At 60.3% G+C, this 358357-nt stretch carries 324 protein-coding genes, 5 pseudogenes and 2 riboswitches; of the genes and pseudogenes, 164 read left to right on the top strand and 165 right to left on the bottom strand.

Annotated elements, in window-relative coordinates; translation table 11 throughout:
• Nucleotides 1-663: 663 nt before the first annotated feature.
• The gene (locus J7E41_RS11990) at nt 664-1386 is read right to left on the bottom strand and encodes a FadR/GntR family transcriptional regulator (protein WP_169354452.1); all 723 of its coding nucleotides are present in this window, start codon (nt 1384-1386) and stop codon (nt 664-666) included.
• A gap of 56 nt (nt 1387-1442) precedes the next feature.
• A complete protein-coding gene (locus J7E41_RS11985; RefSeq protein ID WP_214993136.1) occupies nt 1443-3179 on the bottom strand; it encodes an IlvD/Edd family dehydratase in 1737 nt (578 codons plus the stop codon).
• 190 nt (nt 3180-3369) lie between these two features.
• Here J7E41_RS11985 and J7E41_RS11980 point away from each other — a divergent pair, with 190 nt between their 5' ends.
• The 7 genes from J7E41_RS11980 (at nt 3370) to araH (ending at nt 12127) form a co-directional block, all read left to right on the top strand.
• Entirely contained in the window at nt 3370-4692 is a 1323-nt protein-coding gene (locus J7E41_RS11980; RefSeq protein ID WP_214993132.1) for an MFS transporter, read from the top strand.
• Between the two features lie 287 nt (nt 4693-4979).
• Entirely contained in the window at nt 4980-5972 is a 993-nt protein-coding gene (gene araD1 / locus J7E41_RS11975) for an AraD1 family protein (RefSeq protein ID WP_214993129.1), read from the top strand.
• Nucleotides 5973-5983: 11 nt separating this feature from the next.
• Nucleotides 5984-7564, top strand: coding sequence for an aldehyde dehydrogenase (NADP(+)) (locus tag J7E41_RS11970; protein ID WP_214993126.1), 1581 nt, complete (start codon nt 5984-5986; stop codon nt 7562-7564).
• Between the two features lie 41 nt (nt 7565-7605).
• The gene (locus tag J7E41_RS11965; protein WP_214993123.1) at nt 7606-8481 is read left to right on the top strand and encodes an SMP-30/gluconolactonase/LRE family protein; all 876 of its coding nucleotides are present in this window, start codon (nt 7606-7608) and stop codon (nt 8479-8481) included.
• Between the two features lie 56 nt (nt 8482-8537).
• Nucleotides 8538-9542, top strand: coding sequence for a substrate-binding domain-containing protein (locus tag J7E41_RS11960; RefSeq protein WP_088423465.1), 1005 nt, complete (start codon nt 8538-8540; stop codon nt 9540-9542).
• A gap of 64 nt (nt 9543-9606) precedes the next feature.
• Entirely contained in the window at nt 9607-11148 is a 1542-nt protein-coding gene (gene araG, locus J7E41_RS11955; protein WP_214993120.1) for an L-arabinose ABC transporter ATP-binding protein AraG, read from the top strand.
• A gap of 10 nt (nt 11149-11158) precedes the next feature.
• Entirely contained in the window at nt 11159-12127 is a 969-nt protein-coding gene (araH, locus tag J7E41_RS11950; protein ID WP_214993117.1) for an L-arabinose ABC transporter permease AraH, read from the top strand.
• 37 nt (nt 12128-12164) lie between these two features.
• Here the strand turns inward: araH and J7E41_RS11945 are convergent, their stop codons facing one another.
• Complete coding sequence (locus J7E41_RS11945) at nt 12165-13313, bottom strand: aldose epimerase family protein (protein WP_214993113.1); 1149 nt, start codon at nt 13311-13313, stop codon at nt 12165-12167.
• Nucleotides 13314-13452: 139 nt separating this feature from the next.
• On the opposite strand from J7E41_RS11945, the gene J7E41_RS11940 reads away from it, so the two are divergent.
• Nucleotides 13453-14235, top strand: a complete 783-nt coding sequence (locus J7E41_RS11940; RefSeq protein ID WP_169354461.1) for an SDR family NAD(P)-dependent oxidoreductase — start codon at nt 13453-13455, stop codon at nt 14233-14235.
• 80 nt (nt 14236-14315) lie between these two features.
• On the opposite strand, the gene J7E41_RS11935 is transcribed toward J7E41_RS11940, so the two are convergent.
• The gene (locus tag J7E41_RS11935) at nt 14316-14765 is read right to left on the bottom strand and encodes a low affinity iron permease family protein (RefSeq protein WP_214993110.1); all 450 of its coding nucleotides are present in this window, start codon (nt 14763-14765) and stop codon (nt 14316-14318) included.
• 235 nt (nt 14766-15000) lie between these two features.
• Nucleotides 15001-15255: a hypothetical protein gene (locus tag J7E41_RS11930; RefSeq protein WP_214993107.1), complete on the bottom strand. Its 255-nt coding sequence runs from the start codon at nt 15253-15255 to the stop codon at nt 15001-15003.
• Between the two features lie 275 nt (nt 15256-15530).
• Between J7E41_RS11930 and J7E41_RS11925 the strand changes: the two genes are divergently transcribed.
• Entirely contained in the window at nt 15531-15692 is a 162-nt protein-coding gene (locus tag J7E41_RS11925) for a hypothetical protein (protein ID WP_214993105.1), read from the top strand.
• 137 nt (nt 15693-15829) lie between these two features.
• Here J7E41_RS11925 and J7E41_RS11920 read toward each other — a convergent pair whose 3' ends face one another.
• The 4 genes from J7E41_RS11920 to J7E41_RS11910 form a co-directional block, all read right to left on the bottom strand.
• Nucleotides 15830-16804 carry a hypothetical protein gene (locus J7E41_RS11920; protein WP_214993102.1) on the bottom strand — a complete coding sequence of 325 codons (975 nt, stop codon included), beginning with the start codon at nt 16802-16804 and terminating at the stop codon, nt 15830-15832.
• 72 nt (nt 16805-16876) lie between these two features.
• Entirely contained in the window at nt 16877-17041 is a 165-nt protein-coding gene (locus J7E41_RS28070) for a response regulator transcription factor (RefSeq protein WP_353049401.1), read from the bottom strand.
• A gap of 32 nt (nt 17042-17073) precedes the next feature.
• Nucleotides 17074-17301 (bottom strand): response regulator transcription factor, encoded by a 228-nt coding sequence (locus J7E41_RS28065; RefSeq protein ID WP_251029451.1) that lies wholly within the window; start codon nt 17299-17301, stop codon nt 17074-17076.
• A 600-nt stretch (nt 17302-17901) separates the two neighbouring features.
• Entirely contained in the window at nt 17902-19470 is a 1569-nt protein-coding gene (locus J7E41_RS11910; protein WP_214993099.1) for a sensor domain-containing diguanylate cyclase, read from the bottom strand.
• 272 nt (nt 19471-19742) lie between these two features.
• Here J7E41_RS11910 and J7E41_RS11905 point away from each other — a divergent pair, with 272 nt between their 5' ends.
• The 3 genes from J7E41_RS11905 to J7E41_RS11895 all read left to right on the top strand — a co-directional run bounded on the left by J7E41_RS11905 (nt 19743) and on the right by J7E41_RS11895 (nt 23445).
• On the top strand, nt 19743-20747 hold the full coding sequence (locus tag J7E41_RS11905; protein WP_214993097.1) for a helix-turn-helix transcriptional regulator: 1005 nt from the start codon (nt 19743-19745) through the stop codon (nt 20745-20747).
• Between the two features lie 126 nt (nt 20748-20873).
• Nucleotides 20874-22616: an amidohydrolase gene (locus J7E41_RS11900; protein ID WP_214993095.1), complete on the top strand. Its 1743-nt coding sequence runs from the start codon at nt 20874-20876 to the stop codon at nt 22614-22616.
• A gap of 100 nt (nt 22617-22716) precedes the next feature.
• The gene (locus J7E41_RS11895; protein WP_214993093.1) at nt 22717-23445 is read left to right on the top strand and encodes a TorF family putative porin; all 729 of its coding nucleotides are present in this window, start codon (nt 22717-22719) and stop codon (nt 23443-23445) included.
• Nucleotides 23446-23492: 47 nt separating this feature from the next.
• Here J7E41_RS11895 and J7E41_RS11890 read toward each other — a convergent pair whose 3' ends face one another.
• The 19 genes from J7E41_RS11890 to J7E41_RS11800 all read right to left on the bottom strand — a co-directional run bounded on the left by J7E41_RS11890 (nt 23493) and on the right by J7E41_RS11800 (nt 41241).
• On the bottom strand, nt 23493-24722 hold the full coding sequence (locus tag J7E41_RS11890) for a hypothetical protein (protein ID WP_214993091.1): 1230 nt from the start codon (nt 24720-24722) through the stop codon (nt 23493-23495).
• Nucleotides 24723-25645: 923 nt separating this feature from the next.
• Complete coding sequence (locus J7E41_RS11885) at nt 25646-26605, bottom strand: PDR/VanB family oxidoreductase (RefSeq protein ID WP_214993089.1); 960 nt, start codon at nt 26603-26605, stop codon at nt 25646-25648.
• 3 nt (nt 26606-26608) lie between these two features.
• Nucleotides 26609-27034 carry a RidA family protein gene (locus J7E41_RS11880; protein ID WP_214993086.1) on the bottom strand — a complete coding sequence of 142 codons (426 nt, stop codon included), beginning with the start codon at nt 27032-27034 and terminating at the stop codon, nt 26609-26611.
• Nucleotides 27031-28065 carry an aromatic ring-hydroxylating oxygenase subunit alpha gene (locus J7E41_RS11875; RefSeq protein WP_214993083.1) on the bottom strand — a complete coding sequence of 345 codons (1035 nt, stop codon included), beginning with the start codon at nt 28063-28065 and terminating at the stop codon, nt 27031-27033. The genes J7E41_RS11880 and J7E41_RS11875 overlap by 4 nt, the downstream gene beginning before the upstream one ends.
• A 22-nt stretch (nt 28066-28087) precedes the next feature.
• A complete protein-coding gene (locus J7E41_RS11870) occupies nt 28088-28315 on the bottom strand; it encodes a recombinase-like helix-turn-helix domain-containing protein (RefSeq protein WP_169355062.1) in 228 nt (75 codons plus the stop codon).
• Nucleotide 28316: 1 nt separating this feature from the next.
• A complete protein-coding gene (locus J7E41_RS11865) occupies nt 28317-28634 on the bottom strand; it encodes a hypothetical protein (RefSeq protein ID WP_214993080.1) in 318 nt (105 codons plus the stop codon).
• Nucleotides 28635-28636: 2 nt separating this feature from the next.
• Nucleotides 28637-29779 (bottom strand): FAD-dependent monooxygenase, encoded by a 1143-nt coding sequence (locus tag J7E41_RS11860; protein WP_214993077.1) that lies wholly within the window; start codon nt 29777-29779, stop codon nt 28637-28639.
• Between the two features lie 13 nt (nt 29780-29792).
• A complete protein-coding gene (locus tag J7E41_RS11855; RefSeq protein WP_214993072.1) occupies nt 29793-30758 on the bottom strand; it encodes a VOC family protein in 966 nt (321 codons plus the stop codon).
• Complete coding sequence (locus J7E41_RS11850; protein ID WP_214993069.1) at nt 30755-32251, bottom strand: aldehyde dehydrogenase; 1497 nt, start codon at nt 32249-32251, stop codon at nt 30755-30757. The genes J7E41_RS11855 and J7E41_RS11850 overlap by 4 nt, the downstream gene beginning before the upstream one ends.
• A 10-nt stretch (nt 32252-32261) precedes the next feature.
• Entirely contained in the window at nt 32262-33065 is an 804-nt protein-coding gene (locus J7E41_RS11845; protein ID WP_214993066.1) for an aspartate dehydrogenase, read from the bottom strand.
• Between the two features lie 10 nt (nt 33066-33075).
• The gene (locus tag J7E41_RS11840; RefSeq protein WP_214993063.1) at nt 33076-34758 is read right to left on the bottom strand and encodes a thiamine pyrophosphate-binding protein; all 1683 of its coding nucleotides are present in this window, start codon (nt 34756-34758) and stop codon (nt 33076-33078) included.
• Nucleotides 34751-35548 (bottom strand): SDR family oxidoreductase, encoded by a 798-nt coding sequence (locus J7E41_RS11835; protein WP_214993060.1) that lies wholly within the window; start codon nt 35546-35548, stop codon nt 34751-34753. The genes J7E41_RS11840 and J7E41_RS11835 overlap by 8 nt, the downstream gene beginning before the upstream one ends.
• A gap of 1 nt (nt 35549) precedes the next feature.
• Nucleotides 35550-36383, bottom strand: a complete 834-nt coding sequence (locus tag J7E41_RS11830; protein ID WP_214993057.1) for an IclR family transcriptional regulator — start codon at nt 36381-36383, stop codon at nt 35550-35552.
• Complete coding sequence (locus J7E41_RS11825; protein WP_214993054.1) at nt 36380-37255, bottom strand: alpha/beta fold hydrolase; 876 nt, start codon at nt 37253-37255, stop codon at nt 36380-36382. The genes J7E41_RS11830 and J7E41_RS11825 overlap by 4 nt, the downstream gene beginning before the upstream one ends.
• A 4-nt stretch (nt 37256-37259) precedes the next feature.
• On the bottom strand, nt 37260-37799 hold the full coding sequence (locus J7E41_RS11820; protein WP_169355052.1) for a cupin domain-containing protein: 540 nt from the start codon (nt 37797-37799) through the stop codon (nt 37260-37262).
• 13 nt (nt 37800-37812) lie between these two features.
• Complete coding sequence (locus J7E41_RS11815) at nt 37813-38580, bottom strand: SDR family oxidoreductase (protein ID WP_214993053.1); 768 nt, start codon at nt 38578-38580, stop codon at nt 37813-37815.
• Nucleotides 38577-39353, bottom strand: a complete 777-nt coding sequence (locus tag J7E41_RS11810; RefSeq protein WP_214993051.1) for an ABC transporter permease — start codon at nt 39351-39353, stop codon at nt 38577-38579. The genes J7E41_RS11815 and J7E41_RS11810 overlap by 4 nt, the downstream gene beginning before the upstream one ends.
• A 28-nt stretch (nt 39354-39381) precedes the next feature.
• Entirely contained in the window at nt 39382-40374 is a 993-nt protein-coding gene (locus J7E41_RS11805; protein WP_214993049.1) for an ABC transporter substrate-binding protein, read from the bottom strand.
• Between the two features lie 30 nt (nt 40375-40404).
• On the bottom strand, nt 40405-41241 hold the full coding sequence (locus tag J7E41_RS11800) for an ABC transporter ATP-binding protein (protein WP_251029465.1): 837 nt from the start codon (nt 41239-41241) through the stop codon (nt 40405-40407).
• A gap of 463 nt (nt 41242-41704) precedes the next feature.
• On the opposite strand from J7E41_RS11800, the gene J7E41_RS11795 reads away from it, so the two are divergent.
• The 9 genes from J7E41_RS11795 to J7E41_RS11755 all read left to right on the top strand — a co-directional run bounded on the left by J7E41_RS11795 (nt 41705) and on the right by J7E41_RS11755 (nt 53086).
• Entirely contained in the window at nt 41705-42103 is a 399-nt protein-coding gene (locus J7E41_RS11795) for a cytidine deaminase (protein ID WP_214993045.1), read from the top strand.
• Between the two features lie 54 nt (nt 42104-42157).
• Complete coding sequence (locus J7E41_RS11790; RefSeq protein ID WP_214993042.1) at nt 42158-43423, top strand: NupC/NupG family nucleoside CNT transporter; 1266 nt, start codon at nt 42158-42160, stop codon at nt 43421-43423.
• 11 nt (nt 43424-43434) lie between these two features.
• Nucleotides 43435-44742, top strand: a complete 1308-nt coding sequence (gene deoA, locus J7E41_RS11785) for a thymidine phosphorylase (RefSeq protein WP_214993039.1) — start codon at nt 43435-43437, stop codon at nt 44740-44742.
• On the top strand, nt 44739-45980 hold the full coding sequence (locus tag J7E41_RS11780) for a phosphopentomutase (RefSeq protein ID WP_214993037.1): 1242 nt from the start codon (nt 44739-44741) through the stop codon (nt 45978-45980). The genes deoA and J7E41_RS11780 overlap by 4 nt, the downstream gene beginning before the upstream one ends.
• A gap of 559 nt (nt 45981-46539) precedes the next feature.
• A complete protein-coding gene (locus J7E41_RS11775; protein ID WP_214993034.1) occupies nt 46540-48726 on the top strand; it encodes a xanthine dehydrogenase family protein molybdopterin-binding subunit in 2187 nt (728 codons plus the stop codon).
• Nucleotides 48727-48735: 9 nt separating this feature from the next.
• Nucleotides 48736-49209, top strand: a complete 474-nt coding sequence (locus tag J7E41_RS11770; RefSeq protein WP_169355042.1) for a (2Fe-2S)-binding protein — start codon at nt 48736-48738, stop codon at nt 49207-49209.
• A complete protein-coding gene (locus J7E41_RS11765) occupies nt 49206-50510 on the top strand; it encodes a c-type cytochrome (RefSeq protein ID WP_214993031.1) in 1305 nt (434 codons plus the stop codon). The genes J7E41_RS11770 and J7E41_RS11765 overlap by 4 nt, the downstream gene beginning before the upstream one ends.
• A gap of 367 nt (nt 50511-50877) precedes the next feature.
• A complete protein-coding gene (locus J7E41_RS11760; protein ID WP_214993029.1) occupies nt 50878-51369 on the top strand; it encodes an acyl-CoA thioesterase in 492 nt (163 codons plus the stop codon).
• A gap of 58 nt (nt 51370-51427) precedes the next feature.
• Entirely contained in the window at nt 51428-53086 is a 1659-nt protein-coding gene (locus tag J7E41_RS11755) for an FMN-binding glutamate synthase family protein (protein ID WP_214993028.1), read from the top strand.
• Here J7E41_RS11755 and J7E41_RS11750 read toward each other — a convergent pair.
• From J7E41_RS11750 to J7E41_RS11730, 5 genes are all read right to left on the bottom strand, one after another.
• Nucleotides 53072-54736, bottom strand: coding sequence for a GMC family oxidoreductase (locus J7E41_RS11750; RefSeq protein WP_214993026.1), 1665 nt, complete (start codon nt 54734-54736; stop codon nt 53072-53074). The two genes, J7E41_RS11755 and J7E41_RS11750, sit on opposite strands and share 15 nt — an antisense overlap.
• A gap of 192 nt (nt 54737-54928) precedes the next feature.
• A complete protein-coding gene (locus tag J7E41_RS11745) occupies nt 54929-56197 on the bottom strand; it encodes a carbohydrate porin (protein ID WP_214993025.1) in 1269 nt (422 codons plus the stop codon).
• Between the two features lie 42 nt (nt 56198-56239).
• Nucleotides 56240-57304, bottom strand: a complete 1065-nt coding sequence (locus J7E41_RS11740; protein WP_214993023.1) for a 2,3-butanediol dehydrogenase — start codon at nt 57302-57304, stop codon at nt 56240-56242.
• Nucleotides 57301-58551 (bottom strand): MFS transporter, encoded by a 1251-nt coding sequence (locus J7E41_RS11735; protein WP_214993021.1) that lies wholly within the window; start codon nt 58549-58551, stop codon nt 57301-57303. Before J7E41_RS11735 ends, J7E41_RS11740 begins: the two co-directional genes overlap by 4 nt.
• 22 nt (nt 58552-58573) lie before the next feature.
• Nucleotides 58574-59107, bottom strand: a complete 534-nt coding sequence (locus J7E41_RS11730; protein ID WP_155582135.1) for a 2,4'-dihydroxyacetophenone dioxygenase family protein — start codon at nt 59105-59107, stop codon at nt 58574-58576.
• Between the two features lie 245 nt (nt 59108-59352).
• On the opposite strand from J7E41_RS11730, the gene J7E41_RS11725 reads away from it, so the two are divergent.
• The 7 genes from J7E41_RS11725 to J7E41_RS11695 all read left to right on the top strand — a co-directional run bounded on the left by J7E41_RS11725 (nt 59353) and on the right by J7E41_RS11695 (nt 66499).
• Nucleotides 59353-60324 (top strand): helix-turn-helix domain-containing protein, encoded by a 972-nt coding sequence (locus tag J7E41_RS11725; protein WP_214993019.1) that lies wholly within the window; start codon nt 59353-59355, stop codon nt 60322-60324.
• Nucleotides 60325-60588: 264 nt separating this feature from the next.
• On the top strand, nt 60589-61521 hold the full coding sequence (locus J7E41_RS11720) for an ADP-ribosylglycohydrolase family protein (RefSeq protein WP_214993016.1): 933 nt from the start codon (nt 60589-60591) through the stop codon (nt 61519-61521).
• Nucleotides 61522-61696: 175 nt separating this feature from the next.
• The gene (gene benA, locus J7E41_RS11715; protein WP_214993013.1) at nt 61697-63061 is read left to right on the top strand and encodes a benzoate 1,2-dioxygenase large subunit; all 1365 of its coding nucleotides are present in this window, start codon (nt 61697-61699) and stop codon (nt 63059-63061) included.
• On the top strand, nt 63058-63546 hold the full coding sequence (gene benB, locus J7E41_RS11710; RefSeq protein WP_214993010.1) for a benzoate 1,2-dioxygenase small subunit: 489 nt from the start codon (nt 63058-63060) through the stop codon (nt 63544-63546). Before benA ends, benB begins: the two co-directional genes overlap by 4 nt.
• A 32-nt stretch (nt 63547-63578) precedes the next feature.
• On the top strand, nt 63579-64592 hold the full coding sequence (gene benC, locus J7E41_RS11705) for a benzoate 1,2-dioxygenase electron transfer component BenC (RefSeq protein ID WP_214993007.1): 1014 nt from the start codon (nt 63579-63581) through the stop codon (nt 64590-64592).
• Between the two features lie 26 nt (nt 64593-64618).
• On the top strand, nt 64619-65377 hold the full coding sequence (locus J7E41_RS11700; RefSeq protein ID WP_214993004.1) for a 1,6-dihydroxycyclohexa-2,4-diene-1-carboxylate dehydrogenase: 759 nt from the start codon (nt 64619-64621) through the stop codon (nt 65375-65377).
• A gap of 147 nt (nt 65378-65524) precedes the next feature.
• The gene (locus J7E41_RS11695) at nt 65525-66499 is read left to right on the top strand and encodes an AraC family transcriptional regulator (protein ID WP_214993001.1); all 975 of its coding nucleotides are present in this window, start codon (nt 65525-65527) and stop codon (nt 66497-66499) included.
• Here J7E41_RS11695 and J7E41_RS11690 read toward each other — a convergent pair.
• Complete coding sequence (locus J7E41_RS11690; protein ID WP_353049402.1) at nt 66465-67376, bottom strand: flavodoxin-dependent (E)-4-hydroxy-3-methylbut-2-enyl-diphosphate synthase; 912 nt, start codon at nt 67374-67376, stop codon at nt 66465-66467. The genes J7E41_RS11695 and J7E41_RS11690 overlap by 35 nt on opposite strands.
• Nucleotides 67377-67509: 133 nt before the next feature.
• Between J7E41_RS11690 and J7E41_RS11685 the strand changes: the two genes are divergently transcribed.
• Nucleotides 67510-68259: an SDR family NAD(P)-dependent oxidoreductase gene (locus tag J7E41_RS11685; RefSeq protein WP_214992999.1), complete on the top strand. Its 750-nt coding sequence runs from the start codon at nt 67510-67512 to the stop codon at nt 68257-68259.
• On the opposite strand, the gene J7E41_RS11680 is transcribed toward J7E41_RS11685, so the two are convergent.
• On the bottom strand, nt 68256-69170 hold the full coding sequence (locus J7E41_RS11680; protein WP_214992997.1) for an AraC family transcriptional regulator: 915 nt from the start codon (nt 69168-69170) through the stop codon (nt 68256-68258). The two genes, J7E41_RS11685 and J7E41_RS11680, sit on opposite strands and share 4 nt — an antisense overlap.
• Nucleotides 69171-69386: 216 nt before the next feature.
• Between J7E41_RS11680 and J7E41_RS11675 the strand changes: the two genes are divergently transcribed.
• A complete protein-coding gene (locus J7E41_RS11675) occupies nt 69387-70490 on the top strand; it encodes a P1 family peptidase (protein ID WP_214992995.1) in 1104 nt (367 codons plus the stop codon).
• A 113-nt stretch (nt 70491-70603) separates the two neighbouring features.
• Here J7E41_RS11675 and J7E41_RS11670 read toward each other — a convergent pair whose 3' ends face one another.
• On the bottom strand, nt 70604-71398 hold the full coding sequence (locus J7E41_RS11670; protein WP_214992993.1) for a helix-turn-helix transcriptional regulator: 795 nt from the start codon (nt 71396-71398) through the stop codon (nt 70604-70606).
• Between the two features lie 113 nt (nt 71399-71511).
• Here J7E41_RS11670 and J7E41_RS11665 point away from each other — a divergent pair, with 113 nt between their 5' ends.
• From J7E41_RS11665 to J7E41_RS11655, 3 genes are all read left to right on the top strand, one after another.
• Complete coding sequence (locus J7E41_RS11665) at nt 71512-72327, top strand: carbon-nitrogen hydrolase family protein (RefSeq protein ID WP_214992991.1); 816 nt, start codon at nt 71512-71514, stop codon at nt 72325-72327.
• 60 nt (nt 72328-72387) lie between these two features.
• On the top strand, nt 72388-73488 hold the full coding sequence (locus tag J7E41_RS11660; RefSeq protein WP_214992988.1) for a polyamine ABC transporter substrate-binding protein: 1101 nt from the start codon (nt 72388-72390) through the stop codon (nt 73486-73488).
• A 102-nt stretch (nt 73489-73590) separates the two neighbouring features.
• The gene (locus J7E41_RS11655) at nt 73591-74544 is read left to right on the top strand and encodes a Dyp-type peroxidase (RefSeq protein ID WP_214992986.1); all 954 of its coding nucleotides are present in this window, start codon (nt 73591-73593) and stop codon (nt 74542-74544) included.
• Between the two features lie 40 nt (nt 74545-74584).
• On the opposite strand, the gene J7E41_RS11650 is transcribed toward J7E41_RS11655, so the two are convergent.
• Nucleotides 74585-75487: a LysR family transcriptional regulator gene (locus tag J7E41_RS11650; RefSeq protein ID WP_214992984.1), complete on the bottom strand. Its 903-nt coding sequence runs from the start codon at nt 75485-75487 to the stop codon at nt 74585-74587.
• Nucleotides 75488-75726: 239 nt separating this feature from the next.
• On the opposite strand from J7E41_RS11650, the gene moaB reads away from it, so the two are divergent.
• Nucleotides 75727-76266: a molybdenum cofactor biosynthesis protein B gene (moaB, locus tag J7E41_RS11645; RefSeq protein ID WP_214992982.1), complete on the top strand. Its 540-nt coding sequence runs from the start codon at nt 75727-75729 to the stop codon at nt 76264-76266.
• Nucleotides 76263-77468: a molybdopterin molybdotransferase MoeA gene (locus J7E41_RS11640; RefSeq protein WP_214992980.1), complete on the top strand. Its 1206-nt coding sequence runs from the start codon at nt 76263-76265 to the stop codon at nt 77466-77468. The genes moaB and J7E41_RS11640 overlap by 4 nt, the downstream gene beginning before the upstream one ends.
• Before the next feature lie 720 nt (nt 77469-78188).
• Here the strand turns inward: J7E41_RS11640 and moaD are convergent.
• From moaD to moaA, 3 genes are read right to left on the bottom strand one after another with little or no spacing between them, the layout of a single operon-like run.
• A complete protein-coding gene (gene moaD, locus J7E41_RS11635; protein ID WP_214992978.1) occupies nt 78189-78440 on the bottom strand; it encodes a molybdopterin converting factor subunit 1 in 252 nt (83 codons plus the stop codon).
• Entirely contained in the window at nt 78437-78934 is a 498-nt protein-coding gene (gene moaC / locus J7E41_RS11630) for a cyclic pyranopterin monophosphate synthase MoaC (protein WP_214992976.1), read from the bottom strand. Before moaC ends, moaD begins: the two co-directional genes overlap by 4 nt.
• 42 nt (nt 78935-78976) lie before the next feature.
• A complete protein-coding gene (gene moaA, locus J7E41_RS11625) occupies nt 78977-79975 on the bottom strand; it encodes a GTP 3',8-cyclase MoaA (RefSeq protein ID WP_214992973.1) in 999 nt (332 codons plus the stop codon).
• A gap of 441 nt (nt 79976-80416) precedes the next feature.
• On the opposite strand from moaA, the gene J7E41_RS11620 reads away from it, so the two are divergent.
• The 6 genes from J7E41_RS11620 (at nt 80417) to J7E41_RS11595 (ending at nt 85903) form a co-directional block, all read left to right on the top strand.
• Nucleotides 80417-82741, top strand: coding sequence for an FdhF/YdeP family oxidoreductase (locus J7E41_RS11620; RefSeq protein ID WP_214992970.1), 2325 nt, complete (start codon nt 80417-80419; stop codon nt 82739-82741).
• A gap of 132 nt (nt 82742-82873) precedes the next feature.
• Nucleotides 82874-84295, top strand: coding sequence for a cytochrome ubiquinol oxidase subunit I (locus J7E41_RS11615; protein ID WP_214992967.1), 1422 nt, complete (start codon nt 82874-82876; stop codon nt 84293-84295).
• A 15-nt stretch (nt 84296-84310) separates the two neighbouring features.
• A complete protein-coding gene (gene cydB, locus J7E41_RS11610; protein WP_214992965.1) occupies nt 84311-85327 on the top strand; it encodes a cytochrome d ubiquinol oxidase subunit II in 1017 nt (338 codons plus the stop codon).
• Nucleotides 85314-85451, top strand: a complete 138-nt coding sequence (locus tag J7E41_RS11605) for a hypothetical protein (RefSeq protein WP_214992964.1) — start codon at nt 85314-85316, stop codon at nt 85449-85451. The genes cydB and J7E41_RS11605 overlap by 14 nt, the downstream gene beginning before the upstream one ends.
• Nucleotides 85452-85598 carry a DUF2474 domain-containing protein gene (locus J7E41_RS11600; RefSeq protein ID WP_214992962.1) on the top strand — a complete coding sequence of 49 codons (147 nt, stop codon included), beginning with the start codon at nt 85452-85454 and terminating at the stop codon, nt 85596-85598.
• Nucleotides 85599-85666: 68 nt separating this feature from the next.
• Nucleotides 85667-85903: a hypothetical protein gene (locus tag J7E41_RS11595; RefSeq protein ID WP_214992960.1), complete on the top strand. Its 237-nt coding sequence runs from the start codon at nt 85667-85669 to the stop codon at nt 85901-85903.
• Between the two features lie 209 nt (nt 85904-86112).
• Here J7E41_RS11595 and J7E41_RS11590 read toward each other — a convergent pair whose 3' ends face one another.
• From J7E41_RS11590 to J7E41_RS11580, 3 genes are read right to left on the bottom strand one after another with little or no spacing between them, the layout of a single operon-like run.
• Nucleotides 86113-87039, bottom strand: a complete 927-nt coding sequence (locus J7E41_RS11590) for a sugar ABC transporter substrate-binding protein (protein WP_214992958.1) — start codon at nt 87037-87039, stop codon at nt 86113-86115.
• Nucleotides 87040-87081: 42 nt separating this feature from the next.
• Nucleotides 87082-87873 (bottom strand): TIM barrel protein, encoded by a 792-nt coding sequence (locus tag J7E41_RS11585; protein ID WP_214992955.1) that lies wholly within the window; start codon nt 87871-87873, stop codon nt 87082-87084.
• The gene (locus tag J7E41_RS11580) at nt 87870-88895 is read right to left on the bottom strand and encodes a Gfo/Idh/MocA family oxidoreductase (RefSeq protein WP_214992952.1); all 1026 of its coding nucleotides are present in this window, start codon (nt 88893-88895) and stop codon (nt 87870-87872) included. The genes J7E41_RS11585 and J7E41_RS11580 overlap by 4 nt, the downstream gene beginning before the upstream one ends.
• Nucleotides 88896-89091: 196 nt before the next feature.
• On the opposite strand from J7E41_RS11580, the gene J7E41_RS11575 reads away from it, so the two are divergent.
• A complete protein-coding gene (locus J7E41_RS11575; protein ID WP_214992949.1) occupies nt 89092-91107 on the top strand; it encodes a sigma-54 interaction domain-containing protein in 2016 nt (671 codons plus the stop codon).
• Here the strand turns inward: J7E41_RS11575 and J7E41_RS11570 are convergent.
• Nucleotides 91093-92136 carry a LacI family DNA-binding transcriptional regulator gene (locus J7E41_RS11570; protein WP_214992946.1) on the bottom strand — a complete coding sequence of 348 codons (1044 nt, stop codon included), beginning with the start codon at nt 92134-92136 and terminating at the stop codon, nt 91093-91095. The genes J7E41_RS11575 and J7E41_RS11570 overlap by 15 nt on opposite strands.
• 183 nt (nt 92137-92319) lie before the next feature.
• On the opposite strand from J7E41_RS11570, the gene J7E41_RS11565 reads away from it, so the two are divergent.
• From J7E41_RS11565 to J7E41_RS11545, 5 genes are all read left to right on the top strand, one after another.
• Nucleotides 92320-93432, top strand: a complete 1113-nt coding sequence (locus J7E41_RS11565) for a fatty acid desaturase family protein (protein ID WP_214992943.1) — start codon at nt 92320-92322, stop codon at nt 93430-93432.
• Between the two features lie 38 nt (nt 93433-93470).
• Complete coding sequence (locus tag J7E41_RS11560) at nt 93471-93791, top strand: MocE family 2Fe-2S type ferredoxin (protein WP_214992941.1); 321 nt, start codon at nt 93471-93473, stop codon at nt 93789-93791.
• 18 nt (nt 93792-93809) lie between these two features.
• A complete protein-coding gene (locus J7E41_RS11555; RefSeq protein ID WP_214992939.1) occupies nt 93810-95051 on the top strand; it encodes an NAD(P)/FAD-dependent oxidoreductase in 1242 nt (413 codons plus the stop codon).
• Between the two features lies 1 nt (nt 95052).
• On the top strand, nt 95053-95889 hold the full coding sequence (locus J7E41_RS11550; protein ID WP_214992937.1) for a sugar phosphate isomerase/epimerase family protein: 837 nt from the start codon (nt 95053-95055) through the stop codon (nt 95887-95889).
• A 75-nt stretch (nt 95890-95964) separates the two neighbouring features.
• Nucleotides 95965-96594, top strand: coding sequence for a LysE family translocator (locus J7E41_RS11545; RefSeq protein WP_214992935.1), 630 nt, complete (start codon nt 95965-95967; stop codon nt 96592-96594).
• On the opposite strand, the gene J7E41_RS11540 is transcribed toward J7E41_RS11545, so the two are convergent.
• Nucleotides 96595-96906: a hypothetical protein gene (locus J7E41_RS11540; RefSeq protein ID WP_214992933.1), complete on the bottom strand. Its 312-nt coding sequence runs from the start codon at nt 96904-96906 to the stop codon at nt 96595-96597. It lies immediately after the preceding gene.
• A gap of 235 nt (nt 96907-97141) precedes the next feature.
• Here J7E41_RS11540 and J7E41_RS11535 point away from each other — a divergent pair, with 235 nt between their 5' ends.
• Genes J7E41_RS11535 through J7E41_RS11525 form a run of 3 tightly spaced genes read left to right on the top strand, consistent with a single transcriptional unit; the run spans nt 97142 to nt 99291 of the window.
• Nucleotides 97142-97786 carry an STN domain-containing protein gene (locus J7E41_RS11535; protein ID WP_251029462.1) on the top strand — a complete coding sequence of 215 codons (645 nt, stop codon included), beginning with the start codon at nt 97142-97144 and terminating at the stop codon, nt 97784-97786.
• Nucleotides 97783-98328, top strand: coding sequence for an RNA polymerase sigma factor (locus tag J7E41_RS11530; RefSeq protein ID WP_214992931.1), 546 nt, complete (start codon nt 97783-97785; stop codon nt 98326-98328). The genes J7E41_RS11535 and J7E41_RS11530 overlap by 4 nt, the downstream gene beginning before the upstream one ends.
• A 39-nt stretch (nt 98329-98367) precedes the next feature.
• A complete protein-coding gene (locus J7E41_RS11525; protein ID WP_214992928.1) occupies nt 98368-99291 on the top strand; it encodes a FecR family protein in 924 nt (307 codons plus the stop codon).
• A 13-nt stretch (nt 99292-99304) separates the two neighbouring features.
• On the opposite strand, the gene J7E41_RS11520 is transcribed toward J7E41_RS11525, so the two are convergent.
• Nucleotides 99305-99916, bottom strand: coding sequence for a type II secretion system protein GspJ (locus tag J7E41_RS11520; RefSeq protein WP_214992924.1), 612 nt, complete (start codon nt 99914-99916; stop codon nt 99305-99307).
• Nucleotides 99913-100374 (bottom strand): type II secretion system minor pseudopilin GspH, encoded by a 462-nt coding sequence (gspH, locus tag J7E41_RS11515; RefSeq protein ID WP_214992921.1) that lies wholly within the window; start codon nt 100372-100374, stop codon nt 99913-99915. Before gspH ends, J7E41_RS11520 begins: the two co-directional genes overlap by 4 nt.
• A 115-nt stretch (nt 100375-100489) precedes the next feature.
• Between gspH and J7E41_RS11510 the strand changes: the two genes are divergently transcribed.
• A complete protein-coding gene (locus J7E41_RS11510) occupies nt 100490-100921 on the top strand; it encodes a type II secretion system protein N (protein ID WP_214992914.1) in 432 nt (143 codons plus the stop codon).
• Between the two features lie 6 nt (nt 100922-100927).
• On the opposite strand, the gene gspI is transcribed toward J7E41_RS11510, so the two are convergent.
• On the bottom strand, nt 100928-101317 hold the full coding sequence (gene gspI, locus J7E41_RS11505; RefSeq protein WP_214992912.1) for a type II secretion system minor pseudopilin GspI: 390 nt from the start codon (nt 101315-101317) through the stop codon (nt 100928-100930).
• Nucleotides 101318-101465: 148 nt separating this feature from the next.
• On the opposite strand from gspI, the gene gspG reads away from it, so the two are divergent.
• The 19 genes from gspG (at nt 101466) to J7E41_RS11410 (ending at nt 135134) form a co-directional block, all read left to right on the top strand.
• Nucleotides 101466-101915, top strand: coding sequence for a type II secretion system major pseudopilin GspG (gene gspG / locus J7E41_RS11500; RefSeq protein ID WP_214992909.1), 450 nt, complete (start codon nt 101466-101468; stop codon nt 101913-101915).
• A complete protein-coding gene (gspK, locus tag J7E41_RS11495; RefSeq protein ID WP_214992907.1) occupies nt 101915-102874 on the top strand; it encodes a type II secretion system minor pseudopilin GspK in 960 nt (319 codons plus the stop codon). The genes gspG and gspK overlap by 1 nt, the downstream gene beginning before the upstream one ends.
• The gene (gene gspL, locus J7E41_RS11490) at nt 102871-104028 is read left to right on the top strand and encodes a type II secretion system protein GspL (RefSeq protein ID WP_214992905.1); all 1158 of its coding nucleotides are present in this window, start codon (nt 102871-102873) and stop codon (nt 104026-104028) included. The genes gspK and gspL overlap by 4 nt, the downstream gene beginning before the upstream one ends.
• Nucleotides 104015-104578, top strand: coding sequence for a type II secretion system protein GspM (gspM, locus tag J7E41_RS11485; protein ID WP_435304122.1), 564 nt, complete (start codon nt 104015-104017; stop codon nt 104576-104578). The genes gspL and gspM overlap by 14 nt, the downstream gene beginning before the upstream one ends.
• Nucleotides 104575-106929 (top strand): type II secretion system secretin GspD, encoded by a 2355-nt coding sequence (gene gspD, locus J7E41_RS11480; RefSeq protein WP_214992901.1) that lies wholly within the window; start codon nt 104575-104577, stop codon nt 106927-106929. Before gspM ends, gspD begins: the two co-directional genes overlap by 4 nt.
• Nucleotides 106930-106957: 28 nt before the next feature.
• The gene (gene gspE / locus J7E41_RS11475; RefSeq protein ID WP_214992899.1) at nt 106958-108376 is read left to right on the top strand and encodes a type II secretion system ATPase GspE; all 1419 of its coding nucleotides are present in this window, start codon (nt 106958-106960) and stop codon (nt 108374-108376) included.
• Nucleotides 108376-109587: a type II secretion system inner membrane protein GspF gene (gene gspF / locus J7E41_RS11470; RefSeq protein WP_214992897.1), complete on the top strand. Its 1212-nt coding sequence runs from the start codon at nt 108376-108378 to the stop codon at nt 109585-109587. The genes gspE and gspF overlap by 1 nt, the downstream gene beginning before the upstream one ends.
• Before the next feature lie 515 nt (nt 109588-110102).
• The gene (locus J7E41_RS11465) at nt 110103-111266 is read left to right on the top strand and encodes a substrate-binding domain-containing protein (RefSeq protein WP_214992895.1); all 1164 of its coding nucleotides are present in this window, start codon (nt 110103-110105) and stop codon (nt 111264-111266) included.
• A gap of 198 nt (nt 111267-111464) precedes the next feature.
• Nucleotides 111465-124070 carry a filamentous hemagglutinin family protein gene (locus J7E41_RS11460; protein WP_214992893.1) on the top strand — a complete coding sequence of 4202 codons (12606 nt, stop codon included), beginning with the start codon at nt 111465-111467 and terminating at the stop codon, nt 124068-124070.
• Between the two features lie 938 nt (nt 124071-125008).
• A complete protein-coding gene (locus tag J7E41_RS11455) occupies nt 125009-125611 on the top strand; it encodes a transposase (protein WP_169357810.1) in 603 nt (200 codons plus the stop codon).
• A 74-nt stretch (nt 125612-125685) separates the two neighbouring features.
• On the top strand, nt 125686-127308 hold the full coding sequence (locus J7E41_RS11450; RefSeq protein ID WP_214992891.1) for a ShlB/FhaC/HecB family hemolysin secretion/activation protein: 1623 nt from the start codon (nt 125686-125688) through the stop codon (nt 127306-127308).
• A 24-nt stretch (nt 127309-127332) separates the two neighbouring features.
• Nucleotides 127333-129144 (top strand): DUF2341 domain-containing protein, encoded by a 1812-nt coding sequence (locus tag J7E41_RS11445; RefSeq protein ID WP_214992889.1) that lies wholly within the window; start codon nt 127333-127335, stop codon nt 129142-129144.
• Between the two features lie 11 nt (nt 129145-129155).
• Entirely contained in the window at nt 129156-129581 is a 426-nt protein-coding gene (locus tag J7E41_RS11440) for an ExbD/TolR family protein (RefSeq protein WP_214992888.1), read from the top strand.
• A gap of 3 nt (nt 129582-129584) precedes the next feature.
• Nucleotides 129585-130292, top strand: coding sequence for an energy transducer TonB family protein (locus J7E41_RS11435; RefSeq protein WP_214992886.1), 708 nt, complete (start codon nt 129585-129587; stop codon nt 130290-130292).
• A 41-nt stretch (nt 130293-130333) separates the two neighbouring features.
• Nucleotides 130334-132034 carry a putative porin gene (locus J7E41_RS11430; RefSeq protein ID WP_214992884.1) on the top strand — a complete coding sequence of 567 codons (1701 nt, stop codon included), beginning with the start codon at nt 130334-130336 and terminating at the stop codon, nt 132032-132034.
• Between the two features lie 18 nt (nt 132035-132052).
• On the top strand, nt 132053-132688 hold the full coding sequence (locus J7E41_RS11425; RefSeq protein ID WP_214992882.1) for a DNA repair protein: 636 nt from the start codon (nt 132053-132055) through the stop codon (nt 132686-132688).
• Nucleotides 132689-132709: 21 nt separating this feature from the next.
• On the top strand, nt 132710-133180 hold the full coding sequence (locus tag J7E41_RS11420) for a YbjN domain-containing protein (protein WP_214992880.1): 471 nt from the start codon (nt 132710-132712) through the stop codon (nt 133178-133180).
• Nucleotides 133177-134109 carry a peptidylprolyl isomerase gene (locus J7E41_RS11415; RefSeq protein WP_214992878.1) on the top strand — a complete coding sequence of 311 codons (933 nt, stop codon included), beginning with the start codon at nt 133177-133179 and terminating at the stop codon, nt 134107-134109. The genes J7E41_RS11420 and J7E41_RS11415 overlap by 4 nt, the downstream gene beginning before the upstream one ends.
• Before the next feature lie 38 nt (nt 134110-134147).
• Nucleotides 134148-135134, top strand: coding sequence for a LysR family transcriptional regulator (locus J7E41_RS11410; protein WP_214992875.1), 987 nt, complete (start codon nt 134148-134150; stop codon nt 135132-135134).
• 119 nt (nt 135135-135253) lie between these two features.
• On the opposite strand, the gene scpB is transcribed toward J7E41_RS11410, so the two are convergent.
• From scpB to J7E41_RS11395, 3 genes are read right to left on the bottom strand one after another with little or no spacing between them, the layout of a single operon-like run.
• Nucleotides 135254-136039 carry a methylmalonyl-CoA decarboxylase gene (gene scpB / locus J7E41_RS11405; RefSeq protein ID WP_214992872.1) on the bottom strand — a complete coding sequence of 262 codons (786 nt, stop codon included), beginning with the start codon at nt 136037-136039 and terminating at the stop codon, nt 135254-135256.
• Nucleotides 136036-137250, bottom strand: coding sequence for a CaiB/BaiF CoA transferase family protein (locus tag J7E41_RS11400; RefSeq protein ID WP_214992869.1), 1215 nt, complete (start codon nt 137248-137250; stop codon nt 136036-136038). The genes scpB and J7E41_RS11400 overlap by 4 nt, the downstream gene beginning before the upstream one ends.
• A gap of 18 nt (nt 137251-137268) precedes the next feature.
• Nucleotides 137269-138573, bottom strand: coding sequence for an MFS transporter (locus J7E41_RS11395; protein ID WP_214992866.1), 1305 nt, complete (start codon nt 138571-138573; stop codon nt 137269-137271).
• A gap of 159 nt (nt 138574-138732) precedes the next feature.
• On the opposite strand from J7E41_RS11395, the gene J7E41_RS11390 reads away from it, so the two are divergent.
• Nucleotides 138733-139650 (top strand): LysR substrate-binding domain-containing protein, encoded by a 918-nt coding sequence (locus tag J7E41_RS11390; protein ID WP_214992863.1) that lies wholly within the window; start codon nt 138733-138735, stop codon nt 139648-139650.
• Between the two features lie 692 nt (nt 139651-140342).
• Here the strand turns inward: J7E41_RS11390 and J7E41_RS11385 are convergent.
• The 9 genes from J7E41_RS11385 to J7E41_RS11345 all read right to left on the bottom strand — a co-directional run bounded on the left by J7E41_RS11385 (nt 140343) and on the right by J7E41_RS11345 (nt 149712).
• On the bottom strand, nt 140343-141290 hold the full coding sequence (locus J7E41_RS11385; RefSeq protein WP_214992861.1) for an oligopeptide/dipeptide ABC transporter ATP-binding protein: 948 nt from the start codon (nt 141288-141290) through the stop codon (nt 140343-140345).
• The gene (locus tag J7E41_RS11380; protein WP_435304121.1) at nt 141290-142276 is read right to left on the bottom strand and encodes an ABC transporter ATP-binding protein; all 987 of its coding nucleotides are present in this window, start codon (nt 142274-142276) and stop codon (nt 141290-141292) included. The genes J7E41_RS11385 and J7E41_RS11380 overlap by 1 nt, the downstream gene beginning before the upstream one ends.
• A 2-nt stretch (nt 142277-142278) precedes the next feature.
• A complete protein-coding gene (ddpC, locus tag J7E41_RS11375) occupies nt 142279-143178 on the bottom strand; it encodes a D,D-dipeptide ABC transporter permease (RefSeq protein ID WP_169354340.1) in 900 nt (299 codons plus the stop codon).
• A gap of 1 nt (nt 143179) precedes the next feature.
• Nucleotides 143180-144196: an ABC transporter permease gene (locus J7E41_RS11370; protein WP_214992854.1), complete on the bottom strand. Its 1017-nt coding sequence runs from the start codon at nt 144194-144196 to the stop codon at nt 143180-143182.
• Between the two features lie 87 nt (nt 144197-144283).
• Entirely contained in the window at nt 144284-145843 is a 1560-nt protein-coding gene (locus tag J7E41_RS11365) for an ABC transporter substrate-binding protein (RefSeq protein WP_435304120.1), read from the bottom strand.
• 115 nt (nt 145844-145958) lie between these two features.
• Nucleotides 145959-146501, bottom strand: a complete 543-nt coding sequence (gene ddpX, locus J7E41_RS11360; protein ID WP_214992848.1) for a D-alanyl-D-alanine dipeptidase — start codon at nt 146499-146501, stop codon at nt 145959-145961.
• Between the two features lie 21 nt (nt 146502-146522).
• Nucleotides 146523-147377, bottom strand: coding sequence for a MurR/RpiR family transcriptional regulator (locus J7E41_RS11355; protein ID WP_214992845.1), 855 nt, complete (start codon nt 147375-147377; stop codon nt 146523-146525).
• Between the two features lie 200 nt (nt 147378-147577).
• Nucleotides 147578-149008: a phosphatidylserine decarboxylase family protein gene (locus J7E41_RS11350; RefSeq protein ID WP_214992843.1), complete on the bottom strand. Its 1431-nt coding sequence runs from the start codon at nt 149006-149008 to the stop codon at nt 147578-147580.
• A 131-nt stretch (nt 149009-149139) separates the two neighbouring features.
• Nucleotides 149140-149712 (bottom strand): LuxR C-terminal-related transcriptional regulator, encoded by a 573-nt coding sequence (locus tag J7E41_RS11345; protein ID WP_214992840.1) that lies wholly within the window; start codon nt 149710-149712, stop codon nt 149140-149142.
• Between the two features lie 152 nt (nt 149713-149864).
• On the opposite strand from J7E41_RS11345, the gene J7E41_RS11340 reads away from it, so the two are divergent.
• The 3 genes from J7E41_RS11340 to J7E41_RS11330 are packed head-to-tail and all read left to right on the top strand — an operon-like array spanning nt 149865 to nt 153959.
• Nucleotides 149865-151043, top strand: coding sequence for an acetyl-CoA acetyltransferase (locus J7E41_RS11340; protein ID WP_214992838.1), 1179 nt, complete (start codon nt 149865-149867; stop codon nt 151041-151043).
• Nucleotides 151044-151045: 2 nt separating this feature from the next.
• Nucleotides 151046-152578 (top strand): class I adenylate-forming enzyme family protein, encoded by a 1533-nt coding sequence (locus J7E41_RS11335; RefSeq protein ID WP_214992836.1) that lies wholly within the window; start codon nt 151046-151048, stop codon nt 152576-152578.
• 40 nt (nt 152579-152618) lie between these two features.
• The gene (locus tag J7E41_RS11330) at nt 152619-153959 is read left to right on the top strand and encodes an MFS transporter (protein ID WP_214992823.1); all 1341 of its coding nucleotides are present in this window, start codon (nt 152619-152621) and stop codon (nt 153957-153959) included.
• Nucleotides 153960-154077: 118 nt separating this feature from the next.
• Here J7E41_RS11330 and J7E41_RS11325 read toward each other — a convergent pair whose 3' ends face one another.
• Nucleotides 154078-154509 carry a hypothetical protein gene (locus J7E41_RS11325; RefSeq protein ID WP_214992820.1) on the bottom strand — a complete coding sequence of 144 codons (432 nt, stop codon included), beginning with the start codon at nt 154507-154509 and terminating at the stop codon, nt 154078-154080.
• Nucleotides 154510-154718: 209 nt separating this feature from the next.
• Here J7E41_RS11325 and J7E41_RS11320 point away from each other — a divergent pair, with 209 nt between their 5' ends.
• Nucleotides 154719-155744, top strand: a complete 1026-nt coding sequence (locus J7E41_RS11320) for an ABC transporter substrate-binding protein (RefSeq protein WP_251029448.1) — start codon at nt 154719-154721, stop codon at nt 155742-155744.
• A gap of 1 nt (nt 155745) precedes the next feature.
• Here J7E41_RS11320 and J7E41_RS11315 read toward each other — a convergent pair whose 3' ends face one another.
• Entirely contained in the window at nt 155746-156534 is a 789-nt protein-coding gene (locus J7E41_RS11315) for an AraC family transcriptional regulator (RefSeq protein ID WP_214992818.1), read from the bottom strand.
• Between the two features lie 87 nt (nt 156535-156621).
• Between J7E41_RS11315 and J7E41_RS11310 the strand changes: the two genes are divergently transcribed.
• The 3 genes from J7E41_RS11310 to J7E41_RS11300 all read left to right on the top strand — a co-directional run bounded on the left by J7E41_RS11310 (nt 156622) and on the right by J7E41_RS11300 (nt 159470).
• A complete protein-coding gene (locus J7E41_RS11310) occupies nt 156622-157620 on the top strand; it encodes a bile acid:sodium symporter family protein (RefSeq protein ID WP_214992815.1) in 999 nt (332 codons plus the stop codon).
• Nucleotides 157621-157737: 117 nt separating this feature from the next.
• The gene (locus J7E41_RS11305; RefSeq protein WP_214992813.1) at nt 157738-158115 is read left to right on the top strand and encodes a type 1 fimbrial protein; all 378 of its coding nucleotides are present in this window, start codon (nt 157738-157740) and stop codon (nt 158113-158115) included.
• Nucleotides 158116-158285: 170 nt separating this feature from the next.
• Entirely contained in the window at nt 158286-159470 is a 1185-nt protein-coding gene (locus J7E41_RS11300; RefSeq protein WP_214992810.1) for a sugar transporter, read from the top strand.
• 214 nt (nt 159471-159684) lie between these two features.
• On the opposite strand, the gene J7E41_RS11295 is transcribed toward J7E41_RS11300, so the two are convergent.
• From J7E41_RS11295 to J7E41_RS11280, 4 genes are all read right to left on the bottom strand, one after another.
• Complete coding sequence (locus J7E41_RS11295; protein WP_214992807.1) at nt 159685-160164, bottom strand: YbaK/prolyl-tRNA synthetase associated domain-containing protein; 480 nt, start codon at nt 160162-160164, stop codon at nt 159685-159687.
• Between the two features lie 10 nt (nt 160165-160174).
• Entirely contained in the window at nt 160175-160939 is a 765-nt protein-coding gene (locus J7E41_RS11290; protein WP_214993157.1) for a sulfite exporter TauE/SafE family protein, read from the bottom strand.
• Between the two features lie 4 nt (nt 160940-160943).
• Nucleotides 160944-162029, bottom strand: a complete 1086-nt coding sequence (locus J7E41_RS11285) for a TauD/TfdA family dioxygenase (protein ID WP_214992805.1) — start codon at nt 162027-162029, stop codon at nt 160944-160946.
• Between the two features lie 428 nt (nt 162030-162457).
• Entirely contained in the window at nt 162458-163006 is a 549-nt protein-coding gene (locus tag J7E41_RS11280; RefSeq protein ID WP_214992802.1) for a thioesterase family protein, read from the bottom strand.
• Between the two features lie 106 nt (nt 163007-163112).
• Here J7E41_RS11280 and J7E41_RS11275 point away from each other — a divergent pair, with 106 nt between their 5' ends.
• Nucleotides 163113-164072 (top strand): GlxA family transcriptional regulator, encoded by a 960-nt coding sequence (locus J7E41_RS11275; protein WP_214993156.1) that lies wholly within the window; start codon nt 163113-163115, stop codon nt 164070-164072.
• Between the two features lie 108 nt (nt 164073-164180).
• Here J7E41_RS11275 and J7E41_RS11270 read toward each other — a convergent pair whose 3' ends face one another.
• The 3 genes from J7E41_RS11270 to J7E41_RS11260 form a co-directional block, all read right to left on the bottom strand.
• Nucleotides 164181-164411: a hypothetical protein gene (locus J7E41_RS11270; RefSeq protein WP_214992800.1), complete on the bottom strand. Its 231-nt coding sequence runs from the start codon at nt 164409-164411 to the stop codon at nt 164181-164183.
• A gap of 135 nt (nt 164412-164546) precedes the next feature.
• On the bottom strand, nt 164547-165269 hold the full coding sequence (locus J7E41_RS11265) for a pirin family protein (protein WP_214992797.1): 723 nt from the start codon (nt 165267-165269) through the stop codon (nt 164547-164549).
• Between the two features lie 72 nt (nt 165270-165341).
• Complete coding sequence (locus J7E41_RS11260; protein WP_214992794.1) at nt 165342-165782, bottom strand: helix-turn-helix domain-containing protein; 441 nt, start codon at nt 165780-165782, stop codon at nt 165342-165344.
• A 208-nt stretch (nt 165783-165990) separates the two neighbouring features.
• Between J7E41_RS11260 and J7E41_RS11255 the strand changes: the two are divergent.
• The 3 genes and pseudogenes from J7E41_RS11255 to J7E41_RS11245 form a co-directional block, all read left to right on the top strand.
• Nucleotides 165991-166068 (top strand): annotated as a pseudogene (locus J7E41_RS11255) (antibiotic biosynthesis monooxygenase); the annotation flags it as partial.
• Nucleotides 166065-167903, top strand: coding sequence for an amidohydrolase (locus tag J7E41_RS11250; RefSeq protein ID WP_214992791.1), 1839 nt, complete (start codon nt 166065-166067; stop codon nt 167901-167903). The pseudogene J7E41_RS11255 and the gene J7E41_RS11250, both read left to right, overlap by 4 nt.
• Nucleotides 167904-168177: 274 nt before the next feature.
• Nucleotides 168178-169068 carry a LysR family transcriptional regulator gene (locus J7E41_RS11245; RefSeq protein WP_214992789.1) on the top strand — a complete coding sequence of 297 codons (891 nt, stop codon included), beginning with the start codon at nt 168178-168180 and terminating at the stop codon, nt 169066-169068.
• An 8-nt stretch (nt 169069-169076) separates the two neighbouring features.
• Here J7E41_RS11245 and J7E41_RS11240 read toward each other — a convergent pair whose 3' ends face one another.
• From J7E41_RS11240 to J7E41_RS11190, 11 genes are all read right to left on the bottom strand, one after another.
• Nucleotides 169077-171572, bottom strand: coding sequence for a TonB-dependent receptor plug domain-containing protein (locus J7E41_RS11240; protein ID WP_214992787.1), 2496 nt, complete (start codon nt 171570-171572; stop codon nt 169077-169079).
• 154 nt (nt 171573-171726) lie between these two features.
• Nucleotides 171727-172218: a RidA family protein gene (locus tag J7E41_RS11235; protein ID WP_214992785.1), complete on the bottom strand. Its 492-nt coding sequence runs from the start codon at nt 172216-172218 to the stop codon at nt 171727-171729.
• 26 nt (nt 172219-172244) lie between these two features.
• Nucleotides 172245-173819 (bottom strand): flavin monoamine oxidase family protein, encoded by a 1575-nt coding sequence (locus J7E41_RS11230; protein ID WP_214992783.1) that lies wholly within the window; start codon nt 173817-173819, stop codon nt 172245-172247.
• A gap of 25 nt (nt 173820-173844) precedes the next feature.
• Nucleotides 173845-175965, bottom strand: coding sequence for a TonB-dependent receptor (locus J7E41_RS11225; RefSeq protein WP_214992780.1), 2121 nt, complete (start codon nt 175963-175965; stop codon nt 173845-173847).
• Nucleotides 175966-176268: 303 nt separating this feature from the next.
• On the bottom strand, nt 176269-177228 hold the full coding sequence (locus J7E41_RS11220; RefSeq protein ID WP_214992777.1) for a D-isomer specific 2-hydroxyacid dehydrogenase family protein: 960 nt from the start codon (nt 177226-177228) through the stop codon (nt 176269-176271).
• The gene (locus J7E41_RS11215) at nt 177225-178409 is read right to left on the bottom strand and encodes an acyl-CoA dehydrogenase family protein (protein ID WP_214992775.1); all 1185 of its coding nucleotides are present in this window, start codon (nt 178407-178409) and stop codon (nt 177225-177227) included. The genes J7E41_RS11220 and J7E41_RS11215 overlap by 4 nt, the downstream gene beginning before the upstream one ends.
• Before the next feature lie 154 nt (nt 178410-178563).
• A complete protein-coding gene (locus J7E41_RS11210; RefSeq protein ID WP_214992773.1) occupies nt 178564-179568 on the bottom strand; it encodes an ABC transporter substrate-binding protein in 1005 nt (334 codons plus the stop codon).
• Between the two features lie 13 nt (nt 179569-179581).
• Nucleotides 179582-180913, bottom strand: a complete 1332-nt coding sequence (locus J7E41_RS11205; RefSeq protein ID WP_214992771.1) for an LLM class flavin-dependent oxidoreductase — start codon at nt 180911-180913, stop codon at nt 179582-179584.
• An 11-nt stretch (nt 180914-180924) separates the two neighbouring features.
• Complete coding sequence (locus J7E41_RS11200; RefSeq protein WP_214992769.1) at nt 180925-181881, bottom strand: ABC transporter substrate-binding protein; 957 nt, start codon at nt 181879-181881, stop codon at nt 180925-180927.
• A 101-nt stretch (nt 181882-181982) separates the two neighbouring features.
• Nucleotides 181983-183566 carry a rhodanese-related sulfurtransferase gene (locus tag J7E41_RS11195; RefSeq protein WP_214992767.1) on the bottom strand — a complete coding sequence of 528 codons (1584 nt, stop codon included), beginning with the start codon at nt 183564-183566 and terminating at the stop codon, nt 181983-181985.
• Nucleotides 183563-184171 carry a cysteine dioxygenase gene (locus J7E41_RS11190; RefSeq protein ID WP_214992763.1) on the bottom strand — a complete coding sequence of 203 codons (609 nt, stop codon included), beginning with the start codon at nt 184169-184171 and terminating at the stop codon, nt 183563-183565. The genes J7E41_RS11195 and J7E41_RS11190 overlap by 4 nt, the downstream gene beginning before the upstream one ends.
• Nucleotides 184172-184384: 213 nt before the next feature.
• On the opposite strand from J7E41_RS11190, the gene J7E41_RS11185 reads away from it, so the two are divergent.
• Both J7E41_RS11185 and J7E41_RS11180 read left to right on the top strand, forming a co-directional pair.
• Nucleotides 184385-185290 carry a LysR family transcriptional regulator gene (locus J7E41_RS11185; RefSeq protein ID WP_214992760.1) on the top strand — a complete coding sequence of 302 codons (906 nt, stop codon included), beginning with the start codon at nt 184385-184387 and terminating at the stop codon, nt 185288-185290.
• 120 nt (nt 185291-185410) lie between these two features.
• Nucleotides 185411-186205 carry a class II aldolase/adducin family protein gene (locus tag J7E41_RS11180; protein ID WP_214992757.1) on the top strand — a complete coding sequence of 265 codons (795 nt, stop codon included), beginning with the start codon at nt 185411-185413 and terminating at the stop codon, nt 186203-186205.
• A gap of 40 nt (nt 186206-186245) precedes the next feature.
• Here the strand turns inward: J7E41_RS11180 and J7E41_RS11175 are convergent, their stop codons facing one another.
• Complete coding sequence (locus J7E41_RS11175) at nt 186246-187322, bottom strand: LLM class flavin-dependent oxidoreductase (RefSeq protein ID WP_214992754.1); 1077 nt, start codon at nt 187320-187322, stop codon at nt 186246-186248.
• A 274-nt stretch (nt 187323-187596) separates the two neighbouring features.
• On the opposite strand from J7E41_RS11175, the gene J7E41_RS11170 reads away from it, so the two are divergent.
• The 4 genes from J7E41_RS11170 to J7E41_RS11155 all read left to right on the top strand — a co-directional run bounded on the left by J7E41_RS11170 (nt 187597) and on the right by J7E41_RS11155 (nt 190929).
• Nucleotides 187597-188466 (top strand): ABC transporter permease, encoded by an 870-nt coding sequence (locus J7E41_RS11170; RefSeq protein ID WP_214992753.1) that lies wholly within the window; start codon nt 187597-187599, stop codon nt 188464-188466.
• A 1-nt stretch (nt 188467) separates the two neighbouring features.
• Nucleotides 188468-189241, top strand: a complete 774-nt coding sequence (locus tag J7E41_RS11165; RefSeq protein WP_214992751.1) for an ABC transporter ATP-binding protein — start codon at nt 188468-188470, stop codon at nt 189239-189241.
• Nucleotides 189234-190205 (top strand): ABC transporter substrate-binding protein, encoded by a 972-nt coding sequence (locus J7E41_RS11160; RefSeq protein ID WP_214992748.1) that lies wholly within the window; start codon nt 189234-189236, stop codon nt 190203-190205. Before J7E41_RS11165 ends, J7E41_RS11160 begins: the two co-directional genes overlap by 8 nt.
• Before the next feature lie 112 nt (nt 190206-190317).
• Nucleotides 190318-190929 (top strand): hypothetical protein, encoded by a 612-nt coding sequence (locus J7E41_RS11155; protein ID WP_214992746.1) that lies wholly within the window; start codon nt 190318-190320, stop codon nt 190927-190929.
• Here J7E41_RS11155 and J7E41_RS11150 read toward each other — a convergent pair.
• The gene (locus tag J7E41_RS11150) at nt 190893-191789 is read right to left on the bottom strand and encodes an AraC family transcriptional regulator (RefSeq protein ID WP_214992744.1); all 897 of its coding nucleotides are present in this window, start codon (nt 191787-191789) and stop codon (nt 190893-190895) included. The two genes, J7E41_RS11155 and J7E41_RS11150, sit on opposite strands and share 37 nt — an antisense overlap.
• 108 nt (nt 191790-191897) lie before the next feature.
• Between J7E41_RS11150 and J7E41_RS11145 the strand changes: the two genes are divergently transcribed.
• Entirely contained in the window at nt 191898-192308 is a 411-nt protein-coding gene (locus J7E41_RS11145) for a hypothetical protein (protein ID WP_214992741.1), read from the top strand.
• Between the two features lie 11 nt (nt 192309-192319).
• Here the strand turns inward: J7E41_RS11145 and J7E41_RS11140 are convergent, their stop codons facing one another.
• Nucleotides 192320-193318: a LacI family DNA-binding transcriptional regulator gene (locus J7E41_RS11140; protein WP_214992738.1), complete on the bottom strand. Its 999-nt coding sequence runs from the start codon at nt 193316-193318 to the stop codon at nt 192320-192322.
• A gap of 172 nt (nt 193319-193490) precedes the next feature.
• On the opposite strand from J7E41_RS11140, the gene J7E41_RS11135 reads away from it, so the two are divergent.
• The 3 genes and pseudogenes from J7E41_RS11135 (at nt 193491) to J7E41_RS11125 (ending at nt 197009) form a co-directional block, all read left to right on the top strand.
• Nucleotides 193491-194648: a Gfo/Idh/MocA family protein gene (locus J7E41_RS11135; protein ID WP_435304119.1), complete on the top strand. Its 1158-nt coding sequence runs from the start codon at nt 193491-193493 to the stop codon at nt 194646-194648.
• A gap of 26 nt (nt 194649-194674) precedes the next feature.
• A pseudogene (locus J7E41_RS11130) lies at nt 194675-195725 on the top strand (sugar phosphate isomerase/epimerase family protein).
• A gap of 42 nt (nt 195726-195767) precedes the next feature.
• Nucleotides 195768-197009, top strand: a complete 1242-nt coding sequence (locus J7E41_RS11125; RefSeq protein WP_214992735.1) for a nucleoside permease — start codon at nt 195768-195770, stop codon at nt 197007-197009.
• Between the two features lie 3 nt (nt 197010-197012).
• On the opposite strand, the gene J7E41_RS11120 is transcribed toward J7E41_RS11125, so the two are convergent.
• Nucleotides 197013-197453: an Lrp/AsnC family transcriptional regulator gene (locus tag J7E41_RS11120; RefSeq protein ID WP_214992732.1), complete on the bottom strand. Its 441-nt coding sequence runs from the start codon at nt 197451-197453 to the stop codon at nt 197013-197015.
• A 131-nt stretch (nt 197454-197584) separates the two neighbouring features.
• Between J7E41_RS11120 and J7E41_RS11115 the strand changes: the two genes are divergently transcribed.
• Together J7E41_RS11115 and glsB are read left to right on the top strand one after the other, a co-directional pair.
• A complete protein-coding gene (locus J7E41_RS11115; protein ID WP_214992731.1) occupies nt 197585-198478 on the top strand; it encodes a DMT family transporter in 894 nt (297 codons plus the stop codon).
• 69 nt (nt 198479-198547) lie between these two features.
• A complete protein-coding gene (glsB, locus tag J7E41_RS11110; protein ID WP_214992728.1) occupies nt 198548-199456 on the top strand; it encodes a glutaminase B in 909 nt (302 codons plus the stop codon).
• Nucleotides 199457-199502: 46 nt separating this feature from the next.
• Here the strand turns inward: glsB and J7E41_RS11105 are convergent, their stop codons facing one another.
• The 6 genes from J7E41_RS11105 to J7E41_RS11080 all read right to left on the bottom strand — a co-directional run bounded on the left by J7E41_RS11105 (nt 199503) and on the right by J7E41_RS11080 (nt 206092).
• Nucleotides 199503-199838 carry a DUF6124 family protein gene (locus J7E41_RS11105; protein ID WP_214992726.1) on the bottom strand — a complete coding sequence of 112 codons (336 nt, stop codon included), beginning with the start codon at nt 199836-199838 and terminating at the stop codon, nt 199503-199505.
• Nucleotides 199839-200418: 580 nt separating this feature from the next.
• On the bottom strand, nt 200419-201663 hold the full coding sequence (locus J7E41_RS11100; protein WP_214992723.1) for a saccharopine dehydrogenase family protein: 1245 nt from the start codon (nt 201661-201663) through the stop codon (nt 200419-200421).
• Nucleotides 201664-201692: 29 nt separating this feature from the next.
• The gene (locus J7E41_RS11095; RefSeq protein WP_214992720.1) at nt 201693-202790 is read right to left on the bottom strand and encodes a carboxynorspermidine decarboxylase; all 1098 of its coding nucleotides are present in this window, start codon (nt 202788-202790) and stop codon (nt 201693-201695) included.
• Between the two features lie 356 nt (nt 202791-203146).
• Nucleotides 203147-203638, bottom strand: coding sequence for a GNAT family N-acetyltransferase (locus J7E41_RS11090; protein ID WP_251029458.1), 492 nt, complete (start codon nt 203636-203638; stop codon nt 203147-203149).
• Nucleotides 203639-203671: 33 nt separating this feature from the next.
• Nucleotides 203672-204760 carry a polyamine ABC transporter substrate-binding protein gene (locus J7E41_RS11085; protein WP_214992718.1) on the bottom strand — a complete coding sequence of 363 codons (1089 nt, stop codon included), beginning with the start codon at nt 204758-204760 and terminating at the stop codon, nt 203672-203674.
• A gap of 30 nt (nt 204761-204790) precedes the next feature.
• Nucleotides 204791-206092, bottom strand: coding sequence for an NAD(P)/FAD-dependent oxidoreductase (locus J7E41_RS11080; RefSeq protein ID WP_214992716.1), 1302 nt, complete (start codon nt 206090-206092; stop codon nt 204791-204793).
• 117 nt (nt 206093-206209) lie between these two features.
• Between J7E41_RS11080 and J7E41_RS11075 the strand changes: the two genes are divergently transcribed.
• The 6 genes from J7E41_RS11075 to J7E41_RS11050 all read left to right on the top strand — a co-directional run bounded on the left by J7E41_RS11075 (nt 206210) and on the right by J7E41_RS11050 (nt 213694).
• Nucleotides 206210-207103, top strand: coding sequence for a LysR substrate-binding domain-containing protein (locus tag J7E41_RS11075; RefSeq protein WP_214992714.1), 894 nt, complete (start codon nt 206210-206212; stop codon nt 207101-207103).
• A 33-nt stretch (nt 207104-207136) separates the two neighbouring features.
• Entirely contained in the window at nt 207137-207982 is an 846-nt protein-coding gene (locus J7E41_RS11070; RefSeq protein ID WP_251029447.1) for a LysR family transcriptional regulator, read from the top strand.
• Nucleotides 207983-208439: 457 nt separating this feature from the next.
• A complete protein-coding gene (locus J7E41_RS11065; RefSeq protein ID WP_214992712.1) occupies nt 208440-209042 on the top strand; it encodes a LysE family translocator in 603 nt (200 codons plus the stop codon).
• Between the two features lie 21 nt (nt 209043-209063).
• Nucleotides 209064-209906: a helix-turn-helix domain-containing protein gene (locus tag J7E41_RS11060; RefSeq protein WP_214992710.1), complete on the top strand. Its 843-nt coding sequence runs from the start codon at nt 209064-209066 to the stop codon at nt 209904-209906.
• Between the two features lie 64 nt (nt 209907-209970).
• A complete protein-coding gene (metE, locus tag J7E41_RS11055; RefSeq protein ID WP_214992708.1) occupies nt 209971-212259 on the top strand; it encodes a 5-methyltetrahydropteroyltriglutamate--homocysteine S-methyltransferase in 2289 nt (762 codons plus the stop codon).
• A gap of 874 nt (nt 212260-213133) precedes the next feature.
• Entirely contained in the window at nt 213134-213694 is a 561-nt protein-coding gene (locus J7E41_RS11050) for a DUF924 family protein (RefSeq protein ID WP_435304118.1), read from the top strand.
• Here the strand turns inward: J7E41_RS11050 and J7E41_RS11045 are convergent.
• Nucleotides 213691-215127, bottom strand: a complete 1437-nt coding sequence (locus tag J7E41_RS11045; protein ID WP_214992705.1) for a lipase family protein — start codon at nt 215125-215127, stop codon at nt 213691-213693. The genes J7E41_RS11050 and J7E41_RS11045 overlap by 4 nt on opposite strands.
• 147 nt (nt 215128-215274) lie before the next feature.
• Here J7E41_RS11045 and yfcF point away from each other — a divergent pair, with 147 nt between their 5' ends.
• Nucleotides 215275-215907, top strand: coding sequence for a glutathione transferase (yfcF, locus tag J7E41_RS11040; protein WP_214992702.1), 633 nt, complete (start codon nt 215275-215277; stop codon nt 215905-215907).
• On the opposite strand, the gene J7E41_RS11035 is transcribed toward yfcF, so the two are convergent.
• Nucleotides 215882-216151, bottom strand: coding sequence for a hypothetical protein (locus J7E41_RS11035; protein WP_214992699.1), 270 nt, complete (start codon nt 216149-216151; stop codon nt 215882-215884). The genes yfcF and J7E41_RS11035 overlap by 26 nt on opposite strands.
• 146 nt (nt 216152-216297) lie before the next feature.
• Here J7E41_RS11035 and J7E41_RS11030 point away from each other — a divergent pair, with 146 nt between their 5' ends.
• The 4 genes from J7E41_RS11030 to J7E41_RS11015 all read left to right on the top strand — a co-directional run bounded on the left by J7E41_RS11030 (nt 216298) and on the right by J7E41_RS11015 (nt 219561).
• Nucleotides 216298-216939 carry an ATPase gene (locus tag J7E41_RS11030; protein WP_214992696.1) on the top strand — a complete coding sequence of 214 codons (642 nt, stop codon included), beginning with the start codon at nt 216298-216300 and terminating at the stop codon, nt 216937-216939.
• 31 nt (nt 216940-216970) lie between these two features.
• Nucleotides 216971-217312, top strand: coding sequence for a hypothetical protein (locus J7E41_RS11025; protein WP_214992693.1), 342 nt, complete (start codon nt 216971-216973; stop codon nt 217310-217312).
• A gap of 244 nt (nt 217313-217556) precedes the next feature.
• A complete protein-coding gene (locus tag J7E41_RS11020) occupies nt 217557-218336 on the top strand; it encodes a GNAT family N-acetyltransferase (protein WP_251029446.1) in 780 nt (259 codons plus the stop codon).
• A gap of 154 nt (nt 218337-218490) precedes the next feature.
• Nucleotides 218491-219561 carry an acyl-CoA dehydrogenase family protein gene (locus tag J7E41_RS11015; RefSeq protein ID WP_214992691.1) on the top strand — a complete coding sequence of 357 codons (1071 nt, stop codon included), beginning with the start codon at nt 218491-218493 and terminating at the stop codon, nt 219559-219561.
• A 49-nt stretch (nt 219562-219610) separates the two neighbouring features.
• Here the strand turns inward: J7E41_RS11015 and J7E41_RS11010 are convergent, their stop codons facing one another.
• Nucleotides 219611-220360: a creatininase family protein gene (locus J7E41_RS11010; RefSeq protein WP_214992689.1), complete on the bottom strand. Its 750-nt coding sequence runs from the start codon at nt 220358-220360 to the stop codon at nt 219611-219613.
• Nucleotides 220361-220401: 41 nt separating this feature from the next.
• Entirely contained in the window at nt 220402-221100 is a 699-nt protein-coding gene (locus tag J7E41_RS11005) for a murein L,D-transpeptidase catalytic domain family protein (RefSeq protein ID WP_214992687.1), read from the bottom strand.
• A gap of 37 nt (nt 221101-221137) precedes the next feature.
• Here J7E41_RS11005 and J7E41_RS11000 point away from each other — a divergent pair, with 37 nt between their 5' ends.
• Entirely contained in the window at nt 221138-222709 is a 1572-nt protein-coding gene (locus J7E41_RS11000) for a L,D-transpeptidase family protein (RefSeq protein WP_214992685.1), read from the top strand.
• On the opposite strand, the gene J7E41_RS10995 is transcribed toward J7E41_RS11000, so the two are convergent.
• Both J7E41_RS10995 and J7E41_RS10990 read right to left on the bottom strand, forming a co-directional pair.
• Nucleotides 222661-223215: an AAA family ATPase gene (locus J7E41_RS10995; protein WP_214992683.1), complete on the bottom strand. Its 555-nt coding sequence runs from the start codon at nt 223213-223215 to the stop codon at nt 222661-222663. The two genes, J7E41_RS11000 and J7E41_RS10995, sit on opposite strands and share 49 nt — an antisense overlap.
• A gap of 22 nt (nt 223216-223237) precedes the next feature.
• On the bottom strand, nt 223238-223636 hold the full coding sequence (locus tag J7E41_RS10990) for a VOC family protein (RefSeq protein ID WP_214992681.1): 399 nt from the start codon (nt 223634-223636) through the stop codon (nt 223238-223240).
• A 158-nt stretch (nt 223637-223794) separates the two neighbouring features.
• Between J7E41_RS10990 and J7E41_RS10985 the strand changes: the two genes are divergently transcribed.
• Entirely contained in the window at nt 223795-225021 is a 1227-nt protein-coding gene (locus J7E41_RS10985; RefSeq protein WP_214993149.1) for a TPM domain-containing protein, read from the top strand.
• 65 nt (nt 225022-225086) lie between these two features.
• Here J7E41_RS10985 and J7E41_RS10980 read toward each other — a convergent pair whose 3' ends face one another.
• Nucleotides 225087-225764 carry a class I SAM-dependent methyltransferase gene (locus J7E41_RS10980; protein ID WP_214992677.1) on the bottom strand — a complete coding sequence of 226 codons (678 nt, stop codon included), beginning with the start codon at nt 225762-225764 and terminating at the stop codon, nt 225087-225089.
• Nucleotides 225765-225882: 118 nt separating this feature from the next.
• Between J7E41_RS10980 and J7E41_RS10975 the strand changes: the two genes are divergently transcribed.
• Nucleotides 225883-226428 carry a GNAT family N-acetyltransferase gene (locus tag J7E41_RS10975; RefSeq protein WP_214992674.1) on the top strand — a complete coding sequence of 182 codons (546 nt, stop codon included), beginning with the start codon at nt 225883-225885 and terminating at the stop codon, nt 226426-226428.
• 65 nt (nt 226429-226493) lie between these two features.
• On the opposite strand, the gene J7E41_RS10970 is transcribed toward J7E41_RS10975, so the two are convergent.
• On the bottom strand, nt 226494-226985 hold the full coding sequence (locus J7E41_RS10970) for a GNAT family N-acetyltransferase (protein WP_214993147.1): 492 nt from the start codon (nt 226983-226985) through the stop codon (nt 226494-226496).
• Between the two features lie 88 nt (nt 226986-227073).
• A complete protein-coding gene (locus J7E41_RS10965) occupies nt 227074-228489 on the bottom strand; it encodes a purine-cytosine permease family protein (protein WP_214992671.1) in 1416 nt (471 codons plus the stop codon).
• Nucleotides 228490-228739: 250 nt separating this feature from the next.
• Here J7E41_RS10965 and J7E41_RS10960 point away from each other — a divergent pair, with 250 nt between their 5' ends.
• Nucleotides 228740-229651, top strand: coding sequence for a LysR substrate-binding domain-containing protein (locus J7E41_RS10960; protein WP_214992668.1), 912 nt, complete (start codon nt 228740-228742; stop codon nt 229649-229651).
• Nucleotides 229652-229820: 169 nt separating this feature from the next.
• On the opposite strand, the gene argE is transcribed toward J7E41_RS10960, so the two are convergent.
• From argE to J7E41_RS10940, 4 genes are read right to left on the bottom strand one after another with little or no spacing between them, the layout of a single operon-like run.
• Complete coding sequence (gene argE / locus J7E41_RS10955; RefSeq protein ID WP_214992665.1) at nt 229821-230966, bottom strand: acetylornithine deacetylase; 1146 nt, start codon at nt 230964-230966, stop codon at nt 229821-229823.
• Entirely contained in the window at nt 230963-231640 is a 678-nt protein-coding gene (locus tag J7E41_RS10950) for a DUF1028 domain-containing protein (RefSeq protein ID WP_214992662.1), read from the bottom strand. Before J7E41_RS10950 ends, argE begins: the two co-directional genes overlap by 4 nt.
• A gap of 14 nt (nt 231641-231654) precedes the next feature.
• Nucleotides 231655-232065, bottom strand: coding sequence for a RidA family protein (locus tag J7E41_RS10945; protein ID WP_155583912.1), 411 nt, complete (start codon nt 232063-232065; stop codon nt 231655-231657).
• A gap of 17 nt (nt 232066-232082) precedes the next feature.
• Nucleotides 232083-233420, bottom strand: a complete 1338-nt coding sequence (locus tag J7E41_RS10940; RefSeq protein WP_435304117.1) for a flavin-containing monooxygenase — start codon at nt 233418-233420, stop codon at nt 232083-232085.
• Nucleotides 233421-233536: 116 nt separating this feature from the next.
• On the opposite strand from J7E41_RS10940, the pseudogene J7E41_RS28060 reads away from it, so the two are divergent.
• Nucleotides 233537-233623, top strand: a pseudogene (locus J7E41_RS28060) (outer membrane lipoprotein carrier protein LolA); the annotation flags it as partial.
• Between the two features lie 46 nt (nt 233624-233669).
• Nucleotides 233670-234104 carry a GNAT family N-acetyltransferase gene (locus tag J7E41_RS10935; protein ID WP_214992654.1) on the top strand — a complete coding sequence of 145 codons (435 nt, stop codon included), beginning with the start codon at nt 233670-233672 and terminating at the stop codon, nt 234102-234104.
• A 9-nt stretch (nt 234105-234113) separates the two neighbouring features.
• Here J7E41_RS10935 and J7E41_RS10930 read toward each other — a convergent pair whose 3' ends face one another.
• Entirely contained in the window at nt 234114-234608 is a 495-nt protein-coding gene (locus tag J7E41_RS10930; RefSeq protein ID WP_214992650.1) for an HIT family protein, read from the bottom strand.
• Between the two features lie 140 nt (nt 234609-234748).
• Here J7E41_RS10930 and J7E41_RS10925 point away from each other — a divergent pair, with 140 nt between their 5' ends.
• The gene (locus tag J7E41_RS10925) at nt 234749-235078 is read left to right on the top strand and encodes a DHCW motif cupin fold protein (RefSeq protein ID WP_214992647.1); all 330 of its coding nucleotides are present in this window, start codon (nt 234749-234751) and stop codon (nt 235076-235078) included.
• An 18-nt stretch (nt 235079-235096) separates the two neighbouring features.
• Here J7E41_RS10925 and J7E41_RS10920 read toward each other — a convergent pair whose 3' ends face one another.
• Complete coding sequence (locus J7E41_RS10920) at nt 235097-236011, bottom strand: LysR family transcriptional regulator (protein WP_214992644.1); 915 nt, start codon at nt 236009-236011, stop codon at nt 235097-235099.
• 118 nt (nt 236012-236129) lie between these two features.
• On the opposite strand from J7E41_RS10920, the gene J7E41_RS10915 reads away from it, so the two are divergent.
• Entirely contained in the window at nt 236130-237356 is a 1227-nt protein-coding gene (locus J7E41_RS10915; protein WP_214992642.1) for a cation:dicarboxylate symporter family transporter, read from the top strand.
• Between the two features lie 111 nt (nt 237357-237467).
• Here the strand turns inward: J7E41_RS10915 and J7E41_RS10910 are convergent, their stop codons facing one another.
• From J7E41_RS10910 to J7E41_RS10895, 4 genes are all read right to left on the bottom strand, one after another.
• Nucleotides 237468-239078 carry an argininosuccinate lyase gene (locus J7E41_RS10910; RefSeq protein ID WP_214992640.1) on the bottom strand — a complete coding sequence of 537 codons (1611 nt, stop codon included), beginning with the start codon at nt 239076-239078 and terminating at the stop codon, nt 237468-237470.
• A gap of 19 nt (nt 239079-239097) precedes the next feature.
• Entirely contained in the window at nt 239098-240345 is a 1248-nt protein-coding gene (locus J7E41_RS10905; RefSeq protein WP_214992638.1) for an OprD family porin, read from the bottom strand.
• Between the two features lie 188 nt (nt 240346-240533).
• Nucleotides 240534-241010, bottom strand: a complete 477-nt coding sequence (locus tag J7E41_RS10900; protein ID WP_214992636.1) for a copper chaperone PCu(A)C — start codon at nt 241008-241010, stop codon at nt 240534-240536.
• Nucleotides 241010-241615 (bottom strand): SCO family protein, encoded by a 606-nt coding sequence (locus tag J7E41_RS10895; protein WP_214992635.1) that lies wholly within the window; start codon nt 241613-241615, stop codon nt 241010-241012. Before J7E41_RS10895 ends, J7E41_RS10900 begins: the two co-directional genes overlap by 1 nt.
• 180 nt (nt 241616-241795) lie before the next feature.
• On the opposite strand from J7E41_RS10895, the gene J7E41_RS10890 reads away from it, so the two are divergent.
• The 3 genes from J7E41_RS10890 (at nt 241796) to J7E41_RS10880 (ending at nt 243239) form a co-directional block, all read left to right on the top strand.
• Nucleotides 241796-242179: a DUF2946 domain-containing protein gene (locus J7E41_RS10890; RefSeq protein ID WP_214992633.1), complete on the top strand. Its 384-nt coding sequence runs from the start codon at nt 241796-241798 to the stop codon at nt 242177-242179.
• Between the two features lie 94 nt (nt 242180-242273).
• Nucleotides 242274-242837 (top strand): putative natural product biosynthesis protein, encoded by a 564-nt coding sequence (locus J7E41_RS10885; protein ID WP_214992631.1) that lies wholly within the window; start codon nt 242274-242276, stop codon nt 242835-242837.
• Nucleotides 242838-243032: 195 nt separating this feature from the next.
• Nucleotides 243033-243239, top strand: a complete 207-nt coding sequence (locus J7E41_RS10880) for a PLD nuclease N-terminal domain-containing protein (RefSeq protein ID WP_214992629.1) — start codon at nt 243033-243035, stop codon at nt 243237-243239.
• 108 nt (nt 243240-243347) lie between these two features.
• On the opposite strand, the pseudogene J7E41_RS28055 reads toward J7E41_RS10880, so the two are convergent.
• Nucleotides 243348-243431, bottom strand: a pseudogene (locus J7E41_RS28055) (protease); the annotation flags it as partial.
• Complete coding sequence (locus J7E41_RS10875; RefSeq protein ID WP_214992626.1) at nt 243431-244210, bottom strand: DeoR/GlpR family DNA-binding transcription regulator; 780 nt, start codon at nt 244208-244210, stop codon at nt 243431-243433. The pseudogene J7E41_RS28055 and the gene J7E41_RS10875, both read right to left, overlap by 1 nt.
• Nucleotides 244211-244368: 158 nt before the next feature.
• Between J7E41_RS10875 and J7E41_RS10870 the strand changes: the two genes are divergently transcribed.
• The 4 genes from J7E41_RS10870 (at nt 244369) to J7E41_RS10855 (ending at nt 251170) form a co-directional block, all read left to right on the top strand.
• On the top strand, nt 244369-246372 hold the full coding sequence (locus J7E41_RS10870) for a dermonecrotic toxin domain-containing protein (RefSeq protein ID WP_214992622.1): 2004 nt from the start codon (nt 244369-244371) through the stop codon (nt 246370-246372).
• A complete protein-coding gene (locus J7E41_RS10865) occupies nt 246338-249025 on the top strand; it encodes a hypothetical protein (protein WP_214992619.1) in 2688 nt (895 codons plus the stop codon). The genes J7E41_RS10870 and J7E41_RS10865 overlap by 35 nt, the downstream gene beginning before the upstream one ends.
• Before the next feature lie 52 nt (nt 249026-249077).
• Complete coding sequence (locus J7E41_RS10860) at nt 249078-250238, top strand: alpha-hydroxy acid oxidase (protein WP_214992616.1); 1161 nt, start codon at nt 249078-249080, stop codon at nt 250236-250238.
• 341 nt (nt 250239-250579) lie between these two features.
• A complete protein-coding gene (locus tag J7E41_RS10855) occupies nt 250580-251170 on the top strand; it encodes an NUDIX domain-containing protein (protein ID WP_214992613.1) in 591 nt (196 codons plus the stop codon).
• Nucleotides 251171-251367: 197 nt separating this feature from the next.
• Here J7E41_RS10855 and gudD read toward each other — a convergent pair whose 3' ends face one another.
• The gene (gene gudD / locus J7E41_RS10850; protein ID WP_214992610.1) at nt 251368-252717 is read right to left on the bottom strand and encodes a glucarate dehydratase; all 1350 of its coding nucleotides are present in this window, start codon (nt 252715-252717) and stop codon (nt 251368-251370) included.
• Between the two features lie 10 nt (nt 252718-252727).
• A complete protein-coding gene (locus J7E41_RS10845) occupies nt 252728-254077 on the bottom strand; it encodes an MFS transporter (RefSeq protein WP_214992607.1) in 1350 nt (449 codons plus the stop codon).
• A 273-nt stretch (nt 254078-254350) separates the two neighbouring features.
• Here J7E41_RS10845 and J7E41_RS10840 point away from each other — a divergent pair, with 273 nt between their 5' ends.
• Both J7E41_RS10840 and J7E41_RS10835 read left to right on the top strand, forming a co-directional pair.
• Nucleotides 254351-255061 carry a FadR/GntR family transcriptional regulator gene (locus tag J7E41_RS10840; RefSeq protein WP_214992605.1) on the top strand — a complete coding sequence of 237 codons (711 nt, stop codon included), beginning with the start codon at nt 254351-254353 and terminating at the stop codon, nt 255059-255061.
• Between the two features lie 82 nt (nt 255062-255143).
• Nucleotides 255144-255731, top strand: coding sequence for a LysE family translocator (locus J7E41_RS10835; protein ID WP_214992603.1), 588 nt, complete (start codon nt 255144-255146; stop codon nt 255729-255731).
• Nucleotide 255732: 1 nt separating this feature from the next.
• On the opposite strand, the gene J7E41_RS10830 is transcribed toward J7E41_RS10835, so the two are convergent.
• The 11 genes from J7E41_RS10830 to gloB all read right to left on the bottom strand — a co-directional run bounded on the left by J7E41_RS10830 (nt 255733) and on the right by gloB (nt 270783).
• Nucleotides 255733-256566, bottom strand: coding sequence for an AraC family transcriptional regulator (locus tag J7E41_RS10830; protein ID WP_214992601.1), 834 nt, complete (start codon nt 256564-256566; stop codon nt 255733-255735).
• 76 nt (nt 256567-256642) lie between these two features.
• Nucleotides 256643-259111 (bottom strand): TonB-dependent siderophore receptor, encoded by a 2469-nt coding sequence (locus J7E41_RS10825; RefSeq protein ID WP_214992599.1) that lies wholly within the window; start codon nt 259109-259111, stop codon nt 256643-256645.
• A 97-nt stretch (nt 259112-259208) separates the two neighbouring features.
• Nucleotides 259209-260177 (bottom strand): FecR domain-containing protein, encoded by a 969-nt coding sequence (locus J7E41_RS10820; protein WP_214992596.1) that lies wholly within the window; start codon nt 260175-260177, stop codon nt 259209-259211.
• On the bottom strand, nt 260174-260704 hold the full coding sequence (locus J7E41_RS10815) for a sigma-70 family RNA polymerase sigma factor (protein ID WP_214992594.1): 531 nt from the start codon (nt 260702-260704) through the stop codon (nt 260174-260176). Before J7E41_RS10815 ends, J7E41_RS10820 begins: the two co-directional genes overlap by 4 nt.
• A gap of 269 nt (nt 260705-260973) precedes the next feature.
• Nucleotides 260974-262581: an ABC transporter ATP-binding protein gene (locus J7E41_RS10810; RefSeq protein ID WP_214992591.1), complete on the bottom strand. Its 1608-nt coding sequence runs from the start codon at nt 262579-262581 to the stop codon at nt 260974-260976.
• A gap of 1 nt (nt 262582) precedes the next feature.
• Nucleotides 262583-263602 carry an ABC transporter permease gene (locus tag J7E41_RS10805; protein ID WP_214992588.1) on the bottom strand — a complete coding sequence of 340 codons (1020 nt, stop codon included), beginning with the start codon at nt 263600-263602 and terminating at the stop codon, nt 262583-262585.
• Nucleotide 263603: 1 nt separating this feature from the next.
• Nucleotides 263604-264677, bottom strand: coding sequence for a microcin C ABC transporter permease YejB (locus J7E41_RS10800; protein WP_214992585.1), 1074 nt, complete (start codon nt 264675-264677; stop codon nt 263604-263606).
• Nucleotide 264678: 1 nt separating this feature from the next.
• Entirely contained in the window at nt 264679-266514 is a 1836-nt protein-coding gene (locus J7E41_RS10795) for an extracellular solute-binding protein (RefSeq protein ID WP_214992583.1), read from the bottom strand.
• A complete protein-coding gene (locus J7E41_RS10790) occupies nt 266511-268340 on the bottom strand; it encodes an extracellular solute-binding protein (protein ID WP_214992581.1) in 1830 nt (609 codons plus the stop codon). The genes J7E41_RS10795 and J7E41_RS10790 overlap by 4 nt, the downstream gene beginning before the upstream one ends.
• A gap of 164 nt (nt 268341-268504) precedes the next feature.
• The gene (locus J7E41_RS10785; RefSeq protein WP_214992579.1) at nt 268505-269917 is read right to left on the bottom strand and encodes a lytic transglycosylase domain-containing protein; all 1413 of its coding nucleotides are present in this window, start codon (nt 269915-269917) and stop codon (nt 268505-268507) included.
• 98 nt (nt 269918-270015) lie between these two features.
• Complete coding sequence (gloB, locus tag J7E41_RS10780; RefSeq protein WP_214992574.1) at nt 270016-270783, bottom strand: hydroxyacylglutathione hydrolase; 768 nt, start codon at nt 270781-270783, stop codon at nt 270016-270018.
• A gap of 65 nt (nt 270784-270848) precedes the next feature.
• On the opposite strand from gloB, the gene J7E41_RS10775 reads away from it, so the two are divergent.
• Together J7E41_RS10775 and rnhA are read left to right on the top strand one after the other, a co-directional pair.
• On the top strand, nt 270849-271607 hold the full coding sequence (locus tag J7E41_RS10775) for a class I SAM-dependent methyltransferase (protein ID WP_214992572.1): 759 nt from the start codon (nt 270849-270851) through the stop codon (nt 271605-271607).
• Nucleotides 271608-271692: 85 nt separating this feature from the next.
• A complete protein-coding gene (gene rnhA, locus J7E41_RS10770) occupies nt 271693-272145 on the top strand; it encodes a ribonuclease HI (protein WP_010171667.1) in 453 nt (150 codons plus the stop codon).
• A gap of 3 nt (nt 272146-272148) precedes the next feature.
• On the opposite strand, the gene J7E41_RS10765 is transcribed toward rnhA, so the two are convergent.
• Nucleotides 272149-273093 (bottom strand): glycerophosphodiester phosphodiesterase family protein, encoded by a 945-nt coding sequence (locus J7E41_RS10765; protein ID WP_214992568.1) that lies wholly within the window; start codon nt 273091-273093, stop codon nt 272149-272151.
• Between the two features lie 136 nt (nt 273094-273229).
• Between J7E41_RS10765 and J7E41_RS10760 the strand changes: the two genes are divergently transcribed.
• From J7E41_RS10760 to J7E41_RS10735, 6 genes are all read left to right on the top strand, one after another.
• On the top strand, nt 273230-274144 hold the full coding sequence (locus J7E41_RS10760) for a helix-turn-helix domain-containing protein (protein WP_214992564.1): 915 nt from the start codon (nt 273230-273232) through the stop codon (nt 274142-274144).
• Nucleotides 274145-274289: 145 nt separating this feature from the next.
• Nucleotides 274290-274454 (top strand): hypothetical protein, encoded by a 165-nt coding sequence (locus J7E41_RS10755; protein WP_214992561.1) that lies wholly within the window; start codon nt 274290-274292, stop codon nt 274452-274454.
• Between the two features lie 105 nt (nt 274455-274559).
• Entirely contained in the window at nt 274560-275132 is a 573-nt protein-coding gene (locus tag J7E41_RS10750; RefSeq protein WP_214992558.1) for a nuclear transport factor 2 family protein, read from the top strand.
• Nucleotides 275133-275337: 205 nt separating this feature from the next.
• Nucleotides 275338-276078 carry a DNA polymerase III subunit epsilon gene (gene dnaQ, locus J7E41_RS10745; protein WP_214993146.1) on the top strand — a complete coding sequence of 247 codons (741 nt, stop codon included), beginning with the start codon at nt 275338-275340 and terminating at the stop codon, nt 276076-276078.
• A 144-nt stretch (nt 276079-276222) separates the two neighbouring features.
• Nucleotides 276223-278478 (top strand): Orn/Lys/Arg decarboxylase N-terminal domain-containing protein, encoded by a 2256-nt coding sequence (locus J7E41_RS10740; RefSeq protein WP_214992555.1) that lies wholly within the window; start codon nt 276223-276225, stop codon nt 278476-278478.
• A 20-nt stretch (nt 278479-278498) separates the two neighbouring features.
• The gene (locus tag J7E41_RS10735) at nt 278499-279068 is read left to right on the top strand and encodes a GNAT family N-acetyltransferase (RefSeq protein ID WP_214993145.1); all 570 of its coding nucleotides are present in this window, start codon (nt 278499-278501) and stop codon (nt 279066-279068) included.
• On the opposite strand, the gene J7E41_RS10730 is transcribed toward J7E41_RS10735, so the two are convergent.
• Both J7E41_RS10730 and J7E41_RS10725 read right to left on the bottom strand, forming a co-directional pair.
• Nucleotides 279043-279969 (bottom strand): LysR substrate-binding domain-containing protein, encoded by a 927-nt coding sequence (locus tag J7E41_RS10730; protein ID WP_214992553.1) that lies wholly within the window; start codon nt 279967-279969, stop codon nt 279043-279045. The two genes, J7E41_RS10735 and J7E41_RS10730, sit on opposite strands and share 26 nt — an antisense overlap.
• A gap of 149 nt (nt 279970-280118) precedes the next feature.
• The gene (locus J7E41_RS10725) at nt 280119-280355 is read right to left on the bottom strand and encodes a hypothetical protein (protein ID WP_214992551.1); all 237 of its coding nucleotides are present in this window, start codon (nt 280353-280355) and stop codon (nt 280119-280121) included.
• A 227-nt stretch (nt 280356-280582) separates the two neighbouring features.
• On the opposite strand from J7E41_RS10725, the gene J7E41_RS10720 reads away from it, so the two are divergent.
• A complete protein-coding gene (locus J7E41_RS10720; RefSeq protein WP_214992549.1) occupies nt 280583-281140 on the top strand; it encodes an NADPH-dependent FMN reductase in 558 nt (185 codons plus the stop codon).
• A 53-nt stretch (nt 281141-281193) separates the two neighbouring features.
• Here the strand turns inward: J7E41_RS10720 and J7E41_RS10715 are convergent, their stop codons facing one another.
• Nucleotides 281194-281832, bottom strand: a complete 639-nt coding sequence (locus J7E41_RS10715; RefSeq protein ID WP_214992547.1) for an FMN-dependent NADH-azoreductase — start codon at nt 281830-281832, stop codon at nt 281194-281196.
• A 100-nt stretch (nt 281833-281932) separates the two neighbouring features.
• Between J7E41_RS10715 and J7E41_RS10710 the strand changes: the two genes are divergently transcribed.
• The gene (locus J7E41_RS10710) at nt 281933-282784 is read left to right on the top strand and encodes a LysR family transcriptional regulator (RefSeq protein ID WP_214992545.1); all 852 of its coding nucleotides are present in this window, start codon (nt 281933-281935) and stop codon (nt 282782-282784) included.
• Nucleotides 282785-282796: 12 nt separating this feature from the next.
• Here the strand turns inward: J7E41_RS10710 and poxB are convergent, their stop codons facing one another.
• Together poxB and J7E41_RS10700 are read right to left on the bottom strand one after the other, a co-directional pair.
• Complete coding sequence (gene poxB, locus J7E41_RS10705; protein WP_214992543.1) at nt 282797-284521, bottom strand: ubiquinone-dependent pyruvate dehydrogenase; 1725 nt, start codon at nt 284519-284521, stop codon at nt 282797-282799.
• Nucleotides 284522-284598: 77 nt separating this feature from the next.
• Nucleotides 284599-285831 carry an NADH:flavin oxidoreductase/NADH oxidase family protein gene (locus tag J7E41_RS10700; protein ID WP_214992540.1) on the bottom strand — a complete coding sequence of 411 codons (1233 nt, stop codon included), beginning with the start codon at nt 285829-285831 and terminating at the stop codon, nt 284599-284601.
• A 72-nt stretch (nt 285832-285903) separates the two neighbouring features.
• On the opposite strand from J7E41_RS10700, the gene J7E41_RS10695 reads away from it, so the two are divergent.
• Nucleotides 285904-286308: a MerR family transcriptional regulator gene (locus J7E41_RS10695; protein WP_214993144.1), complete on the top strand. Its 405-nt coding sequence runs from the start codon at nt 285904-285906 to the stop codon at nt 286306-286308.
• 39 nt (nt 286309-286347) lie between these two features.
• Here J7E41_RS10695 and J7E41_RS10690 read toward each other — a convergent pair whose 3' ends face one another.
• Together J7E41_RS10690 and J7E41_RS10685 are read right to left on the bottom strand one after the other, a co-directional pair.
• The gene (locus J7E41_RS10690; RefSeq protein ID WP_214992536.1) at nt 286348-286842 is read right to left on the bottom strand and encodes a DUF934 domain-containing protein; all 495 of its coding nucleotides are present in this window, start codon (nt 286840-286842) and stop codon (nt 286348-286350) included.
• The gene (locus J7E41_RS10685) at nt 286826-288484 is read right to left on the bottom strand and encodes a nitrite/sulfite reductase (RefSeq protein WP_214992534.1); all 1659 of its coding nucleotides are present in this window, start codon (nt 288482-288484) and stop codon (nt 286826-286828) included. The genes J7E41_RS10690 and J7E41_RS10685 overlap by 17 nt, the downstream gene beginning before the upstream one ends.
• Before the next feature lie 461 nt (nt 288485-288945).
• Here J7E41_RS10685 and J7E41_RS10680 point away from each other — a divergent pair, with 461 nt between their 5' ends.
• Nucleotides 288946-290025, top strand: a complete 1080-nt coding sequence (locus tag J7E41_RS10680) for an ABC transporter substrate-binding protein (protein WP_214992532.1) — start codon at nt 288946-288948, stop codon at nt 290023-290025.
• 6 nt (nt 290026-290031) lie between these two features.
• Here J7E41_RS10680 and J7E41_RS10675 read toward each other — a convergent pair whose 3' ends face one another.
• On the bottom strand, nt 290032-290250 hold the full coding sequence (locus J7E41_RS10675; protein ID WP_214992530.1) for a DUF2970 domain-containing protein: 219 nt from the start codon (nt 290248-290250) through the stop codon (nt 290032-290034).
• Nucleotides 290251-290473: 223 nt separating this feature from the next.
• Entirely contained in the window at nt 290474-294184 is a 3711-nt protein-coding gene (gene metH / locus J7E41_RS10670) for a methionine synthase (protein ID WP_214992528.1), read from the bottom strand.
• A gap of 165 nt (nt 294185-294349) precedes the next feature.
• Here metH and J7E41_RS10665 point away from each other — a divergent pair, with 165 nt between their 5' ends.
• Nucleotides 294350-296641: a fatty acid cis/trans isomerase gene (locus J7E41_RS10665; protein WP_214992526.1), complete on the top strand. Its 2292-nt coding sequence runs from the start codon at nt 294350-294352 to the stop codon at nt 296639-296641.
• A gap of 180 nt (nt 296642-296821) precedes the next feature.
• A complete protein-coding gene (gene nfuA, locus J7E41_RS10660; protein ID WP_003173594.1) occupies nt 296822-297406 on the top strand; it encodes a Fe-S biogenesis protein NfuA in 585 nt (194 codons plus the stop codon).
• A gap of 207 nt (nt 297407-297613) precedes the next feature.
• Here nfuA and cobM read toward each other — a convergent pair whose 3' ends face one another.
• The 5 genes from cobM to fabF all read right to left on the bottom strand — a co-directional run bounded on the left by cobM (nt 297614) and on the right by fabF (nt 301357).
• Complete coding sequence (gene cobM, locus J7E41_RS10655; protein ID WP_214992524.1) at nt 297614-298360, bottom strand: precorrin-4 C(11)-methyltransferase; 747 nt, start codon at nt 298358-298360, stop codon at nt 297614-297616.
• A gap of 81 nt (nt 298361-298441) precedes the next feature.
• On the bottom strand, nt 298442-298846 hold the full coding sequence (locus J7E41_RS10650; RefSeq protein ID WP_214992522.1) for a cobalamin biosynthesis protein: 405 nt from the start codon (nt 298844-298846) through the stop codon (nt 298442-298444).
• The gene (locus J7E41_RS10645) at nt 298843-299544 is read right to left on the bottom strand and encodes a CbtA family protein (RefSeq protein WP_214992519.1); all 702 of its coding nucleotides are present in this window, start codon (nt 299542-299544) and stop codon (nt 298843-298845) included. The genes J7E41_RS10650 and J7E41_RS10645 overlap by 4 nt, the downstream gene beginning before the upstream one ends.
• Before the next feature lie 11 nt (nt 299545-299555).
• Nucleotides 299556-299744, bottom strand: coding sequence for a CbtB domain-containing protein (locus tag J7E41_RS10640; RefSeq protein ID WP_214992516.1), 189 nt, complete (start codon nt 299742-299744; stop codon nt 299556-299558).
• 95 nt (nt 299745-299839) lie between these two features.
• Nucleotides 299840-300043, bottom strand: a riboswitch (cobalamin riboswitch).
• 45 nt (nt 300044-300088) lie between these two features.
• Nucleotides 300089-301357 (bottom strand): beta-ketoacyl-ACP synthase II, encoded by a 1269-nt coding sequence (gene fabF, locus J7E41_RS10635; protein ID WP_214992513.1) that lies wholly within the window; start codon nt 301355-301357, stop codon nt 300089-300091.
• 112 nt (nt 301358-301469) lie between these two features.
• On the opposite strand from fabF, the gene J7E41_RS10630 reads away from it, so the two are divergent.
• The 5 genes from J7E41_RS10630 to J7E41_RS10610 all read left to right on the top strand — a co-directional run bounded on the left by J7E41_RS10630 (nt 301470) and on the right by J7E41_RS10610 (nt 308777).
• Nucleotides 301470-301991 carry a winged helix-turn-helix transcriptional regulator gene (locus J7E41_RS10630; RefSeq protein WP_214992510.1) on the top strand — a complete coding sequence of 174 codons (522 nt, stop codon included), beginning with the start codon at nt 301470-301472 and terminating at the stop codon, nt 301989-301991.
• Nucleotides 301988-302189, top strand: a riboswitch (cobalamin riboswitch). (Overlaps the previous gene by 4 nt.)
• A 92-nt stretch (nt 302190-302281) precedes the next feature.
• A complete protein-coding gene (gene cobW, locus J7E41_RS10625; protein ID WP_251029444.1) occupies nt 302282-303343 on the top strand; it encodes a cobalamin biosynthesis protein CobW in 1062 nt (353 codons plus the stop codon).
• A 3-nt stretch (nt 303344-303346) separates the two neighbouring features.
• Nucleotides 303347-307120, top strand: coding sequence for a cobaltochelatase subunit CobN (gene cobN / locus J7E41_RS10620; RefSeq protein ID WP_214992506.1), 3774 nt, complete (start codon nt 303347-303349; stop codon nt 307118-307120).
• Nucleotides 307120-308121 (top strand): ATP-binding protein, encoded by a 1002-nt coding sequence (locus J7E41_RS10615; protein WP_214992504.1) that lies wholly within the window; start codon nt 307120-307122, stop codon nt 308119-308121. Before cobN ends, J7E41_RS10615 begins: the two co-directional genes overlap by 1 nt.
• 53 nt (nt 308122-308174) lie before the next feature.
• Nucleotides 308175-308777 (top strand): vWA domain-containing protein, encoded by a 603-nt coding sequence (locus J7E41_RS10610; RefSeq protein ID WP_214993143.1) that lies wholly within the window; start codon nt 308175-308177, stop codon nt 308775-308777.
• Here J7E41_RS10610 and J7E41_RS10605 read toward each other — a convergent pair.
• Complete coding sequence (locus tag J7E41_RS10605; RefSeq protein ID WP_214992502.1) at nt 308734-309720, bottom strand: DUF1853 family protein; 987 nt, start codon at nt 309718-309720, stop codon at nt 308734-308736. The two genes, J7E41_RS10610 and J7E41_RS10605, sit on opposite strands and share 44 nt — an antisense overlap.
• 195 nt (nt 309721-309915) lie before the next feature.
• Here J7E41_RS10605 and J7E41_RS10600 point away from each other — a divergent pair, with 195 nt between their 5' ends.
• The 13 genes and pseudogenes from J7E41_RS10600 (at nt 309916) to chrA (ending at nt 322231) form a co-directional block, all read left to right on the top strand.
• Nucleotides 309916-310806, top strand: coding sequence for an NAD(+) kinase (locus J7E41_RS10600; protein ID WP_003217892.1), 891 nt, complete (start codon nt 309916-309918; stop codon nt 310804-310806).
• Nucleotides 310803-311777, top strand: coding sequence for a metallophosphoesterase (locus tag J7E41_RS10595; RefSeq protein WP_214993142.1), 975 nt, complete (start codon nt 310803-310805; stop codon nt 311775-311777). Before J7E41_RS10600 ends, J7E41_RS10595 begins: the two co-directional genes overlap by 4 nt.
• Nucleotides 311774-312643 carry a rhomboid family intramembrane serine protease gene (locus J7E41_RS10590; protein WP_214992500.1) on the top strand — a complete coding sequence of 290 codons (870 nt, stop codon included), beginning with the start codon at nt 311774-311776 and terminating at the stop codon, nt 312641-312643. Before J7E41_RS10595 ends, J7E41_RS10590 begins: the two co-directional genes overlap by 4 nt.
• A gap of 27 nt (nt 312644-312670) precedes the next feature.
• The gene (locus J7E41_RS10585; protein ID WP_214992498.1) at nt 312671-312931 is read left to right on the top strand and encodes a YeaC family protein; all 261 of its coding nucleotides are present in this window, start codon (nt 312671-312673) and stop codon (nt 312929-312931) included.
• Nucleotides 312928-313758: a DUF2797 domain-containing protein gene (locus tag J7E41_RS10580; RefSeq protein ID WP_214992495.1), complete on the top strand. Its 831-nt coding sequence runs from the start codon at nt 312928-312930 to the stop codon at nt 313756-313758. Before J7E41_RS10585 ends, J7E41_RS10580 begins: the two co-directional genes overlap by 4 nt.
• 13 nt (nt 313759-313771) lie before the next feature.
• Nucleotides 313772-316429: an aminopeptidase N gene (gene pepN, locus J7E41_RS10575; RefSeq protein ID WP_214992492.1), complete on the top strand. Its 2658-nt coding sequence runs from the start codon at nt 313772-313774 to the stop codon at nt 316427-316429.
• 170 nt (nt 316430-316599) lie between these two features.
• A pseudogene (locus J7E41_RS10570) lies at nt 316600-316755 on the top strand (YbjN domain-containing protein); the annotation flags it as partial.
• Nucleotides 316756-316848: 93 nt separating this feature from the next.
• Nucleotides 316849-317829 (top strand): LysR family transcriptional regulator, encoded by a 981-nt coding sequence (locus tag J7E41_RS10565; RefSeq protein ID WP_214992489.1) that lies wholly within the window; start codon nt 316849-316851, stop codon nt 317827-317829.
• A 158-nt stretch (nt 317830-317987) separates the two neighbouring features.
• Complete coding sequence (locus J7E41_RS10560) at nt 317988-318704, top strand: helix-turn-helix transcriptional regulator (RefSeq protein WP_214992487.1); 717 nt, start codon at nt 317988-317990, stop codon at nt 318702-318704.
• A 52-nt stretch (nt 318705-318756) separates the two neighbouring features.
• Nucleotides 318757-319098 carry a nuclear transport factor 2 family protein gene (locus J7E41_RS10555; RefSeq protein WP_214992485.1) on the top strand — a complete coding sequence of 114 codons (342 nt, stop codon included), beginning with the start codon at nt 318757-318759 and terminating at the stop codon, nt 319096-319098.
• Nucleotides 319099-319251: 153 nt separating this feature from the next.
• Entirely contained in the window at nt 319252-320379 is a 1128-nt protein-coding gene (gene zapE / locus J7E41_RS10550) for a cell division protein ZapE (RefSeq protein ID WP_214992482.1), read from the top strand.
• A 149-nt stretch (nt 320380-320528) separates the two neighbouring features.
• Entirely contained in the window at nt 320529-321020 is a 492-nt protein-coding gene (locus J7E41_RS10545; protein ID WP_214992480.1) for a GNAT family N-acetyltransferase, read from the top strand.
• A gap of 11 nt (nt 321021-321031) precedes the next feature.
• Complete coding sequence (gene chrA, locus J7E41_RS10540) at nt 321032-322231, top strand: chromate efflux transporter (protein ID WP_214992478.1); 1200 nt, start codon at nt 321032-321034, stop codon at nt 322229-322231.
• Here the strand turns inward: chrA and J7E41_RS10535 are convergent.
• From J7E41_RS10535 to J7E41_RS10510, 6 genes are all read right to left on the bottom strand, one after another.
• Nucleotides 322218-323615, bottom strand: a complete 1398-nt coding sequence (locus J7E41_RS10535) for a heavy metal sensor histidine kinase (RefSeq protein WP_214992476.1) — start codon at nt 323613-323615, stop codon at nt 322218-322220. The genes chrA and J7E41_RS10535 overlap by 14 nt on opposite strands.
• Entirely contained in the window at nt 323612-324286 is a 675-nt protein-coding gene (locus tag J7E41_RS10530; protein ID WP_214992473.1) for a heavy metal response regulator transcription factor, read from the bottom strand. The genes J7E41_RS10535 and J7E41_RS10530 overlap by 4 nt, the downstream gene beginning before the upstream one ends.
• 425 nt (nt 324287-324711) lie before the next feature.
• Nucleotides 324712-324933: a hypothetical protein gene (locus tag J7E41_RS10525; protein WP_214992470.1), complete on the bottom strand. Its 222-nt coding sequence runs from the start codon at nt 324931-324933 to the stop codon at nt 324712-324714.
• Nucleotides 324934-325090: 157 nt separating this feature from the next.
• Nucleotides 325091-327334, bottom strand: a complete 2244-nt coding sequence (locus J7E41_RS10520) for a TonB-dependent siderophore receptor (protein ID WP_214992467.1) — start codon at nt 327332-327334, stop codon at nt 325091-325093.
• Nucleotides 327335-327489: 155 nt separating this feature from the next.
• Entirely contained in the window at nt 327490-329232 is a 1743-nt protein-coding gene (locus J7E41_RS10515) for a phosphoethanolamine transferase CptA (protein WP_214992464.1), read from the bottom strand.
• Between the two features lie 174 nt (nt 329233-329406).
• Nucleotides 329407-329571 carry a DUF6026 family protein gene (locus tag J7E41_RS10510; protein ID WP_251029453.1) on the bottom strand — a complete coding sequence of 55 codons (165 nt, stop codon included), beginning with the start codon at nt 329569-329571 and terminating at the stop codon, nt 329407-329409.
• A 272-nt stretch (nt 329572-329843) separates the two neighbouring features.
• Between J7E41_RS10510 and gnd the strand changes: the two genes are divergently transcribed.
• The 3 genes from gnd to J7E41_RS10495 are packed head-to-tail and all read left to right on the top strand — an operon-like array spanning nt 329844 to nt 333189.
• Nucleotides 329844-330848, top strand: coding sequence for a phosphogluconate dehydrogenase (NAD(+)-dependent, decarboxylating) (gene gnd / locus J7E41_RS10505; protein ID WP_336604611.1), 1005 nt, complete (start codon nt 329844-329846; stop codon nt 330846-330848).
• Nucleotides 330845-332368: a glucose-6-phosphate dehydrogenase gene (gene zwf / locus J7E41_RS10500; RefSeq protein WP_214992462.1), complete on the top strand. Its 1524-nt coding sequence runs from the start codon at nt 330845-330847 to the stop codon at nt 332366-332368. Before gnd ends, zwf begins: the two co-directional genes overlap by 4 nt.
• Complete coding sequence (locus J7E41_RS10495; protein ID WP_214992460.1) at nt 332365-333189, top strand: HAD family hydrolase; 825 nt, start codon at nt 332365-332367, stop codon at nt 333187-333189. Before zwf ends, J7E41_RS10495 begins: the two co-directional genes overlap by 4 nt.
• A gap of 34 nt (nt 333190-333223) precedes the next feature.
• Here J7E41_RS10495 and nhaB read toward each other — a convergent pair whose 3' ends face one another.
• Nucleotides 333224-334726, bottom strand: a complete 1503-nt coding sequence (gene nhaB, locus J7E41_RS10490) for a sodium/proton antiporter NhaB (RefSeq protein WP_214992458.1) — start codon at nt 334724-334726, stop codon at nt 333224-333226.
• Between the two features lie 174 nt (nt 334727-334900).
• Entirely contained in the window at nt 334901-335164 is a 264-nt protein-coding gene (locus J7E41_RS10485) for a hypothetical protein (RefSeq protein WP_214992456.1), read from the bottom strand.
• A 332-nt stretch (nt 335165-335496) separates the two neighbouring features.
• Between J7E41_RS10485 and J7E41_RS10480 the strand changes: the two genes are divergently transcribed.
• The gene (locus tag J7E41_RS10480) at nt 335497-336822 is read left to right on the top strand and encodes a sigma-54 dependent transcriptional regulator (protein ID WP_214992452.1); all 1326 of its coding nucleotides are present in this window, start codon (nt 335497-335499) and stop codon (nt 336820-336822) included.
• 61 nt (nt 336823-336883) lie between these two features.
• Here the strand turns inward: J7E41_RS10480 and J7E41_RS10475 are convergent, their stop codons facing one another.
• The 7 genes from J7E41_RS10475 to J7E41_RS10445 all read right to left on the bottom strand — a co-directional run bounded on the left by J7E41_RS10475 (nt 336884) and on the right by J7E41_RS10445 (nt 342871).
• The gene (locus J7E41_RS10475) at nt 336884-338170 is read right to left on the bottom strand and encodes a hypothetical protein (protein WP_214992449.1); all 1287 of its coding nucleotides are present in this window, start codon (nt 338168-338170) and stop codon (nt 336884-336886) included.
• A 46-nt stretch (nt 338171-338216) separates the two neighbouring features.
• The gene (locus J7E41_RS10470) at nt 338217-338963 is read right to left on the bottom strand and encodes a hypothetical protein (protein WP_214992447.1); all 747 of its coding nucleotides are present in this window, start codon (nt 338961-338963) and stop codon (nt 338217-338219) included.
• Nucleotides 338964-339001: 38 nt separating this feature from the next.
• A complete protein-coding gene (locus tag J7E41_RS10465) occupies nt 339002-339679 on the bottom strand; it encodes a C39 family peptidase (protein ID WP_214992445.1) in 678 nt (225 codons plus the stop codon).
• 61 nt (nt 339680-339740) lie between these two features.
• Nucleotides 339741-340484: a hypothetical protein gene (locus J7E41_RS10460; protein WP_214992444.1), complete on the bottom strand. Its 744-nt coding sequence runs from the start codon at nt 340482-340484 to the stop codon at nt 339741-339743.
• A gap of 64 nt (nt 340485-340548) precedes the next feature.
• Nucleotides 340549-341103 (bottom strand): adhesin, encoded by a 555-nt coding sequence (locus J7E41_RS10455; protein ID WP_214992443.1) that lies wholly within the window; start codon nt 341101-341103, stop codon nt 340549-340551.
• The gene (locus J7E41_RS10450) at nt 341103-341549 is read right to left on the bottom strand and encodes a hypothetical protein (protein ID WP_214992442.1); all 447 of its coding nucleotides are present in this window, start codon (nt 341547-341549) and stop codon (nt 341103-341105) included. Before J7E41_RS10450 ends, J7E41_RS10455 begins: the two co-directional genes overlap by 1 nt.
• A gap of 320 nt (nt 341550-341869) precedes the next feature.
• Nucleotides 341870-342871: a FecR family protein gene (locus J7E41_RS10445; RefSeq protein WP_214992440.1), complete on the bottom strand. Its 1002-nt coding sequence runs from the start codon at nt 342869-342871 to the stop codon at nt 341870-341872.
• Nucleotides 342872-343022: 151 nt separating this feature from the next.
• Between J7E41_RS10445 and J7E41_RS10440 the strand changes: the two genes are divergently transcribed.
• Both J7E41_RS10440 and J7E41_RS10435 read left to right on the top strand, forming a co-directional pair.
• On the top strand, nt 343023-343292 hold the full coding sequence (locus J7E41_RS10440) for a PepSY domain-containing protein (protein ID WP_214992438.1): 270 nt from the start codon (nt 343023-343025) through the stop codon (nt 343290-343292).
• Between the two features lie 156 nt (nt 343293-343448).
• Nucleotides 343449-344486, top strand: a complete 1038-nt coding sequence (locus tag J7E41_RS10435) for an Ldh family oxidoreductase (RefSeq protein WP_214992436.1) — start codon at nt 343449-343451, stop codon at nt 344484-344486.
• 32 nt (nt 344487-344518) lie between these two features.
• Here J7E41_RS10435 and J7E41_RS10430 read toward each other — a convergent pair whose 3' ends face one another.
• A complete protein-coding gene (locus J7E41_RS10430; RefSeq protein WP_214992434.1) occupies nt 344519-344848 on the bottom strand; it encodes a DUF883 family protein in 330 nt (109 codons plus the stop codon).
• Nucleotides 344849-345015: 167 nt separating this feature from the next.
• Between J7E41_RS10430 and J7E41_RS10425 the strand changes: the two genes are divergently transcribed.
• Nucleotides 345016-345267, top strand: coding sequence for a hypothetical protein (locus tag J7E41_RS10425; protein ID WP_214992431.1), 252 nt, complete (start codon nt 345016-345018; stop codon nt 345265-345267).
• On the opposite strand, the gene J7E41_RS10420 is transcribed toward J7E41_RS10425, so the two are convergent.
• Nucleotides 345242-346168: a LysR family transcriptional regulator gene (locus J7E41_RS10420; RefSeq protein ID WP_214992429.1), complete on the bottom strand. Its 927-nt coding sequence runs from the start codon at nt 346166-346168 to the stop codon at nt 345242-345244. The genes J7E41_RS10425 and J7E41_RS10420 overlap by 26 nt on opposite strands.
• An 83-nt stretch (nt 346169-346251) precedes the next feature.
• Here J7E41_RS10420 and J7E41_RS10415 point away from each other — a divergent pair, with 83 nt between their 5' ends.
• The gene (locus J7E41_RS10415) at nt 346252-347178 is read left to right on the top strand and encodes a carbon-nitrogen hydrolase family protein (protein ID WP_214992427.1); all 927 of its coding nucleotides are present in this window, start codon (nt 346252-346254) and stop codon (nt 347176-347178) included.
• Here J7E41_RS10415 and J7E41_RS10410 read toward each other — a convergent pair.
• From J7E41_RS10410 to J7E41_RS10400, 3 genes are read right to left on the bottom strand one after another with little or no spacing between them, the layout of a single operon-like run.
• Nucleotides 347168-347713 carry a GNAT family N-acetyltransferase gene (locus J7E41_RS10410; protein ID WP_214992424.1) on the bottom strand — a complete coding sequence of 182 codons (546 nt, stop codon included), beginning with the start codon at nt 347711-347713 and terminating at the stop codon, nt 347168-347170. The genes J7E41_RS10415 and J7E41_RS10410 overlap by 11 nt on opposite strands.
• A 32-nt stretch (nt 347714-347745) precedes the next feature.
• Nucleotides 347746-348216: an LEA type 2 family protein gene (locus J7E41_RS10405; RefSeq protein ID WP_214992421.1), complete on the bottom strand. Its 471-nt coding sequence runs from the start codon at nt 348214-348216 to the stop codon at nt 347746-347748.
• A gap of 9 nt (nt 348217-348225) precedes the next feature.
• Nucleotides 348226-349653 carry a nucleobase:cation symporter-2 family protein gene (locus tag J7E41_RS10400; RefSeq protein WP_214992419.1) on the bottom strand — a complete coding sequence of 476 codons (1428 nt, stop codon included), beginning with the start codon at nt 349651-349653 and terminating at the stop codon, nt 348226-348228.
• Between the two features lie 233 nt (nt 349654-349886).
• Here J7E41_RS10400 and J7E41_RS10395 point away from each other — a divergent pair, with 233 nt between their 5' ends.
• The gene (locus J7E41_RS10395; protein ID WP_214992417.1) at nt 349887-351512 is read left to right on the top strand and encodes a methyl-accepting chemotaxis protein; all 1626 of its coding nucleotides are present in this window, start codon (nt 349887-349889) and stop codon (nt 351510-351512) included.
• A gap of 587 nt (nt 351513-352099) precedes the next feature.
• Here the strand turns inward: J7E41_RS10395 and J7E41_RS10390 are convergent.
• The 5 genes from J7E41_RS10390 to J7E41_RS10370 form a co-directional block, all read right to left on the bottom strand.
• Nucleotides 352100-353077, bottom strand: a complete 978-nt coding sequence (locus J7E41_RS10390; RefSeq protein WP_214992415.1) for a 2-hydroxyacid dehydrogenase — start codon at nt 353075-353077, stop codon at nt 352100-352102.
• Entirely contained in the window at nt 353077-354381 is a 1305-nt protein-coding gene (locus J7E41_RS10385) for an MFS transporter (RefSeq protein ID WP_214992413.1), read from the bottom strand. Before J7E41_RS10385 ends, J7E41_RS10390 begins: the two co-directional genes overlap by 1 nt.
• A 136-nt stretch (nt 354382-354517) precedes the next feature.
• Entirely contained in the window at nt 354518-355504 is a 987-nt protein-coding gene (locus tag J7E41_RS10380) for a sugar kinase (protein ID WP_214992411.1), read from the bottom strand.
• The gene (locus tag J7E41_RS10375) at nt 355497-356279 is read right to left on the bottom strand and encodes a sugar phosphate isomerase/epimerase family protein (RefSeq protein WP_214992409.1); all 783 of its coding nucleotides are present in this window, start codon (nt 356277-356279) and stop codon (nt 355497-355499) included. Before J7E41_RS10375 ends, J7E41_RS10380 begins: the two co-directional genes overlap by 8 nt.
• 80 nt (nt 356280-356359) lie before the next feature.
• Nucleotides 356360-357433, bottom strand: coding sequence for a LacI family DNA-binding transcriptional regulator (locus tag J7E41_RS10370; RefSeq protein ID WP_353049399.1), 1074 nt, complete (start codon nt 357431-357433; stop codon nt 356360-356362).
• Nucleotides 357434-357697: 264 nt separating this feature from the next.
• Between J7E41_RS10370 and J7E41_RS10365 the strand changes: the two genes are divergently transcribed.
• Nucleotides 357698-358357, top strand: a complete 660-nt coding sequence (locus J7E41_RS10365; RefSeq protein ID WP_251029443.1) for a hypothetical protein — start codon at nt 357698-357700, stop codon at nt 358355-358357.

Genomic DNA, 358357 nt, shown 5'->3' with positions numbered 1-358357 from the left:
GGCCTGGTGGAGCCGCTTGACCCAGCAGCGGTTCTGGTAACAAAACCACTGGCTTGTGAAGATCAAAAGGTCGAGCGAATACGGTTGTAGCCGTTGCCGAGCTACAGGTTGGGGCAGCGCAGCCGATCACCTGTAGCCGCTGGCGCAGCCTGCGATCGGCTGTGTAGCAGTCGCCAGGATCCTGAAGGTCCTGCGGCCCTTATCGCAGCCTCGTGCCTCGACAGCGGCTACAACGGGCCAAATGTATGACCTGGCAGGGCTCTTGCCTGGTGACGCGCAAGACGGTATCTACAGGGCCGCTGCCGATCACCTGTAGCCGCTGGCGCAGCCTGCGATCGGCTGCGCAGCAGTCGTCAGGATCTTGAAACGGCCGAAGGTCCTGCGGCCCTTATCGCAGCCTCGTACCTCGGCAGCGGCTACAACGGGCCAAATGTATGACCTGACAGGGCTCTTGCCTGGTGACGCGCAAGACGGTATCTACAGGGCTGCAGCCGATCACCTGTAGCCGCTGGCGCAGCCTGCGATCGGCTGCGCAGCAGTCGCCAGGGTCTTGAAACGGCCGAAGGTCCTGCGGCCCTTATCGCAGCCGCGTGCCTCGACAGCGGCTACAACGGGCCAAATCTACAGGACAACCGAACGCCCAGAAGCATTCCGGCCGCTGCATTACAGAGGTGTCAGCACATTCATTACGGTGTCCAGGGCCACGCGGGTATCGTCCAGCTGAACCAGCGAGGCATGACGGGCGCCGAGGGCATCACGATTCTTGATCGCCGTCAGTATCGCTTTGTGCCGGGGCAGGCTGAGCCCCTGGATGTCGGGGCGACGGTTGGTGATGTTGATGGACTCTCGAAGTGGCAGCGACAGCATGTTGCACATGTAGGCAAGCAAGTCGTTACGGGTTGCATCGGCAATCGCCCGGTGGAAGTCCAGGTCGGCTTGCAGCAGGGCGTCGTGGGTCTGGGCGGTTTCCATGCCCAGGTAGGCCTTTTCGATGACGGCGATGTCGGTGTCGGTGGCGGTGGACGCGGCCATGGCGGCGATTTCCGGCTCCAGGATTCGGCGTACACCGGCCAGGGTGTTGAAAAACTCGCTGTGGGGCGTCGACTGCATCAGCCAGGACAGCACGTCAGGGTCCAGCAAGTGCCACTGTGCCCGTGGGCGTACCACCGCGCCAACCTTTGGCTTGGAAATCACCAGCCCCTTGGCACTCAGCACCCGAGTTGCCTCACGCAACACCGACCGGCTGACTTTGTATTCCTCGCACAGGGTAGCCTCCATGGGCAATCGTTCTTCCGGCTTGAAGCGTCCGGAAACGATGTGCATGCCCAAGTCTTGAACGATTTGGGCGTGCATGCTCTTGCGCGGCTTGGTCGGCTGCTGATCCATAACAGGGAAGCTACTCTGGCGAAATACGCGGCATCATAGCACCGCTCCTATCCCAATTAGTGGGAATGACGCGGCACCTCGGCGCCACGGCAGCCCACCAGGAAGTCGAAGTCGCAGCCTTGGTCCGCCTGCAATACGTGGTCGATATACAACTGCCGATAGCCCCCGACAATCAGTTGCTGTGGCGGTGCAAGGTCCGCCATCCGTGCCGCCAGTTCGGCGTCCGGAATGTCCAGGTGCAACCGCCCGTTGGCGCAATCGAGTTCGATCCAGTCGCCTTCCTTAACCGTGGCCAACGGTCCGCCGGCAGCCGCTTCCGGTGCCACGTGCAGCACCACGGTGCCGTATGCCGTACCGCTCATGCGCGCATCGGAAATACGCACCATGTCGGTTACCCCCAAGGCCAGCAGTTTGGCCGGCAAGCCCATGTTGCCCACCTCCGCCATGCCGGGGTAACCCTTGGGCCCACAGTTTTTCATCACCAGAATCGAGTTGGCATCGACGTCCAGTTCCGGGTCGTTGATCCGTGCCTTGTACATGTCGAAGTTCTCGAACACCACCGCCCGCCCGCGATGTTGCATCAGTTCGGCGCTGGCGGCCGAAGGCTTGAGCACTGCACCCAGTGGGGCGAGGTTGCCACGCAGCACACAGATACCGCCGTCGGCGCGGATCGGGTTTTCGAGGGTTCGGATGACCTCGTCCTGGCCGTAGATCGGTGCATCCTTGGTGTTTTCGCCGATGGACTTGCCATTGACGGTCAAGGCGTTGGGGTGTGGGATCAGGTTGGCTTCACCGAGGCGGCGCAGCACTGCAGGTAGGCCGCCGGCATAATAGAACTCTTCCATCAGGAAGCGCCCGGACGGTTGCAGGTCGACGATGGTCGGCATGCCGCGGCCCATGCGGGTCCAGTCATCCAGGTCCAGCTCGACGCCGATACGCCCGGCGATGGCTTTCAAGTGAATCACCGCGTTGGTCGAGCCGCCGATGGCCGCGTTGACGCGGATGGCGTTTTCGAAGGCTTCCTTGGTGAGGATCTTCGACAGTTTCAAGTCTTCGCGGACCATCTCCACCGCGCGCATGCCAGACATGTGCGCGAGTACGTAACGTCGCGCATCCACCGCCGGAATCGCCGCGTTGTGGGGCAGGGAGGTGCCCAGTGCTTCGGCCATGCAGGCCATTGTCGAGGCGGTGCCCATGGTGTTGCAGGTGCCTGCCGAGCGCGACATGCCGCCTTCGGCCGCGAGGAAATCGTCGAGGGTGATGGTGCCCGCCTTGACCTGTTCGCTGAGCTGCCACACCACGGTGCCGGAGCCGATGTCCTGGCCCTTGTGCTTGCCGTTGAGCATTGGCCCGCCGGTGACAACGATGGCCGGGACGTCGCAACTGGCGGCGCCCATCAGCAGCGCCGGGGTGGTTTTGTCGCAGCCGGTCAGCAGCACCACGCCGTCGATGGGGTTGCCGCGAATGGCTTCCTCCACGTCCATGCTGGCCAGGTTACGGGTGAGCATGGCGGTGGGGCGCAGGTTCGATTCGCCGTTGGAGAACACTGGGAACTCCACGGGGAAGCCACCGGCTTCAATCACCCCGCGTTTGACATGCTCGGCAATCTGGCGGAAGTGCGCATTGCACGGGGTCAGCTCTGACCATGTGTTGCAGATCCCGATGATGGGCTTGCCATGGAATTGGTGGTCGGCAATGCCTTGGTTCTTCATCCAGCTGCGGTACATGAAGCCGTTTTTATCGGCGGTACCAAACCATTGGGCGGAGCGTAGGCCAGGCTTTTTATCAGGCATGATCACTTCTCTTATTGTATGACTATATGTTCTCTTTGGCGCTAACATAAGCGCTAACTCTTCTGTTTGGAAGTGTTGTTTATCAAATAGTACTACTATATAGTCATTTGCAACTGAGGTATGACCCTGGCGATTTTCCGCGAGAGGCGTCCCCCGAGCTCTATAAAAACAACAATCGGAGATCGATCTCATGAGCCAGGAACTGCGGCTTATTCGTCGCATCACACTGAAACTGATTCCCTTCCTGATCTTGCTGTATCTGATCGCTTATGTGGACCGTTCTGCCGTCGGCTTCGCCAAATTGCACATGGGCGCCGATGTCGGCATCGGTGACGCGGCTTATGGGTTGGGGGCGGGCCTGTTCTTCATTGGCTACTTTCTCCTGGAAATCCCCAGCAACCTGATGCTCGACCGCTTCGGCGCCCGGCGTTGGTTTGCACGCATCATGGTTACCTGGGGCGCCATCACCATCGGCATGGCGTTTGTCCAGGGGCCCCACAGCTTCTATGTAATGCGCTTTCTGCTGGGCGCAGCCGAAGCCGGGTTCTTTCCTGGCGTTCTCTACTACATCACCCAATGGTTCCCGGTGCGCCACCGCGGCAAGATCCTGGGGCTGTTCATCCTTTCGCAACCCATCGCGATGATGATCACCGGCCCCGTGTCGGGCGGGTTGCTGGGCATGGACGGTATGCTTGGCCTGCATGGCTGGCAGTGGCTGTTCATCGTCATCGGTACGCCGGCGATTCTTCTGACCTGGCCGGTACTGCGTTACCTGCCGGATGGGCCACACCAGGTCAAATGGATGGATCAGGCCGAGAAGGACTGGTTGACCGGGGAGCTGAACAAGGACCTGCAAGCCTACGGCCAGACCCGTCACGGTAATCCGCTGCATGCCCTGAAGGACAAACGCGTGTTGCTGCTGGCGCTGTTCTACCTGCCGGTGACCTTGAGCATTTATGGCCTGGGCCTGTGGCTGCCGACCTTGATCAAGCAGTTCGGCGGCAGCGACCTGACCACCGGGTTCGTGTCCTCGGTGCCGTACGTTTTCGGGATCATTGGTTTGCTGATCATTCCGCGCAGCTCCGACCGATTGAATGATCGCTACGGCCACCTGGCGGTGCTGTACGTGTTGGGTGCAATCGGTCTGTTTTTCAGCGCCTGGCTGACGGCTCCTGTGCTGCAGCTGGCGGCGCTGTGCCTGGTAGCATTCGCACTGTTCTCCTGCACGGCGGTGTTCTGGACCTTGCCGGGGCGTTTTTTTGCCGGCGCCAGCGCGGCGGCAGGCATCGCCTTGATCAATTCGGTGGGCAACCTCGGCGGTTACATCGGCCCGTTCGTGATCGGCGCACTCAAGGAGTACACCGGCAACTTGGCGTCGGGCTTGTACTTCCTGGCGTGCGTGATGGTGTTCGGGCTGTTGTTGACCGGGGTGGTCTATCGATTGCTGGAGCGCAAGCACGTGCTGCCGGCCGACCAGTTCGCCGCCAGCGCTCGTGGCGCCACACGTACTTAATTGCATGCCTTTCAAGGCCTTACAAAAACAGCCGTATTTGGAGAGCGAACACTGACTTTGTGGCGAGGGGGCTTGCCGGACCGCCGTATCGCCCCCGTTGGGCTGCGCAGCGGCCCTAAAACCTGCCATCTCGGTCTATCTGAAAAACTCAGCGATCCTGATGGGGCCGCTTCGCGGCCCAACGGGGGCAAGCCCCCTCGCCACAGGGGTTGTGTTCGCCTTTCAGTGACCAGCCAAAAAACACCTTGAAAGGGCGTGGTACTTAATTGGCAATCAGGAGAACACTCATGGGTTTAGTGCAGTTTGAATTGAGTAACGGCGAGCGCCGGGTAGGCGTGGTCGAGGGCGGGCAGGTTCGCGAGGTGCAATCCGCACGCACGGTACGGGACCTGGCACTTGCCGCCATCGAGGCAGGCCTGACCTTGCACCAGCAAATAGAACGTCTGGGCCTGGCGGCCAGCCACGACTACGCCGAACTGCTGGCCAAGCAAAGAATTTTGCCCCCGCTGGATCACCCGGACCCGGCGCATATGTTGGTCAGCGGTACCGGCCTGACCCATCTGGGCAGTGCATCGGCGCGGGACAAGATGCACCAGCAGGCCGGTGACGAGAGCACGATGACCGACACCATGCGCATCTTCAAATGGGGGGTGGAGGGCGGCAAACCCGCCTCTGGCCAGGCAGGTGTGCAACCGGAGTGGTTCTACAAAGGCGACGGCAGCATCGTCGTGCGCCCGGGCCATCCGTTCCCGGTGCCGGCGTTTGCCGAAGACGCCGGCGAAGAGCCGGAAATCGCCGGGCTGTACGTCATTGGTCACGACGGTAAGCCGTATCGGCTGGGCTACGCGGTGGGCAATGAGTTTTCCGACCACGTGATGGAACGCAAGAATTACCTGTACCTGGCCCACTCCAAACTGCGCAGTTGTAGCTATGGTCCCGAGTTGCGTCTGGGTGAGCTGCCCAGGCATCTGGCGGGCACCAGCCGCATCGTGCGCAACGGCGAGGTGCTGTGGCAGAACGAATTCCTCAGTGGCGAAGCGAACATGTGCCACAGCCTGGAAAACCTTGAATATCACCATTTCAAATACAGTCAGTTCCTGCGGCCAGGGGATGTACATATCCATTTCTTCGGCACGGCAACCTTGTCGTTTGCCGACGGCATTCGTACCCAGCCAGGCGATGTGTTCGAAATCAGCCAGGCTGAATTCGGCGCGCCATTGATCAACGGCATTGCCAGGGTCGATGGGGTTGTGGCACCCGGTGACGTAGGCACCCTTTAAAGGAGACAGGCATGACCCAGATTTGCGGCCACAACTATATCGGCAGCCAGCGCAGCGCGACCGGCAGCGTTACGCTTCAAAGTATCGACGCCACCACCGGCGAGGCCTTGCCCTATGATTTCTACCAGGCAACGGCGCAGGAAGTCGACGCCGCTGCCAACGCCGCCGCGACGGCTTACCCGGCCTATCGAACCCTGAGTGCGCAGCATCGTGCATCGTTTCTGGAGGCGATAGCCGATGAACTGGACGCCCTTGGCGATGATTTTGTCGCCTTGGTCTGCCGAGAAACGGCATTGCCCGCCGGGCGTATCCAGGGCGAGCGCGGCCGTACCAGCGGCCAGATGCGGCTGTTCGCCAAGGTGCTGCGGCGCGGCGACTTCTACGGTGCGCGTATCGATCAGGCGCTGCCGGATCGTCAGCCATTGCCACGCCCGGATTTGCGCCAGTACCGTATTGGCCTTGGGCCGGTCGCGGTGTTTGGGGCGAGCAACTTTCCCTTGGCATTTTCCACTGCCGGCGGCGACACCGCTGCAGCGCTGGCGGCCGGTTGCCCGGTGGTGTTCAAGGCCCACAGCGGCCACATGGCCACCGCCGAGCGGGTTGCCGATGCGATCATCCGGGCAGCCCACAGCACCGGCATGCCAGATGGCGTGTTCAACATGATCTTCGGTGCCGGAGTGGGTGAAGCGCTGGTCAAGCACCCGGCGATCCAGGCCGTGGGTTTCACGGGCTCGCTCAAGGGCGGCCGAGCCCTGTGTGATATGGCGGCCGCACGCCCGCAACCGATCCCGGTGTTCGCCGAGATGTCCAGCATCAACCCCGTCATCGTCTTGCCCCAGGCCCTGCAAACACGGGCAGACACCGTCGCCCGCGATCTGGTCGCCTCGGTGGTACAAGGCTGCGGCCAGTTCTGCACGAATCCGGGCCTGGTGATCGGTATTGCCTCGCCGGCGTTCACCGCCTTCACCCAACAGGTCGCCCAACTGATCGGTAACCAAGCGACGCAAACCATGCTCAACGCCGGCACGTTGAGCAGCTATGGCAAAGGCTTGCACACGCTGCTCGCCCATCCTGGCATTGAGCACCTGGCGGGCCAGGCGCAAGCCGGCAATCAGGCGCAACCACAGCTGTTTAAAGCGGATGCCAGCCTGCTGATCAACGGCGATGAGGTGTTGCAGGAAGAAGTGTTCGGCCCCACCACGGTGTTCGTGGAAGTCGCCGACCAGGCGCAACTGAGTGCCGCGTTGCACGGCCTGCACGGCCAACTTACGGCAACGATCATTGGCGAGCCTGCGGATTTTGTGCAGTTCGGCGAATTGACACCGCTGTTGGAGCAAAAGGTCGGCCGCATCCTGCTCAACGGCTACCCCACCGGCGTCGAGGTGTGTGACGCCATGGTGCATGGCGGGCCTTATCCGGCGACTTCCGATGCCCGTGGTACCTCGGTAGGTACCTTGGCGATTGACCGTTTCCTGCGACCTGTGTGCTTTCAAAATTACCCTGATAGCCTGCTCCCCGACGCGTTGAAAAATGCCAACCCCTTGCGCATTCAGCGTCTGGTGGATGGGCAGCCGTCTCGCGAGGCCTTGTAACGCTAGTAAGCAAAGCAAACAACAAGAAGGCAGGAGGTTTCATGTCGTGGACCGCAGTTACCCCGCACCGAGCGCGACTGGGCGAAGGCCCGTTCTGGGACGTGCCGGGCCAGGCGCTGTATTGGGTGGATATCATCGGCCAGCAGGCGCTGCGCCTGAAGGGCGGGCAACTGCACATCTGGCAACTGCCTGAGCCCGTCTCGGCGTTTATCCCGTGTGCAAGCGGTGATGCGCTGGTGACCCTGAGCAGTGGCGTGTATCGGCTCGACCTCGATTCGGCGCGGGCCGATCCACGGCTGACTTTGCTCTGCGTCGCCGACCCGCAACCGGGCAACCGTGCCAATGAAGCGCGCTGCGATGCCCAAGGCCGGCTCTGGCTGGGCACCATGCAAAACAACATCGGGGCGCACGGTGAAGACCTGCCGGTGGTGCGGCGTTCCGGCGGGTTGTTCCGGGTCGATGCCGACGGGCAGGTCACGCCGTTGCTGCACGGCCTGGGGATTCCCAACACTTTGCTGTGGAACGACGCTACCACCCACGTGCATTTCGGCGACAGCCTGGACGGCACGCTGTATCAATTTCCGATTACTGAAGATGGCCAGCTCGGACCCGCGCAAGTCTGGTTCGGGCCACACACGCGTGGCGGCCCGGACGGCTCTGCCATGGACGCCGAAGGCTACATCTGGAACGCCCGCTGGGACGGCAGTTGCCTGCTCCGGTTGACGCCGGGCGGCGAAGTCGACCGTGTGATCGAGCTGCCGGTCAGCCGTCCTACCAGTTGCGTCTTCGCAGGCCAGGACCTCAAGACCTTGTACATCACCAGTGCCATCAGCCCGCTGAATCACCCGCTGGACGGCGCGGTACTGGCTATCGAGGTCGATGTCCCGGGGAGACTCTGTCACCGGTTTGCAGGATAACCAACAGGCTTCACCGCTGTTTAACGCACTCAAAAAAAACAACAAGGAGTCACCCTATGAATCGTCGTCGTGGTATCCGTTCCCTGTGCTGCGCCGCTGTGGCGGTGTCCGCCGTCAGCCTCAGCAGCCTGTTGCTGGCTGCTGAGCCGGTGAAGATCGGCTTTCTGGTCAAGCAGGCGGAGGAGCCCTGGTTCCAGACCGAATGGGCTTTCGCCGAAAAGGCCGGCAAGGACAAGGGCTTTGAAGTGATCAAGATCGCCGTACCCGATGGCGAGAAAACCCTCTCGGCCATCGATAGCCTGGCCGCCAACGGCGCCAAGGGCTTTGTGATTTGCCCGCCGGACGTGTCCCTCGGCCCGGCCATCATGGCCAAGGCCAAAGCCAATGGCTTGAAAGTGATCGCCGTGGATGACCGTTTTGTCGATGCCAAGGGCAACTTCATGGAGGACGTGCCTTACCTGGGCATGGCCGCCTTTGAAGTCGGTGAAAAGCAGGGCAGCGCCATGGCCACTGAAGCGAAAAAACGCGGCTGGGACTGGAAAGACACCTATGCGGTGATCAACACCTACAACGAACTCGACACCGGTAAGAAGCGCACCGACGGTTCGGTCAAATCCCTGAAAGCGGCGGGTATTCCAGACGACCATATTCTGTTCGCCGCCCTCAAGACCCTCGACGTACCCGGCAGCATGGACGCCACCAACTCGGCGCTGGTGAAACTGCCCAGTGGCGCAAAAAACCTGATCATCGGCGGCATGAATGACAACACCGTGCTCGGTGGCGTACGCGCGACCGAAAGCGCCGGCTTTGCCGCCGCCAATGTCATCGGTATCGGCATCAACGGCACCGACGCCATCGGCGAGTTGAAGAAAGCCAACAGCGGCTTCTTCGGTTCCATGCTGCCCAGCCCCCACATCGAGGGCTACAACACCGCCAGCATGATGTTCGAGTGGATCACCACCGGTAAGGAACCGCCGAAATACACGGCGATGGACGAAGTGACGCTGATCACCCGCGAGAACTTCAAGCAGGAGCTGGAAAAGATCGGTCTGTGGAACTGAAGACCGCTGACGTTCCCCGGCGGCCCTGCTGACAGGGCTGCCTGACCTGTGTGATGAGGTGGTTATGCACGCGCAACTGAAACAACTCGACAGCGTGGGCGCGAGCCTGCGCTTCAACGGCATCGGCAAGACCTTTCCCGGGGTCAAGGCGCTGGATGGCATCAGTTTTACCGCCCACCCCGGGCAGGTCCACGCCTTGATGGGCGAGAACGGCGCCGGCAAATCCACACTGCTGAAAATCCTCGGTGGCGCGTATGTGCCGAGCAGCGGCAACGTGCAGATCGGCGCGCACACCATGGCCTTCAAGTGCGCGGCTGACAGCATCGCCAGCGGCGTCGCGGTGATTCACCAGGAGTTGCACCTGGTGCCGGAAATGAGCGTGGCCGAAAACCTGTTCCTCGGGCATCTGCCGGCCAGCTTTGGCTTGATCAATCGCAGCGCGTTGCGCCAGCAGGCACTGGCTTGTCTCAAGGGCCTGGCGGACGAAATCGACCCTCAGGAGAAAGTCGGCGGGCTGTCCCTGGGCCAGCGTCAGTTGGTGGAAATCGCCAAGGCGTTGTCCCGTGGCGCTCACGTCATTGCATTCGACGAACCCACCAGCAGCCTGTCGGCGCGGGAGATCGACCGCTTGATGGCGATCATCGGTCGCTTGCGGGACGAGGGCAAAGTGGTGCTGTACGTGTCCCATCGCATGGAAGAGGTGTTCCGCATCTGCAACGCGGTGACGGTGTTCAAGGACGGTCGCTACGTGCGTACGTTCGAGGACATGAGCACGCTGACCCACGATCAACTGGTGACCTGCATGGTCGGTCGCGACATTCAGGACATCTACGATTACCGCCCGCGTGCTCGGGGTGCGGTGGCGCTCAAGGTTAATGGCCTGCTCGGCCCCGGCTTGCGTGAACCTGTGAGTTTCGAGGCGCACCAGGGCGAGATTCTCGGCCTGTTCGGGCTGGTGGGCGCCGGGCGTACCGAGCTGCTGCGGCTATTGGGCGGCCTTGCGCGCACCACGGCCGGCAGCCTCGACTTGTGCGGTGAAGCACTGCGCCTGCGTTCACCCCGAGATGCCATCGACGCCGGTATCTTGCTGTGCCCCGAAGATCGCAAGAAGGAGGGCATCGTGCCGCTGTCCAGCGTCGCCGAGAACATCAATATCAGCGCGCGCAGTGCGCATTCGCGCTTTGGTTGGTTGTTGCGCGGCAACTGGGAGAAGGACAACGCCGCCCGGCAGATCAAGGCGCTGAAGGTCAAGACGCCCACGGCGACGCAGAAGATCATGTACCTGTCCGGTGGCAATCAGCAGAAGGCCATTCTGGGCCGTTGGCTGTCGATGCCGATGAAAGTCCTGCTGCTCGACGAGCCCACCCGTGGCATCGATATCGGCGCGAAGGCCGAGATTTACCAGATCATCCATGACCTGGCGGCCCGCGGGATTGCGGTGATTGTGGTATCCAGCGACCTGATGGAAGTGATGGGGGTTTCCGACCGCATCCTGGTGCTGTGTGAAGGTGCGATGCGCGGCGAGATGCAGCGCGAGCACGCCAATGAATCCAACCTGCTGCAAATGGCCCTGCCGCGCCTGCGCGCCGACAGCCAGGGGAACTAACGAGGTGACTATGACAAGCCAAAACACTGCTTTGCCCACGGAGCGCAAGCCCCTGGACCTGCGCAGCCTGCTCGACAACTGGGCGATGCTGTTGGCGGCGGTGGGGATCTTCGTGCTCTGCACCTTGCTGATCGACAACTTCCTGTCGCCGCTCAACATGCGCGGCCTGGGGTTGGCGATCTCCACCACCGGGATTGCCGCGTGCACCATGTTGTATTGCCTGGCGTCGGGGCATTTCGACCTGTCAGTGGGCTCGGTGATTGCCTGCGCCGGGGTGGTGGCCGCGATCGTGATGCGTGACACCGACAGCGTCCTGCTGGGTATCGGTGCCGCGCTGCTGATGGGTCTGGTGGTGGGGTTGATCAACGGAATTGTGATTGCCAAGCTGCGGGTCAACGCGCTCATCACGACGCTGGCGACCATGCAGATCGTGCGGGGCCTGGCCTATATCTTTGCCAATGGCAAGGCGGTGGGCGTGTCCCAGGATTCGTTCTTTGTCTTTGGCAACGGCCAGTTGTTTGGCGTGCCGGTGCCGATTCTGATCACCATCGTGTGCTTCCTGTTTTTCGGCTGGCTGCTCAATTACACCACCTACGGGCGCAACACCATGGCCATCGGCGGCAACCCGGAAGCGGCGTTGCTGGCGGGGGTGAACGTTGACCGCACCAAGATCATCATTTTCGCCGTACACGGGGTGATCGGCGCCTTGGCCGGCGTCATTCTTGCCTCGCGCATGACCTCGGGCCAGCCGATGATTGGCCAGGGGTTCGAGTTGACGGTGATTTCTGCCTGCGTACTGGGCGGGGTGTCGTTGAGCGGCGGGATTGGCATGATTCGCCACGTGATTGCCGGGGTGTTGATTCTGGCGATCATCGAGAATGCGATGAACCTGAAGAACATCGATACCTTCTACCAGTATGTGATCCGGGGCTCGATTTTGCTGCTGGCGGTGGTGATCGACCGAATGAAACAACGCTGATCATCCGCCGCAACCTTGGGTTGCGGCGGAAACCTGTTCAGTCGGCGGAGAATTTCAGCACGGTGTTTTGGGTATAGGTCTGGCCAGGGTCGAGACGGGTTGACGGGAAGTTCGGCTGGTTGGGTGCGTCGGGGTAATGCTGGGTTTCCAGGGTAAACGCACTCCAGTGGGCGTAAGGTTTGCCCCCCTTGCCCTTGACCGACCCGTCGAGGAAGTTGCTGGTATAGAACTGCACGCCGGGTTCACTGGTATAGAGCTGCAAGCGGCGACCGGACTGCGGGTCGCGAACCTCTGCGGCCAGTTTGCCGACATCACCCTGGGTATCCAGCACCCAGTTGAAGTCAAAGCCACCTTGTTTCGGTTCGGCGAATTTCAGCTGGGGATGATCGTCCTTGATGTGTTGGCCGATGGCGGTGGGTTTGAGAAAGTCCATCGGCGTGCCGGCGACCGGAGCCAGTTCGCCGGTGGGAATCAAGGTGCTGTTGACCGGGGTGTAATGGCTGGCATTCAGGGTGGCCAGCTGCTTGAGCACGTCACCGTGACCGGCGCCGGCGAGGTTGAAGTAACTGTGGTTGGTGAGGTTCAGCACCGTGGGTTTATCGGTGGTGGCCTTGTAGTCGATGTGCAGCTCGTTGTTGTCGTTGAGGCTATAGGTGACATCGACTTTCAGGTTGCCGGGAAAGCCCATTTCGCCGTCCTTCGACAGGTAGCTCAAGGTCACGCCTACCGCGTCCTTTTGCTTGACCGGCTGAGCTTTCCACACGTGCTTGTCGAAGCCTTGCGCGCCGCCATGCAACGAGTTCGGCCCGTCGTTGAGGGGCACTTGAAAGTGTTTGCCGTCCAGCTCGAACGCGCCCTTGGCCAGGCGGTTGCCAAAACGGCCGATGGTCGCGCCAAAGAACGCGGTGCCGGCCTGATAGCCCTGGACGTCATCGAAGCCCAGTACCACGTCGGCGAACTGGCCGTGTTTGTCCGGTACTTTCAACGACTGCAATACAGCGCCGTAGGTGATGACCGTGGCTTGCACGCCATGGCTGTTACGCAACACGTACTGCTCGACGGCTGTACCGTCGTTGGTTTTGCCGAAGGGTTTATGTTCGCTGGACAGGCCAGCCGCTTGAACGCCGAGGCTGGCCATCGCCAGGGAGAGGCCGAGGCCGGTAAGCAGGAATCGGGATTGCCGCATGACTGAGCTACCTTTTATTGTTGTTAGGTAAATAGTTCGACTATTTATTGTGTTTTGATCAGATGCAGTGCTGATATATAGACAAAATTGCGAAATTTTCAATATAAAATAAGACTAAATACAGCGGAGTGACCGTCACATGAACACTGAAAAACGACCTGTCGCCCGGGCGACGTACCCGGACCTGCGCGATAAAACCGTGTTGATTTCCGGCGGCGCTTCAGGGATTGGCGAATCCATGGTGCGTGCCTTTGCACGACAAGGTGCCAAGGTGGCTTTCGTGGACCGGGCGCAAGGGCAGGGCGACCGATTGGCGGCGATATTGTCCGCCGAGGGCCATACCGTCGAATTCGCCCATTGCGATATCACCGACGAGATCGCCTATAAAGCTGCGATAGGCTGCCTTGCGCAGACCCTGGGGCCGATCGACGTGCTGGTGAACAATGCCGCCAATGACGTTCGGCACACCCTGGATGAAATCGATTCAGACATGTTCGACCAACTGATTTCAGTCAACCTGAAGCACGCTTTTTTTGCTGCCAGGGCTGTGGTGCCGATGATGAAGGCAGCGGGGGGAGGGTCGATCATTAACCTGGGCTCCGTTGGCTGGATGATGGCCTCCAGCGGTTATCCGGTATACGCCGCCAGCAAAGCAGCGGCCCACGGCATGACCCGCGCGCTGGCACGGGAGTTGGGGCCCAGCCGGATCAGGGTCAATACGCTGGTGCCGGGCTGGGTGATGACCGAAAAACAACTGGCGATGTGGGTAGATGATGCGGCCCGGGAACTGATCAGCCGCAGCCAGTGCTTGCCGGGCAGTGTGGAGCCTGAACATATCGCCAACATGGCGCTGTTTCTGGCGTCTGATGTATCGGCGATGTGCTCGGCACAGAATTTTATTGTGGATGGAGGATGGGTGTAGGTATTGCTGACGCTGATCGAGTTACCTTGCAACGTTCTGAACGGTGCCAGGCACGGTCAACGGTGGGCGTTGACATCTGCTCATTCAGGCTTCGTCCCAGGGTTGGCCACAGGCACTTGCACGGCGAGCGTCGTCTCGTGCGGCGCTACGTTGGGTGCTTCTGGCGTGATGTCGCCGAGGCGAGCGGTTTGGCCCAGATCACTGTATTCCTCGCGCAGTTTCCGGAGGTCCCGCGACCCCAGTTCATCCAGAGACAAGGTCGCGTTCTGTGCTTCCTTGGTCGCACGAATCAGTTCGTCGAGCTTCAAGTGCAGAATGTCATTGTCGCGATTTTGGGTATTTTGAATCAGGAAAACCATCAGGAACGTGATGATCGTTGTTGAAGTATTGATGATTAATTGCCAGGTGTCGTTATAGTGAAAATAAGGTCCGGTAACCGCCCATATAGCGATTAGCGTTACGGCCACCAGAAAGGTCTTGGAGCTACCCGCCCGGTTGGACAGTGCTTGGCAGAATTTCGCGAACTTCATGATGGGTAACTCCTGTTGTGGTCTTCCGTAGACCGCACTGAAATCCAGAAATTCTTTTTACAAATCGGGCCTTCTTTACAAGAACCGATCAGGAAAAGAACACGCGCGCAGGAGGGATGATCATGTCAGTCGCCGCTTCTACCCTCGGCTACCTTAAACACGATTGCTGGCATATTGGGTCCGCAGAGTGTTGACGCAGTAGGTCACCACACGGGCATTCTTGGGTAGGCATCAATTACCCCACAGATGAACGTCGGGTCGACTGCCTGGAGATCACCATTTCCTCCAATATTTCACGGATGAGCCGATTGATCCCAGGCTCTCCGTGATACTGGGCGCGATTGATGTTTGCGATGGTGAACTGATCTGCATCACTGGCCAATACGGTTACCGACAGGCTGCCATCCGGATTGATCACGCAGTTGACGGCGCAGTTAGGTAGGCGCGTTGAAAGGGCGATTTCAATTTCTGCTTTGGTTAGCGTGTCCATCAGTTCACCGGGCAAGAAGTCTGAACACAAGAAGGCTAGCTCAAAAAATATCTTCGTAAATAATGGCAGGGTAATGGCAAGCGTTGAACGCACTGGCCGGTTACCGGCGCGCAGAGCGAGCGCTCATAGGACGTAACCGTTCGTCAGCTGCGGTGCTGATTTCTTGAACATACGCTGAGTACTTCCGGACAGATAAATCATGGTGACGGAAATTTCCTTAGGGTGCAGCACAACGGCTGCCCCCTGCACGAGCCACGTCCTCAAGGAGAACAGTGATGAAAAAGCTTTATGCCTGCCTCGGTTTGTGCGGCTTGCTGATGCTGCACGGCTGTTTCGACAGTTCAGATAATACAACCAAGGATAATACCCCTGGGACGAAGTCCTCGGTGCAAATGCAGGAGGGCCGCTCACAGGAAAACTCACCGGAAGGTAAGTAGCGGGATAAAAATCTTATATTCAATTGGTTGAACGCTATATGCAGTTTCGTTTTCCGCTCCACGATTCACAAAAAAGCCACTCAAACGAGTGGCTTTTTTGTGGTTGGTCGCTTAGGCCAACCGCCATTTCAGTTGGGCTAAAAGTTCGCCTCGGCCTGTGTATCGCTCAAGGTCCATGTCTCATTGGTAAAGCTCGATGGATCCTCCTTAACGGCGACTTGAAGGGCGTTGTTGACGGCCTGTTCATAGATATTAAGTCCGAGCCTCAATCCTCGATTTTTTGGTTCGCAGAAGGTCACTTCCAGCTTGAATGAACCGAGGGACGTCTTAATTTTGCTGGGCTTCAGGCTCGAGCTGAACTTTGCGATCAGCTTGTTCAGCAGGTAGGTAACTGCCCCTGCCGTCAACGCTGCGCTGAACGTGGCCGCAACAATGACTGCGATGGTTTCGCCGGGTGCCGAGGCTTCGATGTCCAGTTCTAACGACGCAGGTTCCCCATCCTCCCATTTGCCTGCCGAGGTGTAGTTGATTGTCTTGCTGACCGTGCCGCCGCTGAACGTGACGGTTGCCGGGTTGCTGGCATTGTGCGCGATGATTGTGCCGGTGGCCTGGTAGCTGTCGAACCATACTTGATACTCATCCACCGGTGTCAGTTCCGCCGTGCCGATGTCCATGCCGCTGACGCGGTTGATGAAAACAGGGTTGCCATCGCTGTCGTTCAATATTTCATGAGGGTTACCGGCCAGTTTATTATCGACCAGCAGTGCTCCAGCTGTACCCCCGTTTTTCGGTGCACCGAACAGGCCCTTTTCGTTGAGGCTGACCTTTTGCCCCAGCTCGATTGGCACAGCCTTGCCACCGGAGGTGAAGGAGATAGCGCCCTCCGTCTCGGTGATGTTGCCGTAGTTCAGCTGGTACGCCGGCAGTGCGATATCGAAGGTGTTTTTGTATTCGTAGCTCGGGGTGCCAACAGTGGCGAGCACTCCTCTTGATTGCCAGATAATGGTGAATGCGCCATTGACCTTTTTCGCAAGGTAGAGACTGTAGTTGTTGCTTTTCTGGGCATCGATTTGAGCCAGGTCGATATAGACGACGATCGTTTCCGTGGACATTTTGATTCTCCTGTGGCGTCACGGCGAGTACCGCGACATCTCGAAATTACGCTGCTGATCCAGGGAGCAGAATCACTCCGATGGGGTAGTGTCTGTTTCAAGAGTACTGATTTGTCCTGCCAGTTCGGCTACCGAGCGCACGTGTAGCAAACCGAAGATATTGCGTCGGTGTTTGCGCACGGTGAGTGGACTGATCCCCAGGGCTCTCCCGATTTCCTTGCTGGACAAGCCGCTCACCACAAGACCGGAAATCTGTTTTTGACGGTGACTCAGGGCAGTCCAGGCGGATCCGAAACCCGGTCCTGGAGAATGCTCGGTGCAGTCGCCAGGACGGCATAGGCAGCCAGTTGCGCTGCACTGTTGAGTAGCAGTTTGTAGAGGATATTGGATCGGTGCTTTCTGACTGTGAAATAGGCAATGCCCAGCGCTTCAGCGATGCGTCTGCAGTCCAGCCCCTGCCCAATCAATGAAACAACTTCATGTTCGCGTTTGGTCAAACGCTGCGGGAGATCTCGCTCCCGGGTCATAAATGAACGGTGAACAGATCGTGAGACACCTGTATGGCATCCGCGCTGTGGGCGCCAAACAAAGACAGATCCATCTAAGACAATTCCCTTTGGAAGATTTATCTCAACAGACCGAAACTGTGGACGAGGTACGTGTCCAGTCCATTAAGTCAGCCGCACCTGAGCCATGCGTCATGGAGGCGACAACGAAGTCGCAGTGATAGCGTTGAGTGGGGGTCTCTTCGCGTGATGACCTGATCGTAGCCAGCGTTTGAGGGAATGCAAAAAAAGCGCGGCGAATAGCAGATTTGACCTGGGACGCCAGGACCCAGGAACGGCCTATTTGCCGAATTGTTATGCGATCTGTAATGCCCGTTCATTTACTTGGTAATAAACAAATTCAACTCAAGCCGTTTGCCCCTGATAGAGAGGACAACCAGGCAGGTATCGACAACGTTCTTCTACGCTTTACTCATCATCCTTCTTGTCATCGAGCGACAGTTACCATAAGGCCTGACAGCTTTCATCTCTCATTCAGGATTGGCTTCGCTTTTGCTTTTCATGAAAACACCGTCGGCTTGTGTTTTGAAATCAGAGTGCAGACTGATCGGTGGAGCACCAGCCATTGCGACCCTTTTGCTTGGCCAGGTAGAGCATCGCGTCAGCCGACTTCAGCAAGTCGCCGGGGGTGACCTGTTCTGTGGCTGGATGGCTTGCCGTGATACCAGCACTGGCGGTGATGTACCCGAGAGGATGTCCGGCGTGCTCGATTTTCAGTGCTCGAATGGCTTCCAGAATATCGTTGGCGACCACCGTTGCCCCCGCATTGTTTGTGTTTGGGAGTAACACGGTAAATTCCTCTCCGCCATACCTGACCGCCAAGTCCCCTGGTCTTTTGATGGCTTGCGCAATCGCCTGACCCACTGCGCTCAGGCACTCATCGCCGGCGGCGTGTCCATAGGTGTCGTTATAGCGTTTGAAGTAATCGACATCGAGCATGATCAAGGCGAGGAACGATCCCTGGCGCCTGGCCAGACGAATTTCTTCAATCAGTACGGTGTCCAGCCGCCGGCGATTGCTCAACCCCGTGAGGCTGTCGGTCATCGCCATATCTTGCATGGCTTGATGGGCGTGGCGTAACGCTTTTTCCGCCAACATTCTTTGACGTAGCTGGCTCAAGACGATCAGTCCGAATATGGCGAGCACGGCAATCAAAAACACCAGCACAAATCCGGTTTTCCAGAGGTCGTGCCGCCAGGGTGCGATGATGGACTCACGAGAAAGCCCTGCCTCTACGACGAGGGGGTAGGTGGTCAATGCTCTATAACCGTAAAGCCGATCGGTGTCGTCGATGACGGCTTTGACCTCAGCGACGCCTGCGTTGGAAACCGGCAAGTAGCTTTTGAATATCTCGCTGTCCGCCAAGCTTTTACCGACTACGGATGCGATGAACGGGCGCCGTACCAGGATGGTGCCGTTACGCATGGCTAAAACCAGAGAACCCTTGTCATCGATTTTGAAGTCGCCGTAGTAATCCACGAAGTAACTGAGTTTGATCGTCCCCAGCAGAACGCCTGCGAAGGAGCCATCAGCGTTGTTCAATCGGCGAGAGATGGGAATGATGAGTTCGTCGGTGGACCGGCTTCTGACGACTTCGCCGATATGTACATTCCGATCATCGTGGGTGCGGTGATACTGGAAATAATCGCGGTCGGCATTGTTCGCGGTGTCCGGGGTCACGCTTTTGTCCGTCACCACCCACTGACCGTCAGGGCCGTAGATAAACAGCCCATGAAGCTGCGGCATTATTTGGGTTTGCTGGACCAGTAGCTGGTGAATGCGAGGTACATTGATGCCTTGCAATCCGTCGCTTTCCACCCGCTCACTGAGGGCGGCAGTCAGCACATCGACTTGTCGAATGGCGTCTTCGGCATGCTGGGCCGTCGCACGCGCCAGGTTGGTCACGGAGTCCTGGGCAGAGGCGAAGGCTGAGCGATAGTCACGCCATGTCCGCCAACCCTCAACGGCGATGAACGCAATGACGACCACCAGCATGAAGCTCACGGTGAGTCGAAAAGTCGTTCTCGCCCGCACCGCTTTTGCGGAGTCTGGCTCAGTGGCGTTGTCGTCCTTGGGCGTTGGCTGTTCGCGTCCGAGCATCGGGTGTCCTTCTATGGCTGGCGCGTGTAGCGCGCGCGGCCTTTTGATCGTTCAAGAGAAGACTTAATCGGGAAAATACTTTCGTGCCTCTTCAGTGGTATAGCGCAGGAAGATCTGCATAGCCTGTGGAATTAGGCTCGTGTGAGCAAAAAAGCATACAGCGACCTGTTCTGCAGGGTATAGCAGGGCAGGATGGATAGGCACTCGTCGGTGTTTTCAGCGCAGCCCAATGGTAACCTCAGCCCGCCGACCATCAGACGGAATTGGGAACCATGGAGGAGGGTGATGACTACAGCGTCAAGCCACCGCTGGAAATGCTCAACGTATTCAACCTTTGCGTGCTCCAGCTTGCCCGCCTTGCTCGATCACGCGGGGGCTCTCATTTCATCGCCGAGGGCCTGCAGACATTTCGTCGACTGGTACCGTTCACCTCGGCTTGGTGGGGCGAGATGTCCAGCGCGGACGCCAAGGCTGCGCCGCAAAGCTGGATGCACGGGCGCATCAACCTGCCTGAGTCGTTTGCCGCCGAATGGAGCACCATTGCCGGCCGCGACAGTTTCGCCCATGACACGCTGAATCGGCCGGGCAAGGTCGTGCGCGACAGTGAGTTCACCGACCCTGACGAGCAGGTGAATGTGTTTGCACGGCGCCATGACCTCTACCACCTGATGTGCATCACCTTCGAACTGCCTGAAAGCGGTCTGATGTTCTTTGTCTGTCTCTACCGTGGCCTTGGTGCGCCCGCTTTCAACGAGACAGAGGACGGTCTGTTTTCGGCCTTCTGTGATCACCTGTTGCAGTTGTGGCGGTTTCAGGTGCAGGACATGATCCGTTTCGACACGGACAACGGGGCGACCGACTTCGGTGTCGCCCGTCTGGACGGCAGCCTGTTGTATGTAGGGGCCAGGCTGTGCGCTGCCATTGAGCGTGAATCGCCCGGCTGGAGCGGTTCAATGCTGCCTGATCCGCTGATCGCGCAACTGCACACTGCACCGAGCGTGGTGCGCCTGGGCCGTTCGTCATTGACACTCAGTCCCCATGCAGAGCAAGTGATTCTGTCACTTGAGGTGCCGTCGGGCGGGGCAGTGCTAGCGCCACGCGAGCGCACCGCCGCGATGCTGTTCGCCGCCGGCCACTCCTACAAGGAAATCGCCAAAATGCTCTCGTTGAGCCCGGCGACGGTGCGTACCTACCTGCGCAACTGCTACCTGCAACTGGGGGTCAAAAGCAAAGTGGAGCTAGGTTCCGTGTTGCGTTCGGTTGCTCGTCGCGATTAGAGGTGGCCGCCTCGGTATTTCAGCTAATTGCCTTACCCCTCCTCATTTGTGGAGGTCCGTTCTTTGGTCGCTCTCTATAGGGTATGCCTATCCCAAGCCTCCCGATAAAAACAAGAGAGTGTTCCGATGCAACGATTTATTCCAAGCCTGTTGGCTGCCGCTGTGGCGTTTTCCTCGGTGCACGCGATAGCCGCCGCTGACCTTGTGCTGTTCAACGGCAAGGTATTCACCGCCGAGTCCGGTCAAGAATTGGTTCAGGCGGTGGCAGTGCAAGACGGTAAGATTCTTAAAGTGGGCAGCGATGCTGAGATCACGGCCTTGGCCGACGACCATACACAACGTATCGATCTGGCCGGCAAGGTGCTGATGCCGGGCATGATTGACAGCCATAGCCATCCGGTGGTCGCAGCCTTTGATAGCCTGGGCGCGAACTTGCTGGACGAGGTCAAACCGCTACCCGCGCTTGAGCAGTGGATCATCGAACAGGACCAGGCGGGCAACGCGAGGGCAGGGGACGTGGTCAGCATCGCCGGAGTCAGCTCGGCCTATTGGCAACAGAGCAAGGAACTTGGCAAGCGCTTCAATCAGGGCCGTTGGGCCGAACAGCCGCTGGTGCTGAGTGGGATTGACGGTCACACCGGCTGGGCCAACAGCGCCATGCTCAAGCGCCTGAAAATTGATGCTGCGCTGGTGAAAAGCCTGCCGGAAGCGGAGATCGGCTACGTAGGCCACGAGGCGGACTTCACGCCCAATGGTTATTTTGCCGAGTCCCGTTGGGACCAGGTGCGCAGCCAGATTCCAGCGCCCAGCGCCGAGATCATGTTGAAGGCTGCCCGCCTGGCCGTGCAGGTCAATAATCAATATGGCGTCACCGCCTGGATGGACGCGGCGTCGAATGCGGGCCAAGGCGATTCGCTGTTTGATTTCACGGCAACGGAACAGAGTTACGGTGTGCTGCCGCTCTACCGCGAACTGGCGGAGAAGGGCGAGCTCAGCGCGCATGTCGCCGCATTGCTGATTACCAACCCGAAAAGCAAACCCGCCGACCTGGAAGTACTGGCCAAGGTGATGAAAAAATTCGAGGGCGTGCCCAACCTGACCTTTCCGGGCATCAAGGTCTTTGCAGACGGCATCATGGAGTTTCCAGGGCAAACCGCTGCGGTGATCGACCCGTTCAAAAACAGCCTGAAAAGTGGCCAGTTGTTAATCGACCCGGCGCATTTTGGCGAGCTGGTGGTGGCAGCGCAAAAGCGCGACTGGATCGTGCACATGCATGCCGTTGGCGATCGCGCGGTGCGTGAGTCACTCAATGCCTTTGAATATGCGCGCCAGCTCGATCCGACGCCAATGCCCCATAGCATCAGCCATCTGCAACTGGTCAACCCCAAGGAGTTTGCGCGCTTCAAGCAGCTTGGTGTGATTGCGTCCATGCAACTGCTCTGGGCCACCGGTGAGGATTACACGGTGAAGCTGGTCAAACCCTATGTCAGTGCCTTTGCCTACCGTTACCAGTATCCCGCGCAGTCCTTGCATAAGGCCGGCGCCATGATTGCCGGGGCCAGTGATTGGCCGGTGTCCAGCCCCAACCCGTGGAATGCCATTGCCCAGGCCAGCACGCGAAAAGGCCCGCTCGGGGTGTTGAACGCCAAGGAAAGCATTGATCGCCAGACCATGTTCTACGCCTACACCCTCAATGCCGCCAAAGCCCTGCGCCTGGACCAGCAGATTGGCTCGCTGGCACCCGGCAAACAGGCTGACCTGATCATCCTTGATCGCGATGTGTTCAAGGTCAGCGACGACGAACTGTTCGACACCAAGGTGCTGAAGACCTTCTTCGCGGGCAAACAGGTCTACGCGCCCGCGTCCTGACGATCGACCCTTCCTGAATAGCACAGCCTCTCGCGCTGCGAGGCGCTTGGCACGGTTGTGCCCGAATTTCCCCGCTCACTCATAAAAATAAGAGATACCCATGAAAGCACTCTCAGCCATTCTTGTGTTGGTGCCACTGACCACGCAGGCGCTGCCACTCAATGATGACGTCAACCTGCAGATCAGCCTGGCCACCGTCAGCGACTATCGCACCCGGGGCATCTCGCAGACCTTGGGTGATCCGGCGGCGCAGGTGGGCGCCACGCTGTTACACAGCAGCGGCCTGTATGCTGGCGTCTGGACCTCGAATGTCGATTTTGGCGATGACTTCAAGACACGCGAAGAGTTTGAATACTACGCGGGCTACAACTGGCAGATGACCGATGCCATCAGCCTCGATCTGGGTTACATCAAGTACAGCTATCCCAAGGAAAGCCAGTTCAACCTGAGCGAGCTCTACGCGATCCTCGACACCTATGGTGTGCAGCTCGGCGCGTATTACTCCGGTGATACACCGAATGCCTTCGGCGACAATCAGGCCACCCTCTACACCTACCTCGGCTACACCACCACCTTGCCGGGCGAGCTCGGCTTGAAACTGCGTTATGGGCACAACGACGTTAAGGATCCGGCCTTTTGGTCTACCCGTGGCGCTACCCGCGATGCCTACCACGAGTGGGAAGTCGCCTTGACCCATGATTTCGTGGGCGTGACCTGGGGCCTCAGCTATATAGATACTGATCTGTCGAAAAGCGAATGCGCGGGCTGGTTCGGCTATGGTGACCTGTGCACAGCCACTGTCGTGGCCAGTGCCAGCAAGACGTTCTAAGTCCAATTCCAAACCAGCAGCGCCACATAAGCACCCATTTGCCAGCGCTAGAAGTAATACCCAATGTTCACGTTGGTGCGGTAATACCACTCGTTACTGCCCACCGAACTGGTATTGGTAAAGCCGCTACCGTTTTCCGCGCCGCCATAGGGGTTGGCATTTTTGGCCCAGGTAAAGTCGACCCAAGCCATGATCGGCATCGCCAGAAATTGCGCGCCGACGGTGTACATCTGTGAGTCGTCCCAACCGCTTTTGTCTTTCATCAACCGACTGTAGTCGTTATAGAGCTTGATCTTCTTCAACTGGCCGAGCTTGGGCGTGTTGATGTCGTAGCTGATATTCAACGAAGCAATAGTCGCTTTGGAGGCGATGAGGTAGGCCGGGGTCAGGCCGTTGCCGCCCATGAGCACCGAGTCTTTGCTGACACCGGCCGGGTTTTTCGGGTCGTACTCGTAGCGAATGCCTTGGGTGGTGACGGTCCAGGCTCCGCTGTTGATGATTGCGTGGAGCCCACCGGCCCAGTAATCACCGTCGTCCTTGGTGGTGGCGTTGTACAGCTGGGCGGTGGCCAGCGAGGCACCGATTTCGGTCTTCCAGTCGCCACTGGTGAAGCGACGGGCAACCCGGGCGTTGAGCTGGTTGTGCTTTTCGTTGTCCTGGCCTGATTGGGTAAAGGCAATGGCGTTGTCGTCGAGGTCTGAGTAGCGCCCGACTTCCGGTGAGTAGCGAATGCTCGAGGGCAACATACGTGGGAAGTAGGCCAGTTGCACGTCCCAGTCCTGGTCCTTGTAGCTGTATTTGAGGCCTGAGCCAGCGCTGGAACCATAGCCCATGAAAAACGGGATGTGGTAGCTCCAGCCAAATTGTGGATAGGGCTCAAGGCCAAACGGTTTGAAGGGCGCGCCCAGTTGCAGGTTGGAATTCTCGTTCAGGCGATAAGCCACGAAGCCGCGATCGATGGAGCGTTTGCCATCGTCCTGGAACCAGTAGCCGATGTCGCTGTAGAGGTTTTTGTAGGTGGCCTGCACGTCGAGACGGAAGGTATCGAACAAGAACCGTCCGTTGTTCTCGGTGGTGTCCCAGTGCTCGTCACGGTAGTTGGTTCGCAAGGCGCCACCGATGTCCAGGCTGCTCTGGCCGTCATCACTGCGCCAGGCAATATGGGGAAAGGGCTTGTTGGCGGCGTTGGTGCGCACCGGTTCGGACGGGATGGGCTCTGCGGCAAAACTGGCACAGCTGATACACATTAATCCCACGCAGACGACCTGGTTTTTCATCTTGATCCCACCTGTGAAGTTGGTCACGGCTTGTTTTTGGCAACACTTTCCCGCTTGCCTGATGGGGCAATAAAAAATTGCGGGTGAGGTCTTGCCGTATTTAAGCGCTGGTTATTTTTATTGTTTCGAGTGTGATACGCCGTATGGCCTATGAACTCTCAAGAGGTAGAGCAGGAACTGTGCCAGTCATTGGAATCGCAGTTTTCATATAAATACTCTTTTAAAAACAGTTGTTTATATGGGAAACAGATTTTTCTGTGTCGCCGGTGAAACACGGCTTTTATTGCGTCACCGGTTTGCACAGTGTCAGTGCGGGGTTGGGTATTAGTGAGGCATTTGAAACCACCCAACTCCCTGTAGCCGCTGGCGCAGCCTGCGATCGGCTGCGCAGCAGTCGTCAGGATCTTGAAACCGCCGAAGGTCCTGCGGTCCTTATCGCAGCCTCGTGCCTCGGCAGCGGCTACAGAGCCGTGTCGATCACAGGGAATGTGTCGATCACCTGTAGCCGCTGGCGCAGCCTGCGATCGGCTGCGCAGCAGTCGTCAGGATCTTGAAACCGCCGAATGTCCTTCGGCCCTTATCGCAGCCTCGTGCCTCGGCAGCGGTTACAGAGCCGTGTCGATCACAGGGAATGTGTCGATCACCTGTAGCCGCTGGCGTAGCCTGCGATCGGCTGCGCAGCAGTCGTAAGGATCTTGAAACCGCCGAAGGTCCTGCGGTCCTTATCGCAGCCTCGTGCCTCGGCAGCGGCTACAGAGCCGTGTCGATCACAGGGAATGTGTCGATCACCTGTAGCCGCTGGCGCAGCCTGCGATCGGCTGCGCAGCAGTCGTCAGGATCTTGAAACCGCTGAAGGTCCTTCGGCCCTTATCGCAGCCTCATGCCTCGGCAGCGGTTACAGGGCAAACAACAGGTGATTGGTGTCAGAGATCAAGCACCAGCCGCTGGCTCTTGCAGCCAGAAACGCAGACCATCATCGACCGATTTGCCGCGCGCTCGGCCTTGGTCAACACCCCGTCGCGATGGTCGATGTCACCTTCCAATACACGGGTTTCACAGGAGCCACAAACCCCTTCGCGACAGCTGTAGTCGATGTCGCAACCAACCTGCAGCAAGGCGTCCAGCAAACTCAATCCCGGCTCGACTGACAGCGTCTTGCCCGACTTTTTCAACTCGACGCTGTAGCCATGTTGTGCGTCTTGCGAGGGCGGCAATTCGGCTGCCGCAAAGCGTTCGATATGGGCATGTGGGTAACCCAACTCCTCGCAGGTACTTTCGAAGGCATCGAGCATGGGCGTTGGGCCACAGCAATAAAAATGCGTGTCCTTTGGCTGGCCGGCGAGGTAGATGGCCAAGTCAGGGAACGTCCCCTTTTCGTCATTGAAGTGGTACGTCACCCTGGCGTTGAGGCCGCCCAGATCTTCCACCAGCGCGGCTTCCTGGCGGGAGCGGGCGCAATAGATCAGTTCGGCGGATTTACCCAGCGCCAGCAACTGGCGAAACATGCAGTAGATCGGCGTGATCCCGATGCCGCCGGCTACCAGCACGCTGTGGCTGGCGTTCAGGTCCAGGGCGAAGTTGTTGCGCGGCGCCGAGATCGACAGCTGCATGCCTACCCGCAACTGGCTATGGACGTACTCCGAGCCGCCACGGCTGTTGCGATCACGCAGCACGCCAATGACATAGCGGCCCTGATCGCGGGGCGAATTGAGCAGGGAGTAACTGCGCACCAGGCCATTGGCCAGGTGCAGGTCGATGTGCGAACCGGCCTCGAACGGGGCGAACACCGTGTCGCCCAAGGGCCGCAATTCAACGCTGATGATGCCTTCGGCTTCATAGCGCAGCGCCTGTACGCGCGCGGTGAGCAGGGAGGGTTTGGACATCGTTCACCTCTTTGGGGCAGTACGCAGGTCAATATCCAGCCGGGCTGCGGCCTCGATCTCGACCCGCAATGTAGGGAACACCAGGCTACTGACCTCCACCAGCGTGGACGTCGGAAACAATGCCTGCCCGGCGAAAAAGTCTCGCCGGGCACGGCCGACCTGGTCTTTGTCGGCAATGTCAGTGAGGTACACCGTGAGCCGGTAGATCGTGCCGATATGTCCGCCAGCGGCCTCGACCAATGCGCGGATTTTGCCCAGCACGATCAGGGTCTGGGCGTAGCAGTCCAGCGTCGGATCCTGCTGCGTGGCCGGGTGGGCGGTCATGCCGGACATCACCACCTCGTTGCCGATCAGCAACGCGTTGGACCACGTGGCGTTGGCCGGCTCACGTACGGCGTCGGCCTCTACCTGCTGCACGGTGTAGCTCATGACAACTGCTTCGCGTCGATCAGCTCCAACTGCGCCTTGGCTGCGTTCTTCAGGTAACGGCGCAGCCGCACCACGCCCAAGTCATGCTGGTAGAGGTTTTCGCGCTGGTTGGCGTCAGGCTCCATGAACTCCAGCAGCACCCGGTCTTGCTCCAGAACCGCCCAGTGGCGCGCCTCCAGACGGTTTTTGTAGAGGAAGCGCCAGGTGTCACGCTGCCAGCCGGTCAATGGGCGGCAGCGCCAGTGGAACACGGCCGCCAGGGAACGACTGCTGGGGGTGTAGCTGCCGATGATGGTGAAGTTGCCGCCCGGGCCGCCGGTCTTCGGGTACGGAATTTCCAGGCGCAGCCAATGGCAGCCGTTGTCCATGAACTCGGTCCAGTCGAAGTTCACCCCGCGCTGGCCTTCCTTTTCGAAGAAGAATCCCTGGTCGGTGTCGCGGGTGACGAACTTGGCGGTGGCTTCGCCTTCGCTCATCGAGTGGGACATTTTGTGCAGGTAGGTGCCGTGCATCGGGTCCATGACGTTATCGATCACGTAACGGTAATCGCCTTTCCACTCGGTGTAGCAGACGAAGCTGCTCCACTCAGGGGAGGTCAGTTGCTCCGGCAGGATCAACTCTGGGGGTTGCTCCACGTTAGGCTCGGCGGCGTTGTAGAGAAAAATGGCCCCCGCGGCTTCACGGGTGTGGAACATCCGCGTCGGCCGGCTGCCCTCAAGCTTGCAGCCAGGGCTGCCCGGGACTTTGGTGACCGTGCCGTCACAACGCACTTCAACGCCGTGATAGGGGCACTGCAAGCGGTCGCCCAGTACCGGGCCCTGGGACAACGGAGCACCGCGGTGAGGGCAATGGTCTTCCAGCGCGTGGACGCTGCCATCGTTGTCACGCCACAGGGCGATCTTGTAGCCCAGGCGACGGATTGAAACCGGTTTTTCTCCCAGTTGATCGCTGGGCAGCACGGGGAACCAAAGGTTTTTCAAACCATTGGCGAGAAGGTGTTCAGCAGGGTCGACGGTCAAGTGCGCGTTCATTTTTATCATTACCTCTGTCGGGTCATTCGCCCAACCGGGCCATCAGGGTTGTATAGGCTTCTGGCGTCCACTCTCCGGTGGTCAGCGGGCAGGGCGGGCCGGCCAGGTTCAGGTGCGCGAGCAGTGCAGGCAGCTCCGTTACGCCATTGCCAAAGGCCCGCTCGATGGAGTCTCCCAGCAATTCTTCGAACTGGGTGTTGGGCCGTTTGCGCGCCTGATGGGGCTGCAGGTAGGGTTCGGTTGTGCTCATCTCATTGACCTCCGTTGCGTACCCGTTCGCGGATCATTTCGCGCACGGGGATAAAGTCGTAAGTAGGGAAAACTTCAGTGCTGAACACGCCCCAGGCCGAGCGTTCGAGCTCGACGTTGAGGCTGGGCAGCAGGCTGGGCGCCAGGCGCAGGGTGACGATCTGGCCCAGGCCCATGGCCACGGTCCACGACACCACCTCGACGCCCTGGGGCGGAAAGCGCTCCCACCAGTCCTGTTGCTTCATGTGGCCCTGAATGTCTTCCAGGTTTTTAGATTGGTCGTGCTTGAGCAGCACCGTGACCAGTAAGATTTCGTTCATGGTCAGGCCGCACGCTCGGTAGGTACGGTCCAGGCGTCGTAGCCGTAGACCCAGTCGGCATTGCCGCCGTCCTTGAGCCACTGGTTGCCTCGTGAGCCGATCTGGATCTGGCTGGTGCGTTCCAGCCGCGCCTGTTGATAGGCCTGCAGTGCACCCTCAATGGAGGCTGGGTCCTGCAGATCCTGCAAGTAACGGGCAAGCACCACGGCGTCCTCGATAGCTTGGCCGGCACCTTGAGCCATGAACGGCATCATCGGGTGGCAGGCATCCCCAAGCAGGGTGATCGCGCCTTGAGACCAGAAGGGTAGCGGGTCGCGTTCATACAACGCAGTCTTGAGCACCTCAGTACAGGCGTCGAGCAGGGCCCGGGCGTCGGGGTGGAACGCCTGGTAATGACTGCGCAGTTCTTCGGCATCACCTGCGCTGGTCCAGGACTCTTCGTGCCAGCTGTCCTGGGCGGTGGTGGCGAAGATGAAAATATCCTTACCCTGGTTCAGCGGGAAGGTGACGATCTGGCTCTGTGGGGTAGGGCCCCACCATTTGGTGAACGCCTGGATATTCGGAACGTGAGCCACACGCTCGACCGGCACCACCGCACGGTAGGCCACCACGCCGGTGAAGTGTGGGTGTTCGTCGCCAAATAGCGCACTGCGCACCACGGAGTGGATGCCATCGGCACCGATCAACAGGTCGCAGCGGTGCCGGCTGCCATCCTTGAAGTGCAGGTCGATACCGTCAGCGCCTTGCACCACACGCTCGGCGCGCTTGGCAAACTGCACCTGTGACAGCGGGAACACCTCGGCCAGGGCGGCCAGCAGGTCGGCGCGGTGAATGGTCAGTTGCGGCGCACCGTACTTCTGTTCGGCAGCGTCGGACATTTCCAGGCGCGAGGTTTCCTCACCGCTGTCCCACATCCGGCTGATGCGGTGCGTTGGCCGCGCGGCGGGAATACGCACCGCCGCACCGACGCCCAGGCCATCGAGGGCCCGCACGGCGTTGGGCGTGAGGTTGATGTCGGCACCGACCCGCAGGAATGCCTTGGACTGCTCGAATACGGTGACCTGGTGACCGGCGCGGTGCAGGGCGATAGCGGCGGTCAGGCCGCCAATGCCGGCGCCGGCAATCGCAATGTTCAGGGAAGACATGGACGACTCCTGCTCAAGGTTTCGGTTTGTCGGTGAGGAACTTGCCTTGCGGCGCCTCGACGTGTTGCTGGCGACGGGTGTTGCCGTCGATACCACCGGCAATCGCCCATTCGGCAAACACCGTCGGGCCGGGCTCGAAGGTGCGCGGCTGCCACTCGCCGGTCAGTTGATCTTCGTCGGCGTAATACTCCACCAGCGCTCCGGCGGGGTTCTTGAAGTACCAGAAGAACGCTGAAGACACCGGATGACGCCCCGGGCCGATTTCCGTGGTCCAGCCGCTGCGGGAGATGTGCATGCCGCCGCCGAATACTTCGTGCACATCGCGTACGGTAAACGCCACGTGGTTCAGCCCGGCCCGTGGTGCAGGCAGTTGCAACATGAACAGATCATGGTGGCCGCCTTCTTCGGCGGTGCGCAAAAAGGCTCCACGGTCCGGGTAGCGGTCTGAAGCCTGGAAGCCAAAGCGTTGGTGGTAGAAGGCTTCGCAAGCGTTCACGTCCTTGACGAAGAACACCACGTGGCCAACTTCAATCGGCGTGGCCCGTTCATAGATCGGCGCGGCCTTGTTGATCCGGCCTTTGGTCTGCCAGGTGTTGTGGCCGCTGCACTCGATGTCGATCTCGCGCTTGCGGGTCACTTGCAGGCGGATCGCCAAACCGTTGGGGTCGGTGCAGCCAATACGCCCGTCGGTTTCGACAAACCCCGAGTCGCGAACAATACGCTCGCGGTACAGCGCCAGATCGGCGGTGCTTTCTACGCCCCAGACCACTTCGCGCACGGTGGAGCCTGCTTCAATCGCCTCAGGCAACCCCGGTTTGTTCAGGTCGGCAAGTACCACCCGGCAGCCGTTGAGGGTTTCGAAGATCACTTCGTCTGCCTGTGTGCTGACAGGTGTCAGGCCCCAGTCGCTGAAAAAACGCACGCAGGTGTCGAGGTCTTCGACGCCATAGGTGACTTCATCGATGCCTAAAACGCTCATTGCCCTACCTCGTGTGGCACACCGGCCCAAGCCAGCGGCTGCTCGTTCATGCCCCAATAGAGGCTCTTTTGTTCCATGTACTGCAGGATCCCCAGGCGACCTTTTTCGCGGCCCAGGCCGCTGTCGCGCCAGCCGCCGAAAGGCGTGGAAATCGAGAACTGCTTGTAGGTGTTGATCCACACCGTACCGGCTTGCAGCCGTCGACCGAGGGCCCAGGCGCGTTTGTAGTCGCGGCTCCAGATCCCGGCGGCCAGGGCATAGAGGCTGTCGTTGGCTTGTTCCAGCAACTGCGCTTCATCGTCGAACGGCATGGCCACCAGCACCGGGCCGAAAATCTCTTCCTGGCACACTTGCTGGTGGTTGCTCAAACCCTCGAGGATGGTCGGCGGGTAGTAGTAACCCTGGTCATAAGGTTCGCCGCTCAAGCGCTGGCCACCCAGGCGCAGACGGCCGCCTTCGGCAAGGCCAAGAGTGACATAGCGCTCCACCGACTCACGGTGCCCGGCGCTGATCAACGGGCCCATTTGGGTGTCTTCCCGCGCCGGGTCGCCGACTCGCAAGCCAGCGGCGGCGGCGACCAGCCGCTGCATGAACGGCTCGTACAGCGCGCGGGCGACGAACAGCCGGGAACCGGCAATGCACGCTTCGCCAGAGGAACTGAAAATGCCGTACAGCACACCGGCCACCGCGTGGTCGAGATCGGCGTCATCCAGCACGATGGTGGGTGACTTGCCGCCCAATTCCAGGGACACCGGCATCATCTTGTCAGCGGCAATGTGAGCGATGTGCTTGCCGGTGGTGGTGCCGCCGGTAAACGACACGCGCTTGACCAAGGGGTGGCGGGTCAGGGCATCGCCCAGCAGCGAGCCTTTGCCGGGCAGCACGCTGATCAGGCCTTTGGGCAGGCCGGCCTCTTCACACAACTGCGCGAGTTTCAGGGCCAGCAGCGGGGTGATCTCTGCCGGTTTGATCACCACCGCATTACCCGCGGCGAGGGCCGGCGCGACTTTTTGTGCTTCGCTGGCAATCGGCGAGTTCCACGGGGTGATCGCAACCACCACGCCCATGGGTTCGTAGACGCTCATGGTGACGAAATCACCGCGTGACGGGGTGATGGTTTCTTCCAGGGTTTCGCAGGCCGCGGCGAAAAACTGAAAGGTGCCGGCGGCGCTGGCTACCAGCGCACGGGTTTCGCTGATCGGCTTACCGTTGTCCTGGCGCTGCAGTTGCGCCAACTCCTCGGCGTGTTCGCGAATCAGCCCGGCGATGCGGTACAGCACAGCCGCTCGCTCGTGGGGTTTGCGCTGAGCCCAACCGCTGTGCAAAAACGCCTGATGCGCACCCTGGATGGCGTCTTCGACATCCTGCACATCGGCAGCATTGAGCCAGGCTACGGCTTCGCCAGTGGCAGGGTAGCGGCTGGCGTAGCGTTCGCCACGGCCCAGACGCCAGTGGCCGGCGATGCAGATGGGTAAAGTCTGTTCGAGGGTCATCGACGGGCTCCTAAATGGAAATCGCGTGGGCATGGTTGCCCAAGGCACGGACCACGCTGTACACAGTCAGCGCCGAGGTCTTGGGGTTGGCCAGCAAGGGCTTGCCCCGTAGGCTCAACTCAAAGCCGCCAAAGGCGCCCCGGGCTTCGAAGTGGTGAACGTTCTCTTCGCTGTGAGGGTCGGCAATCAGGGTGACCTGGGTGCGATCCAGGCCAATTCCGGCCAGGGACAAGGTAGCGGCGACGTTGGCGTTTTTCGGGTACAGCCGCGCCGCTTCGCGAGCGCTGCCCTGAAAAATCACGGTCGCTTCGGTGATGCTGTCGAGGTCGCAGGCCTGCTCGCCGGGGGTATTTTTCCAGGCCCGCGCCGGTTTGCGGCCGGTGTAGTTGACCGAGTCCAGCCCACCGACTTTGGCCGCTGACAGCGCGTCAATCCCGCCAATGGCGCCGGGCAGCAACTCGATGCGGGTGTGGCCGCGCTCGGCAGCGGCTTCCAGGCGCTCGACCAGACCGACTTGCGACAATGCACCCACCGAGACAATCAGGCAGGCAATGCCGCGCTCCAGGGCCGGCAGCACGTGTTCTTCAATGGCCCGGTGGCCGGCGCACTCGACCAACAGGTCGGGGCGCGCGTCGGCGGGCAATGCCGTCAACACCTGCGGCGGTTGCTTGAAACTGGCCAGCCGCTGGCGGACCAGCGCTTCGGAACCCTCGGAGGCGATGACGTAGTCGACGCACAACTGCGGGTCTTTCTCCAACAGCTCAAGCACACCGACGCCAATGGCGCCGCAGCCGATCATGGTGATATGCAGCATGGGGCAATCCTCAGGCGTTGGCCTTCTGGGCTTTGGTTTCGCTGTTGGGCGGGCCGGCGAACTGGGTGGCGAAGTTGCCGACGCTGAGCATGTCGACTTCCAGCAGAAACGGACCGGGCTGGCTCAGGGCGTTGTCGACGACGCGGCCAAAATCCTTGAGGTCGGTGACCAGCCCGTGGCGCAGCCCCATGGACGCGGCGAGTTGGGTGTAGTCCGGGGTGTGCAGGTCGACGTAGCAATGGCGGCTGCCGTAGACCGCGTCCTGGATGTTGCGAATCACGCCGTAGCGCTGGTCGTTCATCAGCAGGATCACCAGGTTGGCCTTCTCCTGAACCAGGGTCGCCAGTTCGCCCAGGTTCAAAATGAAGCCGCCGTCACCGGCCAGGGCGAAAACCTTGCGCTCCGGCGCCGTTTCAGCGGCGGCCACGGCCGCACCGATGCCCATCGCCAGGCCTTGGCCAATACCGCCACCCAAGGCGTGCACGCCGGCACGTGGGTGGTAAAGCGTCAGCAGGCGGTTGCCCCAGATGCTGTTGGACAACGTCACGTCGCGCACCCAGGAGAAGTTGCGCCCGGTGCTGGCTTGCAGTTGCTCGACCATGGCCGAGTAGGGGCCCAGGTCAGCGATCAATTGGCGTCGGGATTGCTCGCGAACGGCCTTGAGTTCATTCAGGAAGTTCGGGTCGATCTGCAAGCGTCCTTCCAGACGGTCCGCCAGGCCTTCGAGGGCCAACGCCGCGTCACCGCAGATGAACAGCTCGCTGGCATAACTACGGCCTTCGATCGCCGGGTTGGCGTCGATGCGCAGGGTGTTTTGCGGCAATTTCAGCGCGTACTTGAAGGTTTCGTTACTGCGCAGGCGGGAGCCGGCGATCAGCAGCGCGTCACAGGTTTGCAGGAACTGCTCGACCCGTTTGTTTTGCGAAAAAGCGCCGAGGCAGCGTTCGTCGTCCTCGTTGACCACACCACGGCCCTGGGTCGAGGTGATGACACCCACACCCATCGCCAGCAGGCGTTTAACCGCATGCCCGGCATGCCGTGCGCCACCGCCGAGCCAGAGCATCGGGCGCTTGGCACTGGCCAGTCGCTCGGCCACCAGGTCGAGGGCTTCGCGGGTCGGGACTGCGACCGGGATCGGCAGGGGCGTCAGGTCGGTGGGCATTGGAATGAAGGTCGACTGGATGTCGATCGGGATCTCGACGCTGACAGGTCCGGTAGGCGCCGTCAGTGCAGTCTGCACCGCGAGCTTCAGGGTGCTGATGGCGGTCTCGACACTGCGCACGCGAAACGCGGCTTTTGACACGGCCTTGAGCATGTTCAATTGGTCACGGGCTTCGTGGATGTAGGCCAGTTCCTGGTCCAGGTACGGCGTTTCGATCTGCCCGGTGATGTGCAGCAGCGGCGTGCCGGCGGTTTGGGCTTCAACCAGGGCACCGGCGGCGTTGCCGGCAGCGGTGCCGGTGGAAGTCAGGCACACGCCCAGGCCACCGGTGGTGCGGGCATAGGCGTCGGCCATGTTGGCTGCACCGGCTTCACCCCGGGCCATGACGAAGCGGATATTGCCGCGCGCGGCGAAGGCATCGAGGATCGGCATGTTGTGGATCGAGATCACGCCAAAAGCGGCTTTGACATCGCACTGCTCAAGAAAGGCAGTGATGGCAGCGCCAACGGTGACAGTATTTTCATTACGCATGGCGGGACAGGCCTCCGGATACATCGATATGGCTGCCTGTGGTGTAAGCCGACAGAGGCGAGGCCAGAAACAGGATCGCGCGGGCCGCTTCAATCGGCAGGCCCAGGCGCCCCAAGGGAATGTGTTTTTTATGCGCCAGTTGGGCGGTCCACTGGCTCCAGTCCAGGTCCCGTTCTTCACGGGCCTCGAAACGGCGGCGCCATTGGCCGGACTCCACCAGGCCGATGAGGATGCCGTTGACCCGGATGCCGTCAGGCGCAAACTCGGTGGCCATCGAGCGCACCAGGTTCATCACCCCGGCGCGGGCGGCAGAGGTGGCGACCATGTGCGGCTCCGGCTGGCTGGCCAGCAGCGAGTTGACGCACACGATGGCCGCGTCGGTCTGTGCCTTGAGCTGCGCCTTGAAGGCGCGGACCGGGTGGATCACCGAGAAGAACTTCAGGTTCAGCTCTTCGGTCCAGGCCTCATCGGTGGTGTCCTGGAAGGTTGAAACGCGGCCTTGCCCGGCGTTGTTGATCAACACGCTGGCGGCGCCCAGTGCACGCTCGCTGGCGGCTGCAAAGGCCTTGACCGATTGGGCGTCGAGTACGTTGCAGGCCTCGGCCAGCAGGCGTGCCTCGGGGAAGCGTTGACGCAGGTGCGCTTCAGCACTGCGCAGACGTTCTTCATTGCGCCCGCAAAAGGCGACGGCCGCGCCGGCTTCCAGCAGCAACTCGACGCATGCCAGGCCAATGCCGGAAGAGCCGCCCGTGACGATCGCCGTGCGACCATGCAGTTGATAAAGGCTCATCTCAATCTCTCATCAGTGCGGTGACACGGTGCTGCCCGTCGTGGGCACCGCCGTTGTAGTTGAGCAGGTGGGACAGCTCATCGGCGCTGCGTCGCACTTGCGACAGCAGTTCCTGAAAGTTCACATGGCCGATCTGGGTGGTGGGGATGGTCACGCCCAGCGCGGCAGCAATGCGTCCGCTCTGGTCGCGTACCGGTGCGGCGACGGTGGAGATCGCCGACTCGAAGAACCCTTCGCCACTGACGAAGCCACGCTGACGGTCGGCTTGAACCATATCGAACAGTTCCATCACGGTTTTCGGCGTGCATGTGGAGTGCTGTTCCAGGTGTTCCTCCGGGTACAACTCGCGCAACTCGGTCAAGGACAGGTCTTCCAGCAGGATGCGTCCCAGCACCGTGGCGTGGGCCGGCAGGCGGGTGCCGACATTGACCGCACTGGAAAACACCGACGGCGGCGAGACCTTGGCCACATAGACAATCGAACGCCCGTCACGCACCACCAGGTTGCTGGGGTAGTTGAGCCGGTCGCACAGCCGCGCCAGCAACGGTTGACCCAGTTCGGTCAGCTCCAGGGACGCGAGGTATTCAAAGCCCAGGCGCAGGACCGACATGCCCAGGCGGTATTCATTGCCGCTGCGGGTGACAAAACCCATGGTTTCCAGGGTGGTGAGCAGGCGAAAGATCGTCGAGCGTGGCAGGGCCAGCCGCCGCGCCAGTTCCGGTGCGGTCAGGGTGCGATTGCGCCGGGTGAATTCGCAGAGCAGCAGCAGACCGCGCTCCAGGCCTGGCACGATGTATTTGTCCTGAGCGTCCTTCAGCAGATCTGAGTCGTTCATAGGGTTTTACCTGTCAGGGATTCTTTGATGGCAAAGGCCAGGCGGCCTGCAACCACCAGCGGTTGTTCGATGGGGCTGGCGTGCCCGGCGTCGGGGATCAGGCTGAAGTGCGCGCCCAGGGCCTTGGCCAGAGGCAGGCAGCTTTCCGGCGGGGTAATGCCGTCGTCCTGGCCGCAGTGCACTTCACACGGCATCGACAGCGGGGCATGGCGCAACAGGTCGTCGCCACACAGCAGTTCGATGGCCTGGCGATAACCTGCGGGGTTGAGCCGCGCCATGTTCCAGCGCACCCACGCCAGAGCCTGTGGCGAGGCCTTTGCGGACACCATATGGGCGCTGCGTTGCTCGGCGTTGCCTTGGATGCCCACCTGTTCCAGCGACCGCAGGCGTTTGCTGCGCACCTCCTGGCGTTGCTGGCTACGGGACGGATCGCCGTAGCCACGGGCCGGACTGATCAGTACCAGGCGGCTGACCCGGTTGGCATGCAAGCGGGCAAACGCTACGGCGGTCAGGGCGCCCAGGGAGTGGCCGACCAGCACGCAGTGCTCGATGTGCAGGCCGTCGAGCAATTGCAAAAGGCGTTGGGCATAGGATTCGGCCTTCGGTGCGGGGGCTTCCAGCGGCGTGGAATCGCCATAGCCTGGGGCATCCCAGGCGATCACCCGAGCGCCGGGGGCCAATTGTTGCGCCACCTGCAACCACGAGGCGGCACCCGAGCCGATGCCGTGGAGCAGAACAATGGCCGGGCCGCTGCCGCATTCGCGCAGGGCTTGCTGGCCACCGTCGATCTTCAGCGTGTGCTGAGGAAAGTCGGCGACCAGGTGGGCCTCGAGGGCAGCGGTCAATGGCGTGTGGTCGACGCTGGGCAACATGGGCTTATCCGCGCTTGATCGAGGCCAGAGGGTGCTCTGGCGGGTAAGTCGGGGTGACGGGCTTTTTCGCCCCGAGCATCACGCACATCAGCGCGTCTTCGTCACCGATGTTGATTTCTTCGCGGTAGACGCCTGGCGGTACGGAGATCACGTCGCGGTCAGTGAGGATGGTTTCAAAGCGTTCACCGTCCTTCTCGATCACCACCTTGAGTTTGCCCCGCAGCACAAAGAACACTTCTTCGACGTCGGTGTGCAGGTGCGGTGGCCCCTCGTGGCCGGCCGGAATCACCATGGTGGAAAAGGTGAAGTGCTCCGACGGGATGGTGTTCATGTCGGTGCTGACCCCGGTGCCGCCCGTGCCGATGTAGCGCATTTGTGCGCGGCGGAACTTGGGGTCGTAGTCGGCCTGGAACTTCAAGGCATCCCAGTCGTATTTACGCGTCTCGTAGCGCGCGATACGGGTGCTCATCCAGCTTTCCAGGCTCGCGCCGGCGGGGCGTTCCCAGGTTTTCGGGGTGTCTTGCGAAGCGGATAGGTCGGTCATGGCAGTCTCCAGATCAAGGCATGACGAACCCGCCGTTGACCGGCAGGGTTTGTCCAGTGATAAAGCGGGCAAGGTCGGACAGCGCAAACAGCACTGCGCCGCTGACGTCTTCGGGCAATTGCGGGCGTTTCAGGGCGCGCTGGTCGTTGTACAAACGGTGGCGTGCTTCAGGCACGTAGGCGGTGGCTTCCACCAACACCAGGCCGGGAGCGATGGCGTTGACGGTGATGTTGTCGGCCCCCAGTTCGCGGGCCAGGCTGCGGGTCATGGCGATGATCGCGCCCTTGCTGGCGACGTAAGCCAGCAGGTTCGGTGCACCCCACAGCGGCGTGTCGGAGGCCAGGTTGACAATGGCCCCGTGGCCGCTGGCGCGCAGGGCCGGCAGGCAGGCAGTGGTCATCAGCCAGGTGCCGCGCACGTTGACTTGCATGACCTGGTCCCAAGTCTCAAGGCTCAATTCTTCGCAGCTTTTGCCGCCGGAATTGGTGATCGAAGCGTTGTTGACCAACCCATCCAGCCCACCGAGTACCCGCAGGGTTTCACTGATGCAGGCGTCGATGGAGGCGGGCTGTGCGAGGTCAACCGTCACGGCTTGAACATCCAGGCCCAGGGCCTGCAACTCGGCGGCTGCCTGTTGCACGCGCTCGGCCAGCACGTCAGCAATCACCACCCGGGCACCGGCGTGGCCGATGGCTTGGGCGAAGGCGTAACCCAGGCCACGCGCACCGCCGGTGACCAGCACACGGCGACCTTCGAGTAAACGATTGAGGTTCGGCATCATTGGGTACTCAACATGGCTTTGGGCATGTAGTGCAGGACGCGTTTTTCGGCCCAGACCACGGCGCCGTAGGCAATCACGCCGATCAGGGTGAGCATGACGATGGCGACGAACACACCTGCGGTGTTGCCTTGGCCTTCGGCGTCCACCAGCAGGAAGCCCAGGCCCTGATTGCCACCCACCAGTTCACCGACGGTGACGCCGATCACTGCCAGGGTCGAAGCGATGCGCAAGCCGGAGAACAGCGCGGCCATGGCCGAAGGAAATTCCACCAGGCGAAAGATCTTCCAGCGGCTGGCGTTCATGGTGCGCACCAGGTTGATCATGTCGGGGTCAACGGTACGGATCGCCGACAGCACGTTGATCATCACCGGGAAAAACACGATCAGGATGGCGATCAGGATTTTCGGGTAGATGGTGTAGCCCAGCCACATCACGAACAGCGGCGCGAAGGCTACTTTCGGTGCGATCTGCAAGGCTAGGATGTACGGCGACAACATGGCCTCGGCCGCCGGCGACAAGCCGAGCGAGACCCCAATCACCACGCCCAGCAGGGCGCCCAGGCCGAAGCCGACGATGATCTCCAACGCGGTGATCAGGGTATGTTGCAGCAGGCCGCCGGTGTGCCACATCACCAGGCTTTCCTGGGCCACGCGGCTCAGTTGGGGCATGACGAACTCGGGCATGCCCAGCAGTCCCGGGCCCCATTGCCAGAGCGCCAGGAATAGCATCAACAGCACAACGCTGCCGAGCATGGAGGTATTAAGGTTTTTCATCGTGTCGTTACCTTGTGGTCACAGGCCGTCATTGCGCAGCAATCGGCGGGTCGACGAACTGGTTGGTGTAGAGCTCGTCGAGCTTGGGTTCCTGGCTGACGATGCCTTCGCTGACGTAGAACTGACGGACCTTGTCCAGGCGTGCCGGGTCGATGTGGCCGAGTACGCTCTGGTTGGCATAAACGTGCTCGACGTAAAGCTTGAACACTTTTTCCAGGGAGTCTTCCTTGCCGGCGTAGGCCGGGACCGCCTTGGCGAAGGTCACGGCGGCGGCACGCGGGTCGGCAATGATGTCGCGCATGCCTTGCAGGGTGGCCTGGACCACGCCACGCACCACTTGTGGGTGGTTTTTAATCGCGTCATCGGAGGCGAGGATGGCCTGGGCCATGCTTTCGAAAATCTGGTCCTGGGGAATCAGCTTGAGGTTCAGTCCGGCCTCCTGGGCATTGACCACCCAGTCCGGTACACCTGCCATGGCCTGGGCCTTGTTGGCCGAGAACAACTGCCAGACCCCGGCGGGGCCGGCGGCCTGGATGTTGACGTCGTTCTTGCCCAAGCCGGCTTTGCGCAGGGTGGCGAGGAGGGCGTAGTAGGTGGTGTCGGAGTAGGACATCACCGTCATGGTCTTGCCCTTGAGGTCGCTGACGGTGTTGATGTTGTCGCTGGCGTTGGTGGCAATCATCGTCACGCCACCGGCTCCCAGTACGGCCACTGCGCGCACCGGAATGCCATTGGCCCGGACCACGATTGGCGTGTCGCCAATCGCACCGCCGAGCAAGGCATTGCCGGCGCCGATCTGCTTGGCCACGTCGACACCGCCCTTGGCGGCAATGAACGTCAGGTTCAGGTCCTGAGCGGTGTAGTAGCCTTTTTCCTTGGCAATGATCCAGGGCGCAAAGGCCGGCGAGTTGGGCGGTGCCGGCAGCAGGTAGGTGACGTCGGTGGGCTGCGCCTGGACGCCGGCGGCCAGGCCGAGGCCAAGACCGAACACGCAGAATCGTTGAAACAGAGAGTTGAGCATGGACACTCCGGAATCAGATAAGGACGATGATCAATGCAATTCGGTGTCGGCGCCTACTTGCAACAACTCCATCAGGCGGCCTACCAGTGGGCCGATTTCCGGCAGCTTGCGGCGCTCCAGCGGGTTGTCGCGAAACGGCAGGTCGATGGTGATTTCTTCGATGATGGTGCCGGGGCGGGCGCTCATGACCAGCAGCCGATCGGACATGGCGATGCCTTCGATCAAGTCGTGGGTGATGAATAACGCGGTCTTCTTTTCATCGAACAGCATCCGCGCCATGTCCTGTTGCAGGATCATCTTGGTCTGGGCATCGAGGGCGGAAAACGGCTCATCGAGAAACAGCACCTGCGGATCAATTGCCAGGGTGCGGGCCAGTGCCGCACGCTGACGCATGCCACCGGACAATTGGAAAGGGTAGTGATCGGCGAAGCCCTGCAGATGGCAGCGGTCCAGCAGTTCCGTCGCCACGGCCTCACGCTTGGCCCGAGCGACGCCTTGAATCTCCAGGCCCAGTTCGACGTTACGGCGAATGCTGCGCCACGGCATCAGCAAGTCTTTCTGCAGCATGAAGGCGACTTTGCGGACGGGACCGGTGACCGCTTCACCACCGACAAACACTTCGCCTTCACTGGGGAGATACAGGCCTGAGCCCATATTAAGGATGGTGCTCTTGCCACAGCCCGACGGGCCAATGATCGACACCACTTCGCCGCGCCGAATCTTGAAATTCACCTCGCGTATGGCGAAAGGGGCCTCGGACTTTCCTTTGGCCGGGAAACATTTACCGACGTTACGAAATTCAATTTCGGTCGGTTCCAGCTCTTCCTTGTGAACAGGCTTATTCCATTGTGCGGCGACGGCGTACATCTCATTCACAGCCATGGGAGGGGTCTCTGGTCTGTTTTATAGGTGATACGTCGTTTAGTGCATGAACAATGCCAGATGTTTTTACTGAAGCGTATTTGTAGGAAAATTCTTTGTTATTAATAAGTTATAAGAATATAGGGAGGATTTTAATGTTTCATATATGAAACATGGTTTCTTATCTGGCACGAAAATGCACAGTGGCGATGCATTTCAGCCTCGACCTGCCTCATGAGGTAACGCGGGGCGAAGAGGGGCGTTTTATGGGTGAAACCGATTGAGGCTTCCAGTGATCCTGCATGCGATCAATTTGCGGGCTGGGGGCGACGGGGCTGTCCGGTAGTTACCTTTGTTCACTTCCGTTTAAAAAAGATTGAATATTCACAGAAAATGTTATTTAAATACCAAAATAATAGCGACACGACCTGCCTGGTCGTGGCTGCAAAAAAATGGGATGGCACTGTGAATGACTATTGAAGAGCGTTTGATGGAGAAGGCGAAGCGTGCTGCTGAGTGCACCTATTCGCCGTACTCCCATTTTCCCGTCGGTGCGGCGTTGCTGACCGCCAACGGCGAAGTGGTACAGGGCTGCAACGTGGAGAACATCTCTTACGGGCTGACCAACTGTGCCGAGCGTAGCGCTTTATTCAGTGCCATTAGTCAGGGCCATGCGCCGGGAAGCTTCAAGGCCATGGCGATCTACGCGCCAAACGTTTCACTTATAAGCCCTTGCGGTGCCTGCCGCCAGGTGATGCTGGAGTTGATGGCCAAGGATGCGGTGGTGATCTGCCAGGGCAATGACCCGGCGGCCACACGTATCTGGACCCTGGAGCAATTGCTGCCGGGCGCCTTCGACGCTTTCTAATCCTGGGCAGGCCTACGGGCCTGCATCCGCGTGGTCCAATGTTGAGGCGCCTGCATGATCAGTCTTGTCGGAATAGCGACACTTATTGCCATTGCCATTGCTTTATCCCACCAACGACGTTCGATTAACTGGCGCACTGTTTCGGTAGCGTTTGTGATCCAGGTCTTGATCGGCGCCTTTGCGTTGTACGTGCCATGGGGCCAGACGGTGCTGGCCTCGCTGTCCAATGCCGTGGCATCGCTGCAGCTCTACGCCAACAAGGGCATCGAGTTTCTCTTCGGTGGCCTGAGTTCACCGCACATGTTTGAAGTGTTCGGCAATGGCGGGTTTGTGTTCGCCATCAGGGTATTGCCGATGATTGTGTTCTTCGGCAGCTTTATTTCGGTGCTGTATTACATCGGCGTGATGGGCTGGATCATCCGACTGGTGGGTGGTGCCCTGCGTCTGTTGCTGGGCACCAGTCGTGTCGAGTCGATGGTGGTGACGTCGGCGATTTTCGTTGGCCAATCGGAGGTGCCGCTGGTGGTACGGCCGTTCATTGCCAAGCTGACACGCTCAGAGTTATTCGCGGTAATGGTCGGTGGTTTCGCTGCCGTGGCCGGTTCCGTATTGCTGGGTTATGCGGGGCTGGGCGTGGAGCTCAAGTACCTGATCGCGGCGTGTTTCATGTCGGCGCCGGGGGCCTTGCTGATGGCCAAGCTGATGGAGCCGGAAACCGAAGTCGCCCGGGCCGAACATCTGGTTGAAGAGCTGGGCCAGGCAGAGAACCGCCCCGCGAATATCATCGATGCCGCTGCCGAAGGGGCTCAGGTTGGCTTGCGCCTGGCCTTGTCCGTGGGCGCCATGTTGCTGGCTTTTATCGCCTTGATCGCACTCTTCAATGGGCTTCTGGGCTGGGCAGGCAACTGGTTTGGCTTTCCGCAATTGACCTTGCAATTGATCCTCGGGCACGTGCTGGCGCCCATCGCTTTTCTGCTTGGGGTGCCGTGGCATGAAGCGGTGATGGCGGGTGGTTTCATCGGTGAAAAACTGGTGCTCAACGAGTTCGTCGCCTATGCCGACCTTTCTAACTACCTGACCCCGGCCAAGGCCGCCGAAGCCGGTGTGCCGCTATTGTCGGTCCACACCCAAGTGATCGTCACCTTCGCCCTGTGCGGCTTTGCCAATCTGTCCTCGATCGCCATTCAACTGGGCGGCCTGACGGGCATCGCGCCGCAACGTCGCCACGAACTGGCGCGGCTGGGCTTGCGGGCCATGATCGGCGGCACGCTCTCTAACCTGATGAGTGCGGCCATTGTCGGCTTTTTCATTTCGCTGTAAAGGAGTGCGGTATGTGGTTGCCACAAGAAGTGATTCGCCGTAAACGCGACGGGCACGCCCTGGCGGCGGCTGACATTCAACGGTTTGTCGCCGGCATTGCCGACGCCAGCCTCAGCGACGGGCAGGTGGCGGCGTTCGCCATGGCGGTGTTTATCAAGGGCATGGACGTGACCGAGCGCATTGCCTTGACCGAGGCGATGCGCGACTCCGGCCAAGTGCTGAGCTGGGAATTGCCAGGGCCGATAGTGGACAAGCATTCCACGGGCGGCGTCGGCGACCTGATCAGTCTGCTGCTGGCGCCCTTGCTGGCGGCCTGTGGTTGCTACGTACCGATGATTTCCGGGCGTGGCCTGGGGCATACCGGCGGCACCCTGGACAAGCTCGAGAGCATCCCCGGCTACGACTGCCAACCCAGCCCTGAGCGGCTGCGCGCGGTGGTGGCCGAAGTCGGTTGCGCCATCATCGGCCAGACCGCCAACCTCGCGCCGGCGGACAAGCGATTGTACGTGATCCGCGATGTGACCGGGTCGGTGGAGTCGATTGATCTGATCACCGCGTCGATCCTCGGCAAGAAACTTGCCGCCGGCCTCGACGTATTGATCATGGATGTGAAGACCGGCAACGGCGCGTTCATGGCCGAGCCTGAGCAGGCTCGGGAACTGGCGGCCAGTATCGTTGCGGTGGCCAACGGTGCCGGGGTCAACACCCGCGCCCTGATCACCGACATGAACCAGCCGCTGGCGCGCAGCGCCGGCAATGCGCTGGAGGTCGCCGAAGCGGTGGCCTTGCTCAAGGGTGAGGTGCGCAGTGAACGCCTGTGGGCGGTTACGTTGGCGCTGGCCAGTCAGGTACTGACGATGGCCGGCCTGGCGAGCGATGACGCACAGGCCCGTGATCAACTGCACCAGGCCTGGCAGAGCGGGGCGGCCCTGCAGCGATTCGAGCAGATGGTCAGTGCCTTGGGCGGCCCGCAGGGCTTTACCCACAACCCCGACGAGCATTTACCCAAGGCTGCTGTGTCGGTGCCGGTGTGGTCCGAGGAAGAAGGACGTATCACCGAGATCGACACCCGCGCGGTGGGCCTGGCGGTGGTGGCGCTGGGCGGTGGACGCAGTCATCCGGATGACGTGCTGGACCTGTCCGTGGGCTTCAGCGAGTTGGCCTTTGTCGGTGAGCCGGTGAATGCGCAACGGCCCCTGGGTTGGGTCCACGCGCGCAATCCAGAGCAGGCCGAGCAGGGCGCATCCGCCTTGCGCGCAGCCTATCGGTTGGGCGGCGAAAGCCTTGCCGCGCGCGCCTTGATCCAGGACATCCTATGAACAAAGCCATCGTGTTGGTGCTGGACTCTCTGGGCATCGGTGCCAGTGCCGACGCTGCTCTTTTTGGCGATACAGGCGCCGATACATTGCGCCATATCGCGCAGGCGTGCGCCCGTGGCGAGGCCGATGGGGCGTTGCGCAGGGGGCCACTGTCATTACCGAACCTGGGTCGGTTGGGGTTGGGTGCCGCAGCGGCGGCCAGTGGCGACGGGCCGTTGCCGGGCAACTGGGGGGACGCTGCGCCGATCGGGGCCTTCGGTCATGCACGAGAACAATCCTCAGGCAAAGATACGCCGTCCGGGCACTGGGAAATGATGGGCGTGCCGGTGTTGTTCGACTGGGGTTATTTCGAGCAGCCGGTCGATTCTTTCCCGCCGCAGTTGCTGGCCGACCTGATTGAGCAGGCTGGGTTGCCGGGGATATTGGGCAATTGCCATGCCTCGGGCACCACCGTGCTGGATGAGTTGGGCGAGGCACACATCCGCAGCGGGCAGCCGATTTGCTACACCTCGGCCGACAGCGTGCTGCAGATCGCCGCCCACGAAAGCCATTTCGGGCTTGAAGCGCTGTACCGGGTGTGCGAAATCGCACGCAGACTGTGCGATGAATACACAGTCGGACGGGTGATTGCCCGACCGTTCACGGGGGAGCGCGCGGGTGAGTTTCGCCGCACCGGCAACCGCCGTGACTACACCGTACCGCCGTCCTCGGCAACGCTGCTTGATCGCCTGTGCGACGCCGGCGGCACCGTGCATGCGGTGGGCAAGATCGGCGATATTTTCGCCCATCGAGGCATCAGCCGTTTGTACAAGGCGGATGGCAACGATGCGTTGTTCGATGCCACGCTCAAGGCCTTCCAGGAAGCGCCAGACAATAGCCTGGTGTTCGCCAACTTCGTCGACTTCGACATGCTCTACGGACACCGTCGGGACCTGGCCGGATACGCTGCCGCGCTGGAGGCCTTCGACCGCAGGCTGCCGGAACTGCTGGCGCTGATGGACCCGCAGACGTTGCTGATCATCAGCGCCGACCACGGTTGCGACCCGTCGCGACCTGGCAGCGATCATACCCGCGAGCACGTGCCTGTATTGGCCTTTGGTGCCGGCGTGGCGGCTGGATGGTTGGGTGAGCGAGGCAGCTTTGCCGATATCGGCCAGACACTGGCTGCACATTTGGGAGTGGCGCCGTTGGAGTGGGGAGCCTCTTTTTTGTTACGGGATCGTCCTTCATCGCCTTGAGGGTAAACCCCCTCGATTGACACAATAGGTGATCGACACATTCCCTGTAGCTGCTGCCGAGGCACGAGGCTGCGATAAGGGCCGAAGGACCTTCAACGGTTTCAAGATCCTGACGACTGCTGCGCAGCCGATCGCAGGCTGCGCCAGCGGCTACAGGTGATCGGCATGGCCCCTGTAGGTACCGTCCTGCCCATCTCGGGGTAAGCGGCGTTTTTGCTTAAGTGAACAGCCTTGCGGCTCGATTGACAGGATTGTGCAAGAAATTGCTAGTTTCGTTCTATCTCCAAGTTACCCCTGCCTGATCAAATACGCTGTCAGACAACTTGCACATGTATCCGCAAAGAATCGGTTGTGGGTTGTTCATAACTTAGTCTGTTTGTTTTAAATAAAAATCCTTATCATTAAGCTTTGGCCGGTTATGTAAAGTTTGGCCGCCGCTACTTGGTTGTTTGCGGTGCCTGCGAGTAATGTGTGTCATCAATAGATTGAAACGGGAACAGGCTGCAGGTGGTGTGCGGTATGGCATCTGTCGCGTCGATCACCAGGATGGAGTTATTTAATGAGCACTTCTGAAGTCTCGCTGTCTCGGCGTCAGTTTATTGTGGGCTCCAGCGTATTGGTTATTGGTGCCTATCTTCCGGGCAAGGGCGCGCAAGCCAAGTCCGGCGTTAATAACGAAGCCGCTTTTGTACCCAATGCCTTTGTGCAGATTGGTGAAGACGGCATCGTTACGGTATTGAGCAAGCATTCCGAAATAGGCCAGGGCGTGTACACCGGCATGGCTACATTAGTGGCCGAAGAGCTGGACGCCGACTGGTCGCAGATGCGAGTCGTCGCGGCACCGGTGGACACGGCGGTGTACAAGAACCTGACCTTTGGTTTTCAGGGCACCGGTGGTTCCAGCTCGGTGGCCAATGCCTACCAACAGATGCGCAGCATGGGCGCCATGGCGCGGGCCATGCTGGTCCAGGCGGCGGCGAAGGAATGGCAAGTGCCGGCGCAGCAGATCAGCGTCAAGCAGGGGCGCATCAGCCACGCGGCCAGTGGGCGTGAAGCCGGCTTCGGCGAGTTCGCGGCGCAGGCCGCCCGCTTGAGTGCCCCGGATCCTGCCTCGTTGACCCTCAAGGACCCGGCGAACTTCACCCTGATCGGTAAACAAACGGGCGTGCACCGTGTTGATTCGTTGGGCAAGACCAACGGCACGGCGCAGTTTTCCGAAGACATCCACGAACCCGACATGCTCACCGTCACCCTGGCCAAATCACCGCGTTTTGGCGGCAAGGTCCGCCGCTTCGACGCCACCGAAGCCCTGGCGGTGCCCGGGGTGGTGGCGGTCAAGCAGGTCGATACCGGCGTGGCCGTTTACGCCAAGGGTACGTGGGCGGCGATTCAAGGCCGCAACAAGCTGAAAGTCGAGTGGGACGACAGCCAGGCAGAAATGCGCAGCACTGAGCAGATCTTCACTGAGTTCCGTGAAGTGGCGCAGAAAACCGGGGTGACGGCAAAAGTCGTCGGGACGCCCGATGACGCTTTCAAAAACGCCGACAAGGTGATCGAAGCCGAGTACAGCTTCCCCTATGTGGCCCACGCGCCGATGGAGCCGCTGGGCGGCTATCTGTTCTGGGACGGCAACACCGTCAAGGCCCGCTATGGTTGCCAGATCCAGACCCTGGACCACAAACAGCTGTGCGATCTGTTCCAGTTGCCACCGGAAAAGGTCGAGATCGAAACCATCATGGCGGGCGGCAGCTTCGGTCGCCGTATCGATTTGGGTAACCTGGTGCTGGGGCCGGACCTGGCGGCCGACATGGCCGCAGCGGCCAAGGGCATCGGTCCCGGCCATGGAATCAAGGTGGTCTGGACCCGCGAAGACGACCTGCGCAACGGCTGGTACCGGCCGATGATCCTGCACCGCCTGCGCGGAGCGATCCGTGGCGGCAAAGTGGTCGCCTGGACCGACACCATTGTTGGCCATTCCTGGACGCGCAACAGCGCCATGGATGCGCTGGTGGTCAATGGCGTCGACCTGATGATGGTCGAAGGCGCCAGCGAGATTCCCTACACCTTCGAGCACTTTCGTTGCGACGCGCATATTGTCCCGGGCAAGGTACCGACCACCTCGTTGCGTTCGGTGGCCAGCACCCATACCGGGCATGCCGTCGAGAGTTTTATTGACCAATTGCTGCACGAAAGTGGACAAGACCCGGTAGACGGGCGCCTGGCCCTGATGGGCAATGCGCCTCGCGAGGCGGGTGTACTGCGTGCGGTGGCCAAGGCCGCTAACTGGCAAGGCCCGGGCGTGATCGAGGGCAGGGCGCGTGGCGTCGGTGTGGCCAAGGCTTTTGGTACCTATGTGGCGCAGATCGCCGAGGTGTCCCTGGGCGAGGGCGGCGTGCCGCGGGTGCATAAGGTCTGGTGTGCGGTGGATTGCGGCATCGTGGTCAACCCCGATGTGGTGCGTGCCCAGATCGAAGGCGGCATCGGCTACGGCCTGGGCATTGCCTTGCACGGCAACATCAGCCTCAAGGACGGGATTGTCGAGCAGAGCAATTTTCACAACTACCGACCCCTGCGTATCGACGAAATGCCGCAGATCGAGGTGATCATCGTGGCGTCCGGCGAGGTGCCCACCGGGGTGGGCGAACTGGGTGTGCCGGTCATCGCTCCGGCGGTGGGCAACGCCCTGGCCCAGCTTGGACTGCCCCGTTCGTCCCTCAGCCTGCCTCTGCAGCGGCCCAGCGTATAAGGAATAACCATGATCAATCTGACCGTGAATGACCAGGTGCTGTCCTTCGAGGGCGACCCCAACATGCCACTGCTGTGGTTCCTGCGTGACGAAGCCGGCATGACCGGGACCAAGTATGGCTGCGGCATGGCCATGTGCGGTGCCTGCACCGTGCACATGGACGGTGTGGCGGTGCGCTCTTGCGTGCTGCCCGTGTCTGCCGCGCAGGGCAAGAAGCTGACCACCATCGAAGGCGTCGGCGCCACGCCGGTGGGCCAGGCGGTGCAGCAGGCCTGGGTCAATCTGGATGTGGTGCAGTGCGGTTACTGCCAGTCCGGGCAAATCATGAGTGCCAGTGCACTGTTGATGCAGAAGAGCACGCCGAGCGATGCCGATATCGATGCGGCCATGTCGGGTAACGTCTGCCGGTGTGCCACCTATGTGCGGATTCGTGCCGCCATCCACGAGGCTTCCGGTGCCCTCGACAAAGGGCAGCCGTCATGACTGGCGCGTGGAAGCGCCTGTTGTGGTTGCTGGTCGCATTGACGGCGTTGGTGGTCGTCTATGTCCTGTATGTCGTGCTACGGCCGGTAGGAGCTGAACCTGCCGCGCCGATTGCCGGTGCGCCGGCACAGATCACCGACCCTCTGGCCCGTGGCGAATACCTGGCCCGGGCGGCTGATTGCGTGGCCTGCCATACCCAGCCTGGCGGCCAACCCTTTGCCGGGGGCCTGGCGTTCAAATTGCCGTTTGGTGTGATCTACGGCACCAATATCACTCCCGACCGGGAAACCGGCATCGGCAACTTGAGCGATGACCAGTTCGTGCGGGCAGTGCGCGATGGCGTCGGGCCTGAGGGCAACCTCTACCCAGCCATGCCTTACACCTCTTATGCGGCGTTGAGCCGCGAGGATGTGTTGGCGATCAAGGCTTACCTGTTCAGCCTGGCGCCGGTCAAACAGCCGAACCCGCGCAACGAGCTGCCATTCCCGTTCAACCAGCGCTGGGGCATGTCTTTCTGGAAGGTGGCGTTCTTCGATAACCGACGCTTTGCCGCCAACCCGGAAAAGAGTGAGGAATGGAACCGCGGCGCCTACCTGGCCACCGCATTGGGCCACTGTGGCGAATGCCATACCCCGCGTAACCTGGCATTTGCGATGAAACCCGGCCAGTACCTGTCTGGCGAAGTGATCCAGGGTTGGTACGCCGCCAATATCACCCCGCACCCACAGAGCGGTATCGGCGGTTGGAGCCAGGAGCAACTGGCCGCTTACCTGGCAACCGGTCACGCGCCAGGGCGCAGCAGTGCTTCCGGGCCCATGGCGGAAGCGGTGGAGCACAGCCTGCAGTACCTGGCACCCGCTGACATCCAGGCCCTCGTGACTTACTTGCGCGACATACCGGCCCTTGCCGGTGACGCAGCGGTCGCCGTCAACCTCAAGCCTGAAGGCGCCCTGGCAGCCAGCGTTGTGGCTCCGGCACAACAGCAGGATGCGTTTGGTCAGCGGCTGTTTGCGCAAAACTGCGCGGGTTGCCATCTGTGGAACGGGCAGGGGCGCCAGTCGTCTTATGCGTCATTGGTGGGCAGTACCGCCAGCAACGATCCGCAAGGACGCAGCGTGGTTCAGGTGATTCTCAAGGGTACGCGTATCAGCATCGGCGACCACCACGAGTCCATGCCGGCCTTCGGTCAAAGCCATTCCGACGAGGAAGTGGCGGCTATCGCCAACTATGTGGTCACGCAGTTCGGTGGCAAGAAAGGCTCCGTCACACCTGGTCAGGTGGCCGAGCAGCGTAAGCAATAGCGGGGCTGCGATGGGTTTGGGGCGGTATTCCCGAGGGCGGTCCTGCGGACACGCATCGCAGCCTCGTGCCTCGGCAGCGGCTACAAGGGTTGTCGATCACCTGCAGCCTGCGATCGGCTGCGCAGCAGTCGTCAGGATCTTGAAACCGTTGAAGGTCCTCCGGCCCTTATCGCAGCCTCGTGCCTCGGCAGCGGCTACAGGCACTCTTTGTTGGCATTATTACGCGTTTCGCAAGTCTCTATTCCAAATGTTAGCTAGCTAACTATCTGCAATGCCTGATACGTTTCAGCCCTCTAGGTCGCACCTCTGCGGCCTGAACGCCAGATCAACATGGCGACAATCACAATGCCTATCGTGAGAGGTCTGTATGGAACCTGGCAGTTATCAGTTGAGCATGAGCGTGCTCATGACCCCCGACAAAGCCAACTTTTCGGGCAACGTCCATGGCGGGGCGTTGCTCAAGATGCTCGATGAAGTGGCCTTTGCCTGCGCCAAGCGTTATGCCGGTCGTTACGTGGTGACCCTGTCGGTGGATCAGGTGATTTTCAAGGAACCGATTCACGTCGGTGAGCTGGTGACCTTCCTCGCGTCCGTCAACTACACCGGGCGCACTTCCCTGGAAGTCGGCGTGAAAGTGATGACCGAAAATATCCACGAGCGAACGGTACGCCACACCAACAGTTGTTATTTCACCATGGTCGCGATCGACACCGACGGGCGCCCATGCCCCGTGCGCCCGTTGCTGCCGGACACCCCAGGCGAATTACGCCGTTTTGCCCAGGCGCAATTGCGCAAGCAACGGCGCCAGGAGCTGCAAGCGCGCTACGCCGAGATTCGTGAATTGGGCGCCGCCTGCTAGGCCCTGTCTTTTCTGTCGGGCCTCAAGGGTGAACCTGAGCCCGCAACGAGGAATAACAATGAAAGTGTCACTCCTGAGCCGGTATGCCGTCTTCGCGGTATGTGTGCTGTTTACGTTGGGCAGCCTGTTTTTCCTGCCGCTGTCACCCTGGCTGACCGGGTTGACACTGGTCACCGGTGTGCTCAGCCTTATCGGCTTTAATGACCTGCTGCAAACCCATCATTCCGTACGTCGCAACTACCCGATTCTGGGCAATATCCGCTACCTGGTGGAAACCATTCGCCCGGAGATCCGCCAGTACCTGCTGGAGGGCGACGATGAACAATTGCCGTTTTCCCGAACCCAGCGTTCGATCGTTTATCAGCGCGCGAAAAACCAGCCGGCGGAAAAAGCCTTCGGCACGCTGACTGACGTCTACAAGCCCGGTTTCGAATTCATCAGCCACTCCATGTTGCCCAGTGATCATTGCGACCCGCAGCAATTTCGCGTGGTGGTGGGCGGCCCCGAATGCCTGCAGCCCTACAGCGCGTCGGTGTTCAACATCTCGGCCATGAGTTTCGGCGCCCTCAGCGCGAATGCCATCCGTGCCTTGAACAAAGGGGCGAGTCTGGGCGGCTTCGCCCATGACACCGGTGAAGGCAGCATCAGCCCCTACCATCGCGAGTTTGCCGGCGACCTGATCTGGGAAATCGGCAGCGGTTACTTTGGCTGCCGTACCTTGAACGGTCACTTCGATCCGGAACGCTTTGCCGAGCAGGCACGCCAGCCGCAAGTCAAAATGATCGAGATCAAGCTGAGCCAAGGTGCCAAGCCGGGCCACGGTGGGATCTTGCCCAAGCACAAGGTGACTGAAGAAATCGCCAGCACCCGGGGCGTGCAAATGGGCAGCGATTGCGTGTCTCCCGCGCGGCACTCCGAGTTCAGTACACCGATGGAGCTGCTGGCGTTCATCGTGCGCTTGCGCAATCTTTCCGGGGGTAAACCGGTGGGTTTCAAGCTGTGCCTGGGCCATCCGTGGGAGTTCATGGCCATCGTCAAGGCCATGCTGGAGACCGGCATCCTGCCGGACTTCATCGTGGTCGACGGCAAGGAAGGCGGCACCGGTGCAGCACCTCGCGAGTTCACGGACAACATCGGCATGCCCATGCGCGAAGGCTTGCTGTTCGTGCACAACACCCTGGTCGGCGCAGGTTTGCGGGGGCATATCAAACTGGGGGCCAGCGGCAAGATTGTCAGCGCCTTCGACATCGCCAGCGTGCTGGCCATCGGTGCCGACTGGGTCAACTCGGCCCGGGGCTTTATGTTTGCCATCGGCTGCATCCAGTCGCAAAGCTGCCATACCAACAAATGCCCCACCGGCGTCGCGACCCAGGACCCGCTGCGCCAGCGCGCCCTGCAAGTGCCGGACAAGGCCGAGCGGGTGCACAACTTTCATCGCAACACCCTGGTGGCGCTCGGTGAAATGCTCAGTGCCGCGGGCCTGACTCATCCCGCGCAATTGCAGCCCAAGCATCTGGTACGGCGCATGACCACCACCGAGGTACGGTTGTTTTCACAGATTCACGTGTTCCTCGAACCTGGGGAATTGCTCAAGGAATCGATCAATTCCGAGTTCTACGCCGGCATGTGGCGCGCAGCCCAGCCCCATAGCTTTGCGCCCCTGGCTGTTGCGGCGCCGGCCAAGGTCGACCGGCGTGAGGCCTCAGCAACAGCCTGAGAGTACGGGCAAGTCCCGTTCGACCACGGGCGTCATCTTACCCAACACCAGGTCCGCGGCTTTCTCGCCGATCATGATCGCGCCGGCATTGGTATTGCCGGTAATCAGGGTCGGCATGATTGACGCATCGGCCACTCGCAACCCCATCAGGCCATGGACCCGCAGTTGGTCATCAACCACCGCCATAGGGTCATTGCCCATTTTGCAGGTGCCCACCGGGTGAAACACGGTGCCCAGATTTTCCCTGATCCACTGCTCGATCTGCTCAGTGCTGCTGACCTTCGACCCAGGCACCAGCTCGCCTTGCAAACGCTCGGCAAAGGCGGGGGTTGCCGCCAATCGGCGCACCAGGCGAAAGCCTTCTACCAAGGTGTGCAGATCGTCCGGATGGCTGAGGAAGTTGCCGTCCACCTGAGGTTTGTCCCTTGGATCCGCCGAACGCAAGCGCACTTGTCCACGGCTTTTGGGGTGCATCACCGCCACGTGCAGGCTGATGCCGTGGCCCACGGGAATCAGGCGTTGGGGCTGGTTCTTCAAGGCCGGTGCAACGATCAATCCCAGCTGCGGTGCAGTATCTGTGGGATTGAGGCGTAAAAAGGCACCTGACTCCACGGTGTTCGAGGTCAACGGGCCTCGTCGCGCCGTCAGGTACTGAAAGGGCGAGGCCGCCAACGGCCATATCCCATGCCGGGACAGCCCGTAACCCAGGTCGCTGTCGCTGCGGTACATCAAGACAATGTCCTGGTGATCCTGCAGGTTTTGACCGACGCCGGGCAGTTCGTGGTGCTGGGTAATGCCGTGCCGCGCCAGTTCCTCGGCCGGCCCGATCCCGGACAGCAACAACAGTTGTGGCGAGTTGATGCTGCCGGCGCTGAGGATCACTTCACGCCGGGCTTTGAGCTCAAACACCTGTCCTCCTTGGTTGACCTCGACACCGTAGGCGCGCTTGCCATTGAGCAGGACTCGATGCGTCAGTGCTTCGCTGAGTACGGTTAGGTTCGGCCGCGACAATGCCGGGTAGAGAAACGCCCGGGCAGCGCTGCAGCGCTCGCCATTGATCTGGGTGACATGAAACGCGCCATAGCCTTCCTGCTCCTCAGCGTTGAAGTCGCTGTTGTAGCTCCAGCCCATTTGCGCCGCCGCCTCATAGAACACTGAGTTGACCGCACTTGGGCTGCGTTGGTGGGTGACGTTCAGTTCACCGTTCTGCCCATGCCATGGCGAGGCACCGGGCTCGAAATGCTCGGAGCGCCGAAAGTATGGCAACAGATCGTCATAGCCCCAGCCCCGATTACCAGCCGCGCCCCAGCGGTCGTAATCGCTGCGGTGCCCGCGCACATAGATCATGCCGTTGATCGCACTCGAACCGCCCCAGACCCGACCGCGCGGGCAGGGGATGGGTTTTTCACTGCTGGTGGACTGAGCCTCGAACTGATGCATCCAGTTCCATTTCGGGTTGGCGATCAACCGGATGATGCCCGCCGGGGTGCGGATGTAGGCGCCGGGAAACAGCGTGCGATCACTGGGCCCGGCCTCCACCAGGCACACCGAAATCCCGGGCTCGGCAGACAGTCGGTTGGCCAGCACACAGCCGGCCGAACCTGCGCCGACCACGATGTAGTCGAACGTGTGCGCAGGGGATTGAGTCATGACAGTTACCTCTTCTGGGTGCGGACTTATCCGCGATAGGCATTGAATCCACGAACCTGTAGCCGCTGCCGAGGCACGAGGCTGCGATGCGGGCCGCAGGACCGCCCTCGGGGGTCGCTTCGGTCGAGCGCGACCCCGGTCCCATCGCAGCCTCGTGCCTCGACAGCGGCTACCGGTTTTTGGCCAGTGGTTCTACAGCCCCAGCATCGAGCCGACATCCAGCATCACTTGCAGCCCGACAACGAAGCCATTCCCGCTCAGTTCCCGGGCGCCAGGGTTATAGAAATTGTCCGGATTGATCAGGTACTGCACGCTTGGCTCAATGGACAAGTTGCGGCTAAGGGCAAAGTGACCGTTGGCTTCCAAGGCATACACATCCCGGTCGCCCAGGCGCGGGTCGCCGTTGTTGTCGGTGCGCATCCGTTGCTGGAATTCCAGCTGGTGCGGGTTGATCCGCAGGTAGCTGGTCTTGAAATTGAGCTTGTCCTGGGGCCGGTCGAAGGGCGCGAGGTAGGTCAGCCCGGCTTCGGCGAAATGGCTGAAGGGCTGTTTGTTATCGGCCGCTGCCGACAGCGAGCCGAACACTTGCAAGCCTTGCAGGTTGGCGCGCCACAGCGTCTGGCGGAACTTGAAGAAGGCGCCCGCAGTGCCGTGATCACTGGCGCCGGTCAAGGGATCGACCTGCTTCGAGGAGTTGAAGTAAGCGTTGAGTTCGTACTGGGTGGTGTCATCGCCCGGCTTGCTGCCGATCCCCAGCAGGAAGCTGGTGCCGCTGGCGTCGTCGGTGCTGAAGTCCAGGCCCTTGCGCTTTTTCAGGTAGTCCACTGGGTTGGATTCGAACGCCCCGGCGTGTACGTACAGGTTTGGGTTTACCTGGTATTTCAGGTAGCCGCCCCAGGCGCCATAAGGCGGTGGCAGTACGCCGGTGGAGGAGTCGATGATCGGGTCGTTGCAGGTGACCACGGTGTCGCAGTTGTAGATATAGAAATAGCGCCGGGCATTGGTGCGCCCCAGGTGCAGGTCGAGCTGGCCGTTGAGCCATTTTTGTTCGAAGGTCAGCAGGCTCAACTGGTTGCTGGTGATGTCGTTGTGAATCGGTGCCCCGGCGAAGTAGCTGCCGGCGGCGCCTTGCCAGTTGCGTGAAGTGGGTTGTCCGGTGCTCTGGTCGAGGATGAACACGGTTTCTTCGACATGAAACGCCGAGCCATCGAGGCCTACCAGCGTGCCGAGGTTGACGTCGGCACCGATAAACAGGTCGCCACTGTTGCCAAAGCTGTTGGGCCTTGGGCCGGTGTCGAGGTTCTTCATCGACAGGCTCCAGAACTGCACATGGGGCTGGACGCCGTAGCCGGCCAGTTGTTCGCCCAGGTCTGCCAGCGGGCCTTCACGGGTTTGCGCCCAGGCCTGGGGATACAGGGACACCGCGAGCAAAAAGGCGCACAAACGCATTGGAGTGTTCATGGTCAGGGACTCTTTTTATTGTTGTTGTGATGAGCGGGTGGTTCATTGATGCGCCAGTGACGGAGTGGGATTGACCAGCACCTTGATCTGGCTCTTGTCGGCTGACAGGCCCTCGAAGCCTTGTTCGACGGCATGCTCCAACGCCACGCAGCGGGTCACGATCCGAGTGAGGTCCAGGCGCCCGCTGGCCAGCAACTCGATCAGCGCCGGGTAGGCATGGCGATACCCGACGCTGCCCAGCAGCCGGAGTTCGTTGTTGACCAGGTGAAAGGCATCGATCTGCACCTCACCCATCAAGCCCACCAGCACCGCTTCGCCGCCTTTGCGCAGGCAGTGCAGGGCGTTGGTCAAGGTCTGTTGGCTGCCGGCGGCCTCGAACGCGCTGTCGACACCGCCGTCGCTCAAGGCTCGCAGGCGCGGCAGCAGGTCGGCGTCGCGGCCGTCGAGCGCTTCTCGGGCGCCGAGCTCACGGGCCAGTTGCAAGCGTTGCGGGCTGATGTCCACCGCGTAAATGCGCTCCACACCGCGCAGACGCGCGAGCATGATCAACAGCAGGCCGATAGGGCCGAGGCCGAACACCACGCAACTGTCGCCGGCCTGCAAGCTGCTTTGGTTCAGTGCATGGAAGGCCACGGCGGCGGGCTCCAAGACGGCGGCCTGCTTGAAGCTCACTGCATCCGGCAGTGGATGGAGCATGTAGACCGGCACCACCACACGCTCCGCAAAGCCGCCGTCGCCCATCAGGCCAATAAATCCCATGGACTGGCACAGGTTGTAACTGCCCTCCAGGCAATACGCACAGTGGCCGCAGCGGTACTCGGGTTCCACCGCGACACGGCTCCCGACCCGCACATGGGTGACGCCCTCGCCGAGGGCGATCACCTGGCCGCAAAACTCGTGGCCCAGGGTCAACGGAGCACGGCAACCGGACAGCGGATGAGGTGTGTGCTGCGGAATTGAATGCGGGCCGTCCTGGTATTCGTGCAGGTCGCTGCCGCAGATCCCGCAATAGGCCACTTGCACCAATACTTCGCCGAGGCCGGGGGACGGTTCAGGCAGCTCGCTCAGGCGCAGGTCTTTGGCGGCATGCCAACGCAATGCTTTCATGGCTGGTTTCCTTGCAGGAGGGGCGTGGCTGCCACCTGACGGCGCAGCACAGCGGGGGCAGTTTCCTTGAGGAACAAGGACAGAACAGCGGCCAGCAGCGCGCCGGCACACGACATCCACATCACGATGGACAGGCCAAAACGATCGGCGGCAAAACCGGCCACGGTGGGCGCGACAAAACCACCGACCAGCTCACCAATGCCCATGATCATGCCCAGGGCCGTGGCCATCACTTCACGGGGAACGGTCTCCGCTGGAATAGTCGCCATAAACAGCGTGAAGCAGCCCAACCCGGTGTAGGTCAGCACCATCAGCACGCCAAGGATCAGTGGTGAGGGCGCAAACAACAGGGCCATCGGGCAGCAGGCGGCCACCAGCGAAAACAGTACCAGTGTTGGGCGGCGGCCGATGCGGTCGGAAATCGCCGGTACGGCAAAACCCCAGAGCACCCAGGCGGCGCCCAGGCAACTCATGATCGCGCCCATGCTCGGTGGGCTATAGCCGCGAACGCTGACAAGGAAGGTGGGGGTGAAGGAGATCAGGATGATGAACCAGGTCAGGAACACACAGCTGATCAGGGTGCAGAGCACGATGTTGCGGCTTTTCAGCAAGGCCAGGCGATGGCCGGGTTGAGGGTTGCTGATCTTCGACGCCAGGCGCGGTTCGTCGTTGCGCACATAGCGCCAGATTAACCAGGCAATCAGCAGGCCGGGCACCAGCGACACAATGAACGCATGCCGCCAGCCATAGGCTTCAGCCAGGGCAATCAACACCGGTGGGCCAATGACCGCGCCCAGCAGGCCTGCTGCCGAACCCTGCAGTAAGCCCATGTTCAGGCCCCGTCGATGGGACGAGGAGGCTTCTACCATCAGCGACTGGGACAGCGGCAGAATCGGGCCTTCGGCCAGGCCCATGATCCCGCGAAACAGCAGCAGGCTGAGAAACCCGGTGACCAGCCCCGACAGCGCCGAACACAGGGAAAACAGAATCACCGCGATGATCAGCAGCGGTTTGCGCACGCCTCGACGGTCTGACCAAGCCCCCACCAGCGCACCGGACAGCGCCCAGGCCAGGGCCAGCACCGAGGACAGCATGCCCAGGTGGCTATTGCTCAGTTGCAGTTCCGTGGCCATGAACGGAAACAGAAACGCGAGGGCCAAACGATCGAAAAACACGAAGCCAAAGGTCAGGAACAGCACGCACAGCAAGGTGTTTTCGTAACCGGCTTTATTATTGTTGTCAGCCATGGTGGTACTCCGAAAAACGCATTTAGCGAAACAGCCGATCCACAGCGTCGGCTCCCAGGCCGACCTTGTCGTAGTGCTTGCGGCATAGGTCGATGTAGGAGTGCACGTCGAAATAACCGTTGGGTTCACCCTGTTCGTCGAGCCAGATCAGCGGCCCCTTGACGATGAAAAACACGCGCATCGGCTCCGGGTGGTCATAGGCCACCAGCGTGTGGCCTTCGCCCGGAGTCTCGTAGACAAAATCGCCGGCGGTGGCGGTCCAGTCGTGTTCCAGGTAGCCCCATTTTCCGGAGAGGGTGTAGGCGAATACTTCGTGGGGGTGGTAATGCCGATTGACCAGGCCCGCGCGGCTGGACATCAGGATGTCGCACCAGCGGTTTTCACTCGGGGAAATCCACAGTGGGCGTGAAGACACGGTTTCGGTGAACGGCACATAGAGCCGCAGGTCGTCACTGGCGGCGTTGGGCAGGTAAACCTCGGGCTTGGCGTCGGGCTTGAAGCAGTTGGCGATCGGCTGCAAGTCTTTCCAAAATTCGGTGCTGGCTAATTCGGGCATGTTCGGCCTCTGCTTGTGGGGGATACACGGCCACTCTAGGTCTTGAACGCGTGGGCGGTTTGATCGCAACCGACGTGATGATTGCCTGTATCGGACGCCGCTTTTACCGGTTGCCCGGTGGTCGATTACGCCTGGGCAATGAGTTGACATCGGCAATTGTTCAGATATTAATGAGTTCTCTGGAAACCCCGGAATTGGCCTCGCCCGGGCCAGGGCAACCTCCCGCTGCCATGAGAAGAATAAAAATGACTCCATGCGCCATGCTCGACACTCGGCGAGCCAGTACCGACAACATTCCCCTGGACCAGCGCCTGGCCTTTTGGGAGCAGTACAACGCGTCCACCCTGGTGGGCCTCAAATGCTCGTCCTACAGTGAGGGCGGGTTTACCGCGACCCAGGACAACCTGAGCCTGGAAAGCATGCACCTGGCGCATATCGTCGGTAACGAACACGTGGTGGAGCGCGACGGTTCGATGATTCGAGCGGTGCCCAAGGCCTCGATTTTCGTGTCGTTTGTGACGGGCAGTGGTTCGTTTTTCTTTCAGAACGGGCACTGCCAGCTGCTGGAACCCGGCGAGTTGATGGTCTATCGCACTGACAAACCCTACCTGTTCGGGTTTTCCGGGCCCATGCGCCAATTCATCTTCGATGTGCCCCAGGAAATCTTTGCCAGCCGCTGTTTGAGCCGCTTCGACAATGCACTGAAAATCAGCGCCCACACCGGCGTGCAGCGCTTGCTGTTACGCACACTCGGCGAGCGCACCCGAGACTTTTTCCAGCAGCCGTTGAGTCAGGAAGCGGGGAGCTATCAGGACGATGCGTTCGAGTTACTGGGCAATATCATTGCTGGCCAAGTCGGTCATCGCCGGATCAACGCCTTGAGCGCCTCTTACCTGTTGGCGGCCAAGCAATGCATCCGCGACCAACTGGCCGACCCGACTTTGAGTTGTGAGCGGGTGGCGATCCAGACCGGGATCTCTACCCGGCACCTGGCGCGGTTGTTTGCCCTGGAAGACACCCAGCCACGGCGTTTCATTCTAGAGAAACGCCTACAACAAGCGTATGGCCTGTTAAGCAGTCAACAGGTCAGGGGCCTGGACGTGGGGGAGGTTGCCTACCGCCACGGTTTTACCAGCCAGGCGCACTTCTCCCGGGCGTTCAAGGCGCGTTATGGGCAGACACCCAGCGAAGTGCGCGCGTTGGCGTTGGGTGATTAAGAAAAATCCGAGGGGGTTCTCGTCTACTGTTGCGCATGGAACATCAGGCGTTGTGTTCAAGTTCGCATCGTAAGGACCAGCTCTTTCAAGGTCTTTGAAAAAACAGTTTTTCGGCTAATACCGGTCAATTAAAAGTGAACACTAAACCTGTGGCGATCCGGCAAGCCCCCTCGCCACAAGGTCAGTGTTCGCTTTTAATTGAATGGAACCAGGTAGCAGCTGTTTGCTCATAGGCCCTGAAAAGGCTCATCGTGAGGGGCATTGATGGCTATTACGCTTTTAGATCGTTACCGCGGCAGCCTCCTGGGCCTGGCCTGCGGTGATGCAGTAGGGACTACGGTTGAATTCAAGCCTCGTGGCTCTTTTGCTACAGTCACAGATATGGTTGGGGGTGGGCCGTTCCAGCTGAGGCCAGGCCAATGGACGGATGACACGTCGATGGCGCTTTGTCTGGCCGAAAGCTTGTTGCGCAAGAATGGTTTTGACGCCGCCGATCAAATGGGGCGTTATCTAAACTGGTGGAAAAGGGGCTACCTGAGTTCAACCGGAGAGTGCTTCGACATTGGGATGACCGTTCGAGAGGCAGTGGCAGCATTCCAGAAAAGTGCCAACCCGTACGCGGGCTCAACAGACCCATACTCGGCAGGCAATGGTTCGATGATGCGCCTGGCCCCCGTGGTGCTGTTTTACTTTCCTCATATCGATCGTATTCGCGAACGCACCATCGACTGCTCTCGCACTACTCACGGGGCAATGGAGGCGATTGAGTGTTGCTTGGTCTTGGCGGAATGCATCGCAAATTCGCTGCTCGGAGTGCCGAAAGAGCAGGTTTCTCGGGTAGCCTATCTGAGTTTGAGAGAGCCTAAGGTAATGGCGATTGCCTGCGGGAGTTATCTGGGGAAAACCCGCGACGAAATCATGGGTTCTGGTTACTCGGTGGCATCGCTGGAAGCAGCGCTTTGGTGTTTTCACCACACTGACAGTTTTGCTGAGGCGGTGCTGGTCGCGACAAATCTGGGCGATGACGCGGACACGACTGCCGCCATTGTCGGCCAGTTGGCTGGTGCCTATTACGGTGTTCAGGGCATCCCGGTCGACTGGTTGAAAATATTGTGGATGCGTGAGGATATCCAGAAGACAGCCGACACTTTACTTCAGGCTGCTGATCTTAATGCTGCCGCGATCTATCACTTTTAAGGATTTTGAAAAACCGGAGGTCCTGTGGCGTTTTTTTCCGCCATAAGAACACCCCACAGCGTCAAGCCGTTGCGATCTGCAAAAACCGGATATCAGTCTGCACACAACGGATATTGAAGACCCCGCCAACCGATGAAACTGGAGCTGCCCAATAAAAACAATGGAGGCTCAGACCATGTCGATCGGCGTCGAGTATCTCAATTCCTTGCTCGAAGAAAACCGTGAAGCAGGCATCTATCGCTGCAAGCGCGAGATGTTTACCGACCCCCGCCTGTTCGACCTCGAGATGAAACACATCTTCGAAGGCAACTGGCTCTACCTGGCCCACGAAAGCCAGATCCCGCAAAACAACGATTACATCACCCTGCAGATGGGACGCCAGCCGATCTTCATCGCGCGCAACAAGGAAGGCGTGCTCAACGCCTTTCTCAATGCCTGCAGTCACCGTGGTGCGATGCTGTGCCGGCACAAGCGCGGCAACAAGGCGTCCTATACATGCCCCTTCCACGGCTGGACCTTCAATAATTCCGGCAAGTTGCTCAAGGTCAAGGACCCGAGCAATGCCGGCTACCCCGAAAGCTTCAACTGCGAGGGCTCCCATGATCTGACCCGGGTGGCCCGGTTCGAATCCTACCGTGGGTTCCTGTTTGGCAGCCTGAACCCGGAGGTGGTGCCGTTGGTCGAGCACCTCGGCGAGTCGGCGAAGATCATCGACATGATCGTTGATCAATCCCCCGATGGCCTGGAAGTGCTGCGCGGCTCGTCCAGCTACATCTACGAAGGCAATTGGAAATTGACCGCCGAAAACGGTGCCGACGGTTATCACGTCAGTTCCGTGCATTGGAACTATGCCGCGACGCAGAACCAGCGCAAGGAACGCCAGTGCGGCGACAGCAACCCGACCATGAGTGCCGGGGGCTGGGCTAAAAGCGGAGGAGGGTTCTACTCGTTCGACAAAGGGCACATGTTGCTGTGGACGCGCTGGGCCAACCCTGAGGATCGTCCTCTGTATGAACGCCGCGACCAGTTGGTCAGTGATTTTGGCCAGGCGCGTGCTGACTGGATGATCGGTCACTCACGCAATCTGTGCCTGTACCCCAACGTCTACCTGATGGACCAGTTCAGTTCGCAGATTCGTATTGCCAGGCCCATTTCGGTCAACCAGACCGAGATCACCATCTACTGCATCGCACCGGTAGGCGAAAGCGCAGAAGCCCGGGCCCGGCGCATTCGTCAGTACGAGGATTTTTTCAACGTCAGTGGCATGGCAACACCTGATGATCTGGAGGAGTTCCGCTCTTGCCAGGTTGGCTATCAAGGCAACGCCACGGCGTGGAACGATATGTCACGGGGCGCCGAGCACTGGGTCGAAGGCCCCGATGACGCCGCCCTGGAGATTGACCTGCACCCGTTGCTTAGCGGTGTTCGTACCGAGGACGAAGGCCTGTTCGTCCAGCAGCATAAGTACTGGCAGGACACCCTGCTGCAAGCCGTGGCCACCGAGCAGGCGGGCAAGATTCCCGTGCGGGAGTTCCCATGAGCATCGCTTACGACAGCGTTCGCGACTTCCTGTTTCGCGAAGCCCGTTACCTCGACGACAAGCAATGGGACCCATGGCTTGAGCTATACGCCGCCGATGCCACGTTCTGGATGCCGGCCTGGGATGACGATGACGAGCTGACCGAGAACCCGCAAAGCGAGATTTCGCTGATCTGGTACGGCAGTCGCGAAGGGCTGGAAGACCGTGTTTTCCGGATCAAGACCGAGCGCTCCAGTGCGAGTATTCCGGACACCCGCACCTCTCATAACCTGAGCAATATCGAGATCATCGAGCAGCGCGCAGACCAGTGCCTGGTACGGTTTAACTGGCACACCCTGAGCTTTCGCTACAAGACCGTCGACAGCTATTTCGGCACCAGCTTCTACACCCTGGATACACGCGGGGAGCAGCCGCTGATCAAGGCCAAGAAAGTCGTGCTGAAAAACGATTATGTCCGTCAGGTCATCGATATCTATCACTTGTGAACCGGGTTGAATACGGTCATGCGAGGTATGCCATGAGCCACAAGATTGCACTGAACTTTGAAGACGGCGTGACCCGTTTTATCGACGTCACCCCGAGCGAAACCGTGGCCGACGCGGCCTATCGTCAAGGCATCAATATTCCACTGGATTGCCGCGATGGCGCTTGTGGGACCTGCAAGTGCTTTGCCGAATCCGGTGAATATGACTTGGGTGAGGAATACATCGACGACGCCTTGACCGCCGAGGAGGCTGTGGAAGGCTATGTATTGACCTGTCAGATGCGCGCCAAGGGCGATTGTGTGGTGCGAGTCCCGGCCTCTTCGCAGGTCTGCAAGACTGGGCAATCCACCTATCAGGGCGCGATACAAGAGGTGCGGCGTTTGTCTGACAGCACACTGTCATTGCTGCTCCAGGGCGAGACGCTGGCGGGTCTGACATTTCTGCCGGGCCAGTACGTGAACCTTCAGGTGCCGGGCAGCGATCAAAGTCGTGCGTACTCGTTCAGTTCAGTTCAGAGAGACGGCCGGGTCAGCTTTCTGATCCGCAATGTGTCCGGCGGCCTGATGAGCCGCTTTCTCACCGAGCTGGCCAAGGTGGGCGATCCCATGAGCCTGGCCGGACCGTTGGGCAACTTCTATCTGCGACCGATCAAACGCCCTCTGTTATTGCTGGCTGGGGGCACTGGTCTGGCGCCGTTCACGGCCATGCTCGACACCATCGCCGAGCTGGGCAGTGATCATCCACTGCACCTGATCTACGGCGTGACCCACGATGGGGACCTGGTGGAAATGGATCGCCTGAAGGCATTGGCCGAGCGTATTCCCAACTTTACCTTCAGCGCCTGTGTGGCGAACCCGGACAGTCAATGGCCGCAAAAAGGCTATGTCACCCAGCATATCGGTGCCGAGCATCTGAACGACGGTGACGTGGACATCTACCTGTGCGGGCCGCCACCGATGGTGGAAGCCGTGAGTCATTACCTGCGTGAGCAGGGCATCGCTCCCGCCAACTTCTACTACGAAAAATTCGCCGCCAGCGCGGCGTGAGTCAGCCAAGCGTTTTTGAGGTCGCCATGAACATGAGATTCAACGGTAAGGTCGCGCTGGTCACCGGGGCGGCGCAAGGTATAGGGCGTGGTGTGGTCGAGCGCTTGCTGCTCGAAGGCGCTCAGGTGGTGGCTGTCGACCGTTCCGAGCTGGTCCACGAACTGCCGGCCGAGGTGCTCGCCCTGACTGCCGACCTGGAACGTTATGAAGATTGCCAGCTCGTCATGACCAAGGCGATACAGCACTTTGGCCGGTTGGACATCCTGGTCAACAACGTCGGCGGTACGATTTGGGCCAAACCTTTCGAGCATTACTTGCCAGATGAAATCGAGGCTGAGGTGCGCCGCTCGCTGTTTCCGACCTTGTGGTGTTGCCACAGCGTGCTGCCCCATATGCTGGAACGAGGGAGCGGGGTGATCGTCAACGTTTCGTCCATTGCCACGCGCGGGGTTAACCGGGTGCCCTATGGTGCCGCCAAAGGCGGCGTGAATGCGTTGACGGCGTGTCTGGCCTTCGAAACGGCAGGGCGCGGGGTGCGTATCAACGCCACCGCGCCCGGAGGAACCGAGGCGCCTGCGCGGCGTATTCCGCGTAATAGCAGCGTTGCGACCGAGCAAGAGCAGCAGTGGTACGCGCAGATTGTCGAGCAGACGAAGGACAGCAGCTTGATGAAGCGCTACGGGACGATCGACGAGCAGGTCGGAGTCATCCTGTTCCTGGCGTCCGACGAGGCGTCCTATATCACCGGCGTCACGCTGCCGGTGGGTGGGGGCGATCTGGGTTAACAGAACATTTGAATACCCTGGAGGTATCGTACTCAACCCAATCCGTATTGGCGCCCAGGCTGAACGTGTCCGAGAATCGATAACCTGCCTGTGACGTACTCCCGCGTTGCAAGCCTGATTCATAAAAACAATAGAAGGGTGATCGCCGTGAATATGCCCCTGCTCAGTGAGCGTAGCGAGGTGTTCAAGAACGCCGACCCGCATGCGGTTTCCTGCTATGTGAATCAGCATGTCGGCAGTCACTGCATTCAGTTGCCACGCAAGGCCGATGCCCAGGCCCGGTTGAGTCACCGAAAATTTGCCAGCCTGGACCTGTGCCGTATCAGCTACGGCACCAGCGTGCGCGTGGTCTCCCACGCGCTGGAGGACATCTTCCACTTGCAGGTCTTGTTACGCGGCAACTGCCTGTGGCGTGGCCCCGCCGGGGTCCATCACCTGGTACCGGGGGAGTTGCTGTTGATCAACCCCGATGATCCTGTGGACCTGACGTACTCCCAGGATTGCGAGAAATTCATTCTGAAGGTGCCGACGCAGTTGCTCGAGTCCATCTGCCAGGAGCAGCGCTGGCTCTACCCACGCGAAGGGATACGTTTTCTGCAACAGCGCTATTCACTGGACCAGTTGAAAACATTCGTTCCGTTGCTCGCCACCCTCTGCACCGAAGCCGAAGACGGGGAGGCGTTGGTCCGGGTGCAGGAGCACTATGCACAGATCGTGGCCAGCAAGATGCTGACCCTGATGCGCAACAATGTACGGCGTGAACACCTGGCGTGTTCCAACAGCACCTTCGAACGGCTGGTGGATTACATCATGCGCAACCTGCAACAGGATATCAGCGTCCAGAGCCTTGCCGAGCAGGCACAACTCAGCGTGCGCTCCTTGTACAGCCTGTTCGAAAAGCACATGTCCACCACGCCACAGCGGTTTATCCGCGAGCAGAAGTTGTCACGTGTACACGCCTGCCTGGCCGACCCCAACTGCAATGTGCGGAATGTCACCGAGTTGGCACTTGATTACGGGTTTGCGCATCTTGGGCGTTTTGCCGAGCACTACCGCAAGCAGTTTTCCGAGCGGCCTTCCGACACGTTCAAACACCGTGGGCCGGCTCATTGCGCACCCTGATCGTACCGCGCTCGAGCATGCCTTCGAGCAACAGTCTGGCTGATTCCTGCTTCCCGTAATGAGCCGCCACATAGGCTTGCAGCAAATCGGTGAAGTCCTGGGCAATACCCGGGCCTTTGAGGGTGGCGACACGTTCTCCGTCCATGTACACCGGCGCTGAGGGGTTTTCCCCGGCGCCCGGCAGGGAAATACCGATGTTCGCCAACCGGCTCTCTCCAGGGCCGTTGACCACGCAGCCCATGACCGCCACGTGCATATGCTCCACCCCGGGATACAGACCTTTCCAGACCGGTGTCTGCACCCGCAGAAACGCCTCGATCTGCTGTGCCAGTTCCTGAAACAAACTGCTGGTGGTACGGCCGCAGCCGGGGCAGGCCACGACGGATGGGGTGAAGGCGCGCAGGCCCATGGTTTGCAGAATCTGTTGCGCAACCAACACTTCGCGGTTGCGATCGCCGTTGGGCTCCGGTGTGAGGGAAATGCGCAAGGTGTCGCCGATACCTTCCTGCAACAGCACCGCCAATGCGGTGGAGGAGGCGACGATGCCTTTGGAGCCCATGCCAGCCTCGGTCAGCCCCAGGTGCAACGGAAACTCGCAACGCCCGGCCAGATTGCGGTACACCGCGATCAAGTCCTGCACATGACTGACCTTGGCTGACAACACAATGTGATCCGCCGGCAGGCCGACTTCGATGGCGCGGCAGGCGTTTTCCAATGCCGAGACCACCAGGGCCTCGCGCATGACCGCATCCGCGCTCAGCGGCTGGGCGAGCATTGCGTTGGTGTCCATCATGCGCGCGAGCAAGTCGGGATCAAGGCTGCCCCAGTTGGGTGTGAAGAAGGGGCGTAACTTGTTGGCGCGCGCTGCCTGATCAATCGATCTGGACGATGGCGAAGCTTTTCTGGAGGCCTGACTATTACGACTTTGGCGTGACGCTCATAAGCTGGTTCTGTCGATCAACGCCTGATGTTCAAGGGCCTGATTTGAGTTTCTGAACCGGAGCAACACGATGAAAATACTGCAAAAGAAAATAGCCTTGGTCACCGGATCGTCCAAGGGCATAGGTGCCGCCATTGCCAAGCTACTCGCCGCGCAAGGCGCGACGGTGATCGTTAATTACACCCGTAGCCAGGCCGAGGCCGATCAGGTGGTTGCAGAAGTTGTGGCCGCTGGCGGCCGGGCGCATGCGATCAAGGCCGATGTGTCTGATGCACTGGAGATCAAGGCGCTGTTCAAGGCCATCGTCCACCAGCACGGGCACCTCGATATTTTGGTGAACAACGCCGGTGTGTATGCCACCGGCGCTTTGGCCGATGTCAGCGAGGCTGAATTCCATCGTCAGTTCAACCTGAACGTCCTGGGCTTGATCCAGTGCACCCAGGCCGCTGTCGAGGTGTTCAACCCCAAGGGCGGCAGCATCGTCAATATCAGTTCCAGCGTCACCTCGTTCACCCCGGCCAATTCAACGGTGTACACCGCTTCCAAAGGCGCGGTGGACGCGATCACGCGCACCCTGGCCAATGAACTGGGACCGAGGAACATTCGGGTCAACTCGGTCAATCCGGGCCTGGTGGTCACCGAGGGCGTTCACGACAGTGGTTTCCTCGAAGATGCCTTCCGCCAGAAGATCGAGGCCATCACGCCTCTGGGCCGTATCGGCACCCCGCAAGACATCGCACCCGCCGTGGCCTTTCTGGCTTCGGACGATGCCGGTTGGATCACCGGCGAAACCCTGGTGATTGGTGGTGGGCTGCACTAGGCCGGTTGCCCGCGCTGGTAGTGGCGGGGCGATTGCGACATGACCCGTTTGAAGGCAGTGCTGAAGGCGCTTTCCGATTCATAACCCAGGGAAAAGGCAATGGTGGACACCGAATCAGGGGTGTTCCTCAGGCGGTCCCCGGCCAGCAGCATGCGCCAGTGGGTCAGGTATTCCATGGGGGCAGACCCCACCATCTGCTTGAAGCGCAGGGCGAAGGCGGAGCGCGACATGGTTGCCAGTCGCGCCAGACCCTCGACCGTCCAGCGATGGGCCGGGTCGGCGTGCATGGCACTCAGGGCCGCGCTGAGGTTGCGGTCTGCCAGGCCGAAAAACCAGCCCATACCGTTGTTGTCGAGGGTGGCGAGGTGAGCCCGCAGCACCTCCACCAACATGATGTGCGCCAGGTGTTCATTCATCAGCGACCGGCCGGCCTGACGTTGTTGCAGTTCCGTGGTGAAGCGTTCCAGGGCCCAACGCAGGAGCGAGGCTTCGGGTGAGTCGCCCGGCACATGCACCAGTGAGGGCAGGGTGCTGAGCAGGAACTGGGTCGGGACCCCGGTGAAGTCGAAACGTCCGCCCACCAGTTGTACGTCGTCGCCGCCGTAATCGAGGGTGAGTTCGTCCTGGGCCAGGACCTGAAAGTGACCGTTGGAATCCATGACGGACACTGACAGGTCGCTGGAGAGGGTAAACGGCTCGCCCCGGGTCATCAGGAAGCAATCGCCTTGCTGCAATTGTTGCGGTGCTTGCTCGCCCTCGACGTGCAACCAGCAACAGCCCTTCACCACGGCGGTGAACTTGATGCCTTCGATCCTTGGAAAGCTGAAGGCCCAATCGCCGCCCAGCCGCAATGTTGCCGAGTGGTAGTTGCGAATTCTCAGCAGTGACAACACACCGGAAAGTGGGTCCACGGGTCACCTTTTTGGACGATTGACAAGATTTTCGCAGCCTAGCACAGGAATTGTCCTGGTCGGCCGCCCTGTTTAAACAGAGGCCTTGAGGATGAACATCACACTGGCCCCGTCTTACTTAACGCCATTGGGGTAACAAATGGAGGTTATCGCCAGGTATCGGCCCGGTCCCTAGACTTCAAGCACCTTAATGAATTGAATATTGAGAACAAAACCATGCGCTTACGTGATCTGGGTATCGTGATTGGGACGGGTAAACCGGGTGTCAATAATGCGATTACCGACGTGCCCGGCGTGCGAGTCGGCCATCACACCCTCAACACTCAATCGGGCGAAACCTCGATTCACACCGGCGTGACCGTCATCGAGCCGCGCGCCGTCGCGGCGCACCTGGAACCCTGTTTTGCCGGGGTCCATGTGCTGAATGGCAACGGTGATGCCACCGGTCTGGAGTGGATTCGCGAGGCGGGTTTGCTGACCACACCCATCGCTTACACCAACACCCATAGCGTTGGTGTGGTGCGCGATGCGTTGGTTGCGGCCGAACGGGAGATGGCCCGGCAGCACACCTACTGGTGCATGCCGGTGGTGCTGGAAACCTACGACGGGATTTTGAGCGATATCTGGGACCAGCACGTCACGGCCGAGCATGTGCAGTTGGCGCTGAAGGACGCACGCAGTGGTTCGGTAGAGGAAGGCTGCGTCGGTGGTGGTACCGGGATGATCTGCCATGAGTTCAAGGGCGGCATCGGCACTTCCTCACGAGTATTGAGTGCAGAGCAGGGCGGTTGGACCGTGGGCGCGCTGGTACAGGCCAACTATGGCGCGCGTTCGTCGCTTCGGGTCGCGGGTTATCCGGTAGGCACGGTGTTGAACGATGTGCCGTCGCCCTATGACGGCCCGGTGAACGTCGGCGTGCCGGGTATGGGCTCCATCGTGATCACCATCGCCACGGACGCGCCGCTGTTGCCCCATCAGTGCACACGGCTGGCGCAGCGGGCCAGTGTGGGTCTGGCGCGGGTGGGCGGCGGCACGGAAGACGACAGTGGCGATATCTTCATCGCTTTTTCGGTGGGTAACACGGGTTTGCCGGTGGCTAATCTGGGTCATCCTGGAGCGCCGACGACGCCGTTGCAGATGGTCAATAATGACTACATCTCCGCGTTGTTCGTAGCGGCGGCGGATGCGGTGGAGGAGGCGATTGTTAACGCCATGTTGGCCGCCAACGACCTTGAAGGGCGAGGCCGCCGGGCCTTGGCGCTCAAGCCCGAGCAGCTGTTGCGGGCGATGAAAAAAGTCGGCTGGCAGCCAAATCTGTAGGAGCGAGCTTGCTCGCGAAAAGAGTCAACGATAACGCGGGTATCCAGGGTGAGCGCGGTGCCTGTTCGTTCTTCGCGAGCAAGCTCGCTCCTACAGTAGCTGGTAGTCCGGGCTCATTCCTGGGCTTGCAGAAACAGTAAAAACAACTCCGACTGGGATTTGATCCCCAGCTTGCTGTACATGTGCTTGCGGTGGACTTTCACGGTCTCGGCGGAAATCGCAAGCTTGCGGGCGATCTCTTTATTGGAGCAGCCGCTGAGCATCAGCCGGCCCACCTCCATTTCCCGGGCCGACAGCGATGAGCTGATCTGCCGGGCAGTGGATTCCAGATGGTTCTCCCAGTTGGGTGGTAGCTCCGGGGCGTGTTTGAGTTCCTGTTCGAAGACCGAGCGCTGGCGCATTAGTGCGGCTACCCAGGGGTGGATCAAACCCAGCAGAGCAACCTGTTCGGTGCTGAAGGGGGCCTGGCTGCCCAGGGACAGGCTCAGGGTGCGTTCGGCATCCAACTGGACGTTGATGTGGACTTCATCGGCGAGGACGTTCAGGCGAAAGTAGCGTTGGTAGTAGTCGGTCTGCTCGAAGCACTCGGGGGCGACATCTTCCAGGCGGAACAGGCCGCTTTTGGGCGCCTCCCGATTGGCCAGGTAAAAGGGATCGAGCAAGTACAGGCCTTTGAGATACTCCTGGAACAGCAAGTCCAGGCCGTCATCGAGACCGGGAGATTCGGCCAATACCTGAGGTTTACCCGAGCTGAAAATCAGCACCACCCAGTTGTCCGCCGGTACATAACGGCGCAGCAGACGCACCAGCGCCGTCCAGAAGTTGGGTTGGTCCAGGGTCTCGATCAGCCGGCCAACGGCGTCGTGCCAGGCTAAGTCCTGCAACGTCAGATTGGTCTCGCTACCCATTGAGGGGTACCCCATCGAAGTGATTTTTTGCCGCGACGCGGCGCTCCATACTCGGTTCGCCCCGGCAGATTTGGTGTGCACCTGGGCTTTCTAAATGGGTACAAGGATAAGCGATGAAGATTGAACTCATGCAACTGGCCGGTCGTGACGGTGACACTGCTTATAACCTGGCACGTACGCTGAAAGCCATTGCCAGCTGTGAGGCAGGCTCTGACCTGTTGGTATTTCCGGAAACCCACTTGATGGGCTTCGTGGGCGGTGAGCAACTGGCGGGCGTGGCAGAACCCCTGGACGGACCGACCTTGCAAGCTGTCCAGCAGGCGGTTCGCGAGCGTAATGTCTCAGTGGTCGTCGGCCTTGTCGAAAATGATCGCGGGACCTATTACAACACCTCGGTCCTGATGACCCCTGAAGGTATCGCACTGAGTTATCGCAAGACCCACTTGTGGCCCGACGAGCGCGGCGACATCACCCCAGGCGACCGTTTCGTCACTGCGCTGTGGAAAGGCGTACGGGTCGGCATTCTGATTTGCTACGACATTGAATTGCCGGAAACCGCCCGTGCGGTGGCTCAACTCGGCGCCGAACTGATCATCGTCACCAACGGCAATATGGACCCCTACGGCCCGGTGCACCGTACTGCGATCATGGCTCGCGCCCAGGAAAACCAGGCGTTTGCGGTGATGGTCAATCGTGTGGAGGGCGGGCCGGATGACCTGGTGTTTGCTGGTGGTAGCGCGGCAGTCGATCCGTTCGGTCGAGTGCTGTTTGAAGCTGGGCGCGAGGAGTGTCGGCAGGTTGTCGTCCTGGACCTTGAACAGCTCAAGGCCGCCCGCCGTGACTACCACTACCTCAGCGACCGCCGCCTGATGCTTGTCGGCGAGCAGGTTGAACACGCCGATGGCCGCCGTGAACTGCTGATCCCCTGATTTTTCTCCCTACAACAATAATCAGCAGGTGAGCGTGCGCGCCTGCCCAGGAGTTTCTTGATGAACCGTATTCGTTGTATGCAACTGGCCCTGGCCTCACTGTTCAGTATCGGTCTGGCGGGTGCCGAGGCCGCCGAGCCGAAGGTGAATATCTATAACTGGTACGACTTCATCGCCCCGGATGCGATGAAGAACTTCCAGGCCCAGACGGGTATCGGTTCTACCTTTGACGTGTTCGACAACGCCGACGTCATGCAGGGCAAGCTCATGGCCGGGCGCAGCAACTATGACGTGGTGGTGGCCAGCGGTGACGTCATGCCAAACCTGATCAAGGCCGGCGTGCTCAAGGAACTGGATCGCACGCAACTACCCAACTGGTCCCACCTCGACCCCGAGATTCTCGCCAAGGTGCAACGCAACGACCCGGGCAATCGTTACGCCGTGCCGTACCTGTGGGGCACCACCGGGCTGGGTTATGACGTGGAAAAGGTCAAGGCAATCCTCGGTGAACAAGCGCCGGTCGGCTCCTGGGACCTGATCTTCAAGGAAGAAAACATCGCCAAGCTGAGCCAGTGCGGCGTGGCGACGCTGGATGCGCCCGGCGATATCATTCCCATCGCCTTGCACTACCTGGGGCTGCCCTATAACAGCCAGAACCCCGAGGACTACCGCAAGGCCGAGGCGTTGTTGCTGAAGGTGCGCCCCTACATTCGCTACTTCGATTCCTCACGCTTTATCAGCGACCTGGCCAACGGCAACGTCTGTGTGGTGTTGGGTTGGGCGGGAGGGGTGATGGATGCCCGCAAAGCCTCGGAAGCAGCTGGTAATGGCCGTCAGATCGAGTACAGCATTCCCCGCGAGGGCGCGCCACTCTGGGTCGAAAGCCTGGTGTTGCTCAACGATGCGCCTCACCCTGAGCAAGGGTTGGCGTTCATCAATTACATGCTCGACCCGCAGGTGATCGCTCGCTCGTCCAACTACTTGAGCTATGCCAACGCCAACAAGGATGCGACCAGCCTGGTGGAGGAGAAGATTCGCCGCAACCCTGGGGTTTATCCTTCGAAAGAGGTGCTGGATACCTTGTTCACCCTGGAGACCATGCCACTGAAGGTAGAGCGTATTCGCACTCGGATGTGGAGCAAGATCAAGAGCGGTAGTTGAGTACCAAACCCGGATCGAAAAGTCGCTCCGGGCCACTACTGCAAGCGCACCATCTGCTACTCTGCGATCGTTCATTATCGCCTGTCGCTTGTGGAACTCATCATGACAACGCTCAATCCGAACATCGATCCCCAGTCCGTCTGCAGCCCCATCACCAGCAGCGCCATTTTCATGGTTGCCACCCTGGCCCCCGGCAATGATGCCGCCAAGACCGTGCGCGAATGGTGCGGCGACGTCGCCGCCCTCACGCGCTCGGTCGGCAAGCGGGTGCCGGCGGGTAACCTGACGTGCGTCTGCGGTTTTGGTGCCACCGCCTGGGACGCCCTGTTCGGTAGCCCGCGCCCTGCGTCGCTGCACCCGTTTCATGAAGTCGGTGTAGCGGGGCGCATGGCGGTCTCCACCCCTGGGGATGTGTTGCTGCACATTCGTGCCGATCAGATGGACCTGTGTTTTGAGCTGGCCACGCAAATCATGTCGGCCCTCGGCGATGCCGTGACTGTCGTTGACGAGGTACAAGGTTTCCGTAATTTCGATATGCGCAGCATCATTGGTTTTGTCGATGGCACGGAGAACCCGACCGGGCGCAAGGCTGTCGGCTTCACCATTGTCGGCGATGAAGACCCGACCTTCAGTGGCGGCAGCTATGTGCTGGTGCAGAAGTATTTGCACAACATGAAGGCCTGGAATGAGTTGTCCACGGAAGCGCAAGAGCGTGTGATCGGGCGTACCAAACTGTCCGATATCGAACTCGGCGAAGAGGTTAAACCGGCCAACTCCCACAGTGCCTTGACCACCATCACCAAGGACGGCGAGGAAGTGAAAATCCTGCGGGACAATATGCCGTTTGGTCGGCCTGGCGCCGGGGAGTTCGGGACGTATTTCATCGGTTACGCGCGCTCGCCGGAGCCGCTGGAACTGATGCTTGAGAACATGTTTGTCGGGCGACCCGCCGGCAACTATGACCGGCTGCTGGACTTCAGCACGGCGGTGACCGGCAGTTTGTTCTTCGTGCCGTCCGCCGATCTGCTGGAAGAATTGGCTGACCGCGAGCCTTGAATGCGTTGGCTGATAATCCGGCGAGTGATCGCCGGATTATTTATTCAGGGGCCTTGCTCTCTGCACCAAACAACCTCTTGGCTTCGGCAAAACACTTCTCGGCGATGGCCGAGCGTGGTTCGGTCTTGCGCATCACCAGCCCCAGGGGCGCCAGGACACTGGCATCGGGGAGGTTGATGAAGGCCAGGGTATCAATCGGCTTTTCCCAGCCACTGTCCAGGGGCATGATCGAGCAGCAAAAGCCTTCATGAATCGCCTGGAACAGCTGGTGTGTCGAGTCGGTCTCAAGGATGGGCTGCGGGTCGAGCCCACGGCTGCGAAAGCTCAGGTCAATGGATTTGCGATAGTGCATGCCATTGCTGATCATCCCTAACGGCAGTTGGGCGGCGTCCTCCCAGCTCATCTCGGTGCTTTCGAACTGGAAATGGCGCGTGTCGTACAGCAAGCCGACGCGAGTCTCTCCCAATTCGAAAAAATCCAGCAGATGGGAGCTGACATGATCGAGGTAGCAAATCCCCAGATCCAGTTGATTGTTGCCCAGACCTTCGATGATTCGGTCCGAACTCATGGACGACAGGCTGAACTTGAGTTCCGGGAACGTCTGGGAAAGCCCTTGCACATAGTTGATCGGGTTAAAGCCACTCAAGGGCACCAGGCCCAGGCGCAAGTTACCCACCAGTTGGCCACGGCAGGCAGCGGCTTCGGCGAACAGCCCGTCATGGGCGGCCAGTAGGGTTCGTGCCCACGCCAGGACTCGCTCGCCGGCCTGGGTGAAACCTTCGAAACGCTGGCCACGGGTCACCAGTTCCAGGCCCAGCTCATCCTCCAGGTTACGCAAACGCATGGACAGGGTCGGCTGGGTGATATGGCAGCGCGCGGCGGCCTGTCCGAAGTGGCGGGTCTGTTCCAGGGCGATCAGGAATTTGAGTTGCTTGATGTCCACAAAGGCACCTGCTGACAAAACACGGGGAGTAGGGTGAGCAGACGATCTCATCGATCCTCTCACCCGTCCAATCACAAGGACTTAACGCTTGATCGACCGACTCTATCACGCCCGCCGCCCGCCCGAAAATGGCGCGATAGACGCGCTCGATAACCCGGTTGGCCAGAACGATTAGACAGCCACTTTTCAGCGCCTTAGCCTCTGGCCATTGCTTTTATTATTGCCTGCCGGAGAGTGTCATGAGCGTGAAGTCGGATACGCCGTTTGTCCCGTTGAATATTGCCGTGCTGACCGTCAGTGATACCCGAGCCTATGCTGATGACACCTCCGGACAGTTGCTGGTCAGTCGATTGCTGGAGGCCGGTCACACCCTGAGTGCGCGCAACCTGCTCAAGGATGACCTGTATAAAATCCGCGCCCAGGTGGCCCACTGGATCGCCGAGGATGAGATTCAGGTCGTGCTGATCACCGGCGGCACCGGGTTTACCGGGCGTGACAGCACACCGGAGGCCGTGAGCTGCTTGCTGGACAAACAGATCGACGGTTTCGGCGAGTTGTTCCGGGCCATCTCCATCCTCGATATCGGCACCTCCACGGTGCAAAGCCGGGCACTGGCTGGGCTGTCCAATGGCACGTTGGTGTGCTGCCTGCCGGGCTCGACAGGCGCTTGTCGCACCGCATGGGAAGGGATCCTGGCCGAGCAGTTGGATGCGCGCCACCGGCCTTGTAATTTCGTCCCGCACCTCAAGTCCGTCAAAGCCTGCGAGTCACGGGGATGAGCATGTCACCGCTGATGCCGGTGGAAGAGGCCATCACCCGTTTGCTGGAAATGGCCGCGGTCCAACGTCTTGATGACAGCGAGCCTGTGCTGTTGGCGGACGCTCGGCAGCGGGTGTTGGCCAGTGACCTGGTCGCTACCCTCGACCTGCCGCCGTGGCCCAACAGCGCCATGGATGGCTACGCCGTGAACGTAGACGGCTGGGACGGACAGCCACTGGTGGTGTCGCAACGGATTTTCGCCGGGGTTGCGCCACAAGCGTTACTGCCGGGAACCTGTGCCCGGATTTTTACCGGTGCGCCGGTCCCTGAGGGTGCCAATAGTGTCGAGATGCAAGAGAACGTCGAGGTGCTGGACGACGGTCGCATTGCGTTCAAAAAGCCGTTGGTAGCGGGCCAGAATATTCGGCCCCAAGGCCAGGAAAACCGTGTCGGGCAAGTCTTGCTCAAGGCCGGCAAACGCTTGGGTCCCTTCGAGTTGGCCATCGCCGCAGGGCAGGGCTGCACCCATGTGCATGTGGTGCGTCGGCCACGGGTCGCATTGCTTTCCACCGGTGATGAACTGGCCGAACCGGGCACACTGCTCAAGCCTGGCTGTATCTACAACAGCAATCGGACGTTGCTCAGCCATTGGTTGAGCGCATTGGGCTGTGAGGTCATTGATGGCGGTGTGCTCCCCGATCAGCCGCAACAGACGCGACTCAAACTTGAACAGCTGCAGTACTCGACGGACTTGATCCTCACCACCGGCGGCGTGTCGGCAGGCGATGCCGATTGCCTTGGGCAGGTGCTGCGCGAGTGCGGCAAGCCGGTGTTCTGGAAACTTGCGATAAAGCCCGGCAAACCGCTGACTGTGGGCTACTTTGGCAGCGTGCCGGTGATCGGCCTGCCCGGCAATCCGATGTCGGCGCTGGTGACGTTCGGGCTGTTGGCCCGGGCCTATTTGCTGCGTATCCAGGGGGTCGAAGACGTCACCCCCCTGAGCTTCCCGGTCAGTGTCGGATTTGACTGGCACAAGGCCGGAGGCCGTCGGGAATACCTCAGGGCCAGGCTGGAGGACGGCCGTGCCGTGCCCTATGGCAACCAGAGTTCAGGGATTTTACTGAGCGCATCCTGGGCGGATGGGTTGGTGGAGATTCCGGAGGACGGCACGTTGAAGGCCGGTGATAGCGCGCGGTTTATTCCATTCTGCGGTTTGTTCTGAGGGGGAACGGCTTGTAGATACCGTCTTGTGCGTCACCAGGCAAGAGCCCTGTCAGGTCATACATTTGGCTCGTTGTAGCCGCTGCCGAGGCACGAGGCTGCGATAAGGTCCGAAGGACCTTCAGCGGTTTCAAGAGACTGACGACTGCTGCGCAGCCGATCGCAGGCTGCGCCAGCGGCTACAGGTGTTCGACACATTCCCTGTAGCCGCTGCCGAGGCACGAGGCTGCGATAAGGGCCGAAGGACCTTCAACGGTTCAAGACCTGACGACTGCTGCGCAGCCGATCGCAGGCTGCGCCAGCGGCTACAGCTGATCGCCACCGCCCTGTAGCCGCTGCCGAGGCACGAGGCTGCGATAAGGGCCGAAGGACCTTCGGCAGTTTCAAGATCCTGGCGACTGCTGCGCAGCCGATCGCAGGCTGCGCCAGCGGCTACAGCTGATCGCCACCGCCCTGTAGCCGCTGCCGAGGCACGAGGCTGCGATAAGGGCCGAAGGACCTTCAGCGGTTTCAAGAGACTGGCGACTGCTGCGCAGCCGATCGCAGGCTGCGCCAGCGGCTACAGGTGATCGACACAACGCCTGTAGCCGCTGCCGAGGCACGAGGCTGCGATAAGGGCCGAAGGACCTTCAGCGGTTTCAAGAGACTGGCGACTGCTGCGCAGCCGATCGCAGGCTGCGCCAGCGGCTACAAGGTTTTGGCAGGGTCAAGAAGCCTGGACTCAGCCTCCGGTTACCGGAGGGAAGAAGGCAATCTCGTCGAAATCCTCGACAGGGGCGTCGAGTTTGCACAGTTCCTGGTTCACGGCGCACATCAGCCCGGTCTCGCTGAAGATATCCGCCCAGATCCCGCCCCGGGCAATCAGTTGCTGGCGCACATCGTCGACGCAGCGCAATGAGGCTTCCAGCGGCATTTTCTCGCCGTCCACACCCAGCTGTTCCCGATACCGCGCAAAGTAGTTGAGCAGAATCATTGGACGTCTCCAGCGGCAAAACTGCCCGATCTTCCGCCGTGCTTTTTCAGCAACTGGATCTTTTCGATCACCATGCCCCGGTCCACGGCCTTGCACATGTCGTAGATGGTCAGCGCAGCCACGCTTGCAGCGGTCAGGGCTTCCAGTTCCACACCGGTCCGGCCGTTGAGTCGGCAGGTGCTGACGATTTTCACACTGTCGGGCTCGACGGCCTTCACCTCGATGTGAATCGAGCTGAGCATCAGCGGGTGGCACAAGGGAATGAGTTCGTGGGTTTTCTTCGCGGCCATGATCCCGGCAATGCGGGCCACGGCGAACACGTCACCCTTGGGGTGACCATTTTGCTGGATCAGTTTGAGTGTCGAGGGTTGCATACGGACCCAGGCCTGGGCTTGGGCCTCACGGTCCGTCACGTCCTTTTCGCTGACGTCGACCATGTTGGCTCGACCTTCGGCATCCAGATGGGTCAGAAGGGGTTGCTTCAAATCGCTCATGGTGTGTCTCCGTCCCTTCCCGGGAGTCGTAACGTGGGCCGGTTATCCGCCGGTCATGCTCATGAAACGGACAATTTGCACATCGTCATTGAGTTCAAAGTTGTGCCGGTATGGCTTGATCTTCATGGCCTCGACGATCGCCTGCTCCAGGCGTTGGGGCTCGCCCGGATAGCGACGCAGCACTTCCTTGAGATCCACGCCATGTTCATTGCCCAGGCACAGCAGGAGCCGGCCTTCGACGGTCAGGCGCACCCGGTTGCAGGTCGCGCAAAAGTTGTGGCTGTGGGGCGAGATGAACCCCAGGCGAATATGCGGCGCCTCGGCCAGGCGCCAATAGCGCGACGGGCCTTGGGTGGATTCGGCAGAGTCGATGAGGGTGTAGCGTTCGGCAATTCGCTCGCGCACCTGGGCGCTGGAGAAAAAGGCGTCGGCGCGGCTGTGTTCGCTGATCACGCCCAGGGGCATTTCTTCGATGAACGAGATGTCCAGCCCACGATCAATTGCAAACTCGACCAGGTCGTTGATCTCGTGATCGTTGCGGCCCTTCATGACCACGCAGTTGAGCTTGGTGTGTTCAAAGCCGGCGGCGTTCGCTGCATCGATACCTTTGATGACCTGCGCCAGGTCTCCGGTACGGGTCAGTTGGCGAAACGGCTCGGGGTCCAGGCTGTCCAGGCTGATGTTCAGGCGCTTGAGGCCAGCGTCGAACAGCGGCGATGCCAGCTTGCCCAATTGTGAGCCATTGGTGGTCATGCACAGTTCCCGCAGCCCCGGCAGCGTCGCGATGCGCCGGCACAGTTCAACCACGCCGGGGCGAATCAACGGCTCACCCCCGGTCAGGCGGATTTTTCGGGTGCCCAGGGCCACAAAACGTTCCGCCACCAGATAGAGCTCTTCCAGGGACAGGATCTGTTGGCGCGGCAAGAACTGCATGTCCTCGGCCATGCAATAGACGCAGCGGAAATCGCAGCGGTCGGTCACCGACATTCTGAGGTAGTCGACCCGTCGAGAAAAACTATCCATCAATATTCGATCTGACATCACCACCTCCGCCAGCGGTCCAGGTGCATCAACCCTGGTGCCGGTTTTTATAAGGCCGCCAGTCTATAAAGGGCCTTGTTAAATCGAGGTTAAAGTCATTTGAAGTTATCGTCTAATCGCTATTAACAACCGGTTGATCAATCCTGTCTATCAGGCCTTAAAGTTGCTGTTTTAAATTAATAATATATTGATTTATAAGAAGATAAGTCTTGATAGATGACGTCGATGATTTAGTCGTTATTTGTGATTGGACGCCCAGGGCGAACACGCAATAGGCTTGATTCGTGGTTCTGGTTTTGGCCGGCTGAACGGTGCTTTGGCGCTGTGTAAATAATCTAAGCTGGATTAACCCAAGTCACATTTTGTATGTAGATAAGAATAGCTACCAACAAGAGTTTCAAATTAGGCAGCCGCCTACGTGTGACGTCCTGGAGAATTATCATGAGTGAAGTTGAGCGTTATAAACCGTATAAGGGGGCTGCCGCCGGTTGGGGCGCTTTGATGGCCGTGACCAAGTACTGGTTAGGCAGCGAAAACGCGTTCAAGAACATTCGGGCGATGCTCAAGACCAACCAGAACGGCGGCTTCGACTGCCCGGGCTGCGCGTGGGGCGAGTCGCCGGAAGACGGCCTGGTCAAGTTCTGTGAGAACGGCGCCAAGGCGGTCAACTGGGAGGCCACTGGCCGTCTGGTCAATCCTGCGTTTTTCAGTAAGTACACCGTCTCGTCGTTGGCGGCACAAAGTGATTATTGGCTCGAATACCAAGGGCGCCTGACGCACCCCATGCGTTATGACGCGTTGGTTGATCGTTACGTTGAAACCAGCTGGGACGAAGCGTTTGCCTTGATCGCCCAGCACCTCAAGGGCCTGGAATCGCCTGACCAAGCGGAGTTCTACACCTCCGGCCGGGCCAGCAACGAGGCGGCTTACCTCTATCAGCTGTTCGTTCGTGCCTACGGCACCAATAACTTCCCCGATTGCTCGAACATGTGCCACGAAGCCAGCGGCCTGGGCATGGGCGACAGCGTTGGCGTGGGCAAGGGCACGGTGACCTTTGATGACCTGGAACACGCCGACGCCATTTTCGTGATTGGCCAGAACCCCGGCACCAACCACCCGCGCATGCTTGAACCCTTGCGTGAAGCGGTGAAACGCGGCGCCCAGGTGGTGTGTTTCAACCCCCTCAAGGAACGGGGCCTGGAACGCTTCCAGCACCCGCAGCATCCGCTGGAAATGCTCACCAACAGCTCCGAGCCGACCTCGTCGGCGTACTTTTGCCCGGCCCTGGGCGGCGACATGGCCGCGATGCGCGGTATCGCCAAGTTCCTTCTGCAGTGGGAGCGCGAAGCGCTGGCCACTGGCGGCGAGGCAGTCTTCGACCGCGAGTTCATTGCCGAGCACACCTCGGGCCTGGACACCTACCTGGCGGAGCTAGATGCCACGTCGTGGGAGCACATTGTCGAGCAGTCCGGCCTGACCCTGGAAGACATCGAACTGGCCGCCCGCATGTACCGCAAGGCCAAGCGCGTGATCATGTGTTGGGCCATGGGCGTGACCCAGCACACGCACTCGGTGCTGATCGTGCAGGAAATCATCAACGTGCAGCTGCTGCGCGGCAATATCGGCCGCCCGGGCGCCGGCCTGTCGCCGGTGCGTGGCCACAGTAACGTGCAGGGCGACCGCACCATGGGCATCAACGAACTGGCGCCGCCCGAGTTCATTGACGCACTGGAAGCGCGCTTTGATTTCAAGGTGCCGCGCAAGCACGGGCACAACACCATCCTGGCGATCGAGGCGATGGAAGAGGGGCGCTCGAAGGTCTTTATCGGCCTGGGGGGCAACTTCGCCCAAGCCACGCCTGACAGCCCGCGTACTCATGAGGCCCTGCGCAAGTGCGAGCTGACCGTGCACATTGCCACCAAGCTCAATCGCAGCCACTTGGTTACCGGTCGGGACGCGTTGATTCTGCCGTGCCTGGGCCGCACCGATATCGACATGCAGCAGGAGGGCCCACAGGGCGTGACGGTGGAAGACACCTTCAGCATGGTGCACATCTCCCACGGCCAACTGAAACCCAAGTCCGCGCTGATGCGCTCGGAGCCGGCGATCATTGCCGGGATTGCCAATGCCACCTTGGGCAAGCACCCCATCGACTGGCTCTGGACCGTCGCCGACTATGGCCGCATCCGTGACTTGATCGCCGACACCATCCCCGGTTTCGAGGACTTCAATACCAAGCTGTTGCACCCCGGCGGTTTCCACCTGGGCAACGCGGCGGCCGAACGTATCTGGCACACCGCGACCGGCAAGGCGATGTTCGTGCCCAGCGAGTTGCCGGAGCACCTGATCCCCGAAGGCGTGCGCAACCTGGACGTGAAGCCGGACCTGATCCTGCAGACCCTGCGTTCCCACGACCAGTACAACACCACGTTGTATGGCCTGGACGACCGCTATCGCGGGGTGTACGGCATGCGCGAAGTGCTGTTTATCAACGAAGAAGATATCCGCCGGCTGGGCTACGAGCCTGGGCAGAAGGTCGATATGGTCTCGTTGTGGGGTGATGGGCGCGAGCGCCGCGTAACGGGCTTTACGCTGATTGCCTATGACATCCCAACGGGGCAGGCGGCGGCCTATTACCCGGAAACCAACCCGCTGGTACCGCTGGGCAGCTACGGCGACCGTACCTTTACGCCCACCTCGAAGTTCATCTCGATTCGGCTTGAGCCGGCGCAGGTGAGCAACCTGATTCAAGCCATCGGCGCTTGAGCCTGGCCGGGGTGGCGGCAGCGCCACCCCGGTAACACCCGATTATCTGGACATCCAACCGCCGCGAACCGTGAGGTTTTCGGTGAACGGCTTTCGCATGCCCGCGTATCGAGCCAACTTGAGGGAATCGCCATGTTTAATCCCGAAGCGCTGGACCTTGCACGCATACAATTTGCGTTTACGGTCTCGTTTCATATCATTTTTCCCGCCATCACCATCGGCCTGGCCAGTTTCCTGGCGGTGCTCGAAGGCCTGTGGCTGAAAACCAACCAGTCGGTCTACAAGGACCTGTACCACTTCTGGTCGAAAATCTTTGCCGTCAACTTTGGCATGGGCGTGGTCTCCGGACTGGTCATGGCCTACGAGTTCGGCACCAACTGGAGCCGCTTCTCGGACTTTGCCGGGAGCATTACCGGGCCCTTGCTCACCTATGAAGTCCTGACCGCGTTTTTCCTTGAGGCGGGGTTCCTGGGGGTGATGCTGTTTGGCTGGAACCGGGTAGGGCGTGGGTTGCACTTCTTTTCCACGGTGATGGTTGCCATCGGTACGTTGATCTCGACGTTCTGGATCCTGGCCTCCAACAGCTGGATGCAGACACCCCAAGGCTTCTCCATCGTCGATGGCCGCGTAGTGCCGTTGGACTGGCTGGCCATTGTGTTCAACCCCTCGTTCCCGTTCCGCCTGATGCACATGGCAATTGCCGCGTTTGTCGCCACGGCGTTCTTTGTCGGCGCTTCGGCGGCCTGGCATTTGCTGCGTAAAAACGACACGCCGGCGGTGCGCACCATGCTCTCGATGGCGATGTGGATGGCGCTGATCGTGGCACCGATCCAGGCCGTGGTGGGTGATGCTCATGGCCTCAATACCCTGGAGCATCAACCAGCCAAAATCGCCGCGATGGAAGGGCACTGGGAAAACGTCGGTAATGAACCGACGCCACTGGTGTTGTTCGGCATCCCGGACATGGAAGCCGAGAAGACCCGTTATGCGATCGAAGTGCCGTACCTGGGCAGCCTGATCCTGACCCACAGCCTGGATAAGCAGATCCCCGCGCTCAAAAGCTTTCCGAAGGAAGACCGCCCCAACGCAACGATCATTTTCTTCAGCTTCCGGATCATGGCCGGGCTGGGCATGTTGATGATCTTCACCGGATTGCTGGGCCTGGCGTTGCGCCGTAACGGCGCGCTGTACCGCAACCGGCTGTTCCTGCGCCTGGTGTTGTTCATGGGGCCGACCGGCTTGATCGCGATGTTGGCGGGCTGGATCACCACTGAAGTCGGGCGTCAGCCGTGGGTGGTGTATGGGCTGATGCGCACGGCGGATGCGGCGTCCAATCACACCGTCACGCAGCTCAGCATCTCCCTGGCGTTGTTTGTGGTGATCTACTTCTCGGTGTTCGCCGTGGGCATCGGCTACATGATGAAACTGGTGCGCAAGGGCCCGCAGCCTCATCACGATCATCCGCCTCAGGGCGGCCCTGGCCAGGAGCGCACACCACGCCGTCCCCTGTCCGCTGTCACCGAGACGCTGGCGTCCGGCGACCACACCAACTGATCAAGGGGAATGAGCATGGGTATTCAAGGTATAGATCTGTCGTTGATCTGGGGCGTCATCATCGCCTTCGGGGTGATGATGTACGTGATCATGGACGGCTTCGACCTGGGGTTGGGCATCCTGTTTCCGCTGATCCCGGATGAGCAGGAGCGCGACGTGATGATGAACACGGTAGCGCCGGTCTGGGACGGCAACGAAACCTGGCTGATCCTCGGCGGGGCGGCGTTGTACGGGGCGTTTCCGCTGGCGTACTCGGTGATCCTGGAAGCGTTGTACCTGCCGCTGATTTTCATGCTGGCCGGGTTGATCTTTCGCGGCGTGGCGTTTGAGTTCCGCTTCAAGGCCAGCCCCCAAAAGCGGCATATCTGGGACATGGCCTTTATCGGCGGTTCGTTCCTGGCGACGTTTTGCCAGAGCATCGTGATCGGCACTTATATCTCCGGCATTCCTGTGGTGGATCGCCAGTTTGCCGGCGGCACTTTGGACTGGCTGTCGCCGTTCCCGTTGTTCTGCGGCCTGGGGCTGGTGGTGGCTTACGCGTTGCTCGGCAGCACCTGGTTGCTGGTCAAGACCGAGGGCATGCTGGAGTCGCGGATGCGCCATTACACGCGCTTCCTGGCGTTTGCCTTGACGGCGGTGGTCGCGGTGCTGTGTGTCTGGACGCCTTGGCTGCACCCTGAAATCGCGACACGCTGGTTCGCCCACGCCCATATCGTGGTGTTTGGCGGGCTGATGCTGTTGGGTGTGCTGGCGCTGGTTGGCTTGTTGCAGACCTTGCGTCAACACCATTCCCACTGGCCGTTCGTCTTTACCCTGGCGCTGGTGTTTCTGGGCTATATCGGCCTGGCCTTCAGCATCTGGCCGAACATCGTCCCGCCGTCCATCAGCTTGTGGGAGGCCGCATCGCCGCCTTCCAGCCAGTTGTTCATCCTGATTGGCACCTTGTTCATCCTGCCGATCATCTTGATGTACACCTGCTGGAGCTACTACGTGTTCCGCGGCAAAGTGAGGATTGGCGATGGCTACCATTGAGACTGCAAAACCCATTCCTTTTTACAAGCATGTGGCCCAGCTAAGCCTGCTGTTTCTAGGGGGCCTGATCATGCTGGCAGCCGCCACTGGACTGATGATGGAGTTCGCCCATGGAACGCTCTAAGTGTCGCAGACTCAAAACCAGTCTGGCCCCTGGTACACGCGGCTGCTCTGGTTGATTGGCATCTGGTTCGCCAGCGTGATTGCACTCGGCATCGTGGCCAGCGGTTTTCGCTGGATGATGCACATGGCCGGCATGACCACCCATTGATGGCTACGTGATGATTTGAGAAGAGGCGTCAGGCACTAATGGCCTGGCGCCGGATCGAGGAGAGACAAATGTCGGTACGCATTGATAAATCGCATCCCGTTGAGTACAGGACGAAAAAAGGCGTGGTCGTGCAGATTGGTTTCAGCTGGAGCCCGCCGCTCGACGTGCCTGTTGGCGCGACGCTCACGCTGGCAGAGTCACCACCGCTGATGGCCTATGTAGAGGGGGACCAATGGGACAGTTACGAACAGGCGTTCAAAGAGGCGCAAGAGGCGGCGGAGCGGTGGGTAGGCTCGAGGCGATAAAAACGCCGAGACACTGGCGACCACCAGGCCAAAGATCAGATGGCTCCACGCCTGCGCCGGCAGTTGCATGGCCGCAGAGAACGCGGAACTCGGTTCAGGCTATCGAGCTGGAAGATGATCCGCAGTTGGTGAGCTTTCTGGTGACGCGGGCGGTGCATTGACAGGAGAAAGAGCTGCCTCCTGCTAATGAGGCAGCTCGAGGTTTTGGCTTATTTGTAGCGCTGCTCAAACACCGCCACCTGATCCGGCTTGATCAACTGGAAGGGCACCCAGACCTCCGGGTCCACCGGTTCGCCCTTGATCATCTTGATCGCCGCTTGCAACGCGCTGCTGGCTTGCGCCCTGGGATCCTGGAATACCGACGCCGCAAGCATCCCGCGTTTGATGGCCGCCAGACCGTCAGGCAGGCCGTCGATGCCGACAATGGCAATCTCGCCCTTGGCCTTGCCGGCTTGTTGCAGAGCCATGGCGGCGCCGATGGCCATTTCGTCGTTGTTGGCGACGATGGCGTCGAAGTGGGTACCGGCCAGCAGCCAGTTGCTGGTCAGGTCCATGCCTTTGTTGCGCTGCCACTCGGCACTTTGCTGCTCAACGATCTTGATCCCGGGATAGTCCTTGAGCACCTGTTTGACGCCTTCGGTGCGGTCATGGGTAGCGTTCTGTGCGAGGTCGCCCATGATGATCGCGAGGGTGCCTTTACCCCCCAGTTTTTCCGCCAGGAAGCGCATCTGCAACTGTCCGGCTTCGATGTCATTGGACGCCACCGTGACCACGCCTTTGGGCAAGTTGCGTTCGTCCGGGTGGCGATTGACGTAGACCAAGGGCTTGTTCGCGGCGACAGCGGCACGGGTCATGCTGGCCGTGGCAGCGGTGTCCACGGGCAAGACGATGACGGCGTCGACCTTCTGATTGAGAAACCCTTCGACCTGATTGAGTTGGCGCACTACATCGCCCTGGGCGTCTTCGAACTGGATCTGGACGTCTTCCTTTTTCGCCGCCTCTTCAAGACCGTTGCGCACATAGGTCATGAAATTGTCGTCGACTCTGGCGATGCTGACGCCAATGCGATAACTGGCAAACGTCCATTGACTGAAGAGCACTAACAGCGCGGCAAAAAACAACGAGGTACGACGCATGATGGTTTTCCTTTTGTTGTTATGAGTTGAAATTCATCAAGATCAGTGGTGCAGGGTGAACGCTTGCCGAAAGCGCTCAAGGGCCGCTTCGCTGTCGCCGCTGGCCCAGCCTTCGAGCCCGACGACTCCGGTGTATCCCATGTCGAACAAAGCCTTGGCAATCGCCGGGTAATGGATTTCACCGGTGCCGGGCTCCTTGCGGCCCGGCACATCGGCCACCTGGATTTCGCCGATGGCGCTGCCGGCGCGCTGGATCAGTTCGATCAGGTTACCTTCACCGATCTGGGCATGATAAAGGTCCAGGTTCATCTTCAAATGTGGGCTGCCCACGGCCTCGATCAACGCCAGGGTATCGTCGGCGCGGGCGAAGGGTGTGCCGGGATGGTCGACCTCGGTGTTGAGGTTCTCCAGCAGGAACACCCGACCGGCGTCTTCTCCCAGGAGAGCGATTTTCTCCAGGGTCTTGCAGGCGCTCAGCCACATGCGTCCTGTGGTATGGGCCACGGGTTTGACTGGCAGGCCTCGATCTCCCAGGCCGGTGCCGTGCAGGTTGAGGCTGGGGCAATTCAACTGGGCAGCAATGGCCAGGGATTCTCGCGCACTGTCCAGCAGTTGCTGGATGTCGTCGGCATCGGTCAGGTTGCCGCAGATGTAGCCGGTCATGGAGGTGAAATCAGCGCCGGTAGCGACCAGGGCCGCGATGTCCTTTTTCGTCCAGTCCCAGATTTCGGCACTGAAACCCAAGCCGTGAATCCGGTTGACGCGCTCGGTGAAGGGCAGGTCGAGGAAGACCATCTCGGCACTGACGGCCAGCTTGAACGGTATGAAGCTCATGAGCGGGCTCCTGGTACGGCCACCGGTTTGCCTTGCTGGAAGGATTCGATACAGGCGCGGGCAATGGCCAGTGCTGCTCGTGCATCTTCGCCGCTGGCCAGGGGTTTGGCGCCGGTACGCACGCAGTCGACAAAGTGGTTGAGCTCGGCGATGTAGGCGTCGCGCAGCAGGTCGGTGTCCATGCGCTGGGTATCGGCCTGGATGCCACTGGCGAGGTAGCGCACCAGGTCGGAGTCGTTGAGGCCGCCCATGGTGAGCATGCCTGCGCTGCCGAACACTTCACCACGCACATCGTAGCCATAGACCGCCTGGAAATTGGCCTCGGCGGTGGCGATGGCGCCGTTGTCGAAACGGATCGTCACCACCGCCGTGTCCAGAAACCCTTTGTCCTTGTACGCCGGGGCGATCAGCGCATCCGCCATGACCTGTACCTGAACGGCTTCGGCGCCGGGGTTGAGGTAGCGCAGGGTGTCGAAGTCATGAATCAGGGTTTCGAGAAAAATCACCCATTGCGGTGAAGCCGCCGGGTTGTTCAGGGCCGGGTCGCGGGTCAGCGAGCGCAGCAGTTGCGGCGTGCCGATACGGCCGGCGACCACATCCAGGTGAGCCGCGCGGAAGCTTTTGGCAAAGCGCCGGTTGAAACCGACTTGCAGCGCGACCTGGGCGTCAGCGGCTGCGGCGATGGCGCGGTCGGCTTCGTCAAGGGTGATGGCCATGGGTTTTTCACAAAAGACCGCCTTGCCGGCGCGGGCGGCGCTGATCACCAGTTCGGCATGGCTGCGGGCGGGGGCGGCGATCAATACGGCGTCTATTTCCGGGTCTTCAAGCAGTTGCTGTGGGTCGGTGTAGACCCGCGCGACACCTAACTCCGCCGCCAGGCGAGCGGCCTGGCCGGGTGTTGGGTCGGCGATGGCGGCCAGGCAGGCACCGGGAATGTGCCGAGCGGCGGTCAGGCCGTGAAAGCTGCCCATACGACCGGCACCGATAAGGCCGAGGCGGATGATCTTGGAAGTAATGCCCATGGATGACTCCTTTTCTTGTTGTTCAATGGCGCCGCGACAGGTGTTCTGCGCGGGTAGGGACAACAGAGCAAGCGTCATGCCATTTATTAACCTATTGAAAGTTATGGATTTATTCTTTTAATTGTTAAATAAGTGTTCATGTAAAAGACATGTCTATACTGACATGTCAAAAATATGAACATTGGGGTGAACGTCGATGCGGGTAAACCCACAGCCCATGGCCTTCAGCGCTGAAGACCTGGATTACATTACCGCCCTGGGGCCTGCGTCCTTGAGTGGCGAGCCCATTGCCGCACTCGAACAGGCATGGCAAGCGTGCCAGAAAGGGCGCACCGCACGGCCGACCGGCGTCAGGCAAGTGATCTGGGACTCATGGCGGCGCAGTGTCGAGGCCGGCCTTGAGCCGGACGATGGCAATTACCGGTTTGTCGCGCCTGACAGCCTGTCGGCCACGCTGGCGGACAATCGGGTGTTGATCGCCGCCGCGGCAGAAGTCATGCGGGGGTTGCTGGCCTATAACCCCAGGGGCCATATCAACCTGACCGATGCCGAAGGCACGACCCTGTATTTCTGCGGCCTGGACCTTACCCCGGTGGGCAGTCGACTGCTGGAGTCGGTACAGGGCACCAACTGCACCGGGCTGGCGATTGCCGAAGACCGGTTGATGTATGTGCTGGCCGAGGAAAACTTCGGCACCGGCTTGCGTCGACGGCGCATGCATTGCGCCGCTGCGCCCATCCGGGATGATCAGGGCAGGACACTGGCGATGCTGACCCTGACCGCCGAGCCGGGCTGGTTTCACTTCCATACCCTGGGCACCGTCCAGGCTGCCGCCGAAGCGGTCTCGCGGCAGATGGCGCTGCAAACCCTGTTGGAAGAGCAGCAAACCGTGCTTGAAGTGCTCAATGAGGGCTTGGTGGTGCTGGATGAGCGCGGCCGCATCAAGGCGCTCAACCGCTATGCCCGGCAACTGTTTCGCGTGGGACGGGACTTGCTCGGCAGTCCGTTCCAGCGCCTGGGCCAGAGTGAACTGAGCGCTGAAATCCTGATGCGTGGCGGGGAAGGGCTGCGGGACCTGGACTGCACGTTCGAACTGCATGATCGCAGTCACCTGGCGTGCCTGGTTTCCGTCTGTGCACTGGAGCAGGGTGGGCGTGTGGTGTCCTTGCGTGAAAACCGGCGCATCCGGGAAATCACCCGGCGGATCATCGGCACCCAGGCCCGCTACACCTTCGAGACTATCCAGGGGACTTCGCGTGCCATCCAGGACGCCTTGCACCTGGGACGCATCGCCAGTCGCAGTGACTCGACCACCTTGATCCTGGGTGAAAGCGGCACCGGTAAGGAACTGTTCGCCCAGGCGATCCATAACGCCAGTGATCGCTGCAGCGGACCGTTCGTGGCCGTCAATTGCGGGGCGATTCCGCGGGACTTGGTGCAGAGTGAATTGTTCGGGCATGTCGAGGGTGCCTTCACCGGATCAACCCGTGGCGGTTCTGCGGGCAAGTTCGAATTGGCCGATGGCGGCACCATCTTTCTCGACGAAATCGGTGACATGTCGTTCGACGCCCAGGTCAGTCTGTTGCGGGTCTTGCAGGAAGGTGAAGTGACACGTGTGGGGGCCAGGAAATCCCGTCAGGTGGACGTGCGCATCATCGCCGCCACCCACCGCAACCTGAGCCAGGCGGTGGCCGAAGGCGCCTTCCGGGAAGACCTTTACTACCGGCTCAACGTGCTCAACCTGACGGTGCCGCCGCTACGGATGCGCCGGGACGATATTCCCTTGCTGGCGCGGCATTTTCTGGGTCGTTGCGCGCGGTCGATGCGCAAGTCAGTGCAGGGGATTGCGCCCGAGGCGTTGGAGATCCTGGCGGCCTACGGGTGGCCCGGCAATGTCCGCGAGCTGGAAAACACCATTGAACGTGCGACCAACCTGGCGGTGACCGAACTGATCCAGGCGGCGGACCTGCCCCTGGAAATCAAGCAACGCCCCCGTCAGCCGGCGCCGGGCAGTGTGCTGCAGCCACAGGCCGCCCAGGACCTGGGTACCCATGAAATGAACGCGATCATCGCGGCCCTCAATGACACCGGTGGCAATATCCGCCTGGCCGCCAGGCAACTGAATGTGTCCCGTGGCGGGCTGTACAACAAGATGAGCCGATTCGGGTTGAATGCCGGGGATTTCCGTATTGTGGGATCAAGCATTCTGTGAAGTGATGATTTGCAGTGGAATATAAATCCGGTGCCGTAGTGGATCGAACTCCGGCGTAGTCTGCAATTGCACCAGCAAGTCCACCAGTGCCGGGGCGAGCAAGCGTGGCTGGGCGTCGATGACCAGGCTGATCAGCCCATCTGCCAGGGCTTGTCGCGATAGCTGCGTGGATTCCTGCAGGATGCAGCACAGCGACGGACGCTTGGGCAACTGCGACAACGCGTTGATGACGCCGTCGCCACCGCCACCGACCACGCACAGCGCGCGTAAATCCTTGTGGCGGGCCAGCAGTTCCAGCGTGGCCTCTTCGGTGATATCGCAGTTATCCAGGTTGATCACCGCTTCGAGCATCTGCAACCCCGGTGCATGCTCCGCCAGGTAACTGCGCAGGCCTTCGACCCGAGCCTGATGGCCGAGAAAACGATGGCCGCCCAGTAGCACGGCAACGCTGCCTTTGCGTGCGCCACAGGTGTGAGCCACCAGCCAGCCCATGGTGCGCCCGAGCTGATGATTGTCCTGGCCGACATAGGGCTCGGCGGCGGCCTCATGGATATCGGACAGCAGGGCAACCACCGGAACGCCAGCCTCCCTGATCTGCGCGATGGCGGCATTGATCTGTGGGTGCGCGAAGCTGACCACCGCCAGGCCGTCGCACTGCACCGCCAATTGTTCAATCTGGGCAATGATAGCGCCGGGTGTGCGATCAACGATGTACTCGAACTGACAGCTCACGTTAGCGCCTTCCTGACGCTGCGCCGCCTCGTTGATGGCGGCGGCCACGTTGGCATAGAACGCTTGAGCGGTACCCAGCAACAGGATGCCGAAACGGTAGCTGGGCCGACGTTCGCGAATGCGTTGGCCAATCAGCCTTGCGGCAAAATAACCGACGGCTTCGGCGGCCTGGAATACCTGCTCGGCAGTCGTCGGACTGACGGGCGCTCGCGCGTTGAGCACCCGGTCCACGGTGGCGACACTCAAACCGGCATGCTCGGCGACGGTGGCAATGGTTGGGCGTTTTCTATCGTTCATGGTGAGCCCCGAAAGCGTCTTGATAGAAAACTATCAAGCTGTATTGGGCCTGGATGATAGCTTGATAGGGAATGTATTCAAGGGATTGAGGACGGTTTGTGCGCTCTCTATATTTTCCCAAGCGATGACCTCCCACCTTCAGGCGAGCGCCTGAAATCATCCCGCTTGCGGAGAACAATAAAAATGCCTGAACACAACGCCGCTTTTGAACAACCTGCCGACGCCCGACCTCGAGATTATCGGCTGACTGGGCCCGAAGCCGCCCGGGCGGCACACAAAGGACTGGTGTCGGCCGACTGGTACCAGTCGCCGGTTTCCCGTAAACGCATGAAGGAGTTGATGCAGCGCCGCGATGGCCCGGCCTTGCGGGACACTGCGATCTGGCTGTTGGCGCTGCTGGTGACCGGGTTTGGTGGCTACTGGTTCTGGGGCTCGTGGGCTTGCGTGCCGTTTTTCTTCGCCTACGGGTTGCTCTACGGCACCGCATCGAATGCCCGTTGGCACGAAACGGGGCACGGCACGGCGTTCAAGACCCGCTGGATGAGTGATGTGATCTATCAGGTGTCGAGCTTCATGTTCATGTTCGAGCCCCATGTGTGGCGCTGGAGCCATGCACGGCACCACACCGACACGATCATCGTAGGACGAGATCCGGAAATCGTCGAACCGCGTCCGCCGAGCCTGATCATGATGGTGCTGAGCCTGTTTCGGATGCCTTATGCGTTGAAGACCATGGTTTCGGTCTGCCGGCATGCGGCGGGACGTATGAGCGAGGAGGAGCAAACTTTCATCCCCGAATCCGAATGGCCCAGGGTAGTACGCGATGCGCGTATCTGGATCGTGATCTACGCGCTCACCGTGGGGGCTGCGCTGTACCTGCACAGCTGGTTACCACTGATGTTTATTGGCCTTCCCACCCTCTATGGCGGCTGGCTGTCCTACCTGTTCGGGTTGTCGCAGCATGTGGGCCTGGCAGAGGATGTACTCGATCACCGCAGCAACTGCCGCACGATTTACATGAACCCGCTGCTGCGCTTTCTGTACCTGGACATGAACTATCACCTTGAGCACCACATGTACCCGATGGTGCCGTTTCATGCACTGGCGCAGTTGCATGAGGAAATCCGTCACGACTGCCCGCCGCCCTATACCAGCCTGTTCGACGCATTCAGGGAAATTCTCCCGACGATCTGGCAGCAGCGCAAAGACCCGAGTCACTTCGTCCGGCGCCCGGTACCCCAAGGCTCGCAGCCCGAGGCCGCTGTTGTGGCGCAACCAGAAGCCCTGGCTGGCTGACACCTTCGATACCTGCACAACAACAAGAGAAAAAAGCCATGACTGATCAATGGATCGATGTGTGCGCCGTGGACGATATTGATGAAGAAGACGTCATCCGTTTCGACCACGCCCAGCGCACCTATGCTGTTTACCGTTCGGCCGACAGTGAGTTCTTCGCCACCGATGGTCTGTGTAGCCACGAAGCGATCCACCTGGCCGATGGGCTGGTGATGGACCATGTCATCGAATGCCCCAAGCATAACGGTCGCTTCGACTACCGCTCCGGCAAGGCGTTGGGAGCACCGGCGTGCATCAACCTCAAGACGTATCCGGTCCGGGTCGAGGCGGGACGTCTGCTGCTCGCTATCACGGTTTAAGAGTGAGGAATATGCACCATGAGTCCTGACAATGCGCCACTGGTTATCGTAGGGGCGGGGCATGCCGGTGGCAGGGCAGCCTTGACCCTGCGCGAGGAAGGTTATTGCGGTCGCCTGGTGCTGATCGGGGATGAGTTGCACCCGCCCTACGAACGTCCGCCGCTGTCCAAGGGGCTGCTGCAAGGTACCGTTGAGTTGGCCGGATGCAGCCTGTGCGACAGCGCTCGGCTTACCGAGTTGGGTATTGAATACCTGGCGGGCAATCCGGTGAAATCCCTGGACCCGGCGCAGCACCGCCTGCAACTGGCCGACGGCCGCTGGCTGGACTATGGGCGTTTGTTGTTGGCCACCGGGGGCAGGGCGCGGCGCTTGCCTCATGTGCCGGAACACTGGGCCAATGTGCTTTATCTGCGCACCCATGACGAGGCCCTGGCCCTGCGTGCGGTGTTGCGCCCCGGTACCCGTCTGGTGGTGGTCGGGGGCGGCTTTATCGGCCTCGAAGTTGCAGCCACCGCGCGGGCCCTGGGCTGCAGTGTGACGCTGCTTGAAGCGGGATCGCGCCTGGCAGGAAGAGTGCTGCCGCAACGCCTGTCCGATGCCTTGCTGGCGTTGCATCGCAGCCACGGTGTGGACGTGCGCTTGAACGTGGCCATCGAAACGGTGCAGGGCAGCCTGCAGGCCGAAGCCGTGCAGTTGGTCGATGGCCAGGTGTTGCCTTGCGACTTGGTGGTTGTGGGGATCGGCATGCTGCCCAACACGGAACTGGCGGCCGCCGCAGGGCTTGAGGTTGGGCAGGGCATTCGTGTCGATGCGCAGTTGCGCACCAGCGCACCTGATGTGTTTGCGGCGGGGGATGTCTGTGAGTTTCGCCTGCAGCCTGAAGGGGGTTTCCAGCGTCAGGAAACCTGGCGCAACGCCGAGACCCAAGGTCGTCATGCGGCCCTGAACCTGCTGGGCGGCGAGTTGCCCTTCGAGGTCATTCCCGGCTTCTGGTCTGATCAATACGACTGGAGCCTGCAAACAGTCGGGGTGATTTTCACGACAGAGCCTGCGGCGAGCCGAATATTTCCGGACGGTGGTTTCCTGCTGTTCTATCTCGATTCCGAGCAACGCTTGCTAGGGGCGTGCGGTTGGGGTCCTGGCAACAGCGTCGCCAGGGACATCAAGCTATGCGAGCGGCTGATCGCTCATCCTGGTCCGCTTTCGGCGTGCGCACTGGCCGATGCCAGCGTAGCGCTCAAACAATTATTGAGAAGCTGACATGAGTGAGTTCCTGATATTTCAATCCCTGTGGGCCATGCAAGATCACCGCGGCCATTGCGAGTTGCCCCTGCAAGCACAGCTCGAGAAGATTGCCGCAGCCGGCTACGACGGCATTACCGACCATTTCTGGGATGCCCGACATGCTGCTAGCCTGCACGCTGGCGCCAAGGCCTACGGCCTCCAGATCGAAGGCCAGGTGTTCCCCCGCAGCGTGGATGACCTGGCGGCAGCGCTGGAAGTGGCTTGCCGTCATGGCTGTCATCACCTCACCCTGCAGGCGGATGTCCGGCCACGCACCCTGGTTCAGGCGATCAAACTGATCGAAGGTTGGCAGCGCCTGGCCGAACAGGTGGACTTTCCGATCCTGCTGGAAACCCATCGTTATCGTCTGACCAGCGACTTGCTGTTTACCCTCGACCTGTTGGAAGAAATACCGGATCTCAAGTTGTTGGCTGACCTGTCCCACTACGTGGTCGGTCGTGAGTTACCCGAGCCGGCGGCAGCCGAGGACGATGAGCAAATTCGTACTCTTTTGCGCCACAGTTGGGGCTTCCACGGTCGTGTCTCCAACGGTGAACAGGTCCAGGTGCCCTTGAGCTTCCCCCAGCACCGACCCTGGCTGGAGCGTTTCCTCGGCTGGTGGCGCTACGGAATCGAGGATTGGCTGGCCCGCGCCGAGCGGCCCGACAGTCTGTCTTTTACCTGTGAGCTGGGGCCGCCGCCCTACGCGATAACGGGGAGCGAGGGGCGCGACATCAGCGATCGCTGGGCCGAGGCGTTGCTGCTCAAGGACCTGATGCGTGAGGTGTGGAGTGAGTGCCAGGCACGTCCATAAAGAGGAGGGTGGCTGCATTCCGTCTGGCGGTCGGCTACATTGACTATCCGTCACCCACGCCGGAGCCTTGCCACGATGGACCTTTCAACGCTGCTTCTCTATATCCTCGCCGTCAGCGCCGTGATGATGACGCCTGGGCCTTCAATGCTCCTGGCGTTGAGCAATGGCGCCTCCAGGGGCATGCGGGTCGCCGGCTTCGGCATCGCGGGCGCGGCCTTGTCCGACCTGCTGTTGATCGGCGCCGTGGGTCTGGGGCTGGGGGCTTTACTCCAGGCCTCCGAACATCTGTTCTCACTGGTCAAATGGGTGGGCGCGCTGTACCTGCTGTACTTGGCCTGGGTGTTGTGGCGCGCGCCCACCCGGGCGTTGTCCGCGTCTGAAGTGACGAGCACCGCAAGTGGCCGTTCGGCGTTCCTGCGGGCGTTGTTCGTCGGGCTGTCGAACCCCAAAGGGTTGATCTTCTTTTCGGCGTTCCTGCCGCAATTCATCCAACCTGCCGAACCCGTTGCCCAGCAGTACCTGATATTGGCGGTGATCAGCGTGCTGATCGACTGCGTGATGATGAGCGTCTACGCCATCGGTGGGCGCCACGCCATGCGCAGGTTTTCATCCAGGGTGATGCAGTGGGTCAACCGCAGTTGCGCGGGCATCCTGGTGCTGCTGGCGTTGGGGCTGACCTTGTATCGGCGCCAGGACGCCCATTGATCATGGCCGCTGCGGCTTGACCGACGTGCCAAAGGTATTGCCCATGCGCACGCGGGTGGCGGCCGGCGTCGAGAGGCCGACCTGATTTGGTGGGCGATTTTCGATGGGCACGTTCTGCGCTTCTTTATTCTTCTGTGTGGCCTTGGCTGCCTGCGGGTTGTTGCCCATCTGTTGGCTCAGGCAACCATAGTCCGGCGCCTTATAGCCATCGACCTTGACCTCGGTACAGCCGCTAGGGGCCTCCTCGGCAATGGCGACCAACGGCACGCCAGCGCACAGCAGCAGGCCGGCAAGGGTCAGGAGAAGCTTCATTTTTCGCCTCCATGCGGCCTCGAAGAAGTAAGCCGTTATGGGCTGCAAGTGTAGTGCACGGCACTTGGCGAAACGGTGATGTTTTTTTGCAATCACCGTAACATCAGATTCATAAACTGGCCTCAGGATGACGGTTTTCTAGGACACGTCAGCCGTGCAGCGATGCAGAGCAAGGGTCGAGCGGGGGGCTTGGAGGCACGCGGCTTTCGTGGGCGCTTGCCTGCTCCTGCTGTTTCTGGCGTTACCGGTGCTCGTGCGTGCGGCGCCGCTTGAAGTGTCGCCCTTGATCAATCTGGACCTGCCGGCACAGAACCTGGCGCCTGCCCTGGAAGCGTTCAGTCGGGCGACCGGGATGGCGGTGCTGGTGGACCGTGAACTGACGCGGGGACGGCGCTCGATTGGGGTACACGGGCGTTACAGTGCACCGCAGGCCTTGGGCGTATTACTGACAGGAACTGGCTTGATGGCGCGTTATGCCCGCAGCGATGCGTTCACCCTGCAGGTACCCGAGGTCAGTACGCCTGCGTTGACTCGGGGGCCAAAGGCGCGTGGCACGACGCGAATCAACAGCAGCTACGCCACGGCCTTGCAACGGGCCATCGAGCGCAGCTTGTGCCGTTCGCCGCTGACCCGCCCGGGCAGCTTTCGCGCCCTGGTTCAGGTGTGGGTCAACCATGACGGTCTCATCGAACACAGTTTCCTGGTCACCTCAACCGGTGATGTTCAGCGCGACGAGGTGTTGGTTCGTACCCTCGCCAGTACCCACGTCGAACGTCCGGCACCGAGCTCGTTGCGCTTGCCGGTCACTTTACTTTTGATGCCCGACACCACAGGAAAACGCATGGAATGCACAGCAGGGGAAGGAGTTTCGGGGGCATGAAAGACACCGGGCACAGTCCGATGGTCAGGTTGTTCCTGGCGTCCTACGAGGACTTCAGGGTGCGCTTGCGCAAACGCCTGGGGTCGGAGGACCTGGCCAACGATGTCCTGCATGAAACCTACCTGCGGGTCGACCGCATGGACGAGCCGCCGAACCTGCTGCAACCCAATGCCTATCTGTACCGCATCGCCTTGAACATCGCCGCTGACCGGCGCCAGGCGGATGCCCGGCTGTTGACCGGCAGTGAAGTCGAAGAGCTGCTGCAGACAGTGGACGAAGCCCAGGACCCCTCTCGGGTGGTGGGTGGCCAGAAAGAAATCCAGTCTCTGGTCAAGGCCCTCTACGAACTGCCGGCGCGGCGACGCAAGATCCTCATTGCCGCTCGGTTGGAAGAGGCGCCGCACCTGGAAATTTCCCAGCGTTTCGGCATCTCTACCCGCATGGTCGAGAAGGAAATCAAGGCGGCCCTGGGGCACTGCGCACAGCGTCTTGAAAGAAAAGTGGTCCAGCGGTTCGGTCCCGGTGCCGGAAAACCGTCTTAAGTGTTGAGCCCCTAGAAAAACCCGTGAGTACCTGCGCGCTTGAACATTTTTAACCTCTCCACTGCTCGGGATACACCAGACAGCCAACTGCGCGGCGAAGCCCGGGACTGGCTGGTTCTCCTGACCTCGGGCCAGGCCACCGTCGCCGATGCCAAGGCCTTGCGCCAGTGGTGCGCCCAGAGCCCCGAGCATGCCCAGGCCTTCGAGCAGGCCAAGGTGTTGTGGCACCAATTGGCACCTGCCGCCGAGCAGCAGCAACCGCGTCATTTCGGGCGGCGTGCCTTTCTGGGCGGAGCGATTGCAGCGTCGGCGGCGCTGTTTATGGTACGGCTCTCGGTGCCCGGCGGTTTTGCCGGGCTCACGGCGGACTATCGCACCGAAGTGGGCGAACAACGCCGGGTCGAGTTGGGTGACGGCGTCAGCCTGGAGCTCAATACTCAGACCCGTATCAGCCGTCGCGAGCAGGGCATCGAGTTGCTGGAAGGAGAGGTCGAGGTGATGGCCGGTGCCGAGCAGCCGCTGAGGGTCCAGGCGGGCACCGGCTGGGTTACCGCCGCCCGGGCGCGCTTCAATGTTCGCAATACCGATTACAGCGTCTGCGTGACCTGTATCGACGGTTCACTGTTGGTACAGGTCGCCGGGCGCAGTGTGCGCCTGGGCAGCGGCAGCCAATTGAGTTACGACGCTGCCGGGCTGGGTGAACCGGTGACCGTGGATACCCAGGCGGTGATCGCCTGGCGCGAGCAGGTGCTGGTGTTCAACAACGCGACCCTGAACACTGTGATTGACGAGATCAACCGTTATCGCCCGGGGATGCTGGTGCTGCTCAATGCCGAGCTGGGCAAGCGGCGGGTGCAGGCGCGTTTCAACCTCAACCAGTTGGCGGGTGTGGCGTTGCTGATTCGGGATGCCTACGGTGCCAAGTGCACGGAGTTGCCGGGTGGGGTGGTGTTGTTGAGTTAGCTTTTTGTAGCCGCTATTGCAAAGGCCCCAACACCTGCCGATACCGTTCAACCCCCTGAGGCGTCTCACGCACCAGGCGGATCTCCATCCCCTGCGGATTCTCCTGCCGGTTCCCGCTCAATTGCCGCCACCCTTTGTCCGCATCCCAGACCCGAACCTGCACATCACTCACCTGGTTCAGCACCGCCACCGCATCCCGGGGCGCGGGCAGTGGGTACCTGTCCTGTGGCGGCGCGACCGCCCGGTACAACGTGTCGCCCTTGAGCCACCAATGCACCCGTTGCAAGCCGATGTCCGGGTTCGCTGCACTGCGGATCAGCTCCAGGCGAAAGCCCTTGCTGTCGGAACTGCGCACCGTCAATGCTGGCAGGGCACCCGGAGCCGGGCCCGGGGTTTCGGCGTTGTCCGGTAGCGCCAACTCAATCCCGGCCCGCAGGCTGACGTCTTGTTGCAACTGATTCAGTGCCCTCAACAACACCTCGGTCTGTTCGGTGCTGGCTTGCAAGTGACTGTCGGCGCGGGTGACGCTGTCCAGGCCACGCCAGGCGATCAGGCTGACCACCGCCATCAGCATGATCGCCACCATGACCTCGATCAGCGTGAAACCGTTCTGCCGGTTCTTCATGGCTGGTTCACCACCCGCAGCAATCCAGCGGCGTCCCTTTGCAGGCTGAGGCTATGTTGCCCATCGGATAACACCACGTGCAGGGGCGGGTTGATCCATTCGGCATTGAGTATCAGGATTTGCCGGGGCTCGATGCGTACTTGCATCGGCGTGCTGTCCCAGGGGCGCGGGCGCAGTTGCTCGTCGCGGTTGAAGTACTCCACGCCGAGGCCGTCGTCCGTCGGTCGGCTGAAACGGAAACCCTTGGCGTCCGCCCGCCAGGTGATTGCGCGGCCGTCGGCACGGGCTTCGGCCTGGGCCACTTGCAACAGCTGGCTCAAACGCTCGGCATCCTTGCGCAGCAGGCGCAGTGGGTCTGGCTTGATGCTCAGGCTGATGGCGGCGCTGGCGATGCCGATGATCACCAGCACCACCATCAGCTCGATCAAGGTGAAGCCCTGTTGTTTGACTCGGGTCATGGTGCGCTCCCAGGCGTTGATTCGATCCTGCACGATGAACATGATGAGTCTGTGAAATAAAAACGTGCGAATTGATCTGTAGGCTGTCGGGACGGACAAACAGGAGGTCCCGCCCATGGCATTCGCCCATCGTTTTTCACCCGCCCAGGCCGTCCAGGCGTTGGCGTTGCTGACGGCACTGGCCGGGGTGGTGATCTGGACGCCGCTGCTGCTGACGTCCGCCGAATCCCACACCCCGGCGATCGCACCCCAGGCGCTGGCCGCCCGCAGCGATAACCCGGCGCGGCAATGGTTTTCCAATGTTCCGGCACCGCTGGACGTCAAGGTCACCGGCGTCCTGGCCGGTGCCCGTGGCGCGGTGGCGATCCTCAGCCTCAACGACGGCCCGCCCCGCAGCTTTCTGTCGGGCGAACGCCTCAGTCCGGGGGTACGCCTGGCGGCGATTGAAGGCGATGGGGTGGTGATCGAGCGCGGCAGTGAAAAGGTCCGGGTGAACCTCGCTAGGCAGCCAGACGCTCCTGTCTTGCCAACGCTCACTCGGCAATAACCTTGCTCACGGCGCCGCTTTCAAGGGCGGGCGCCCTAATAAGGTTTCCAGGCGCGCCAGGGGAGGTGCTTCGCGGGCGCTGTCCAGCACCTGCACGCTGACCCTGAACAGCCGGTCATCAGTGCTGGGATTGATCACCTGTTCGCAGCGCAGCCTGAGCCGCCCCTGATCACACTCGAAGACCTTTTTACCGGGACTCAAGCGACCCTCAAGGCGCAACTCCGCCAGGCGACTCTGTGCCGCCAACAGGGCCATCGACTTGTCCCGCAACAGCCCGTTGCTCTGGGTCATCAAGCCTGCCACGCGTACGGCTGCGGCCATCGCCACGGCAATAATCGCCAGCGCTACCAGCACTTCAATCAGGGTAAAGCCTTGCTCGTTGCGAGGGCCGCCCATGACGTGCTCCTGGTCGGGAAACAGCCCCGCAGATTAGCCCCGGAAGTTGACCGTTTGGTGACTAAAGCTCCCGAGGATTTTCAATACGACTGACATGTGTTCTTGCAACACTGCGCGGCGAAAAGCACTCAAGCCCAGGAATGTCGAGATGGATATCGCGCGCTTCACGTCCCCGTTGCCAGGCCCTCGCGGCCAGCGTGGCTTCACCCTGATCGAGATTATGGTGGTGGTGGTCATTCTCGGCATCCTGGCGGCGATGGTGGTGCCCAAGGTGCTTGATCGACCGGACCAGGCGCGTGCCACGGCCGCCAAGCAAGACATCGGCGGACTGATGCAGGCGCTGAAACTCTACCGCCTCGACCACGGCAGTTATCCGACAGCCACCCAAGGCCTGAAGGTGCTGGTGGAGCGCCCGGCGAATGCGAAAGACAGCAACTGGCGCGCCTATCTGGAGCGCTTGCCCAATGACCCTTGGGGTCGGCCTTACCACTACCTCAACCCGGGCGCCAATGGCGAAATCGATGTGTTCTCCCTGGGCGCCGACGGCCAACCGGATGGTGACGGTGTGAATGCCGATATCGGTTCCTGGCAGCTTTGATGAATGTCCATTCACAACGGGGTATGGCGATTATCAGCGCTTTGTTGATCGCCGCCGTGGTCGCGGTGATCGCCGGTGCGATGCTCACCCGGCAAACCGTCTTCATGCGCAGCCTGGAAGCCGAGCAACTGCGTATCCAGGGCCGCTGGGTATTGCAGGGCGGGCTGGAGATCAGCCGCCAGATGCTTTGGGATGCACGTCAGCGAGATGTTCTGACCCGACTTGACCAACCCTGGGCCAGGCCCATTGTCGGGCCCAAGGCGGCGAACCTTGGGGCGGCTTTCGAGGGGCGCCTGGTCGATGAGCAAGGCAAGTTCAACCTGAGCAACCTGGTCATCCGTCAGCAGCCGGACTTGGCCCAATTGCGCAGTTTCGAGCGCCTGTGCCAGTTGATCGGCGTTGATCCCGGCCTCAGTCAGCGCATCAGTCAGCGGGTGATCAGTTCCTATGATCAACGCTTGAGCAAACCGGGCTCCAGCGGGGCGGGCTTCAATAGCGGTCGAGACACGTCCCCAGGGGCGGATGACGACGTGCTGCCGGCCAAGCGGCCGATGTTGCGCAGCCTGGAAGACCTGGCGGATATCGACGGCCTGGGCCCGCGCCTGCTGCAACGGATGGCGGCCTATATCAGTGTGTTGCCCGGTAATACCTGGGTCAACGGCAACACCGCCAGCGCCGAAGTGCTCAGTGCCGTAGTGCCGGGGCTCGATCTGTCCCGGGCGCGAGCGCTGGTGGCCGAACGTGACGGCGGGCGCTGGTTCATCAATCGCGGGGACTTCGTCAACCGCTTGCGTTTGCCGCAGGTGGCGATGGACGAGGTTCAGGTAGGGATTACCAGTGAGTGGTTTCGCCTCCATGGCCAGGCCCGGCATGAGCAGCGCCGGGTCACACTTGACGCGCTGTTGTATCGCCCCGAGGACCGACAGCCCCAGGTGATCTGGTCACGGGTGGGTGCATGAGTCGCCTGCGTATTGCCTTGCCGCCGCTGGATCAGCTAAGTGTCGAAAGCCTGGTGCAGTTCGTTCGGCTGGACCGTGCCGGACGCATCACCGATGAAGGCCGCAGCAGCCTGGTGCAGTTGGGGCAGGCGCACAAGGCGGTGGCAACCGAGTGTTTTCTGCATCCCCGAGACAGTCAGCTGACCAGCCTGGAGTTGCCGCAGCTACCGGCGGCGAAAGTGGCCGCGGCGGTTGGGTGTGCGGCCCAGGCGTTGATTCTGGGGCCGATCGAACAGATGCACGTCGCCCACGGTCCTCGGGAGACTACCGGCCTGGTTCAGGTGGGTTGGTTGCCCCTGGTTAGCCTTGAGCAGTTGAACCGGGTCTTGACCCAGGCGCAGTTGAAAGTGCGCGGCCTGTACCCGGCGCCTTATGCCTTGCCGGTCCCTGCCGCAGGGCAATTGACCGTCGCACTGGTCGATGAACAGTTGTTGCTGCGCCACAGTTTGCAACAGGGCGCGGTGCATCCACTGGGGCCGCAGGCGCTGGACGAACTGCTGCGCAGCGGCACCGACCTGCACCAAGTGGCCGAAGGTGCGACGCAGCGCTTGAGTGGCACGCCGCCGGCCTGGGGTCTGCACGGCCGGCTCGAGGCCCCGGATGCAGGCGCCGCCGGTTGGGGCAGGGCGCTGGCCCTTACCGCGTTGGCGCTGACGGTCTGGACGCTGGGGCTGAACCTGTATGCCGCACGCCAGGTAGATGAAGGGCAACGACTCAAGGCGCACATGAGTGAGCAGGTCAAGCAGGCCTTCCCCGAACTGTCGATCATTCTCAACCCGTTGCAGCAGGCCCGCCAGCAACTGGCCGCGCGCCAGAATGGCGCGGTCGCAGACCCCGGCCAGCGCTTCACCAGCCTGTTGCAACTGGCGGGCAGCAACATGCCGTTTATGGTGGGCAGCGTTGAAACCCTGGTCTTCGAAGAAGGTCGGCTGCACCTGAGTCTGTTGGCTGACAGTCGCAGCCCTGCCGTGGAGGGTGACTGGCAAGCGATGTTGGCCGAGGCCGGTTTCAGCGCCACTCGCGACGATCAGGGCTGGACCCTCGTCCCGGCCACCGAGCAGGTCGACGCCGACGAATCTGCCGGAGACGACGATGATGAAGATGAAGATGAATAATTCTGCGTATCGCGCCCGCTGGCAACGCCTGCGCAACCAGGGCCAAGTGTTCTGGAATGGCCTGGCCTTGCGGGAAAAGCGCTTGGTCATGGGCGCGGCCCTGGTGCTGGTGGGCCTGCTGTCGTGGCTGCTGCTGATCCAGCCACCGCTGAAGAAACTCGATTACTGGCAAGCCGAGACTCCGAAACTGCGGGCCCAGGCCGAGACCTTGCAGGCTTTATTGCAGACCGCCACCCCCAACCATCGAGCGCTCGCCGGGCAAGACCTGGAGGCAGCCCTGCGTCAGGCCCTCGACGACGCCGGGCTCAAGGGATGCTATCAATTACAGGCCGCCGAAGACGCTGGCCCCGGCAGTTGGCGCCTGACCTTTCAAGAGGCACCGGCGGATGCCGTGGTGGGCTGGCTGCTGGACAACACCCGCGCATTTTCCCTGGACGTGTCCGAGGCCCGCTTGCAACGGGCAGGCACGGCCATCGCTGAAGACGCGGCCGGCACATTATCCGGCACCGTTCGCATGGATCAGGCGCCTGGCGCTAAGGAAGCTTCATGAAGTGGTCTGTTTCCAACGCTGCGCGTTACCGCACGGTCGCGCCCCTGTTGCTGCTGGCATTGGGGGCGTGCAGCACCAATCAATCACCCACACCCAAACCCTTGCTGGTGGACAGTCAGCTCGGCCAGCCTTTGGCCGATACCCGACGTAGCGGCGACACAACGCTCGATCATAAACCGACGCTCAGCCCACTGGAGCAACGGCCTCGGGTGCTGCATCCGGTGACCAACAACGCCGCTGGCCATGCAGTCGCCCCCAGCAGAGCGGTGCGCAACCCCTTGGGTGACCAACCGGTGCAATTGAACTTTGTCGACGCGGATATTCAGGCGGTGGTTCGTGCCCTGTCCCGTGCCACTGGCCAGCAATTCCTGGTGGACCCCCGGGTCAAGGGCAACCTGACCCTGGTCAGCGAAGGCCAGGTGCCGGCGCACCAGGCCTACGATATGTTGCTGGCGGCACTGCGCATGCAGGGCTTCAGCGTGGTGGACGTCGACGGGGTGTCCCAGGTGGTGCCGGAAGCCGATGCCAAACTGTTGGGCGGACCGGTCTACACACCTGGCAGCGCCGGTGGCAACGGCATGCAGACCCGTACCTTTCGCCTGCAATACGAAAACGCGGTCAACCTGATTCCGGTATTGCGCCCGATTGTGTCGCCGAACAACCCGATCAACGCATACCCCGGCAACAACAGCATCGTCATCACCGACTACGCCGAAAACCTGACACGGGTGGCGCAGATCATCGCCGGTATCGACACCCCGAGCGCGATTGACACCGATGTGGTGGCGGTGCAGAACGGGATTGCCGTGGACATCGCGGCGATGGTTTCCGAACTGCTGGAAAACCAGGGCGCCGACCAGACCCAGAAAATCAATGTGATCGGCGACCCGCGCTCCAACTCGATCATCATCCGCGCCGGCAGCCCGGAGCGCACGGAGCTGGCGCGCAACCTGATCTACAAACTGGACAATGCCCAGAGCAACCCGAGCAATATGCACGTGGTGTACCTGCGCAACGCCCAGGCCGGCAAGTTGGCTCAGTCCCTGCGCGGTTTGCTGACCGGTGAAAGCGAGAGCGGCGTGAGCGACAACGCCCGTTCCAAGCTGAGCAGCATGGGTGGCAACGGGCAGAGCGGCCAGGGCAGTTCGCAAGGCAGCAGCGGTACGTCCACCGGCAGTGGCAGCTCCTCGGGCAGCAGTGGCTATGGCCAGGGTACCAGTGCCTCCAGCAGCCAGGGTGCGAGCCCTTCGCCTAACGATCAGAACACCGCGTTCAGTGCCGGTGGCGTGACGATTCAGGCGGACGCGACCACCAACACCCTGTTGATCTCGGCGCCTGATCCGCTGTACCGCAACCTGCGGGAAGTCATCGACATGCTCGACCAGCGCCGGGCGCAGGTGGTGATCGAAAGCCTGATCGTCGAAGTGGGCGAGGACGATGCCAGTGAGTTCGGCGTGCAGTGGCAGGCGGGCAATCTGGGAGGTAAGGGCGGGTTTGGCGGGGTCAATCTCGGTGGCAGCGGACTCAATGGTGCACCCGCCAGCAAGACCAGCATTGACGTGCTGCCCAAGGGCCTGAATATCGGCCTGGTCAACGGTACCGTCGACATTCCAGGGATCGGCAAGGTGCTCGACCTCAAGGTCCTGGCCCGTGCACTCAAGAGCAAGGGCGGCACCAATGTGTTGTCGACACCTAACTTGCTGACCCTGGATAACGAGGCAGCGAGTATTTTTGTCGGGCAGACCATCCCTTTTGTCACCGGCAGTTATGTGACCGGGGGCGGTGGGACCAGCAATAACCCGTTCCAGACGGTGCAGCGCGAGGAGGTGGGGCTCAAGCTCAATGTGCGGCCGCAGATTTCCGAGGGCGGTACAGTGAAGCTGGACATCTACCAGGAGGTCAGCAGTGTCGATTCGCGGGCCTCGGTAGAGGCCGGGACGGTGACCAACAAACGCGCGATCGATACCAGCATCTTGCTGGATGATGGGCAGATCATGGTGCTGGGGGGGCTGTTGCAGGACGGGTATAGCCAGAGCAACGACGCGGTGCCATGGCTGTCGGATATTCCGGGGCTGGGGGCGTTGTTCAGGAACGAAAAGCGCAGTGTGACGAAGACCAATCTAATGGTGTTTTTGCGGCCTTATATTATTCGGGACAGTGGGGCGGGGCGCAGCATTACGTTGAACCGGTATGAGTTTATGCGCCGGGCGCAAGGAGAGTTGCAACCGGAGCGTAGTTGGGCCATGCCGGATGTGCAGGCGCCGCAGTTGCCTTCGGTGGAGAAGGCGATTCCGGGGGCGACGCGAGCGGTGATCAGGGCGGTGCCGATTGAGGGGAGTACACGCCAGTGATGATGGCGGACGCCCAAAGGAAGGTGTTATGAGCTTGCTGCCTTACGTCTGGGCCAAGTCCCAGCGCATCCTCCTGCGCCCGGGTGAGGAGGGCCCGTTGCTGACCATTTGCCCCTCGACCCCCGGCTGGTCCATCAATGAAGTCCATCGCCAGTTCGGCCCAACCTCTCTGGAGCACGTGCGCGACGACGAACTTGACGGCCTGCTGGCCAGTTCTTATGCCGACACTGGCAGCGCCGCCGCCGTGGTGGGCGCCGCTGAGAACGAAGTCGATCTCGACCGCCTGATGCAAGATATGCCGGAAATCACTGACCTGCTGGACACCCAGGACGGTGCGCCGGTGATTCGCATGATCAACGCCTTGCTGACCCAGGCCGCCCGCGACGAAGCCAGTGATATCCACATTGAGCCCTATGAAAGTCACTCTGTGGTGCGCTACCGCGTCGACGGCACCTTGCGTGATGTGGTGTCGCCCCGCAAGGCGCTGCACGGCGCATTGGTGTCGCGGATCAAGATCATGGCCCAGCTCGACATCGCCGAAAAACGCCTGCCCCAGGACGGTCGCATTGCCCTGCGGGTAGCAGGGCGGCCTATCGATATTCGGGTATCGACGGTGCCCACCGGCCATGGCGAACGGGTGGTGATGCGTTTGCTGGATAAGCAGGCCGGACGGTTGCAACTGGAAACCCTGGGCATGGAGGCGCAGCTATTGGCCAGGCTCGATACGCTGATTCGCCAGCCCCATGGCATCGTGCTGGTCACCGGGCCCACGGGCAGCGGCAAGACCACCAGTTTGTACGCCGCCCTGGCGCGGCTGGACGCCAGCACCAGCAATATCCTCACCGTGGAAGACCCGGTGGAATACGACTTGCCGGGTATCAGCCAGATCCAGGTCAACGCCAAGATCGACATGACGTTCGCCCTGGCCTTGCGGGCGATTCTGCGGCAGGACCCGGACATCATCATGATCGGTGAAATTCGTGACCTGGAAACTGCACAAATCGCCGTGCAAGCCTCGCTGACCGGGCATTTGGTGCTCGCGACCCTGCATACCAACGACGCGGTGTCGGCGGTCAACCGCTTGATCGACATGGGCGTCGAACCCTTTTTGCTGGCCTCATCTCTGCTCGGTGTGTTGGCCCAGCGCCTGGTGCGCCGCCTGTGCCCGCACTGCAAGGAAGAAGACCCCGCGAACCCCGGCACCTGGCGCCCGGTGGGCTGCGTTCACTGCAACCAGATCGGCTACAGCGGTCGAACGGGCATCCACGAATTGTTCTGCATTGACGATGACCTGCGCGGCCTGATCCACCAGGGCGCCGGCGAGCAGGATCTGCGAGCTGCCGCGCGGCGGGCAGGGATGTTGAGCATGCGTGAGGACGGCGAACGCTGGGTGCGCAGCGGCGCCACCGCACCCGAAGAAATCCTGCGTGTGACACGGGACGCCTGATGAATCGCTACCGCTATGAAGCCGCCGATGCCACCGGCAAACTCGAATCCGGCCACCTGGAAGCCGATAGCCAGAGCGGCGCCTTTGCCCACTTGCGCAGCCGCGGGCTGACCGCCTTGTTGGTGCAGATCGAGGACAACCACCCCACGGCCAACACGGGTGGATTGTTCAGTGCCAAGCTATCGGACAACGACTTGGCGTGGGCCACTCGCCAACTGGCGAGTTTGCTGGGGGCCAGCCTGCCGTTGGAAGCGGCCCTCAGTGCCACGGTGGAGCAGGCCGAGCGCAAGCACATCGCGCAGATCCTCAGTAGCGTGCGTGCCGATGTGCGCAGCGGTATGCGTCTGGCCGACGCCTTGGCGGCGCGGCCGCGGGATTTTCCGTCGATCTACCGGGCGCTGATCGCGGCGGGGGAGGAGTCCGGTGACCTGGCCCAGGTCATGGAGCGCCTGGCGGACTACATCGAGGAGCGCAACAATTTGCGGGGCAAGATCCTCACGGCGTTCATCTATCCGGGGGTGGTCGGGCTGGTGTCCATCGGCATCGTGATTTTCCTGTTGAGCTACGTGGTGCCGCAAGTGGTCAGTGCCTTTTCCCAGGCGCGCCAGGACCTGCCGGGGCTGACCCTGGCGATGCTCAATGCCAGCGACTTTATCCGCGCCTGGGGCTGGTTGTGTTTTGCCGTGCTGGTAGGCGGCTTCTGGAGTTGGCGCCTGTACCTGCGCAACCCGGTGGCGCGCTTGAGCTGGCACAGTCGAGTCCTGCGGTTGCCGCTGATCGGGCGCTTTGTACTGGGGCTCAATACCGCACGGTTTGCCTCCACACTGGCGATTCTGGGTGGCGCCGGGGTGCCGTTGTTGCGGGCGTTGGAGGCGGCGCGTCAGACCTTGTCCAACGATCGCCTGAGCCAATGCGTCACCGAGGCCACTGCCAAGGTGCGCGAAGGCGTCAACCTGGCACCGGCCCTGGCGGTGGAAAAGGTGTTCCCGCCGGTGCTCATCCACCTGATTGCCAGCGGCGAAAAAACCGGCTCGTTGCCGCCGATGCTTGAACGCGCCGCGCAAACCCTGTCCCGGGACATAGAGCGGCGGGCCATGGGCATGACGGCGTTACTCGAACCCTTGATGATCGTGGTGATGGGCGCGGTGGTGCTGGTGATCGTCATGGCGGTGTTGTTGCCGATCATCGAGATCAATCAGTTGGTCACCTAGACCGCAACGTCACCGGGCAAACGTGGGGTCGTTCCATTTGATCCCCCCGTAGCAGCTGTCGAGCCTTGGCGAGGCTGCGTAGGGTGCAACTCGGCTTGGGAACAGTGGCGCGGCCTACGTAGCCTCGCCAAGGCTCGACAACTGCTACGGCGAATAACTCCGCCCCTGGAACCCGACTCCACACTACCCAACCTCGGGTTCCTTGTTCTGTCATCTGCAACACCCTTCGACACAGCGCATGCGGCCTGCAGCCAAGGGCTGAAAAAATCGAGTGAAACCTCGCTGTCACCTGGGCCGAAACCGTCCGCTTTTGTTGCCGAAACACCCGAGAATCTATTTGAAAATCAAGGGTTTTCTCCCGAGGTTTTTTCCTTTAGCTGTCATCGGAAACTGCGAACTTCTTCGCCATGGCCTCACCTTCAAGTCACCCCTGATCCAGGCTTGGGACCGGAGCGCCATAGCGTCATGCAAGAGCCATCTACTCAACGTACGAATACGACGAAAGGAGCATCTTCATGTTTAAGCGCAATGTTCTCGCGGTATCCATGACCCTCGCTGCCCTGTGCACCGCCCAGGCGGCCATGGCTGACATCAACGGTGGCGGTGCAACGCTGCCACAGCCGCTGTACCAGACTGCCGGTGTATTGACTGCCGGTTTTGCCCCGTACATCGGTGTGGGTAGCGGTAAAGGCAAGCTGGCTTTCCTGAACAACGACTACAGCCAATTGGGTGCCGGTACCAAGAACGTGCATTGGGCGGGTAGCGACTCCAAGCTGACTAACACTGAACTGACTAACTACGCCAGCGCCCACGGCGCGGCCTGGGGCAAGTTGATCCAGGTGCCGTCGGTGGCCACGTCGGTTGCCATTCCGTTCAACAAGGCAGGCGCCACCGCAGTCAACCTGAGCGTCAATGAGCTGTGCGGTGTGTTCTCCGGTCGTTTGACCACCTGGGACCAGATCCCTACCTCCGGCCGCACCGGTAACCTGACGGTGGTTTACCGCAACGAGAGCAGCGGTACCACTGAGCTGTTCACCCGCTTCCTGAAAGCCAAGTGCGCCGAAACCGGCACCTTCGCCGTCACCACCAACTTCGCCAGCAGCTACTCGGGTGGCCTGCCAGCTGGTGCCGTACCTGCAGTCACCAGCCAAGGCGTCATGGATGCGCTGAATGCTGCTGACAGCCGCATCACTTACATGAGCCCTGACTACGCCGCACCGACCCTGGCCGGCCTGGATGACGCTACCAAAGTCGCCCAGATCGGTGGTGTTTCGCCTAACCCTGCCAACGTCTCGGTTGCCATCGGCAACGTTGCCCCGCCTGCCGTCGCTGACCGTGGCACCCAGAACCTCTGGGTTCCAGTGTTTGGCGCTGCCGACCCACTTGATCCAAGCGTCGTGCCTTACCCAACCGATGGCTACCCAATCCTGGGCTTCACCAACCTGATCTTCAGCCAGTGCTACGCCGATGCGACCCAAACCTCGCAAGTGCGTGCTTTCTTCAGCCGTCACTACGGTTCGAGCACATTGACCAACAACGACAACGCCATCAAGAACAACCGCTTCGTGCCACTGCCAGCCAACTGGAAAACCGCCGTTCGTGACACCTTCGTCACTGCAACCAACGGCTTGAGCATCGGCAACACCAGCGTCTGCAACGCCATCGGTCGTCCGCTGTAACCCTTGCTTTCATTGATACGCAATGCCTGATCAGCAACGGCCTGTGCCGTTGCTGATTTTTTTTGCGCAACGTTCTCGCGGCGTGCAGCGCGTCCATATGAATTTTCCGTGACAGAAGTTCAGTCCCGCCCCTCGCCAACGGCCTAACTCCCATACGTGACGCGCGTCTTCGGCAATGACAAAGAAGGATGAGTCCAGATGGTCCGCTGCAAACCAACGGTAAATGTGAATGCCCAAGGCCCTGGCGGCCAGACGATCCTGCGCCTCAAGCCGCTGGCCCATGCCATCGCCTTGTTGCTGGTAGCGGGCAGTGCCCAGGGTGCCACGGCGTTCAGTTCCGGTTGGTTCGCGGCCAAAGGTGCCTCCCAGGCGGCGACGGCCGCACGTCCTGGTGCCCAGGTGCCGGGGATGCCGCCACCGTTGTCTCAGCAGACCCGGGTCAACCAGCAGTTGCAGCGCTCCTTGAGCACCCTCAATACCAGCGTCGCCGCTATTGCTGCCCAGCAGGCGGCCCAGGCTGCGGGTCGGCAGGCTGCGTTGGGGCAGATCTCGAACGTCCCCGACGGCCTCGGCAAGGGCGGGCTGCAGGTGGACAACAGCCTGACCCAGGGCTGGACCAATGCCAAAAAACCGGTGCAGAACCAGGCGAGTGGCAAAACTACAGTGACCATTGAGCAGACCGCCGACAAGGCGATCCTCAACTGGGAGACTTTCAACGTCGGGCGCAACACCACTGTCGACTTCCAGCAGCAGTCGAACTGGGCCGCGCTGAACCGGGTCAATGATCCCAACGCCCGGCCCAGCGAAATCCAGGGCCAGATCAAGGGCGCGGGCACGGTGATGATAATGAACCGTAACGGCGTGGTCTTCAGTGGCACCAGCCAGGTCAACGTGCGCAACCTGGTGGCTGCTGCCGCGACTATCACCGATGAGCAGTTCACCCAGCGCGGGATTTATGTGGATGCCAACGGTACTCAGCCGACCTTCACCGAAGCGGCGGGCAAGGTCGAGGTGCAGCGCGGTGCTCTGATCCAGACCCACAACGCGGCCACGGCCACCGACGCCGGTGGCTACGCTTTGCTGCTGGGTTCGGAGGTGGAAAACGCCGGCACGATCATCACCGCCAAGGGCCAGGCCACCCTGGCGGCCGGTGACAGTTTCTATATCCGCCGGGGCGTTGGCACGGCGGGCAATGACCGCTCCACCACCCGTGGCAATGAAGTGGCAGCCAGCCTCAAGGCTGGCAGCACGTCGGGCAAGGTCAGCAACAACGGCCTGATCATGGCGTCCACGGGCGACATCACCCTCACCGGGCACCAGGTGCAGCAGAACGGCGTCGTGTTGACCAGTACCTCGGTGGATACGCGTGGCACCATTCACTTGCTCAACTCGGCCACCGATAAAACCGGCAGTGTGACCCTGGGGCAGGGCGGTACTACCGCGATCCTGCTGGACAGCAGCGCCAGCACGGCCCTCAACAGCCAGCGGGATAACGGCTTGGTCAAGCTCGACGGCTTGCCGGTCAACCTGATTACCGGGCAATTCAACAACCTCAGCAGCGTCAGCGATCGCACCGATCAATCCCGGGTGGAGATCGTCAGCGGCGGCACTGTGGATTTCCAGAAAGGCTCGATCACCCTGGCCACCGGTGGTCAAGTGGCGGTCACCGCTGGCCAGCGCAGCCTGGTGCGTGACGGCGCGATGATCGATGTGTCCGGCGCCGTCGGCGTCAAGGTGGCGATGGAATCCAACAACATCAAGATCAACGTCCAGGGCAATGAGCAGCGCGATGCCTCGGTCAACCGCGAAGGCGGCAAGTTGATCAACAACGATGTCTGGGTCGACTTGCGGGACCTGGTGTTCGTCCCGGCGGGTACCAATGGCTACGCCACGGACCGTTGGTACACCGCCGGTGGCCTGTTGGAAGTGGGTGGCTACCTTGGGACCCAAGGCCATTCGGTGGGCGAGTGGATGGCCCAGGGTGGCACGCTGACCTTTACCGGTAAGGAGCTGGTGACCCAGGTCGGCGCGCAGCTTAACCTGTCGGGCGGTACCGTGGATGTGCAGGATGGCTATATTCAGCAAAGCTGGCTCAAGGGGCCGGATGGACGCCTCTATGAACTGTCGAAAGCGCCGGGGGACATCCTCTACACCGGCTTCTACAAAGGGTTTGAAGACACCAGTGCACGCTGGGGGCGCACCGATCTCTACTACAACCCATTGATCGCTTCGCAACGTCGATACGAGGCCGGTTACATCGTAGGCCGTGACGCTGGCAAGTTGGTGGTTGGCACCTCGAACGCTGTCCTGGAAGGCCAGTTGATCAGCGATGTGTTCCAGGGCGATCGCCAGGTCCAGGCGCCGAATATCAACCTCGACGGTTATCAGCAATCACAGAAGGCCATGGCCCAACGGGCGCAGTTGATCATTGGTCAGTACACGCCGATCTTCAACAAAAGCACCGGCACCTTGCGTTACACCCTGACACCGGCCATGGATCAGGTCCTGATCGACAGCAACACGCAAAAAATCGCCGAAGGCCTGGACCTGACCGCTGCACTGCCGGCTGCGCGCCAGGGCAAGTTGGTGCTCGACAGCGACCAGCTCAACGGCTTCGGGTTGGGGGCGATCAAGGTCGGCGCCCGGCAGCAGATTGAGGTCAAGGGTGCGCTCAAGGTGGCCGACGGGGGGGATATCACCTTGTTCGGGCCACAGGTCACGCTCAATGCCAACCTGACCGCCAAGGGTGGCAGCATCAATGCCGGGAACGTGCTCAATCAGGTCAACCTCAACAGCAACAATGTCGTCGGTGATGTGATCCTGGCGGGCCAGGGGCGAGTCGACGTGGCTGCCGGGGTCAAGCTGGATGCCTCCGGACGCTGGAACAATCTCACGCTGGAGCCCTCGGTTACCGAGGGCGTGGCTTATGCCAACGGTGGCAAGGTGTCGCTGCGCAGTACCGGTGACGTGAAACTGGCGTCCGGGAGCCTGGTGGATACGTCATCGGGGGCAACCATCGGACTGGATGGCAAGGTCAGCGGCGGCAAGGGCGGCAGTGTGACCTTGGGGGCGTTTGGTGCGCTTGAGCTGGGCGGCGAGATTCGTGGCTATGGCGTCAACGGCGGCGGCACCCTGGCCTTGCAGGCGCGCAAGGTGCTGATCGGCAAGAGCGCCAGCACGCCGGATGCTGACACCCTGCAACTGGGCGCAGACTTTTTCAACAAGGGTTTTTCGGCCTATGACATCACCGGCAATGAAGGGCTGATCGTCGCCGACGGCGCCCAGGTGGATGTCAGCCTGCCGGCTTACCGTTTGGGTGAACAGGCAACCACCGCCCCGAGCGGTAGCGAGCTGGCCAGCGTCATGGAACGCTGGACCCCCGAGTTGTATCAGCAGGATGCAGTCAAGGGCGTGCTGACCCAGCGCCGCGGCGCCGGGTTGACGCTGACCGCGGGTCATCAGGAAACCACCGCCGCGCAATTGGCGACCACCGCACTGACAGTGGGCCAGGGCGCGGTAATCAATGTTGATCCAGGCCAGGCAATCAACCTGCGCAGCGTCGGCCAACTGACCTTGGATGGGACGCTCAATGCCTGGGGCGGGAGTGTCAACCTTGGCGGCCTGACCATGCCGCCACAGGCGCTGGAACAAGCGAATGCCATCGGCCATGGTCGCGCCATCCAGGTGGGCGAACACGCACGGATTGACGTCTCGGCCCGAGCCGCGACCGCTGTCGATAACCGTGGGCGCACTTACGGCCTGGTACGTGATGGCGGCAAGATCACCGTGGGCGGCGATATCGACTTGGCCACCGGCATTGCCAAGGCCAGCGATGTGTTTGTGGTGGTGCGTGAAGGCGCGCGGCTGGAAGCCTCGGGTACTCAAGCTTTGTTGAATATCCCGGGGCAGGGCGCGGTGCAGGTGGCGAGCAACGGCGGCAGCATCAGCCTGGCCTCCAACAATAGCCTGTACCTGGACGGCAGTTTTGTCGCCCAGGCCGGTGGCGCCACCGCCGCAGGCGGTACCTTGGCGGTCGCGCTGGAGAGCCCCAATTACTTGACGCGTGCGGTGACCGACCGGGTGCTGAAAGCCCGTGAACTGGTGCTCAGCCAAACCCACGAGGTGGGCACGACCGAGGCCGATAGCCTGGAATATGGCCACGCGCGTTTGGGCGTGGATCAGGTCACGGCGGGCGGGTTCGATAACCTGGCACTGCTGAGCCGTGGCCTGTTGAGTTTCGACGGCGACGTTGCGTTGAACATGGGCCAGAGCCTGCGCCTGTACAGCGGCGCCTTGAGCCTGGGTGATAACGTGGCGGGCACCTCCCAGGTCAATCTGTCGGCGCCGTACCTGTTGTTGGCCGGCATGCTCTCACCCGTGGATGCCCGGGAAGGGTACGTGCGTGCGCTGTCTACCGGGCTACCGTCCCAGCGGGCAACCAGTGCGCATTTCAATGCCACTGGCAATCTGCTGGATGTGCGGGGCAGCGTGGTATTCGGCAGCAAGGGCAACGTGCGCCAGGCTGACAACAGTCTGGTGAGTGTCGAGCGCCGTGGTTTTGACCAGGTGCAACTGACCAGCCAGGGTGACTTGCGCTTTCTGGCCGGTGCTGAAGGCGTCCCTGTGGCCCAGGACATCTCCACACAGCTGCTGACCCAGGGCGACATGACCTTGCGGGCGGCGCAGTTGTACCCCGGCACCGAAGTCGGCGCGCGGGTGCTCGCCGGCTACCTGAGCGAATTCAGCAGCACCGACATCAGGTTCGACCCCTCGCGCACATTGACTATCGGCCGTACCGGCGCGACGGACGTGGCGGTGCCGTATTCAGCGTTTGGTCGCTTGCAATTGGGTGCCGCAACTGTCCGCCAGGGCGGTGTGGTCCGAGCTCCGCTCGGGCTGATCAATATTGGCGGTATGGGCAGCAACCGGGTCGAGTTGCTGCCCGGCAGCGTGACGTCGGTGAGTGGCAAGGGCCTGGTCCTGCCTTACGGCGGCACGGTCGATAACCAGGTCTATCAATACAACGGCAAGACGGTGACTTTTCTCGGGCAGGGCGCGATCGTCAACCCCAACAGTGACCTCAGTGTCGGGGTGATCCTGGGGGGCAAGTCGGTGGCGGTATTGCCCGAGGCCACGCTGGACCTCTCCGGTGGTGGTGAGTTGCTGGGGGCGGGGTTTGTCTCCGGGCGCGGCGGTTCCACGGATGCGCGTTATAACCCGCTGGTGCAGTTCGGCGTCCAGGGTGGTTTTGTCTTGCCAGGCCTTGCGACCAACCCGGTTTACGCGATCGTGCCTGGGGTCCAGCCCGCCGTCGCACCCGTGGCGGCGGAGGGTGGCGCGGTGGCGCCGCTGATCGGCCAACAAGTCACCATCGGGGCCGGTGTACCTGGGCTGCCGGCGGGTACCTATACCTTGATGCCTTCCACCTACGCACTGATGCCCGGGGCGTTTCGCGTAGAGATCAACGGCCTGGCGGGACTGGGGGGCGACACCTCGACGCAACGGATGCGCAATGGTTCCTGGGCCACGGCCGGGCATTTGTCGATTGCCAACACTGCGATCAACAACCGCGTGGCGAGCCAATTGATCCTGACGTCGGCCGATACCTTGCGCCGTTATTCGCAATACAACGAAACCGGTTACGCGCAGTTCGCCGTCGCCGATGCCGCCAAGCTCGGGGTGCCGCGTCCGCTGCTGCCAGTGGATGCCAAGACCTTGAAGCTGGCGCTACGGGCAGGGGATGGCGAACACGCGTTCTCATTCCAGGGGATCGGCCGTTTCGACGCCGCTGCCGGCGGCTACGGCGGCACGGTGGCGGTGCTCAACCCGGGCTGGAACGGCATCGAAGTGGTCGGCGCAGGCCAATCCGCCACCCAAGGGTTCGGCGGGATTACCCTCAATGACGACAGCCTCAATGCACTGGGGGCCTCGCGCTTGATGGTCGGTGGCCTGACGCTGGTGCGATACGGGCAGGGTGGCAACTACATCACCTTGGCCGAGGGCAGCAACGGTGCCAATAACGCGATCATCTTGCGTGAAGGCGCCACCCTTGCCGCCCCGGAAGTGTTCTTGATGAGCAACACCGGCGCGATCACCCTCGAACAGGGCGCGTCGATCAACAGCATGGATCGCGGCAAGGCCAGCTACGACGCCCGCGACGGTTTTATCTACCAGGTCAGCAACATGCTGGCGGTGTCCAATGGCTCGCTCAATGTCATTAGCCAGATTCAACCGGGCGGGCAGGTCAGTGGTGGGATCAAGGTCGGTGTGTGCAACAGTGCCCCGTGCAGCGGGGAAACCGCGTTGTATTCCGAAGGCAGTATCGTGGCGATGACGGACAAGACCTTCGAGTTGGGGGACCAGGTGCGTTATGGCACCCGTCACTTCAACCTGGGGTTGAGCACCATTAACCTCGGCAGCCCCGAAGCTTTGGCGGCTGCGGCGGCCAGCAATCGCCTGCCGGCTGGTATGACCCTTACCCAGCCATTACTCGATCGCCTGTTGCGCGGTGACACTCAGTTTGGTGCGCCGGCCCTGGAGACCCTGCAACTCTCGGCCCGGGACAGTTTCAACTTTTACGGCAGCGCCGCGCTCGACACTTACGACCCGCTGACCGGCAAGTCGTTGCTGAGCAACCTGATGCTCTCCACACCCGCGATTTATGGCTCGGGCGCCGCCGATGATGTGGCCACCCTGCATACGGCCAACTTGATCTGGCTGGGCGCGCAAACGCCGCCAGGCGCCGTGGTGGCCGGCGGTGCCGGTACCGGCAGCGGGCGGCTGAATATCAACGCCGAGCGCATCGAGTTCGGCTACGGCACCTTTGCCCAGCCGAGCACCACCAGCACATTCGACCGCCTCGCCCTGGGCTTTTCCAACGTCAACCTCAACGCCAGCGAGCGCATCACCGCCGACCACAAAGGCAGCTTGTCGGTCTATCAGAGCCAGGGCGCTTATGACCCGCTCAAGGGCTTCCAGTACAGCGGTGGCAACCTCAACATCCTCACGCCGCTGATGACCGGTGAAGGGGGCTCGGTGAACCGCATTACCGCAGGCGGCGCCATTGACGTAGCGGTCTCGGCTGGTAGCCGTGGCACGGTCAACGGCCAAGGCGCCGAGTTGTCCCTGCAAGGCGACAGCATTCGCCTGGCCAGTGCGGTGGTGCTGCCCAGCGGCAAGGTCAGCCTCGGGGCCCGTGGCGATGTGGTGCTGACGGATGGGGCGCTGATCGACGTCGCTGGCCGTGCCATCGCGTTCAACGATGTGACCCAGTACGGCTGGGGTGGCAACGTGCTGCTCGATAGCCGTAGCGGCAACATCCTCCAGGCGGCGGGCTCGACCATCGACCTGTCCGCCAAACACAATCAGGCCGGCAAGTTGCGGGCGGTGGCATTGGATACGGCGGGTGGGATCGTCGACCTGCAAGGCAAGATCCTTGGCAGCAGCAGTGGTTATTACGATGCCGGCGGCACCTTGATGCCGTATCAGGCCGGCACCGTGGAGATCCAGGCGCAGCGCCTGGCGGGCAGCGGTTCCCTGGACCAACAGTTCGCCTCCCTCAATCAACGCTTGAACGACGGCCAGGTATTCGGCGCGCGCAGCTTCCAGCTCAAGCAGGGCGACCTGACCATCGGCAACGGCCTCAAGGCCGGCGCAATCAGCGTTTCGCTGGACAACGGCAGTTTGCGCGTCAACGGGTTGCTGGACGCCAGTGGCGAACGGGTCGGCAGCATTAACCTGGCGGGCAACAATGGCCTGATCCTGGGCGGCGGTGCCGTGCTGGATGCCCACGGCAGCAAACTGCGGGTCGACAGTTACGGCAAGATCATCGATTCGCCGAACCGGGCCATGGTGGTCCTGGGTTCCGGCAGCGGTGTACTGACGTTGGCCGATGGCGTACGCATCGACTTGCGCCATGGCACGCAAGCCACAGCAGGCAACGACGGCCTCAATCGCGGCAGCCTGGAGTTGAACGCGCCACGCCTGATCAACCCCGATGGCACCAGCAATGACATCGCCATCAATGCCCGTGGCCGCCTGGATATCCAGGGCGCACGCTCGATCACGCTCAACGGCATGGCACGCTATGACGATGCGCCGGTAAAAACCACGCCCACGGCCAGTGGCCGACCGTATCAGGTTATCGATCAAGCCTACCTGGACACTAAACATGCGTTGAGCACCGGATTTATCAACGCCGCGCTGCTTAACAGCGACCTGCTGCAGAACAAGCTTGCCGGTTTGAATAACGCCGCCTATGCCGATGTATTCCACCTGCGGCCCGGGGTAGAAATCGTCAGCAAGACCCCGGACGGTGACCTGGTGGTGCAGGGCGATGTCGACCTGTCCGGCTATCGCTATGCGAGCCTCAATCCCCACAGCCAGAAAACTTCGGTCTATGGTTCGGGGGAGTCCGGCAGCCTGACCTTACGCGCCGGTGGTGACCTGAATATCTACGGCAGCATCAACGATGGTTTCGCTCCGCCGCCTGAAACCGTGGATGACAAAGGTTGGGTGCTGTTACCGGGTATCGACTTTACCGGCGGCACTGTCGTGGTGCCGGGCAATGGCGTGACACTCGCCGACGGCACGGCCTTTCCAGCGGGCACGGTGTTGAACTATGACCTGCCGATCAAGGGTATGACCGTGGCGGCCGGTACCCGCTTGCCGGTACGCGCCACCCTGGCTCAGGACCTGTTGTTGCCATCCGGTACGGTGCTGGCGGCGGCGGTACTGGATGCCTCCGGCAATGTACTGCTGGCGGCCGGTACCTTGCTGGCCCAGGCGCAGACACTGGCGGCTGGCTCGCAACTTGAAGCGGGCAGCCTGTTGACTCAAGGCACTGCACTCAAGGCCATGACATGGCCCAAGGGCGTACCACTGCCGTCGCTGTTTGCCGCCTCAAGTGCCGCCCGCAATGTCGTCACCCTCAACGGCAATATACCGCTGGCGCAAGGTGCACTGATTCCATCCGGCACCAACGTCAAGCTGCTGGACGGCGTGAGTTCAGTGCAGTTGCGTCCGGAAGTGGCGGGCCGCCAGGGCAAGCTCTGGGCCATCTCGCCGATGCTGGCTGAAGGTTCGCAATCCTGGTCACTGCGACTGGTGGCCGGGGCCGACACTGACGCGGCGGACAGCGGTATTTTGCAGGCGCACCCAAGCAGTGGCGACCTGCACCTTGCGGACAGTCACTACGGCATGTATGCCAATAAACTGCCGGCCAAAGGCGTGCAGACCTGGACTGCCGCATCGGTGGAAGTCCTTGCCAGCCTGGGTGTGGAGGTCAAGGTGGGCGAGCCGATCTCCCAGGCCATACTCGATGAGTTGGGCGGCGGCACGATTGAAAGCTTCTGTGCCGACACACCCGAGTTCTGTGCGATCAAGGTCACGTATGTCTGGACCCAAAGTGCGGCGGACGAACTCGCTGGGAACGGCATCATCGTCCAGGTCGGGGCGGTGATTGATCAGAAATTCATTGAAGACCTGGGCGAACCGACGATCCCCACCGTCGAGGCGCTGTGTGAACAAACCCCTTCTTTCTGCCTGGCCCAGAGCGAGACGACGTACGAGGCAACGCCCTCGAGCACGCGCTTCAGCGTCATCCGTACCGGCACCGGCGACCTGCAATTGTTGAGCGCCGGCAACTTGAGCATGGATTCGCTGTACGGGGTCTACACCGCCGGCACGTCTTCCACCGCCACCCAGGCCGGTGATCCCTACAACCAGCCCAAGGCGTTGGGGCCTGGCAAGACGGTGCTGAACGATCCGGCCGGTTACTACGAACGCTTCGTCAATGGTGGGACCGAGAGCCTGTACCGTGCCTGGTACCCGGAGGCGGGTGGCAACCTGTTCCTGAAGGTGGGTGGCAGTCTGACGGGGAACATCGTCGCGCCCAGCTCGGGGAGTGGCGTCGGGCGCCCCAACCCAGTGGACAGTGGCAATGATTCGGCGGATGTGGGTAATTGGCTATGGCGCCAGGGCAGCGGCAATGTGAATACGGGCGGGCAAGTGCAGCCGACGGCCTGGTGGATCAATTTCGGCAGCTACACCTCGACGGCCATGGCTGACCAGCGGGTGGATCAACTGGTTGGGTTTACCGGGTTTGGCACGTTGGGTGGGGGCGACCTGGATGTTCAGGTGGGCGGTGACGCGGGGCTGTTACGCAGCATGCTAGGCAGCACACTGAGTTCCAGCGTCAACCCGCGTAGCCAGGGCCTGGTGCTGGCCGTCGGCAGCACCGGTCGGGTTGCCAGTGACGGCAGCCTGCAACTGACCGGCGGTGGCGACCTGCGGGTGAATATTGGTGGCGCCTTGAATGCGGCCAGCGATCTGACGACCGGCCGGCAGAACGGCATGCTGGTGGATGTGCGCGGCAATGCACGGTTGAGCAGTGGTGCCATGGGCCAGATCGACCTGCACTATGGCAGCGTGGCCACCGACCACAGCACGGGTGAAACCCGGGCGTTCGATCCGCTGCAGGCCACCCGTGGCATGGCGGCGGGCGGCATGACCCTGGTTCCGGGCGATGCCACTTTCAGCCTGGCGACACTGGGCGATCTGGTACTGCAGGATGTGGTCGATCCAGGCCGTGTGGTGCTGCAAAACAGCTCAGCGTTTACTCGCGGCAGCGCAGGGCAAAATGACCTGCAATACGGCGCCGGTACCAGTTGGTTTTCGCTGTGGACCGACCGCACGGCCATCGACCTGTTTTCAGCGGGGGGGAATTTGACCCCAAATACCGCCCAGGCGACCTCTGACCTAGCAATCGTCTATCCGTCGACTCTTCGTGCGACGGCTGCCAGCGGCAGTTTTTATTACGGCAAAGCCTCCGCTTCCGCCCAGTCTGACTTGGCTTACCGCTCCCCGCTCTTGCTCGCGCCGGGCACCCACGGCCAGTTGCAGTTCCTGGCGCACGACTCGATCTATGCCGCCGGGATGTTTGTCACCCCTTCGGCAGCCGATCCGAGCGTCATGGCGACCCCTTGGCGTCCGGCGTTTGTCGGCAACCTTGGCGGCACGCCGGTCATCGATGGCAGCAACCTGTCGGCCAACGGCAACCCTGTGAAGACCAATAGCCCGCTGCCGTTGTTTGCCTTTGGCTCCGGCAGCGCGTCGGCGGCCTACAGCGCCTCTTCCGAGCCGGCACGTTTCTATGCCTTGACCGGGGACTTGCTGGGGGTCAGCAGTGGCCGAATTATCACCTTTGGTTCTAACCCCGATAACCTGCATTCGGGGCAGACCTGGTACGAGGGTGGTGGGCCGGTCTGGATGAAGGCCGGGCGAGATATTGTCAGCAGCGGCAGCCGTTTTGACCTGGTCAGCAGCCCCGAAAATGCCCAATCCAAGGGCAACCTGTTCATCCACTACAACCCGAATGACATCTCCATCGTGTCTGCTGGGCGCGACATCCTCTACAGCAACTTCCAGGTCGCCGGGCCTGGTGGATTGGAGGTGACGGCTGGCGGCAATATCCTGATGTCTGGGCGCCCGGTCTCCAGTGGCGGCGAAGTCAGCATCACGAGCCTCGGGCCTGTCGTCCCCGGCGATAACCGCCCCGGCGCGAGCATCGTCATGCAAGCGGGCGCCGGCCCCAATGGCCCCGACTACCGCCGTTTTGTCGAGGCCTACCTCGACCGGGCCAATCAGCTCTCAAGCGGCGAGCCGGTGTCGATCCAGGGCGCCAAGGTTGCCAAGACCTACGAGAAAGAACTGGCCACCTGGCTGGCCGAGCGCTTCGGTTTTATCGGCGACACCGACCAGGCCCGTGCCTATTACGCGGCACTGCCGGCCGAGCAACAACGGGTGTTTGCCCGTGATGTTTACTTCGCTGAACTCAAGGCTGCCGGCCGTGAGTACAACCAGGACGGCGGCGTACGCCAAGGCAGTTATGTGCGTGGCCGGGCGGCGATCGCCGGGTTATTCCCGGACAAGGACGTGGCCGGCAACCCGATCACCTACAAAGGCGATATCACACTGTTTGGCGGCTCGGGTGTACACACCGATTTCGGTGGTTCGATTCAGATGCTCACACCGGGTGGCGGCCAGGTCTTCGGCATCGAGGGCGCCGCACCACCGTCGACGGCGGGGGTGATCACCCAGGGCGTCGGCGATATCCAGCTGTATTCCATGGGCAGCATTCTGCTGGGCCAGAGCCGGATCATGACCACCTTTGGCGGGTCGATCATGGGTTGGTCGGCCGAGGGCGATATCAACGCCGGCCGGGGATCCAAGACCACCGTGGTGTATACGCCGCCTCGGCGGATCTATGACAACTGGGGCAACGTCAGCCTGTCGCCGTCGGTGCCGAGTACCGGTGCGGGGATTGCGACACTTAACCCGATTCCGGAAGTACCGGCGGGGGATATCGACCTGATCGCGCCGTTGGGCACCATCGATGCGGGCGAGGCGGGGATTCGGGTGTCGGGCAACATCAACATTGCGGCGTTACGGGTGGTGAACGCGGCGAATATCCAGACCCAGGGCAAGTCGTCCGGGGTGCCGGTGTCGGCGGCGGTGAACACCGGGGCGATGACGTCGGCCAGTGCGGCGGGGGCGGCAGCGTCCCAGGCGGCGGAGGATGCGGCGCGTAATCAACAGGCGGCGGCGCGCCAGGGCAGGGCGTCGATTGTCACGGTTGAGGTGTTGGGGTTTGGGACGGAGCCGGTGCAACGGAGGCCGGATTCGGCTTCGACGTCGCCGGTTTATAACCCGGACAGTCCGGTGCAGGTGCTTGGGGCTGGGCCACTGAGTGACCAGGCGCGGGCGCAGTTGACGGATGAGGAGCGGCGGCAGATTAGTTTGTAGGGTTTTCAGGGACCTCTCGTTGTATTTGGGGCGATCGGTGATCGCCCATTTTTTTGTGGGGGGGGGAGAGGGCTGGCCGGGGGTACATATCCGTTTTTTCGGTGACGGCTGAGTATGGTTCCGCTCTTACAGCGGCTCACTTTTGAACAGCCGGAATGCCGGCCCAGTCAAAAGTAAGCAAAACGCTCTTGCCCCACCACTCGGCACCTCGCCTAGGCTCGGTGTGCCCTCACTCCGGCATTACTCCGTGGGCCGCCGCGACGGGCCATCCATGGCCCAACGCGGCTATCCCGGCATCCATGCCGGGATGCCCACTGCGTAATACCTGCGTTCGGCCAGCGTGGTTTAACGGGGCGCCTCAGATCAAGATCAAGATCAAAAGCAGATCAAGAGCACGCAGCCTCGCTGGCGCTCGACAGCTGCTACGCGAAGGTGTGAGGAGGAAACGCATACGCTTCAGATACTAGGTCGGCTACTAGGCCGCCTCGCTCTGTTTTTGATCTTAGGCGCCCCGTTAAACCACGCTGGCTGAACGTAGGCATTGCTCCGTGGGTAAACCGGCAGGACGCCGGTTTAGCCGCACTGGGCCAGGGATGGCCCATTGCGGCGGCCCACGGAGCAATGCCGAAGTGAGGGCATGCCGAGCCTAGGCGAGGTGCCGAGTGGTGGGGCAAGAGCCCTTTTGGTTACTTTTGGCTGGGCCGGCATTCCGGGCTCTTTTCCAAAAGTGACCCGCTGTAAGAGCGGAACCATACGTAGCCGTGACCGCAGCAACGGATATGTACACCAACCAACCCGCCCCACCCGAATGAAGCTTTTATGACAAAAGTTCGGTAGCCCCCAGCCACTCCCGTCTTGCCTATGTAACGCGCTTGAGGAGGCCGCAAGGCAACTTTCCGGCCAGTGACAAGATGCCAGGAGTGGAGCAAATGGGCACTATGGAACGCTACTCGAAAGTGGGTATGCAGGAGCTGGATCAGCGCCTGTCAAAGATCGTCGAAGCCGCCCGCAAAAAACCGGTCTCGGTCTATCGCTACGGCGCGCCCTGGGTCTGGATCGTCTCCCAGGACGACTGGCAAGGCGCCTTGAAAGAAGTCTCCAGCTACATCCCCGCGGGCCATTCGCTGGTGCTGCTGCGCCCGCAGATCGACGACGTGTTCGACCAACACCGCGACCTGCTCCAGGCCCTCAACGTGGAGCCCGGCCTGGTGATCGCGCCGCGCACGGTGCTGCAGGTTCTCTTGCTGCAACTGCTCTATTCAGTGCCCAGCGAGCAGCAACTGCACGAGCAGCTCAATTACAACCTGCTGTTCCGCTGGTTCGTCGGCCTGGATCTGAGTCAGAAAGTCTGGAGCGCTACCACCTTGCGGCGTGACATCGCCACGCTGCTGGACGACCCACGCGCGGTACAGCTGATCCAGAAAATCATCGGTGAAGTGTTCTGCGGCGCCTTGCTGCACATGCCGGAGTTCTCGCTGAACTTCGCCCTGCTGCACACCTGGCTGGCGCGTCACGGCGCTACCTCGACCACCAGCAATTGAGTCGGCCAAACGCTGTGCAAACAGCGACGGCCAGTTCCGGGCATCCGGGTATTTCGAGCATTTCAGGGGGCGGTGTGGAGCATCTGTTCAAGTCAACGTGGCCGCTCGGCACCGGGCGTTGCCTGGCGCTGTGCTGGTGGGCGCTGGGGGCGCTGGCGCAGCCGGTGCAAGCTGACGAGGAGGGCGCTCAGCCTGAGGCCCCCGCGCGTTTGGTGGATGTAAATGAGTACTTCGTGCGCGGTAATACCGTGCTCGATGCGCGGGCCATCGAGGAGGCGGTGTATCCGTTTCTGGGACCGCAAAAGTCCCTGGGGGATATCGAAGGCGCCCGTGATGCCTTGCAGAAGATCTACCAGGAGCGCGGCTACCAGTCGGTGTTTGTCGAGTTGCCGGAGCAGAAGGTCGATGACGGCATCGTCTACCTGCAAGTCAGCGAAACCAAGATCGGCCGGGTACGGGTGGTGGGTGCCAAACATTATTCGCCGGTAGACATTCGCGACGAAGTACCGGCGCTGAAGGAGGGCGCGGTACCGGATTTTGCCAGCGTGCAAACCCAACTGGCCGGTCTCAATCGGGGGGCTGGGCGCCAGGTCACGCCGTTGGTTCGCGAAGGCCAGCGTCCGGGCACCATGGATGTTGACCTGCAAGTGGAAGACCAGAATCCCTGGCACGCCAGCATCGGCCTGAATAACGACTACAGCGCCGACACCGAGAAGCTGCGCAGCGTTGCCACCTTGGGTTATGACAACCTCTGGCAACTGGGCCACAGCATTTCCCTGACCTACTTCACTGCGCCCCAGGACAGTTCCAATGCCAAGGTCTGGTCGGGCTCCTACAGTGCGCCATTGAACGAGCGCTGGACCTTGCAATTCTCCGGTTATCAGTCCGACAGCAATATCGCCACGATCGGCGGCAGTAACGTGTTGGGCAAGGGCCATTCCTATGGCGTGTCGGCCATTTATAACCTGCCGGCCAGCGCCAACTGGGCCAACTCGCTGTCGGTGGGTGTGGACTTCAAGGACTTCGACGAGCAGATGCGTTTCGGTGGCAGCAGCGATCAGATCCCGCTCAAGTACGCGCCCATGACCTTTGGCTACAACGGCTATCGCTACAACGAACACTCGCAGTTGGGGTTGGGTCTGAACCTGGTGGTCGGCACCCGCCGCTTTTTCGGCTACGGCAGCGACGACAAGGAGTTCCAATACAAACGCGACCAGGCCAGTGCCAGTTTTGCCGTGCTCAAGGGCGACCTGAATTACACCTACACCTTCGCCAATGACTGGCAGTCGGCATCCAAGGCCGGTTTTCAGCTGGCGTCCGGGCCGCTGGTTTCCAACGAACAGTATTCCGCCGGTGGCGCCACCTCGATACGCGGCTACCTCGCCGCCGAGCGCACCGGGGACGAAGGCTTTCTGTTGTCCCAGGAGCTGCGCACGCCCTCCCTGGCCAAATTCCTCGGCAGTTATGTGCAGGAGTGGCGCTTCTATGCGTTCGCCGAAGGTTCACGCCTGCGCCTGCACGACCCACTGCCCGAGCAGGAAGACGAATACAGCCTGGCCAGTGTCGGCCTGGGCACCCGCGCCAGTTTGAGCAAGTGGTTATCCGGCAGCCTGGACTGGGGCTACCCACTGCTCAATGGACCGAACACCCAGAAACAGGACTCGCGACTGCACTTCAGTGTGCAGGCGACTTTCTGACCCTTTTGACGGAGATCCCTTCACATGCAACGCCTATTTCTGAGCCTGTTGATCTGCCTGGGTTTCGCACTCCCGGCCACCGCCCATGCCTGGTGGCAGGACGATTGGCACTACCGCAAACAGATCTCGGTGGACACCACCGCCCAAGGTGCGGCGATCAGCCAGGCACTGGGCCGTACCGCGCTGCTGGTGCGTCTGCACACGGGTAACTTCACCTTCGATGGGGTCAAGGACGACGGTTCCGACCTGCGCTTTGTCAGTGCCGATGACAAGACCGTGCTCAACCACCAGATCGAAAGTTTTGACCCATTGATGGGCATGGCATTGATCTGGGTCGATGTGCCCAAGGTGGAAGGCGCCCAGCGCCAGGATCTGTGGATGTACTACGGCAACCAGAAGGCGACGGCCACGGCCAACGGCCAGTTGACCTTCGACCCGAACTACACCGCGCTCTACCATTTCGACGGTACCAACGGCATGCCGCCACGGGACACCACGGCCTATGGCAATACCGCGCTGAACGCCACCGGCGCCAGTATCGACGGGGTGATCGGCCGTGCGTTGCAGTTCAGCGGCCAACCGTTGCTGTTACCGGCCAGCCCATCGTTGCAACACAACGCCGGCGGGGCCTTTACCTTTAGCGTCTGGTTGCGCCTGGACCAGGCCAGTGGCGAGCAAATGGTGCTGGTTCGCCGCGAAGGCACCCAGAGTCTGTTGCTGGGCTTGAACGAGGGCATGCCGTTTGTGGAAGTCGACGGTCAGCGGGCGGTCTCGACCCAGCCATTGAATCCCGGGCAATGGCAGCACCTGGCGTTCACCGTCGAGGGCGAAAAAGTCACGCTCTACGTCAATGGCCGTGAAACCGCGAGCCTCGCGGCGGCGATACCGGCGTTCAACTCACAAATGGCGATTGGCGCCGACCTGCCAGCGGTAGCCGGTGCACCTGCGAGCCCTTACTTGCCGTTCACCGGCGCCATGGATGAGCTACGCCTGTCCAAGGTCGCGCGTCCGGCCAGCCTGTTGCTGGCCGATGCCAGCGCCCAGGGCGCCGAGTCGAAACTGGTGGTCTATGGCGTCGATGAAGAACAGTCAGGTTTCGGCTTCGGCAGCCTGGGTTTCTTGCTCAAGGCCGTGCCGGTGGACGCCTGGGTGATCATCCTGGTGCTGGTGGCGATGATGTTTCAGTCGTGGATCATCATGTACCGCAAGAACCGCATGGTCGGCCAGGTCAGCCGTGCCAACGAGCTGTTTCGCGAGCAGTTCGCGCAGATCGGTACACGCCTGGAAATGTTCGCCGACGACCAGCCATTGGCGCAACGCCTGCACCATTCTTCGCTGTGGCGCCTGTACCTGGTGGCGGTCAAGGAGATCCGTACCCGTCGCGCCCAGGGCGCTGACACCTCGTCGGTCTCGGCGGCCACCATCGAAGCCATCCGCTGTTCCATGGACGGTGTGCGCACCCGTGAGAACCAGCAACTGAGTTCCAAACTCTCAACCCTGTCCAACGCGATTGCCGGCGGGCCTTACATCGGCCTGCTCGGGACGGTGTTGGGGATCATGGTGGTGTTCCTCGGCACGGCCATGGCCGGTGACGTGAACATCAACGCCATCGCCCCAGGCATGGCGGCGGCCTTGCTGGCCACGGCCATGGGGCTGTTCGTCGCAATCCCCGCGCTGTTTGGCTACAACCGCCTGATTACCCGCAACAAGGAAGTCAGTGCCGACATGCGTGTGTTCGTGGACGAGTTCATCACCCGCCTGGCGGAGATGCACGGCGAGAGCCAGTCCAGTGAAGCAGCGCATCAGCGCAGCCATCATGTCACCGTTCCGGCCTGAGGAGAATCAGCATGGCTTCCGTGAATGCTTCCCACGACGATGACGATGATGTCGCCGTCGACAGCATCAACATTACGCCCCTGGTGGATGTGCTGATGGTGGTGCTGGTGATGTTCATCCTCACCGCCACCGCCCAGGTCTCGGGCATTCAGATCCACCTGCCCAAGGCCAGCGCCTCGGTGTCGTTGTCCGAGGCCAAAACCAAGGCCATTTCGGTGAATGACGGCGGCCAGGTGTTCCTCGATGCCTACCCGGTGACCCTCGGTGAGCTGGAAGAGCGCTTGCGTATCGAAAAAGCGCAGAACCCGGACTTCCCGGTCATCGTGCGCGGCGACGCGATGGTGCAGTACCAGAAGGTGATCGAGGTGCTCGACTTGCTGCGGCGTCTGGAGCTGTCGCAGGTCGGGCTGGTCACCGGCAAACCGAGCCAGGGCTGAGTGATGACTGCACAGATGCCGATCCCGCCTGCACCGGTGAAGAACACGCCGCTGTTGCGCCTGCTGAAGTGGGGCGCAGGCCTGCTGCTGGGGGCCGTGGCCGCCTGGTTTCTCTGGCAATGGGCCAATGACATGAGCGGTGTGCGCCGCGAGGCGCCCAAGGTGCCGATGATTATCCCGTTGCCACCGCCGCCACCACCGCCACCGGAAAAGCCCAGGGAGCCCGAGCCCAAGGTGGAAGAGAAGATCCCCGAACCGGAACCCACGCCTGCCCCCGAGGAGGTCAAGCCCGAGCAAGAGGCCCCACCGTCTCCGGCTGACGACCTGGCCAACCCGATGCAGATCGACGGCGATGCCCAGTCCGGCACCGACGGTTTCAACATCGGCGCGGGCAAAGGCGGCGGCATGGCAGGTTCCGGTGGCGGTGGCCTTGGCACCGGTACGTTCAAGCAATACCTGGCGGGAGTGTTCCAGCGCCTGCTGCGTGAAGACCCGGAGTTGCGCAAGAAGGCCTACGCGGTGCAGGCCGACCTGTGGCTGAGCGCGGACGGCGAGGTGACGCGCGTGGAGCTGGCCAAATCCAGCGGCGATGCCGACACCGACACCCAGGTAGTGGCCGCACTGCGGGCCACGCCACGCCTGAAAGAACGGACACCGGCCTCTCTGACCCTGCCGGTACGCCTGTCCCTCAAGGGTCGGCGACCGGATTGATCGAACCCTTTTTTGCAGTTCTCTACAGGAGTTGTGTGCAGATGATTTCCCATGTGAATCGATTGACCCTGGCGGTCGGCATGGTCATTGCGACCCTGGTCGGCCAGGCGACGGCAGCGCCTGCCGCGCCCTCGGAAAACGCCACGATCAACCTGATCCGCCTGCTGGTGCAGCAGGGTGTGCTCAAGCAGGAACAGGCCGACGGTCTTATCGCCCAGGCCGAAAAGGAAGCCCAGCAAGCCCACCAGGCCAGCACCGCCACGGCGGTTGCGGCAGGTCCGGCGACGGCCCCGGGGGATGTGCGGGTGCAGTACGTGCCGGCCGCGGTACGCGATCAGATTCGCGATCAGGTCAAGGCCGAAGTCATGGCCACCGCCAAACAGGAAAACTGGGCCCAGCCCAATACCTTTCCCGATTGGGTCTCGCGCATCAGCTTCGATGGCGATATCCGCCTGCGGGACGAATCGCGCTACTTCTCCGGCAACAACAGCAATGAGATTGTCGACTACGCCAAGCTCAACGACTCGGGCCCTTACGACGTCAACAAGGACACCAACAGCCGGCTGCCGCCCTTGCTCAACACCCGCGAGGACCGCTCCAACAGCATGCGCCTGCGGGCGCGGCTGGGCATGAAAGCGGTGGTGGCGCCGGACTGGACCGCCGGCATTCGCATCGGCACCGGCTCCGACAACAACCCGGTGTCGACCACTCAGGCCCTCGGTGGCGGGTTTGGCAAAAAGGACATCTGGCTCGACCAGGGCTACCTGACCTGGAAGGCCACCCACGACCTGACCCTGACCGGTGGGCGGTTCGCCAACCCGTTCTTCTCCACCGACATGATGTATTCCAACGACCTCAACTTCGACGGTGTGGCGGCGCTCTTCAATCACACGCTCAGCAGCGACTGGGACGTGTTCGGCACCCTCGGTGCGTTCCCGGTGGAATACAGCTCCGACACCGCTAGCAATAATGGCCTGGACAAGGAAGACAGCGACAACAAATGGCTGTTCGGTGGCCAGATCGGCGCTAACTGGAAGATCAACAACACGAACAGCCTCAAGGGCGCATTGGCCTACTACCGTTTCGACAGTATCGAAGGCCAGCGCTCCAGCCCTTGTGCACCGTGGGCCGGGCAGCCGAGCTGCGACAGCGATGGCTCGCGCTCGGCCTTCATGCAAAAGGGCAACAGCGTGTTCCTGCTGCGCAACATCAGCGCCAACCCGGCCACCCCTGGCCTGACCCCGCAGCCGCAGTACGTGGGCCTGGCCTCCAAGTTCGACGTGCTTGACCTCAACCTGGTCTGGGACAGTGAGCTGGCGAATGACTTCAAGCTGCGCAGCCAGACCAACTTCATTCACAACCTGGCCTACGACAAGGGCGAGATGCTCAAACGCAGCGAAGGCGAAATCGTCAACAACATCAACCGCGATGGCCAGTTCGAAAGTGGCGCCAACGCCATGATGGTGCAGTTCACCCTGGGCCGAGCGCTGGAGATGAAAAAGGCCGGCGACTGGAACGTATTGGCGGGCTACAAGTACATCCAGCCGGACGCCTTGCCCGATGGTTTCAACGACTCCTCATTCCACCTCGGCGGCACCAACGCCAAGGGCTATTTCATTGGTGGCAACTACGGCATCGACAAGAACATCTATGCCAGTGCTCGTTGGCTCAGCGCCTCCGAAGTGTATGGCGCACCGTTTGAAGTCGACGTCATGCAACTGGAACTCAACACGCGCTTCTGACGCGCAGGGAGACACCACATGAACACGCGAATTTGCGGCCTGTTATTGGTGATTGGCAGCCTGGCCGCCACCGGTGCCTCTGCCGAAGGCATGGAGGAGCGCCTGCGGACTCAACTGCGCAGCACCACCGCGCAGTTACAGGCCTTGCAAAGCGAACAGGCCCAGGCCAGTGCCGCACGCATCGCCGCCGAGAACCAGGCCAAACAGGCCCTGGCGCAGATCAAGCAATTGACTGGCGAACTGGACAAGGCCCGAGGTGTGGCCGAGCAACTGGTGGGGCAGCAGCAGAGCCTGCACAGCCAGGCCCAGGCGCAGGTGGCGGCCAGCAATGAACAGACCGGCAAGTTCAAGAAAGCCTATGAAGAACTGCTGGTGCTGGCCAAGGGTAAAGAGACCGAACGCGCGCGGTTGCAGGTGCAATTGAGCGAACGTGACGCACAAGTGCAGCAATGTTCAGCCAAGAATCAACAGATGTACGGCGTGGCCCAGCAGCTGTTGGCGGCCTACGAAAAAATCGACGTGGCCGAGGTCATGAGCATCCGCCAACCGTTCGCCAGCGGCGCACGGGTCAAGTTCGAAGAACTGGCCCAGGGCTTTGGCGACCAGCTGTACCAGAGCCGTTTTGACGCGCCCCAGGCTGTCGTCAATCACTGATCAACCAGGAAGCGATAAACCATGAGCGAATTGATCACCAGCGTGACGCCCCAAGGCCTGACCGAGTTGCTGCAAGCAGCCGGATACCGGGTCAACCAGACCGACCAGAACGGCATTGTGCAATTGCTCAGCGCCAGCCAGGGCATCGGCTTTGCCGTGCGGTTTGGCAACCCGGCGGCAGAGCAGGGCAGCTACATGGACTTCACCTACAGTTGCGCGCTGCGAGTCCAGGGCCAGTTGCCGGAAGGCCTGGCCCACGTGTGGAACGCCTCGCGGCGTTTTGCGCGGTTGTCGTTGCAGGGCGAATTCCTGCTGATGGAAATGGACGTGGTGGTGGCCGGCGTCGGCGCCAGTCATCTGCGCAGTCAATTGGAACTGTGGGATCGGCTGCTGCAAGAGTTCATCGTCTACCTGCGTGAGTACAGCCAGAATGCCGCGCAGCCTGATGCCGCCCCGACCGTGGATACCCGTGAAGAGGCACCGGCCCTGTGAAAAAACCAACCCTGGTGATCGGCGCTGGAGCACTGGTGTTGCTGGTGGTAGCGGTTACGCTGAGCCTGCGCCCAGGCAGTGATCCGGTGGCTGCCCAGCAACCGGCGCCTGTCATCAATGATGGACCCGCCGTGGCCCGCCTGGGCAATCAACAGGTGGCGCTGGCGGAGCTCAAGGCCTTGCTGGCGACCTTGCCGGTGGAATCTCGCGAGCAACTGCGGGGCAATCGTGGCGCGCTGGAAACCTGGATCCGCTCGCGACTGGCGCAAAAGGCCGTGCTGGAGCAGGCCGACGCCCAGGGCTGGCGCCAGCGCCCGGAGGTGGAGCAACAAACCCGCGCCGCCACCGAGCAGATTGTGTTTCGCGACTACATGCTGTCGGTCAGTCAGGTTCCAGCCGACTACCCAAGCGAGGCAGAACTGCAACAAGCCTATGACAGTGGCAAGGCTGGGTGGGTGACCCCGCCGTTGTACCGGATCAGTCAGATATTTCTCGCGGTGAATGACCCACAAAGCCTCGACGCGGTGCGCCGCCAGGCCCAGGAACTGAGCCGCCAGGCGCAGGCAGCACCGGGGGAGTTCGCCGCGCTGGCCGGGCAGTACTCCCAGGATGCCGACAGTGCCCCGCGCGGCGGCGATTCGGGTTTGCAACCGTTGCAGCAACTGGTGCCTGAGGTACGGGGCGCTGTCTCGCGGCTGAAAGTCGGCGCGGTGTCGGACGCAGTACAAAGTGCGGCGGGCTTTCATGTGCTCAAGCTCACCGGGCAACAGCCGGCGGGTACCGCCAGCCTCGACGACCTGCGCGAGCGCCTGACCCAGGCCTTGCGCGCCCAGCGCCAGGAACAGATCGCCAAGGCGTACCTGGAGGGCATGCTCAATACCGCGACCTTGAGCATTGATGGCGCCGAACTGAACAAGGTTCTGGACTAGAAAGCGGATGCAAAGTCCCATACGACAGGGAGTCCCCCATGGTATTACTGGAACCCGCTGTACCCCAAGATGGCGCGCCGTATCGCACCCACAGTCACCAGCGGAACGCCTGGCTTGCCCAGACCGCCACGATCGTCAACAGCGATTCGGAAGTGATCGGTTACTTTCTCACCAGCGCCCGCTGTGGCTGCTTCATGCAGGCGGCACGCCGGCTCAATATCAAGGCGACCTTGCTGCGCAAGCGCCTGGCACAGCTGGAAAACTACTTTGGGCGTACGCTATTCAGCTATCAGGGCAACGGGATACTGCTCAGTCGTGAAGGTCAGCAGTTGCAGGCTCATCTGGTTGCCAGGGCCCATGAGTGGCGCCTGCCGGTGATTGAGCAACCGCTGATCCGCCTGGCGGTGGCCGAGCCGATCCTGCATGACATCCTCGGGCGCGACCTGATTGCGTTGTTGCGGCGCAATGCGAGCGTGCGGCTGGAGATTATCGCCATCGACAGCGAGCTGGCCTTGCAATCCGTGGAGGCCGATGTGGTGCTGTGGCTATCGGCAACGGACGCCTCAACGCCCGGCCCCGGTTGTGCGACCCAGCCGCCACGGGCCCTGGCGAGTCTGAATTACCTGCCGCATATCGCCAAACGCTACTCGCGGCTGACGACTCGCCCGGACAGCCTCGACGATTTGGCTGACTACACGTTGGTGCAATGGCAGCCGGACCAGCAGGTCGAAGCCCTGCAGCCCTGGAACACCCTGGTGCGCGAGCGTCTGGCCGCCGTGGTGCGGGTGCACGTCTATTCCCTGATGCTGGAAATGATTCGCTGCGGTGCGTGCATTGGTTTGTTGCCACGTTATATGAGTTGCGTCGACCGTGGGCTGATCGCCTTGCCCGGGTTGCTGGCCGAGAACATGCGGCGTCGGGTGTGGATGGCGGTGAATGCTGACGTGCGGCATCCGGAGGAGGTGGACATGATGGTCGAGTTGATCGTCAGTACGTTTGAGGGCAGGCGGGACTGGTTTGATTGATCGGGTGGAACAGGTGTAGCCGCTGCCGAGGCACGAGGCTGCGATAGGTGGCGAAGCCGCCCCAAGAGGGCGGTCTGCGGACACGCATCGCAGCCTCGTGCCTCGGCAGCGGCTACAAATCAGCGTCCTTCAAACACCGGCGGCCGCCGCTGCGCAAACGCCGCCAACCCCTCGCCAAAATCCGCGCTCTCACAGGCCTGGCGCCGCAACTCGGCAATCTGCTCCATGGCTTGCACGGGCATCGGTTGCAGGTCTTCGAGAATCCGCAGTTGCGCCTTCACCGCCTGGATCGCCAGCGGCGCCTTGGCGGCAATGCCCTGGGCCATTTCCAGGGCGGTGGATTCCAGGACATCGGTGGCCACCAGTCGATTGATCACACCAAAACGCTCGGCCCGTTGTGCATCCAGTTTTTGTGCGCAGAAGAACATTTCCTTGAGCACATGGATCGGCAGGTTGTTGAAGAACCGCAGCAGGCCGCTGGTGGTGTAGGGCAGGCCGATATTGGCCGGGGTCATGGCAAAGCTGGCGCTGTGATCGGCGACCACCAGGTCGCAGCTCATGGCCAGGTCGACGGCGCCGCCCCACGCGGAGCCCGAGATGGCGGCGATAACCACGCCGGGGTAGGCGCGGATCCTGCGCAGCACGCGCTCCAGGGGTTTGCCGTAGGCCACCGGGTCGCGATCGTGGGACAGTTCGCCGATGTCGTGACCGGCGCTCCATACTGACTGGCCGACTTCAGCGCCGAGGATCACCACGCCAACACGCTGTTCGGCGAGGGCGGCCAAGCTTTCATCGACAGCGTTGAGCAGTTGCGCGCTCAGGGCATTGCGCTGGCTGGGGTTGCTGAAGAGCAGGCGGGCGATGCGCGGCTCGAGCATCTGGACCGTGACGTAGTTGGAAGTCATTGGGCGGTTCCTGTTGAGTGTTGGTAGAGAACGTTGGCCTTGAGCAGGGCCTGGATCGACGCAGGGTCGAAGCCGGCCTCTTGCAGCACCGCCACGCTGTGCTCGCCCAGCAGGGGCGGTGGGCGTTGTTCGCGGCCTGGGACGGCGCCTGCATTATTGAAAATCGGCGTCACCACCTGGCGCAATGCACCCAGGGTGGGATGACTGAGGGTTTGGGTCAACTGGCTGTGCAGCACCTGTGGGTCATTGAAAACTTCGTCCAGGGTATTGATCGGCCCAGCGGGCAATCCTGCGCCGATAAACAGTTCGGTCCATTCCCGTTTGCTGCGGGTTTTCAGGCGGCTTTCGAGGATGGCTTTCAGTTCATTCCGGTGTTCTACCCGGGCTTCATTGCAGGCGAAACGTGGATCGTCCGGCAGATGCGCAAGGTCGAGCAAGGTACATAAGCGGCGCCACATGGCGGAGGTGATCGGCGCCAGGTTCAGCGGCCCGTCCAGGGTCTGGAATACCCCGTAAGGGGCGATCACCGAGTGCGCGTTGCCGGTGCGTCGCGGCACATCCCCCAGGCTCAGGAAACGCTGGCCATGGACACTGAGCAAGCCCACCAGGCTGGCCAGCAACGAGGTGTTGACGTGCTGGCCGTGCCCGGTGCGTTCGCGCTCCAGCAGGGCCGCCAATACTGCGCTCACCAGCCACATACCCGAGGTCAGGTCACCAATGGCGGTGCCGGTGCGGGTCGGGTCGCCGTCGCTGAAACCGGTCAGGCTCATCAGGCCCGAATAGCCTTGGGCGATCTGATCGAACCCCGGCCAACTGCTCATGGGTCCGTCGCTGCCAAAGGCGTTGATACTGCCCAGGATCAGTCGTGGATTACGTGCGCTGAGTACTTCATAGCCCAGGCCCATGCTGTCCAGGGTGCCGGGCTTGAAGTTCTCGATGACCACGTCGGCGTTGTCGATCAGTTGCTGGAGGGTGTCCAGGCCATGGGGGGAGCGAAAGTCCACGCACAGGCCGCGCTTGTTGCGATTGCACGACAGGTAATAAGTGCTGACGCCCCGGTCGAACGGCCCCCAGGTGCGGCTCATGTCGCCGGCGGGGCCGGGCTCGACCTTGATCACATCAGCTCCCAGGTCTGCCAGCACCATGGTGCAGAACGGTCCCGAGAGGGCGCGGCTCAGGTCGATGATCTTGATGCCTTGCAACGCTTGCATGGGTTTCTCCAGTCAGGGTTATTGCGGCAATGTCTGGTGGCGGGTTTCGACGGCGAACGGCAGGATCAATATGCCCAACACAAAGGCGGCCGCCGTCCAGGCGATCGGTGCGCCGATGGAGCCATACCAATGAATCGCGGCGGCCAGCAGGAAGTTGACCCCGGCACCGATGAAGCGCCCCACTGACGCATTGAAAGCAAAGGCGGTGGCGCGAATCCGGGTGGGGTACTGTTCGGGCAACCACAGGGAAAAGATCGCGAAGTTGCCGCCAAAAAAGCCGAGGAACAGCAACGACACCATGAACAGGTGCAGGCCGTTATCCAGGTAGAACACCCAGCCGAAGGCGAAGACGATCGAGGCCGCCATACCGGCAAAGTAGATGCCCAGCGCCTTGCGTCGGCCGACCCGTTCGGCCAGCCACGGTGCGACGAGGCAGCCGAGGATGGTGCTCAACGACAACACTGCCGCGCCAATCGAGGCCAGGTGTACCGCACCGACATGGTCGATGCCTGCGCGGGTCGCCAGGGTGACCACGGCGGTGGCTTCATACACAGAGCCCGCCCACAGCCCGACGATGGCTACCCCCACCAGGGCCGAGCTGGTCAACGTGCGACGGCGAAATGCAGGGGCAAAGATTTCCCACCACGCAGCACGTGTGGTCGCGGCGGGTTTTACCTGGCGAATCTGCTGGGGCTCCTTGACCTTCAACGCGGTATAGATCGCCACGACGGCCGGGAATAGCCCGCACAAAAACATCACCCGCCAGCCATAGGTGGCGCCGACGGTGTAGTTGAGCAAGGCGGCAATGAAAAAGCCCAGGTAGTAGCCGGTCTGCAAATACCCGGCACCCATTTTGCGTCGGTCTTCCGGCCAACTCTCGGCCACATACGTACCGGCCAGGGCCCATTCGCCACCGACGCCGATCCCGGCAATCAAGCGGAAAATCGCCAACTGCCAGATGTTGTCGGAGAACGCCGCCGCGCCGGTAAACAACGAATACACCAGGATGCTCACGGCCAGCACCTTGACCCGCCCGAAGCGGTCCGCCAGCGGTCCCCAGATGAATGAAAGCCCCCAACCCACCAGGAACAACCCAAACATGATCGAACCGTACATGGCGATGTTGGCGGGAGTAGGGGCGAGGCCCGAGTTGGGCAGCAACTCGGTGAGGGCAGGAATCAACACCAGGGCAAAAATCACCGAGTCCACGCCATCCAGGACCCAGCCCAGGTACACCGCCCAGAAGCCGCGAATCTGCTCGCGGGACAGGGGGGTCTTGATTGGTTTTATGCTCGTTGCCGATGCGGTTAACGCTTTGGACATGACGATCTCCCATTGACCCTGCTCGGGCCTATAGAAGCGCGGCGAGGCGCTTCGTTTATTGTGAAATCAATCTATGCCCGTGACCCATAAGCCACAAATATGAAATTCCTTTGGTTCCATCGGATCTTTATATAGAGTCGGTTTTTTCAGGAGATGCCCATGGACCTGCGCCAGCTGCGGTACTTCATCAAGGTGGTCGAGTGCGCCAACATCACCCGCGCCAGCGAAGCCCTGCACATCGCCCAACCGGCCATCAGCCAGCAGATGCGCAATCTGGAGCGGGACATGGACATGCAACTGCTCGAACGCAGTGTGCATGGCGTGGTACCCACTGCCGCGGGGCAAACCTTGTATCGGCATGCCATTGAGTTATTGCGCCAGGCCGATGGCACTCGGGAACTGCTGCGTCAGGATGCTGAATATCCGCAGGGCAAGGTGTCGGTGGGCATGCCGTCGAGTACGGCGCGGATGTTGGCGATTCCCTTGGCGCGGACCATTCGCAGTCGTTATCCGGGGATCAAGCTGGAGTTGATCGATGCGCCGAGTGCTGAGCTGGGAGGGTTGATCACGGTGGGGCGGGTGGCGATGGCGGTGATTGTCGATGGGGTGCAGACCCGTGGTTTGGCGTCGCGGCGGTTGCTCAGTGAAATTCTGTACTTGGTGGCGTGGCCGGAGTTTTTGCTGCCGGATGGGCCGGTGAGTATTGAGGCGTTGGCGAAGATGCCGCTGGTGTTGCCGTGTGTGCCGAACACCATTCGCAGTCGGGTGGATGCGGCGATGCAAGAGGCGGGGTTGCCGTTTGAGGTGGAGTTTGAGGCGAACTCTACGGATTTGTTGTTTTCGGCGGTGTTGGCGAGGTTGGGGGTGACGGTGTTGCCTTGGGCGGCGGCGCACGTGGAGTTGGAGCAACGCAGGCTTAAGTTGGCGAGGATTGATCATCGGTTGTTTACGCGGGAGTTGTCGTTGTGCTGGCCGGATACGGGGGTGCAGAGTAATGCGGTGGAGAAGGTCAGGGAGACGATTTTTGAGTTGTTTGAGGGGTTTGAGGGGGAGCGGGGGTGGGCTAGGGGGGATTGAGTACATATCCGTTGCTGCGGTGATGGCGGCTTATGGTTCCGCTCTTACAGCGGGTCACTTTTGGCAAACGCCCCAAAAGTAACCAAAAGGTCTTTGCCCCACCACTCGGTGCCTCGCCTAGGCTCGGCATGCCCTCACTTCGGCATTGCTCCGTGGGCCGCCGCAATGGGCCATCCCTGGCCCAGTGCGGCTAAACCGGCGTCCTGCCGGTTTACCCACGGACCAATGCCTACGTTCAGCCATCGTGGTTTAACGGGGCGCCTAGGATCAAAAACAGAGCAAAAGCGAGGCGGCCTAGTAGCCGACCTATTCTTTGAAGCGTATGCGTTTCCTCCTCACACCTTCGCGTAGCAGCTGTCGAGCGCCAGCGAGGCTGCGTGCTCTTGATCTTGCTGTTGATCTGCTTTTGATCTTGATCTTGATCTGAGGCGCCCCGTTAAACCACGCTGGCCGGAATCCGATATTGATTTGGGGGGTAAACCGGCAGGACGCCGGTTTAGCCGCCCTCGGCCATGGATGGCCGATGGCGGCGGCCCCCCAAATCAATGTCGGATTACGGGCACACCGAGCCTGAGCGAGGTGCCGAGTGGTGGGGCAAGAGCGTTTTGCTTACTTTGCCGCTTTTGCAAAGTGAGTCGCCGTAAGGGCGAAACCAATAGCCGCCGTAACCGCAGCAATGGATATGCCCCCAATCAAAGCACCAAATGACACCGCACCTCCTGATGCCCACTCCCCACCAACCCCTGCCTCTGCTCACACCCCTGCGTACGCCTCGAACACCGCTCCAGAAAAAAACACCCACTGGGCAACACCCGATTCCCCGGCAGTTCCGTCGCCGCGCTGACATACGCATCATCCAACGCCACCCCCAATTTCGGCACCGCCTCCAGCAGCAACTGCGTATACGGATGCCGCGGCTGCCCCAGCACCTGCTCGGCATCCCCCAGCTCTACAATCTGCCCCAGATACATTACCGCCACCCGGTCAGCCATGTGCCGCACCACCGAAACGTTGTGGGAGATCAGGATATAGGTCAGGCCCAACCGCCGTTGCAACTCCGCTAACAGGTTGAGGATCTGCGCCTGCACCGAGATGTCCAGAGCCGAGGTCGGTTCGTCGAGCACCAGAATGCTCGGGTTCGACGCCAGGGCCCGGGCAATGGCGATCCGTTGCCGTTGCCCGCCGGAGAATTGGTGCGGGTAGCGGTCCAGGTACTCGGCGCGAATGCCCACTTGCTCGGCCACCTTGGCGGCGATGGCGCGCATTTCGCGTCTGGGGGTATCGCCCAGGGCGAACAGCGGTTCGGTGATGATCTTCCAGATAGGCAGGCGCGGGTCGAGGGACGATTGCGGGTCCTGGAACACGATCTGCACATGGCGATGGCGCTCCCGGGCGTTGTTGTAGACCCAGTCCACCTCGCCGCCGCTAGGCGCCACCAGGCCCATCAGCAGTTGGGCGAGGGTGCTTTTACCGCAGCCGGACTCGCCGACAATCCCCAGGGTTTCTCCCGGGCGCACCTGCAAGTCGATGCCGTTAAGGGCATGGGCATAGCCCCGGGGCCGGCCCAGCCAGTCGTTCTTTACCGGGAACTTCACCTGCACGTCCCTGAGGGTCAGCAAGGGATCTTGGGAAACCGTCATCACACAGACTCCTTGGCGGACAACCAGCACGCACTTTTGCGCAGGCGGGCCGGATCGATCAGGTTAAGGCGCGGGCGTTCGGCACATTGGGTCATGGCGTGGGGGCAGCGTTCGCGAAAGGTACAGCCCGAGGGCAGGGCGGCCAGGTTGGGCACTTGGCCGGGGATGGTCAGCAGGTCTTCGCCGGGTTGTACCTGCTCCGGCAGGCCGCTGAGCAAGCCTTGGGTGTAGGGATGCCGGGGATCGCCCATGACTTGGGCGGTGGGGCCTTCTTCGACCACGGCGCCGGTGTACATCACGTACACCCGGTCGCAGAACTGCGAGACCACCGCCATGTCGTGGGTGATCAGCAGGATCGCGGTGCCGCGTTGGCGTGCCTTTTCCCGCAGCAGCAACAGCACCTGGCGCTGCACCGTGACGTCGAGGGCCGTGGTCGGTTCGTCGGCGATCAGCAGTTGTGGATCGCAGGAAAACGCCAAGGCAATCATTACTCGCTGACGCATGCCACCGGACAGTTCGAAGGGGTAACTGTCGAGGATCTGCTCGGGGTCGGCGATGTGCATGTCCTTGAGCAGGGCGATAGCCTTGGCCCGGGCCTCGGCTTTGCTCAGGCGCTGGTGATGGATGATCACGTCGAGCATTTGCCGGCCGATGCGCCGCGTCGGGTTGAGGGCGGTCATGGGCTCCTGGAAGATCATCGCGGCGTCACGGCCACGGACCTGCAACAGGTCTTTTTCCTGGGCACCGAGCATGTCGCGGCCGAGCATATGCAAGCTGCCCTGGGTGATCCGGTAACTGCGCTCCGGCAGCAGGCGCAAGCTGAGCATCGCGGTGACCGATTTACCCGAACCGGACTCGCCCACCACGCCGACGATTTCGCCGGGATTGACGTGCAGTGACACACCGTTAAGGGCTTGGACATTGTTGCGGTAAGCCGGGAATTCCAGGCTCAGGTTGTCGATGGCGAGGACCGCTGGACTGGACATGCTCATTTCCCCTGTTGCCGTGGATCAAGCAGGTCACGCACACCGTCACCCAGCAAGTTGAAACCGGTGGCGGTGATCAGGATCGCCAGCCCCGGGAAGGTCGAGTACCACCAGTTGTCGAGGATGAAATTACGCCCGGTGGCGACCATCGCGCCCCATTCGGCGGTGGGCTGTTGTGCGCCCAGGCCGATAAAGCCGAGGGCCGAGGCCATGAGAATGGCGCTGCCGATGTCCAGGCTCAGTTGCACCAGCAAGGGCGGCATGGCGTTGCGGCCCACGTGCCAGGAGACGATATGCCAACGCCCGGCACCGAAGGTCTGGGACGCCTTGACGTAACCCATCTGGCGGATGCTCAAGGCTTGGCCACGGGCCAGGCGTACGTAGAACGGAATGCGCACCACGGTGATCGCCAGCATCGCGTTGAACAGGCTCGGGCCCAGCGCGGCGGCCAGGGCCATGATCAGCACCAGGGACGGCACCGAGAGCATGATGTCCATCAGGCGCATGATCAGGCCGTCGAAACGCCCGCCGATGATCCCCGACAGACAGCCCAGCAGGCCGCCTGCCAGGCACGAGGCAAAGGCCACGAACAGGCCGACGCCCACCGATTGACGGCTGCCATGCAATACACGGCTGAACAGGTCGCGGCCCACTTCATCGGTGCCGAACCAGTGCTCGGCCGAGGGGGCGGCGAGGCGTTGGGCCAGGTTGAGGGCGTTGGGGTCGTGGCTGGCCAGCCAAGGCGCGAACGCCATGCAGATCAGTACGATCAGGGTGATGGTCAGGCCGGCAATGGTCAGCGGGCTGCGCCGTACTTGATAAGCCAGGTACGCCAGGCGCGCGTGCAGGGTCGGGCGTTGGGCCAACGGCACGGGCAGGGGGATAGTCACAGGCGTGGTCATCTCAATTCACCTCGCCGATACGCGGATCGATCACCCGGTACAGCAGGTCGATCGCCATGTTCAGCAGCACATAAATAAACGACACGAGGATCGCGAAGCCCATCACCGCCGGGAAATCCAGGGACTGAATCGACTTGACCACATAGGCGCCCATGCCGGGCCAGGCGAACACGGTTTCGGTGAGCACGGCGCCGTAGAGCAAGTCACCGAGGGTCAGGCCGAGGACGGTGACCGAGGGAATCAGCGCGTTGGGCAGCGCGTGCCGCAGAATCACCGCCCAACGTGACAGGCCGTAGGCACGCGCGGTGCGGATATAGTCTTCGCCCAACTGATCCAGCATTGCCGAACGGATCTGCCGCGCCACCACGCCGAGGTTGACGAAACCCAGGGTGATCGCCGGCAGGATCAGGTGTTGCAGGGCGTTGAGAAACAGCGGGATATCCCCGGCCAGCAACGCGTCCACCAGGTAGAACCCGGTGATGGTGTGGGGCGGCTCCAGGCCTTCGTCCAGTCGACCGCTGCCGGGCAGCCAGCCGAGTTGGCCGTAGAACAACACGATCAGCCCCAACCCAAGCCAGAACGCCGGGGTGGAAATGCCGGTGACGGCCAACGTGCGGGCGATCTGGTCGATGGCACGGTTGTGATAGACCGCCGATAACACCCCAAGCGGAACGCCCACCAGCACTGACAGCAGCAGGGCGGCAAGGGCCAGTTCCAGGGTGGCCGGGAAGAACGCTTGCAGGTCCTCCAGCACCGGGCGGCTGGTGCGGATCGAGGTGCCGAGGTCGCCGTGCAGCAGGTCACTCATGTAGCGGCCGTACTGTTGATACAGCGGCAGGTCGAGGCCCAGTTGATGGCGGATGTTCTCGACAATGGCATCGCTGGCCCGGTCGCCGGCGATCAGCCGCGCGGGGTCACCCGGGATCAGGTGGGAGATGCAAAAGGTGATCACTGAAACACCGATCACGACCAACAGCAGGCCGAACAGGCGTTTGCGCAGAATATTCAGGAAGGCCATGGGGGCTCCTCGTTGTGGCGAGCAGGTTTTCTGTGTGTGGGGCATATCTGTGGCGAGCGGGCTTACCTGTGGCGAGCGGGGAGCGGGTTACTTACTGATCTGCGCCACGTTAAACACCTGCTCCAACATCGGATGGAACACATACCCCTTCACCGAATCACGCATCGGCAGGCTGTAGTTCTTCTGATACAGGTAGGCGTAGACCGCGTCCTTGAGCACGATCTTCTGCGCTTGCTGGTACAGCTCGATACGCTTGGCGGTGTCGTTATTGGCCGCAGCATCACGCACCAGCGTGTCCACCTGGGGGTTGCTATAGAACGAACGATTGCCCGCCAGCCCTTGCAAGTTGGAGTCGAACCAGAAGTTCATGAACATGTAGGGATCGGCGAAGTCCGGGCTCCAGGAACCGATGGCGACGTCGAAGTCGCCCTTGCCCAGGCGCTCACGCATCGTGGCATTGGCCAGTTTCTCCATCTTCAGGTTGATCCCCAATGGCGCCAGGCCGGCTTGCAGGGTCAGGCCGATGGACTCCCAGTTGGCGTCTTTATCCGAATAGACAAAGTTCAGGTTGCTGATTTTCTGCGGCAGTTTCTTGAGGTTGGCCTCTGCGGCGGCCACGTCCTGTTTCATCACCGGCAGGCTGGCGTCATGGGCCCACATGCCATCCGGGATTGGCCCGTTCATCAACTTGGCCTGCCCCTTGAGGATGCCATCGACGATGCCTTTGTAATCCAGCGCATCGACGATGGCCTGGCGTGCGTCACGGTTGTCCAGCGGGGCTTTTTTGTTGTTCAGGTACAGGTACGTTACCCGCAGCGACGGGAATTTTTCGACGACAATCCCTGGTTTGCTGGCCAGCGTGCTGAGCTGGTCTTCGGGCATGTCCTCGATGATGTCCAGGTCACCCCGTTCCAGTTGCAGGCGCCGTACCGAGGCTTCGCTGATGATCTTGATCACCACCTTATTCAGACTTGGCTTGGGCCCGGCGTAGTAGGTGTTGGGCTCCAGGGTCAGGGCCTGGCCTTTCTGCCAGTTGCTCAGGCGAAACGCACCGGAGCCGGCGGTGTGGGTCGACAGGTAGGCGTTGATATCGCCCTGTTTGGCCACGTCCGGGTTGATGATGCCGGCGCCGTTGTGGGCGAGGGTGAAGAGGAAGGGCGCATAGGGTTTGGTCAGGGTGAAGCGCACGGTCATCGGGTCGACGACACTGACGGCCATGTCATCCGGAAAGGCGCCGGAAGGGCCTTGCTTGAGCTTCATCAGGCGGTCGAAGGAGAACTTCACCGCATTGGCATCCACTGCCGCGCCGTCGTCGAATTTGTTGCCGGGCTTGAGCTTGAAGTCCCACACCAGATTGTCCGGCGAAATGCTCCAGCTCTCGGCCAGGTCGCCCTGGACTTCGGTGCTGCCTTTACCGTTTTCAACCTTGTAGGCCACCAGTTTCTGGTACGCCGGGTAGGTCACCGCCCAATCGTTGTTGTCGATGGTTACGGCGGGGTCGAGGGTTTGCGGGTCGGCGGCCTTGCCGATCATCAGGGTGTCCTTGGGCGCGGCGGCGCTTGCCGATTGCCAGGCGCCAAGGCTCAGCGCGGCGCACAACAGGGACAGGGCGAGGGTCTTGCGGGTAGTCACGGTATTAAGGGTCATGCCGGTTTCCTTGATCATCAGATGAGGGGAACGTCGTCAGGTTTTTTATTAAATGTATAACCGGGCAGTTGGAGCTAAGGCGTGCTGCTTATTGTTGTGGTGTGGCGGTAAACGGTCAGCGGGGCTCCTCGATCAGGGGGAAGTGTTCGGCGTCCGGCAGCTCGTAGTGCCACCATTCGGTGGTGATGGCCTTGAAGCCGGCACTCAGCATGATCCCCATCAACAACAGGCGATTGCGTTGCACCTGGGGCGGCAAGTCGGGGTAGAACGGGTGGGACTTGGGTTCCATGGCGTCGAAGGCGGTGCCCATGTCCAGGGCTTCGCCGTGTTCGTCCACCAGGGTCAGGTCGATGGCCACGCCTCGGGTGTGATGTGATCCCAGTCGCGGGTCGCTTACGTAGTTGGGGTCGGGCAGAACCTGCCAGAGCAATTGCTGGGCGTACGCGGGCCGATAGGCATCCAGGATGCGCAGGGTCAACCCGGCCTGGCGCGCTGCCTGGCTGGCCTTGCGCAGGCAGGCGGCCGCGTCGACATGCAGCAGGCAACGGTTATTGCGATAGATCACACGGCCGGCCAGGTTGTCGGCGCTGGCGTAGATCAGGTCGATCTGCACCGGGTACACCTGGGGGTCGATCTCTACCAAGGGACTGTTATTCACGCAAACACATCCTCTCAAGGGTCAGGATTCAAACTGGCCGAAGGCCTGTTGCAGGGCACGGTTTTTCGCCAGGCGCGCATCCAGGCGCTCGCCGTACTGTTCGGCGACAGCAGAGACGATCAAGTTGAACAGGCAGGCCAGCGGTGCCAGGGAATCCCAGAACTGGCCTACATCGGTTTTCAGTTGCAGCAGGTCCAGCTCGTAATCCCGGGCCCAGGGGCATTGCAGATCGGTGATCAAGGCCAGCGGCAATTGGTGCAAGTTGGCGGTTTCACAGAACGTCGGCGTTACGGCGGAGTAGGCACGGAAGTCGGAAATGATCGCGTAGGGTTTTTCAAAACCCGAGTTCAGGGTCTCGGCGTAGATCCCCGATAGGCCATCGACGTAATAGACCTTGGGCCGAATGTATTCCAGGTGGCTGTGGAAGGCGCTGAGGATGCCGCGGGTGGACTGGATGCCGAGGATAAACACGGCATCAGCCTCGACAATCTGCTGCACGATAGCGTTGAAAGCCTGGCTGCGGGCCAGGCCATAAACATGCTGGATGGCCTCGATTTCCCGGTTCAGGGAGCGGTCGAGGGCGTCTTCCTGATCATTCTCGTTGCGAAAGGCTCCTAGCCGGTCAGTGATCAACCACGACGCTGGTGTGTCGCCGCGTAAACCTTGCTTGACGTCATCCAGGTTGCGATAGCCCAGGGTACGCAAGAAGCGGCCTACCGAAATGCCGGTGGTCCCGGCTTGCTGGGCGATGCTGTCGGCGGTCTCGAACGGCAATTGCTGCAGATTGCCCAGCAGATAAGTGGCAATGCGCTTACCGGTGGGCGTCAGCGTGGGGAACTGTTGTTCCAGCGTCAGTTGGAAGCTGTTCTTGTCCATGACGGTCTCGAAAAGGGTGACAGCAAATGTTATCTGGATTTCATATTTGTTGATGTTGTTAGAAACATAACATTGGCAGTTACAACAATACAATGACTTTTCCGCTGATCAATTAAGCGCCGCAGAACAAAATGTGGGAGCGGTGGTGCGACGATTCGACTTGCTCGTTCCCACACAAACCCACTCCCACAGTTGAATCGTTAGCGACCTTTCTTTTGCGTATCCAACGCCGTAGCAATCACCGTCCCCATGGCGGTCGGTTGAGGATCGTTCTGGTGGGCCACCGCATCAATCGCCCATTGCTCAAGGCGCACCCGATCTTTCTGGAACACCATCATGTGGGTCGAACCACCGAACTCGAAGTGGCCGATTTCCGTGCCGCGAGTAATCGCTACCGGAGCACTGCCTTCGTTGACGATAAACTGCGGTTCAATGATGCAGGTCGACACCTCGACCATGCCGATGCAGATCAGCGCCACATAGCCGCAGGTGGCGTGCTCGAAAATAAAGATAGCGCGAGCCGCCACATGCCCCAGGTAGGGCTGCGACTCGGTGCCTTCCCAAGTGCCTTCACCTTCACCCTGAGCCGGGCGTTGGGCGAAGTAAGTGCCCGGTTGCACCCATGAGCGCAGGATGGTGCCGTCCAGCGGTGCGTTCCAGCGGTGGTAGTGGGTGGCGGACAAGAATCCCTGATAGATCTGGCCGCCTTCAAACGGCTTTGCCCATTGTGCCTGGCCGGCAAAAAGATCCAGCAGCGAATAGTTGACGTCCTTGATCCAGAAGTCGGTCTCGAAGGCGATAGTGTTTTCGTATTGCCACGGCGTGGTCTCACAACCAATGTCGATCTGGGTCAGTGGGTCGCCCTGGAAAGGGCGTGCACCGGGCACGAATTTTCGGATGAAAAACGAGTTCCAGGAATCGAAGCCATAACCCGGCTGCTCGGGGTCGCACTCCATCTGGTCCCACACGCCTGCGGCCCAGGCAGCTTTGGAAATCCACGAGCCTTCTTTCTCGGGATCGCTGATGTCCAGTTTGTCGAGGGAGTCGGGGCTTTTGAGGAAGGTGTTCCAGGTATCCAGCACTTTCTTGAATTGCTGGTTGAACGTCGCGTCGTGAAACATCGCGACGCCGGCTTCAGTGGCCATGGAAATGGCGAGGAAGGCGTTCATCGGCGTTCCCACCTGCGCCGTGGCATTGAACGAGGAGGAGGTGGTGACAATCTCGTTGAGGATCTCGAAGAAACTGTCGTAGTCCTTGATCCACACGGCGTCGCCATCCTGGTCCTTGATCTGTTCCAGGGTCTCGGGGTCCAGGGTCAAGACATAGGCATTGGACTGGTCGATCATCGACACCACCCACATGCGGTACACGCTATTGGTGGTCACCCAGTGCTTGAATTCGGTGAGTTGCGGGCGCATTGGCGTGAGCGTACCGGCTTTCTTCTTGGCGGCGATGAAGTCGCGCAGAGGCACCAGGAACTTGGCGGTGGCCCACACCCGGTTGGGCACCCAGAAACCCATCTGCACGGGGCCGGCGTTATCGAGGGTGAGGAGGTTGGATCGAGTGCTCTCTACACGGGGCGGGGTTGACGGGTGTTTAGACGAGGCGGTGGAACGATCGAATTGAGCCATTTTGTTAGTCCTTTAAGATAGACGCTTGCGAGAACTCCGTTTAAGCGAAGTTCAGCGTAGCTACCGCAGGACCCGGGGGTTGTAATCGTTGGCTATAAATGGCCCAGACAAGGGTGCATAAGCGCCCATGCTCAACTGACAAAAATGATCTTCGACACCAGTTCGACAATATTTTTCGCCTGCATTTTCTTCATCAAGCGCGCCCGGTGGACTTCCACGGTGCGGTGGGAGATTTCCAGTTGCTTGGCGATTTCCTTGGACTTGAGTCCGTTGACGATAAGCATCGCGATTTCCCGCTCCCGGGGCGTGAGGTCACCGGTGGCGTGGTGCGTACGGTTCAGGCGTTCGAAGTGCCAGACCATCAGCTTGAACGGGTCGTCCGGGGTCAGGGTGTAGCCATGGGACTTGGCCCAGAACACCTCGCCGTTCTTGTGTTGCATGAAGCGCTCATCGGAATAGGAGTCGCTGGGGCTGTTGTGCAACCAGTCGAGACTGCGCTTGCCGATGGCCTGGTAGTCCGCCTGGGAGGGGTAGATCAGCAGGGTCAACTGATTGAGCAGCTCGTCGCGCTGATAGCCGAACAGCTGCAGGAAGGCTTCATTGCAGTCGAGCATCATCCGGTGGCTGGTGATCAGCTGCGGGGCGGGTGACACCTTGAACGCCAGGCATTCGATGTCTTGGAGTTGTTGTGCAAAGACGGTCATTGGGCATCCTGCCTCAGGTTGAATCCGGCCATGGCGAACACCGACTGTCGCAGCGGCTACTTACCCTTGTAAGTAGTTGCACGAACTAGCGGGAAATTGGCACGGTAGTTCATTGTAGGGAAAGTTCGAGCCAAGAGAAGAAGAAATTAAACATGCCTGTTGATTGCGTATCGATTGTTGCTGCCGGTCACTCCCGTTTTGGTCGCCTGGACGGTGCCAAGCTGGAAGACCTGATCGTCCAGGTTACCCGCGAGGCCCTGGCGGACGCGGCCATTGACGCCTCGGAGATCGATGCGCTGTTTCTTGGGCACTTCAACTCGGGGATGGTCCCTGACGGTTTTCCTGCCTCGCTGATGTTGCAAGCCGATCCCGGCCTGCGGTTCAAACCGGCCACCCGTTGTGAGAACGCCTGTGCCTCGGGTTCGGCGGCGATTCAGGCGGGAATCAACGCGATTCTCTCCGGTTCAGCCGAACTGGTACTGGTGGTGGGTGCGGAAAAAATGACCGGTAACTCCACCGCCGAGGTCACCCGGGCGCTGGCCGGCGCCGGCTATCAGAACGATGCGGCTGAAGCCGGTTTGAGTTTCCCGCAGTTGTTCGGCATGGCCGCGCGGCAGTACGCCGAACGCTACCACTGCCCGATGGCCTCGATGGCGGCCATCGCCACCAAGAACCATTCCAATGCCATGGCCAATCCTTTGGCGCAGATGCGCAAGGTCATGGATTTCGAACATTGCAACAACGTTTCCCAGAGCAACCCGTATGTGGCGGACTCTCTGCGCCTGACGGATTGTTCATTGATCAGCGACGGTGCCGCCGCCATCATCCTGGCCTCGCCCAAGCGTGCCCGGCTGTTTCGGCGTGACGTGCAGATTCGGTCGATGACTCAGGTCAATGATTTCCTGCCGATTGCCCAGCGCGACATCCTCGCCTTTGACGGCCCGCAGCGGGCGATTCACTCGGCCTTGCGCGGGGCCAATGTGACCCTGGCAGACCTGAGTTTTGCCGAGGTCCACGACTGCTTCACCATCGCCGAACTGCTGATCTACGAAGCCATGGGCCTGGCGCCCAAGGGCGAAGGGCATCGGGCGCTGGATTCCGGTGTAGTGCGCGCTGGCGGGCGCTTGCCGGTGAACCTGTCCGGCGGACTTAAGGCCAAAGGGCATCCGGTGGGCGCCACCGGGGTCTCGATGCATGCCCTGGCGTTTCGTCAATTGACGGGGGAGCCCATTGGTCTGTCGGTGCCCAACCCCGAGTTTGGCCTGGTGTTCAATATGGGCGGGATGGCGGTCGCCAGCTATGCCTCGGTGCTGCAAGTACGCCGGAGCTGAGGATGAATATCGCCAATTGGCTGCACGATACCAGCCGCCGCTATCCGCACCGCCCGGCGCTGTTTGAAGGCGCCCGCCAAGTCGCCGACTACGCCACCTTTGCCACCCGCGTTCGTCAACGTGCCGCGCACCTGATGGACGCTCACGGCATCGTGCCGGGCGACCACGTGGCGCTGTTGATGAAGAACTGTTGTGAATACCTGGAATTGCTCTACGCCATTTGGTGGGTCGGCGCGGTGGCGGTGCCGGTCAACAGCAAACTGCACCCTGGCGAAGCCGCCTGGATTGCCGAAAACGCCGAGGCCCGGTTGATCTTCACCGACGGCGGCCAGGTGTTTTCATCCCTGGGTTTGCCTGCCGGGTGTCGCGAGCTGGACGGACGGGCGCAGCCGGCTATCGCCAGCAGTTTGGGATTGGAATACCCCTGCGTTCGTCAGGACCACGACCTGGCCTGGCTGTTCTACACCTCCGGCACCACCGGGCGGTCCAAGGGCGTGATGTTGTCCCACGGCAACCTGATCGCCATGTCGCTGTGCTACGCCACGGACGTGGACCCGGTCAGCGCCGAGGACGCCGCGGTGTATGCCGCGCCGATGTCCCATGGCGCCGGTCTCTACAACTTTATTCATGTGCGCTGCGGCGCTCGCCATGTGGTCCCAGAGTCCTGTGGTTTTGATGCCGCCGAACTGTTCGGGCTGGCGGCGGAACTGGGCAATGTCTCGTTGTTCGCCGCGCCGACCATGGTCAAACGCATGGTGGAACAGGCGCGTCGCCAGGGATACGCAGGCGAGGGGATCAAGACCATCGTCTACGGCGGTGGCCCGATGTACCTGGCCGACCTGAGGGATGCCGTGGACACCTTCGGCCCGCGCCTGGTGCAGATCTATGGCCAGGGCGAGAGCCCGATGACCATCAGCGTCTTGCCCCGTGAGCTGATCGCCGACCGGCAACGGTCTGATTGGCCCACGCTGGCGGCGTCTGTTGGCCAGGCGCAATCCTGTGTGGAAATCCGCATCCTGGATGCCAACCATCACCCTGCGCCATGCGGCGAGCGCGGAGAAATCGCCGTGCGTGGCGCCACCGTGATGCAGGGTTATTGGCATAACGAAACCGCTTCCCGCCAAACGCTGGTAGAGGGCTGGTTACTGACCGGCGACATCGGCTTTATGGACCCGGCCGGCTACCTGACACTCACCGACCGCTCCAAGGATGTGATCATCACCGGCGGCAGCAATGTGTACCCGCGGGAAGTCGAGGAAGTGCTGGCGCAGCACCCGGATGTGTTTGAAGTCTGCGTGGTTGGTGAACCGGATACGCAGTGGGGCGAGTCAGTGGTAGCCTTCGTGGTTTCCCGGGACGCACAGGCGCTCAATGAAGCGCTGCTCAATGCCTGGTTTATCGAGCGCATGGCCTCGTTTAAAAAACCCAAGAAGTACCTGTTTCGTAGCGACTTGCCGAAGAACAGCTACGGCAAGGTGCTCAAGACCGAATTGCGGCAGTGGTTGAAAGACACGAGCGTTACCGCCGTTCCCTGAAGCGTTTTCCATGGACAGACATCAGACAGGAGTCCTCTAGATGGGCATTCAACAGCAAGACACGGCCCGCAAGCGGCGCCGTGCGTTTATCGGTGCCACCTCCGGCCACCTGATCGAGTGGTACGACTACGGCGTCTACGGTTTTCTCGCCGTGTATATCGGCCAGGCATTCTTCGTTTCCGACGACCCCACCACCAGCCTGCTGGCGAGTTTTGCCGCGTTTGCCCTGAGTTTTTTCATCCGACCTCTGGGTGGGCTGTTCTTCGGCCCGCTGGCGGACAAGATCGGCCGACGCAAAACCCTGATCACCGTGCTGGTGATGATGACCGGTTCGACGTGCCTGCTGGGCTTGTTGCCGACCTACGCCAGTATTGGGATCGCCGCGCCCATCCTGTTGGTATTGGTGCGTTGCGTGCAGGGCTTCTCGGCGGGTGGTGAAATTGGCACGGTGACGAGCTTCATCTCCGAATACGCCGGCCCCGGTCGACGTGGATTCGCCACCTGCTGGCTGATGGTGACGGCGGTACTCGGCCTGCTGGTAGGGGGCGCAGTGGCCAACGGCATGACCTGGATCCTCGGCGCCGAGCTGATGCAAGAGTGGGCCTGGCGCATTCCGTTTCTGATCGCCGCGCCCTTGGGCATGATCTCCATGTACATCCGCCTCAAGCTCGAAGACAGCCCCGAATTCCTCGCCTTGCAGCGCGCAGGGCAGACCTCCCGGGCACCACTGCGTGAAGTCTGGCAGTGGAAACGGGCGATTGCCCTGGTGTTCTTCATCATCACCTTGCACAGCTCGATCTTCTATCTGGTACTGACCTTCGCCTCGACCTACATGGCGAAAATCCTCAAGTTCGACAGCGGCACCACATTGCTTTACGTGTTTGTCGCCAGCTTCTCGGCGGCTTTTGTGATGCCGTTTGGCGGCGCGTTCACCGACAAGTACGGGCGTAAGCCGTTCTTGCTGGTGGTCGGTACGCTGGCCACGTTGGCGATGTTTTGGCTGTTCAAGTCGGCCCCGACGGCGACGACCAGCTCGTTCTTCTTCCCGCTGATGGCGGTGGCGATCCTGTTCGGACTGTATGCCTCCTCAACGTACGCGCTGATGAGTGAACTGCTGCCCACACGCATCCGCTCCACCGGGATTGCCGTGGCCTACAACGTCCCGGTGGCGGTGTTCGGTGGCAGTGCACCGCTGATCTCCACCTGGCTGATCAAGGCCACCGGCGACATCACGTCGCCCTGGTACTTTTATGTCGGCACGGGTGTGGTATCGCTGATCGCCCTGGTGATTTTGCGCAAGGAAGATTTTGTCGCCAGTGGCAGTGCGGTGGTAACGCCTGTGGATGGGCGAGGGGAGTTGGGTCACACCGCTCCTCTGTAGCCGCTGCCGAGGCACGAGGCTGCGATGCGGGCCGCAGGACCGCCGCCTGGGGCCGCTTACAAACAGTTTCAGGGTTTTCGGTGGATTCAATAGATGACCATCGCAGGTCGCGGGTCTATCAACCCGCCGCTTGCGGCTGGATCTGCAAATCTCCATCCACATCCTTCACCAACCCACTCGCCACCAGCAGCGGCAACAACCGCTTGTGCAACTGCGGCTCCACAAACTCCTTCACCGTCGCCAGCACCAGGGTGCCGCTCAGGGGCAGTTCGGCTTTGGTGTACGACAGCCAGGCTTTTTTCAGCATCAGCAGCACATCGCTGCCCGCAGTGGAGGCGAAGCGACGGTTGGCCGTCTGGCCCTGGAAGTCGAAGGTGTGCTGAAAGTCGTAACCAGTCTCGTCGCCGCTACTGGCCACGCAACGTACACAGGCGCAGGGACCTGCGGCGAAGGCGGCAATCAGATAGCTGTTGAAATCCACCACGGGCTTGAGCGACAGGCGCTTGTCCACTTCAAACAGGTCCCCGGTCATTTTTTCGTCAGTGTTCAACGTCCTATTCCTTGCAAAGTCGGTGGTTTTTTCAAGCGCGGCACCATACCAGCCGAAAGGCGCGTGCGGGTAGTTTTTGCGTCAGGGGGGCAGGGGGGTGCTGAAGGTTGTCGCTCTTTATTGAATATCAATAGATCCCGATATTCTTTTCCGGTCTCAGGATTGGTCATTACTCTCGTGGGCCTTCTCGACCTCACGACAGATCCCTCATGAAACCGGCCATTCCCTTCAAGCGTTCCGCGCTGACCCTCCTGACCACTTCCCTTGCTGCCATCAGCGCACTGCTCAGCCCCGGTGCCCAGGCCGAAGGCAAGATCAGCATTGCCCAGCAGTTTGGCATCGGTTACCTGATCCTCGATGTGGTGCGTGACCAGCACCTCATCGAGAAGCAGGGCAAGGCGCAGGGCCTGGATATCCAGGTGGAGTGGAACAGCATCTCCGGCGCCACCGCGATGAATGAATCACTGTTGGCCGGTGCACTGGACGTGGTGTCGGCAGGCGTGCCGCCGATGCTCACCCTGTGGGACCGCACCAAGGGCAAACAGAACGTCAAGGCCATTGCTTCCCTGGGCTCGATGCCCAACTACCTGCTGACCAACAACCCGAACGTGAAGAGCCTCAAGGACTTTACCGAAAAGGACCGTATCGCCGTGCCAGCTGCCGGTGTGGGTTTCCAGTCGCGCACGCTGCAAATCGAGACGGCCAAGCAATTTGGCAATGACCAGTACAAGAAATTCGACGACATCTCCATCAGCCTGGCACACCCGGATGCGACGGCGGCCCTGATTGCCGGCGGTTCGGAGATCAACGCGCACTTTTCCAGCCCGCCGTTCCAGTACCAGGAATTGTTGAATCCCAAGGTGCACAAGGTGCTCAGTTCCTACGACATCCTCGGCGGCCAGGCCACGTTCAACGTGCTGTACACCACACAGAAGTTCCACGACGAAAACCCGAAGACCTACAAGGCGTTTTATGACGCCCTGGCCGAAGCCGAGCAGATCATCAAGGCTGACAAGCCGGCGGCGGCCCAGGCTTATATCCGTGTCGAGCAATCGAAACTGCCATTGCCGCTGGTGGAGAAAATCGTCGAAGACCCGGAAATCGACTTCACCATCGTGCCCCAGCGCACCTTTATCTACGCCGAGAAACTGCAGGAGCTGGGGGTGTTGAAGAACAAGGCGGGCAGTTGGAAGGATTATTTCTTTGAAGAGGCCCATGGGGGTGAGGGGAGCTGAACTAGCGAAAAAATTCCCCCGGCGTGGCGTCGAACTGTTGCCGGAATGCAGCGATAAATGCAGAAGTCGATTCGTAGCCACAGGCCAATGCCACATCAGTTACCCGGTCACCTTGTTCCAGCGCGGGCAGGGCACTTAATAACCGCAGCCGCTGACGCCACGCCCTGAACGTCAACCCGGTATCACTGAGGAACAGACGGCTCAGGGTTTTCTCGCTGACTTCCAGCTCCTGGCTCCACTGGCTCAAGGTGGTCTGCTGCTCCGGGTGCTGGTCCAGGCTGCGGTAAATTTGCCGCAGACGACTGTCGTGGGGCAGCGGCAACATCAAGTCGACCTTCGGCGCGGCGGCCAGTTGATCCAGCACCACCTGGGCCAGCCGACCCTGCGGGCCGTCCTCGACGTACTCCGCCGGCAACTCGCTGAAGCTGCGAATCAACTCGCGCAATAAACTGCTCACCTCCAATACCTGGCAGCGCTCGGCAGCCCAGGCGGTGACGCTGCAATCCAGATACAAGCTGCGCATCTCGGTATGGGGCGAACTGAACACCCGGTGCGGCATCCCGGCGGGAATCCACACCGCCCGTTGCGGCGGCGCGACGAAACGTCCGACACTGGTCTGGATCTCCAACACCCCGGAAATGGCGTAAGACAACTGCACCCACGGATGACTGTGGCGGCGGGTCAGGGCACGGTTGGGCAATGATTCAGTACGCCCATACACCGGGCGCGGCAGGCTGGACAGCCCGGGAATACTGCGGCGGACGGCTTTCTCATGTCCTTTAGGCGGCATTTAGTGGCTCATTGGCGTTAGTCGGTAACAAGCCGTTACGTTAGAGTCGCCACGATGCTCTTGGCAACCCCCTGGAAGATCCTGCTTATGACCCGCCCGCGCTTTTTGCCTGACAACTTCACCCTGACCCTGATTGGCACGGTGATTTTCGCCTCGTTGCTGCCCGTCAGCGGTCAGGCGTCCGTGGCCTTTGGCTGGCTGACCAATCTGGCCATTGCGCTGCTGTTTTTCCTGCATGGCGCCAAGTTGTCACGCCAGGCCATCGTCGCCGGCGCCGGTCATTGGCGTCTGCACCTGCTGGTGTTCAGCCTGACCTTCGTGCTGTTTCCGCTGTTGGGCCTGGCGCTTAAGCCGCTGCTGTCGCCGCTGATTGGCAAAGACCTGTACATGGGCATGCTTTACCTGTGTGCGCTGCCGGCCACGGTGCAATCGGCGATTGCCTTTACCTCCCTGGCCCGGGGCAACATCCCGGCGGCGATTTGCAGCGCGGCGGCGTCGAGCCTGTTCGGGATCTTCCTGACGCCGTTGCTGGTGACCTTGCTGCTCAATGTCCATGGCGACGGCGGTTCCACCGTTGATGCGATCCTGAAAATCAGCATGCAATTGCTGCTGCCGTTTATTGCCGGTCAAATTGCTCGGCGCTGGATTGGCGAGTGGGTTGGCCGTAACAAGACCTGGCTGAAGTTCGTCGACCAGGGCTCGATTCTATTGGTGGTCTACGGCGCGTTCAGTGAAGCGGTGAACGAGGGTATCTGGCACCAGATTCCGCTGTGGGAACTGGGCGGGTTGGTGGTGGCGTGCTGCGTACTGCTGGCATTGGTACTGGTGGCGTCGACGGTATTGGGCAAGGCCTTTGGTTTTAGTCAGGAAGACCGCATCACCATCCTGTTTTGTTGCTCGAAGAAAAGCCTGGCCACCGGGGTGCCCATGGCGCAGGTGTTGTTTGCGGGGGCGACCATGGGCGTGTTGATCCTGCCGTTGATGCTGTTTCACCAGATTCAGTTGATGGTGTGTGCGGCGTTGGCGCAGCGCTATGCCCAGCGGCCGGAGTCGATTCCTGAGTTGATGGGGCAGGTGGATCCCTGATTTGCTGAGATCTGGTTGGCAATCTGAAAAAATAAGTGGGGTCGGGCAGCGTAAAGACTAAAGCTGGCGACCAGACTGACGACGTAATCCTTAACTTCCCAAGTAAGGAGCGTCGGTATGAACCTCAAACGTTTGTCAGTGGTTACGGGGCTGTTTTTCATCATGGTGGGGAGCTGTGGTGCGGCGTCACAAGTGGGACAGGGGGTGATTCAGTTTCACGGCAGTATTGTGGAGCCGGGATGTGCCAGTGGTGTTTCCGGGACGGTCATGGAACTCAAGGGTTGTTCACCTGCCAGCCGCGGCAGCCAGATCAATGTACGCAGCATTCAGCCAGTCAGTAGCGTGACGGCGCTCGACCATTCGGCGGTCAACGTCAGGCTGGTGGCCGACAGCGGTGTGGGCGGGCGCTATTACGACCAGCAATACATGCTGGTGGACAATGCCGGCAAGCCGGTCCATTCCGGAACTTATCTGATTACCCTCACTTCGCCCTGACAGGTTTCGCTACCCATCCTTGCGCCCGACATTTATCGTTGGCACTGCAATAGAGGCTTCGGCCTCTATTTTTGTTGCGGTAACATTCAGCTCTCCCTGCTGTCTTTCACGATGTCCCCACGTCGGGGCGGTCGGTCCATTGGCCTGTCTGTTCATCCATAGAGCTTTAAATGACCATCTCAGCGGCTACACCCCAGGCCAACTGGCAGCCCGTCATCGCGCTGGCGCTGGCCGCCTTTGTCTTCAACACCACTGAATTCGTCCCGGTCGGCCTGCTCAGCGCTATCGGCACCAGCTTCGACCTGCCCACGGCCAAGGTCGGACTGATGCTCACCATCTATGCCTGGGTTGTCTCCCTGACCTCGCTGCCCGTGATGCTGATGACCCGCAACGTCGAGCGGCGCAAGCTATTGATCGTGCTGTTCGGCCTGTTCATCGTCAGCCATATCCTTTCCAGCGTGGCCACCGGCTTTGGCATCCTGATGGTCAGTCGTATCGGTATTGCGCTGTCCCATGCGTTGTTCTGGTCTATCACCGCCTCCCTGGCTGTACGCCTGGCCCCGGAAGGCAAGCAGGTCCAGGCCCTTGGTTTGTTGGCCACCGGTACCTCGTTGGCGATGGTCTTGGGTATCCCGCTCGGTCGCTTGCTGGGCGAAGCCATGGGCTGGCGCACCACTTTTGTCGTCATCGCCTGTTTCGCCGCAGCCCTGGTGTTCTGGCTGGCGCGGACCTTGCCGTTGCTGCCAAGCCAGAACTCCGGCTCCCTGAGAAGCCTGCCCCTGTTGTTCAAGCGCCCGGCACTGGTGGCGCTTTATGTGTTGACTGCGATGGTAGTCACTGCTCAATTCACCGCCTACAGCTACATCGAACCCTTCGTCGAAGGCGTCGCCGGCATGAGCGGCAACACGGTAACCCTGGTGCTGCTGGTGTTCGGCGGGGCGGGCATCATCGGTTCGCTGCTGTTCAGCCTGTTGCACCGTTTTAATCCTTATCGCTTCCTGATTACCGCCGTCACCGTGCTCACTCTGTGCCTGGCCTTGTTGCTGCCGTTGAGCGGCGAGGTGTCTTACCTGGTGACGCTGAGCGTGTTCTGGGGCATGGCGATCATGGCTTTCGGCCTGGCGTTGCAATCCAAAGTGTTGGTGTTGGCACCTGATGCCACGGATGTGGCCATGGCGATGTTTTCCGGTATCTACAACATCGGCATTGGCGGCGGGGCGTTGCTGGGCAGTTGGGTGGGCGGGCAGTTTGGCTTTGCTTACATTGGTGCGGCGGGCGGGTTTCTGGCGGCGTTGGCGTTGGGTATCTACTGCTTGGCGATCTATCGGTTTGGCCAGGGAGGCGCTCGGCAATAGGGCATGGGGGGGCCAAATGCACAGATGCGCCTGGAATATCAATTCACTAGTGTCGAAATGATGTCATTGACGCATGGACGAGTTGCGCAACCTGCCGGGCAAGGAAGCCGCTCCGACGGCGCCGCACTTTGGGCGATACCGATTGCTTGATTCGAACCGTTAATTGCGAGCGCGCCACACCGAGCCATTCGCTGACCCGCTTCACTGGCCGTCCTTAAGTCTGGATAACATCCAGCAACTGCGGTTTGGTAATCGCCAGATAGTCCTGTGTATTCAAAACTATGGACGCATCCAATCGACCAGCATTGAAGGCGATCTTTTCGTTGCGTGAGGTCAGCGTCGGATCAACGATCAATTGAATTCGCTCATCGAAGACGAAGGGAGGGATGGCACCGATCTGGCACCCGGTAAGCTCCATGGCGCTTTCCGGGTTTACCAGTACCGCTTTTTTTCCTCCCAGAGCCGCTCCGACTTTCTTCATGTCGAGCTTATAGTTACCCGGAAGTATCACCAGAGCGTACATTTCAGCCTGCCCCTTGAGTGAGCAGAGCATAGCTTTGGCCCCTTGACCAGGCGTAGTACCTCGGATTTCAGCAACCTGTCCTGACTGCCCCTCAGCGCTGTGCATTAACACTTGGTAGGACGCTGAGGAGGCATCCAGTAGCTCCACTAGGCGGTCAAACATGGGATACATATAGATTTCCTCAGTTAGGAATGAACAAGTCGTAGGAAAGTTTGCTGATCAGTATTGCCAGCAAGATCAGGAACAGAGTCCGAACAAACGGGACACCTTTATGAATAGCCAGCCAGGTACCTGTCAGTGCGCCTAATATGTTAAATACCGCCATCGGAATAGCAATCAAGTAGAGAACATTGCCTGTAGGAATGAAGAATATCAACGCTGCTACGTTAGTTCCGATGTTGACCAGCTTGGCCGAGGCTGAAGCATGAAGGAAATCGAAGGCAAAAAAGCGGATGAACAAAAAGATCAGAAAACTACCAGTGCCTGGGCCAAACAGTCCGTCGTAAAAGCCAATGGCACCACCGATGACAATCGCCAGCACTTTCTCCTTGGTGCCAACGTGCATGGGCTTGTGCAAAGTACCGAAGTCCTTTTTAAAGAACGTGTAGATCGCCATCAGCACGATCAATACCAATACCGTTGGGCGCACTACTGACTGGGGTACGAACGACACCGTTGCCGCACCAAAGAAAGCCATGATAAAGGCTGCGCAGGCGGCAGGAATCACCAGCCTCCAATCGATGACCACCTTACGCACGAAAGACTTGGCCGCGAAGGCGGTGCCGCAAGCTGCCGCTACTTTGTTGGTGCCCAACAGTGCTGCCGGTTGTGCTGTAGGCAGAACGTTGAACAATGCGGGAATCTGGATCAACCCGCCGCCCCCCACAGCAGCATCGATCAAGCCAGCAGCGAAGCCGAATACGCAAAGAATAACTATATCGACCATGGAATCAGGCTCTAACGATGAAATGGCGGTGAGCATCCATCGGTATCACGCGTGCCAGGTCGCTAACCCCAAAAGCACGTATCATCCAGCGATCCTGGCCATCATAGCGAGGAGTAAAACCATCCCTGGCGTGCAGGACTTTTTGATTCTTGAAGATAAGCATATCCCCAGGCTGCAACAGAATATGGTGTGTAACATCTGGATGATTGGCGGCAGCATCGAACAGTTCCATAGCCCGCTTCGCACGGGGGCAGGTCGCTATAACACTGGCCCTGTTGTAGCGACAATGAAGATCACCGGTTGGGCCTCTATACAATAACGGGACGTTTTCTAACACATCACCCTGTTTCCCGAAGGAGGCGGGTCTGCGGATAGTAAAGTGCGGTCGTGACAATTCCTCTTCAACCGAAGTTGACAACATGGCCAGCACATCTCCAATGTCGACGATACGCGTTGGCACGCTGAGATCGCAGCGGAGTCCGGTTAAAGACAGGTACTCAGGACAAGTTGATAACTGCGAAACGGGTTCGCAGGCTAAAGGCAGATGAGGATTATCGACATGCATACCCAACTCTAGATGTGAGCCATATGAACTTTTTTCAGTCTTGGCTTTATGTTTTGGCGCGACGTGGCGAAATACTGTTCCTTCGCTTTCACCCTCATACGCCACTGGTTGAACTTGCAAGGCTTGTAATACAGACAGGATAACTCCAGCCAAAACCGGTATGCTGTCAATATCTGGATCCATGTTGTATGGCGTGGAAGGTAACTGTATATCCAGCGGTAGCCCCCTGATTATTATCGCCACCTCGTTCGACTCTGGAAAAGCGCGTAGCCGATGGACTTTTTGGGCGCTCAGGGAGTTCTCTAGAAACTGCCCTAAAGCAGGCATAAGACGAATGCCTGAGGAACTGTCAGTTACCGCTAGCGATGCCAGGCCGGCTTGAAATGTTCTCTGTTCTTCAAAAGATATGTGGATTTGCGGTATCTCTTTACGATAACGCTTGGCTAATTCTTCTGTTGGTCGCCAAAGAAGTTCTTCGTTAGTGAAATTTGTTGATTTGTCAAAAATAGCATCCTGCTTTGACATAACTATCTGTTGCTCCTTGCAAACGTAGATTCAATCCAACACTAATGTGGCTATATCTATAACATAAAATTATCAATCCGGCCCCATTCATTTTTTAAATACGCCCGCCGCTACTCGGGCATGTGTTACCGGTTGACGGAGATTGAAATTCCAGTATAAGGATTTTGAGGTTTTGTGTGAGATGAAGCATTGTAAAAATTAAGTAGATCCGGTGTCCATCTATCCGGGTACGTACTAATACTTACATTGAATACCTAAGAGAGATCGTTCGATGTTGACAGATACTTAGACTAACTTTTTTATAAGGGCTCAGTGTTGGCCTGGCCTTTACTTGTGCAACGCGGTTATCCAGTAAACACGTATTACCGTTAACGACCCTCACGAGCAAGCTCACTCCTACAGTAAGCTCATGCGTCGAGCTGCCGGTACTAACCGGCCCGACCTTCCTCCTCCCGCAACTGCCCACTCATCCCATCACAACTGTTGGCCCAGTCCGTCAGCCACTGCGGCATCGGCGGCGACAGTTCGCTCACCCCCAACTCCCGTAGAAATTCTGCGGGTGGGATTGTGCCCTTGGCCGAGCGAAACAACCCGCGCATCACCACCACGCCCACCACACGACCGTTACTGATAAACCGATGCTCCATCAGGCTCCATTTCTCGTCCCAGCCCAGCATGCGCGTGTGAATTTCAAAGGCCTCGAACAGTTTCAGTTCCCGCCGAAACTTGCCCCAGGTGTCGCCTACAATCGGCACCGCTTTGTGGCGCAGAGCGACGCGGAATGCGCCGGTACGCAGAACGAAGTCCATGCGCCCGACATCCGCCAGGGTGAAGTACCGGCCATTGGTGACGTGTCGGTTCAGGTCCAGGTCGGTCGGCCATACCCGCATCCGTATAACGGTGGTTGCGGCACCGTCGACGGGCTTGCGCCAGGGGCGGCGGAACAGCATGTACAACAAGCGAAACCACAGATTCATAAAAGTGCCCAGCAGTGATAAGTGGCTGCACTGTAGTGAGTGTGGATCGGGTAAGGTAGGTGCGCAAATGACTTTTTCCATGCGAAAAGCGCAAGAAGGTTTCTTTATGCACATTACCTTGCTCCTGGCCGATCAATGTTCCGCTGCCGGTGCCACCACGGCATTGGAGATGCTCAATGCTGCCAACCTGTTTGCAGAGGTCGCGCCGTTTGAGGTGGTGGCGGTTTCGCTGGATGGCCGGGAGGCGAACGCCTGGGGAGGGCAGCGGCTGCAGGTGGACCGTGCCATGGCGCAGGTCGGGCGAACCGATCTGGTGTTGATTCCGGGTTTTTTGTTCACCCTCAAGCAGGCCATGCCGACGTTTCCCGCGTACGGTCCATGGCTGCGCCAGCAACACGCCCAGGGTGCGGTGGTGGCGTCGATGTGTACGGCGGCGTTCATGTTGGCGGAGGTCGGGCTGTTGGATGGAGTACGGGCGACCACCCATTGGGCATTTGCCGATTACTTTCGGCACCGGTATGCCGAAGTGGTGCTGGATGAGGCGCAGATGCTGTGCGAAGAAAACCGCGTGATCACCTGCGGCGGCGCGACGGCGGCGATGGACCTGTTGCTGCATCTGATTCGTCGCTTCGGCTCGCCGGAGCTGGCGCAAACCTGCAGTAAGTACCTGCTGATCGACAAGGTGCGCAGCGAGCAATCGGTCTACGCCATGTGGTCGCTGCCCAAGGCTCACGGCGACGGTGACATCCTGCGGGTGCAGCATTGGCTGGAACAGCATTTCCCCCAGCCGCTGGTGATCGATGACGTGGCCCAGCGCTTCGGCTTTGGCGTGCGCAATTTCAAGCGGCGCTTCAAGGATGCCACTGGCTACACGCCGATTGCTTACCTGCAAACCCTGCGTCTGGAGCGGGCCAAGCAGTTGTTGGAGTCCAGCCGCATGACGTTGGAGAGCATCACCTACGCGGTGGGCTATGAAGACAGCAACTCGTTTCGCCGGCTGTTCCAGCAGCGGGTCGGCCTGTTGCCGGCGGCGTACCGCAAGCGTTTCCAGGCGAATATGGGTTGAGTCAACGCCGCAACCGGGGCTCGCATCTTGATGCAGTCCACCTGATCCGGGACGAAAAAAAACCGGCTGATCAGGCCGGTTTGGGGGGGAGCCGCGAACAACACTGGGTTATGCGCGGTTTTCCATCAGACGGTCAGCGCCACCTTCGGCTACACGACGTTCCAACAGGCGATCCGAACCACCTTCGGCAATGCGGCGATCCTGCAGGCGGTCAGAACCACCCTCGGCCACTCGGCTTTCCATCAAGCGATCCGCGCCGCCTTCAGCGACAACAGGGTGGGCAAAAGCATTTACAGCGAGTACCGAAAAAGCGAGGCCGAGAAAGAGTTGGCGTTTCATGAGGGTGTGCTCCGGGATGTCTTGGTGGGTATGGGTTTGATGGTACGCCGTGGATTTTTTAAGAGAACTTCATTGGGATGATGGTGACTATCGACGTCAGCGATGGACCGGTTGTCCGGGCCATCGCGTGGTTGATCACGGCATTTCTGGCAGCTCACGCGGCCTGAGGTCGAACACCAGCACCTCGGCGTCGTCCCCGTGGCTCAGCTGAATCTCGCGCTCATCGCGTAGCCGTGCGCCGTCGCCTTCCTGCAAGCGTTGGCCGTTGACTTCAACGCTGCCCCGCGCCACATGGATGTAGGCATAGCGCTCCGGGGCCAGGCTCAGGCTGGCAGCTTCATCACCGTTGAACAGCCCTGCGTAAACCCGTGCATCCTGGCGAACGCTAAGGGCGCCGTCGGTGCCGTCGGGGGCGATGATCAACTGCAGGCGGCCACGTTTTTGTTCCGCGCTGAAATGCTCCTGCTGATAACGCGGTTCTGCACCACCGACGTTGGGCACAATCCAGATTTGCAGGAAGTGCACGCCTTCGGTCGGGCTGTGGTTGAACTCGCTATGGGCCACGCCGCTGCCCGCACTCATCAACTGCACATCACCTGGGCGGATCACCGAGCCGGTGCCGAGGGTGTCCTTGTGTTCCAGGGCGCCTTCGAGCACATAGGAGAAAATCTCCATGTCCCGGTGCGGGTGTTGGCCGAAGCCTTTGCCTGCGGCGACGCGGTCATCGTTGATCACCAGCAGGTCGGAAAAACCCTGTTCCCGCGGGTTCCAGTAATTGGCGAAGGAAAAGGTATGGAACGACTTCAACCAACCGTGGTTGGCGGCGCCGCGTTCCGAGGCTTTGCGAAGGGTCAGCATGGGTCTTCTCCTCAAGGGGGAGCGGAAGCGCTCCCGGGTTGAAAAGAAGGTTAATGGTTTATAGATAATTCATTAAGAAGCTGAAAACTGAATAACTGTCGCGTTGAAGTTGACAATGGCTATCTGCATTTTTCTCAACTGATGGCGGTAGCGCAACTGACGACTACGCCAGGTCATCGGGTTAACCCCTTCACTGCGGCTGAACATGTGACTGAAATGCGCCTGGTCACAGAATCCGCATTCCTGGCCAATTTGCGTCAGGCTCAGCTCGGAGCCCGCGATCAACACCTTGGCCCGCTGGATACGCTGCTGACGAATCCATTCCCTGGGTGACAAGCCGGTGGTGGACTTGAACGCCCGGGAGAAATGGCTGCGCGACAGCGCACACGCCCGGGCCAGCTCCGTCACTTCCAGGCTTTCCCCAAGGTTGGCGAGGATCAGTTGCTTGACCATGCGCTCGCGGTGGGCGCACAGGATGCCGGTGGTTGAAGCAGAGTGCTCGGGATGGGCCATGGTCGGTTTCCGGGGCTGGGGCAGCGCAATTTCCCTAGAGATTGCTTTACTCAACCGCAGATTGCCAGTGCGGCGTGGATCGGTCGCACACAGCACATACATGCAATTTTTCCGCCTCGAAGCATTGCAGACTGGCGGCACCGTTCGAGCATTCAGGGGAGGCGCAAGCATGGACTCATCGCTGCAAAATTCACCGGCGTCAGGCGAAGTGGTTTACCTGCTGATGCCGGCCATGACCCGCCTGTTTGCGCCCTGGCTTGAAGCCTTCGTCAAGGAATCCCTATGAACGCCGACCTGATTCTGTTCAATGGCCAGTTCCACACCGTGGACCGTGAAAACCCGCTCGCCAGTGCCGTGGCCATCAGCCAGGGGCGTTTCGTCGCTGTGGGTACCGACGCCGAGGCCATGGCCCTGCGCGGCAGTGGTACCCAGGTCATCGACCTCAAGGGACGCACGGTGATCCCCGGTCTTAACGACTCCCACCTGCACCTGATCCGTGGTGGCCTGAATTACAACCTGGAACTGCGCTGGGAAGGCGTGCCATCCCTGGCCGACGCGTTGCGCATGCTCAAGGACCAGGCCGACCGTACGCCAACGCCGCAATGGGTACGGGTGGTGGGTGGCTGGAATGAATTCCAGTTCGCCGAAAAACGCATGCCCACCCTGGAAGAACTGAACCAGGCCGCGCCCGACACCCCGGTGTTTGTCCTGCACCTGTACGACCGCGCCTTGCTCAACCGCGCGGCATTGCGGGTGGCTGGCTACACCAAAGACACACCCAACCCGCCCGGTGGCGAGATTGTCCGCGACAACAACGGCAACCCTACCGGCATGCTGGTAGCACGGCCCAACGCGATGATCCTCTACGCGACCCTGGCCAAAGGCCCGAAACTGCCCCTGGAATATCAGGTCAATTCCACCCGCCAGTTCATGCGTGAACTCAATCGCCTGGGCCTGACCAGCGCCATCGATGCCGGCGGTGGTTTCCAGAATTACCCCGACGATTACGCGGTGATCGAGCAGTTGGCCAAGGACCAGCAACTGACGGTGCGTATTGCCTACAACCTGTTCACCCAGAAGCCCAAGGAAGAGCTCAGCGACTTCAAGAACTGGACCGGCAGCGTCACCTTGCACCAGGGCGACGACTACCTGCGGCACAACGGCGCCGGAGAGATGCTGGTGTTTTCCGCTGCGGATTTCGAAGACTTCCTCGAACCGCGCCCGGACCTGCCGCTGACCATGGAGCAGGAGTTGGAACCGGTGGTGCGCCACTTGGTGGAACAACGCTGGCCGTTCCGTTTGCATGCGACCTATAACGAGTCGATTTCGCGGATGCTCGATGTCTTCGAGAAGGTCAACCGCGATATCCCGTTCAATGGTTTGCCCTGGTTCTTCGACCATGCCGAGACCATCACCCCGAAAAACATCGAGCGGGTGCGCGCCTTGGGTGGCGGCATTGCGATCCAGGACCGTATGGCGTTCCAGGGCGAATACTTTGTGGAGCGCTATGGTGCCAAGGCCGCTGAAGCCACACCACCGATCAAACGCATGCTGGCCGAGGGCGTGCCGGTGGGGGCCGGCACTGACGCCACGCGGGTGTCGAGCTACAACCCGTGGACCTCATTGTACTGGATGGTCAGCGGTCGTACTGTCGGCGGGTTGGCGTTGCAGGCTGAAGGCTTGCCACGGCTGACCGCCCTGGAACTGTTCACCCATGGCAGTGCGTGGTTCTCCTCGGAACAGGGCAAGAAGGGCCAGATCAAGGTCGGGCAACTGGCGGATGTCGCGGCGTTGTCGGCGGATTTTTTTACCGTCGAGGACGAGGCGATCAAGTGGATCGAGTCGGTGTTGACGATGGTCGGTGGCAAGGTTGTTTACGGCGCCGGTGATTTTGAATCGCTCGCGCCCGCCGCCGTCCCGGTACTGCCGGACTGGTCGCCGGTGGTCAAGGTGCCGGGGCACTGGCGGCCGGCCTCGCCGTTGCAGGCTCAGGTGCATCAGTGCAGCGGTCCTTGTGCGGTGCATGCCCACGGCCATGAACGGGCGCGTTTGTCGAATGCGCCGGTCAGTGACTTCCAGGGATTCTGGGGAGCGTTTGGCTGTTCGTGTTTTGCGTTTTGAGTACCTCAGGTATCTATATATTGAGCACCCCTGCCGGTTCTTGTAGGTACCGTCTTGAACCTCACTGGGCAAGATCCCGTAGCAGCTGTCGAGCTTTAGCGAGGCTGCGTCAGGGGCGACTCGGTGCAGGGGCTGATCTGATGGCGGTGGCGCGGCCTACGTAGCCTCGCTAAAGCTCGACAACTGCTACGGGCGTTTCGATGGATCGGCATTTGATTGGAGATGTGGCGACAAAATGGCTATAAAGAGCTTCATCGTCCACCGAGAAGCGACAATGAACCCTTTCGAAGACATGCGCCTGTTCTGCCAAGTCATGGAGTCCGGCAGCTTCACTGCCGCCGCCGAGCAACTGGGCCTGTCCAAACAGTTTGTCAGCCGCCGTCTTATCCAGCTGGAAGACCGTCTGGGCGTGCGTCTGCTCAACCGCTCCACCCGCCGCCTGGATGTCACGCCACTGGGGCAGAGTTACTACGAATCGGCCCTGCGCCTGCTCAGCGAGGTCGAGCAGGTGGAACAGGGCATTGCCGGGCAAAACAGTGACGCCCGGGGCACGATACGCCTGAGTGCGCCGTTGTCCTTTGCCATGGCCCACTTGGGCAGCCTGCTGCCGCTGTTCCTGCAACGGCACCCCCACGTCACGGTGGAAGTGGACTTGAGCGACCGCCCGGTGGACCTGATCAGCGAAGGCTACGACTTGGTGTTGCGCATTGGCACCCTGGAAGACTCCACCCTGATTGCGCGCCGGATTGCCAGCATCCAGCGTGTGTACTGCGCCAGCCCGGATTATCTGGCTGCTCAGGGAGTGCCCCTAAAACCTGAAGACCTCACCCATCACCAATGCCTGCCTTATGGCCATGGTCGCCAGGTGCAGTGGCGTTTCCAGGCCAAGGGCAAACCGCTGACGCTCAATGTGAGTGGGCGCATGCGGGTCAACAACGGTGAGTTGCTGCGCGATGCCGCCGTCGCGGGCTTGGGCATCACCTATTTACCGACGTTTATCGTTGCCCGGGCCTTGGAGCAAAGGCAGTTGGTCAGCGTGCTGGAGGACTTTGCACCTGAGCCCCTGACCTTGTCGGCGGTGTATCCCCGGCATCGGCAAAGCTCGCGGCCGGTGCAGGCGTTGGTTGAGTTCCTGCGGGAAAGCCTGGCGGGCGGCAGCTGCTGAACCAGCGGCTAAAACGCATATTGCACGCGACTGTAGTAATACCCTCCGGTAAACCCGAACGGCGAATAACTGCCCCAGTTATCGCCAAACGATGAGTTTTTCACGCCGATGTGATCCGGGTATTTATCGAACAGGTTCTGCGCCCCGACCGCCACCGTCAGTTGTTTGGTCAGCGCATAGGCCACGTCCAGGTCGGTGATCCACTTGGCCGAATACTCGCGGTCCAGGCTCGGGTCGCTGGAACTGTTGACCTCGGTGTAGGTGCCGTAGCGGGTCAGGCGCAGGTTGACGTCGAAGTCATTGATGGCCCAGTCGGCGGAGAAGATCATCTTGCTGCTGGGGGAGGTCTTGGTAATCAACGCGCGGGACTGGCGCCCCAGTAGCTGGAAGTCTCCCAAGGCACTGAGTTGCGCCGGGGTGTCGTTGACGCTGAGGATTTGCGTGTGGTTGTAGTTCAGCGCGGCGGTCCACTTGACCACGCCGTAGCGGTCCAGGCTCTGCCGGTAGTTGCCCACCACATCCACCCCGGAGGTGCGCGTGTTGGCGCCGTTGGTGAAGTACTGTGCGCCGGCGGTGGCCGGTACGCCGATGCCGTCCAGCAAGCCGGCGACGCCGGGGCCCTGGAAGCGTTCGCTGAGCACCAGGCGGTCGCGCAGGTTAATGACGTAACCGTCCACCGTCAGGCTCAGGTCGTCGCTGGGGGTCAAGGCGAAACCCAGGCTGAAGTTGGTGGAGCGTTCGGGTTTCAGCGACTTGGCACCCAGGGCCTGGGCACCGGCCGAATCCACCGGCAGGATCACGTAGTTATAGGATTGGTACACGCCGTTGATGGTGTCAAAGCCGGTGGAACGTGCGGTGAAGATCTCGTTGGCCAGGGACGGAGCACGAAAGCCATTGCTGAGGGTGCCGCGCACCGAGAACAGCGGGTTGAATGCATAGCGGGTACTGAGCTTGCCGCTGCGGGTACCGCCGACACCTTCGTTGTAATGCTCATAGCGCCCGGCGACCCCGACGTACCATTGTTCGGTAGGGTAGAACCCCAGGTCGATGTAGCTGGCAACGCTGTTGCGGCTGATTTTCTGCGCATCCTGTGGCGTGATGCCGTTGGTGACCTGGGCGCCTGGGTCGGGGCGCTCTCCGGCCCGTGGATGGCCTTCGGGAAACACGTAGCCGCCATCGATATAGGAAGCCTCGGAACCGGCGCGGGTTTCGTAGCTTTCCCGCCGATGCTCGAAGCCAAACGCCACATCCAACGGTTTGGCCAGGCCCACTTCATAGCTGTTTTTCAGGTCCAGGTTGCTGGTCAACTGGTCGGCAATGTAGATGCCGGAAGTGAACGTGTTGGGGGTGTTTTCACCCAGGGACGGGTTTTGGTTGTTGTAGGTGCGTTGCTTGGCATAGTTGCGCCCATAGGTGCTGCTCAGGTCCCAGGCCCAACCGCCCAGGTCATCGCCCTTGGCGCCGAAAGCCGATTGGAAGTCGGTCTCGTTGACCAGCCAATACGGGCTGTAGCCGTCGGGGTAACCATTGGGACCGGTGGTGATGGTGTTGCGCCCGTTGGGTAGGCGGAAGTTCTGGCCATCGTTGTTCTCGCGGGTGGCGAGGGTGGAAAACGAGTAGAGCGTCAGGTTGTCATTCAGCGGCAGGTCGAGGTTATAGGCGAAGTCGGCCAATTGGCTGCGGGGCGCACCGTAGCCTTTGTAGGTGTGGCGGCTGGCATCGGCCTCACGCGGGTCCGGCGAGCCGTCGGCCAACGGGTAGTAATGGCTGCTGTAGCCGTTGCTGCCCGCCTTGTTGTCCCGCTCCTGATAGCGGGTGTCGAGGGACACGTTGAGTACCCCGGCTTCACCCACTTGGAACCCATAGTTCAAGGCTTCCTGGCCGGTGCCGCGCTTGCCGTCGTAGTTCTGTCCCAGGGTGGTGTCGGAACTGCCTCCGGTGGTTTGCTTGAGGATGATATTGATCACTCCGGAGATCGCGTCCGAACCGTATTGCGCCGCCGCGCCGTCGCGCAGCACTTCGATATGGTCAATGGCGGCCACCGGGATCAGGTCGAGGTCACTGGGGGCTGCGCCGCTGTTGATCCCGTTGATATTCAGGGTGGCGCTGGTGTGCCGGCGCTTGCCGTTAACCAGTACCAGCACATGGGATGCCGTCAGGCCGCGCAAAGTGGCCGAGCGCACCACGCCGCTGGCGTCCCAGCCGGCGCGGTCGGGCAGGTTGAAGGAGGGGATGAGCTTGCCCAGGGCTTCCAGCAGGCTCGGTTTGCCCACCGCCCGCAACTGGGCGGCGCTGATCACATCGATGGGCGTGGGGCTGGTGGTGACAGTGCGCTGCTCGGCGCCACGGTTACCGGTGACCACCACGGTGTTAAGGGTGGGGGAGCGGTCTTCGGCGGACTCGACGCCGAATGAAGCCAGGCCGCACGCCAGGGAGAGCGGCAGCCATGTGTGGCGAGGGAGCTTGCTCCCGTTGGGGCGCGAAGCGGCCCTGAAACTTGGCATCGTGCGCCTGAAAAATCGGGACGGCGCTATTGGGGCTGCTACGCAACCCAACGGGAGCAAGCTCCCTCGCCACAGGGTATTGGCCAACCGGGCAACCTTGTGTAAGTGTTTGTGCATGAGAGTAAAGCTCCTTGGTCTCGGGGGGAGTCCTGAATCACCGCTTGCGTGCGGCAACGGCCTCGATTTCCACCAGCCCGCCGGGCAGCGGTAGCGCGACCACCTGCACGGCGGTGCGGGCCGGCTTTTTCGGTTGTTCGGCGCTGCCGAAGAAGGGCGTGTAGCCTTCCTGCAAACCGGCGAAATCGAGCTTGCCGCCCTTGCTCGGGTCGCCCACCAGGAATACCCGCAGTTGCACCACGTCACCCAAATCCAGGCCCTGGCTTTTCAGCACGCTCGTGAGTTTTTTGAGGATCGACGTGGTCTGGGTCGCGGTATCGCCATAGGCGGCGAACGAGTCCTTGGGGGCTTTAGGGTCGTGCAAGTCAGCCAGCAAACCACTGACAAACAGCAGCTCGGTTTGCGGCGGCACCGAAACCGCCAGGGAGATCGGGAAGTCGGAGTTGGGCAGCGGCACGCGCTTGATCTCATCAGCGTGGGCGGTGAGGGTGGTGGCGGTCATCAACAATCCTGCGAATAGGGTTTTCATAAGGTCAGTCCGTGAGTGAGAAAAGATCAGGCAGCGACGCCCGGTTGTTGGCGTTCGGCATGGCGACCGATCAGCGAGACGATGCGCCGTGCCGAATCGGCGGCGCTGTTCTGCCAGATACCGACACCGCCATGGGCGAGGGCGTCGCTGGCCAGGTACGTACGGCCCTGGGGCTCGTTGAGAATGCGATAGGCGCTTTCGCCCACCTCGTCGTTGACGATCCACGGGCCTTTGCTGAAGCTGACTTTTGCCCAGTTGATAGCCACCGGTTTTTGCAGCTTGGCGCTGTGGCCGGGGTGCAGCAGTTCCACGGCCTGGCGTGAGGAGGCGAACTGTTCGGCGAGGGACTTTTTGCTGAAGGCCACGGCGGACTCGCTGGTGTTGTAGGCCGCTACCAGAATCCCCTGGGCGCTGTTGAGGCGGTCGCTGGGGTACCACAGGCCTTTGACTTCATGGTCGAGGTACGACAGGCCGCCGTAGATACTGAATTCACTTTCCCAGAAACGCGGTGACTGCCAGGCCACCTTGTTGGCCTGGTCGCTCTGTGCGGTCTGGATCGCCTGCTTGAACGGGGCGGTGAAGTTACTCGCCAGCTTGGCCAACAACGGCAAGGGCACGGTGACGATGGCGTAGTCGGCGCTCAGGGTCTGGGTCTTGCCGCTGATACGGTCGCGGTAGGTGATGCGGCTGCCAAGCTCTGCCGTCTGGATATCGCTGACTTCGGCGTTGAAACGCACGGCATCCTTGAGGTGTTCGTAGAAGGCGTAGGGAATGCGGTCCATGCCGCCCACCGGTTGAAACATGGTCGATGAAAACTCCGGGATTTCATCGAACACCAGCGCGCCCCACAGCTTGGGATTGAGCAAGGTTTGCAGCTCCAGCGGCGCCCGGGTCACCCCGGTTTGATCGCCGGCGCCAGGGATGCGGGTGTAGCCGGAACGCACCGAGCCCTTGTATTGCAGGTCGCTGTTGAGGTCGCCATACACCTTGAGGAAGTTGAGCAGCGCCTTGCGGTCGTCGACGCTCAAATCCTGATCCAGGGCCTTACGGCTGACGGTACGTGCCAGCAGCTCTGAAAGCTGGCCGCGGGTGTCGTTGACCGCCTGGCGCAACTGAAAAGCAGGCTGCTGCGTATCCGGCCGAGCCAAGGCGTTGCGGCTGCTATTGACCAACACTTGCAGCTCCACCCCCAGCTCGCGGCAGTAGCCGAGGAGAGTCTGGTGATGACTGGGAATACGCGCGGGGCCGGCGTTGAAAAACTGCCCGTCATCGAAATCGACGGTCTGGCTGACGCCGTCGTCGAAGTCGACCTTGCTGCCACGGCGCAAGGTCCAGTTGCGGCCGCCGACGCGATCACGGGCCTCCAGGATCGTCACATTGAAACCGGCTTTGCGTAGCTCATAGGCGCTGACCAGCCCGGAGATTCCGGCGCCGACCACCACCACGTTTTTGCCTTTGCCGGTGCTGCCCAATTGCAGCGGGGTGAAGCTCGACGCCACGGCCTGGGGCGTCAGCCCTAATGCACCGAGGGCGCTGACGGCGGCGCTATAGCCGCCCACGGCGGCAATACGGGAAATCAATTCCCTGCGGGTAAAAGCCATGATTCGCTCCTTGATGTAGCGGGGGTTAGAGGTCGTAGCGCACAGACAGCAAGAGGGTTCGCGGGTCGTTGATCGAGTAGTAGCGCGCGCCACTGGACGGCACGTAGCCCACCGATTGCGGGTAGGCGCGGTCCAGCAGGTTTTTCACCGACAGCGTGGTGGTCCAGTGGCCGTCGCTTGAGAGGTAGCTGGTGTGGGCGTTCCAGAAGGTCTGGGTGGGGATTTCCTGGATATCGTCGTTCAGCGCATTGGCGTAGGACTTGGTCTGGAACTGCGCATCGGTACCCGCCAGCAAGGTGCCGGGCAGCCCGATGGGCACGGTGTAGTTCAGACCGACACTGGCGTTCCAGCGCGGTGAAAACACCAGCTGTTTACCGTTGGCATCCACCCCGGCGCCGCTGGCGTTCTGAAAGTCGTCGTACTGGCTTTGCAAGTAGCCGAGGTTGGCCGTCAGTTGCAGGTCGCGGCTCAGGGCGGTGAGGGTTTCCACTTCGACGCCATACGTGTGGGCCTGGCCGACATTGGTGCGCAGGCTGACCCCCAGCGCCGGGTCATAGGCGTTGGTCTGCAGGTCTTTGTAGTCGTTGTAGAACAGCGCGACGTTGGCCCGCAGGCGTTGGTCGAAGAAGTCACCCTTGAACCCGGTTTCCCAGGTGGTCACGTCTTCCGGGGAGAACGCCTGTTCGGCGGCGGCCCGGGTGGGCGCACGGTTGTCGTAGCCGCCTGCCTTGAAGCCCTTGGCGACGTAGGCGTATTGATTCAGGTGCGGGGTCCAGGCGTACTCGAAGCCGATTTTCGGGCTGGTGGATTGCCACGACTTGCTCGATTCGGCGCTGAAGTTGGTGCCGGTGATTTGCCGATCGGTGGTGATCGCGTAGTTGGTGAAGTCGAAATTCTTGTGCTCGCGGGTAAAGCGCAGCCCGGCGATCAGCGACAATTGCGCGGTCAGCTTGTAGGTACCCTGGCCATACAGCGCGTAGCTTTCGGTGTTGGTGGTGCTGTACTGGCCCTGGCCGATCACCTGCTTGCGCGCGACGGAATACGTGAGGTTGTCGCGGTCGGCATCGAACTTTTCGCGGTACAGGTACAGGCCGGTGCTGAAGCTGAAATCGTCGTAGTCGCCGTTGAGCTGGAACTCCTGGGTGGCGTAGTTCTGTTGGTAAAGAATCAGGTTGTTCTGGATCAGCGCGGCTTGCCCGGAGTTGTCGTAGTCCACCGGCTGATGGAAGGCCGACCAGGCGCTGACCGACTTGAAATTGAGGTGGTCATCGATGGCGTAGATTGCCCGCAGCACCGAGCTGCCTTGGTCGAGGCGGTTTTTCGGGTTGAGGCTGCTGTAGCTCTTGAACTTGTCAAAATGGCCGTTGGCGTCAAACGGGGTATAGCTGGTGGTGTCGCCCCGGTCGAAGGTGCCGGCCAGGGTCAGTTGTACATCCCACGGTGAGTCCACGGGGTTGTAGCGCAGCTTGCCGCGATAGGACTGGATGTCGACGTTGTTCACGTCTGCGCCCCGGGTCGGATTGGAGACGGTGCCGTCGCGGGTGAGGCGAATCGCCGAAAAACTGCCGAACAGGGCGTTGTCTACCAACGGCCCGCTGATCAGCAAGCGGCCGTTTTGCGCGTTGTAGTTGCCGGCGCCAAGCTCCAGGAAACCACGGGTTTCCTGGGTGGGATCGCGGGTGATGACCCGGATCGCGCCGGCACTGCTATTGCGTCCGTACAACGTGCCCTGAGGGCCACGCAGCACTTCGACGCGTTCGACATCGTTGAAGTCGAGCATCGAGGAAATGGCCCGTGGGATGTACAGGTCATCGGCATACACCGCCACCGCGGATTCCTGGATCGGGTCGGTTTCGCCGATGCCGCGAATCCCGTAGGTTTGGGCGCTGTAGGAGATTGACTGGCGGCTCAAGGATAAATTGGGCACCTGTCCGGCAAGGTCACGCACGCTTTTGATCTGCTTGTCTTCCAGGGTCTTTTCGTCGAAAGCGGAAATCGCCAGCGGGGTTTTTTGCAGGTCTTCGCTGCGGTGCTCGGCGGTGACGTTGACCACGGGCAGGGCGGTGTCGTCGGCGTGGGCCGAGAGGCCAAACAGCGTAAGGGAAACGGCCAGTGTCAGGCGATTGGGTACGAGGGTGTGACTCATGTGGGGCCCCTGAGGTAGATGACGGTTTAGGCAAGGCCTCCACCTGGTCAGGGGTCGGTGCTGGATGTAACAGTATTTGTATAAATGCGGCCCGTAAAAGTCCGATTAGTTATAAGTTAATTATAAAAAATAGACATTTATAGTTTTTAAATAGATGCGTAAAGCTGATGATGTTTTTTGACGAACACATAACCAATGTGGGAGCGGGCTTGCTCGCGAAAGCGGAATGTCAGTCACCGGATATGTCGACTGATACACCGCTTTCGCGAGCAAGCTCGCTCCCACATTTTGATCGAGTTCGGCTTAATAACCGCGTTGCGTATTGGCCAGGTTTTCCAGCGGTGAACCTTCGAGATAGCGCTCCAGATTGCCCAGAAAACTATCCGCAATGTCATACCGGCTATTGGTTGAAATCGCCGACGTATGCGGCGACAGCCTCACCCTCGGATGCCCATAGAGCGCATGCCCATCCGGCAATGGCTCCGGCTCGGTTACATCCAGCGAGGCCAGGCCGACGCTGCCGTTGTCCAACGCCTCCAACAGCGCCTCATGATCCAGCAACCCGCCCCGGGCAATGTTGATCAGGTGCAGGCCCGGCTTGGCACTGGCCAGTACCTGGCGATCCACCAAATGGCGTGTCGCCTCGGTCAATGGTGCGGCCAGCACCAGGTGATCGGAACGGGCAAACAAGTCATGAATATCCCGCGCGGCTTCAACCCCGGCCACCTCGAACGGTGTCTGGCTCTGACGCAGTGCGATGACCTTGATCCCTAATGCATGGGCCTTTTGCGCGAGACTGCGGCCAATCGCACCGAAGCCCAATATCCCCAGCGTCGTGCCTTTGAGTGGCCTCAACGCGGTGAACTGCCACTGCGAGTCATGCACCCAGATATCTGGCAAATGCTTGGCGGCAGCGAAGAGCGCAGCCAGAGCGAATTCGGCGATGTTATCGGCGGCGCTGCCTCGTGACGTACTCACCGGTGGGCCGTTGAACAGCCATTTGGGGTAGAAGTCGATACCCGAGGACACCACCTGAATCCATTGCACCCCATACGGCCAGCCCGGTGGCGGCGTATCTGGCGCTTGATAACCGCGCACATTGATGGGGCGCGCCAACAGGATATTGGCCTGGGCCGGCAGGTCGCTGGGCACGCCTGTCGGTACGGCGATGACTTCGGCATCGGGATGGGTCAGGGCCAGGCGTTGGCGGATGACCTCGTTGAAATCGTCATCCAACTGGCTGGCGATAATCACCTGGCTCATGTGCGCTCCTTCTGGCGTTGGGCGAAGATGGCCTTGCCGACCCCTTGCAACACCGCGTCGTTCTGCGGCGTATGTACCCGGCTGCACAGCACGTCGCGGTAATGCCGTTGCAGCGGGCTATGGCGCGACAAACCGGGATTGCCCGAGGCCTCGAGGGCCAGCTCGACGGCGCGGATGGCGTTGCCGGTCACCAGGAATTTCAACTGCGCGGCGTTGGCCGTCGGCGTATGCCCCTCGGCCGCCGCGTCCAGCAGGCTGCGGTTGGCAAACAGCAGGGTGTCGATATGGCCAACGGTTTCCTGAAAGCGCGGCAGGGTCGACAGTGCCGCGCCGAGGTTGGACGGCTTGCGTTGTTCCAGCCAGTCCACCAGCCAGTCCCGCGCGGCCTGGGCCACGGCGTCGTAGACCGACGACAGCAGCACCGACATCCACAGGAACCCATCGCCATCCAGCTCTGCCTGCGGCGCGCTCCAGGGGCTGACGCTGACAGCGTGATCCAGCGGCACCAGCACGTTGTCGAACACCACTTCGTGGCTGCAGGTGGCGCGCATGCCCAGGTGATCCCAGGTGTCGATGATGCTGATGCCGGGGCTGTCCTTGGGCACCAGCCACGCGCCTACCAGCGGGTCTTCATCGCTGCTGCGGGCCCAGACGCTGAACCAGGTCAGGCCGTGGCTGCCGGTGGAGTAGATCTTGCGCCCGCTGATCCGCCAACCGGCGGAGGTACGTCGGGCGATCGTCGCCGGCAGACCGCCACGGGCCGGCGTGCCGAGGTCAGGCTCAACCCGCAGGGCGTTGATCAGCGCGCCGTTGCGAACAGCATCTTCGGCGACTTTTACCCGCAGTGACGGTGGCCAGCTTTTGCTGTCTTGCAGGCGTGTGTGTTGCAAGTACTGCATCACCAGGATCAACGCGGTGGACGGTTCGGCCTTGGCGATGGCGCTGATGGCCTGGCGCGCCTGGGCCAAGTTGGCACCGCCACCGCCGAGGGCTTTGGGCACGGTCAAGGCCACCAGACCATGCTGGTGCAGCAGTTTGAAATTCTCGTGGGGGAAGGCGCCGCTTTCGTCAACGATGTGTGCAGTGGCGGCGAGCTGGGCGCTGAGGCGTTCCAGCAAGGCTTCGAAATTGGCCACTTCCACGGAGCGCAGAAGCGGCGGTTGTTGAGATGAAAGGCTCATTATCGGTGTACTCGGTCAAAATGTGGGAGCGGCGGTGCGACGATTCGACTTGCTCGCGAAAGCGGTGGATCATTCAGTGCATGTGGTGCCTGACACACCGCTTTCGCGAGCAAGCCCGCTCCCACATTGGCTATTCGGCGTTTTCGAAGGAGGGTTATAGCGGCAGCAACTTGAACTGCCGATCCCACAACGGGCTGACATCCAGCCGCTCGCTCAACACGCCGGCATTGAAGAACAAGTCCGCGACTTCCTGCTGTGAGGCGATGGCCTGGTCATTGACCTCGATCACGCGGTAGGGCTGGCTGCGGTTGTTGTACATGTCGAGAAACACCGCCTTATCCACCCCCAGCAGTTGCGCCGATTTCGCGGCCCAGGGTTCGGGGTTGTTGTTCATCCATTCCAGGGTGCGAGCTTCGCGCTGCAAGTAATCCTGGATCGCCTGTTTGCGTAGCGGGTCTTGCAGGGCTGCGGGGCGGGCGGCGATCAGGTAGTTGCCCGAGAGGTAGCCCAGGGCGGTTTTCAATACCCGGGCGCCGCTGCGGAATTTCGCCAGCTGGATAAACACCCCATAGATCACCCAGGCATCCAGCTGGCCACTCTGGAACGCGCTGAAACCGTCCTGCGGGGTCAGCGGTACGGCGGTGATGTCGTTCAGGGTCAGCCCTTGTTCTTTCAAGGCCTTGATCAAAAAGTAGTGGGAGGTGGTGGAGCGCACATACCCCACGCGCTTGCCTTTGAGTTGCTCGACTGACTCCAGCTTTGAGTCCTTGGGGATCAGGATCACCTGGTTATTTACATCCCCTTGCAGCACGGCGATCAGCTTGGGTTCGCGATGACTCTGGATCGAGAAAATCGGCGGGATTTCACTCATGCCGCCGATGTCCAGGCTGCCGGAGGCCAGGGCTTCGACGATCAGGTTGCCGCCGGCAAACTCGGCGAAGTCGACCTTGTAGGGGCGATCGGAAGTGCCGGCGTCATCGGTGAAATACGAGTCCTGGCCACGGTAGGTGGCGACGCTCAGGGTCAGGTCCGCCAGCGGGTGGGCCTGGGCGAACGCCCGTGCAGGCAGCCCCAGGGACGACAAACCCATGGCACCGAGGGCGATGGAGCTGGCGGTGAGGAAGCCGCGACGATTGAACTGTCCGTGTGTGTTCTTCATGGTCGGGCCCTGATCAGATGGCGAGTTCAAGCTCGACGGCGTGACGATTGACCGGCACGTCCAGGCCGAAGTTGTCCCGCAGCGTGTGGCCGCTGTATGCCTGGCGAAACAACCCGCGCTCTTGAAGTACCGGCACCACCAGTTCGGTAAAGGACTGCAAGCCGTCCGGCAGCAGCGAATTGATGATGAAGCCGTCGGCGGCGCCGCCTTCGAACCAGGTCTGGATGGCGTCGGCCACCTGTTGCGGCGTGCCGACAAAGTCCCGCCGTGGTCGGGAGAAGCGCAGGGCGACTTCCCGCAGGCTCAGGCCTTCGTCCCGGGCCAGTTGCTTGATGCGGTCGGAGCCGCCTTTTTGGCTGTTGGAACCCAGGTCGCCCAGCTCGGGGAACGGTGCGTCCAACGGGTATTGGCTGAAGTCATGGTCATTGAAGGGGCGGCCGAGGGCGACGATGGCGTCTTCGATGGTCACCAGTTCCACCGCTTGCTGATAGCGGCTTTCTACCTCGGCGGCATCGCGCCCGACAATCGGCCGGATGCCCGGCAGGATGGATAGGTGGTTGGCGTCGCGACCAAATCCGCGGGCGCGTTGTTTAAGGTCCTGCGCGTAGCTCAGTGCTTCTTCGAAATGCTCGGCGTGGACAAAAATGGCATCAGCGTTTTCGGCGGCAAAGTTACGGCCATCCTCGGAAGTCCCGGCCTGGAAAATCACCGGCTGGCCTTGGCGGGAGCGCGCAATATTGAGTGGGCCTTTGACCGAGAAAAACTCACCTTTGTGGTCCAGGGCATGGAGCTTGCCGGGGGTGAAAAACTCACCGCTTTGCTTGTTGTAGGCGAAGGCATCGTCTTCCCAGGAATCCCACAGGCCCTGGACCACCTTCACGTGTTCCTTGGCGATGCGATAACGCACGGCATGGGGTGGATGCTCGGGTTTGCTGAAGTTGTCGGCGGTGCCGCTGAGCCAGGAGGTCACCACGTTCCAACCGGCGCGACCGCCGCTGATATGGTCCAGGGACGCAAACTGGCGGGCCACCTGGAACGGCTCGGTGTAGCTGACGGTCACCGTCGCCACCAGGCCGATGTGCGAGGTCAGGGCTGCGAGGGCCGATAGGATGGTCAACGGTTCGAAGCGGTTGAGGTAGTGGGGGCTGGATTTTTCGTGGATATGCAGGCTGTCGGCAATGAACACGAAATCGAACTTGGCACCTTCGGCCAGTTGCGTCTGCTGCTTATAGAAACCGAAGTTCACACTGGCATTGGCCAGGGCTTGCGGGTGGCGCCATTCGCCCCAGCCATGACCGACGCCATGGACCATCGCACCGAGTTTCAGTTGGCGTTGTTTGCTCATGGTTCTACTCCTTAGCGGGAAGCCTGGTTGAGGGGGGCGCGCTGGGCGTTGAAGCTTTTGTCGAAGCCTTGGGAGACGTCGATGGGTTTGGTGAGCAGGCCTTCTTCCCGGTAGATCTCGGCAGTGGCTTGCAAGCCGCTGATCACGCCATCGTCGATCAGCACCGGTTGCATGTGGGTGGCATTCGCCACGGCCACATGTACCGCCAGCGGCAAGCCGGTGACCTTGGCCTGGGCGGCGGCGTAGGCCTCGGGGTGGGCGTTGGTCCAGCGGTAGGCCCGGTCGACCCGGGCGACAAAGTCTTCCAGTTGCGGGCGTTTGTCGGCGATGGCCTGGCTGGTGGCGGCGAGGTACAGGTGATTGGTCAACAGGGTGTCGCCACTGGCCAGGACTTTGGCCTGGCTCTGGCTGGTGACCACGGTGGTATAGGGATCCCAGGTCGACCAGGCGTCGGCCGTGCCGTTATCCAGCAGCAAGCGCGACTCACTGGGCAGCAAGTAGATGAACTGCGCATCGTGGGTACTCAGGCCAACGCTGCGCAGGGCTTTGATCGCCAACAGGTGGCCGATGGAACCGCGGGTGGTGACGATGCGTTTGCCCTTGAGGTCGAGGGCGGTGTTCAGCGGCGAGCCCTTGGGCGCGAGAATCGCGGTGGTGTAGCGACCCTCGGCGTGGATGATGCTCACCACCTTGAGCGGCGCACCGGCACCCAAGGCGAAAACATAGGGCGCATCACCCAGGGCCCCGATGTCGACGGCGCCGGCATTCAAGGCTTCACCCAAGGGCGCTGCGGCGGGGAATTCGGAGAACTGGATCTCGTAGGGCACATCGTTCAGTTCGCCGGAGACTTCCAACAGCACCTTGATGGTGGACTTCTGGTTGGCCACGCGTAGCGGTTGCAGGTCGGCGGCCTGGCTGGTGCTGCCCAAGGCGAGGGCGATCAACAGGAGGGGAAGGGTAAAGCGCATTGGGGTTGCTCCAGGCTAGGTCTTGCGTTGGGTCGCCTCCGCCTGGAGAAGGGGTCGGCCAATGTTGGGGGAGCAGCGAGCAGGCTCGCTGCGGGTGTGCTTCAGATCACAAAGAAACCATGGGTACCGTCGCGGGCCAGTTGGTCCACCAACCCGAACTCCCAATCGAGATAAGCCTGCATGGCTTCCCGCGGGTTGTCGGTGCCTTCGTAAGGGCGACGATAACGGTCGATGCGCGGTGAGGCGAGGCGGCTTTCGCCTTCCTCTAGCGGTAATTGCGCGGCGATCCAGCCGGCCGTGCCGTCACTTAGCAAAAACACCTGTTTGCCGGTGATGGCTTCCACTTCGGCCACCGCCAGGCGTGCCAACTGGCTGCTGCCGCAGGTCAGCACATAGCGTTGCGCCGCCGGCACGTTGCTCAAGGCTTGGGTCAGTTGCCCGCGCAATGCCCACCAGGCACCGGGGATATGGCGTTTGACGTAATTGGCGCTGCTGGTGAAGTCCAGCACGACGGTGTCGCCATGGGGCAGCCATTCGGCCAGGGTTTGTGGGCTGATTGCTTCGGCTTGTTGTGCGGCAGGAACCGGGGCCTGCCAGGCACCACGTTCGCTGAAGTGGGCTGGTTGCAGGTCATCCACCACGAAGACTTCCCAGCCCAACTGCGCCAGCCAGGAGGCGGACATATTGGCCCGCACGCCATCGTCGTCCACCAGTACCAGGCGTGCACCGCGAACGCTGGCCACATGATCGGTTTCCTGCACCAGTTGGCCGCCAGGCGTCGAGCGGGCCGAGGGCAGGTGGCCGGCTTCGAATTCTTCCGGGGTGCGCACATCGAACAGGTAGGTAGTGCGGGAGGGTTCCTGTTGCCAGCGGCTCAGGTCGGCGAAGGTCGCACGGCCAACCCGGGCCTTGTCGGCGACACGGCGAGCTTCTTGCGCGGCCACCTGGCGATGTTCTTCGCCGGCGGGCAAGAAGCGCCGTGATTGGCCGTGTTGTAGGGTTTGCCCGGCGAGGGTCCAGCCGATGGTGCCGTTGCGCAGGGCGGATACCGGGTTGGGAATGCCGGCATTGATCAACGATTGGGTGCCGATGATGCTGCGGGTACGCCCGGCGCAATTGACGATGATACGGGTGGCCGGGTCCGGCGCCAGCTCGCGGGCCCGCAGCACCAGTTCGGCCCCCGGTACGCTGATACTGGAGGGAATGCTCATGGTCTGGTATTCGTCGAAACGGCGGGCGTCGAGTACCACCACATCGGCCTCGTTATCCAGCAGTGCCTGAACCTCTTCTGCGGCCAGGGACGGCGTATGCCGTTGGCTTTCCACCAGTTCGCCGAATGCCTTGCTGGGCACGTTGACGTCGATAAACAGTTCACCACCGGCGCTGCGCCAACCGTCCAGCCCGCCTTCCAACAGGCTGACTTGGGTATAACCGAGCGCCTGTAAGCGTTGAACGGCAATCTCTGCCAGGCCTTCGCCATTGTCATACACGGTGACGGCGGTATCACGGCGCGGAATGCGCGAATACACCTCCAGCTCCAGCTTGGACAACGCAATATTGGCCGCAAACAGCGGATGAGCTTCGGCGAACGGAGCCTCTTCGCGCACATCCACGAGGGCCAACTCTGCATGGTCCAGCAGTGCCTGGCGAATCTGGGCGAAGGAGCGGGTCGGTACAGTACTCATAGGGCAGTGCTCTCTTTGGACAAATCCCAGATATTGGGGAGAAAGGCGTTGGAGTAACCGGAGATAAACAGCTTTTCGCTGCCGTCGGCCTGGTACACCGCGCGGCGTACGGCACCGATATTGGCACCGTAGACATGGATGCTGATGGACACCTGGTCGTCAAAGGCATTGCTGACCTGGTGGATGTCGCCGATCTTCGGTGACACCGCTTCCACCTGGCCCGGTTCAAGCTGGACCCGCTTACCCTCGGCGATCAACGCGCCCTGGGCATCACGCCCAAAGCCTTGGGCATATTCGGAACCGCGCAACATGCCGATCAAACCCCACACCCGGTGGTCATGAATCGGCGTGGTCTGCCCCGGCCCCCACACGAAACTGACGATGCTGAAGCGCTGGCGCGAATCGGCATGCAGCAGGTATTGCTGATAGCGCTCGGGGCTGGCCTGGGCGAACTCATCCGGCAGCCAGTCGTCATGGCTGACCAGTTGCTCCAGCAGCTTGCCGCCGCGGTGCAGCAAATCGCCTTCGCGAGGATTGCCGTCGATCAATTCCGCCAGGGCGCCTATGAAGGCTCTGAGTCTTTCCGGGTGTCGGGCCTGGGTCATGGCAGTTCCATCGTCGCGGTTGGTGGATTTATCTAAGCATAATGTTCGTTGTTAATATGCTATTTTTTAATGATTAGGTTATAGCTGAAAGTAATTTAGAACCGGTTTGAATAGCGTTAGACGTTATCGATAGGCCCGGCGGGCTATCCAGATACCGACAATGGAACTATGCTTTTCCGACATCTTATTGACTGTTCTCTATGTGCGGGCCAAATGAAAATTGACGATATCGATGCCTTTGTCGAAGTGATTCGTTGCCAGTCCATCAGCCATGCCGCCGAGTCGCTGCAACTGACTCAACCGGCGATCACCCGCCGCGTGCAGAACTTCGAGCAGGCGCTGGGCGTGGAGTTGTTCGACCGCAACACCAAACCCCTCAAGCCTACTTTGATCGGTACTCGGGTGTATGAACAGTGCCGATTGATCCTGCGGGAAATGGATGCCCTGCGCGAGCTGGTGGCTACCGACGCACCGCCCACCGGGCTGCTGCGCCTGGGCGTGCCGCAAACCATCGGCGACGTGGTGCTGCTCGATGCCCTCAAGCACCTGCGCAGCGAGTACCCCGACTTGCGTGCGCAGGTCACGACCGGGTGGGGCAGTCAACTGGTGGGCAAGATCGAGCGCGGTGAACTGGACGCCGCAGCGGCGCTGTTCCCGGCCGGGAAAATTTTCCCGGACAACATCGTCGGCGAATCCATCGGCAAGATGGAGCTGGTGGTGGTCTGTGCCAAGGCCCAGCTACCCAAGCGCCCATGCAAGCTGGCTGACGTCTATCAGAATGGCTGGGTGCTCAATCCGGATGGCTGCGGCTTTCGCGCCGGTTTACAGCGCACCTTGTCGGACCAGGGCCTGGCCCTGCGGGTCAATCTGGAGACCTTTGGCACCGAGCTGCAACTGGGGCTGGTGGCGGACGGCCTGGGCCTGGGTCTGGTGCCACGTCCATTGCTGGAGCGCAGCGCCCACCGTGATCAACTGGCGGTGATGCCCCTCAAGGATTTCAAGCCGGTGATGGACCTGTGGCTGATCTACCCGCACTTTCTCGGCAACCTGCAAGGTCCGGTGGACGCGTTTGGCAAGCGTGTGGCCGACTCACTGCACAAGGTCCGGGACGCTGCATGATGGTGCGCACGGGACATAAAAAATAATAATAATTAGCTTAGATTAAAATGTGCTTTTTATTATTTTTTGCCTTCCCCTAGGCTGACTGGAGATTCTCCATACCCTCCAGGAAGTGTTGCCATGAGCAGTGTCAGTCCGTTATCCAGCGTCTCGAAAAATGTTCGCCAGCGGGTCAGCCCGCAAGAGTGGGAGGTGCGGGTCAAGCTGGCCGCCGCCTATCGATTGGCGGCTTTGTACAAGTGGACCGATCATATCTATACCCACTTCTCCGCGCGGGTACCGGGCCCCGAGGAGCACTTCCTGATCAACGCCTTCGGGTTGTTGTTCGATGAAATCAGCGCCTCCAATCTGGTCAAGGTGGACATCGACGGCACTATCGTTGATGACCCGACAGGGCTTGGCATCAACTACGCCGGCTATGTGATCCACAGCGCCATCCACGGCGCCCGTCCCGACCTGCAAGCGGTGTTGCACACCCACACCCGAGACGGCATTGCGGTGTCGGCGCAAAAAGACGGGTTGCTGCCGATTTCCCAGCACTCCATTGGTTTCTCCGGGCGCGTGGCGTATCACGGGTATGAAGGCGTAGCGCTGGACCTGGATGAGCGTGAGCGCCTGGTGGCAGATCTTGGCGACAAGAGTGTGATGATCCTGCGTAACCATGGGCTGTTGACCGCGGGCATCAGCGTCGAGCACGCGTTCCAGCAACTGCAGGGGTTGGAGCGGGCCTGCAATATTCAGATCGCGGCGCAGGCAGGCGGGAATGCCGAATTGATCTTCCCGCCGGCAGAGGTGGTGGCCAAGGTCGAAAAACAGGCCGAGGTGTTCAAAAGTGGGGATGGGCCAGGCGTGGCCCGGCATTGGAATGCGCTGATCCGTCAGTTGGAGCGTACGGATACTGACTACAAGGATTGAGGCATTGATCGTTCCCACGTGAGTGGGAACGATCTGTGTGTCAGGCCGCTTGCTGCTTGCGCTCGGCCACCAGTTGACGGGTCAGGGGAATCAGGCGCTTGCCATAGTCGATTGCATCATTGAGCGGGTCAAAGCCGCGAATCAGGAAGGTGGTGATGCCCAGCTCGTAATAGTCGAGCAGGGCCTCGGCCACTTGTTCCGGGGTGCCCACCAATGAGGTGGAGTTACCTTGTGCACCCAACAGGCCGGCGATTCCGGTCCACAAACGTTTATCCAGCCTCGAGCCCTGCGCCGCCGCTGCTAACAGACGACGGGAGCCTTCATTCGGGGGTTCACGTCTTACAAAGCCGTTCTTTTCGGCCAGCGCGGTGGCCTGTTGCAGAATACGCTCGGCACGTTCCCAGGCCAGTTCTTCGGTCTCGGCCAGGATCGGTCGCAACGACAAACTGAAGCGTATCGTTCGCCCATGCTTGGCCGCTTCAGCTCGCACCTGCGTCACCACCTCCCGCACTTGCTCATAGGTTTCACCCCACAGCGCATACACGTCCGCGTGCTTGCCGGCCACGGCGATGGCCGCCGCTGATGAACCGCCGAAATACAGCGGGATATGCGGCTGTTGTGGCGACTTGACCGTCGAGTGCGCACCTTCGACCTGGTAGTAGGTGCCGTCATAATCGAAGGGTGTCTCGCTGGTCCATTCCTGGCGTACCACGCTGAGGTATTCATCTGTGCGGGCGTAGCGTTCGTCCTTGCCGATGTGGCTGCCATCGGCCCGCAGTTCACGGTCGTCGCCACCGGTGATGATGTGCACGGCGGTGCGCCCGCCGTTGAAGACGTCAAGGGTGGTGAACTGCCGGGCGGCCAGTGTGGGCTGGGTGAAACCGGGTCGATGGGCAATCAGGAACTGCAGCTTTTTCGTCACGCTGGCGGCGTGGGAGGCGATCAGCGTGCTGTCCGGACTATTGGAGTGGAAGGCGATCAGGGCTCGGTCGAAACCGGCCTCTTCGTGGGCGCGGGCGACGATTTCCACATAGTCGGGTTGCAAGGTCGGGCCGCTGCGGGGATGGATTTCCGAGGCGTGGTGGCCACCGATGTAGCCGATAAATTCAATGCTCATGGTCAGTCCTTGTTGAGAGTGAGGTTAAAGCCTCCACCTGGCAGGGGGTCGGGTATGAGAGTGAAAGTAGGGGCAGCCGCAGGGCCTGTAAAATGCCGTTTTGTTCTATCCTAATTATTAAAATAAAGAATCATATTTATAGTTAGATATCAGTAATGCGCATTTTAATCGCATTAGGTTATTCCCAAAAAGAATTTCACTGAGGTTTTTTATGCGAATAGCATGAAACCGCAGCGGCGCTCCTGGCCGTGTTCTTGATGAGGTAGGAAGCCTGATGACTGAAAAGACCCTCAATACCCGTTCGTTTTCCGTCAACAAGGCTGCTCGCCTCACCGGCGATGAAGGCGCGTCACGATTGGTCCCCAATTGGGTACGTAACTGGCGCACCCCTGAGGTGTTGCTGCGCCTGGTCAGCCCGATTGTGCTGTTACTGCTGTGGGAGCTGGCCTCCGAGCTGGGGCTGATCCCGCAACGGATCATTGCCGCACCGTCGCAGATCGGCGGCACATTGTGGGCGATGATCATTTCCGGTGAGCTGGGCAAGCACCTGTGGGTGTCCTTGCAACGAGCGCTGCTGGGCTTGAGCATTGGCGTCAGTATCGGCGTGGTGGCGGCCTTGATTACCGGCTTGTCCAAGCGCGGCGAGGTGATCCTCGACTCGCCGATGCAGATGTTGCGCACCATTCCTTCCCTGGCCCTGGTGCCGTTGTTCATCCTTTGGTTCGGCATTGGCGAGTTCACTAAAATCGCCCTGATTGTCACCGGCACCACGTTTCCGGTGTACCTCAATTTGTTCGCCGGCATCCGCAACATCGACCCCAAGTTGATCGAGGCCGCCAACACGCTGGGCCTCAGTCGTCGCGAGTTGATCTGGCATGTGATTCTGCCGGGCTCCTTGCCTTCGTTTTTTGTCGGTCTGCGCTACTCCCTGGGGATTTCCTGGTTGGCCCTGGTGTTTGTCGAGCAAATCAACACCACCGCCGGCATCGGCTACCTGGCCAGTGATGCCCGGGACTTCATGCGCACCGATGTGATCGTTATCTGCCTGCTGATCTATAGCGTGCTTGGCCTGTTGATCGATGGGCTGATCCGCACCCTGGAACGATTCGCCCTGGCCTGGCGCCCATCTTTTGTGAGGAACTGATATGTCGAGTATTGAACCTTCAGCAGCACCCGTGCAGTTGCGCAATGTGGTGCGCCAGTTCGGCCAGCAGCGGGTGATTGATGGCTTGGACCTGGACATCGCACCCGGCGAGTTCGTGGCCTTGTTGGGCGCCAGCGGTTCCGGCAAGACCACCTTGTTGCGCAGCCTGGCCGGGCTGGACAGTATCGACAGCGGCCAACTGCGCGTGCCCAGGGCCCGCGCGGCGGTGTTTCAGGAACCTCGGCTGATGCCCTGGAAACGCGCCTGGAAAAACGTGACCCTCGGCCTGCGCGTTCCCGATGCCAAGGCCCGCGCCGTGCAAGCCTTGACGGAAGTCGGGCTGGCCCATCGGCTTGAAGCTTATCCGGCGACGCTCTCCGGCGGCGAAGCCCAGCGCGTGGCATTGGCTCGAGGGTTGGTGCGCGAGCCGAAGTTGCTGTTGCTGGACGAGCCTTTTGCTGCCCTGGACGCGTTGACTCGAATCAAGATGCATCGGTTGATCATTGAACTGTGGCGCAAGCACACGCCGGCGGTGCTGCTGGTGACCCACGATGTTGATGAGGCGATCCTGCTGGCGGACCGCGTGATTGTCCTGGCCAATGGCAAGATTGCCGAGCAGTTGAGTATCGACTTGCCTCGGTCACGAGATACCGGCCAGGAAGGTTTCCAGGCGATCCGGGCACGCTTGCTGACCCTGTTGGGGGTCGAGGTGGACGCCCCTGCACAGGTAGCACAAGCCGCAGCCGCCAGCGTCCGGCGGTTTGCCCATGCTTGAGTTCAAAACGTTATTGCTGCTGGGTGCCGCGCTGTTGCTAGGCGGTTGCGATAACGCGGTGGAGGCCCCCAAGTCTTCATCGGAGTTGTCCGGTGTGACTCTGATCCTCGGCGATCAAGCCAAAGGTTTACGCACGGTGGTGGAGGCCGCCAATGCCCTGGAAGGCATCGATTACAAGGTCCAATGGACCAATTTCCAGGGAGCCGCACCGCTGTTCGAAGCCTTGCGCGCCGGAGCGGTAGACCTGGGGCCTGCCGGCGATACACCGGTTCTGGCGGCGGCCACTGGCGGTACGCCTATGCGCATCGTTGCGGTGCGTCGCAGCCAATCCCGAGGGATTGCGATCCTGGTACCGCCGGATTCACCGATTCGCAGCGTGGCCGACCTGAAAGGGCGCAATGTGGTGGTGTCATCGGCCCGGGGCAGTATTTCCCAGTACCTGCTGATTCGTGCCCTGGCCAATGCCGGGGTGGATGAGCAAGACGTCAAGGTCGGCTTTGTGCTGCCCACCGACGCACTGCCGGCTTTCAATGCCGGGAAGATCGACGCCTGGGCCACCTTCGGTGTGTATCAAGCGTTCGCCGAGCAGAAGGGCGCGCGGGTACTGATCAGCGGCGAAGGGATCAATACCGGGTTGACCTTTATCACCGCCTCCGACGAAGTGCTCGCCGACCCGCTTAAGCGCAAGGCCCTCAGCGACCTGTTGCAGCGCTTCGCCAAGGCCTTTGAATGGGCCCGACAGAACCCCGAGGAATACGCGCGGGTGTTTGCCAAGGTCAACGGTATCCCCCTTGAGGTTTCTCAGTTGTTGCGCAGTTGGGGTGACGAGTCGCTGCTGCCGGTAGAGGCTCGGGACGTGCAGGCGCTGCAGCAGGTGGATGATTTGTTCGTAGAGAAGAAGATCTTTGCGCACCGGGTGCAGGTGCAGAGATTGACGGACACCGAGGTGTTTTCGCCGCAATGATCCCAGGGGGAGTTCACGTTTCTCGCCACAAAGTGCGACCGTAGATAACGTTGTATTTTGCCGGGGCCTGGGGTCTCATAGACGCCGGGAAAAACCGGGGAAGGAACAAACATTGATAAGGGCTGAACTTGCGCAATATGGCGGTATTACCGTCATGATTCCGGCTGCGTTGGTAATCGCCGTCTGGTTGTGGCACTCCCGTCCCCAGGCGCTCAAGTGGTGGGGGGTGACAATCGCCTGCACCTACTCGATCGTGGCGTTCAGCAAACTGTTGTTCAAGGGCTGGGGCGTGTCCATCCAGTCCCTCGATATTGCCGTGATCAGCGGCCACGCCATGAACACTTCGCTGATGGTCACGGTGGCGCTGAGCCTGGTGGCACGTCGGATCAACCCCGACTGGCGCTGGCCGGCAGCCGTCGGCGGCGTGTTAATCAGTGGGTGGTTCAGCGCGTTTTGCGTCGCGCCCACGGTTCATCCGCTCAATGAAGCCCTGGCGGGTTACGTGTTGGGGGTGAGCGCCGCGATGGTGTTTCTATGGCGGCTTGAGGTGGTCAATGTCCGGGTTTCACCGTCGTTGATCGGTGGCGGCATGGTCATTCTGTTGCTGAGTGCACTGCTGCCCAAATACAACGCCGAGAAGCTGCTCAACCATGTGGCCGTTACGGTTTCAGGCGCGGACCAGGCCCATCAGGAACCGGTGTGGCGAGAGTCGTCTGAGCGCTGAACGGGGCTCTCGCCCGCAAAGGCAATGGTTGCCGGACCGTCCGGTGGGATGGGGGCACTTGCGCCGATGCGATCCGCCAGGTAGCGCGCCGGCGGCTTGCCCACGGCTTTACGGAACATGGTGATAAAGCCGCTCGCGTTTTCGTAGCCCAGGTCCAGGGCCACCGCCTGTACGCTTTCGCCCTTGGCCAGGCGTTGCAGCGACAGGATCACGTGTAGCTGCCGGCGCCAGCGGCCAAAACTCAAGCCGATTTCCTCCTGCAACAGTCGGGTCATGCTGCGTTCGCTCATGCCGATGCGCACGGCCCACTTGTCGAGGGTCGCCTTGTCGCTCGGATCGGCCAGCAAGCTGTTGGCCAGGCGCTTTAGCCGAGGGTCCCGGGGCATGGGCAGGTGCAGGGCTTCGATCGGGGCCTGGGCCAGTTCATCCAATAACGTGGACACCAAGCGTCCCTGGGGGCCGTCGATCTCATACAGTTGCGGGAAACCGACGGTCTTGCCGATCAACTCATGCAGCAGCGCCGATACCGACAAGGTGCAACAGTGGTGGGGCAGGGCGTTGGCAGCACCGGGCTCGATCAGCAGGCAATAGACCTGCGCCTCTCCAGAGCCACGGGCCGCATGGGAAATGCCGCCGGGAATCCACAGTGCGCATTGGGGCGGTACGATCCAGATGCCTTCTTCGATGTCGCAATGAATCACCCCCCGCAAGGTGTACATCAACTGCCCCCGGCGATGCTGGTGTTGAACATGTTCCCAGCGTTCGGCATCGCTGGAGGCGCCCGCGGCGACGACCGCACGAGGGACGGCATCGACGTCTTTTGCCAGCAGCGGGTCATGGAGTTCAAGGCGGTGCTTCATGGGGTATTCGCTTGTGGCTGGAATGCGAAATAGTTTGGCTATTCTGTGCAATGCCATCCAGGGGTGAGCTGATTATAGTTGGGAAACAATCTCATTGAGGATTCTGCCATGCAACTCGACAGCTCAACGTTTCCTGTGGTGAAAATTGATTTCGACGCCCCGGCCGGCCCAGGCGCAGAGGACGTATTTGTGACGTTCGGTCGCTTGTTGGAGCGTCAGCAACCGTTCCTGTTGCTGCACGACAAAGCCGTGGATGAAACCGCCCATGAGCACTCCCACGAAGAGCGCAAACAAGCCTCGATCTGGATGAAGAAGAACAAACCGGCCCTGCGCACCTTCGTCAAAGGCATGATCCAGGTTGAGCCGAGTGCGGCCAAGCGCCTTGCGCTCAAGCCGTTTGCCGCAACTTTTGGCAAGGCGTGGGGGTATCCGTTACTGGTAGTGGAGTCCAAGGAACGAGCCTGGACACTGGCGCGGGATGTGCTGGATGGTGAGGTTTCGGACGTGGCGCATTTCTAGCACCGACCCTCTTATTTATGAGTGGGCAGGGCCGCGGTGCTGGCGCGTAAGGCGAGCTCAAACGGCAACACCACATGACGCAGTGGCAGCGACGTTTTCTCGATCAGCGCGATGAGCATTTCGACGGCTGTGCGGCCAAAAATTTCAGCCGGTTGGGCGATGGTGGTCAGCGGCGGGTCGCAGTAAGCGGCGAAGGGAATGTCATCAAAACCCACCAGGGAAATATCCTGCGGCACACGCAAGCCCTGTTGTTTGATGCGCTTTAACGCGCCAATGGCCATTTCATCGTTCTCGCAGAACAGCGCGGTGGGGCGCTCGGGCAGTTTCAGCATTATGCCCGCACCCTCGAAACCGGCCTGCAAGGTAAAGTCCCCGTGGCAGATGAGCGCCGAGTCACGGGGGATACCCGCAGCCAACAAGGCGTCTTCATAACCGGCCACGCGATCCTGGGTCAGCGGGCTGCTTTTCGGGCCTTTGATCAGGCCGATGCGACGGTGGCCCAAGTCGATCAAATGCTGGGTCATGGCCCTGGCCGCGCCACGGTTATCCAGGCTGATGGTGGGGTGGCGGCCGTTCTGGATCACCTCGCAGGCATTGACCAGGGGCGGTGAGTCCGTGCAGTCGGTAAAGGGATCGTATGCCCGCAGTTGAATCACACCATCGGCCTGATGGGCGTAGACCAGCTCGGCGAACTGCTTTTCGATTTCTGCCTGGCCTTGGGTGTCGCACAACAGCAGCCGATAACCCGCCGCTTGTGCCGCTTGCTGTGCGCCGCTGATGACCCGCGCGAAAAACGTGTTGGCAATCGCCGGTACCAGGATCACCAGGTTACCGGTGCGCCGGGAGCGAAACTGCACCGCCATACGGTTAGGCCGGTAACCGGTCTGTTCCACGGCGGCGTTGACCTTGTCTCGGGTCTCGGGCAGTACACGTTCGGGGGAGGCCAGGGTTCTGGATACGGTGGCCACCGAGACACCGGCCAGGCGCGCGACTTCACGAATATTGGACAAGGCAACCTCACTATCAGAGCAGCAGCCGGCGAGCTTACCGCAGTCGGGCCATGGCAGAAACGCCGATGTCTTCCATTCAGGGTTTGACACTGCACGCAACTGGGCCTAGATTTTGGCACGATGTAACCGGTTACATCATGATCGAAAATCGTCTGAAAAGAGAAGACTTGCCATGAAAGCTGCTGTGCCAAAAATAAGAATGGGCTTTGTCGGAGGCGGCGAGGGCGCATTTATCGGCCAGGCCCACCGCCAGGCTGCCGGGTTGGATGGCCGTTTTGAATTGGTGTGCGGCGCGTTCAGCCGCGACCCCGACAACAACCGCGACACCGGTACTGCGCTGGGCTTGCCCGAGTCCCGCTGTTACAGCGATTGGCAGCTCATGCTCGCGGAAGAACAGGCGCAGCCCGTTGAACAGCGTATGGAGCTGCTGATCATCGTCACCCCCAATCATTTGCACGTCCCCATCGCCACCCAGGCCTTACAACAGGGCTTCCACGTGTTCAGTGAAAAACCCGCCGCACTTAACCTCGCCGAAGTCCGGACGCTGGCAGAGGTAGTGAACAGCAGCCCCGGCCTCTATGGCCTGGCCCATACCTACCTGGGCTATCCGATGGTTTGGCAGGCTCGGGACATGGTGCGCAGGGGTGTCATTGGTGAACTGCGCAAAGTCATCGTCGAATACCCCCAAGGCTGGTTAAGCCAGGACGTGGCCGGGCAGGGCAACAAGCAAGCGAGTTGGCGCGATCAACCCGAGCAGTCGGGACTGGGTGGCTGCATTGGTGATATCGGCACTCACGCGTTTTCCCTGGCGGAATTCGTCGCCGACCAACCGATTGAACAGGTCTGCGCCAGCCTGGGTATCCACGTGCCCGGCCGGCAACTGGATGATGACGCGGCCATGCTGTTCAAAATGGCCTCCGGTGCCAGTGGTGTACTGATCGCCAGCCAGGTCTGCGCCGGCGAAGAAAACCCGCTGAAGATCCGCCTCTATGGGGAAAACGGCGGTCTGGAATGGCGTCAGGAAGATCCGGCCAGCCTGATCCACCGTTCTCTTGACCAACCCCTGCGTATCCTGCGTTCCGGTGTCGGCCAGCCTTGGTTGTGCGATGCAGCTCTGCAACGCATGCGCTTACCCCCGGGGCATCCCGAGGGTTACCTGGAAGCCATGGCCAACCTCTACGGTGACTTCGCCACTGCCATTCGCCAAGGCACCGAGGCTGTCGGCGTGCCCGGTATTGAAGTGGGCGTGCGCGGCCTGGCCTTTGTCGAAGCCGTGATCGCCAACCATCGCGGCGACGCGAAGTGGACGACATTGGCCTGCAACCCATGAAGGAGATCGCCTCGATGAACCCAGGAATGCGCGGCCCCGGCATTTTTCTCGCTCAGTTCATATCGACTGAAGCCCCTTTCGACACGTTGGCCAACATCGCCCAATGGGCAGCCTCCCAAGGCTATAAGGCGATTCAGTTGCCGACCCTCGGCACCCAATACATTGACCTGGCCCGCGCCGCTGAAAGCCAAGACTACTGCGATGAAATCAAGGCGGTTTGCGCGCAGGCCGGCGTAGAAATCAGCGAGCTGTCGACTCACCTGCAAGGCCAACTCGTCGCGGTACATCCGGCCTTCGATACCTTGTTCGATGACTTCGCCCCGGCTCACCTGCGTGGCCAACCCCAGGCTCGCACCGAGTGGGCCATCGAGCAATTGAAGCTGGCCGCCCGTGCCAGCCAGCGCCTGGGTTTAAAAGCTCACGCGACGTTCTCCGGCGCGCTGCTCTGGCCGTATATCTACCCTTGGCCACAACGCCCCAGCGGGTTGGTGGAGCAAGGTTTTGCCGAGTGCCAAGCGCTGGTTGCCGATCCTCGATTGCTTCGACGCGGCCGGTGTCGACCTCTGCTACGAAATCCATCCTGGCGAAGACCTGCACGACGGTGCGTCCTTCGAGCGCTTCCTCGAAGCCGTCGATTTCCATCCTCGCGCCAACATTCTCTATGACCCCAGCCACCTGCTGTTGCAGCAAATGGACTACCTGGGTTTTATCGACCGTTACCACGAGCGCATCCGCATGTTCCACGTCAAGGACGCCGAGTTCCGTCCCGATGCGCGCTCTGGCGTCTATGGCGGCTATCAAGGCTGGGTCGAGCGCCCCGGCCGCTTTCGCTCCCTGGGCGATGGCCAGATCGATTTCAAATCGATTTTCAGCAAACTCACCCAATACGACTTCAGCGGCTGGGCGGTGCTGGAATGGGAATGCTGCCTGAAGGATGCACAGCAAGGCGCGGCAGAAGGCGCGGCGTTCATCCGGCAGCACATGATTCGCAAGACCACCAAGGCCTTTGATGATTTCGCCGGCGTGACGTCCGGCGAACAGGTCAATCGACGGCTGCTCGGCCTGCCCGACGTCTGAACACAGCTTCGTTTACCAAAATAACAATAAACGGTGATCACAATGAAAGCGCGACTGAGCGTCATGATGTTCTTGCAGTTCTTTATCTGGGGCGGCTGGTTCGTCACCCTCGGCACTTTTCTGGCCAGCAACCTGGGCGCCAGTGGCGGTCAAATCGGCATGGCGTTCTCGACCCAGTCGTGGGGGGCGATCATCGCGCCCTTCATCATCGGCCTGATTGCCGACCGCTACTTCAATGCCGAGCGGATTCTTGCGGTACTGCACCTGATTGGCGCCGTGTTGCTGTATCAGCTGTACCGCGCGCCGGATTTCATCGGTTTCTACCCCTATGTGCTCGCGTACATGGTCATCTACATGCCGACCCTGGCGCTGGTCAACTCAGTGGCCTTCCGGCAGATGAGCGATCCGGCCCAGGAGTTTTCGCGCATCCGGGTGTGGGGCACTATCGGCTGGATCGTTGCGGGGTTGGTGATCAGCTTCGTATTTGCCTGGGATGCCCAACAGGCAATCACCGCCGGCGCATTGCGCAACACCTTCCTGATGTCGGCCATCGCCTCACTCGCGCTGGGCCTCTATAGCTTCACCCTGCCACGTACTGCACCGCTAAAAGCTGAAGCGGGCAGCGGCGGCATCAAGCAGCTGCTGGGGTTGGACGCATTGGGGTTGCTCAAGGATCGCAGCTACCTGGTGTTCTTTATCGCCTCGATCCTGATCTGCATTCCCCTGGCGTTTTATTACCAGAACGCCAACCCGTTCCTCGCGGAAATCGGCGTGACTAACCCTACGGCAAAAATGGCCATCGGGCAGGTGTCCGAGGTGTTGTTCATGCTGTTGTTGCCGCTGTTCATTCAGCGATTCGGTATCAAGATCGCGCTGTTGGTGGGCATGCTGGCCTGGGCGCTACGCTATGCATTGTTTGCCTACGGTAATAACGGTGAGCTGGCATTCATGCTGTTCACCGGCATCGCGTTGCATGGCATCTGCTATGACTTCTTCTTTGTCTCGGGGCAGATCTACACCGACGCCAAGGCGCCGGAGCGCTTCAGAAGCTCGGCCCAGGGGCTGATTACCCTGGCAACCTATGGGGTCGGCATGTTGATCGGGTTCTGGGTGGCGGGGCAGGTGACGGATCACTATGCGGCGGTGGGCGGTAGCCATGATTGGCGCAGCATCTGGCTGTTTCCGGCGGGTTTTGCGTTACTGATCTTTTTTTGTTTTTCGGTGGCGTTCAAGGGCCGCGAGAAAGGGGTGGGGACGTCGGGAGTGGAGCAGCACTCCCGGTGAAAATCACTCGTTCAGCGGTGGCAACCGGCGCTTCACCGGGGTTTTCTTGACGATGGCGGTGTTGGTTTCGGCGTAGGCATTCAAGCGATCGAGCAAGGTGTCCAGGTGGTCCATGGTGCGCACATGCAGGCGGGCGATAAAGCAGTCGTCGCCTGTCACCTTGTCGCATTCGGTGAACTCAGGGATCGACTGGATCTGGCGTTCCACTTCCTGCAACTGACCGGGCAAGGGGCGGATACGCACGATGGCTTGCAGCAGGTAGCCGAAGTGCTTGGGCTCGATATCCACCGTGTAGCTTTTGATGATCCCGCGTTCCTCCAGGCGCCGCAGGCGTTCGCCGACGCTTGGGGAGGAGAGGCCGCTGATACCCGCCAATGTCTTCAGGGACAGGCGCGAGTCTTCCATCAATGCAGAGATCAGTTGTTGGTCAATGGTGTCGATCATGGCGGTCTCGTAAGCTGATAGTGAAGTTTTGCCTTATAAATAAAGGCACTTTTGTTATTTCACATTTTTTAGACGCTGGAAGCCCCGGCGTCGAGATTGCCATAATTTAGCCTCATTTGAGGAGCTCAATCATGGATAAATCCATACGCCGCGGTTCTTGGGAAATGATCGGCGCCATGCTGATTTCCGGCACGATCGGCTGGTTCGTATTGGTGTCCGGCGTGTCGGTGGTCGAGGTAGTGTTCTGGCGCTGCTTGATTGGTGCCTTGACCTTGGCGCTGGTCTGCCTGGTGCTGGGCTACTTGCGTTTCAACGTGCTGACCTCGCGCATCCTGGCCCTGGCGGTGCTGAGTGGTGTCGCCATCGTGGGCAACTGGCTGTTGCTGTTTGAGTCGTACTCCCGGGCTTCCATCTCGATCGCTACGGCGGTCTACAACGTACAGCCCTTCATGCTGGTCTTGCTCGCGGCGTTGTTCCTCGGCGAGAAAATTACCGTGCAGAAACTGGCGTGGTTGGGCGTCGCCTTCCTGGGCATGCTGTCCATCGTGACGGCCCATGGAAATCAGCAGAACGCCGAGGGCGACTATCTGGTCGGTGTCGCGCTGGCCCTGGGCGCAGCGTTGCTGTATGCCATTGCGGCGTTGATCGTCAAACGCTTGACCGGTACGCCTCCCCACTTGATTGCGCTGATTCAGGTCAGCACCGGTGCCTTGCTGCTGGCGCCCATGATCGGGTCACAGGGCGTGCCCGTGTCATCCGGTTCCTGGGCGGCATTGCTGACCATGGGCGTGGTGCATACCGGCCTGATGTATGTGCTGCTCTATGGCGCGATTCAGAAGTTACCGACCGCCATTACTGGAGCGCTATCGTTTATCTACCCGATTGCCGCGATCTTCGTCGACTGGATCGCCTTCGGTCATCGGCTGGGCTGGCTGCAATGGCTTGGGGTTGTTGCGATCCTGCTGGCGGCAGCGGGGTTGCAGCGCGGGTGGTGGTGGAGGGCGAAAGCGGTGGTGCCGGCTTGATCAAGCGGGCGCTTGATGTATCCTCCGCGCCCGCTCACCCACTTTTCCCGAAGAATGACAGAACTCAATATGCAAGCCCTGCTGGAATCGATCCTCGACGAAGTCCGTCCACTGATCGGCCTTGGCAAGGTCGCCGACTACATCCCCGCCCTGGCCGATGTGCCGGCGCAGCAACTGGGCATCGCGGTGTATGGCAACGATGGCGCTTATTACTGCGCCGGTGACGCCCACACCCTGTTCTCGGTGCAGAGTATTTCCAAGGTGTTCAGCCTGGTCCAGGCCATCGAGCATGGCGGCGAAACTATCTGGGAACGCCTGGGCCACGAACCGTCAGGGCAACCGTTCAACTCCATGGTGCAGTTGGAGTTCGAACGTGGCCGGCCGCGCAATCCCTTCATCAACGCCGGCGCCCTGGTGATCTGCGACATCAACCAATCGCGCTTTGCCGTGCCGATCCTGTCCATGCGCGACTTCGTGCGGCGCTTGTCGGGCAACCCGCAGATCCTGGTCAACAGCGTCGTCGCCGAATCGGAAGCCCTGCACGGTGCGCGTAATGCGGCCATGGCGTACTTGATGAAGTCCTTTGGCAACTTCCACAACGATGTGGACGCGGTGCTGCACAGTTACTTCAACTACTGCGCGTTGCAGATGAGCTGCCTGGACCTGGCCAAGGCGTTCTGCTTCCTGGCGAACGAAGGGACCTGCACCCACAGCGGCGAGCAGATCCTCACGCCGCGCCAGACCAAACAGGTCAACTCGATCATGGCCACCAGCGGGCTGTATGACGAGGCGGGCAACTTTGCCTATCGGGTCGGGCTACCGGGCAAGAGCGGGGTAGGGGGAGGGATTGTGGCGGTGGTGCCGGGACAGTTTACGGTGTGCGTGTGGTCGCCGGAGTTGAATGCGGCGGGGAATTCGCTGGCGGGGATGAAGGCATTGGAGCTGTTGAGTGAGAGGATCGGGTGGTCGGTGTTTTAGTGGCTTGATGATCGTTCCCACGCTCTGCGCAGGAACGATTTTTATCTCAAACAATGGGAGGAGATTTGTCCAGCGCGTTGTTCACCAGCAGTTGTACACCTTCGATCATTCGGCAAATACCCAGCGCCACATTGCGTTGGGCGCCATCGATTTCAAAGGCCAGGTGGGTGGCGATGTCGCTGATGGACGCTAAGTCCTGGGACGCGTTGACCAACAAGGTTTCTGTGCCTAGATCGGCGCGCACGATGAAGAGTGCGTCGCTGGGTTCATGTGTTGGTTTTTCGGGATTGAGGTAGTGGTTGATCGCGCGGTACGCCACTTCGTGCAGGGTGCTGGTGTCGAAGTTTTGATGGTTTGGGGGATTTGGACTGTCTTTAATCATGGTGAAGCTCCTGGTAGTGGAGCTGCGACCGTTCGCGGTCAAACGAATAGGGTGGCAGCTGTACGCGGGTTGACCGACCGGAACCAGTGATCCGGCATACCCGAAGGTATCCCGCGCACAGCTGCCGCGACACGATACCTCAGGAACAAAAAAAACGCCTGAAATAGGTCTTGGGTGCTGTAGCGCACTGGTAGAGTCGGACGGTCAAATCCGGACGCTGAATTGGCAGCGACGGCAGGGAGGTTAGTCAGTGCCTTTCCGAGGGACAACCTGAAACAGGTGTGGGAAAAGTCTGAGCGCTTTTGGCTGAGCCGAAGGGGTGGTAAACCCTGATATCGCGGTGTATCAGATAGACTGCCTACGCAGCCTCGCCGGGGCTCGACAGCTGCTACGGGAGTGTGCTTGCCGGGTGAGGTCCCAATCATCCCCACGTAGCAGTTGTCGAGCGCCAGCGAGGCTACGTCCAGCCACGCCACACACCTAAAGCCGAACATCTAACTCTCCCAAGCGGAGTTTGTGTGCGCCAAAACAAAAAATGCGCCCATTCGGGCGCATTTTTTTGTTCAGTCAGCCATCACCCTCAGGCGATAGCATCCCAGGCACGATCACCGTTCTCGTCTTTAATCCGAGTCGGCAAGCCCATCACGTCCAACGCTTTCAGGAACGGCTCGGCCGGCAGTTCCTCGACGTTGGCCATGTGCTTCACATCCCACACACCACGCGCAACCAACAGCGCTGCTGCCACTGGCGGTACGCCGGCGGTGTAGGAGATACCCTGGCTGTCGGTTTCGGTAAAGGCTTCTTCGTGGCAGGCCACGTTGTAGATGAACAGCTCGCGCGGCTGGCCATCCTTGGTACCTTTGACCAGGTCGCCGATGCAGGTTTTGCCGGTGTAGCCTGGCGCCAGCGAAGACGGGTCAGGCAGCACAGCCTTGACCACTTTCAGTGGTACCACTTCCAGGCCTTCAGCGGTCTTGACCGGTTTCTCGGAGAGCAGGCCGAGGTTTTTCAGCACGGTGAAGACGTTGATGTAGTGTTCGCCGAAGCTCATCCAGAAACGCACGTTGGGCACGTCGAGGTTCTTCGACAGCGAGTGCACTTCATCGTGGCCGGTCAGGTACAGGTTTTGCGAGCCTACGACCGGCAGGTCGTCGGTGCGCTTGACCTCGAACATGGTGTTGCTGGTCCACTGGCTGTTCTGCCAGCTCCATACCTGTCCGGTGAATTCGCGGAAGTTGATTTCCGGGTCGAAATTAGTGGCGAAATATTTGCCATGGGAGCCGGCATTGACGTCGAGAATATCGATCGAATCAATGCGGTCAAAATGCTTTTGTTGCGCCAGCGCCGCGTAAGCGTTGACGACACCCGGGTCGAAGCCCACGCCGAGGATGGCCGTGATGTTCTTCTGTTTGCACTCTTCCAGGTGGTTCCACTCGTAGTTGCCGTACCACGGCGGCGTCTCGCAGACTTTGCCCGGCTCTTCGTGGATGGCGGTGTCGAGGTAGGCCACGCCGGTATCGATGCAGGCACGCAACACCGACATGTTGAGGAAGGCGGAACCGACGTTGATGACGATCTGCGATTCGGTTTCGCGAATCAGTGCCTTGGTCGCTTCCACGTCCAGGGCGTTCAGCGCAAAGGCTTTGATGTCGGCGGGTACCTTGAGGCTACCCTTGGCCTTGACGCTGTCGATGATGGCCTGGCATTTGGAGATGTTGCGCGACGCGATAGCAATACGACCGAGTTCGTCGTTGTGCTGCGCGCACTTGTGGGCCACCACCTTGGCGACACCTCCTGCACCAATGATAAGAACGTTCTTTTTCAATTGCTTTAGCTCTCCTTTATCTGTCCGCTTTACGAAAGGCTGGACAGGTAGTCTTCGTAACCAAATTCACGAACCACTTCGACTGTACCGTCGAGTTGTTTCACTACGATGGACGGCATTTTCAGGCCGTTGAACCAGTTTTTCTTGACCATGGTGTAGCCTGCGGTGTCGATGAACGACAGCCGATCGCCGATGGTCAGCGGACGATCAAATGGGTATTCACCGAAGATATCCCCGGCCAGGCACGACTTGCCGCACACCATGTAGGTGTGATCACCCTCGCTCGGCGCCAGCTTGGCGTTGAGGCGATAGATCAGCAGGTCCAGCAAGTGGGCTTCGATGGAGCTGTCTACCACGGCCAGGTTTTTGCCGTTGTAGAGGGTGTCGAGCACAGTGACTTCCAGCGAGGCGCTGTTGGTGATCGCCGCTTCGCCCGGTTCCAGGTACACCTGCACGTCGTACTTTTGCGAGAACGCCTTGAGGCGCTGGCAGAAGGCGTCGATGGCATAGCCTTCACCGGTGAAGTGGATGCCGCCGCCGAGGCTGACCCAGTTGACCTTGTGCAGCAGTGCGCCGAAGCGTTCCTCAATGGTGCTCAGCATCTGGTCGAACAGGCCGAAGTCGCCGTTCTCGCAATTGTTGTGGAACATGAAACCGGAGATTTGCTCGATCACGCCTTCGATCTTCACCGGGTCCCATTCGCCCAGGCGGCTGAACGGGCGCGCCGGGTCAGCCAGCAGGTAGTCGGAGCTGCTCACTTGCGGGTTGACGCGCAGGCCGCGGGTTTTGCCTTCGGAGCGTTCGGCAAAGCGTTGCAGTTGGCTGATGGAGTTGAAGATGATCTTGTCGCAGTTATCGAGCATTTCTTCGATTTCATCGTCGGCCCAGGCCACGCTATAGGCGTGGGCTTCACCTTCGAACTTCTGCCGGCCGAGCTTGAGCTCATAGAGCGACGAAGACGTGGTGCCGTCCATGTATTCCTGCATCAGGTCGAACACCGACCAGGTGGCGAAGCACTTGAGTGCCAGCAGAGCCTTGGCCCCGGACTGCTCGCGCACGTAGGCGATCTTCTGCATGTTGACCAGAAGCTTCTGTTTGTCGATGAGGTAGTACGGCGTTTTGATCATTTTCAGAGCCTGCGGCGGTGCCTGCCAAAAAAGGACACGCATTGTGCCCGCACTTGGTTCAGATCGAAAGGTTAGTCAGCGGATTTTGCTGGCCCGGCTATAAGCTGGCCTGTGAATATGACATCTCGTAGGTCAACGTGCCCGCGAAAGACATACTCGCCAACGCGACTGAGGAAGGGCTCGTCGCCTGACGTTGAAACACAGAACTATCAGGCAACAACGATCCCCTGTGGGAGCCGTCGAGCTTTAGCGAGGCCGCGATAGCGGTGTGTCAGGCAACATCTTTATTGGCTGTGCCGACGCCTTCGCGGCCTCGCTAAAGCTCGACGGCTCCCACATTCGACTTGCGCAATATTTCACAAGGAGCTCGGCCGGGCTCCCAAGGATCTGGCGTGCGTTGCGTGCTCGTCTTGTATCAGCTCAAACCCGCAGCGCAGGTAAAATGCTGCACCCTCGGGCGTATCCGTGGACAGGCGCACGACGCGAAACTGCCGGGATGCATGTTCAAGAAGCTGCCCGACCAGTGCGTTTCCAATGTTGCGACCTCTTGAGGCCCGTGCGACGTACACCCTGCGCAGCCTGCCAACGTCGGGCCCGGCATAAGGGTCATATGACAGACCGCCAACGGCGACCAACTTTCCACTGTCGATGACGCCCAAAAGACACTCACCCGTGCGCTCGAAACGGTTGGCCCCGCTTTCCCACTCTGCAATCAGCCGCGTCAGAAACCTGAATCCTTCAGCAACCGCGTCTGCTTCCAGTGCCCAAATTGCTTTGGGCAACGCTGAGAGTTTGCGTATCGACAATCCGTCCGTTGCTTTGGCCACTGTGTATTGACTCAATCCCATGCTCAATGGGGTGACTATAACGTTCTCTCGGTGTTACGTATTGGTCTTCAGCTTCGTCCACAACCGCGTCGCCAACCGCGCGATCGCCGGTGGCAGGTCTTCGACGATGAACAGCTTGTCCATCACGCTTTTCGGCGGGTAAATCGCCAGGTCCTGCTTCACCGCAGGGGTGACGTATTCATCCGCCGCGCTGTTGGGGTTGGCGTAATGAATGCTGTTGCTGATGTTGGCGATCACCTTCGGCTCAAGCAGGTAGTTCATATACGCATAGCCATTCTTCTCATGGGGCGCACCCTTGGGCATCACCACCATGTCCAGCCACAGGGTCGAGCCTTCGTCAGGAATCGAATAGGCAATCTCGATCCCATTCCCGGCATCCTTGGCGCTGGCCGCCGCTTGCACCACATCACCGTTAAAACCAATCACCGCGCAGATGTTGCCGTTGGCCAGGTCGCTGATGTACTTGGAGGCGTGGAAGTACTGGACGTAAGGCCGGATCTTGAGCAGTGCCTGCTCGGCCTTTTTATAGTCGGCGGGTTCGTGGCTGTGGTGGGGCAGGCCGAGGTAGTTGAGGGTGATGGGCAGGATCTGCGTCGGGTTGTCGATGATTGCCACGCCGCAGGCACTGAGTTTCTTGATGTTGTTTTCGTCAAAAAACAGGCTCCAGGAATGGGTGACGTCGGTATTGCCGAAGATTGCCTTGATCTTCTCGACGTTGTAGCCGATCCCCGCCGTGCCCCACATATAAGGGAAGCCGTATTGGTTGCCGGGGTCGTTGGTCTCAAGCTTTTTCATCAGCACCGGGTTCAGGTTCTTCCAGTTGGGCAACTGGCCTCGGTCCAGCTTCTGGATGGCGCCGGCCTTGATCAGTCTGGACAGGAAGTGGTTGGACGGGCTGACGACGTCATAACCGGTGTTGCCGGTCATCAGTTTTGACTCCAGGACTTCGTTGCTGTCATGGATGTCGTATGTGGCCTTGATCCCGGTTGCCTTGGTAAAACTGGGAAGGGTGTCGTCGGCGATGTAGCCGTTCCAGTTGGAAATATTCACGGCTTCGTCGGCATAACTGGCTGACGAAAACGCGGCGAGCAATACCGCCAGGGACAGACTGTTGATGTGCATTTCAATCACCGTTGTTGAGGTTTTTTTGTTCTAGATTTCTGTCCGGGCCCGGACCGTTTCCACGCGCATGCGCAACAGGGCGCCAATGTCAAAGAAGGGGCGCGGCGGGAGCCAGCCGGGTTGGGCCCGGTGCATCACCGACTGCAAGAGCGGCGAATCGCCTCCCGATGCCCACTCCGCCAGCAACCGGCCCCATAACGTGCCGCGCGCAACGCCCGAGCCATTGCAGCCGGCGATGGCGTACAGGTTGTTCTCGACTTTCGCGAAATAGGGTTGCCCGCTGCGGGATGCGCTTAAATGCCCGGTCCAGGTGTAGTGGATGTCTTGCTCGGTCAGCCATGGAAAACGTCGCTGCAAGCCGAGCACATGGTGCTGCCGACGGTGCAACAGATCGCTGCTGGACAGGTCCTTGGTGCGGTATTCCGCTGTGTTACGGATCATCACGCGCCGATCCGGCGTCAGGCGCACCGTTGCGCCGAGCGGCCGGGTGGACAGCACTCCCCAGGGCTCTACGCTGCCGATAGTGCGGAACTCCTCGTCACTGAGAGGGCGGGTGAGGCTGGCGCTCAACTCCATCGGGAAGGTGGCGCTGTCATCCAGGCCCACACGTGGGATGAAGGCGTTCAGGCATACCAGGACTTGTCGGGCCTCGATACGGGCGTCGAGACCGATGGCGCGGATCCTGCCATTGGCTGTGCGCTCAAGGCGGGTGATGTCGGTGTTTTCAAACAGGGTCACGTTGCCTGGCAAGGCTTGCAACAAGCCGTTGACGTACTTTGCCGGTTGCAGCAAGGCGTTGCCATTACCGCACCAGATCGCGGCCTGGTAATGCTCGGTGCCCAGGGTTTTGCGCAATGGTTCGCCTTGCAGGAAGTGCGCAGAGGCACCGACCGCCTGCAGCGTCGCCAGTTTGGCCTCGACATGGTCGAGCTTGTCTGGGTCGTGCACGGCAAAAAAATAGCCGCTGTCCCGGAAATCACAGGCAATGCCATGCAGGGCGATGCGTTGGCGCACTTCGTCGCTGGCTGCCCGGGAAATCGAGGTGTCGATTTCAAAACCGGCAAACCCTGGACGCTCCATCAGTTCATCGGCAGCTGGATGCTCATGAGCAACCACAAAACCCGAATTGCGCGCTGAGGCGCCCTGGGCTGCGTGTTGACGGTCGACGATCACGATACGTGCCTGGGGGTGCATGTGCGCCAGACTGTGTGCGGCACACAGTCCGGTAATCCCGGCGCCGATCACCAGCCAGTCGGCTTTCTGCACGCCTGTCAGTCGATCCCGGGCGGGCAGGCTGTCAGTCTGGGCAATCCAGCCACATACGTTTTTCATGAGGTACCTCGGCTGTATGCATTGTTCGCATGGTTGAATTATTGCTATAGCTGGAATTTATAGGGGCTGTGGTGATACAACCAACGTTATAAAATCATCCAGCTATTCGGAAAATGCATGGGTAACATCCGCCACGTTCCCTCGCTGCAGGGCTTGCAGGCCTTGGTTGAAGTCAGCGACTGCGCCAGCTTCACCCAGGCGGCGCAGAAGCTGTGCCTGACCCAGAGTGCGGTTAGCCGAAAGATCCAGCAGTTGGAGAGTCACTTCGGTGTGCCGATGTTTGTCAGGACCAGTCGCAGCCTGCGGCTGACGGCCGAAGGCGAGCAAGTACTGACCAGCGCGCGGAGCATCCTGGCGCAACTGAAGGTGCTGGAAGATCGCCTGTCGCCGCACAAGCGCCCGTTTCGCATCCGCCTGCATGTGTCGCTGGCTGTGCGCTGGTTGCTGCCCAAACTCAGCGACTTTTATCGCCGCCATCCGGATGTTTCGCTGGCGATCGAGACCGTTGCCACCGAGGTTGTCGAGCCTGCCAGTGACAGTGATGCGTATATCCGTTACCTGCCCCAACCTGCCCATGATCCAGGCAGCCTGAGCTTGTTCCAGGAAGCCTTGGTGCCGGTCTGCGCTCCCGGGCTTGGACCATTGGCGTCGGTGGAGGATCTTGTGCGCTTTGCGCTGCTACACCGTTCGGCTGACAAGCAAGACTGGATGACCTGGCTGGCAGCCAACGGTGCCAGGTCACTGGAGGCTTACCGGCATATTCCCTTCAATCTTGATGAGCTGGCGCTTGATGCGGCCGCACGCGGGCTTGGGGTGGCGATGACGGACATGACGCTGGCAGCGGAGTCTATCGAGCGTGGCGTGCTGGTGGTGCCGTTTGGCCGCCCTTTGCAGACGGGCGGCGTGTATTCGTTGTGCCTGCAACCCTCGGCGGCGTCCCATCCGGCGTGTTCGGTGGTCATGCAGTGGTTCGCCCGGCAAACGCAGCACAATGTTTCCTCGCCGTGCTAACGTCACCTCTCAAATCACACGCCAAAACCCACCATGAAAATGCCCGACATAGACGCCATCCAGGCGTTCGTCCTGGTTGCCGAACTCAAGAGTTTTACCCGAGCCGCCGACGTCATCGGCGGCACTCAGGCGGCAATCAGCCTCAAGATCAAGCGCCTGGAAGAAAGTCTCGGTCGCAAGCTGCTCGAGCGCACACCGCGACAGGTCACCTTGTCGGCCCATGGCCAGGCATTCCTGACCAGTGCCCAGCGCCTGCTGGACAACTATCAGGACGCGCTCAATTGCTTCGGCCAGCAGAAAAGAACCCTGCGAGTCGGCGTCAGCCATCACATCGTCGGGGCTGATCTCACACTGTGGCTACGGCGTTTGGCGAACACGGATCCAGAGGTGATTGTTGCCTTCAGCTTGGGTACATCTCGCGACATGCTGGTGAACTACGAGCAAGGCAAGCTGGATGTGGCGATGATCCTGCGGCATGACAACCGCCGCCAGGACGGCGAAGTGGTGGGTGTCGAGCGATTTGGCTGGATGGCGGCGCAGGACTTTGAGCTTCATTCCGACCGGGCGTTGCCGCTGGCGATCCAGCCTGAACCCTGTGGCATGCGCAGTATGGTGATGGCGGCGTTGCAGACGCAGAACCGTCCCTGGGAAGAGGCTTTTGTGGGCAGCGGGATCCTGGCCATTGGCGCGGCGGTGATGGCTGGCCTCGGTATCGGAGCGATGGTGGGGCGCATGGCGCCGAGTGGTTGTGTCGACGTGGAGCAGCGCTTCGGTCTGCCAGCACTGCCCAATCGTGACGTGGTGCTCTATACCGCCCAACGGGACGCCCAGGCCAAGGCGCTGATCGGCACCTTGAGCGCCGATATCCCGAGCCAGTGAACTAGAGCATCAAGCGTCCCGCCCAGACCAATATCAATGCCAGGCTGCCTATGCCGAGGATGGCGACAAAGAGGGCGGCGAAGTGGATGAGCAGGGCTGTGAACGGTGGTATTCGGCACGGTTCCATGATGGCTTCCTTGAGTGTTCGGGAAGCAAAAGTATGGGCAGCGCGCCGGCGCACAAACAGACGCTGCGGGCTATTTCAGTGATAAGCAAGATGCAAGGCAAGGCTTGAAGCACCACTGTTAGGCTGCTGCTTCCGTAGCAGCTGTCGAGCGCCAGCGAGGCTGCGTAGGATACGACTCGGTGCAGGTACCTGGCTTGGGAGCTATGGTGCGGCCGACGTAGCCTCGCTGGCGCTCGACAACTGCTACGGGCCAGAGAACCACAATCGTACAAGCCCGCCCCAGAGTGCTCTGCGTAGACTCCCTTCATTGGTCTACGACAGAGGTAATTGATGGACATTTTTCTCTACGCGTTCAGTGTGATGTACAGCCCCGGTCCGGTGAACCTTATGGGGTTGAATGCGGGGCTGACGGGTAAGTTTCGGCGCTCCATGGGCTTTTTCGCCGGGGTTGGCTGCGCGATGCTGGTGCTGTTTATCCTCTTCGGCTACACCGGCGAGGCCGTTATTTCTCACGGGGCGCTGCCTTACATTTCTCTGGTGGGGGGCATCTATACGCTGTATCTGGCTTATCAGGTTTTTACCGCCAGGACGGTGGTGCCGCAGGCGGGTGAAACCACGGCACCGCAGAAAACCCTGACCTTCTGGAACGGCCTGCTGATCCAGCTGGCCAACCCCAAGGGCATTATTGCGGTGCTGCCGATCACCAGCGTCATGCTGCCGGCGGCGCATATCACTGGCGGCTCCATTGCTCTGATCTCGGTGGTGCTGGCCATGGGTGCCAGCGGCGCGCCGTGGATTTATTCGCTACTGGGGGCGATGCTGGGACGGCGTATCAGTGGCGAGGTGTATTTCACTTTGTTCAATCGTTTGATGGGGCTGGCGCTGGCGGTGTGTGCCTATTACATGTTCCACGGCTTCTATGTGACGCTTTAACTATTACAGCGGTGTGCCGACATGCGAGACATTCATACTGCAGGCGACTGGGTCAAACACACGCCGACGTCTTCGAAGCTGGAACGCTTCGAGGCGTTTTTCGGTGCCCACGCTTTCGACCCTCACCGGCACGACACCTATGCCGTCGGCCGAGTGGTGGCCGGTGTGCATCGACTCGACTACCGGGGCGAATCGAAGCTGTGCGTGCCCGGCGAGGTCATGATCGTTCACCCCGACGAGTCCCACGGCGGTTGTGCGGGCAGCGACTCCGGGTTTCGCTACCGTGGTGTGTACGTTCCGCCGTCTCTGGTGCAGCAGATTGTGCGGGGCAAGCCGTTGCCGTTCCTCAAGGGCGGTGTTACCCGGGATTCGCGCCTGGGTGCGGCCGCAAATGCGCTATTGGATGCGCGGGAGCTGGATCCGCTGGCGGAGGATGACGCGTTGTATGGTTTCGTCACGACCCTGGCGCAATTGGCTGGCCAATCAACTGCCGGTAAAACTGCGCACTTTGCCGCTGCGAGCAGGGCCCGTGAATATATCGACGACAACCTTGATCGCCCGATCACCCTGGACGATCTGGCTGAATGCGCCGAGCGCGACCGCTGGAGCTTGTCCAATGACTTTCGCTTGTTCTATGGCACCAGCCCACACCGCTATCTCACGTTGCGGCGCCTGGACCGGGTGAAACAACGGGTCCAGGCCGGGCGCTCGCTGTCTGAGGCGGCGGTGGAGGCCGGTTTCTTTGATCAGAGCCATATGTCCCGGCATTTCAAAAAGAACTTCGGCCTTTCGCCTTCGCGTTGGTGCTCCCGGGACGTTGCTTCTCTTCATGAAGAAAACTCGCGTTCATCTAGAATAAAATGAGTTTGTCTCACTATCGATCCCTGCCGACAATAGCTCCCATACCTACACATTGGAGTTTTTTGTCATGGCCGTTGCCCATTCCCTTGGATTTCCGCGCATTGGACGCGATCGTGAACTGAAAAAAGCGCAGGAAGCGTTTTGGAAGGGCGAACTGGACGAAGCCGGCCTGCGTGCCGTGGGCCGTGAACTGCGCAAGACCCATTGGGACTTGCAGAAGAAAGCCGGTATCGAACTGCTGCCCGCCGGCGACTTCGCTTGGTACGACCAGGTGCTGACGCACTCGCTGATGTTCGGTGTGATCCCTGAGCGTTTCCGCCCAGCCGATGGCAACGCTACCTTGCACACCCTGTTCGGCATGGCCCGTGGCGTCAGCGACAGTTGCTGCGGCGGCGCCCACGCCCAGGAAATGACCAAGTGGTTCGACACCAATTATCACTATCTCGTGCCTGAATTCAGCGCCGATCAGCAATTTCAGCTGGGTTGGGATCAACTGTTCGCAGAAGTCAAAGAAGCGCGCGACCTGGGTCACACCGTCAAGCCAGTCGTGATCGGCCCGCTGACGTACCTGTGGCTGGGCAAGGCCAAGGGCAGCGACTTCGACAAGCTCGACCTGTTGGATCGCCTGTTGCCGCTGTATGGTCAGATCTTCCAGCGCCTGGCGGACCTGGGGGTGGAGTGGGTGCAGATCGATGAGCCGATCCTGGTGCTGGACCTGCCACAGGATTGGAAAAACGCTTTTGAGCGTGCCTATAACCTGATTCAGCGCGACCCGCTGAAGAAGCTGGTTGCCACCTACTTCGGCGGCCTGGAAGAGAACCTCGGCCTGGCAGCGAACCTGCCAGTGGATGGCCTGCACATCGACCTGGTGCGTGCGCCGGAGCAATACCCGACCATTCTTGACCGTCTGCCGGCCTACAAGATCCTGTCGTTGGGCGTGGTCAATGGCCGTAACGTCTGGCGTTGCGATCTGGAAAAAGCCCTGCAAACCCTGCAGCACGCCCATGAGCGGCTGGGAGACCGCCTATGGGTTGCGCCTTCCTGCTCGCTGCTCCACAGCCCGGTAGACCTGGGGCGTGAAGACCAGCTGGACGCTGAACTGAAAAGTTGGCTGGCCTTCGCTGTGCAGAAGTGCGAAGAAGTTGCCGTCCTGGCACAGGCGGTCAACCAGCCTGAAGCGCCCAAGGTGCTTGTCACACTGGCTGAAAGCCGTTCTGTACAGGCTGCTCGCGCCGCTTCGCCACGGATTCACAAGCCTGCCGTTCAGGCTCGCGTCGCCGCGATTACCGCCAAGGACAGCCAGCGTGATTCGCTGTTCGCCACGCGTATCGAGAAACAACGCGCGGGCCTGAACCTGCCGCTGTTCCCGACCACCACCATTGGGTCGTTCCCGCAAACCGCGTCGATCCGCCTGGCTCGCCAGTCGTATAAGGCTGGCAAGTTGAGCGAGGCCGAATACGTCGAAGCGATGCACAGCGAGATTCGCCACGCGGTGGAGGTGCAGGAGAACCTTGGCCTGGATGTGCTGGTGCACGGTGAAGCTGAGCGTAATGACATGGTCGAGTACTTCGCCGAACAACTGGACGGCTATGTATTTACCCGTTTTGGCTGGGTGCAGAGCTACGGTTCCCGTTGCGTGAAACCGGCGGTGATTTTTGGTGACCTGAGTCGCCCGAAAGCCATGACCGTAGAGTGGATCCGCTACGCTCAAGGCCTGACCGACAAGGTGATGAAGGGCATGCTCACTGGCCCGGTGACCATGCTGATGTGGTCCTTCGCCCGCGAGGACGTGACCCGCGAAGTGCAAGCCCGCCAACTGGCCCTGGCGATTCGCGACGAAGTGGTGGACCTGGAAGCCGCCGGCATCAAGATCGTGCAGATCGACGAAGCCGCCTTCCGTGAAGGCTTGCCGTTGCGCCAGGCGCAATGGCAGCACTATCTGGACTGGGCCACCGAAGTGTTCCGCCTGTGCGCCTGTGGTGTGCGCGACGAAACCCAGATCCACACCCACATGTGCTACAGCGAGTTCAACGACGTGATCGAGTCCATCGCGGCCATGGACGCCGACGTGATCACCATCGAGACCTCACGCTCGGACATGGAGCTGCTGGACGCGTTCGAAGCCTTTGCTTACCCGAACGACATCGGGCCGGGCGTCTACGACATCCACTCGCCACGGGTGCCGCAGGCGTCGGAAATGGCCAACCTGCTGCGCAAGGCGGCCCAGCGGATTCCGGCCGAGCGCCTGTGGGTCAACCCGGATTGCGGTTTGAAAACCCGCGGCTGGCCGGAGACCGAGGCGGCGTTGATCCATATGGTCACTGCAGCGCGCCAACTGCGTTCAGAATTGGCCTGACACCCACCTGTAGCCGCTGGCGTAGCCTGCGATCGGCTGCGCAGCAGTTGTAAGGGGCTTGAACCTGCCGAAGGTCCTTCGGCCCTTATCGCAGCCTCGTGCCTCGACAGCGGCTACAGGGCCGTGGCGATCACCTGTAGCCGCTGGCGCAGCCTGCGATCGGCTGCGCAGCAATCGCCAGTCTCTTGAAACCGCCGAAGGTCCTTCGGCCCTTATCGCAGCCTCGTGCCTCGACAGCGGCTACAGGGCCGTGGCGATCACCTGTAGCCGCTGGCGCAGCCTGCGATCGGCTGCGCAGCAGTCGTAAGGGGCTTGAACCCGCCGAAGGTCCTTCGGCCCTTATCGCAGCCTCGTGCCTCGAGCGGCTACAGGGCCGTGGCGATCACCTGTAGACGCTGGCGTAGCCTGCGATCGGCTGCGCAGCAGTCGCCAGGTCTTGAAACTGCCGAAGGTCCTTCGACCCTTATCGCAGCCTCGTGCCTCGACAGCGGCTACAGGGCCGTGGCGATCACCTGTAGCCGCTGGCGCAGCCTGCGATCGGCTGCGCAGCAGTCGTAAGGGGCTTGAACCTGCCGAAGGTCCTTCGGCCCTTATCGCAGCCTCGTGCCTCGACAGCGGCTACAGGGCCGTGGCGATCACCTGTAGCCGCTGGCGCAGCCTGCGATCGGCTGCGCAGCAGTCGCCAGGTCTTGAAACTGCCGAAGGTCCTTCGACCCTTATCGCAGCCTCGTGCCTCGGCAGCGGCTACAATCATTCGTTGATTGGCGAGACGAATGGCTTCCGCACAGGCTCCGGCACTGCAGGATTCGATGGATGCTCTAACGCCCATACGGCGTTACAGTAACAATTCGCTCCCGATCCCGAGGTTTCAGTCGTGCCCAATGCCAACGATATCTCCCGCTCAACCCCTCAATCGGTCATCGAGTTCTGGAACCAGGCGGGACCCGCCCGCTGGTTTAAAAAGGACGACGCGTTCGATAACCAATTTCGCGAAACCTTCCACGTTGCCCACTTTCAAGCCGCCAGGCGAGAGCTGGAGCATTGGATGGAGAGTCCGGAAGGGGCGCTGGCCTTGCTTCTGCTACTTGACCAATACCCACGCAATGCTTTTCGTGGCACGGCCCATATGTTCGCCACTGATCCGCTGGCGCGTTTTTATGCACGTCGAATGATCGATGCCGGGATGGACAAGCTGATTAATGCCACGTTGCGGGCGTTTTGTTATTTGCCGTTGGAGCATTCGGAAAATACGCAGGACCAGCAACTGTCGTTGACGTTGAACAAGGCGCTCGACGCTAACACCTACCGGTGGGCTGAAGAGCACGCCCATATCATCGAGCGTTTCGGCAGGTTCCCTCATCGCAATGAGGTTTTGGCGAGGGCGACCACGGATGAGGAGCGTACGTTTCTGGAGGCCGGTGGGTTTTCGGGTTAGGCATCAGACTCCGCCAACGCTTCCCTGGTACCTGCCTGGCGAAAGCGTCGTCCGCTCTTTAGATCGACAGCCCAGCGCAGCGCCTCGGATGCTGATGGCCGTTCACCGTTGACGATCGCCGAGTCGTCTGTGGTCAGTGTGTCGAGGTAGCCGCGTTTACCGCTACGCTCGCTCCAGTAGTGAGTGTGGCTGAGCCACGACTTGGCCAGGAATCCCTTCCACCGGCTCACGCTCACCGGCAAGTCGAGCACGCCTGCGCCCATCACCGGCATGACCGGCCCGCCGACAATGTCGCCAAACAGGCCGAAGGGGGCAGGAAAGTAGAGGTTGGTCCAGCGGGTGACGGCGAAGGCGGCGGCGTGATGCAGGTACAGTGGCGTGAAGGGCTTCTGGCCCAATATCACGGGGGATTGCGCGCTGTAGCCGTAGCCTTTTTCGTCGAGCGTGGGGGGACAGGCCGGCGCCTCGCAGCGTGCGATGCGTTGCTTGAAGTCGCTCACGCTGCGGCCCAGCAACAGGCTGGCATGGGCCATCGGGCTGCCGATGGTGACAAGGTCGGTGATGCGCCAGGGGTTGCCGAGGGCACGCTGCTCCAGGAAGGCCTCGCTCTGTTGCTCACGAAATTTCAGGGTGTTCTGCAAGCGCCCATCGAGGTTTCTCCCGGCCTTTGGCAGCGTGTCTTGAACCACCGGTTGCAGCTTTTCATGGTTGGCATAGCGCTCGACGAGCGCCAGGTTCGCTGGAGTCACGTTACGCAACTGGTCGTAATGCTCGTACCACAGGTAGCCGACGATGTCGTAGGCAATGACACTGCCCAGGCTGTGGCCCACGACGATGATGCGGTCGTAGCCTTGCTGGTGCAATCCGCGTAACAGTTCAACGCCATCGGCACGGATCTGTTCGCGGATCACCACGTTCTGCGGGTTGGAGCTCAGGTAGCGGGCGGCATCGCCGAGGTAGGACAGGGCGGAAAACTTCAGCGCGATACCGACTCCGGCGAGCAGCAGCGGGATCAGTGCGAATGGGTTGGTATCGTGGGTAAACCGGCCGTAAATCGTCGCGAGTGTGCCGCTGGTCACCAGCAGCACGAAGGCCAACAACGTCCAACGGGTGGCACGCCAGATCGGTACGATTGCCTGGGGAATATCCCGACGCGGACGCTTGAACAGGTCCCACAGCCAACTGAGCAGATGACCCACCTTGGTCCCCTGCATCTTGTGCGCCCAGTAGTACTCATAGAAGTCGGTGGTATTGCGGCCCCGGGATTTCAACACCCGCAGGTCAAAGTTGCGTGACAATCGGTCGGGCTTGCTCCAGTAGGAGGGCGTTCCCTCCGGCGTATCCGCCGGTACCATCGCCTCCACAAAGCCGCGCAGGGTATCCATTGGGCGCTGCTCGCCGATGCCGTGGATGACGACAACTGCTTGTTTCATGATTTGTTCGTTCCTTGAATAAATCGGGTTGCCATAGTATGGCCATTACTCGACGCATTCCAGTCAGGAATGCCCCCATAAAAATCCTGCATTTTATTTGTGCTGGCGGATCTCTTAGGCTGGGTTTTCACCTCTGGAGATCGCGCCGTGAATAACCGCCCGTTACGTCTGTACGTAGATGCTCAGTTCACCAGCCCTTATGCGATGTCGGTCTTTGTGGCCCTGCGCGAGAAGGGCCTTGAGTTTGAAGTGCTTACGCTGGACCTGGATGCCAGCGAAAACAACGCACAAGGCTTTGCCAATCTGTCCCTGACCCAACGGGTGCCCACGCTGGTAGACGGCGATTTTGCGTTGTCGGAATCCTCGGCGATTACCGAGTACCTTGAGGAAGTGTGCCCGCAGACACCGCTGTACCCGGCAGAGCCACATCAGCGGGCGAGGGCGCGGCAAGTGCAGGCCTGGTTGCGCAGCGATTTGCTGTCGATTCGCCAGGAACGTTCCACGCTGGTGGTGTTTTACGGCGTTAAGTCAGCGCCTTTGTCACCGGCGGCCCAGGTGGCGGCAGGCAAGTTGATCAGTGCTGCGCAAGCCTTGCTGGCGGACAACCGTGAGTACCTGTTTGGCCAGTGGTCGATTGTTGATGTCGACCTGGCCTTGATGCTCAATCGGCTGATCCTCAACGGTGACAGTGTGCCCGCCGAGTTGGTGGCCTACGCCCAGCGCCAATGGCAGCGGCCGTCGGTGCAGGAATGGGTCAATCAGCAGCGGCCGGCGCTGTAGTCAACCAGGCCTGCACAACTCGACGATCGAGGTCTTCCCAATCCGCCATGCCGAGTACACGGGTTGTGTTCAGTCCGCGCAAGTAGCCCCGCAGTTGCTGGGCGCTGGCGTAGGTCAGGTCGGAATCTGCGGTCGGGTCTTGCAGGACGCTTTCATACTCGACCAGGTAGTCGGCAACCCGCTCGCGAAACTCCGGTAAGACGGCTTCGCGAATTCGGTCGAAGGTTTTCTGGTGGGGCTTCATGGCAGGATCCTTATACGTTTTTGTTGGGCCGTTAGTTCGACACTATTGGTTCAGATAATAGTCACCATCAAGAAAGGCAAGTTCTGTTTTTTCGGGAAACGCGGAAAAATGCGTTCACTGAAGAGGCTACTCAAGGAACTTGCGCGATGAGGACGTTCACCCAACGGGTTTTGATGGCCCTGATGCTGGGCAGTGTGCTCGCGGCACCGGTCTATGCCGACGAGGCTCAAAGCTGCCATCTGCTGCCCATCGCTGGCAGTACGACCTCCCTGCAACACGTGCAATCGGTGGGTGTGCTCTACAGCGAAAACACCCTCGATAACCTGCATTACCTTGAACGCTATCACGCCATGGCCGAGAATGGCGCCCAGAACGCGCTGGATGGGCGGATCCGCCAGGCATTCGTCAACAGTTCCGACCCGGAACTGGCGATCGACTGGTTGGTGAACTCACTGCAGCGTACGTTTGTGTCGGTGACTGTCTACGACAACCTCGATGCCCTGGTGCAGGCCCGCCCCGATGTGGTGGTGATGCTGGACACCCATAACCAACTGTTGACCTCGCGTAATAGCCAGGTCCAGGCACGTTTTGTCGCCAGGTTTTATGACGTGAATTTGCAATATATCGCCAAGGCGGAAGGTTCGGTAGAGCAACAGATACCTTCAGTCTGGGTACACAACAAGGCCGCCCCCGAGATCGCTGCGCAAATAGAGCGTCAGCGTGACGTGCAATTGATCGCGTTGAAGCAGTTCGATGCCTCGCTCAGATCGCTGGTAGCGGCGGGCTGAAGTGCACCTTTTTTTATTTTCAGGAAACCTTATGCGTTCTCTATTTGTGCCAGCGATGGCCGTTGCTTCCCTGTTGCTGGCCGGCTGTACGTCAGCTCCGAATGCCCCGACATTGATCCTGCAGACCAGTAAAGCCCCCGATGTTTATGCTCAGTGCGTGGTACCCAAGCTAGAGCAAAATGCCCTGACGCCGACGGTGACGCAGTCGTCGCGCCACATCAGGGTTGTGGTGAGCAGCAAGATTGCTGCTGACGATGTGCTGGAGGCCTACAAGGTTTCCACCGGCGGTAAGGTGTTTTTGTATGAGCGCAAGCCGCTGGCGTCGACCTTTACGCCGTCGAAATTTGAGTTGGCGGCAAGGGAATGCCTGTAGGTGGATAAAACGAGCAGGAGCACCCGCTCAATTACAATTCATGATTAGTAAAAAAGCTCGCCGTGTATCAATACGGGGGGCTTTTTTATTTTCTACCTGGTACTTTTTTGAATCTCAAGTAGTGAGGGCATCAAAAAATCGGAGAGTGTTTGAGATTTTCCTTACGGCGCTTATTTGAAATGGCATGTAATATTTTATCTTCTTTCTGGCGTGGTTATATTGAAATTACAAAAAAGGAAGATGCATGCGATTGCCGACGATGTCCAATGATGTTCATTCAAGCGCAAGCCAAATTTCTGCGAAACTAACTATTAGCCTTGCCAGTACGAAGGAAGAAGTACGTGAAGTACAGCGCCTTCGTTATAAGGTTTTTACCGAAACATTCCGTTTGTCTAAACTGGAAAATCCGGACGGCGTAAATATTGATGAGTTTGATGATTATTGCGATCATTTGATTGTTCGTGATACAAAAACATCACGTGTGGTCGGTACATATCGCGTGATGAGCCCGACAGCAGCACAGCGTATGGGACGCTATTATTCCGAGCAAGAGTTTGATCTGAGTCGTTTGGATAATTTGCGTATGCATATTATCGAAGCGGGCCATGCTTGCGTCCATCCGGATTATCGTAGTGGCAGCGTCATTATGCTGTTGTGGGCTGGTTTGGCTATGTATATGCGACGCGAGCGTTGTGATTATCTGATGGGGTGCGCGAGCGTGAGTTTGTCTGATGGCGGCCACAATGCCGTGGCGTTGTATCACGCATTTACATCAGAAAATTTTGCTCCAGCCGAATATCGCGTGACGCCCCATAAGCCATTTCCCATTCACGAGCGTGAGGCCGGGCATACTCCACACATGCCGCCGCTGTTAAAAGGCTATTTGCGCAGCGGTGCTTGGGTGTGTGGCAAACCGGCTTGGGATCCTGATTTTCATTCAGCGGACTTTTTCTTGTTGTTGCCGTTGTCGAAGTTGGACAGTCGTTATGCGCGTCATTATTTTAAAGCGGATAAGTTGACGTGAATTTCTATGTTGCGTCATCGCTAACGTAAGTAGTCAATACAAGTTGATATGGATTTCGTTCGTCGGACCCTTTCCTTTCCTGAACTATAAAGAATTTATCTGATATGTTTTTAAAAGAAGAGAGAGAGATACTGCCTTTGAGCTGATGCCGGAAATGGCATCCTTTCTTGAAACTACCTCGCTGCTTGATCTTGAGCGTGGAGAGGCTAAACGATTAGCCGATATGTTTCGAAGGGTCGGCCAGCCTGGCCTCACGATTGCGAAGGAACTCGGTGGTGGGGGCGTCGGCGCGGCAAGTATGGCGCGATTACACACTTGGGTCGGTGCACATTGTCCTTCGCTGGCAATAATGATGACCATGCATCACCACACAGTAGCGGGCATGATGGCGAGCAGGAGTTTCTTTCCTGATATTCAGGGTTTGTTAAGAATAGTGGCCCGCGATAAGTTATTGGTTGCATCCGGATTTTCCGAAGGTCGTGCGCATGCGCATATCCTGGAGTCGAAAATGACTGTTGAAAAAACGCTCGACGGCTATCTCGTGAATGGAAGCAAGAAACCTTGCACGATGACGTATAACTTTGATGCAATCACTTTTGGAGTCAACTACATTGATCCTAAAGGTCAAACCCATATTGGCATAGGTGTGGGTTTCGCTGGTGATTCAAGTATCGAGCGGAAAAAATTTTGGTCTGTACCGCATTTGCAGGCGGCAGACAGCCACGAAGTCACGTTCAATAATTTGATGGTTCCCGAGTCCATGATGTGTTTTAGCACCGCCGTGGATGATCAACTAGATGATGCTCAACACGGGATGGGTGACAATTGGCTTGCTATCTGGTTTCAACTGCTAGCTTCAGCTTCTTACCTGGGAATGGCATCCGCTTTGGCATCCCGTGCATTGTCATATAATAAAGGCTCACAGGATGATCGAGCCATGCTGCTCATTGACCTGCAAGGGGCCACGATGGCTCTGCGTGGCCTAGCTGGCTCGATTGACGAAAATCGATTTTTGCGCAGTGACTTGGCTCGCGCACAGGCAACCAGATTTTCCATACAGGAAGCCGTGAACCGCATTAGTACTCGCGCTTTCGAAATCCTGGGAGGCATGGCATTCATGTCCTCTGAAGAAGTCGCTTATCTGCTTGTTGTCACTCGTTTGTTGGCATTCCACCCAACATCCAAACTTGCCAGTACACCTTTCTTGTGTGAACAACTAAGTTAGGATGTGAGGTGGTCGAGTAGCCGGAGAAATTATGACCTTTACCAAGGTCTCAGTCCGGCTTCGGCTCTCGGCTGAAGGCATCGACTGCCTGCACCAGGCCTATGGCCGCCAGTGCCACCAACTCACCGCCTTTTTCCGGTGTCGCCAGGGCCGGGTCCGAGCCCATGCGACCGTCCGGGAAGCGGGCGCGGAAGTCCTTGGCTTCACGGATCGGGCCGGTGTTGGCGATTTGCGGCGAGTAGTGCGCCGACTTGATCGCGTCCGGATAGGCCCATTGCGTGACGGCGATCTCAGACGGCGTGGCATGGCTGCCATGGCCGATCGGGAATTGCCGATGCGCCAGTTCGCCAACACCTTCCAGGTCCCACCAGTTAAACAACTTCAGTGCGAACCCGGCTGGGCGGCGAGCAAAGCTGGCTTCGGCGTAGAGCTCCGAGAAGGCGGCTTCAATCGAGGCGATGTTGCCGCCGTGGCCATTGAGAAACAGGATTTTCTCGAAGCCATGGCCGGCCAGCGAGCGCACCCAATCACCAATCGCGGCAATAAAGGTCGATGGGCGCAGGGAAATTGTTCCAGGAAAGCCGAGATGGTGCTGGGCCATGCCGATGTTGAAGGTCGGGCCGATCAGGATGTCGGCGTTTTTCTGCGCCTCATGGGCGATGATTTCCGGGCACATCCAATCGGTGCCCAGCAGGCCGGTGGGGCCGTGCTGCTCGTTGGAGCCGATGGGAATCACTACGGTGCGGCTGCGTTGCAGGAACTGCTCGATCTCGATCCACGTTGACTGGTGTAAAAGCATGTGAGGTTCTCTCTTGTCAGGCTCGGCTGACCGATACTACCTCAACCGGCCTTGGCCATCTGCTGTGGCTTGCAGTTGAGGTACGCCGAGGACTTGAGCCAGCGCTGGTCGGGGTACCAGGAGAACATGAACTGGCCATCCTTGAGTTTGTCCACCACCTGGCGCGCCACCTGCGGCCGTACGGCGGGGCAACCCTGGCTGCGGCCGATCCGGCCTTCGCGCTTGCTCCATAACGGGCTGACGTAGTCGGCAGCGTGAATCACAATCGCCCGGTCCCGGGCACGGTCATTGAAGCCCGGCTCCAGGCCGTCCATGCGCAGCGAATAGCCATGAGCGCCTTCATAACTTTCCTGGGTGCGGAATAACCCCAGGCTGGATTGATAGCTGCCCTCACGGTTGGAGAATTGGGTGGCGAAGTTCTCTCCGGATTTTTGCCCATGGGCCACCAGGTCCCGCAGGACCAACTTTTGCTTGCGCAGGTCGAAGATCCACAGGCGACGAGCGGTCGAGGGCATTGAATAGTCGATCACGGCCAGGCGTTCGGAACGTTCAATACCATTGCCGACGGCGCACTGCATGGCGCTCAGGGCTCTTTTCAGAACATCGGGATTGAGTTCTGGAGCCGTACGGGCCAGGCTGCTATATAAGGTAGGAAGGTTGTTGTTGCCGGCGAGCGCGGGATTACACAGCGCGAGCAGGGTGGCGGCGATCAGGCCGAGTCGGCAGCAAAAAGTCAGCATGTATAGAGAATCTCCCCGGTGGATTGGAGTAAAGCCATTGTTCAAAAAACACGCATGTTACTTGAGCATTTGCTTGCTCGTTGCACCACTGGTCGTGACGGCCGAAGACTCGATCGTCGAGCTGCCATCCCCAGTACAGCTGGCTCTTGCACAATTGTCGAGTGTTTGCCCCGGGTTGGCTGGGAAGGTAGATGCCCCGGGCGAGCGGCGATTGCAGCTTTTTTACCAGCAGCAGGGCAACGTTGGGCTCTGGTCTGACAGTGCGCGCCGCTCGGCTTTGCATGCCCAATTACAGCTATTGGCCGACGACGGCCTGGACCCCGCTCACTATCCGCTGCCGGTGGATGCGGCCACCGGCAACGTGCTCTGCACGGACATCGGCACCAGTCAACAGTACCTGCAAGCCTTGCAGGACCTGCATTACGGTCGCTTGCAACAAGCCAGTTTCGAACCCCTCTGGCACTCTCAGCCGCCGACGCGAGACCCGGAGGCCGAGGTACTGGCGATGGCGGGCATAGGGCTTCAAGACATGGTCAAGGCGTTCGACCAGGCCCGCCCGAGTGCCGAGTTGTATCGTAGCCTGCGCAAGGCTTATGCCGCGCAACGTCAGCAACCGTTGCCCCATTGGGGCGCTATCGCCGAAGGTCCCTTGTTGCGTCCGGGCATGAATGATGCCCGCGTTGCCGAGTTGGCAAAGCGATTGTTCAGTGGGGGCTATCTGAGCAGTATCCCCGCTGGCCTCGCGGGGACATACACGGGGACCTTGGTCAGCGCCGTCAAACAATTCCAACAGAGCCATTCGCTGCAGGCCGATGGCGTCATCGGGCCGGGTACGGTCACCGAGCTGAACGTCAGCCCGGCGGTACGCCGCGAACAACTGCGTATCAACCTCGAGCGCTTCCGTTGGCTGGCCCAGGACCTGGAGCCCGAAGGCGTACTGGTCAATGTGGCGGCTGCCCAACTGAGTTTTTACCAGGGTGGCGTGCCGGTGTGGCAGACCCGCCTGCAAGTGGGGCGCGCCGAACGCCAGACGCCGTTATTGAAGTCTCGGATCACGCGGCTGACCTTGAACCCCACCTGGACCATCCCACCGACCATCCTGCGCGAGGACAAACTGCCGGCCATCCGCTTGAACCCTGAATACCTGCGCCAACAGAACCTGCAAGTGCTGGACAGCGCAGGTAACCCTCTGTCCCCTGATAAGGTCGACTGGTCCCGCCCCGGTAATATCCTGTTGCGCCAGGGTGCTGGCCCGCGAAACCCGTTGGGCAGGATCGTGCTGCGCTTTCCCAATCCGTACTCGGTCTACCTGCACGACACCCCGAGCCAGCCGCTGTTCTCCAAGGGGCCGCGGGCGTTCAGTTCAGGGTGTGTGAGGGTAGAGGAACCGCTGCACTTGCGGGACCTGTTGGTCAGCCCGGCTGAACGCACCCGTACCGACGAGTTGATCGCCACCGGCTTGACCCACGAGTTCCGGCTCGCCGCACCGGTACCGGTGGTGCTGGGGTACTGGACAGTACAGGTGGATAGCCAGGGGGCACTGCTGTATGCGCCGGATATCTACGGACGCGATCCGGCGTTGTTCAAGGCGATGGGGAGCGTGCTTTGAGGCGCATCGGCTAAACATTTCCGGGTAATCATCGTCACGGCTTCAATTGCAGACACTTGCGCCGTATCGATGATAAACGGAGTGCCCATCCACGGCTCATACTCGTGATTCATTACCGACTGCCAACTGGGTGGTGTCAGGCCCGGAATGTCGCTCTTGCGGGTTTCTACCCGTCGCCGATGTTCCTGTTGATCGGAGCAAGTCACCTCGATATTGACCAAGGGAACGCCTGCGCGCTTGGCCGTTTCGCTCCAGTCGTTACGGCTTTCGCAGACCGGGTTGACGCAGTCAGCGATCACCTTATGGCCTAACCGTAGATTGCTCAATGCCAGCGCATTAGCGGCCCTATAGCCGCTGCTTCCTACATCCCGAATCAGAACCCCGGCATCGAGGATTGCTTGCTCGATACTGTCGATGCGCAGGTAAACGGCGCCTGTCTGGAGCGCCAGCGCTTGGGCGATGGTGGTCTTTCCAGTACCGGGAAGGCCGCTGAAAACAATGAGCATCGTCGATCCTTGGGTCAGTGAGTCAGGCAGGCTCTGGGTTGTGGCAGCACACACAAAGTTTGTTGCCATCGGGGTCGCGAAAATAGGCACCGTAATAGTCGGCATGGTATTCAGGCCTTGGCCCCGGCGGACCTTCACAAACGCCACCATTGGCCAATGCAGCGGTATGCGCCTTCCTGACGGTCTCTCGGTTCGGTGCCAACAGCGCAATCATCTGCCCATTGCCGGCGTGTGCCGGGTTGCCGTCAAACGGTTTACCGATCACGAAGATTGGCCGAGGTGACGTCTCGCTGACCCAGCCCGCCCAAGGCTTGGTCCTGCTGCAAAACTTCAGCGTGAGCCCCAGCGTCTCCATGATCCTTGAATAGAAAACCATGGCGCGCTCGAAGTCATCGACGCCCAAGCAAACGTGAGAAATCATGAGGATTACCTGCAAGGCTCGGAATACGCAGGAGTCTGGCTTGAAATGACGCGTAGCGGAAGGGTGACGTAACAGCTGCTGTATCAGTATGCTTTCGCAAGAATAATAGAGCGGCGCAGGGCGGCGTTTTCAGGATGAATCGTTCGGGTAAACAAGACATGGGGATATATCTGCGGCAATGCGCGTGGCATCTGCTGGTGCTTTTCCTCGCCGGTTGGGCGTTGATTGCCCAAGCCGATAGCGTGCCGTCAGGCTTGGACAAGGTTGCATTGGACCAACGGGTGATCGACCTCACAAACACCCTCGACTCGACTACCAAGGCCCAGTTGATCGCCCAATTGGCGGCCCTCGAACAGCGCAAGGGTTCGCAGATCGCTGTGTTGCTGGTGCCCGGGACCGACGGGGCCAGTATCGAAGAGTTCGCCACTCATTGGTTCCGCACCTGGAAGCTGGGGCGCAAGGGCATCGACGACGGCATTCTGTTACTGGTGGTCAAGGACGACAGGAAGGTACGCATCGAGGTCGGCTATGGCCTGGAGGGCGCGGTCACCGACCTGCTGTCGAACCGTATCATCGAGGAGCATATCAATCCGGCGTTTCGTCAGGATGACTACGCGGGTGGCGTGCAACGGGCGGTGAATGACCTGGTCCTGCTGGTGGACGGTGAAACCCTTCCCCAAGATGCCCCATGGTCCTGGACCCCGGAGGCCTACACGTTGTTCCTGGCCCTGATCCTTGGCGCTGTCGGCGGCGTGCTGGTCAGCGCTCGCAAGCTGCATTGGCGGGGAGCGCTGGTCACCCTCGCGCTCGTGACGACGACGTTGACGCTGGTGGCTGTGATCGGCGGCAGGGAGTGGGCGATTTACCCGCTGGCGGTGCCGTTCCTCATGCTGATGAGCGGTGCGCTGTTCGGTGCCTTGTGGCTGGCAAGAACGGTGTTTTACATGGCGCTGTGCCTGCTGTCGTACTCCACAGGTTTGTTGTTGACCGATCATTACGTGAGGGAGTTGTCCTTTATCTATTGGCTGGTGCTGCCGCTGGCAGGACTGGTGGTACTGGGTCTGTATCTGCTCCTGTTTGTCTTGATGAAAACTGCCTGGAACCAGAGTCGCGTGGCGTTTTTTATCCAGTTGGCGGTTGTCGCCGCGGTATACGTGGTGGCGGGTCTTGTGCTCGACGAAGGGTTTAACGGCTGGCTGCTGGCCTTCCCGCTGAGTTCCTGTGCGGCACTGGTCATTTTCGGGAATGTCGCAGGCGGTTCAGATTCAGGGGGCAATGACAGTGGCAGTTCGAGTTCGAGTTCGAGTTCAAGCTCAAGCTCCGGCGGCGGGTTTTCCGGAGGTGGTGGTTCCAGTGGTGGTGGCGGGGCTTCAGGGAGTTGGTGAGACGGGCTTGCCCAATGCCAGGCAGCGACGCTACCTGGCGGGCTTTTGAGAGCGTTGAACGTTGATTAAGCCGGCTTGTAAGCGACCCATCCTTTGAAACTGAACCCCGCATAAAACAGTTCGATACCTTCGAATCCTGCGGCCCTCAACAGCTCTTCATCTGCTTCTGGAGCCAGCACCGGCAGTTGGGCACTGATCGCCGCAATCGCACGCTGCGCGTCTGAAGCGGGGACGCCTGAGTCCACCGCATAGGCCGCATAGCGTTTCAGCCAGCGGGCTTTCTCGTCAGGCGATTGGGGAAAACTGTGATGGGCGACAACCAGCGGCGCACCGGGCAACAGGCGGTGCCAGATTTCCTTGAGCGTACGCAGCCGCTCCTCGGCCGGGATGAAGTGCAAGGTCAGCAGACAGGTAGCGCCATCAAACGGGCCGTCAGGTGCGGTGTCGATGTAGCCTTCATGCAGTTCAACCCGTGCGGCCAGCGGGCCCAAAGTGGCCTGGGCCAGCTTGAGCATCTCGGCGGACGGATCAACGCCGACGAAGCGCCACCCGGGCTCGCTGTCGGCAAACCGCTTCAACTCCAGGCCACCACCCGCGCCAAGCACCAGCACATCGCCCGCTGGCGGTACGCTTTCGCGAAGCAGCAGTGTTGTCATCCGTTGCAGGGAATCAAAGCCTGGGACCAATCTCACGGGGCCTTCGGCGTAACGAGCGACAGCGTCGGGGTCTGAAAACCAAGTCATGGTGGGGCTGCTCGTGATGGAAACGGTTAACCCTACTTCGGCGTAGCGATACTGGCAATCGGCGTACGGCACACTGTGATAAAACGGTGCACTCCTTAACCTTGAAACGGGTCCCTGAATGATCCCTACTCATGCTCCCGACATCCTGATTCGTGATGCAGTACCTGAGGATGCGTTGTGCCTTGGCGTGCTGGGCATGCAGGTATTTCTCGATACCTACGCCACCGAAGGCATTCGCGAATCAATCGCCGCCGAGGCGCTGCAAGTCTTTCGCCCCGAGGCGTTCTCCAGGCTGATCGCCCAGCCGGGTACATCCATTATCGTCGCCGAATCGAATGACCATCTCGTGGGCTTCGCGCAGGTTGCCCGGGCAACCCCTCACGAACTGATTTCGACGCCCGAGGTGGCCGAGCTGCAGCGGCTCTACATACAGGAACGGTTTACTGGCCTGGGCATCGGCTACAGGTTGCTGCAAGCAGCCGAAAGGCAAGCCTGCGCGGGTGGCGCCTCGCTGCTTTGGGCGACGGTGTGGGTGGGCAATGAGCGGGCATTGGCTTTTTACCCTCGGCGGGGATACGAGCTTTTGGGGTCGCCTTCCTATACCTTCCAGAATGAAACCCATGAGAACCGGCTCTTCGCCAAGCGGCTGGACACTCATGGCTAAAAGCGCTCAGAGCGTTTTGCTCATGAACACGCGGGCCTTGGGGCCCTTCACAAGCGCTGTGCGCCTTAGATATCCATGACCATTTCATGCCAGGCCATCCCGCCATGGTCGGAAGCAGACGGCTGAATGTAGCGATAGCCTATCCGTCGGTAGAGTTCGACGTGTTGGTCCTTGCACATCAGGTGAATAGTCTGCTTGCCCATGCCCTTCATGCGCTGGACAAAAGCGGCCATCAGTTGTTTTGAGTAGCCCTTGCCTTGGTGAGCCGGGTCAATCACCACCGACATGATCACCACGTTAGGCGCATCGGCCGAATGGCCCACCAGTTCCTTGAACGATTCATCGGACATGATCACTTCATGGGCACAGCCGCTGTTGATGAAACCGACCACCTCGCCACCGACTTCAAGAATCAGAAACCCTTGTGGGTACAGGGCGATGCGTGTGGCGATCTTTTCCAGGGTGGCAGCTTCGTCACCTTCATAGGCGCCGATTTCGATGTGGTAGCAGCGGGTGGCGTCTGCGGGGACGGCGTTGCGAAAGTGCAGGGTGGGCATTGAGAAGACCGGCATCAAAGGATCGAGGACACGATCCTAGCGGGTTTTGAGCGATTGAAAAGGGTGTAAGCCACCCCCCTTGCCACATTCAAATGCTACCCACCAACTTTCCTCCCTCCATCCGGCGTTTATACGCACTGTCCCGACTCGCCAACCAGAAATACAGCGGTGACGTCACCACCAGCCCCACCAGCCACGACAGATCTGCGCCGTTGATGTGTGCCGAAATCGGCCCTACGTACAGCGGCGTGTTCATGAACGGAATCTGCACCGCAATCCCTATCGCATACGCCAACAGCGCCTGCGGGTTGTAGCGCCCATAGATTCCGCCATCGACCCGGAAGATCGAGCCAATATCGTATTTGCCCTTATGGATGGCATAGAAGTCGATCAGGTTGATCGCCGTCCATGGCACCAGCACCACCAACAACACCAGCACCATGTCCACGAAGTGCCCGATAAAGTCCTTCGAGGCAAACACCGCCGCTATCGAGCAGGCCGCCAACACGATGACCGAGATCACCGCACGCGCTTTGGCCGTTGGGATCCAGCGATAGGCAAAGGTCTGCACCAGAGTGATCAACGACAGCACCGCGCCATAAAGGTTAAGGGCGTTGTGGCTGATCACGCTGAGCAAAAACAGCAACAACATCAGCGGCCCGATGGAGCCGGTCGCCAGTTTGACCGCGTCCATGGTGTCCATGCCGACCGGGGTGGCCAATACCGCCACGGCGCCGAAGATGAACGACAGGCTGGAGCCGAGGACGGTGCCCAGGTAAGTGGTCCAGAAGGTCGACGCGACGGGCACGTCAGCCGGCAGGTAGCGGGAATAGTCCGAAACGTAGGGCGCAAAGGCGATCTGCCACAGCGCAGCCAGGGATACGGTGGCCAGCCAGCCTGAGAGGTTGAAGCTGCCACGGGTGAGGAAGTCGCTGGTCTGCACGTGGGTGAAGATGTAGCCGAAGCCCAGCACGATGCCGGCGCCCAGCACCCAGGTACCGATGCGGTTGAGTACATGGATAAAGCGGTAGCCGATGATGCCGATAATCCCCGAGCCGATGGCGCCGATGACGATACCCACCGGCACCGGGACGCTGTCGACGATGCCGTGCAGGGATTTGCCCGCCAGGACAATGTTGGAGGCGAAGAAGCCGATGTACATCACGCCGGCGATCACTACCACCAGCAGGGCGCCGAGGGAGCCGAACTGGGCGCGGCTCTGGATCATTTGCGGGATGCCCATCTGCGGCCCCTGGGCTGAGTGCAGCGCCATCAGCACGCCGCCCACCAGATGACCGACGAGGATCGCGACGATGCCCCAGATCAGGTTCAGGTGAAACAGTTGTACGCCCAGGGCACCGGTGACGATGGGTAGCGGCGCGATGTTGCCGCCGAACCAGAGGGTGAACAGGTCTCTTACCTTTCCGTGGCGATCTTCCGGGGGCACATAGCTGATCGTGTGTTTTTCGATAAGCGGTGCGGAGGATGTTGCAGTGGTGACCATGACGAACTCCAAGGCAAGGTGAGTACGTGGACGTACTTCGCTGTGCGCAGCAAACGCGGCGCTTTTGTTGTTGGAGTGATCATGTGCAATGGTTACAGGCAGGTAAATTAGTAAGTTTGTTGCTTCAGACCTTAAAAAAAATATCTCGCGGTGTTTTCTGCTCCGGTATGTTGCATGGCAATAAAACCACCAAAAAAGCCGCTTTTCCTGCACTTGTTTGGGGCGAAATTCCACGTTTTCAGAGGTGCCCATGGCTGCCTACAATCTGCGCCAACTCAAATATTTTGTAACCACCGCCGAGTGCGGCAGCGTCGCCGAGGCCTCGCGCAAGCTCTACATCGCACAACCGTCGGTGTCGACGGCCATCAAGCACCTGGAAGAGAGCTTTGGCGTGCAACTGTTTATCCGTCATCACGCTCAGGGTGTGTCGCTGACGCCCAGTGGTGCGCGTTTCTATCGCAAGACGCTGGAGCTGTTGCGGGTGGCTCATGAGTTCGAGCAGAACGCCTTGGCGGACAATGACGTGGTGGCGGGGCAGATCGATATCGGCTGTTTCGAAACAGTCGCGCCGCTGTATTTGCCGCGCTTGATTGCAGGGTTCAAAGAGCGCTGGCCGGGGGTGGAAATCCGCATGCGTGATGGCGAGCAGCAGGAACTGGTCCAGGCGCTGACGGCGGGCAGTATCGATGTGGCGATGTTGTTTGAGCATGACTTGGGCAGCACCATCGAGACGGTACCGCTGATGCCGCCGCAGCAACCGTATGCCTTGCTGCCGGCGGATCATCGATTTGCCCGGCAAGCCAAGGTGTCATTGGCGGACCTGGTGCTGGAGCCGATGATTTTGTTGGACGTGTTGCCTAGCCGGACCTACTTCGTGAGTATTTTCGAAGAGCGCGGGCTGACGCCGCACATCGTGTTCAGCTCGCCATCCATCGAGATGGTGCGGGGCATGGTGGGGCGCGGGTTTGGTTTTTCGATTCTGGTGACCAAGCCGTTTTCGGAATACACCTATGACGGGCAGAAGGTCGTGTGCGTGCCGCTGGCGGAGACGGTGACCGGGTCGGGGTTGTCGGCGGTGTGGTTGCGGCGGGCACCGTTGACCAAGCCGGTGCAGTTGTTTGTGGACTATTGCCGGGAGGAGTTGGCGCGGTTATTAGCGTAGCCGCAGTTCGAGGGTGGGAGCCGGGCTTGTGTGGGAGCGGGCCTGCTCGCGAAAGCGGTGTACCAGCCAACATATTCGTCGATTGACACTACGCATTCGCGAGCAAGTCGAATCGTCGCACCGCCGCTCCCACATTTGATCTTCAGTGCTTGGGAGGATGGCGTCTGGCTCAGAGGCAGATTGAGAGCAACATCCGCTGTAACATCTCATCACATCCCTCCAGTTGCGCCACACTAACAAACTCATCCGGCTTGTGCCCCTGGTCCATGCTGCCAGGCCCGCACACCACGGTCGGAATCCCTACCGAATCAAACAGCCCACCTTCGGTGCCAAACGCCACGGTGCCAAATTCCCGCGACCCGGAAAACGCTGCAATCAGCTCCGCCGCCTGACTACGTTCATCGGTGACCAAGCCTGGATATGCCGACAGCTCACTGAAGCGAATCGCACTCTGTTCACTGACCGCACGCATGCGCGGCAACACCTGCTGCTCGGCGTAGGCCTTCAGTTCCTCAGCCACCATCGCCGGATCCTGCGAGGGAAGGGCGCGTACTTCAAAGTCGAAACGGCAATCGGCAGGGACGATATTCAACGCCTTGCCACCCGAAATCACCCCGGTTTGTACGGTAGTGAAGGGCGGATCAAACCGCGCATCCTGCTGCCCTTTGAGACGCTGGCCAATCCGTCCCAGTTCACCAATCAGCTCTGCGGCGTACTCAATGGCATTCACCCCGGACGGCGCATAGGCCGAATGACACGCTTCGCCATGCACATCACAGCGCATCGCCAGCTTGCCCTTGTGACCCAGAACCGGCTTCAACCCGGTGGGCTCGCCAATGATGCACAGCATCGGCTTGACCGGCCGTTGCTCCAGCACCTTGAGCAGCGAACGCACCCCCAGGCAGCCCACTTCCTCGTCATAGGACAGTGCAAAATGCACCGGCATCCGCAACGGTGCATTGACCAGCGACGGCACCAAGGCCAGCACACAGGCGATGTAGCCCTTCATGTCCGCCGTGCCCCGGCCATACAACTTACCGTCGCGCTCGGTCAGTTCAAACGCCGGCACGGTCCACGGTTGGCCATCCACGGGCACCACGTCGGTGTGACCGGAGAGCACAATGCCCGGCAGGTCTACCGGGCCGATGGTTGCGAACAGATTGGCCTTGCTGCGCTCATCGTTGTAGACCAACTCACTGGCGACACCGAAGCCTTCGAGGTAGTCGCGGACAAATGCGATCAACTGCAGGTTGGACTCACGGCTGGTGGTATCAAACCCCACCAGCGTCTTGAGCACATCACGGCTGATGCTCATCGATCGTCTCCGGCCACGCCGTAGCCTGGGGATTTGTCCGGAGCCAGTGCACGGTCGATGTAGTCCTGGACTTGCGGGCGATAGGCGTCCCACAGCGTTTGCAGTTCACCGATCGGGTCCTGGTCGGCCCAATCCACCCGCAGGTTGATGATCGGCCAGGTCAATTCACCGACCACCACCATGGCGGCCGAATGCACGGGCCCGGCTTCGCCGCCGCCAGCGATGGCGGCGTGCATGGCAGCCAACAGGCGGTCAGCCAGTTGACCTTCGCCATTTTCAAAGGCTGCGACCATGGTCTCGATCACCGAGCGGTCCGCCAGCATGTTGCCGGCGGCGACGCACTGTTCACCTGATACAGCGTTGTGGGTTCCCAGGGTTTCGCTGCCGCTGAAATGCACGGTGCGCCCGAGGTGATCAATCGCCGTCAACTGTCGGTACTGGCTGTAGCCGTTGCGGGTCAGTACCTTGTCTACCGCGTCTTCTGGCGACAGCCCTGACTCAAGCTGGTCGAGCACTTCCGGGCCAAGGGCCGGCAGGGTGATGTTCTGGGTCGCAACCGCACCCACTCCGGGGCGCAGCCACGGGCAACGGGCGCCTACGGCGATACTCGATGAGCTGATGGCGATGCCGAGCTGGCCGGTTTCGGCGCAACGGGCGACGATTGAAAAGGTCATGTCCTGGCTCCTGTTTACTCGGGGATGACGGCAATCACATCAATTTCCATCAGCCACTGCGGCTGGCCCAGGGCCGATACCACCAGGCCGGTGGAGATCGGGAACACGCCCTTGAGCCACTTGCCGACTTCCTGATACACCGGCTCACGGTAGCGCGGGTCGATCAGGTAAGTGGTGGTCTTGACGATGTGGCTGAGGTCGCTGCCGGCTTCTTCCAGCAGTTGTTTGACGTTGCGCATGGCCTGCTCGGCCTGGGCACGCGGGTCGCCAAGGCCGATCAGGTTGCCGTCGAAGTCGGTGCCGACCTGGCCGCGAACGTAGACAGTGTTACCGGCACGAACGGCCTGGCACAGGTCGTTGTCCAGGGTCTGGTTGGGGTAGGTTTCCTTGGTGTTGAACATGCGAATACGGGTGTGGGTAGGCATCTTGAATTCCTTGAGTATCAGGCGCTGACAGGGGAGTGAATGGTTTCGCGACGCTGCGATGCATCCCGGTAATCGAGGTATTTACGCTGGGTGGCGATATGGTCAGCCACGTGCTTGGCGTCATGCCAGACGCCCCAGATAAACGACGAGCCGCGACGGGACTGCCAGGGCAGCCCGAGGAAATAAACTCCCTGCTCGCTGGACACACCGCGCTGGTGCTGAGGCTTGCCGCTGGCGTCGAAGGCATCGACGTTCAGCCAGCTGTAATCCACCGCAAAGCCGGTGGCCCAAATGATGGTCGTGACGCCGGCCTTGGCCAGGTCCAGTTCAAGGATCGGCTGGGTGACGCATTCAGGGTCCGGGAACACGCGCCGGGCTTCAGGCTCCAGTGGCAGGTCGAGGCCATTGCGCTCGATATAGGCGTCTGCCGCATCCAGCAGCGCCAGGTAGTTCTCGTCACCGCGGGTCAGGTTTTCCACCAGGTTCGGCTGAAACGTCGCCACGCTGCCATTGAAGGATTGGGTCAACCCCACCAGCGTCATGCCGCGATGAGCCAGCTCGCGAAAATCGATGGTCTTGCCGCCATGCGCACCGCTGACTGCAATGGTCACGTGTTCGCGGCCCGGCTTCATCGCCGCCTGATCCCACTCGCCCAGCACCCCCAGCCACCAGCAGAAATCACGGTTGCGATAGGCACGCGGAGGGCGGTCATGGGCGCCCACCGACAGATAAACCTGCTTGCCGGCACGCTGCAATTCATCGGCGATCTGCACCCCCGAAGAGCCCGCACCCACCACCAGCACGGCGCCCTCGGGCAGTTGCCCAGGGTTGCGGTAGTCGGCAGAGTGGATTTGCGTGAAGGGCACATTCTGCGGCGCGATTGCCGGGATCACCGGCTTCTGGAATGGTCCGGTGGCTGCGACCACCCGGTTGGCTTCGATCACGCCTTCAGAGGTGTGTACGGTGAAGCCCGGACGGCCGACATTGCGCTCTACCGACTTCACTTCAACGCCAGTACGGATCGGTGCGTTGAACTTGCGGGCGTAGGCTTCAAAGTAGTCCGCCACGCGTTCTTTCGCGGCAAAGCCGTCCGGGCTGACGTCATCAAACTCAAGGCCTGGAAAGCGGTCATGCCAGGCCGGCCCGTTGGCCACCAGCGAATCCCAGCGCCCGGTGCGCCAGCGCTCGGCGATACGACTGCGCTCCAGCACCAGATGCGGCACGCCCTGCTTGCTCAGATGCTCACTCATGGCCACGCCGGCCTGGCCGGCGCCTACCACAAGAGTGTCTATTTTTATTGTTTCAACAGTCATGTCTCTATCCTTCTGAACAGCGATTGGATTCAGGTCGGGCATGACTTCAAGGCTAGGGGGCGGGCGGGTATTAATAAAATATTATTAAGCTGGGAAGTGAGCATAAATAACTGATGCAGAGCAGCCAGGCACTGACGTGATCCCCTGTAGGAGCGAGCTTGCTCGCGAAGGTCGTTAACGATAACGATGGAAAACTGACACCCAGCGGCGCACTCAGGTTTTTCGCGAGCAAGCTCGCTCCTACAGGGGACCGCGTTAGTATGGAAAACCCACACCACCAGGCTCGATCCAATGCTCAATATTCGCGTCATGACAAGGGGCGACTACACCGCTGTCATCGACCTTATGCGCAACACTCCTGGTATTTCCCTGCGTGATGCCGACTCCCGCGAGTCGACCTCCCGGTATCTGGAGCGCAACCCTGGTATGAGTTTTGTCGTTGAAGCGGATGGCGTGCTCTGCGCTTGCGTGATGTGCGGGCATGACGGACGTCGTGGGTATCTGCAGCATTTGCTGGTGTTGCCCGAGTATCGGCGCCAAGGCATTGCCAATACGCTGGTAGAGCGCTGTCTTTCAGCGCTTGAACAGCAAGGCATCCAGAAGTGCCACCTTGATGTGTTCAAGACCAACGAAAGCGCAGCCCGCTATTGGCAGAGTCAGGGCTGGCAACTGAGGACGGATATCGACCGGTATTCGTTTACCCGGCGGGGTAACGAGAATGCTTGAAACTTAGGACTAAACGACTTTGTTTCTGAGCGCCTCCCTCAAGCGCTCAATCGTCTCGCACACCGACGGTCCCTGCGTTGCCGGTGGCGTGAAGCGCTCACCAAATTCGCGCCAGATAAACAGCGTCAGCTCGGCTCCGTCCGTCAGGGGCTGTGGTGAGGTAGCTGCGGAAAAATTCTCCAGCACCCGGTAGCGCTCATCCTGCCAGAACAGGTCCTCCACCCAGCCGTACACCGGGATGAAATGAAAGTGCAGGGGGAAGCCTGGCATGTGCCCGAACCGGCTGATGTACAGCCACTTGGGCGCCAACTGCACCTCCATGACCCGCTGGGTCTTGGCGAGCAACCCGCCCAGTTCCGCAAGCGCCGGCTCCGGCAAATCAGTCAGTGAACTGATAGGCGTCTTGGCACCCAGCATCAGGTAGCCCGGCAATGCGGACGCCAGGTGATGGTTGAGGATCCAGTGCTCGGTCTCGTGGAGGATGTAGGCGGGGTCGATTTGCATCAAAGGACATCCAGGCGCAGTGGAGCAACAGGATAACAAGAGCGCAGGGCTGTATCCCACAAAAGCCAACCATCTGTGTCTATCGCAAGTCTCAGGCAGCCAGTACGGTCTTCTGTCGTTGTTTGATGACCGAGGCAATTATGGATCTTGTCGCAATCCCGTTTGGCACCACTGATTGGTCAACTGTCGAGCCCACCCTCCATCCCGGAGAAACAGGTCATGCTTATTGGCGCACCTGTCAGTTCGGTTCGGTGCGGGTACGAATGATTGAATACAGCCCCGGCTATCTGGCCGATCACTGGTGCTGGAGAGGTCATATCCTGCTATGCCTGGAGGGCGAATTGCACACTGAACTGGAGGATGGTCGTCGATTCACCCTCACCGCCGGGATGAGTTATCAGGTGGGCAATGATAGGGAGGGGCATCGGTCATCGACTGACACGGGGGCAAGGTTGTTTGTGGTGGATTGACCCTTAATCGCGCAGGCCTTATGCCTTCCGATAAACCCCAGCCAGCTTCCGCGCCAGCTCAATAAAATTCTGCAACGGCGCCGACGGATTGAACGTGCGCCGTACCAAGGTGATCGGGGCCAACAACCGTGGTCGCGCATCTCGAATCCGGCAATACACCACACTGTCCCGGTGCACATCGCGCATGGAGGCAGGCACTACCGAGATACCTTCTCCCGCAGCCACCAGGCTGACGTTGGTCAGCATCCGCTCCACTTCAAAGGCTATCTTCGGTTCGAATCCGGCGTTCTGGCAGGCCTTGATCAGGTTGGCATACATGCCCGGAGCACCGGGACGACGCACGAGGATGAAGCGTTCGTCCTTGAGGGCGTTCAGGCTGATTGAAGGTTCTCGGCCTTTGAGCAGCGGATGGCCGACGGGCAGGGTGAGGAGCATTTCTTCGTTGAGCAGGCGGTGGAAGGTGAGGCTTTGATGGTCGCTGACTGGCGCGCGGAGGGTGCCGATGTCGATGCGTTTCTCCAGGGTTTCTTCGGTGATTTCTCGGGCGCTGCCTTCCTTGACCGAGAGCTCCACCCCCGGATAGTGCTCACGGTAGGCGCGGATGATGCGCGGGATCAACGGGTGGGCGGCGGCGGAGCTGGTGAAGCCGATGACCAGGGTGCCTTCGATGCCGTGGGCGGCGCGGGAGGCCTTGAGGGATCCGTGTTCGACGCGGGCCAGGATGATCCGCGCTTCATCGAGGAATACCAGCCCGCCAGCGGTAAGGTCGACCCCTTTGGGGTGGCGCTTGAACAGCTCGAACCCCAGCTCTTGTTCCAGGGCGCGAATCTGTTGGCTGAGGGGCGGTTGTTGTATGTTCAAACGGGCGGCAGCGCGGGTGAAATGTCGCTCTTCAGCCACCATGATGAAATAGCGTAAATGGCGAAGTTCCATGGTGGTATATCCCGTGGCAAGACTTTATTATTTGTGGCCTGGGTGCGCCTTGGTGACCAATATGCCGAAAGTACTGGGTCACGACAATAACAATAAATAAAAAGACTGAGGAATGCCGATGTCAACCCGATCTGCCAGGAATGCGAGCATGCCAATCCTGGCTGCCATTGCTCTTGGGATGATATTGGGGCTGGTCTATCCAGAGGTGGCGATTGATATGAAGCTGCTCAGCGACGGCTTTATAAAGTTGGTCGGTTTGTTGATGCCCTTTCTATTATTTGTATTGGTTACTAGTGGCATTGCCGGTATTCAGCGTGAACAAAAACACAGTCGCGTAGTGGGCCGGATAGTGCTGTATTTCCAGCTGATGTCGCTGTGTGCGCTGATGATGGGATTGGTTGCCGGCTCAGTCTTCGGTCTTGATCAGCCCGAAGTGGCGTCCCTGGGTCTTGGCCTGCCAGGGTCGACGCACATCTCGGGAATGCTTGTGCAAGAGCTTTCGCTGATGTCGGTTTTAACCAGTGTTTATGGGGTGTTTGTCCATAGCCTGGTGTTGCAGGTGATGGTCGCTGCGGCGTTTTGCGGGTTGTTGCTCGGTCGTGGGATAAAAGGCAGCAACCGTTGCCTGGCCTGGCTGGAGTCGACCTTGACGGTGTTCTTTCGGCTGCTGCACGTTATCTTGAAGTTCGCCCCGTTGGCGGCATTTGGGGCGATGGCTTTTGTTATCGGTAAATATGGCATGAGTTCGGTTTTGCCGTTGCTGAAGTTTATTGTTGTTGTTTATATGGCCTGTGCATTATTTGTTGTTTTGGTGTTTGCGGGGGTCGCGCGGGCGGCGGGATTTCGATTGTCCAGGTTGATCGTTTATTTGAAGGAAGAGTTGTTGTTGGTGGCGTTTACGGGCTCATCGGTCGCGGCACTTCCGGGATTTGTTGGCAAACTTGAGACGCTGGGGTGTGATCGTCAGTTAGTACGCTTGGTACTGACGACCGGCTATAGCTTCAATTTAACCGGCAGCCATATTTATCTGACCACAGCCATCATGTTTTTGGCCCATTTGGCCGGCGTGAGTATCACCGCGCCGGAGCTGCTGGCCGTGTTGCTGATTTGCCTGGTTACCTCATTGGGGTCTACCAGCGTGGCGGGCTCTGCGTTGTTTACCTTGATTGCGACCTTGAACATTCTGCAGTGGATCCCGTTGGAGGGTGTGGGGCTGCTGCTGGGTGTGGAACGGTTGATGAAGTGCCGTTCCTTGACCAATGTGTTGGGTAATTGTGTGGCCTGCCTGGCGATATGCAGTTGGCAGAAGGCCTTGGATCATCAGGTCCTGGAGCGGGAGTTGTAGTCGCTGCCGAGGCACGAGGCTGCGATGGGCTGCGCAGCGGCCCCCTGCGGCGGTCCTGCGGACCGCATCGCAGCCTCGTGCCCCGACAGCGGCTACCACGGCCATCGTGTATCAGCCTTTGCTATTTGCCAATTTGTCGAAAGCCTTGTCCAGGTTACCTTCTGCGCTTTTCAGCTTGTCACGGCGTTCCGTCAGCCACTTCTGATCAGCCGTCAACGATTTGTGCGCTTCAGCCAACATCCGCTTGACCTCTTCCGGCTGTGGTCCACCCGTGCCTTTGCGAGTCTTGACCATATTGGTCGGCGACAGCGCCGCACGCAAACCGGCCTCATCCAGTGGCAAGGTATTGGGCGTCCACTTGTACTTGTCCGCTGCCTGGCGATATAGCTTTTGCGCATCGGCGTACGGGAAGGTTTTCGGGGTGGTGCCATTGCTGCGGGCTTCGGTGACGATCAGCGAAGCAAAGCTATGGCCAATCCGGAACGGCACCTTGAACTGGCGCTCCAGGGTGTCGGCCAGCTCCATCGAGGTGGTCCATTCCGACTCCAGTTCTTCCAGCGCCCGCTGCGGGTTGATTTGCAGCGCGTCGAGCACAGCGTCCATGCTCGTGAACATCTCGCCCGTGGATTGGAACAGACCCAATGAATCAAAGGCGAACTTGTAGTCGGTCATGCCGGTGGTGACGTTATGGGCGCGCAAGGTTACGGTCTGGGCCAGCCCAACCACATCCGATGCCGACTCGCGAGTGCGCATCAACAGCCCCGGGTTGCGCTTTTGCGGCATGGCGCTGCTGGTGTAGGTGGACTCTTCATCCAGCAGCAACCAGGGGCGGATCTGGTGGTATTGGGTATGGATATCGCCAATCATGGCGCCGATGCGAATGGCCGAGGAGGCCGCCAGGTTCGCCGCTTCAATCGGGATGTCATAGGTGGACACCTGGCTGGAATCCAGGGAGTTTTCCCGCACGCCATCAAAGCCCAGTAGCTCGGCCAGGCGTTCACGGTTGAGGGGATACGCGGAGTTTGCCAGTACCGCCGTGCCCATCGGGCTCAGGTTGAGGCGCGTATAGAGTTCGCGAATGCGCTGGCCGTCCCGATCAAATGCCGCCTCGTACGCCAGCAGGTAATGGGCGTAGCTGATGGGCATGGCCTGCACGCCGTTGGTGTAGGCCGGCACCAGGGTGTCGACGTTCTTCTGCGCGATGGCCAGGATACGTTGGCGTGTAGCGTTCAATGCGTCGCTGTAGGCCAGTACCTGGGTGCGTAGTTTGGCCAGGCGGAAGGTCGCGAGCATGTCCTGCCGACTGCGGCCGGAGTGGATCAGCGAGGCTTCGGGACCGATCTTGTCGGTCATGATCTTTTCCAGTTGCAGCACATCGCTGGGGCGTTTGCCCCCCGACTGGTCGGCCTGATCGATGGCGTAGCGTACGCCGCCGGCGATCTTCTGGCCCATGTCCGGCTTGACGATGCCTTCTTCGGTGAGCATCACGATCGAGGCTTTGTTGATGCGGTTGAGCCAGGCGAACTGGGTTTGTGTCGGGTCGCCCTTGGCTTTGCGCGGGGACTGCGAGGTGTCCACTGACGCACCGACTTTTGCCGCCTGGGCCGCGCATTGTTCGGTGGTGTTGCAAGGTAACTCGCCGGTGTCGGTGGCATAGGCGCCGTAAGTACTGAACAGGGCGAACGCCACTGCCAGGTGAACCAGGCTTTTCTTGGTATTCATGGGCAATGCTCCGGAAAAATTAAAGCAGGGGCAGGGTGTAGCTGACGATGAAGCGGTTCTGGTCGATGTCGCTACCGGAGCCGTTGCTGCGGTAGGTGCCATTGCGCCATTTCACCTCGAGGTTCTTCAGTGCGCCGCTCTGGAACACGTAGCCAATGTCTGTGTTGCGCTCCCATTCGGTGCCTTCCACGCCTCGGCTGCGCTCGAAGTTGTTGCCCTTGAGATAGCGGGTCATGAAGGTCAGGCCGGGCAGACCAATGGCGGCGAAGTCGTAGTCGTAGCGGGCTTGCCAGGACTTTTCTTCGGGGTTGGCGAAGTCCGGCGAGATCATCACGTAGTTGACAAGGTAGGAGTCGGTACCGTCCAGATGCGGGAAACCCGTGGTGCCTTTCATGCGTTGGTAGGCCGCACCGAGCGAGTGGCCCTGGATGCTGTAGGTGAAGCGTGCGCCAAAGGCCTGGTTGTCGACGTTGGTGTTGCCGGCCTTGCTGGAGTCGGCATAACGCAGGTCGGTCTTGAATGACTGGGTGTTGCCCAGGGGCAGGGTGTGTACCAGGTTGAAGATGTGCTGCTTGTAGTTGTTTTCCAGGTTGGCGTAGTGGTACCCGGTGGCCAGGTTCTTGGTCCATTTGTAGTTGGCGCTGGCGAAGTCGAATTGGTCGCTGGGCACGGCACCCTTGATGCCTTTGCCGGTAACCTCGATGTCGTCGTGGCCACTGACATTGCGCAGGGTGTTGCTGGTCAGGCGCCCGGCGTCGAAGGTCAGGTCGGTAATGTCTTGGCTGGTCAGTTGGGTGCCGCGAAAGGTTTGGGGCAGCAGGCGCCCGTCATTGGGCAAAACGGTGGGCAGCCTGGGGATCAAGGTTCCGACTTTCAGCACGCTCTTGGAGATCCGCGCCTTGGCCGTGGCTCCCATGCGGCTGTAGCTGTCGGGTGCCTTGTCATCACCGACGGGCAACAAGCCGGTGTTTTGTCGGTCAGGGCTCGAATCCAGCTTGAGGCCCAGCAAGCCGATGGCATCCACACCAAATCCCACAAGGCCTTCGGTAAACCCCGACTGATAGTTAAGAATCAGCCCTTGGGCCCACTCATCACGCTTGGATTGGCTGGCGCCGTCCTGACGGTAATCGCTGTTGAAGTAGAAGTTGCGAAATTCCAGGTCGGCCTTGCTGTCTTCAAAAAAATCAGCTTTGGCGAAGGAGGGGAAGGCGAGGGTCAAACCGAGGGTGGCCGAAGTCAGGCCCAAGGCAAGGGGGGATTTATTCATTGTTATTCCCGTTGTCTGCTGCTTATTTTTAGAATTGTGTGGCCGGACGGCGACAGGGAGACGCATCCGGCCTGAGCAGGCTAACGAGTTGGTTTATAGATTGAAAATATATAGAAAGTGTTGATAGCAGACGTTCTAAGTATGTCGCTTGCCCTCTGTGGCGAGCGGGCAAGCGCCATCACCGCACATCAATGCATCTTGCTGTGGTCCATGTGGTCCATGCCGTTCAACGCACGGGCCGGGGCCTTGATTTCGAGGGTCTGTTTTTCGCCCTTGGCGTTTTCCACGGTCAGAATCAGCGGCACCTGATCGCCTTCCTTGATCTGGCCGGTCAGGTCGATCAGCATCACGTGGTAGCCCTCAGGGTCGAGCTTCACGGCTTTACCGGCGGGCAGCGCGACGAAGTCCACCGGGCCCATGCGCATCACGTCATCCTTCATGCTCATTTCGTGGATCTGCACGGTCTTGGCCACTGGCGACGCCACGCTGAGCAACTTGCTGTCGCTGTCCGCCGTGACGGTCATGAATGCACCGCTGGACGGCTGCCCCGGTACGGTGGCGCGCACCCAGGCATCGCTGACCAGGGCCTGGGCGCTGGCGTGAGCGGCGAGGCCCAGCAGGGAAAGGCCGAGGGCGATGCGCTTGAGGGTTTGAACGGCAGTCATTAGCAGACCTCCATAACGGTGAGCAGGTCTTCTGCGCACTCTTTGGCGTTAAGGGATGCCGACAGGCCCAGGCGCAGGTTGCCGCGGGTGTCGAACACAAAACTGGTGGCGGTGTGGGACAGGGTGTAGCTGTCTCCGGCGGGAATCTTTTCATAAAAGATCCCGAACTCCTTGGCGGCCACGGCGATTTCTTCCGGGGTGCCGTACAGCGCTTCGAAGCTGGGGTCGAAGGCCTTGACGTAGGCGTCGAGCACCTTGGGTGTGTCCCGCTCCGGGTCCAGTGTGATGAAGATCACCTGCATGATCTCGCCGTCGCGACCCATCAGCTTCTTGGCCTGGGCCATCCGGGCAAGCGTGGTGGGGCAGACGGCCGGGCATTGGGTGAAGCCGAAGAACACCACGGGCATCAAGCCACGGAAGGAGCTGAGGGTGACGGATTCGCCCTCGGTGTTCTTGAGCCTGAAGGTACGGCCCATGATCTTGTCGCTCAGATCCTTGCCGTACTTGAAGTTCAGTCTGGGGCTGTTGTCACAGCCGCTCAGCAGGCCAAGGCCCAACAGGCCCATGCCCTGGATGACTTTGCGGCGGGTGAATAACGTACTCATCAACGGTGCATCCTGTGAAGCGCCTGGGTCCTGCGAAACGTATCAATCAGGCTTTGAAAAGGAGTGAACGAGGAGGGCGCCCATTCTACCAACCCTGGCCGCCCTACGTAATCTGCGACGTTCTGCCGCAGGGCGGGCAGGGCTTCATCCGTCCGGATATTCGGTGTTAAAGTCGCCGCCATGAAACTGACCCGCCCGGACCGTTCGCTCATTGCCTGGACCTTGTATTTCTGCGTCCTGTTCAATGTGTTCGTCTGCGGTTTGGGGCATGGGCAGATGATGGGCCTGGAGCTCAATGGTCTGGGCGGGCAGTTTTGCTCGGCATTGGGCAGCAAGGCGCCGGCTTCGGACAGCGACCTTGGCAGCCCGATGGCCAGCAGTTGGTCGAACTTCTTCGCCTGCCCGGTCTGTTCGGCCGTGACCCTGGCGATCGTCTACCTGTTTTGCCTGGCCTGGCTGCTGAGCCTTGGGCAAGCGCCGCGCCCCGGTCATGAACAGCGCAACAAGACACCTCCCCGATACCTCTGGCCTTCCGCCAACCCTCGCGCCTCCCCGGCATTCTGACGCGTGCCCGTGGCGTCCTGTGATCAGGGCGCCTGCTGTGCGCTGCGCCGTTATTGGCGGCCAGCGTCAATCGTCACGAGTATGAGTGTGTTCCATGGCCTATCTTCTGCCTTCAGGCGCGGCGCGTCTGGTCAGCAAGACCTCCCGCAGCCAGCCGCGCGGCGACGTGCTGCTACCGTTCCCTGACTACCCGAGCAACTCCCGTTGTTTTGTACATCTGGATGCCCGGTTATTGCCTTACTGGCATACCTTGTTCGACGTCTGTCCGGGGTTGCTCAAGCTCGATCCGCCGGAGGGCTTGAACCTGTTTCGCAGTTTCATGACCTGGGCCTACCGAAACCGTCCGCCGCAGAATTGGACCTACCACTTGAGTATCTGTCGTTGGTTGCTGAGTTCGCGGTATCGAGAACAGATCGATGAAGAGACGATTGAAGCGTTCATGACCGCTGCCGCCGCGCGCTGGATCAACACTGACGACAGCCAGGCTCAAGGGGTGGTGCTGGCCTGGCAAGGGGCCCCCATCCGGGTCGTCGACTGGAAGGACGCAGGATGCAGCGCGGTGTTATTGGACGAGGAGCTGGCGCCACTGCCTTGGGATTTTGCGTGGTGCCCGTTGCCCGGCAAGCGTGGATTCAGACGCTGGTTAGCGGTGCCTTGAGGTTGTGACGATAGGCCACGACTTTCAAGAGGTGCCGCCCTCGGTGGCATAGGCGCTGTCAGGCCTGGGCGCGAGCAGTTTGATCGTGCCCGGGATGACGGGCTGCAGTCTGGCGATATCAGCCTTGCGTCGATTTTTTAATGAACCCTCACGCCTACGCCTTGACCAAATGCATGAGACCTCAGGAGGTAAATCATGCAAATAGAATACGTCTGGATTGGCTTGGCGGTGCTGCTGGTGCTGCTGGAACTGTGGGCAATCAATAACGTGCTGCGCAGCGGCATACGCTGGGAAAACAAGGGGCTGTGGCTGGTGCTGATTATTTTCATGCCGCTGCTGGGAATGATCCTCTGGGTGCTCATCGGCAAGAGCGCCTCGTCTCCCGAGCCCGGCAAGGACTGAGCCCGAACTGGCCCCAGCGGCTACAGGTGTTCGACACGGCCCTGTAGCCGGTGTTATCTGAAACTCGAGGCAGGAAGCCAATCTTCGAAGTTGCATAGATACCTATGCTCAAGCAGCCAGGGCCTTGACGATCGCCTCGTTGAACGCCGGCAAATCATCCGGTGTACGTGAGGTGATCAGGGTCCAGCCACTCAGGCATCCGCCTGGATCACTTCGATCCCCATCCGCCGATAACTGTCCACGCTGGCGCCATCCATCGACTGCTCGGTGATCAGCGTGTGAATACGCGTGCAAGGCGCGACGACAAAAGGTTCCACGGCGCCGAGTTTGTCCCCCAGGGTGACGGCCACGACCTGGGACGCACTGTCGAGCATGACCTGCTTGACCGCCACTTCATCGTAGTGCTGTGAGCTGATGCCGATCTGCGGGTGCAAGGCGCAAACTCCGGTAAACAGCAGGTCGGCCTTGATCCCCTGGATCAGCCGTATGGCTTCATGGCCGGTCGCGGACATCGTCGCGGGATTGAGTTGGCCGCCAGCCAGAATCACCTTGATATGCGGGTGTTCCGCGAGGGCAACGGCGATCAGCGGCGAGTGGGTCACTGCCGTCAGATGGAGGCTGTGGGGCAGTGATTGGGCGATCCGCAAGGTGGTGGTACCGGAGTCGAACAACACGATCTGGCCGTCTTGCGCCCGCTGGGCCGCGAGTTGAGCCAGGTGTCTTTTTACCTCGCTGGTTTCGCCGACACGGGTGAAGTAATCCTTGCCCGTGTCCTTGGGGCGCGGGAGCGCGCCGCCGTGTACCCGTTGCAACAGCCCGGCGGCGGCCAGTTCGCCAAGGTCGCGGCGGATGGTGTCTTGGGACACGGCAAAATGGTCTACCAGTTCCGAGGCCATGACTTTCCCGTCGCGTTCCAGCAGCAGCAGGATTTTTTGTTTGCGCAGGGAGGGCAGATCAAGAACGCTATGCATGTTTGTGCCTGTTAGTGCGTATTTTAAGCGGATTATATCGGCACCATTGCGAAAGGCAATGCAGGTTTATGCATGTTTTACGCGAGCCTAACTATCTACCCCTGACCGGTTTGGGCCACGCGCTACGTTCTGGCGATTATTGATGCCAGGAAATCCCGATGAATAACCCTCAGAAAGCGCTTGACCAGAACCGCGTGTCCCGTGAATACCTTGCCAAGGAATTCGCGGACCGACCCAGCCTGGCGGATATCGCCGAATCCTTGATTGATGATTGGGTACACGAGTGGTTCCCAGGCTCACGGTTACGTGCCAGAAACCTGTGGGTTGGCGTGACACAGCGCGCAGGCGATAGCGTGACCTATAGTCAAGTCACGTCGCTGAGCGATGCCTTGATCTCGCGTTGCATGAGTCGCCAACCGCTGAATTATACGCCCGGCCATCATCAGGTACTGGCGGGCGCCACGAGCACGAGTGTTACACCGGAAAACACAGCGTTCTCGGTAGATGACCTGGAGTTCATGCTCAACGCGCTGGCGGCCGATCTGGTCCCGGCGCTCCAGGCGCGGATGGTGCAGTACTGGAATGGCATCTCTTCGCAGGACCCGTTGTCGACCCGGTGGCGCTTGGTCAGTGAGCAGCTGCGAAAGTGCTTGAAAACCGCTCGACAGATTCCACCACTCAGCGAGTCGCAGCAATTGCTGCTGAACGGAATCTACCCGAGTAAGGCGGATCGGCAACGGTTTGGAGGGCCCGACGCGTTGCTCATCTCTCAGGTCTACGTTGCCAGTGGTGCGCAGCTTGGGCAATGGGTTCCGCTGTTGGTTTTTCAAAGGCTCCAGGGGGCCAGTGTTCATGTCTACAGTCCGGCTTCGTATCTGCTCAGGCTCGACTCACTGGACCTGTTAGGAAGCTTGCTGCCACGCTACATGAGTCACTACGCGCCCGATCAAGTCCTAAAATGGACCCTCAAGGAGCCCGAAGGCGATGTTTTCGATAGTCTGGCCCAGAGTCTTCTGGAGAAGCAGTTACGGGATATATCCGTAATCGACTGGACGCAACTTCCCCGGGTCGCCAGCTATAAAAAACTGCTCAATACCCTGACATCGCCCCTGGCTTGGTTTGATTCTGACGCTGCGCGAGAGCTGAGCGAGGAGCAACTGCCGTTGTGGTTGCAGACAGCCTCGGCGCTTGATCGCAAGACTTACGGCCATTGGCTGGCGCGGTTGGCGGATGTCCAGCAACGGGCGGCTGGGGTGGGCTTTCTCGACGGCATCGATCCGATTGATGTCTATGCCCGCAAGGCGTTGCAGCGGCAAATGGCCCTGGATCATCCCCGGGAGGTAACGGTCGATCCGGATAATTACGTACTGACTTTTGTGCGCACCCAGGGCTCCACGGTGGGGTGGACAGAAAGCGTGTCGCACACGCTGACTCAATACGCCCTGGAAAACCCGTTTATGACGCCCTATGCGCGGCTTGATATACGCAACCAGGCAGCCGCCGATGGAAGGCCTGCGAAGTGGATAACGCCCAGTTATCTCAAGCGTCTTATTAGCGCCGTGGATATTGGCAAACACTATCCAATGCTGCTCAAGGACCGGCTGATTCTCGACCCGGTCGAGGCCGATCGGCGAAGGCGACTCTTCGTTGACCAGATGGGCGTACAACTGCCGATGCAGGCCTTTGAATACATGGTGCGTGGCCACGGCGGCCTTACCCCATCCGGCTATCGGGTGATGCAGGCCATTATGCAGGCCGAAGCGACGTCGCGGGTGGTCGACGGCGAGGCGATTGTGGCGCGCCACCTGGCCTTTCTGGAGCATGCCGGCGGGTCGGTGCACCGGGCGTTTAACCTGTTTGTGATTGGCCCTCGGAATAACACCCCATTACCGCACATTCTTTATCACCCCTCGAGTGTGAATGCCCTCAGGCAATTCGACAGTCGCCAGGCATTGCTTGATGAGGTCATGCGCCCGGGCAGTGAGCTGCAGCATATTGTCCTCGACAGTATGTCCGAGCACAGTCGGGCACTGTTTGGCAACGGCGGTTTCCGCAGCCCGAACGCAAGGCGTTTTTTGCAAGGAGATGAGTTCGAGTCAGTTACACAGCCCAGCCCCGCGTTGCTAAGTGACTTGGAAATTCCGGAGGGTTATCCTCGATGAGGTGTTCAAGGAAAACGCAATCAGCCTGTGGCGGCAGGCCGACAAGCAGTCCGCCTCCAACGAAGAGTTGCGCTGGACCGTCTTCAAGAATGATCTCTGGCAGTTGTTCAATGTGTTGTTGCCGTTGCTGCGAGGGCCGGTCGCTGTCGCGGGGTGGTTGAGCCAGATACTGGCTTCAACCCAGGCGCTCGTGACCTTGCCCCAGGATGCTGATCAGGCTGCCCGTGCGGCAGTCGTTACCGATTTGATTGCGAGCCTCTCAGGCCTGCTCATGAGCCGTGTGATGGGGCTTGATGAGCGACTCGGGCTGAGTGAAGCGAAACCCGAAATCAGGCACTTGCCTGAGGTAATGAGCAGTCCGGTTCACGTTCAGCTGCCGGCGGCGAGGTTCCCCTGGCGCCGTACCCTGGGCGATATCACGGCAATGGATTTTTCCTGGACAAATGCCAATCAGCGATTGTCCACGGCCCAGTTGGCAGCGATCGAGACCTTCAAATGGCGCCCCGGTCCTGGGCAGGCGTGGCCGAATATTCCGAGCAATACTGAAAAAACGGGGACCACCCGCGGACTGGTGCGGGTCAATATCGGGCCGCAAAAGTGGCACCATCACGCGGTTATCGATGGCGGGTTCTATGCCGTCAGTCTCTTTGAAGGTGAATTGAGGGTGGTCGATCTGCAAGAGCCAAAGCGCTGGGGGCCTTGGCTCAAACGGGGGCGTGACGATCTGTGGCATTTCGATTTCGGCATGCGGTTGCTCGGGGGCGGGCCGAAGAAATCCGCTGCCACTCGCCGCGAAGGCTTTCGCAGTAACAACGTGAAGCTTGAGCAAGATTACGGCCTTTTAACCACTGAGCTGATGAATGCCGAGCGTAGGGTTGATGCCGCCTTCACGCTCTATGAAAGCGCTCATGGGGCTAGCTCGGAGCAGTTTACCGATGCGCAACGGCAGGCCATTTCCGTGCGTTATCTGAAAGAACTACAGAGTGAAAATCGATGCCAGTTCGACAAAATGGAGAAGCTCAAGGCTATGAACGAAAACAAACCCATGGTTGGCTTTGAAACAGAGCTGATCATGCAACTTGAGAGGCAGGTGGAAAACCTGCGCCAGCAAATGGCTCTGCTGATTCTGGCGCGCAAGGTGGCCGGCCCAACCGAGGCGCAACGTCAGGGGTGGCTCTCGCAACTCGATGATGAAGACCCGGTCCAGGCCCAATCTGCTCACGAGGCAATGCATGGCTATTTGATGAAAGTCGCCGAGTACAACGATCAGTTGATTGACCTGAGTATGCTGGAGCTGGAGCGCTTTGGTGAGTTGCTGAACGTCCCGGGGTTCGACTTGTCAGCGAGCCCGTTGGCGCAAGTACTGGCGCTGCCGGCAACGCCGCTGGACTGGAAGATCGTACAGTTGAAGGTCTACCAGGGGCTGGTGCTGCGCCGGCGACCGCTCGAGGAGGAGTTTGACGACTTTGTGGACCTCAAGCGGCTGGGCGATCAAGTGGTGTTGGCGGCCTGCTCGCAGAAGACTTTGCAGGAACCCGGTCTCGTCAGCCTGGAGCAGCGAGTCCAGGGGTTGGAGGGGCTTCTTCAGGAGTATGCGGATGCCCAGGCATGGCTGCGTTTTTATGGCGATAGCGCGCCAGACCTGATTGACCAGGACATGGTCAGGGGGCTGCACCGCCAGATCGAGGGGGTACGCCAGGAAGCTCAGCACACACTGGCCCTGGCACTCAGGGAGCAAGCCGAAGAACCCGCCATCAGACCGACGCCCACTGCGCTGCGGGACTCGGGCCGGCGTCTGGTACGCGACCGCAAAAATCGGATTCAGGCGGGGCGAGTGCGCCCGCAGACATCGGGTGCGGCGGGCGAGATCGTGGATGTCAGCGATCCTGTCGACCATACACCGGTCGCCAGCTTTCGCCAGAGCTCCGTCGCCGGCGAATGGGAGCAAGTTGTCGACGCACCCAGTCCGGTGGTGAGGCCTGCGCGATCATTGCGCAAGTTACAGGCAGATGCCGAGGCGCTGCTGGAGAAGGAAGCGATGGTCAGTCGCCAGGTGAGCAAAGAGGCACAGTCCTCCAACACGCCGATCAGCGCGCAAGCGCAACTGACGCACCTGGCTGAAGCGATGAACGAAGTGGCCGGAAAGATTCGTGACACGCTCATCACGCAAGGCAAAAAGCCAGATGTAACGGCAGAGCAACTGTTGGACGCTCTTGGGAAGGCCTCGTCTCGTTTGGTGGCGCAGGGGAAACAGGTGCGCATCGACATTATCCTGCGCAATCCCCCTGAAGAAGCCAGGATCGATTACCTAAAAAGCCAGGGCCAGGTCGATATCTTGCTGGTGGAGGGGCGCATCAAACTCAAGCGCGACAATGACTATCTGCAGGAATATGTGATTCGCGACACGTCCAGGAAGGCGGTGGCTTATGCACATTTTCATTATCCGGCCCAAGACACGCCCAACGCCAACTACAGTGCCGCCCATCTGAAGCTGCCCGAGCAACGCTACCTGAGTTTTCGCAGCCTTGCCGACATGCCCGAAAGTCGAGTGTTGGCGGTCTACCGTTCGCGAATCAGCGCGCGGCTGGCCGAGTCGCTCTTTCTGAGTGTCGCCCAGTCGACTCCCCGACGCAGCAGGCGCCAGTACTGGTGAGATGCAGGATCGCCGGTTACTCTCTGGACTCGTTCCGGGAGAGGTGACATTGATGACGCTGATCACAACCATCGAAGACTTGCGCAAGCTGGCGCAAAAACGCGTACCACGCATGTTCTACGACTACGCTGATTCCGGGTCGTGGACCGAGAGCACTTACCGGGCCAATGAAAGCGACTTTGCCCGGATCAAGTTTCGCCAGCGGGTGGCGCGTGACATCGATGAGCGCTCGATCAGCGCCACGATGATCGGTCAGGACATGGCCATGCCGGTGGCCCTGGCGCCGACGGGCCTGGCCGGCATGCAGCACGCCGATGGCGAGATTCTCACCGCGCGTGCAGCGGCTGCTTTTGGTTTGCGCTACACCCTGTCGACCATGAGCATCTGTTCCCTGGAGGACATTGCCGAGCACGTCGGCAAACCCTTCTGGTTTCAGTTGTACGTGATGCGTGACCGCGCCTTCATCGAACAGTTGATCGAGCGGGCCAAGGCCGCCGGGGTGGATGCGCTGGTGCTGACCCTGGACCTGCAGATTCTGGGGCAACGCCACAAAGACCTGATCAATGGCCTGTCGGCGCCACCCAAGCTGACCTTGTCCAACGTGCTGAACATCATGACCAAGCCGCGTTGGGCCATGGGCATGCTCGGCACCAAGCGACACGGTTTCGGCAATATCGTCGGTCACGTCAAGGGCGTGGCAGACATGAGTTCCCTGTCGTCCTGGACCGCCCAGCAATTCGACCCGCGCCTGAGCTGGGCCGACGTGGAGTGGATCAAGCGCTGTTGGGGCGGCAAGCTGATCATCAAGGGCATTCTCGATGTGGAAGATGCACGACTGGCAGCGGATTCCGGGGCCGATGCACTGGTTGTCAGCAACCATGGTGGACGTCAGTTGGACGGTGCACCGTCCAGCATCAGCCAATTGCCAGCCATCGTCGAAGCGGTAGGTGAGCGTATTGAAGTGTGGCTGGATGGTGGCATCCGCAGCGGTCAGGACGTGCTCAAGGCCGTGGCGCTGGGGGCCAAGGGCACGATGATCGGCAGGCCACACCTGTACGGTCTTGGAGCCATGGGTGAAGCCGGTGTCACCAAGGCACTGGATATCATCGCCAGGGAACTGGATGTGTCCATGGCGCTGTGTGGGTATAACGATATTCGTCAGGTCACGCGGGATATTTTGTTGCCGGGGACTTTCCCGGAAAAAACATCGTAAAACGTGAAAAGAGTTGTCCACGAAAACCGTGGGTATCTCTGTGGATAACCCTGCCGGAGCCCGGCAGGGATGGCGATTTAACGTCAGGTTAATATTTGATCAACTTCTGCTGCGAGCCAGTATGGCGTGGGGTTGCGCTTGACAGCTATCGGAAAAGCCGGTGTCGGAATGAGGGTTTATGAGTCGCCGGTCGGGCCTGTGGACGGTGTGTGGGCTGGCCCGGCCACGCTACAGGGAGTATTTCGACGACAGTCATTCTGCGGTCTATCTGCGCCATCGATCACTTGACGTTGCCCGGCCTGGCCCGACATGCTCCCCGCCCCACGACAAAAGGCCTGCCCATGGACAACAGCCCCGTTCGCATCACTGCTGAAGAAACCCTCTCCGATAACTGGTACGTGCTGAAAAAATACAGCTTCGACCTGCACCGCCGCGATGGCAGTTGGCAGGCCCAGACCCGTGAGGTCTATGACCGTGGCAACGGTGCGACGATCCTGTTGTACAACCGCGAGCAGCGTACGGTACTGCTGATCCGCCAGTTCCGCATGCCGACCTTCGTCAACGGTCACGATGGCTATTTGGTCGAGGCCGCCGCGGGCTTGCTGGACAACGCGAGCCCCGAAGAGCGTATTCGTCTGGAGGCCGAAGAAGAGACCGGCTACCGGGTGAGTCATGTCGAGAAGATCTACTCTGCCTTCATGAGCCCCGGCTCGGTCACCGAGCGGATTCATTTCTTTATCGGTGAATACCGACCTGGCGACCGGGTGGGCGACGGTGGCGGACTGGAAGAAGAGGGCGAGGATATCGAGGTGCTGGAGCTGGGATTTGACGAGGCGATTGCACAGGTTGCCGACGGCACGATTGTCGACGGCAAGACCATCATGTTGCTGCAGTATCTGGAGCTGCGGCTGCTTAAGGGCGGTTTTGCGTGAGACGTTACCCAGGCTGGCGGTTTCTTTTCAGGCGTCAGGCGCCGTCAGCATGACCACCCGATAGCGCCCATCAAAATCATCCGCCGCGATCACGCCGGTACGACTTCATTATCGGCTGCCGGTTCGGTGGCGTTGGTGGTGAGAGAGGGCGTGCGCGCCGGAACCGGCGCGCACTACACGTTGATCATGGGCGGAGCTTAGCGCACCAGGCACGGCCGCTTGTTATCAAAGGTCCAGCCGGGAATCAGGAACTGCATGGCGACGCTGTCGTTGCGCGCTCCCAGGCCCATGCCTTTGTACAACTCGTGGGCGTGGGCCACGGCGTCCATGTCGATGTCCACCCCCAGGCCTGGCTTGGCCGGCACCTGGATATGGCCATCGACAATCTGCAACGGCGCCTTGGTCAGACGCTGGCCATCCTGCCAGATCCAGTGGGTGTCGATGGCAGTGATATCCCCCGGTGCGGCCGCTGCCACCTGGGTGAACATGGCCAGGGAAATATCGAAGTGATTGTTGGAATGTGAGCCCCAGGTCAGGCCCCATTCGTGGCACATCTGCGCCACCCGTACCGAGCCTTGCATCGTCCAGAAGTGTGGGTCGGCCAGAGGGATATCCACCGACTGCAACTGGATCGCGTGGCCCATTTCTCGCCAGTCGGTAGCGATCATGTTGGTCGCGGTAGGCAGCCCTGTGGCGCGCCGGAATTCGGCCATGACTTCCCGTCCCGAATAACCATTTTCTGCGCCGCAGGGGTCCTCGGCGTAGGCCAGGACGTGGTGCTGGTCGCGGCACAGGGCGATGGCTTCTTTCAACGACCACGCGCCGTTCGGGTCCAGGGTAATCCGGGCGTCGGGGAAGCGCTCGGCCAGGGCCGTAACGGCTTCGATTTCTTCATCGCCGCGCAGTACGCCGCCCTTGAGTTTGAAGTCATTGAAGCCATACCGGGCTTTGGCGGCTTCTGCCAGGCGCACGATCGCCTCGGGGGTCATGGCGTGTTCGTGGCGCAGTCGGAACCAGTCGTCTGCATCGTCTTCGCTGCGATAAGCCAGGTCGGTTTGCTGGCGATCACCGATGTAGAACAGGTAGCCGAGCATCTTCACCGCGTCCCGCTGCTGCCCTTCACCCAGCAGTGCCGCTACCGGTACTTCGAGGAACTGGCCGAGCAAGTCCAGCAGTGCGGCTTCCATGGCCGTGACGGCGTGGATGGTGATGCGCAGGTCGAACGTCTGCTGGCCGCGCCCGGCACTATCTCGGGCCGCAAAGGTGCGCCGCATGGCATTGAGAATGCTCTGGTACTGGCCGATGGGCTTGCCGATCACCAGGCTGCGAGCGTCTTCCAGGGTTTCGCGGATGCGTTCGCCACCGGGCACTTCGCCGACGCCAATATGCCCGGCGCTGTCTTTGAGAATCACGATATTACGGGTGAAGAACGGGCCGTGGGCGCCGCTGAGGTTGAGCAGCATGCTGTCATGGCCGGCCACTGGAATGACGTCCAGATGAGTGACGACCGGGGCATTGCTGGCGTGGTGCTGGTGTTCTGTGTTCATGGGGTCTTCCTTATTTGCTCACGGCAGGGGCGGGTTGCAACACGCCGGTGGTGGTTGGACTGGGCAGGGTCTTGGCGAAAAACACTAGGATGGCCGCCAGGATTGACGTGCCCGCCAAGCCATACAGGCCGCCCTGAATCGAGCCGGTGGTCTGTTCCAGGAAACCAAAGGTGGTCGGCGCGACAAACCCGCCGAGGTTGCCGATGGAGTTGATCAGCGCGATCACCGCTGCAGCGATCCGTGCATCCAGGTAACCCTGGGGGATCGGCCAGAACAGCGAGGACGCTGACTTGAAACCGATGGCGGCAAAGCAGATCGCGACAAAGGCAAAGATCGGCCCGCCGGTGGTGGAGAGGAACATGCCGGCGGCCGCAATCAGCAGTGCGGTGGCGACCCAGGCTTGCTGGAACTTGAACTTGCCGGCGAGGGCCGCGAAGGTGTACATGGCGATGATCGAAATCAGCCAGGGGATCGAGTTGTAGAAGCCCACCTGAATGTCGCTCAAGTCGCCCATTTTCTTGATGATGCTCGGCAGCCAGAACGTTGCCGCGTAGATGGTCAACTGGATGCAGAAATACAGGGCGCAGAACAGCATGATCTGGCGGTCTTTGAGCAACTTGCCCAGGGTCGGTTTGACGGTGGTGGCTGCGTCACGCTCGCGCTGTTCGCGGTCGATCTCATTGACCAGCGCATCCTGCTCTTCGCGACTGAGCCATTTGGCATCATGGGGTTTTGAGTCCAGCCAGAACCAGACGAAAAAGCACAGCAGTACCGAGGCCATGCCTTCGATGATGTACATCCACTGCCAGCCATGCAGGCCCAGGCCGGTGATTTGCAGCAGCACGCCGGACAATGGCCCGGAAATCAGCGAGGCGAGGGCGGAGCCGCTGAGGAAGATGGCGATGGCCTTGCCGCGCTCGACGCCAGGCAGCCAGCGGGTGAAGTAGTAGATCACACCCGGGAAAAAGCCGGCTTCGGCTACTCCCAACAGAAAGCGCAAGATGTAGAAGTGGGTTTCGTTCTGGATGAACGCCATCAGGGTGGCGGTGATGCCCCAGGTGAACATGATCCGAGTCAGCCAGATACGCGCGCCGACTTTTTGCAGGAGCATGTTGGAGGGCACTTCAAACAAGGCATAACCGATGAAGAACAGTCCGGCACCAAAGCCATAGGCCGCCGCACCGATGCCCAGGTCATGCTCCATATGAGTACGGACGAAACCGATGTTGACGCGGTCAATGTAGTTGACGATGAACATGATCACGAAGAGGGGGAGCACATGGCTCTTCACCTTCTTGATGGCGCGGGCCAGGATCGGGTCGAGAGCAGGCGCAGCTGTCGCAGGGCTTGAAGGGGTCACGAGGCAAAACTCCCACTGATTATTGTTGTGCGGGGATGTGTTTGGCTGTCCGAGATGTCTGACAACTTGATAGGCATCATACAACTTGATTTTTGAAGGTGGCAATCCCCTTATGAGTAGATTTCTTCGGTATTGCGGGGTTGTTTGCGCTTATCGAGCCACGGGTGCTGATCCGAGAGGGTGAATCTATTTATTAGTTGTCATACAAGATAGGCGCTGTCGCGGGTCCGTGGGAATGCTAGTATTGGCGGGCACTCTCGACCGGACGTCCCGATGCAAAACGAAAGCGGCACCCTTATTCGCAAGCGCTCCCCGGGCCTGGCCCATGACATCGTTACGGCGCTGACCCAGCGCATCCTTCTGGGGCAGATGGTGCCGGGGGAAAAGCTGCCATCCGAGTCGGCTATCGTCGGCGAATACGGCGTCAGTCGCACGGTGGTGCGTGAAGCGATTTCCAAGTTGCAGGCGGCGGGGCTGGTGGAAACCCGTCACGGCGTGGGCACCTTCGTGCTGGCGCGGGACGAGCGCCAGGGCTTGCACCTGACCCACGACACGGCCGTCAGCGTGCGCGGCATCCTGGAGTTGCGTCTGGGGCTGGAAACCCAGGCCGCGGCCCTGGCGGCGCTGCGCCGTACTGATCAACAACTGCAACAGATGCGCCAGGCCCTGGACGATTACCAGGACTCGCTGGCCAACAACGACGGCAGCGTCGAGCCCGACGTGCGCTTTCATCGACTGATCGCCCAGGCTACCGGCAATACCTATTTCACCGATGTGATCTATCACCTGGGCAACTCAGTGATCCCTCGTACGCGGATCAATGCCCAGGAGCGTGGCGATGCAGACCTGATGAAATTGGGGCAACTGGCGAACCTGGAACACGAGGCCATCCTCAAGGCCATCCGTCGCCAGGACCCGGACGCGGCCAGGGCGGCGATGCTGCTGCATTTGAGTAACAGCCTGGAGCGGATGACGGGGGAGTGAGGGGCATTTTCTTCAATACGCGCCTCAGGCGGCGCTTTACCGTGGTCCCCACTCCAATCGTCAGAACAAAAAGGGAACCGCAATGAGCTTGATACTCTCCATGGCCGCCTTCGCCCTGGCCACTTCGATTACGCCAGGACCGGTGAATGTGGTGGCCTTGAGTTCGGGGGCGCGCTTTGGTTTTGGTGCCAGTCAGAAGCATGTGGCCGGGGCCGCCCTGGGGTTCACCCTGTTGCTGGTACTGATTGGCCTGGGGCTGCATGAGGTGCTGATACGCTGGCCGCTGCTGACCCAGTTGATCCAATGGGGTGGCGTGGCGTTCCTGCTGTACATGGCCTACAAGTTGGCAGTCGATGATGGGCGGCTGGAGGCCGAAGGAACGGCGACCGCGCCCTCGATGCTCTACGGCGCGGTCATGCAGTGGCTCAATCCCAAAGCATGGCTGGCCTGTGTGGCGGGCATGGGGTTGTTTGTAGCTGATGGAGATGCGCAACAGGTTTGGCTGTTTGCAGTGATCTACCTGGTCATTTGCTACTTGTCGGTGGCGTGCTGGGCTTATGCCGGGACGTTCCTGCGGCGCTACCTGAACAATCCTCAAGGCGTGCGCCTGTTCAATCGGTCGATGGCAGCCTTGCTGGTGGCCAGTGTTGGGTATCTGCTGCTGGCTTGAATCAGCTGCGATATTGCCCTGGCGTAGCGGCGAAGTGTTGTTTGAAGGTGCGCTGGAAGTGCGCCTGATCAGCGAAGCCGGCCGCCAGTGCAACGTCGGCGATCAACTGGCCGCTGCGCAGTTGGGTGCGGGCAAACTGGATCCGCCGGTTGACCAGGAACGCATGGGGCGTCATGCCGTAATACTGCTTGAACGCGCGGATCAGGTAGGACGGCGACAGCTCTGCCGCCAGGCAAATATCTTCGAGCTTCAACGCCTCGGTACAGTGCTCGCGAATGTACTCGGCAGCCCGTTCCAGCTTGTGATTGACCTCACGTACCACCGTCTGCGCCGGGTTCAGACGCTGTTGCACCTCAGTGAAGAAACTCACGATGGCACTCTGCTTTTGCAGGTGCTCGGCCTGCTCGTCCACCAATAGCGGATACAGCTCGGCCAGCCCGGCATACAACACGCTGTCCTGGGTGTGGGTGGTCGTGAAGGGACGAAATCCCAGGTCGGTACTGAAACCCAACTGGTGCTGCAGGTCGATCAGCCATGGCGTGTCGATGTACAGCATGTGATAGGACCAGGGCTGGTCGTAAAGGGGATTGCAGGCATGAACGTCACCAGGGTTCATCAATACCACGGTACCGGCGCTGATCTGGAACGTGTCCGGGCCGTGTAGATACAGGCTTTGCCCGGCAGTGATCGCGCCAATGGAGAAGTGCTCGTGGGAATGGCGCGTGTAACAGACCTTGCGCCCATCGGCGATGGTTCGCGCTTCGATGAACGGCAGCTTGTCATCACGCCAGAAAAGCGGCGAGTGTGAAAGGTGGTCCGTGGCGTTCAGCGACATGTCTGTGACTCCCTTTCACGCAAGATCAAGCCCCGATCATTACACAGTGCTGTGCGCAATCGCCACAGGCCTCAGTTCAGAAGTCCCATTTGGTGGCCAGTTGCAAGCTACGCGGTTCGCCATAGAACCCGGTGCCGAAATTGCCCAAGCCCGTGTAGTACTTCTTGTCGAACAGGTTCTTCACGTTCAGCGTTGTGCTGAGGTGATCGTTGAAGCGGTAGCGCGCCATCAAGTCCACCAGGTAGTAGCTGTCCTGGGTGATGCGCGAGTTGTGGCCGAAGTTGACCGTATCATTGGGGTCTGGCTGGAACACATTGCCGAAGAACTCGCTTTGCCAGTTTACCCCGGCGCCCACTGTCATCTTCTCCAGGGCGCCTGGCAGGCGATAGGCGTTGAACAGGCGCACCACTTGCTGCGGGGTAGTGGTTTGCAGTACCGAGCTGTAGACGTAGTCGTCATTGGCGTCGCGGGTGTGCTGGTAGGTGTAGCCTGCCGAGACATTCCAGCCGTCCAGCACTTCACCTGCCAGCTCCACTTCAAAACCTTTGGTGGTGGCGCCGGCAATCGGGCGATAGATCGAGTCGGTTTCAAAGCCGGAAACGTACTGGGCCACGTTGTCCTGTTCGATGCGGAACGCCGCGAAACTGGCATTCAGGCGGCCATCGAAAAATGCCGCCTTGAGCCCGGCCTCGTAGGTGTCGCCCTCGACCGGGTCGAGCAGCTTGCCACTGGCGTCCTTGCTCGACTGCGGTTTGTAGATCTTGGTGTAGCTGGTATACACCGACCAGATGTCGTTGAGGTCGTAGACGATACCGGCGTAGGGCGTGACCACACCACTTTGGCGGTAGGTCGTGTGGTTGTCGATTTTGGCTGGGTCATAGAAGTCAGTCTTGTCGGTGCCACTGAAGTGACTGATCCGGGTGCCGAGAATGACCGACAGATCATCGGTCGGCTTCAGGCGGGTGGCCAGGTAGGCACCGGTCTGGCGTTGGACAATGTCGTTCTGGCCACTGCGCGGGATATCGGGCTTGGCGTATTCCCCACGCCAGTTGTAGATGCTGCCGCCCACCGGCGGGTAGATCGAGCCGTAGACCGGAATATCCTGTTTCGAACGGGTGGCCATAAAGCCCATGATCAACTCGTGCTCGCGGCCAAAGAGGCTGAACGGGCCATTGAGGTTGACGTCCAGGGTGTTCTGCACCTGGTCGCCTATGTACTTGCCCATGAACATGTACATGCCGTCCCCTGTGACCGGGTCCGGATTGCCGCCACTGGCGGAGGCCAGCAAGGTGTCATGTTGGCTGCGCTTGCGGTCGAGACTGACTTTCAATGACCAGTCATTGGCCAGTTGCTGCTGCACGGAGGCAAAGAGCGTCTGGTTCTGGAAGTCGCGGCGGCTCCAGTCGGCGGCCGGGTTGAACGAGCGCGAGAAGTCCGTCCGTGAGCCGTTGCTGAAATACATCGGGAAACCGGTCCAGCTGGCACCTCGGGAACGGGTGTCCTGTTGGTCGATGCCAACGGTCAGCAATGTGTCCGGCGTGAGGTCGGCTTCGAGGATGCCGTAGGCGATGTCCTTGGTGTTCTGGTAATGATCGAGGTAGGACTGGCGGTCCTGGTAAACACCCACGAAGCGCCCGCGCACATTCCCCGACTCGGTCAGTGGCCCGGAGATATCGCCTTCGGTGCGGTAGTTGTCCCATGAACCGAACGTCTGCGTGACTGACGCCTTGAAATCCCGGGTAGGTTTTTTTCGGATCAAATTGACGGTGGCCGAGGGGTCGCCGGAGCCGGTCAACAAACCTGAGGAGCCTTTGATGATTTCCAGGTGATCGTAGACCGCCATGTCGGTGCTGGTCTGGCCGTAGTCATACACGCCGTCGTAGGTTGAGTTGACGCCGTCGTACTGGAAGTTGGTGATCGGCAGGCCGCGGCTGGAAAACTCCCAGCGTTCGCTGTCGTAGTTCTGCACGCTGACGCCAGGCGCGCGGCGCAAGGTGTCGGCGATGGTGTTGGAGCCCTGGTCGTCCATTTGCTGGCGGGTGATGACCGTGACCGATTGCGGCGTTTCGCGGATCGACAAGGGCAAGCCCGTGGCTGAGGACATCGAACCGGTGGTGTAGGAATGGCTGTCTTCGGTGGTGGCGCCCAGGCCCTCACCGGAAATGGTAGTGGCGCCCAACTCCAGGGCGCCGGTACTTGCAGGTGTCAGCTCCAATACGTAGCCATTGTTGCCTTGGGGTAAGGCCTGCAAGCCGCTACCTTGCAACAGGCGTTGCAAACCGCTGGCCGGGGTGTAGCTGCCATTGAGGCCCTGGCTGGTTTTTCCGGTGGCCAGGCTGTTGTGGCCGGCGATGAAAATACCGGATTGCTCGGCGAAGCGGTTCAGCACACTGACCAGCGATCCGCCTGCGATGTTGTAGCTTCGGGAAGCTTCTTGCATCGATGGCGTCTCGGCGGCTTGCACGTTGAACGCGCCGAAGCCGAGCAGGGTGGCAGTGATGGCCAGCGTCAATGGGCGCAGAGCGAAACGAGCGGGTTGCGACATGGAGGTTCCCTTTGGATCAAGTCGTTCGGCGAATGTGAAAGCGTCTGAAGGGTTAACCGAACGAGACTTTGAAAAGGGAACCGGTGGTTTAAAAAAATCAGACCGATAAGGTTTTCGGACTGACCGTGACCCACCAAGGCAGGAGCCTTTCCACCTTGATGGGCAAAGCCGCTTCCAGCAGGAGCAAGGCATGATCGCTGTCTTTGAGGGGGAACGAGCCCATTACCGCCAACTGCGCCACCGCCGGATCACACCCCAGGTGGCCGGGGCGGTAGCGGTTCAGTTCGCCAATCAATTGGCCCAGGGGCAGGTTGTCTGCCAGCAGCACCCCACGGCTCCAGGCCTCGCGGCTGGCTGACGCCGGTGCTGCAGGAGCCAGTGCATTGGCGGTGAATGTCACCTGATGCCCGGCTTCAATAATCTGTGTTTGCTGGCTGACGGCAGTGCGTACCTCGACCCGGCCTTCAAATACGTTGAGAACGGTACGCTCCCCCTCCTGCAAAACGCTGAAGCGAGTACCCAAGGCTCGCATCGAGCCTTGTTTGGTCTCCACCCGAAACGGGCGGCTCGCCTCCTTGGCGGTCTCGATCAGCACCTCTCCGAAGCGCAGATGCAGCAGGCGTTGCTGGCTGTCGAAGCGCACATCCAGGGCGCTCAATGCGTTGAGCCACAGATGACTGCCGTCAGCCAGCAGTGCTTCGCGTGTTTCGCCCTGGGGGGTGGCATAGTCGGCGTTCAAGCCGCCCATCAGTTTGGGCAAAGCGGTGTTGCGCCAGGTGCCCCAGCCCAATGCCGTGCCGGAACACAGCACCAGCAGCGTCTTGAGGGTCTGGCGCCGAGAACTGCGCAATGCACGACTGGCACCGTGGGCCTCTTCGGCCAGCGGTACAAAGCGTTGGCTGACGCGCTCCACATAACGCCAGGCGGCCTGGTGTTCACAGCTTTGTCCCAGCCAGGTTTGCCAGCGCTGTTGTTCCTGGGCGCAGGCCTGCTGATCTTGCAGGCGCACGTACCATTGGGCAGCCTGTTGCAGGCTTGAATGACTGAGTTTGCCTGGAGTGTTCATTCCACCAGTAGCCCGTCGAGTTCGGCTTCCAGCACGGCACAATGCAATAAGGCTTGTGCCAGGTACTTTTTCACCATGCGCTCACAAACGCCGAGCTGGGTCGCGATTTGCTTGTAGGGCATGCCCTGCAGCTGTGCCAGCAGGAATGCCTCGCTGACCTTCCTCGGCAGGCGCGCCAGCATGGCGTCCACTTCGTACAGGGTCTCGACGATAATTGCCCGTTGTTCCGGGGACGGCTGCAAGGCTTCAGGTCGTGCTGCGAGGGTCTGCAACCAGGCTTGCTCCAGTTGCCGTCGACGCCAGTGATCAATGCACAGGCCACGGGCGATGGTTGCCAGGTAGGAGCGCTCGCGCAAGGCATCGGCGGCCTCGGGCGGACGCTTGAGTACGCGAATAAAGGTATCGTGGGCCAGGTCGGCCGCATCCCAGCGGTTGCTCAGGCGCCGACGCAACAACCCGAGCAGCCAGGAATGGTGGGTGCCATAGAGGTGGCTGAAAGAGGTAGGTGAGGTCGACACAATAGCCATCCAGCCCGCAAGCCTTGGTGTAAATAGGAATTGGTCGCGATTAAAGCAAAGGGGCAGAGGCAGTGCAAATGATATTGGTTTGCTTTTGCACAAGTGTCGGCTCAACGGGTTGGTCCGACGTAAGCACACCGTAGCCGTTGCCCAGCCCCGGCAAGGCTACGTAAGGCCACACCACAAACAGAAAACCAAACACCCGACGTTTCCAAAGTCCATCAGGAAGAACGGTGTTGGCCCCTACGCAGCCTCGCCGGGGCTCGACAGCGATGGGGTCAGGCGGGGCTTGGCACCAAAAACGCCGCCTCCAGCAACTGCCGGGTGTAGGCATGCTGGGGATCGGCAAAGATCGCCTTGGCATCGCCTTGCTCAACCACTTGCCCATGCTTGACCACCATCAACTGGTGACTCAATGCCTTGACCACCGCCAGGTCATGGCTGATGAACAGGTAGGTCAGGTTGTATTTGGTCTGCAAGTGGCGCAGCAGCTCCACCACCTGGCGTTGTACGGTGCGGTCCAGGGCTGAGGTCGGTTCATCCAGCAGGATCAGCCGCGGCTTGAGCACGAGGGCCCGGGCGATGGCGATACGTTGGCGCTGGCCGCCGGAAAACTCATGGGGGTAGCGATGGCGGGTTTCCGGGTCCAGGCCCACTTCCTTGAGGGCGGCGATAATGGCCGCCTCTTGCTCGGCCGCGCTGCCCATTTTGTGGATGCGCAGGCCTTCACCGACGATTTCGCTGACGCACATGCGCGGGCTCAGGCTGCCAAACGGGTCCTGGAACACCACCTGCATTTCCCGGCGCAGCGGCCGGACCTGCTGCTGGCTCAGGCGGTCCAGTTGGTGCCCTTCGAAACGAATCCCGCCCTTGCTGCCGATCAGGCGCAGGATGGCCAGGCCCAAGGTGGACTTACCAGAGCCGCTTTCACCGACGATGCCCAGGGTCTGGCCCTGAGGCAGGCTGAAGTTGATGCCATCCACGGCCTTGACGTAATCAATGGTGCTGCGCAAAAACCCTTTCTTGATCGGGAACCAGACTTTCAGGTCATCGACTTCCAGCAACGGCGGGCCAATCTCGTTGGTAGCCGGCAAGCCGCTGGGCTCGGCGGCCAGCAGTTCCTGGGTGTAAGGGTGCTGCGGTGACTGGAACAGCGTTTCGCACTCGGCTTGCTCGACAATACAGCCGCGCTGCATCACGCATACCCGATGGGCGATGCGCCGCACTAGGTTCAAGTCATGGCTGATCAGCAGCAGCGCCATGCCCAGGCGGGCCTGCAACTCCTTGAGCAGTTCGAGGATTTTAAGCTGTACGGTCACGTCGAGGGCTGTGGTCGGCTCGTCGGCGATCAACAGCTCCGGCTCGTTGGCCAGGGCCATGGCGATCATCACCCGCTGGCGCTGGCCGCCAGACAATTCGTGGGGCAGGGCTTTCAAACGTTTGTGAGGCTCGGGAATGCCCACCAGCTCCAGCAGTTCCAGGGTGCGTTGGGTGGCGACTTTACCCGTCAGCCCCTTGTGCAGGCTGAGCACTTCGTTGATCTGCTTCTCGATGGAGTGCAGCGGGTTCAACGAGGTCATCGGCTCCTGGAAGATCATCGCAATGCGGTTGCCGCGAATATGCCGGATGGTTTTTTCTTTCAGGGTCAACAGGTCGTGGTTGGCGTACTGGATCGTCCCCGAAGGATGTCGCGCCAGCGGGTAGGGCAGCAGGCGCAGGATCGAATGGGCGGTTACCGACTTGCCGGAACCACTTTCGCCCACCAATGCCAGGGTCTCGCCGCGCTTGATATCAAAGCTGACGTTTTCCACCACACGCTGGTGGCTGGTGCCCACAACGAACTCGACGGAGAGGTCACGGACTTCGATCAGATTGTCCTGATTCATATCATTTCCTCGGGTCGAAGGCATCGCGAGCGGACTCGCCGATAAACACCAGCAAACTCAACATGATCGCCAACACGGCAAAGGCACTCATGCCCAGCCACGGCGCCTGCAGGTTGGATTTGCCCTGGGCCACCAGCTCGCCGAGGGACGGGGAGCCGGCGGGCAGGCCAAATCCCAGGAAGTCTAGGGCAGTCAGAGTGCCGATAGCACCCGTCAGGATGAACGGCATGAAAGTCATGGTCGAGACCATCGCATTGGGCAGGATATGGCGGAACATGATTGCACCGTTCTGCATTCCCAGGGCGCGGGCTGCCCGCACATATTCCAGGTTGCGTCCGCGCAGGAACTCGGCGCGCACCACGTCCACCAGGCTCATCCAGGAAAACAGCAGCATGATCCCCAGCAGCCACCAGAAGTTGGGCTGTACGAAACTGGCAAGGATGATCAGCAAGTACAGCACCGGCAAGCCGGACCAGATCTCCAGGAAGCGTTGCCCGGCCAGGTCCACCCAGCCGCCATAGAAGCCCTGCAAGGCGCCGGCGATCACCCCAATGATCGAGCTGAGCACCGTCAGGGTCAGGGCAAACAACACCGAGACCCGGAAGCCGTAGATCACCCGCGCGAGCACGTCACGGCCCTGGTCGTCAGTGCCCAGCAGGTTGCCGGCGGAGGGGGGGGCAGGGGCCGGGACTTTCAAATCGTAGTTGATGCTCTGGTAGCTGAAGGGGATCGGCGCCCACAGGGTCCAGGCGTCCTTGGCCTTGAGCAGTTCGCGGATATACGGGCTCTTGTAGTTGGCTTCCAGAGGGAATTCGCCGCCGAAGGTGGTTTCCGGATAACGCTTGAGCGCCGGGAAATACCAGTCGCCGTCGTAATGCACGGCCAGCGGTTTATCGTTGGCGATCAGCTCGGCGCCGAGGCTCAGGCCAAACAGGATCAAAAACAGCCACAGCGACCACCAGCCGCGCTTGTTGGCCTTGAAACGTTCGAAGCGTCGGCGATTGAGGGGGGATAGGTTCATCTCAATGCTCCCGGCTGGCGAAGTCGATGCGTGGGTCCACCAGGGTGTAGGTGAGGTCGCCGATCAGTTTCACCACCAGACCCAGCAGGGTGAAGATAAACAGCGTGCCAAACACCACCGGATAGTCGCGGTTGATCGCCGCTTCAAAACTCATGAGGCCCAGACCGTCGAGGGAGAAGATCACTTCCACCAGCAAGGAGCCGGTAAAGAAAATCCCGATAAACGCCGAGGGGAAGCCGGCAATCACCAGCAGCATGGCGTTGCGGAACACGTGGCCATAGAGCACGCGGTGGTTGGTCAGGCCCTTGGCCTTGGCGGTAACCACGTACTGTTTGTTGATTTCGTCGAGGAAGCTGTTTTTGGTCAGCAGCGTCATGGTCGCAAAGTTACCGATCACCAGAGCGGTGACGGGCAGGGCCAGGTGCCAGAAATAGTCGAGGATCTTGCCGCCCCAGCTCAATTCGTCAAAGTTGTTGGAGGTCAGCCCACGCAAGGGGAACCAGTCGAAATAGCTGCCGCCGGCAAACACCACGATCAGCAAGATGGCAAACAGGAAAGCCGGAATGGCATAGCCGACGATGATTGCCGAGCTGGTCCAGACATCGAAGTGGCTGCCATGGCGGGTGGCCTTGGCGATGCCCAGCGGTATCGACACCAGGTACATGATCAGGGTGCTCCACAGTCCGAGGGAAATGGACACCGGCATCTTTTCCTTGATCAGGTCGATCACCTTGGCGTCGCGAAAGAAGCTGTCGCCAAAGTCCAGCCGGGCGTAGTTCTTGACCATGATCCACAAGCGTTCCGGCGCCGATTTGTCGAAGCCGTACATCTTCTCGATTTCCTTGATCAGCTCCGGGTCCAGGCCCTGGGCACCACGGTAACTGGAGCCCGCCACCGAGACTTCGGCGCCGCCGCCCGCAATACGGCTGGTGGCGCCTTCAAAGCCTTCGAGCTTGGCGATCATCTGTTCCACCGGGCCTCCGGGGGCGGCCTGGATGATCACGAAGTTGATCAGCAAGATGCCGAACAAGGTGGGGATGATCAGCAGCAGTCGGCGGAAAATATAAGCCAGCATCTCAGTTGCCCCCACTCGCCGGATCGGCTGTTTGGTTGGTGTCCAGGGTCACGGCAGGCTTGGCGTCGGGTTTGCTCCACCAGGTGGCGGTGCCGACGTCGTACAGCGGCGAAACCTTTGGATGGCCCAGATGATCCCAATAGGCCACACGGAACGTCTTGATGTGCCAGTTGGGGATCACGTAGTAGCCGAACTGCAGCACGCGGTCCAGCGCCTTGGCATGGGCGATCAGGCTTTTGCGGGAGTCGGCGTCGATCAGCTCTTCCACCAACTGATCGATGGCTGGGTCTTTCAGGCCAATGTTGCGGCTGCCCGGATTGTCGGCACTGGAGGATTTCCAGAATTCACGCTGCTCGTTACCCGGCGACGAAGATTGCGGGAAGCTGCCCACCACCATGTCGAAATCCCGCGAGCGGATGCGGTTGATGTACTGCGAGACGTCGACGCGGCGAATCACCAGGTCAATGCCCAGGTCCGCCAGGTTGCGCTTGAACGGCAGCAGAATGCGCTCGAATTCGGTCTGGGCCAGCAGGAACTCAATGGTCACCGGTTTGCCGGTGGCATCGACCATCTTGTCGTCGACGATACGCCAGCCAGCCTCTTGCAGCAGTTGATAGGCCTCGCGTTGCTGAGTGCGAATCATGCCGCTGCCGTCGGTCTTGGCGGGCTCGAAGGCTTGGCTAAACACCTGGGGTGGGATCTTGTCCCGCAGCGGCTCGAGAATCGCCAGTTCATCCGGGCCGGGCAGGCCGGTGGCGGCCATGTCGGAGTTTTCGAAATAGCTGCGGCTGCGGGTATAGGCGCCATTGAACAGCTGCTTGTTACTCCATTCAAAGTCCAGCAACAGGCTGATGGCCTTGCGTACCCGTACATCCTGGAACATCGGTTTGCGGATGTTGAAGACGAAGCCCTGCATCCCAGTGGGGTTGCCGTTGGGAATCTCTTCCTTGATCAGGCGCCGCTGAGCCACGGCGGGGATGTTGTAGGCGTTGGCCCAGTTCTTCGCGCTGATTTCCAGCCAGTAATCGAACTGTCCGGCCTTGAGGGCTTCCAGGGCGACGGTGTTGTCGCGGTAATAGTCGGTGACGCGGTAATCGAAGTTATAGAAGCCTTGGTTGATCGGCAGGTCCTTGCCCCAGTAATCCTTGACCCGCTCGTAGCGAACCGAACGGCCGGCCTTGACCTCGGCCACCTTGTACGGGCCGCTGCCCAGTGGAATCTCCAGGTTGCCCTTGCTGAAGTCGCGGGTGGCCCACCAGTGCTTGGGCAGTACCGGCAGTTGACCGAGGATCAATGGCAGTTCGCGATTATTGGTGCGCTTGAACTTGAACAGCACCCTCAGCGGGTCTTCGGCCACCACTTCATCGACGTCGGCATAGTAGGTGCGGTAGATCGGCGAGCCCTGTTTGATCAGGGTCTGGAAGCTGAACACCACGTCCTCGGCACGCATGGGGTGGCCGTCGTGGAAGTGCGCTTCAGGGCGTAGGTAGAAGCGTACCCAACTGTTGTCGGGAGCTTTTTCGATCTTGCCCGCCACCAGGCCGTATTCAGTGATGGGCTCATCCAGGCTTTGCTGGGCCAGGGTGTCGTAGATCAGGGTGATATTGTCTGCCGGCACGCCCTTGCTGATAAACGGGTTGAGGCTATCGAAACCGGCCATGCTGGACTCGCGAAACGTCCCGCCCTTGGGTGCATCGGGGTTGACGTAGTCGACGTGTTTGAAGTCGGCGGGGTATTTGGGGGGTTCGTTGTAGAGGGTCAGGGCATGTTGCGGGGCGGCGTTGGCCGCTGCGCAAAACAACAGGCCGCCAAGAATCGCAGTACGCAAAGGCATCATTGGGCTTTCTCCGAAGCTTTCAGCCACCATGCGCTCAGGCCCAGGCTGTAGGGCGGCGTGGTGACGAAGGCGAACCGGTTGCGGTACGCCAGGCGATGATAGTTGAGGTACCAGTTGGGAATACTGTAGTGCTGCCACAGCAGGACCCGGTCCAGGGCCCGGCCGGCGGCCAATTGTTCGTCACGGGTTTGCGCCGCCAGCAGTTGTTCCAGCAAATGATCGACCACCGGGTTGGCAATGCCCGCGTAATTCTTGCTGCCTTTGATCCCGGCCTGGCTGGAGTGGAAGTACTGCCACTGCTCAAGGCCCGGGCTCAGGGTCTGGTTGAGGGTCATCAGAATCATGTCGAAGTCGAATTGATCGAGGCGCTGTTTGTACTGTGCCCGGTCGACCGTGCGCAAGCGGGCCTCGACGCCGATGCTTGCCAGATTCTCTACATAAGGTTGCAGGATCCGCTCCAGATTCGGATTGACCAGCAGGATCTCCAGGCGTAAAGGCAGCCCGTCGCTGTTGAGCAGGCGCTGCCCGGACAGCTTCCAGCCGGACTCGGCCAGCAAGGCCAGGGCGCGGCGCATTGTGTCCCTGGGAATGCCGCGCCCGTCGGTCTGGGGCAAGCTGAACGCCTGGGTGAAAAGATTGGCCGGCAACTGATCTCGGTAGGGTGACAGCATCAACCATTCATGGCCCACCGGCACTCCGGTGGCGGAGAATTCACTGTTGGGGTAGTAGCTCAGTGTGCGTTTGTAGGCGCCGCTGAACAGTGTGCGGTTGGTCCACTCGAAATCGAACATCAGCCCCAGCGCTTCGCGGACCTTGGCCTGGCTGAAGGTCGGGCGCCGGCTGTTCATGAACAGGCCCTGGCTTTGGGTGGGAATCTGGTGGGCGATCTGCGCTTTGATCACCTCGCCGCGATTGACCGCCGGGAAGTTGTAGCCGTTGGCCCAGTTCTTCGCTTGATGTTCGATATAGATATCGAACTCACCGGCCTTGAAGGCTTCGAAGGCCACGTCGCTGTCGCGGTAGAACTCCACCTCGACCTTGTCGTAATTGTAGAACCCGCGGTTGATCGGCAGGTCCTTGCCCCAGTAGTCCTTGACCCGTTCAAACACCAGTTGCCGGCCAGGCGTTACCTTGCTGATGCGATAAGGCCCACTGCCGAGCGGCGGTTCGAAGGTGGTGGCCTTGAAATCCCGATTTTTCCAGTAGTGCTGGGGCAGTACCGGCAGCTCCCCAAGGCGCAGGATAAGCAGCGGGTTGCCGGCGCGTTTGAATACAAAACGGATGCGATGAGGGTTGAGCACGTCAACTCGCGCGACTTCCTGCAGATTGGTGCGGTATTGCGGGTGGCCTTCGGTCAGCAGCGTGCGGTAGGAAAATGCCACGTCGTCGGCGGTAATCGGCTTGCCGTCGTGGAAGCGTGCTTGCGGGCACAGGTTGAACACCACCCAACTGCGGTCTTCGCTGTATTCCACCGACTGCGCAATCAGGCCATAACTGGACGTGGGCTCATCGCCGGAAGGGGCGTACTGGCCGGTGCCGACCATCAGCGGCTCATTGAGCTCGTTGACCCCGTATTGCAGGAAGTTGGCGGTGGAAACCGGGCTTGAGCCCTTGAAGGTATAGGGGTTGAGGGTGTCGAAGGTGCCAAACGCCATGACCCGCAAGGTGCCGCCTTTGGGCGCTGCGGGGTTTACCCAATCGAAGTGGGTGAATTTTGCCGGGTACTTGAGCGTGCCGAACTGCGCATAACCGTGGCTCTCGGTGATGGTCGCGTTCGCGGAAAAGCTCAAGGCCAGACTTATTAGTAGAAGGAGGGGACGCTTCAAGTCAGAGATCCGATCCAGGCGGCTTGGGCTTTATGATCGGTACAGTAACAGCTTGTTCCGAATGGAAAAAGGCTGTTGAAGTTGGCGAGGAGCCTATGTGGGAGCGGGCTTGTTGTGGCGAGGGGACAAGCCCCCTCGCCACAGGAGCCCGCCCCGCCAAGATGTTATCTAGGCCCGGAAACCACCAGCATCTGCCCCGGCTTCAACGCCTGGCCAGTACGCGGGTTCCAACGTTTGAGATGTTGCATCTCGACGTTGAAACGCTTGGCGACGATATACAACGAGTCACCCTTCTTGACCTTGTACTGCACCGGCTTCTTGCTACTGGCTTTGGCCACCAGCTTGCGGGTGTCCTGCATCACCAGGGTCTGGCCAACCTTGAGGGACTGGCCGTTGAGCTTGTTCCAGCGCTGCAGGTCGTGGACATCGACCTTGTTGGCCTTGGCGATCATCGTCAGGTTGTCACCGCTCCTGACCTTGTAGCTGCGCGAACGCCCAGCCACGGCCTTGTGTTCAACTTCGTCGAACACCGCCTTTTTCGGGCGCATGCTGAGGAGTTCTTCCGGATTCATCGCCGACAGGCTGCTGGCCAGCAACTGCGCCTTGGAGGTCGGTACCAGCAAGTGCTGCGGGCCATCCAGGGTAGTGCGTTGCTTGAGGGCCGGATTGAGCTGGAACAACTCGTCTTCGTCGATCTCTACCAGCGCGGCGACCCGTGACAGGTCCATGCTTTGCTTGACTTCAACCACTTCGAAGTACGGCGTGTTGGCAATCGGGTTCAAGTTGACGCCATATGCCTCGGGCGCAAGCACCACCTGGGACAGTGCCAGGAACTTGGGCACGTAGTCCTTGGTTTCCTGGGGCAGTGGCAGGTTCCAGTAGTCAGTCGGCAGGCCGAGCTTCTCGTTACGCTCGATGGCCCGGCTGACGGTGCCTTCGCCCGCGTTATAAGCCGCCAGTGCCAGCAACCAGTCGCCGTTGAACATGTCATGCAGACGTGTCAGATAGTCCAGGGCGGCGGTAGTGGAGGCGGTGATGTCGCGGCGGCCATCATAGGCGCGGGTCTGGCGCAGGTTGAAGTAGCGCCCGGTGGAGGGAATGAACTGCCACAAACCCACCGCATCGCTGCGCGAATAGGCCATCGGGTTGTAGGCACTTTCAATCACTGGCAGCAGCGCCAGTTCCAGGGGCATGTTGCGCTCTTCAAGACGCTCGACGATGTAATGAATGTAGAGGCTGCCGCGTTCGCCGGCATTCTCCAGGAAGGACGGGTTGCTGGCGAACCACAAGCGCTGTTGCTCGATGCGCGGGTTGACGCCCAGTCCGTCCTGCAATTGGAAACCCTGGCGCATGCGTTCCCAGACATCCTGGGGCACCTGAGGGCTTGGCTTCTCTGATAGCCAAAGGGGTTTTTGCTTGATCTTGGCAGCAAGGTTCGGTTTGGGTTGCACGGTGGATTGTGCGGCGAAATGGGTCGTTTGGCAGCCCGCCAGGGTTGCGCAGACACCCACCGCTATGGCTTGAGCCAAGCGGGTCAATGCGTCTGAATGATTGGATTTACGAATAGATGACGACATTGGCTGGAAGTAAGTTCCGGGCAAAAATGTCGGGCGATTCTAGAAAGCGCTTTGGTTCCGGTCAACCATTCAGAAATTGCGTATCAAAATCCTTCTTCTTAGAACGTATCTTTCCAAGACCGTAAGCTAGCAAACACCTCACTCCCGGACCGGTTATCACGGCCATTCCGTTCGTCCGCTTTTTCTTTAACGGATGTTTCAGCCGTGCGCAGGAAAGGGTTGGTGAGTTTTTCCAGGGCCAGGGTCGAAGGCAGGGTCATCTTGCCGTTGGCTCGAAGCAGGCGGACTTTCTCCACTCGTTCGGCGATGTCGGCGTTAGCCGGCTCTACGGCCTGGGCGAACTTCAGGTTACTTTGTGTGTACTCGTGGGTGCAGTAAACCAGGGTGTCTTCAGGCAGGGCGGCCAGGCGCTCCAGGGAAGCGTGCATCTGCTCTGGCGTGCCTTCGAACAGGCGACCGCAGCCGGCGGCGAATAACGTGTCACCGCAGAACAGTAGGCCATGATGATAAAAGGCTATGTGGCCCAAGGTATGGCCGGGCACGGCAAAGACGTCGAAGTCCCAGCCCAGCACGGAGATGCGGTCGTTATCGCTCAGGGCCACATCGCGGGCCGGGATCTTTTCGTTCGCCGGGCCGTACACTGTTGCGCCGCAAGCACTTTTCAGTTGCTCCACGCCGCCGACATGATCATGGTGGTGGTGCGTGACCAGAATGTCACTGAGTGCCCACTCGGGATGTTGCCCGAGCCATGCCAGTACCGGCGCGGCGTCACCGGGATCGACCACTGCACAGCGATGGCTGCGGTGATCCTGTAACAACCAGATGTAGTTATCGGTGAAGGCGGGCAGGGCACTGATCTGTATCATTCTTCGATTCGCCAAGCTGAACACATTGGTGCATCTTAGAACGTCTTGGCGAGTTGGAGAATGCAATGACTGATAAAGCGTTCGCCCAGGCCGATCCCGAGTGGCTGGCCTTGATCAGCGCGGCCCGTGAATGGTTGTCCGGGCCCATCGGGCAATTTCTGCTGGATGAGGAGCGGCGCATGCTCGAAGACGAGCTGGGGCGGTTCTTTGGTGGTTACCTGGTGCATTACGGGCCTTCGGCACAAACCCCGCCGGTTGCACCTCAGGTCCAGCGCAACGTGCGCCTGGGCGCACCGTTGCCGGGCGTGGAAATTGTCTGTGAGGAACAGGCCTGGCCATTGAGCGAGCACGCAGCCGATGTGGTGGTGTTGCAGCATGGCCTGGATTTCTGCCTGTCGCCGCACGGCTTATTGCGCGAAGCCGCCAGCAGCGTGCGTCCGGGCGGCCATTTGCTGATCGTGGGTATTAACCCTTGGAGTAGCTGGGGCCTGCGCCACTTCTTCGCCCATGACGGGTTGCGCCAGGCGCGCTGTATCTCGCCATCGCGGGTTGGCGACTGGTTGAACCTGCTGGGCTTTGCGCTGGAGAAACGCCGCTTCGGGTGCTATCGTCCGCCGCTTGCATCTGCCAAGTGGCAAGGGCGCCTCTCTGGCTGGGAACGCAAGGCCGGCGCCTGGCAGTTGTCCGGCGGTGGTTTCTATCTGCTGGTGGCGCGCAAGATTGTGGTCGGGTTGCGCCCCGTGCGTCAGGAGCGGCGCGAAGCCATGGGCAAATTGGTTCCGATGCCAATGGCCAAGGTCAATCGTAGAACCAGCGAACAGTAAAACTCTCTTTTTGGTTTCAGGCCGAGTTGCTCGGCCTCGAGGTCTGTCGATCATTTATCGGCGGCCTTTTCTAATGGATATTGCAATGACCGATAGCGTAGAACTCTTCACCGATGGCGCCTGCAAGGGCAATCCTGGCCCCGGCGGTTGGGGCGCCTTGCTGGTGTGCAAGGGCGTGGAGAAGGAACTGTGGGGCGGCGAAGCCAATACCACCAACAATCGCATGGAGCTGATGGGCGCCATTCGTGGCCTTGAAGAGCTCAAGCGTCGTTGTGACGTATTGCTGGTGACCGACTCCCAGTACGTCATGAAAGGCATCAATGAGTGGATGGTCAACTGGAAGAAGCGCGGCTGGAAGACCGCCGCCAAGGAGCCGGTGAAGAATGCCGACCTCTGGCAGTTGCTCGACGAGCAATGCAACCGCCACAACATCACCTGGAAATGGGTACGCGGGCACATTGGCCATCCCGGTAACGAACGGGCGGACCAGTTGGCCAACCGCGGGGTGGATGACGTGCGCGGTTACAAGCAGAGCTGAAGCTTAGTTACACCGCAGCGGCCGTTCGAGCCGCTGCTTTACATCCCGCATCGTGCGCGGCGAATCAACCAGTACCGCATCAATCTTCAGGCAAGCTGCGGCCCGATAATCGGCTTCGTTGTTAACCCCGATCGCCAAAATGCTCAGTTTGCCCTGGGATTGGAAGCAGTCGATGGCTTGAGGCATCCACAGTTTGGCATTCACCGGTGAGCGGGCTTCACCCAAGGTGAAGGTTTCCACCAGTTCAACCTTGCGCTGATATTCGAATGCCGCCCAGCTACCGGCTTGCGGCGCCGGATTACAGCTGTGCGCCAGGGCGACGCTTGCCAAGCGGCCACGAGTACTGTCCCGGGATTCGAACAGACGGGCCTGAGGGTACTGAGCGAACGCCTGCTGGTAGCTGGCATCGGTGGAGTAGATCAGCACCCGGTTCCAGGCGTGGTTTTGCTCCAGCACCCGGGCGACAGCCTTGGCCTGCGGGGCGGCCGGCAAGGCTTTCATATCCAGGATGATGGGAGTTGCGGCTGGAATCACGGCCAGCGCCTGTTGCAATGAGGGCAGCGATACTGCCTGAGTGCGATAGGGATACGTCACCTGACCATCGGCTGCCGTTTGCTTGAACTGCCATCCCGCGTTGAGTTGTTGCAACTGGGCCCACGTTTTCTCGGCTACAGCGCCCGAGCCCTGGGTATTGGCACTCAGGTCGGTCGGCCGATACAGCACGGGTACGTCGTCACTGCTCAGTTGTACGGTGAGCCAGAGCATGTCGACGTTATTGCGCAAGGCATTCTCGACAGCCAGCAGAGTGTTCTCCGGAAAGTCCGTCGTGCCACCTCGGTGTGCCACGATCCGCGGCAGGTGCTCGCCTGAGGTGTCGGGCAGGGACGCGCACCCGCCCAACAGGAGGCTGGTGATCAGCAGTACACTGGCATATCGGGTTTCAATCATCGCAGGTTCGCGTTCTCAGGGAGATGCCCGGCATACTGTCCGAGCAGGGAAAATGGCGTAATGACTGGCTTGATTGATAAACGAAAGTGGCCGTCATTGAATTAATACCTTACCCAATTCCACCAGGGAGCGCCGGATGTCCTCTTCACCCCATGCCGATGTCCAGGCGTTTCTTGACGAAGCGGTGGAGAGCGAACCCGAGGGCCTGACGTACACGCCATCGGGAATTTCCCAGATGATCCACCGTGCACTGCCGCCCTGGGGAGCTATCGAGTGTGTGCGGGTGGCGCATCGGCCTCACCGGTTTGAAATGCGCCGCCAGCAGCATCAGTTTGTACTTTATCGGCAGGGCTCGGTCAGCGATGGTGAGGTCAGTATCGACGGCTTGAGACGGGCCGGTGCCCGAGCCCTGGATCAGCTCATTGACTTTATCCCGGCCGGATCGTTGTTCGAAGGCTGGACAGGGGCGCGCGCCAGAATTGGCTATGTATTGGTGTCGGTTGATGAGGATCAATTGGCCGGGGTCTGTCCGACTTATCGCGCCCAAAAAGATCTCAAGCCGCTGATCAGCTGTCATGACGGGTTCCTGCGAGGACTGCTTGAGCGCCTGGATCAGACGGTACGTGATGGCAAGACCGATACGCTGTACCTGGAAACCCTGGTCATGCTGCTGATGCAGGAGGTGCGTTCGCTGCAACAACTGCCTGAGGCCTCGCCGGCGAATGCCGGTGAACTGGGCTTGGTGCAACGTCAGCGGTTGACCGAATACATTGACGCTTCCTTGGCCAATGAGGTGCGCCTGGCTGACTTGTCAAACATCGTTAACCTCAGCCCCTACCATTTCTCCCGGGTATTCCGACGCACTTTCGGAATGTCACCGTACCAGTACCTGTTGCTGTGTCGGGTCAACCGGGCCAAGCACTTGATTACCACCACTGAGCGCAGCCTGCTGGACATTGCCCTGGACACCGGTTTTGCCGGTGCCAGTCAGTTTTCTCGAGCGTTTCGGCGGATTGTCGGGCAGTCCGCCAGTGAACTGCGCCGCCCTTAGACGCCATTCCGTTCATTGCGCAAGAAGCGTCAACACAACAGCAGGCAAGGTAAAGCGGCCGGCGGGTCTGCTCGTTAGTCTGGCTTCAACACCTGGTTACTCCGGTAATCAGCATCAAGCCACTGACGTTGCAGAGAAAAACGCCATGAGAATCCTGGCTGCCGCTATCGAAGGCAAAGGCCCGTTGTTTGACCTGCGCCACTTGCAACTGGGCACACCGCGTAGCGGCGAAGTCCGGGTCAAAATCATCGCCACGGGAATCTGCCTCACTGGCGAAACCATCAAGACCGTTCTGCGCATCCCCCATTGAGTCACACCTTGCACACGTGCTGTCAGGTCCTGAACGCATCGGGAAAGTTGCGCCTGCACTAAAACCGAGTCAACCCGTTAGTCAATCGAAAGTGAGGCAATAAACATGATGAGTCTTCGTGGATGGTTACTGGGTGTGTTGGTCACCACAGCAGTCTTTGCCGCCGGCGTTAACGCCCAACCCAAAGCAGCAATCAAGGAGCAGGGCGGCTTTTACTACCTGTCGCCTGGCTACACCAAGGCTGACGTGGCGGACTTCTACTGGCGTAGTCTGGATGGCTGGTCGGAGCATCCGGCAGAAATGGCCAAGTACTACACGAAGGATGGTGTTTACGAGCTGACCTATGCGCCAGTAGACGATTTCCCCAACGCCGGCTTCAAGCGCGTGAACAAGGGGCGCCAGGAGATGACCGATTACTTCACCAACTTCAGTAAAGCACTGGGCAACTTGAAGTACAGCGACCCCAAGACCTGGACCCTGCTTGAGACCACCGAAAAGGGGATGTATGTGTTTGAGTACACCAGCGACGGTGTGATTCGCTCCAACGGCAAACCCTACCACCAGACCTTCATCGCCATTCTTCGCATGGCCAAGGACGGGCAGATCCAGTCCGTGCGTGAATACTGGAACCCCTACGTAGCCCTGCGGGATTTTGACCTGATCAAAAAGACCCAGTGATCGACATCGATCACAGGGTCAGGGTCGCACGGGCGAGTTGCTCGTCCGTGCACTGTAAATCGGCGAATGTGGTGGAATGCCGATTCCAACGGCGCACCGCGTATTTCACTGTGGTATTGCCCCATGGGTCGCTTCGGTTATAGAGCGTGCTAATATCTCGCCCCTTGAAATGCACCGAACCGTTGAGAGCTGAACCCTGATGGCCATCCGATCTGTTGTACTCGATACCGAAACCACCGGCATGCCGGTGACCGACGGCCACCGGATCATTGAAATCGGTTGTGTCGAACTGCTGGGTCGCCGTCTCACCGGCCGCCACTTCCACGTGTACCTGCAACCGGACCGGGAAAGTGACGAGGGCGCCATTGGCGTCCACGGTATTACCAACGAATTCCTAGTGGGTAAACCGCGCTTTGCCGAAGTTGCCGATGAGTTCTTCGAGTTCATCGATGGCGCGCAGCTGATTATCCATAACGCGGCGTTCGACGTCGGCTTCATCAATAACGAATTCGCCCTGATGGGTCAGACGGACCGTGCCGATATCACCCGGCACTGCTCGATCCTCGATACCCTGATGATGGCGCGTGAGCGCCACCCGGGCCAGCGCAACAGCCTCGATGCCTTGTGCAAGCGTTATGGCGTCGACAACTCCGGCCGTGAGCTGCACGGCGCCTTGCTCGACTCCGAGATCCTCGCCGACGTCTACCTGACCATGACCGGCGGCCAGACCAGCCTGTCCCTGGCCGGTAACGCCTCGGATGGCAACGGTTCGGCGGAAGGCTCGGGCAATCGCCCTTCGGAAATCCGTCGCCTGCCGGCCGATCGCAAGCCGACCACGATCATTCGTGCCAGCGAGCAGGACATGCTGGAGCACGCGGCGCGGTTGGAAGCGATTGCCAAGTCTGCCGGGGCGCCTGCGTTGTGGAGTCAATTGACTGAGCTGTAGCCGCTGCCGAGGCACGAGGCTGCGATGCGTGTCCGAAGGACCGCTGCTGGGACCGCTGCGTCGGAGTGCCGCACCAAGCTCTTCGCAGCCTCGTGCCTCGGCAGCGGCTACACTGAGAAAAAATTCTCAGGACGCCCAGCACTCATGTACAAAGACCTGAAGTTCCCCGTCCTTATCGTGCACCGTGACATCAAGGCCGACACCGTTGCCGGTGACCGGGTCCGGGGCATTGCCCGGGAGCTGGAACAGGAGGGCTTCAGTATCTTCTCTGCGGTCGACTACGCCGAAGGCCGGCTGGTTGCCTCGACTCACCACGGTCTGGCCTGCATGCTGATCGCCGCCGAGGGCGCCGGGGAAAATACCCATCTGCTGCAAAACATGGTGGAGCTGATTCGGCTGGCGCGGGTGCGCGCGCCGAACCTGCCGATCTTTGCCCTGGGTGAGCAAGTCACCCTGGAAAATGCCCCCGCCGATGCCATGAGTGAACTTAACCAATTGCGGGGCATTCTCTACCTGTTTGAAGACACGGTGCCGTTCCTCGCCCGGCAAGTGGCGCGTGCTGCTCGCAGTTACCTGGACGGCCTGTTGCCGCCATTCTTCAAGGCCCTGGTGCAGCACACCGCCGACTCCAATTATTCCTGGCACACCCCCGGCCATGGCGGCGGTGTGGCGTACCGCAAGAGCCCGGTAGGGCAGGCGTTTCATCAATTTTTTGGGGAAAACACCTTGCGCTCGGACTTGTCCGTGTCAGTGCCGGAGCTGGGTTCGCTGCTGGACCACACCGGGCCGCTGGCCGAAGCCGAAGCGCGGGCGGCGCGTAACTTCGGTGCCGATCACACCTTCTTCGTGATCAATGGCACCTCCACCGCGAACAAGATCGTCTGGCATTCCATGGTCGGCCGTGATGACTTGGTGCTGGTGGACCGCAACTGCCACAAGTCGGTGTTGCATTCGATCATCATGACCGGCGCTATCCCGCTGTACCTGTGCCCGGAGCGCAATGAGCTGGGGATCATCGGGCCAATTCCCTTGAGCGAGTTCAGCCGTGAATCGATTCGCGCCAAGATCGACACCAGCCCACTGACCCGTGGCCGACCGGCGAAGGTCAAGATGGCCGTGGTCACCAACTCCACCTACGACGGCCTGTGCTACAACGCAGAGTTGATCAAACAGCAGTTGGGCAACAGCGTCGAGGTGCTGCACTTCGATGAGGCCTGGTACGCCTACGCGGCCTTTCACGAGTTCTTTGCCGGGCGCTATGGCATGGGCACCTCGCGTACCCCGGACAGCCCGCTGGTATTCACCACTCACTCCACCCATAAACTGCTGGCAGCCTTCAGTCAGGCTTCGATGATTCACGTACAGGATGGCGGTGCCCGACAGTTGGATCGTGACCGTTTCAACGAAGCGTTCATGATGCATATCTCGACGTCGCCCCAGTACAGCATCATCGCTTCCCTGGATGTGGCATCGGCAATGATGGAAGGTCCGGCGGGGCGCTCGCTGCTGCAGGAAATGTTCGACGAAGCCCTGAGCTTTCGCCGTGCATTGGCCAACTTGCGCCAACACATCGCCGCTGAAGACTGGTGGTTTTCCATCTGGCAGCCGCCGCTGGTGGCGGGTATTGATCGGGTTGCCACTGCCGATTGGCTGCTGCAACCTGAAGCGGACTGGCATGGTTTCGGTGATATTGCCGAAGACTATGTGTTGCTCGACCCCATCAAGGTGACGCTGGTGATGCCGGGGCTCAACGCCGGCGGGGCCTTGAGCGAGTGCGGCATCCCTGCCGCAGTGGTCAGCAAGTTCCTGTGGGAGCGTGGGCTGGTGGTGGAAAAGACCGGGTTGTATTCCTTCCTGGTGCTGTTCTCCATGGGGATCACCAAAGGCAAGTGGAGTACCCTGCTCACCGAACTTTTGGAATTCAAGCGCAGCTACGACGCCAATGTCAGTCTTGCGAGCTGCTTGCCATCGGTGTTTCAACAAGGCCCGCAGCGTTATCAGGGCTTGGGATTGAAGGACTTGTGTGACCAGTTGCACAGCTGTTATCGCAGCAATGCCATGGCCAGGCATCTCAAGCGGATGTACACCGTGTTACCTGAAATCGCGATGAAGCCGGCCGATGCCTACGACCAACTGGTACGGGGTGAAGTCGAGGCGGTGCCCATCGATGCCTTGCCAGGTCGCATCGCAGCGGTGATGCTGGTGCCTTATCCGCCGGGTATTCCATTGATCATGCCGGGGGAGCGCTTTACCGAGTCGACTCGTTCAATCATCGACTACCTGGCCTTTGCGCGGGAGTTCGATAGCAGCTTCCCCGGTTTTGTCGCTGATGTGCATGGGTTGCAACACGAAGACGACGGCAAGGGTCGTTGTTATACCGTCGATTGCATCAAGGTTTAGGGATAGATATGCAAGCTGTGATGAACCCGAAGTATCCGGGGCTCAGTGTACGAGTCGCCGATGAGGGATTTGAAGCCTACGTGTGGGGTAATGATTTCAGTTTTGAGGTCGGCGCCTATGGTGTGCCGGAGATGGGCAAGCGGGTCGAGCAGTGGGCAGTGGAGCGGGTCTTGCCGTACCGCAAGTGCTACGGCATCGATCCGCAAGAGTTTGCCAGTTACCGGGATGCCGCCGACAGTGCGGTGTTCATGGCCTACCTGGATGACCGGCCTGTCGGGCATGTTGTGGTCAGCACCAACTGGAACGGTTTTGCCCATGTGGATGAGCTGGCGGTGGTGTTACCGGCCCGTCGACATGGTGTGGCCAAGGCTTTACTGGATGTGGCGCAGTTCTGGAGCCGCAAGAAAAGCCTGCCGGGAATGATGCTGGAGACCCAGAACAACAACCTCGGGGCCTGCCGCTTGTATGAGCGTTGCGGGTATGTGATGGGTGGGATCGATCACTTGCGCTATCGCGGGATCGATCCGCAGACCAGGGAAGTGGCGATTTTCTGGTATCGGTTGTTCAAGACTGAGCTGGAAGCGGTCTGACGGCACCATCGCCTGCCAGCAGGCTTTCGGTCTTCTGCGTGACGATCTCCAGCAACGCATTCAGTGCTGGAGAGGGCGCGCCGTCTTTAAGCGTCAGTGCATACAGCGTCACCATGATCGGTGGTGACAACGGGCACGCATCCAGTCCTGCCTCCCGGGCGCCAATCGCCGTGAACGGGTCAACAATCGCCAAGCCTTCCCCGGCTTCCACCATGCTGCGCATCATCTGGTAGGTCTGTACCCGTGTCTGAATCACCGGCAATGGGCGCAGGGCCTGCAACTTGCTGTCCAGCAGGGTGCTCAGTGGGTCCTGTCCCTCCAGGCCAATCATCGATTGCCCGGCCAACTCCTGCAGCGTGATGTACTTCTGCCGAGGTTTGAGCCAGCCATGGGGCGCCAGCAGTTGTAGCTTGCCTTGACCCAGGGCGATGCCCTGAATTTGCGGGTGTTCGGGATCGTGCAGGCTCAGGCCGATATCCGCTTCGTGCAGGAGCAGGCCCCTGACGATATCGCGGGTGGACTGGCTCGACAGCGTGCAGGGCGTGTCCTGAAAACGTCGGCGCAAGGCTGCGATACTTTGCGGTAACAGTTGATTGGCCAACGGTGGGGTACACAGTGCGCGCAGTGCCGGGGCGTGATGGTGTTTCAGGCTGCTGGCCAGGCGTTGCAGTGGTTCGAGGGTTTCGTAGAGATGGGCAATCCCACCCTGCAGGTCGAGGGTTTCGCGGGTCGCCTGCAGCCGTCCCCTCACGCTGGCGAACAGCATGAAGCCCAGTTGCTGCTCGGCATCCTTGAGAATGGTATCCACATCGGCCACGGGCAGCTGCAGCCATTCGGCGGCGGTGCCGAGATGACCGGTCTGCAAGATGGCCTGAATCACTTCGATATGACGTAAACGCATCGCTGGAGTCTATGGTCAGCAGGACCCGTATTCAATCATTGAATCCCGGCGACGCAGGCCAAAGCGATTTTGACCTGTTTCGTTCGGCAAAGACCGTACGTTGGGTCATGTAGGCGATATTGCTGCTATCGCCTTTGGAGAATGAAGGCTTATGAAGCGTGGGCGGTTTGCGATTCGCGGGTGATGATGGTGCCCGACTGAATCAACCGGAACTCGTCGCCATCCAGTTTTTCTACACGATCGCCAATGGCCAGCTTGTAGGTAATGGTGGGCGCCGAGCCCGCCAGGTCGCCCTGCGCCGGGTTGGATTCCTGGAACTCATGCACGGAATAAACGCGGCCTTCCGCGTCTCTGGCATGGAACTGTCCGACAAGTACTGCTGCCATCTGTTTAGAACCTCTGGAGATAAACACTCGATTTGCGGTTCTGTAGACCGTCATGGAGCGGGGTAGTTTACCTATTGAAAAAAAATACTATTCGTTGACTTTTTCAGATGTTGCTTACAACGCGCGGCGCATCTCGAACACCATGGGCATTGTAAAAAGCTGTTGGTGATCGGGTCGCGAAAACTCTATAACTACAAGCTCCTTTAGTCAGACGTCAGGAAACCCCAATGAGCAAGGTCTACACGATTGCCGTACTGGTTGGCAGCTTGAGAAAAGAGTCGATCAACCGCAAGGTTGCCCTGGCATTGGCCGAGCTGGCGCCCGCCAACCTTAAGTTGAACATTGTCGAAATCGGCGATTTGCCGCTCTACAACGAAGACCTTGAAGGTGCTGGACTGCCGGCAGCCTACAGTACTTTCCGCCAACGCGTGAGTTCATCCGACGCGGTGTTGTTCGTGACCCCGGAATACAACCGCTCCGTACCCGCCGCATTGAAGAATGCCATTGACGTCGGCTCGCGCCCCTATGGCCAAAGCGTCTGGGGTGGAAAGCCCGGCGCGGTGATCAGTGTTTCCCCGGGTGCCATCGGTGGTTTTGGTGCCAATCACCATTTGCGCCAGTCCCTGGTGTTCCTCGATGTGCCGTGCATGCAGCAGCCGGAAGCCTACCTGGGTGGCGCCGGCAGTGCGTTTGATGAGTCGGGCAAGGTATCGGAAAAGACCAAGCCGTTTTTGCAGGCCTTTATCGATGCCTACGGCAAATGGGTCGAGAAACTGAAGGGCTGAGATTTATCTGTACCTGCAAGACCCAGCCATCTCGGCTGGGTGTTTTTTGACGGTCAGGTCAAACGGTCTGCCAGTTGCAACGCCTGCTCATTGGATGTGCGTCGCGATGCCAGATCCACTTCAGGTCCCATGATCGTTTTTTCCACATACAACGAGTGCACATCGGTGAGGCCGATGAACTTGAGCCAGGCTTCCATGTAGGGCTTCTGGAAATCCATGGGATGTTCGTCCGCTTGCGCTCGGTCAGAAAAATCCATGCCGCGCGCATACACATTGACCGCTGTCTTGCCGTGAAGCAGTCCTTGCAGGCCGTGCTCCGGGTGGAAGTCGAACAGCACGTCCTTCTGCGACACCACGTCGATAAAGTGCTTGAGCTTGTAGGGCAGGGCGAAATTCCAGAGCGGTATGGAAAACACCAGCACGTCCGCCTTATGGAGGTAGGCCGCGAGGGATTTCACTGCACTCCAGGCAACTTCCTGTTCTTCAGTCAAGGCCGTGCCGCTCAAGCCTGCGTACTTGGCGTCCATCACCGGTCCGTTAAATTCCGGCAGGTCCAGGCTCCACAGATCCAGAGTAACCACCTCGGTGCCGGGGGCGTTCTGCTGGTAGCGGGAGATAAAGTGGCGGGCCACTTCCAGGGAAGCGGAGCGCTGTTTGCGCGGGGAGCATTCGATGTGCAACAGGATGGTCATGGTTTGCCTCAAGAGGGAGGAGGGTGACCGGGTCATTGCAACATAGTGCTTGATAGAATATAAATCGTATCTAAATCAAATATTAATCACGAATCTATATATGTTCGATGTCCTGCTACTCAAAACCTTTGTGGCGGTCGTTGATGAGGGAGGATTCAGTCGCGCCGCTGCTCGCCTGCACCTGACCCAATCAGCCGTCAGTGGTCATGTGCGGCGATTGGAAGAGCAGGTCGGCAAACCTTTACTGGCTCGCACCACCCGTTCACAGCAACTGACGACCGATGGTGAGCGCCTGATGGCCTACGCCCGAGGCATTCTGGCGCTGAACCGTGATGCCTGGGCCGAACTGACTCGTTCGGCGTTTCACGGTGACCTGCGTATAGGTGTGTCGGAAGAGTTCGCCGATGCGCGTCTGCTGCGTGATTTGCAGGCGTTTGCCGCCGATTATCCCGGCATGCAGATCAAGGTTCAGGTGAGCATTCCGGGCTCGCTGCTGGCCCTGATGAAGCAAGGCGAACTGGACGTGGTGGTGGGGTCGTTGTGCGAATCCAGCGAGCCTGGCCTGGCGCTGTGGCAGGAGCCACTGGTGTGGGCGTGGTCGGCACAGGCGGTCGGTACGTTGCCGACACCTTTGCCCCTGGCCTTGTTTCCAGAGCCTTGTCCTTACCGGGAAGCTGCGCTCAGCCGCCTTGCACAGGCCGGTATCACCCAGCGCACGGCAATGCTCTGCACCAGCTACGTTGGACTGCAAGCGGCTGCCCTTGCCGGTTTTGCCATCGCCCCCATGACTCGCAGCCAGGTGTCGCATGGGCTGGTGGAGCTCGGTGCCGAGCATGGCTTGCCAGCGCTGCCCGATGCCGAGTTCCGCCTGTTCAGTGCCCCGGATGCCGACCCGACCATCGTCGAGGCCGTTACCCACGTCATCGTCCGCTATGGCGCCTCCCGGCGTTAGTGAGCGTGTGGATCAGCGGAACCAGTTGGTCCGCGCCAACTCAATCACCTCATCACCACGCCCGCTCATCACTGCCTTGAGCATGTACAGGCTGAAGCCCTTGGCTTGTTCCAGCTTGATACTGGGCGGCATGGCCAATTCCTGAGTGGCGGTGACCACATCGACCAACACCGGGCCGTCATGGGCCAGGGCGCGGCGCAACGCGGCTTCCAGGTCCTCGGACTGTTCTACACGGATGCCGAGGATACCCATCGCATTGGCCATGGCGGCGAAGTCCGGGTTCTTCAGCTCGGTGCCGGTGTCCAGGTAGCCGGCAGCCTTCATTTCCATGGCGACAAATCCCAGTGAGGCGTTGTCGTACACCACCACTTTCACCGGCAACTTCAACTGCGCCAGGGAAATGAAGTCGCCCATCAACATGCTGAAACCACCGTCACCCGACAACGAAATAACCTGTCGACCGGGAAATGCCGCCTGGGCGCCGATAGCCTGGGGCATGGCGTTGGCCATGGAGCCGTGATTGAACGAGCCAATCAGTCGGCGCTTGCCATTCATTTTCAGGTAGCGCGCGGCCCAGACGGTGGGCGATCCGACGTCGGCGGTGAAGATCGCATCGTCGTCCGCCAGTTCACTGAGCAAGCGGGTCACGTATTGCGGGTGGATCGGACGGTTGGCGGCGGACGGCTGCGCCAGGTCATCCAGGCCCTGGCGGGCTTTTTCATAGTGCTTGAGCGAGGTCTCAAGGAAGCTGCGGTCTGCCTTGCGGGTCAGGCGTGGCAGCAGGGCTTGAATGGTTTCACTGACGTCGGCGGCAATGCCAAGGTCCAGGGTAGCGCGACGGCCCAATGCTTGTGGATTACGGTCAACCTGGATGATCTTCGCGTCGGTGGGGTAGAACTGGCGATAGGGGAAGTCGGTGCCGAGCATGATCAGCGTGTCGCAGTTGAGCATCGCGTGATAGCCCGAGCTGAAGCCGATCAGACCGGTCATGCCGACGTCGAAGGGATTGTCCCACTCCACATGCTCCTTGCCCCGCAGCGCATGCACTACTGGCGCACCCAAGGCGTCGGCCAGCGCAACCACCTCGTCGTGGGCGCCGGCGCAACCGCTGCCGCAGAGCAGGGTCACGGATTTGCTTTTATCGAGGAGTTCGCTCAGACGTTGCAGGTCTTGTTCTGCTGGTAGGGTGCGCGGCGCTATCAGCGCTGGCCAGGGTTTGAATTTGTCTTCCACTTCCAACAGCGACACATCCCCCGGAATCACCACCACCGCCACGCCGCGATTGAGGATCGCCGAGCGCATGGCGCGGTGCAGCACCTGCGGCATCTGCGCCGGGTTGGTCACCAGTTCGATAAAGTGACTGCACTCCTTGAACAGCTCCTGAGGGTGGGTTTCCTGGAAGTAGTTCAGGCCGATTTCCGACGAGGGAATCTGCGCAGCAATGGCCAGCACCGGCACATGGTTGCGATGGCAATCAAAAAGCCCGTTGATCAAGTGCAGGTTGCCCGGCCCGCAGCTGCCGGCACACACCGTCAGTTCACCCGTAGCAGCGGCTTCGGCGCCGGCAGCGAAAGCGGCAACCTCCTCATGGCGCACATGCATCCATTCAATACTGTCCATGGTGCGCAGGGCATCGGTCAGACCGTTGAGGCTGTCGCCGGTCAACCCCCAGACACGCTTGATGCCCGCCTGTTCAAGGGTGGTCGCCAATTGCTGGGCCAGGGTGATTTTCGCCATGAGGAACTCCAATCGTCAGTGAGGTAAAAAGCTGCTGATCAGTAGAGGACCGTTCGATCACGGCGAATGCTCCGCCTTTAATGTGAAGATTGTGTCATGGCCGCGCGGTATTGCCGGGTACGCCGGGCGATAAACCATTGGTCGCGGAACAACGCCATGCAGGGGGCGACCTTGGGGTTGGGCAGGTGACCACGGCTCAGGCGCCGCATCTGGTCGCGCACCACGGCCAGGGTGGCGAGTGCGGCCAGGGGTTTACGCTGCCAGTTGATCGGCTTCAGTTGTGGGTTTAAGTCGCGGCCTTCGCGCCAGTGTCTGATCAGTTGCGGTTCCAGGGTCAGTGCGGTGGCGATGCCGGCCATGGCGATGCCGTTGTCCAGTACCTGTTGCACGATCGGCAGTCGGCGGATGCCACCGGTGACCATTACCGGCATTTTTGCGATGGTCGCAAGTTCCTTGGCCATTTCCAGGAAGTACGCTTCACGCGCCAGGGTGCGACCGTCCCGCGCGTCGCCTTGCATAGCCGGTGCTTCATAGCTGCCGCCGGACAACTCCAGCAGGTCGATAGGTAACGGGTTGAGCATCTCGACCACGGCACGCGCATCGGCAGCGTCGAAGCCGCCGCGTTGGAAGTCTGCCGAGTTGAGTTTTACTGCAACGCAAAATTCAGGGCTGACGCTGGCGCGTACGGCGTGGATCACTTCCAGCAGCAAGCGGGCACGGTTCTCCAGTGAGCCGCCCCAACGGTCGGTCCGCTGGTTGCTGAGCGGCGAGAGAAACTGGCTGAGCAAGTAGCCATGCGCTCCGTGGATTTGTACCCCGGTAAACCCGGCTTGTTCGGCCAGACGCGCGCTGGTGGCAAAGCGCTTGATCACATCTTGAATGTCGTACTCGGTCATGGCCCTGGGCTTGGCAAACATCTTCGAAAAGCTGCCCACGTCCAGGGCAATGGCGGACGGCGCCAAGGCTTCCTGGCCCAGGTTGGCCATGGTCTGGCGCCCTGGGTGACTGAGCTGTACCCAGAAGTGCACACCCTTGGTCCGGGCAACATCGGCCCATTCGCGAAAGCTGTCCAGGTGTTGTTCGTCTTCCAGGGCAACGCCGCCGGGGCCGGTCATGGCGCGGCGGTCGATCATCACGTTACCGGTCAGCAACAAGCCGGGCTCACCGTCTGCCCAGGCCTTGTACAACTGCTTCAGTTCGCGGGAAGGGGCTTGCCGGGCATCCGCCATATTCTCTTCCATCGCTGCCTTGGCGATACGATTGGAGAGGACCTGGCCATTGGGCAGTTGCAAGGGTTCAAAAGGTGACATGGGTTGACTCCTGAGCAGGGGAGGCCTCAGGCTAAGCTTAAAGTTAACTTTAATGTCAAGCAGGGCATGGCGATGAATATTGGCGAACTGGCAAAACAGAGCGGGTTGGCCGCGTCGCGCATTCGATTTTATGAAGCCGAAGGGCTGATCAGCCAGGTAGGGCGTCAGGCCAATGGATATCGGCGCTATGCGCCGCAGGCATTACAGACCCTGCAGTTGATCCAAAGTGCACAACAGGCCGGGTTTACGCTGCAGGAACTTAAAGCGCTGATGCCGACTGACGGCGAGCACAAGCGTGAGGAACTGATTGAAGGCTTGGAACGCAAAGTGGCGCAGATCGAGGTGATGCAGGCGCAGTTGGCGCACAGCAAGGCGCAGTTGCTGGGCGTGATCGCGCAGGTACGGGCGCAGCCGGAAGGCGTGCCATGCTCCATGGGGCAGAAGCAGGTGCTGGCGTCGATCAAAATCAACCCATGAAAAAACCCTGGCATGCCAGGGTTTTTTATACGCTGACGCTTAGCGCCGGCGGAACAACGGCAACGGTTCGTCAGTCGCCGCCTGGTACGTCACGGAGAAGTCCTTGAGGCTTTCCAGGGCTTCATACGGGTCTTTGTCGGCGCGCAAGGCGTAGGCATCGAACCCGCAGCGATGCAGGTAGAACAACTGGTCGCGCAGCACATCGCCAATCGCCCGCAACTCACCCTTGTAACCATAACGGTCACGCAGCAGGCGGGCGTTGGAGTAATTGCGCCCATCGGTGAAGGCCGGGAAGTTCAGGGCGATGACCTGGAAGTTGGTCACATCGTCACCGATTTCTTCGGCTTCTTCATCGGCGTCCAGCCACACACCCAGGCCGCCGTCGCGGGCCTTGAGGGCGTGAGCGTGATCGCGCCACAGGGTCAGCGGTACGATCAGGTCGTCGCAGTTGGAGATGCCGTCGAGGGTCGCGTCCTTGGGCAGCAGGTGCCAGGTTTCGTCGACCACTTCGTTGTTTTTAATGATTCGCTGCATAAACGCGCTCCTTGAACAGGTCAATGCCGATGCGCTGGTAGGTGTCGATGAAACGCTCATCTTCGGTGCGCTGTTCAATGTAGACGTCGATCAGCTTGCCGATCACTTCAGGCATGGCTTCCTGGGCGAAGGACGGGCCAAGGATCTTGCCCAGGCTCGCGTCGCGGCTGGCGCTGCCACCCAGGGACACTTGGTAGAACTCTTCGCCTTTCTTGTCTACCCCGAGGATGCCGATATGGCCGACGTGGTGGTGACCACAGGCGTTCATGCAACCGGAGATGTTCAGGTCCAGCTCGCCGATGTCGAACAGGTAGTCCAGGTCTTCGAAGCGTCGCTGGATCGATTCGGCAATCGGGATCGACTTGGCGTTGGCCAGGGAGCAGAAGTCGCCACCCGGGCAGCAGATGATGTCGGTCAGCAAGCCAATGTTCGGCGTGGCGAAACCTTGCTCGCGTAGCTCGCCCCACAGGGTGAACAACTGGCTCTGTTCAACATCTGCCAGGATGATGTTCTGTTCGTGGGAGGTGCGCAATTGGCCGTAACTGTAGCGCTCGGCCAGGTCGGCGACGCCGTCCAGTTGCTTGTCAGTGATATCGCCCGGCGCTACACCGGTCGGCTTGAGCGACAGGGTCACGGCGACATAGCCTGGCTTCTTGTGAGCCAGGGTATTGCGCACACGCCAGCGGGCAAAGCCTGGGTGTTGTTGATCGAGTTCGGTCAGTTCGGCATCCAGATTGCTCAGGGCCTTGTAGTCCGGGTCGACGAAGTGTTTGGCGACGCGATCCACTTCAGCTTCGGTCAGGGTGGTCTGGCCGCCGCGCAGGTGTTCCATCTCGGCGTCGACCTTCTGGGCGAAGACTTCTGGGGTCAGCGCTTTCACCAGGATCTTGATGCGTGCCTTGTACTTGTTGTCACGACGGCCATAGCGGTTATAGACCCGCAGGATAGCGTCGAGGTAACTCAACAGGTCTTGCCATGGCAGGAATTCATTGATGAAGGCCCCCACCACCGGCGTACGGCCCAGACCGCCACCCACCAGTACGCGGAAACCCAGTTCGCCTGCGGCGTTGTGTACCGGCTCCAGGCCGATGTCATGGACTTCAATCGCTGCACGGTCCGAGGTCGAGCCATTGATGGCGATCTTGAACTTGCGCGGCAGGTAAGCGAATTCCGGGTGGAAGGTGGTCCACTGGCGGACAATTTCGCACCACGGGCGCGGATCGATCAGCTCATCGGCGGCAACACCTGCGAATTGGTCGGTGGTTACGTTGCGCAAGCAGTTACCGCTGGTCTGAATCGCGTGCATTTGCACGGTGGCCAACTCGGCGAGGATGTCCGGCACGTCTTCCAGCGCCGGCCAATTGAACTGAACGTTCTGGCGGGTACTGATGTGGGCGTAACCCTTGTCGAAGTCGCGGGCAATCTTGGCCATCATCCGCGTCTGGCGCGAAGTCAGTTGGCCATAGGGCACGGCAACCCGCAGCATCGGCGCAAAGCGCTGAACATAAAGGCCATTTTGCAGGCGCAGAGGGCGGAACTCTTCTTCGCTCAGTTCACCTGCCAGATAGCGTCGGGTCTGATCACGGAACTGCTTGACGCGGTCCTCGATGATGCGCTGATCGTATTCGTCGTATACGTACATATAGGTCCTGTTCTCGGCAAATCTGCGCGCACGGCCGCGCACTCCCAACGGAGCCGGCGCACGATACCAGTTTGCGTTTATGCGCAAAAGTGATGTTTGAGTATATGCAAAGAACCAAATCGACTAATGCCGGTGAATAACCCGATACCCACATTTGCCGCGGGGCTAATCATGGACTTTACTGTGCTCGAGTCTTAATGCAATCAGCCATAAAACCGACAAGAGGCGATGCGATGAGCAATCCAACAAAAGCCCGCAAAAGCGACAGTGCCGTGGACGCCTGGGCCATTCTGTTCCTGATAATCCTGGTGGTTTCAACCGCTGTGTTCTGGGTCAGTCATCAATAATCATCAATAAGGGGGCTTTGCTGGCTCCGGGGTGTCCGCCAATGGGCAATTAGCCGAGATTGATAGGCGTATTGCCACTATGATGGACGGTCTTCTTCCGGAGCTCGGGCAACAATGCTGAAGGTTCTTTGTACGTGTTTGTGGGTAATGGGTATGGCGTTCGGGGGAATGGCTCACGCAACGTCGGTGATCTTTCTCAACCCAGGCACTTCCAGCGAAACCTTTTGGGTCAGCTATTCGCAATTCATGCAGGCCGCTGCCAAGGACCTCGGCCTGGATTTGCGTGTGCGCTATTCGGAGCGTGATCCACAAAATACGCTCCAGCAGGCCCGCGAAGCGCTGCAAGGCCCCCGGCGCCCCGATTACCTGGTGCTGGTCAACGAGCAGTACATCGCCCCGCAGATCCTGCGCTTGTCCCAAGGCAGCGGGGTCAAGTTGCTGATCGTCAATAACGCCCTGACGGTCGATCAGATGCAGTTACTGGACGCCGGTAAATACCCCAACTGGATCGGCAGTATCGTTGCCGATGATCAGCAGGCCGGCTACCTGATGCTCAAGAACATGCTGCGCCAGCACGGCCCGATCGAGCCTGGCCAATCCCTCGACCTGCTGGCGTTCTCCGGCGCCAAGAACACCCCGGTTGCACAACGGCGTGAGGAGGGGCTACGCCGTGCGCTCTACGAGCACCCCGAGGTGCGCCTGCGCCAATTGGTGTACGGCGAATGGAACCGCCAACGTGCCTTTGAGCAGGCTACGCAGATGTTCAAGCGTTATCCGCAGACGGCACTGGTGTGGTCGGCCAATGACGAAATGGCCTTGGGGGCCATGCAAGCATTGCAGGACAGTGGACGTACACCCGGCAAGGACGTCTTGTTCAGTGCAGTCAACAGTTCGCCCCAGGTGCTGGAAGCACGCCTGGATGGGCGTCTGAGTTCATTGGTGGCGGGGCACTTCACCGTTGGCGGGTGGGCGATGGTACTGATCAATGACGATGCCAATGGCGTGGATATCAGCCGGTATGGAGGCCGTGACCGTGAGGAAGCGCTGTTTCAGCTGATTGATCCGGACCAGGCTCAGCGTCTGCAGGCCATCAATGCCAGCCAGCAATACAACGTGGATTTCCGTGCACTGTCAGCCCAGGGCAAGCCCGAGTCCTATCGTTATCCCTTCAGCCTGCAACTGCTGATGCACTGACTGCGTTTACACCCCAGCCAGGTGCAGCACCAGCTTGACGATGCCAAACAGTGCCAGGGCGAAGATTGCAGTGAACAGAATCCCCAGCACCACGAAATGGCTGGGCTTGCCGTGGGTAAAGTCCCGGGCGCGGTTCTTGCCGCTTTGCACGCCAAAGGCGGCGGCCACCACGCTGTGGAGCATTTGCCAGAAGGTAGGTGGTTTGTTGTCGACCGGATCGTCCATACATTCCTTGCTACACGGTGTGTGAGGACAGCATAGTCGAACAGCGAAAGCCGGGTGGGTCAGCCATCTGTGGCCAGCAGGTCCCCTGTGGCGAGCGGGCTTGCCCCGCGTTGGGCTGCGTAGCAGCCCCAATAAGATCGCTGAGTTTTTTCAGATAGACCGAGATGGTAGGTTTTAGGGTTGCTTCGCAACCCAACGGGGGCAAGCCCTCTCGCCACAAGGATTAGTTGTCGTAGCCAAGGTTCGGCGCCAACCAACGTTCGGTCACGGCCAGGTCCTGATCCTTGCGTGCGGTGTAGCTCGCTACCTGATCCTTGTCGACCTTGCCCACGGCAAAGTACTGCGCCTGTGGATGGGCGAAGTACCAGCCACTGACGGCTGCTGCCGGGAACATCGCGTAGTGCTCGGTAAGGAATACGCCACTGCGGCCGGCGTGCATTTCGCTGGCTTGCGGGTCGAGCAGTTGGAACAGTTGGGCTTTCTCGGTGTGATCCGGGCACGCCGGGTAGCCTGGGGCAGGGCGGATACCGCTGTATTGCTCCTTGATCAGCGCCTCGTTATCCAGTTGTTCATCCTTGGCGTAGCCCCAATGTTCTTTACGCACTTGCTGGTGCAGCCATTCGGCACAAGCCTCAGCGAGGCGGTCGGCCAGGGCCTTGACCATGATCGAGTTGTAGTCGTCGCCAGCGTCCTGGTAAGCCTTGGCGACTTCTTCGGCGCCGATACCTGCGGTGGTGATGAAGCCGCCGATGTAGTCGGTCACGCCGCTGTCTTTGGGCGCAACAAAGTCGGCCAGGGAGAAGTTCGGCTTGCCGTCGGTCTTGATGATCTGTTGGCGCAAGTGGTGCAGGCGCGCCAGTGGTTTGCCGTCGTCGCCATAGACTTCCAGGTCGTCGTCCTGCACCTGGTTGGTCGGCCAGAAACCGAACACGGCGCGGGCGCTGATGAGTTTTTCGTCGATCAGCTTGGCGAGCATCTCCTGGGCATCGGCGTACAACGCGGTGGCGGCTTCACCTACGACTTCATCGGTGAGGATGCGCGGGAACTTGCCGGCCAGGTCCCAGGAGATAAAGAACGGCGTCCAGTCGATGTATTCGGCCAGCACCTTGAGGTCGATATTGTCCAGCACCCTGGAGCCGGTAAACGTCGGTTTGACCGGTGCGTAGCTGCTCCAGTCGAACTGTGGCTTCTTGGCGATGGCCGCCGGGTAGCTCAGGCGTTCGGTGCGGGCGCTGCGGTTGGCGGTGCGCTCGCGTACGTCGATGTATTCCAGGCGGGTTTTCTCGACGAAACCGGCCTTCAATTCCTTGGACAACAACTGCGTGGCTACGCCCACGGCGCGGGAAGCGTCGGTGACATAGATCACTGCATCGTTGCTGTACTTGGGCTCGATCTTCACGGCCGTGTGGGCCTTGGACGTGGTGGCGCCGCCGATCATCAACGGCAGGTGGAAGTCCTGGCGCTGCATCTCGCGGGCGACGTGCACCATCTCATCCAGAGACGGGGTGATCAGACCGGACAGGCCGATGATGTCGCATTTCTGTTCCTTGGCCACTTGCAGGATCTTTTCGGCCGGGACCATCACGCCCAAATCGACAATGTCATAGCCGTTGCAACCCAGCACCACGCCGACGATGTTCTTGCCGATGTCGTGCACGTCACCTTTGACGGTGGCCATCAGGATCTTGCCCTTGGCTTCCGGCTTGTCGCCTTTTTCCAGCTCGATGAACGGGATCAAGTGAGCCACGGCTTGTTTCATCACCCGGGCAGACTTCACCACCTGGGGCAGGAACATTTTACCGGCGCCGAACAGGTCGCCGACGATGTTCATGCCGGACATCAATGGGCCTTCGATCACTTCGATCGGGCGCGCGAACGATTGCCGGGATTCCTCGGTGTCTTCAACGATGTGGGTGGTGATGCCCTTGACCAACGCGTGCTCCAGACGCTTGTTGACGGGCCAGCCACGCCATTCTTCGGTCTCGGCTTCCTTGACGCTGCCGTCACCCTTGTACTTGTCGGCGATGGCGAGGAGGGCGTCGGTGCCTTCCGGCGTGCGGTTGAGCACCACGTCTTCCACGGCGTCACGCAGCTCCACCGGAATCTGGTCATAGATCTCCAGCTGGCCGGCGTTGACGATACCCATGGTCAGGCCGTTGCGGATCGCGTACAGCAGGAACACCGAGTGAATAGCCTCGCGCACCGGGTTGTTGCCACGAAACGAGAACGACACGTTGGACACGCCGCCCGAGGTCAGCGCATACGGCAGGTGGTCGCGGATATAGGCGCAGGCATTGATAAAGTCGACGGCGTAGTTGTTGTGCTCTTCGATACCGGTGGCGACCGCGAAGATGTTTGGGTCAAAGATGATGTCTTCCGGCGGGAAGCCCACTTCGTTGACCAGGATGTCGTAGGAACGCTTGCAGATCTCTTTCTTGCGCGCTTCGGTGTCGGCCTGGCCGGCTTCGTCGAACGCCATCACCACCACCGCGGCGCCGTAGCGCTTGCACAGCTTGGCGTGATGAATGAACTGCGGGGCGCCTTCCTTCATGCTGATGGAGTTGACGATGCCCTTGCCCTGGATGCACTTGAGGCCGGCTTCGATCACTTCCCACTTGGAGGAGTCGATCATGATCGGTACGCGGGAGATGTCCGGCTCACCGGCAATCAGATTGAGGAAGGTCACCATGGCCTTCTTCGAATCGAGCATCCCTTCGTCCATGTTGATGTCGATCACCTGGGCGCCGGCTTCCACCTGTTGCAGGGCGACTTCCAGGGCTTCGGTGTAGTTGTCTTCACGGATCAGTCGGGCGAAGCGCGCGGAGCCGGTGATGTTGGTGCGCTCACCGACGTTGACGAACAGCGAGCTGCGGTCGATGGTGAACGGCTCAAGGCCAGACAGGCGGCAAGCCTTGGGGATATCCGGAATCTTGCGTGGCGCATAACCGGCCACGGCTTTGGCGATGGTTTCAATGTGCCCAGGTGTAGTACCGCAGCAACCGCCGACGATATTGAGGAAGCCGCTCTGGGCGAACTCTTCGATGACCTTGGCGGTTTCCGACGGCAACTCGTCGTACTCGCCGAATTCGTTGGGCAAACCGGCATTCGGGTGAGCGGAAACGTAGGTGCTGGCCTTGTTCGACAGTTCTTCCAGGTACGGTCGCAATTCGCTGGCGCCCAAGGCGCAGTTCAAACCGACGGAGATCGGCTTGGCGTGGCTGATGGAGTTCCAGAACGCTTCGGTGGTCTGGCCCGACAGGGTGCGGCCGGAGGCATCGGTGATGGTGCCGGAAATCATGATCGGCAGTTCGACGCCCAGCTCTTCATATACACCCTGCACGGCGAAGATCGCGGCCTTGGCGTTGAGGGTGTCGAAGATGGTTTCGATGAGGATCATGTCCGCACCGCCTTCGATCAGGCCTTTGGTGGCCTCGGTGTAGTTTTCCACCAGTTCATCGAAGGTCACGTTGCGGTAGCCGGGGTTGTTCACATCGGGCGACAGTGAGCAGGTGCGGCTGGTCGGGCCGAGGACGCCGGCGACGAAACGCGGCTTGTCCGGGGTCTCGAGGGTTTTTGCGTCGGCGACCTTGCGTGCCAGGCGGGCGCCTTCTACGTTCAACTCATAGGCCAGCCCCTCCATGCCGTAGTCAGCCTGGGACACTTGGGTGGCGTTGAAGGTGTTGGTTTCGAGGATGTCGGCACCGGCATCCAGGTAAGCCTTCTCGATCCCGCCGATCACGTCAGGGCGGGTGAGGATCAGCAGGTCGTTGTTGCCCTTGACGTCGCTCGGCCAGTCGGCGAAGCGTTTGCCACGGTAGTCGTGCTCTTCCAGTTTGTAGCTCTGGATCATCGTGCCCATACCGCCGTCGAGGATCAGGATGCGTTCCTTGAGGGCTTGGTGAAGGGCTTGCAGACGAGCGCTACGATCGGACATGGGACTACTCTGGTCAGGCGATTACGGAGGGTGGGGATCATAGCAAACCTGTGCGCTTTTGGAGCATGTTCGGTTTTTTCATGAATATCGCTCATGTTGGTGGGGGCTGTGGCCCGGTAGAATCGCCCGGGTTTTTATCGCACGTCTTGAATCGGGACCGGGAACATGTCGCATCGCCTCATCATCAGCACTTTCCTTTTGCTGATAGCCAGCAGTACACAGGCCCAAGGTCCCGCCCCGGCGATTTCCTATACCCGTGATATTCAACCGATTTTTACCGAGAAGTGCGTGGCCTGCCACGCCTGCTATGACTCGGCTTGCCAGCTCAACCTGGGCAGTGGCGAAGGTGCCGCTCGCGGCGCAACCAAGGTTCCGGTCTACAATGGCGAACGCAGCAAGGCCACGCCGCCGACCCGTTTGTTTTATGACGCGTTCGGTAAGGCCGCCTGGCAGCGCCAGGGGTTTGGCTCGGTACTGGACGCCCAGGGCAGCCAAGCGGCGTTGATGGCACGGATGCTTGAGTTGGGGCATAACGCCCCCTTGCAGCCCAATGCCAAGTTGCCGGACGAAATTGTTTTAGGTCTGAACCGCGAGAATATGTGCCCGATGCCCGGCGAATTCGATGCGTATGCTGGCGCCCATCCCAAGGAAGGCATGCCGCTGGCGGTCACCGGCCTGACCGATCAGCAATACCAGACCCTGCAACGCTGGCTGGCCTCGGGTGCGACCATCGATGAACAAGGCCTGGCGCCGAGCGCCCAGGAAGCGTTGCAGGTCCAGCAATGGGAAAACCTGTTCAATCAGCCCGGCGCCCGCGAAAGCCTGGTGGCGCGCTGGTTGTATGAGCATTTGTTCCTGGCCCACATCTATTTTGAGGGCGGCGAGCCGGGGCACTTCTTCCAGTGGGTGCGTTCCCGCACGCCCAGCGGCCAGCCGATTGACCTGATCAACACCCGTCGTCCCAACGACGACCCGGGCACCCAGGTGTACTACCGCTTGTGGCCGGTGCAAGGGGTGATCGTGCACAAGACCCACATCACCTATCCGTTCAGTGCCGAGAAAATGGCCCGGATCAAGTCGTTGTTCTACAGCGGCGATTGGCAGGTGCAGGCGTTGCCGGGTTACGGGCCTGGGCGCCGGGCGAATCCGTTCGAGACCTTCGAAGCCATTCCGGTCAAGGCGCGCTACCAGTTCATGCTGGATAACGCCGAATATTTCGTGCGTACCTTTATTCGCGGACCGGTATGCCGTGGGCAGATCGCCACAGATGTGATTCGCGACAACTTCTGGACGCTGTTCCAGGACCCCGATCATGACCTGTACATCACCGATGCACGCTATCGTGGCCAGGCTACGCCGTTGCTGGCGATGCCGGGGCAGAACGATGATGTGGGCAGTGTGTTGAGCCTGTGGCTGGCCTATCGTGACAAGCGCAACGCGTATGAAGCCTTGCGTCGCGACAGCTATGCCGATAGTGCAGCGCCCGGTTGGTCGAGCCTGTGGGCCGGCAATGACAATGCGCTGCTGTCGATTTTCCGCCACTTCGACAGCGCTTCGGTGACCAAGGGGTTGATCGGCGAAGTCCCGCAGACGATGTGGTTGTTCGACTATCCGCTGCTGGAGCGCACTTATTACCAGTTGGCGGTCAACTTCGATGTCTTCGGTAACGTCTCCCATCAGGCGCAGACCCGGTTGTATTTCGACCTGATCCGTAACGGTGCCGAGCAGAACTTCCTGCGCCTGATGCCTGCGGATTTGCGGGATGGCTTTCTGGATGACTGGTATCAGAACAGCGGCAAGGTCAAGTTGTGGATGGATTATGAAGCCATCGACGACGACAAGCCTACGGGGCTGAGCCTGGATGAAAAGGACCCCAAGCGTGATTTTGCCAACCAACTGCTGGTCCGTTATAGCGACCTGAATGTCAGCCCGGACCCGATCAATCGGTGTGCCAGTGCTTATTGCTCGCGCCCAGGTATTGATCCGGCGCTGCAGGATGCGGAACAGGCCTTGAGCCGTTTGACTTCACGTCCGGCGGCCGGACTCAAGGTGATTGAGCAGTTACCGGAAGCGACGATGCTGCGGATTGAAACCCGTAGTGGCAAGCGTGAGGTGTACAGCCTGATGCGCAATCGGGCCCACAGCAATGTGGCGTTTATGTTGGGTGAGGCTTATCGCTATCAGCCGGGGCTGGATACGGTAACGATTTATCCGGGGGTGCTTAGTAGCTATCCGAATTTCATGTTCAATATTCCGGCGGAGGAAGTGCCGGCGTTTGTGGCGGCGATGGAGAGTGCCAAGGATGCGAAGCGGTTTGAGGCAATTGTGGATCGGTGGGGGATTCGTCGGAGCCATCCGTTGTTTTGGCAGTACTTTCATGATTTGTCGCGGTATATACGTGAGACTGCGCCGGTTGAGGAGGGGGTGTTGGATATGAATCGGTATGAGAATTTGTAGGGGGTTGGGGACATATCCGTTTCTGCGGTAATGGCTGCTATTGGTTCCGCCATCACCGCAACAACGGATATACCCCCAATCCCACCGCCCCCAAAAAAGCCTATCCCGACAAAAACACTAGGACTTTGTACCTCCGTAATAATTTGGCGTAAACTGCGGGCAAGCCTGTGAGGAGTTTCCATGACTGCCATAACCATTACCGACGCCGCCCACGATTACCTGGCTGACCTGCTGTCCAAGCAGAACACCCCAGGCATCGGCATTCGCGTCTTCATCACCCAGCCCGGCACCCAGTACGCCGAGACGTGCATTGCCTACTGCAAGCCGGGCGAAGAAAAACCCGAAGACACCGCTCTGGGGCTGAAAAGCTTCACCGCGTATATCGACGCGTTCAGCGAAGCCTTCCTCGACGATGCCGTGGTCGACTACGCCACCGATCGCATGGGTGGCCAATTGACCATCAAGGCGCCCAACGCCAAGGTGCCAAACGTCAACGCGGACAGCCCGGTCAACGAGCGCATCAATTACTACCTGCAAACCGAAATCAACCCGGGCCTCGCCAGCCACGGTGGTCAGGTCAGCCTGATCGATGTGGTCGAAGACGGCATCGCCGTGTTGAAGTTCGGCGGTGGTTGTCAGGGCTGCGGCCAGGCAGACGTGACCTTGCGCGAAGGCATCGAGCGCACCCTGTTGGAGCGCATCCCAGAGCTCAAGGGCGTACGTGATGTGACGGACCATACGCAGAAAGAAAACGCCTACTACTAAGTAAGGCGTTCGCTGCGAACAAAAAAACGGCGCCCGTGAGCGCCGTTTTTTTATGCCTGGGATTTAGGGTTGCTCGAGGTCTTTATACCAATGAAATTCAATGTGGGAGCGGGCTTGCTCGCGAAGGCGGAATGTCAGGTAAATATGTTTCAAATGACCCACCGCATTCGCGAGCAAGCCCGCTCCCACAGGTTGTTCCGCGTTTCTTCAGGGCCGATAAAGGTGGGCATGCCCCGCGCGATACAGCGACGACTCACTGAAACTGTCACTGGCCAACACCCGACCCACCACAATCAACGCCGTACGCCTGAAGCCCTTGGCCGCGACTTTCCCGGCAATATCCGCAAGGGTTCCAATAGCCCAGTCCTGATCGGGCCAAGTCGCCCGATGCACCACGGCAATCGGGCAATCCGCGCCGTAATGGGGTAGCAGTTCGGCGACGATCTTCTCAAGGTGATTGACCCCCAGGTGAATCGCCATGGTCGTGCCGTGCTGGGCCAGGCTGCTGAACGCCTCACCTGCCGGCATTGCGGTTTTATCGGCATAACGGGTCAGGATCACGCTCTGGGCAATGTCCGGCAGCGTCAGTTCGGTCTCCAGCAGCGCGGCGCAGGCCGCCACGGCTGTCACGCCTGGAATGATCTGAAACGGTATTCCCAGCTCTCTCAAGCAGCGGATCTGCTCACCAATCGCGCCATACAGGCTGGGATCGCCAGAATGCACCCGAGCAATATCCTGGCCCTTTTCATGGGCGACTTTAATCAGCTCGATAATCTGTTCCAGGTGCAGTTCGGCACTGTTGACCACTTGCTCAGCCTGATGGCCTTCCAGTACGGCGGCGGGCACCAGGGAACCGGCATAGATGATCACCGGGCAACTGCGAATCAGCCGTTGGCCCTTGACGGTGATCAGCTCCGGGTCACCGGGGCCGGCGCCGATGAAAAAGACGGTCATGAATGCTTTCCTGTGCAAACGCGTGCGAGCAAGGCTTCAGATGAAGATTGCTCATGATCGAGGGGCACGATTATCGGGAATTTAGCCGGCACACGCTAATGCAAAGGTGGCCTGGGCGTTTTTTTGGCGGGTGATCAGCAGTGAAGCAGGGGCCTGAGCCATGCATTCGGCCAGGGCCAGGGCGGCGCTTTCGGCGATGCCGTAGCAGCCGGTATGTGCATGGGCGATGGGCGACTTATGGCTCAGTCGAGCTTCATAAACCGCCAATTGGCCGGCACTGAAAAACTGCAGTGGCAGATCCAGGACCTTGGCCAGGGCCAGCAATCCCGGCTCATCCCGCTTGCGATCGATACTGGCCAACGCAGTGACCCGCTGGCGTTCGATCCCGCAGGCATCGAGGGCCGTATGGAACAGGTTGAGCAGGGTGTCGACGTCACAGCCCCGCTGGCAACCCAGGCCGACCACCAGGGTCGGCACTGTGTTCATGCTGAGTACTGACCGTCGCGGTTACGGCGAAACAGCCAGGCACTGATCAGGCCCAAGGCCAGCCAGAACGCGACGTTAGTCAACTGCGAGGCAATCTTGAACTGCGCTTCCAGGGCTTGCGGTGCCAGCATCGAGTGGACTTCCGGTTGCGGTGCGCCAATCACGTGAGGCACCACCAGAATCGCCACGCCCAGTACTTTCAGCAGCCAGTTGCGACCGAATACGATCAGCGCGATACCGGCAGCGGTAGAGGCCGCAGTACCGATCCACCAGACTTGTCGTTGCGCCAGGTCGGCGGCGGCAGTGCCCGGTAACTCAGGCGGCAAGCCAAGGGTCGGCGCCAGCACGAAGGTGGCATAACCGGCCAAGCCCCACAGCAGGCCCTGGGCGGTGCGAGTGGGTGCCCGCAACGTGTAAAGCCCGGCGAGCATCAGGGCGAAACCTACGGCAACCACCAGATTGCCGCCGGTGGTGGACAGCACGCGCTGCCAGCCATCTTCCGGCTCCCAGGCTTCGGCGTCGTGATTGTGAGCGGCGGCCGCGCCGCCAGCATGTTCATGAACCTCAGTGGCTGGCGCTTTCTCGAAGGTTTCCGCCTGGAGAATCAACGGGGCGACCCAGAAGCTTTGCAGCAGGGTCAGCAGCAGGGCCGCCAGCAAGCCGGTGAAACCTGCGGTTTGCGCGATACGCTTGATCATGTCGGCAGGTCTCAATGGCACGGGAACGCGGCGCTGTGGCGGGTATCGTGGGCGGCATTGTGCACCGCTTCGATATGCGAGAAACCGGCAAAATACACCAGGCACGCGCCGAGAATCGACGCGCCGATGGCAGCCATCAGGCGGTGGCTCAAGGTGGCGGTGCTGCTGGTGGTGCGGGAGGTACTGCTGATGATCGACATGGCGCGTCCCTTTCGAGTGTCAGGGTGAAACGAGCGCATAAAACCCCGCGAGCCAGACACGCAGGGTCTTAACAGCGCCCGCCCACCGCGGGTTTGTTATCTGATTTTTTCGGGCCGGTCTCCGGGCTTGCGAGGGACTTGACGTCAAAAAGCATCGCCTTCCCATGTCGTGTCGACACAGTGGCTCTGATGCTTCGCTCGCTTACCGTTGCGGGGGCAGCACCGGACTCGTCATAACTTCATGACTCACCGGTTTCCCGTTTCACCCTGTGAAGGGCACCCGAAACAAGATGTGTAGGAGAGCATGGGCGGGGGATTCACGTCAAATACGCGGTTACAAGGCGTCAGCCCCAGCGCTTGAACAGCACGCTGGCGTTGACGCCGCCAAACCCGAACCCGTTGGATATTGCATATTCGATAGGCATCGACCGGGCTGCACCGCGCACCAGGTCAAGTCCTGCGGCCGCGTCGTCCGGGTGGTCCAGGTTCAGCGTGGCGGGGGCAATCTGGTCGCGTAAGGCGAGCACCGTGAATATCGCCTCGATTCCTCCTGCGGCACCCAGCAGGTGGCCGGTTGCCGACTTCGTTGCGCTGATCGCTAAGCCCGCGCGTGCGCCGAATAATGCGTTGATGGCCGCCAACTCGCCGTTATCACCCACCGGGGTCGACGTTGCATGGGCGTTCAAATGCTGGATCTGCGCCGCAGTGATCCCCGCCTGCTGGATCGCCAACTCCATTGCCCTGCGGGCACCAGACCCATCCTCCGGGCCGGAGGTCATGTGATAAGCGTCGGCGCTGGTGCCGTATCCCACCAGCTCCGCGATGGGGATCGCGCCCCGGGCCAGCGCATGTTCGAGTTCTTCGATGACCAACAATCCGGCACCTTCGCCCATGACAAAACCGTCGCGGCCTTGATCGAAGGGGCGCGAGGCCAGCTCGGGAGTGGCGTTATAGCTGTGGGACAACGCGCGCGCAGCGGCAAAACCGCCCAGGCTGACCCTGTGAATACAGGCTTCGGCGCCGCCGCAAACGGCGATGTCAATTTCTCCCGCGCGAATCATCCGGGCCGCATCGCCAATCGCTTGCACACCGGCAGCGCAGGCGGTGACGGGGGAGCCGAGCGGGCCTTTCAGCCGATGCTGGATCGACACATGTCCGGCGGCCATGTTGCCGAGGAACGAGGGAATGGTGAACGGTGACAAGCGTCGCGGGCCTTTGCTGTCCGCGGTCCGCACCGCCTCGGCAATCGCCGGAAAACCGCCGACGCCAGAGGCAATAATGGTCGCGGTACGTTCCTGTTGCGACGCAGTTTGCGGATTCCAGCCGGCCTGGGCCAGGGCCTCTTGAGCGGCGGCCAGGGCAAACACGATGAAGCGGTCCATCTTGCGCTGTTCTTTGGCCGGGATGACGGTGTCCGGGTCAAACCCGGCTTCAGGGTCCTGAATGCGGTCCAGTACTTGCCCGCCAATGCTGATCGCCAGGTCGCCGACCAGTTGCTCCGGCAGTCGGCGTATCCCGGAGTGGCCCGCCAGCAAGCGTTTCCACGTCTGTTCCACGCCGTTCCCCAGCGGGGTCACTGCACCCATGCCGGTCACAACAATTCGCTTATTCATGATCGCTCAGCTCCGCAATTTCTGGTTGGTAGCAATGCATGGACGAAACTATCATCATGAAAGTAACTTCGGGTAGCGAAAATATTCCGGGTTTCCCCATAGAGGAACTGCAATGCAACGTAAGTCGCTGGTAAATGCCGAGTGCCCGGTGGCGCGTGGGCTGGAAAGGGTGGGCGAGTGGTGGAGCATTCTGATCATGCGTGATGCGCTGCAAGGCTTGAGGCGTTTTGACGAATTTTCCCAGAGCCTGGATATCGCGCCCAACATGCTCACGCGCCGGTTGAATACGCTGGTGGAGGGCGGACTGCTGGAGCGCCGGCGCTACAGTGAGCGGCCGCCGCGTTTTGAATATGTGCCGACGCCCGCCGGTGAGGATTTCAGGATCGTGATCATGGCGTTCGTGGGGTGGGGCAACCGGCACTTCGCGCCCGAGGGTGAAAGCCTGCAGATGGTCGATGTCGCGACCGCGCGTGCGGTGGCGGTCGCGGTGGTTGACGTTGCCCAGGGGCATATCGTGCCGATGGATCAATGCAGTGTGCGGGCCGGGCCTGCGGCGAGCGAAGGCATGCAGGAACGTTTGGCGTTGATACACACCAAACGTTCGGAGATTGACCCTTCCTCGTGCACTGCGTAGCCTTGCGCCTTCGAGGTTCTTCGGCCCAGGCCGAAGCTAAGAAGGGAACGCGGTCAATGCCGCGGCTGCCCCCGCAACTGTGAAGGGTTTATCTGACTGCCACGCCACTGCCTGAACCAGGCGGGAAGGCGCAGCCAGCGCCGGTCGAACGACTGGCAAGCCCCAAGCCAGGAGACCTGCCTCGCAACGATTCTCAACTTTCAACCGGGCGGGGTGATCCGGTGGCGAAACAGGTTTCTGCGTGCCGTCGCAGGCCCCTCGTCCCGTATGCCCGCCCCAAAGGGCATCCGATGAAAACACTGGCCAAACTCCCCGTCACCATCGTTACCGGCTTCCTCGGTTCGGGCAAGACCACCTTGCTGCGCCACATGCTGGACAACGCCCAGGGCCGCCGCATTGCGGTGATCGTCAACGAGTTCGGCGAGTTGGGCATTGACGGCGAAATCCTCAAGCAATGCTCCATCGGCTGCACCGAAGAAGAAGCCAACGGCCGCGTTTACGAGCTGGCTAACGGTTGTCTGTGCTGCACGGTCCAGGAAGAGTTCTTCCCGGTGATGCGCGAGTTGGTGGCCCGTCGCGGCGACCTCGACCATATTCTCATCGAAACCTCGGGGCTGGCCCTGCCAAAACCGCTGGTCCAGGCCTTCCAGTGGCCGGAAATTCGCAGCGCCTGCACCGTTGACGCGGTGATCACCGTGGTCGACAGCCCGGCCGTGGCCGCTGGCACCTTCGCCGCGTTCCCGGACCAAGTGGACGCCCAGCGCAAACTCGACCCGAACCTGGATCACGAATCGCCATTGCACGAACTGTTCGCCGACCAACTGGCCAGCGCCGACCTGGTGATCCTCAACAAGTCCGACCTGATCAGCCCCGAAGATCTGGCCCGCGTACGCCTGGAAGTCGCCGAAGAGCTGCCGCCAGCGGTGAAAATCATCGAAGCCAGCAGTGGTCGTTTGCCGCTGGACGTGCTGATTGGCCTGGGCGCCGGTTCCGAAGAGCACATCGATGGACGTCACAGCCATCACGATCATCACCACGAAGGTGAAGACGAGCATGATCACGACGCATTTGACTCGATCTCCATCGAACTGCCGCAAGCCGACGAAAGCCTGTTGCTCGACGCGCTGACCCAGCTGGTGGTGCAGCACGGCATCCTGCGGGTCAAGGGTTTCGCCGCAATCCCCAACAAGCCGATGCGCCTGCTGATCCAGGGTGTAGGCACCCGCTTCGACAAACACTTCGACCGCGCCTGGCGTGCCGATGAGCCGCGCGCGACTCATTTGGTGCTGATTGGCCAGGAACTGGATGCCACCTTGCTCGAAGCGCAACTGCGCGCAGCCCTCAGCGTTTAAGCCATGCACCTGCTCAGGACCCAGCCCGGCGGTTTCGTCTCGGATGACAACATTGCCGACCTAGGACAAACCCCGGCCGAGCTGGTGGTTTTGTGCAGCGGTGATTCCAGCTTGGCGCTGCTGGCCGAAGCCGCCCAGCAGTTGCCCGAGGACTACCCGAGCCTGCGCCTGGCCAACCCGATGCAGGTACAGAATCATGCTTCGGTCGACTTGTATGTGGATGAGGTGCTGCGTCACGCCAAGGTCATCCTGATCTCGCTCCACGGCGGGATTGCCTATTGGCGTTACGGCATCGAACGCCTTGTGGAGTTGGCGCAGCGCGGCGTTCAACTGATTCTGGTGCCGGGCGACGATCGTCCGGACCCGGAGCTCAGCGGCCTCAGCACCGTGAGCGTCGAGGAGCGCGACCGTCTCTGGCACTTCCTGCGTCAGGGCGGCATGGGCAATGCACTGGATTTCTATCGCTGCCTGGCCACGACTTACCTAGGGTGCGATTACGCCTGGGCCGAGCCGCAGGTGCTGCCACGCACGGCGATTTATCACCCGCATAAAGCCAATGCCAGCCTGAGCGATTGGCAGCATGACTGGCAGGCCGGGCTCCCGGTGGCGGCGGTGTTGTTCTACCGCTCCCATTTGCAGGCGGCCAACACCGCTTTTATCGATGTGTTTTGCCAGCGCTTACAGGCGGCGGGCCTCAACCCGTTGCCCATTGCGGTGGCCAGCTTGAAAGAGCCCGGCTGCCTGACGGTGGTCGAGGACTGGCTGGATGAGGTGCAGGCGTCGGTGATTCTCAACACCACCGGTTTTGCCCAATCCAGCCCCGAAGCCCCACACTTGCGACCGTTTCGCCGCAACATCCCGGTAATCCAGGCCATCTGCGCTCAAGACAATGAACCCGGCTGGCAAGCCAGCGAGCAAGGCCTCGGCCCCCGTGATCTGGCGATGCACATTGCGTTACCGGAGCTGGACGGGCGGATCATCAGCCGGCCCATCAGCTTCAAGGACCTGGCCTGGCGCAGCGAGCGCAGCCAGTCCGATGTGGTGTGTTATCGGGCGCAACCGGAGCGCATGGATTTTGTCGCCGAACTGGCAAGACGCTGGGTCGAACTGGCTCGGGTGCTCAATAGCGAAAAGCGCGTTGCGCTGATTCTTGCCAACTACCCGACCCGCGATGGTCGCATTGGCAACGGCGTTGGTCTCGATACCCCGGCTGCGGCACTGAATATCCTTCGGGCGCTGAAAGTCGAAGGTTATCCGTTGCCGGATGAATTGCCGGAAAGTGGCACTGCATTGATTCAAGGCTTGTTGGGTGGCGTCACCAATGACCTCGACAGCCTTGACCTGCGCCCTTGCCATCAAAGCCTGGGGCTGGACGACTACGAGGCCATGTTCAAACGTCTGCCCGAGGCCAACCGCCAAGCCGTATTGGAGCGCTGGGGCTCGCCCCACAACGATCCAATGTTCCGTGAAGGCCGCATGATGATTGCCGGCCTGCGTTTTGGCCTGACCTTCGTCGGCATTCAGCCCGCCCGGGGTTATCAGGTGGATGCCAGCGCCGTGTACCACGACCCGGACTTGGTGCCGCCTCACGGTTACCTGGCGTTCTACTTCTGGTTGCGCCAGACCTACGGCACCCATGCGGTGATTCATGTTGGCAAACACGGCAACCTGGAGTGGTTGCCGGGCAAGGGCGTCGGGCTTTCGCACAACTGCTGGCCGGACGCGTTGCTGGGGCCGCTGCCGAATATCTACCCGTTTATAGTCAACGACCCGGGTGAGGGCGCCCAGGCCAAGCGGCGTACCCAGGCGGTGATCATCGATCACCTGATGCCGCCGCTGACCCGCGCCGAAACCTACGGGCCGTTGCGCAACCTGGAGTTGCTGGCGGACGAGTTTTACGAAGCTCAACTGCTTGATCCACGGCGTGCCCGGGAGTTGCAAAAGGACATTCTCAAGTTGGTGCGGGAAACCCGTATCGACCAGGAGCTGGCGCTGGACGAAAACCTCGACAGCGAGGCCGATGCGGCCATCTGGCTGCCGCGCCTGGACACGTACCTGTGTGACTTGAAAGAGTCGCAGATCCGCGACGGCCTGCACATTTTTGGTGAGTCGCCAGTGGGTCGCTTGCGTATCGACACCCTGCTGGCGTTGCTACGCATTCCGCGGGGCGATGGCCGCGGGCCGCAATCGAGCTTGTTGCGGGTGTTGGCCAAGGCGTTTGAACTGGGCTTCGATCCGTTGGATTGCGCGCTGGCCGAGCCGTGGACCGGGCGTCGTCCCGAGGTCTTGCAGAAGATTGACCCACAGTTGTGGCGCACGGCGGGCGACACCCGTGAACGTCTGGAACTCTACGCTGCGCGCTTGATCGAGCAGTCCCTGGAGGGCGCACTTGAGCAGCTTGAAGAGCCGGGCTGGCAAGACGTCAAAGGTGTGATCGAGAGCCTGCGTATTGTCGTCGCGCCGCGTCTGGATGCCTGCGGCCCGGCGGAAATGCGCGGTTTGCTGGATGCCCTGTGCGGCCGCTTCGTGCCGGCCGGTCCCAGTGGCGCACCCAGCCGTGGCCGTCTGGACGTGCTGCCTACCGGGCGTAACTTTTTCTCGGTGGATGTGCGCAACCTGCCTACCACCACGGCCTGGCGCATCGGTTTCCAGTCGGCAACCCTGATTCTTGAGCGGCATTTGCAGGACCACGGTGATCATCTGCGCCAACTCGGCCTGTCGGTGTGGGGCACCGCTACCATGCGCACCGGGGGTGACGATATCGCCCAAGCCATGGCACTGATGGGCGTGCGTCCGGTATGGGCCACGGGCAGCCAGCGGGTGGATGACTTTGAAATCCTGCCCCTGAGCCTGCTGGATCGCCCACGCGTTGATGTGACATTGCGGGTGTCCGGGTTCTTCCGGGATGCCTTCGCCAATCTGATCCGCCTGTTCGACGCGGCCGTGCAAGCCGTGGCGGCGCTGGATGAGCCGGATGACATGAACCCACTGGCGGCCAAGGTGCGCAACGAACGCGAAGCCTTGCGCCTGTCCGGGCTGGATGACGAGGCTGCGGCAAAACAGGCGGGCTGGCGAATCTTCGGCGCCAAGCCCGGTGCCTATGGCGCAGGCGTGCAGGGGGCGATTGACGGTCGCCTTTGGCAGAGCCGCGAAGACCTGGCCGAGGTGTACCTCAACTGGGGCGGCTACGCCTATGGCGGTTCCGACGAAGGCACTGCCGCCCGTGAACAGTTCGCCCAGCGGTTGAGCCAGGTCCAGGCGGTACTGCAGAACCAGGACAACCGCGAACATGACGTGCTGGACTCCAACGATTACTACCAATTCCAGGGCGGTATGCTCGCAGCGGTAGAAACCCTGAGCGGTGACAAGGCCGCCAGTTATCACGGCGATCACAGCCAGCCGGACTTGCCGAAGATCCGTACCTTGAAAGAAGAGCTGAACCGGGTGATCCGTGCCCGGGCGGCCAATCCGAAGTGGATCGAAGGGGTCAAGCGCCATGGCTATAAAGGTGCGTTCGAAATGGCGGCGACCGTGGATAACCTGTTTGCGTTCGACGCCACTACGGCGCTGATCGATGACCATCAATATGCGTTGCTGGCTGATGCCTATTTACTGGATCCTGACACCCGCAAGTTTGTGCAGCAGCACAACCCGGCGGCCTTGCGAGATATGACTGAGCGCATGCTGGAAGCCCAGCAACGGGGTATGTGGCAGGAGCCCGGGGCCTATCGTGAGGCGTTGGAAAATTTGTTGTTGGATATAGAAGAAGACAGTTGATGACCGACATTCCTCATTTCCCGCTGTCCGCCGTCGTCGGTGCCGGCGACCTGAAACTGGCCCTGTGCCTGACCGCCATTGACCCGAAAATCGGCGGTGTGCTGATCGAAGGCCCTCGGGGTATGGCCAAATCCACCCTGGCCCGTGGCCTGGCGGACTTGTTGGCGAGCGGGCAGTTCGTCACGCTGCCCCTGGGCGCCACCGAGGAACGCCTGGTGGGCACCCTCGACTTGGACGCCGCGCTGAGCGAAGGCCGCGCGCAATTTTCTCCCGGCGTGCTGGCCAAGGCTGATGGCGGCGTGTTGTACGTCGATGAAGTCAACTTGCTGCCCGACCAGTTGGTGGACCTGCTGCTGGACGTGGCGGCCAGCGGCACCAACCTGATCGAGCGCGACGGTATTTCCCACCGCCATTCAGCGCGATTTGTACTGATTGGCACGATGAACCCGGAAGAAGGCGAGCTGCGTCCGCAATTACTTGACCGTTTTGGTTTCAATGTGGCGTTGAGCGGGCAAACGCTGCCTGCCGAACGGGGGCAGATCATTCGCCGCCGGCTGGATTTTGACCGCGATCCCGAAACTTTCTGCGCACAGTGGGCCGGTCAGCAGGCCGCGTTGCGTGAGCGCTGCACCCAAGCCCGGGCGCTACTGGAAAGCATCCCATTGGATGACCAGGCCCTGGGGCAAATTACCGAGCGCTGCTTTGCGGCCGGTGTCGACGGCTTGCGTGCTGACCTGGTCTGGTTGCGCGGCGCGAGGGCGCATGCGGCGTGGCGCGGGGCGGCGGCTATCAGCGAGGAAGATATCGACGCGGTGGCGGAGTTTGCCCTGCGACATCGGCGTCAGGAGCGCTCCAGCCCTGCGACCCCGCCAAATGGCCAGTCATCAAAGTCTTCTGATCCATCGCCTTCCGAGGGCCAGGGTCAGTGGGGCGACATGCCCGCACCAGCGTTGCCAGTGGGCGCCCGCCGAGACGTGCCCACTTGGCCAAAAAAGCCCTAGGCATTCGCCCTCGACCTGACGCGGGGGCGGATGCCCGGCCCAAAGCGGGCCGACTGAACAAGGGCAGGCAAGGCCAGGCCCGTAGCGCCGCGCAAGGTTTGGTCAACTGGCCGGGCACCTTGCTCGCCGGACGGCCGCAATGCCGTGAAGACCTGCTGTACCGCCTGCGTAGCCGATCACCCCATGAGTTGTGGTTGGTGATTGTAGATGCCTCGGCTTCCACTCGACGACATCAGGCCTTGAGTGACGCCAAGGGCTTTCTGGCCCAGCTGTTTGACGATGCTTACCGCCAGCGCGCGCGGATGGCACTGCTCACGGTGAGCGGGCAGTCACCAGCGTGGCAGGTACAAGGGCTGAAGGCGGCGAAAGGGTTAAGCCAGTGGCTTGACGGGCTGGGTGCGGGCGGTGGCACGCCGTTGCTGGCAGCGCTGACTGAGGCAGGGCATTGGCTGGTGGCGCGGCGTAAGCGTTATCCAGCGGAGCAGCAGCGGTTGCTGGTGATCACGGATGGCCGGCTCAAGGATGTCACGCCGTTGCCGCAGCTCGATTGCCCTGGACTACTGGTGGATATAGAGCGGGGGCCCATTCGGCTGGGGCGGGCACAGGCGTTGGCTACGGGGTTACAGGTTGACTATCGGCATATCGATAGCCTGTAAGCGCTGGCACATTCGGCCAAAGATCTGCCACCAGAAACAACCGCTCGGCTTCTTCCCACTCGCCCTCGGTATTTTCAACCAGCCGCACCAGTAATTGTGCGGGCGCCATGGGGTCCAGTTCAGTCAGCCAGTGCTGCATTTTGGTCGGCTCCCATGTTTGATCTGCCGCATAGTGCGCCGGCGCCAGCCAGGCATGGCGGGGCAGGGGTTGCCAGCGGCCCGCCGGGCGTTGGGTGACAAATTCCAACCAGTCCCGCTGATGCAGCCAGCGCCCGTTCAAATGCTGCGGATGGGCGCCAATCGGTGCCTGCGCGGTGCCGGGCCATGGATACAGCAGATAGCCGCCCAGCCACAGGTGCGCATCAAAGTGCTGGATATCCAGCGCCGCCAACGCTTCGCGGCTTTCCGGGCGAGCGGAGATCGGCAGTTGATGCTGGGCCAGATGGGCCAACTTGCGGTCCAGCCGGTCGTGACACCCTGGGCCCAGCCATTTGGCAGTGTCGCGCCCATCGCCTGCCTGAGGCCCCAGATACAGTTTGATCGCCAGTTCGAGGTGGTGCACGCCGTCGCGGTCGCGCAGCAGCATGTCCAGCTCACCCAGGGTATGCCCGGCTTGACGGATGGGCAGATTGGCCGCCAGTAACTCCACGCCGGGTGCATGCTGTATGGCAAATTGCCAGAGGCGCTCGTAATACAGCCCCAGGCGACGGGTGCGGGCCAGACTCAGCCAGTGCTGCAAGGCGCTGCTGTCCTGGTCCAGTTGCCGCAGCCATTGCTCCAGCAGGTGTGGTGCTTGCACCCAGTCACTGCCTGTCAATGGATGACGCTGCGGCCAAGGCGTTTGTGCCAGCATCGGTGGGGCAAGCATCACCCACGCCAAGTCGCGCACTTCAGGGTGGCGCAGTTGGCGGGGCAGGTTCTGTAAATCAGGGAACAGAGTCATTGTGCGAGTGTAGCCGCTGCCGAGGCACGAGGCTGCGATGCGTGTCCGCAGGACCGCCCTTGGGAGCCGTTTCGCAGCCCATCGCAGCCTCGTGCCTCGGCAGCGGCTACAGGGTGGCGACAAAGCATTTTGTCTAATGCCACCTTTCGCCCATAATCGTTCTTTTTGTCGCCACGCAAACCCCGCAGGAGCCCCATGGAGCAATTTCGCAATATCGGCATTATCGGTCGCCTGGGCAGTACACAGGTCCTGGACACCGTCCGCCGGCTGAAAAAGTTTCTGCTCGAGCGCCACCTGCATGTGATCCTCGAAGACACCATCGCCGAGATTCTGCCGGGCCATGGCCTGCAGACCTCGTCGCGCAAGATGCTCGGCGAAGTCTGTGACATGGTGATCGTGGTCGGCGGCGACGGCAGCCTGCTGGGTGCCGCCCGCGCGTTGGCCCGGCATAACGTGCCGGTGCTGGGGATCAACCGTGGCAGCCTGGGCTTCCTCACCGATATCCGTCCCGATGAGCTGGAAGTTGAAGTGGCCAAGGTGCTGGACGGCCACTACCTGGTGGAAAACCGCTTCCTGTTGCAGGCCGAAGTCCGTCGTCACGGCGAAGCCATTGGCCAGGGCGACGCCCTCAACGATGTGGTGTTGCACCCTGGCAAGTCGACGCGGATGATCGAGTTCGAGTTGTATATCGATGGCCAGTTCGTTTGCAGCCAGAAGGCCGACGGCCTGATCGTCGCCACACCCACCGGTTCCACGGCCTACGCGCTGTCCGCCGGTGGTCCGATCATGCATCCCAAGCTCGACGCCATTGTGATCGTGCCGATGTACCCCCATATGTTGTCCAGCAGGCCCATCGTGGTCGACGGCAACAGTGAGCTGAAAATCGTGGTTTCCAAAGACATGCAGATCTACCCGCAAGTCTCCTGCGACGGGCAGAACCATTTCACCTGCGCCCCCGGTGACACCATCACCGTGAGCAAAAAGGCGCAGAAACTGCGGCTGATCCACCCGTTGGACCACAACTATTACGAAGTCTGCCGGACCAAGCTGGGCTGGGGCAGCCGCTTGGGGGGTGGAGGCGACTGATGCTCGATCCCGCGCGTAGCTACGACCTGATTGGTGACGTGCACGGTTGCGCTCATACCCTTGAGCACTTGCTCGACCGGTTGGGTTACCACAAGCAGGGCGGCACCTGGCGCCATCCCACGCGGATGGCGGTGTTCCTCGGCGATATCATCGACCGTGGCCCGCGTATTCGCGAGGCGTTGCATATCGTCCACGATATGACCGTGGCCGGCCAGGCGCTGTGCATCATGGGCAACCATGAGTTCAACGCTCTGGGCTGGAGCACGCCTGCGCCGCCCGGCAGCGGCAAGCAGTTTGTGCGCGAGCACACACCGCGCCATGCACGGCTGATCCACGAGACCCTGACCCAGTTCGAACAGCATCCGGCCGATTGGCACGACTTCCTCGGCTGGTTCTACGACATGCCGCTGTTTGTCGACGCCGGGCGTTTCCGCGTGGTGCACGCCTGTTGGGATGACGGCTTTATCGAACCCCTGCGCTCGAGTTTCCCGGACGGCTGTATCGATCAACACTTTTTGCAGGCCGCCGCCGTACCGGGCAGTTTCGCCAGCAATGCCTTTGACCGCCTGTTGCGGGGTACCGACATGCGCCTGCCGGACGGCTTGACGCTGACCGGTGGCGATGGCCTGACCCGCTCGTTCTTCCGCACCAAGTTCTGGGAAGACGACCCGAAAACCTACGGCGATATCGTCTTTCAGCCCGATGCGCTGCCGGAGCCGGTGGCCGCGACACCGCTGTCGTCCACCGAGAAAAATTCCCTGCTGCGCTATGGCGTCGACGAGCCGCTGTTGTTTGTCGGCCATTACTGGCGCAGCGGCAAACCGGCGCCGATTCGCCCGAACCTGGCCTGTCTGGATTACAGCGCGGTGCTGTACGGCAAGTTGGTCGCTTATCGGTTGGACCAGGAAACTCGCCTTGATCCACGTAAATTTGTTTGGGTGGATGTCGAACGTCCTGAGGTGATTTCATGAGTGCCGTTGCGGTATTGCGTCTGCCCCTGAGCGTGGACCTGGCCGGTTTCGTCAAGTTGTTGCAGCGCATGCAAGTGCCCCATCGCGTCAGTGAAGAGGCGGGGGAGCAGGTGCTGTGGGTGCCCGATAACATCAGCGACGACGTGCGCGTGTTGTATCAACGCTTTCCTGCGGGCGATCCAGACCAGCAACTGGACATTCCACAGCAACCGACGGCCACGCGTGTCGGCTTTGTCCAGCAACTGCGCCATAGCCCGGTCACTGCGCTGATTCTGCTGCTCAGCGTGATCGTCGGTGCGGTGACGATGCTGGGGGATAACCTGCAAGCCATGAGCTGGCTGACTTTCCTGCAGTTCCGCATAGTGGGTGAATACATTCAATTCACCTCGTTGGCCGACAGTCTCGCGGCGGGGCAGTGGTGGCGCCTGGTAACGCCGATGTTGATTCACTTCGGCATCCTGCACCTGGCAATGAACGGCATGTGGTACTGGGAACTGGGGCGGCGCATCGAGGTGCGCCAGGGCAGTATCAACCTGCTGGGCCTGACATTGCTGTTCAGCCTGGTGTCCAACTACGCTCAATACTATTTCGGTGGCCCTGGGCTGTTCGGCGGCTTGTCCGGCGTGTTGTACGGCTTGCTTGGCCACTGCTGGATCTATCAATTGCTTTCGCCCAACCCGGCTTATCGCCTGCCCCGCGGGGTGTTGGTGATGATGTTGGTGTGGCTGCTGCTTTGCCTATCGGGCCTGGTCTCGATGATCGGTTTCGGCGAAATCGCCAACGCCGCACACGTCGGCGGGCTGGTGGTCGGTTGCCTGACGGGCTTGCTGGGCGGCTTGTACAGCCGTCGCAAACAAACCCTTTGAATCTCCTATTTGTTAAGGAAGAGCCTTATGTCCTCTTTTGCTGAAATGATCGAAAACATCACCCCGGACATCTACGAGAGCCTCAAGCTCGCCGTGGAAATCGGCAAATGGGCCGATGGCCGCAAGCTCACCGCCGAGCAGCGTGAATTGTCCCTGCAAGCGGTGATCGCCTGGGAACTGCAGAACCTGCCGGAAGACCAGCGCACCGGCTACATGGGCCCGCAGGAGTGCGCCTCCAAGTCGGCGCCGGTGCCGAACATCCTGTTCAAGTCGGATGCCATCCATTGATTGAGATTGGCCGTGGTGCAGTCAGCAAGATGTCGGCGCAGTTGGGTGAGCCGACCGTTCAATACGCCTTTCGCCTGGGCGATACCGAGGTGCCGGTCAACCCGTTGATTGGCACTACCGTGCGCCTGGAATATCTGGGTGCGATTCATTGCACCCATTGTGGCCGCAAGACCAAGACCAGTTTCAGCCAGGGTTATTGCTACCCGTGCATGACCAAGCTGGCCCAGTGTGACCTGTGCATCATGAGTCCCGAACGCTGCCATTACGACGCCGGCACCTGCCGAGATCCGGCTTGGGGCGAGAAATTCTGCATGACCGACCACGTGGTCTACCTGGCCAATTCGTCGGGGATCAAGGTCGGTATCACCCGTGCCAGTCAGTTGCCAACCCGCTGGCTGGACCAGGGAGCGAGCCAGGCCTTGCCGATCATGCGGGTTTCTACCCGCCAGCAATCGGGCTTTGTCGAAGACCTGTTCCGCAGCCAGGTGGCCGACAAGACCAACTGGCGCGCACTGCTCAAGGGTGATGCCCAGGCGGTGGACCTCAAGCACGTACGCGATGAACTGTTTGCTTCCTGCGCAGAAGGACTCCTGGGGCTGCAAGAGCGCTTTGGCCTACAGGCCATTCAGCCGGTGACCGATATCGAACCACTCGAAATCCGCTACCCGATCGAGCAATATCCGACCAAGATCGTCAGCTTCAACCTGGACAAGAACCCGATTGCCGAAGGCACGCTGATGGGGATCAAGGGCCAATACCTGATCTTCGACACCGGCGTTATCAATATTCGTAAATACACGGCTTACCAGCTCGCCGTGCATCAGTAGAAGGATTCGACGCATGCGCACCGAACAACCGAAGATGATTTACCTTAAGGACTATCAGGCGCCCGAGTACCTGATCGACGAGACACACCTGACCTTCGAGTTGTTCGAGGACCACAGCCTGGTCCATGCGCAACTGGTGATGCGCCGCAACCCAGCGCGTGGCGCCGGCTTGCCGCCACTGGTGCTGGATGGCCAGCAGTTGGAGTTGCTGTCGGTCAGCCTGGCCGACCGCGAACTGACGGCGGCTGACTACCAATTGACTGAAAACCACCTGACATTGCACCCGACGAACGACAGCTTTACGCTCGACACCAGCGTCAGGATTCACCCGGAAACCAACACCGCCCTTGAAGGCTTGTACAAATCCGGCGGCATGTTCTGCACCCAGTGCGAGGCCGAAGGTTTCCGCAAGATCACCTATTACCTCGACCGTCCGGACGTGATGGGCAAGTTCACCACCACGGTGATCGCCGAGCAACATCGCTACCCGGTCTTGCTGTCCAACGGCAACCCGATTTCGTCTGGTCCTGGCGAAGACGGCCGGCACTGGGCGACCTGGGAAGACCCGTTCATGAAACCGGCTTACCTGTTCGCGCTGGTAGCGGGTGACCTGTGGTGTGTCGAAGACACCTTCACCACCATGACCGAGCGCACCGTGGCGCTGCGTATCTACGTCGAGCCAGAGAACATCGACAAGTGCCAGCACGCCATGACCAGCCTGAAGAAGTCCATGCGCTGGGACGAAGAAGTCTATGGCCGCGAGTACGACCTGGACATCTTCATGATCGTTGCGGTCAATGACTTCAACATGGGTGCGATGGAGAACAAAGGCCTCAATATCTTCAACTCCAGCGCCGTGCTGGCCCGCGCCGAAACCGCCACCGACGCCGCGCATCAGCGGGTCGAGGCGATCGTTGCCCACGAATATTTCCACAACTGGTCGGGCAACCGCGTGACCTGCCGTGACTGGTTCCAGCTGTCGCTCAAGGAAGGCTTCACCGTGTTCCGTGATTCGGGCTTCTCTGCCGACATGAACTCGGCCACGGTCAAGCGTATCCAGGACGTGGCCTACCTGCGTACCCATCAATTCGCCGAAGACGCCGGCCCCATGGCTCACGCTGTGCGCCCGGACAGCTTTATCGAGATCTCCAACTTCTACACCCTGACCGTGTATGAAAAGGGCTCGGAAGTGGTTGGCATGATCCATACCTTGCTCGGCGCCGAAGGCTTCCGCAAAGGCAGCGACCTGTACTTCGAACGCCATGACGGCCAGGCCGTGACCTGCGACGACTTCATCAAGGCCATGGAAGACGCGAATGGTGCCGACCTGACCCAGTTCAAGCGCTGGTACAGCCAGGCGGGCACCCCACGCTTGGCGGTCAGCGAGTCCTACGACTCTGCGGCAAAAACCTACAGCTTGACCTTCCGTCAAAGCTGCCCGGAAACCCCGGACAAGGTCGAAAAACTGCCGTTCGTGATTCCGGTGGAGCTGGGTCTGCTGGACAGCAAAGGCGCCGCTATTGCCCTGCGTCTGGCGGGTGAAACGAAGGCGGGCGCTACGTCCCGAGTGATTTCGGTGATCGAAGCCGAGCAGACCTTTACCTTCGTTGATATCGCTGAACAACCATTACCTTCGCTGCTGCGTGGCTTCTCGGCGCCGGTGAAGCTGAGCTTCCCCTACAGCCGCGATCAGTTGATGTTCCTCATGCAGCACGACAGCGACGGTTTCAATCGCTGGGACGCCGGCCAGCAATTGTCGGTGCAGGTGCTGCAGGAACTGATCGGCCAACATCAACAAGGCAAGACGCTGGTGCTGGATCAACGCCTGATCACCGCGTTGCGTAGCGTGCTGAGCGACGAAAGCCTAGACCAGGCGATGGTCGCCGAGATGCTGTCACTGCCGAGCGAAGCCTACCTAGCTGAAATCAGCGAAGTGGCTGACGTCGACGCCATCCACGCCGCCCGTGAATTTGCCCGCAAGCAGTTGGCCGACAGCCTGTTCGAAGGCTTGTGGTTGCGTTACCAGGCCAATCGCGATCTGTCCAAGAAAACGCCTTACGTGGCGGCTGCCGAACATTTCGCCCGGCGCGCGCTGCAGAACATCGCCTTGTCGTACCTGATGCTCAGCGGCAAGCCCGAAGTACTGGCAGCGACCCTGGAACAGTTCGACGCTTGCGACAACATGACCGAACGCCTGACGGCGCTGGCGGTGTTGGTCAACTCGCCGTTCGAAGTTGAGAAGGCCAAGGCGCTGGCGGTGTTTGCCGAAAACTTCAAGGACAACCCGCTGGTCATGGACCAATGGTTCAGCGTCCAGGCCGGCAGCGGTTTGCCGGGCGCGCTGGAGCGGGTCAAGGCGCTGATGCAGCACCCGGCGTTCAACATCAAGAACCCGAACAAGGTTCGCGCGCTGGTGGGCGCGTTTGCCGGACAGAACCTGATCAACTTCCATGCGGCAGATGGTTCAGGCTATCGCTTCCTGGCAGACCTGGTGATCGAGTTGAATGCCTTCAATCCGCAGATTGCCTCGCGGCAGTTGGCGCCGCTGACCCGCTGGCGTAAATACGACAGCGCCCGTCAGGCGCTGATGAAGGCCGAACTGGAGCGGATTCGCGCTTCCGGCGACCTGTCCAGCGATGTGTTTGAAGTGGTCAGTAAAAGCCTCGCTTAACGTCCCCATCGAACGGCCCGTTTTTCACGAAACGGGCCGTTTCTGATTAAACCTTGTCAATTTTTTAGCCCGGTCGAGCAGACCGGAAAATTCCGGCTAGCCTATGAAGGTCTGCCTTGGGATAACCCAAGGTGGCCATCGTTCAGCCCATGACAAGGAAAGCATTCACGATGACCATCCCTGCATTGATCACCAATGTTTGCGCCGACAGCCTGACCGAAGTCCTGCAAGAGGCCGGCTTGCGGGTCAACCGTTCCGAACAGAATTTTGTCGTACAACTGCTCAGCGCCAACCAGGGTATCGGTTATGCGTTGCGCTTGGGCAACCTGGACGCGGAGCTGGCGCACGCTTGATAGACAGACGGGGGTGAGGGCGCAATTGCCCTCACTCTATCCCATACCAACGACAGGAAGTCATTGATGGCAATGTTTCAAACCCCGGGCGTCGAGGGGCTGGCAGGGCGTATTTCGCCTGCGAGTCATCAGCGTTCATGGACGACCCTGGTGGCCACGGTTGAACCCCGAGTGGCCGAATATTTTCTGGTCAGTGCGCGCTGCGGCTGCTTCAAGCAGGCGGCACGCCACCTGAATATCCGCGCACCCCTTTTACGTCGGCAACTGGCGCAACTGGAAGATGCAGTAGGGCATACGCTGTTCTCCTACCAGGGCAGCACGCTGACCCTCAGTCGTGAAGGCCTGCAATTGCAGGCGCAGTTGATGGTTCTGGTCCCACAGCGTATCGCGCAGGTAGTCAGCCAGCCGTTGGTGCGCCTCGCGGTTGCTGCACCGATCCTGCATGACATCCTGAGTCGTGACCTGATTGCTTTGTTGCGGCGCGACGCCAGCGTACGGTTGGAGGTGATCGCTGTGGACAGCAACCAACAGTCGCTGCAAACGGTCAATGCCGATGTGGTGGTATGGCTGTCGGACCCTGGCGCGACATCCACCAGTCCGGGTTTTGCGATTCGTGAACCGCAACACCTGGCCAGCCTTGATTACCTGCCGCATATGGCCAAGCGCTATTCCCGGGCGACTGCTCGTCCGGAGCACCTGGAGGGGTTGGCCGATTATCTGTTGGTGCAGTGGCAGCCCGAGCGGCAGGTCAAGGCGTTTGCGCCCTGGAATGCGCAGATCGACTTGCGCGGGGCCGGAGTGGTGCAGGTGCATACCTACGAGCTGATGCTGGAGATGATCCGGTGCAGTGCCTGCATTGGTTTGTTACCCGCCTATATGAGTCGGTTTGATCGGAGCCTGATGCCGTTGCCCGGCCTGTTTGACACCCCCATGCAACGGCAAGTCTGGATGGCACTGAATGCCCAGCTCGAAGCGTCGGCGGCGGTGCAGGCGATAGTCGATTTGATCGTCCGTACCTTTGATGAGCGCCGCGAATGGTTTGAGTGACAGTGTCCGGGACCCACTCTGAAGGTCACAGGTCGTTGCGGCGGCCGAAGACTTTGCAGTGCCTGAGCAGACGCCTGAAAAGCCGATTCGCTCCTGACACTTTCTGGCAGGGCCCTCTGCTAAGCTGCGCGAACTTCCCTTTTTGGAGTGTGAGGAACGTGTCGCGAACCAGTCGTCTGCTGACCTTGTTGCAAGTCTTGCGGGGCAAAAAGCGCCCGGTGACGGCGGCCATCCTGGCGGCGGAGCTGGAGGTTTCAGAGCGCACGCTCTACCGGGATATCGCTGAATTGACTGCCCTCGGCGCGCCGATCTTCGGTGAAGCCGGGGTGGGCTATGTGTTGCGCAGCGGATTGTTCCTGCCGCCGTTGATGCTCAATGCTGACGAGACCGAAGCCATCGTTCTGGGCTTGCGTTATGTCGACCAGCGGGGTGATGAGGTGTTGAGTCACGCCGCTGCCAATGCGTTGTCGAAAATCTCCGCGGTACTGGACCCTGCCGCCCAGGAAGCCTTGCGTAATCCCACGTTGCTACCGGGCCCGCGGGGGTATGGTTACCCGGAAAACCGAGTGCCCCTGAATGTGTTCCGTGACGCCATTCGCAGCCAGGCCAAGTTGCATATCGATTATGCCGACGCCAGCCAAACCCCGAGCCAACGCCTGATCTGGCCCCTGGCCCTGGGCTTTCTCAATGAAGCGCGGGTGATCGTGGCCTGGTGCGAATTACGCGGCGCCTATCGCACCTTTCGCACCGATCGGATTGCCGCCGCGACTGCCCAGGGCGAGCGTTATCCGGGGCGGCGCAGTGACTGGTTACGTGCTTGGCGCAAGTTGATGGAGCAGAACGAATCCGGGCCTTTCACTCCTGACAAGAACTGACACAACACTGTTTTAGGATGACTCCAGAAATCACCAACAAGGAGTTGCCAGCATGTCCCAACCCACCCCTGAACTGGCGCCGGCGATTGTGGCTTACATCGCGGCGGCCAACGCCAGAGATACCTCGGCTGTGACTCACTGTTTCGCCGAAGATGCCAATGTGTTCGATGAAGGTGAGCACCAGGTCGGTACGGCCGCCATCGCCCGCTGGATGGAAGACACGGGGCGTCGTTACCAGCCGAAGGTCGAGGTGCTGAACGTCCAGCACCGTGCCGGCAAGGTGCTGGTCAGCAACCTGATAACCGGCAGCTTTCCGGGCAGCCCCCTGGAGTTGCGCTACACCTTTCGGCTGAACGAGGCCGGGAAGATTTCCCGGCTGGATATTTCCCTGTAAGCGGTGTAGCCGCTGCCGAGGTACGAGGCTGCGATGGGACCGGGGTCGCGCTCGACCGTAGCGGCCCCAGGGCGGCGGTCCTGCGGACACGCATCGCAGCCTCGTACCTCGACAGCGGCTACAGGAGCGCAAGGTCATGGCATACTGCCTCGTATGACTTTCGACTCGCCACTCTCCGCGTACCAACACGCCATCACCCAGAACGGCTTCATCGCCGATGACGCTCAAAGGCGGGCGGTGCAGGCCCTTCAACAGTGCCATGAAGCCTTGCACCAAGGCCGCACGCCGGTCACCGGGGTGTATCTGTGGGGGCCGGTCGGCCGTGGCAAAACCTGGTTGATGGATCAGTTCTACGAGACGCTGCGGGTGCCGGCGCGGCGCCAGCACTTTCATCACTTCATGGGTTGGGTGCATCAGCGCTCGTTCCAATTGACGGGCACTCACGATCCGTTGCAGGCCCTGGCCCGAGAGCTGAGCCAGGAAGTGCGGGTGTTGTGTTTCGACGAGTTGTTCGTCAACGACATCGGCGACGCCATCATCCTTGGTCGGCTGTTCCAGGTGATGTTCGAGGAAGGGGTGGTGATGGTTTGCACCTCCAATCAGCCACCGGACCAGTTGTATGCCGATGGCTTCAATCGCGACCGGTTCCTGCCGGGCATTGAGGCAATCAAACGGCATATGCAAGTGGTGGCGGTCGACGGCGGGGAGGATCACCGTCTGCATCCAGGCGTTGGGGTACAGCGTTACTGGGTCGACCAGCCCCAGGCGCTGGCCGAGGTGTTCGGGCAACTGAGCAATGGGCAGGCCGTCAGCAGCGCTCCGGTCGTCGTTGGCTATCGCTGCGTCGTTGCCGTGCGGTCCAGCGATACGGTGCTGTGGTGCCGCTACTGTGATCTGTGTGAACAACCCTTGGCGGCTATGGACTTCATGCTGCTGTGCGATCGCTTCAAGGTGATATTGCTGGGAGAAGTGCCCAACCTGAGCGCCCAAAAACGTCCGGGGCGGATCGCGCGTGGCACGGAGGACGCCGCCTTGCGCGTGGATGCCGGTGATCGGGAGTTGCCCGAGTTATCCGTGCATGACGACAGTGTCCGGCGTTTCATTGCCCTGGTGGACGAGTGCTACGACCGTAAGGTGCCGCTGTATATCGAGGCCAAGGTGGCATTGGAAAGCCTCTATACCGAGGGCTATCTGGAGTTCCCGTTTCGCCGAACCTTGAGCCGCTTGCAGGAAATGCAGCTGCAGCGTTTTGCTACTCCCGTGTCTGAAAAAGCGCTGTAACCAATAGAAAATTGACTTCCCTGCGGGGTAAATTCGCGCTTTCACGCAGGTGTATGTAGTTAATCTCCTTCATCTAATGCGGGCTCCATGCTTACAATCGACCCCTTTGAGGGGAAGTCGTCCCCGTTCAGTCGTTATCGAGGAAGGAAATGGACGCCGCAGATATACTGGTGCTGCAAGCCAGCTACAGCAACCCTCTACACGCCGAGGCCCTTGGCCTGTTGCTCAATCATTACGCACAAGACCCAATGGGTGGCGGTCAGGAACTGCCCGCCGACCGTCTGCTGCAACTACCGGCCGAGTTGGCCAAACGCCCTCACGCATTCAGTGTGCTGGCGTTTGTGAACGGAGTCCCGGCCGGCCTGGTCAACTGTTTCGAAGGGTTCTCGACCTTCGCCTGTCGGCCACTGGTCAACGTCCACGACGTGGTGGTCATGGACAAATTCCGTGGCCTGGGGCTGAGCCAGAAAATGCTGCAAAAGGTCGAGGAAATTGCTCGTCAACGTGGTTGCAGCAAGATCACCCTGGAGGTGCTTGAAGGCAATGACGTGGCTCAAGCGTCATACCGCAAGTTCGGTTTCGACGATTCGATCTTCGATCCCGCCTATGGCCGTATGCTGTTCTGGAGCAAGCCTCTTTAGGGACTGAGACCATGATCGCCACCGCCAGGGCCAAGAGCCACCCCCCTGAAAGCGCTTGGCGCGTCTTGTTGATTTTCCTGCGCCTGGGCTTTACCGCGTTTGGCGGACCGGTGGCTCATCTGGGTTTTTTCCGTACCGAGTTCGTCGAACGCCGTCGCTGGCTGAGTGAGGCCTCTTACGCTGAACTGATCGCCCTGTGTCAATTTCTACCTGGGCCTTCCAGCAGTCAGGTGGGCATGGCCCTGGGGTTGTCTCGGGCTGGTTATCGCGGCGCGTTGGCTGCATGGTTCGGCTTTACGTTACCGTCTGCAGTGGCATTGACCGCATTATCCCTGGGTTTGACAACCTGGGGCAGTCGCCTGCCAGACGGGCTGGTTCATGGGCTTAAAGTCATGGCCGTGGCCGTTGTCGCCCAAGCGGTATGGGCGATGGCGCGCATGCTCTGTACTGACAGTCGACGCTGGGCTCTGACGATCATGGCGGGATGTGTGGCGGTGCTATGGTCGGCACCGGTCAGCCAAGTGTTGATCATGGTCATGGCGGCGGGGCTCGGTGTCTGTTTGCTCAAGCCTTCCACGATGCGACACGAGCAGGCGCTGGTCATCGGCGTATCAAGGCGAACGGGGGGCGCCATGCTGGCACTGTTTGTGATCTTGCTGCTCGGCCTGCCGTGGTGGGCGCAGCACTCTGGTGCGACGCTGCTGCAGCTCTTTGTCGGGTTCTACCATTCGGGAGCCCTGGTGTTCGGGGGCGGGCATGTGGTGTTGCCGTTGCTGGAACAGACGGTGGTGGCGAGCGGTTGGGTTGACAGTGATACGTTCCTGGCCGGTTATGCGGCGACCCAGGCGATGCCCGGGCCGCTGTTCAGTTTTTCGGCTTTTCTAGGCGCGGCCATCGACGGCTGGGTTGGCGCGCTGGTGTGTGTCCTCGCGATCTTCCTGCCTTCAATGCTGTTGGTGGTCGGTGTCTTGCCGTTCTGGCAGGTATTACGTACCAACCCCCGCGCACAGGCTGCGTTAGCGGGTGTCAACGCCGCCGTGGTGGGGTTATTGCTGGCGGCCTTGTATCAACCCTTATGGACCACCGGCATCCTGGCACCAATGGACTTCGCCTTGATGCTGCTGGCACTGCTGGCTTTGATGATCTGGAAATGGCCGCCTTGGCTGGTGGTGGCCCTGGGCGGCGCGGCAGGCGTACTTATAAGTCTGTGACAGGGCCGGGAAACACCAACCGGAACAGGGTAAAGCTGCCCTGCAGGCTGCTGACTTCGGTCTGGCCCTGATGCAGGTTCATGATCGAGCGCACGATAGCCAGCCCCAGGCCCGTCCCGCCTTCTGCCCGGGCACGGCTGCTGTCGACGCGGTAGAAGCGCTCGAACAAGTGCGGCAAGTGTTGCGCGGCAATTCCTGCACCGGGATTGCCCACTGACAGCGACACGCTGTCGGCATGGGTTTCTACCAGCAACGAAATGCTCGCTGCCCGAGGGCTATGGCGGATGGCGTTGGACAGCAGGTTGGAAATCGCTCGCTGAATCATCAACCGATCACCATGAACCGAGCCCTCGCCCGAGAGGCTCAGGGTCAGGTGTTTGTCCTCGGCACTCAAGGCAAACAGGTCCATGACCCGCCGCGCCTCCTGCTCCAGAGACACCTGTTCAAAGGCCACCCGCGCTGCTGGGTGGCTGACCTGGGCGAGAAACAACATGTCGCTGACGATCCGCGTCAAACGCTCCAGTTCCTCGGTACTCGACTCCAGCACTGCCTTGTATTCCGCAGGCGGACGTTCTCGGGACAGCGTCACCTGGGCCTTGCCCATCAGGTTGGTGATGGGCGAGCGCAACTCATGGGCCAGGTCGTCGGAGAATTGCGACAGTTGCTGCACGCCGCCATCCAGGCGATGCAGCATGAAGTTGATGCCTTGGGCCAGTTCGCCGAGCTCCCTGGGCAGGTTGTCCACGGACAAGCGATGAGTCAGGTCCTGAGTAGTGACTTTTGCCGCAATGCGACTGAACTGTTGCAACGGAGCCAAGCCGCGTTGCACCACCCACCAGGCGCCGATGCCGATCAATATCAGCAGCAAAGGCAGGGCAATCACCGTGGAGCGCAGGTAGGCACTGAGCAGGGCCTGATCATCGGTGCGATTCAGGGACAACAGTACCCGCACGTTCTCGCCGTTGCGCAAGCGCATCAGGCTGGAGGCGCTGAGGATCTGATTACCGGTGCTGTCGGTCCAGTTCAGGTAACCGAGGCTTTCACTGGCGGCAAAGTCAGTCAGCAACGGCACTTGCGAGCGGGCGCCGACACTGAGTAGCGGGGCCGCAGTAGGGTCGGTGCTCGTGATGGTCAGGTAAAGGTTGTCATGGGCCATCACCAGGTCCAGCACTGAATGGGGAGCCGCGGCGATGTCGCTGGACTTCAGGTCTTGGGTCAGGCTGTGTAGCAGTTGCCCCATCTTGCTTTCCAGGCCCTTGCGCGCCAGGCTATCCAGTTCATGGTTGAGAGCCAGGTAAGCCAGGGTTGCCAGCAACAACACCAGGCCTGCGCCCATCAGGCTGACGGTCAACCCAAGGCGCATCGACAGGCTGGAGGACTTCACTGACGTACCTCCAGCACATAACCGACGCCCCGGATGGTGTGTATCAGCTTGAGGTCGCTCAGGTCGTCAATCTTGGCCCGCAAGCGGCTGATGGAAACTTCTACCACGTTGGTATCGCAATCAAAGTTCATGTCCCAAACCAGTGAAATAATCTGGGTGCGGGTCATTACTTCTCCACTCTGGCGCATCAGCACTTGCAGAAGTGCAAATTCCTTGGTGGTCAAATCAATGCGTCGTGTGCCGCGATAAGCCCGATGCCGACGCGGATCAAGTTCAAGATCAGCCACGCGAAATACTTCCGGCAGCGGCATATGCTCACTGCGTCGCAACAATGTACGAACACGGGCCAGTAACTCGGGGAATTCAAAGGGTTTGACCAGGTAGTCATCGGCTCCCATGTCCAGGCCCTTGATCTTATCTGCCAGTCGGCCACGGGCAGTTAACATCATCACGCGGGTCGTGGTGTTCTGACGCAGCTCTTCGAGTACTTGCCAACCATCTTTCGCCGGAAGATTGACGTCAAGAAGTACCAGCTCATAAGGTTGTTGAGCCGTCAGGTGCAGTGCGTCTATACCATTGGCGGCACAGTCGACGACATAGCCACTTTCAGTCAGGCCCTGATGTAAATAGTCGGCCGTTTTTGGCTCGTCCTCGACGACAAGAATGCGCATGAAAGTTCACCTATAAAACATGAAGAAATAATAATAGTTGCGGGGTTTGTAGTCCCGAAAGTAGGAGAATTCTGAGCCTTGAAGTAGCTATAGGGTCAAGGGGGTAAGGCTTCTAAAACGGGGTTTTAGCGCAGGTGCGACGATCGGTCGCTAGGCTGACTGGCTGGTTTCACAAGGCGGTTGGTCCTACAAGGAGAAAGGGATAAAAGGCTGTTATAATTAATTCTGAATGTTTCCTGACTACTTCTGCAGGCACCCTGATCATTAACGCGATATTAATACTTAAGAGTCATTTCAGGTGATGAATGGATTATTTGTAATGTTGCGGAAAGCTTATTGAAAAACAGTCAAAAAAAAGCGCCCATTAATGGGCGCCAAGTAAACCTTCGCTATCGGAGCGCAATAGCGCAGGGTGTTTCGTGAAATCAGCTGTTGGGTTGTTGCGTGGTGTCATTTTTCTCGATAGCGTCTGAATTGACTTTCTTGGCCTGTGCGGCGGCGGTCTGTTCGATAGTGCCGTGATTTTTTTCCTGCATGAACGTGAAGTTGTTGTAGAACTCCTTCGAACGTTCAGAACCGCCTTCTGCAAAAGCGGCTGCGGAAGTTAAGGTCATCAGGCCAGCAAGCATCAAAGTCGAGAGTTTCATCGTATGTGTTCCCATTAAGTGTGATTGGTGTCTGCCTCGTCCGTGATCAGCGTCATGGGCGAAGTGTGGGTCAATTGTATTAAGTGGGAGTTAACGTGAGGGTGGCCCGAAGTTAACGATTTCGTTAACTTCGGGGTCCCTTGACCAGATGTGGGATTTAGAGCTTCCAGTCCAGGCTCAGGGTCATGGTGCGTGGATCACCCCAGTAAACGCCGTTATAGAAACCGACGTTGTTGTAGTACTTTTTGTCGAACAGGTTGTTGACGTTCAGCGATGCCGAAAGGTTTTTGTCGAACGCGTAGCGGGACATGAGGTTGACCAGGCCGTAGGCTTGCTGGTGGATCTCGGTCCTCTGGGTGATGATTTTTCCAGTGGTGTCACGCCCGACCGGCCGGTTGCCAAAGCCATAGATGTCGCTCTGCCAACTCAGGCCCGCACCGACTGTCAGGCCTTTCCAGGCGCCAGGCAGGCGATAGGTGGTGGAGGCGCGGAGCAAGTTCAGGGGCTGCTGGGTGTTGTTGCGCTGCTTTTCACCATTGACCGAATGGGTGTACGTGTAGCCCGCCGTCAGGTTCCAGTCGGGCAACACTTCGCCGACAGCCTCCAACTCAAACCCTTGTACCTTGTTGCCCTTGCCGCCGGACTTGTAGTACGCCTCGCCTTTGGGGCCGGGCGGTACGGAGTCGTCGACTTCTGCCACGTTGTCCTGGGTTGTCCAGAAGACGGCGCTGGACAGGTTGAGGCGGTCATTGAACAGGCTCCCCTTGAGGCCCAGCTCGTAGTTCTTGCCGACAATCGGTTCCAGGTACTTGTCGCCTACGTCCTTTTGCGTCTGCGGTTTGAAGATGTCGGTGTAGCTGACGTACGCCGTGAAGTCCTGATTGATGTCGTAAAGCAACCCTGCATATGGTGTCCAGACGTCGTTATGGGTCTGGCGGCTGGTTTGGGCGGAGGTCAGTTGGCGATTGCCATCGTATTTGTAAGTCGAGCTGCTGGTCTTCCAACTGCCATAACGGCTACCCAGCACCGCATGCCAGTCGTCGCTCAGGCTCAGGCGTGTCGCCACGTATCCAGCTTTTTGATAGGTGCTGCTGTTATTGGCATCGAGGTCGGTGGTTTCATCCGCAAACTCGGGAACCTTGATCGGGTGCTTCCAGTCGGCAATCTTGTCGTAGTCTCCCGGTACGCCGCCGTCAATGATGTAAGGCTCGTTGTCACGATGACGTGCCTGGCCATAGCCGATCATGGCCTCATGTTCGCGGCCCAGCAGTGAATAAGGGCCGGCGATGTTGAAGTCCACCGCATCCATCTTGTCTTCGCCCGCCCAGTGGCTGCGATAGGCCACGATCCCGCTGCGATCAGCGTTCGGGTAGCCACGGCCACCGTAGTAAACCTTGCCATCGGTTTCACTCTCCCGATGGGTGTAGGCGGCCTTCAGATGCCAGTCATTGGCCAATCGCTGGTCCAGCGTGGCGAACGTCGTACGGTCAGTCAGCGGCCAGTTGCTCCAGGACTGAGTGATGTTGTTGTGGCGTGGCAGATTGGCCTTGCCTCCCGAAGAGTTCCAGTAAGGCAGGCTGCCCCAGGTCGCGCCCTCGACCTGTTTGTCCTGATAGTCGTAACCCACTGCCAGTACCGTGTCGTCAGTCAGGTCGGCTTCAAGGATGCCGTAGCCGACCTTGCGTTCAACCGAATAGCGATCGCGGAACGACTTGCTGTCGCGATAGGCCAGCACCGTACGCCCACGCAAGCGACCATCGAAGCCCAGCGGGCCCCCGACGTCGAGGTAACTGTAGTAATTGTCATGGCTGCCACCGCTGACGCCGACCTTGCTCGCCCATTCATGGGTAGGGCGCTTGCGCACCATATTGATGGTGCCTGACGGGTCGCCAGCGCCCGTGGTCAGGCCAGTGGCGCCGCGCACCACTTCGATGCGGTCATAGATAATCGTGTCGGAGTCCGACTTCAAGCCGGAGAAGGTATTGAGCATCCCGTCGATCTGGAAGTTCTGGATGCTATAGCCGCGCGAATAGAAGCTGAAGCGTTCGGAGTCGGTGCGTTGCACCACAACACCGGTGGTCTGGTTCATCACCTCGGTCAAGGTGCCCAGCTTGAAGTCGTCCATTTGTTGGCGGGTGATGACCGATACGGACTGCGGGGTCTCTTTGATCGACAGGTTGAGCCGCGTTGCTGTGTTCATGGCGCCGGTGGTGTAGGAACCGGTGTCTTCGGTGTTGGAGCCGAGGCTGTCGGCGGTGACGTTGGTACTGGCCAGTTCCAGGGTCGCTGGAGGCTCTTCGACTTCTTGTCGAACCTCGGTTTCAGCCAGCAAGTCCGGGCTCATGGCCAGGCTCAGCAGGCCTGCGGTCAGGGTCATGGATCGAGTGATGGGCGCGAACATCGCGGCGAACTCCTTGTCGTCTTTGAAAAAAAGCCATTGGCTCAAAGACGAAGGGAGGCGGGGATCTTTAGCTTTAAACGAGAATAATTATTATCTTTGCGCGTAAACAACATCGGGCTTCATCGCATTGCGCGGGTGAAGCCCGTGAGTGTGGGTTACTTGACGACGACGTTGGCCGGGTCGGGTTTCTTCGGTGCCAGGAGGCTGAAATCAATCAAGGGCTTTTGCTGACGGGCGTAAGGATCGCCAATCATCAGTGGCCTGGCCTTGAAGTTGTCGTTGATGAGGCTCTTGCTAGGGTCCAGTTCATCAAAAGTGATACCGGCCATGTCTGCCCAGGTATGGATCAACTGCGAGCTCTTAAAGGGACGCTGCAAGTCGCCGGCAAAATTCCAGTCATGACTTTCGCGCCACTTCGGTGACGCCCAGGCCATGAACGGAATGGTGTACATCGGTGCCGTTGGCTTGCCTTCGTTACGACCCAGGACGTTGTGGCCTGCGGAGTCGTAGACGTCCTCACCGTGATCGGAGAGGTACAGCAAGAAACCATTGGGGTCGGTCTTGGCGTAGTCCTTGATCAGGCTGGAGACCACGAAGTCGTTGTACAGCACCGCGTTGTCGTAGCTGTTGTAGGTCGGCAACTGATCGTCGCTGACACCGGCCGGCACGCCCTGGCGATCGGTGAATTTGTCGAAGGTCGGCGGGTAACGGTACTGGTAGCTCATGTGAGTGCCCAGCAGATGCACGACGATGAACTTGCGCTCGGCAGTGTCGGCCATGGCCTTGGCAAACGGTTCCAGCACGTCGCCGTCGTACTGACGGGCGTTCTGGTTGCGGTTGTTGTTCAAGTACACCTGCTCATCGGCCTGTTCGGAAAAGGTCGTGAGCATGGTGTTGCGCTTGGTCATGGTCTGCTGGTTGGTGATCCAGAAGGTCTTGTAGCCGGCCTGCTTCATCACGCTGACCAGGGACGGCGTCTTGAGGTACAGGTCCGGGCTCTCTTCGTCGGCGAAGGTCAGTACCTGTTGCAGTGCCTCGATGGTGTAGGGACGTGGGGTAATGACGTTATCGAACACCGCCATCTGGTCACGCAGCTTGTCCAGCTCCGGCGTGGTGTTGCGCGGGTAGCCGTACAGGCTCATGCGCTGGCGGTTGGTGGACTCGCCGATCACCAGCACCAGGGTCGACGGTTGGCCGGCCATGCTGTCCTTGAGATTGGTCAACGGTGGAATCTTGCTGACGCTGTCCAGCATGCCTTGCATGTTGTCCAGTTGCTCGGTGTAGCGGCGGTAGGCAACGATCATCTGCCATGGCACTGCCGGCTCGATCCGGCTTTCGAAGCGGTCGATCGCCAGCTCCATGGAGTCGGTCCTGGCGATCTGCTTGACCAGCGGGTAACCAATGATGGCAATCACGATGGCTGTGGCGGCCAGCATGGCCTGGCCGCGTGGCAGGTAGACCGGGCGTACTCGGGTCCACAAGAAAATTGCCACGGCGGTGTGGGCCAGGAATGCCAGGACAATCCACCAGGCGAAGTATTGGGTAGCGTATTCGCCCGCTTCAGAGATGTTCGACTCGAACATGATGAAGATGACGCTTTGGGAGAATTCCTGCTGGTAAATGAAGAAGTAACCCAGGCTTGCCATGGAGCAGGCCCACAACACCACACCAATCAACGCAGCAATCAGGCGCGAACGCCGTGGGAACAACAGCATGGGCGCCAGCCACAGCGCACTCATGAAGAACGCCTGGCGGAAACCGCTGAAGCCGGAAGTGCCGGTCAGTTGGATCAGTAATTGGGTAATACCCGAGAAGTACCAGAAAAACAGGAACATCCAGCCAAGGCCGGACCAATCGAACCCTTTCGCAGACGTAGTGCTGCGTTTAAACATCGCCATCCAGCGCTCCATCCGATAATTTTTCACCGTTGCCGTGCGCACAGGTGCACGACAGGAGGGCTCCCGCACGTGGGGGCGCCCCTTTGGCGCGGGATTATCAAGAAAGGCGTGTGAAAACTTTGTGAGTTAAATCTGACACAATTGCGCCGGCGGCTCTGCGATACGCCGGGGCGTCTAGAGAGGGCTGCTGCGCACCCCATCGCAGCCTCGTGCCTCGGCAGCGGCTACAGGCGCGCGAAGGCGCAAGACCTCCTCTTGCAATTGGTCGCGCTCATCTTTCAGCTGGCGCAGTTCATCGCGACGAATCGTGACGTAGAGGGTCTGTGGCGGGCGTGTCATCTGATGTGTTGCGCTCATTGCTTACCTCGCAAATGGCCGGTGCATCGCGGTGCTCGGACACTTCTTGGTAGCGTCGAGCAACAGTCGGCGCCAATTCTGATTTCTTTTTTTGCTCAAGGGAACTTTTTTATTTTTCATGGTCACTGTGACTTTTGCCGCAGTAGAGGCGAAAGAGTGGCCATTATTTCTCATGAAACTATGCCAATCCGCTCTGGACTAACCCTCATTAGCCTCATTGCGCTATAAACTATGTCACACATTTTTTTGTATTTATGAGTAGTAAGGAGCATCAGCACATGCAACTGGGGATTATCGGACTAGGCCGCATGGGCGGCAATATTGCGCGGCGCCTGATGCTCAATGGGCATACCACCGTGGTCTACGACCGCAATGAAGCATTCGTCAAAGGCCTGAGTGAAGAGGGCGCCACCGGCGTCGCCGATTTGCCTGCGCTGGTCGCCGGGCTGCAAAAGCCACGGGCCGTCTGGGTCATGCTGCCGGCAGGCGCACCGACCGAAGACACCATTGAAACCCTGAGCCAACTGCTGGATGACGGTGACGTGATCATCGATGGCGGCAATACGTTCTATAAAGATGACATCCGTCGGGCCAAAACCCTGTCGGAAAAGGGCCTGCATTACATCGACGTCGGCACCTCCGGTGGCGTCTGGGGCCTGGAGCGCGGTTACTGCATGATGATCGGCGGCGATGCCGAGACGGTCAAACGTCTGGACCCGATCTTCGAAAGCCTGGCGCCGGGCCTGGGTAACATCCCGCGCACCAAGGATCGGACCTCCACCGACGACCGTGCCGAACGTGGCTACATCCACGCCGGCCCTGCCGGTTCCGGGCACTTCGTCAAGATGATCCACAACGGTATCGAGTACGGGATGATGCAGGCCTTCGCTGAAGGCTTTGACATCCTCAAGACCAAGTCCTCGGAAAACCTGCCGGTAGACCAGCGTTTTGACCTCAATGTGGCTGATATCGCCGAAGTCTGGCGTCGCGGCAGCGTCGTTTCCTCCTGGCTGCTGGACCTGACCGCCGATGCGTTGGCGGTCGATCCCAAGCTCGACGGTTATTCCGGTTCGGTCGCCGACAGCGGCGAAGGGCGCTGGACCATCGAAGCGGCCATGGAGCAATCGGTGCCGGTACCGGTGTTGTCCAACTCGTTGTTCGCGCGCTTCCGTTCCCGTCAGCAGAGCACCTACGGGGACAAGATGCTGTCTGCCATGCGCTTTGGTTTTGGCGGCCATGTGGAGACTTCCAAAAAATGACCGCCAACGGCAAGAAATCCAAGGCCGAACCTGCTCCACCAACCACGCTGTTTCTGTTTGGCGCCCATGGCGACCTGGTCAAGCGCCTGCTGATGCCGGCGCTGTACAACCTCAACCGCGATGGTTTGCTGGGTGACGGTTTACGCATTGTGGGCGTTGATCACAACGCCATCAGCGATGCCGACTTCGCCAAGAAACTCGAAGACTTCATTCGCACCGAGGCCGCCAGCAAGGTCAAGGGCAATGCCGAAGACGCCCTCGACCCCGAGTTATGGGCCCAGTTAGCCAAGGGCATCAGCTACGTCCAGGGTGACTTCCTCGATGACAGCACCTACAGCGACCTGGCGGCGAAAATCGCCGCCAGCGGCACCGGCAATGCGGTGTTCTACCTGGCCACTGCACCGCGCTTCTTCAGTGAGGTGGTGCAGCGCCTGGGGCGTGCAGGGTTGCTGGAAGAAACCCCCGAGGCGTTCCGCCGGGTGGTGATCGAGAAGCCGTTCGGTTCCGACCTGGCCACCGCCGAGGCGTTGAACGCCTGCCTGCTCAAGGTCATGAGCGAAAAGCAGATCTACCGCATCGACCATTACCTGGGCAAGGAAACGGTCCAGAACATCCTGATCAGCCGTTTCTCCAACGTGCTGTTCGAGGCGTTCTGGAACAACCACTACATCGATCACGTGCAAATCACCGCCGCCGAAACGGTTGGTGTGGAAACCCGTGGCAGTTTCTTCGAACACACCGGCACGTTGCGGGACATGGTGCCCAATCACCTGTTCCAGCTGCTGGCGATGGTCGCCATGGAACCGCCGGCTGCCTTTGGGGCTGATGCGGTGCGTGGGGAAAAGGCCAAGGTAATTGGCGCGATACGCCCCTGGTCCCTGGAAGATGCCCGGGCTAACTCGGTGCGTGGCCAATACACCGCCGGCGTTGTCGGCGACAAGCCGCTGCCGGGTTACCGCGAAGAGGCCAATGTCGCGCCTGACAGCAGCACCGAGACCTTCGTCGCCCTCAAGGTGATGATCGATAATTGGCGCTGGGTCGGTGTGCCGTTCTACCTGCGTACCGGCAAGCGCATGAGCATTCGCGACACCGAGATCGTTATCTGCTTCAAGCCGGCGCCTTACGCGCAGTTCCGCGACACTGAGGTGGACGAACTGAAGGCCACTTACCTGAAGATCCAGATCCAGCCCAATGAAGGCATGTGGTTCGACCTGCTGGCGAAAAAGCCCGGGCCGACCCTGGACATGGCCAACATCGAGTTGGGTTTTGCCTACAAGGACTTCTTCGAGATGCAGCCGTCGACGGGTTACGAAACCCTGATCTATGACTGCTTGACCGGCGACCAGACGCTGTTCCAGCGTGCCGACAACATCGAGAACGGCTGGCGTGCGGTGCAGCCATTCCTGGATGCGTGGAAAGAAGACGATGGTATTCAAACCTACAAGGCTGGCGAAGATGGTCCGGCGGCGGCTGATGAGTTGCTGGCTCGCGATGGCCGAACCTGGCACGGCCTCGGATGAGTGACGCGCCGAGCCATCCCATCCGGTTTGTCCTGAGTGATATGGACGGCACGTTGTTGCATCCGGATCACAGTCTCAGTCAGTACACCATCGATACGGTTCGCGCGCTGCGCGACGCCGGGGTGTTCTTCAGCCTGGCCAGCGGGCGCCCGCCCAAGGCCATGTTGCAACAGGCTGAGGCATTGGGCGTCGACGTGCCGATAGCGGGTTTTAATGGCGGTACGCTGGTCAATCCCGACGGCAGCGTGTTGGTTTCCCATCATCTGCCGGCCGAGGCAGCACTGATTGCGCTGGCCTTGTTTTCTGAACAGCCTGACGTTGAAGTCTGGCTGTTTGCCGACGGTGACTGGCTGCGTCGCGATCCAGGTGGTCCGATGGCGGTACGGGAGGAGCACGGTTTGGGTTATGGGCCGATTGTGGTCGAGAGCTTCGAGCCGTATCTGGATCGGGTCAACAAGATCGTCGCCGCCAGTACCAACACTCAATTGCTGATCGAGTTGGAAGCGCAGCTGTTACCCAAGGTCAAAGGAGTGGCCCAGGTCTCCCGTTCACAACCGGTGTTCCTGGACGTGACGGCGATGAAGGCCAACAAGGGCGAGGCTTTGAAAACCCTGGCGGCGTACCTGGGCGTTCCGTTGGAGCAGACAGCGGCCATCGGCGATGGCGGCAATGACCCCGCCATGTTTCATGTGGCCGGGTTATCGATAGCCATGGGCCAGGCCGAGGAAGTGGTCAAGCAGCAAGCCACGGTGGTCACCGGCAGTAATGTCGAGGACGGTGCGGCGGAAGCGATCGAGCGGTTTATTCTTTCAGCCCGATGACAAGGAGGCTGCAATTGCAGCCTCCTTTCCCCCTTTACAGCCAGTAACTCACCGCGTACCAGCCCAGCAATCCCATCACCACCGTATACGGCAGCGCCATCCACACCATTCGCCCGTACGACAGGCGAATCAACGGCGCAATCGCCGACGTCAGCAAAAACAGAAACGCCGCCTGGCCGTTGGGTGTCGCGACGCTAGGCAGATTGGTGCCAGTGTTGATGGCAATCGCCAGGGTTTCGAAATGCTCGCGGCTCATGTGCCCGGAAACAAATGCCTGTTTGACCTCGGTGATGTAGATCGTCGCCACGAAGACGTTATCGCTGATGGCCGACAACAGCCCATTGGCGATAAACAGCATCCCAGGTTGTTGATCGGCTGGCAGCGCCAACACCCACTGGATCAACGGGGTAAACAGTTGTTGATCGTGAATCACCGCCACCACGGCGAAGAACACCACCAGCAGCGCAGTAAAGGGCAGGGCGTCTTTGAACGCGTTGCCGATGCGGTGCTCTTCGGTGATGCCGGTGAAGGCAGTGATCAAGACGATTACCAGCAAACCAATCAGGCCCACTTCAGCCACATGAAACGCTAGCCCGGCGATCAGAATCAACGCTGCCAGCCCCTGGACGATCAAGGCCGCGCGTTGGCGCGGAGTGCGTTCGGCGTTGTCCTCTTGGGCGTAATTGGCCAGCACCTTGCGTACGTTGTCCGGCAACAGCGTGCCGTATCCGAACCAACGCAGTTTCTCCAGCAATACACAGGTGATCAGGCCGGCAGCCAGCACCGGTAAAGACACCGGTGCGATTCGGGTAAAGAACTGGCTGAAATTCCAGCCCATCTCATGGCCGATCAACAGGTTTTGCGGTTCGCCCACCAAGGTGCACACGCCGCCCAGGGCGGTGCCGACTGCACCGTGCATCAGCAGGCTGCGCAGGAAGGCGCGGAATTGTTCCAGGTCGGCGTGGTGCAAGGCAGGCAGGTGTTGGTCATCGCTGAATTCGCTGTCCTGGCGTGGGTCATTACCGGACGCGACGCGGTGATACACCGAATAGAAACCCACGGCCGCGCTGATGATCACGGCGGTCACGGTCAAAGCATCAAGGAAGGCCGAGAGAAATGCCGACAGAAAGCAAAACATCAGCCCCAGCAGCGCTTTCGATCGAACCCCCAACAGCAATCGCGAGAACAGAAACAGCAGCAAATCTTTCATGAAGTAGATCCCTGCCACCATGAACATCAGCAGCAGGATCACCGGGAAGTTGTGCAGCAATTCGTCGTACAGCGCTTGGGGCGTTGTCATTCGTAGCAGCAATGCTTCAACCATCAACAGGCCGCCGGGCATCAACGGATAGCACTGCAGCGCCATGGCCAGGGTGAAAATGAATTCGGCTACCAGTAGCCAGCCGGCTGTCACCGGGCCGAATACCCAGAGCACCAATGGATTGAGGATTAGGAATGCAAGAATGCAGGCCTTATACCAACGGGGCGAATGACCGAGGAAGTTGTGGGTGAAGGCCTTGGCCATTGATTCGGGCATGGGGTGCTCCTTTGGGCAGAAGCGCGCAACGTGCCGCAGAGAGAAGAGAAGATCAAGTCGCGAGGGGAATTATTTTGACGTTAATCAGCAAGTAGCAGGAAAGAGGTTTGTTAATTCGTTAGATCGCGAAGTCGAGCGACGGAACATGTTCCGTCGACTCGACTTCGTCTGGTGTTACTTGGGCATGTCCCAGGATTGCAGGGTGTAGCCATCTTTGCTCAGTTCGGAACGCGCTTGAGTAAGCAGATCTTCCAACTGTGCCGGATCGGAGTAAGTACTGAATGACACCTGTTTGCTGCCAATGCGGGTATTGGTCCGATCGATGACGGCCAGGCTGAGTTCGCCATTACCGTCCTGGGCCCAAGCCACACACTGAAAGGGTTTGAAGGCGCGGTCTGCAATCAAAAGTGCTTCGTTGATACGGAGCGGGGCGTTCATAGGGTCTTCTCGCTAAATGCCCAATCAAATGATCTGCCGTCGGTTGGGCTTACCGTTCGGCTTGTACTTGTACTGATGCACGATGGCGGGGTGCGGGTCACATGTTAGAACAACAATTTTCAACTTTCCGTGATTAAGGTCATGTAAGGCGCGATTTTGAAAGTTTGGTGAAAGATTGGACTGGCTTTTCGCATCTCGAAAAAAATCGGTTTTTTGACAGCTTTATAGCCAAACGATACAAGCCCGCGTCAAGATCTTGCTAGGGTTACCGACAGCATTCCCAACCTACTGTTTCTAAATAATTTTAGTGATTTTGACGCCAAGGAATAGTCATGGTCGTTACACCTGCCCAACGTAGCCTGCTTGTGGTCGATCCCTGCGATGATTGCCATCGGTTACTGCCCGGTTTACGCACGGTGGGGTGGGATGTGGACAGTTGTGCCCTGGAAGCCGTCGGCGACCGCTCCTGTGATATAGGGCTACTGCGCCTGCAGCCGTTTCACCTGAGCCGACCCGAAGCAGTCAAGGAATTGATCAGTCGCAGCGGCACCGAATGGATTGCCGTGCTGAGTCCGGAAATGCTGCGCCTGCAAAACGTCGGAGACTTTGTCTGCGAATGGTTCTTCGATTTTCACACGCTACCGTTCGACGTGTCCCGAGTTCAGGTGACCTTGGGTCGCGCCTTTGGCATGGCACGGCTACGGGGCCAGGGCAATACCCAGGTGGATCAGCAGGAGCATGAGCTGCTGGGTGACAGCCGGCCGATCCGCGAACTGCGCAAACTGCTGGCTAAACTGGCGCCCACCGAATCGCCGGTATTGATTCGGGGCGATAGCGGCACCGGTAAGGAGTTGGTCGCCAGAACTTTGCATCGGCAATCCCAGCGCCATGCCAAGCCCTTCGTGGCAATCAACTGCGGGGCGATTCCCGAGCATCTGATCCAGTCCGAACTGTTTGGTCATGAAAAGGGCGCGTTCACGGGCGCGCACCAGCGCAAGATCGGGCGGATCGAGGCGGCCCATGGCGGTACCTTGTTTCTCGATGAAATCGGCGACTTGCCCATGGAGTTGCAAGCCAACCTGCTGCGGTTTCTCCAGGAAAAGCACATTGAGCGGGTGGGGGGCAGCCTGCCGATTCCGGTGGATGTACGGGTATTGGCAGCGACCCACGTCGATCTGGAAGCTGCGATTGAGAAGGGCACCTTTCGCGAAGATTTGTATTACCGGCTCAACGTCCTGCAGGTGATGACCGCGCCCCTGCGTGAACGCCACGGTGACGTAGGCATGCTGGCCAATCATTTTTCCCATTTCTACAGCCGCGAAACCGGCCGCCGTCCCCGCAGTTTCAGCGAGGACGCGCTGGTGGCCATGGGTAAACATGCCTGGCCGGGCAATGTGCGGGAATTGGCCAATCGGGTACGCCGTGGTCTGGTCCTGGCCGAAGGGCGGCAGATCGAAGCCATGGATCTGGGGCTGCAAAGCCACCAGTCCATCGCCTTGCCAATGGCTACCCTGGAAGATTACAAGCACCGTGCTGAACGCCAGGCGCTGTGTGATGTGCTCAACCGGCACAGCGACAACCTGAGTGTCGCGGCCCGTGTGCTGGGGGTGTCCCGGCCGACGTTCTACCGGTTGCTGCACAAACACCAGATCCGCTAGGGTGGATAAACAAAGCCCCGTAACGACTCTTATCGTTACGGGGCTTTTCCTTTTGCCGGGGTTAGAAGTAGTAAGGGAACTTAAGACTGAAGCTGAAGGACGGCGCATCCGGCGTTATCCCGATGGCCAGGTTGGGCACGATGGTCAGGTTGTCGCTCGCGGCGATGGTCATGCCGACGTTGAAGTAACCGGCGTTGGCGTCGCTGGATACCACCGACTGCCAGTCGCCGCCGTCAGGCTTGAGCTTGCTCTTGCGTTGCACCAGGTCGGAGACCGAGAACGACATACTCATCTTTTCGTTCAAGGCAAAGGCCACGCCGGCGCCGATCTGGAAGCTATCACCCAACCGCACTTTGCCGGGGACCTTTTGATTGACCGTGGAACTGATGTCGCCAAAGGACTCTTCAAGGTTATGGGTGTAGGACAGCGAGCCGAACAACACCGCCGGGTCAAAGGTCTTGACCAGCGAAATGCCGGGGGTGATCGACCAGACACCGTTCCCGGTGGGCAGGTTCTCCGGCACATACAGGTTGGTGTTGTTGGGGGATTGCACCAGTTTGATACCGAACGGGTCTTCACCTGTGGGCGCCTTGAGCCGCAACGAAACGACGGCGTCCGGCAGGCTGGCTGATTCGTCGAGGAATTTGTAGGCAATACCAAAGTTGACGTCGCCAATGGTCGGATTGCGACTGACCGACTCTTCAGAGGTCGCCGTACCGCTGCCACCATTGGCACCGCCGGACTGGTAGGTCGATTCGCGATACACCACGGGCACGTTCACATCGAACTGCCAGCGATTATCGAGGTTGTAGCGTCCCGTCAGGTCGACAGTCCAGCTATCAGACTTGATTCGGTCCAGGTTGATATTGCCGAGGAAGATCGAGTCCAGCGCCAGAAAGCCGTTGAGGGTCAACTGACGGGCATCGTAGCGGGCATAGGTGACGCCGGTTTCAAAGCTGAACTTGCCGTTGCCGAAGAAGCCGCTGGCCTCGTTATACAGATTGCTCACGCTTTGAGCGGGGGCCGAGTCGTCCTTGAGGGATTGCCCGTAGGAACTGCCACCGGCGGCGCCGGAAGTACTGGCGGCCACGGTAGATCGGCCTTTCTGGAAATCTGCGGGGGATTTGGCCAAGCGTTTGGGCGTTGGTGCCGCCGGCTGATCCTCCACCTGACGCACGCGCTGTTCAAGGACAGCGAGGGCTTTTTGCTGCACCTCGTAACGTTGTTTAAGCTCCATCAGTTGCTGCTTGAGGGCTTCGATATCGGCGTCCGGTGCGGCATATAACAAACTTGCGGGCAGGAGTGTACTTAAACAGACCACCGCACGTAGCGATAATGATCGAGGCATGAAAGCCGTCCTTTTCTAGTACGTGGGTGTCGAGGCTCAGCGTAGTTCAATAACCCATTGAGCGTAGGTTCTTGAGTTGATCCAAATTGCAATTGAGGGCCGCGTTGCCGAGGCTGTTGTTTCCCAGGACCACATTGAGCTGGGTCATGTTGTTGACGAAGTTGCTGTTGCCTTGCAAAACCGTGCCCTGCAGGACACTCCCGCCGCCGATCTGCTGCACGCTGTTGCCTTGGTTCTGGTTGGCCTGAATGGCCATTTGCAGGCCGCCATGGGTGGCGGAGACGCTGACTCGACCAGCGCCGCTATCGCCAATGATGGTGCCGCCGCTCACCAGCACTTGTCCGGATTGCACGATGTTCGCCGGTGCCAGGCCGTTATCGCTGACTTTGATGCCGACATTGTTGTAGGCCGTGTTGCCATCGCCGGCCGCGCGTACGCTTTGAGTCACGCCCTGGCCGCTGCCCAGGCCTGCGCCACCGACCACGGTGCCGGTACCCGTATTTGGCGTCGGGCCCTTGCCCGAGCTGCCGGTGGTTTGCACATAAAATTGTGGGGTGATGGTGGACGAGTCGAGCTGCATGCTGGCTTTGCCGGTAATACTGTCGCCCGCCGCATTGGTCCAAGTGCTGCTCATGACGATGCCGAAGCTGATGATCCGTCCGGGCATGACGTAGCGCCCGCGTAACTGGGCCAGTTCCGAGTCCTTCATTTCAATCGGCTTGAACACCGTTGAGGCATAAACTGGCATCGTGGCTGCCAGGCACATGACCGTCAGCCAACGGAAAGTGTTCATGGTGTGCTCCTGGAGCGTCCTGCTCCTTATGGCGCTTTCTAGAAGAAGTCGCTCTGGATAAAACCGAAGTCCATCAGCTCTGAATCACGGACCGGGCTGAACTCGTTCAGCTTGTTTTTCGCGGTCAAGGGCGTGGGCGAAGCGAGCAGGACGTTGGCCTTGTCGTAGCCTTCACCCAAGATCGCAAACACAATGCCATTCCAGCCTTTGACGAAATCGTCTTTCGAATAACGCTTATGGCCCAGCACCGGATCGCCGATATAGACCCAATCCTTGTCGGCCCGCTGCATCACCACGAAGTGTTTGTAGCCACGGATTTCCAGTAGCACCACCACTGGAATCCTCACGGTGATCAAGGTGTCAGGCCCAATCCGGTAACCCCGGGCGCGCATGCCGATGCTTTCGAGGTAGCGCTTCATGTCCAGCATGGAAAAGCCCTGGGTGCGTACCAGGTCCTGATCGGCATTGACCAGCATGCCTTTGATGACGTGGTCTTCATCCACATCCATCCAATAGGCCTGGCGCAAGATGGTCGCCAGTGCTGCGGCACCGCAGCTGAAATCGGTTTTCTGTTCCACCAGGTTGGCAAAGCGCCGTTCACGGATGCTCTCGACCTTCTTGTAGATCACCGGGCCACCTGGCATGGCAATCGCCATTTGCGCGGCCAAGGCCGGGCCGGCAAACAGCAGCAGGAGGGTGAGGGCGATGATCCGCATGATCGAATGACCTGTTGGACACTGGAATAAGAAAGGGCCTTGTTGCCAAGGCCCCGTTGGATCAGAAGCGAACGTTTGCTGCACACTGGGTGCAACCGCTACCCAGAGACAGGGTGTTGCTTTGCTGGTTACCGGCACCTGCGGCGATGTTGACACCCAGGTTGCCCGAGGAGCCGTTACCCGAACCGTTCAGGCTGGCGTTGTTGGTGACGACTTGCGCGCCGCCATAGCCGCCGTGGCCAGCAGGTTGGTTGGTATAGACGTTGGCCAGTGCCTGTTGATCGGTATTCGACACAGCGGCCAGCGACTTGCCGTCGGAGGTCACGATTGCCAGGTTGTTTTTCTGTTGGTTGCCGGTACCGGCTGCCACGTTAGCGCCGGCATTGCCGGAGCTGCCATTAAGCGAGCCGTTGAGGGACGCGTTGTTGCGAGTCCCTTCGTTATTGAACTTGTTGTCTTTGCTTTCTTGATACACATCCACCAGGGCAAACACCGTCAAGGCATCGCCGGCACTGCTGGCAATGGCGGCCGCGTTGTCTTGCTGGTTACCGGAGCCAGAGGCCACGTTGGCGCCCAGGTTGCCATTGCTGCCGTTCAGTGAACCGTTGGCAGAGGCATTGTTTTCGGTTTTTTCGTCGGTGAATTTGTTGTCCTTGCTCACTTGTGTATCAGTCACCACCGCAGCCACGGTTCCGCTTGGCTGAGGTTGAGGGTGCCAGCCACCGCCGCCCCCGGCTTGTGCAGCAACAGCCATGAGCGCAGCTAGAGCAAAAACCAGGGGTTTAAGAGCCATTGTGGGTTTCATGGTGTATCTCCTTGCTTCTAATTGTGGGTTAAGTGTTGGTGCGGTCCAGCGAACAGCTCGGGTATCAATTGAGCTGCAGGTTCAGGGTGTTAGCCACTCGGTTCCCCACCCCGGCACTCTGGTTCACCTGTACCACTCCTCGGCTGCCGGTGAAGGCCTGGTCGCTGGTAACGACCTGGCGGCTGCCAGTGGTGGAGGTGGGGCCTGAGTTTGGTGACAGCGCCACGTTTTGCTGTGACAGGACGCTGTCGTCGATGCCTAGGGGACCTGCATTGATGCTGATCCGCACGGCATTGATCGATTGGTTGTTGGCACCGGCTGACTGGTTGACGCCCAGTACTCCGTTGCCATTGCTGAAAGAAGAGCCCTGGATCGCCGCCTTGGCATTCAGGGAAGGATCGGCCTTGCTGTCGAGTTTCTGGGTGAGAGCGCCACTGGACTGGCCACCGACCGTAATGGATCGGCTGTTGATCTGTTGTTGCTGGTTGCCGGCGGCCTGGTTGACCGAGGCGACGCCGCCATACTGTTGGCCTGAGTTATCGATCTGCGCCTTGTTGTCGCTGCCAGCCATGACCGATGAGCAGCCCAGCAGCGCGAGGATCAGCCAGGAACGATTCATCACTGGCCTCCCATCATGTTGCTGATGTTGTTAAGGGGCGTCATGCCGCGCTGAATTGAACCGTTGATTTGCCCGGCCATGCTTGACCCGCCACCGCTGTGCCCAATGGCTGAACCTCCAAGGCCCGAGGTGCTGGCGGCCTGGATTGTGTTCATGCCGGGGAGGTTACCGTTGGGCAGGATGGCGTGAGTGATGCTGGAACCGCTGGCGACTCCGGCGATATCGTTATCGCTGAGTTCGCCACTGGTAGCGCGCAGCACTTGTACGGAAGGATTGGCGCTGACGGTGGTTGGATTGGGGTCAATACCAGGGGAGCGGCCGGCCATGTGGCCTTGTACCGTGCGCTGGATCACGATGATCCCGTCACCGGCGGCGAACGCAGCGGTACTGATGAGTACACAGCTGATCAGCAGGAGGCTCATCGAGCCTGGAGTGAAGGTGATCACGGCAGCATTCCTTGTTTTGTAACGCTGACCCTAAACAGCGTTATCAGGAACAGAGCAGAAGCTGTGCCGCTTTTAATTTTTCTTTTGTATTCAGTTGGTTGAACGATACGGGAGGGCGGGAGGCAAATGATGTGTATCAAGCCTGAAACAGCGCGCTGGCCATGATCCTGTCAGCCACATATGCCCACGCCTGTCTCAGAAATGAAGCACTCTGGATGACAATCCGGTGATGCCGCAGCGGGCCATTGATTCAGACGAGATGGGTGTTTCAAAAGTGGACACTTCAAAGCGCGCGGGACCCCGGCGCCAAGTGTTGGTGATCAGCCTTTGGGCGTTTTTTGCGGTATCGAATTGAGGACCGGATTGCCGTCCTGGTTCAGGGTCAGGTAGACCGGCAGGACCTTGGGCAAGGAGGGGACGAGGTTGCTGACTTCGTTGAGGTTGTAGATCCCGCCGATACGAATGGCACCCGTATTGGCGTCGGCCAGCATCACCGGTGTATTCAGGTAGCGGTTGATCAGCGGCAGGGCATCGGCCAGGGCCAGGTTGTCGAGAATCAGTTTTCCATCGCGCCAGGCGAGGGCGGTGTCGTCAGGGTCAATCGGCTTGACCTTGGGGCTGGTGTCGCCGCGGTTATAACTGGCCTGCATGCCGGGTGACAGCCGCGCTCCGCTGTGGGCCTCGTCACTGGCAATTTGCACCGAGCCTTCCAACAACATAACCCGTACTTGGTCTTCGTATTTCCAGACGTTGAATTGGGTGCCCGTCACACGGATACGCCCTTCGCCAGCCCGGACCACGAACGGGTGTCCGGCGTCATGGCTAACCTTGAAAAAGGCTTCGCCCTTGCGAAGAGTCACTCGGCGTTCGTCTTTGTAGTTGCTATAAACAAGCTCGGTGCCCAGGTTCAATTCCACCTGGCTGCCATCGCTCAGTGTGACCTGGCGCAGGCCGCCCTCGGCTTCAATGTGCTGATAGGAACTGGGCAACCAACCGGCTTCCCAGCCGGTGAAAGCGGCCAGGGGCAAGGCAACCAGGCAGACAGCTGCGGCGACCGCATAAGTGCGTAACCGGCTACGTGGCTTGAATGGCACAACGACCGGAGTTGGCGTGGTTTCAATACGCGGCAAGTGATCGGCGACATCCCAGATTTCCAGCATCGCTGCGTACTCGAAGGCATGCAGTGGATGGGCGTCGTGCCATTGTGTAAACGCCTGACGTTCGGCAGTCGTGCAATCAGAGGCGTGCAGACGCATGCACCAGTGCGCGGCGGCCTCGGTGATAGCGTCATATTCGGCTTCTGAAAGGGACTGTTCGGTCATTGGTTCATCCTGATTTCCTACATTCTAACCTTCACGACCCCGTGACGAGAACAGCAGTCATGGCAATTGCCCATCAATTGGAACTATTTCTTAAACACCACGCCCTAAAACACAGGAACCGTGTCTGTCTTTGTTTAAATGGAGTACGAAAATGTTGAAGAAAACCTTAGCTGCCATGATTGCTGCCACCACCTTGCTCAGTGCAGGCGCTGCCCTGGCTGATCGCCCGGGTGCCGGTTGGATCACCATTGAAAAAGCGATTGAGACCGCCAAGACCAAGGCCGGGTACGTCGAGATCTACAAGATCGAGGCGGATAACGACGGTTATTGGGAAGGGGAAGGGCGCAAGTCCGATGGTGTGGTCTACGAGTTCCGCATCGACGGCGCCTCCGGCAATGTGCTGCGGGACCAGAAGGACTGATTCCGACAGAAAATGCCTCACCTGCCTGCCCTAGGCGTGGGCAGGCCTCTCATCAGAAGAACAGGTAGTTGACAGGCCACTCGCTCCGCGTTGTTTAATCAAGAGGCTGAACCCAGCAGGCTGTAGCCCCCTCCAATAATTACACTGGAGCTTCAGATGTCAGCCACACCCTTTACTGTGGTGAATGCATCGCAGACGATTGCTTTCACTGAACTGGTTGCCTTGCTCAAGCAAATTTTCATCCGCCATGGCACCTCACCTGAGGTCGCTGGCGTGCTGGCCGACAACTGCGCCCGCGCCGAACGCGATGGTGCTCATAGCCATGGGGTGTTTCGCATTCCGGGCTATGTGTCGACCCTCAACAGTGGTTGGGTCAATGGTGCTGCGGTGCCGGTGGTCGAGGATGTCGCTGCAGGCTTTGTCCGGGTCGACGCCGGCAATGGTTTTGCCCAGCCGGCATTGGCCGCAGCGCGTCCGTTATTGGTTGAAAAAGCCCGCAGCGCCGGGATCGCCGTGCTGGCTATCCGTAACTCCCATCACTTTGCTGCACTGTGGCCCGATGTTGAACCGTTCGCCGAAGAAGGGCTGGTGGCCCTCAGCGTGGTCAACAGCATGACCTGCGTGGTACCCCATGGCGCCGACCGACCACTGTTCGGCACCAATCCCATTGCCTTTGCGGCGCCACGGGCCGATGGGCCACCGATTGTCTTTGACCTGGCCACCAGTGCCATCGCCCATGGCGACGTGCAGATTGCGGCGCGTAAGGGCGAGCGCGTACCACCGGGAACCGGTGTCGATAGCCTGGGGCAACCGACCCAGGACCCCAAGGCGATCCTCGAAGGCGGTGCGTTGTTGCCGTTTGGCGGGCACAAGGGTTCGGCGTTGTCGATGATGGTTGAGTTGCTGGCGGCAGCGTTGACGGGCGGTCATTTTTCTTTTGAGTTCGACTGGTCCAATCACCCCGGCGCGAAGACGCCCTGGACAGGCCAGTTGCTGATTGTGATCGACCCGAGCAAAACCGCCGGACAGAACTTTGCCGAGCGCAGCCAGGAATTGGTGCGGCAGATGCATGCGGCGGGGCTTAAGCGTTTACCTGGGGACCGTCGCCATCGCTCACGGGCAAAGGCAGCGGTAGAGGGAATTACTATCGATAGTGAAGAGTTGAGTCGGTTGCGAGTATTGGCACAAAGTTGATGAGGGAGAGGGGCAAGCCCCTCTCCAGGGCTTCAGTTGCGACGACCCAGCAACAGGCCTACCACCAGGCCGAAACCTGCAGAGATGGCCACGGTCTGCCATGGGTGGCCACCGATGTAAGTCTCGGTGGCATCCACCACCGGCTTGCTGCGCTCGCGCACGCTGGAGACAGAGTCCAGGGCTTGTTTGAGTTTGATCGCCACCTGCTCACGCAGGGTTTCACCTTCTTCGCCCACCAGGCTGGCGCTGCTCTTGAGCAGTTTGTCCGACTCCTCGATCAGCGCCTGAAGTTCACTGAAAGCTTGATCCTTGATTTGATCTTCGACCGCTTGCGCGGCTTGGGTGGCGGTTTTACGGGCCATTGGATAACTCCTGCTAGATGTGTATTTGGCGATGAACAATGGAGTCGGGGAGCGCGGCAAAAGTTGCAGTTTTTTTCGCGCCGTTGCTCATCTGATAATAAATCCGAACTCAGACATTTCCACCTACAGTGTAAGATGTCACCTATTTACGCAGCAGGTAACTCCACATGAGCTTCAATCTGGCCAACAAGCCCCTAGCCGAGCGCGCCGCGCTTGAAGATGAAAAGTCCCGTCTGTATGACCTGTGGCAAAGCAATCTGGGCAAGGCCAAGGGCGAAGGTGCACGCTTGTTTGGCGAACGCGCCAAGCGCAAGGGCAAGTGGTCCGAGTGGGTACGTTCAGAGCTGGACAGCATGTCGCCGCCGGAATTTGCCAACATGGTGCGCAGTGAAGTCAATCGACTGATGGCGGCCAAGTAAAACAGGCAACCACGGCCTCGCGCACCTTCAGCAGCAACGGGTCCAACTGGGCCTGGGTGCGCCACCCCAGCTCCACCGGATAACGCGGTAATGCCAGAGGGCACGGCAGTACCGTCAAACCGGTCATTCGGGCGATGGCCTGGGCCGCGTGCCCGGGAATGGTCGCCACCGCCTGGCTGCCCTTGAGCAGGAACGGCAGGGCCGCAAAGTGTGTGGTTGAGGCGCAGACCTGGCGACTCAAACCCAGCGCAGCCAACCCTTCATCGGTGATCCCGATAAACCCGCCAGACGACACCAACACATGCTCACGCTCGACGAACTCGTCAAGGCCGATGCTCTGCTGACCGGGCTCCACACTGCCGGGGTCCACCAGGCACTGATAATCACCTTCCCCCAGCACCTGCCGGCTCAGTCGCCGTTCAGCGAAGCCACCGGCAGTGATTGCCAGGTCCAGGGTGCGATCGAGCAGGGCATTGGCGACGATCTGGCTGTGGGTCTGGCGGAAGATCACCCGCAGCTTCGGTGCACGCCGGGCGATTTCCTCGATCAGGCGCCGGCCATAGGCAATCTCGAAATCATCGGATAAACCCAGCGCTACCGAACGCCCCTGATAATGACTGCCGTGAGGATCGACCATCGCCAGGCTTTGCCGGCAACGATCCAGTGCTTCGCTGATCACCGGTTTCAATTGATTGGCCCGCAAGGTGGGCGCCAGGCCTCGGCCAGTGCGCACAAACAACTGATCGCCATACAGCTCGCGCAAACGCCGCAAGGCTGCGCTGACGGCCGATTGCGTGACGCCCAGACGCAGTGCCGCACGGCTGGCGCTGGACTCATCGTGCAGGGCTTCGAAGGCTTTCAGCAGGTTGAGATCGACTTGGGCGATATTCATTTGGCTCATATCATTTAGCAGCGAGGTGGGCTTTATTCATGATCAGTGTTGGCCGGAGAATGGGCAACCCCCATTGATTCGGAGTGACCCCGATGCCCCTCTCTACTGTGGCTGCCTTGCAAGTTGGCTCCTTGCCCGGCGGCAAGGGTGAAACCCTGGAGCAGATCCTTTCCTACGAAGACGCCATCACCCACAGCGGTGCGCAATTAGTGGTGATGCCTGAGGCCCTGCTCGGCGGTTATCCCAAAGGCGAAGGGTTTGGCACGCAGCTGGGTTACCGTTTGCCGGAAGGTCGTGAAACGTTTGCCCGCTACTTCGCCAATGCGATCGACGTGCCGGGCAGCGAAACTGACGCCTTGGCCGGCCTGTCGGCACGCACCGGTGCGAGCCTGGTACTGGGTGTGATCGAACGCTGTGGCAGCACGTTGTACTGCACGGTGCTGTATTTCGAGCCTCAGGGCGGTTTGGTGGCCAAGCATCGCAAACTGATGCCTACCGGCACCGAACGGCTGATCTGGGGCAAGGGCGACGGCTCCACCCTGCCTGTGATCGACACCGCGGTGGGACGCATTGGTGGCGCGGTTTGCTGGGAAAACATGATGCCTCTGTTGCGCACGGCGATGTATGCCAAGGGCGTGGAGGTGTGGTGCGCACCAACGGTGGATGAGCGGGAAATGTGGCAGGTCAGCATGCGGCATATCGCCCATGAGGGGCGCTGCTTTGTGGTCAGTGCCTGCCAGGTTCAGGCGTCACCCGAGGCATTGGGCGTAGAGGTTGCCAACTGGCCCGCCGAGCGTCCGCTGATTGCCGGTGGCAGTGTGATTGTCGGGCCGATGGGCGACATTCTGGCCGGGCCTTTGCTCGGTGGGGCGGGGTTGCTCACGGCTCAAATTGATACCGATGACCTGGTGCGGGCACGGTATGACTACGACGTGGTTGGCCACTACGCCCGGCCGGATGTGTTTGAGCTGACCGTGGATGAGCGGGCCAAGCCGGGCGTACGGTTTATCAGCGACTGAGCAGCCATTCCTCGCGGGTGATTTCCCAGATGTCACGTGGGAAATTGCCTTCGACAAACTGGCCTTCGTCACTCCTGATCAAACGCATCCCCGTACGCTCGGAAATCCGGCGGGACGCCGTGTTCGGCGCTGCCTTGGGTACCCGCATCACAGGCCGTTCAAGTACCTTGAACCAATAGTCGGTCACCGACGCACTGGCCTCGGCCATCAGCCCCTGGCCTTGCCACTGTGGCCCCAGCCAGAACCCACGGTTATTGTCGACTTCGTCCATCAGGCTGATGTTGCCGATCAGTTGCTCCGGTGCGCTTTTCAGGCGGATCGACCAGTGCCATTCCTCACCCCGGGCGATCGCTGGCAAGGCGATCTTTTCCAGGTAGGTACGGGCACCATCGGTCGGGTAGGGCCAGGGCACCTGGGCATTGAGGTAACGCACTACTTCCCAATGAGGGAAGTGCTGCTGGATACCCTCGGCATCGTCGAGGGTCAGCGGAAGTAGAATCAGGCGTTCGGTGTACAGCGTTGGTTGCGCGTCCATGGTGCAGGGCCCTCCATGTTTACAAGGTGTGACTACCAGGTAGCGGCGGCGTTCGGCAGGTCCAGGGTGCCGCGATCCACAAAGCGCATGGTCCCGAACAGCCCGCCCGCCAGTTTGCCGCGCAAGACGTAGGGCAAGTTGTTCAAACCCTGGGTCTGGCTCAGGCCCAGGGTTTGGCGCAACACGGAAAACGCTGAAACACTCACCGGCACCATCAGAACGGTCTCGGAAAACCGCGGGATGGATCCCTGCTGATCGCTGACCCCCGACGCCAGCGGTCGGCCATTGACCTCCAGGTCCAGGGCCACACCGTTGTAGTCGATCGCCGTTTCATTGGGGTTCTGCACCCGCAGCTTCACGGCAAAACGCACTTCCAGGTCCTGGCTTTGCAGCGGCTCGATGCCCACCACGTTGATGTTCACCGGGTCGCGATTGGGGAACAGGGCGCAGGCGCTCAAGGTGAGCAGCAGCAGTGAAAGGGTCAGGCCAGCGAATCTGCGCATAAAGGGTTCCTATTTCGTGACGTCCGGGTCTTGCATCACCTTGAGGGTGGCCGCTTCCGGATCAAATTCATCTTCTTCCAGTTCTATGAACTCTTCCGGCAGGAAGATGTTCAGCACGATAGCGCAGAACGCACCGACGGTGATCGGTGACTCGAAGATGTTGTGCAGCGCCTTGGGCAGATCACGCAGCACTTCCGGCACCGCCGCCACACCCAGGCCCATCCCAAGGGAAATCGCCACGATCAGCACGTTGCGCCGATGCAGGCCGGCTTCGGCGAGGATCTTGATCCCGGCCACCGCCACCGTGCCGAACATGATCAGCGTGGCGCCGCCCAGTACAGGCTTGGGCATCAACTGCAACACCGCGCCGATCACCGGGAACAACCCAAGCAGGACCAACAGCCCTGCAATGAAGTACGCCACGTAACGGCTGGCCACGCCGGTCAGCTGGATCACGCCGTTGTTCTGGGCGAACGTCACCATTGGCAGGCTGTTGAAGGTGGCCGCCATTGCCGAGTTGAGGCCGTCGGCCAGCAGTCCGGACTTGATGCGCTTGATGTACAGCGGGCCTTTGACCGGCTGCTGGGAAATCATCGAGTTGGCGGTCAGGTCACCGGCGGCTTCCAGCGGGGAAATCAGGAAGATCACGGCCACCGGAATAAATGCCACCCAGTCAAAGGAAAACCCGTACTTGAACGGCACCGGTACGCTGATCAACGGCACTTGAGGCAACGCCGCAAGATCCACGCGGCCCAGCCACCAGGCGACCACGAAGCCCAGGGTCAGGCCAATCACGATCGAGCCCAGGCGCAGGAACGGGTTGTTGAAGCGATTGAGCACCACGATGGTCAGCAGCACGAGCGCCGCCAGCCCCATATTACCGGCCGCGCCCAGGTCGCTGGCACCATAGCCGCCCGCCATGTCGGTGACCGCCACCTTGATCAGCGATAGGCCCATCAGGGTAATGATGGTACCGGTGACCACCGGCGTGATCAGCATGCGCAACTTGCCAATGAACTGGCTGAGCACCACTTCGATAAACGCCGCGAAGAAGCAGATGCCGAAGATCGTCGAGAGAATTTCATCGGTGCCGCCGCCTCGGGCCTTGACCATGAAGCCGGCGCTGAGGATCACGCTGATAAACGAGAAACTGGTGCCTTGCAGGCACAACAACCCTGAACCTATAGGGCCAAAGCGTCGAGCCTGAACAAAGGTGCCCAGCCCGGAAACGAACAGCGCCATGCTCACCAGGTACGGCACTTCGCTTTCCAGGCCAAGTACGCCGCCGACAATCAACGTCGGGGTGATGATGCCGACAAAACTGGCTAGCACATGCTGCAACGCGGCAAAAATCGCTGCGGTGAAATGCGGGCGGTCTTCCAGGCCGTAGATCAGGTCGGATTTATAGCGGGGGCGAGGGGCTTGAGCGTCAGACAAAATACGGGCTCGGGTAGGAAAAAGGAGGCGCAGGATGCCAGAAAGTGACCACTGTCAGAAGTGTGAAGAAATATTTCTCCAGCCCCTGCATTAAATACCGAGTCCTGCCGATACCTCTCATAGGCCCACAACAATGACAACAGTGGCGCCGAACGATCAGTCACGCGCGTTGACGCCGGCTGGTCGTGTCGCGGCAGGGATGCATGCAGCCACCACCTTCTGAGAGCTCTCCTATGTCCCTCCGTCATTTGAATATTGCCCCTCGGGCTTTTCTGGGTTTTGCGGCCATTGCGTTGTTTGTCATTGTGCTGGGGGTGTTTGCGGTCAACCGCATGACGTTGATCCGCCAGGCATCGCTGGACATGGAAACCAACCAACTGCCCAGTGTCGGCTTTTTGGGCAACATGACCGAAAACGTGCTGCGCCTACGGATTCTGTCGTTCCGGGTGTTGGTCAACCGGGAGCCGGCAGCCTTGCAAGAAGCTCAAGTGCGTATCGGCGTGCTAGTGGACAAGGTCAAGCAAGCCCAGACCGGCTACGCCGCGATGCCGGCCAGTGCCGAGGAGGCAGTGCTGTACAAGACCTTTGTCGGCACGCTGGAAAATTATCTGGCGGCCCAATCGCAGATGATGGAGTTGTCGCGCCAAGACAAGTTGGATGATATGCGTGCGCTGATTAACAGCAAGATCAAGGATGGCACCGATCAGATGGGCGAGCAGTTGAACAAGCTGATTGCCATTAATAACGCCGATGCCCGGCACGCCGGCATCCTGGCGGGGGAGAGTTACGACGCGGCAGTCACCGGCATTATCTCGGTGGCGGTGCTGGCAGCGGTGTTGACTGTATTACTCGCCTGGCTGCTGACCCGCAGCATCGTCACGCCGTTACGCAAAGCGGTGGAGGTCGCCCAAACCATCGCCGGCGGCAACCTGACCGAAGTCATCGCCGACGAGGGCAAGGATGAGCCGGCCCGTTTGTTGGGCGCATTGGCGGCCATGCAGGCCAACCTGCGTCAGACTATCCAGCACATAGCCGGCTCTGCCACGCAACTGGCTTCTGCGGCTGAAGAACTCAGTGCCGTCACCGAAGAGTCCTCCCGGGGCTTGCAGCAACAGAACAACGAAATCGAACAGGCAGCCACTGCCGTCAATGAGATGACGGCGGCAGTGGAAGAGGTGGCGCGCAATGCGGTGTCGACTTCAGAAGCCTCGGCGCAGTCGAACCAGGCCGCACGGGAAGGGCGCGACCGGGTAGTGGAAACCGTAAGCGCCATCCAGATCATGACCCGGGACGTGCAAAGCACCTCGGTGCTGATCGAAGGCCTGGCCACCCAGGGGCGTGATATTGGCAAGGTATTGGACGTGATCCGCGCGATTGCCGAACAGACCAACCTGCTGGCACTCAACGCCGCGATTGAGGCGGCCCGGGCGGGTGAAGCCGGACGTGGTTTTGCCGTGGTGGCTGACGAAGTGCGGGCCCTTGCCCATCGCACCCAGCAGTCGACCCAGGAAATCGAAAAAATGGTCGCCGGTATCCAGAACGGTACCGGTGAAGCGGTGCAATCCATGCAGCAAAGCAACCAGCGCACCCAAAGCACCCTGGAAATGGCCCGCGCTGCCGGCGTGGCGCTGGAGCAAATCACCGAATCCATCGGCCTGATCAACGAACGTAACCTGGTGATTGCCAGCGCTTCGGAGGAACAGGCGCAGGTTTCCCGCGAGGTGGACCGTAACCTGGTGAATATCCGTGACCTGGCAACGCAGTCCGCTACCGGGGCGAATCAGACCAGCGTGGCCAGTCATGAACTGTCGAGATTGGCGGTGGATTTGAATGGGATGGTGGCGCGGTTTGTGATCTGAAAAGGCTCGTTGTCGGGGGCTGCTTCGCAACCCGATCGCAGCCCCGTGCCTCGGCAGCGGCTACAGAACCGCTGTCGATCACCTGTAGCCGCTGGCGCAGCCTGCGATCGGCTGCGCAGCAGTCGTCAGGATCTTGAAACTGGCGAAGGTCCTGCGGTCCTTATCGCAGCCCCGTACCTCGGCAGCGGCTACAGAACCGCTGTCGATCACCTGTAGCCGCTGGCGCAGCCTGCGATCGGCTGCGCAGCAGTCGTCAGGATCTTGAAACTGGCGAAGGTCCTTCGGCCCTTATCGCAGCCTCGTGCCTCGGCAGCGGCTACAGAACCGCTGTCGATCACCTGTAGCCGCTGGCGCAGCCTGCGATCGGCTGCGCAGCAGTCGCCAGGATCTTGAACACTGAAGGTCCTTCGGCCCTTATCGCAGCCCCGTGCCTCGGCAGCGGCTACAGAATCGCTGTCGATCACCTGTAGCCGCTGGCGCAGCCTGCGATCGGCTGCGCAGCAGTCGTCAGGATCTTGAAACTGGCGAAGGTCCTTCGGCCCTTATCGCAGCCTCGTGCCTCGGCAGCGGCTACAGTGTCAAAGCATTCAGTGTTTCCAGGCTCGTGGATTCACCAGATTCTTCGGCCGCTTACCCTCCAGCGCCTCCAGCAGATTGTCCACCGCACACCGTGCCATCGCCTCGCGGGTTTCATGGGTGGCGGAACCGATGTGTGGAGTGGCGACTACGTTGGTCAGGCTCAGCAAGGGTGAATCGTGGTTCAACGGCTCGCGCTCGAATACATCCAACCCGGCCGCCCGAATGGTGCGTTGCTGCAAGGCGTCGATCAGTGCCGCTTCGTCCACCACCTTGCCTCGGGAGATGTTGATAAAGATCGTCTCCGGGCCCATTTGTGCGAATTCCTTGGCGCCGATCAGGCCTTCAGTTTCGGCGGTCAATGGCAAGGTCAGGCAAACGAAGTCGGCTTGTTTGAGCAAGTCCGGCAGGTTGCGGTACTCGGCGCCAAAACGGTGTTCCACCGCAGGCTTTGGTGAGTGGCTGTGGTAGATCACCGGCATGCCAAACCCAAAGTGCCCGCGCTGGGCCAAGGCTTCACCGATACGGCCCATGCCGATAATGCCCAGGGTCTTGCCATGCACGTCGCTGCCAAAATGCAGCGGGCCAATGTTCTGGTTCCAGTTGCCGGCACGCACCATATTGGCCAGCTCTACCACTCGGCGAGCGGTGGCCAGGATCAGCGCGAAACCGGTGTCGGCGGTGGTTTCGGTAAGCACGTCCGGGGTATTGCTGAGGAGGATCCCGCGTTGGGTCAGGTAGTCGATGTCGTAGTTATCGACACCTACCGAGACACTGGCCACCGCTTCCAACTGCGGCGCCCGGTCCAGCAGCTTCGCATCCAGACGCAGGCTGGCGCCCAATAGCCCTTGCGCTGTGGGCAGAGCATCGCGCAACTGTGCCAGGCCGCCGGCGTCGAGGCTTTCGATCAGCGTGACGTCGGCCGCTTCCTGCAAACGGGCCATCAGCGGCGCGGAGAGTTTTTTGTATAGTACGACATGCTTTTTCATCAGGTTCTTACCTTCAATTCAAGGGGGCGCAAAGGGACTGGCCGAGGCTGTTCCCGGTCACTGGCGCCGGGCTTGAGAAAAATCGTCAACACCACCGATACCAACAGTGCGCCGCTCATCAGCAAGTAGGACGCGCCGGGGGAGCCGGTGCTGCTATTGAGGTAACCCACCAGGTACGAACCGCCAAAGGAGCCCAGCGCGCCCATGCTGTTGATCAGCGCCATGGCGCCGCCGGCGACGTTGGTCGGGAGGATTTCCGGAACAATCGCGAAAAAGGGTCCGTAGGGTGCGTACATGCAGGCGCCGGCGATCACCAACAACGTGTACGACCACCAGAAGTGCTCGGCGCCCAAGGCATAGGAGCCGTAGAAGGCAACCGAGGCAATCAGCAGCGGCGGCCAGACAAAACGTTTACGCTTTTGCAGCTTGTCCGAGCCCCAGGACACCGCCAGCATGGCGATCACTGCGGCCAAGTAAGGCAGCGCCGACAGCCAGCCGGCCTCGACCATGTCCATTTGCAGGCCTGCCTTGAGGATCGACGGCAGCCACAGCACAAAGCCATAAACCCCAATGCTCCAGCAGAAAAATTGCAGGGCCAGGATGATCACTTTGGGCGAACGGAAGGCTTCGGCGTAGTTTTTCACCGCCTTGATGCCCACCTGTTCGGCCGCCAGCGCGCTTTCGAGGTCTTGCTTGTGTTGCGCGCTCAGCCACTTGGCATCGGCTGGACGCTCATCGGCCAGGCGCCACCAGATAAACGCCCAGAGCACCGCCGGCAAGCCTTCGACGATAAACATCCAGCGCCAGCTGAAATGCTGCACCAGATAGCCCGACACCACGGACATCCAGAGCATGGTCACCGGGTTGCCGAGGATCAGGAAGGTATTGGCCCGGGAGCGTTCGGCCCGGGTGAACCAGTGGCACAGGTACACCAGCATCGCCGGCATCACGGCGGCTTCCACCACGCCGAGCATGAAGCGGATGCCGATCAGCATGTAGGCGTTGGAGACGATACCGGTCAAGGTGGCCAGGCCGCCCCAGAGGATCAGGCTGACAAAAATCAGCTTCTTCACACTGCGTTTCTGCGCGTAGATCGCCCCCGGCACCTGGAAGAAAAAGTAACCGAGGAAGAACAGTGCACCGAGCAGTGACGACATGCCCGGCGTGATCATCAAGTCTTCGGCCATGCCTGAGGCGGCGGCGAAGCCATAGTTGGCACGGTCCAGGTACGCCAGGCTATAGGTGATAAACACGATCGGCATGATGTACCACCAACGACGGGTGGCGAGTTTCAAGGTTTCCATGAGTGTGCTCCTGAGCTTGTTGTAGTTGTGGCAACAGGTGTGGTGAGCGGGCTTACTGTGGCGAGCGGGCTTGCCCGCGTTGGGCTGCGTAGCAGCCCTGGAACCCCGCACTGAGTTCCTTTTGAAAGAGTCGAGTTCAGCTTCTCAGGGCTGCTGCGCAGCCCAACGCGGGCAAGCCCGCTCGCCACAAAGAGGCGTCCGGCAGATCGGTCCGGGACGGCAGGCCCTCCATGTCGCCACGGCTCTGCACCGCGCGACTGCCGATCCAGTTAGCGCGTTGCACGGCTTCGCTGAAGCTGAGGTTTTCCAGCAGGGCGCTGATCATGCCCACGGCAAATCCGTCACCGGCACCGACGGTGTCAACGACCTTGGCCACCGGCACGGCGGCGATGAAGCCCTGGTCCAGTTGAGTGCGGTAGTACGCGCCATGAGGGCCGAGCTTGATGGCTACCGCTTCGACGCCTTGGTCCAGATAAAACGCGGCAATGTCGGCCGGGTCCTCGAAGCCGGTGAGCAGGCGGCCTTCACTTAGGCCTGGCAACACCCAATCCGCCAGGCAGGCGAGGGCGTTGATTTCGCTGATCATGCGTTGTTCATTGGCCCACAGGGCCGGGCGCAAGTTGGGGTCAAACGACACGCTGCGGCCAGCTTTGCGCATTTGCATCATCAATTGCCGGGACAGGTCACGGGTGGCATCGGACAGCGCCGGAGGAATGCCGGTGGCGTGTAGATGGCGAGCCTGCAACACCTCGGGGCGGATAGCCGCGACGGACAAATGACTGGCCGCCGAGCCGCGACGAAAGTATTCGACTTGCGGATCGGCGCCGGCGTCTTCCCGGGACTTGAATTGAAAGCCTGTGGGGTGCAGTGGATCGACCTCCACCAGGCTGCAATCCAGGCCTTCGTTGCGTAAGGTGTCCAGAACAAAGCGGCCTAGAGAGTCATCACCGACCCGACTGAGCCAGGCAACGTTGAAACCCAGGCGCGACAGGCCAATAGCAACGTTACTGTCGGCCCCGGCGATGCGCTTGTGAAATTGGCCAACGCTGGCCAAATCACCGGTCTGCTCGGCAACAAACATCGCCATGGTTTCGCCAAATGACAGAATATCGATCTCAGACATGAGCGTTCTCCACGCGAGGCTGGCCAAGGAGGGCGAGGGCGGCAACCTGCTGTGCCGTGACTTGGACGAGGTCTTCGCCTTGCAGCGGAAATTCCACGGCCCGTGTAATACCTTGAGTCATGTGCCGCAGCAGTTGTTCCCAGAGATGCAAGTCAGCGGCGCCGGGCGCCAGGGCCACCAGCTTGCCGTCGGCGCGACGGGCCACCGCTTTGCAGTGCAGGTAGTCCACATGCCGGCCCAGCAGGCGCGCAGCAGTAGTGGCGGACTGGTCCTGCCATTGCCAGTTGCCGATGTCGAAGGTCATCTTGACCGGCACCTGCAGCCGCTCGACTTCATTGAAGAAACGCTGCATCGGCTCGATACGCCCGCCATGCAGGGTCTGGTCGTTTTCCACCAGCAGGCGTACCGGATGACGGTTGAGCAGGGCACTCAGACTTTGCAGGTCGTTGGTGTCAGTGAAATAACCGAGGGAGACTTTCAGCCAGCGGGCACCAAAGGTCTGGGCACGGTCAAGGGTGGTGGCCAGCTCGGCATTGGGTTGCGCGCGTCCGGCGACCCACAGTTCCAGCGGTGAAGAAAATACGCATTCCAGGCCATGGTTCGCCGCTGCTTGCGCCAGCTCGCCAGGCTGTTCGTGGGTCAGTAACTCTTCACGCCATTCGATGCGTTGGGCGCCGGCCGTAGCCAGCAACTCGACAAAACTCAACTGGCCACGTTGCCGGACAAGGTCGGCGCCGTAGCTGGAAAGGCTGATGGAGACGGGGTACTTGTGCATTGTTATTTACCTCTGAAACCGGTTTCATTTTTTATCGAAGATCAAATGTGGGAGTCGGGTTTGCCCGCGATAGCGGCCGGTCAGTCAATATTTCTGTTGGCTGACACACCGCCATCGCGGGCAAGCTCGGCTCCCACAAAGGGTTGCGTCGACCCACGGATAATCAACTGGGGCAGGAAATCCAGGGTCCGCGTAGGCTCGGTATCACCGCGCAAACGCTTGAGCAAACACTCGAATGCCTGGGTACCAATGGCCTCGGTGGGCTGAGCGAGGGCAGTGATGCCACTGCCCACGAGCGGGTACCAATCCAGGTCATCCAGGGCGATCAGGCCGATGTCCTCGAACAGCGTGCAGCCCACGTCTCGCAAGGCTTTGGTACACGCCAGCGCGGCGATACCGTTAGCGCAGAACAGGGCTTTGGGGGCGTTTTGAGTCGTTGCCATGAAGGTACGCAGGTGACTGTTCAATGCGTCGTCGATTTCCAGCACCGCGCCGGTCAAGTTTGAACGCCGGGTGATCTCGGTCTTGAAACTCTCCACCCGCTCTACTCGCGAGCTGGTGCCATCGGGCGGTTCGCTGACCAGCAGCACATCCCGATAGCCCTGTTGTTCAAGATGGTCGATGGCCATGCGCACTGCCGCCGGGTTATCCAGGCCGACCAGGTCGCTGTGCAATGGTTCGACCTTGCGGTCTACCAGCACCAGGGGCATTTCCCGTTGCAGCTCCAGCAACTGGTCGAGGTGATGGCCAAGGGTATTCACGATCAAGCCTTCGATGTTGTAGGCACGCAAGGCCGCCAGGTGCAGGCGCTCTTGCTCGTCATCGCGGTCGGTGTTGCACACCACCAGGCTGTAGCCGTGCTTGCGGCAGGCAGTTTCCACACCGTGCATCACGGCAATCGAATAGGGGTTGCGGATATCGGCCACCAGCATGCCGATCAGGCGGGTGCGGCCGCGTTTCAAGCCACGGGCCATCTGGTTGGGGCGGTAGCCAAGTTCATCAATGGCCTGTTCGATGCGCAAGGCAATGGCATCGGAGAGCAGGGCGCGGTCGTCACCGATAAAGCGCGACACGCTGGCTTTGGAAACCCCGGCGCGCTCGGCCACGTCAAGCATGGTCACACGGCTGCGCTGGGCGGCGGAAAAAGAAGTCACGGTGGCGGGCCTTTCTTATTGGATTTGTCTGGTTCAGGCACACAAACGGGCGAATGAAACCGGTTTCAGGAAACGATATGCAGGAGTTTTCGTCAAGTGATTTTCGGGGGGCACACGGTTCGCTGGCCTGACTAAAACGACGAGTGGCACCTCTTACCTGTTAGTTCTGACAGTATCCGACGCTGGGGATAAGGCGTTTACTTTGCCTTAAACGTGGTCGGCAGCTACTCCCTTGCAACCGGCCAATTATCTTGAGGAAAGAGCATGTCCGCTTCCAAGGTAACCCGACTGCTGACGCCGTGTTCCTCATTGCACGACGGGAATGTTTTGGCACTGCCCCCGATGGATATCCCAGGCGTTGACCCTCTAGACCCCAGAGGGTTAGTAGCGGCTCGTCTGCTACTGGCCCCTTTGCTGGTCAGAATACCGCTGTGGGCACCGCCCCCTGAAGCGGCCGATACGCCACACAGGCTTTCTCTGTTCTGGGAACGGGATGGTTTGCAGAGATTGGCTGACTTTCAAATCATCAATGCGCCTCCGCCGGATTTGCCCGCGTTTATAGAAATGCACGTGCCGCTGGCCATGCTGAGAGAGCGCTCCGGAACGGTGGAGTTGTATTACCGGGTGGTGGATTCAGAAGGCCAACCCAGTGAGCTCGATCCCAAGCTGACGCTCACCATTGATATGAACAGTCCGGAATTACTTCGGCCGAATGATGCACTGAGTTTCGTCAACGACCCGATTGCTGGGGTGGACGAGGACTATTTGGCCAACTTCAATCCGGTCAGATTTAACCTGCCGCGTTACCAGGGGAGGGAGGCCTGGGATCATATCGAGATGTTCTTGTCCAACAGCCCGAATCCTCCTGCTGCCGCTCCGGATGGTGTGTACATACTTGAATTCACTAGTGGCCTGAGCGGTTAA

It is taken from the genome of Pseudomonas fluorescens, assembly GCF_018614655.1.
Taxonomy (GTDB): Bacteria; Pseudomonadota; Gammaproteobacteria; order Pseudomonadales; family Pseudomonadaceae; genus Aquipseudomonas; species Aquipseudomonas fluorescens_BX.
Note: the sequence above shows the minus strand (reverse complement) of the source record. Positions and strands in the feature narration are given on the sequence as shown.

What these genes read in the sequence shown, in the direction of transcription:
- J7E41_RS11990 (WP_169354452.1), bottom strand. Translation starts at nt 1,386, where the DNA reads ATGGATCAGCAGCCGACCAAGCCGCGCAAGAGCATGCACGCCCAAATC.
- J7E41_RS11985 (WP_214993136.1), bottom strand. Translation starts at nt 3,179, where the DNA reads ATGCCTGATAAAAAGCCTGGCCTACGCTCCGCCCAATGGTTTGGTACC.
- J7E41_RS11980 (WP_214993132.1), top strand. Translation starts at nt 3,370, where the DNA reads ATGAGCCAGGAACTGCGGCTTATTCGTCGCATCACACTGAAACTGATT.
- araD1 (WP_214993129.1), top strand. Translation starts at nt 4,980, where the DNA reads ATGGGTTTAGTGCAGTTTGAATTGAGTAACGGCGAGCGCCGGGTAGGC.
- J7E41_RS11970 (WP_214993126.1), top strand. Translation starts at nt 5,984, where the DNA reads ATGACCCAGATTTGCGGCCACAACTATATCGGCAGCCAGCGCAGCGCG.
- J7E41_RS11965 (WP_214993123.1), top strand. Translation starts at nt 7,606, where the DNA reads ATGTCGTGGACCGCAGTTACCCCGCACCGAGCGCGACTGGGCGAAGGC.
- J7E41_RS11960 (WP_088423465.1), top strand. Translation starts at nt 8,538, where the DNA reads ATGAATCGTCGTCGTGGTATCCGTTCCCTGTGCTGCGCCGCTGTGGCG.
- araG (WP_214993120.1), top strand. Translation starts at nt 9,607, where the DNA reads ATGCACGCGCAACTGAAACAACTCGACAGCGTGGGCGCGAGCCTGCGC.
- araH (WP_214993117.1), top strand. Translation starts at nt 11,159, where the DNA reads ATGACAAGCCAAAACACTGCTTTGCCCACGGAGCGCAAGCCCCTGGAC.
- J7E41_RS11945 (WP_214993113.1), bottom strand. Translation starts at nt 13,313, where the DNA reads ATGCGGCAATCCCGATTCCTGCTTACCGGCCTCGGCCTCTCCCTGGCG.
- J7E41_RS11940 (WP_169354461.1), top strand. Translation starts at nt 13,453, where the DNA reads ATGAACACTGAAAAACGACCTGTCGCCCGGGCGACGTACCCGGACCTG.
- J7E41_RS11935 (WP_214993110.1), bottom strand. Translation starts at nt 14,765, where the DNA reads ATGAAGTTCGCGAAATTCTGCCAAGCACTGTCCAACCGGGCGGGTAGC.
- J7E41_RS11930 (WP_214993107.1), bottom strand. Translation starts at nt 15,255, where the DNA reads ATGGACACGCTAACCAAAGCAGAAATTGAAATCGCCCTTTCAACGCGC.
- J7E41_RS11925 (WP_214993105.1), top strand. Translation starts at nt 15,531, where the DNA reads ATGAAAAAGCTTTATGCCTGCCTCGGTTTGTGCGGCTTGCTGATGCTG.
- J7E41_RS11920 (WP_214993102.1), bottom strand. Translation starts at nt 16,804, where the DNA reads ATGTCCACGGAAACGATCGTCGTCTATATCGACCTGGCTCAAATCGAT.
- J7E41_RS11910 (WP_214993099.1), bottom strand. Translation starts at nt 19,470, where the DNA reads ATGCTCGGACGCGAACAGCCAACGCCCAAGGACGACAACGCCACTGAG.
- J7E41_RS11905 (WP_214993097.1), top strand. Translation starts at nt 19,743, where the DNA reads ATGGAGGAGGGTGATGACTACAGCGTCAAGCCACCGCTGGAAATGCTC.
- J7E41_RS11900 (WP_214993095.1), top strand. Translation starts at nt 20,874, where the DNA reads ATGCAACGATTTATTCCAAGCCTGTTGGCTGCCGCTGTGGCGTTTTCC.
- J7E41_RS11895 (WP_214993093.1), top strand. Translation starts at nt 22,717, where the DNA reads ATGAAAGCACTCTCAGCCATTCTTGTGTTGGTGCCACTGACCACGCAG.
- J7E41_RS11890 (WP_214993091.1), bottom strand. Translation starts at nt 24,722, where the DNA reads ATGAAAAACCAGGTCGTCTGCGTGGGATTAATGTGTATCAGCTGTGCC.
- J7E41_RS11885 (WP_214993089.1), bottom strand. Translation starts at nt 26,605, where the DNA reads ATGTCCAAACCCTCCCTGCTCACCGCGCGCGTACAGGCGCTGCGCTAT.
- J7E41_RS11880 (WP_214993086.1), bottom strand. Translation starts at nt 27,034, where the DNA reads ATGAGCTACACCGTGCAGCAGGTAGAGGCCGACGCCGTACGTGAGCCG.
- J7E41_RS11875 (WP_214993083.1), bottom strand. Translation starts at nt 28,065, where the DNA reads ATGAACGCGCACTTGACCGTCGACCCTGCTGAACACCTTCTCGCCAAT.
- J7E41_RS11870 (WP_169355062.1), bottom strand. Translation starts at nt 28,315, where the DNA reads ATGAGCACAACCGAACCCTACCTGCAGCCCCATCAGGCGCGCAAACGG.
- J7E41_RS11865 (WP_214993080.1), bottom strand. Translation starts at nt 28,634, where the DNA reads ATGAACGAAATCTTACTGGTCACGGTGCTGCTCAAGCACGACCAATCT.
- J7E41_RS11860 (WP_214993077.1), bottom strand. Translation starts at nt 29,779, where the DNA reads ATGTCTTCCCTGAACATTGCGATTGCCGGCGCCGGCATTGGCGGCCTG.
- J7E41_RS11855 (WP_214993072.1), bottom strand. Translation starts at nt 30,758, where the DNA reads ATGAGCGTTTTAGGCATCGATGAAGTCACCTATGGCGTCGAAGACCTC.
- J7E41_RS11850 (WP_214993069.1), bottom strand. Translation starts at nt 32,251, where the DNA reads ATGACCCTCGAACAGACTTTACCCATCTGCATCGCCGGCCACTGGCGT.
- J7E41_RS11845 (WP_214993066.1), bottom strand. Translation starts at nt 33,065, where the DNA reads ATGCTGCATATCACCATGATCGGCTGCGGCGCCATTGGCGTCGGTGTG.
- J7E41_RS11840 (WP_214993063.1), bottom strand. Translation starts at nt 34,758, where the DNA reads ATGCGTAATGAAAATACTGTCACCGTTGGCGCTGCCATCACTGCCTTT.
- J7E41_RS11835 (WP_214993060.1), bottom strand. Translation starts at nt 35,548, where the DNA reads ATGAGCCTTTATCAACTGCATGGTCGCACGGCGATCGTCACGGGCGGC.
- J7E41_RS11830 (WP_214993057.1), bottom strand. Translation starts at nt 36,383, where the DNA reads ATGAACGACTCAGATCTGCTGAAGGACGCTCAGGACAAATACATCGTG.
- J7E41_RS11825 (WP_214993054.1), bottom strand. Translation starts at nt 37,255, where the DNA reads ATGTTGCCCAGCGTCGACCACACGCCATTGACCGCTGCCCTCGAGGCC.
- J7E41_RS11820 (WP_169355052.1), bottom strand. Translation starts at nt 37,799, where the DNA reads ATGACCGACCTATCCGCTTCGCAAGACACCCCGAAAACCTGGGAACGC.
- J7E41_RS11815 (WP_214993053.1), bottom strand. Translation starts at nt 38,580, where the DNA reads ATGATGCCGAACCTCAATCGTTTACTCGAAGGTCGCCGTGTGCTGGTC.
- J7E41_RS11810 (WP_214993051.1), bottom strand. Translation starts at nt 39,353, where the DNA reads ATGAAAAACCTTAATACCTCCATGCTCGGCAGCGTTGTGCTGTTGATG.
- J7E41_RS11805 (WP_214993049.1), bottom strand. Translation starts at nt 40,374, where the DNA reads ATGCTCAACTCTCTGTTTCAACGATTCTGCGTGTTCGGTCTTGGCCTC.
- J7E41_RS11800 (WP_251029465.1), bottom strand. Translation starts at nt 41,241, where the DNA reads ATGTACGCCGTCGCCGCACAATGGAATAAGCCTGTTCACAAGGAAGAG.
- J7E41_RS11795 (WP_214993045.1), top strand. Translation starts at nt 41,705, where the DNA reads ATGACTATTGAAGAGCGTTTGATGGAGAAGGCGAAGCGTGCTGCTGAG.
- J7E41_RS11790 (WP_214993042.1), top strand. Translation starts at nt 42,158, where the DNA reads ATGATCAGTCTTGTCGGAATAGCGACACTTATTGCCATTGCCATTGCT.
- deoA (WP_214993039.1), top strand. Translation starts at nt 43,435, where the DNA reads ATGTGGTTGCCACAAGAAGTGATTCGCCGTAAACGCGACGGGCACGCC.
- J7E41_RS11780 (WP_214993037.1), top strand. Translation starts at nt 44,739, where the DNA reads ATGAACAAAGCCATCGTGTTGGTGCTGGACTCTCTGGGCATCGGTGCC.
- J7E41_RS11775 (WP_214993034.1), top strand. Translation starts at nt 46,540, where the DNA reads ATGAGCACTTCTGAAGTCTCGCTGTCTCGGCGTCAGTTTATTGTGGGC.
- J7E41_RS11770 (WP_169355042.1), top strand. Translation starts at nt 48,736, where the DNA reads ATGATCAATCTGACCGTGAATGACCAGGTGCTGTCCTTCGAGGGCGAC.
- J7E41_RS11765 (WP_214993031.1), top strand. Translation starts at nt 49,206, where the DNA reads ATGACTGGCGCGTGGAAGCGCCTGTTGTGGTTGCTGGTCGCATTGACG.
- J7E41_RS11760 (WP_214993029.1), top strand. Translation starts at nt 50,878, where the DNA reads ATGGAACCTGGCAGTTATCAGTTGAGCATGAGCGTGCTCATGACCCCC.
- J7E41_RS11755 (WP_214993028.1), top strand. Translation starts at nt 51,428, where the DNA reads ATGAAAGTGTCACTCCTGAGCCGGTATGCCGTCTTCGCGGTATGTGTG.
- J7E41_RS11750 (WP_214993026.1), bottom strand. Translation starts at nt 54,736, where the DNA reads ATGACTCAATCCCCTGCGCACACGTTCGACTACATCGTGGTCGGCGCA.
- J7E41_RS11745 (WP_214993025.1), bottom strand. Translation starts at nt 56,197, where the DNA reads ATGAACACTCCAATGCGTTTGTGCGCCTTTTTGCTCGCGGTGTCCCTG.
- J7E41_RS11740 (WP_214993023.1), bottom strand. Translation starts at nt 57,304, where the DNA reads ATGAAAGCATTGCGTTGGCATGCCGCCAAAGACCTGCGCCTGAGCGAG.
- J7E41_RS11735 (WP_214993021.1), bottom strand. Translation starts at nt 58,551, where the DNA reads ATGGCTGACAACAATAATAAAGCCGGTTACGAAAACACCTTGCTGTGC.
- J7E41_RS11730 (WP_155582135.1), bottom strand. Translation starts at nt 59,107, where the DNA reads ATGCCCGAATTAGCCAGCACCGAATTTTGGAAAGACTTGCAGCCGATC.
- J7E41_RS11725 (WP_214993019.1), top strand. Translation starts at nt 59,353, where the DNA reads ATGACTCCATGCGCCATGCTCGACACTCGGCGAGCCAGTACCGACAAC.
- J7E41_RS11720 (WP_214993016.1), top strand. Translation starts at nt 60,589, where the DNA reads ATGGCTATTACGCTTTTAGATCGTTACCGCGGCAGCCTCCTGGGCCTG.
- benA (WP_214993013.1), top strand. Translation starts at nt 61,697, where the DNA reads ATGTCGATCGGCGTCGAGTATCTCAATTCCTTGCTCGAAGAAAACCGT.
- benB (WP_214993010.1), top strand. Translation starts at nt 63,058, where the DNA reads ATGAGCATCGCTTACGACAGCGTTCGCGACTTCCTGTTTCGCGAAGCC.
- benC (WP_214993007.1), top strand. Translation starts at nt 63,579, where the DNA reads ATGAGCCACAAGATTGCACTGAACTTTGAAGACGGCGTGACCCGTTTT.
- J7E41_RS11700 (WP_214993004.1), top strand. Translation starts at nt 64,619, where the DNA reads ATGAACATGAGATTCAACGGTAAGGTCGCGCTGGTCACCGGGGCGGCG.
- J7E41_RS11685 (WP_214992999.1), top strand. Translation starts at nt 67,510, where the DNA reads ATGAAAATACTGCAAAAGAAAATAGCCTTGGTCACCGGATCGTCCAAG.
- J7E41_RS11675 (WP_214992995.1), top strand. Translation starts at nt 69,387, where the DNA reads ATGCGCTTACGTGATCTGGGTATCGTGATTGGGACGGGTAAACCGGGT.
- J7E41_RS11670 (WP_214992993.1), bottom strand. Translation starts at nt 71,398, where the DNA reads ATGGGTAGCGAGACCAATCTGACGTTGCAGGACTTAGCCTGGCACGAC.
- J7E41_RS11665 (WP_214992991.1), top strand. Translation starts at nt 71,512, where the DNA reads ATGAAGATTGAACTCATGCAACTGGCCGGTCGTGACGGTGACACTGCT.
- J7E41_RS11660 (WP_214992988.1), top strand. Translation starts at nt 72,388, where the DNA reads ATGAACCGTATTCGTTGTATGCAACTGGCCCTGGCCTCACTGTTCAGT.
- J7E41_RS11655 (WP_214992986.1), top strand. Translation starts at nt 73,591, where the DNA reads ATGACAACGCTCAATCCGAACATCGATCCCCAGTCCGTCTGCAGCCCC.
- moaB (WP_214992982.1), top strand. Translation starts at nt 75,727, where the DNA reads ATGAGCGTGAAGTCGGATACGCCGTTTGTCCCGTTGAATATTGCCGTG.
- J7E41_RS11640 (WP_214992980.1), top strand. Translation starts at nt 76,263, where the DNA reads ATGAGCATGTCACCGCTGATGCCGGTGGAAGAGGCCATCACCCGTTTG.
- moaD (WP_214992978.1), bottom strand. Translation starts at nt 78,440, where the DNA reads ATGATTCTGCTCAACTACTTTGCGCGGTATCGGGAACAGCTGGGTGTG.
- moaC (WP_214992976.1), bottom strand. Translation starts at nt 78,934, where the DNA reads ATGAGCGATTTGAAGCAACCCCTTCTGACCCATCTGGATGCCGAAGGT.
- moaA (WP_214992973.1), bottom strand. Translation starts at nt 79,975, where the DNA reads ATGTCAGATCGAATATTGATGGATAGTTTTTCTCGACGGGTCGACTAC.
- J7E41_RS11620 (WP_214992970.1), top strand. Translation starts at nt 80,417, where the DNA reads ATGAGTGAAGTTGAGCGTTATAAACCGTATAAGGGGGCTGCCGCCGGT.
- J7E41_RS11615 (WP_214992967.1), top strand. Translation starts at nt 82,874, where the DNA reads ATGTTTAATCCCGAAGCGCTGGACCTTGCACGCATACAATTTGCGTTT.
- cydB (WP_214992965.1), top strand. Translation starts at nt 84,311, where the DNA reads ATGGGTATTCAAGGTATAGATCTGTCGTTGATCTGGGGCGTCATCATC.
- J7E41_RS11605 (WP_214992964.1), top strand. Translation starts at nt 85,314, where the DNA reads ATGGCTACCATTGAGACTGCAAAACCCATTCCTTTTTACAAGCATGTG.
- J7E41_RS11595 (WP_214992960.1), top strand. Translation starts at nt 85,667, where the DNA reads ATGTCGGTACGCATTGATAAATCGCATCCCGTTGAGTACAGGACGAAA.
- J7E41_RS11590 (WP_214992958.1), bottom strand. Translation starts at nt 87,039, where the DNA reads ATGCGTCGTACCTCGTTGTTTTTTGCCGCGCTGTTAGTGCTCTTCAGT.
- J7E41_RS11585 (WP_214992955.1), bottom strand. Translation starts at nt 87,873, where the DNA reads ATGAGCTTCATACCGTTCAAGCTGGCCGTCAGTGCCGAGATGGTCTTC.
- J7E41_RS11580 (WP_214992952.1), bottom strand. Translation starts at nt 88,895, where the DNA reads ATGGGCATTACTTCCAAGATCATCCGCCTCGGCCTTATCGGTGCCGGT.
- J7E41_RS11575 (WP_214992949.1), top strand. Translation starts at nt 89,092, where the DNA reads ATGCGGGTAAACCCACAGCCCATGGCCTTCAGCGCTGAAGACCTGGAT.
- J7E41_RS11570 (WP_214992946.1), bottom strand. Translation starts at nt 92,136, where the DNA reads ATGAACGATAGAAAACGCCCAACCATTGCCACCGTCGCCGAGCATGCC.
- J7E41_RS11565 (WP_214992943.1), top strand. Translation starts at nt 92,320, where the DNA reads ATGCCTGAACACAACGCCGCTTTTGAACAACCTGCCGACGCCCGACCT.
- J7E41_RS11560 (WP_214992941.1), top strand. Translation starts at nt 93,471, where the DNA reads ATGACTGATCAATGGATCGATGTGTGCGCCGTGGACGATATTGATGAA.
- J7E41_RS11555 (WP_214992939.1), top strand. Translation starts at nt 93,810, where the DNA reads ATGAGTCCTGACAATGCGCCACTGGTTATCGTAGGGGCGGGGCATGCC.
- J7E41_RS11550 (WP_214992937.1), top strand. Translation starts at nt 95,053, where the DNA reads ATGAGTGAGTTCCTGATATTTCAATCCCTGTGGGCCATGCAAGATCAC.
- J7E41_RS11545 (WP_214992935.1), top strand. Translation starts at nt 95,965, where the DNA reads ATGGACCTTTCAACGCTGCTTCTCTATATCCTCGCCGTCAGCGCCGTG.
- J7E41_RS11540 (WP_214992933.1), bottom strand. Translation starts at nt 96,906, where the DNA reads ATGAAGCTTCTCCTGACCCTTGCCGGCCTGCTGCTGTGCGCTGGCGTG.
- J7E41_RS11530 (WP_214992931.1), top strand. Translation starts at nt 97,783, where the DNA reads ATGAAAGACACCGGGCACAGTCCGATGGTCAGGTTGTTCCTGGCGTCC.
- J7E41_RS11520 (WP_214992924.1), bottom strand. Translation starts at nt 99,916, where the DNA reads ATGAAGAACCGGCAGAACGGTTTCACGCTGATCGAGGTCATGGTGGCG.
- gspH (WP_214992921.1), bottom strand. Translation starts at nt 100,374, where the DNA reads ATGACCCGAGTCAAACAACAGGGCTTCACCTTGATCGAGCTGATGGTG.
- J7E41_RS11510 (WP_214992914.1), top strand. Translation starts at nt 100,490, where the DNA reads ATGGCATTCGCCCATCGTTTTTCACCCGCCCAGGCCGTCCAGGCGTTG.
- gspI (WP_214992912.1), bottom strand. Translation starts at nt 101,317, where the DNA reads ATGGGCGGCCCTCGCAACGAGCAAGGCTTTACCCTGATTGAAGTGCTG.
- gspG (WP_214992909.1), top strand. Translation starts at nt 101,466, where the DNA reads ATGGATATCGCGCGCTTCACGTCCCCGTTGCCAGGCCCTCGCGGCCAG.
- gspK (WP_214992907.1), top strand. Translation starts at nt 101,915, where the DNA reads ATGAATGTCCATTCACAACGGGGTATGGCGATTATCAGCGCTTTGTTG.
- gspL (WP_214992905.1), top strand. Translation starts at nt 102,871, where the DNA reads ATGAGTCGCCTGCGTATTGCCTTGCCGCCGCTGGATCAGCTAAGTGTC.
- gspM (WP_435304122.1), top strand. Translation starts at nt 104,015, where the DNA reads ATGAAGATGAATAATTCTGCGTATCGCGCCCGCTGGCAACGCCTGCGC.
- gspD (WP_214992901.1), top strand. Translation starts at nt 104,575, where the DNA reads ATGAAGTGGTCTGTTTCCAACGCTGCGCGTTACCGCACGGTCGCGCCC.
- gspE (WP_214992899.1), top strand. Translation starts at nt 106,958, where the DNA reads ATGAGCTTGCTGCCTTACGTCTGGGCCAAGTCCCAGCGCATCCTCCTG.
- gspF (WP_214992897.1), top strand. Translation starts at nt 108,376, where the DNA reads ATGAATCGCTACCGCTATGAAGCCGCCGATGCCACCGGCAAACTCGAA.
- J7E41_RS11465 (WP_214992895.1), top strand. Translation starts at nt 110,103, where the DNA reads ATGTTTAAGCGCAATGTTCTCGCGGTATCCATGACCCTCGCTGCCCTG.
- J7E41_RS11460 (WP_214992893.1), top strand. Translation starts at nt 111,465, where the DNA reads ATGGTCCGCTGCAAACCAACGGTAAATGTGAATGCCCAAGGCCCTGGC.
- J7E41_RS11455 (WP_169357810.1), top strand. Translation starts at nt 125,009, where the DNA reads ATGGAACGCTACTCGAAAGTGGGTATGCAGGAGCTGGATCAGCGCCTG.
- J7E41_RS11445 (WP_214992889.1), top strand. Translation starts at nt 127,333, where the DNA reads ATGCAACGCCTATTTCTGAGCCTGTTGATCTGCCTGGGTTTCGCACTC.
- J7E41_RS11440 (WP_214992888.1), top strand. Translation starts at nt 129,156, where the DNA reads ATGGCTTCCGTGAATGCTTCCCACGACGATGACGATGATGTCGCCGTC.
- J7E41_RS11435 (WP_214992886.1), top strand. Translation starts at nt 129,585, where the DNA reads ATGACTGCACAGATGCCGATCCCGCCTGCACCGGTGAAGAACACGCCG.
- J7E41_RS11430 (WP_214992884.1), top strand. Translation starts at nt 130,334, where the DNA reads ATGATTTCCCATGTGAATCGATTGACCCTGGCGGTCGGCATGGTCATT.
- J7E41_RS11425 (WP_214992882.1), top strand. Translation starts at nt 132,053, where the DNA reads ATGAACACGCGAATTTGCGGCCTGTTATTGGTGATTGGCAGCCTGGCC.
- J7E41_RS11420 (WP_214992880.1), top strand. Translation starts at nt 132,710, where the DNA reads ATGAGCGAATTGATCACCAGCGTGACGCCCCAAGGCCTGACCGAGTTG.
- J7E41_RS11410 (WP_214992875.1), top strand. Translation starts at nt 134,148, where the DNA reads ATGGTATTACTGGAACCCGCTGTACCCCAAGATGGCGCGCCGTATCGC.
- scpB (WP_214992872.1), bottom strand. Translation starts at nt 136,039, where the DNA reads ATGACTTCCAACTACGTCACGGTCCAGATGCTCGAGCCGCGCATCGCC.
- J7E41_RS11400 (WP_214992869.1), bottom strand. Translation starts at nt 137,250, where the DNA reads ATGCAAGCGTTGCAAGGCATCAAGATCATCGACCTGAGCCGCGCCCTC.
- J7E41_RS11395 (WP_214992866.1), bottom strand. Translation starts at nt 138,573, where the DNA reads ATGTCCAAAGCGTTAACCGCATCGGCAACGAGCATAAAACCAATCAAG.
- J7E41_RS11390 (WP_214992863.1), top strand. Translation starts at nt 138,733, where the DNA reads ATGGACCTGCGCCAGCTGCGGTACTTCATCAAGGTGGTCGAGTGCGCC.
- J7E41_RS11385 (WP_214992861.1), bottom strand. Translation starts at nt 141,290, where the DNA reads ATGACGGTTTCCCAAGATCCCTTGCTGACCCTCAGGGACGTGCAGGTG.
- J7E41_RS11380 (WP_435304121.1), bottom strand. Translation starts at nt 142,276, where the DNA reads ATGTCCAGTCCAGCGGTCCTCGCCATCGACAACCTGAGCCTGGAATTC.
- ddpC (WP_169354340.1), bottom strand. Translation starts at nt 143,178, where the DNA reads ATGACCACGCCTGTGACTATCCCCCTGCCCGTGCCGTTGGCCCAACGC.
- J7E41_RS11370 (WP_214992854.1), bottom strand. Translation starts at nt 144,196, where the DNA reads ATGGCCTTCCTGAATATTCTGCGCAAACGCCTGTTCGGCCTGCTGTTG.
- J7E41_RS11365 (WP_435304120.1), bottom strand. Translation starts at nt 145,843, where the DNA reads ATGACCCTTAATACCGTGACTACCCGCAAGACCCTCGCCCTGTCCCTG.
- J7E41_RS11355 (WP_214992845.1), bottom strand. Translation starts at nt 147,377, where the DNA reads ATGGACAAGAACAGCTTCCAACTGACGCTGGAACAACAGTTCCCCACG.
- J7E41_RS11350 (WP_214992843.1), bottom strand. Translation starts at nt 149,008, where the DNA reads ATGGCTCAATTCGATCGTTCCACCGCCTCGTCTAAACACCCGTCAACC.
- J7E41_RS11345 (WP_214992840.1), bottom strand. Translation starts at nt 149,712, where the DNA reads ATGACCGTCTTTGCACAACAACTCCAAGACATCGAATGCCTGGCGTTC.
- J7E41_RS11340 (WP_214992838.1), top strand. Translation starts at nt 149,865, where the DNA reads ATGCCTGTTGATTGCGTATCGATTGTTGCTGCCGGTCACTCCCGTTTT.
- J7E41_RS11335 (WP_214992836.1), top strand. Translation starts at nt 151,046, where the DNA reads ATGAATATCGCCAATTGGCTGCACGATACCAGCCGCCGCTATCCGCAC.
- J7E41_RS11330 (WP_214992823.1), top strand. Translation starts at nt 152,619, where the DNA reads ATGGGCATTCAACAGCAAGACACGGCCCGCAAGCGGCGCCGTGCGTTT.
- J7E41_RS11320 (WP_251029448.1), top strand. Translation starts at nt 154,719, where the DNA reads ATGAAACCGGCCATTCCCTTCAAGCGTTCCGCGCTGACCCTCCTGACC.
- J7E41_RS11315 (WP_214992818.1), bottom strand. Translation starts at nt 156,534, where the DNA reads ATGCCGCCTAAAGGACATGAGAAAGCCGTCCGCCGCAGTATTCCCGGG.
- J7E41_RS11310 (WP_214992815.1), top strand. Translation starts at nt 156,622, where the DNA reads ATGACCCGCCCGCGCTTTTTGCCTGACAACTTCACCCTGACCCTGATT.
- J7E41_RS11305 (WP_214992813.1), top strand. Translation starts at nt 157,738, where the DNA reads ATGAACCTCAAACGTTTGTCAGTGGTTACGGGGCTGTTTTTCATCATG.
- J7E41_RS11300 (WP_214992810.1), top strand. Translation starts at nt 158,286, where the DNA reads ATGACCATCTCAGCGGCTACACCCCAGGCCAACTGGCAGCCCGTCATC.
- J7E41_RS11295 (WP_214992807.1), bottom strand. Translation starts at nt 160,164, where the DNA reads ATGTATCCCATGTTTGACCGCCTAGTGGAGCTACTGGATGCCTCCTCA.
- J7E41_RS11290 (WP_214993157.1), bottom strand. Translation starts at nt 160,939, where the DNA reads ATGGTCGATATAGTTATTCTTTGCGTATTCGGCTTCGCTGCTGGCTTG.
- J7E41_RS11285 (WP_214992805.1), bottom strand. Translation starts at nt 162,029, where the DNA reads ATGTCAAAGCAGGATGCTATTTTTGACAAATCAACAAATTTCACTAAC.
- J7E41_RS11280 (WP_214992802.1), bottom strand. Translation starts at nt 163,006, where the DNA reads ATGAATCTGTGGTTTCGCTTGTTGTACATGCTGTTCCGCCGCCCCTGG.
- J7E41_RS11275 (WP_214993156.1), top strand. Translation starts at nt 163,113, where the DNA reads ATGCACATTACCTTGCTCCTGGCCGATCAATGTTCCGCTGCCGGTGCC.
- J7E41_RS11270 (WP_214992800.1), bottom strand. Translation starts at nt 164,411, where the DNA reads ATGAAACGCCAACTCTTTCTCGGCCTCGCTTTTTCGGTACTCGCTGTA.
- J7E41_RS11265 (WP_214992797.1), bottom strand. Translation starts at nt 165,269, where the DNA reads ATGCTGACCCTTCGCAAAGCCTCGGAACGCGGCGCCGCCAACCACGGT.
- J7E41_RS11260 (WP_214992794.1), bottom strand. Translation starts at nt 165,782, where the DNA reads ATGGCCCATCCCGAGCACTCTGCTTCAACCACCGGCATCCTGTGCGCC.
- J7E41_RS11250 (WP_214992791.1), top strand. Translation starts at nt 166,065, where the DNA reads ATGAACGCCGACCTGATTCTGTTCAATGGCCAGTTCCACACCGTGGAC.
- J7E41_RS11245 (WP_214992789.1), top strand. Translation starts at nt 168,178, where the DNA reads ATGAACCCTTTCGAAGACATGCGCCTGTTCTGCCAAGTCATGGAGTCC.
- J7E41_RS11240 (WP_214992787.1), bottom strand. Translation starts at nt 171,572, where the DNA reads ATGCCAAGTTTCAGGGCCGCTTCGCGCCCCAACGGGAGCAAGCTCCCT.
- J7E41_RS11235 (WP_214992785.1), bottom strand. Translation starts at nt 172,218, where the DNA reads ATGAAAACCCTATTCGCAGGATTGTTGATGACCGCCACCACCCTCACC.
- J7E41_RS11230 (WP_214992783.1), bottom strand. Translation starts at nt 173,819, where the DNA reads ATGGCTTTTACCCGCAGGGAATTGATTTCCCGTATTGCCGCCGTGGGC.
- J7E41_RS11225 (WP_214992780.1), bottom strand. Translation starts at nt 175,965, where the DNA reads ATGAGTCACACCCTCGTACCCAATCGCCTGACACTGGCCGTTTCCCTT.
- J7E41_RS11220 (WP_214992777.1), bottom strand. Translation starts at nt 177,228, where the DNA reads ATGAGCCAGGTGATTATCGCCAGCCAGTTGGATGACGATTTCAACGAG.
- J7E41_RS11215 (WP_214992775.1), bottom strand. Translation starts at nt 178,409, where the DNA reads ATGAGCCTTTCATCTCAACAACCGCCGCTTCTGCGCTCCGTGGAAGTG.
- J7E41_RS11210 (WP_214992773.1), bottom strand. Translation starts at nt 179,568, where the DNA reads ATGAAGAACACACACGGACAGTTCAATCGTCGCGGCTTCCTCACCGCC.
- J7E41_RS11205 (WP_214992771.1), bottom strand. Translation starts at nt 180,913, where the DNA reads ATGAGCAAACAACGCCAACTGAAACTCGGTGCGATGGTCCATGGCGTC.
- J7E41_RS11200 (WP_214992769.1), bottom strand. Translation starts at nt 181,881, where the DNA reads ATGCGCTTTACCCTTCCCCTCCTGTTGATCGCCCTCGCCTTGGGCAGC.
- J7E41_RS11195 (WP_214992767.1), bottom strand. Translation starts at nt 183,566, where the DNA reads ATGAGTACTGTACCGACCCGCTCCTTCGCCCAGATTCGCCAGGCACTG.
- J7E41_RS11190 (WP_214992763.1), bottom strand. Translation starts at nt 184,171, where the DNA reads ATGACCCAGGCCCGACACCCGGAAAGACTCAGAGCCTTCATAGGCGCC.
- J7E41_RS11185 (WP_214992760.1), top strand. Translation starts at nt 184,385, where the DNA reads ATGAAAATTGACGATATCGATGCCTTTGTCGAAGTGATTCGTTGCCAG.
- J7E41_RS11180 (WP_214992757.1), top strand. Translation starts at nt 185,411, where the DNA reads ATGAGCAGTGTCAGTCCGTTATCCAGCGTCTCGAAAAATGTTCGCCAG.
- J7E41_RS11175 (WP_214992754.1), bottom strand. Translation starts at nt 187,322, where the DNA reads ATGAGCATTGAATTTATCGGCTACATCGGTGGCCACCACGCCTCGGAA.
- J7E41_RS11170 (WP_214992753.1), top strand. Translation starts at nt 187,597, where the DNA reads ATGACTGAAAAGACCCTCAATACCCGTTCGTTTTCCGTCAACAAGGCT.
- J7E41_RS11165 (WP_214992751.1), top strand. Translation starts at nt 188,468, where the DNA reads ATGTCGAGTATTGAACCTTCAGCAGCACCCGTGCAGTTGCGCAATGTG.
- J7E41_RS11160 (WP_214992748.1), top strand. Translation starts at nt 189,234, where the DNA reads ATGCTTGAGTTCAAAACGTTATTGCTGCTGGGTGCCGCGCTGTTGCTA.
- J7E41_RS11150 (WP_214992744.1), bottom strand. Translation starts at nt 191,789, where the DNA reads ATGAAGCACCGCCTTGAACTCCATGACCCGCTGCTGGCAAAAGACGTC.
- J7E41_RS11145 (WP_214992741.1), top strand. Translation starts at nt 191,898, where the DNA reads ATGCAACTCGACAGCTCAACGTTTCCTGTGGTGAAAATTGATTTCGAC.
- J7E41_RS11135 (WP_435304119.1), top strand. Translation starts at nt 193,491, where the DNA reads ATGAAAGCTGCTGTGCCAAAAATAAGAATGGGCTTTGTCGGAGGCGGC.
- J7E41_RS11125 (WP_214992735.1), top strand. Translation starts at nt 195,768, where the DNA reads ATGAAAGCGCGACTGAGCGTCATGATGTTCTTGCAGTTCTTTATCTGG.
- J7E41_RS11120 (WP_214992732.1), bottom strand. Translation starts at nt 197,453, where the DNA reads ATGATCGACACCATTGACCAACAACTGATCTCTGCATTGATGGAAGAC.
- J7E41_RS11115 (WP_214992731.1), top strand. Translation starts at nt 197,585, where the DNA reads ATGGATAAATCCATACGCCGCGGTTCTTGGGAAATGATCGGCGCCATG.
- glsB (WP_214992728.1), top strand. Translation starts at nt 198,548, where the DNA reads ATGCAAGCCCTGCTGGAATCGATCCTCGACGAAGTCCGTCCACTGATC.
- J7E41_RS11105 (WP_214992726.1), bottom strand. Translation starts at nt 199,838, where the DNA reads ATGATTAAAGACAGTCCAAATCCCCCAAACCATCAAAACTTCGACACC.
- J7E41_RS11095 (WP_214992720.1), bottom strand. Translation starts at nt 202,790, where the DNA reads ATGATCAAAACGCCGTACTACCTCATCGACAAACAGAAGCTTCTGGTC.
- J7E41_RS11090 (WP_251029458.1), bottom strand. Translation starts at nt 203,638, where the DNA reads ATGGGATTGAGTCAATACACAGTGGCCAAAGCAACGGACGGATTGTCG.
- J7E41_RS11085 (WP_214992718.1), bottom strand. Translation starts at nt 204,760, where the DNA reads ATGCACATCAACAGTCTGTCCCTGGCGGTATTGCTCGCCGCGTTTTCG.
- J7E41_RS11080 (WP_214992716.1), bottom strand. Translation starts at nt 206,092, where the DNA reads ATGAAAAACGTATGTGGCTGGATTGCCCAGACTGACAGCCTGCCCGCC.
- J7E41_RS11075 (WP_214992714.1), top strand. Translation starts at nt 206,210, where the DNA reads ATGGGTAACATCCGCCACGTTCCCTCGCTGCAGGGCTTGCAGGCCTTG.
- J7E41_RS11070 (WP_251029447.1), top strand. Translation starts at nt 207,137, where the DNA reads ATGAAAATGCCCGACATAGACGCCATCCAGGCGTTCGTCCTGGTTGCC.
- J7E41_RS11065 (WP_214992712.1), top strand. Translation starts at nt 208,440, where the DNA reads ATGGACATTTTTCTCTACGCGTTCAGTGTGATGTACAGCCCCGGTCCG.
- J7E41_RS11060 (WP_214992710.1), top strand. Translation starts at nt 209,064, where the DNA reads ATGCGAGACATTCATACTGCAGGCGACTGGGTCAAACACACGCCGACG.
- metE (WP_214992708.1), top strand. Translation starts at nt 209,971, where the DNA reads ATGGCCGTTGCCCATTCCCTTGGATTTCCGCGCATTGGACGCGATCGT.
- J7E41_RS11045 (WP_214992705.1), bottom strand. Translation starts at nt 215,127, where the DNA reads ATGAAACAAGCAGTTGTCGTCATCCACGGCATCGGCGAGCAGCGCCCA.
- J7E41_RS11035 (WP_214992699.1), bottom strand. Translation starts at nt 216,151, where the DNA reads ATGAAGCCCCACCAGAAAACCTTCGACCGAATTCGCGAAGCCGTCTTA.
- J7E41_RS11030 (WP_214992696.1), top strand. Translation starts at nt 216,298, where the DNA reads ATGAGGACGTTCACCCAACGGGTTTTGATGGCCCTGATGCTGGGCAGT.
- J7E41_RS11025 (WP_214992693.1), top strand. Translation starts at nt 216,971, where the DNA reads ATGCGTTCTCTATTTGTGCCAGCGATGGCCGTTGCTTCCCTGTTGCTG.
- J7E41_RS11020 (WP_251029446.1), top strand. Translation starts at nt 217,557, where the DNA reads ATGCGATTGCCGACGATGTCCAATGATGTTCATTCAAGCGCAAGCCAA.
- J7E41_RS11015 (WP_214992691.1), top strand. Translation starts at nt 218,491, where the DNA reads ATGGCATCCTTTCTTGAAACTACCTCGCTGCTTGATCTTGAGCGTGGA.
- J7E41_RS11010 (WP_214992689.1), bottom strand. Translation starts at nt 220,360, where the DNA reads ATGCTTTTACACCAGTCAACGTGGATCGAGATCGAGCAGTTCCTGCAA.
- J7E41_RS11005 (WP_214992687.1), bottom strand. Translation starts at nt 221,100, where the DNA reads ATGCTGACTTTTTGCTGCCGACTCGGCCTGATCGCCGCCACCCTGCTC.
- J7E41_RS10995 (WP_214992683.1), bottom strand. Translation starts at nt 223,215, where the DNA reads ATGCTCATTGTTTTCAGCGGCCTTCCCGGTACTGGAAAGACCACCATC.
- J7E41_RS10990 (WP_214992681.1), bottom strand. Translation starts at nt 223,636, where the DNA reads ATGATTTCTCACGTTTGCTTGGGCGTCGATGACTTCGAGCGCGCCATG.
- J7E41_RS10985 (WP_214993149.1), top strand. Translation starts at nt 223,795, where the DNA reads ATGGGGATATATCTGCGGCAATGCGCGTGGCATCTGCTGGTGCTTTTC.
- J7E41_RS10980 (WP_214992677.1), bottom strand. Translation starts at nt 225,764, where the DNA reads ATGACTTGGTTTTCAGACCCCGACGCTGTCGCTCGTTACGCCGAAGGC.
- J7E41_RS10975 (WP_214992674.1), top strand. Translation starts at nt 225,883, where the DNA reads ATGATCCCTACTCATGCTCCCGACATCCTGATTCGTGATGCAGTACCT.
- J7E41_RS10970 (WP_214993147.1), bottom strand. Translation starts at nt 226,985, where the DNA reads ATGCCCACCCTGCACTTTCGCAACGCCGTCCCCGCAGACGCCACCCGC.
- J7E41_RS10965 (WP_214992671.1), bottom strand. Translation starts at nt 228,489, where the DNA reads ATGGTCACCACTGCAACATCCTCCGCACCGCTTATCGAAAAACACACG.
- J7E41_RS10960 (WP_214992668.1), top strand. Translation starts at nt 228,740, where the DNA reads ATGGCTGCCTACAATCTGCGCCAACTCAAATATTTTGTAACCACCGCC.
- argE (WP_214992665.1), bottom strand. Translation starts at nt 230,966, where the DNA reads ATGAGCATCAGCCGTGATGTGCTCAAGACGCTGGTGGGGTTTGATACC.
- J7E41_RS10950 (WP_214992662.1), bottom strand. Translation starts at nt 231,640, where the DNA reads ATGACCTTTTCAATCGTCGCCCGTTGCGCCGAAACCGGCCAGCTCGGC.
- J7E41_RS10945 (WP_155583912.1), bottom strand. Translation starts at nt 232,065, where the DNA reads ATGCCTACCCACACCCGTATTCGCATGTTCAACACCAAGGAAACCTAC.
- J7E41_RS10940 (WP_435304117.1), bottom strand. Translation starts at nt 233,420, where the DNA reads ATGCCCGACCTGAATCCAATCGCTGTTCAGAAGGATAGAGACATGACT.
- J7E41_RS10935 (WP_214992654.1), top strand. Translation starts at nt 233,670, where the DNA reads ATGCTCAATATTCGCGTCATGACAAGGGGCGACTACACCGCTGTCATC.
- J7E41_RS10930 (WP_214992650.1), bottom strand. Translation starts at nt 234,608, where the DNA reads ATGCAAATCGACCCCGCCTACATCCTCCACGAGACCGAGCACTGGATC.
- J7E41_RS10925 (WP_214992647.1), top strand. Translation starts at nt 234,749, where the DNA reads ATGGATCTTGTCGCAATCCCGTTTGGCACCACTGATTGGTCAACTGTC.
- J7E41_RS10920 (WP_214992644.1), bottom strand. Translation starts at nt 236,011, where the DNA reads ATGGAACTTCGCCATTTACGCTATTTCATCATGGTGGCTGAAGAGCGA.
- J7E41_RS10915 (WP_214992642.1), top strand. Translation starts at nt 236,130, where the DNA reads ATGTCAACCCGATCTGCCAGGAATGCGAGCATGCCAATCCTGGCTGCC.
- J7E41_RS10910 (WP_214992640.1), bottom strand. Translation starts at nt 239,078, where the DNA reads ATGAATACCAAGAAAAGCCTGGTTCACCTGGCAGTGGCGTTCGCCCTG.
- J7E41_RS10905 (WP_214992638.1), bottom strand. Translation starts at nt 240,345, where the DNA reads ATGAATAAATCCCCCCTTGCCTTGGGCCTGACTTCGGCCACCCTCGGT.
- J7E41_RS10900 (WP_214992636.1), bottom strand. Translation starts at nt 241,010, where the DNA reads ATGACTGCCGTTCAAACCCTCAAGCGCATCGCCCTCGGCCTTTCCCTG.
- J7E41_RS10895 (WP_214992635.1), bottom strand. Translation starts at nt 241,615, where the DNA reads ATGAGTACGTTATTCACCCGCCGCAAAGTCATCCAGGGCATGGGCCTG.
- J7E41_RS10890 (WP_214992633.1), top strand. Translation starts at nt 241,796, where the DNA reads ATGAAACTGACCCGCCCGGACCGTTCGCTCATTGCCTGGACCTTGTAT.
- J7E41_RS10885 (WP_214992631.1), top strand. Translation starts at nt 242,274, where the DNA reads ATGGCCTATCTTCTGCCTTCAGGCGCGGCGCGTCTGGTCAGCAAGACC.
- J7E41_RS10880 (WP_214992629.1), top strand. Translation starts at nt 243,033, where the DNA reads ATGCAAATAGAATACGTCTGGATTGGCTTGGCGGTGCTGCTGGTGCTG.
- J7E41_RS10875 (WP_214992626.1), bottom strand. Translation starts at nt 244,210, where the DNA reads ATGCATAGCGTTCTTGATCTGCCCTCCCTGCGCAAACAAAAAATCCTG.
- J7E41_RS10870 (WP_214992622.1), top strand. Translation starts at nt 244,369, where the DNA reads ATGAATAACCCTCAGAAAGCGCTTGACCAGAACCGCGTGTCCCGTGAA.
- J7E41_RS10860 (WP_214992616.1), top strand. Translation starts at nt 249,078, where the DNA reads ATGACGCTGATCACAACCATCGAAGACTTGCGCAAGCTGGCGCAAAAA.
- J7E41_RS10855 (WP_214992613.1), top strand. Translation starts at nt 250,580, where the DNA reads ATGGACAACAGCCCCGTTCGCATCACTGCTGAAGAAACCCTCTCCGAT.
- gudD (WP_214992610.1), bottom strand. Translation starts at nt 252,717, where the DNA reads ATGAACACAGAACACCAGCACCACGCCAGCAATGCCCCGGTCGTCACT.
- J7E41_RS10840 (WP_214992605.1), top strand. Translation starts at nt 254,351, where the DNA reads ATGCAAAACGAAAGCGGCACCCTTATTCGCAAGCGCTCCCCGGGCCTG.
- J7E41_RS10835 (WP_214992603.1), top strand. Translation starts at nt 255,144, where the DNA reads ATGAGCTTGATACTCTCCATGGCCGCCTTCGCCCTGGCCACTTCGATT.
- J7E41_RS10830 (WP_214992601.1), bottom strand. Translation starts at nt 256,566, where the DNA reads ATGTCGCTGAACGCCACGGACCACCTTTCACACTCGCCGCTTTTCTGG.
- J7E41_RS10825 (WP_214992599.1), bottom strand. Translation starts at nt 259,111, where the DNA reads ATGTCGCAACCCGCTCGTTTCGCTCTGCGCCCATTGACGCTGGCCATC.
- J7E41_RS10820 (WP_214992596.1), bottom strand. Translation starts at nt 260,177, where the DNA reads ATGAACACTCCAGGCAAACTCAGTCATTCAAGCCTGCAACAGGCTGCC.
- J7E41_RS10815 (WP_214992594.1), bottom strand. Translation starts at nt 260,704, where the DNA reads ATGGCTATTGTGTCGACCTCACCTACCTCTTTCAGCCACCTCTATGGC.
- J7E41_RS10810 (WP_214992591.1), bottom strand. Translation starts at nt 262,581, where the DNA reads ATGAATCAGGACAATCTGATCGAAGTCCGTGACCTCTCCGTCGAGTTC.
- J7E41_RS10805 (WP_214992588.1), bottom strand. Translation starts at nt 263,602, where the DNA reads ATGAACCTATCCCCCCTCAATCGCCGACGCTTCGAACGTTTCAAGGCC.
- J7E41_RS10800 (WP_214992585.1), bottom strand. Translation starts at nt 264,677, where the DNA reads ATGCTGGCTTATATTTTCCGCCGACTGCTGCTGATCATCCCCACCTTG.
- J7E41_RS10795 (WP_214992583.1), bottom strand. Translation starts at nt 266,514, where the DNA reads ATGATGCCTTTGCGTACTGCGATTCTTGGCGGCCTGTTGTTTTGCGCA.
- J7E41_RS10785 (WP_214992579.1), bottom strand. Translation starts at nt 269,917, where the DNA reads ATGTCGTCATCTATTCGTAAATCCAATCATTCAGACGCATTGACCCGC.
- gloB (WP_214992574.1), bottom strand. Translation starts at nt 270,783, where the DNA reads ATGATACAGATCAGTGCCCTGCCCGCCTTCACCGATAACTACATCTGG.
- J7E41_RS10775 (WP_214992572.1), top strand. Translation starts at nt 270,849, where the DNA reads ATGACTGATAAAGCGTTCGCCCAGGCCGATCCCGAGTGGCTGGCCTTG.
- rnhA (WP_010171667.1), top strand. Translation starts at nt 271,693, where the DNA reads ATGACCGATAGCGTAGAACTCTTCACCGATGGCGCCTGCAAGGGCAAT.
- J7E41_RS10765 (WP_214992568.1), bottom strand. Translation starts at nt 273,093, where the DNA reads ATGATTGAAACCCGATATGCCAGTGTACTGCTGATCACCAGCCTCCTG.
- J7E41_RS10760 (WP_214992564.1), top strand. Translation starts at nt 273,230, where the DNA reads ATGTCCTCTTCACCCCATGCCGATGTCCAGGCGTTTCTTGACGAAGCG.
- J7E41_RS10755 (WP_214992561.1), top strand. Translation starts at nt 274,290, where the DNA reads ATGAGAATCCTGGCTGCCGCTATCGAAGGCAAAGGCCCGTTGTTTGAC.
- J7E41_RS10750 (WP_214992558.1), top strand. Translation starts at nt 274,560, where the DNA reads ATGATGAGTCTTCGTGGATGGTTACTGGGTGTGTTGGTCACCACAGCA.
- J7E41_RS10740 (WP_214992555.1), top strand. Translation starts at nt 276,223, where the DNA reads ATGTACAAAGACCTGAAGTTCCCCGTCCTTATCGTGCACCGTGACATC.
- J7E41_RS10735 (WP_214993145.1), top strand. Translation starts at nt 278,499, where the DNA reads ATGAACCCGAAGTATCCGGGGCTCAGTGTACGAGTCGCCGATGAGGGA.
- J7E41_RS10730 (WP_214992553.1), bottom strand. Translation starts at nt 279,969, where the DNA reads ATGCGTTTACGTCATATCGAAGTGATTCAGGCCATCTTGCAGACCGGT.
- J7E41_RS10725 (WP_214992551.1), bottom strand. Translation starts at nt 280,355, where the DNA reads ATGGCAGCAGTACTTGTCGGACAGTTCCATGCCAGAGACGCGGAAGGC.
- J7E41_RS10720 (WP_214992549.1), top strand. Translation starts at nt 280,583, where the DNA reads ATGAGCAAGGTCTACACGATTGCCGTACTGGTTGGCAGCTTGAGAAAA.
- J7E41_RS10715 (WP_214992547.1), bottom strand. Translation starts at nt 281,832, where the DNA reads ATGACCATCCTGTTGCACATCGAATGCTCCCCGCGCAAACAGCGCTCC.
- J7E41_RS10710 (WP_214992545.1), top strand. Translation starts at nt 281,933, where the DNA reads ATGTTCGATGTCCTGCTACTCAAAACCTTTGTGGCGGTCGTTGATGAG.
- poxB (WP_214992543.1), bottom strand. Translation starts at nt 284,521, where the DNA reads ATGGCGAAAATCACCCTGGCCCAGCAATTGGCGACCACCCTTGAACAG.
- J7E41_RS10700 (WP_214992540.1), bottom strand. Translation starts at nt 285,831, where the DNA reads ATGTCACCTTTTGAACCCTTGCAACTGCCCAATGGCCAGGTCCTCTCC.
- J7E41_RS10695 (WP_214993144.1), top strand. Translation starts at nt 285,904, where the DNA reads ATGAATATTGGCGAACTGGCAAAACAGAGCGGGTTGGCCGCGTCGCGC.
- J7E41_RS10690 (WP_214992536.1), bottom strand. Translation starts at nt 286,842, where the DNA reads ATGCAGCGAATCATTAAAAACAACGAAGTGGTCGACGAAACCTGGCAC.
- J7E41_RS10685 (WP_214992534.1), bottom strand. Translation starts at nt 288,484, where the DNA reads ATGTACGTATACGACGAATACGATCAGCGCATCATCGAGGACCGCGTC.
- J7E41_RS10680 (WP_214992532.1), top strand. Translation starts at nt 288,946, where the DNA reads ATGCTGAAGGTTCTTTGTACGTGTTTGTGGGTAATGGGTATGGCGTTC.
- J7E41_RS10675 (WP_214992530.1), bottom strand. Translation starts at nt 290,250, where the DNA reads ATGGACGATCCGGTCGACAACAAACCACCTACCTTCTGGCAAATGCTC.
- metH (WP_214992528.1), bottom strand. Translation starts at nt 294,184, where the DNA reads ATGTCCGATCGTAGCGCTCGTCTGCAAGCCCTTCACCAAGCCCTCAAG.
- J7E41_RS10665 (WP_214992526.1), top strand. Translation starts at nt 294,350, where the DNA reads ATGTCGCATCGCCTCATCATCAGCACTTTCCTTTTGCTGATAGCCAGC.
- nfuA (WP_003173594.1), top strand. Translation starts at nt 296,822, where the DNA reads ATGACTGCCATAACCATTACCGACGCCGCCCACGATTACCTGGCTGAC.
- cobM (WP_214992524.1), bottom strand. Translation starts at nt 298,360, where the DNA reads ATGACCGTCTTTTTCATCGGCGCCGGCCCCGGTGACCCGGAGCTGATC.
- J7E41_RS10650 (WP_214992522.1), bottom strand. Translation starts at nt 298,846, where the DNA reads ATGAACACAGTGCCGACCCTGGTGGTCGGCCTGGGTTGCCAGCGGGGC.
- J7E41_RS10645 (WP_214992519.1), bottom strand. Translation starts at nt 299,544, where the DNA reads ATGATCAAGCGTATCGCGCAAACCGCAGGTTTCACCGGCTTGCTGGCG.
- J7E41_RS10640 (WP_214992516.1), bottom strand. Translation starts at nt 299,744, where the DNA reads ATGTCGATCATCAGCAGTACCTCCCGCACCACCAGCAGCACCGCCACC.
- fabF (WP_214992513.1), bottom strand. Translation starts at nt 301,357, where the DNA reads ATGAATAAGCGAATTGTTGTGACCGGCATGGGTGCAGTGACCCCGCTG.
- J7E41_RS10630 (WP_214992510.1), top strand. Translation starts at nt 301,470, where the DNA reads ATGCAACGTAAGTCGCTGGTAAATGCCGAGTGCCCGGTGGCGCGTGGG.
- cobW (WP_251029444.1), top strand. Translation starts at nt 302,282, where the DNA reads ATGAAAACACTGGCCAAACTCCCCGTCACCATCGTTACCGGCTTCCTC.
- cobN (WP_214992506.1), top strand. Translation starts at nt 303,347, where the DNA reads ATGCACCTGCTCAGGACCCAGCCCGGCGGTTTCGTCTCGGATGACAAC.
- J7E41_RS10615 (WP_214992504.1), top strand. Translation starts at nt 307,120, where the DNA reads ATGACCGACATTCCTCATTTCCCGCTGTCCGCCGTCGTCGGTGCCGGC.
- J7E41_RS10605 (WP_214992502.1), bottom strand. Translation starts at nt 309,720, where the DNA reads ATGACTCTGTTCCCTGATTTACAGAACCTGCCCCGCCAACTGCGCCAC.
- J7E41_RS10600 (WP_003217892.1), top strand. Translation starts at nt 309,916, where the DNA reads ATGGAGCAATTTCGCAATATCGGCATTATCGGTCGCCTGGGCAGTACA.
- J7E41_RS10590 (WP_214992500.1), top strand. Translation starts at nt 311,774, where the DNA reads ATGAGTGCCGTTGCGGTATTGCGTCTGCCCCTGAGCGTGGACCTGGCC.
- J7E41_RS10585 (WP_214992498.1), top strand. Translation starts at nt 312,671, where the DNA reads ATGTCCTCTTTTGCTGAAATGATCGAAAACATCACCCCGGACATCTAC.
- pepN (WP_214992492.1), top strand. Translation starts at nt 313,772, where the DNA reads ATGCGCACCGAACAACCGAAGATGATTTACCTTAAGGACTATCAGGCG.
- J7E41_RS10565 (WP_214992489.1), top strand. Translation starts at nt 316,849, where the DNA reads ATGGCAATGTTTCAAACCCCGGGCGTCGAGGGGCTGGCAGGGCGTATT.
- J7E41_RS10555 (WP_214992485.1), top strand. Translation starts at nt 318,757, where the DNA reads ATGTCCCAACCCACCCCTGAACTGGCGCCGGCGATTGTGGCTTACATC.
- zapE (WP_214992482.1), top strand. Translation starts at nt 319,252, where the DNA reads ATGACTTTCGACTCGCCACTCTCCGCGTACCAACACGCCATCACCCAG.
- J7E41_RS10545 (WP_214992480.1), top strand. Translation starts at nt 320,529, where the DNA reads ATGGACGCCGCAGATATACTGGTGCTGCAAGCCAGCTACAGCAACCCT.
- chrA (WP_214992478.1), top strand. Translation starts at nt 321,032, where the DNA reads ATGATCGCCACCGCCAGGGCCAAGAGCCACCCCCCTGAAAGCGCTTGG.
- J7E41_RS10530 (WP_214992473.1), bottom strand. Translation starts at nt 324,286, where the DNA reads ATGCGCATTCTTGTCGTCGAGGACGAGCCAAAAACGGCCGACTATTTA.
- J7E41_RS10525 (WP_214992470.1), bottom strand. Translation starts at nt 324,933, where the DNA reads ATGAAACTCTCGACTTTGATGCTTGCTGGCCTGATGACCTTAACTTCC.
- J7E41_RS10520 (WP_214992467.1), bottom strand. Translation starts at nt 327,334, where the DNA reads ATGTTCGCGCCCATCACTCGATCCATGACCCTGACCGCAGGCCTGCTG.
- J7E41_RS10515 (WP_214992464.1), bottom strand. Translation starts at nt 329,232, where the DNA reads ATGGCGATGTTTAAACGCAGCACTACGTCTGCGAAAGGGTTCGATTGG.
- J7E41_RS10510 (WP_251029453.1), bottom strand. Translation starts at nt 329,571, where the DNA reads ATGACACGCCCGCCACAGACCCTCTACGTCACGATTCGTCGCGATGAA.
- gnd (WP_336604611.1), top strand. Translation starts at nt 329,844, where the DNA reads ATGAGTAGTAAGGAGCATCAGCACATGCAACTGGGGATTATCGGACTA.
- zwf (WP_214992462.1), top strand. Translation starts at nt 330,845, where the DNA reads ATGACCGCCAACGGCAAGAAATCCAAGGCCGAACCTGCTCCACCAACC.
- J7E41_RS10495 (WP_214992460.1), top strand. Translation starts at nt 332,365, where the DNA reads ATGAGTGACGCGCCGAGCCATCCCATCCGGTTTGTCCTGAGTGATATG.
- nhaB (WP_214992458.1), bottom strand. Translation starts at nt 334,726, where the DNA reads ATGCCCGAATCAATGGCCAAGGCCTTCACCCACAACTTCCTCGGTCAT.
- J7E41_RS10485 (WP_214992456.1), bottom strand. Translation starts at nt 335,164, where the DNA reads ATGAACGCCCCGCTCCGTATCAACGAAGCACTTTTGATTGCAGACCGC.
- J7E41_RS10480 (WP_214992452.1), top strand. Translation starts at nt 335,497, where the DNA reads ATGGTCGTTACACCTGCCCAACGTAGCCTGCTTGTGGTCGATCCCTGC.
- J7E41_RS10475 (WP_214992449.1), bottom strand. Translation starts at nt 338,170, where the DNA reads ATGCCTCGATCATTATCGCTACGTGCGGTGGTCTGTTTAAGTACACTC.
- J7E41_RS10470 (WP_214992447.1), bottom strand. Translation starts at nt 338,963, where the DNA reads ATGAACACTTTCCGTTGGCTGACGGTCATGTGCCTGGCAGCCACGATG.
- J7E41_RS10465 (WP_214992445.1), bottom strand. Translation starts at nt 339,679, where the DNA reads ATGCGGATCATCGCCCTCACCCTCCTGCTGCTGTTTGCCGGCCCGGCC.
- J7E41_RS10460 (WP_214992444.1), bottom strand. Translation starts at nt 340,484, where the DNA reads ATGAAACCCACAATGGCTCTTAAACCCCTGGTTTTTGCTCTAGCTGCG.
- J7E41_RS10455 (WP_214992443.1), bottom strand. Translation starts at nt 341,103, where the DNA reads ATGAATCGTTCCTGGCTGATCCTCGCGCTGCTGGGCTGCTCATCGGTC.
- J7E41_RS10445 (WP_214992440.1), bottom strand. Translation starts at nt 342,871, where the DNA reads ATGACCGAACAGTCCCTTTCAGAAGCCGAATATGACGCTATCACCGAG.
- J7E41_RS10440 (WP_214992438.1), top strand. Translation starts at nt 343,023, where the DNA reads ATGTTGAAGAAAACCTTAGCTGCCATGATTGCTGCCACCACCTTGCTC.
- J7E41_RS10435 (WP_214992436.1), top strand. Translation starts at nt 343,449, where the DNA reads ATGTCAGCCACACCCTTTACTGTGGTGAATGCATCGCAGACGATTGCT.
- J7E41_RS10430 (WP_214992434.1), bottom strand. Translation starts at nt 344,848, where the DNA reads ATGGCCCGTAAAACCGCCACCCAAGCCGCGCAAGCGGTCGAAGATCAA.
- J7E41_RS10425 (WP_214992431.1), top strand. Translation starts at nt 345,016, where the DNA reads ATGAGCTTCAATCTGGCCAACAAGCCCCTAGCCGAGCGCGCCGCGCTT.
- J7E41_RS10420 (WP_214992429.1), bottom strand. Translation starts at nt 346,168, where the DNA reads ATGAGCCAAATGAATATCGCCCAAGTCGATCTCAACCTGCTGAAAGCC.
- J7E41_RS10415 (WP_214992427.1), top strand. Translation starts at nt 346,252, where the DNA reads ATGCCCCTCTCTACTGTGGCTGCCTTGCAAGTTGGCTCCTTGCCCGGC.
- J7E41_RS10410 (WP_214992424.1), bottom strand. Translation starts at nt 347,713, where the DNA reads ATGGACGCGCAACCAACGCTGTACACCGAACGCCTGATTCTACTTCCG.
- J7E41_RS10405 (WP_214992421.1), bottom strand. Translation starts at nt 348,216, where the DNA reads ATGCGCAGATTCGCTGGCCTGACCCTTTCACTGCTGCTGCTCACCTTG.
- J7E41_RS10395 (WP_214992417.1), top strand. Translation starts at nt 349,887, where the DNA reads ATGTCCCTCCGTCATTTGAATATTGCCCCTCGGGCTTTTCTGGGTTTT.
- J7E41_RS10390 (WP_214992415.1), bottom strand. Translation starts at nt 353,077, where the DNA reads ATGAAAAAGCATGTCGTACTATACAAAAAACTCTCCGCGCCGCTGATG.
- J7E41_RS10385 (WP_214992413.1), bottom strand. Translation starts at nt 354,381, where the DNA reads ATGGAAACCTTGAAACTCGCCACCCGTCGTTGGTGGTACATCATGCCG.
- J7E41_RS10380 (WP_214992411.1), bottom strand. Translation starts at nt 355,504, where the DNA reads ATGTCTGAGATCGATATTCTGTCATTTGGCGAAACCATGGCGATGTTT.
- J7E41_RS10375 (WP_214992409.1), bottom strand. Translation starts at nt 356,279, where the DNA reads ATGCACAAGTACCCCGTCTCCATCAGCCTTTCCAGCTACGGCGCCGAC.
- J7E41_RS10365 (WP_251029443.1), top strand. Translation starts at nt 357,698, where the DNA reads ATGTCCGCTTCCAAGGTAACCCGACTGCTGACGCCGTGTTCCTCATTG.